This window comes from Pseudomonas sp. LBUM1663 (assembly GCF_059695905.1).
On record NZ_CP166792.1, the window covers coordinates 5,093,097 to 5,554,469 of the forward strand.

At 58.6% G+C, this 461,373-nt stretch carries 389 protein-coding genes, 1 tRNA gene, 1 other RNA gene and 4 pseudogenes (2 of these 395 running past the window's edge); 184 read left to right on the forward strand and 211 right to left on the reverse strand.

Features of this window, described 5'->3' with window-relative positions:
• The 12 genes from tolA to ACA075_RS23445 form a co-directional block, all read right to left on the reverse strand.
• Window positions 1-513 carry the start of a cell envelope integrity protein TolA gene (gene tolA / locus ACA075_RS23390; RefSeq protein WP_131059802.1) on the reverse strand. Its footprint begins 567 nt before the window's first position, so the window shows 513 of its 1,080 coding nt (coding positions 1-513); it begins with the start codon at window positions 511-513; its stop codon lies beyond the left edge, outside the window.
• Complete coding sequence (gene tolR, locus ACA075_RS23395) at window positions 513-965, reverse strand: protein TolR (RefSeq protein ID WP_161807482.1); 453 nt, start codon at window positions 963-965, stop codon at window positions 513-515. The genes tolA and tolR overlap by 1 nt, the downstream gene beginning before the upstream one ends.
• 23 nt (window positions 966-988) lie before the next feature.
• A complete protein-coding gene (tolQ, locus tag ACA075_RS23400; RefSeq protein WP_008147369.1) occupies window positions 989-1,684 on the reverse strand; it encodes a protein TolQ in 696 nt (231 codons plus the stop codon).
• Entirely contained in the window at window positions 1,674-2,141 is a 468-nt protein-coding gene (gene ybgC / locus ACA075_RS23405; RefSeq protein WP_010457477.1) for a tol-pal system-associated acyl-CoA thioesterase, read from the reverse strand. Before ybgC ends, tolQ begins: the two co-directional genes overlap by 11 nt.
• 127 nt (window positions 2,142-2,268) lie before the next feature.
• Window positions 2,269-3,330, reverse strand: a complete 1,062-nt coding sequence (gene ruvB / locus ACA075_RS23410; protein ID WP_219095501.1) for a Holliday junction branch migration DNA helicase RuvB — start codon at window positions 3,328-3,330, stop codon at window positions 2,269-2,271.
• The gene (ruvA, locus tag ACA075_RS23415) at window positions 3,331-3,948 is read right to left on the reverse strand and encodes a Holliday junction branch migration protein RuvA (protein ID WP_497295634.1); all 618 of its coding nucleotides are present in this window, start codon (window positions 3,946-3,948) and stop codon (window positions 3,331-3,333) included.
• Window positions 3,949-4,063: 115 nt separating this feature from the next.
• Window positions 4,064-4,588: a crossover junction endodeoxyribonuclease RuvC gene (gene ruvC, locus ACA075_RS23420; RefSeq protein WP_090187433.1), complete on the reverse strand. Its 525-nt coding sequence runs from the start codon at window positions 4,586-4,588 to the stop codon at window positions 4,064-4,066.
• 158 nt (window positions 4,589-4,746) lie between these two features.
• A complete protein-coding gene (locus ACA075_RS23425; RefSeq protein ID WP_056741401.1) occupies window positions 4,747-5,493 on the reverse strand; it encodes a YebC/PmpR family DNA-binding transcriptional regulator in 747 nt (248 codons plus the stop codon).
• A gap of 120 nt (window positions 5,494-5,613) precedes the next feature.
• Entirely contained in the window at window positions 5,614-7,389 is a 1,776-nt protein-coding gene (aspS, locus tag ACA075_RS23430; protein WP_123409285.1) for an aspartate--tRNA ligase, read from the reverse strand.
• Window positions 7,390-7,483: 94 nt separating this feature from the next.
• On the reverse strand, window positions 7,484-7,705 hold the full coding sequence (locus ACA075_RS23435; RefSeq protein WP_010457489.1) for an FmdB family zinc ribbon protein: 222 nt from the start codon (window positions 7,703-7,705) through the stop codon (window positions 7,484-7,486).
• Between the two features lie 135 nt (window positions 7,706-7,840).
• Window positions 7,841-8,179 carry a ribbon-helix-helix domain-containing protein gene (locus ACA075_RS23440; RefSeq protein WP_094470991.1) on the reverse strand — a complete coding sequence of 113 codons (339 nt, stop codon included), beginning with the start codon at window positions 8,177-8,179 and terminating at the stop codon, window positions 7,841-7,843.
• A gap of 263 nt (window positions 8,180-8,442) precedes the next feature.
• Complete coding sequence (locus ACA075_RS23445) at window positions 8,443-8,913, reverse strand: Dps family protein (RefSeq protein WP_094470990.1); 471 nt, start codon at window positions 8,911-8,913, stop codon at window positions 8,443-8,445.
• 308 nt (window positions 8,914-9,221) lie between these two features.
• Here ACA075_RS23445 and ACA075_RS23450 point away from each other — a divergent pair, with 308 nt between their 5' ends.
• Window positions 9,222-9,824, forward strand: coding sequence for a cold-shock protein (locus ACA075_RS23450; RefSeq protein ID WP_074879478.1), 603 nt, complete (start codon window positions 9,222-9,224; stop codon window positions 9,822-9,824).
• A 61-nt stretch (window positions 9,825-9,885) separates the two neighbouring features.
• Here ACA075_RS23450 and ACA075_RS23455 read toward each other — a convergent pair whose 3' ends face one another.
• From ACA075_RS23455 to ACA075_RS23465, 3 genes are all read right to left on the reverse strand, one after another.
• Window positions 9,886-10,092: a SlyX family protein gene (locus ACA075_RS23455; protein ID WP_010457497.1), complete on the reverse strand. Its 207-nt coding sequence runs from the start codon at window positions 10,090-10,092 to the stop codon at window positions 9,886-9,888.
• Window positions 10,093-10,095: 3 nt separating this feature from the next.
• Window positions 10,096-10,521 carry an HIT domain-containing protein gene (locus tag ACA075_RS23460; RefSeq protein ID WP_497295635.1) on the reverse strand — a complete coding sequence of 142 codons (426 nt, stop codon included), beginning with the start codon at window positions 10,519-10,521 and terminating at the stop codon, window positions 10,096-10,098.
• Between the two features lie 609 nt (window positions 10,522-11,130).
• Window positions 11,131-11,418 carry a hypothetical protein gene (locus tag ACA075_RS23465; protein WP_497295637.1) on the reverse strand — a complete coding sequence of 96 codons (288 nt, stop codon included), beginning with the start codon at window positions 11,416-11,418 and terminating at the stop codon, window positions 11,131-11,133.
• On the opposite strand from ACA075_RS23465, the gene ACA075_RS23470 reads away from it, so the two are divergent.
• Window positions 11,396-12,760, forward strand: coding sequence for an OprD family porin (locus ACA075_RS23470; RefSeq protein WP_497295638.1), 1,365 nt, complete (start codon window positions 11,396-11,398; stop codon window positions 12,758-12,760). The genes ACA075_RS23465 and ACA075_RS23470 overlap by 23 nt on opposite strands.
• Before the next feature lie 139 nt (window positions 12,761-12,899).
• Here ACA075_RS23470 and ACA075_RS23475 read toward each other — a convergent pair whose 3' ends face one another.
• Window positions 12,900-13,742, reverse strand: coding sequence for a mechanosensitive ion channel family protein (locus ACA075_RS23475; RefSeq protein WP_497295640.1), 843 nt, complete (start codon window positions 13,740-13,742; stop codon window positions 12,900-12,902).
• Between the two features lie 137 nt (window positions 13,743-13,879).
• Window positions 13,880-14,365, reverse strand: coding sequence for a YajQ family cyclic di-GMP-binding protein (locus tag ACA075_RS23480; protein WP_007906601.1), 486 nt, complete (start codon window positions 14,363-14,365; stop codon window positions 13,880-13,882).
• Window positions 14,366-14,504: 139 nt separating this feature from the next.
• Between ACA075_RS23480 and ACA075_RS23485 the strand changes: the two genes are divergently transcribed.
• Genes ACA075_RS23485 through ACA075_RS23495 form a run of 3 tightly spaced genes read left to right on the forward strand, consistent with a single transcriptional unit; the run spans window position 14,505 to window position 18,089 of the window.
• The gene (locus ACA075_RS23485; RefSeq protein WP_497295641.1) at window positions 14,505-15,422 is read left to right on the forward strand and encodes a putative 2-dehydropantoate 2-reductase; all 918 of its coding nucleotides are present in this window, start codon (window positions 14,505-14,507) and stop codon (window positions 15,420-15,422) included.
• A 45-nt stretch (window positions 15,423-15,467) separates the two neighbouring features.
• Window positions 15,468-17,504 (forward strand): sensor histidine kinase, encoded by a 2,037-nt coding sequence (locus tag ACA075_RS23490; protein ID WP_497295643.1) that lies wholly within the window; start codon window positions 15,468-15,470, stop codon window positions 17,502-17,504.
• A 3-nt stretch (window positions 17,505-17,507) separates the two neighbouring features.
• Window positions 17,508-18,089, forward strand: a complete 582-nt coding sequence (locus ACA075_RS23495; protein WP_497295645.1) for a cob(I)yrinic acid a,c-diamide adenosyltransferase — start codon at window positions 17,508-17,510, stop codon at window positions 18,087-18,089.
• A gap of 143 nt (window positions 18,090-18,232) precedes the next feature.
• Here ACA075_RS23495 and ACA075_RS23500 read toward each other — a convergent pair whose 3' ends face one another.
• From ACA075_RS23500 to secA, 4 genes are all read right to left on the reverse strand, one after another.
• Window positions 18,233-19,177 carry a Nudix family hydrolase gene (locus ACA075_RS23500; protein ID WP_497295647.1) on the reverse strand — a complete coding sequence of 315 codons (945 nt, stop codon included), beginning with the start codon at window positions 19,175-19,177 and terminating at the stop codon, window positions 18,233-18,235.
• A complete protein-coding gene (locus ACA075_RS23505; RefSeq protein WP_497295649.1) occupies window positions 19,174-19,806 on the reverse strand; it encodes a glutathione S-transferase family protein in 633 nt (210 codons plus the stop codon). The genes ACA075_RS23500 and ACA075_RS23505 overlap by 4 nt, the downstream gene beginning before the upstream one ends.
• 138 nt (window positions 19,807-19,944) lie before the next feature.
• On the reverse strand, window positions 19,945-21,162 hold the full coding sequence (gene argJ / locus ACA075_RS23510) for a bifunctional glutamate N-acetyltransferase/amino-acid acetyltransferase ArgJ (RefSeq protein WP_497295650.1): 1,218 nt from the start codon (window positions 21,160-21,162) through the stop codon (window positions 19,945-19,947).
• Window positions 21,163-21,284: 122 nt separating this feature from the next.
• Window positions 21,285-24,020, reverse strand: coding sequence for a preprotein translocase subunit SecA (gene secA, locus ACA075_RS23515; protein WP_219095510.1), 2,736 nt, complete (start codon window positions 24,018-24,020; stop codon window positions 21,285-21,287).
• A gap of 307 nt (window positions 24,021-24,327) precedes the next feature.
• Between secA and ACA075_RS23520 the strand changes: the two genes are divergently transcribed.
• On the forward strand, window positions 24,328-24,783 hold the full coding sequence (locus ACA075_RS23520; protein ID WP_109634314.1) for a DUF721 domain-containing protein: 456 nt from the start codon (window positions 24,328-24,330) through the stop codon (window positions 24,781-24,783).
• Window positions 24,784-24,918: 135 nt separating this feature from the next.
• Here ACA075_RS23520 and ACA075_RS23525 read toward each other — a convergent pair whose 3' ends face one another.
• Window positions 24,919-26,406, reverse strand: a complete 1,488-nt coding sequence (locus tag ACA075_RS23525) for a helicase HerA-like domain-containing protein (protein WP_497295652.1) — start codon at window positions 26,404-26,406, stop codon at window positions 24,919-24,921.
• A gap of 333 nt (window positions 26,407-26,739) precedes the next feature.
• On the opposite strand from ACA075_RS23525, the pseudogene ACA075_RS23530 reads away from it, so the two are divergent.
• The 5 genes and pseudogenes from ACA075_RS23530 to gpgF all read left to right on the forward strand — a co-directional run.
• Window positions 26,740-27,627: pseudogene (locus tag ACA075_RS23530) on the forward strand (HAMP domain-containing protein); the annotation flags it as partial.
• 93 nt (window positions 27,628-27,720) lie between these two features.
• Window positions 27,721-28,485, forward strand: a complete 765-nt coding sequence (locus ACA075_RS23535; RefSeq protein ID WP_497299318.1) for a methyl-accepting chemotaxis protein — start codon at window positions 27,721-27,723, stop codon at window positions 28,483-28,485.
• A gap of 212 nt (window positions 28,486-28,697) precedes the next feature.
• A complete protein-coding gene (gene gpgS, locus ACA075_RS23540) occupies window positions 28,698-29,819 on the forward strand; it encodes an N-acetylglucosaminyl phosphatidylglycerol synthase (protein ID WP_497295654.1) in 1,122 nt (373 codons plus the stop codon).
• Window positions 29,812-30,588: an N-acetylglucosaminyl phosphatidylglycerol deacetylase gene (gpgD, locus tag ACA075_RS23545; protein WP_497295656.1), complete on the forward strand. Its 777-nt coding sequence runs from the start codon at window positions 29,812-29,814 to the stop codon at window positions 30,586-30,588. The genes gpgS and gpgD overlap by 8 nt, the downstream gene beginning before the upstream one ends.
• Window positions 30,585-31,580, forward strand: coding sequence for a glucosaminyl phosphatidylglycerol flippase (gene gpgF / locus ACA075_RS23550; protein ID WP_497295658.1), 996 nt, complete (start codon window positions 30,585-30,587; stop codon window positions 31,578-31,580). The genes gpgD and gpgF overlap by 4 nt, the downstream gene beginning before the upstream one ends.
• Here gpgF and ACA075_RS23555 read toward each other — a convergent pair.
• Together ACA075_RS23555 and purU are read right to left on the reverse strand one after the other, a co-directional pair.
• Window positions 31,567-31,743 (reverse strand): hypothetical protein, encoded by a 177-nt coding sequence (locus ACA075_RS23555; RefSeq protein WP_010457533.1) that lies wholly within the window; start codon window positions 31,741-31,743, stop codon window positions 31,567-31,569. The two genes, gpgF and ACA075_RS23555, sit on opposite strands and share 14 nt — an antisense overlap.
• Window positions 31,744-31,829: 86 nt before the next feature.
• Window positions 31,830-32,678: a formyltetrahydrofolate deformylase gene (gene purU / locus ACA075_RS23560; protein ID WP_219095513.1), complete on the reverse strand. Its 849-nt coding sequence runs from the start codon at window positions 32,676-32,678 to the stop codon at window positions 31,830-31,832.
• 340 nt (window positions 32,679-33,018) lie between these two features.
• Between purU and mvaT the strand changes: the two genes are divergently transcribed.
• Entirely contained in the window at window positions 33,019-33,396 is a 378-nt protein-coding gene (gene mvaT, locus ACA075_RS23565; protein ID WP_007933316.1) for a histone-like nucleoid-structuring protein MvaT, read from the forward strand.
• Window positions 33,397-33,495: 99 nt separating this feature from the next.
• Here mvaT and sbcB read toward each other — a convergent pair whose 3' ends face one another.
• Window positions 33,496-34,926, reverse strand: coding sequence for an exodeoxyribonuclease I (gene sbcB / locus ACA075_RS23570; RefSeq protein WP_497295660.1), 1,431 nt, complete (start codon window positions 34,924-34,926; stop codon window positions 33,496-33,498).
• Between the two features lie 182 nt (window positions 34,927-35,108).
• Between sbcB and ACA075_RS23575 the strand changes: the two genes are divergently transcribed.
• From ACA075_RS23575 to ACA075_RS23600, 6 genes are all read left to right on the forward strand, one after another.
• Window positions 35,109-35,834 (forward strand): RDD family protein, encoded by a 726-nt coding sequence (locus tag ACA075_RS23575; protein WP_497295662.1) that lies wholly within the window; start codon window positions 35,109-35,111, stop codon window positions 35,832-35,834.
• Window positions 35,831-36,808, forward strand: a complete 978-nt coding sequence (locus tag ACA075_RS23580; protein ID WP_497295663.1) for a stage II sporulation protein M — start codon at window positions 35,831-35,833, stop codon at window positions 36,806-36,808. The genes ACA075_RS23575 and ACA075_RS23580 overlap by 4 nt, the downstream gene beginning before the upstream one ends.
• Window positions 36,795-38,339, forward strand: coding sequence for a DUF4129 domain-containing protein (locus ACA075_RS23585; RefSeq protein ID WP_497295665.1), 1,545 nt, complete (start codon window positions 36,795-36,797; stop codon window positions 38,337-38,339). Before ACA075_RS23580 ends, ACA075_RS23585 begins: the two co-directional genes overlap by 14 nt.
• The gene (locus tag ACA075_RS23590; RefSeq protein WP_497295666.1) at window positions 38,336-39,499 is read left to right on the forward strand and encodes a DUF4350 domain-containing protein; all 1,164 of its coding nucleotides are present in this window, start codon (window positions 38,336-38,338) and stop codon (window positions 39,497-39,499) included. The genes ACA075_RS23585 and ACA075_RS23590 overlap by 4 nt, the downstream gene beginning before the upstream one ends.
• Entirely contained in the window at window positions 39,496-40,497 is a 1,002-nt protein-coding gene (locus ACA075_RS23595) for an AAA family ATPase (RefSeq protein ID WP_497295668.1), read from the forward strand. The genes ACA075_RS23590 and ACA075_RS23595 overlap by 4 nt, the downstream gene beginning before the upstream one ends.
• Window positions 40,498-40,687: 190 nt before the next feature.
• Entirely contained in the window at window positions 40,688-42,019 is a 1,332-nt protein-coding gene (locus tag ACA075_RS23600; RefSeq protein ID WP_497295670.1) for a DUF58 domain-containing protein, read from the forward strand.
• A 43-nt stretch (window positions 42,020-42,062) separates the two neighbouring features.
• Here ACA075_RS23600 and ACA075_RS23605 read toward each other — a convergent pair whose 3' ends face one another.
• The 4 genes from ACA075_RS23605 to ACA075_RS23620 form a co-directional block, all read right to left on the reverse strand.
• Window positions 42,063-46,400: an Ig-like domain-containing protein gene (locus tag ACA075_RS23605; protein ID WP_497295672.1), complete on the reverse strand. Its 4,338-nt coding sequence runs from the start codon at window positions 46,398-46,400 to the stop codon at window positions 42,063-42,065.
• Entirely contained in the window at window positions 46,393-50,505 is a 4,113-nt protein-coding gene (locus tag ACA075_RS23610) for a Tc toxin subunit A-related protein (RefSeq protein ID WP_497295673.1), read from the reverse strand. Before ACA075_RS23610 ends, ACA075_RS23605 begins: the two co-directional genes overlap by 8 nt.
• Before the next feature lie 49 nt (window positions 50,506-50,554).
• A complete protein-coding gene (locus ACA075_RS23615) occupies window positions 50,555-54,181 on the reverse strand; it encodes a Tc toxin subunit A (RefSeq protein WP_497295675.1) in 3,627 nt (1,208 codons plus the stop codon).
• 124 nt (window positions 54,182-54,305) lie between these two features.
• On the reverse strand, window positions 54,306-57,785 hold the full coding sequence (locus ACA075_RS23620) for an Ig-like domain-containing protein (RefSeq protein WP_497295677.1): 3,480 nt from the start codon (window positions 57,783-57,785) through the stop codon (window positions 54,306-54,308).
• A gap of 460 nt (window positions 57,786-58,245) precedes the next feature.
• Here ACA075_RS23620 and ACA075_RS23625 point away from each other — a divergent pair, with 460 nt between their 5' ends.
• On the forward strand, window positions 58,246-58,623 hold the full coding sequence (locus tag ACA075_RS23625; protein WP_497295679.1) for a DUF6124 family protein: 378 nt from the start codon (window positions 58,246-58,248) through the stop codon (window positions 58,621-58,623).
• Window positions 58,624-58,764: 141 nt separating this feature from the next.
• On the opposite strand, the gene ACA075_RS23630 is transcribed toward ACA075_RS23625, so the two are convergent.
• Together ACA075_RS23630 and ACA075_RS23635 are read right to left on the reverse strand one after the other, a co-directional pair.
• Entirely contained in the window at window positions 58,765-59,124 is a 360-nt protein-coding gene (locus ACA075_RS23630) for a PilZ domain-containing protein (protein ID WP_497295681.1), read from the reverse strand.
• A 245-nt stretch (window positions 59,125-59,369) separates the two neighbouring features.
• Window positions 59,370-59,756, reverse strand: a complete 387-nt coding sequence (locus tag ACA075_RS23635; protein WP_094470962.1) for a tetratricopeptide repeat protein — start codon at window positions 59,754-59,756, stop codon at window positions 59,370-59,372.
• A gap of 157 nt (window positions 59,757-59,913) precedes the next feature.
• Here ACA075_RS23635 and pyk point away from each other — a divergent pair, with 157 nt between their 5' ends.
• Window positions 59,914-61,365: a pyruvate kinase gene (gene pyk / locus ACA075_RS23640; RefSeq protein WP_140667576.1), complete on the forward strand. Its 1,452-nt coding sequence runs from the start codon at window positions 59,914-59,916 to the stop codon at window positions 61,363-61,365.
• Between the two features lie 241 nt (window positions 61,366-61,606).
• Entirely contained in the window at window positions 61,607-62,932 is a 1,326-nt protein-coding gene (locus ACA075_RS23645; RefSeq protein ID WP_497295684.1) for a hypothetical protein, read from the forward strand.
• Between the two features lie 199 nt (window positions 62,933-63,131).
• On the opposite strand, the gene ACA075_RS23650 is transcribed toward ACA075_RS23645, so the two are convergent.
• Genes ACA075_RS23650 through ACA075_RS23660 form a run of 3 tightly spaced genes read right to left on the reverse strand, consistent with a single transcriptional unit; the run spans window position 63,132 to window position 65,947 of the window.
• A complete protein-coding gene (locus ACA075_RS23650; RefSeq protein ID WP_497295685.1) occupies window positions 63,132-63,881 on the reverse strand; it encodes an enoyl-CoA hydratase-related protein in 750 nt (249 codons plus the stop codon).
• A 31-nt stretch (window positions 63,882-63,912) separates the two neighbouring features.
• Window positions 63,913-64,848 (reverse strand): iron-sulfur-binding ferredoxin reductase, encoded by a 936-nt coding sequence (locus ACA075_RS23655; protein ID WP_497295687.1) that lies wholly within the window; start codon window positions 64,846-64,848, stop codon window positions 63,913-63,915.
• Window positions 64,841-65,947 carry a GGDEF domain-containing protein gene (locus tag ACA075_RS23660; protein WP_497295689.1) on the reverse strand — a complete coding sequence of 369 codons (1,107 nt, stop codon included), beginning with the start codon at window positions 65,945-65,947 and terminating at the stop codon, window positions 64,841-64,843. The genes ACA075_RS23655 and ACA075_RS23660 overlap by 8 nt, the downstream gene beginning before the upstream one ends.
• A 493-nt stretch (window positions 65,948-66,440) precedes the next feature.
• Between ACA075_RS23660 and ACA075_RS23665 the strand changes: the two genes are divergently transcribed.
• The 7 genes from ACA075_RS23665 to ACA075_RS23695 all read left to right on the forward strand — a co-directional run bounded on the left by ACA075_RS23665 (window position 66,441) and on the right by ACA075_RS23695 (window position 83,156).
• Window positions 66,441-67,964 (forward strand): fumarate hydratase, encoded by a 1,524-nt coding sequence (locus tag ACA075_RS23665; RefSeq protein WP_008156025.1) that lies wholly within the window; start codon window positions 66,441-66,443, stop codon window positions 67,962-67,964.
• 237 nt (window positions 67,965-68,201) lie between these two features.
• Window positions 68,202-72,716 carry a SpvB/TcaC N-terminal domain-containing protein gene (locus tag ACA075_RS23670; RefSeq protein WP_497295691.1) on the forward strand — a complete coding sequence of 1,505 codons (4,515 nt, stop codon included), beginning with the start codon at window positions 68,202-68,204 and terminating at the stop codon, window positions 72,714-72,716.
• Window positions 72,713-75,481 (forward strand): RHS repeat-associated core domain-containing protein, encoded by a 2,769-nt coding sequence (locus tag ACA075_RS23675; RefSeq protein WP_497295693.1) that lies wholly within the window; start codon window positions 72,713-72,715, stop codon window positions 75,479-75,481. Before ACA075_RS23670 ends, ACA075_RS23675 begins: the two co-directional genes overlap by 4 nt.
• A 52-nt stretch (window positions 75,482-75,533) precedes the next feature.
• A complete protein-coding gene (locus tag ACA075_RS23680; protein WP_497295695.1) occupies window positions 75,534-78,359 on the forward strand; it encodes an RHS repeat-associated core domain-containing protein in 2,826 nt (941 codons plus the stop codon).
• A gap of 81 nt (window positions 78,360-78,440) precedes the next feature.
• A complete protein-coding gene (locus tag ACA075_RS23685) occupies window positions 78,441-80,207 on the forward strand; it encodes a sensor histidine kinase (protein ID WP_497295697.1) in 1,767 nt (588 codons plus the stop codon).
• A complete protein-coding gene (locus ACA075_RS23690; RefSeq protein WP_497295699.1) occupies window positions 80,201-81,526 on the forward strand; it encodes a sigma-54-dependent transcriptional regulator in 1,326 nt (441 codons plus the stop codon). The genes ACA075_RS23685 and ACA075_RS23690 overlap by 7 nt, the downstream gene beginning before the upstream one ends.
• Window positions 81,527-81,836: 310 nt before the next feature.
• The gene (locus ACA075_RS23695) at window positions 81,837-83,156 is read left to right on the forward strand and encodes an MFS transporter (protein WP_010457563.1); all 1,320 of its coding nucleotides are present in this window, start codon (window positions 81,837-81,839) and stop codon (window positions 83,154-83,156) included.
• Window positions 83,157-83,267: 111 nt separating this feature from the next.
• Here the strand turns inward: ACA075_RS23695 and ACA075_RS23700 are convergent, their stop codons facing one another.
• Window positions 83,268-84,023 (reverse strand): COG4705 family protein, encoded by a 756-nt coding sequence (locus ACA075_RS23700; protein ID WP_497295701.1) that lies wholly within the window; start codon window positions 84,021-84,023, stop codon window positions 83,268-83,270.
• Window positions 84,024-84,235: 212 nt separating this feature from the next.
• Between ACA075_RS23700 and ACA075_RS23705 the strand changes: the two genes are divergently transcribed.
• A complete protein-coding gene (locus tag ACA075_RS23705) occupies window positions 84,236-84,865 on the forward strand; it encodes a flavin reductase family protein (protein WP_497295703.1) in 630 nt (209 codons plus the stop codon).
• On the opposite strand, the gene ACA075_RS23710 is transcribed toward ACA075_RS23705, so the two are convergent.
• Together ACA075_RS23710 and ACA075_RS23715 are read right to left on the reverse strand one after the other, a co-directional pair.
• Entirely contained in the window at window positions 84,866-85,096 is a 231-nt protein-coding gene (locus ACA075_RS23710; protein ID WP_497295704.1) for a hypothetical protein, read from the reverse strand.
• 41 nt (window positions 85,097-85,137) lie between these two features.
• Window positions 85,138-85,491 (reverse strand): putative quinol monooxygenase, encoded by a 354-nt coding sequence (locus ACA075_RS23715; RefSeq protein ID WP_497295705.1) that lies wholly within the window; start codon window positions 85,489-85,491, stop codon window positions 85,138-85,140.
• A 335-nt stretch (window positions 85,492-85,826) separates the two neighbouring features.
• Between ACA075_RS23715 and ACA075_RS23720 the strand changes: the two genes are divergently transcribed.
• Window positions 85,827-86,756, forward strand: a complete 930-nt coding sequence (locus ACA075_RS23720) for an AraC family transcriptional regulator (protein WP_497295707.1) — start codon at window positions 85,827-85,829, stop codon at window positions 86,754-86,756.
• Between the two features lie 152 nt (window positions 86,757-86,908).
• Here ACA075_RS23720 and ACA075_RS23725 read toward each other — a convergent pair whose 3' ends face one another.
• The 6 genes from ACA075_RS23725 to ACA075_RS23750 all read right to left on the reverse strand — a co-directional run bounded on the left by ACA075_RS23725 (window position 86,909) and on the right by ACA075_RS23750 (window position 94,341).
• Window positions 86,909-87,964, reverse strand: a complete 1,056-nt coding sequence (locus tag ACA075_RS23725; RefSeq protein WP_438662568.1) for an ABC transporter ATP-binding protein — start codon at window positions 87,962-87,964, stop codon at window positions 86,909-86,911.
• A 16-nt stretch (window positions 87,965-87,980) separates the two neighbouring features.
• On the reverse strand, window positions 87,981-88,829 hold the full coding sequence (locus ACA075_RS23730; RefSeq protein WP_094470951.1) for an ABC transporter permease: 849 nt from the start codon (window positions 88,827-88,829) through the stop codon (window positions 87,981-87,983).
• Entirely contained in the window at window positions 88,826-89,734 is a 909-nt protein-coding gene (locus tag ACA075_RS23735; RefSeq protein WP_497295710.1) for an ABC transporter permease, read from the reverse strand. Before ACA075_RS23735 ends, ACA075_RS23730 begins: the two co-directional genes overlap by 4 nt.
• Window positions 89,735-89,937: 203 nt before the next feature.
• Complete coding sequence (locus tag ACA075_RS23740; RefSeq protein WP_094470949.1) at window positions 89,938-91,041, reverse strand: extracellular solute-binding protein; 1,104 nt, start codon at window positions 91,039-91,041, stop codon at window positions 89,938-89,940.
• A gap of 217 nt (window positions 91,042-91,258) precedes the next feature.
• Window positions 91,259-92,707, reverse strand: a complete 1,449-nt coding sequence (locus tag ACA075_RS23745) for an aldehyde dehydrogenase family protein (RefSeq protein WP_497295712.1) — start codon at window positions 92,705-92,707, stop codon at window positions 91,259-91,261.
• Window positions 92,704-94,341, reverse strand: coding sequence for a 5-guanidino-2-oxopentanoate decarboxylase (locus tag ACA075_RS23750; protein WP_497295713.1), 1,638 nt, complete (start codon window positions 94,339-94,341; stop codon window positions 92,704-92,706). The genes ACA075_RS23745 and ACA075_RS23750 overlap by 4 nt, the downstream gene beginning before the upstream one ends.
• A 159-nt stretch (window positions 94,342-94,500) precedes the next feature.
• Between ACA075_RS23750 and ACA075_RS23755 the strand changes: the two genes are divergently transcribed.
• Complete coding sequence (locus tag ACA075_RS23755; RefSeq protein ID WP_497295714.1) at window positions 94,501-95,382, forward strand: LysR substrate-binding domain-containing protein; 882 nt, start codon at window positions 94,501-94,503, stop codon at window positions 95,380-95,382.
• 94 nt (window positions 95,383-95,476) lie between these two features.
• Here the strand turns inward: ACA075_RS23755 and ACA075_RS23760 are convergent, their stop codons facing one another.
• Both ACA075_RS23760 and ACA075_RS23765 read right to left on the reverse strand, forming a co-directional pair.
• Window positions 95,477-96,091: an NAD(P)-dependent oxidoreductase gene (locus ACA075_RS23760; protein ID WP_497295715.1), complete on the reverse strand. Its 615-nt coding sequence runs from the start codon at window positions 96,089-96,091 to the stop codon at window positions 95,477-95,479.
• Between the two features lie 292 nt (window positions 96,092-96,383).
• Complete coding sequence (locus ACA075_RS23765) at window positions 96,384-97,271, reverse strand: MBL fold metallo-hydrolase (protein WP_497295717.1); 888 nt, start codon at window positions 97,269-97,271, stop codon at window positions 96,384-96,386.
• 115 nt (window positions 97,272-97,386) lie between these two features.
• Here ACA075_RS23765 and ACA075_RS23770 point away from each other — a divergent pair, with 115 nt between their 5' ends.
• The gene (locus ACA075_RS23770) at window positions 97,387-98,292 is read left to right on the forward strand and encodes a LysR family transcriptional regulator (RefSeq protein WP_497295719.1); all 906 of its coding nucleotides are present in this window, start codon (window positions 97,387-97,389) and stop codon (window positions 98,290-98,292) included.
• Between the two features lie 155 nt (window positions 98,293-98,447).
• The gene (locus ACA075_RS23775) at window positions 98,448-98,624 is read left to right on the forward strand and encodes a hypothetical protein (protein WP_176457761.1); all 177 of its coding nucleotides are present in this window, start codon (window positions 98,448-98,450) and stop codon (window positions 98,622-98,624) included.
• 9 nt (window positions 98,625-98,633) lie between these two features.
• Here ACA075_RS23775 and ACA075_RS23780 read toward each other — a convergent pair whose 3' ends face one another.
• Window positions 98,634-99,530, reverse strand: a complete 897-nt coding sequence (locus ACA075_RS23780) for a helix-turn-helix domain-containing protein (protein WP_219095538.1) — start codon at window positions 99,528-99,530, stop codon at window positions 98,634-98,636.
• 188 nt (window positions 99,531-99,718) lie between these two features.
• On the opposite strand from ACA075_RS23780, the gene pobA reads away from it, so the two are divergent.
• Together pobA and ACA075_RS23790 are read left to right on the forward strand one after the other, a co-directional pair.
• Window positions 99,719-100,903 (forward strand): 4-hydroxybenzoate 3-monooxygenase, encoded by a 1,185-nt coding sequence (gene pobA, locus ACA075_RS23785; RefSeq protein WP_497299319.1) that lies wholly within the window; start codon window positions 99,719-99,721, stop codon window positions 100,901-100,903.
• An 80-nt stretch (window positions 100,904-100,983) separates the two neighbouring features.
• A complete protein-coding gene (locus ACA075_RS23790; protein ID WP_497295720.1) occupies window positions 100,984-102,501 on the forward strand; it encodes an MDR family MFS transporter in 1,518 nt (505 codons plus the stop codon).
• Window positions 102,502-102,637: 136 nt separating this feature from the next.
• Here ACA075_RS23790 and ACA075_RS23795 read toward each other — a convergent pair whose 3' ends face one another.
• The 4 genes from ACA075_RS23795 to ACA075_RS23810 form a co-directional block, all read right to left on the reverse strand.
• A complete protein-coding gene (locus ACA075_RS23795; protein ID WP_497295721.1) occupies window positions 102,638-103,486 on the reverse strand; it encodes a cache domain-containing protein in 849 nt (282 codons plus the stop codon).
• Window positions 103,487-103,752: 266 nt separating this feature from the next.
• The gene (locus ACA075_RS23800) at window positions 103,753-104,631 is read right to left on the reverse strand and encodes an ATPase (protein WP_497295723.1); all 879 of its coding nucleotides are present in this window, start codon (window positions 104,629-104,631) and stop codon (window positions 103,753-103,755) included.
• A gap of 121 nt (window positions 104,632-104,752) precedes the next feature.
• Window positions 104,753-105,745 carry an NAD-dependent epimerase/dehydratase family protein gene (locus ACA075_RS23805; protein ID WP_219095542.1) on the reverse strand — a complete coding sequence of 331 codons (993 nt, stop codon included), beginning with the start codon at window positions 105,743-105,745 and terminating at the stop codon, window positions 104,753-104,755.
• 54 nt (window positions 105,746-105,799) lie between these two features.
• Window positions 105,800-106,693: a LysR family transcriptional regulator ArgP gene (locus ACA075_RS23810; protein WP_109634394.1), complete on the reverse strand. Its 894-nt coding sequence runs from the start codon at window positions 106,691-106,693 to the stop codon at window positions 105,800-105,802.
• 95 nt (window positions 106,694-106,788) lie between these two features.
• On the opposite strand from ACA075_RS23810, the gene ACA075_RS23815 reads away from it, so the two are divergent.
• The 3 genes from ACA075_RS23815 (at window position 106,789) to ACA075_RS23825 (ending at window position 108,572) form a co-directional block, all read left to right on the forward strand.
• Window positions 106,789-107,190 carry an ACT domain-containing protein gene (locus ACA075_RS23815; protein ID WP_497295725.1) on the forward strand — a complete coding sequence of 134 codons (402 nt, stop codon included), beginning with the start codon at window positions 106,789-106,791 and terminating at the stop codon, window positions 107,188-107,190.
• Between the two features lie 6 nt (window positions 107,191-107,196).
• Window positions 107,197-107,799: a LysE/ArgO family amino acid transporter gene (locus tag ACA075_RS23820; RefSeq protein ID WP_497295727.1), complete on the forward strand. Its 603-nt coding sequence runs from the start codon at window positions 107,197-107,199 to the stop codon at window positions 107,797-107,799.
• 176 nt (window positions 107,800-107,975) lie between these two features.
• The gene (locus ACA075_RS23825; RefSeq protein WP_010457614.1) at window positions 107,976-108,572 is read left to right on the forward strand and encodes a superoxide dismutase; all 597 of its coding nucleotides are present in this window, start codon (window positions 107,976-107,978) and stop codon (window positions 108,570-108,572) included.
• 61 nt (window positions 108,573-108,633) lie between these two features.
• Here ACA075_RS23825 and ACA075_RS23830 read toward each other — a convergent pair whose 3' ends face one another.
• The gene (locus ACA075_RS23830; protein WP_497295729.1) at window positions 108,634-109,005 is read right to left on the reverse strand and encodes a DUF6124 family protein; all 372 of its coding nucleotides are present in this window, start codon (window positions 109,003-109,005) and stop codon (window positions 108,634-108,636) included.
• A 1,204-nt stretch (window positions 109,006-110,209) separates the two neighbouring features.
• Between ACA075_RS23830 and ACA075_RS23835 the strand changes: the two genes are divergently transcribed.
• The 7 genes from ACA075_RS23835 (at window position 110,210) to ACA075_RS23865 (ending at window position 122,341) form a co-directional block, all read left to right on the forward strand.
• On the forward strand, window positions 110,210-112,261 hold the full coding sequence (locus ACA075_RS23835) for a putative bifunctional diguanylate cyclase/phosphodiesterase (protein WP_497295731.1): 2,052 nt from the start codon (window positions 110,210-110,212) through the stop codon (window positions 112,259-112,261).
• A gap of 234 nt (window positions 112,262-112,495) precedes the next feature.
• Window positions 112,496-113,845, forward strand: coding sequence for an imelysin family protein (locus tag ACA075_RS23840; RefSeq protein ID WP_497295733.1), 1,350 nt, complete (start codon window positions 112,496-112,498; stop codon window positions 113,843-113,845).
• 430 nt (window positions 113,846-114,275) lie between these two features.
• A complete protein-coding gene (locus ACA075_RS23845) occupies window positions 114,276-115,703 on the forward strand; it encodes a di-heme oxidoreductase family protein (RefSeq protein ID WP_497295735.1) in 1,428 nt (475 codons plus the stop codon).
• A gap of 26 nt (window positions 115,704-115,729) precedes the next feature.
• Window positions 115,730-116,794 (forward strand): imelysin family protein, encoded by a 1,065-nt coding sequence (locus ACA075_RS23850; protein ID WP_219094606.1) that lies wholly within the window; start codon window positions 115,730-115,732, stop codon window positions 116,792-116,794.
• A 14-nt stretch (window positions 116,795-116,808) separates the two neighbouring features.
• Window positions 116,809-117,906 carry a DUF1513 domain-containing protein gene (locus ACA075_RS23855; protein WP_497295736.1) on the forward strand — a complete coding sequence of 366 codons (1,098 nt, stop codon included), beginning with the start codon at window positions 116,809-116,811 and terminating at the stop codon, window positions 117,904-117,906.
• 234 nt (window positions 117,907-118,140) lie between these two features.
• Window positions 118,141-119,289 carry an efflux RND transporter periplasmic adaptor subunit gene (locus tag ACA075_RS23860; protein ID WP_497295737.1) on the forward strand — a complete coding sequence of 383 codons (1,149 nt, stop codon included), beginning with the start codon at window positions 118,141-118,143 and terminating at the stop codon, window positions 119,287-119,289.
• Between the two features lie 13 nt (window positions 119,290-119,302).
• Complete coding sequence (locus ACA075_RS23865) at window positions 119,303-122,341, forward strand: multidrug efflux RND transporter permease subunit (protein WP_497295739.1); 3,039 nt, start codon at window positions 119,303-119,305, stop codon at window positions 122,339-122,341.
• 77 nt (window positions 122,342-122,418) lie between these two features.
• Here the strand turns inward: ACA075_RS23865 and ACA075_RS23870 are convergent, their stop codons facing one another.
• The 5 genes from ACA075_RS23870 to colR form a co-directional block, all read right to left on the reverse strand.
• Window positions 122,419-122,646: a hypothetical protein gene (locus ACA075_RS23870; RefSeq protein ID WP_461955462.1), complete on the reverse strand. Its 228-nt coding sequence runs from the start codon at window positions 122,644-122,646 to the stop codon at window positions 122,419-122,421.
• A 2-nt stretch (window positions 122,647-122,648) separates the two neighbouring features.
• Window positions 122,649-123,362, reverse strand: coding sequence for a lipopolysaccharide kinase InaA family protein (locus ACA075_RS23875; RefSeq protein ID WP_497295741.1), 714 nt, complete (start codon window positions 123,360-123,362; stop codon window positions 122,649-122,651).
• A 4-nt stretch (window positions 123,363-123,366) separates the two neighbouring features.
• The gene (locus ACA075_RS23880; RefSeq protein WP_497299320.1) at window positions 123,367-124,035 is read right to left on the reverse strand and encodes a class I SAM-dependent methyltransferase; all 669 of its coding nucleotides are present in this window, start codon (window positions 124,033-124,035) and stop codon (window positions 123,367-123,369) included.
• Between the two features lie 160 nt (window positions 124,036-124,195).
• Window positions 124,196-125,470 carry a sensor histidine kinase gene (locus ACA075_RS23885; RefSeq protein ID WP_497295742.1) on the reverse strand — a complete coding sequence of 425 codons (1,275 nt, stop codon included), beginning with the start codon at window positions 125,468-125,470 and terminating at the stop codon, window positions 124,196-124,198.
• On the reverse strand, window positions 125,460-126,143 hold the full coding sequence (gene colR, locus ACA075_RS23890) for a two-component system response regulator ColR (protein WP_054045155.1): 684 nt from the start codon (window positions 126,141-126,143) through the stop codon (window positions 125,460-125,462). The genes ACA075_RS23885 and colR overlap by 11 nt, the downstream gene beginning before the upstream one ends.
• A gap of 204 nt (window positions 126,144-126,347) precedes the next feature.
• Between colR and ACA075_RS23895 the strand changes: the two genes are divergently transcribed.
• Window positions 126,348-128,297: an LTA synthase family protein gene (locus tag ACA075_RS23895; RefSeq protein WP_497295743.1), complete on the forward strand. Its 1,950-nt coding sequence runs from the start codon at window positions 126,348-126,350 to the stop codon at window positions 128,295-128,297.
• A gap of 54 nt (window positions 128,298-128,351) precedes the next feature.
• A complete protein-coding gene (locus ACA075_RS23900) occupies window positions 128,352-129,095 on the forward strand; it encodes a phosphatase PAP2 family protein (RefSeq protein WP_497295745.1) in 744 nt (247 codons plus the stop codon).
• A gap of 169 nt (window positions 129,096-129,264) precedes the next feature.
• On the opposite strand, the gene groL is transcribed toward ACA075_RS23900, so the two are convergent.
• The 4 genes from groL to ACA075_RS23920 form a co-directional block, all read right to left on the reverse strand.
• On the reverse strand, window positions 129,265-130,908 hold the full coding sequence (gene groL, locus ACA075_RS23905) for a chaperonin GroEL (protein ID WP_162439429.1): 1,644 nt from the start codon (window positions 130,906-130,908) through the stop codon (window positions 129,265-129,267).
• Between the two features lie 49 nt (window positions 130,909-130,957).
• On the reverse strand, window positions 130,958-131,251 hold the full coding sequence (locus ACA075_RS23910; protein ID WP_007948593.1) for a co-chaperone GroES: 294 nt from the start codon (window positions 131,249-131,251) through the stop codon (window positions 130,958-130,960).
• Between the two features lie 247 nt (window positions 131,252-131,498).
• The gene (locus ACA075_RS23915; RefSeq protein WP_010457646.1) at window positions 131,499-131,975 is read right to left on the reverse strand and encodes an FxsA family protein; all 477 of its coding nucleotides are present in this window, start codon (window positions 131,973-131,975) and stop codon (window positions 131,499-131,501) included.
• Between the two features lie 66 nt (window positions 131,976-132,041).
• Window positions 132,042-132,773: a HugZ family pyridoxamine 5'-phosphate oxidase gene (locus ACA075_RS23920; protein ID WP_497295747.1), complete on the reverse strand. Its 732-nt coding sequence runs from the start codon at window positions 132,771-132,773 to the stop codon at window positions 132,042-132,044.
• A 166-nt stretch (window positions 132,774-132,939) separates the two neighbouring features.
• Between ACA075_RS23920 and ACA075_RS23925 the strand changes: the two genes are divergently transcribed.
• Window positions 132,940-133,698, forward strand: a complete 759-nt coding sequence (locus ACA075_RS23925) for an SDR family oxidoreductase (RefSeq protein ID WP_077749886.1) — start codon at window positions 132,940-132,942, stop codon at window positions 133,696-133,698.
• Window positions 133,699-133,825: 127 nt separating this feature from the next.
• On the opposite strand, the gene apbC is transcribed toward ACA075_RS23925, so the two are convergent.
• Window positions 133,826-134,920 (reverse strand): iron-sulfur cluster carrier protein ApbC, encoded by a 1,095-nt coding sequence (gene apbC / locus ACA075_RS23930; protein WP_497295749.1) that lies wholly within the window; start codon window positions 134,918-134,920, stop codon window positions 133,826-133,828.
• 322 nt (window positions 134,921-135,242) lie between these two features.
• Between apbC and metG the strand changes: the two genes are divergently transcribed.
• The 8 genes from metG (at window position 135,243) to ACA075_RS23970 (ending at window position 142,054) form a co-directional block, all read left to right on the forward strand.
• Window positions 135,243-137,294, forward strand: coding sequence for a methionine--tRNA ligase (gene metG / locus ACA075_RS23935; protein ID WP_497295751.1), 2,052 nt, complete (start codon window positions 135,243-135,245; stop codon window positions 137,292-137,294).
• Window positions 137,295-137,437: 143 nt separating this feature from the next.
• On the forward strand, window positions 137,438-138,007 hold the full coding sequence (locus tag ACA075_RS23940) for an Rnf-Nqr domain containing protein (protein ID WP_497295752.1): 570 nt from the start codon (window positions 137,438-137,440) through the stop codon (window positions 138,005-138,007).
• Window positions 138,004-139,023, forward strand: coding sequence for an electron transport complex subunit RsxB (gene rsxB / locus ACA075_RS23945; RefSeq protein ID WP_497295754.1), 1,020 nt, complete (start codon window positions 138,004-138,006; stop codon window positions 139,021-139,023). Before ACA075_RS23940 ends, rsxB begins: the two co-directional genes overlap by 4 nt.
• Entirely contained in the window at window positions 139,010-139,993 is a 984-nt protein-coding gene (locus tag ACA075_RS23950) for an RnfABCDGE type electron transport complex subunit D (RefSeq protein WP_497295756.1), read from the forward strand. The genes rsxB and ACA075_RS23950 overlap by 14 nt, the downstream gene beginning before the upstream one ends.
• Window positions 139,990-140,601, forward strand: a complete 612-nt coding sequence (locus ACA075_RS23955; RefSeq protein ID WP_497295758.1) for an RnfABCDGE type electron transport complex subunit G — start codon at window positions 139,990-139,992, stop codon at window positions 140,599-140,601. The genes ACA075_RS23950 and ACA075_RS23955 overlap by 4 nt, the downstream gene beginning before the upstream one ends.
• Window positions 140,594-141,103 carry an Rnf-Nqr domain containing protein gene (locus tag ACA075_RS23960; protein ID WP_497295760.1) on the forward strand — a complete coding sequence of 170 codons (510 nt, stop codon included), beginning with the start codon at window positions 140,594-140,596 and terminating at the stop codon, window positions 141,101-141,103. Before ACA075_RS23955 ends, ACA075_RS23960 begins: the two co-directional genes overlap by 8 nt.
• A gap of 25 nt (window positions 141,104-141,128) precedes the next feature.
• Window positions 141,129-141,767: an endonuclease III gene (gene nth, locus ACA075_RS23965; protein WP_083375850.1), complete on the forward strand. Its 639-nt coding sequence runs from the start codon at window positions 141,129-141,131 to the stop codon at window positions 141,765-141,767.
• Window positions 141,768-141,874: 107 nt separating this feature from the next.
• Complete coding sequence (locus tag ACA075_RS23970; protein ID WP_497295762.1) at window positions 141,875-142,054, forward strand: PA3496 family putative envelope integrity protein; 180 nt, start codon at window positions 141,875-141,877, stop codon at window positions 142,052-142,054.
• A 91-nt stretch (window positions 142,055-142,145) separates the two neighbouring features.
• Here ACA075_RS23970 and ACA075_RS23975 read toward each other — a convergent pair whose 3' ends face one another.
• Window positions 142,146-142,772, reverse strand: a complete 627-nt coding sequence (locus tag ACA075_RS23975) for a response regulator transcription factor (RefSeq protein WP_094470908.1) — start codon at window positions 142,770-142,772, stop codon at window positions 142,146-142,148.
• Window positions 142,773-143,358: 586 nt separating this feature from the next.
• On the opposite strand from ACA075_RS23975, the gene ACA075_RS23980 reads away from it, so the two are divergent.
• Complete coding sequence (locus ACA075_RS23980) at window positions 143,359-143,925, forward strand: hypothetical protein (RefSeq protein ID WP_497295764.1); 567 nt, start codon at window positions 143,359-143,361, stop codon at window positions 143,923-143,925.
• Between the two features lie 183 nt (window positions 143,926-144,108).
• On the opposite strand, the gene ACA075_RS23985 is transcribed toward ACA075_RS23980, so the two are convergent.
• Together ACA075_RS23985 and ACA075_RS23990 are read right to left on the reverse strand one after the other, a co-directional pair.
• Window positions 144,109-145,326 carry an argininosuccinate synthase gene (locus ACA075_RS23985; protein WP_007898502.1) on the reverse strand — a complete coding sequence of 406 codons (1,218 nt, stop codon included), beginning with the start codon at window positions 145,324-145,326 and terminating at the stop codon, window positions 144,109-144,111.
• 129 nt (window positions 145,327-145,455) lie between these two features.
• Window positions 145,456-146,361 (reverse strand): flagellar protein MotY, encoded by a 906-nt coding sequence (locus ACA075_RS23990; protein WP_219094597.1) that lies wholly within the window; start codon window positions 146,359-146,361, stop codon window positions 145,456-145,458.
• 157 nt (window positions 146,362-146,518) lie between these two features.
• Here ACA075_RS23990 and pyrC point away from each other — a divergent pair, with 157 nt between their 5' ends.
• Both pyrC and rnt read left to right on the forward strand, forming a co-directional pair.
• On the forward strand, window positions 146,519-147,565 hold the full coding sequence (gene pyrC / locus ACA075_RS23995; protein WP_219094596.1) for a dihydroorotase: 1,047 nt from the start codon (window positions 146,519-146,521) through the stop codon (window positions 147,563-147,565).
• Window positions 147,562-148,239: a ribonuclease T gene (rnt, locus tag ACA075_RS24000; protein ID WP_008155580.1), complete on the forward strand. Its 678-nt coding sequence runs from the start codon at window positions 147,562-147,564 to the stop codon at window positions 148,237-148,239. The genes pyrC and rnt overlap by 4 nt, the downstream gene beginning before the upstream one ends.
• 217 nt (window positions 148,240-148,456) lie before the next feature.
• Here the strand turns inward: rnt and ACA075_RS24005 are convergent, their stop codons facing one another.
• Complete coding sequence (locus ACA075_RS24005; RefSeq protein ID WP_497295767.1) at window positions 148,457-149,059, reverse strand: peroxiredoxin; 603 nt, start codon at window positions 149,057-149,059, stop codon at window positions 148,457-148,459.
• A 314-nt stretch (window positions 149,060-149,373) separates the two neighbouring features.
• Between ACA075_RS24005 and ACA075_RS24010 the strand changes: the two genes are divergently transcribed.
• Entirely contained in the window at window positions 149,374-149,592 is a 219-nt protein-coding gene (locus tag ACA075_RS24010) for a bacterioferritin-associated ferredoxin (protein ID WP_007943567.1), read from the forward strand.
• Between the two features lie 199 nt (window positions 149,593-149,791).
• The gene (gene bfr, locus ACA075_RS24015) at window positions 149,792-150,265 is read left to right on the forward strand and encodes a bacterioferritin (RefSeq protein ID WP_010457685.1); all 474 of its coding nucleotides are present in this window, start codon (window positions 149,792-149,794) and stop codon (window positions 150,263-150,265) included.
• 82 nt (window positions 150,266-150,347) lie between these two features.
• Here the strand turns inward: bfr and grxD are convergent, their stop codons facing one another.
• The 5 genes from grxD to ACA075_RS24040 form a co-directional block, all read right to left on the reverse strand.
• Window positions 150,348-150,689, reverse strand: a complete 342-nt coding sequence (gene grxD, locus ACA075_RS24020; RefSeq protein ID WP_219094595.1) for a Grx4 family monothiol glutaredoxin — start codon at window positions 150,687-150,689, stop codon at window positions 150,348-150,350.
• A 97-nt stretch (window positions 150,690-150,786) separates the two neighbouring features.
• Entirely contained in the window at window positions 150,787-152,895 is a 2,109-nt protein-coding gene (locus ACA075_RS24025) for a molybdopterin oxidoreductase family protein (RefSeq protein ID WP_497295769.1), read from the reverse strand.
• A gap of 132 nt (window positions 152,896-153,027) precedes the next feature.
• Entirely contained in the window at window positions 153,028-153,321 is a 294-nt protein-coding gene (gene plzR, locus ACA075_RS24030) for a PlzR type 4 pili assembly inhibitor (protein ID WP_497295771.1), read from the reverse strand.
• Window positions 153,322-153,477: 156 nt separating this feature from the next.
• Window positions 153,478-153,813, reverse strand: a complete 336-nt coding sequence (locus ACA075_RS24035) for a hypothetical protein (protein ID WP_497295773.1) — start codon at window positions 153,811-153,813, stop codon at window positions 153,478-153,480.
• A complete protein-coding gene (locus ACA075_RS24040; RefSeq protein WP_497295774.1) occupies window positions 153,794-154,000 on the reverse strand; it encodes a hypothetical protein in 207 nt (68 codons plus the stop codon). The genes ACA075_RS24035 and ACA075_RS24040 overlap by 20 nt, the downstream gene beginning before the upstream one ends.
• A 448-nt stretch (window positions 154,001-154,448) precedes the next feature.
• Here ACA075_RS24040 and argF point away from each other — a divergent pair, with 448 nt between their 5' ends.
• Window positions 154,449-155,369, forward strand: a complete 921-nt coding sequence (gene argF, locus ACA075_RS24045) for an ornithine carbamoyltransferase (RefSeq protein WP_497299321.1) — start codon at window positions 154,449-154,451, stop codon at window positions 155,367-155,369.
• The gene (locus tag ACA075_RS24050) at window positions 155,366-156,475 is read left to right on the forward strand and encodes an ABC transporter ATP-binding protein (RefSeq protein ID WP_497295776.1); all 1,110 of its coding nucleotides are present in this window, start codon (window positions 155,366-155,368) and stop codon (window positions 156,473-156,475) included. Before argF ends, ACA075_RS24050 begins: the two co-directional genes overlap by 4 nt.
• Before the next feature lie 124 nt (window positions 156,476-156,599).
• Here ACA075_RS24050 and ACA075_RS24055 read toward each other — a convergent pair whose 3' ends face one another.
• Complete coding sequence (locus tag ACA075_RS24055) at window positions 156,600-157,382, reverse strand: PhzF family phenazine biosynthesis protein (RefSeq protein ID WP_497295777.1); 783 nt, start codon at window positions 157,380-157,382, stop codon at window positions 156,600-156,602.
• Window positions 157,383-157,397: 15 nt separating this feature from the next.
• Entirely contained in the window at window positions 157,398-157,868 is a 471-nt protein-coding gene (gene ybaK, locus ACA075_RS24060; RefSeq protein ID WP_497295779.1) for a Cys-tRNA(Pro) deacylase, read from the reverse strand.
• A gap of 370 nt (window positions 157,869-158,238) precedes the next feature.
• On the opposite strand from ybaK, the gene ACA075_RS24065 reads away from it, so the two are divergent.
• The 4 genes from ACA075_RS24065 to glpD all read left to right on the forward strand — a co-directional run bounded on the left by ACA075_RS24065 (window position 158,239) and on the right by glpD (window position 163,396).
• Window positions 158,239-159,090, forward strand: a complete 852-nt coding sequence (locus ACA075_RS24065) for an MIP/aquaporin family protein (protein WP_219094590.1) — start codon at window positions 158,239-158,241, stop codon at window positions 159,088-159,090.
• A gap of 75 nt (window positions 159,091-159,165) precedes the next feature.
• Complete coding sequence (gene glpK / locus ACA075_RS24070; protein WP_219094589.1) at window positions 159,166-160,671, forward strand: glycerol kinase GlpK; 1,506 nt, start codon at window positions 159,166-159,168, stop codon at window positions 160,669-160,671.
• 83 nt (window positions 160,672-160,754) lie between these two features.
• Entirely contained in the window at window positions 160,755-161,510 is a 756-nt protein-coding gene (locus tag ACA075_RS24075; RefSeq protein ID WP_010457697.1) for a DeoR/GlpR family transcriptional regulator, read from the forward strand.
• A gap of 347 nt (window positions 161,511-161,857) precedes the next feature.
• On the forward strand, window positions 161,858-163,396 hold the full coding sequence (gene glpD, locus ACA075_RS24080; RefSeq protein WP_497295781.1) for a glycerol-3-phosphate dehydrogenase: 1,539 nt from the start codon (window positions 161,858-161,860) through the stop codon (window positions 163,394-163,396).
• 63 nt (window positions 163,397-163,459) lie between these two features.
• On the opposite strand, the gene ACA075_RS24085 is transcribed toward glpD, so the two are convergent.
• Complete coding sequence (locus tag ACA075_RS24085; protein ID WP_094470889.1) at window positions 163,460-164,347, reverse strand: LysR family transcriptional regulator; 888 nt, start codon at window positions 164,345-164,347, stop codon at window positions 163,460-163,462.
• 105 nt (window positions 164,348-164,452) lie between these two features.
• Between ACA075_RS24085 and ACA075_RS24090 the strand changes: the two genes are divergently transcribed.
• From ACA075_RS24090 to ACA075_RS24175, 18 genes are all read left to right on the forward strand, one after another.
• Complete coding sequence (locus ACA075_RS24090) at window positions 164,453-165,820, forward strand: MFS transporter (protein ID WP_497295783.1); 1,368 nt, start codon at window positions 164,453-164,455, stop codon at window positions 165,818-165,820.
• Window positions 165,801-166,211, forward strand: coding sequence for a DUF4440 domain-containing protein (locus tag ACA075_RS24095; RefSeq protein WP_094470887.1), 411 nt, complete (start codon window positions 165,801-165,803; stop codon window positions 166,209-166,211). Before ACA075_RS24090 ends, ACA075_RS24095 begins: the two co-directional genes overlap by 20 nt.
• A 7-nt stretch (window positions 166,212-166,218) precedes the next feature.
• On the forward strand, window positions 166,219-167,166 hold the full coding sequence (locus ACA075_RS24100; RefSeq protein WP_497295785.1) for a flavin reductase family protein: 948 nt from the start codon (window positions 166,219-166,221) through the stop codon (window positions 167,164-167,166).
• A 13-nt stretch (window positions 167,167-167,179) separates the two neighbouring features.
• Window positions 167,180-168,484, forward strand: coding sequence for a Rieske 2Fe-2S domain-containing protein (locus tag ACA075_RS24105; RefSeq protein WP_219094585.1), 1,305 nt, complete (start codon window positions 167,180-167,182; stop codon window positions 168,482-168,484).
• Complete coding sequence (locus ACA075_RS24110; protein ID WP_219094584.1) at window positions 168,462-168,947, forward strand: aromatic-ring-hydroxylating dioxygenase subunit beta; 486 nt, start codon at window positions 168,462-168,464, stop codon at window positions 168,945-168,947. The genes ACA075_RS24105 and ACA075_RS24110 overlap by 23 nt, the downstream gene beginning before the upstream one ends.
• Window positions 168,948-168,973: 26 nt before the next feature.
• The gene (locus ACA075_RS24115; protein WP_497299322.1) at window positions 168,974-170,674 is read left to right on the forward strand and encodes an NAD(P)/FAD-dependent oxidoreductase; all 1,701 of its coding nucleotides are present in this window, start codon (window positions 168,974-168,976) and stop codon (window positions 170,672-170,674) included.
• Window positions 170,675-170,716: 42 nt separating this feature from the next.
• Complete coding sequence (locus tag ACA075_RS24120; RefSeq protein WP_219094582.1) at window positions 170,717-172,054, forward strand: amidase family protein; 1,338 nt, start codon at window positions 170,717-170,719, stop codon at window positions 172,052-172,054.
• A gap of 108 nt (window positions 172,055-172,162) precedes the next feature.
• The gene (mtr, locus tag ACA075_RS24125) at window positions 172,163-173,431 is read left to right on the forward strand and encodes a tryptophan permease (protein WP_497295787.1); all 1,269 of its coding nucleotides are present in this window, start codon (window positions 172,163-172,165) and stop codon (window positions 173,429-173,431) included.
• A gap of 267 nt (window positions 173,432-173,698) precedes the next feature.
• Window positions 173,699-174,625, forward strand: a complete 927-nt coding sequence (locus ACA075_RS24130; protein ID WP_497295788.1) for a glutamate/aspartate ABC transporter substrate-binding protein — start codon at window positions 173,699-173,701, stop codon at window positions 174,623-174,625.
• Between the two features lie 192 nt (window positions 174,626-174,817).
• On the forward strand, window positions 174,818-175,564 hold the full coding sequence (locus ACA075_RS24135; RefSeq protein WP_219094579.1) for an amino acid ABC transporter permease: 747 nt from the start codon (window positions 174,818-174,820) through the stop codon (window positions 175,562-175,564).
• A complete protein-coding gene (locus ACA075_RS24140) occupies window positions 175,564-176,235 on the forward strand; it encodes an amino acid ABC transporter permease (RefSeq protein ID WP_219094578.1) in 672 nt (223 codons plus the stop codon). Before ACA075_RS24135 ends, ACA075_RS24140 begins: the two co-directional genes overlap by 1 nt.
• A complete protein-coding gene (locus tag ACA075_RS24145) occupies window positions 176,232-176,966 on the forward strand; it encodes an amino acid ABC transporter ATP-binding protein (protein ID WP_219094577.1) in 735 nt (244 codons plus the stop codon). Before ACA075_RS24140 ends, ACA075_RS24145 begins: the two co-directional genes overlap by 4 nt.
• A gap of 162 nt (window positions 176,967-177,128) precedes the next feature.
• Window positions 177,129-179,030 carry a two-component sensor histidine kinase AauS gene (aauS, locus tag ACA075_RS24150; RefSeq protein ID WP_497295791.1) on the forward strand — a complete coding sequence of 634 codons (1,902 nt, stop codon included), beginning with the start codon at window positions 177,129-177,131 and terminating at the stop codon, window positions 179,028-179,030.
• Window positions 179,027-180,355: a two-component response regulator AauR gene (gene aauR, locus ACA075_RS24155; protein WP_497295793.1), complete on the forward strand. Its 1,329-nt coding sequence runs from the start codon at window positions 179,027-179,029 to the stop codon at window positions 180,353-180,355. The genes aauS and aauR overlap by 4 nt, the downstream gene beginning before the upstream one ends.
• An 8-nt stretch (window positions 180,356-180,363) precedes the next feature.
• Window positions 180,364-180,693 (forward strand): GlpM family protein, encoded by a 330-nt coding sequence (locus ACA075_RS24160; RefSeq protein ID WP_497299323.1) that lies wholly within the window; start codon window positions 180,364-180,366, stop codon window positions 180,691-180,693.
• Between the two features lie 270 nt (window positions 180,694-180,963).
• A complete protein-coding gene (locus tag ACA075_RS24165) occupies window positions 180,964-181,884 on the forward strand; it encodes an arginase family protein (RefSeq protein ID WP_497295794.1) in 921 nt (306 codons plus the stop codon).
• A complete protein-coding gene (locus ACA075_RS24170) occupies window positions 181,881-182,255 on the forward strand; it encodes a DMT family transporter (RefSeq protein ID WP_094470876.1) in 375 nt (124 codons plus the stop codon). The genes ACA075_RS24165 and ACA075_RS24170 overlap by 4 nt, the downstream gene beginning before the upstream one ends.
• 10 nt (window positions 182,256-182,265) lie before the next feature.
• Window positions 182,266-182,664 carry a DMT family transporter gene (locus ACA075_RS24175; protein WP_497295796.1) on the forward strand — a complete coding sequence of 133 codons (399 nt, stop codon included), beginning with the start codon at window positions 182,266-182,268 and terminating at the stop codon, window positions 182,662-182,664.
• A gap of 154 nt (window positions 182,665-182,818) precedes the next feature.
• Here the strand turns inward: ACA075_RS24175 and ACA075_RS24180 are convergent, their stop codons facing one another.
• Complete coding sequence (locus tag ACA075_RS24180; RefSeq protein ID WP_497295797.1) at window positions 182,819-183,580, reverse strand: MipA/OmpV family protein; 762 nt, start codon at window positions 183,578-183,580, stop codon at window positions 182,819-182,821.
• A 220-nt stretch (window positions 183,581-183,800) separates the two neighbouring features.
• Between ACA075_RS24180 and ACA075_RS24185 the strand changes: the two genes are divergently transcribed.
• The 6 genes from ACA075_RS24185 to ACA075_RS24210 are packed head-to-tail and all read left to right on the forward strand — an operon-like array spanning window position 183,801 to window position 191,065.
• Window positions 183,801-184,514, forward strand: coding sequence for an HAD-IB family phosphatase (locus ACA075_RS24185; RefSeq protein ID WP_497295799.1), 714 nt, complete (start codon window positions 183,801-183,803; stop codon window positions 184,512-184,514).
• On the forward strand, window positions 184,507-185,901 hold the full coding sequence (locus ACA075_RS24190) for an aspartate aminotransferase family protein (protein ID WP_497295800.1): 1,395 nt from the start codon (window positions 184,507-184,509) through the stop codon (window positions 185,899-185,901). Before ACA075_RS24185 ends, ACA075_RS24190 begins: the two co-directional genes overlap by 8 nt.
• The gene (locus tag ACA075_RS24195) at window positions 185,898-186,776 is read left to right on the forward strand and encodes an alpha/beta hydrolase (protein ID WP_497295802.1); all 879 of its coding nucleotides are present in this window, start codon (window positions 185,898-185,900) and stop codon (window positions 186,774-186,776) included. The genes ACA075_RS24190 and ACA075_RS24195 overlap by 4 nt, the downstream gene beginning before the upstream one ends.
• A 14-nt stretch (window positions 186,777-186,790) precedes the next feature.
• Window positions 186,791-187,918, forward strand: coding sequence for a GNAT family N-acetyltransferase (locus ACA075_RS24200; protein WP_497295804.1), 1,128 nt, complete (start codon window positions 186,791-186,793; stop codon window positions 187,916-187,918).
• Window positions 187,915-189,687, forward strand: coding sequence for a sensor histidine kinase (locus tag ACA075_RS24205; protein ID WP_497295806.1), 1,773 nt, complete (start codon window positions 187,915-187,917; stop codon window positions 189,685-189,687). The genes ACA075_RS24200 and ACA075_RS24205 overlap by 4 nt, the downstream gene beginning before the upstream one ends.
• Complete coding sequence (locus ACA075_RS24210) at window positions 189,677-191,065, forward strand: sigma-54-dependent transcriptional regulator (RefSeq protein ID WP_497295808.1); 1,389 nt, start codon at window positions 189,677-189,679, stop codon at window positions 191,063-191,065. The genes ACA075_RS24205 and ACA075_RS24210 overlap by 11 nt, the downstream gene beginning before the upstream one ends.
• 158 nt (window positions 191,066-191,223) lie before the next feature.
• On the opposite strand, the gene ACA075_RS24215 is transcribed toward ACA075_RS24210, so the two are convergent.
• On the reverse strand, window positions 191,224-191,889 hold the full coding sequence (locus ACA075_RS24215; RefSeq protein WP_497299324.1) for a DsbA family oxidoreductase: 666 nt from the start codon (window positions 191,887-191,889) through the stop codon (window positions 191,224-191,226).
• A 538-nt stretch (window positions 191,890-192,427) separates the two neighbouring features.
• On the opposite strand from ACA075_RS24215, the gene ACA075_RS24220 reads away from it, so the two are divergent.
• Entirely contained in the window at window positions 192,428-192,787 is a 360-nt protein-coding gene (locus ACA075_RS24220; RefSeq protein WP_497295810.1) for a DUF6124 family protein, read from the forward strand.
• 199 nt (window positions 192,788-192,986) lie between these two features.
• On the opposite strand, the gene ACA075_RS24225 is transcribed toward ACA075_RS24220, so the two are convergent.
• The 4 genes from ACA075_RS24225 to metE all read right to left on the reverse strand — a co-directional run bounded on the left by ACA075_RS24225 (window position 192,987) and on the right by metE (window position 200,030).
• Window positions 192,987-194,021, reverse strand: a complete 1,035-nt coding sequence (locus ACA075_RS24225) for an alpha/beta fold hydrolase (RefSeq protein WP_497295812.1) — start codon at window positions 194,019-194,021, stop codon at window positions 192,987-192,989.
• Between the two features lie 147 nt (window positions 194,022-194,168).
• A complete protein-coding gene (locus ACA075_RS24230) occupies window positions 194,169-195,869 on the reverse strand; it encodes a hypothetical protein (RefSeq protein ID WP_497295813.1) in 1,701 nt (566 codons plus the stop codon).
• Between the two features lie 288 nt (window positions 195,870-196,157).
• Window positions 196,158-197,618, reverse strand: coding sequence for a hypothetical protein (locus ACA075_RS24235; protein ID WP_497295815.1), 1,461 nt, complete (start codon window positions 197,616-197,618; stop codon window positions 196,158-196,160).
• A gap of 99 nt (window positions 197,619-197,717) precedes the next feature.
• Entirely contained in the window at window positions 197,718-200,030 is a 2,313-nt protein-coding gene (metE, locus tag ACA075_RS24240; RefSeq protein WP_497295817.1) for a 5-methyltetrahydropteroyltriglutamate--homocysteine S-methyltransferase, read from the reverse strand.
• 118 nt (window positions 200,031-200,148) lie between these two features.
• Between metE and metR the strand changes: the two genes are divergently transcribed.
• On the forward strand, window positions 200,149-201,066 hold the full coding sequence (metR, locus tag ACA075_RS24245; protein WP_008155262.1) for a transcriptional regulator MetR: 918 nt from the start codon (window positions 200,149-200,151) through the stop codon (window positions 201,064-201,066).
• Window positions 201,067-201,229: 163 nt separating this feature from the next.
• Here the strand turns inward: metR and ACA075_RS24250 are convergent, their stop codons facing one another.
• From ACA075_RS24250 to nosR, 4 genes are all read right to left on the reverse strand, one after another.
• Window positions 201,230-201,745: a GNAT family N-acetyltransferase gene (locus ACA075_RS24250; protein WP_497295819.1), complete on the reverse strand. Its 516-nt coding sequence runs from the start codon at window positions 201,743-201,745 to the stop codon at window positions 201,230-201,232.
• Between the two features lie 2 nt (window positions 201,746-201,747).
• Window positions 201,748-202,386: a LysE family translocator gene (locus ACA075_RS24255; RefSeq protein WP_497295820.1), complete on the reverse strand. Its 639-nt coding sequence runs from the start codon at window positions 202,384-202,386 to the stop codon at window positions 201,748-201,750.
• Between the two features lie 26 nt (window positions 202,387-202,412).
• Window positions 202,413-202,847, reverse strand: coding sequence for an NUDIX hydrolase (locus ACA075_RS24260; protein WP_497295822.1), 435 nt, complete (start codon window positions 202,845-202,847; stop codon window positions 202,413-202,415).
• A gap of 186 nt (window positions 202,848-203,033) precedes the next feature.
• On the reverse strand, window positions 203,034-204,413 hold the full coding sequence (gene nosR / locus ACA075_RS24265) for a response regulator c-di-GMP phosphodiesterase, NosR family (RefSeq protein WP_497295824.1): 1,380 nt from the start codon (window positions 204,411-204,413) through the stop codon (window positions 203,034-203,036).
• Between the two features lie 256 nt (window positions 204,414-204,669).
• Between nosR and ACA075_RS24270 the strand changes: the two genes are divergently transcribed.
• From ACA075_RS24270 to ACA075_RS24290, 5 genes are read left to right on the forward strand one after another with little or no spacing between them, the layout of a single operon-like run.
• Window positions 204,670-206,973, forward strand: coding sequence for an EAL domain-containing protein (locus ACA075_RS24270; RefSeq protein ID WP_497295826.1), 2,304 nt, complete (start codon window positions 204,670-204,672; stop codon window positions 206,971-206,973).
• Window positions 206,970-208,844, forward strand: a complete 1,875-nt coding sequence (locus tag ACA075_RS24275) for a putative bifunctional diguanylate cyclase/phosphodiesterase (protein ID WP_497295828.1) — start codon at window positions 206,970-206,972, stop codon at window positions 208,842-208,844. Before ACA075_RS24270 ends, ACA075_RS24275 begins: the two co-directional genes overlap by 4 nt.
• Before the next feature lie 44 nt (window positions 208,845-208,888).
• Window positions 208,889-209,848, forward strand: coding sequence for a cytochrome-c peroxidase (locus ACA075_RS24280; RefSeq protein WP_497295830.1), 960 nt, complete (start codon window positions 208,889-208,891; stop codon window positions 209,846-209,848).
• A complete protein-coding gene (locus ACA075_RS24285) occupies window positions 209,845-211,656 on the forward strand; it encodes a DAHL domain-containing sensor histidine kinase (protein WP_497295831.1) in 1,812 nt (603 codons plus the stop codon). The genes ACA075_RS24280 and ACA075_RS24285 overlap by 4 nt, the downstream gene beginning before the upstream one ends.
• Window positions 211,653-213,059: an ATP-binding protein gene (locus ACA075_RS24290; RefSeq protein WP_497295833.1), complete on the forward strand. Its 1,407-nt coding sequence runs from the start codon at window positions 211,653-211,655 to the stop codon at window positions 213,057-213,059. The genes ACA075_RS24285 and ACA075_RS24290 overlap by 4 nt, the downstream gene beginning before the upstream one ends.
• A 190-nt stretch (window positions 213,060-213,249) precedes the next feature.
• On the opposite strand, the gene ACA075_RS24295 is transcribed toward ACA075_RS24290, so the two are convergent.
• On the reverse strand, window positions 213,250-214,575 hold the full coding sequence (locus ACA075_RS24295) for an APC family permease (RefSeq protein WP_497295835.1): 1,326 nt from the start codon (window positions 214,573-214,575) through the stop codon (window positions 213,250-213,252).
• Window positions 214,576-214,814: 239 nt separating this feature from the next.
• Window positions 214,815-215,636, reverse strand: a complete 822-nt coding sequence (locus ACA075_RS24300; RefSeq protein WP_497295837.1) for a carbon-nitrogen hydrolase family protein — start codon at window positions 215,634-215,636, stop codon at window positions 214,815-214,817.
• 124 nt (window positions 215,637-215,760) lie between these two features.
• Between ACA075_RS24300 and ACA075_RS24305 the strand changes: the two genes are divergently transcribed.
• Together ACA075_RS24305 and ACA075_RS24310 are read left to right on the forward strand one after the other, a co-directional pair.
• A complete protein-coding gene (locus ACA075_RS24305) occupies window positions 215,761-216,561 on the forward strand; it encodes a helix-turn-helix transcriptional regulator (protein WP_497295838.1) in 801 nt (266 codons plus the stop codon).
• Window positions 216,562-216,773: 212 nt separating this feature from the next.
• On the forward strand, window positions 216,774-218,393 hold the full coding sequence (locus tag ACA075_RS24310; protein WP_497295840.1) for an FMN-binding glutamate synthase family protein: 1,620 nt from the start codon (window positions 216,774-216,776) through the stop codon (window positions 218,391-218,393).
• Here the strand turns inward: ACA075_RS24310 and ACA075_RS24315 are convergent.
• The 3 genes from ACA075_RS24315 to ACA075_RS24325 all read right to left on the reverse strand — a co-directional run bounded on the left by ACA075_RS24315 (window position 218,371) and on the right by ACA075_RS24325 (window position 221,908).
• A complete protein-coding gene (locus ACA075_RS24315; protein ID WP_497299325.1) occupies window positions 218,371-219,852 on the reverse strand; it encodes a glycosyltransferase family 39 protein in 1,482 nt (493 codons plus the stop codon). The genes ACA075_RS24310 and ACA075_RS24315 overlap by 23 nt on opposite strands.
• Window positions 219,853-219,908: 56 nt before the next feature.
• Window positions 219,909-220,283 carry a GtrA family protein gene (locus tag ACA075_RS24320; protein ID WP_497295842.1) on the reverse strand — a complete coding sequence of 125 codons (375 nt, stop codon included), beginning with the start codon at window positions 220,281-220,283 and terminating at the stop codon, window positions 219,909-219,911.
• A gap of 119 nt (window positions 220,284-220,402) precedes the next feature.
• Window positions 220,403-221,908: a glucosyltransferase domain-containing protein gene (locus ACA075_RS24325; RefSeq protein ID WP_497295844.1), complete on the reverse strand. Its 1,506-nt coding sequence runs from the start codon at window positions 221,906-221,908 to the stop codon at window positions 220,403-220,405.
• 250 nt (window positions 221,909-222,158) lie between these two features.
• Here ACA075_RS24325 and ACA075_RS24330 point away from each other — a divergent pair, with 250 nt between their 5' ends.
• Window positions 222,159-223,286, forward strand: a complete 1,128-nt coding sequence (locus ACA075_RS24330; RefSeq protein WP_497295846.1) for an OpgC family protein — start codon at window positions 222,159-222,161, stop codon at window positions 223,284-223,286.
• 106 nt (window positions 223,287-223,392) lie between these two features.
• On the opposite strand, the gene ACA075_RS24335 is transcribed toward ACA075_RS24330, so the two are convergent.
• On the reverse strand, window positions 223,393-224,814 hold the full coding sequence (locus tag ACA075_RS24335; RefSeq protein WP_497295848.1) for an amino acid permease: 1,422 nt from the start codon (window positions 224,812-224,814) through the stop codon (window positions 223,393-223,395).
• A 614-nt stretch (window positions 224,815-225,428) separates the two neighbouring features.
• On the opposite strand from ACA075_RS24335, the gene ACA075_RS24340 reads away from it, so the two are divergent.
• Both ACA075_RS24340 and ACA075_RS24345 read left to right on the forward strand, forming a co-directional pair.
• A complete protein-coding gene (locus tag ACA075_RS24340; RefSeq protein ID WP_497295850.1) occupies window positions 225,429-228,545 on the forward strand; it encodes a transglycosylase domain-containing protein in 3,117 nt (1,038 codons plus the stop codon).
• A gap of 150 nt (window positions 228,546-228,695) precedes the next feature.
• Window positions 228,696-233,768 (forward strand): NEL-type E3 ubiquitin ligase domain-containing protein, encoded by a 5,073-nt coding sequence (locus tag ACA075_RS24345; RefSeq protein WP_497295852.1) that lies wholly within the window; start codon window positions 228,696-228,698, stop codon window positions 233,766-233,768.
• A gap of 45 nt (window positions 233,769-233,813) precedes the next feature.
• Here the strand turns inward: ACA075_RS24345 and ACA075_RS24350 are convergent, their stop codons facing one another.
• The 6 genes from ACA075_RS24350 to ACA075_RS24375 all read right to left on the reverse strand — a co-directional run bounded on the left by ACA075_RS24350 (window position 233,814) and on the right by ACA075_RS24375 (window position 240,783).
• Window positions 233,814-235,061, reverse strand: a complete 1,248-nt coding sequence (locus tag ACA075_RS24350) for a hypothetical protein (protein WP_497299326.1) — start codon at window positions 235,059-235,061, stop codon at window positions 233,814-233,816.
• 62 nt (window positions 235,062-235,123) lie between these two features.
• Complete coding sequence (locus ACA075_RS24355; protein WP_497295854.1) at window positions 235,124-236,386, reverse strand: hypothetical protein; 1,263 nt, start codon at window positions 236,384-236,386, stop codon at window positions 235,124-235,126.
• Window positions 236,383-236,871, reverse strand: a complete 489-nt coding sequence (locus tag ACA075_RS24360) for a CS1 type fimbrial major subunit (RefSeq protein WP_497295855.1) — start codon at window positions 236,869-236,871, stop codon at window positions 236,383-236,385. The genes ACA075_RS24355 and ACA075_RS24360 overlap by 4 nt, the downstream gene beginning before the upstream one ends.
• A 5-nt stretch (window positions 236,872-236,876) precedes the next feature.
• Window positions 236,877-237,617, reverse strand: a complete 741-nt coding sequence (locus tag ACA075_RS24365; protein ID WP_497295857.1) for a molecular chaperone — start codon at window positions 237,615-237,617, stop codon at window positions 236,877-236,879.
• A gap of 38 nt (window positions 237,618-237,655) precedes the next feature.
• Entirely contained in the window at window positions 237,656-240,178 is a 2,523-nt protein-coding gene (locus tag ACA075_RS24370; RefSeq protein ID WP_497295859.1) for a TcfC E-set like domain-containing protein, read from the reverse strand.
• Window positions 240,179-240,291: 113 nt separating this feature from the next.
• On the reverse strand, window positions 240,292-240,783 hold the full coding sequence (locus ACA075_RS24375; protein WP_497295861.1) for a CS1 type fimbrial major subunit: 492 nt from the start codon (window positions 240,781-240,783) through the stop codon (window positions 240,292-240,294).
• Between the two features lie 510 nt (window positions 240,784-241,293).
• On the opposite strand from ACA075_RS24375, the gene ACA075_RS24380 reads away from it, so the two are divergent.
• Window positions 241,294-241,872, forward strand: a complete 579-nt coding sequence (locus ACA075_RS24380) for a PadR family transcriptional regulator (protein ID WP_497295863.1) — start codon at window positions 241,294-241,296, stop codon at window positions 241,870-241,872.
• Window positions 241,869-242,651, forward strand: a complete 783-nt coding sequence (locus tag ACA075_RS24385; RefSeq protein WP_497295864.1) for a siderophore-interacting protein — start codon at window positions 241,869-241,871, stop codon at window positions 242,649-242,651. Before ACA075_RS24380 ends, ACA075_RS24385 begins: the two co-directional genes overlap by 4 nt.
• A gap of 172 nt (window positions 242,652-242,823) precedes the next feature.
• Here ACA075_RS24385 and ACA075_RS24390 read toward each other — a convergent pair whose 3' ends face one another.
• Window positions 242,824-243,474 carry a Pr6Pr family membrane protein gene (locus ACA075_RS24390; protein WP_497295865.1) on the reverse strand — a complete coding sequence of 217 codons (651 nt, stop codon included), beginning with the start codon at window positions 243,472-243,474 and terminating at the stop codon, window positions 242,824-242,826.
• Window positions 243,475-243,476: 2 nt separating this feature from the next.
• Window positions 243,477-243,707: a VF530 family protein gene (locus ACA075_RS24395; RefSeq protein WP_007903672.1), complete on the reverse strand. Its 231-nt coding sequence runs from the start codon at window positions 243,705-243,707 to the stop codon at window positions 243,477-243,479.
• A gap of 283 nt (window positions 243,708-243,990) precedes the next feature.
• On the opposite strand from ACA075_RS24395, the gene ACA075_RS24400 reads away from it, so the two are divergent.
• The 9 genes from ACA075_RS24400 to cmoB all read left to right on the forward strand — a co-directional run bounded on the left by ACA075_RS24400 (window position 243,991) and on the right by cmoB (window position 255,772).
• The gene (locus tag ACA075_RS24400) at window positions 243,991-245,373 is read left to right on the forward strand and encodes a carbohydrate porin (RefSeq protein WP_497295868.1); all 1,383 of its coding nucleotides are present in this window, start codon (window positions 243,991-243,993) and stop codon (window positions 245,371-245,373) included.
• A 214-nt stretch (window positions 245,374-245,587) separates the two neighbouring features.
• Complete coding sequence (locus ACA075_RS24405) at window positions 245,588-247,999, forward strand: glucose/quinate/shikimate family membrane-bound PQQ-dependent dehydrogenase (protein ID WP_497295869.1); 2,412 nt, start codon at window positions 245,588-245,590, stop codon at window positions 247,997-247,999.
• Between the two features lie 498 nt (window positions 248,000-248,497).
• Window positions 248,498-248,875 carry a DUF6124 family protein gene (locus tag ACA075_RS24410; RefSeq protein ID WP_497295871.1) on the forward strand — a complete coding sequence of 126 codons (378 nt, stop codon included), beginning with the start codon at window positions 248,498-248,500 and terminating at the stop codon, window positions 248,873-248,875.
• 743 nt (window positions 248,876-249,618) lie between these two features.
• Window positions 249,619-252,036, forward strand: a complete 2,418-nt coding sequence (gene lon / locus ACA075_RS24415; RefSeq protein WP_219094550.1) for an endopeptidase La — start codon at window positions 249,619-249,621, stop codon at window positions 252,034-252,036.
• A gap of 161 nt (window positions 252,037-252,197) precedes the next feature.
• Window positions 252,198-252,680: a hypothetical protein gene (locus ACA075_RS24420; protein WP_497295873.1), complete on the forward strand. Its 483-nt coding sequence runs from the start codon at window positions 252,198-252,200 to the stop codon at window positions 252,678-252,680.
• Between the two features lie 122 nt (window positions 252,681-252,802).
• Window positions 252,803-253,195 carry a protease inhibitor I42 family protein gene (locus ACA075_RS24425; protein ID WP_497295875.1) on the forward strand — a complete coding sequence of 131 codons (393 nt, stop codon included), beginning with the start codon at window positions 252,803-252,805 and terminating at the stop codon, window positions 253,193-253,195.
• Window positions 253,196-253,197: 2 nt separating this feature from the next.
• Window positions 253,198-253,833: a lysoplasmalogenase gene (locus ACA075_RS24430; protein ID WP_497299327.1), complete on the forward strand. Its 636-nt coding sequence runs from the start codon at window positions 253,198-253,200 to the stop codon at window positions 253,831-253,833.
• Between the two features lie 206 nt (window positions 253,834-254,039).
• Window positions 254,040-254,819 carry a carboxy-S-adenosyl-L-methionine synthase CmoA gene (gene cmoA, locus ACA075_RS24435; protein ID WP_497295877.1) on the forward strand — a complete coding sequence of 260 codons (780 nt, stop codon included), beginning with the start codon at window positions 254,040-254,042 and terminating at the stop codon, window positions 254,817-254,819.
• A complete protein-coding gene (gene cmoB, locus ACA075_RS24440) occupies window positions 254,816-255,772 on the forward strand; it encodes a tRNA 5-methoxyuridine(34)/uridine 5-oxyacetic acid(34) synthase CmoB (protein ID WP_497295879.1) in 957 nt (318 codons plus the stop codon). The genes cmoA and cmoB overlap by 4 nt, the downstream gene beginning before the upstream one ends.
• A 133-nt stretch (window positions 255,773-255,905) precedes the next feature.
• Here cmoB and tadA read toward each other — a convergent pair whose 3' ends face one another.
• The 7 genes from tadA to treP all read right to left on the reverse strand — a co-directional run bounded on the left by tadA (window position 255,906) and on the right by treP (window position 265,482).
• Entirely contained in the window at window positions 255,906-256,403 is a 498-nt protein-coding gene (gene tadA, locus ACA075_RS24445) for a tRNA adenosine(34) deaminase TadA (protein WP_008042399.1), read from the reverse strand.
• Window positions 256,403-257,779, reverse strand: coding sequence for a multicopper oxidase family protein (locus ACA075_RS24450; RefSeq protein WP_497295881.1), 1,377 nt, complete (start codon window positions 257,777-257,779; stop codon window positions 256,403-256,405). Before ACA075_RS24450 ends, tadA begins: the two co-directional genes overlap by 1 nt.
• Before the next feature lie 274 nt (window positions 257,780-258,053).
• Window positions 258,054-258,344 (reverse strand): PTS sugar transporter subunit IIB, encoded by a 291-nt coding sequence (locus tag ACA075_RS24455; RefSeq protein WP_497295883.1) that lies wholly within the window; start codon window positions 258,342-258,344, stop codon window positions 258,054-258,056.
• A 2-nt stretch (window positions 258,345-258,346) separates the two neighbouring features.
• Window positions 258,347-260,881: a phosphoenolpyruvate--protein phosphotransferase gene (gene ptsP, locus ACA075_RS24460; RefSeq protein WP_497295885.1), complete on the reverse strand. Its 2,535-nt coding sequence runs from the start codon at window positions 260,879-260,881 to the stop codon at window positions 258,347-258,349.
• A gap of 62 nt (window positions 260,882-260,943) precedes the next feature.
• Entirely contained in the window at window positions 260,944-262,167 is a 1,224-nt protein-coding gene (locus ACA075_RS24465; protein WP_497295886.1) for a maltoporin, read from the reverse strand.
• Between the two features lie 106 nt (window positions 262,168-262,273).
• Complete coding sequence (gene treC, locus ACA075_RS24470; protein WP_497295888.1) at window positions 262,274-263,920, reverse strand: alpha,alpha-phosphotrehalase; 1,647 nt, start codon at window positions 263,918-263,920, stop codon at window positions 262,274-262,276.
• Window positions 263,921-264,039: 119 nt separating this feature from the next.
• Window positions 264,040-265,482, reverse strand: a complete 1,443-nt coding sequence (gene treP / locus ACA075_RS24475; protein WP_497295889.1) for a PTS system trehalose-specific EIIBC component — start codon at window positions 265,480-265,482, stop codon at window positions 264,040-264,042.
• A gap of 236 nt (window positions 265,483-265,718) precedes the next feature.
• Between treP and treR the strand changes: the two genes are divergently transcribed.
• Together treR and ACA075_RS24485 are read left to right on the forward strand one after the other, a co-directional pair.
• Complete coding sequence (treR, locus tag ACA075_RS24480) at window positions 265,719-266,423, forward strand: trehalose operon repressor (RefSeq protein WP_497295890.1); 705 nt, start codon at window positions 265,719-265,721, stop codon at window positions 266,421-266,423.
• 99 nt (window positions 266,424-266,522) lie between these two features.
• Window positions 266,523-269,582, forward strand: coding sequence for a membrane-targeted effector domain-containing toxin (locus ACA075_RS24485; protein WP_497295892.1), 3,060 nt, complete (start codon window positions 266,523-266,525; stop codon window positions 269,580-269,582).
• A 72-nt stretch (window positions 269,583-269,654) separates the two neighbouring features.
• On the opposite strand, the gene guaA is transcribed toward ACA075_RS24485, so the two are convergent.
• From guaA to ACA075_RS24505, 4 genes are all read right to left on the reverse strand, one after another.
• Window positions 269,655-271,232: a glutamine-hydrolyzing GMP synthase gene (gene guaA / locus ACA075_RS24490; RefSeq protein WP_150710045.1), complete on the reverse strand. Its 1,578-nt coding sequence runs from the start codon at window positions 271,230-271,232 to the stop codon at window positions 269,655-269,657.
• Between the two features lie 99 nt (window positions 271,233-271,331).
• Window positions 271,332-272,801 carry an IMP dehydrogenase gene (gene guaB, locus ACA075_RS24495; protein ID WP_109634587.1) on the reverse strand — a complete coding sequence of 490 codons (1,470 nt, stop codon included), beginning with the start codon at window positions 272,799-272,801 and terminating at the stop codon, window positions 271,332-271,334.
• A 117-nt stretch (window positions 272,802-272,918) separates the two neighbouring features.
• Window positions 272,919-273,467, reverse strand: a complete 549-nt coding sequence (locus tag ACA075_RS24500) for a sugar ABC transporter ATPase (protein ID WP_497295894.1) — start codon at window positions 273,465-273,467, stop codon at window positions 272,919-272,921.
• Between the two features lie 172 nt (window positions 273,468-273,639).
• Window positions 273,640-274,407, reverse strand: coding sequence for a sulfite exporter TauE/SafE family protein (locus tag ACA075_RS24505; protein WP_497295896.1), 768 nt, complete (start codon window positions 274,405-274,407; stop codon window positions 273,640-273,642).
• 100 nt (window positions 274,408-274,507) lie between these two features.
• On the opposite strand from ACA075_RS24505, the gene ACA075_RS24510 reads away from it, so the two are divergent.
• Genes ACA075_RS24510 through ACA075_RS24520 form a run of 3 tightly spaced genes read left to right on the forward strand, consistent with a single transcriptional unit; the run spans window position 274,508 to window position 277,652 of the window.
• Entirely contained in the window at window positions 274,508-275,437 is a 930-nt protein-coding gene (locus ACA075_RS24510; RefSeq protein ID WP_497295898.1) for a LysR family transcriptional regulator, read from the forward strand.
• A 10-nt stretch (window positions 275,438-275,447) separates the two neighbouring features.
• The gene (xseA, locus tag ACA075_RS24515) at window positions 275,448-276,827 is read left to right on the forward strand and encodes an exodeoxyribonuclease VII large subunit (protein WP_219094539.1); all 1,380 of its coding nucleotides are present in this window, start codon (window positions 275,448-275,450) and stop codon (window positions 276,825-276,827) included.
• Window positions 276,828-276,830: 3 nt separating this feature from the next.
• Window positions 276,831-277,652 (forward strand): peptidoglycan DD-metalloendopeptidase family protein, encoded by an 822-nt coding sequence (locus ACA075_RS24520; protein ID WP_094470815.1) that lies wholly within the window; start codon window positions 276,831-276,833, stop codon window positions 277,650-277,652.
• Window positions 277,653-277,696: 44 nt separating this feature from the next.
• On the opposite strand, the gene ACA075_RS24525 is transcribed toward ACA075_RS24520, so the two are convergent.
• Entirely contained in the window at window positions 277,697-278,053 is a 357-nt protein-coding gene (locus ACA075_RS24525; RefSeq protein WP_497295900.1) for a hypothetical protein, read from the reverse strand.
• Between the two features lie 395 nt (window positions 278,054-278,448).
• On the opposite strand from ACA075_RS24525, the gene leuA reads away from it, so the two are divergent.
• Complete coding sequence (gene leuA / locus ACA075_RS24530; RefSeq protein WP_219094538.1) at window positions 278,449-280,128, forward strand: 2-isopropylmalate synthase; 1,680 nt, start codon at window positions 278,449-278,451, stop codon at window positions 280,126-280,128.
• A 203-nt stretch (window positions 280,129-280,331) separates the two neighbouring features.
• Here the strand turns inward: leuA and ACA075_RS24535 are convergent, their stop codons facing one another.
• From ACA075_RS24535 to trmJ, 21 genes are all read right to left on the reverse strand, one after another.
• Complete coding sequence (locus ACA075_RS24535; RefSeq protein ID WP_497295902.1) at window positions 280,332-281,123, reverse strand: amidohydrolase; 792 nt, start codon at window positions 281,121-281,123, stop codon at window positions 280,332-280,334.
• Entirely contained in the window at window positions 281,111-282,259 is a 1,149-nt protein-coding gene (locus tag ACA075_RS24540) for a pyridoxal phosphate-dependent aminotransferase (protein ID WP_497295904.1), read from the reverse strand. The genes ACA075_RS24535 and ACA075_RS24540 overlap by 13 nt, the downstream gene beginning before the upstream one ends.
• 293 nt (window positions 282,260-282,552) lie before the next feature.
• The gene (gene der / locus ACA075_RS24545) at window positions 282,553-284,022 is read right to left on the reverse strand and encodes a ribosome biogenesis GTPase Der (protein WP_109634602.1); all 1,470 of its coding nucleotides are present in this window, start codon (window positions 284,020-284,022) and stop codon (window positions 282,553-282,555) included.
• 140 nt (window positions 284,023-284,162) lie between these two features.
• Window positions 284,163-285,314, reverse strand: coding sequence for an outer membrane protein assembly factor BamB (bamB, locus tag ACA075_RS24550; RefSeq protein WP_219094535.1), 1,152 nt, complete (start codon window positions 285,312-285,314; stop codon window positions 284,163-284,165).
• Window positions 285,307-285,948: a tetratricopeptide repeat protein gene (locus tag ACA075_RS24555; RefSeq protein ID WP_219094534.1), complete on the reverse strand. Its 642-nt coding sequence runs from the start codon at window positions 285,946-285,948 to the stop codon at window positions 285,307-285,309. The genes bamB and ACA075_RS24555 overlap by 8 nt, the downstream gene beginning before the upstream one ends.
• Window positions 285,949-285,990: 42 nt before the next feature.
• A complete protein-coding gene (hisS, locus tag ACA075_RS24560) occupies window positions 285,991-287,280 on the reverse strand; it encodes a histidine--tRNA ligase (protein WP_219094533.1) in 1,290 nt (429 codons plus the stop codon).
• Window positions 287,281-287,303: 23 nt separating this feature from the next.
• Window positions 287,304-288,413, reverse strand: coding sequence for a flavodoxin-dependent (E)-4-hydroxy-3-methylbut-2-enyl-diphosphate synthase (gene ispG / locus ACA075_RS24565; protein ID WP_010457850.1), 1,110 nt, complete (start codon window positions 288,411-288,413; stop codon window positions 287,304-287,306).
• A gap of 3 nt (window positions 288,414-288,416) precedes the next feature.
• A complete protein-coding gene (locus ACA075_RS24570) occupies window positions 288,417-289,436 on the reverse strand; it encodes a RodZ domain-containing protein (protein ID WP_497299328.1) in 1,020 nt (339 codons plus the stop codon).
• A complete protein-coding gene (gene pilW / locus ACA075_RS24575; RefSeq protein ID WP_497295907.1) occupies window positions 289,436-290,194 on the reverse strand; it encodes a type IV pilus biogenesis/stability protein PilW in 759 nt (252 codons plus the stop codon). Before pilW ends, ACA075_RS24570 begins: the two co-directional genes overlap by 1 nt.
• A 17-nt stretch (window positions 290,195-290,211) precedes the next feature.
• Window positions 290,212-291,354: a dual-specificity RNA methyltransferase RlmN gene (rlmN, locus tag ACA075_RS24580; protein ID WP_497295909.1), complete on the reverse strand. Its 1,143-nt coding sequence runs from the start codon at window positions 291,352-291,354 to the stop codon at window positions 290,212-290,214.
• 28 nt (window positions 291,355-291,382) lie between these two features.
• Window positions 291,383-291,808 carry a nucleoside-diphosphate kinase gene (ndk, locus tag ACA075_RS24585; RefSeq protein WP_007916882.1) on the reverse strand — a complete coding sequence of 142 codons (426 nt, stop codon included), beginning with the start codon at window positions 291,806-291,808 and terminating at the stop codon, window positions 291,383-291,385.
• Window positions 291,809-291,900: 92 nt separating this feature from the next.
• Complete coding sequence (gene iscX, locus ACA075_RS24590; protein ID WP_017340315.1) at window positions 291,901-292,101, reverse strand: Fe-S cluster assembly protein IscX; 201 nt, start codon at window positions 292,099-292,101, stop codon at window positions 291,901-291,903.
• 14 nt (window positions 292,102-292,115) lie between these two features.
• The gene (fdx, locus tag ACA075_RS24595) at window positions 292,116-292,457 is read right to left on the reverse strand and encodes an ISC system 2Fe-2S type ferredoxin (RefSeq protein ID WP_497295910.1); all 342 of its coding nucleotides are present in this window, start codon (window positions 292,455-292,457) and stop codon (window positions 292,116-292,118) included.
• A 2-nt stretch (window positions 292,458-292,459) separates the two neighbouring features.
• Complete coding sequence (hscA, locus tag ACA075_RS24600) at window positions 292,460-294,322, reverse strand: Fe-S protein assembly chaperone HscA (protein ID WP_497295911.1); 1,863 nt, start codon at window positions 294,320-294,322, stop codon at window positions 292,460-292,462.
• Window positions 294,323-294,373: 51 nt separating this feature from the next.
• A complete protein-coding gene (hscB, locus tag ACA075_RS24605; protein WP_219094527.1) occupies window positions 294,374-294,895 on the reverse strand; it encodes a co-chaperone HscB in 522 nt (173 codons plus the stop codon).
• Between the two features lie 8 nt (window positions 294,896-294,903).
• The gene (gene iscA / locus ACA075_RS24610; RefSeq protein WP_007903589.1) at window positions 294,904-295,227 is read right to left on the reverse strand and encodes an iron-sulfur cluster assembly protein IscA; all 324 of its coding nucleotides are present in this window, start codon (window positions 295,225-295,227) and stop codon (window positions 294,904-294,906) included.
• A 28-nt stretch (window positions 295,228-295,255) separates the two neighbouring features.
• Entirely contained in the window at window positions 295,256-295,642 is a 387-nt protein-coding gene (gene iscU / locus ACA075_RS24615; protein ID WP_003443374.1) for a Fe-S cluster assembly scaffold IscU, read from the reverse strand.
• Window positions 295,643-295,725: 83 nt separating this feature from the next.
• Window positions 295,726-296,940, reverse strand: coding sequence for an IscS subfamily cysteine desulfurase (locus ACA075_RS24620; protein ID WP_497295913.1), 1,215 nt, complete (start codon window positions 296,938-296,940; stop codon window positions 295,726-295,728).
• Between the two features lie 50 nt (window positions 296,941-296,990).
• The gene (gene iscR / locus ACA075_RS24625) at window positions 296,991-297,482 is read right to left on the reverse strand and encodes a Fe-S cluster assembly transcriptional regulator IscR (RefSeq protein ID WP_007903581.1); all 492 of its coding nucleotides are present in this window, start codon (window positions 297,480-297,482) and stop codon (window positions 296,991-296,993) included.
• Window positions 297,483-297,746: 264 nt separating this feature from the next.
• Complete coding sequence (cysE, locus tag ACA075_RS24630) at window positions 297,747-298,523, reverse strand: serine O-acetyltransferase (RefSeq protein ID WP_033061461.1); 777 nt, start codon at window positions 298,521-298,523, stop codon at window positions 297,747-297,749.
• Window positions 298,524-298,525: 2 nt separating this feature from the next.
• Complete coding sequence (gene trmJ / locus ACA075_RS24635; RefSeq protein ID WP_010457884.1) at window positions 298,526-299,296, reverse strand: tRNA (cytosine(32)/uridine(32)-2'-O)-methyltransferase TrmJ; 771 nt, start codon at window positions 299,294-299,296, stop codon at window positions 298,526-298,528.
• A 146-nt stretch (window positions 299,297-299,442) separates the two neighbouring features.
• On the opposite strand from trmJ, the gene suhB reads away from it, so the two are divergent.
• The gene (suhB, locus tag ACA075_RS24640) at window positions 299,443-300,261 is read left to right on the forward strand and encodes a type III secretion system regulator SuhB (protein ID WP_008053258.1); all 819 of its coding nucleotides are present in this window, start codon (window positions 299,443-299,445) and stop codon (window positions 300,259-300,261) included.
• Between the two features lie 257 nt (window positions 300,262-300,518).
• On the opposite strand, the gene ACA075_RS24645 is transcribed toward suhB, so the two are convergent.
• From ACA075_RS24645 to queA, 6 genes are all read right to left on the reverse strand, one after another.
• On the reverse strand, window positions 300,519-301,067 hold the full coding sequence (locus ACA075_RS24645) for a glycine zipper 2TM domain-containing protein (protein WP_010457893.1): 549 nt from the start codon (window positions 301,065-301,067) through the stop codon (window positions 300,519-300,521).
• A 120-nt stretch (window positions 301,068-301,187) separates the two neighbouring features.
• Window positions 301,188-302,102: a protein translocase subunit SecF gene (gene secF / locus ACA075_RS24650; RefSeq protein WP_497295915.1), complete on the reverse strand. Its 915-nt coding sequence runs from the start codon at window positions 302,100-302,102 to the stop codon at window positions 301,188-301,190.
• 9 nt (window positions 302,103-302,111) lie between these two features.
• The gene (secD, locus tag ACA075_RS24655; RefSeq protein ID WP_497295917.1) at window positions 302,112-303,980 is read right to left on the reverse strand and encodes a protein translocase subunit SecD; all 1,869 of its coding nucleotides are present in this window, start codon (window positions 303,978-303,980) and stop codon (window positions 302,112-302,114) included.
• 64 nt (window positions 303,981-304,044) lie between these two features.
• A complete protein-coding gene (gene yajC, locus ACA075_RS24660; protein ID WP_007916913.1) occupies window positions 304,045-304,383 on the reverse strand; it encodes a preprotein translocase subunit YajC in 339 nt (112 codons plus the stop codon).
• Between the two features lie 43 nt (window positions 304,384-304,426).
• Window positions 304,427-305,542, reverse strand: coding sequence for a tRNA guanosine(34) transglycosylase Tgt (tgt, locus tag ACA075_RS24665; RefSeq protein ID WP_170219133.1), 1,116 nt, complete (start codon window positions 305,540-305,542; stop codon window positions 304,427-304,429).
• A 14-nt stretch (window positions 305,543-305,556) separates the two neighbouring features.
• Window positions 305,557-306,606 (reverse strand): tRNA preQ1(34) S-adenosylmethionine ribosyltransferase-isomerase QueA, encoded by a 1,050-nt coding sequence (queA, locus tag ACA075_RS24670; protein WP_461955570.1) that lies wholly within the window; start codon window positions 306,604-306,606, stop codon window positions 305,557-305,559.
• 107 nt (window positions 306,607-306,713) lie between these two features.
• Here queA and ACA075_RS24675 point away from each other — a divergent pair.
• The 3 genes from ACA075_RS24675 (at window position 306,714) to ACA075_RS24685 (ending at window position 307,836) form a co-directional block, all read left to right on the forward strand.
• Window positions 306,714-306,798, forward strand: a tRNA-Leu gene (locus ACA075_RS24675).
• A gap of 150 nt (window positions 306,799-306,948) precedes the next feature.
• On the forward strand, window positions 306,949-307,278 hold the full coding sequence (locus ACA075_RS24680) for a hypothetical protein (RefSeq protein WP_497295919.1): 330 nt from the start codon (window positions 306,949-306,951) through the stop codon (window positions 307,276-307,278).
• On the forward strand, window positions 307,279-307,836 hold the full coding sequence (locus ACA075_RS24685; RefSeq protein ID WP_497295921.1) for a hypothetical protein: 558 nt from the start codon (window positions 307,279-307,281) through the stop codon (window positions 307,834-307,836).
• A 134-nt stretch (window positions 307,837-307,970) separates the two neighbouring features.
• Here the strand turns inward: ACA075_RS24685 and ACA075_RS24690 are convergent, their stop codons facing one another.
• Window positions 307,971-309,869: a caspase family protein gene (locus ACA075_RS24690; RefSeq protein WP_497295922.1), complete on the reverse strand. Its 1,899-nt coding sequence runs from the start codon at window positions 309,867-309,869 to the stop codon at window positions 307,971-307,973.
• A complete protein-coding gene (locus tag ACA075_RS24695) occupies window positions 309,866-310,582 on the reverse strand; it encodes a hypothetical protein (RefSeq protein ID WP_497295924.1) in 717 nt (238 codons plus the stop codon). Before ACA075_RS24695 ends, ACA075_RS24690 begins: the two co-directional genes overlap by 4 nt.
• A 518-nt stretch (window positions 310,583-311,100) precedes the next feature.
• Here ACA075_RS24695 and ACA075_RS24700 point away from each other — a divergent pair.
• From ACA075_RS24700 to ACA075_RS24715, 4 genes are read left to right on the forward strand one after another with little or no spacing between them, the layout of a single operon-like run.
• Complete coding sequence (locus tag ACA075_RS24700) at window positions 311,101-311,577, forward strand: formate dehydrogenase subunit gamma (RefSeq protein WP_497295926.1); 477 nt, start codon at window positions 311,101-311,103, stop codon at window positions 311,575-311,577.
• Window positions 311,574-313,136, forward strand: coding sequence for a formate dehydrogenase beta subunit (locus tag ACA075_RS24705; RefSeq protein ID WP_497295927.1), 1,563 nt, complete (start codon window positions 311,574-311,576; stop codon window positions 313,134-313,136). Before ACA075_RS24700 ends, ACA075_RS24705 begins: the two co-directional genes overlap by 4 nt.
• Entirely contained in the window at window positions 313,133-316,015 is a 2,883-nt protein-coding gene (fdhF, locus tag ACA075_RS24710; RefSeq protein WP_497295929.1) for a formate dehydrogenase subunit alpha, read from the forward strand. Before ACA075_RS24705 ends, fdhF begins: the two co-directional genes overlap by 4 nt.
• Complete coding sequence (locus ACA075_RS24715; RefSeq protein WP_497295931.1) at window positions 316,012-316,233, forward strand: formate dehydrogenase subunit delta; 222 nt, start codon at window positions 316,012-316,014, stop codon at window positions 316,231-316,233. The genes fdhF and ACA075_RS24715 overlap by 4 nt, the downstream gene beginning before the upstream one ends.
• Window positions 316,234-316,378: 145 nt before the next feature.
• Here the strand turns inward: ACA075_RS24715 and ACA075_RS24720 are convergent, their stop codons facing one another.
• The 3 genes from ACA075_RS24720 to ACA075_RS24730 are packed head-to-tail and all read right to left on the reverse strand — an operon-like array spanning window position 316,379 to window position 318,823.
• On the reverse strand, window positions 316,379-316,747 hold the full coding sequence (locus tag ACA075_RS24720; RefSeq protein ID WP_083375797.1) for a PH domain-containing protein: 369 nt from the start codon (window positions 316,745-316,747) through the stop codon (window positions 316,379-316,381).
• Between the two features lie 28 nt (window positions 316,748-316,775).
• On the reverse strand, window positions 316,776-318,116 hold the full coding sequence (locus ACA075_RS24725) for an ATP-binding protein (protein WP_497295933.1): 1,341 nt from the start codon (window positions 318,114-318,116) through the stop codon (window positions 316,776-316,778).
• Complete coding sequence (locus ACA075_RS24730; protein ID WP_497295935.1) at window positions 318,113-318,823, reverse strand: response regulator; 711 nt, start codon at window positions 318,821-318,823, stop codon at window positions 318,113-318,115. Before ACA075_RS24730 ends, ACA075_RS24725 begins: the two co-directional genes overlap by 4 nt.
• A gap of 167 nt (window positions 318,824-318,990) precedes the next feature.
• Between ACA075_RS24730 and ACA075_RS24735 the strand changes: the two genes are divergently transcribed.
• The 7 genes from ACA075_RS24735 to ACA075_RS24765 all read left to right on the forward strand — a co-directional run bounded on the left by ACA075_RS24735 (window position 318,991) and on the right by ACA075_RS24765 (window position 323,838).
• A complete protein-coding gene (locus ACA075_RS24735; protein ID WP_497295936.1) occupies window positions 318,991-319,782 on the forward strand; it encodes an MlaA family lipoprotein in 792 nt (263 codons plus the stop codon).
• Window positions 319,772-320,035: a hypothetical protein gene (locus tag ACA075_RS24740; RefSeq protein WP_497295938.1), complete on the forward strand. Its 264-nt coding sequence runs from the start codon at window positions 319,772-319,774 to the stop codon at window positions 320,033-320,035. The genes ACA075_RS24735 and ACA075_RS24740 overlap by 11 nt, the downstream gene beginning before the upstream one ends.
• 104 nt (window positions 320,036-320,139) lie before the next feature.
• Entirely contained in the window at window positions 320,140-320,505 is a 366-nt protein-coding gene (locus ACA075_RS24745) for a hypothetical protein (protein ID WP_497295940.1), read from the forward strand.
• Window positions 320,506-320,619: 114 nt separating this feature from the next.
• On the forward strand, window positions 320,620-322,542 hold the full coding sequence (locus ACA075_RS24750; RefSeq protein WP_497295942.1) for an alkaline phosphatase D family protein: 1,923 nt from the start codon (window positions 320,620-320,622) through the stop codon (window positions 322,540-322,542).
• A 14-nt stretch (window positions 322,543-322,556) separates the two neighbouring features.
• Window positions 322,557-323,066: a P-loop NTPase family protein gene (locus tag ACA075_RS24755; protein WP_497295943.1), complete on the forward strand. Its 510-nt coding sequence runs from the start codon at window positions 322,557-322,559 to the stop codon at window positions 323,064-323,066.
• Between the two features lie 12 nt (window positions 323,067-323,078).
• A complete protein-coding gene (locus ACA075_RS24760) occupies window positions 323,079-323,507 on the forward strand; it encodes a bleomycin resistance protein (RefSeq protein WP_497295944.1) in 429 nt (142 codons plus the stop codon).
• A 130-nt stretch (window positions 323,508-323,637) separates the two neighbouring features.
• Window positions 323,638-323,838 carry a type II toxin-antitoxin system Phd/YefM family antitoxin gene (locus ACA075_RS24765; RefSeq protein ID WP_497295946.1) on the forward strand — a complete coding sequence of 67 codons (201 nt, stop codon included), beginning with the start codon at window positions 323,638-323,640 and terminating at the stop codon, window positions 323,836-323,838.
• A 51-nt stretch (window positions 323,839-323,889) separates the two neighbouring features.
• Here ACA075_RS24765 and ACA075_RS24770 read toward each other — a convergent pair whose 3' ends face one another.
• Complete coding sequence (locus ACA075_RS24770; protein ID WP_497295947.1) at window positions 323,890-325,065, reverse strand: aspartate aminotransferase family protein; 1,176 nt, start codon at window positions 325,063-325,065, stop codon at window positions 323,890-323,892.
• Window positions 325,066-325,167: 102 nt separating this feature from the next.
• Between ACA075_RS24770 and ACA075_RS24775 the strand changes: the two genes are divergently transcribed.
• The 3 genes from ACA075_RS24775 (at window position 325,168) to ACA075_RS24785 (ending at window position 327,563) form a co-directional block, all read left to right on the forward strand.
• Window positions 325,168-326,073, forward strand: coding sequence for a LysR family transcriptional regulator (locus ACA075_RS24775; RefSeq protein ID WP_497295948.1), 906 nt, complete (start codon window positions 325,168-325,170; stop codon window positions 326,071-326,073).
• A 75-nt stretch (window positions 326,074-326,148) separates the two neighbouring features.
• Window positions 326,149-327,162 carry a sensor domain-containing diguanylate cyclase gene (locus ACA075_RS24780; RefSeq protein ID WP_497295950.1) on the forward strand — a complete coding sequence of 338 codons (1,014 nt, stop codon included), beginning with the start codon at window positions 326,149-326,151 and terminating at the stop codon, window positions 327,160-327,162.
• On the forward strand, window positions 327,159-327,563 hold the full coding sequence (locus ACA075_RS24785; protein WP_497295952.1) for a GNAT family N-acetyltransferase: 405 nt from the start codon (window positions 327,159-327,161) through the stop codon (window positions 327,561-327,563). The genes ACA075_RS24780 and ACA075_RS24785 overlap by 4 nt, the downstream gene beginning before the upstream one ends.
• A gap of 12 nt (window positions 327,564-327,575) precedes the next feature.
• Here the strand turns inward: ACA075_RS24785 and msrA are convergent, their stop codons facing one another.
• From msrA to msrB, 3 genes are read right to left on the reverse strand one after another with little or no spacing between them, the layout of a single operon-like run.
• Window positions 327,576-328,283 carry a peptide-methionine (S)-S-oxide reductase MsrA gene (gene msrA / locus ACA075_RS24790; protein WP_497295953.1) on the reverse strand — a complete coding sequence of 236 codons (708 nt, stop codon included), beginning with the start codon at window positions 328,281-328,283 and terminating at the stop codon, window positions 327,576-327,578.
• Window positions 328,284-328,314: 31 nt separating this feature from the next.
• Window positions 328,315-330,078: a cytochrome c biogenesis protein DipZ gene (locus ACA075_RS24795; protein ID WP_497295954.1), complete on the reverse strand. Its 1,764-nt coding sequence runs from the start codon at window positions 330,076-330,078 to the stop codon at window positions 328,315-328,317.
• A 43-nt stretch (window positions 330,079-330,121) separates the two neighbouring features.
• Complete coding sequence (msrB, locus tag ACA075_RS24800) at window positions 330,122-330,640, reverse strand: peptide-methionine (R)-S-oxide reductase MsrB (protein WP_497295956.1); 519 nt, start codon at window positions 330,638-330,640, stop codon at window positions 330,122-330,124.
• A gap of 151 nt (window positions 330,641-330,791) precedes the next feature.
• Between msrB and ACA075_RS24805 the strand changes: the two genes are divergently transcribed.
• The 5 genes from ACA075_RS24805 (at window position 330,792) to ACA075_RS24825 (ending at window position 335,249) form a co-directional block, all read left to right on the forward strand.
• A complete protein-coding gene (locus ACA075_RS24805) occupies window positions 330,792-331,508 on the forward strand; it encodes a response regulator transcription factor (RefSeq protein WP_497295958.1) in 717 nt (238 codons plus the stop codon).
• Window positions 331,505-333,022 (forward strand): sensor histidine kinase, encoded by a 1,518-nt coding sequence (locus ACA075_RS24810; protein ID WP_497295960.1) that lies wholly within the window; start codon window positions 331,505-331,507, stop codon window positions 333,020-333,022. The genes ACA075_RS24805 and ACA075_RS24810 overlap by 4 nt, the downstream gene beginning before the upstream one ends.
• Window positions 333,023-333,075: 53 nt before the next feature.
• Complete coding sequence (locus tag ACA075_RS24815; RefSeq protein ID WP_497295961.1) at window positions 333,076-333,822, forward strand: DUF72 domain-containing protein; 747 nt, start codon at window positions 333,076-333,078, stop codon at window positions 333,820-333,822.
• 70 nt (window positions 333,823-333,892) lie between these two features.
• Complete coding sequence (locus tag ACA075_RS24820; protein WP_497295963.1) at window positions 333,893-334,408, forward strand: DUF6622 family protein; 516 nt, start codon at window positions 333,893-333,895, stop codon at window positions 334,406-334,408.
• 136 nt (window positions 334,409-334,544) lie between these two features.
• Window positions 334,545-335,249, forward strand: a complete 705-nt coding sequence (locus ACA075_RS24825) for a hypothetical protein (RefSeq protein ID WP_497295965.1) — start codon at window positions 334,545-334,547, stop codon at window positions 335,247-335,249.
• Window positions 335,250-335,473: 224 nt separating this feature from the next.
• On the opposite strand, the gene ACA075_RS24830 is transcribed toward ACA075_RS24825, so the two are convergent.
• Window positions 335,474-335,956, reverse strand: a complete 483-nt coding sequence (locus tag ACA075_RS24830) for a RidA family protein (RefSeq protein WP_374039707.1) — start codon at window positions 335,954-335,956, stop codon at window positions 335,474-335,476.
• Between the two features lie 133 nt (window positions 335,957-336,089).
• Between ACA075_RS24830 and ACA075_RS24835 the strand changes: the two genes are divergently transcribed.
• On the forward strand, window positions 336,090-337,493 hold the full coding sequence (locus tag ACA075_RS24835) for an aminotransferase-like domain-containing protein (protein ID WP_497295966.1): 1,404 nt from the start codon (window positions 336,090-336,092) through the stop codon (window positions 337,491-337,493).
• A 208-nt stretch (window positions 337,494-337,701) separates the two neighbouring features.
• Here the strand turns inward: ACA075_RS24835 and cyoE are convergent, their stop codons facing one another.
• The 8 genes from cyoE to hmpA form a co-directional block, all read right to left on the reverse strand.
• Window positions 337,702-338,589: a heme o synthase gene (gene cyoE, locus ACA075_RS24840; protein WP_038979059.1), complete on the reverse strand. Its 888-nt coding sequence runs from the start codon at window positions 338,587-338,589 to the stop codon at window positions 337,702-337,704.
• Between the two features lie 11 nt (window positions 338,590-338,600).
• Window positions 338,601-338,936, reverse strand: coding sequence for a cytochrome o ubiquinol oxidase subunit IV (gene cyoD, locus ACA075_RS24845; RefSeq protein WP_010458054.1), 336 nt, complete (start codon window positions 338,934-338,936; stop codon window positions 338,601-338,603).
• The gene (locus ACA075_RS24850) at window positions 338,937-339,563 is read right to left on the reverse strand and encodes a cytochrome o ubiquinol oxidase subunit III (protein ID WP_219094456.1); all 627 of its coding nucleotides are present in this window, start codon (window positions 339,561-339,563) and stop codon (window positions 338,937-338,939) included.
• Between the two features lie 3 nt (window positions 339,564-339,566).
• The gene (gene cyoB, locus ACA075_RS24855) at window positions 339,567-341,597 is read right to left on the reverse strand and encodes a cytochrome o ubiquinol oxidase subunit I (RefSeq protein WP_497295969.1); all 2,031 of its coding nucleotides are present in this window, start codon (window positions 341,595-341,597) and stop codon (window positions 339,567-339,569) included.
• Window positions 341,598-341,600: 3 nt separating this feature from the next.
• On the reverse strand, window positions 341,601-342,545 hold the full coding sequence (gene cyoA / locus ACA075_RS24860) for a ubiquinol oxidase subunit II (RefSeq protein WP_497295971.1): 945 nt from the start codon (window positions 342,543-342,545) through the stop codon (window positions 341,601-341,603).
• Window positions 342,546-343,372: 827 nt separating this feature from the next.
• Entirely contained in the window at window positions 343,373-343,882 is a 510-nt protein-coding gene (locus ACA075_RS24865; protein WP_219094452.1) for a disulfide bond formation protein B, read from the reverse strand.
• Between the two features lie 25 nt (window positions 343,883-343,907).
• On the reverse strand, window positions 343,908-344,450 hold the full coding sequence (locus ACA075_RS24870; protein WP_497295973.1) for an ester cyclase: 543 nt from the start codon (window positions 344,448-344,450) through the stop codon (window positions 343,908-343,910).
• 250 nt (window positions 344,451-344,700) lie between these two features.
• Window positions 344,701-345,882: an NO-inducible flavohemoprotein gene (gene hmpA / locus ACA075_RS24875; RefSeq protein ID WP_497295975.1), complete on the reverse strand. Its 1,182-nt coding sequence runs from the start codon at window positions 345,880-345,882 to the stop codon at window positions 344,701-344,703.
• Between the two features lie 157 nt (window positions 345,883-346,039).
• Here hmpA and norR point away from each other — a divergent pair, with 157 nt between their 5' ends.
• The 5 genes from norR to ACA075_RS24900 all read left to right on the forward strand — a co-directional run bounded on the left by norR (window position 346,040) and on the right by ACA075_RS24900 (window position 350,585).
• On the forward strand, window positions 346,040-347,593 hold the full coding sequence (gene norR / locus ACA075_RS24880) for a nitric oxide reductase transcriptional regulator NorR (protein WP_497295976.1): 1,554 nt from the start codon (window positions 346,040-346,042) through the stop codon (window positions 347,591-347,593).
• Between the two features lie 266 nt (window positions 347,594-347,859).
• Window positions 347,860-348,762 carry a chemotaxis protein CheV gene (locus ACA075_RS24885; RefSeq protein ID WP_219094447.1) on the forward strand — a complete coding sequence of 301 codons (903 nt, stop codon included), beginning with the start codon at window positions 347,860-347,862 and terminating at the stop codon, window positions 348,760-348,762.
• 27 nt (window positions 348,763-348,789) lie between these two features.
• Window positions 348,790-349,248, forward strand: coding sequence for a GNAT family N-acetyltransferase (locus ACA075_RS24890; RefSeq protein WP_497299329.1), 459 nt, complete (start codon window positions 348,790-348,792; stop codon window positions 349,246-349,248).
• 177 nt (window positions 349,249-349,425) lie between these two features.
• Window positions 349,426-349,752, forward strand: coding sequence for a hypothetical protein (locus tag ACA075_RS24895; RefSeq protein WP_497295978.1), 327 nt, complete (start codon window positions 349,426-349,428; stop codon window positions 349,750-349,752).
• Window positions 349,753-349,835: 83 nt separating this feature from the next.
• Window positions 349,836-350,585 carry a YkgJ family cysteine cluster protein gene (locus tag ACA075_RS24900; protein WP_497299330.1) on the forward strand — a complete coding sequence of 250 codons (750 nt, stop codon included), beginning with the start codon at window positions 349,836-349,838 and terminating at the stop codon, window positions 350,583-350,585.
• Between the two features lie 153 nt (window positions 350,586-350,738).
• Here the strand turns inward: ACA075_RS24900 and ACA075_RS24905 are convergent, their stop codons facing one another.
• Both ACA075_RS24905 and ACA075_RS24910 read right to left on the reverse strand, forming a co-directional pair.
• Complete coding sequence (locus ACA075_RS24905) at window positions 350,739-350,996, reverse strand: hypothetical protein (protein ID WP_007943495.1); 258 nt, start codon at window positions 350,994-350,996, stop codon at window positions 350,739-350,741.
• A 232-nt stretch (window positions 350,997-351,228) separates the two neighbouring features.
• The gene (locus ACA075_RS24910; protein ID WP_497295980.1) at window positions 351,229-351,600 is read right to left on the reverse strand and encodes a DUF6124 family protein; all 372 of its coding nucleotides are present in this window, start codon (window positions 351,598-351,600) and stop codon (window positions 351,229-351,231) included.
• A 964-nt stretch (window positions 351,601-352,564) separates the two neighbouring features.
• Between ACA075_RS24910 and ACA075_RS24915 the strand changes: the two genes are divergently transcribed.
• The 7 genes from ACA075_RS24915 to ACA075_RS24945 all read left to right on the forward strand — a co-directional run bounded on the left by ACA075_RS24915 (window position 352,565) and on the right by ACA075_RS24945 (window position 362,481).
• Window positions 352,565-353,725, forward strand: coding sequence for an efflux RND transporter periplasmic adaptor subunit (locus tag ACA075_RS24915; RefSeq protein ID WP_497295982.1), 1,161 nt, complete (start codon window positions 352,565-352,567; stop codon window positions 353,723-353,725).
• On the forward strand, window positions 353,722-356,823 hold the full coding sequence (locus tag ACA075_RS24920; protein WP_497295984.1) for a multidrug efflux RND transporter permease subunit: 3,102 nt from the start codon (window positions 353,722-353,724) through the stop codon (window positions 356,821-356,823). The genes ACA075_RS24915 and ACA075_RS24920 overlap by 4 nt, the downstream gene beginning before the upstream one ends.
• A gap of 9 nt (window positions 356,824-356,832) precedes the next feature.
• On the forward strand, window positions 356,833-357,510 hold the full coding sequence (locus ACA075_RS24925; RefSeq protein WP_007916978.1) for a heavy metal response regulator transcription factor: 678 nt from the start codon (window positions 356,833-356,835) through the stop codon (window positions 357,508-357,510).
• Window positions 357,500-358,864, forward strand: a complete 1,365-nt coding sequence (locus tag ACA075_RS24930) for a heavy metal sensor histidine kinase (protein WP_219094439.1) — start codon at window positions 357,500-357,502, stop codon at window positions 358,862-358,864. Before ACA075_RS24925 ends, ACA075_RS24930 begins: the two co-directional genes overlap by 11 nt.
• Window positions 358,865-359,097: 233 nt before the next feature.
• The gene (locus tag ACA075_RS24935) at window positions 359,098-359,322 is read left to right on the forward strand and encodes a hypothetical protein (protein ID WP_497295986.1); all 225 of its coding nucleotides are present in this window, start codon (window positions 359,098-359,100) and stop codon (window positions 359,320-359,322) included.
• 195 nt (window positions 359,323-359,517) lie between these two features.
• Window positions 359,518-360,837: an OprD family porin gene (locus ACA075_RS24940; protein ID WP_497295988.1), complete on the forward strand. Its 1,320-nt coding sequence runs from the start codon at window positions 359,518-359,520 to the stop codon at window positions 360,835-360,837.
• A gap of 147 nt (window positions 360,838-360,984) precedes the next feature.
• The gene (locus ACA075_RS24945) at window positions 360,985-362,481 is read left to right on the forward strand and encodes a sensor domain-containing diguanylate cyclase (RefSeq protein ID WP_497295990.1); all 1,497 of its coding nucleotides are present in this window, start codon (window positions 360,985-360,987) and stop codon (window positions 362,479-362,481) included.
• A gap of 202 nt (window positions 362,482-362,683) precedes the next feature.
• Here the strand turns inward: ACA075_RS24945 and lpxC are convergent, their stop codons facing one another.
• The 18 genes from lpxC to rsmI all read right to left on the reverse strand — a co-directional run bounded on the left by lpxC (window position 362,684) and on the right by rsmI (window position 382,191).
• Complete coding sequence (lpxC, locus tag ACA075_RS24950) at window positions 362,684-363,595, reverse strand: UDP-3-O-acyl-N-acetylglucosamine deacetylase (protein WP_008147525.1); 912 nt, start codon at window positions 363,593-363,595, stop codon at window positions 362,684-362,686.
• A 112-nt stretch (window positions 363,596-363,707) separates the two neighbouring features.
• Window positions 363,708-364,901, reverse strand: a complete 1,194-nt coding sequence (ftsZ, locus tag ACA075_RS24955; RefSeq protein ID WP_007943486.1) for a cell division protein FtsZ — start codon at window positions 364,899-364,901, stop codon at window positions 363,708-363,710.
• A 72-nt stretch (window positions 364,902-364,973) separates the two neighbouring features.
• Window positions 364,974-366,233: a cell division protein FtsA gene (gene ftsA, locus ACA075_RS24960; protein WP_046048247.1), complete on the reverse strand. Its 1,260-nt coding sequence runs from the start codon at window positions 366,231-366,233 to the stop codon at window positions 364,974-364,976.
• Between the two features lie 15 nt (window positions 366,234-366,248).
• A complete protein-coding gene (locus tag ACA075_RS24965) occupies window positions 366,249-367,118 on the reverse strand; it encodes a cell division protein FtsQ/DivIB (RefSeq protein WP_497295992.1) in 870 nt (289 codons plus the stop codon).
• A gap of 4 nt (window positions 367,119-367,122) precedes the next feature.
• A complete protein-coding gene (locus ACA075_RS24970) occupies window positions 367,123-368,091 on the reverse strand; it encodes a D-alanine--D-alanine ligase (protein ID WP_497295994.1) in 969 nt (322 codons plus the stop codon).
• Window positions 368,088-369,548 carry a UDP-N-acetylmuramate--L-alanine ligase gene (gene murC / locus ACA075_RS24975; protein ID WP_497295996.1) on the reverse strand — a complete coding sequence of 487 codons (1,461 nt, stop codon included), beginning with the start codon at window positions 369,546-369,548 and terminating at the stop codon, window positions 368,088-368,090. Before murC ends, ACA075_RS24970 begins: the two co-directional genes overlap by 4 nt.
• Window positions 369,541-370,611: an undecaprenyldiphospho-muramoylpentapeptide beta-N-acetylglucosaminyltransferase gene (murG, locus tag ACA075_RS24980; RefSeq protein WP_497295997.1), complete on the reverse strand. Its 1,071-nt coding sequence runs from the start codon at window positions 370,609-370,611 to the stop codon at window positions 369,541-369,543. Before murG ends, murC begins: the two co-directional genes overlap by 8 nt.
• Window positions 370,601-371,818: a putative lipid II flippase FtsW gene (gene ftsW / locus ACA075_RS24985; RefSeq protein WP_374039706.1), complete on the reverse strand. Its 1,218-nt coding sequence runs from the start codon at window positions 371,816-371,818 to the stop codon at window positions 370,601-370,603. Before ftsW ends, murG begins: the two co-directional genes overlap by 11 nt.
• Entirely contained in the window at window positions 371,815-373,161 is a 1,347-nt protein-coding gene (gene murD, locus ACA075_RS24990; protein ID WP_497295999.1) for a UDP-N-acetylmuramoyl-L-alanine--D-glutamate ligase, read from the reverse strand. Before murD ends, ftsW begins: the two co-directional genes overlap by 4 nt.
• Window positions 373,162-373,166: 5 nt before the next feature.
• Entirely contained in the window at window positions 373,167-374,249 is a 1,083-nt protein-coding gene (mraY, locus tag ACA075_RS24995) for a phospho-N-acetylmuramoyl-pentapeptide-transferase (RefSeq protein ID WP_109634708.1), read from the reverse strand.
• Window positions 374,249-375,616: a UDP-N-acetylmuramoyl-tripeptide--D-alanyl-D-alanine ligase gene (locus ACA075_RS25000; RefSeq protein ID WP_497296000.1), complete on the reverse strand. Its 1,368-nt coding sequence runs from the start codon at window positions 375,614-375,616 to the stop codon at window positions 374,249-374,251. The genes mraY and ACA075_RS25000 overlap by 1 nt, the downstream gene beginning before the upstream one ends.
• On the reverse strand, window positions 375,609-377,072 hold the full coding sequence (locus ACA075_RS25005) for a UDP-N-acetylmuramoyl-L-alanyl-D-glutamate--2,6-diaminopimelate ligase (protein ID WP_497296002.1): 1,464 nt from the start codon (window positions 377,070-377,072) through the stop codon (window positions 375,609-375,611). The genes ACA075_RS25000 and ACA075_RS25005 overlap by 8 nt, the downstream gene beginning before the upstream one ends.
• The gene (locus ACA075_RS25010; RefSeq protein WP_497299331.1) at window positions 377,072-378,811 is read right to left on the reverse strand and encodes a peptidoglycan D,D-transpeptidase FtsI family protein; all 1,740 of its coding nucleotides are present in this window, start codon (window positions 378,809-378,811) and stop codon (window positions 377,072-377,074) included. The genes ACA075_RS25005 and ACA075_RS25010 overlap by 1 nt, the downstream gene beginning before the upstream one ends.
• Window positions 378,811-379,104, reverse strand: a complete 294-nt coding sequence (ftsL, locus tag ACA075_RS25015; RefSeq protein ID WP_010458132.1) for a cell division protein FtsL — start codon at window positions 379,102-379,104, stop codon at window positions 378,811-378,813. The genes ACA075_RS25010 and ftsL overlap by 1 nt, the downstream gene beginning before the upstream one ends.
• The gene (gene rsmH, locus ACA075_RS25020) at window positions 379,101-380,048 is read right to left on the reverse strand and encodes a 16S rRNA (cytosine(1402)-N(4))-methyltransferase RsmH (protein WP_497296004.1); all 948 of its coding nucleotides are present in this window, start codon (window positions 380,046-380,048) and stop codon (window positions 379,101-379,103) included. The genes ftsL and rsmH overlap by 4 nt, the downstream gene beginning before the upstream one ends.
• Window positions 380,045-380,500: a division/cell wall cluster transcriptional repressor MraZ gene (gene mraZ, locus ACA075_RS25025; protein ID WP_008147486.1), complete on the reverse strand. Its 456-nt coding sequence runs from the start codon at window positions 380,498-380,500 to the stop codon at window positions 380,045-380,047. The genes rsmH and mraZ overlap by 4 nt, the downstream gene beginning before the upstream one ends.
• Before the next feature lie 355 nt (window positions 380,501-380,855).
• Window positions 380,856-381,209, reverse strand: an RNA gene (gene rnpB / locus ACA075_RS25030) — RNase P RNA component class A.
• A 76-nt stretch (window positions 381,210-381,285) separates the two neighbouring features.
• Window positions 381,286-382,191, reverse strand: coding sequence for a 16S rRNA (cytidine(1402)-2'-O)-methyltransferase (gene rsmI, locus ACA075_RS25035; RefSeq protein WP_167362276.1), 906 nt, complete (start codon window positions 382,189-382,191; stop codon window positions 381,286-381,288).
• Window positions 382,192-382,366: 175 nt separating this feature from the next.
• On the opposite strand from rsmI, the gene ACA075_RS25040 reads away from it, so the two are divergent.
• The 4 genes from ACA075_RS25040 (at window position 382,367) to ACA075_RS25055 (ending at window position 385,813) form a co-directional block, all read left to right on the forward strand.
• A complete protein-coding gene (locus ACA075_RS25040) occupies window positions 382,367-384,178 on the forward strand; it encodes a penicillin-binding protein activator (RefSeq protein WP_497296007.1) in 1,812 nt (603 codons plus the stop codon).
• Window positions 384,178-384,540, forward strand: coding sequence for a YraN family protein (locus ACA075_RS25045; RefSeq protein ID WP_095632531.1), 363 nt, complete (start codon window positions 384,178-384,180; stop codon window positions 384,538-384,540). The genes ACA075_RS25040 and ACA075_RS25045 overlap by 1 nt, the downstream gene beginning before the upstream one ends.
• Window positions 384,541-384,644: 104 nt before the next feature.
• The gene (locus tag ACA075_RS25050; RefSeq protein ID WP_008025961.1) at window positions 384,645-385,238 is read left to right on the forward strand and encodes a phosphoheptose isomerase; all 594 of its coding nucleotides are present in this window, start codon (window positions 384,645-384,647) and stop codon (window positions 385,236-385,238) included.
• The gene (locus ACA075_RS25055) at window positions 385,235-385,813 is read left to right on the forward strand and encodes a BON domain-containing protein (protein ID WP_010458144.1); all 579 of its coding nucleotides are present in this window, start codon (window positions 385,235-385,237) and stop codon (window positions 385,811-385,813) included. The genes ACA075_RS25050 and ACA075_RS25055 overlap by 4 nt, the downstream gene beginning before the upstream one ends.
• A 54-nt stretch (window positions 385,814-385,867) precedes the next feature.
• Here the strand turns inward: ACA075_RS25055 and ACA075_RS25060 are convergent, their stop codons facing one another.
• The 7 genes from ACA075_RS25060 to rplM form a co-directional block, all read right to left on the reverse strand.
• On the reverse strand, window positions 385,868-386,281 hold the full coding sequence (locus ACA075_RS25060) for a ClpXP protease specificity-enhancing factor (protein ID WP_008155980.1): 414 nt from the start codon (window positions 386,279-386,281) through the stop codon (window positions 385,868-385,870).
• Window positions 386,282-386,297: 16 nt separating this feature from the next.
• Window positions 386,298-386,915 carry a glutathione S-transferase N-terminal domain-containing protein gene (locus ACA075_RS25065; RefSeq protein ID WP_008155978.1) on the reverse strand — a complete coding sequence of 206 codons (618 nt, stop codon included), beginning with the start codon at window positions 386,913-386,915 and terminating at the stop codon, window positions 386,298-386,300.
• A 150-nt stretch (window positions 386,916-387,065) separates the two neighbouring features.
• Window positions 387,066-387,848: a cytochrome c1 gene (locus tag ACA075_RS25070; RefSeq protein ID WP_438657753.1), complete on the reverse strand. Its 783-nt coding sequence runs from the start codon at window positions 387,846-387,848 to the stop codon at window positions 387,066-387,068.
• On the reverse strand, window positions 387,848-389,059 hold the full coding sequence (locus ACA075_RS25075; RefSeq protein WP_046819000.1) for a cytochrome b: 1,212 nt from the start codon (window positions 389,057-389,059) through the stop codon (window positions 387,848-387,850). The genes ACA075_RS25070 and ACA075_RS25075 overlap by 1 nt, the downstream gene beginning before the upstream one ends.
• A complete protein-coding gene (gene petA / locus ACA075_RS25080) occupies window positions 389,059-389,652 on the reverse strand; it encodes a ubiquinol-cytochrome c reductase iron-sulfur subunit (RefSeq protein WP_007905300.1) in 594 nt (197 codons plus the stop codon). The genes ACA075_RS25075 and petA overlap by 1 nt, the downstream gene beginning before the upstream one ends.
• Window positions 389,653-389,919: 267 nt before the next feature.
• The gene (gene rpsI, locus ACA075_RS25085; protein WP_003216038.1) at window positions 389,920-390,312 is read right to left on the reverse strand and encodes a 30S ribosomal protein S9; all 393 of its coding nucleotides are present in this window, start codon (window positions 390,310-390,312) and stop codon (window positions 389,920-389,922) included.
• A 14-nt stretch (window positions 390,313-390,326) separates the two neighbouring features.
• Window positions 390,327-390,755, reverse strand: a complete 429-nt coding sequence (gene rplM, locus ACA075_RS25090; RefSeq protein ID WP_007905295.1) for a 50S ribosomal protein L13 — start codon at window positions 390,753-390,755, stop codon at window positions 390,327-390,329.
• 245 nt (window positions 390,756-391,000) lie between these two features.
• Here rplM and ACA075_RS25095 point away from each other — a divergent pair, with 245 nt between their 5' ends.
• Window positions 391,001-392,041: an NADP(H)-dependent aldo-keto reductase gene (locus ACA075_RS25095; RefSeq protein ID WP_497296011.1), complete on the forward strand. Its 1,041-nt coding sequence runs from the start codon at window positions 391,001-391,003 to the stop codon at window positions 392,039-392,041.
• A 122-nt stretch (window positions 392,042-392,163) separates the two neighbouring features.
• Here the strand turns inward: ACA075_RS25095 and ACA075_RS25100 are convergent, their stop codons facing one another.
• Entirely contained in the window at window positions 392,164-393,300 is a 1,137-nt protein-coding gene (locus ACA075_RS25100) for an acyl-CoA dehydrogenase family protein (RefSeq protein ID WP_219094412.1), read from the reverse strand.
• Between the two features lie 244 nt (window positions 393,301-393,544).
• Here ACA075_RS25100 and ACA075_RS25105 point away from each other — a divergent pair, with 244 nt between their 5' ends.
• Complete coding sequence (locus ACA075_RS25105) at window positions 393,545-394,441, forward strand: GlxA family transcriptional regulator (RefSeq protein WP_403107253.1); 897 nt, start codon at window positions 393,545-393,547, stop codon at window positions 394,439-394,441.
• Between the two features lie 195 nt (window positions 394,442-394,636).
• Here the strand turns inward: ACA075_RS25105 and zapE are convergent, their stop codons facing one another.
• The 3 genes from zapE to ACA075_RS25120 all read right to left on the reverse strand — a co-directional run bounded on the left by zapE (window position 394,637) and on the right by ACA075_RS25120 (window position 397,832).
• Window positions 394,637-395,731, reverse strand: a complete 1,095-nt coding sequence (gene zapE, locus ACA075_RS25110) for a cell division protein ZapE (RefSeq protein ID WP_497296013.1) — start codon at window positions 395,729-395,731, stop codon at window positions 394,637-394,639.
• Between the two features lie 91 nt (window positions 395,732-395,822).
• On the reverse strand, window positions 395,823-397,178 hold the full coding sequence (locus ACA075_RS25115; RefSeq protein WP_497296015.1) for a tryptophan--tRNA ligase: 1,356 nt from the start codon (window positions 397,176-397,178) through the stop codon (window positions 395,823-395,825).
• A gap of 24 nt (window positions 397,179-397,202) precedes the next feature.
• A complete protein-coding gene (locus ACA075_RS25120) occupies window positions 397,203-397,832 on the reverse strand; it encodes an alpha/beta hydrolase (RefSeq protein WP_497296016.1) in 630 nt (209 codons plus the stop codon).
• Window positions 397,833-397,976: 144 nt separating this feature from the next.
• On the opposite strand from ACA075_RS25120, the gene ACA075_RS25125 reads away from it, so the two are divergent.
• Window positions 397,977-398,411, forward strand: a complete 435-nt coding sequence (locus ACA075_RS25125) for a Z-ring associated ZapG family protein (RefSeq protein WP_109634733.1) — start codon at window positions 397,977-397,979, stop codon at window positions 398,409-398,411.
• 277 nt (window positions 398,412-398,688) lie between these two features.
• On the opposite strand, the gene ACA075_RS25130 is transcribed toward ACA075_RS25125, so the two are convergent.
• On the reverse strand, window positions 398,689-399,396 hold the full coding sequence (locus ACA075_RS25130; RefSeq protein WP_497296018.1) for a YiaD family glycine zipper/OmpA-like lipoprotein: 708 nt from the start codon (window positions 399,394-399,396) through the stop codon (window positions 398,689-398,691).
• Between the two features lie 102 nt (window positions 399,397-399,498).
• On the reverse strand, window positions 399,499-400,143 hold the full coding sequence (locus ACA075_RS25135) for an MBL fold metallo-hydrolase (RefSeq protein WP_497296020.1): 645 nt from the start codon (window positions 400,141-400,143) through the stop codon (window positions 399,499-399,501).
• Between the two features lie 50 nt (window positions 400,144-400,193).
• Between ACA075_RS25135 and ACA075_RS25140 the strand changes: the two genes are divergently transcribed.
• Window positions 400,194-401,309: a tyrosine-type recombinase/integrase gene (locus tag ACA075_RS25140; protein WP_497296021.1), complete on the forward strand. Its 1,116-nt coding sequence runs from the start codon at window positions 400,194-400,196 to the stop codon at window positions 401,307-401,309.
• 107 nt (window positions 401,310-401,416) lie between these two features.
• Here ACA075_RS25140 and ACA075_RS25145 read toward each other — a convergent pair whose 3' ends face one another.
• Window positions 401,417-402,190 (reverse strand): toll/interleukin-1 receptor domain-containing protein, encoded by a 774-nt coding sequence (locus ACA075_RS25145; protein WP_497296022.1) that lies wholly within the window; start codon window positions 402,188-402,190, stop codon window positions 401,417-401,419.
• Between the two features lie 224 nt (window positions 402,191-402,414).
• A complete protein-coding gene (locus ACA075_RS25150; protein ID WP_497296024.1) occupies window positions 402,415-403,185 on the reverse strand; it encodes a hypothetical protein in 771 nt (256 codons plus the stop codon).
• A 327-nt stretch (window positions 403,186-403,512) separates the two neighbouring features.
• Here ACA075_RS25150 and ACA075_RS25155 point away from each other — a divergent pair, with 327 nt between their 5' ends.
• From ACA075_RS25155 to ACA075_RS25165, 3 genes are all read left to right on the forward strand, one after another.
• Window positions 403,513-405,843, forward strand: a complete 2,331-nt coding sequence (locus ACA075_RS25155; protein WP_497296026.1) for a KAP family P-loop NTPase fold protein — start codon at window positions 403,513-403,515, stop codon at window positions 405,841-405,843.
• 236 nt (window positions 405,844-406,079) lie between these two features.
• Entirely contained in the window at window positions 406,080-407,933 is a 1,854-nt protein-coding gene (locus ACA075_RS25160) for a DEAD/DEAH box helicase (RefSeq protein ID WP_497296027.1), read from the forward strand.
• The gene (locus ACA075_RS25165) at window positions 407,930-408,358 is read left to right on the forward strand and encodes a hypothetical protein (RefSeq protein WP_497296028.1); all 429 of its coding nucleotides are present in this window, start codon (window positions 407,930-407,932) and stop codon (window positions 408,356-408,358) included. Before ACA075_RS25160 ends, ACA075_RS25165 begins: the two co-directional genes overlap by 4 nt.
• Window positions 408,359-408,770: 412 nt before the next feature.
• Here the strand turns inward: ACA075_RS25165 and ACA075_RS25170 are convergent, their stop codons facing one another.
• Window positions 408,771-409,559: a hypothetical protein gene (locus ACA075_RS25170; protein WP_497296030.1), complete on the reverse strand. Its 789-nt coding sequence runs from the start codon at window positions 409,557-409,559 to the stop codon at window positions 408,771-408,773.
• A gap of 439 nt (window positions 409,560-409,998) precedes the next feature.
• Between ACA075_RS25170 and ACA075_RS25175 the strand changes: the two genes are divergently transcribed.
• Window positions 409,999-410,211: a hypothetical protein gene (locus tag ACA075_RS25175; protein WP_497296031.1), complete on the forward strand. Its 213-nt coding sequence runs from the start codon at window positions 409,999-410,001 to the stop codon at window positions 410,209-410,211.
• Between the two features lie 319 nt (window positions 410,212-410,530).
• On the opposite strand, the gene ACA075_RS25180 is transcribed toward ACA075_RS25175, so the two are convergent.
• From ACA075_RS25180 to ACA075_RS25205, 6 genes are all read right to left on the reverse strand, one after another.
• Window positions 410,531-411,394 carry a CHAD domain-containing protein gene (locus tag ACA075_RS25180; RefSeq protein WP_497296032.1) on the reverse strand — a complete coding sequence of 288 codons (864 nt, stop codon included), beginning with the start codon at window positions 411,392-411,394 and terminating at the stop codon, window positions 410,531-410,533.
• Window positions 411,395-411,834: 440 nt separating this feature from the next.
• Window positions 411,835-412,989, reverse strand: a complete 1,155-nt coding sequence (locus ACA075_RS25185; protein ID WP_497296033.1) for a YiiX/YebB-like N1pC/P60 family cysteine hydrolase — start codon at window positions 412,987-412,989, stop codon at window positions 411,835-411,837.
• A gap of 211 nt (window positions 412,990-413,200) precedes the next feature.
• The gene (locus ACA075_RS25190) at window positions 413,201-413,419 is read right to left on the reverse strand and encodes a hypothetical protein (RefSeq protein ID WP_497296035.1); all 219 of its coding nucleotides are present in this window, start codon (window positions 413,417-413,419) and stop codon (window positions 413,201-413,203) included.
• Complete coding sequence (locus tag ACA075_RS25195; RefSeq protein WP_497296036.1) at window positions 413,412-413,849, reverse strand: hypothetical protein; 438 nt, start codon at window positions 413,847-413,849, stop codon at window positions 413,412-413,414. The genes ACA075_RS25190 and ACA075_RS25195 overlap by 8 nt, the downstream gene beginning before the upstream one ends.
• The gene (gene mobF / locus ACA075_RS25200) at window positions 413,849-418,738 is read right to left on the reverse strand and encodes a MobF family relaxase (RefSeq protein WP_497296038.1); all 4,890 of its coding nucleotides are present in this window, start codon (window positions 418,736-418,738) and stop codon (window positions 413,849-413,851) included. Before mobF ends, ACA075_RS25195 begins: the two co-directional genes overlap by 1 nt.
• Window positions 418,735-419,169 (reverse strand): hypothetical protein, encoded by a 435-nt coding sequence (locus ACA075_RS25205; RefSeq protein WP_104903912.1) that lies wholly within the window; start codon window positions 419,167-419,169, stop codon window positions 418,735-418,737. Before ACA075_RS25205 ends, mobF begins: the two co-directional genes overlap by 4 nt.
• A gap of 353 nt (window positions 419,170-419,522) precedes the next feature.
• Between ACA075_RS25205 and ACA075_RS25210 the strand changes: the two genes are divergently transcribed.
• The 9 genes from ACA075_RS25210 to ACA075_RS25250 all read left to right on the forward strand — a co-directional run bounded on the left by ACA075_RS25210 (window position 419,523) and on the right by ACA075_RS25250 (window position 428,643).
• Window positions 419,523-420,068, forward strand: a complete 546-nt coding sequence (locus ACA075_RS25210) for a hypothetical protein (protein WP_154972408.1) — start codon at window positions 419,523-419,525, stop codon at window positions 420,066-420,068.
• A gap of 28 nt (window positions 420,069-420,096) precedes the next feature.
• Window positions 420,097-420,819 carry a StbB family protein gene (stbB, locus tag ACA075_RS25215; protein WP_497296039.1) on the forward strand — a complete coding sequence of 241 codons (723 nt, stop codon included), beginning with the start codon at window positions 420,097-420,099 and terminating at the stop codon, window positions 420,817-420,819.
• 2 nt (window positions 420,820-420,821) lie between these two features.
• Window positions 420,822-421,586 carry a hypothetical protein gene (locus ACA075_RS25220; RefSeq protein ID WP_497296040.1) on the forward strand — a complete coding sequence of 255 codons (765 nt, stop codon included), beginning with the start codon at window positions 420,822-420,824 and terminating at the stop codon, window positions 421,584-421,586.
• Between the two features lie 32 nt (window positions 421,587-421,618).
• Window positions 421,619-421,954, forward strand: coding sequence for a hypothetical protein (locus tag ACA075_RS25225; protein ID WP_497296042.1), 336 nt, complete (start codon window positions 421,619-421,621; stop codon window positions 421,952-421,954).
• Entirely contained in the window at window positions 421,954-422,448 is a 495-nt protein-coding gene (locus ACA075_RS25230) for a hypothetical protein (RefSeq protein ID WP_134939740.1), read from the forward strand. The genes ACA075_RS25225 and ACA075_RS25230 overlap by 1 nt, the downstream gene beginning before the upstream one ends.
• Before the next feature lie 76 nt (window positions 422,449-422,524).
• Window positions 422,525-425,056 (forward strand): type IV secretory system conjugative DNA transfer family protein, encoded by a 2,532-nt coding sequence (locus ACA075_RS25235; protein ID WP_497296044.1) that lies wholly within the window; start codon window positions 422,525-422,527, stop codon window positions 425,054-425,056.
• Window positions 425,053-425,889 carry a hypothetical protein gene (locus tag ACA075_RS25240; RefSeq protein ID WP_497296045.1) on the forward strand — a complete coding sequence of 279 codons (837 nt, stop codon included), beginning with the start codon at window positions 425,053-425,055 and terminating at the stop codon, window positions 425,887-425,889. The genes ACA075_RS25235 and ACA075_RS25240 overlap by 4 nt, the downstream gene beginning before the upstream one ends.
• Before the next feature lie 258 nt (window positions 425,890-426,147).
• Window positions 426,148-426,915 carry a hypothetical protein gene (locus tag ACA075_RS25245; RefSeq protein WP_497296047.1) on the forward strand — a complete coding sequence of 256 codons (768 nt, stop codon included), beginning with the start codon at window positions 426,148-426,150 and terminating at the stop codon, window positions 426,913-426,915.
• A 780-nt stretch (window positions 426,916-427,695) separates the two neighbouring features.
• Complete coding sequence (locus tag ACA075_RS25250; protein ID WP_497299332.1) at window positions 427,696-428,643, forward strand: ATP-dependent nuclease; 948 nt, start codon at window positions 427,696-427,698, stop codon at window positions 428,641-428,643.
• A 347-nt stretch (window positions 428,644-428,990) separates the two neighbouring features.
• Here the strand turns inward: ACA075_RS25250 and ACA075_RS25255 are convergent, their stop codons facing one another.
• Window positions 428,991-429,500, reverse strand: a complete 510-nt coding sequence (locus tag ACA075_RS25255) for a hypothetical protein (RefSeq protein WP_497296049.1) — start codon at window positions 429,498-429,500, stop codon at window positions 428,991-428,993.
• Between the two features lie 169 nt (window positions 429,501-429,669).
• On the opposite strand from ACA075_RS25255, the pseudogene ACA075_RS25260 reads away from it, so the two are divergent.
• Window positions 429,670-429,818 (forward strand): annotated as a pseudogene (locus ACA075_RS25260) (IS5/IS1182 family transposase); the annotation flags it as partial.
• A 348-nt stretch (window positions 429,819-430,166) separates the two neighbouring features.
• On the opposite strand, the gene ACA075_RS25265 reads toward ACA075_RS25260, so the two are convergent.
• The 4 genes from ACA075_RS25265 to ACA075_RS25280 form a co-directional block, all read right to left on the reverse strand.
• Entirely contained in the window at window positions 430,167-430,583 is a 417-nt protein-coding gene (locus ACA075_RS25265; protein ID WP_497296050.1) for a hypothetical protein, read from the reverse strand.
• A gap of 371 nt (window positions 430,584-430,954) precedes the next feature.
• Complete coding sequence (locus ACA075_RS25270; protein WP_497296051.1) at window positions 430,955-431,263, reverse strand: hypothetical protein; 309 nt, start codon at window positions 431,261-431,263, stop codon at window positions 430,955-430,957.
• A 4-nt stretch (window positions 431,264-431,267) separates the two neighbouring features.
• Window positions 431,268-443,132, reverse strand: a complete 11,865-nt coding sequence (locus ACA075_RS25275) for a two-partner secretion domain-containing protein (protein WP_497296053.1) — start codon at window positions 443,130-443,132, stop codon at window positions 431,268-431,270.
• Between the two features lie 24 nt (window positions 443,133-443,156).
• Window positions 443,157-444,863, reverse strand: a complete 1,707-nt coding sequence (locus tag ACA075_RS25280) for a ShlB/FhaC/HecB family hemolysin secretion/activation protein (RefSeq protein ID WP_497296055.1) — start codon at window positions 444,861-444,863, stop codon at window positions 443,157-443,159.
• Between the two features lie 442 nt (window positions 444,864-445,305).
• On the opposite strand from ACA075_RS25280, the gene ACA075_RS25285 reads away from it, so the two are divergent.
• The 5 genes and pseudogenes from ACA075_RS25285 to ACA075_RS25305 form a co-directional block, all read left to right on the forward strand.
• Window positions 445,306-445,815 (forward strand): hypothetical protein, encoded by a 510-nt coding sequence (locus ACA075_RS25285; protein ID WP_497296056.1) that lies wholly within the window; start codon window positions 445,306-445,308, stop codon window positions 445,813-445,815.
• 65 nt (window positions 445,816-445,880) lie between these two features.
• Window positions 445,881-446,036: a hypothetical protein gene (locus ACA075_RS25290; protein ID WP_497296057.1), complete on the forward strand. Its 156-nt coding sequence runs from the start codon at window positions 445,881-445,883 to the stop codon at window positions 446,034-446,036.
• Window positions 446,029-446,190: a hypothetical protein gene (locus ACA075_RS25295; RefSeq protein WP_497296059.1), complete on the forward strand. Its 162-nt coding sequence runs from the start codon at window positions 446,029-446,031 to the stop codon at window positions 446,188-446,190. The genes ACA075_RS25290 and ACA075_RS25295 overlap by 8 nt, the downstream gene beginning before the upstream one ends.
• Before the next feature lie 22 nt (window positions 446,191-446,212).
• Window positions 446,213-446,677, forward strand: coding sequence for an N-acetyltransferase (locus ACA075_RS25300; protein ID WP_497296060.1), 465 nt, complete (start codon window positions 446,213-446,215; stop codon window positions 446,675-446,677).
• A gap of 1 nt (window position 446,678) precedes the next feature.
• A pseudogene (locus ACA075_RS25305) lies at window positions 446,679-446,768 on the forward strand (site-specific integrase); the annotation flags it as partial.
• Here ACA075_RS25305 and ACA075_RS25310 read toward each other — a convergent pair.
• The 5 genes from ACA075_RS25310 to ACA075_RS25330 all read right to left on the reverse strand — a co-directional run bounded on the left by ACA075_RS25310 (window position 446,765) and on the right by ACA075_RS25330 (window position 451,234).
• On the reverse strand, window positions 446,765-448,948 hold the full coding sequence (locus ACA075_RS25310) for a hypothetical protein (RefSeq protein ID WP_497296061.1): 2,184 nt from the start codon (window positions 448,946-448,948) through the stop codon (window positions 446,765-446,767). The pseudogene ACA075_RS25305 and the gene ACA075_RS25310 overlap by 4 nt on opposite strands.
• Entirely contained in the window at window positions 448,945-449,478 is a 534-nt protein-coding gene (locus ACA075_RS25315; RefSeq protein ID WP_497296063.1) for a hypothetical protein, read from the reverse strand. Before ACA075_RS25315 ends, ACA075_RS25310 begins: the two co-directional genes overlap by 4 nt.
• Window positions 449,471-449,653 (reverse strand): hypothetical protein, encoded by a 183-nt coding sequence (locus ACA075_RS25320; RefSeq protein WP_497296064.1) that lies wholly within the window; start codon window positions 449,651-449,653, stop codon window positions 449,471-449,473. Before ACA075_RS25320 ends, ACA075_RS25315 begins: the two co-directional genes overlap by 8 nt.
• Before the next feature lie 371 nt (window positions 449,654-450,024).
• On the reverse strand, window positions 450,025-450,453 hold the full coding sequence (locus ACA075_RS25325; protein WP_210075552.1) for a hypothetical protein: 429 nt from the start codon (window positions 450,451-450,453) through the stop codon (window positions 450,025-450,027).
• A gap of 94 nt (window positions 450,454-450,547) precedes the next feature.
• Window positions 450,548-451,234 (reverse strand): YiaD family glycine zipper/OmpA-like lipoprotein, encoded by a 687-nt coding sequence (locus ACA075_RS25330; RefSeq protein ID WP_497296066.1) that lies wholly within the window; start codon window positions 451,232-451,234, stop codon window positions 450,548-450,550.
• A gap of 313 nt (window positions 451,235-451,547) precedes the next feature.
• Between ACA075_RS25330 and ACA075_RS25335 the strand changes: the two genes are divergently transcribed.
• On the forward strand, window positions 451,548-452,279 hold the full coding sequence (locus ACA075_RS25335; RefSeq protein WP_497296067.1) for a TraX family protein: 732 nt from the start codon (window positions 451,548-451,550) through the stop codon (window positions 452,277-452,279).
• A 1,027-nt stretch (window positions 452,280-453,306) separates the two neighbouring features.
• On the opposite strand, the gene trfA is transcribed toward ACA075_RS25335, so the two are convergent.
• From trfA to ACA075_RS25360, 5 genes and pseudogenes are all read right to left on the reverse strand, one after another.
• On the reverse strand, window positions 453,307-454,221 hold the full coding sequence (trfA, locus tag ACA075_RS25340) for a plasmid replication initiator TrfA (protein ID WP_497296068.1): 915 nt from the start codon (window positions 454,219-454,221) through the stop codon (window positions 453,307-453,309).
• Window positions 454,222-455,060: 839 nt separating this feature from the next.
• Window positions 455,061-455,129, reverse strand: a pseudogene (locus ACA075_RS25345) (MBL fold metallo-hydrolase); the annotation flags it as partial.
• A gap of 84 nt (window positions 455,130-455,213) precedes the next feature.
• Window positions 455,214-457,952, reverse strand: coding sequence for a winged helix-turn-helix domain-containing protein (locus ACA075_RS25350; RefSeq protein ID WP_497296070.1), 2,739 nt, complete (start codon window positions 457,950-457,952; stop codon window positions 455,214-455,216).
• A gap of 254 nt (window positions 457,953-458,206) precedes the next feature.
• A complete protein-coding gene (locus ACA075_RS25355; protein ID WP_219094400.1) occupies window positions 458,207-459,571 on the reverse strand; it encodes a DUF1329 domain-containing protein in 1,365 nt (454 codons plus the stop codon).
• A gap of 28 nt (window positions 459,572-459,599) precedes the next feature.
• Window positions 459,600-461,373 carry the 3' portion of a DUF1302 domain-containing protein gene (locus ACA075_RS25360; RefSeq protein WP_219094398.1) on the reverse strand. It continues 113 nt past the right edge of the window, so the window shows 1,774 of its 1,887 coding nt (coding positions 114-1,887); the start codon falls outside the window, past its right edge — the gene reads right to left on this strand; it ends in the stop codon at window positions 459,600-459,602.

Below are 461,373 nucleotides of genomic sequence, written 5' to 3' on the forward strand. Positions count from 1 at the left end.
GGCCTCTTCTTCCGCCGCTTTCTTGGCTTCTTCTTCAGATTTCTTCTTGGCTATATCAGCCAATTGTTTCTCTTCAACCTTTTTGGCTTCGGCGGTCTTCTTCGCTTCATCGGCTTTCTTGGCTTCATCAGCCTTTTTTGCCTCATCCGCTTTCTTCGTCTCGTCGGCCTTCTTGGATTCTTCGGCTTTTTGAGCCGCATCTTCCTTCTTTTGTTCCGCGGCCTTGATCGCTTCCTGTTCGATCTTTTTCTGTTCCATCTGTTCGACTTCGGTCTGACGCGCGGCGGATTTCTTCGCCTCACCCGCAATCTTCTGATTGGTCTGGGTGGTCGCCTGACTCTTCGATTTCAGTTGGTACAAGGTCGCCTGGACAATCGGCTTGGCCGGCGGCAACTCCGGTGTGAAGGCGAAACTGACGAACAGCATGCCGAACACCAGCACGTGCAAGACAATCGCCAGGACACTAGGCCAGAAGTAGCTTTCCGAGGCGGACGGCTCTCGCATTTGCTGCATCAGGGTGCCTCGGTAATCAAGCCAACATTACCGACCCCGGCTTTCTGCAATCCGCCCATGGCACCCATCACGGAGCCGTAATCGACGGTCTTGTCGCCGCGGATGAACACCTGGGTGCGCTTGCCGCCTTCGGTACCGGCGCGAATGATCTTGGTCACCGCGTCAGTCATCTGCGGCAAGGTCATGGCCTTGTCCTGTTGCTTTTCAGTGTCGACTTCGCTGCCAAGGTTCCAGTAGTAGGTCTTGTCAGCCTTGATCGAAATGGTCAGTACCTGGGTGTTGTTGTCCTGCGGCAAGGCTTCGCTGGAAACCTTGGGCAGATCAACTTTCACGCCCTGATTGAGCATCGGAGCGGTCACCATGAAGATAACCAGCAGCACCAGCATCACGTCGATGTAAGGCACCACGTTCATCTCGGCAACCGGCTTGCGCTTTTTGCGAGCTCGAGCGATTAAAGCCATTGGAAATTACCTGCTTATTCTTCGCTGGTGTGCACTTTGCGGTGCAGGATCGCCTGGAATTCATCGGCGAAGGTGTAGTAACGGCCCAGCAGGGTCTCACTGCGAGCAGCAAAACGGTTGTAAGCGATAACGGCCGGGATGGCGGCGAACAGGCCGATCGCGGTAGCAATCAGTGCTTCAGCAATACCCGGAGCCACGGTGGCCAGGGTCGCTTGCTGGGCAGTGGCCAGGCCACGGAAGGAGTTCATGATCCCCCAGACCGTACCGAACAGACCGATGTACGGGCTGACAGAACCGACGGTAGCGAGGAACGGCAGGCTCTGTTCGAGCTTTTCTTCTTCGCGGGAAATGGCGACGCGCATGGCACGGGCCACGCCTTCCATGACCGCTTCCGGGTCAACGCCTGGCTGCTGGCGCAGACGGGAGAATTCCTTGAAACCGGCACGGAAGATCTGCTCGACGCCCGAATCCGGGTCTGGGTTGCTGCCAGCCTGACGGTAGAGTTTGGACAGGTCGATGCCGGACCAGAAGCGCTCTTCAAAGCTCTCCAGGGCACGTCGACCGGCGCGCAGCAGGTTGCTGCGCTGAAAGATCATGATCCATGAGGTCACCGATGCGGCTACCAGGATCAGCATTACCAGTTGCACCACGATACTGGCATTGCTGACCAGGCTCCACATGGAGGAATGGTCGACGACGTTAGCTTCCACGCTTTATCTCCTGCTTTGAGTGTGTACCCGCGCCGCTCACGTCGGCAAAGGCCGCACGTAGAGCTTCGGGAATGGCCCGGGGTTTTAAACTTTCAGTGCGCACACAGGCCACCAGAAACTGCCCTTCGCAGAGCAGCGCATTATCCGTGGCTCGCCTGACCTGCTGCTTGAAGCGCAGGCTGACACGGTTCAATTCGATTACTTCAGCGCTTACCAGAAGCTCGTCGTCCAGTCGCGCCGGCGCGTGATAACGCGCTTCGCTGGAATGCACGACAAACAACAGGTCCTCTCCTGCCAGCTGGGACTGGGCAAAACCCAGATCCCGGAGCCGCTCGGTTCGAGCCCGTTCCATAAACTTAAGGTAATTGACGTAATACACGATGCCGCCCGCATCGGTGTCCTCGTAATAAACGCGACAACGAAGTGCGAAAGGCTCAAGCCCGTTTTGCGCGCGCATACTCTAGTGCTTACTCCTCAGGTTGCCAATCCAGCCAGGCAACTGTTTTTCATTGATTCACGGTTTTCTGGCAAAAGCACGGTCCTAGGACCGCGCAAATCCCGAATAAATCAGCCCGCAAAGGTGATTAATCGTCTACCGCATCGAGGAACTCGTCTACCACGGGCATCTCGCCCATTCGTGACGGAATGTTTAAACCGAAGTGCAGATACGCGTGCCGGGTGACCACCCGCCCCCGTGGCGTGCGCATGATGTAGCCTTGCTGGATCAAATACGGCTCCAGCACGTCTTCAATGGTGTGTCGTTCTTCGCTGATCGCTGCGGCCAGACTGTCCACGCCCACCGGCCCACCGTCGAACTTCTCGATCATGGTCAACAACAGACGTCGATCCTGGTGATCGAAGCCACGTTCGTCGACGTCCAGCAGGTTCAAGGCCAGGTCGGCGATCGGCTTGGTGATGTGGCCCTTGGCGCGCACTTCGGCGAAATCCCGAACCCGGCGCAACAACCGGTTGGCGATCCGTGGGGTGCCACGGGCGCGACGGGCGATTTCAAAGGCACCCTCTGGGTCCAGCGGCAAGCCGAGGATGTTCGCCGAACGGCTCACAATTGTTGCCAGGTCGGCGGTGTTATAGAACTCCAGGCGCTGGACGATCCCGAACCGGTCGCGCAACGGGTTGGTCAGCATGCCGGCACGGGTCGTCGCACCCACCAGGGTGAACGGCGGCAGATCGAGCTTGATCGAACGCGCGGCCGGCCCCTCACCAATCATGATGTCGAGCTGGAAATCTTCCATGGCCGGATACAGCACTTCCTCGACGATCGGTGAGAGCCGATGGATTTCGTCGATAAACAGCACGTCGTGGGGCTCGAGATTGGTCAACAGCGCAGCCAGATCACCCGGACGCTCAAGCACCGGACCCGAAGTGCTCTTGATCGACACGCCCATTTCCTGGGCAATAATGTTGGCCAGGGTGGTTTTACCCAGACCCGGCGGGCCGAAAATCAGCGTGTGGTCCAAGGACTCGTTACGCCCGCGAGCGGCCTGGATGAACAATTCCATTTGCTCGCGAACAGTCGGCTGGCCAATGTACTCGGCCAGGCTGACAGGACGAATCGCCCGGTCTTGGACTTCCTCGCGGTCGCGAGGGCCAGGCGTGGCGGCAATCAGACGATCAGCTTCAATCACTTAGATCATTCCCTTCAGGGCACGACGAATCATGTCTTCACTGCTCAAACCTTTCTCCTTGATTGCAGAAATCGCCTTGCTGGCTTCCTGCGGCTTGTAGCCCAAGGAAATCAGCGCGCTGACCGCGTCATTTTCGGCGGTGGCGACCGGTGATGGCGCATCAGGCCCACCCGGCTGGTTCGGCACCAGGGCGAACATCGCCGGCACGGTTTCCCAGGCCTTGAAGCGGTCCTTGAGCTCCACCAGCAAACGCTCGGCCGTCTTCTTGCCCACGCCCGGCACCTTGGTCAGCGCCGAGGTGTCCTGGGATTGCACGCAACGGACCAGCTCATCCACTTCCAGGCTCGACATCAACGCCAGGGCCAATTTCGGCCCCACACCATTGAGACGGATCAACTCGCGAAAAAAGTCTCGCTCACGCTTGCCGAAGAAGCCATAGAGTAACTGCGCGTCTTCACGAACAACCAGATGGGTGTGCAAGGTCAGCGGTTCACCGACCGACGGCAAGCGATACAGCGTGGTCATGGGCACTTCCAGCTCATACCCCAGACCGTTTACATCCAGAATCAGGTGCGGCGGCTGTTTCTCAGCCAGTGTGCCGCGCAAGCGTCCAATCACGTTTCAGATCCTTGAGCGTTGGCCAGATCAACGACTGGCGACTGACAGAACAAGGGTTTTGCGCCGACAACACAGGCGCAAAACCCTCATTCCCTAAAAATGACTGCTGATGCTATCAGAGACGCAGGCGCCCGCCACGACTGCGTGCCGCTCCCAGGCCATGGGGCAACAGGCTGGAACGGGTATGAGCGTGGCAAATGGCAATGGCCAGGGCATCCGAAGCATCGATTTGTGGCTTGCTGGTCAATTTCAGCATGTGCATGACCATCATCTGCACCTGCTCTTTATTGGCGGCACCAGTGCCGGTCACCGCTTGCTTGACCTGGGTCGCGGTGTACTCGGCGATTTCCAGGCTTTCTTCGGCACCCGCCACGATCGCAGCGCCCCGGGCCTGACCGAGCTTCAGGGCCGAGTCGGCATTGCGCGCCATGAAGACTTTTTCAATGCCCATGGTCACAGGGCCGTAGGTCTGGATGACTTCACGCACACCGCGATAGACGATTTGCAGACGCTCATGCAATTCGCCGGACCCGGTGCGAATGCAGCCCGACGCCACGTACACGCAGCCACGCCCGGTATCACGTACCACGCCATAACCGGTGATGCGCGAACCGGGGTCGATACCAAGAATTAAAGTCATAACGCCTGCGGGTTCATTAAAAACACAATATTCATTACAGCAAATAACAAATGTGGGAGCTGGCTTGCCTGCGATGGCGTAGGCACATCAAACCATGATGTAGCCTGACACGCCGCCCTCGCAGGCAAGCCAGCTCCCACACTGAATCTTAGTCGCCCTTATCCGAGCTGCGCGGCTACCGACTCGGGAATGTCCGCGTTGGAGTAGACATTCTGCACGTCATCCAGGTCTTCAAGCATGTCGATCAGCTTGAGCACCTTCTCGGCGCCTTCCAGGTCCAGTTCGGCACTGGTGGTCGGCAGCATCACGATTTCCGCGTCATCGCCCTTGAAACCCGCCGCTTCCAGCGCGTTCCGTACGGAGTAGAAGCCGGCGAACGAGGTGAACACGTCAATCGAGCCGTCCTCATGGGTGACCACGTCATCGGCGTCCGCTTCCATGGCCGCTTCCATCAGCGCGTCTTCATCAACACCCGGCGCGAAGGAAATCTGCCCCTTGCGCTCAAACAGATAGGCCACCGAACCGTCAGTCCCCAGGTTGCCGCCGCACTTGCTGAACGCATGGCGAACAGCGGCTGCGGTGCGGTTACGGTTGTCGGTCATGCACTCGACCATCACCGCCACGCCACCCGGGCCGTAGCCTTCGTAGCTCAGCTCGACCATGTCGTCGGTATCGGCTGCACCGGCACCGCGGGCGACTGCGCGATCAATGATGTCGCGGCTCATGTTCGCACCAAGCGCCTTGTCCAGCGCCAGGCGCAGACGCGGGTTGGAACCCGGATCACCGCCGCCCTGACGGGCCGCAACGGTCAGCTCACGAATCCACTTGGTGAAAATCTTGCCCTTCTTGGCATCCTGACGTTCTTTGCGGTGCTTGATGTTCGCCCACTTGGAATGACCCGCCATATCTCGCTCCGAATTTCTCTTTGAAACATCGCCCGCCGCGCACGCTGTGTCGGCCAGCAACAAAAAATCTCAACCTAAAGAAAAGGCGCATCCCGGAAGGATGCGCCTTTGCGGTCAGCCTTACTCAGCCTTTGGCGTTTCGCGCAGACGAATGTGCAGTTCGCGCAATGCCTTGGCATCTACAGCACCCGGTGCCTGAGTCATGACGTCAGCCGCGCTCTGGGTTTTCGGGAAAGCGATCACTTCACGAATCGACTGGGCGCCGGTCATCAGCATGACCAGACGGTCCAGGCCGAAGGCCAGGCCACCGTGTGGCGGTGCGCCGTATTTCAGGGCGTCGAGCAGGAAGCCGAATTTCTCTTCCTGTTCCGCTTCATTGATACCCAACAGGCGGAACACCGTCTGCTGCATTTCCTTGCGGTGGATACGGATCGAACCGCCACCCAGCTCGGTGCCGTTCAGAACCATATCGTAGGCACGGGACAGAGCGGTCGCCGGGTTGGCTTCCAGTTCTTCCGGGGTGCACTTCGGCGCGGTGAACGGGTGGTGCAAGGCGGTGAAGCTGCCGTCGTCGTTCTCTTCGAACATCGGGAAATCGACAACCCACATCGGCGCCCACTTGCAGGTCAGCAGGTCCAGGTCGTTGCCGACCTTGATCCGCAGCGCGCCCAGGGCCTCGCTGACGATCTTGGCTTTGTCGGCGCCGAAGAACACGATGTCACCATCGACCGCGCCAACACGATCGAGGATCACGTTGAGGTTGGCTTCAGGGATGTTCTTGACGATTGGCGACTGCAGGCCTTCAACACCTTTGGCGCGCTCGTTGACCTTGATGTACGCCAGGCCCTTGGCACCGTAAATGCCGACGAACTTGGTGTAGTCGTCGATCTGCTTGCGCGGCATGCTCGCCGCGCCTGGAACGCGCAGGGCGGCAATACGGCACTTCGGGTCGTTGGCCGGGCCGCTGAACACCTTGAAGTCGACGTCTTTCAGCTGGTCTTCAACGTCAACCAGTTCCAGCGGGTTACGCAGGTCCGGCTTGTCGGAACCGTAACGGCGCATGGCTTCTTCGAAGGTCATGTGCGGGAAATCGCCGAATTCCAGATCCAGCACTTCCTTGAACAGGTTGCGGATCATTTGTTCGGTGATGGCCATGATCTCTTTTTCATCGAGGAAGCTGGTCTCGATGTCGATCTGGGTGAATTCTGGCTGGCGGTCGGCGCGCAGGTCTTCGTCACGGAAGCACTTGGCGATCTGGTAGTAACGGTCGAAGCCGGCCACCATCAGCAGTTGCTTGAACAACTGTGGCGATTGCGGCAAGGCGAAGAAGGAACCGGCGTGGGTACGGCTCGGTACCAGGTAGTCGCGCGCACCTTCTGGAGTAGCACGGGTCAGGATCGGCGTCTCGACGTCGAGGAAGCCGTTCTCGTCCAGGAAGCGACGGATGCTGGTGGTCATGCGCGAACGCAAGCGCAGCTTCTCGAGCATTTCCGGGCGACGCAGGTCGAGGAAGCGATAGCGCAGGCGGGTTTCTTCACCGACGTCGGAGAACTCGTTCAGCGGGAACGGCGGGGTTTCCGATTCGTTCAGCACTTCCAGCTCGTAGCCCAGGACTTCGATCATTCCCGACGCCATGTTGGCGTTGGTGGCACCGGCCGGACGCAGGCGAACCTTGCCTGTGATCTTCACCACGTATTCGCTGCGCACGCGATCGGCGGCGGCGAAGCTCTCGGCGCGGTCCGGGTCGAACACCACTTGGGCCAGACCGTCACGATCACGGATATCGAGGAAAATCACCCCACCGTGGTCACGGCGACGGTGCACCCATCCGCAAAGGGTAATTTCCTGGCCTTCCAGGGCTTCGTTCAGTTGGCCGCAATAATGGCTGCGCATCATGGTAGTGGTTTCACTTCTCGTAATCGAAATTCGGTTGGAGGCCTTGCAGGTGTTGCAAGGGCTCGCGCGTGTCGTTCAACTCAGGTTCCAGACCTTAGTCAGCTTTGTCGCCGCCGGCCAGATTCTTCTTGGAACCGGTCTTGAAATCGGTTTCGTACCAGCCGGTGCCGCTCAGGCGGAAGCCCGGCATGGACAGCATCTTCTTAAGCTCTGGCGCCTGGCAGGCAGGGCAGTCGACCAGCGGTGCTGCGCTGATCTTTTGAATGGCTTCCAACTGATGACCACAGGAAGCACATTGATAGTCGTACATCGGCATGGGGGTTGTCTCGGCGATCAGATTGCTACCGCACACACTGGGTTTTGCGGCAAAGAGCGGGATTATATCCATTAAATGCAGCCTGTGCAGCCGTAAGACTGCACAGACCGATACTCTGCCCGATCACCCGCGTGGCTAGGGCATTGCGACGCAGCCCCCTTCTTTCAGGCTGTGCACGACGCAGACAACCCGCACCAGCCCGGTAAAGTTCTTGACCCCGCCATGACGCAAGTGCACTTCGCGATCCACATGGGACAGCAGCGCACTGACCGTACAACAATTGACCTTGGCCATATCGCCCAGAATATCCCAGTACACCTGCTCAAGCCGCAAGCAGGTGGCAAAGCCGTTCAACCGCACCGACCGGGATAGAGGCCGGGCCAGCCCCATATCAAATTCGCTGACAAATGGATCAATCCTTATCTCCTTGACCGGACCGACCCTCCCCTCGCTTCGCCTGTCTTCGTAATCCATATCGTTGACACTCCTTTGTAATCCTTGCCTTCTGTAAGAGCACTCTGCGTGGCCTTATAAAAGCGCAGGCGCAAAGGTATATCCAGATGACTTTATGACCATGGACGTAGGATAAGCCAACAGCTGAAGGGCGATCATGGAGACCGTCCTAGGCCGGCCACTTTCCTACGCAGCCAGACGATTTTTAACGAGCACAAAAGCGATTTGATGAAGGCAAAGACCGCGAATAACACCCGACGGGCATCATTCGCGTATTGACGATATTACTGGTCCAGCAGAGACCGCAGCATCCATGCGGTTTTTTCGTGGACTTGCATGCGCTGGGTCAGCAAGTCAGCCGTCGGCTCGTCGCTGACTTTTTCCAGCAGCGGAAAGATCCCGCGCGCGGTACGAGTGACCGCCTCTTGCCCATCGACAAGCTGCTTGATCATGTCTTCGGCGCTGGGCACGCCGGCTTCTTCCTTAATAGAAGACAGCCGCGCATAAATCGAATAGGCGCCGGGGGCAGGAAACCCGAGGGCGCGAATGCGCTCGGCAATCGAATCGACGGCCAGGGCCAGCTCGTTGTATTGCTCCTCGAACATCAGGTGCAGGGTCCGAAACATGGGACCGGTGACATTCCAATGGAAGTTATGAGTTTTCAAATACAGCACATACGTGTCCGACAACAGACGCGAAAGCCCATCGACGATGGACTTGCGGTCCTCTTCACTGATACCGATGTCGATTGCCATGTTTTTTCCCCTAAAGGTGATGAGTTCATCCAACAGGTGCAGGACCACTCTAGCAAGCCTGCCACCCCCTCGCAGCCCGGGATTGCACAATGACCTGCGACAAATCGCCCCGCGAAGCACCGCTGGACTGCCTGATTTGAGTAGCTGCAGGCTTTACTGTTAAATAGACCGCGTGTCGCGACCGCCTGTTTTTCGGGGGCTGCGCATAGGCTGGTACCGGGTACGTGTCCAACGCCTCTTATTGTTCTGAAGCGAACCGTGCTCCATCAGCTCTTCCTTGTGATCCGTCTTAACGTGAGTTAATCAAAATGTTGAAAATCGTCCACCTGCTAATGGGCGCAGCAGCTTTGCTGCTGTCCTTCATCCCTAGCCTGCGATCCGAAGCAGTCCCTTACCTGCAACAACCTGACGCGCTGTACCTGGCCTTTTTCGGCCTGCTCAACCTCACCCTTGCTCCCGTTATCCCTTACTGGAACAAAGGCCCACGTCATCAACTGCAAAACCTGGTCAGCGCCCTGCTGGTCCTGGCTGTCGTCCTGCAAACCCTGACGTTGCTCGCGCCGATGCCTGTCATCGCCGGTCAACCTGCCGTTCTGTTCAGCCTGGTGGCTGCGCTGATCGCCGTTCTCCTGCACCTGGCTATCAGCTTCTACAAATCCTCGCCGGCCGCCGCTTCGCCAAGCTACGACATGAGCAACCGCGATACCGGCACCGTCAAGTGGTTCAACACGTCCAAAGGCTTCGGCTTTATTTCCCGTGATTCCGGCGATGATATTTTCGTGCATTTCCGGGCCATTCGTGGCGAAGGTCACCGTGTTCTGGTTGAAGGCCAGCGCGTGGAGTTCTCTGTCATGAATCGTGACAAAGGGCTACAAGCCGAAGATGTGATCGCCGCATTGCCGCGTCGCTGATTCAAGGCTAAAAAAAACCGCGAGCAACTGAGCTGCTCGCGGTTTTTTATTGCCTGCGGTTTCAATAGTGAGGCGGTGGCGCTTCTTCTTCGAAGGTTTCGAACTGCCCGGCCATTTCTTCCTGGCGCTTGAGCAATGCAGCCATTTGCAATTGCAGGCGTTCAACAGCGCGCTGCTGCGTCGCCAGCACATCACTCAATGACTGGATGGTGTCATCCTGAAACGCCAGTTGGCTCTCCAGATCGGTAACGCGATCTTCCAGGCTCATGATTCAACCCTCCAGAAACGTGAAATCTTCGGTTAACAGCAGACGCAGGCGCTCGCGAATCGACGCCATCTGTGCTGCGCTGTAAGGCACGGCCGGGTGTCTGCCCCAGACCGGGGCTGGCCAGGCGGCGTCCTCACGTTTGCGCACAATGACATGCATGTGCAACTGACTGACGACATTACCCAGCGCCGCGACATTCAGCTTATCGGCGTCGAACGAATCCTTGAGCAGTTCCGCCAGCGCAGTTGTTTCCTGCCACAGCTGCTGTTGATCTGCGACACCCAACTGAAATATCTCACTGATATCTTCACGACGTGGCACCAGGATGAACCAGGGGTAGTTCGAATCATTGGATAACAGCAACCGGCACAGCGGGAAATCGCCAATCGGTAGCGTGTCTTGTTGTAGTCGTGGATCTAAAGCGAACACCGCGCGCACTCCCGCCAGGTCATCATTTTCAGCTTAGCGCCCATCCAGACAGGCCTCGCACCAAGCGACAGGACGCCAGCATACCCGTGATCACCCCAGGCATCACCTTGGACCAATGCCCCGAGATGGGCCGTTTTCGATCAGGACGCACCAACACAGAACCGAAGATTGCCCCCAGAAGGGCGAAATGACTGATATCCAATGAATAGTTTCAGTCGTAGTCATGAGCGCACTGTGTGATTTCAGCACAGTGATTAAGATTTTTTGCACCAAAACCGCACAGTGCGTCTACGCTGAGTGCGTCAGCATCCGTGAATTACTCACTGAAGGGGTGAACCGGTAACGTTTTTCATTGTCATGCTTTCGGTTTCAGGGTTACAACACCATGCAACGCACGGCGTCAAGCGTACAAACAACACGCTTGAAGCCCCCGGTTTTACGAGGTTTTTACAGCAACAGGCAGGCTTTCGGAAAAAATCAGTAGCAGAATTCCGGTTTGTGCACGCTTGTTGCATTCACACCCACATCGCCCTGATGCCTCCGCTGGAAGTGGAGGCCCCAAGGCACATAAAAACAGCGGCAGGGTTGCCCAATGGAGATTCAAACGTTTCACCAGGGACTCTTTTTACCGATGCACAAGCCTTGGAAAACAACGTTAAAGTTGCCAATCCGCTTGCGTCGAGGCAGTAAATTTGCGACATCTACCCAGCCGTTTGCGACACCGTCGTAAAGAAGCTGAAAGGTTAGATACGCAAGTATCGCCAACATGGTCTGCGTGATATAACTTTGCGCCGACTCAAAAAAGAAAGAGCCGCCCAGATAATAAAACAGGTGGGACGGCAGTACTCTTCTAAAACCAAAGGAGCAAATCACGATGCGCGTGATGAAGTGGAGCATGATCGCACTGGCAGTTGCAGCAGCAGCCAGTACTCAAATGGCTACGGCCGCACCTTTTGTAAGTGACCAGGCTGAAGCCAAGGGTTTTGTTGACGACGCCAGTTTGAACTTGCTGGTTCGCAACTACTACTTCAACCGTGACAACAAAGATGGCGCCCGCGACGTCAAAGACTGGACCCAAGGTATCTGGGGCACCTTCAACTCCGGTTACACCCAAGGTACTGTTGGCGTCGGCGTTGATGCATTCGGTTACCTGGCCATCAAACTCGATGGCGGCGATGGCACTTCGGGTTCGGGCAACATGAGCCGTAGCGACACCGTCAAAGCCAACGGTTATGCCCGCGAAGTCAACGACAGCCAGGGTAAAGCCGGCGCGGCCATTAAATTCCGCGTCTCCAAAACTGAGCTGAAAGTCGGCGACATGTCGCCAAGCACTGCTCCAGTGTTTGCTGTTGGCGGTTCCCGTATCCTTCCTCAAGTTGCCAGCGGTTTCCAACTGCAGAGCAGCGAAGTCAAAGACCTTGACCTCGAAGCCGGTCACTTCTACTCGGGTTCCAGCCAGGACAAAAACGCCCGTGACGGCGATCTGTTCGCAAACTACGCTAGCGTGGCTGCCAACTCCATCGACTATTTCGGTGGCAAATACGGGATCACCGACAACCTGAGCGCATCGCTGTACGGCGCCAAGCTGGAAGACATCTGGAACCAGTACTACGCCAACGTGAACCTCACCACTCCGATTAGTGGTGACACGTCGCTGAACACCGACTTCAACATCTATCGCACCACCGATACCGGTGACTCGAAAGCCGGTGACATCAGCAACACCGCGTTCTCGCTGGCCACTGCGCTCTCGTTCCTGAAAGCACACACCATCACCCTGGCCTTCCAAAAGGTTAATGGCGATACCCCGTTCGACTACGTCGGTATCGGCAAGAACAACCGTGGCGGCGACTCGATCTTCCTCGCCAACTCCATCCAGTACTCTGACTTCAACGCCCCTGGCGAGAAGTCTGCCCAAATCCGTTACGACCTGAAAATGGCTGAGTACGGCGTTCCTGGTCTGAGCTTCATGACCCGTTACGTGAAAGGTTGGGATATCGATGGCACTGGCCTCTCCGCCAACAGCAAATACCGCAATAATGACGGCGAGCCGCTCTACGGATCCAACGGCAAGCACAACGAAACCAACTTCGAAGCCAAGTACGTTGTTCAGTCTGGCCCGGCAAAAGATCTGTCCGTCCGCTTCCGTCAAGCTTGGCACTTTGCTAACGCCGACGAAGGTGAAGGCGACGTGAAAGAGTTCCGCGTGATCGTCGACTACCCACTGTCGATCTTGTAATCGCAGCGGTTTAGTTAGCAAATATAAAAAAGGCCCCTCTTCGGAGGGGCCTTTTTTTTAACCATTGCACAGTGCAATTAATGATTAGCTTGCTACTCAATAAGCCTGACTATTAAATCAGGCCTGGGTTAAAAACATCTCAATTCACCGGTGCTTCCTGAACCACTCGAATGACTCGCTGTGGAAACGGAATATCAATACCGGCCGTTTTCAAACGATCCCGGGACTGCTCGTTAAACATGAACATCACATCCCAGTAATCCGCTGTCTTCACCCACACTCGCAGAGAAACAGTAATCGAACTATCACCCAGTGTCGAAATGACTGCCTGAGGTGCCGGTTCAGCCAAAATACGCTCGTCTTTGGCCAGTTCCAGCAATACTTCACGGGCCTTCTGCAAGTCCGCTTCGTAGTCCACACCCACATCAAATACAACTTTGCGCGTTGGCTGGCGATTTGTATTGGTAATGATACCGTTCGACAAGTTGCCGTTAGGCACGATGATGGTTTTGTTATCGCCAGTGCGCAGTACGGTGTGGAAAATCTGGATACTGTCGACCGTACCGGCAACGCCTTGGGCTTCGATCCAGTCACCGATGCGGAACGGACGGAACAACAGAATCAGCACGCCTCCGGCAAAGTTTGCCAGGCTGCCCTGCAAGGCCAGACCAATGGCCAGGCCCGCGGCACCGATCGCGGCAACAAACGACGTGGTTTCGACACCGATCATCGAGGCCACGCTGACTACCAGCAAAACCTTGAGAATAATGTTCGCCAGACTGCTGATGAACCCTTGCAGCGCGAGGTCGGCATTACGCAGCGCCAGCAGACCGCCAAGTTTTTGGGCCACTTTGCTGATCAACCACCAGCCGACGGCCAGCGTGATGACCGCCAGCAACACGCGGCTGCCGTACTCCATGATCATCGGGATCCAGGCTTGGGAGGCCTTGACCAGGTTATCCACTTCGGTATTCAAATCCATCTACTTTCTCCTGATTTCCGGCCATCCGGCACGCGAAAAAATAAGCGGCAGAAAAAATCGAACCTGAAGGGTTCAATCGTTTCTGCCGTTGCTTGGCCCTCGGACGTCGAAAATGCCAAGAGGTTCCCGCCTGGAATTTAGTCGCGGAAGTTGTTGAACTGCAGCGGCATGTCGAAAGTCTTGGCGCGCAGGGCCGCGATGGCTTCCTGCAAATCATCACGTTTCTTGCCGGTGATGCGCACTTGCTCGCCCTGAATGGCGGCCTGGACCTTGAGCTTGGCGTCCTTGACGTGAGCGACGATTTTCTTCGCCAGCTCTTTGTCGATGCCTTCCTTGAGGACGGCTTCCTGTTTCATCAGTTTGCCCGACGCGTAGGCATCCTTGACTTCAAGGCACTGCACGTCGATCTTGCGCTTGACCAGGGCCAGCTTGAGGATCTCGATCATCGCTTCGAGCTGGAAATCAGCCTCGGCGGTCAGGTTGACGGTCAGGTCCTTTTCCTTGAATTCAAAGGTGCCCTTGCCTTTCAGGTCATAACGGCGATCGAGTTCCTTGACGGCGTTCTCGACCGCGTTGGTGACTTCGTGTTTGTCCAGTTCGGATACCACGTCGAACGACGGCATGTAATCTCTCCAATAAAAGGCGCGCTCGATAGCGATGGAGCGCGCTTGGCTTGCGGTTAAAATCGGGCTCATTATAACGGGTCTTTTCCAACCGATACTGCGAGCCTCACATGCCTGCGCCAAACCGAGCAAAAAGCTGATGCCCACCACCTGGCATGTTTTGGGTGCCGGCAGCCTTGGCACGTTGTGGGCCACCCGCCTGGCCCGGGCCGGGTTGCCGGTCCGGTTGATCCTGCGCGATGAACAACGTTTGCAGGCCTATCAAGCGGCGGGCGGGCTGACGCTGGTGGAGCACGGCGAAGCCAACACTTATGACATCCCCGGTGAGACACCGCACAACAGCGAGCCGATCCACCGCCTGCTGGTAGCCTGCAAGGCCTACGATGCCGAAAAGGCCGTCGCCCAACTGGCACCGCGTCTGACGCCCGACGCCGAGCTGATCCTGTTGCAGAACGGCCTCGGCAGTCAGGACGCTGTCGCCGCACAGGTGCCTCAGGCGCGTTGCGTATGCGCCTCGAGCACCGAAGGTGCGTTTCGCGATGGCGACTGGCGGGTGGTGTTCGCCGGTCACGGCTACACCTGGCTGGGGGATGCCGGTCATCCGGTCGCGCCAATCTGGCTGGATGACCTGACTGCCGCCGGTATTCCTCACGCGTGGAGCACTGACATTCTGACCAGGCTATGGCGAAAACTGGCGCTCAACTGTGCGATCAATCCACTGACGGTGCTGCACGATTGCCGCAACGGCGGCTTGCAGCAACACCATTGCGAAGTCGCCACCCTTTGCGTCGAACTGACCGACTTGCTGGAACGCTGCGGTCAGCCGGCTGCCGCCGAGGACCTGCAACAGGAAGTCGAACGGGTGATCCATGCCACCGCGGCCAACTACTCCTCGATGCACCAGGACGTCGCGAGCCAGCGCCGGACCGAAATCAGCTACCTGTTGGGCTATGTCTGCAAAGTGGCCTCGCGGCACCAGTTGAACCTGCCCCACCTCAATCAGTTACAGCAGCGGCTGATTGTCCATCTTCAAAGCCTTGGATTGCCCAGCGACTGAGCAGCGGCTACGCTGGCCACTTGTTCCTTTTCAGCGATGAACCTGATGCCATTGCGCCAGCGTCTCGAAAACCTTCCGGTCGGCCAGAAACTGCTGGCCGCCCTGCTCGTGCTGTTGATCACCATCCTGCTGGTCGCCAACCTGACCTTTATCAGCGCCGCGTATTACATCTCCCAGGAAAGCATGGCACCCCAGGCGTTGCAGACCATCGGCCGACTGGTGTCCAACCCGAGCCTGGTGGCCGACGCCTTGACGTCGCCGCAAAGTGCCGAGCGCCTGCTCAATGAACTCAACAGTTATTCACCGCTGCGGGCAGCAGCCTTGTATGACGGCAAGGGTGAGCGATTGGCGCAATTGCAGCATGGCGAAAAGCTGCACCTGCCGGATCGCTACCGGCACATCGAAGCCTGGCAGGCCTCCGAGTTTCGCAGCAATCAGGTGATCACCCTGCCCCGCCCCGGCACCGCGCCGGGGCACCTGTTACTGGTGGCCAGCAGTGAATTGCCAGTGGCGTTCTATACCGGGACCCTGACCGCCAGTCTCGGCATTCTGATCTTCAGTGTGCTGTTGTGGCTGGTGATCGCCCGACAGATCAAACGCCTGATCACCCGGCCGATCCATCAGCTTGAAGAGTTGTCCCGGCAAGTGACCCGCGAAGAGAACTACGCCCTGCGCGCCTCCCGTGGCAACCACGACGAAATCGGCAGCCTCGCCGAGGCCTTCAACACCATGCTCTCGCGGATCGAAGCCCGGGAGCAGCAGCTCAAACGTGCCCGGGATGACTCCCAGGCGGCTTACGATCAGGCGCAGGGCCTGGCCGAAGAAACCCGCCACACCAACCGCAAACTGGAACTCGAAGTCCAGGTGCGCAGCAAGATCGAGAAGAAACTCACCGGGTTCCAGAACTACCTCAACAGCATCATCGACTCCATGCCGTCGGCGCTGATCGCCCTCGACGAGCAACTCTACGTCACCCAGTGGAATCAGGAAGCCAGCGCTCTGTCCGGCACGCGCCTGGACGAAGCCTTGAACCAGCCGATCTTTCTCGCCTTCGAGCCGCTGAAACCATTTCTGCCGCAGCTCAAGCAAACCGTCGAGCAGCACACGGTGGCGAAGATCGAGCGCGTGACCTGGTTCAAGGACGATGAACCCAAACATTACGCCCTGACTTTCTACCCGCTGATGGGCGGGGCCGGGCGCGGTGTGGTGATCCGGATCGACGACATTACCCAACGGCTGTCGCTGGAAGAAATGATGGTGCAGTCGGAAAAAATGCTCTCGGTCGGCGGCCTCGCCGCCGGCATGGCCCACGAAATCAATAACCCGTTGGGCGCGATTCTGCACAACGTGCAGAACATTCGGCGACGCCTGTCGCCTGACTTGCCGAAGAACCTCGAACAGGCCGAGCAAACCGGCATCTCTCTGGAAACGGTCAACAAATACCTGCAAGCGCGCGAAGTGCCGCAGCTGCTTGATGGCATTCAACAGGCGGGGGCCCGGGCGGCGAAAATTGTCACCCACATGCTCAGCTTCAGCCGTCGCAGCACTCGGCAAATGGCGCCGTGCGACCTGCCGGCGCTGATCGATCAAGCAGTGGAAATCGCCGGTAACGACTTCGACCTGGCCATCGGCTTCGACTTCAAGGGTCAGGCGATCATCCGTCAGTTCGACCCGGCACTGGGCCCGGTGCCCGGCACGGCCAACGAACTGGAGCAGGTGCTGCTCAACTTGCTCAAAAACGCGGCCCAGGCCATTCACCAGCGTGAAGACGACAGCGAACCCGGGCGCATTATTCTGCGCACCCGGCTGAATCCGCCATGGGCCGAAATTCAGGTCGAGGACAACGGCATCGGCATGAGCGAGAACGTGCGCAAACGCACCTTCGAGCCGTTCTTCACCACCAAGGAAATCGGTCAGGGCACGGGCCTTGGCTTGTCGGTCTCGTATTTCATCATCACCAATAACCACAAGGGGCAGATGGAGGTGCAATCGACGCTGGGCCAAGGCACCTGTTTCACCCTGCGCCTGCCGCTGGCGGGCTCCCCCGTCATCTCTCAAGAACTCAATCAGCTATCGAGGTAACCCATGGGCTTTCGCTTGTCGAAGATTTACACCCGCACCGGCGACAAAGGCGAAACCGGGCTCGGCGATGGTCGCCGCGTGCCCAAGGACCACCCGCGGATCGAGGCCATTGGCGAGGTCGATTCGCTGAACAGCCAGGTGGGCGTACTGTTGGCCGGGTTGGCCGCTGAAAGTGCTGCGTATCCGGGTTTGAGCGAGGTGATTGAGGTTTTAGCGCCCTGCCAGCATCGGTTGTTCGACCTGGGTGGCGAGTTGGCGATGCCGGAGTATCAAGCGTTGAATGCAGCGGAAATCGAACGGCTGGAAGCGGCGATCGATCTGTGGAATGAGGAGTTGGGGCCGCTGGAGAATTTCATTCTGCCGGGTGGTTCAGCGCTGATTGCCCAGGCCCATGTGTGCAGATGCCTGGCGCGCAGCGCGGAGCGGCGGTGTCAGCATTTGAATGCGATTGAACCGCTGGCCGGTGTTGGCTTGGCGTATATCAATCGGTTGTCGGATGTGTTGTTTGTGGTGGCGCGGTTAATTGCCAAGCGACAAGGGATTGCCGAGATTTTGTGGCAGGCGGCGGCTAAGCCTCAGGAATAATTGGCGCCTATCAGGACGCCTTCGCGGGCAAGCCTCGCTCCTACAGTTTTTTGTGATGCTCACACAATCCGCGAACACTATAAAACCTGTAGGAGCGTGGCTTGCCCGCGAAGAGGCCGGCAGCATCACAGAAATTTCAGGCCTCAGGCCTCCGGCCAGAATGCCCGAATCCCCGCCACACCCTGCGCCCCCGCGTCCCAAGCCTTTTGCTGTTCCGCCGGGCCAACACCGCCGAGCAAGAACACCGGTTTGCTGAAACCCTCGATTAACGCCGACGCCTGCTCCCAACCCAAAGGCAACGCATCCGGGTGAGTCAGCGTCTTTTGCACCGGTGACAACGTCACAAAATCCACCCCCATCTGCTCAGCCAGCGCCAGTTCTTCAGCATTGTGGCAAGACGCCGCCAACCAGCGCGACGCCGGTAACGGCCGACCCGCGGCTGCGTATTTGCGCAACTGCGCGGCCGTGATGTGCCAGCCGGCGGACGGGAAGTCGCCCAGCCACTCGAATGGGCCCTTGATCATCAACTGCGCCTTGCCGGCACACAGCCCCGCCGCGTCCACCGCCAGATCGCGGTATTTCGGATCGTAGCCGTTGGGTGCCCGCAGCTGGATCAACTTGATGCCGCCAGCGATGGCTTTCTGGATACCGCGCAGCAGCGCCGGAGTTTCCAGGTCTTCAGGCGTAATCAAATACTGTGCAGGCAATCGTGCGGCCGCGACGATCGGCTGGTTGGCCGCCGGGAACTCGTAGTTCAGCAAATCGCGCTGAGCCACCCATTCCAACGGCTGGCCTTCGGCGCCGTGGGGTTCGCCGGCAAAGGCCGAGACTTCCCAAACGTCCAGCAACACTTGTTTGTCCGGGTAATCGTGGCGGACTTTGATCAATGGTCGTGCGGCGCTGACCACAATGCCCAACTCTTCCTGGAGCTCGCGAGCCAGGGCGCTTTCGACGGATTCGTCGTCCTCGACCTTGCCCCCGGGGAATTCCCACAAGCCGCCCTGGTGCTGGGTGTCGGCACGGCGTGCGATAAGGATCTTGCCGCTGCTGTCACGGATAACGGCGGCGGCTACGTGTACTCGTTTCACTGCCCAATCTCCTCCAGACCAGCCTTCTGCCAGGCCTTGAACGACGGCCATTGGTAGACGGTTTCAACATAGGCTTCGTCCGCCGCCGGCAACTTCACCTGATACGTGCGCAGGCGCACGGCAATCGGTGCGAAGAAGGCATCGGCGAGGGTCGCGCCGCCGAACAGGAACGGACCGGTTTGAGTCGACGCCGCACGGCATTCAGCCCACAACGCCAGCATGCGCTCGATATCTGCCTGAACCTCAGGAGGCGTCGGCGACAGCGGTGCATCGTGGCTCAGGTCGAACGGCATGTTGCCACGCATGGCAAAGAACCCGGCGTGCATCTGCGCACAAGCCGAACGGGCCTGGGCACGGGCGGCGGTGTCCTTGGGCCAGAGGCCGGCGTCGGGAAACTGCTCGGCCAGGTATTCGGCAATCGCCAGGGAGTCGGCGATGGTGCCGTGCCCGGTTTTCAGCAGCGGGACCTTACCGGTCGGCGAGTGCTTGAGCAGGCGTTCGCGGGTGTCCGGCTGGCCCAGCTTGATCAGTTCTTCGGTGTACGGGGCGCCGGTGAGGTCAAGGGCCAGTGCGCCACGCAGGGACCAGGAGGAAAGCAGTTTGTCGCCGATGATCAGGTGGAGGCTCATGTGTGGGTGCCTTCTCGTCAGGGGAACAAGCCAGGATATCTAGCGGCTGGTCGTCCGTCATCGCGGGCAAGCCCGCTCCCACAGGGTTAGCGCAAATCCTGTGGGAGCGGGCTTGCCCGCGATCGGGGCGACTCGGTCTTAAGTACGGTATTCGGCGTTGATCTTCACGTATTCGTGGGACAGGTCGGTAGTCCAGATGGTTTCGCTGCAATCGCCGCGACCCAGTTCGATACGGATGGTGATCTCTTCCTGCTGCATCACCGCCGCGCCCTGGGCTTCGGTGTAGGTTGCGGCGCGGGCGCCACGGCTGGCGATGCAGACTTCGCCGAGGAACACGTCGATCTTGCTCACGTCCAGCTCCGGCACGCCGGCACGGCCGACGGCGGCGAGGATGCGGCCCCAGTTCGGGTCGGAGGCGAACAGAGCGGTCTTGATCAGCGGCGAGTGCGCCACGGTGTAGCCGACGTCCAGGCATTCCTGGTGATTGCCGCCGCCGTTGACTTCGACGGTCACAAATTTGGTCGCGCCTTCACCGTCACGCACGATGGCCTGGGCCACGTCCATGCACACTTCGAACACGGCTTGTTTCAGCTTGGCGAACAACTCGCCTTCGGCGCGGGTGATTTCGGGCAGCGCAGCCTGACCGGTGGCGATCAGCATGCAGCAGTCGTTGGTCGAGGTGTCGCCGTCGATAGTGATGCGGTTGAACGACTTGTTCGCGCCGTCCAGCAGCAGATTCTGCAACACGTCGCGGGAGACTTTGGCGTCGGTGGCGATGTAGCCGAGCATGGTCGCCATGTTCGGACGGATCATGCCCGCACCTTTGCTGATGCCGGTGACGGTGATGGTCACGCCGTCATGCTGGAATTGGCGGCTGGCGCCTTTTGGCAAGGTGTCGGTGGTCATGATGCCGGTGGCAGCGGCTTCCCAGTTGTTGATCGACAGATCATCGAGGGCGGCTTGCAGCGCGCCTTCGATCTTCTCGACCGGCAGCGGCTCACCGATCACTCCGGTGGAATACGGCAGCACCAGGCTGGCGTCGACACCGGTCAATTCAGCCAGTTTGGCGCAAGTGCGCTCGGCGGCGGCCAGGCCAGGTTCGCCCGTGCCGGCGTTGGCATTGCCGGTGTTGGTCAGCAGGTAACGTACCGGGCCCTGTACTCGTTGCTTGGCCAGAATCACCGGAGCGGCGCAAAAGGCGTTCAGGGTGAACACGCCCGCGACCGTGGAGCCTTCGGCACAGCGCATGACCACGACATCCTTGCGCCCCGGGCGCTTGATGCCGGCCGAGGCGATACCGAGTTCAAAACCGGCAACCGGGTGCAACGTTGGCAAAGGACCAAGACCAACAGCCATGAATGCGCTCCTTAATAAATGATGTCAGCACCGCTTTCAGGAAGAACGGTGGTGTAAATGGCAAAACGCCGCGACGGCTGATGCCGGTCGCGGCGCGGGTATTTCAGCGCATGAAACGGGTTTTACTGGATCTGCCCGTGGCAATGCTTGAATTTCTTGCCCGAACCGCAGTAGCACAGTTCGTTACGGCCCAGCTTCTGTTCGTTGCGAACCGGTGCGGTGGCGAGGGCAACATCGACCTCTTCACCGAGCAGTTCCGGTTGCTCAAGACCTGGCGCTTCGTCGTGCTGGAACTGCATGCGCGCCGCCAATGCCTCGGCTTCCTGACGCAGGCGTTGCTCTTCTTCGATCGGATCTTCGCGGCGAACCTGAACGTGCGACAGCACACGGATCGAGTCGCGCTTGATCGAATCCAGCAGCTCGGAGAACAGCGTGTACGACTCGCGCTTGTACTCTTGCTTCGGGTTCTTCTGCGCATAACCACGCAAGTGGATGCCGTGACGCAGGTGATCCATGGTCGACAGGTGGTCTTTCCACAGGTCGTCGAGCACACGCAGAACGATTTGCTTCTCGAAGGTGCGCAGCGCTTCGGCGCTCGCCTGCTCTTCTTTCTCGTTGTAAGCGGCCAGCAGCTCGGTCATGAGCTTCTCGCGCAGGGTTTCTTCGTACAGGTGATCGTCTTCGTCGAGCCATTTCTGGATCGGCAGCGCCACACCGAAGTCGCTCTGCAACGCCGCTTCCAGACCGGCCACGTCCCACTGCTCAGGCAGCGATTGCGGTGGAATGTGCGCGCTGACGGTCGCGTTGAGCACGTCCTGACGGAAGTCTGCGATGGTTTCGCCAATGTTGTCGGCGGCCAGCAACGTGTTACGCATGTGATAGATCACTTTACGCTGTTCGTTGTTGACGTCATCGAACTCGAGCAGTTGCTTGCGAATGTCGAAGTTGCGGCCTTCAACCTTGCGCTGAGCCTTCTCGATGGCGTTGGTCACCATACGGTGCTCGATCGCTTCACCGGACTGCATGCCCAAGGCCTTCATAAAGTTCTTCACCCGGTCAGAGGCGAAGATGCGCATCAGGCTGTCTTCCAGCGACAGGTAGAAACGGCTGGAACCGGCGTCACCCTGACGACCGGCACGACCACGCAGCTGGTTGTCGATACGGCGCGATTCGTGACGCTCGGAAGCGATCACCTGCAAGCCGCCCGACTCCAGCACTTGCTGGTGACGTTTCTGCCAGTCGGCCTTGATCTGGGCAATCTGCTCAGGGGTCGGGTTTTCCAGGGTCGCAACTTCAACTTCCCAGTTGCCGCCCAACAGAATATCGGTACCGCGACCGGCCATGTTGGTGGCGATGGTCAGCGCACCTGGGCGACCGGCCTGGGCAATGATCTCGGCTTCTTTTTCGTGGAACTTGGCGTTCAGGACCTTGTGTTCGATGCCTTCCTTCTGCAGCAGAGCAGACATGTGCTCGGACGTTTCGATGGTTGCAGTACCCACCAGCACCGGACGGCCCTGGGTCATGCATTCCTTGATGTCATTGATGATCGCCGCGTATTTCTCTTCGGCGGTCAGGAACACCAGGTCGTTGTAGTCTTTACGCGCCAGCGGTTTGTTCGGTGGAATGACCATCACCGACAGACCGTAGATCTGGTGGAATTCGAACGCTTCGGTGTCCGCGGTACCGGTCATGCCGGACAGCTTGTTGTACAGACGGAAGTAGTTCTGGAACGTGGTCGAGGCCAGAGTCTGGCTTTCGGCCTGGATGTTCAGGTTTTCCTTGGCTTCGATGGCCTGGTGCAGGCCTTCGGACAGGCGACGACCCGGCATGGTACGACCGGTGTGTTCGTCGACCAGGACGACCTGGCCATCCTGCACGATGTATTCGATGTTGCGATTGAACAGCTTATGAGCGCGCAGACCGGCATAAACGTGGGTCAGCAGGCCCAGGTTGTGCGCCGAATACAGGCTCTCGCCTTCAGCCAGCAGGCCGACGCGGGTCAGCATGTCTTCGATGAACTGGTGACCGGCTTCGTTGAGCTCGACCTGACGGGTCTTCTCATCAACGGTGTAATGGCCAGCCTTGGTGACTTCGCCTTCCACTTCTTCGACGTGCAACTCCAGCTGCGGGATCAGTTTGTTGATCTCGATGTACAACTTGGAGCTGTCCTCGGCCTGACCGGAGATGATCAGCGGGGTACGGGCTTCGTCGATGAGGATGGAGTCGACTTCGTCGATCACGGCAAAATTGAGTTCGCGCTGGAATTTTTCTTCCATGCTGAACGCCATGTTGTCGCGCAGGTAGTCGAAACCGAATTCGTTGTTGGTGCCGTAGGTAATGTCGGCGGCGTAAGCCAGGCGTTTTTCTTCCGGCGGCTGGAATGGCGTGACTACGCCGACTGTCATGCCGAGGAATTCGTAGAGCGGACGCATCCAGTTGGCGTCACGACGGGCCAGGTAGTCGTTCACCGTCACAACGTGCACGCCCTTGCCGGACAGCGCGTTGAGGTAAACGCCGAGTGTTGCCACCAGGGTCTTGCCTTCACCGGTACGCATTTCCGCGATCATGCCTTCATGCAAGGTCATGCCGCCGATCAGCTGGACATCGAAGTGGCGCATACCCATGACACGCTTGCCGGCTTCGCGGGCGACCGCAAAGGCTTCTGGCAACAGCTTGTCGAGGGTTTCCCCTTTGGCGATGCGGGCCTTGAACTCGTCTGTCTTGGCACGCAATTGATCGTCCGAAAGGGCCACCATTTGCTCTTCGAAGGCATTGACGAGTTGCACCGTCTTGAGCATGCGTTTGACTTCACGCTCGTTCTTGCTTCCAAAAAGTTTCTTTAACAAAGGCGCAAACATATCGGCAGGATCTTCCACACTAAAGGGATGGAGGGCGGCCCCGTGAGTCGCCCGTGCAGCCCTCATGGCCGCATGCGAACGAGCATTCTACCCGGAAACGATGGTGAGGAAAGTGGCGTTATTCCACGATGCATGCACTGCGCTGTAACGGGGCTCACTTAAAATAAGGGCTTTTTGCTGAACTTCAAGCCATTCGCGGCAGAAGTTACTTGTTGATTTAATGGGTAAAGCGCTCGCAAAGCAATGGGTCGGGTGCACGTGGTGCTTTCTGCTACCATGGCGGCTCTGTTACTTCAGGTGTCTGATCATGGCATTTCGCCCTCTCACGGCCAGAGCACCCGCCGTTCTGCTTCGCGAAGCCAAGCCGCTGAAAGCCATCTTTGGCCATGCTCAACGCCTGGGTCATTTACAACGTCTGCTCGAAAGCCAGTTGCAGCCTGCTGCGCGCGAGCATTGCCATGTAGCCTCGTGGCGCGAAGGCAGTTTATTGCTGATCGTGACGGACGGTCATTGGGCCACCCGCCTGCGTTATCAGCAAAAACGTCTGCAACGCCAGTTACAGATGTTCGACGAATTCGCCAGCCTGACGCGGATTCTGTTCAAAGTGCAGCCCCCCACCGTTCAGCAAGGGGCGGCGGGGCATACCATCAGTTTGTCGACGGATGCGGGCGCGACCATTCAGGCCACGGCCGATGGCATCAGCGATCCGAATCTGCGAGCGGCGCTGGAGCGCCTTGCGGCGCACGCCAAACCCAAGGAATGACATAGAACCCCTGTGGGAGTGAGCCTGCTCGCGATGGCGGTGTATCAGTCAACCCAAGCGTTGAATGTCACACCGCCATCGCGAGCAGGTCGAATCGTCGCACCGTCGCTCCCACAGTTTGATTGTGTCCGCTGGCTATCGGCGTTTGCTGCCGCCCAGTAGCGAGCCCATCAGTCCGCGTACCAGTTGTCGGCCCAATTGATTGGCCGCCTGGCGCATTGCCGATTTCAGCGCCTGCCCCGCCGCCGTGCCGAGGAACTCTCCAGCCTTGTCGGTGAAACTCGGCTCTTCGGCGGCCGGTTTGCCGGGAGCAGCGTCAGTCTCCGGCGCCAACCCTTTACGCCCCATCAATATTTCATACGCCGATTCCCGATCAACCGGCTTATCATACCGCCCCTTGAACGGCGAACCGGCGATCAGCATCGTGCGCTCGGTTTCGGTCAACGGCCCGATCCGCGATTGCGGCGGGGCGACCAAGACACGCTGGACCATCTCCGGCGTGCCCTTGTCTTGCAAGGTGCCGACCAGCGCCTCGCCGATCCCCAATTCGGTCAACACCGACAAGGCATCGAACGCCGGGTTCGGCCGGAAGCCTTCCGCCACCGCACGCAGGGACTTCTGCTCCTTGGCGGTGAAGGCACGCAAACCGTGCTGGATACGCAGGCCGAGCTGAGCCAGCACGTCATCCGGCAAGTCACCCGGCGATTGCGTGACGAAATACACACCCACGCCTTTGGAACGAATCAGCCGCACCACCTGCTCCAGGCGATCCTGCAAAGCCTTGGGCGTGCCGGCAAACAATAAATGCGCCTCGTCGAAAAACAGCGCCAGCAGCGGTTTGTCCGAATCGCCACGCTCCGGCAATTGCTCGAACAACTCGGCCAGCAACCACAGCAGGAACGTCGCATACACCTTCGGCGCTTCGTGGACCAGACGACTGGCATCCAGCAGATGGATGCGCCCACGGCCGTCAGCCGTCGGTTGCAGAATGTCTTCGAGTTGCAGCGCCGGTTCGCCGAACAGCGCTTCAGCACCTTGTTGCTCCAGGGTCGCCAGTCGCCGCAACAGCGCCTGACTGGAACCGGTGGTCATCAACGCCGCGTCGTCCCCCAGCAACTCAGGGTTGTCACGCAGGTGATTGAGCAGCGCCTTCAAATCCTTTAGGTCCAACAGCAACAGCCCTTCGCGGTCCGCCACCTTGAACGCGGCATACAGCGCCGACTGCTGGCTGTCGGTCAACTCCAGCAGGCTGCCTATCAACAACGGCCCCATTTCGCTCAAGGTGGTGCGCATTGGATGACCGGACTGACCGTGAATATCCCACAGGGTGACCGGATAGGCCGCAGGCTTGTGATTCAGCCACGGCATCCCGGCGATCCGCTCGGCGATTTTGCCTTGAGGGTTGCCGGCGGCGCCCAGGCCACACAGGTCGCCCTTGATGTCAGCGGCGAACACCGCCACGCCAGCGTCGCTGAAGGCTTCGGCCAGACGCTGCAACGTGACGGTTTTACCGGTCCCGGTAGCGCCCGCGACCAGGCCGTGACGGTTCGCCAGGCGCATGGCCTGAGAGATAGGCTGGCCGGCAAGGTCAGCGCCGATAATGAGTTGCGATGAGTCAGGCATTTTGTCACCCATGGTTAATCTTTGATCCTGCACGGCCGATAAAAATTGTTGTGAGACCAATCCTAAAATAGCGTCGGTAATTCCCTAAGGAGAGGATGGAAATATCAGCTTTTTTTTCAACATTGCCCATTCAGCGTGCCTTTATAAAAGCACGCTCAGGACATTAAGACCTTAGCGGAACCCCAAGCCATGAACAAAAACCTGCGCTTCAGCCATAAAATTTTGCTTGCCGCCGCCCTCATCGTTATTGCCGCCTTCGCCTCGTTCACACTGTACAACGACTACCTGCAGCGCAACGCCATTCGCGAAGACCTGGACAATTACCTCAACGAAATGGGAGACGTCACCGCCAGCAACATCCAGACCTGGCTGGCTGGCCGTATCCTGCTGATCGACAACCTCGCTCAAAACATCGCCGTCAATCCTGAACAGGCCAACGTCGCCAGCCTGCTTGAGCAGAAAGCCCTGACGTCGACCTTCATGGCCTCCTACCTGGGCGATGCCACCGGCAGCTTCACGATTCGCCCCGACGCAAAAATGCCCGCCGGCTTCGATCCGCGGGTGCGTCCTTGGTACAAAGGCGCCGAAAGCAGCAGCACGGCAACCCTGACCGAACCTTATATCGATGCGGCCACCGGCCAGACCATCATCTCCATCGCCACCGCCTCGAAAAAGGCCGGGCAAAGCGTGGGCGTGGTGGGCGGCGACTTGAGCCTGCAAACCCTGATCGACACCCTCAGTGCCCGCGACTTCGACGGCATGGGCTATGCCTTTCTGGTCAGCGCCGACGGCAAGATCCTGGTGCACCCGGACAAAGCCCTGGTGATGAAGTCCCTGAGCGAGGCATTCCCGAAAAGTACTCCGCGCATCAGCAGCGACTTCAGTGAAGTGGAGGTCGACGGCAAGACCCGCATCGTCACCTTCACCGCGATCAAAGGCCTGCCGTCGGTCAACTGGTACATCGGCCTGTCGGTCGACAAAGACAAAGCCTTCTCGATGCTCAGCGAATTCCGCGCCTCGGCGGTCATCGCGACGATCATTGCCGTGGCGATCATCATCGCCCTGCTGGGTATGTTGATCCGCATCCTGATCCAGCCGCTGCACGTCATGACCCGCGCCATGGAAGACATCGCTGACGGTGAAGGCGACCTGACCAAACGCCTGACCATCGTCAACAACGATGAATTCGGCGTTCTCGGCACGGCGTTCAACTGCTTCGTGGAACGAGTTCACACCTCGATTCGCGAAGTATCCTCAGCCACCGGCCAGGTCAACGAAGTCGCCCTGCGTGTGGTTGCCGCGTCGAACTCGTCGATGTTCAACTCTGACCAGCAAGCTTCCCGTACCAGCAGCGTGGCCGCCGCGATCAACCAGCTCGGCGCCGCCGCTCAGGAAATCGCCCGCAACGCCGCTCAGGCTTCCAGTCAGGCCAGCGATGCCCGCAGCCTCGCCGAAGACGGCCAACAAGTGGTGGATCGCAGCATCAAAGCGATGAATCAGCTGTCGAGAATGCTCAGCGCTTCGAGCACCAACATCGAGTCGCTGAACAGCAAAACCGTGAACATCGGGCAGATTCTCGAAGTGATCACCAGCATCTCCCAGCAAACCAACCTGCTGGCGCTCAACGCAGCCATCGAAGCGGCACGTGCCGGTGAAGCCGGGCGTGGTTTTGCCGTGGTGGCTGACGAAGTACGCAACCTGGCGCACCGCACGCAGGAATCGGCGCAACAGGTGCAGACCATGATAGAGGAGCTGCAAGTCGGCGCCCGCGAATCCGTCAGCACGATGAGCGACAGCCAGCGCCACAGCCAGGACAGCGTGGAAATCGCCAACCTGGCGGGCGAGCGCTTGAACAGCGTGACGTTGCGTATTGGTGAGATTGACGGGATGAACCAGTCGGTGGCGACCGCGACCGAGGAACAGACGGCGGTGGTGGAGTCGATCAATGTCGACATTACCGAGATCAACACGCTGAATCAGGAAGGCGTGGAGAACCTGCAATCGACGTTGCGGGCGTGTTCGGACCTGGAGCAGCAGGCGGCGCGTCTTAAGCAGCTGGTGGGCAGTTTCCGTATTTAAGGCGCTTCTGAAGGCCTCATCGCGAGCAGGCTCGATTCCACATTTGATTGCGTTCTATCTGGAAGAGCTCGGTTAAATGTGGGAGCGAGGCTTGCCCGCGAAGGCGGTCTGTAACACACCGCAAAAACCTCGCTGATCCCCCCGCCACAAAACCCCAACCGAACATCTATCCTTCATAAAGGTCAACCAAAGGAGAACAACGGACCGGAGGGATGCTCACTGTGCATATCGCGGACATAACCATGTTCTACGCCCCGGCCAGCGGTGGCGTGCGCACGTATCTGGATGCCAAGCACCGTCGCCTGAGCATCAAGCCAGGCATTCGCCATAGTTTGCTGATTCCAGGGGCACACTTGAGTGAGCAGGATGGCGTCTACTCAGTTCCAGCCCCGGCCCTGCCCTTCGGCAAGGGTTATCGTTTCCCCCTCCGCCTGGCGCCATGGCGAAATGTCCTGCAGGATTTGCAGCCTGACCTGATCGAAGTCGGCGACCCTTACCTTACCGCCTGGGCGGCTTTGGATGCGCGCCGGCAACTGGATGTGCCGGTGATCGGGTTTTATCATTCGGACCTGCCGCTGCTGGTCAGCAATCGAATGGGCAATTGGGTGACCCCGAATGTCGAGGCCTATGTCAGCAAGCTGTATGGCAACTTCGATCGGGTACTGGCGCCGAGTCAGGTCATGGCCGACAAGTTGATCGGTCTTGGGGTGAAGAATGTGTTCGTGCAGCCGTTGGGCGTCGACCTGCAAACATTCAATCCCGAAGCAAGGGACGACGGCCTGCGGGCCGAATTAGGCATTGATGAGAACACCCATCTGCTGATCTTCGCCGGCCGTGGCTCCAAGGAAAAGAACCTGCCGGTCCTGCTCGGCTGCATGAAGCGTCTGGGGCCTCGTTATCATTTGCTGTTAGTCGGTTCCTCCATGCCCGCTGTGGTGCCGGACAACGTGACTGTCGTCGACGAGTTCTGCCCGGCTACGCAAGTTGCGCGCTTGATGGCCAGCGCCGACGCACTGCTGCATGCCGGTGATCAGGAAACTTTCGGCCTGGTGATCCTCGAGGCCATGGCCAGCGGCATTCCGGTCGTGGCGGTGGCAGCCGGGGCCTTCGAGGAAATCGTCACCGATCAATGCGGTTTGCTCTGCGCGCCGAACAATCCCCTGGCGATGGCCAACGCGGTGCGCGAGTTGTTCAGTCAGGGCAGCGCCACCCTGGGCAAGTGCGCCCGCAGCCATGTTGAACAGCATTACGCCTGGGACGCCGTGGTCAACAGCCTGCTGGGGCACTATCACGCGGTGCTCGGCAGCCCATGGCCGCTGACCGCCAATGGTTGAACCCATGAACCTGCCCAGCCTGTTACTCGTGCTGCATGACGTTGCGCCGCAGACCTGGGCCGATTACCAGCCTTTTGTCGACGCCGTCGATGCCTTGGGCGATGTGCCGATGACCTGGCTGGTGGTGCCTAACTACCACAAGCACAACGACCTGGACGAGCATCCGGGATTTCGTCGGTGGCTGACCAGCCGCGTCGCCCGAGGTGACGAACTGGCATTGCACGGCTACTTTCATTGCGACGAAGGCCCTCCTCCCAGCAATCCCAGAGATTGGTTCATGCGCCGGATCTATACCCACGAAGGCGAGTTTTACAGCTTGTCGCAAGCCGCCGCCCTCGCCCGCCTGCGCGCCGGAATCGAGGTCTTCCATCGTTATCACTGGCCGCTGGAAGGCTTCGTCGCCCCGGCCTGGTTGATGAGCGAGGGCACTCGGCAGGCGTTACGCCAGTTACCGCTGGGCTACACCAGCGATTCACAGCATCTCTATCGTCTGCCGGATTTCACTGCCATCGATGCGCCGGGACTGGTCTGGAGTGCCCGCAGTGCCTGGCGCCGGGGCCTGTCGAAACTCGTCAGCGATCAGCGTGAACAGCGCTGGCGGCAAGCACCGGTGATTCGCCTTGGCCTGCATCCGGTGGACATGCGCCATGGATTTTCGCGTAGTTACTGGCTGCACACCCTCAAGCGCTTGCTCGATGAGGGACGAGTGCCGTTGACCAAGGCCCAGTGGCTCTCTTTGCACAGTGATCGTCTCGGTCGCGCCGCATGAGCCGGGGCATTCTGCTGTTTATCGCCCTGCTCGCCGCGGTGCTGATTCCGTTGCTGCTGGGCGGCAACGAGACGTGGTCGCGGCTGCAAAATTTCCCGTTGAATGAATTGCTGATCATGTTCGGCATGATCTTGCTGTGCTGGGTCGTGAATACCCTGCGCTTGCGCCTGTTGCTGGGCGATCAATGCGACAAGGTCGGCCGGGGCAAAAGTCTCGGCGTGGTGATGGCCGCCGAGTTCGCCTACTGCGCAACCCCCGGCGGCAGTGGCGGACCGCTGACCATCATGGCACTACTCGCGCGCAATGGCGTGCGCCCGGCACGGGGCAGCGCGGTGTTCGCCATGGACCAACTCAGCGACCTGCTGTTTTTCCTCTGCGCGCTGAGCGGGATTTTGATCTATGCGTTGTTCCAGCACCTCAGCGAGCGCCTGGAATGGTTGCTGATCGTCAGCGCCGTCTCCATGTTTGGCGGGTTGCTCAGTTGCGTGGTGGTAGCGCGCTACCATCGATTGCTGATTCGCCTGAGCGGGCGGTTGCTCGTTCGCCTCAACGTCAAAGGCACCACGCGCCTGCGCTGGGCACGCAAGCTCCTGCATTTCCTGGCGGCGTTCACTGACACGCTGAAGTTGCCCGTTCTGACGTTGATCAAGGTGTTTGCCCTGACCTGCGTGCATTGGCTCCTGCGGTATAGCGTGCTGTATCTGGCGTTGCGCGGGCTCGGCGCAGACTTGCAGTGGGCCTGGTGCTTTCTGATCCAGATGCTTTCACTGAGTGCAGGGCAATTCAGCCTGCTGCCGGGCGGTGCCGGGGCGGCAGAGTTGACCTCGGCGGCGCTGTTGGCGCCCATGGTGGGGAAATCCACCGCGGCGGCGGCGATTCTGATCTGGCGGGCGGTGACGTATTACTTCTACCTGGTGGTGGGTGGCCCGGTGTTTTTGTTGATGCTGGGGCGGCCGCTGCTCAAGAAGTTGATGAAGTTCAAGCAGGCTTAGGCTTGTCTTCGGGTTGTTGCTGCAACTGCTCCCACAACTCGGCGGCACCGGGAAACTCCGTGCCATCTTCAGGGCTCATCTCATCCGGGTCGTAACGACTCAAACAGCCCTCCCCCAACGTGGCGGGGGCCTTGGAAGTGGCTTTGTCGAGTGGATCGGCCATGGTCATGTCCTCAGTGCAGAAACGGCGAAGGGCCTGAAGCGATTGAACGCCCAGGCCCTTCGAATTTCAACCGCTGTGTGTGGCTATCAAAACACCACGGTCTTGTTGCCATGCACCAGCACCCGGTCTTCCAGGTGATAACGCAGACCGCGGGCCAGCACCATTTTCTCGACGTCACGGCCGAAACGCACCATGTCTTCAATACTGTCGCTGTGGCTGACGCGCACCACGTCCTGCTCGATGATCGGCCCGGCATCCAGCTCTTCGGTCACGTAGTGGCAGGTCGCGCCGATCAACTTCACGCCACGCATCGAGGCCTGGTGATACGGCTTGGCGCCGACGAACGACGGCAGGAAGCTGTGGTGAATGTTGATGACCTTGTGTGCATATTCCCTGCACAACGCGGGCGGCAGGATTTGCATGTAACGGGCAAGTACCACCACTTCGGCATCGTGCTGTTTGACCAGGCGCGAGACTTCGGCGAAGGCCGGCTCTTTGTCCTGTGGATTGACCGGTACGTGGTAATAGGGAATGCCGTGCCACTCGACCATGCTGCGCAAATCGTCGTGGTTGGAAATCACACAGGAAATTTCGCAATCCAGTTCATCACTGTGCCAGCGGTGCAGCAAGTCAGCCAGACAGTGGGACTCACGGCTGGCCATCAACACAACGCGCTTTTTCTGCGCGGTGTCGGTAATGCGCCAGTTCATCGAGAACTCTTCGGCAATGGGTGCAAACGCTTCGCGAAAGGCTTCAATACCGAAAGGCAGCGAATCGGCACGAATTTCGTGACGCATGAAGAACCAGCCACTCTGATTGTCCGAGTGATGGCTCGCTTCAGTGATCCAGCCGTTATGTGACGCCAGAAAGTTACTGACTTTAGCAACGATGCCGACGCGGTCCGGGCAAGCAATCACCAGCCGAAAAGTGCGCATGAGGGGGAAACTCCAGAACTTCGCAAAGGCCGCCATTCTAGCGATTGCGCAGCAAAACTGCAGTATTGATGACACATTGACCTGCACGCGGGTCAGTGGAACAGATTCCGGCAGCACCTCACCACCCGCGCGATGGTGTTCTTGTAGTCAATCTTCAAGCGCTCAATTGTGAATATCTGTGATGACTGCATCACACTTTTAACTCTGCGTTCAGTTTATGCCCTATTCACCGCAACTAATTTAAATAAAACACCGGTTAAATGTTTACTTGATGAAACACCCTGACTATTATTGCGGCACTGTCACCCTGCCATCCAGCGCCCAACATAAGGTAGTCCTCATGTCCTTGATCAACGAATATCGCGCCACCGAAGAAGCTATCAAAGAGCTGCAAGCCCGTTTGAAGAACCTGTCCCAAGACGACAAACTGCAAACCGAGCTGGAATTCGAAGGCAAACTGCGCACCCTGATGGGCGAATACTCCAAGTCCCTGCGTGACATCATCGCGTTGCTGGACCCAGAGTCCAAGACCAAAGCACCACGCGGCGGCGCAGTAAAAACTACTGGCACCAAGCGTGCTCGCAAAGTTAAACAATACAAAAACCCGCACAACGGTGAAGTCATCGAAACCAAAGGTGGCAACCACAAGACTCTGAAAGAGTGGAAAGCCAAGTGGGGCGGTGACGTGGTTGAAGGCTGGGCTACCTTGCTGGGCTAAGCCCAATAGGTTGTCAAAGACTTATCCGCGACAAAAAATAACGCCAGCTGATGCTGGCGTTTTTTTATGCCCGGAATACAGCCCGGGCATTTTTCGTTTTCAAAGATTCAAACGTTTGCGTAATCCCTGGACATAATTCTGCCATTCATTCAGTACCTCTCGCTGAAACGTTGTAGCAGTAACGCTCAATTGGGCTGCGGCTTCTACGAAACTTTCAAGCGTATTGGGCGCCCCCCACTCTGGGGTCGACAAACGTTGCTGACAGAATATTCGCCAGCGCTCTTGCTCCTCGAAATTCAACGTATCGGGGAAGTTGCGTGCGCGATAACGAAACAATAATTCAGGCAAACGTTCGTCATCGAAAGGCCACTGCTGTTGTGATAATTGGGCAGGGTCGGCGGCCCTGACTTGCTCACATAGACGACGATCCCGATCACCGATAAAACCATCGTATAACTGTTGTTCGGGGTCCCGGCTCGAGGTGAAATCTTCGCTGGCATAAACCGCTAACACTTTATCCCGCCAAACTTGTTGTGCGTCACTTAGCCGCAGTACGCGATCCTGATAAAGCGCCATGTCCAGCCCCAGGCGTTGCTGATCGTCAGTCCGAAGTACGGACAGCGGCGCCACCACCGGGCACTTGTTGATATGAATAAGCTTGAGCGGCACCGGAAATTCGCCGTCGGCCAGGTCATCACGGCGGGTGTACAGCCGCTGACGCAGGGTTTCTGCGTCCAGATCAAGCAACCCCTGGGGATCCAGGTGCAGGTCGCAGACAATCAGGGCGTTTTTGTTGCGCGGATGCCAGGCCAGTGGCAGCACGACTCCCACATAACTGCGAGCGGCCGAGAATCGCCCGGAAATGTGCACCATCGGCTGTAACAGTCGAATCTGATCCATCACCTTTTGTTTGCCGCGCAACTGGAACAACCAGTCATACAACTTCGGCTGCTTCTCGCGAATAAGCCGAGCCAGGGCGATGGTGGCGCGAACGTCCGACAGCGCCTCGTGGGCATTGCCGTGGTCAATGCCATTAGCGGAGGTCAGCCGTTCGAGTTTAAGCGTCACCCGCCCATCATCATCGGTTGGCCAGACGAGGCCATCGGGGCGCAAGGCATAGGCTGCACGCACCACATCAATCAGGTCCCAGCGGCTGTTGCCGCCCTGCCACTCGCGCGCATACGGGTCGAAAAAGTTTCGGTACAGGCTGTAACGGGTCATCTCGTCATCGAAGCGCAACGTGTTGTAACCCGCGCCACACGTACCCGGCGCCGCCAGTTGAGCGTGCACCCGGGTCATGAAGTCGGCTTCGCTCAAACCGTGTTCGGCCAGTTGGCCGGGCGTAATACCGGTGATCGCGCACGCGGCTGGATGCGGCAGGATGTCGTCGCTGGGCTGACAGAAGAGGTTGACCGGCTCGTCGATCTCATTGAGATCAAAGTCGGTGCGAATCCCCGCCACCTGGAGCGGTCGGTCGCATCGGGGATTGATGCCGGTGGTTTCGTAGTCGTACCAGAAGATCGAGGTCACGGGCTGTTCCTGAACTGAAGATCGGCAAAGTCTAGGCGTTCACATCCCGCCCCGGCCAGTAACTTGTCATTCAATCAGTTCTTGTTAGGTACCGTGCACTACATAGTTATGTCGTTTCCCCCCGAGAGGCTGCTAGCATCGGACGGACATAGAATCCCGAACAGGCCACATCAAGGTTGCCCATGCTCGAGACCACAGCACTGCCAAGGAAAGCGACGCTGCCCCCGCCACTGGACACGCGGTATCAAGTCGAAACGCCCGAAGGCATCGACTTGCCACTGCGCCCGGCCGGGTTGATGGTTCGTGCGCTGGCCTTCTCCATCGACCTCGGGTTGCGCGGGCTGATCCTCGGCGTGCTGTTTATCGTGTTGGCGTTTCTGGGAAAACTCGGCGCCGGGCTGGGCTCGATCCTGCTGTTCGGGGTGAGCTGGTGGTACATGGTGCTGTTCGAGGTCCTCAATCAGGGCCGTTCGCCGGGCAAGCAATGGATGGGGTTGCGCGTAGTACATGACGACGGCACGCCGATCGGATGGTCCGCCTCGCTGTTGCGTAACCTGTTGCGATTCGTCGACCTGTTGCCGTTTGGCTACTTCCTCGGCGCCATCAGTTGCCTGCAACACCCCTCCTTCAAACGCCTCGGTGACCTGGCCGCCGGCACGCTGGTGATCTATCGCGAACTACCGTTGACCCGACCACAGCTTCCCGACGTCCAGCCTCGGCGCCCGGCCTTTGCCCTGACGCTACCCGAGCAACGCGCGGTCCTCGGGTTTGCCGAGCGCCAGGGCGAGCTTTCCGAGGCGCGGAGCCATGAACTCGCGTCCATCCTTGCCCAACCCTTACAGGTTCCCGCGCCACGCGCCGTGGCGGAACTTAACGCCATCGCTCGTGGTTTGTTGGGGCCCGCATGAAGCAAAGTCTTTTCGAAAATCGCCACAAGGCCGAGTGGGCGCGGTTTTCCCTGATGCTCGAACAGCTGGAGCGCGGAAAGGAAGCGTCCGGCATTGCCGGTTTCCCGAAAGACTATCGACGGCTCTGCCAACAACTGGCACTGGCTCAGGAACGCGGCTACAGCAGTTTCCTGATTGACTCCTTGCAGCAACAGGTGCTGCGCGGGCATCAACAGCTTTATCGGCATCGCAGTCGATTGGGCGCCAACATACTGAGCTTTATCCTTGCCGACTTCCCGCGGCTGGTGCGAGAACAATGGCGCTTTGTGCTCGCCGCCGGCCTGATGTTTTTTGGCAGCCTGATCGGCTTCGCGCTGCTGGTGTATCTGTTCCCGGACCTGGTCTACAACCTGATCCCGGCCGAGCAGGTCAATGAGATGCAAAGCATGTACGACCCGGTCGCCGGCCATTTGGGCCGCTCGGCGGAACGCGCCGCCAGCGAAGACTGGGTAATGTTCGGTTACTACATCATGCACAACATCGGCATCGCCTTTCAGACCTTTGCCAGCGGGTTGCTGTTTGGTCTGGGCAGCGCATTTTTCCTGTTGTTCAACGGTTTGATGATCGGTGCGGTGGCCGGGCACCTGACGCACATCGGCTTCGGGCAAACCTTCTGGTCGTTCGTGATCGGTCACGGCGCGTTCGAACTGAGCGCCATTGCCCTGGCCGGTGCCGCCGGCCTGCAACTGGGCTGGGCGTTGATCGCCCCGGGACGCCTGCCCCGTGCCGAAGCGTTGCGATTGGCGGCGCGCAAAAGCGTGTTGCTGATCTGCGGCGTCATGCTGTTTCTGCTGATTGCCGCGTTTATCGAAGCCTACTGGTCGTCGATGACCGCGCCGGCACCCACGACCAAATACCTGGTCGGCGCGGCGCTGTGGTTGTTGGTGGCGACTTACTTGCTGTTTGCCGGACGGACCCGCCATGCGCCTGAGTGACGCCACGGTCGTGATCCGCCCGCGCACCTCTTGGGAAGCCATGGACCTGGGCGTGCTGCTGAGCCAGCGCCACCGACGGTTGCTGATGACCAGTTGGGCCATCATCACCTTGCCGATCTTCGCGCTGCTCAGCTTTTTCCTGTGGGATTCCCCCTCCCTCGCCGTGTTCATCTTCTGGTGGTTGAAACCGGCGTTCGAGCGCTTGCCGTTGTACATCCTGTCCAAAGCCATGTTCGGCGAAACGCCCACGTTGAAACAGGCATTGCGCCAATGGCCGAACCTGCTCAAACCACAACTGTTGGCCAGCCTGACATGGCGACGGTTGAGCCTGAGCCGCAGTTTTCTGATGCCGGTGGTGCAACTCGAAGGCCTGGCCGGCGATGAACGACAACAGCGCTTGCGGGTGCTGCTGCAGCGCAACGCCGGTGCCGCGCAGTGGTTGACGATCATAGGCGTGCATCTGGAAAGTGCGCTGTGGATTGGCCTGATGGTGCTGTTCTATATGTTCCTGCCACAGCAGGTTGAACTCGACTGGAGCTGGCAGACCTTGATCGCCGTGGCCACTCAGGACTGGCGCTGGCTGGAACACCTGACCAATTTCTTTTACGTGCTGGTGCTGATTGTCTGGGAACCGATCTACGTGGCCTGTGGTTTCAGTCTTTATCTGAATCGGCGCACGGTGCTGGAAGCCTGGGACATCGAACTGGTGTTCCGCCGATTGCGCCAACGCCTCAACACCACGGCGGTCACGCTGCTGCTGGCGGCGATAATGCTGGTGCCGACCACGCAAAACGTCTGGGCCGCCGAGCCGGTCATTACCCCGGACAGCCCACGTCTGCTGGACCAACCGCTGACCAGCCAGGCCTCCCGAGACGGCATCAAAACAATCCTCGATCAGCCCCCGTTCAAGAACAAGGAAACGGTGACCCGCTATCGATTTGGCGAAGACAAACCCGACACCAAAACCCCAGACGACGGGAAAACACCTGAATGGCTAAAGGCGTTGGCCGGTCTGCTCGACAGCCAGCGTTTCGGCTTTATCGCCAACCTGATTGAAGTGCTGCTCTGGGCCGCCGTAATGAGCGCCATCGGCGTGCTGATCTGGCGTTACCGCGACTGGTTGCAAGCGTTCGTCAGCCGTCGGCCGGTGTTGAACCGACGAGCCGCGCGTCCGTTACCGCAGCAAGCATTCGGCCTGGACCTGAGCCGCGAAACCCTGCCCGCCGACATTGCCGCCAGCGCCGAAAGTCTCTGGCAAACCAACCCGCGCGCGGCCCTCGGATTGCTCTATCGCGCCCTGCTCAGCCATTTGTTACACGACCACAACATGGCACTGAAACCCGCCGACACCGAAGGCGAGGTGCTGCAACGTGTCGAGCAACTGCACCAACCGGCCTTGCTCGCCTTCAGCAAATCACTGACCGGGCACTGGCAGAACATGGCCTACGGGCATCGCCTGCCACCTGCGCATTTGCAACAGGAACTCTGTGACGGCTGGCGAACATTGTTCGGCCCGGGAGCCGCCCGTTGAGCCGGCGCTTGTGGCTTTCGGTCGGTGTGTTCATCACCGTGCTGGTGGGCGCGCTGAGTGTTTATCTGTACCTGAAGGCCACGCCCTATCAGGCCGAAATCGATCACGGCCCCACCCCCGAAGCCCAGGCCAATCCCTATCTGGCCGCCGAGCATTTCCTGCGCAAACAAGGCCTGACCGTCGGCCATGCCAACAGCCTCGATGTGCTGCCCACCCTCGATCCGCGTCAGCACAGCCTGCTGTTGCTCGGCGACCGCTACAACATGACGCCGCGCCAGATTGATCAAGTGATGAACTGGACCCGGGCCGGCGGGCGCCTGTTGTTTGTCGCCCAGTCGCTGTGGGATGAAAAGACCGGCCAGAGCAATGACCTGCTGCTCGATCGCGTGCAGCTGCATCAGTCGCTGAGCAAAGACCTCAAGGAGCCGCCGCCTGACATCCTCGACGACCCGTTCCCCAAACTGACCAAGCTGTATCTGGAAGACGAGAACGCGCCGGCCTACGCCAGTTTCGATACGGCGTTCCATCTCGAAGACCCGAAAAACCTCGCGCAAGCCTGGGCCAACAGTGGCAAGGCTACGCACATGATGCAGCTCAACCACGGGCTCGGTTCGATCACTGTGGTCACCGACGCCGACCTGTGGAAAACCCCGGCCATCGGCCAATACGACAACGCCTGGCTGCTCTGGTACCTGACCGCCGACACGAGCGTGACCTTGCTGTTCAACACCGATCACGACAGTCTGCTGACCTTGCTGCTGCGCAACTTCCCTCAGGCGTTGGTCGCCCTCATCGCCCTGATCGGTCTTGCGCTCTGGCATGTCGGAGTGCGCCATGGTCCGCTGCTGGAACCGGCGTCGAAAGGTCGCCGGCAACTTCAGGAACACTTGCGCGCCAGCGCCGATTTCATGCTGCGCCGCAGCGGTCAGCACAGCCTGTTGCAAGCCTTGCAGCAAGACATCCTGCGCCGTGTCCGCCACCGACACCCCGGCTTTGAACAACTCGGCGTTGCCGAGCAATGGCTGGTGCTCGCGCGCCTGACCGGCCAGCCCACACGCGCCATCAGGCAGGCGATGAGCCCGCGACCGAAACGGCGGCTGTCCAGCGCTGAATTCAGCCGTCAGGTCGCGCACCTTCAAACCTTGAGGAACACGCTATGAGTCAACAGATCGAGCCCGGCAGCGCGACTCACGCCGCCCAGCAACGCCAGCGCGCCAGTCAGTTGGCCCAGGCCGTGCGCAATGAGCTGCAAAAAGCCGTGATCGGCCAGGACAGCGTGATCGACGACGTCCTCACCGCACTGATTGCCGGTGGTCATGTGTTGCTCGAAGGTGTGCCGGGCTTGGGTAAAACGCTGCTGGTGCGTGCCCTCGCCCGCTGCTTTGGCGGCGAGTTCGCGCGCATCCAGTTCACCCCGGACCTGATGCCCAGCGACGTTACCGGGCACGCGGTCTACGACCTGAACACCGAGCAGTTCAAACTGCGCAAAGGTCCGATATTCACTAACCTGCTGCTGGCTGACGAGATCAACCGCGCCCCGGCGAAAACCCAGGCCGCGTTGCTTGAAGCCATGCAGGAACGCCAGGTCACCCTGGAAGGCCGCGCCTTGCCCATCGTGCAACCGTTCATGGTGCTCGCCACGCAAAACCCGATCGAACAGGAAGGCACGTATCCACTGCCCGAAGCCGAGCTCGACCGCTTCATGCTCAAGGTGCGCATGGACTACCCCGACGCCGAGCAAGAGCTGGACATGGTCCGTCAGGTCAGCCGCTCGACCCGTGCCGACATGCTCGACGTGCAACCGCTGCGCATGGTGTTGCAAGCCAAGGACGTGCTGGCCTTGCAGCGCATCGCCAGTGATCTGCCGCTGGACGACCAGGTCCTCGATTACGCCGTGCGCCTGGCCCGCACCACCCGCACCTGGCCAGGCCTGACCCTCGGCGCCGGGCCACGCGCCTCCATTGCCCTGGTGCGTTGCGCCCGCGCCCGCGCGCTGCTGCGTGGCGGCGACTTCGTGATCCCGGATGACATCAAAGGTTGCGCCCTGGCAGTGCTGCGCCATCGTGTACGGATCGCCCCCGAGTTCGACATCGAAGGGCTGGACGTCGATCAGGTGCTCAAGCAGTTGCTCGATCAAGTGCCGGCGCCGCGTCTGTGATTACATCCCTACCCAACACAAACCCTGTGGCGAGGGAGCTTGCTCCCGCTGGGTTGCGCAGCAGCCCCAAAACCATCCAGCGCAGAGTGTCAGATAAAACGTGCCTTTCTGATTTGCGACTGCTGCGCAGCCGAGCGGGAGCAAGCTCCCTCGCCACAGAAAGCTCTTTTGCCACAAAAGGTGTGCGCTGATGAAACCGTCACGCCTGTTGCTGATCTGGCTCGCCGTGCTGCTGGCCATCGGCATCGTGCTGGGCTCATTGCAAGCACTGGAATTCGACGTACCCTCAACCCTGTTGTCGATCAACTGGGGATTGTTGCTGGCGCTGCTGACCCTGGCCGTTCTCGACGCCGTTCGCCTCAAACGCTTGCCCTCTCCGCGCCTCCAGCGCCAGATGCCCGGCAGCCTGGCGCTCGGTCGATGGAGCGAAGTGCGGCTGGAGGTCGAGCATGACTTTGATCAACTACTGAACATCCAGATCTTCGACCATGTTCCGGAAGGCCTGAGCTTCGAAAACCTCCCGCTACTGGCAGAACTGCAACCCGGTCAACAGAGCCTTGTCGGCTATCGACTGCGCCCCCTAAAGCGCGGTCATTTCACCTTCGAACACTGCGAAATCAGCCTGCCGAGCCCCTTGGGTTTATGGTCAGACAAACGCCTGCTGAACGTGACCGACAGCACCCGCGTCTACCCCGACTTCGCCCATCTCTACGGCGGTGAACTGCTGGCGGTCGACAACTGGCTCAGCCAACTCGGCGTGCGCCAGCGTCAACGGCGTGGCCTGGGCCTGGAATTCCATCAATTGCGCGAATTCCGTGAAGGCGACAGCCTGCGCCAGATCGACTGGAAAGCCACTGCCCGGCAACGCACACCCATCGCCCGCGAATATCAGGACGAACGCGACCAGCAGATCATCTTCATGCTCGATTGCGGCCGACGAATGCGCAGCCAGGACGGTGAACTGGCCCATTTCGATCACGCACTCAATGCCTGTCTGTTGCTCAGCTACATCGCCCTGCGCCAGGGCGATGCGGTGGGACTAAGTACCTTTGCCAGTGATCGAGCGCATTACCTCGCCCCGGTCAAAGGCACCGGCCAGCTCAACGAATTGCTCAACACCGTCTACGACCTCGACAGCACCCAACGCCCCGCCGACTACCAAGCTGCCGCCACGCAGCTACTGGCCCGACAGAAACGCCGTGCGCTGGTGGTGCTGGTCACCAACCTGCGCGACGAAGACGACGAAGAACTGCTGACCGCCGTCAAACGCCTGAGCAAACTGCATCGGGTGTTGGTGGCGAGTCTGCGCGAAGACTTGCTCGACGGCTTGCGGCACGCGCCGGTGCAAACCTTGCCGGAAGCGCTGGCTTATTGCGGGACGGTGGATTATTTGAATGACCGGGCGGAGCTCCATGAGCGATTGAGCGCTCATGGAGTGCCGGTGGTGGATGCCCGGCCCTCAGAGTTGGGGGCCGAGTTGGTGACGCGGTATTTGAGCTGGAAGAGGGCTGGGGGGATTTAGCAACATTACAACGTCCCCCCGTTTACTTGATACCCTCTTATGCCTATTCCAAGACCGTCAGGTTAACGGACGTTTTTGAAGTAGAGTTCAGATTCCTCAATTCGGCCTCGAATGCTATGTCGCCGACCTCTTTGCCATGGTATTCAAACTTGATCCAACCCGTATTGCCGCTGTAAGTTGACGACAAAGGCTCACCATTGGCAGTCCAGTGGACCCTGCGCCCTACCTGCGGGGTCAGAGTGAGTATGCTCCTGACTAGTACCGAAATAACCGAGGTCTGCCCTACCCGGATAACGAAGGGTAAGGCATAGATACCTGATAATGCCGAGTCAACCGGACGATTGACCGTAATCTTCTCTGTCTTCGAACCAGGCAATGCGGAATACAGGGAAGCCACCAATTCATATTCACCAACACCGGGCGTTTCCACTGTAACTGAGGCGACACCCGCGTCATCGGAAACAGAGTCAAGCAAGGATACTCCCGCAAAACGCCACTTGATCGGGATACCCTTCAAAGGCAGGCCTGTTAATGCGTTGGTTATCGTGACCCAAGCATTTACTTCATGCCCGGGATAGGTACTGGTTCTGTCACAGGAGAGTGCCCCCATAACTGCTGCTTGTTCATACACAAGCGGTACCGAATCCCAGCCGCCCTCACCACCTTCCACGGTCGCCCACAATACAGTCGTACTCTGAGCATCAAAGCTATTAATCAACCATGCAAACCCATCCGAATTTGTAAACGAATGCGGCAGGGGTTGATTATCGTACTCCCACATCACTTTTACATTTTCCAGTGGCAAACCGGTACGACTGGAAATCACCTTCGCCCGAATGCGGGTTTGCGTCGCCCGATCACTTGCCTGTTCGCTGTCGTCAACCTCAATGAGCTCAATGATCTTCCGCGGCTCATTGAGCATGTAGGTCAGGGTTATCGTGTCCGAATACAGCTCATCCCCCACCGTCGCTGTCAGCTCACTCACTCCGGGTATGGTGGGAACAAAACGAATCTCTGCCACACCGTAATAATTGGTTTTTGAAGTCACAACCCCAAGATCCGGGCTGCGCCAGGTGACGGTCCATCCCACCATTGGCTTGCCACTAATCACCGACACCACCGTGACCTGTCCGACAAATGCCTGGCCCCAGTCCAGTGTCTGGGAAGCGCTGCTGTTGCGGCTGATTTTCAGCACCTGCGAGCCCTCCCCCACGGACATCGCGTTCGCTGGCGACAAGCTCGCCAGCCGCTCGGACGACAGGCGCAATGCGAAACTACCGTCCTTCAGATCGCCCACCCTGAACAGGTATTGCAACCCCACGTTGTAAAACGGTCGTCGCACCCCGAGCCCTGCCGATAAAAAGCTGATATCCAATTCACCAGGTCCGGTTCCTGTCATTCCCAGCGTCAAGTCATGACCAAACAATGGGCTGTTGTCCGAAGCCTCCAAATCGATCGAGTGTTCACCCTTGCGACGTGGGAAGCAGGTTTTCTGGCCCCACTCCTGAAACGCCTGTTTGTCAAAACTGACCCTCAGCCCCTTCCAGGGGTCCTCAGCCAGCGCAAGGACCGTCATGTCCCGTTGCTCTTGATAACCGTCGTACGGACTCTCCACCGTTGCCTTCACCGAATGCTCCTGATCAGCATTTTCCGGCGCAAAAGCATATCCGGACCAGCCATCCTCATCGCTTGGCACCACGCTTGAGCCCATCCATGTCACCGGCACCTCACTCACAGCCTGCCCGGTAAAGCGGGAGAACACCTGAACCCACAGCCGGGCAGGTTTTTGCCCGACAACCGGATCCACGGCCGATTCTCGCAACGTCTCAATCCTGACTTTGTTATGCGCCAGCGTCATCGGCGTCACGGTGGCGACAAAATTGAGCTGTGGGAGTGCCAGCCTCAGGGCAAATTCCCCCTTTTGTCCGCTGCGCGTACAGTCCAATTCCCAGTGCGTGTCCCCGTCGCTGATGGGCTGCGTAACACCCGAGGCGGGTTCGATGGTTACGCCCAGTTCATCTGCTGGAGTTCCCGACCATGTCAGCGATGCCTTCAATCCCACCAGCGGGCTCAGCGCATTGGGCAATACGTTGAAGCGGTGCAGTGCACCCAGGCATGGATAGAGCGCCTGGCCGTCAAGCGCAGCCTTCACCTGATCGAGCAAGAGACTCAATTCTTCTTTCGGGTCCACAGATATCAATCGCCCAAAAAGCTCTCGAACAATCCGTTCACCCTCCAGGTGCAGCTCCAGATCGAACAGACTGCTGATGCTGGTATCCGCCACTGAAACAAGCGTCCACTCCACGCCGCCTGCCACTAGCGTTTTGGTGACCCCAAGGTCAGCGGGCACCAGTCCGATATCCGGCGCAGCACCTCGCCAATGCAAACTGATATTTGCGCCAACCCATCCACTGCCAGCGATGGGCACGACCTTCAAGGTATGGGTCTGACCACGTCGACAGAGCAGTCCAATCTCGACACGATCAACTTCCTCCTCATCAAGCAGGATCTTGACCTCCCTCTTCCAGGGGTTGGCCGCCACCGCCCCCACATTAAAGTCCCGCTCAACTGCAACGGCGTCCAGATGGGCGCGGACGCTGGCAGTGACGACGTACGGCATGACGTGTCTTGGCGTAAACAGAAAGCTGGCCCAGCCACCGGCTCCCGAACGGGTCGAGCTCGTTGCCTCAACGACCCCGTCATGCTCCCACTTAGCCACCCAGTCAACCAGTGCACCAACGACCGGATCACCCGTCCCGCCGTTAACGTCGTGCACGACCTGAGCCCGCAACAACACACTTTCGTTTTCATCAATCTCTGGGTTCTTGTTGGCTTCACGCACCTCACCGATCTTGACCAGATTACGCGCCAGCAACATGCGTTTCTTCGGTGAAGGCAGCAACAATTTCGAACAGACCAGCGACAGCCAGAACTGACCGTCCAGGTGATCCTCACTCGTCAGCGTCCAGGGAAGCTCGAAGCCATTGGCCGGCACCGGCAACGGATACCCGAGCGCCGGATAGACGACAACACCCAGTTGTTCAGGGGTATCACCGCTCCAATGCATCGCAAGATGCGTCCCCAACAACGGGCTGGTATCAGGCAGTTTGACAATGACGGGGTAATCAGAACCCCGATTGGGGTAGCCGTTTTTTTCTTCCCAACGCGTTGCAACACCCTCGACGACCGCTGAGAGGTCCCTCCACGGATCCGTGGCCAATACCCGGACTGCAAACGTTTGAGTGAAGATGCCACTGGGGTAGTACAGGCTCTCGACCGACGCTTCGATCTCGACATCACCCGCTTGCGTCGGTTGGAAATCGAAGTACGCCCAGCCTTCTTCATTGGTATCGGTTGTACCCAGTATCGGTTGACCGGCAACCGTCCAGGTCACTGGCCTCCCAGTGACCGGTAACGACGTGTAAAACGACGTCACCTGAACCCCCAACCGCACTCCCTGGCCGAATTCAAGCACCGGGTAATAAGCCGCCTCAAGCACTTCACGGAACATCAATCGATGATGCCCGAGCGAGACGCTGATCGGGTAAGGGGCTGCGGTGTACTGGTTATGCACGATCAATGTAAGGAGGCGGGGTTCGTCAATGTCCATCCACGGGCAAGTGATCTGCCATTCACGCTCAAGCGACTGATTGACGCCCCATTCCGGCGTCGCAAGAATCGCGTCATCCGGGTTGTTTTCGCTGACCAGCGCAGCGCCGGTGCCCTGCCAGACGTTGTCGACCATGGGCTCGAGCTTCACCGTGTGGGAGCCGTTGACGCACAGGTGCAACGGCCCGCTTGGTGTGACGTCAAAGGTGTCGAACATCAGCGTTTGCAACTTCAGAGGCCCCAGCTGCAAGGCGAGTTTGATCCGGAAGATGCAGATCTGCGATGAATAATCCGACGGTTCGTTCTTGGGGCTGAATATGCCGAGGATAATCACGTCATCTTTTTTTAACGGTAGCTCCAGTTTTTCTTCATACATTCGAGGGAAGAGCTCCAGCGGCTGTCCGCTGGCCAGACGCGCCTGATCTTCTTCCTGATGACGTGCATTGCCCGGTTCAAGTCTGATCGTCTGTACTTCGTCCGACCCCTTGATGCTGATCTGCACCCATCCCGCTTCGGCATGTCGTGTCTCGCACAGGAAGCTCAGGACATAGTGCGCATCGACTTCAGGGTCGTAGTCTTTGGGAATGATGATCTCCTGACTGACCGACGCCTCATGCCCGGCCGCCAGAAAACGGGTGTACTCGCGCTCGTAGAACTCGCGCTGTGTGTTGAGCCAACCCCCGACCGGTTTTCTTTTCCAATGCTCGGGCCACTCGGTGAAATCCCCATTGAGAACCAGATTCTCGTCGGCCTGAATGTCAGGTTCACGCATGGTCGCCTACCCCTTTGTCCTGTTGGTTTTGCCGGGAGATTATTTCCACGGTCACCATGTCTTCCACTTTGCGCGTGAAGGTCGGCTCGCCGACTTTGGCGGTGTAACGAATACGCACGATGATGTCGGTCAGAGACAGCAGCATCGACCGCTGCGGCTCTTTGCCGGCCCAGGGGAAATTCAACATCCAGCGAGAGACCACCCCGGTATTTTCGAAAGGGTTGAGCAAACCTTCATCGGGCTTCATCGCGACCATGCCGTTATCGGCGATGCCCATCGACAGGGCTATCTGCTGACCACTGCGCAGGTTGACCTGCACATCGGCCGGGGCCACAGCGCCGTCAGGGTTATGCAGGTACTTCACCGACTGGGCGGTTGGCTTGGTCGCGATCATGCCGCTGATCTGGAGCAACGTGGCCTTGGCATCCTGGTAAGGCTCGGTCAGCGCCGGCAGATCGACCTCGACCAGACTGATCTGCCGGCAGTAGTGCCCCGGATGATCCTGATCGAAGAGCAATTGGGTGAGTTTGAACTCCAGCGATCCGCTGTCACGCAGTTGCAGCAATGCAGACTCCCAGCTCTCTATTCCGATCTGCGGATCGATCGTGTCTTCAAACAGCTGACGCAAAGAGATGGTTTTAACCAGCTCCAGCCGCCGCTCATGGCGTTGCAGGTATTCGCGTTCCATCCGCAGTAAATGCCCATGCAGGTGCTCGCCTGCCGTCAGGCCGTGACGGCTGTCCAGCCACACCTGAGGCAAGGCAATCCGCGACTCGTAATCGCCGGTTTCAGCACTGAGCGAGTCCTGGGCGCTGAGGCACAGGCTGACCACCGCATCGTAAGCCTGTTTATGCAACGCCTTGAGCTGTCCCAACATCCAGCCGTACAGTTCGGCATTGGTCGCACGTTTTTTGAGGAAGTTGTAAATCGCCAACGCCTGACTGTTGGCCCTGAGGGTTTGCTCCAGGCTAGTGCGGGCCGCCAGTACCGCATGTTCCTGCGCGGCGATCTGGTCATCGATCGCCCGAACCTCTGCCTGTGCCTGATTGCGCTGCAGTTCCCATTCGGCGCGGCGGCGGCGGTAGGCTTCGGTGGTGGCTTGTTTGTCCGCATCGATTTGCAGTATCGAGGCGGCAATGTCCAATCCATAGCAAACCGCATCGACCAGTGCATCGAGGCGGTAGCCACCGTTCGCCAGCCCAAACATGTTGGGCAAAGCGGCCAAGGCGGCCCCGACGGGCTTAATGGCTGAAGAGGTCAGCCCAAAAATTTTTGACTGTTGCAGGTTATCCATCACCTGGTATTCAATCGCCGACACGTTTTCCTCATAGAGTCGCGAATACGCCAGAGCCCGCTCCTCTGCCACCGTCCGGCTGCTTGACAGCGCGGTCACATTCGCGACCAACTGGTCAATGGTCTGTCGTTGCAGGGTCTCGGCATAGGCCCCCAGGTTGACCAAATGGTCTTGCTGCATTTCCTCCTGATCCGCCCGATCCCGTCGATCCAGCAAGTTCAGCACCTGATTGGCGTACTCCTGCAAGGTCTGCACGGCACGTAATGCCGCCTCGAATGTAACGCGCCAACGAAAAGCGCCCACCACCAGCCTTCCCCCCATGGGTCTCGGCCCGGCAACGCCACCGTCGGCGAGATCGCGCAGCAGCTGATTGGGGTCTGTCGGCGGGCTGAAAAGTGGGACATACAGCGGCGTGCCCTCGATGGTGAGGTTGTTGCGCAGGTTGAACAGGCGCTGGTCGGGCCGTGCAAACAGATCGAGCAGTTGCTGGTTGATCGGCACTTTGAAAGGTCCGTTCGCCAATAGCCCCATGTGGGGTGCGGTATCGCAGGCGGCGGGAAAATCCGCCAGGCTGACATTGAGCTCTTTTTCAAATAGCTCCAGCGCCGGGCGCGAACGGCTGCTAGCTAAAAGCGTCTTGACCTTCGCTGTTTCCCAACTGCTCACGGTACGCACCAAAGGCGCCTTGCCCATCAGAAACCTGGCCTGGACGTAGCACAACTTTGCCGCCACCAGGCTGTCCCGGGTCAGTTGACGGTAATACCAGTCGCCCCACGCCATGAGGTTATTGACGTACTCCGTAAACACCAGAATCTGAAAATGCACTGGGGCTGCATAGCCGATGGCATCCGGATCGGTCGAGTTCACGGCTTCAGCGCCAGGGCTACCGCGGGTCGCCAATGGCCGGCAGCGCCAGTACAGCGGTTTTGGATTCTCCGCCGCGGGCTCATCAGCAATGGCTTGCGGATCAAACAGGTATCGCAGCCAGTTCTGCGCTTGCGCAAAACGGTTTTCATCACGCAAGCGTGTGGCCACCAGGTGCGGCAGGTGAAAAAACAGCTCCCAGAAAAACAACCCGTTGGCACCGTCGAATGCACCGTTCGGCTCATTGAACGGTACAGAGGTGGGAGGTGGCTCCACCAGGAACTGTGTGGCCCAGTCCAGTACGGCATCGACGGAAATGTTGGAAAGTTGTACGAGTTCGGGACCGAACAGCGAGTTCAGGCGACAGTATTTCAGCGCCAGATCCGTCTGGTTGAGTTTGAGAAACTGCGCGGCATCGAGGGTGTTTTTAAGCAGCTCCGGTGGGGTGAAGTGCGGCAGGTTGGCGATCGTTATTGTAAAGTTTTTGCGCCCGTATTTAGACTCGACAGTACCACCAAAAGAAAAGACAGGCGCCGAACTCCATGCGCCTCTCGGCCGTTTAAAGGTTAGCCAATCAGTACTCCAGTCACCCCCAATCGGAAATGCTTGTTCAATCGGTCCAGAATCTCCGCCGGATGGGTCGTTCAACTCCAATTTCAGAAAAACCGTGTCGCCTGAGTAATACCACGGCGTTTGCTTGCAAAAGCCCTGGACGAGAAGCACATCTTCGTTACCAACAGGGAACACAAAGGCCCGTAGCCCCAGATAAGCGATCATGCTGCCCGTATAATCTTCAGTCACAACCATTGGCGGTCGACTGACCAACGCATGCTGCACCGTCAAGGGGGTAGCAAATCGCACCGTCGCCTGCTCCAGCCAGCCGCCGTCATCATCGGCCACGGAACGCAACAGCACATCGCGCACCACCGATACTTTCAGGGCGTCTTCTCCGGTCTTGCCGTTAATCAACATCACGCCCAGATTGCCCTTGGGGTATTGCTCAGTGACCATCACCGTTGTAATCAGCCGTGCGCCCGCGGAGACGTCGCGAACGTGCGGCGAAGCATGCAGATTCAGCGGCGCCGACCACTGGCCGTTTTGCGCCATGAAGGCCAGCTTGATGTTGAGTTGGTGAGGTAAAACAACTTCATTCGATTTATCGACCGACTGTTTGCGCCACTCAGCCCACACCACGCACAACCGCCCGTTCCAGAACACCGGACGGATATCCAATACCTTCTCATCGGTGGGAATTTCAATCGACCGCCATTCACTCCACGCCGCCGGATTGATCGCGGTTTCGGTGGTGCCGAGTTCAACTTCTGCCTTGCGCCAGAAGTACTGACGTGGCTCGGTCCGCGAGCAGCCAACATAGTAGTAATCCGCCAACGCGGGGGTGGGCGAGCGCAACGCATCCCCTCGGTAGCCACCCATATAGGCGCTGAGCACGTCCAGGTCGCAGGTCTGCTCGAACGTGTGCAGATAGCTCTGCAGCGCCTTTTGAACGGAGTCGGTGTTCAGACTGCTCTGGTTCAGGTCGTTTTCGAGGTTTTTGAACAGACTGGTCTTGCGCTGGCGCACAAAGGGGTTGATGAAGATTTCCGGGTAGTACGAGATGAATTGCACCGCCGCCCAGTCCGGGTAATTACTGTAGAGCTCCCAGGTCTCCAGGTCCGGCTTGCTGAATGGGTGCGTTGCGTAACCGGGTTCCAGTTTTTGATACGCCGCATGAATGTACTGCTGCGCACAACTGATCGCTTCAGCGACCCAGGAGTTCTGCACCGGGTAGCTGTCCAGCGGATCCATGCGCAGCAGTTCGAAGAGGTCTTCCGGTGTTTTCACAAAGGCGTAAGACTTATCTCCTGTTTTGTTGACTTGCCCGATGGAGTAATCCATCAACGCAGCGCGACGCTTTTCCAGCAGGTGACCGGTGATAGTCGATGCCATGATCCTTTCTCCTTGGCTAATCGGGGACACACATCAGCAAGCGATACCGTTACGCTGGGTATCCGTCGCCTTCGAAATTAATGGGGTCGAAATCGCTCTGACTCTCGCTGGTATCACCCAGGACTGAGATGACGAACTTGCCGCCGGTCGGGCTGTGGACAAACACTCGCGTGAGTCCGTCCTGGTTGGTAAACGCCTGAGCGGGCCGGATAACGACTGTCGCGCTCACCGGTCCATCCTTGCGTTCAAAAGTCCACCGCACAAGCTTGTCTATTCCAAGGTTGTTATAACGATCCATCAGCACAGCGAAGAGTTCGACTTCGTGACCGGGTTTCACGGGGCCCGACGGGATCGTGGACATGAGGGATGGCGGGAAGGACAGGGTCACGGGGTCGGACGTGACTTCAATGCTGGGGGCATACTGCGCGTCGAACAGATCCAGCCAGAACAGCGGCGTTTCCTTGCCCAACTTTTCGCCTGGGAAAAACTCCGCGATAAGCGTTCCATCTATCTCGGTCGCTTTTGTTGCAATGCTGCCCAGCGTGGTGTGCCAGTAAACGTTGACCCCCTTCAGGGCGGCCCCTGCCCCGTCCTTGAGCGTCACTTTGAATGTGATTTTTTCACCCGGTTTATTGGCCACCGCGTAAGCATTGCCGTTCACTTCGCACTTGATGTCGACGAGTTGCTTCAGATCGCTGGAGGCTTGAACAAGAGGCTCCCGCGCTTCGGACAGGCTCAGCAAGGCGCGCTCGGCGGCCGTGGCATAGGCCTGTTTTGCAGCCGGCGTATCAACGGACTCAGGCACATTGCCGATCAGGAAAATCGTCAAGGCATCCATACCGCTGTGCGTCGACATCACGCGGATGCGCATCAACAGGTCCAGCTGTGTCAGGTTTTTCAGCACCTTGAGTGTCGGATCAATGCGACTGACACACTCGCGCACTTCCTGAACGCTCCAGCCAAAAAACTCGGCCAGTTTGATGGATGAAGCCTGCTGGGCCAGGGCCAACGCATCACCCGCCACCGTCGGCAGAGCGTTGACCTCGCGCAGGTAGTCGAGCAGTTTTTGCGCCGGTTGCTCGCTCAGCTCAAACGCCCGGGTGAGCGCAGTGAGGTAGTAGAGCGTTGTCACCGTAAACAGGTGTTTGTCATCCTGATCGATCCAGGCTTTGTGACCGTAATCCAGATAGTCCTGCAGCAGGACGGCACTCAGGTTCAGTTGGGCCACCACCGCACTGCGACGGCGCACATCGGCCAGCAACGTGAGCAACGGATCAACCCCTTCGATGCGCCTGCGCCCCGGTTCTTCTGACCCGGCGTCGGTCCGGTCCCATACCTGACGCAGCAGTGAATAAATCGTCGCATTGGCCCAGGCAAGCACCCGTATGGCTTGTTCTGCGTCGACACCGGCGTACACCGCCAGGCATTCCTTGGCCACCGACACCTGGGCTTCCCGGGCCTGCATGAGTACGTCGAACATATTTTCAACAATGGCCACGCGCAATGCGTCATCCATGTCACCCAGGCCATCCATGACGGCTTGTTCAATTCTCAGTCGAGCAAAGGTTGGGTAGTCAGACTCTGTCCCGGTCGGTGCCAACACCAGACCCTGCGCATCGGCCAGGCTCCCCAACAGACTGAGCCAATCGGCTCCCGGCAGTGGCGGCACCCCGGCCATCAACAACCCGGCATTGGTAAACAGTGCCGCCGGCAGCAGGTTGCTGACTTGCTCGAACAGTTGCTGTTCTGGTTCCGAGGCGACACCGGGGCGCGGTTCAGACACCTGCTGCAGCATCCACAGCACCGGCAGATCACGATCCCGGCACCAGCCCACGCAGGAATGCAGGGCGTAGATCAGGCTCAGCGCATCCGGCGTGCCGCCTGTGGTTGTGTTGATTTGCGGGAGCCCTGCCAACCCCTTGACCCAGGCATCCCCGCCCAGCAGCGTCAACATCAACACGCCTTCTACCGGTGTGATGTCCAGCATTCGCGCCAGCTTCACCAGACGGTAAAAGCTTGAAACGATCGCCACGTTGCGCTTGAGTGTTGTTGGCAGGCTGTGCGCCTTGGCAATGGCCAGGGCCAAATAGTGATAAGTCTGCAGATCAATGCCCAAACCGCTGCACAGTTGGCTGACCGTCAAATCAGTCGCCCCCTCTGCCGGCAACAGAGGGAAATCCTGGTTATCGAGCTTCAAAGGCTGGCGATAATTACCTTGGCTATTGAAGACCTGGTCGAATTGCGACAGCGCCTCCCCGCGACCGTAGATCGACAGCTCATCGATAAACACGGCGAAGTCTTGCGCAGTACAGCCGTAGCGCTCGCGTAATGATTGGAAAAGCCCCAATGCATGCACGACGTTGTCAGAGACCCACCACTCGTCTGCTTTCGCACCGCCGCGCACCTCAGCCCTGATGGCAGCAGCCAGCAAGGCATCAACCTGGTCGCTGGGCAGTCCCAGCCACTTGTCCAGACGCACTTTGCGGTTCATTCGGTCGTATCGGGCAAGCCCCTCGGGGGTTGCGGGGTTCTCTGACAATCGATGAAGGTAACCAGAACCGCTTCCGCTACCCGTAATACTGACAGCCGGCGATGTACGTGCATTGAGGTAAACCGAACCGGAACGTTCACTTTCCGAGCCTGCAGGCGTAGCCGGAACGTAGGTCACATTGGCTGAGCGCACAGGCAAGAAACTGCGAATGGATAGCAACGCCTCGACTCCTGGCGTGTCGAGTACTGTCCGCTCACCGAAGAACGGCACCTGATTCAGGTTCTGCCATTCCAGTTCTCCGGCACCGAAATTAGCCAAGTAAAAAGCGTCCCGCACTGCCTCTGCCGGACTCGGCTCCGTCAATAGCTTGCGCTGATAAGGCCCCAGCCGCGACGCATGGGCCAGCGCGCGGCCAGCATCGGCATCCCAGGCCCCGGTTCGCAGAAAATAGGGGTAATCCAAGTCAACGATGTGTGCAAAATTGGCCACCGACAGACCATGGTGCTGCGCGATGGCATCCAGGGTGACCCAATGCTGGTAATAAGGCAGCCCGTTCGGGTAGCGCGCCTCAATCAACGCATCTTCAAGCTTCGTCTCCGGCTCATGGTGGGTGATGAAGGCTTCCAGCACAGAAACGATGATATCGACCGCGGACACCGATTTGTGCACCGCGTTGAAGTCAACAGACAGCTCGTTCAGGTCGGTGCGTCGATCATGCAGAGGGTATTTTTCCGCCTTCACGCCATGGACTTCGATACGGTCGCGGATCCAGCGCAGCAATTCGATCAGATACGCCACCGCCGATGCATTCGACTCCAGAGCATCCGGTGGACAAAGCGAGTCAAAGGGGGTGTTGAATAACCGCTCATAGGTGGGTCCCGGGACGAACGACAACAACCCGCTTGATGGCCCTGACGCGGCCTTTTCACTGCCCGTCAGCAAGTGCTCGATATACTGGCGACGCACATAGGTGGCCATGCTGTTGGCCCGGCGCATAAACTGCCGCGCGACGTCCGGGGTGACCCCATAGCCCCTGACCAGACCGTCAAGCCCCTTCTCCACCAAAGGAAAGATGGAACCCCCCGCTTCGAAGTATTTACGCAGCTCGGGGCATTGCGCGCGCGGCTCTTCATCAAACACCTGATCGAGCATTTGCAAGGCGGGGAGATTGGGTGAGTCAGCCATGGGTCATGGTTCCTTGAGTCGATAGCAGCCCGTAACAGCCTGACGAACCCGTCAGGCTGTACGTTTGGTGAAATGAATTTGGCGCTGATGCACAGCCTTCGTCTACTGTCAGAAATGACAGTTTTTACGACCATTCATCGGGACTTTTATGTTCAGATCCGCTAGACGTCGCAGGCACGACTTCGAAGCGCTCGCTCTCGACCCAGTCGGAAGCGACTTCCGCGCTGTCCGTGATGGTTTGCTTGAACCGGCACCATTGGCCACCAAGGGGTAGCTGTTGCATGGCCATGCCCTGCCACCCCCCCGCGACGGGGATATTGACGGCCCATTTCTGGTCGGGGTTAAACCAGCTCACCACCTCTCCGACCCCCTGCGCGCCCTGGCCTTTGAACCCGATCGGGTGATTGACCCAACTCCCCGCTGCCGGCAACTCGATGGTGGGCAAATACGTCACCAACACCACCGGTCGCGCGGCGGAATCTGCGGAATCGAACCCGTCGCTCGAAGCCACGGCCACCACACCGTAGCGGCCACCGGGCTGATCGAATTCCACCGACACCGACCACGTGCGATCGTCCAGCACCGGACTTTGTCCCAACACCGTCAGCGCCGGGCTGACCAGCTTCACCGTTACCGTGTCCCCCGGCACGCCGAAGCCCGAAACCACCGTCTGCCGACCGATGTGTTCGTCGGTTGCCGGGGTTTCGATGCTCGGCGCCGCCGGCACAACGTTGTAGGTCAATCGCGGGCTGTCTTTTGACTGCAGCCCTTCAACCGTCTGCCGAGCCCAAATGGTTTTACGCCCCACCGGCAAGGTCACCTCGGCGTACCAACGGCCATCGGTGCCCACCGCAACGTTATTGAGTAGAGGCTCAGGGACGCCCTCCTGCCAGACATCGACCGTGGCGCCTGGCGTGGCCAGGCCCTCCAGCATCGAGGTTCGGGGCAGATTCTGGTCTGCTTCCGGCACCGTAATGACTGGCGGCACGACCACGACTTCAAACGTGCGCATCTCACTGCGCAACGACTCTCGCCCATCGAGGGTCTGTTGAGCGTCGATGGTGTACTCACGAAATTTGAGGGCAGTGAGGTTGATCGACCATTGACCATCGACCGCCAGCTCTTTGGGTTCACCCAGCGCGCCACCGAATCGGGCATCGCGCAGCTGCATCGTGGCCCCCTTCAGACCGCTCCCCCCCCGGACAGTGATGTCGCGGTCGACTTCTGCGCTGGGGACGGGCTCGGTGATGACCGGTTGAGGGATGAGCGCTTCGATCAGGAAGGTTTCGGAGGCGGCCGGCGATTTCTGCCCGGCGGCGGTCTGGGTCACCGTGACGGTATGGGTGATGTCCGGTTCAAAGGGTGTGTCGCGTTGAAAGGTCCAGCTTGCCTGGGTCACCTGGGCAGGGAATGTCGTATCGCTGTCGCTGAACGTGAGCTCGACCAGCGCATTCGGCCAGCAGGTGCCCGAGACGACGGCGAAGAAACCCTCCACGTCTACCGGGCTGATTTCCGGGGCCAACGGTGGGATGCTGACACTCAGCACGAGCCAGCTCGGCGACTCCTGACCATTCAGATATTGCCGGATATGCACTTCGCGATTGAGCGTCGGGCCCCACACGGCTGAAGCCTTGCTCGACCATTGGCCGTTGGCAACCAGCGCATCGGGGGCGGCCGTGGAGTCGCCGCCGGGGTTGGCAATCCTGATCGTAGCGCCGGTGTGGCCTTCGCCTAAAAAGGTCGGCTGGTAGTCCAACGTGTATTTCACGTTGCTTGGATTTTCCAGTTTCCGGTCAACAGTGAACGTATAGGGGTGCGACTCAACCCAGCCATTGGCGTTATCGGAGACTTTCTGAATCGCCCTCAGCGTGTAGACGCCCATCGTCCAGCCCGTTGCCGTCGTTTCCCACTGGCCATCGGGTTTCACCAACACAGAGGGCGGCGCCGTTCCGCCCGGGCCGCTGACCAGGGTGAATTGGACCGTAGCGCCGATGTGGCCCGCGCCTGAAAACGTAACCGTGGTGTCGGATGAACTCTCGACGTCGACATTAATTAATGCGGGGGGGCGGACTTTGAATGACCGTGGCCCACTGATGCTATTCGGCTGACCGTTAACCGTTTTGGCCACAATGGTAAATGGGCCAGGAGGGACGGGATTGACACGGGTGGTCATCGTCCAGCGCCCATCTTGTAACACCCGACCTTCACCGACTTTAAAGGTATGATTCAGATCCGCGACCACCTCGATAATTGAGTTTGGCTCGCCTCCATAACCGGACACACCCGCGTCTGAATCGACTGTCACCCCGTTGGCGGGTTGGTCGATAACAATGCTTATCAGCTCAAAATTAACTGCATCCCAATGGATCCCTGGGTCATAACGAACGGCGAGTTGAAAAGACCCCAGATTGATTCCACTTAAATCAATCTCTTTGCTCCAATTCCCATAAAAATCCGACTCTGCTGTTCCAAAATAAGTACCTCCCCCACCTGACATAATTACAACGTTGGAATAAGACTTCCTGCCTGTTCCCACGACTGTAATTTTTCCGCGATAAACCCGATCATTCTCACTTGGGTATTTAAACTTCGGAGCGATGATTACCTGTAGCGGGGCGGATTCTGCCCAAACCGAATAAGTCTCGCTGACAAATTTTCTTGATTTAAACGCCTGGTGACAGGTAATCCAGATATCGCCTGCATTTAAACCTTGGGGAGTGACTGACCAACTGCCATCCGGGCGAACAACACCACTGCCAAAATAAGTTCCTACGTCGGCTTGATGCAAATCAATCGTTGCACCGGGAGTACCATTACTCCCTTCTATTGGCGCCGTGAGATAGGTGATGCTCTTGGTCAAAACAACAGGCTTGGACAGCACCACAACGCGTAGAACTTTACTCGGCACAAACCAATCACCATTGACCCAACTCCAGATAACGAGTTCATGCACCCCGCCTGCCAGTCCGTTAGTGAGCGTCAATGTGGCCCACCCATTGCCATCTGTTTTTGTTTCTGCGGACAGCGACGCGAGCGTTTTGGCATCAAGAATTTTGACATTGAAACCTGCATTGGCGCTCACCGTAAAACTCTGCCTACCCTCAATTCTAATCCCTTGCGCCACATGAAAAGATGGCGCTCCAATCTGATTGACCTCCCCATATCCCAGCGGAGCTTGTGCGATAGCCGTGGGATCCGAAGTGAGCAATGCTTCAACAACAACATTTTCTGAAGTTTCATCCAATTGGCCTAGCGCCACCTTCATTGATCTAATATCGACCAATACCATATTGCTGGCCATCCACCATTCATCATGGCCATTCCACAAAAAAACATATAGACCATACTCTCCTGGCGGCAACACTCCGGTGACTAGCGTGAAGTGTCCAGCCCCCCCCATTTTCCCTTCAGGACTGTTATAACTTTGTTCGTGCGCCTCCACAATTCTGACATAACAATCGGCATGCCCTCCTCCCGTGACTGTTACCGTTGCGCCACCACTGACATAGTTAAGAGTGGCGCCAGTTATGTTCGGCCTCGTCCATAAAACTCCAGACTCGGAGAAGGGGACAACCTCTGTTTTCTCATCATTATCTTGCGCCATGATTGCTGTCGCCCCTAATGTTCTGCCGTAGACCGTGAGAGCCTTTCTACTTCGCGAACAGGGACGCTGCCTACCTGTAAAATCTGACAGTTCCGATGAACGGCAGGGTCTTCAATTTGAGCTTCGTCCCGATTTTTCAGGCTTTCGCCAAGTGACTACACGTCCTTGCGCAACGGACTACACATCCGCCAGAATCCGCCGGCTTGTGCGCGTTGGCCTTGCCCCGTAACTTGATCTGCGTCGCTGCCAATCAGCGGCCGGGTTTAGTCGCCCGGTGTTTGTACGATGTGCATAGCGTCATCCAGTCGGGTTTTCCCTATCCCCCGCACTTGATGGTGGCTGTTCGCAGGGCGCTCTCGGGCGCGCCGGTTCTCGTACTCACCGGTCGACTAACCTGCTTACAGCCGCCACCCCCTCGTTTAGTCGCGAGGTCGTGGCAGCCCCAATCGAGTACGAAAACATGTTCAAAGCAACACCAAATCCCCCCGAAACCGACCCGGTTTCCCCCTACGCCACCCTCGATACAAGAAAGCTCCACGCTGCCGCCGACAAGGCGCTCGACCACTACCTCAAACCCACTGTCGATACCCTTCGCTCTTCCCAGGAACGTGCCATGAAAATGTTCACTGTTATCGCCGATGCCAATCCCGAAGCGCTGAACATCGAGACCTATGAAACCTTTTCCACGGTCAGCACGCTGCTGCTCGACCTGGCGGACAGCCTGGACGACAAGCCGCGGCATCTGGCGATGGCGATTTACCGGATCAGTGAGTTGGGTTTGATGTTGGTGGAGCGGTCGCTGGATAACGAGAAGGCGATCAAAGTGACCGGAGCTTAAAGATCAGGCGCCTGAGCTGACGTCATCGCGGGCAAGCCCGCTCCCACAGGGATCGGCGTCGAACACACATTTTGTGAACGACGCCAGACATTGTGGGAGCGGGCTTGCCCGCGATGGCGATGGTGAAAACGCCAATGAACTTCAGGCAGATGCAGGCATCGGCTGAAAACTGAAGTACTGCGTCAACGCCTCCACCAATTGCCCAAACTCCGGCGGTGCCCGTTGCAGGCTGAACCCGGCGTCGTAATGGTGGGGGGTTTCGTCTTCGTGGCACCACAAACAACACGCCGTCAGGTCAATGACCTGCTGGCAACCGTCGCTGGCGGGGATTTTCAATCGCAGGTCAAAATCGACGCCCACCATCATGGGCAACTGGCTGATGAGCATCAGCCCGTCGGCGGACACATTGCCCAGAAAGCCGATGGGTTTGTCGGTGACGCTGTTGAACACTTTCAGAAAATACGGCAATTGATGCCGCTCGATCCGGCGGTCGGTAAACATGCGCAGTTGGCCCAGCAAGGCCCTTAAGCAGGGCCGCACTAATGCTTCGGAACGTGCCTGTTTTTGCTCTTGTCGAAAAGCCTGGCGCGCTCTCCCCGTTCCCGGTGCGTCAGTCCACGAATCCGCTGACGCTTACAGCTGCCGGTTACAGGTATGACCTCGATCTAGAGACATGTCTCTAAAACCGATCCATTCGACTATAGCTCACCACCGCCGGGCGGCCAGCCTTTGCATGACAACAGTCATCAAAACTGCGTCGGGCGCACCGCTGCTGCGGCGCTGCGAGTCGGGTAATGGCCCAGGCTCTGCAAGGTCTCCAGGCGCGCGCGGGCGCGGTAGGCGTATTCGCTTTGCGGGTAGGACGCCATGATGAACTGATAAGTCTGCGCCGCATCGATGAACAGCTTCTGCCGTTCCAGGCACTGGCCGCGCATCATCGACACTTCCGGCCACACATAAGGCCGCGCACGGCTGGAGCGTTCGACTTTCGACAATTCGAGCATTACCTGCTCGCAATTGCCGCGATCGTAGGCGCTGTAGGCGTTATTCAAATGATGGTTCATCGACCAACGGGCGCAGCCCGTCACACTGAGGACGCTGAGGGCAAGGGCGGCAATGGGCACGAATCGCATGGGGGTTCTCCTGTCTTGAGCTCTGTATCGACCCGTGAGCAGAAATCTTCAGGAATGTTCGGTTAAAGATATAAACGAATAAGTAGTGCATATGAACAATGACTACAACTTCGGACCATAGTAGCCTCACTCAGCGCTTGAACTCAGGAGTCTTTGCATGTCCGTCCGTCGTACCAAAATCGTCGCTACCCTTGGCCCGGCCAGTAACTCGCCGGAAGTTCTCGAACAGCTGATTCTGGCTGGCCTGGACGTCGCCCGCCTGAACTTCTCCCACGGCACCCCCGACGAGCACAAGGCTCGCGCGAAGCTGGTGCGTGACCTCGCAGCCAAGCACGGCCGCTTCGTCGCCCTGCTGGGTGACCTGCAAGGCCCGAAAATCCGTATCGCCAAATTCGCCAACAAGAAGATCGAGCTGAAGATCGGTGATCAATTCACCTTTTCCACCAGCCATCCTCTGACCGAAGGCAACCAGCAAGTGGTCGGCATCGACTACCCGGACCTGGTCAAGGACTGCGGCGTGGGCGACGAGCTGCTGCTCGACGACGGCCGTGTGGTGATGCGCGTCGATACCGCCACCGCCACCGAACTGAACTGCACCGTGCTGATCGGCGGCCCGCTGTCCGATCATAAAGGCATCAACCGTCGCGGCGGTGGCCTGACGGCGCCGGCCCTGACCGAGAAAGACAAGGCCGACATCAAGCTCGCCGCCGAAATGGAAGTCGACTACCTCGCGGTGTCCTTCCCGCGTGACGCCGCCGACATGGAATACGCCCGTCAACTGCGCGACGAAGCCGGCGGCACCGCCTGGCTGGTGGCGAAGATCGAACGCGCCGAAGCCGTGGCCGATGACGAAACCCTCGATGCGCTGATCCAGGCCTCCGACGCGGTGATGGTTGCCCGTGGTGACCTGGGTGTGGAAATCGGCGACGCCGAGCTCGTGGGCATTCAGAAGAAAATCATTCTGCACGCACGCCGCCACAACAAAGCTGTGATCGTGGCGACCCAGATGATGGAGTCGATGATCCAGAACCCGATGCCGACCCGCGCCGAAGTGTCCGACGTGGCCAACGCCGTGCTCGACTACACCGACGCCGTAATGCTTTCGGCAGAAAGTGCTGCCGGTCTGTACCCGCTGGAAGCCGTGCAAGCAATGGCGCGCATCTGCGTCGGCGCTGAAAAGCACCCGACCAGCAAGACCTCCAGCCACCGCATCGGCAAGGTCTTCGAAAGTTGCGACCAGAGCATCGCCCTGGCCGCCATGTACACCGCCAACCACTTCCCGGGCGTGAAAGCGATCATCGCCCTGACCGAGAGTGGCTACACGCCGTTGATCATGTCGCGCATCCGTTCTTCGGTGCCGATCTACGCGTTCTCCCCACACCGCGAAACCCAGGCCCGCGCGGCCATGTTCCGTGGCGTCTACACCGTACCGTTCGACCCGGCATCGCTGCCGCCTGAGCAAGTCAGCCAGGCCGCGATCGACGAGTTGCTCAAACGCGGCGTCGTGGAGAAAGGCGACTGGGTCATCCTGACCAAGGGCGACAGCTACCACACCATCGGCGGCACCAACGGGATGAAAATCCTGCACGTTGGCGACAAGATGGTCTGAGTGATCAGAACTGCTGAAATAGAAACCGCCATGTGAATGGCGGTTTTTTTTCGTCTGAAGAACGGCGCCCTGGAAAATGACCGACCTGTCTACTGTCAGGTTTTACAGTAGACAGGTCTGGCACTGTGACCTTCCAATCAGATCCTGGCCCTGTATTCGCTACCAACCTTGAACATGAGGAAAGGTCTTCATCTTCTGATCTGCAGCAGTCGGCCTCACATCCATAACGGAGCTTGAACAAATGAAGACTCAACCTACCGCCGAGGCCGGCATGCTGGACGAAGGTTTTGGGGAAAAGGGTATTGCCTGGATTGGTTTTGGCCAATACGCGGTGGCCAGAATTGAAGGTATCAAGAGCGTCGGGGAAGGCACTGAAGGCAAAATCTATTTCGCAGGTTGGTACCACGACAACAGCATGGCCACGTCTTTTTACATATTGGGCCGACTGAACTCAGACGGCTCAGCCGATAAAACGTTTGGCGCAGACAGTGATAACGGTGTTGTCGTGGGGCGCTTCAAGGGGCTCAGCTCAACAGTAAGGTCGTTGGCTGTTCAACCTGACGGCAAAATCCTTTTATTTGGTGATGCCACCAGCAGTGAGTTCCTTCAGGCGCCTGCCTTCGCTCGTTATGGAGCTGATGGACGGCTTGACCAAAGTTTCGGCGAAGACGGCCATGCCATTCACAATATTATTGTGCATCCGCCGGCTCACGCCGCTCGCCAGAATGAATCGCCGTCGACCGCCGGAAGCACCGCTAGCCCCTTCGGAGTAGAAGTCCTGCCCGATGGGAAAATACTTGCATTCAAACATCATGTACTTTTCGGCTTAGATTCAGCGGTAGGTCTGATTATTCGACTCGACGATAAAGGATCGCTGGATCTGGACTTCAATCAAATTGGCCATATCGTCGTTTCCCATCCCGACTACTTGTTTAACCACACACAGCTCATGAACATCATGGTGCAGGCCGACGGCAAGTACCTGGGTTGCGGAGCGGTATGGGATAAAAATGATCCTCATTCCGCCATGTTTGTGCGCTATCACCCGCAAGGTCATCTCGACAACTCGTTCGCAGACCGCGGATTCGTTATCACCAAAGGCCCAGTCGACATGGGCGGACTACGCGTCGAGGTGATGGCTCAACAACCCAATCAGCGCATTTTGGGGATTGGTTCGACCATCACCCCTTCAAACGACAGGGGCCTGTTGCTGAGCATCGAACCCGACGGGTCGCCCAATATCCAATTCAACCGGGGTATGCCCTTGTTTACCGAGTTAGAGCCCGGCGCTTTGACCGCGTGGACGGGTGGCGCCATTCAAAAGAATGGGAGGATTGTGGTGGTGGGAGGAACCGGGTTTTTTAATGGCAAAGTCGACATCGTTGTGGCTCGATTTATCGATGAAAAGTTTGATCCCGAATTCAATGGCATCGGTTACGTCCGCACCGAGGTAGAGCCTGGGACTGAGGCCGCGACAGGCATGGCGTTGCAGAGCGACGACAAAATACTCGTAGCTGCCTACTCCGGGAGTTCAAAGAATCTCATCATTTTGCGTTATCTGTCGTAGTTCTCAGCAGAGGGAAGCCCTGCCCGGTGAATGGCGGGGCTTTTTGGTTTCTGATCCGGAAGATGTGTCGCCTGGATAGGCCTCTTCGCGGGCAAGCCCGCTCCCACAGGGTTTTGTGTTGTTCACAAATTACGTGACCACTACAAGAACCTGTGGGAGCGGGCTTGCCCGCGAAGAGGCCCGCAAGGTCAGCGACCATTCAATGTCGTTTGATAAAGGCCGACAACGCCGCCAACGCTTCCGGCGAGCGCAACCGCTGGGTGAACAACGCACCCTCTTCTTCGATCACTTTGCGCAGCTGTTCCCGATCCGGCGCTTTCATCAATTGCTTGCTGATCCGCACCGCGTCCGGTGGCAATGACTCAAACCGCAACGCCATCTCCCGCGCCTTGGCCAACGCCGCTTCGCCACTGCCCAACGCCTCGGTCGCTATGCCCCAAGCCGCAGCCTGTTCACCACTGAACCCGTCACCCAGCAACAACAGTTCGGCCGCTTTTGCATGGCCGAGCAGTCGCGGCAGGATCAGGCTGGAACCAAACTCCGGGCACAACCCGAGGTTCACAAACGGCATTCGCAACCGCGCATCCCGACTGACATACACCAGATCGCAATGCAGCAACATCGTCGTGCCGATCCCCACTGCAGCGCCTGCCACGGCGGCGATCACCGGTTTTCGGCATTCGAGCAAGTTGAGCATGAAGTTGAACACCGGGCTGTCGAGGTTGCTCGGCGGTTGCTGGATGAAGTCGGCAATGTCGTTGCCGGCAGTGAAGCACTCGGCGCTGCCGGTGATCAGCACGGCGTTGATTTCGGGGTCGGTGTCGGCCTGTTTCAGCGCGTCAGCCAAGTGGCTGTACATGGCGCGGGTCAGGGCGTTTTTCTTGTCGGGGCGGTTCAGGCGCAGGGTCAGCAGGCCGCGTTCGCGTTCAAGCTGGATGGCATCGGTCATGGCGAGTCTCGCGTCGTTAAACGATCAGCGCTCAACCACGGGGAACAAAGACATCCGCCAGCAGTTGGTTGCGCGGCAATCCGGCCAGGTACAAACGCCGGGCAAAGGCGTCGACACTGTCGGGGGCTCCGCAGACTAAGGCCAGGGTTTGTCGGGAAACAAGCCGCAGTTGCGCCAACGCCTGCGGCAACTCGGCCGGGGTCCAGCATTCGATGCTGAGGTTTTCACGCACATCGCACAGGGCTTGCAGGGGTTTGGCCAGATAATGCTCGCTGGTGTCATGGGCGAGGTGAATGACGCGGATGGCGCCTTGGTGATCCTGACGCAGCGCTTCGCGCAACACCCCGAACAACGGCCCCAATCCCGTACCGGCGGCCATCAGCCACAGCGGTCGAGTGCTCCAGTCGGGGTCGTATTGCAACGCTCCGCCACGCAATTCGCCGAGGCGGATCGGGTCGCCGATTTTCAGTTGGCGGGCCGCGTTGCTGAACTCACCCGGCTGGCGACAATCGAGATGGAATTCCAGAAAACGGTCTTCTTCCGGTAGGCTCGCCAAGGAGTATGGCCGTGCCACGTTACCCGCCCACAACACCAGATGCTGCCCGGCACGGTAGCGCAACGGTCGCTCGGTGGTCAGGCGCAAACGCAACACACTGGCGCTCAACCAATCGACGGCGACGACTTGTGCCGGGCGGCCGTCAACGTGTGGGTCGAAGGTGTGCACCTGCAAGTCCTCGACCACCTGACACTGACACGCCAAGCGCCAACCTTGCTGACGCTGTTCGACACTCAACGCATCGGGACGGCTGTCGCTGGGCAAGCCTTGAACGCATTGCACCAGGCACGCATGGCAACTGCCGGCGCGGCAACTGTAAGGCACGGCCACGCCGTTCTGATTCAGGGCATCGAGCAGGTTGCTGCCCGGCGCCACAGACCAGTGGCGCTCGCCGACCCGCAACTCAGGCATCGACGTTCTCCCACGCCGCCGCGCAACGATTGCGACCGTCACGCTTGGCGCGGTAAAGCGCCTGGTCGGCGCGCTGCAAGGCATCGTCGAGATCATCGCCCAGCTCCAGCAAGGTCATGCCGGCGGACAAACTGAGGTGGGCGACGTTGAGTCCGATCAGTTCGACATCGGTGAACGCGATGCGCAGGCGTTCGCAACAGGACGTCAGGCGTTCAGCGTTGCAGTCAGGCAACAGCACAACGAACTCTTCGCCGCCATAACGGGCCAGCACATCCCCCTCGCGCAGGCAGGCGGTGGCCACACCGGCAAAGGCTTGCAGTACTTGATCGCCAGCAGCGTGGCCATGAACATCGTTGATACGTTTGAAGTGGTCGAGGTCGATCAGCGCCAAGCCATGCACCACGCCAGCGTCCATCGCATTCAGCTCGCGGGAGGCCAGGCGCAGGAAATGCCGGCGGTTGAACAGCCCGGTGAGTTCGTCAGTGGCGACCAGGTCTTCGAGCTGGCGCATCATCCCGCGCAGGGTGTCCTGGTGCGCCTGCAAGGCAAACCGTCGTTGCCGCATACGTTGACGCGAGGCCTGGACGTAACGGGCATAGAGCTCCAGCCACACCAATACGATAAACAGCACGCACACCTGCAACGCCGCCAGCGCCGGGTCGTGCAACTGGAAGTGGTAGCCCTCCCACAGCGTGATCGCACTGAAACTGAAAAACACCAACAGGGCGCACCGCACAAACGCACGGCGCGAAAGATGGAACAGCCCGAACAACATGATCAGCAGGTAGAACACCAGGAACGCGCCGCGCGCCTCATCCAGATTGGCGATCAGCCACGTCTGCCACCCCAGGCCCATCAACACTTGTGCTTCGGTCAGGCTCGGGTCGGAAAAGCGCAGGTTGCAGCCGCTGTAAAACAACGCAAACAACGTCCCTTGAGTGATCACCACCAGTGCACTGCCGATGGCCACGCTGGTCAGCGATTCATCGTAATGCCCGGTGAAAAACGCCAGCCACAGTAAGACCAAAGCCAGGGCGTAGGTGCCGGCTGCGAGGGCAAAGCGTTTAAGTAAAAGCCGTTGGATGGCGTTATGGGTCAATCGTTGACTCACCGTGCGAAAGGAGGCTGACCGAGTGTCCTACTCTACAGACCGAATGCCACTTTAGTGGGGTGTCTGATAAATGACCATTCAATTTTCGGGGCAGAAAACTGGCGTCAAAAGCATGTCCGATTTTCACCTGGATCCTGGTGCTTGCCATGGTCCCTGTAGCAGCTGGCGAAGCCTGCGTTCGGCTGCGCAGCCGTCGTGAAACCTGTGTTTAAGGTCTGCCTGATACACCGAGGTGCCCGATTTCACGACGGCTGCGCCGCCGAACGCAGGCTTCGCCAGCTGCTACAGGGATCGCGGTGTTATAAGACCAACGATTGACTGCCGGCGGGTGTGCCCGCCACCGAGGCGCGTTATACTGCCGCGCCTTTTTAGCGTCGCGCCAGCTGCCCCGGCGTGCCTTGAAAGGTGCTTGCAACCGACCGATGCACCCAAGCTGCAAGCACCTTATTGAATGTTCCCGTCTTTTAGAGGAGCGCGACTCATGACCGTGATCAAGCAAGACGACCTGATTCAGAGCGTTGCCGACGCCCTGCAGTTCATTTCCTATTACCACCCCGTTGACTTCATCCAGGCGATGCACGAAGCCTACCTGCGCGAAGAATCGCCAGCGGCCCGTGATTCGATGGCGCAAATCCTGATCAACTCGCGCATGTGTGCCACTGGCCACCGCCCGATCTGCCAGGACACCGGCATCGTCACCGTCTTCGTCCGCGTGGGCATGGACGTGCGCTGGGATGGCGCCACCATGGGCCTGGACGACATGATCAACGAAGGCGTGCGCCGGGCTTACAACCTGCCGGAAAACGTGCTGCGTGCCTCGATCCTCGCCGACCCGGCGGGCGCTCGTAAAAACACCAAGGACAACACCCCGGCCGTTATCCACTACTCCATCGTTCCGGGTAACACCGTGGAAGTGGACGTGGCAGCCAAGGGCGGCGGTTCCGAGAACAAGTCGAAAATGGCCATGCTCAACCCGTCCGACTCGATCGTCGACTGGGTGCTGAAAACCGTTCCGGAAATGGGCGCCGGCTGGTGCCCACCGGGCATGCTCGGCATCGGCATCGGCGGCACCGCCGAGAAAGCCGCCGTCATGGCCAAGGAAGTGTTGATGGAATCCATCGACATTCACGAGCTGAAGAAGCGCGGCCCGTCCAACCGTATCGAAGAGATGCGTCTGGAGCTGTTCGAGAAGGTCAACCAACTGGGCATCGGCGCCCAGGGCCTCGGTGGCCTGACCACCGTGCTCGACGTGAAGATCATGGATTACCCGACCCACGCCGCTTCGTTGCCGGTGTGCATGATCCCCAACTGCGCCGCCACCCGTCACGCGCACTTCGTGCTCGATGGTTCCGGCCCGGCCTCGCTGGAAGCGCCACCGTTGGACGCCTACCCGGAAATCGTCTGGGAAGCCGGCCCGTCGGCTCGTCGCGTCAACCTCGACACCCTGACCCCGGAAGACGTGCAAAGCTGGAAGCCGGGCGAAACCGTCCTGCTCAACGGCAAGATGCTCACCGGTCGCGATGCCGCGCACAAGCGCATGGTCGAGATGCTGAACAAGGGTGAAACCCTGCCGGTCGATCTGAAAGGTCGCTTCATCTACTACGTCGGCCCGGTTGATCCGGTGCGCGAAGAAGTGGTGGGGCCTGCCGGTCCGACCACCGCCACGCGCATGGACAAGTTCACCCGTCAGATCCTCGAGCAAACGGGCCTGTTGGGCATGATCGGCAAATCCGAGCGCGGCCCGACCGCGATCGAAGCGATCAAGGACCACAAAGCCGTTTACTTGATGGCAGTGGGCGGCGCGGCTTACCTGGTGGCGCAAGCCATCAAGAAATCCCGTGTGGTGGCGTTCGCCGAACTGGGCATGGAAGCGATCTACGAGTTCGACGTGAAAGACATGCCGGTCACCGTTGCGGTGGATAGCAAGGGCGAGTCGGTACACATCACCGGTCCTGCCATCTGGCAGAAAAAGATCAGTGAAAGCCTGGCGGTCGAAGTGCAATAAGCGCTGCGCCTTGCCAAAACGGCCGGCTCGTCTGAATCGACGACTCGGCCGTTTTTTTTGCTTGCGCATAATGCGAATGGCATTAAAAGCCACCCGCTTACAGCTATTTGATCTAGAAAAGCCTTCCTGACCTGTCAGATCTGACAGGTTACGCACGACCCCTATCTTGTTAGCGTCTGAACCATCACGCGACACCGTTGCCACGGGCGAGCGCCAGGCCAAAACAGGATCAGCTCCATGGAAGACCAAGCCTCCCTGAATATCGTCGCACCCGCGATTGCCAAGAGTTCTTCGATCGCCAGCATCGGCAATGATTGGGATAAGGTCGGCTGGACGGGAGCCGCTTCTTTCACGCTGTCGCTGCCGATTTCAGCGGGACGCGGCTACGATCCCCAGCTCTCGTTGAGTTACAGCAGCCAGTCGACTAACGGACCGTTCGGCGTCGGCTGGCAGTCGGGCCTCAGTGCCATCACCCGCCAAACCAGTAAAGGTGTGCCGCGCTATACCGGCGATGATGTGTTCATCAGCCCTCTGGGCGAGCAGATGATGGCCGAGCGCAACGCCAGCGGTGAGATCGAGGAACGTGAAGTCTCTGAATACCGTGGTTTGCAAATCGGTAAACACTTTGTGCTGCGATATCGGCCCCGGGTCGAAAGCACGTTCGATTTAATCGAATTCTGGTACTCCGATTCAAACCCGGAAGGGTTCTGGCTGGTGCACGGGGCCGACGGAAGCCTGCACCTGTACGGCAAAATCGAGCGCGCGCGCAAGGCTGACCCGCTGGACTCTAAGCGAGTGGTTGCCTGGTTGTTGCAGGAGAGCATGAATGCCCGGGGCGAGCATATCGGTTACGAGTACCTGAAAGACGAGGCCCCTGGAGATGAATCTGCCCCGCATGACTACCGGGCCCAACGCTACGTGCATCGCGTGCTGTATGGCAATTTTGCGGCGTATGACCAGTTGTACAGCTGGGACATGCCGCAAACACCAACACCTGAATGGCATTTCCACTTGGTGTTCGACTACGGCGAACGCACCCGGGACCTGACTGAAAAACCGGTTTATGACACGCCGACGCCCAGACCCTGGCTGATTCGAAACGACCCCTTTTCGTCCTATCGACAGGGCTTTGAAGTGGGCACTCGACGCCTATGCCAGCAAGTGCTGATGTTTCACAATTTTCCGGAATTGGGCAGCGAACCTGTGCTGGTCCGGCGCTTGTTGCTGGAGTACGCGGCCAACTCCGCCCCCTGGTCCTATAGCCAGATCGCGGCGGCGCATTATCAAGCGTATGACGCCGACGGCTTCGTGGAAAACATGCCTCCAGTGGAGTTTGACTATGCGACGTTCGAACTCAATAAAGAGCCGAGTGCATTTTTCCCGTTCGAAAACATGCCGGGCATCGAAGACGGCGGACTCTATCAATGCGTCGACCTGTTCGGCGAAGGCTTGCCGGGCTTTCTGTGTCGCCATGACCAATGCTGGTACTACCGCGAGCCCTTGCGCGCCCCCACTGGCCCTGACCACATCCACTACGGCCCGTGGACAGCGCTGAGTAAAATCCCGGTGGCCGACCGCAACAAACCTGCGCATCAAGCCCTCATGGATATGACCGGCGACGGGCGCCTGGACTGGATTGTCGCCCAACCCGGCATGAGTGGTTTCTATACGTTGAACCCGGATCGGACCTGGTCAACCTTCATCCCGTTCTCGGCCTTCCCGCTAGAGTTTTTCAACACCCTTTCGCAGTTGTGCGATTTGACGGGCGACGGGCTCAGCTCGCTGGCGCTGATCGGCCCTAACGCCGTGCGCTTCTACGCCAATCAGCGAGAAGGCGGCTTTGCCAGGGGCGAAGAAGTCCCTCACAAGCCAGCAGACGACCGTTTACCCCTCTTCAGCAACTCAAGCAGCGAGCTGGTGTTTTTGGGCAACCTGCTGGGCAGCGACATGACCGAGTTGTGCCGCATTCGGCACAACGAAATCAAATGCTGGCCAAACCTGGGGCACGGACAATTCGGCACCGGTTTTGTCATCAGCGGCCCGACTTTCGAGTACGCGAAGTTCGATGCCGCGCGGGTGCGAATTGCCGATCTGAACGGGTCCGGCGCCCCCGCGCTCATCTATCTGAATTCCGCTGGCTTCGACATTTACCTCAACCACGGCGGCAATGGTTTTGCACCAACGCCCATTACGGTCCCCTGGCCCGAAGACGTGCGTTACGACAACCTGTGTCAGGTCACCTTCGCCGACCTGCAAGGTCTCGGTTGTGCCAGCCTGATCCTGACCGTGCCGCACATGAAGCCCCGACACTGGCGCTATGACTTTGTCAGCGCCAAGCCGTACTTGATGGTCACCAGCAACAACAACATGGGGTGCAGCACGCAGGTCGTGCATCGAAGTTCTGTGCAGTTCTGGCTGGACGAAAAACAGCGGATTCTCAAGCTCAAGCGTCATCCCGTGAGTTACCTGCCTTTTGCGGTGCAAGTCGTCCGTCAACAAACCCAGCGGGATGAAATCACCGGTAATTGCCTGAATCAGTTCTTCAACTATTTCGAGGCCTGGTATGACCATCAGGACCGGGAATTCCGTGGCTTCGGCCGGCTGGACCAAACCGACAGCGAAACCGGCTCGGACGAAGACGAAAGCTTCACCGCCCCTGCGTTGGTCCGCACGTGGTTTCACACCGGCAGGCAGATCGATTTGTCTCGCAACGAATATTTCAATCGCGATGCTGAGGCGCAGCCGCTGAAAGACACGCTGTTTTGTCGATTTCACCCTAACGACGAGTACGAAGAACTCATTACGCCCGAGGACGAAGCCACCGTTCACGAAATCGCCCGCAGCCTCTCGGGCGTTATGCTCAGAGTGGAAACCTATGCAGCGGCGGACCAGTCACCGGCAGCGCCCTTCCAGGTTGTCCAGAATCGATACATCGTTCGTGAGGTGCGTGAGCGTGGTGATCACTACCCCGACAGGGTGTTGATGACCTCGCTGCTGGAAGAAATCAGCTACCACTATGAGCGTTTCGTCGAAGACCCGCTGTGCCGCCATGTCATCAACTTGAGCCGGGACGTGTTCGGGCTGACAACCCATAGCATCACAGTCAGCTATGCCCGGCGCCTGACCGAGGAAAACGAGCCACCGTTTGCCGATGTCGATGAAAGGCAATGGTGGATTGATGCCCATGATCCGGCTCAGCAGTCCTATTACCTGAGCGAAGCCCGCGCCGAGTTTATTCACCTGGTCGATCCGCAAGGCTGGAGGCTCGGCCTGCCCTATCGGCAACGGGGTAATGCCCTGATATTGCCCAAGAAACCCGTTGCTGAGGGGCTTGATCCCAAAGCGATTTCTTATGAGCAATTCCTTGAGCTGTTCGCATCCCCCGAATGGGCGACTCGGCGAGAATTGACAGCGCAATCGGTGCAACGCTACGTCACCACGGCTAACGAAACATTGCCGGACGGCACGGCCGGGTTCGAAGCCCTGACGGGGCCGATGGAAATCGCACAACTGAACAAGGCGGCGCTGGAGGTCTACGGCGATGTGGATCCGCCGATTGATATCCGGGAAGAACTGACGAAAATCGGTTATCTGTGCATGAAGCTGTTTCTGGGTACGGACACAGCGGCGGACGAAGAAGAGGACCAACTGAGAAATCTTTGGTCTGCCCTTTACAACTTTGCCCAGTACGGAGATCTCAATCACTTCTACAAGGTCGAGGCGCTCAACGAAACGCTAAGCCACGGCATCACCAAGGTTCAATACGACAGTTACTGTCTGCTGATCAAACGCTTCGAGCTGCCGGATGGCTGCACCACACTCGCCGAGCATGACTATCACGCGTTGACAACGCTGCGCACCATTGATGCCAACGACAACGTTGAAGAAGTCCGTAACGATCCGTCCGGCCCGCACACTGTCACCTTCTATGGAACAGAAAACGCTGTGCGCGCCGGCTTCAACGCCATCGCCGACTACGACCGGCCCGGCGACACCAGCCCGGGCACGGCAATCGAATTCCCCGAGAGCGCGCTACAAAAAGCCGCCAGTACCTTTCGCAAGGACCTGCTCAGTTGGATGGGTCAGCTCAACAACTCCGTCAGGCAGACACCCGACTGGCTGGCTGAATGGATCGCACAAGGTTACGTGTTGCCAAGCCTGCACATCCGCGCCAGTGCCCGACTTCGCCTGGCCAGGCTCAAGACCCGGACGCCGGCCGAGCAGGCGCTGTGGGACTTGCTGCTCAGCGTCCCGCGCACTCCGGTGCACAGCGTCGTCATTTCCGCTGACCGGTACCCGGATGATGAAGTATCAGCGAATTTCCACATCATCCTGTCGTTGTCCGACGGTTTCGGACGCCCCCTGCAAACTCAACAACGGGTCGAACCCGGTGATGCTTATGTCGTGGAAAACGGCAAACTGGTGATCGAAGACGGCAAGCCAAAAGTGGCGCACGCCGACCCGCGCTGGCGTATCAGCGCACGGGTGGAATACAACAACAAGGGACTGCCGGTACGAACCTACCGCCCCTATTTCGCCAATGCCTACGGCTACATCGATGACGATTGCTTCAAGGCGTTCGGCTATCACGACAAAAGTTTCTACGATGTGCTGGGTCGCCTGACCAAGATCATCAACGCCAAGGGCGACGTCGCGTACACCCTCATCCACCCTTGGTACAAAACCGACCTGGACTTTAATGACACCTACAGTGAGCCGGCTCTTAAAGCGAGCAAGGCAGATATGCAATGAGCACCAGCGCTCACTGGAACACCGCCGCAATAGCGTCAAATGATGCACGTGGGTTGGCAGCGCGCCATATCGCCTACCTGCGCAAGGGACCCGGTGACACGCTTGAACCGCTGATCACCCGGCAACGCCATGACGTTATCGGGAACCTGGCAGAGCAACGGGACCCGCGACTGGCCGATGCACTCAAGCCTAATTTGGCCAAGGTCCATGGCCTGTCCGGACAATTGCTCAAGGTCGCCAGCGTCGACGCCGGTTGGCGGATCAGCCTGCCGGGGCTGGCCGGGGAAATCCTCCAGCGCTGGGACGCACACGGCAGGCATTGGCGCACCGTGTATGACGATCAGTTGCGCGCCATTGCCATCGATGAAAACGACCAACCGAATGTCGAGACCTTCCGTTACGCCGATGCCACCGCCGATAAAGCCTTCAACCTGTGCGGTCAGTTGATCAGGCAGGTCGATCCCTCCGGCGCACTGGAATCGCGCAGCTTCAGCCTGCACGGCCAAGCGCTGCACGACAGCCGGACGATCACCGGTGCCGGCACCTTCCCAGGCAGCCGGACCTACAGCCCGCGCGGTGCGCTGCTGACCCGAACCGATGCCGGCGATCATCAGCAACGGATGGTTTACGACCGCGCCGGGCAGCTGCAAGAGGTTCAGCTGCGGCTTACTCCCGCCGAGGACTGGCGGCCCGTGCTGGAAGACGCCCGCTACAACGCCGCCGGCCAGATCATCGAGCAGCATGCTCGCAGCAAGGTCCTCAGCACCTGGGCTTACGATGACGCCGATGGCCGTCTCACCACGCTGAAGGCCGGCGTGCCCGGGCAGGACCTGCTCCAGCATTTCCAGTACTGGTATGACCGCGTCGGCAACGTGCTGCGCATCGACGATCTGACGTTCAAACCGGTGTACTTCGACAATCAGCTCATCAATGGCCACCGCGAATTCACCTACGACGCGCTGTACCAATTGACCCGCGCCACCGGCCATGACGCCGCCCCGAGCACCGGCCTGCCCGGGCGTCCTTCGCCGACGGATCCCACGAACCACCTCAACTACACCCAGCACTACGAGTACGACGACGGCGGCAACCTGATCAAGTTGGTCCATGAGCGTGCGGCGGGCAACTACACCCACGAGATGTTCATCGACCCGACCAGCAACCGCGGGGTGCGCTGGAAACAAGGTGATCCCGTGCCGGTGTTCGACACCTTGTTCGACCGCCATGGCAACCTCCTGGCCTCGGCCCCGGGAAGACCCCTGGACTGGAACAGCCGCGATCAACTGGCCCGGGCGACGTTGGTTGAACATGACGACGGCCGCCACGATGACGAAGTCTTTCGCTACAGCCAGGGCGAACGGGTGTTCAAGCGCCATGAATGGCACACTCCGACCCTCACTCATTTTCATCAAGTGCTGTACTTGCCGGGGCTGGAAATCCGCACCCGCGACAACGGCGAAGAACTGCACGTCATCACCCTGCCGGGGGGCCGGGGCAGCGTGCGTTGCCTGCATTGGGTCAGCAACAAACCCGACGGAATCGAACAAAATCAGCTGCGCTACAGCCTCGACGACGAACTGGGATCCTGCCTCATGGAGCTGGACCAGAACGCCCGGTTGATCAGCCACGAAGGTTATTACCCGTTCGGCGGCACCGCCTGGCTGACGGCGGCGTCCTTGCTGGAGGTCGGCTACAAAACCATCCGGTACTCAGGCAAGGAACAGGATGAATGCGGGCTTTGTTACTACGGCGCACGTTACTACGCACCGTGGTTGCAGCGTTGGGTGAGCCCTGACCCGAAATGGGACGTGGACGGGCTGAATCTCTATGTGTTTGTGGGGAATAACCCTGCGAATTATTTCGACGACAATGGCGAACAGAAAACATCGAGCCAGTTGAAAGCGGAAATAATCAGTGGTTTCAAGTTCCTGTCTTCCGTGCACCACGAAATGAACACACTGAATCAGCAGCTGGACGACTTGTCTCGCCCTGCCGCATTTCGTTGGAATATCCTTAAGAACGTTGTCTACCAAGCGGGCAGTATTGCGACTGGCTGGTACTCCTCATTCCATGCCGCAGGCGCCGCTGCCGGTGCCTTTCCTGCGTTCAGCAATGCCAACCCACATCTGTCAGGCGCCTTGTCAGGGATGCTGTTAGGCAACAGGGTCGCCGATAAAAGCACCGGGCTGTACGCACAAGTGATGAGCCCCTTGAAGCTCAATACATCGATTGTGCCGGACCCTTCCGCCTTCAGCGCCGACACACTTAAAGAAAGGGCAGGACTCTCGACGTCTGAAAGTCCCGGCAACAGCGGGTTACGCGCCTACTCAGGTGATGAATTGATGGGAGGCGCCATTGACCTGGTCTCCAAAACTGTCGGGGCTTACATTCCGGGGGTCGGAGAAAGCTTTGCCTTGGCCAAAGTCGCGGAAGATGCAACCAGGGCAGAAGAAGGCTTGTTCAATTTCGAATTGAACGAGATCGAGTCAACACTTGATCAACTGGGCCAGGCCGTCGACGAAGCCACGGCGTTGATCAATGCGAACTATGCCGCGCTGGGCATCAATGCGTTTTACGACGAAGCCCACCACGGCATGGATTATCTGGTTGACCTCGTGTTGAGACGAGTAGGCACCCCCAAAGCGAACACCGTTAATAAAAAAACGGCTCAACCGTTCAGAGAACGAGCGCTGAATAGCATTGCCAATACCAAAGCAGGACTGAATCGATACCGTCGTTACACGGCGCAGAAAACATCCAATTGAGCAGCCAAGGTGACTTGATGAATGTTCCAGGGACATCGCAATGAGCGGATCCGTGCATTTACGCACCGCTGATGTCACGGCCAATGACAACAGAGGCCTGCCGATTAGACAGGTGGCTTATCTGCGCAAGAACGCCGGTGACGTCGCGCAATCGCTCATCTCGCGGGGTATTCATAACCTCGCTGGGCAGTTGATCGAGCAATGGGATTCGCGGCTCTCCATCCCTTCCTTGAGCAACGTCTATCGCCTCTCTGGCGAAGCCATCCGAATCAACAGCGTGGACGCCGGCAAGCGCTTGATCTTGCTGGGGCTGGCTGGCGAAGAACTTCAACGCTGGGACTCACGCGGCAATCATTGGCGTACCCGGTACGATGCTCAATTACGCGCCGTTGCCGTCGATGAAAACGACCAACAGAATGTCGAAACCTTCAGCTATGCCGACTCATTGGCCGACCCTGCCTTCAACTTGCGTGGCCAGATGATCAAGCTGGTCGATCAATCAGGTTCACTCGAATCGAGAGGTTTCAGCCTCCACGGATCGCCGCTGAGTGAAATCCGAACGATTGCCGGGGCCGGCACCTTCAGCAGCAGTCGTACCTATGGCCCTCAGGGCGACTTACTGATTCAGACCAACTCGGGAGGCCATCAGCAGCGCTTGCACTACGACATCGCCGGGCAGCTCAGGCAGGTTGTTCTGCAACTCAGCGCCGACGAATCGCAATGCGTCCTGCAGGATGCGCAGTACAACGCCGCCGGCCAGATCATGACGCAAATGGCCGGTAATGGCGTGATCAGCCAGTGGACGTACTGCCCGGCCGACGGGCGCCTCACCACGCTCACGTCCGGTAAACCCGACGAAGCCTTGCAGCAAAATCTCCACTACTTCTACGACCGGATGGACAACATCCTGCGTATCGAAGATCACACCCTGGCCACGGTGTACTTCGCCAACCAGCGCATCAATGCCCATCGGGAGTTTACCTACGATTCGCTGTACCGAGTGATCAGCGCCAGCGGTTTCGAGGCCGAAGTCCCCAATCTGGAATCCGGCTTGCCGGAGTTGATCGTGCCCGTAGACCCCGGTCGCCGCTATGGCTACGTCGAAGACTTCACCTACGACAAGGGCAACAATCTGACCGAACTGCGCCATCAGCGTGAGGGTAATAACTTCACCCACCGCATGCGCATCGACCCTGAGAGCAACCGTGGCGTACGCTGGAAAACAGGCGATCCAGAGCCCGATTTCAAGGCGCTGTTTGACCCGCATGGCAACCAGTCATATCTGCAAGACGGCGCGCAACCCCTGATCTGGAACACCAGAGATCAACTGGAAAAAGTGACCCTGCTCACCCACAGCAATGGCCTGGCAGACGATACGGAAAGCTACCTCTACAGCCAGGGTGAACGGGTCTGCAAACGCCACGTCACGCACACGCGGTCAATGACTCACAGCCGGGAGGTCCTTTACCTGCCGGGACTGGACATTCACACCCGCGACGACGGTCGGGTGTTGCACGTCATTACCCTGCCGCTCGCCTTTGGCAGCGTTCGATGCTTGCACTGGGCCAGCGGGGGGCCCGGTGATCTGGAGCCTGATCAGCTGCGCTACAGCCTCGACGACCATCTAGGCTCCTGCACACTGGAACTCGATCGCCATGGCGCCTTGATCAGTCTTGAGTTCTATTACGCGTTCGGCGGCACGGCGTGGTGGGCGGCCCGCTCCGAGGTGGAAGCCGATTACAAGACCATTCGGTACTCCGGCAAGGAAATGGACCGCAGCGGGCTTTATTACTATGGCGCCCGATATTACGCGCCGTGGTTGTGGCGCTGGATCTGTCCCGACCCGGCAGGCGATGTGGACGGGCTGAATCTGTATGCGATGGTGAAAAACAACCCGATTGTCTTTACCGATTCCGATGGCCGTATGCGAGAAACACCGGAGGAGCGGGCAGATAGAAGAACAAAAAGCCATGCGACACAAAAAGCGAGGGCAGCCCGATCTGCTCTGAATCAGGCAGCTTACAAACATACCCAGATAGTCAAACTCTCGGCACGTAGAGCCAGGGACGCACAACGACAGATTCTCAACCACGGTTCGGCAGCGGCTTGGGGTTCCTCTGCCGCCGTGAGAGTGGGGACACATGTTGCAGGACAGATTGTTTCCTATGGAGTTGGATTCGGGATAGGTATCGGGACGGCGGCGTTGGGGGCAGCAGCGGGTCCTGTGGGCGTTGCAGCAGGTTTTGCAACAGGAATAGCGGCAAAAAAAGCGGTGAGTTTCGGTGTCGACTGGGCTTCGGAGCGAACAGGTCTGAGTGCATCGGTCAAATTGAAATCAGGAAAGCTGGACCCTCAACGAATCATCACCAAAGGTGAATACAAGACCATGGACCTGGTTCCGTATGCCAGTGGCAAACTCAAAGGCGTCGTGAAAGGTGTCATGGATATGAACAAGAAAGGTCTGTTAAAAGGCGGCAAGGAAGTTGGGAGCCTGGCCGCTTCGGCAGGTCTGAAAGTGGCGGGGACGCCGATGTCCAGTGAAATGAGTGGCGGACTGTCGTTGCTCTTGGGTTTACCTGAGATCGTTCATGAGGTGATGGGTGCGGCAGGGGAACTGACTCCCGAGAAGATTGCAAAGCTGGACTCGAACATCAATGGTCTGATTGGCGTATTGCAAGAAAGTATGGGCAACGTTGCAGCGATGTTCGCAGCCAACGGCACCGTTGCGATCAATACATTCAGCTTCATTCCGAGCAAATTACATAAGGCATCCGGCGATACGGTTGAGAGTCTGACTCAGATGACCGACAGCGCCATCAATGAACTCAGGCATACACAGAAACTACTGCACGATCAGCCGTCCAGAGTCGCCGCTTAATGAGCGACCACTGTCGCAAAAGCCAGGAAACCGGGCGGCATGCTATGGTGCGCGCCCGTACCTCTTCCTGTTTCCTAAAGCATGCTGCCGACTTCGCGCACGTTACGCCTGACGCTGTACACCTTGCTGATCGTTGCCGGTGCCGCACTGGCAGCCGGTTTTGCCCTGCGTCACGCCGAACGCCAGGCGCTGGTCGAGGACGCCGCGCGGGCCAATCAGCAGTTGGCGCTCTACGCCAATTCCCTGCACACCCTGATTGATCGCTACCGCGCCCTGCCCGCCGTGCTGGCGCTGGACCCGGAGTTGCGCGGCGCGCTGAACGGTGAAGTGAGCCCCGAACAGCAGCTTGCGCTGAACCGCAAACTGGAAAAAATCAACGGCGCCGCGCAGTCCTCGACCCTGGAACTGCTCGACCGCACCGGCCTCGCCGTGGCCGCCAGCAATTGGCGTTTGCCCAGCAGTTACGTCGGCCACAACTACGGTTTTCGCCCCTACTTCAGCCAGACCCGCACCCAGGGCACCGGGCGCTTTTATGCGGTGGGCGTGACCAGCGGCATTCCGGGGTATTTCCTGTCCAGCGCGGTGACCAGCGACAGTGGCGAGTTCCTCGGGGCGATGGTGGTGAAGCTCGAGTTTCCGGAACTGGAGCGTGAATGGCGCCAGGGCAGCGACACGCTGCTGGTCAGCGATGCACGCGGCATTATCTTCATCGCCAATCAGCCGGGCTGGCGCTATCGCTTGTTGAAACCGTTGAGCGACAGCGATCACGCCGAGCTCAAGGTCACCCGCCAATACGACAAACAACCGCTGACCCCGCTGGACTATCAATCGCTTCAGCGCTTTGACGACAACAGCGATCTGACGCGGGTCGTCGGGCCTGACGGCACGGCCAATTACCTGTGGGAATCGCTGCCGCTGAGCACTGAAGGCTGGACCTTGCACCTGCTGCGCCGCCCGCAAGTCGCCTTCGAAGACAGCCGCAACGCCGCGCTCGCAGCTGCCGGGCTGTGGTTGGCGTTGGTGTTTCTGTTGCTGTTTCTCAACCAGCGCTGGCGCCTGGCGAAAATGCGTCAGCGCAGCCGTGAAGAACTCGAACAATTGGTCGAAGAGCGCACCCGAGACCTGCGCACCGCTCAGGACGGTCTGGTGCAATCGGCCAAACTGGCGGCCCTTGGCCAGATGTCCGCCGCCCTCGCCCATGAAATCAATCAGCCGCTGACCGCCCAGCGCATGCAGTTGGCTACGCTGAGGCTGCTGCTCGATCACGGCCGGGTCGACGACGCCTACAAGGCGTTGAAACCGGTGGACGACATGCTGACGCGCATGGCCGCCCTCACCGGCCACCTGAAAACCTTTGCCCGCAAAAGCCCCAGCGGTTTGCGCGAACGGCTGGATCTGGCGGCGGTGGTCGACCAATCGCTGCAATTGCTCGACGCGCGTCTGCGTGATGAGCAGGTCAGCACCGTACTGCACCTGACGCGCCCGGCGTGGGTGCGTGGCGATGCGATCCGACTGGAACAGGTGTTGATCAACCTGCTGCGCAATGCCCTGGATGCGATGCAGGACAAACCCTGCAAACGCCTGGAAATCCGCCTCGAAGCCGACGAGCAACTCTGGCGCCTGACCGTCACCGACAATGGCGGTGGCATCGCCGAAGAGCATCTGCCAAACGTGTTCGATCCGTTCTTCACCACCAAACCGGTGGGTGATGGCCTGGGCCTGGGCCTGGCGGTATCGTTTGCCATCGTGCACGAATCGGGCGGTCGCCTGAGCGCCGACAATCACGCCAACGGCGCCGTGTTCACCGTGACATTACCCATCGATCTGGAGGCCCACAGCCCATGCTGAATTCTGTGATGGTGGTCGACGACGAAAGCAGCATTCGTAGCGCCGTCGAGCAATGGCTGAGCCTGTCGGGTTTCGAGGTGCAGCTGTTCAGCCGCGCCGATGAGTGCCTGGCGCAATTGCCGGGCCACTTCCCGGGCGTGATCCTCAGCGACGTGCGCATGCCCGGCATGACCGGCCTTGAGTTGCTGGCCGAAGTTCAGCGCCGCGATGTCGACCTGCCGGTGATTCTGTTGACCGGCCACGGCGATGTACCGATGGCGGTCGAAGCGATGCGCGATGGCGCCTATGACTTTCTCGAAAAACCCTTCAGCCCGGAAACCCTGCTGAGCAGTTTGCGCAGGGCGCTGGACAAGCGCCGTCTGGTGCTGGAAAACCGCGCATTGCATGAGCTGGCCGACAACCGCGCCAAACTCGATGCAACGTTGCTAGGCGTTTCCCGTGGCTTTCAGACCTTGCGCCGGCAGGTGCTGGATCTGGCGGCGCTGCCGGTCAACGTCTTGATCCGTGGCGAAACCGGCAGCGGCAAAGAGTTGGTCGCCCGCTGCCTGCACGACTTCGGGCCGCGCGCGGACAAGCCGTTCGTGGCGCTCAATTGCGCGGCGATTCCCGAGCAGTTGTTCGAGGCTGAGTTGTTTGGCCATGAGAGCGGCGCGTTTACCGGCGCTTCGGGCAAGCGTATTGGCAAACTTGAATACGCGGATGGCGGCACGCTGTTTCTCGATGAAATCGAAAGCATGCCGCTGGCCCAGCAAGTGAAATTGCTGCGGGTGCTGCAGGAGCAGAAGCTTGAGCGACTGGGCTCCAATCAGAGCATTCGCGTGGACCTGCGGATCATCGCCGCGACCAAGCCTGATCTGCTGGATGAGGCACGGGCGGGGCGTTTTCGCGAGGATTTGGCGTACCGCTTGAATGTGGCCGAGTTGCGCCTGCCGCCCTTGCGCGACCGGCGTGAAGACATTCCGTTGTTGTTCGAAACGTTTGCGCAGAACGCCGCCGAGCGTTTGGGCCGCACGTTTCCACCGTTGAGCGGCCCGCAGTTGAGCCATCTGTTGAGCCACGACTGGCCGGGCAATGTGCGCGAACTAGCGAACGTGGCCGAACGTCAGGTGCTGGGGTTGGGTGAACCGGAACCGGTCGGGATCGATCCCGGCCAATCGCTGGCGGCGCAGGCGGAAGCGTTCGAAGCCCATTGCCTGCGCGCGGCGCTGACCCGGCACAAGGGCGACGTGAAAGCGGTGCTTGAAGAACTGCAACTGCCGCGCCGGACCTTCAATGAAAAGATGCAGCGGCATGGGCTGAGTCGGGAAATGTTCTTGTAGTGCCTGAACGGGCCTCTTCGTGGGCAAGCCCGCTCCCACAGGGTTCAGTGTCGTACACAAAATCTTCGTTCAACTCGGTCACTGTGGGAGCGGGCTTGCCCGCGAAGAGGCCGGTGCAAACAATGCACATCCGCAAGCCTGATAAGCAATTTTCCGCTCACGCTCAATCCAGCATAAGCGGATTTCCGCTCACCAATTCCCCACAACCCCTCTAAACCAGCCCTCCTTGATCTGGCACACCTCCTGCTATAGCCCATGCAGGCTGCGTTTCAACGCGCTCCACAAAAACAATTAAACGAAGGATCCTTCAATGGATAACTCCAACGCCCTGCCCCTTGGGTCGGCTGCCGTGCCTGCCAAAGAAAGAACCACCGCCAGTCGCATCAAGTCGATCTTCAGCGGCTCTGTCGGCAACATGGTCGAGTGGTACGACTGGTACGTCTACGCTGCCTTCTCCCTGTACTTCGCCAAGGCCTTTTTCCCCAAAGGCGACACCACCGCACAACTGCTGAACACCGCCGCGATCTTCGCCGTGGGCTTCCTGATGCGCCCGATTGGTGGCTGGCTGATGGGCCTGTACGCCGACAAGGCCGGTCGCAAGAAAGCACTGATGGCCTCGGTGTATCTGATGTGTTTCGGCTCGCTGCTGATTGCCCTGAGCCCGGGCTATGAAACCATTGGCATCGGCGCACCGATCCTGCTGATTTTCGCCCGCCTGCTGCAAGGCCTGTCGGTCGGTGGCGAGTACGGCACCTCGGCGACGTACCTCAGCGAAATGGCAACCAAGGACCGTCGCGGCTTCTACTCCAGCTTCCAGTACGTGACCCTGATCTCCGGTCAGCTCATCGCGTTGGCGGTGTTGATCGTGCTGCAACAAGTCCTGACCACCGAAGAGCTGTACGCCTGGGGCTGGCGCATCCCGTTCGCTATCGGCGCGCTGTGTGCGGTGGTCGCGCTGTACCTGCGTCGTGGCATGGAAGAAACCGAGTCGTTCACCAAGAAAGAGAAGGCCAAGGAAAGCGCGATGCGCACCTTGATGCGCCATCCGAAGGAACTGATGACCGTGGTCGGCCTGACCATGGGCGGCACCCTCGCGTTCTACACCTACACCACGTACATGCAGAAATACCTGGTGAATACGGTCGGCATGAGCATCTCCGACTCCACCACCATTTCCGCCGCCACGCTGTTCCTGTTCATGTGCCTGCAACCGATCATCGGCGGCTTGTCGGATAAGGTCGGTCGTCGTCCGATCCTGATTGCCTTCGGTGTGCTCGGGACGCTGTTCACCGTGCCGATCCTGACCACCCTGCACACCATTCAATCCTGGTGGGGCGCGTTCTTCCTGATCATGGCGGCGCTGATCATCGTCAGCGGCTACACCTCGATCAACGCAGTGGTGAAGGCCGAACTGTTCCCGACCGAAATCCGTGCACTGGGCGTTGGCCTGCCGTATGCGCTGACCGTGTCGATCTTCGGCGGCACCGCTGAATACATCGCACTGTGGTTCAAGAGCATCGGCATGGAAACCGGTTACTACTGGTATGTGACGGCGTGTATTGCCGTGTCGTTGCTGGTGTACATCACCATGAAAGACACCCGCAAGCATTCGCGGATCGAGACGGACTGACCATTCGTTTGATGTCGGCTTGACTGGCCCCTTCGCGAACAAGCCCGCGCCCACAGGTGGAATGCATTTCCCTGTGGGAGCGAGCCTGCTCGCGATGGCCGCGCCTCGGTATTAAGTCAACTCGGGAGCCGTCTGCTTCGCGTATTTGCTCTGAACAATCGAAGCCCCCGCAATCATCACCACCAAAACCCCCGCCAACACCAACGACGAACCAATGGTGCCAAAATCCAGACCACCCTTTTCATGGGGTTTGGTCAGGAAGTCGCCCAACGTCGCGCCGAAGGGCCGCGTCAACACAAACGCCACCCAGAAGAGCAGCACAGACGATATCTTCGTGAAGTATTTGAGCAGCACCACCACCGCAATGGTCGAGCCGATCAGCAATGCGCCACCCGCAAAGCCCAGGCCCGAGTCGTCGGCCAGATAGTCACCCAGCGCCGTGCCCAGGGTGTTGGAAAACAGGATGGCCATCCAGTAGAACATCTCGCCGCGAAAGGTCTGCACCTTGGTGACGTTCAGCGAGTCGCCGCTCAAGCGCCACGCTGCAAAGATCCCTATCAGAATCGCAATCAGGATCATCGAGCCCGTGGCATAGCCCAAGCCGAGCGTGCGGTCCATAAAATCGGACATGGTGGTACCGGCCGTGCTGGTCGACAAAATCACGATCCAGTACAGCACCGGTTTGTAGGTTTTGGACATCAACTGCGTGATCAGGGTCAGCACGAACACACTGATTAGAATCAGCGAGCTGATCGCATAACCGACATCAAGGGTCATCGACAGCAAATCCCCCGCGGTTTCCCCCAGTGTCGTCGCGCAGATTTTCATCACCCAAAACGCCAGGGTGATTTGTGGAAGTTTATTCATCGAGGGTCGAACTCCATTGTGCGTGCAGGCTGATTCTCAGGTTGCGCGCAGACTGAAGGCGGGGCAGTGAAAAACTAGTGAGTGCTTTATGAAAAAACTGTCATGAATGCAAATACGTACACGCCTCAGGCCGCTTCCGATGCTGGAAATAACCCGTAACTCCTTGCACTATGGCCGTCTTTGCCAAGAACCGAATTCAGGAATCCCGTGCCATGGCTGACGACATCCACTTCTACGAACCCGCCAACGGCCACGGCTTGCCGCATGACCCGTTCAACGCCATCGTCGGCCCGCGCCCCATCGGCTGGATTTCCTCCCAGGACGCCAACGGCCGCTTGAACCTGGCGCCTTACAGTTTCTTCAATGCCTTCAACTACATTCCGCCGATCATCGGGTTTTCCAGCGTCGGCCGTAAAGACAGCCTGAACAACATCGAACAGACCGGTGAATTCGCCTGGAACCTGGCCACCCGGCCACTGGCCGAGCAAATGAACCAGAGCTGCGCCATGGTCCCGCCCGAGGTCAACGAGTTCGAACTGTCCGGCCTGACCCCAGTCGCCTCGAAAATCATTCAGGTGCCACGGGTCGCCGAAAGCCCGGTGTCCTTCGAGTGCAAGGTCACGCAGATCATTCAGTTGCAGCGGGCGGACGGGAACGTGGTGCCGAGCTGGCTGATTCTGGGCGAAGTGGTCGCCGTGCATATCGCCAAGTGGCTGTTGAAAGACGGGGTGTACGACACCGCCGCGGCAGAACCGATTCTGCGCGGCGGCGGGCCAGCGGATTACTTTCAGCTGGGGCCAGAGGCATTGTTCAAGATGTTCCGCCCGGGGGCGGCCAAGTGATTACCAGACGAGTTCGGCGTCGTCGCTGACGTTCTTGAGACTGGTCAGTTTCAGCGCAGCGGCTTCATCGGCGTCATGGGCGGTCTTGAAGACCTGATCTTCGAGAATCTTGTGAAAACGCGGTGCACCTGAGCCGCCCAGTGCTTTGACGGCGATTGCGGCGTGATAACCGCCTTCGGCCGGTACTACGGCGGATACGGCTTCGAAGGTTTCAAAGGCTTTACGTGCCATGTCGCGGATCCTGGCTGATTGAGAATGGAGCCATTAAACCCTCAACCCGCCATTTTGTGTACCCACGACCGGGACTGCCCCAGCGCCTGGTCGGCCGACACGTCCTTGAAGGTATGAAAATCCAGGCTGTTGACCACCAGTTCCTGCACCAGCTCGGCGAAAATCTCCATCGCCGGCGTGCTGAAATAGGCCGTCATCGCTTGCTGGTGCGTCCAGAAACCGGACACCAGCCACAACTCTGGTTCACATTGCGAATGCTGCAGGGAAAAACTCAGGCAACCCGGCGCGCTTCGGGACGGCTCGATCAAGGCGCTCAGGCGCGCACCGAGCTCCGCCGAACGCCCGGCGCGGGCACGGACAAAAGCCATGTGACTGACGGGTATCTGCGTAGACATGTTCAACCCTCCCAGGGAGTCGAGAGGCAGCCGGGGGACGGGCTGCGACAGGATCAAAGGTTAAGCGCGCAGAGGGAAGCGCGGTTAGTCGATTCCTGCCGGCTTTTTGCACAATCCTGCGCGGCGTTTCGATAAACCTGTAACAACCTGTAAAAGCGTTCGTACCGACGAAACACGGCTTTCAAGCAAGTTTCCCTGGGTTGCAGCAGCGATAGAGGCACCGCTGATCCACTCGATGCAGAATCAGGCAAGCTTGAGGCAGGATGTGTCTACCGCTGCGTCTTGCACAAACTTAAGCTGGCCCCATTACCAACACCTCAGCGAGGATGCCCGGCATGTCGTCGTTCGATCACTTTCAAGCCCCGCTGGATGCCGACATGGAGAAACAGCGCGCGGAACTGGCCACTATCATCCGTCGCAACACAACGGACGATGGCACTTATGCCACTGCGGTCGGCTCGCTGTTCATGTCGCGTCACGGTAAGTCCCATGACTTTGCCCCGGTGCTGGCGCAACCGGCGTTGTGCATCATGGCCCAAGGCCGCAAAGAGGTCAGGCTGGCCGATGAATACTTCAATTACGATCCGCTGAATTACCTGGTGGTGTCAGTCTCGATGCCACTGAGCGGACGAGTAGTGAATGTCACCTCTGAAGAACCGATCCTCGCGGTGCGACTGGATATTGATCCGGCCGAAATTACCGCGCTGATTGCCGACGCCGGCCCTTTGGGCGTACCGACCCGCCCCACCGGCCGCGGCCTGTATGTCGAACGGATTGATACGGCGATGCTCGACGCGGTGTTGCGTCTGGCGCGTTTGCTGGATGCGCCGAAAGACATCGCCATGCTCGCGCCGCTGATTCGTCGGGAGATTCTTTATCGGTTGTTGCGCAGTCAGCAGGGGCATCGGCTGTATGAGATTGCGATTGCCAATAGCCAGAGCCACCGCATCAGCCAGGCGATCAAGTGGCTCAACGGCAATTATGAGCAACCGCTGCGTATCGATGATCTGGCGAAGGAAGTGAACCTGAGCGTGTCGACGTTGCATCACCGTTTCAAGGCGATGACGGCGATGAGCCCGCTGCAGTATCAGAAGCAACTGCGCTTGCAGGAAGCGCGGCGGTTGATGCTGGCGGAAGGGCTGGAAGCGTCGGCGGCGGGGTATCGAGTGGGGTATGAAAGCCCGTCGCAGTTCAGCCGGGAGTACAGCCGGTTGTTTGGCGCGCCGCCGTTGAGGGATCTGGCGCGGTTGCGGTTGTCCGTCTGACCCAGCCTTGAGGGTGTAACTGATAGCCTCATCGCTGGCAGGCCAGCTCCCACAGAGATTGTGGGTGATCACACAATCAAGTGAACACCGATGTAACCTGTGGGAGCTGGCCTGCCGGCGATGAGGCCAGCAAGGCCACCATCAAATCCGGATCAGGCGCCGAGCACGCGGCACGCCTCGGCCGGCAGGGTCACCGACACCGGGTTGCCAATGCTCAACCCAAACCCCTGACACGGCGTGCTCAGCGCGGTAAACGACACGCCGGAACACTCCACCGTCGTTTCAATCGTCGCGCCGATATCGCGCACGAACGTCACCGTACCGAGCAACCGATTCCCCGCCGTGGCCTGCGGGTGCGACAGTTGCAGGTCTTCAGGGCGAATCAGCATTTTCACCTTCTCCCCCACCACAATGCTGCTGCAAATCGGCACTTCCAGCGCATCGCCACCCGGCAACCCGACCTTGCCGTTGCCCAGCGCGGTGGCCGGGAAGATGTTGCCCGAGCCGATAAAGTCGGCGACAAATTCGTTGGCCGGGTGCCGGTAGATTTCAATCGGCGTGCCCACCTGCTGCACCCGATGCTCACCCAGCACCACCACGATATCGGCCATGGTCATGGCTTCTCGCTGGTCGTGGGTGACCATGATCGTGGTGATGTTCAGGCGTTGCTGCAACTGACGGATTTCCACCTGCATCGACTCGCGCAGCTTGGCGTCGAGCGCCGACAGCGGTTCATCCAGCAGGAGGATTTTCGGGTGGTTGGCAATCGCCCGGGCAATCGCCACGCGCTGGCGTTGACCGCCGGAGAGTTTGGCCACCGGGCGATCAATCATCTCGCTCAGCTGAATCAATTCCAGCAACTCAACCACCCGAGCCTGCTGATCAGCCTTGCTGACCCCGCGCAGTTTTAGCGGATAGGCGATGTTCTCCCCTACCGTCATGTGCGGAAACAGCGCCAGCGACTGAAACACCATGCCGAAATTGCGCTGATGCGCAGGCGTGTGGCCGATGTCTTCACCGTCCAGACGAATCTCGCCGCCACTCAGGGTTTCAAGCCCGGCGATCATCCGCAGCAGGGTGGTTTTGCCGCAGCCCGACGGGCCGAGGAAACACACCAGTTTGCCTTCCGGCAAATGCAGGTTTACATCCTTTACCGCGCAGGCCGAGCCGTAATGTTTCTCGACGTTTTCCAGAATCAGACCAGTCATAAATCACCTCAAGAAATCAGAACGAAACGCCACCTTCACCGACCAGCTTCTCCAGCGCCCAGATCAGGACGAAGTCGATCAGCACGATCAGCACGGCAAACGAGAAAACGGTAGGGTCGAGCGAAGACACGGTGCGGCTGTACATCCAGATCGGCACGGTCATGACGTCGATGGTGTAGAGGAAATAGGTCACGGTGAATTCGTTGAACGAGACGATGAACGCCAGCAGCATCCCCGCCAGAATCCCCGACTTCATCAACGGCACCACCACATCGATGATCGCCCGCAGCGGCGAAGCGCCGAGCATTTGCGCGGCCTCTTCGACTTCGCTGCCGATGGAGAGCATCGCCGCCGTGCAGTTCTTCACCACGAACGGCAGCGCCAGGATCACGTGGGCAATCACCAGCCGCGAGGTGGTCATCTGGAACGGCAGGCTGTCGAACACCAGCAGCAATGCCAGCCCCAATACCACCATCGGAAACACCAGCGGCAGCGACATCAGTTGCAGCGCCACGGCCTTGCCACGGAACTCGCAACGGGTCAGCGCGTAAGCCGCCGGCACCGCAACAATTGTCGCGAAGACCATGGTCAGGCACGCCACCATCAGGCTGGTGGTCATGGCTTTGCCCAGGCTCAGCACATCGCTGGAATCCGGCGACACGAAGGTGTGCCAGGCCGCCTTGTACCATTGCAGGCTGTAGCTGCTCGGCGGGAAGTCGAGGTTCGACGCACCGCTGAACGACATCACAATCATGGTCAGGATCGGCAACACCGCCAGCAGCAGGATGAAGCCTGAGAGGATGCCGGCAAACTTGCCGGTCTCGCCGGGCAGCAGCCCATAACGTTTCTTGGTCAACGTGCTCATTGGGAAGCCTCCAGCATGCGCCGACGACGGCCAGTGATGAATTCGGACAAGGTCATGATCGCCAGCGTGGTGACGATCAGCACCACACCGGCAGCGGACGCGGCGGGCCAGTTCATCAGCGGGGCGATCTGGTCATGCACCATCACCGCCAGCATCGGCACGCGCCGGCCGCCGAGCAGCAAAGGCACGACGAAACTGCTGGCGTTGTAGGCGAACACCAACGTCGCGCCGGTGATGATCCCCGGCATGCTCATCGGCAGCACCACTTGAAGGAACACCTGGAAGCGACTCGCCCCCAGGGTGGCGGCGGCTTCTTCGTAAGTACGGGCGACGCCGCGCATGGCGCTGGCAATCGGCAGAACGGCCAACGGGAACGCGGTTTGCACCAGCCCCATCAACACGCCGTTCTGGTTGTAGAGCAGCATGATCGGGCGTTTGATCAGGCCCAGGCCCATCAGCGCCTGATTGAGCATGCCGCCAGGGCCGAGAATCACCAGCCAGCCATAGCTTTGCAGCAGCAGGTTGACCAGCAACGGCAGCAACACCGCGGCGAGGAAGATCCGTCGCACGAACGGCGAGGTCAGCCGCGACATGGTGTAGGCCACCGGGATCGCCAGCACCACCGCGATCACTGCGCTGATCAGTGCCAGGCGCAGGGTCAGCAGCAAGGATTTGAGGTAATAGGGTTCGAGCAATTGGGCGTAACTGGCCAGGCTGAACCCGGTCCATTCCGCACCTTTGGTGCCCACGCTCATGCGCAGCACCAGCAGGCTGGCGGCAATCAGCACGCCCAGAAACAGCATCGACGGCGAGAGGAAAAACCACGCACGCGCCGTCGGCGAAACACCCCGATTGGCGCGCACTGGAGCGGCGGCGACCGGATGAGTCAGAGGTTGGTGTTCCATAGCAAGGGTCTCGTCAATGGAAAGCAGCAAGACTGAGATTCGGCAAAACCTGTGGCGAGGGAGCTTGCTCCCGCTGGGCCGCGAAGCGGCCCCAATGAATCACCGCACTCGTTCAGACAGAAAGAGGTGTTCGGTTTTGTGGCTGCTACGCAGCCAAGCGGGAGCAAGCTCCCTCGCCACAATGGATCTTCAAACCGCAGAAATCAGGAAGAAAAGATTTCCGTGTAACGACGAATCCATTGGTCATGCACGGTGGCCAGGAAGGCGTTGTCGTGCATGATCGCCTTCTCGGCAATCTGCTCCGGCGTGAGGATGTACGGGCTCTTGCGCGCTTCGGCGGAGATGATCGCCTTGGCGTTGACCGGGCCGTTGTAGATGTCTTCGGCCATCTTGCCCTGCACCAGCGGGTCCAGAGAGTGGTTGATGAAGGCGTAGGTCAGGTCGGTATCACCCGGACGGTTCTTCGGCATCACCGAGAGCATCAGGTCGGTGTAGAAACCTTCCTTCATCCCGAACGTAGCGCCCAGGCCGTAGGCCGGATCGCGGATCTGTTTCGGGAAGAACGCGGGTGCGTACAGACCGCCCATGTCCAGGGAGCCGGTGCGGAACAGTTCGGCGATCTGGTTCGGGTTTTCACCCAGGGTGACCACACGGTCTTTAAGCTCGGCAAGTTTCTTGAAGCCCGGCTCGATGTTGTGCTCGTCACCCCCGGCCAGTTTGGCGGCGATGATGATCAGGTCCATCGCTTCGGTCCAGTTCGGCGGCGGCAGGAAGATGTTCGGCGACAGCTCGGCGTCCCACAGGGCGGCGTAACTGTCCGGCGCTTCCTTGATGGTGCGGGTGCTGTAGACGAGGCTGTTGCACCACAGCAGGTAACCGATGCCGTGACCATTGGCGCCGGTGCGGTATTTCTCCGGTACGTCGACCAGGTTGGGAATGCGGTTGAGGTCGGGTTTTTCCAGCAGATTGGCTGCTGCCAGGCCTTCGGCGCCAACGCCGGCCAGGGTGATGATGTCGTACTGCGGACGATCACCGCCGGCCTTGAGCTTGGCAACCATTTCCGAGGTGCTGCCGGTGCGGTCAGCGATGACCTTGCAACCATACTTGTCTTCGAAAGTGGCTGCGATGTTACGCAGTGCAGCCAGGCCGGTGTCATCGGACCAGGTCAGCAGGCGCAGGGTCTTGCCCTGGAACCGCGTGTCGCTGGCATTGGCCTTGACGAAGGGCAAACTCATGGCCGCCGCGGCTACGGACGCCACGCCCACGGTTTTGATGAATTGACGTCTGTTTAGATCATGCTCGCCCATTACGGACTCCCTTTGTTTTTGTAGGTATAAGGCAGGTCGAAACTGTTGCATCCGCGCGGCCGGATCAGCGTTATCCCTCGTATTTTCGGGGGCTTGGCTGAACCAGTGAGTTCATCCTGAGGTCGTGCAAAACACCTGACTATCGATAAAAACTCATCGAAGCCATGACACCAGCGCATGCCTCGATACGAGGCATGCGCTCACCTTTTTCGTGCCTTCAGCCGGCGCGAATCACGTGTTTGATTTCCTGGAAAGCCTGCAAACCCCACGGCCCCAATTCGCGGCCAATGCTGCTCTGTTTGTAACCACCCCAGGCGGTCTGCGGGAAGATCACTTGCGGTGCGTTGATCCACACCAGCCCCGCCTGCAAGGCGTTGGCGACCCGATCAGCCGCTTCGTTGTCACGAGTGACCACGCTGGCCACCAGGCCGAACTGGCTGTCGTTGGCCAGGGCAATCGCTTCGGCTTCGGAGGCAAAACTGCGCACGCAGATCACCGGGCCGAAAATCTCTTCACACCACAACGCACTGTCCAGGGGCACTTCGGTGAAAATCGTCGGCTGCAAAAAATAACCGCGGGACAGGTCTGCGGGCCGATTGCCACCGCACATCAGCTTGGCGCCGGCGCTCAAACCGCGATCGATGTGGCCCAGCACACGCTGGTATTGCGCCTGATTGACCAGCGCGCCCATTTCCACGTTCGGGTCGAACGGGTCGGCGACGCGAATGGCTTCGGCGCGGGCCTTCAACCGAATGAGGAACTCATCCGCCAATTCGTCAGCGACCAGCACGCGGCTGGTGGCGGAGCACATTTGCCCGGCGTTGAAGAAACCGCCGCCACAGGCCACTTCCACCGCCAGTTCAATGTCAGCATCGGCGAGCACCAGCAACGAGGATTTGCCACCCAGTTCCAGGCTCACGCCTTTGACGGTTTCCGCCGCCCGTTGCATGACCTGCACCCCCACCGCGTTGCTGCCGGTGAAGGAGATTTTGGCGATGCGCGGGTCGGCCGACAGCGGCGCGCCGACGGCCAGGCCCGTGCCGCAAACCAGGTTGAACACGCCATCCGGCAAGCCGGACTCAGCGATGATCGCCGCCAGTTCCAGCTCGGGTAGCGGGGTGACTTCGGACGGCTTGAGCACCACGCAGCAACCGGCGGCCAACGCCGGGGCCAGTTTCCAGGCGGTGGTGACCATCGGGAAATTCCACGGCACGATCAGGCCGACCACGCCGCACGGTTCACGGCGCACACGCGCGCTGAAATCGTCGGTCGGCAGCTCGACGTTGCTGTCTTGTTTGGCATCGAGGCCTTCGGCGAGACCGGCGTAATACTCGAAGGTGGCGATCACGTCATCGACGTCGATGGCGGCTTCGAACAGCGGCTTGCCATTGTTGCTCGACTGCAACTTCATCAAGTGATCACGCCCGGCCTGAACGCCAGTGGCGATTCTGCGCAGGATCGCACCGCGCTCGGTGCCGGTGGTTTGCGACCATTGCTTGAAGGCGTTGGACGCGGCAGTGACGGCTTGATCGACAGCCTGTTCATCGCCGCCGTTCACGGTGGTCAACAGGGCTTCGGTCGCCGGGTTGATCACGCGCAGGTGTTCGTTGCCCGCGGACCACTGGCCGTCGATGTACAGACCGTCGAGTGTCGTTGGAAAACTCATTTCGACACCGCCTTCATCCACTGAGTCTGATCGATTTCAATCAGGGTCGGACCTTGGCGATCAGCGGCGGCGCGCAGTGCGCTGCGCAGTTGTTCAACACCGTTGACCGCTTCAGCCGCACAGCCCAGCGCCTTGGCGACACCGATGAAGTCCGGGGTGTAGATGTCCACGCCCACCGGTTCGATGGCGCGGTTGACCATGTATTTCTTGATCTCTTCGTAGCCCTGGTTATTCCACAGCAGCACGATCACCGGGGTTCGCGCTTCAACGGCACTGGCCAGTTCCGGCAGGGTGAATTGCAGGCCGCCGTCACCGATCAGGCACACCACCGGAGGACGCGCACCGTTTTCAACACTGCCACCGAGCCAGGCGCCAATCGCCGCCGGCAAGGCGTAACCGAGGGTGCCGTAACCGGTGGACGAGTTGAACCAGCGACGCGGACGTTCCGGGTTGAACGTCAGGTTGCCGGTGTAGACCGGTTGGGTCGAATCGCCGACGAACACTGCGTCCGGCAATTCGTGCAACACGGTTTCGAGGAAGCGGGTCTGGGCCAGGGTCGGGGCGTCCCAGGTGGCGGCGAGGTCTTCGCGCAAACGCGCAGCACGGACCTGGCCCCAATCGTTGCGGCGCTCGGCCAGCGAGTGTTTGGACAGTTCGCCGAGCAAGGCTTGCGCGGCGTTGCGCGAATCTGCCACCAGGGCGACTTTAGGCGGGTAATTGCGCACGGTCTGGTCGGGGTCGATGTCCACGCGCAGCAGCACGCCGGGGATCTCGAAACCGCCGGCAAACGTGACGTCGTAATCGGTCTCGGCCAGTTCGGTACCGATGGCCAGCACCACGTCGGCTTCGGCCACCAAGGCACGGGTCGCAACCAGGCTCTGGGTCGAACCGATCAGCAGCGGGTGGTTGGATTCGAGCATGCCTTTGGCATTGATGGTCAGGGCCACTGGCGCGTCCAGCAGTTCGGCCAACTCGGTCAGCTCGGCGGCTGCATCGATGGCGCCGCCACCGGCAAGAATCAGTGGACGCTTGGCGCCGGCCAGCAGCGCGGTCATGCGGCTGATGGCGCTTGGCGAGGCACCGGCGCGGTCGATGTTCACGGGGAGACTGGCGAGCAAGTCGTCGGCCTCTTCAACCAGCACATCCAGCGGAATTTCGATGTGCACAGGACGCGGACGGCCGGCCTGGAACAGTGCGAACGCACGGGCCAGCACGCCCGGCAATTCAGCCGCCGACATCAAGGTGTGGGAGAACGCCGCCACGCCGCCGACCAATGCACTCTGGTTCGGCAGCTCGTGGAGCTTGCCGCGACCGCCGCCCAACTGGCTGCGCGATTGCACGCTGGAGATCACCAGCATCGGGATCGAGTCCGCGTAGGCCTGGCCCATGGCGGTGGTGATGTTGGTCATACCCGGGCCGGTGATGATGAAGCACACACCCGGTTTACCGCTGGTGCGCGCATATCCGTCGGCCATGAAACCGGCGCCCTGTTCGTGACGCGGCGTGACGTGGTTGATGCTCGAACGGGCCAGCCCGCGATACAGCTCCACGGTATGAACCCCGGGAATGCCGAACACCTGCTCGACCCCGTAATCTTCGAGTAACTTGACCAATACTTCGCCGCACGTCGCCATGTCATTGCCCTTTTTGTTCGTTTGAGACGCCGGGCCTGCGCAGTGTTTATGATGCGTGGGCAGGTCCAGGGATGGCCTCATTGGAACGGGCGACACGTAGCCGCAACAATGGATAAAAAGTCATACTAGCCATGTCCTCACGTCATACCTTGGATCCCAATGAAACGATTGCCTCCCCTGCCGGCGCTTCACACTTTTCTGATTACCGCGCAGTGCTGCAACTTCACCCGGGCCGCCGAACAGCTGTACATCACCCAAGGCGCGGTGAGCCGGCAGATCGCCGGGCTGGAAGAACATCTGGGTTATGAATTGTTTATCCGCCAGGCGCGGGGCTTGAGCCTGACCGCTGAAGGACGCGAATGGCTGCCACGGGTGCAGCAGATTTTCGGCTTGATCGACGAGGCGGTGGAGCAGATTGGCGAGAAGCGCGAAACCCTGCAACTCAAGGCCCCGACGTGCGTCATGCGCTGGCTGCTGCCGCGCCTGGTGCAATGGCAAAGGGAGCGCCCGGATGTGCCGGTTGAACTGACCACCACGGTGAAACACGGCGTTGATTTTCATCGCGAGCAGTTCGATGCGGCGGTGATCTATGGCGTACCGCCGGAGACATCACTGGCGTCCCATCGGCTGTTCGATGAGCAACTGACACCGGTCTGCTCCCGGCCGTACCTCGAAGGGCCGGTGCCGTTGCAGACGCCGGAGGATCTGGAACAACACATGCTGTTGCACCCGACCCGCGACGAACGCGACTGGAAAGCCTGGCTGACCAGCGCCGATGTGCGCTTGAGCAATGTCGGCAAGGGCCAGCATTTCGAAACCTTGGACCTGGCAATGTCGATGGCGTCCCAGGGGACTGGCGTGGCGATTGGGGATTGGTCGTTGATTGGCGACGACCTGAGCGCCGGACGGCTGGTCATGCCGTTTGAATTGAAGGTAAAGACCGGATTGGCCTATTACCTGGTGTTCCCGGAAAAACCCGGGCCTTCGCCGAAATTGCGCGAGTTGTTGGGGTGGTTGGTGGAGCAGTCTCAGAGTCGCTGAAAAGCTGAAAAGCTTCGCGAGCAAGCCCGCTCCCACAGGAGAATGCATTCCAATGTGGGAGCGGGCTTGCTCGCGAATGGTTTCAGCCGCGCTATCAATACCCGACGGTGAACCGCTGACGCGAATGCTTCGGCCCTTCCACTTCATCGATCATCGCAATCGCGTAATCGGCGAACGAAATCCAGCTCCGCCCCGCACTGCTCACCAGCAAATCATCCTTGCCCACCCGAAACGCCCCCGTGCGTTCACCTTCAACAAATTCCGCCGACGGTGACAGAAAGGTCCAGTCCAGATCCTTTTCCTGGCGCAGATTCCCAAGGAACTCAGCCCCGGCGCTCGCCTCTGCCTTGTACTCCTCCGGAAAGCCCTTGCTGTCGATGACGCGAATGCCATCCGGCAACAACAAAGAACCCGCACCGCCCACCACCAGCAGGCGCTTCACCCCGGCTTTTTTCACCGGCCCGACCACGGCGCCGGCCGGAAGGGTCGCGAAATGCGCCGCACTGATCACCACGTCATGGCCCGCCAATGCGGCTTGCAACGCTTCGGCATCAAGGGCATCGACGTTTCTGGTGACCACACCGGCACGCGGGCCGATTTTCGAGGTGTCGCGGGCAATGGCCGTGACGCTATGACCTCGACGCAGGGCTTCTTCCAGCAATTGGCTGCCGGCACGGCCGGTGGCACCGATGATTGCGATTTTGCTCATGACGTTCTCCAGTTGGCTTGAGTGATCAATGCAAATTTGAATGGTAAAGGGGCTGTTATGGTGGGTGGACTTACCCGGAATCAGAGGATTTATCTGCGGTGGGGATTTATCTGTGGCGAGGGGATTTATCCCCGTTCGGCTGCGCAGCAGTCGCAAAACCTGCGAATACGGCCTGACTGAGTTACTTCAGGGGGGACTGCTGCGCAGTCCAACGGGGATAAATCCCCTCGCCACAAGTAGCCCAGTAGCCCAGTAGCCCAGTAGCCACAATTAGTCCACTCGCCACATAAATTCATTCACCCCACTTCATCTCGCCCTTGGCGACTTTCGCGCTCAGCTCCAGCGAGCTTTCTTCGCCCAAAGTCGGGAAGCGTTTTTTCATGGCTGCGATCAGCGCGGCGGCGTCTTTGGCCTTTGGGGTTTCTTCGTCGAAGGCCTTGATGTAATCGGCCGTGAACTGCACGGCGGCCAGCGAACGGGCGCTCTGCCCCAGGTAATGCCCCGGCACGATGGTTTTCGGTTTCAGGGTTTCGATGGCGTGCAGCGTAGCCAGCCAATCGGAGTGGGATTGCGCGGTTTGCGTATCAGCCATCCACACGTGAATGTTTTCTGCCACGACCACACCACCGACCACGGCCTTGAGCGACGGGATCCACACAAAGGTCCGGTCCGGCTGCTTGCCATCCAGGCCCACCACCTGCAACTTCTGCCCTTCGAGCATCAGGCTGTCGCCCTTGAGTACGCCAGGCACGATGGTTTTGGCCGGCACGTCGGCGCCCATTTTCGGGCCCCAGAACGCCAGTTTGCCGTCGACGGTGTGCTTGATGTGATCAACGGTCGGCTGAGAGGCCAGCACTTTGGCGTTCGGGAACGCGGCGGTCAGGGTATCGAGGCCGAAGTAGTAATCCGGGTCACCGTGGCTGATGTAGATGGTGGTCAGTTGCTTGCCGCTGGCGCGGATCTTCTCGACCACCTGTTCGGCTTGGGATTTGCCGAATTGCGCGTCGACCAGAATCGCTTCTTTCTCGCCGCTGACCAGAACCGAGGTCACCGGAAAAATCGCCTTGTCGCCCGGGTTGTACACGTCCAGGGTCAGGGTCGATGCCGCCGCAGCGTGGGCCGCGAAGCCGAGGGTGGCGGTGGCCAGCAAAATGCGCTTGAGAGAGGTGAAGCCGATCATCTGTTGCTCCGTTGTCCAAATGCCGTGTCTGGCGATGGGGACAGAGCTTAGTTGCATGACTCAGTACAAAAAATGCGATGCTTGAACATAGTTTGTTTCTGAAAGCGGGCAAATCATGGATCGTCTACAAGCAATGCGGGTGTTCGTCTCAGTGGTCGACCTCGGCAGCCAGTCGGCCGCCGCCGATCATCTGGACCTGTCACGGCCGGTGGTTTCGCGTTATCTGGCGGAACTGGAAGACTGGGTCGGCGCACGCCTGATGCACCGCACCACGCGCAAATTGAGCCTGACCGCCGCCGGCAGCGAGATTCTGCCCCGGTGTCGGCAGATGCTCGACTTGTCCACCGACATGCAAGCCGCTGTGAGCGAGCCGGATGAGGCGCCACGTGGCCTACTGCGCATCAGCGTCAGCACCTCGTTCGGTCAGGCGCAATTGGCGGATGCCATGGCGGCTTACGTCAAACGCTACCCCGGTGTCAGCATCGACATGCAGATGCTCGACCGCACGGTGAACCTGGTGGATGAACGCATCGACCTGGCGATCCGTACCAGCAACGACCTTGACCCGAACCTGATCGCCCGGCGGCTGACGGTCTGCCGCTCGGTGATCTGCGCCTCCCCGGCTTACCTGAGCGAACACCCGGCGCCGCAGCGGGTCGAGGACCTGAGTCAGCACAACTGCTTGACCCACTCTTACTTCGGCAAAAGCCTCTGGCATTTCGAGGAGGACGGCGAGCCGGTGTCGGTGCCGGTGCAGGGCAACATCAGCGCCAACGAAGCCAGCACCTTGCTGCGCGCAACCATGGCCGGTGCGGGTGTGGCGATGCTGCCCAGTTATCAGGCAGGTGTGCATATCCACAGCGGCGAGCTGATTCGCCTGCTGCCCCACGCCGAGCCACGGCAAATGAGCGTGTACGCGGTGTACGCCTCACGCAAGCACATGCCAGCGGCGCTGCGCAGCATGCTGGATTTTCTGGTGCTCAGGTTTCCTGAAGAACCGCAGTGGGATATTGGCCTGTAATCACCTCTCCTGTGGGAGCTGGCTTGCCTGCTCCCACAGGAGACATCATCGTTCTGAATGTCGGGTTAAATGCGCTCGAGGTGTAACTGGCAACTCACCCGCGCTGACCTATGCTGAAAGTAATACCGAAGGGTATTCGTTCAGAGGTCAACGCCATGAACACCAAAACAAGAAGATACCTCGCCATTTTCATCACCTGCGCCGCGACGCTGGCGCTGTATGGCACCGCCGCCTGGCGTGTCGAGCAGTTGCGACAACTGCCCCGCGACTACGCGAGTTGTAACTTCGAGCGCTGCATTCCCCACAACGCGACCCTCAACGCCCTTCGGTAACGAAGGCGCTCAGGCCTCGTTGTCCTGATCGGCCTTCAAGCGGTCGCGAAAAGCCTTGGGCGAGATCCCCACCCGGCGCCGGAACAGGCGTGTGAAGTTGGTTGGATCGGAAAACCCCAACACGTCGGACATTTCGTAAATGGTCATGCTGGTGTAGGTCAGCAAGCGCTTGGCCTCAAGCAATTGACGCTCGTGCATGATCTGTAACGCCGGTTGCCCCGCCAGCTCACGGCAGGTGCCGTTGAGGTGCGACACGGAAATCCCCAGCCGATGCGCCAGGTCCTCGACCTTGACGTGCTGACGGTAGGTCTCTTCCACCAGCTGGATAAAACCGTTGAGGTATTCCCGGGCGCGATGCGGACGCTGACTGGCATCGCGGCGCGAAATCACCTGACGGCTGACCCACACCATGATAACGCTGACCAGCGAATGCATGAGCATTTCGCGCGCGGGCTGGTGGCCGGTGTATTCGTCTTGCAGCGCCGAAAACAGGCTATTGAGGTACTCGCTTTCCTTGCCCGCCGGGTAACTTTCGGCTTGAGCCAGCGCGTTCACCGAGTTGCCCAGTTGCGCCTGAAGATGGGTCACCAGCGGCGCGGCCAGGGTCACGACGAACCCTTCGACGTCCTCGGAAAACCGGTAACCATGCACCGATAACGGCGGCAGGATCAGGATCGCCGGTTCAGTCAGTTGCGTGTGTTTACCTTCGATTTCAAGCTCTGCCTGACCTTTGAATACGAAGAGCAACTGGCACAAATCAGCGTGACGGTGAGGTTTGATTTCCCATTGATGTTCGCGGCTGCGTTTGGAAATGGTTTCACAGTGCAGCAAGTCGGGAGTCGGCCAGTCCAGGCTTTCACCGTAGAGCTTGAACACTGGAATCGAAGGCAGGTCAGGCTTGTTCATCACTTCAATCCAGGCCTCAGAGGGTTACGGGCGATAATCGCACCGATTGGCAGAATGTACAGGTATCGGCTCAGTTTTCACCTTCAATTGACAGACCCGCAAGGGAAAAATGCAAGCACTCGATCCATAAAAATCATTCACCGGCCGTGGTCGCGTGAAGCTTGCGAGTCATAAAAACAATGAAAACGCTGAAAACCCAAATCGCCATCATTGGCGCCGGTCCCTCCGGTTTGCTGCTCGGCCAATTGCTGCATAACGCCGGAATCGACACCCTGATCCTTGAACGACAGACCCCCGACTATGTGCTCGGGCGAATCCGCGCCGGTGTGCTCGAACAAGGCATGGTAGAGCTGTTGCGTCAGGCCGGGGTGGGTCAGCGTATGGACGCCGAAGGGCTGGTCCATGGTGGTTTCGAACTGGCCCTCGACGGGCGCCGGGTACACATCGATCTGCAAGCCCTGACCGGTGGCAAAACCGTGATGATTTACGGCCAGACCGAAGTCACCCGGGACCTGATGGCCGCTCGTCGGGAGGCTGGCGCGCAGACGATTTACCAAGCCAGCAACGTCGTACCGCACGGGATGAAAACCGCAGAACCGTTCGTGACGTTTGAGAAGGATGGTGAGACCTGGCGCCTCGATTGCGACTACATCGCCGGGTGCGACGGTTTCCATGGCGTGGCACGTCAGTCGATTCCGACTGAATGCCTGAAGGTCTTCGAGCGGGTCTATCCATTCGGCTGGCTCGGAATTCTCGCCGATACGCCGCCGGTTCATGAAGAACTGGTCTACGCCCGCCACGAACGCGGTTTTGCCCTGTGCAGCATGCGCTCGGCAACCCGCACGCGTTATTACCTCCAGGTGCCGGCGGACGAAAAGGTCGAGGACTGGCCGGATCTGCGCTTCTGGGATGAGCTCAAATCGCGCCTGCCTGCGGCGTTGGCCGAATCCGTGGTGACCGGGCCGTCCATAGAAAAAAGCATCGCGCCGCTGCGCAGTTTTGTGGTCGAGCCGATGCAGTACGGGCGGATGTTCCTGGTCGGCGATGCGGCGCACATCGTCCCGCCCACCGGCGCCAAAGGCCTGAACCTGGCGGCCAGCGACGTCAGCACCTTGTTCACCATTTTGCAAAAGGTGTACAACGAGGGGCGCCTGGATTTGCTGGAGAAATACTCGGAAATCTGCCTACGCCGGGTGTGGAAAGCCGAACGGTTTTCCTGGTGGATGACCTCGATGCTGCATCGTTTCGATGACCACGACGCTTTCAGCCAGCGCATCAACGAGTCGGAGCTGGACTACTTCGTACACTCCGAAGCCGGTCGAAAAACCATTGCAGAAAATTACGTCGGGCTTCCTTATGAGGCTATCGAATAGCCTGCTATCGACTTACACTGGCGAGCATCCCCGCTCGCCTTGCCTCTAGCGGGTCAATCACTGCCCGCAGGTTTCCAGCCGTGACCAATCTCAACCAGCCTGAAACGCCCAAACCGGCCATTCGCAGCGTGTTGATCGCCCTGATGCTGGCGATCTTTCTCGGCGCACTGGACCAGACCATCGTCGCCGTTTCGATGCCGGCCATCTCCGCGCAATTCAAGGACGTCAGCCTGCTGGCATGGGTGATTTCCGGCTACATGGTGGCGATGACCGTGGCGGTGCCGATCTACGGCAAACTCGGCGATCTGTACGGCCGGCGCAAGTTGATGCTGTTCGGCATGGGGCTGTTCACCCTCGCCTCGCTGTTCTGCGGCATGGCCCAAAGTATGGAGCAACTGGTGCTGGCGCGGATCATCCAGGGCATCGGCGCGGGCGGGATGATTTCGGTCAGCCAGGCAATCATCGGCGACATCGTCCCGCCCCGGGAGCGCGGTCGTTATCAGGGTTATTTCAGCAGCATGTACGCCGTGGCCAGTGTCGCTGGCCCGGTGCTCGGCGGGTATATGACCGAATACCTGTCGTGGCGCTGGGTGTTTTTGATCAACCTGCCACTGGGCCTGGGTGCCTGGCTGGTGGCCAATCGCACGCTGGTGGGTTTGCCCGTGCCACAACGCCAACCGATCATCGATTACCTCGGCACGCTGCTGATGATCATCGGTTTGACCGCTTTGCTGCTGGGCATCACGGAAGTCGGTCAGGGCCACTCATGGCGCAGCGCCGAAGTATTGGGCCTGCTCGGGTGCGCGGTGCTGGTGCTGGCGCTGTTCGTCTGGCATGAGCGCCGGGCGCGGGAGCCGTTGCTGCCGATGCACCTGTTCGCCAACCGCAACGCGATCCTGTGCTGGTGCACGATTTTCTTCACCAGTTTCCAGGCCATCTCGCTGATCGTGCTGATGCCGCTGCGCTTCCAGAGCGTCACCGGCGCCGGGGCCGACAGCGCCGCGCTGCACCTGTTGCCACTGGCCATGGGCTTGCCGATCGGGGCTTATTTTGCCGGACGCCGCACGTCGGTGACCGGGCGCTACAAACCGATGATCCTGACGGGGGCGGTGCTGATGCCGATCTCGATTCTCGGCATGGCGTTCAGTCCGCCCCAGGCTTTCTTGCTCAGCAGTCTGTTTATGTTGCTCAGCGGGATCGCCAGCGGCATGCAATTCCCGACGTCATTGGTTGGCACGCAGAACTCGGTGGAACAGCGGGACATCGGCGTCGCCACCAGCACCACCAATCTGTTCCGCTCGCTGGGCGGCGCGGTGGGCGTGGCGCTGATGTCGGCGCTGTTGCTCGCGTTGCTGCAGGATTCGAGCTTCGCCCACCTGGCCGGTTCGTCGGTGATTGCCGAGGGCGGTTCGGGGAATGTGTTGCTGGACGGTTTGAACGCTGCGCCGGGAGAGGCGCAGAACGCCTTGCGCGCGGAGTTGCTGCTGACGTTCAGGCATTTGCTGCTAGTCAGTGCGGCGGTGTCGTTGCTGGGGCTGGCGGCGGCGGTTGCAATGCCGAATCGGGTGTTGCGGGGGCGGGAAGATAAGGTTCGGTAGATAGACCGAGTCGCCTGTAATCGCGAGCAGGCTCGCTCCCACATTGGATCTGCGACATGCACAAGATCTGTGAACACTGGAGATCTACTGTGGGAGCGAGCCTGCTCGCGATGGCGTCGTCACTGACACCAAAAAATCAAGGGCTGTAATACCCAACAGCCACCAGAAAATGTCCGACCTTTTTCAGGTAGGCATGCTTGTCTTCAACCTTGCCGGTCATCGGGTTTTTCCAGCGGTATTCGTATTCGCCGTAATCCTGTTTGGCAATCAATGCCAGGATCGGCTCGCCCACCGGTTTACCTTCCGGGTCGTTGATCTTGCCGAAGTCGGTGTTGATCAGCCGCAGGTTGGTGCCGTGAGCCACGTAACGCTGGGTGTCCAGGTCGACGACGAACACGTACAAGTCATCCTGCAAGTAGCCACCCTTTAGGGAATTGATCGCAGTCAGCGTGCCCTTCTCGTCCTTGGCCAGATCCGTCGCCGCTTTGTTCAGCAAGGCCATCGCCTGTTCCGCTGACGCCCGTGGCAAGTAGTAGCCCACGGCGATAATCCGCTGGCCAACGCGCTGATAGAACACATGCTTGCGCTCGACCTTGCCGTCGGACCAGTTCTGCCAGCGATATTCGGCCTGCTGGATGCCATTGCCCTCCGGCACGTTCAAGGCGTCCTTGAAGGCCTTCTGCAAATCCGGCCCGAGGGTTTCGGACACATCACGCCCGATCAACGCCGAAGACGGCCCGCCACTGGCGAGCATCACGCCCTTGGTATCGACCACGAAGACGTAGCGATCCTTGTCGACAAACTCGCCCTGACGGCTGAACGCCGCGAAGGCCTTGTCGCCGTTGTCGTGGTAGTAGGCCAGGGCTTTTTCCAGCAAGGCCTTGGCGGCCTGGCTGTCGTCCTTTTCCGCCGTGGCGGCCTGGACCGGCCCCAGGCATAGCAACAGCATCCCCCCCAGCACGGCCAACTTGTGCAGAACCCCCATAGCGCATCCCTCGTTCTTGTCGGTGTTTCAAGAGCGTAGACGGCTTGGGGATATGTACGAATATTCAGGAAAGCGCAGGCCATTGTGGCAAACGGGTTTATGTGGCGAGGGAGCTTGCTCCCGCTGGGGCGCGAAGCGGCCCCAAAACCATTCACCGCCGATATTCAGTTAGATCGGCGGCCTCGTTGACGACTGCTTCGCAGCCGAGCGGGAGCAAGCTCCCTCGCCACAGGCAAGTTCCCTCGCCACAGGATCCAGCAACCGCGCTATTGCGCCCGGGCGCGGAGTTGCTGCTGCAGATTCTGGATCTGCGCCTGAAGAGTGTTGATGTTACGGGTGGTCTGGCCGCGGAAGGCATCGAACTCGGCGGTATTGGTGACGCCTTGCGCAGCCGCCGGGCGGTTGTCCTGCTCGCTTTTGAGCACGATCATGTCTTGCTCCAGACGCTCGATCGCGGCGCTCGGGTTGCCCTGTTTCTTCAACGCGACGATGTCGGCGCCGAGGCTTTTGAGCTGGGCGTCGAACTTGCTGGTGTCGTCCGGGGCATTTTTCAACGCGGCCAACTCGGTGCTCAAGGCTTTGATCTGCGCCTGTAATTGCGTGTTGGCGGTCTGGTGTTCGGTGCTCTGGGCGGCCATCTGCGCCAGTCGCTTGTCCAGATCGGTGGTTTGCGTGGTCATTTGTGCCAGACGCTTGTCCAGGTCGCTGGTCTGACCGACCACACCTTGCTGCTGCTTGCTTTGATCCTGCAACTGGTTTTCCAGCTGCTTGATTTGCAGCTTCAGGGCTTCGCTGTCGCTGGTGACGTTGGTCTGGCTGGCGACCACCTTGCCGGAAATGTCCTGCAAGCGCCCCGCCGCGTCTTCACTGATACGCGCGAAGCTTTCCTGGGTCGCTACCAGTTGCTGTTCCATCAGCGAAATCTGCTGAAAGCTCCACCAGGCAAGGCCGGCGAACGCGAAGAACAAAGCGCCGACCAAGGCCCACAGAGGACCGGTGCTGGCGCTTTTGACTTTGACCACCGGCGCCGTCCGCGAGTGCACGGAGGTGCGGGTAGTGGTTGGGAAATCATCGTCATCGAGGCTGTCGGCACGCAGGCTCGGTACATCGTCGAAGTCGTCGTTGGCATCGTTACGCATGGACATTGAGTCAACCTTTGTGGAACGCGGTGATGGCTATAGGCGGCGAGTATAAACCCCACTGCCGCAGCGATTAACCCTCAACGCCAAACTCGGTTCAGTGCTGGCCGGTTTGTCACTGCAAAAGTCAGCGAATGTCCTGGGCTTTCCACCAGCCGCAGAATTCATCGAGGGCCGTCCAGAGACTGACTTTCGGATCGTAGTCCAGATAATGCCGGGCGCGGCTGATGTCCAGGGTGAAATTTTTGTTCATGACCTGCATGCCCAGTCGCGACAGCGTCGGCTCGGGACGCCCCGGCCACACCTTGCACACCCCTTCGTTGAGCGCGGCAACGCTGTAGGCCAAACCGTAGGAACGGTAACGCGTCACTTGTGGGACATCCATCTTGCGCATGACGTAATTGACCACGTCCCACAACGGCACCGGCGTACCGTTACTGATGTTGTAGGCCTTGCCCAAGGCCGAGCCGCTGGCCAGCAAGCTGCTCAGCAACGCTTCATTGAGGTTCTGCACGCTGGTGAAATCGACTTTGTTCAGGCCGTTGCCGATGATCGCCAGGCGTCCTTTGCGCTGCATTTTCAGCAGCCGCGGGAAGATGCTCATGTCACCCGCCCCGGTCACGAAACGCGGGCGCAGGGCCAGGGTTTCGAGACCGAACTCCTGTGCGCCAAAGACCTTTTGCTCGGCGAGGAATTTGGTGGCGGCGTAGGGATGCTTGAAACGTTTAGGCACTTGTTCTTCGGTCAGCCCCAGATGATCACGGCCATCGAAGTAGATCGACGGCGACGACAAATGCACCAGGCGGCGAACCCGCTGTTTCAGGCAAGCCTCGACCACGTTTTCGGTGACCTGCACATTGCCTTGATGAAAGTCCTGATAACGTCCCCACAAACCGACCGCGCCGGCGCAATGCACCACGGCTTCGACATCGGAACACAGCTCGCGCGCCAGTTCCGGGTCGCTCAAGTCGCCCGGGATAAACTCGGCACCACGGCGCACCAGGTGTTCGACGCTTTCGGCCCGGCGACCATTGACCCGCACGTCCAGGCCCTGCTCCAGGGCGAAACGCGCAAAACGTCCGCCAATGAAGCCGCTTGCGCCGGTAACCAGAATTTTCATGTAGAGCTCCGATGTCTTTCGTTTTGCGTAATGCGTGAGTCTTGACGCTGTCCGTCAGTCCAACGGCACCAGCCATTGCTTCGACGAACGCACCAATTGATCGGTCAGCAACCCCAACAACTGACCGCCATTGCGCCAATGATGCCAGTACAGCGGCACATCGATGGGCTTATCTGGCAAAAGCTCCTGCAATACACCACGCTCCAGTTGCTCGCGCACCTGCAATTCGGGCACTAGGCCCCAGCCAAGCCCGGCTTCGGTCAGGCGGATGAAGCCTTCAGACGACGGGCATAAATGGTGCTCGAAACCGCCATCGACACCGAGGGACGCGAGGTAGCGATGCTGTAGGAAATCGTCCGGACCGAAGACCAGCGCCGGGGTTTTCGCCAGCAGGTCAGCACGCACGCCTTCAGGGAAATGCCTCGCTATGAACGCCGGGCTGGCCAGCGCTCGATAACGCATGGCGCCCAGTAACACGCTGCGTGCGCCAGCCACCGGACGCTCGCTGGCGCAGATGCACGCGGCCACTTCACCAGCGCGCATGCGTTTGAGGCCGACCGTCTGGTCTTCGACGACCAGGTCCAGCAGCAGGTGTTGCTCGGCGCAGAAATCACTGACGGCTGCGGCCCACCATGTCGCAAGACTGTCGGCGTTCAGGGCGATGCGCAGACGTTCCGGCAAACCTTCTTCGTCCAGCGCCGGGACCAGCGTCTGTAGATCCCGCTCAAGCAAACGCACCTGCTGGACATGGTTGAGCAGCCGCCGACCAATCTCGGTCGGGGCTGGTGGCGTGACCCGCACCAACACCGGTTGGCCGACCCGCGCCTCCAGTAACTTGATGCGCTGGGAAATCGCCGATTGCGACAAGCCCAGCACCTGCGCGGCGCGTTCAAACCCGGCCTGCTCAACCACTGCGGCCAGGGCAGACAGCAATTTATAGTCGAACATCAGTTTTCCTAATGAGCGATCAGCATGATTGGTTTTTCTTATACCGCGTTGCACCTGAGAATAGCCAGCAAGCACTCTTGAACAGGATCACCGACATGGCTGGCGAAACTTCATTGGCAACCCTGCTGCGCAGCATGAGCCCGCAACTCAACGACGGCGACTACGTGTTCTGCACCCTGCGCGACGGCAAATTGCCCGCCGGTCTCGAGTTCATCGGCAGCTTTCGCGAGCAGGAAGGGCTGACAGTGATTCTGGAACGCTCCCACGCTGAACAAGCCGGTTTCAGCTTCGACTACGTCGCAGCCTGGATCACCTTGAACGTGCACTCGGCCCTGGAAGCGGTCGGTCTTACCGCCGCCTTCGCCACGGCATTGGGCCAGGCCGGCATCAGTTGCAACGTGATCGCCGGTTACTACCACGACCATTTATTCGTCGGTCAGACCGATGCCCAACGCGCAATGCACGTTTTGCGCGACCTGGCAGCCAACGCGGAGTAAACCCTTATGTGGCAAAGCTATGTGAACGGCCTGCTGGTGGCCGCGGGGTTGATCATGGCGATCGGCACTCAAAACGCGTTTGTGCTGGCGCAGAGCCTTCGGCGTGAACATCACCTGCCGGTGGCGGCGTTGTGCGTCACGTGCGACGCCTTGCTGGTGGCCGCCGGGGTATTCGGGCTGGCGACGGTGCTGGCGCAAAACCCGACCTTGTTGGCGGTCGCCCGCTGGGGTGGCGCGGTATTTCTGATTTGGTATGGCAGTCAGGCGCTACGCCGGGCGTGCTCGAAACAAAGCCTGCAACAGGGTGAAAACCAGACGGTGCGCTCGCTGCGTGCGGTGATGCTTAGTGCTTTGGCGGTGACGTTGCTCAACCCGCACGTTTATCTGGATACCGTGTTGTTGATCGGCTCCCTCGGCGCGCAGCAAACCGAGCCCGGCGCTTATGTCGTGGGCGCGGCCAGTGCGTCGTTGCTGTGGTTTTTCACCCTGGCACTGGGCGCGGCATGGTTGGCACCCTGGCTGGCCCGGCCCAGCACCTGGCGAATTCTCGACCTGCTGGTGGCGGTGATGATGTTCGCCGTGGCGTTTCAATTAATTGTCTCTGGCTGATTATTCCAAAAGGCTCTGGAACCTCTATCCCACACAGTTGTTGCGTGGTTATGCCGCACCCCCGGTGCTATGATCCGATCCGATGCGCCGCAAAGAGTACAAACTCCCCGGCGCTTGTCTGGCCGCCCGTGATCGGCCTTGCGCTCACCGCAACTGACCTGATTAGGAGAATCATCATGGCTTTCGAATTGCCGCCGCTGCCTTACGCACACGATGCCCTGCAGCCGCACATTTCCAAGGAAACTCTGGAATACCACCACGACAAGCACCACAACACCTACGTCGTGAACCTGAACAACCTGGTGCCAGGCACCGAGTTCGAAGGCAAGACCCTGGAAGAAATCGTCAAATCTTCTTCGGGCGGCATCTTCAACAACGCCGCTCAGGTCTGGAACCACACTTTCTACTGGAACTGCCTGGCGCCAAACGCCGGTGGTCAACCAACCGGCGCTCTGGCTGAAGCCATCAACGCTTCTTTCGGTTCGTTCGACAAGTTCAAAGAAGAATTCAGCAAAACCTCCATCGGCACCTTCGGTTCCGGTTGGGGCTGGCTGGTGAAAAAGGCTGACGGTTCCCTGGCCCTGGCCAGCACCATCGGCGCCGGTAACCCGCTGACCAGCGGCGACACCCCGCTGCTGACCTGCGACGTCTGGGAACACGCTTACTACATCGACTACCGCAACGTTCGTCCGAAATACGTCGAAGCGTTCTGGAACCTGGTCAACTGGAAATTCGTGGCTGAGCAATTTGAAGGCAAAACCTTCAAGGCTTAATCTCGACGCCAGACAAGAAACCCGGCTTTTATGCCGGGTTTTTTTATGGGCTGGGGAAAAGTCAGCCCGCTTGCGGATCGACGTTATCCAAGGCTCGGTTTACCGCCAACTCCGCCAACATGATGATCTGCTGGATTGCCAACACCGTATTGCGCTGCGGGCCGATCAGGTTCGCGGCGAAATCGCTCGCCATGACACTGGCGGAGGCCAATGACTCGCAGGCTTGGGCGAGGAGGCTTTCGGTGCCCATGTCGGGGGCGATCATGAACATCGTGCTAGGGCGACGGGGTTTTTCGAGGTATTGGTCTGGCGGATCGAGGTAGTAGTCGAGGGCGCGTTTTATGGCTTCGTGGTCTTTGAGGAGCGCTTCGGCTTCGGTGGTTTCGGCGTTGGGGGTGGTGTTGACGGGTGGATCGGGGATTAACTTATCCAAACTACAATTCCTCTAATCAAACTGGAGCCATCACCAGTCGTTTCTCACGCGACGGAGTGGTGGCAGCTATGTGCGGAGTGAGAAACCGGTAGAGGAATAGACCCGGCCAGACCGAAGTCTGCCCGCACACAGCCGCCATAAAAAACTTGCAGGCAGCGGATTAGCTGGCGGCAATTATGGTGGTACTGGCGCTGTATTAAAACCTCTACGGGCTCTCACACCCGGTCGCTGAGTTTTCAGCGACAGCCAGAGGTTAGAGAGACTGCTTCCTACCCGGCAACCTGAAAAATGCGTGGGAATTCGCTGTGTTTTTTACACATCTTTAAACACACAAAAATGGAACGCGGAGCGTCCCGGGCGGCATTCCCACGCGGAGCATGGGAACGATCAATCGGGAGGCATCAGGAAGAGATTGGTCGGCTGTCAGGCCGCCATCGCTGGCAGGCCAGCTCCCACAAGGGTTTGTTGTACACCTGCAAGAAATTGGTCGGCTGTCAGGCCGCCTTCGCGGGCAAGCCTCGCTCCTACAAAAACGGATCGGCATACATGCTTCGCTCCTCACCACTCATCAGGCCGAGCGTTAGCTCGCCTGCAGCTCTTGATCTTGATCCACCCGCCCCTTTCGGGAGGCTGAGTGGAGGTGTTCATCCGGGGAGTGGCGCGCAGCGCCGTTCGACGCAGTCGAACACGCTGCATGTAGGTCGTCGCGAAGCAGACCGGAGGGCAGTGTCCCCGGATGGATACCGGAACGAAGGAACGCCGAGCCCAGGCGAGGGGCCGGACGCTTGGGGCGAGACCTTTTGGTTCCTTTTGGGGCGTTTGCCAAAAGGGACTCGCCGTAAGGGCGAAACCATAAGTCGCCGTTACCGCAGAAATGGATATGTCCACAACCAACAAGAACATGGTCGGCTACCAGGCCGCCAAGTAACCAAGCCAATCTCGGACAATGAAACCAGCATTCGGCCCCTTGCCCCCACGCCACAGCAGGCTAACATCAACAAAAGGAAAAATAGTCCCAATCCCCCTCAAGTTGAAGGACCCAACTACCGACACAGTACAAATAGGGCAAATACTCAAAACAACAGCATTTCTGCCAAGCTGCAGGCAAAAAACCCTGAGATTGATTGTCCCTTTGACTGCCATCACGGGATTGCCAATACTCATGGCAACTTGATGCTACCCGCACGGAACAAGGAATAACCCTTTGAAGCTGGAACTCAAGAACAGCTTGTCGGTGAAGTTGCTCCGGGTCGTGCTCCTGTCGGCATTGATCGTCGGCGTAGTCTTGAGCTGCGCGCAGATCGTCTTCGATGCCTATAAAACACGCCAGGCCGTGGCCAACGATGCAGAACGCATCCTCGACATGTTCCGCGACCCCTCCACCCAGGCCGTCTACAGCCTGGACCGGGAAATGGGCATGCAGGTCATCGAAGGCCTGTTCCAGGACGACGCCGTGCGCCAAGCCTCCATCGGCCATCCCAACGAAGCCATGCTCGCGCAGAAATCTCGTGAGTTGCAGCATTCAAACAGCCGCTGGCTGACCGACCTGATCCTGGGCAAGGAACGCACCTTTACCACCCAACTGGTCGGTCGCGGTCCCTACAGCGAATATTACGGCGACCTCAGCATCACCCTCGACACCGCCACCTACGGGCAAGGCTTCATCGTCAGTTCTGTCATCATCTTCATCTCCGGCGTATTACGCGCCCTGGCCATGGGCCTGGTGCTGTACCTGGTCTACCACTGGCTGCTGACCAAACCGCTGTCGCGCATCATCGAACACCTGACCGAAATCAATCCGGACCGCCCCAGCGAACACAAGATTCCGCAACTCAAGGGCCACGAAAAGAACGAACTGGGGATCTGGATCAACACCGCCAACCAGTTACTCGAATCCATCGAGCGCAACACCCACCTGCGCCACGAAGCGGAAAACAGCCTGCTGCGCATGGCCCAGTACGACTTCCTCACCGGTCTGCCGAACCGTCAGCAATTGCAGCAACAACTGGACAAGATCCTGGTCGACGCCGGCAAGTTGCAACGTCGGGTTGCGGTGCTGGTGGTAGGTCTGGACGACTTCAAAGGCATCAACGAACAGTTCAGCTATCAGACCGGCGACCAATTGCTGCTCGCCCTGGCCGATCGTCTGCGCGCTCACAGCGGTCGCCTCGGCGCCCTCGCCCGGCTCGGTGGCGATCAGTTCGCCCTGGTCCAGGCCGATATCGAACAACCTTACGAAGCCGCCGAACTGGCGCAAAGCATCCTCGATGACCTGGAAGCGGCGTTTGCCCTCGATCATCAGGAAATCCGCCTGCGTGCGACCATCGGCATCACCCTGTTTCCCGAAGACGGCGACAGCACCGAGAAACTGCTGCAAAAAGCCGAGCAGACCATGACGCTGGCGAAAACCCGCTCGCGCAACCGTTATCAGTTCTACATCGCCAGCGTCGACACCGAGATGCGCCGCCGCCGGGAACTGGAAAAAGACCTGCGCGACGCCCTGCGGCGGGACCAGTTCTACCTCGTCTACCAACCGCAGATCAGCTACCGCGATCACCGGGTGGTGGGGGTAGAGGCGCTGATTCGCTGGCAGCATCCCGAGCATGGCCTGGTGCCGCCCGACCTGTTCATCCCGTTGGCCGAGCAGAACGGCACCATTATCGCCATCGGCGAATGGGTGCTGGATCAGGCCTGCAAACAACTGCGCGAATGGCATGACCAGGGTTTCATCGACCTGCGCATGGCGGTGAACCTGTCCACCGTGCAACTGCACCACGCCGAGCTGCCGCGGGTGGTCAACAACCTGCTGCAGATGTACCGCCTGCCGCCGCGCAGCCTGGAGCTGGAAGTCACCGAAACCGGCCTGATGGAAGACATCAGCACCGCCGCCCAGCATCTGCTGAGCCTGCGTCGCTCCGGCGCATTGATTGCGATCGACGATTTCGGCACCGGTTATTCGTCCTTGAGCTACCTGAAAAGCCTGCCGCTGGACAAGATCAAGATCGACAAGAGCTTCGTGCAGGACCTGCTCGATGACGACGACGATGCCACCATCGTTCGGGCGATCATCCAGCTGGGCAAGAGCCTGGGCATGCAGGTGATTGCCGAAGGCGTGGAAACCGCCGAGCAAGAGGCCTACATCATCTCCGAAGGCTGCCACGAAGGTCAGGGCTACCACTACAGCAAACCGCTGCCGGCACGGGAATTGAGCGCCTACCTGAAACAGGCGCAGCGCAGTAACGCGGCTATTTTGTAGTTCTCAAAAGATCGCAGCCTCGTTTCACTCCACAGCTGTTACGGGCCCGAGTGCTTCTGTAGCAGCTGTCGATTGAAACGAGGCTGCGATCTTTTGATCCACGACACAACTCTCGCCTGAATAAGAAATATTTCCAGCTACAACCCTTTACAGATAATGCGAAAGATTTGCATTATGTCGCAGTTTTGCGCGCTTGCTGCGCCATACCACCCCTCTCGAAGCAGGATGTTCGCCATGATTCGTATGCCTCTGGCTACCGCCAGTCTGTTGGCCATCGCTATTTCCCTCGCCGGTTGTGGCGAAGGCAAAGACAAAGCTGCAGCCCCAGCGCCTACGCCGGCCGCCAGCACGACCGCTCCGGCGCCAGCCACCGCACCTGCCGCGACCAGCAAAGTCGACGAAGCCGCCGCCAAAGCCGTTGTCGCGCATTACGCCGACATCGTCTACGCCGTATACAGCGATGCCGAATCCACCGCGAAGATCCTGCAAACCGCCGTCGACGCCTTCCTCGCCAAACCGAACGCCGACACCCTGAAAACCGCCAAGGCGGCCTGGGTAGCTGCCCGCGTTCCTTACCTGCAGAGCGAAGTGTTCCGCTTCGGCAACACCATCATCGACGACTGGGAAGGTCAGGTGAACGCCTGGCCACTGGACGAAGGCCTGATCGACTACGTCGACAAATCCTACGAGCACGCACTGGGTAACCCGGGCGCCACGGCCAACATCATCGCCAACACTCAGGTTCAGGTCGGCGAAGACAAGATTGACGTGAAAGACATCACCCCGGAAAAACTCGCCAGCTTGAACGAGCTGGGCGGCTCCGAAGCCAACGTCGCCACTGGCTACCACGCCATCGAATTTCTGCTCTGGGGCCAGGACCTGAACGGCACCGGCCCTGGCGCCGGCAACCGTCCAGCCTCCGACTACCTGGAAGGCAAAGGCGCCACCGGCGGTCACAACGATCGTCGCCGCGCTTACCTGAAGTCCGTGACCCAGTTGCTGGTCAGCGACCTGGAAGAAATGGTCGGTAACTGGAAGCCGAACGTGGCCGACAACTACCGCGCCACCCTCGAAGCGGAACCGGTTGATTCCGGCCTGCGCAAAATGCTGTTCGGCATGGGCAGCCTGTCCCTGGGCGAACTGGCGGGCGAGCGCATGAAGGTTTCCCTGGAAGCCAACTCCCCTGAAGACGAACACGATTGCTTCAGCGACAACACCCATAACTCGCAGTTCTACGATGCCAAGGGTGTTCGCAACGTGTACCTGGGCGAATACACCCGTGTAGATGGCACCAAAATGACCGGCGCCAGCCTGTCGTCTCTGGTGGCCAAGGCCGACCCGGCCGCCGATACCGCGCTGAAAGCCGACCTGGCCGCAACCGAAGCCAAGATGCAGGTCATCGTCGATCACGCCAACAAGGGTGAGCACTACGACCAGCTGATCGCCGCCGGTAACACCGCTGGCAACCAGATCGTGCGCGACGCAATCGCCGCCCTGGTCAAGCAGACCGGTTCGATCGAAGCCGCCGCTGGCAAACTGGGCATCAGCGACCTGAACCCGGACAACGCTGATCACGAGTTCTGATCAACGCTGGCTGAGTGATAAAGAGGCGACCTTCGGGTCGCCTTTTTCATACCCGCCTGACACGGACCACTGTAGGAGCGAGCCTGCTCGCGAGGAGGCCGTGTCAGTCACCATAAATGCTGAATGTGCTTCCGCCATCGCGAGCAGGCTCGCTCCCACAGGGTTCGCGTAGATCCTGTGGGAGCGTGGCTTGCCCGCGAAGACGGCGTCACATGCCACATCACTAGCGACTGACACACCGCCATCGCGGGCAAGCCCGCTCCCACAGGGTTCGCGTAGATCCTGTGGGAGCGGGCTTGTCCGCGATGGCGGCGCCTCGGTCTCCAGCCGAACACTGCCCCACATCAACCAAACGATAATTCCTCTTATTCAAACTCCCTTGCCCTGTTAGACTTTGCGCCCTTGTTTTGCTCGTCTTGCAGGATGTCTGATGCCCTCGCTGCTGCTTCGCTTGTCCGCACTGTTTCTGGCCCTGGGCCTGAGTGCCTGCGATGACGCCCCGCGTTTTACCAAGGCCGAACCCGGTGAAGCCCGGTCCGGTGGCGCAGCGACCGTGCGCAAGACTGATCAGAACGCCTTCTCCCTGCCCTCCGCCAACCTGTCGCCGTCACGGCGCGTGGATTTCAGCGTCGGCAACAGTTTCTTCCGCAACCCTTGGGTGATTGCCCCTTCGACCACCACTGCCCGGGACGGCCTCGGTCCGCTGTTCAATACCAACGCCTGTCAGGGCTGTCACATCAAGGACGGTCGTGGTCATCCGCCGACGCCCGATGCGGCGAACGCGGTATCGATGCTGGTGCGCCTGTCGATCCCGGACGCGCCGGCCTATGCAAAAGTCATCGAGCAGCTCGGCGTGGTCCCGGAGCCGGTCTACGGCAGCCAGTTCCAGGACATGGCCGTGCCCGGCGTGACCCCGGAAGGTAAAGTGCGGGTCGATTACACCCCCGTTGCGGTCCGCTTCAAGGACGGCACTGAAATCGAGCTACGCAAACCCAGCCTGAACATCACCCAGCTGGGTTACGGCCCAATGCACCCCGACACCCGTTTCTCGGCGCGCGTTGCCCCGCCGATGATTGGCCTGGGCTTGCTCGAAGCCATCCCTGACGAAGCGATCCTCGCCAACGCCGAGGCGCAGGCCAAGGACAAAAACGGCATTGCCGGACGCCCGAACCGTGTCTGGGACGACGTGCAACAGAAAACCGTCCTGGGCCGATTCGGCTGGAAAGCCGGGCAACCGAACCTCAATCAGCAGAACGTTCACGCGTTTTCCGGCGACATGGGCCTGACCACCAGCCTCCGCCCTTTCGACGACTGCACCGATGCGCAAACCGTCTGCAAACAGGCCTCCAATGGCAACGGCCCGAATGGCGAGCCCGAAGTCAGCGATAACATCCTGCGCCTGGTGCTGTTCTACAGCCGCAACCTCGCCGTGCCGGCCCGTCGCGACGTCAACACGCCCGAAGTGCTGGCCGGCAAGAACCTGTTTTTCCAGGCCGGATGCCAGTCCTGTCACACACCGAAATACACCACCGCCGCCAACGCCGCCGAACCTGAACTGGCCAATCAAGTGATTCGCCCTTACAGCGATCTGCTGCTGCACGACATGGGCGACGGCCTGGCCGACAACCGCAGCGAATTCCAGGCCAGTGGCCGCGACTGGCGCACCCCGCCTTTGTGGGGCATTGGCCTGACGCAGGCGGTCAGTGGCCACACCCAGTTCTTGCACGACGGCCGCGCCCGCAATCTGCTGGAAGCCGTGCTCTGGCATGGCGGCGAAGCGCAAGCGGCCCAGCAACAGGTTTTGTCTTTCAATGCCGAGCAGCGCGCTGCGTTGCTGGCGTTTTTGAATTCCCTTTAATACGTTTTCCATAGCGGGAGCCCGACATGTTCCGTCCCAAATTGTTGTTCACCAGCCTTGCAGCACTCGCCCTCGGCGCTTGCTCGCCACAGGACCCGCAAGCCGTCACCTCGGCCGCCATCGCCAAATCGGTGATCCTGCCGACGTACACCCGTTGGGTTGAAGCCGACCGCCAATTGGCCGTCAGCGCCCTCGCCTACTGCGAAGGCAAGGAAAACCTCGACACCGCCCGCGCCGACTTCCTGCACGCGCAGAAAGCCTGGGCCGAACTGCAACCGCTGCTGATCGGGCCGCTGGCCGAGGGCAATCGCGCCTGGCAGGTGCAGTTCTGGCCGGACAAGAAAAACCTGGTCGGCCGTCAGGTCGAGCAACTGGTCACCGCGCAGCCGCAGATCGATGCCGCCGCCCTGGCCAAGTCCAGCGTTGTGGTGCAAGGCCTCTCGGCCTATGAATACATCCTGTTCGACAGCAAGCCGGACGTGGCCAACGACGCGCAAAAAGCCAAGTACTGCCCGCTGCTGAAGGCGATTGGCGAACGTCAGAAACTGCTGGCTGAAGAGATTCTGCAAAGCTGGAACAACACCGACGGCATGCTCGCGCAGATGAGCAAGTTCCCGAACCAGCGCTACGCCGACTCCCACGAAGCCATCGCCGATCTGCTGCGCGTTCAGGTCACCGCCCTCGACACCTTGAAGAAAAAACTCGGCACGCCGATGGGCCGCCAGAGCAAAGGCGTGCCGCAACCATTCCAGGCCGATGCCTGGCGCAGCCAGTCGTCCCTGACCGGCCTGGAAGCCAGCCTCGCCGCTGCCAAAACCGTGTGGGAAGGCGTCGACAACAAAGGCCTGCGCGGCCTGTTGCCGAGCGAGCAGAAGCCGTTGGCCGACAAGATCGATGCTGCTTACGCCGCGTCCTTGAAACTGTTCGCCAGCAATCAGCGCTCGCTGACAGAAATGCTCAATGACGATGCCGGTCGCCAGCAACTCAACGATATCTACGACAGCCTCAACGTCGTCCATCGCCTGCACGAAGGTGAACTGGCCAAGGCGCTGGGTATCCAACTGGGCTTCAACGCCAACGACGGTGACTGATGAGGACAAGTGCCATGCTGCGACGTCAGGCTCTGACTTTAGGTAGTTTGCTGCTGGGAGCAGTGACACTGGGCGGCTGGACGCTGTTCAAGCAAAAGGACAAGAGCCCGCTGCTGCTCTCGGCGCGGGACGATGGCGACGGCAAGCATTACGCCGTCGGCTATCGGCTGGACGGCTCCCGGGTGTTTGCCACCCAGGTCGGCCAGCGCTGCCACGACATCATCAACCACCCGACATTGCCGATCGCACTGTTCGTCGCACGCCGTCCGGGCACCGAAAGTTATCTGATCGACCTGCGCGACGGCACGCTGCTGCAAACCGTGACCTCGCTGCCGAACCGGCATTTCTACGGTCACGCGGTGATTCACAAGAGCGGCGACTGGCTGTACGCCACCGAAAACGACACCTCCGATCCGGGTCGCGGACTGTTGGGTGTGTATAAGTTCGAAGGTGAGCGGCTGGTGCACAGCGGCGAGATTTCCACCCATGGGATCGGCCCGCATCAGGTGTCGTGGATGCCGGATGGCGAGACGCTGGTGGTGGCCAACGGCGGCATTCGCACCGAGGCGGAAAGCCGGGTCGAGATGAACCTCAACGCCATGGAACCAAGCCTGGTATTGATGCAACGGGACGGCACCCTGCTGAGCAAGGAAACCCTCGCCCAACAGATGAACAGCGTGCGTCATCTGGGAATCGCCAGCGATGGCACCATCGTCGCCGGCCAGCAGTTCATGGGGCCGTCCCACGAGTCTTCGGAGTTGCTGGCGATCAAGCGTCCGGGTCAACCGTTCGTGGCGTTCCCGGTGCCGGAGCATCAGTTGCAGGCGATGGGACATTACACCGCCAGCGTGGCGGTCCACAGTGACTTGCGGCTGATCGCGTTGACCGCGCCACGGGGCAACCGCTTTTTCATCTGGGACATGGACAGCGGCGAAGTGCGCCTGGATGCGCCGCTTCCCGATTGCGCCGGAGTCGGCACGGTAGCCGATGGCTTTGTCGTGACCTCGGGTCAGGGCCGCTGCCGGTATTACGATTGCCGCCAGACAACTCTGGTTGCAAAACCGCTGGAGCTACCGGCGGGGCTCTGGGACAACCACCTGCACCTCATCTGACCTCTCCCTTCTCTGTTGGCGAGCTTACCTGTGGCGAGGGAGCCTGCTCCCGCTGGGCTGCGCAGCGGCCCTGAAAAATGGGACTGCTACGCAGTCCAGCGGGAGCAAGCTCCCTCGCCACAGGTTTTGTGATCGTCGTATTCCTGCCTGTAATTTCTACCAGTTGGAATCCCCCTCCGACTCGGGGTAATGTGCCCCACTGTCTCACCTGATTTTCTCCAAGGAAGTGGAAATATGCTGCGTCGCCGCATGCTGATCATGTTGGGTGTTGTTCTGCTGATCGTGCTGGTCCTGGCCGGTTATAAAGCCTTCTCCATCTATACGATGATTCAAGGATTTTCCGCGCCGAAACCTCCGATCAGTGTCGCCGCGACCACTGCCGTCGAACGTCCGTGGCAAGCTCGCCTGCCAAGCGTCGGCACCCTCAAGGCGCTGCAAGGCGTGGACCTGAGCCTGGAGACCGACGGCACCGTCATCGACTTGCAGTTCGAGTCAGGCCAGAAGGTCAAGGCCGGCCAACCCCTCCTGCGACTCGACAGCGCCGTGGAAACTGCCTTGCTTGAAACGGCTCTGGCCGACCTCGGCCTGGCCCAACTCGATTACGGTCGAGGTAGCCAACTGGTGGGCAGCCAGGCCATTTCCAAAGGCGAATTCGACCGACTGTCAGCGGTGCAGAAAAAGAGCAAGGCGACGGTCAATCAACTCAAGGCTGCGCTCGGCAAAAAAAGCATCGTCGCACCCTTCAGCGGGACGATCGGCATTCGACAGGTGGACATTGGTGACTATGTCGCCACCGGGACCATGATCGCCACCCTGCAAGACCTCAGCAGCCTCTACGTCGACTTCTTCGTGCCCGAGCAGTCGGTGCCGAAGATCGCCCTCGGCCAGTCGGTGCAGATCATTGTCTCGGCCTACCCGACACAAACCTTCCCCGGCACGATCAGCGCGATCAACCCGAAAGTCGAAAACAGTACCCGCAACGTTCAGGTCCGCGCGACCCTGGCCAACCCCGACGGCAAACTGCTGCCGGGCATGTTCGCCAGCCTGCAGGTGATGCTGCCCGACCCGCAGCCGCGCATCGTCGTGCCGGAAAGCGCGATCACTTACACGCTATACGGCAACTCGCTCTACGTCGTCGCGCAGAAAAAAGCCGAAGACGGCAGCCTCGAAAAAGACGACAAGGGCCAGCCGATCCTGATCGCCGAACGGCGTTTCATCGAAACCGGCGAGCGCCGCGACGGGCTGGTGATGATTACCAAAGGTTTGCAGAACGGCGAAAAAGTGGTCACGGCCGGTCAGATCAAACTGGACAACGGTGCACACATTGCCATCAGCGACGACAAGACCCTGACCGATAAGAACAGTCAGCCACGTACTGACTGATCAAGGAATCCTCATGGCTTTTACCGATCCGTTCATCCGCCGCCCGGTGCTCTCCACCGTGGTCAGCCTGTTGATTGTGCTGCTGGGCTTCCAGGCCTGGAGCAAGCTGCCGCTGCGCCAATACCCGCAAATGGAAAACGCCCTGATCACGGTGACTACCGCGTACCCCGGGGCCAACGCCGAAACCATTCAGGGTTACATCACCCAACCGATGCAGCAAAGCCTGGCCAGTGCCGAGGGCATCGACTACATGACCTCGGTCAGTCGCCAGAACTTCTCGGTGATTTCGATTTACGCGCGCATCGGCTCCAATAGCGACCGTTTATTCACCGAGCTGCTGGCCAAGGCCAACGAGGTGAAGAACCAGCTGCCTCAGGATGCCGAAGACCCGGTGCTGAGCAAGGAAGCCGCCGACGCCTCGGCACTCATGTACATCAGTTTCTTCAGCAAGGAACTGAGCAACCCGCAGATCACCGACTACCTGTCACGCGTCATCCAGCCAAAACTGGCGACCCTGCCGGGCATGGCTGAAGCCGAGATTCTCGGCAACCAGGTATTCGCCATGCGCCTGTGGCTGGACCCGGTGAAGCTGGCCGGTTTCGGCCTGGCCGCCAGCGACGTGACCAACGCGGTGCGCCAGTACAACTTCCTCTCCGCGGCCGGTGAAGTGAAAGGCGAGTACGTCGTCACCAGCATCAACGCCAACACCGAACTCAAATCCGCCGAAGCGTTCGCCGCGATTCCGCTCAAGGTCGATGGAGACAGTCGGGTGCTGCTCAGCGATGTGGCCCGGGTTGAGATGGGCGCGGAAAACTACGACTCGATCAGTTCGTTCGGTGGTACTCCTTCGGTGTACATCGGTATCAAGGCCACGCCGGGCGCCAACCCGCTGGACGTGATCAAGGAAGTACGCAAGATCATGCCGGAGCTGGAAGCCCAGCTGCCGCCCAACCTGAAGGGTGAAATCGCCTACGACGCCACGCTGTTCATCCAGGCCTCGATTGACGAAGTGGTGAAAACCCTCTTCGAAGCCGTGCTGATCGTGATCGTGGTGGTGTTTCTGTTTCTCGGGGCGCTGCGTTCGGTGGTGATCCCGGTGGTGACCATTCCGCTGTCGATGATCGGCGTGATGTTCTTCATGCAGATGATGGGCTACTCGATCAACCTGCTGACCCTGCTGGCGATGGTGCTGGCGATCGGGTTGGTGGTGGACGATGCCATCGTGGTGGTGGAGAACATTCACCGACACATCGAGGAAGGCAAGACGCCGCTGGATGCGGCCATCGAAGGCGCCCGGGAGATCGCCATGCCGGTGGTCTCGATGACCATCACCCTCGCGGCGGTCTATGCGCCCATCGGTTTCCTGACCGGGCTCACGGGGGCGCTGTTCAAGGAGTTCGCCCTGACGCTGGCCGGGGCAGTGGTGATCTCCGGTGTGGTCGCGCTGACCCTGTCGCCGATGATGTGCGCCCTGCTCCTGCGCCACGATGAAAACCCCAGCGGCCTGGCTCATCGCCTGGACCTGATTTTCGAAGGCCTCAAGCGCCGATACCAAAGCATGCTCCACGGCACCCTCAACACCCGGCCGATGGTGCTGGTGTTTGCGGTGATTGTGCTGTGCCTGATTCCGGTGCTGCTCAAGTTCACCAAGTCGGAACTGGCGCCCGATGAAGATCAGGGCATCATTTTCATGCTGGCCAACGCCCCGCAACCGGCCAACCTCGATTACCTGAACACTTACACCGACGAATTCATCACGATCTTCAAAGAGTTTCCCGAGTACTACTCCTCGTTCCAGATCAATGGATTCAACGGCGTGCAATCGGGGATTGGTGGTTTCCTGCTCAAACCGTGGAACGAGCGCGACCGCACGCAAATGGCCATCCTGCCCGAGGTCCAGCGCAAACTGGAGGGCATTGCCGGGCTGCAGGTCTTTGGCTTCAACCTGCCCTCCTTGCCTGGCACGGGTGAAGGGTTGCCGTTTCAGTTCGTCATCAACACGGCCAACGATTACGAGGCGCTGCTACAAGTGATGGACCGGGTGAAAAAGCGGGCGATGGAGTCCGGCAAGTTCGCCTTCGTCGACGTTGACCTGGCCTTCGACAAACCCGAAGTCGTCGTGGACATCGATCGCGCCAAAGCCGCGCAGATGGGCGTGTCCATGCAGGATCTGGGTGGAACACTGGCCACGTTGCTGGGTCAGGCGGAAATCAACCGTTTCACTATTGAAGGTCGCAGCTACAAAGTCATCGCCCAGGTCGAACGACCTTTCCGGGACAACCCGGACTGGTTGAACAACTATTACGTGAAGAACACCCAAGGCGAACTGCTGGCCCTGTCGACCCTGATCACCGTCACCGACCGGGCGCGTCCACGGCAGTTGAACCAGTTCCAGCAACTCAACTCGGCCATCCTGTCCGGGGTGCCTCTGGTCAGCATGGGTGAAGCCATCGACGCCGTACGCCAGATCACGCTGGAAGAAGCACCGGCCGGTTTTGCCATCGATTACGCCGGTGCGTCGCGCCAATACGTTCAGGAAGGCAGCGCGCTGTGGGTAACCTTCGCCTTGGCGCTGGCGATCATTTTTCTGGTGCTGGCGGCCCAGTTCGAAAGCTTCCGTGATCCGCTGGTGATTCTGGTGACGGTGCCACTGTCGATTTGCGGCGCGTTGATTCCGCTGTTCCTGGGTTGGTCGAGCATGAACATTTATACCCAGGTAGGCCTGGTGACCTTGATCGGGCTGATCAGCAAGCACGGCATCCTGATCGTTGAGTTCGCCAACCAGTTGCGCAAGGAAAAAGGCCTTACACCTCGTGAGGCTGTGGAGGAAGCAGCGGCGATTCGATTACGTCCGGTGTTGATGACCACGGCGGCGATGGTGTTCGGCATGGTGCCATTGATCATCGCCACGGGCGCGGGCGCGGTCAGCCGGTTTGATATCGGCATGGTGATCGCAACCGGGATGTCGATCGGGACGTTGTTTACGCTGTTCGTGTTGCCGTGCATCTACACCCTGCTGGCCAAACCCGATGCCAAAGAACTCCCACACTAGACCGTGCAAGGCTTGAAGTTCGGGCACAAAAAAAGGCCTCGCATTTGGCGAGGCCTTTTATTTGGGCTTCAATCTGTTCAACTCTGCGGCCTCATTCCTTGAGAAAGTCCGAACATGAACAGCAATAAATCATGATCGGGTTGGGATGCCACGGAGGCTTTGGCTACCCGTGGTAACGGACAGTGAGCATCCGCGCTCACTGAACTGAGGACTTGCGTGCGGGGCTGCTCCCACGCCGCCACCGCCAATGAAGCAACTGCCAAGGCTCCTATCAAAAACACACCTCGTGCAATTTCTAGTTTCATTGCTATAAACCTTTGATAGCGCTGCCAAACGCCGTCTCATAAAAGTAGACGAGTTTGCGCCAGTCTGCCGTGCTGAACGACGAGTGGCGACGCAGCTGCTTCATGTCATGAGCCGCCGCGCGATAGGCGGTCAGGCGTTGCCGGCACTTCTCCAGATCGATCAAGGCAACCTCGACCTTGGCCGAGTCATCTTCGCCGGTGACCCGCACGAATACGTGCTTGATGTAGATGCAGCTGTGCTGCCAACGGCCCTTGTGCATGCGGGCCAGATTCTCGGCCAGTTCCTTCAAGACACGATCATGAACAACCTCGCCGTGGCGCTCGCGACCACCGCCGGCGTACCAGTGTTCGATTTCCTCGAAGCCGTCCAGCGACTTGGTCACCAGCAAGGCGCGCCATTTGTGCGCGGGGTCACGCTGTGCGCCGCAGAAAACAATGTCCGGAACTCGCACATCCAGCGCGCGCAGACCAATGAGCGCGTCACGCTCGCGCAACACGGTCGGACGGCCGAACGGGTGCAGCCAGCTGCGATAGATATGCCCGGTCTGCCGCTTGACATAGAGCAGTTGACCATCACTGCCCATGACACGCTGTACGCCACTTTCTCCACCGCGACGGACGTTGGGTTCTTCTACCCATTCACCACGCTGATTCCAGAAATAGTCGAAGCGGTCCTGAGAAGCGACGTCCGTTTCTGCTGCACATTGCACTGCCATCCTGTTACCTCTTGCGTAATATGTAAACTCGCCACATGGCATAGAGCGGTAAAAAGTCCAGATGTTCCTGAATACGGAACCCCGCCTGTTCAAATTCCTTTTCTACGGTGGCGGCTGGTAACACAAATCGGTTTTGGTAACCTTCCTGTTCACGCCGTTGCTCTGAGCGCTTGCGTTTCCAGGCCTTGAAATTGCCGTCCACCCACAACGAAATGATCACGCTGTCACGCGTGACGCGTTCAAATTCCCGCAGAATGGCCAGTCGATGCTCGGCTTCACCGATGTGATGGAGCAAACGCATGCAGAAAATGCTGTCGACGGCGTTGTCGGGCAAGGCAATGTCGAATGCAGAAGTGTGCAAGGGTTGTACCCGTTTGACCACGTCGGCAGGTTGCGCCTGGGTGGCAATCTTCAACATTGACTCGGAGTTGTCGGCACCGATGATGGCGCGATTGGCTTTTTCCGCCAGCATTGGCCAAAAACGCCCTGCCCCACACGGCAAATCAAGGACCAGCCCTGGCTCACCGACCAGCGCTAGCGCCTTTCGCGCCAGCTGCACGTCACGCCAGTGGGACAGGCGACGGCCGAGGCCATCCTTGTGCTTGCGCAAATATCGTTGGGCGTGTTGATCGTCGTACTTTTCGGAAAAATCGAGTTTGATCGGGCCGTCCATCATTAAGGTCTCCTGAACTTCTGATGACAACTACCTTAGGTAGCGTAGTGTCAGCGTCAGGTCATACCTTTGTGAAAAACTTGTTAAAGAAATGTTCAATCATTACAAGCTTTGTCGGGTTTGCCGTCATGGCTTGGAGCCCCGACTGTTCAAGCAACCGCTAACTTTGGCTCAATTCCACCTGAAAACGACAGCCATTGGGTTCCATATTGGTCAGGCTGACATTCCAACCCTGGTTCTCGCAAATCCGTTGCACCAGCGACAACCCCAGTCCCAGGCCTTCGCCGCGCTTTTCACTGCCGCGCACGAAAGGTTCGAACATTGCCTCGCGTTTTTCTTCAGGAATACCCACACCGCTGTCCTCAACCGTGAAACCCGTGGCCGTGAGGGTCAAACGGATAAATCCATGTTCGGTGTAATGCAGTGCGTTACGCAACAGGTTGCCCATGACGGCGTGCAAGAGGGTTGCGTTGTAGCAAGTGCCCAGCGGATGGCCCGGCTCGAAGGTCAGGCTCAGCCCTTTGGCTTCAATCGGTTCGCGCCACTGGTTGAGCAGCCCATCGGCAACCTGGCTCAGCGTCTGCTGCGGTGCCATGCTGGCGTCTTCTCGCTGGGCCCGGGCCAACATCAGGAAGGTTTGCACCAACTCGCGCATCTCTGCGCTCGCACGGGCAATTCGCTCGACCTGGGCACGGCCGCGCTGGTCGATACCGGGGTTTTCGAGCAGCAGCTCACAGGAGCTGGCCAGTACCATCAACGGCGTGCGCAGTTCGTGGCTGACGTCACTGGTAAACAATCGCTCACGGGTCAACGCCTGGCGCAAACGCCCAAGGGTGGCGTCGAAGGCAACGGCCAGCTCGCCCACCTCGTCAGCGGCATAATCCGGCGCCAAAGGCGGCGCCAGGCCCAGCAATTGATCGCGATGTCGCACCTGGCGAGCCAGTCGCACAACGGGCGCCATCACTTTGCGCGCCAAGACCCAGCCCAGAAAGACCGCCAGCGCCAGGCTCAGCACGAAGCCCACCAGCACCACGGCAAACAGCACCCGTTCACGCTCTTCGAAATCGCTTTGGTCCTGAAGCAATACGTAGCGCCGGCCATCGACGACTTCGACCATCGCGTGATAGGACAGCTGCTCGCGAAAGACCTCGTGGAATCCGGAATCCAGGTGTCGCAAATCCTTGGGGAGCTCGAAGTCCCCCGGCCCACCGCTGAAATAGAACAGCTGGTCCGGCTCGGGGCGATGGCTCCAGTCAGAAACGCTGTCCATCAGCAACAGCCGTTGCAAATCACCGCCCAGCCCGGCCGAAATCAGCTTTTCTTCGACCAGATGCACGGTCGCCACAATGCCCATGGCGAAGGCGCCTGCCACCAGTGCGCTCATCAGCGCAAAGGCGATGATGATCCGTTGAGCAAGGCTCTGCTTAAACTCCATCACGGCCCTCGGCCAAGCGATAACCCACACCGTGCACGGTTTGCAGCAAGGGCTTGGCGAATGGCTTGTCGATCACTTGTCGCAATTGGTGGACGTGGCTGCGCAGGCTATCGCTGTCCGGGCAGTCATCGCCCCACAGGGCTTCTTCGAGAATTTCGCGGCGCAGAACATGCGGGCTTTTCTGCATCAGCACGGCCAGCAACTTCAGGCCGACCGGGTTGAGTTTGAGCAGACGACCTTCGCGGGTCACCTCCAGGGTGTCGAGGTCGTAGCTCAAATCACCCACCTGCAAGGCGCGGCGACCGCCACCCTGGGCACGACGCATGACCGCCTCGATACGCGCCGCCAGTTCGGACAGGGCGAACGGTTTGATCAGGTAGTCATCGGCACCGGACTTGAAGCCTTGCAGCCGGTCATCCAGCTGATCGCGCGCGGTGAGCATGATCACCGGCGTGTCGCGTCGGGCGTCTTCGCGCAGGCGTTTGCACAGCGTGTAGCCGTCGATTCCGGGCAACATGATGTCTAGCACGATCAGGTCATAGTGCTCGGTGGCCGCCAGGTGCAGGCCTGACAAACCGTCCTGCGCGCAATCCACGGTGTAGCCTTTGAGCCCCAGGTAATCGGCCAGATTGGCCAGGATATCGCGGTTGTCTTCAACCAATAGAATTCGCATGGGCACCTCCTCCGCACACAGCAACGGCCGTCATGGCCCGCGCAGCTTAAGGCCAAGTGTGGCTGAGGGCTAGGGCTGCGGGTCGCAGAATCAATTCCCTCAACCGATTTTCGCCGTTAACAAGTTTTTCACTATCGATTCACAAGCCGACTACAGTCTTCAGGCGAGACTCTCGCGTAATTGGCATTAAGGAATGTGTACACAATGGACTTCTTCAAGACTGCACCCATGCGCTTTCTCCTCTTGATTGCTGGCATCTGGCTGGCGATTTTCTTTCTAACCCGAACGCTACTGCTGCTCACTCACTTGGATGAAGCCGGCAGCGGCTTTGCGTCGGTGTTTGGCATCGGCTTGCTGTATGACTTGGGTTTCATTGCCTATGCGACGCTGCCGATGGGCCTCTACCTGGTATTCTGCCCGCCGGCCCTATGGCGCCGCCGTGGTCACCGTTGGATGCTTCAGGGGCTGCTGACGATCAGCCTGTTCGCCATGTTGTTCACGTCCGTGGCCGAATGGCTGTTTTGGGATGAGTTTGGTGTGCGCTTCAACTTCATCGCCGTCGACTATCTGGTGTACTCCGATGAAGTGCTGAACAACCTGCTCGAGTCCTACCCGATCGGCACACTGATGAGTATCCTCGCCGCACTGGCCATCGCCCTGAGCCTTGCATTGCGCAAACCTTTCAATGCCGCGCTCGATGCACCGTTGCCACCCTTGCGCGGCCGTCTATTGAATGCCTTGGGCCTGTTGGTCGTTGCGGGGCTAAGCTCGCAGTTGCTGAGCCAGGATGCGCCGCGCGCCCAGGGTGGGAACGCCTATCAGAACGAACTGGCAAGCAATGGACCGTATCAGTTTTTCGCCGCCTTCCGTAACAATGAACTGGATTACCCGCAGTTCTACAGCAGCCTGCCACCCGCGGTTGTGGCGCAGCAAATTCGTGACGAACTGAACGAACCCAACGCCCGCTTCATCGGCGAAGACCCGCAAGACATTCGCCGGATGATCGACAATCCCGGCACCCTGCGAAAACCCAATATCGTTCTGGTGACCATCGAAAGCTTCAGCGCCAAGTACATGGGCAGCAACGGTGATAACCGCAACCTGACCCCCAACCTTGATGCCTTGCGCAAGCAGAGCCTGTATTTCAACAACTTTTACGCCACCGGCACCCGCACCGATCGCGGCCTGGAAGCCATCACCCTGGCAATCCCTCCGACGCCGGGACGTTCGATCGTCAAGCGTGTGGGACGTGAAAGCGGTTTCGCCAGCCTGGGCCAGCAACTCAGTGCCGTGGGCTACGACAGCGTGTTCGTCTATGGCGGGCGCGGCTACTTCGACAACATGAACGCGTTCTTCAGCGGCAACGGTTACCGTGTGGTCGACCAGAGCAGTGTCGATGAGTCTGAAATCCACTTCAAAAATGCCTGGGGCATGGCCGATGAAGACCTCTATACCCAGACACTGAAGCTGGCCGACGCCGACTACGCCAAACAACAACCCTTCCTTCTGCAATTGATGACCACGTCCAACCATCGTCCCTATACCTATCCGGACAACCGGATCGACATCAAATCCGGCAATGGTCGCGACGGCGCGGTGAAATACACGGATTACGCCATCGGTCAGTTCCTGGATCAAGCACGCAAGAAGCCGTGGTTTGATAACACCCTATTTGTCTTTGTTGCCGACCACACGGCCGGCAGTGCAGGCAGAGAGGACTTGCCGATCAGCAACTATCAGATTCCGCTGTTCATTTATGCACCGAAGCTGATTGATGCTCGGGAGACGGCGCAACTGGCCAGCCAGATCGATTTGGCCCCGACGCTGCTGGGTCTGCTGAATCTGGACTATGAGTCGACATTCTTCGATCGTAACCTGTTGCAAGACAATCCGCTGCCGCCGCGTGTGGTAGTTGGCAATTACCAGCACTTGGGCTTGTTCGACGGGCAAGATCTGGCGATCCTGAGTCCACGCCAGGGTTTGCGCCGTCATGATGAGGCTCTCACCGAAAGTCGCGAGTCACGCGCCACTGGCAGTGATCCCTTGATCACACGAGCAATCACCTATTACCAAACCGCTAGTTATGGCTTCAAGCAACAGCTGCTTGGCTGGAAGGCGCCCATGGAGGGCACCGACCAAGTCAGTGAACGTTAATCCAATCACCCCGGGCTGATGCCCCGGGGCGTTTTCCATTGTTCAGGATCCGTCATGTCATCAACCGCTGTCCGTCCCGCCTCTCGCCCGCTTAACTTCTGGGTGTGCCTGGGTGTCCCCGCCATTGCGGCAATCATTTTGCTGCTGCTTGAACTGACGTCCCTGGACATGGACCTGGCCAAACTGTTCTACGACCCGGCCGCCGGGGACTTCATCGGACGCCACAGTTACTTCCTTGAAGACATCCTGCATGACCGCGCCAAGCAATTGGTCATCGCTTTTTCGGTGTTTGCGATCTTCGGCTTTATCGGCTCGTTTTTCATTGCCAGGCTCAAGCCGTTCAAACGCGAACTGGGTTGTCTGGTGATGTCGCTGGCGCTGGCGACCTCGTTCGTGACCCCGGTCAAAGCGGTGACGGCAGTGCAATGCCCGTGGAGTCTCGAGCAATTCGGCGGCCACGAAACCTATAGCGAACTGCTCAGTCCGCGTCCGCCCACCGATAAGCCTGGCCGCTGCTGGCCCGGCGGTCATGCGGCGACCGGGTTTACCTTGTTCGCGCTGTTTTTTGTGTTGCGAGACCGTCGTCCGCGACTGGCGCGCCAGGCGTTTGTGTTTGCGTTTGCGCTGGGGACGGTGTTTTCCGTGAGCCGAATGATGCAGGGGGCGCACTTCTTTTCGCATAACGTGTGGACGGCGATTTTTTGCTGGCTGATTTGTCTGGGGTCTTACTACTACATCCTGTATCGACCGGCTTCCAGGGCTGAAAAGGTCGTCAAAGCAGACCCCGTCAGCGTCTGAGCTGACGCCATCGCGGGCAAGCCACGCTCCCACAGGGATTGCGCCGAACCTGTGGGCGCGTGGCTTGCCCGCGAAGGGGCCCTTAAAAACCACACCACTTTATGCCGAGCAATAAAAAACCCCGCCGGCTCATCGCCGGCGGGGTTTTCATGTACGGGGTAAGGCTGGCTTACATCATGCCGCCCATGCCGCCCATACCGCCCATGTCTGGCATGCCGCCGCCAGCTGGGCCGTCTTCCTTGATCTCGGCGATCATGGCTTCGGTCGTGATCATCAGGCTGGCGATAGAAGCCGCTGCCTGCAGAGCCGAACGAGTCACTTTAGCCGGGTCCAGGATACCCATTTCGATCATGTCGCCGTATTCACCGGTCGCAGCGTTGTAACCGTAGTTACCCGAACCCTGCTTGACCTTGTCGACGACTACGCTTGGCTCGTCGCCGGAGTTGGCAACGATCTGGCGCAGTGGCGCTTCAACAGCGCGACGCAGCAACTGGATACCAACGTCCTGATCGGCGTTGTCGCCTTTCAGTTCGGAGATAGCCTGCAGAGCGCGAACCAGTGCCACGCCGCCGCCAGGTACCACGCCTTCTTCAACGGCTGCACGGGTAGCGTGCAGGGCGTCTTCAACGCGGGCTTTCTTCTCTTTCATTTCAACTTCGGAACCCGCGCCAACCTTGATCACTGCAACGCCGCCGGACAGCTTGGCCAGACGCTCTTGCAGTTTTTCACGGTCGTAGTCGGACGAAGTGTCAGCCACTTGCTGACGGATCTGCAGAACGCGAGCCTGGATATCAGCTTCAACGCCGGCGCCGTCGATCACGGTGGTGTTTTCTTTGGACAGGATCACGCGCTTGGCATTACCCAGGTGTTCCAGGGTCGTGCTTTCCAGGCTCAGACCGATCTCTTCGGAGATAACGGTACCGCCAGTCAGAACAGCGATGTCCTGCAGCATGGCCTTGCGACGGTCGCCGAAGCCTGGAGCCTTGACGGCTGCGACTTTAACGATGCCACGCATGTTGTTCACAACCAGAGTCGCCAGGGCTTCGCCTTCAACGTCTTCGGCCACGATCAGCAGTGGACGGCCGGCTTTGGCAACGGCTTCCAGTACAGGCAACATTTCGCGGATGTTGGAGATCTTTTTGTCGACCAGCAGGATCAGCGGACCGTCGAGCTCGGCAGTCATGGTCTCTGGCTTGTTGACGAAGTACGGAGACAGGTAGCCACGGTCGAACTGCATGCCTTCAACAACCGACAGTTCGTTTTCCAGGCCCGAGCCTTCTTCGACGGTGATCACGCCTTCTTTACCGACTTTTTCCATGGCTTCGGCAATGATGTCGCCGATGGAGCTGTCGGAGTTGGCCGAGATGGTGCCGACCTGAGCGATGGCCTTGGTGTCAGCGCAAGGCTTGGACAGGGCTTTCAGCTCTTTGACAATGGCGATGGTCGCTTTGTCGATGCCGCGTTTCAGGTCCATCGGGTTCATGCCGGCAGCGACGGCTTTCAGGCCTTCGTTGACGATCGATTGAGCCAGAACGGTAGCGGTGGTGGTGCCGTCGCCTGCGTCATCGTTGGCACGGGAGGCAACGTCTTTGACCAGCTGCGCGCCCATGTTTTCGAAGCGATCTTTCAGTTCGATTTCTTTGGCAACGGACACGCCGTCCTTGGTGATGGTCGGAGCGCCGAAGCTCTTCTCGATGATCACGTTACGGCCTTTAGGGCCCAGGGTCGCTTTTACTGCGTCAGCCAGGACGTTGACACCGGCGAGCATTTTCTTGCGGGCGGAATCGCCGAATTTAACTTCTTTAGCAGCCATGATCGATATTCCTTAAATACTTTGTAGTAGCGGGAAAATGAGCGGGGAATCAGCCTTCGACAACAGCGAGAATTTCGCTCTCGCCGATGACCAGCAGGTCTTCGCCGTCAACTTTCACAGTGTTGCTGCCGGAGTAAGGGCCGAACACAACCTTGTCACCCACTTTCACGGACAGCGCACGCACTTCACCGTTGTCCAGGACTTTGCCCGGGCCTACAGCGAGGACTTCGCCCTGGTTTGGCTTTTCAGCAGCCGAACCTGGCAGGACGATACCGCCAGCGGTTTTCTTTTCTTCTTCGCTGCGACGGACGACGACGCGGTCATGCAGAGGACGAAGCTTCATTGTCGATCTCTCCTAATTGTGGTTTTCATCGGCCGGTGTATTCCCGGCGGGTTTAACAAATCCGGCGGTGCCGGGTGCGGTTCGTCAAACGAACCGCGGAAGTCTGTCTGGCGTGATCGCCAGAAACCTTGCGGTGACCGTTACATAAGGGCGCATAAGCTTATTACAAGGGTGGGGATCGAAATTTTTTGCATCAATGCCCCGAAAACGAACACGGCACCCGAAGGTGCCGTGCAGCTGAAACGCTTTACTTTGAATCGCGGTGTTCGAACTCACCTTCGATCACGTTGGGCTCGCGGCCCAGCGGCTGCTGCGGAGCAGGACCGCCACGTGGTTGAAGATCATCGGCAAACGCCCGCTGGCGGATCGCCGCCTCTTCAGCGCGCTGACGCATTTTATTGGCCAGCAGTCGACGGGAGATCGGCAGCAGCATAATCAGACCCAGCACGTCCGTGACGAAGCCCGGCAGAATCAACAGACCGCCCGCCAGGGCCAGCATCAAACCTTCAAGCATGGTCTGGGCCGGCAACTCGCCGCGGTTCAGGCTTTCACGCGCACGCAACGCAGTGGCCAGACCGGCGATGCGCAGCACGAACACGCCGAGCATCGAGCCGAGAATGATCAGCAGCAGGGCCGGGAAAAACCCGATAGCCCCGCTGACCTTGACGAATACGAACAGCTCCAAAACCGGAAACAGTACAAAGAGCAATAAAAAAGGGCGCATCAAATGGTTCCTCAACGCAAGAATGCCTTGCCAGTCTTCCCTAGATGACGTCGCCGTTCCGTGAATTCAAGCGTCGGCCACTTCATTTTTCGGCCATTGCTCGGCGTGAGCCAGGAAAACCAAGGCTTCGCGCACTTGTGTCGGCGTATTACAGGGAGCCTGGAACGGTAGCCAGTACAGGGCCTGACCAATGCGCAGGTGCATGCCTTCGGTGTCGATACCGGTCAGTTGCGCCGGTTCGGTTTTCGGCAGCCCCGCCAGGTCGACGTAGTGGGCGATGGCTTTGGCGTGATCGGCATTCATGTGCTCGACCATGCTCACTTCGGCTTTGCCGGCGAACGGGTTGGCCAGGGTCAGCTGATCGACCCAGTGAATCGCGCCGAAACCGCCGATGTAACGGTGACGCACAGGTTTAAGCACCCAGAAATCGAAATCGTGGGCCTTGTGGTAGCTCTGCGACTCCGGGAAGTAACGGTAGTAACGCTCGGCTGCGGCTTCGATCGCGGCCTCGTCTTCGAGCTTTTCTGCTTCGGCCAGGTAAGTCAGGCGACCAACGGCTTGTACGTCGTCGGCCTCACGTTCGCCCACAAACAACGAGCATTTCGGATCTTTCTGCAGGTTATGGGTGTGCTGGGCGATGCGGCTGATAAGGATCAGCGGCCGGCCTTGCTCGTCCAGGCAATACGGAACCACGGAGCCAAACGGGAAACCGGGCATCGACTTGGAGTGCGTCGACAGCACCCCGCGGTATTCCTTGAGAAGCAATTCTCGGGCATTCTTGGCCGCTTCAACGCTCAATTTATGACTCCTTATATAGAATCCGTCGAAAAAACGGACAGGCGCCTGGGGATAAGTTCCAGTACGCCATCGGGGCAGTTCTCATGTGCAACCAGGCCACATCAGGTGCAGATCGAGAGGCCCTCTAGGAAGGAAACCACTCTGAACCTGCTATTGGGGCATGCGAATGCAACTCACTGACAAAGTAATCATTATCACTGGCGGTTGCCAGGGTTTAGGCCGTTCCATGGCCGAGTATTTCGCGGGTAAAGGCGCGAAGCTGGCGCTGGTGGACCTGAACCAGGAAAAGCTCGACGACACCGTCGCGGCATGCAAAGCCAAGGGCGTAGAGGCTCGGGCTTACCTGTGCAACGTCGCCAACGAAGAGCAAGTGACGCATATGGTCGCCCAGGTGGCCGAGGATTTCGGCGCGATTCATGGCCTGATCAACAACGCCGGCATCCTGCGCGACGGCCTGTTGCTAAAGGTCAAGGATGGCGAAATGACCAAGATGAGCCTGGCCCAGTGGCAGGCGGTCATCGACGTCAACCTGACCGGTGTGTTCCTGTGCACCCGTGAAGTCGCGGCAAAAATGGTCGAGCTGAACAACAGCGGCGCGATCATCAATATCTCCTCGATCTCCCGCGCCGGCAACGTCGGCCAGACCAACTACTCCGCCGCCAAGGCTGGCGTGGCTGCAGCGACCGTGACCTGGGCCAAGGAACTGGCGCGCTACGGCATTCGCGTAGCGGGCATTGCACCGGGCTTTATCGAGACCGAGATGACGCTGGGCATGAAGCCTGAAGCGTTGGAGAAGATGACGGCCGGGATTCCGCTCAAACGGATGGGCAAACCGGAAGAGATCGCCCATTCGGCGGCGTACATTTTCGAGAACGACTACTACACCGGCCGGATTCTGGAAATGGATGGCGGGTTGCGGATCTAAAGCCACCACAAAACAAATGTGGGAGCTAGCCTGCTAGCGATTGCGGTGGTTCACCCAACATAGTTGTTGAATGTGGATCCGCTATCGCTAGCAGGCTAGCTCCCACAGTTGGTTGAGTTTCAGGCCATCAATCGTCGCTGATGGTGATGTTCGGCATCGCCGGCGATGCCGCTTCCTGCAACACAATCCGCGCGCCGACGTGGCGGGCGAGTTCCTGGTACACCAGCGCAATCGGGCTGTCCGGCTCGGCGATCACCGTTGGCTTGCCGCCATCGGCCTGCTCGCGGATAGCCATTGCCAGCGGCAACGACGCCAGCAGTTCGACGCCATATTGATTGGCCAGCTTCACACCGCCACCTTCACCGAACAGATGCTCGGCATGCCCGCAATTGGAGCAGATGTGCACGGCCATGTTTTCCACCACGCCCAGTACCGGGATGTTGACCTTGCGGAACATCTCCACGCCTTTGCGCGCGTCCAGCAACGCCAGGTCTTGCGGGGTGGTGACGATGACGGCCCCGGCCACCGGGACTTTCTGCGCCAGGGTCAACTGGATGTCACCGGTGCCTGGCGGCATGTCGATGACCAGGTAATCCAGATCGCCCCAAGCGGTTTGCGTGACCAGTTGCAACAGCGCGCCGGAGACCATCGGCCCGCGCCAGACCATCGGCGTGTTGTCGTCGGTCAGGAAGGCCATGGACATCACTTCCACGCCATGGGATTCGATTGGCACGAACCATTTCTGATCCTTGACCTTCGGTCGGGTGCCTTCAGGGATGCCGAACATGATGCCTTGGCTCGGGCCGTAGATGTCCGCGTCGAGAATCCCGACCTTGGCGCCTTCACGGGCCAGGGCCAGCGCGAGGTTGGCGGCGGTGGTGGATTTGCCCACGCCGCCCTTGCCGGACGCCACGGCGACTACGTTCTTGACGTTGGCCAGGCCCGGAATCTGTGCCTGGGCCTTGTGCGCGGCGATCACACTGGTGATATCAACGCGAGCACCCGTCACGCCGTCGAGGCCTTCGATCGCCATTTGCAGCATCTGCGACCAGCCACTTTTGAACAGACCGGCGGCGTAGCCCAGCTCCAGCTGCACGCTGACGCGATCGCCCTGGATGTCGATGCTGCGCACGCACCCGGCGCTGACCGGGTCCTGGTTCAGATAAGGGTCGGTGTATTGGCGAAGGACGGCTTCCACCGCTGCGCGATTGACGGCGCTCATGGGCAACTCCGATAGCAAGACTGGAAAATCAGGCGGGTATCCTAACCGTTCTAGGTCATGGACGGCATGCCCACCGATGATTTGTGGCAAACACAATCCTGTGGCGAGGGAGCTTGCCCCCGTTGGGTCGCGTAGCGGCCCCCTGCAATCTGTCAGGCAGACCGAGTAGTCTGGATTCACGACTGCTGCGCAGCCGAACGGGGGCAAGCCCCCTCGCCACAAAAGCGCTTTTGCAACCATAAGCCTTGAGGCCTCGGGGGTGAAAAATATGCGCCGGCGCTTTATAGTGGCCGACCTCCGTTTCATCAAGTAGCCGAGCCCCATGTCCGAGCCACGCAAGATCCTCGTCACCAGCGCCCTGCCCTATGCCAATGGTTCGATCCATCTTGGCCACATGCTGGAATACATCCAGACCGATATGTGGGTGCGCTTCCAGAAGCACCGCGGCAACCAATGCATTTATGTCTGCGCCGACGACGCCCATGGTTCGGCCATCATGCTGCGCGCGGAAAAGGAAGGCATCACCCCGGAGCAACTGATCGCCAACGTCCAGGCTGAACACAGCGCCGACTTTGCCGAGTTCCTGGTGGACTTCGACAACTTCCACTCCACTCACGCCGAAGAAAACCGTGAGCTGTCGAGCCAGATCTACCTGAAGCTGCGCGACGCCGGGCACATCGCCCAGCGCTCGATTACTCAGTACTTCGACCCGGAAAAGAAAATGTTCCTGGCCGACCGCTTCATCAAGGGCACTTGCCCGAAATGCGGCACTGAAGACCAGTACGGCGACAACTGCGAAAAATGCGGTGCAACCTACGCACCCACCGACCTGAAGGATCCGAAGTCGGCGATCTCCGGCGCCACCCCGGTGCTCAAGGATTCCCAGCACTTCTTCTTCAAGCTGCCGGACTTCCAGGAAATGCTTCAAACCTGGACCCGCAGCGGCACCCTGCAAGAAGCCGTGGCGAACAAGATCGCCGAATGGCTGGATGCCGGCCTGCAACAGTGGGACATCTCCCGCGACGCGCCGTACTTCGGCTTCGAAATCCCCGACGAGCCAGGCAAATACTTCTACGTCTGGCTGGACGCGCCGATTGGCTACATGGCCAGCTTTAAGAACCTGTGTGACCGCACGCCTGAACTTGATTTCGACGCGTTCTGGGGCAAGGACTCCACCGCCGAGCTGTACCACTTCATCGGCAAGGACATCGTCAACTTCCACGCCCTGTTCTGGCCAGCGATGCTCGAAGGCGCCGGTTTCCGCAAGCCGACCGGCATTAACGTCCACGGCTACCTGACCGTCAACGGTCAGAAAATGTCCAAATCCCGCGGCACCTTTATCAAGGCCCGGACTTACCTGGACCATTTGTCGCCGGAATACCTGCGTTACTACTACGCGGCCAAGCTGAGCCGGGGCGTCGACGACCTTGACCTGAACCTCGAAGATTTCGTGCAGAAGGTCAACTCCGACCTGGTCGGTAAAGTCGTCAACATCGCCAGCCGTTGCGCCGGTTTTATCCATAAAGGCAACGCCGGTGTACTGGTGGCGGGTAATGCCGCACCGGAACTGACCGACGCGTTCCTGGCCGCAGCGCCAAGCATTGCCGAGGCCTACGAGGCGCGCGACTTCGCCCGTGCAATGCGCGAGATCATGGGGCTTGCCGACCGTGCCAACGCCTGGATCGCCGACAAGGCGCCGTGGTCGCTGAACAAACAGGAAGGCAAGCAGGACGAAGTCCAGGCCATCTGCGCCCTGGGCGTGAACCTGTTCCGCCAACTGGTGATTTTCCTCAAACCGGTGCTGCCGCTGCTGGCCGCCGATGCCGAGGCGTTCCTCAACGTCGCGCCGCTGACCTGGAATGACCACGCGACCTTGCTCAGCAACCATCAGTTGAACGAGTTCAAGCCGTTGATGACCCGTATCGACCCGGTAAAAGTGCAAGCCATGAGCGATGCATCGAAAGAAGACCTGACCGCCAGCGCAACCGACACCGGTAATGCTGCGCCTGCCGGCAACGGCGAACTGGCCAAGGATCCGCTGTCGCCGGAAATCGAGTTCGACGCCTTTGCCGCTGTCGACTTGCGCGTGGCCTTGATCCTCAAGGCCGAGCACGTGGAAGGGGCTGACAAACTGCTGCGCCTGACCCTGGACATCGGTGACGAGCAACGCAACGTGTTCTCCGGGATCAAGAGCGCTTACCCGGATCCGTCCAAGCTCAATGGCCGTCTGACCATGATGATCGCCAACCTCAAGCCACGGAAAATGAAGTTCGGCATCTCCGAAGGCATGGTGATGGCGGCCGGCCCTGGTGGTGAAGAAATCTACCTGCTCAGCCCCGACAGCGGCGCCAAGCCGGGTCAGCGCATCAAGTAAGTTTCTGCGGTAAATCGATCCCACAGTCGTGCCTGGCGCGACTGTGGGATTTTCATATCTGGCCCCACCCTCCGTCCTTGCCGGATAATGCCTAAGCTTTTTAGAACGCTCTGTTAAAAAGCCCTCTTTCTATCGGCACAATCATGACCGAGATGCTTCTTACGCTTATCAGCGCTGCCCTGATCAACAACCTCGTGTTGCACTGGCCGCTGGGCGTCGATCCGCTGATGGGCAGCGAGCGCGATCAGGTTCATGCGTTGGGTATTGCGACGACGTGCCTGATGCTGATGGTCGGCATGCTGGGCTACTCGGCCTATCACTGGCTGCTGGTGCCGCTGGAGCTGACTTCGCTGCGCCTTTTCGTATTCCTGCCATTGAGCGTTCTGCTGATTGGTCCACTGCTGAAACTGCTGTCGCGCTTACTTCCCAAACGTTCATTCGATGGCCTCTGGCCGTTGCTGCTGGGCAACGCGGGTGTGCTGGGGCTGACATTGCTCAATACCACGCACGACCAGGGATTCTTTCACGCCACTGCCCTGTGCCTCGGTGCCGGGCTGGGGTTCTGGCTGGTGCTGAGCCTGTTCAGCGACTTGCGCCAGCGCACTCTCGATAACGATGTTCCCCTGCCCTTTCGTGGCCTGCCGATCGAACTGATCGGCGCCGGACTGATCGCAGTGGTTTTTCTCGGATTCAGCGGGCTGATCAAAACATGAGTCTGATTCAACGCATCGACGCCCTCTTGCCGCAGACCCAATGCGGCAAGTGCGGCCACCCCGGATGCAAGCCTTACGCCGAAGGCATCGCCAGCGGCGAGCCGATCAACAAGTGCCCGCCAGGGGGCAGCGAAACCATCTCGGCGCTGGCCGAGTTGCTGAAAGTGCCGGTGCTGGAACTAGACGTCAGTCGCGGCTCGGCACCGGCGCAGATCGCTTTCATCCGCGAAGCTGAATGCATCGGTTGCACCAAGTGCATCCAGGCTTGCCCGGTGGATGCCATCGTCGGCGCGGCAAAACTGATGCACACGGTGATCGTCGACGAATGCACCGGTTGCGACCTGTGTGTGGCGCCGTGCCCGGTGGATTGCATCGAAATGCGGCCACTGCCCTTGGCCACGGTGCTGCCGATTGTCGGTGGCCTGGCGTTCAGCCTTGAGGAACAAAGGGCGCGTACCGCCAAACGCAATCATGCGCGGCGTCGCTTCGAACAACGCAACGCCCGCTTGCGCCGTGAGGAAGAACAGAAACTCGCCGAACGCCAGGCCCGCGCTCAACGCGCCGTGCCGCACAACGAAGTGCCGACGCTCGACCCGGTTCAGGCTGCGCTTGAGCGGGTGCGTGCGCAGAAAGCGGCAAACGCCGATGCAGCGTTGAAAAAAGCCAAGATCGACCTGGCGATGAGTCGTGCGCAACTGAACAAGTCGCTCAAGGCGTTCGGGCATCCGCCGACCTTCGAGCAGCAGTCGCAACTGATCGTGCTGCAACAGCAATTCGAAGTGGCGGAGCAAGCCTTGGCGAAGCTGGAAAACAGCGCGCCGCCCATTCCGGCACCAGCGGCACCAGCCGCGCCTGCGAAGGACGCCGAGCTGAAACGGGCGAAGATCCAGCTGGCCATGCGCCGCGCCGAACTCAACAAGGCGCGGGCCGGCGAAGCTGCGGCTGAACAGATTGCAGCGCTGGAACGTGCGGTGAAGGAAGCCGAGCGTCAGGTGGATACCTATGTCGCCCCTTGAATCGGTGGACGAACGCCTACAGCAAGCCATGAAGCTGGTGTTGCTGGCCACTGTGCCGGGAATGCTGGCGTTGTTCTGGTTGTACGGCTGGGGCGTATTGATCAACCTGATTCTGGCGGTGATGACTGCATTGGCGGTTGAAGCTGCGGTGTTGCACCTGCGCAAGCGATCGATCAAGCCAACGTTGAGCGACGGCAGCGCCCTGGTCAGCGCGACGTTACTGACGCTGGCCTTGCCACCTTATTGCCCGTGGTGGCTGACGGTCAGTGCGGCGGCATTCGCGCTGCTCGGCAAACACCTTTATGGCGGTGTCGGCAAGAATCCGTTCAACCCGGCGATGCTCGGTTTTGCCCTGGTGCTGGTGGCCTTTCCGCAGCAAATGACCCTATGGCCGTCGGCACACGGCATGAATCTGCTCGGTGGCTTGCAACAGGTTTTCGGTTTGGGCCAGGCGCCAGATGCCTGGGTCCAGGCCACGTCGCTCGACAGCCTGCGGATCAACAAAAGCCTGACCATGGATGAACTCTTCGCGAGCAACGCGGCGTTCGGCCATTTCGGCGGACGCGGTGTGGAATGGGTCAACCTGGCCTTTCTCGCCGGCGGCGCGTTTCTTCTGCAACGGCGGGTGTTCACTTGGCATGCACCGGTCGGCATGCTTGCCAGCCTGTTCGTTATCAGCCTGCTGTGTTGGAACGGATCGGGCTCTGACTCCCATGGCTCGCCGCTGTTTCATCTGCTCACCGGCGCGACCATGCTAGGTGCATTCTTTATTGCCACCGAGCCAGTGTCCGGCGCGAAAAGCCCTGGTGCTCGACTGTTGTTCGGTGCCGGCGTGGGATTACTCACCTACCTGATTCGTACCTGGGGCGGTTACCCGGACGGCTTGGCGTTTGCCGTGTTGCTGATGAACCTTTGTGTCCCGGCGCTGGAGCGGTTAGTCGCGTCCAGGCAGGAGCAGATTGCCCCATGAACCGAGCGACGAGCGTTGTGATTCTGGTGCTGCTGGCCGGCCTGGGGATTGGCGTGACGTACTTCGTGCAACATGCCAGCGAACCGCGCATCAGTGCGCAACAGCGCTTGATCGACAGTCGCACCCTGCTTGACCTGCTACCGCCAGACAGCTACGACAATCAACCGCTGGACCAGCCAGTCGTCCTCGAAAACATTCGACTGCCCAACAGCACGCTGCTGGGCGGCTATCTGGCGACCAAGGCTGGCGAACCTCGCGCGGTGTTACTGCGCAGCCAGACCTTGGGCTACGAGGGCTCCATCGAGCTGCTGATCGCCATCGGCGCCAACGGCAAGCTGCTGGGGGTCAAGACCCTCAAGCAATCGGAAACCCCTGGGCTGGGCGGCAAAATCGCCGACTGGCCCAATGCCTGGCTTCAGGTGTTTACCGGCAAGTCTCGAAACGACCCCGGCGACACCGGCTGGGCCTTGAAAAAAGATCAGGGTCAATTCGATCAGATAGCGGGCGCGACCATTACTTCACGAGCGGTGATCAGCGCCGTTCATGACGCGTTGCGTTTCTTCGACGAACACCCGCAACAGTTGATCGGGAGCAGCGCGCATGAATAAGACATCGACACTGCGAAACGCTCTGATGCTTGCGCCTCTGATCGGCGCTACGGAGGCCTGGCTGACCGCCCTCGGCCTGTGGCTGATGTTCTTCGTGGTGATCAATGCATATGACGTCAGCATGGCCGCCTTGCGATTACGGCTGATCCCGTCCACCCGCTTGCTTGCGAGTATCCTGTTGGCGGCCACCTTGACCAGTTGCGCGGAACTGGCTGCGCAGGTCGGCTCACTTCAATGGCATCAGCACGCGGGGATCTATGCAGGATTGATCGCCTTGCAATGCGTGGTGCTGGAACACAATGGTTTTTTCCAGGAACCGCGGCTTGGTCGCTTGCGCCTCTGCGGCCAGTTTGGCGCGCTGATGGTGGGCCTTGGCCTGGTGCGCGAGCTGATCGGCAACAGCGGCCTGCACTTCGCTACGCTGGTCCCCGGCGGATTCATCCTTCTGGGCCTGCTGATTGCCGCCTGGCAGGCCTGGCACCGCCCGACTCCCTCACACTGACCGATTTCGAGGAAACGCACTGCCCATGAATGCCGCAAAACGCCTGGAAATTTTCCGCAGGTTTCACGAAGACAACCCGGAACCGAAGACCGAACTGGCCTATTCCTCGCCGTTCGAATTGCTGATTGCCGTCATTCTGTCCGCCCAGTCGACCGATGTCGGCGTGAACAAGGCCACCGCCAGACTCTATCCGGTGGCCAATACGCCAGCGGCGATCTATGCCTTGGGGGTTGAAGGGCTGTCGGAATACATCAAGACCATCGGCCTGTTTAACAGCAAAGCGAAAAACGTCATCGAAACCTGTCGTTTGCTGGTGGAGCGTCATGGCGGCGAGGTTCCGCAGACCCGCGAGGAGTTGGAAGCGCTACCCGGCGTCGGCCGCAAGACCGCCAACGTGGTCCTCAATACCGCTTTTCGCCAACTGACCATGGCCGTGGACACCCATATTTTTCGGGTCAGCAACCGCACGGGCATCGCTCCCGGCAAGAATGTGGTCGAGGTGGAGATGAAGCTGATGAAGTTTGTCCCCAAGCAATACCTGCTCGATTCACACCATTGGCTGATCCTTCATGGACGCTACGTTTGCCTGGCCCGCAAGCCTCGTTGCGGGAGCTGCCGGATCGAAGACCTGTGCGAATACAAGCAAAAGACCTCGGACGATTGAGGCGCTATTAGATTTATTGATCCATCGATTGAAAAAATCTTTTTTACCCGCCGGGAGTTTGTCGATATAAGGAGCGCCAAAGGCAGTCTTAGCCTGGAGTTAACTTTATGAGCACTGGCAAAGAGCAATTGGACGTAGAAGACGACTTCACACCCGTTGAGGCCGATGACACTGAACCGGTGGTTGAAGTGGCAAAGACCAACCTGAGCAAACGCCGCACCATCGACAATCTGCTGGAGGAGCGCCGACTGCAAAAGCAATTGGCCGATTACGATTTTGACCTTTGACACCTGAAAGCCTCCCGAAACGGAGGCTTTTTACTGAGTGCCGCCCCCCGATGAACACCTTTTCATTGCACCTCGTCAATCGCCAGTGCGTTCATACCAGTCCATTGCGCTGAGCGAGTTCGATCAGATCAACCAAAGAGCGAGCATTGAGTTTCAACAACAGGCGTGTCTTGTAAGTACTGACCGTTTTATTGCTGAGGAACATTCCATCGGCAATCTCCTTGTTTGTCTTTCCTCGAGCCAACTGTTGCAACACCATCATTTCGCGCCCGGACAGACGATCCACCATATCGGCTTCACTGGCATTCCCGAGACTGGAACGAACGGTGTGCAGCGCTTGATTCGGAAAGTAGCTGTAACCCGAAAGTACGGCCTTTATCGCACTGAGCAATTCAGTGAGATCCTGTTGTTTGCAGACATACCCGGCGGCCCCCGACTGCATGCAACGCATGGAAAAATGTCCGGGGGCCTGAGACGTCAATATCAGCACTTTAAGAGGTATCGCCGTTGTTGTCAGACGCGCAATGACTTCCAGCCCGTCCAGCTTCGGTATTCCAATATCCAGAATGACAATATCCGGCATAAGTTCGCGGGCAAGTTGTAACGCATCCACACCGTTATCTGTTTCTGCAATGACTTCGTAGCCATGACGCTCCATCAGCATACGTACCGCAAGACGAATGACGGGGTGATCATCCACGATCAGCACTTTATTCATGGGCAAGTCCAATTTCGCTGTTCGAATTTTTAGAGCCCGCACAATAGCCTAGTCGTTTCATCCATGGCATGCCGGCCCCCTCGGCCACCCGCAGCGAGAGACATTCCCTACAAACAAGCAGGACATGTCTTACAAAAATCACACGAGTACTGTGTGTCTTAAATTTTACCGACCCGTCGGCACGGTGCTTTTAAAACTGTTTTCGTATCGATTTACATCAGGAAATCAAAGAAACCAGAGGCTGGCCGAAGCATCCGACAAACGCTGACGATTGAGCTACGCTTAAAAAGTAACCGATATTGTCAGGCGAACATTCACACCCGGTCGATAAAATCCAGACTTCCCAACTAAAACCATTACACCAGGCAACACTTCAGAAACAGCAATCAACCCTGCACTTATTAAAACAAGAACAACAAAAATACCCGAGACGCAAACAATACAGCTACTATGACACCCATTAACAAACCCACTAAAAGGACACCACCAAAACAGTAGACTTGCCTCCCAAACACAGCGACTTACCAAAAACCGAAACCTCTCCATAAATTGATCGAGAACAGACAATCTTTCATGAGCAAACAACATGAACAAACTCAAAACAAGAATTTCCAACCCCATGACAATCATTGCGATATTCGCAACACTGTCTGAAACTTCAGCTGCTATTTCTCTTCCCTTTCTCGACAATAAGGAACGAGAGATCTATATCTGGTTTCTTATCAGCTTTCCTTTTTACTTGCTCTTTCTATTCTTCGTCACACTCAACTTCAACTATCGATCGCTTTACGCGCCCTCTGATTTTGAGAAAGGTAAGCACTTCATCAAGGCCATGGCCGATGCCGATTACTCGCAAGTCAATACACCCGAGCATTTGGACCACCCCTTACGCGCAACGGTGTTGCTAAAGGATCTGCACATTGTCGATGCGCGATGGATGAGCAACAAAATGGATGTCAATACCTTGATGGAAAAGGTCCAGCAACCACAGGAAAACCCTGCGCGCGTGATCGTGTTTCTAACGTGTACTGATTCAGAGGCGTTGCTGAAGGAAGGCGCACACAAGCATTCGAAACAAACAAAGAAACGCAACAGCACTGCGTTCTGGGTTGCCTACAATTTGAGCTCACATGGCATGACGACGATGGCTTGAGCGCCAATAGCCGAAGACAGCTCTCGAAGGGCAATCGGAGAGCAAAGCAGACGAAAGCTTATTTGTAACAACAACAAGAAAGTTGAAACATGATACCTGGCAGGAAAAATCCCTCTTTCAGAATTGTGGCCTTGTCACCGACAAGGCCACATTTCCATTACTTTCGTTGCCGCTTCAAAGGTCTCAGAACAGCTTCCGGCCTTTGTTCGCAGCAATGCGCATGCGCAAGGCGTTGAGCTTGATAAAGCCCGCCGCATCGGCCTGGTTGTAAGCGCCGCCGTCTTCTTCGAAGGTCGCGATGTTGGCATCGAACAACGATTCGTCAGACTTGCGACCGGTGACGATCACATTGCCCTTGTACAGCTTCAGGCGCACAACGCCATTCACGTGTGCCTGGGACGCATCGATCATCTGTTGCAGCATCAGACGCTCTGGGCTCCACCAGTAACCGGTGTAGATCAGGCTGGCGTATTTAGGCATCAGCTCGTCTTTGAGGTGAGCCACTTCGCGGTCCAGGGTGATCGACTCGATCGCACGGTGAGCGCGCAGCATGATGGTGCCGCCAGGGGTTTCGTAGCAACCACGGGACTTCATGCCCACGTAACGGTTCTCGACGATGTCGAGACGGCCGATACCGTGTTCGCCACCGATACGGTTCAGGGTCGCCAGCACGGTGGCCGGGGTCATTTCGACGCCGTCCAATGCCACGATGTCGCCGTTGCGGTAGGTCAGTTCCAGGTACTGCGCCTTGTCAGGAGCCTTCTCCGGGGAGACGGTCCATTTCCACATGTCTTCTTCGTGCTCAGTCCAGGTGTCTTCCAGCACGCCGCCTTCATAGGAGATGTGCAGCAGGTTGGCATCCATCGAGTACGGGGATTTTTTCTTGCCGTGGCGCTCGATCGGGATGTTGTGCTTTTCAGCATAATCCATCAGCTTTTCACGGGAGAGCAGGTCCCACTCGCGCCAAGGGGCGATCACTTTCACGCCTGGCTTGAGTGCGTAGGCCCCCAGCTCGAAACGAACCTGGTCGTTACCCTTGCCGGTGGCGCCGTGGGAAATGGCGTCAGCGCCGGTTTCGTTGGCGATTTCGATCAGGCGTTTGGCGATCAACGGACGAGCGATGGAAGTACCCAGCAGGTACTCGCCTTCGTAAACGGTGTTGGCGCGGAACATCGGGAAAACGAAATCGCGCACGAATTCTTCGCGCAGATCGTCGATGTAGATCTCTTTCACGCCCATGGCCTGAGCCTTGGCGCGTGCAGGTTCGACCTCTTCGCCCTGACCCAGGTCAGCGGTAAAGGTCACCACTTCACAGTTATAAGTATCCTGCAGCCACTTGAGGATCACCGAAGTGTCCAGGCCGCCGGAATACGCCAGAACGACCTTGTTTACGTCCGCCATGCCATCACTCCACGGGGTTCTACGGAAAGCCGTGAAGTCTACCGGTCATACGGAATAATTTACAGAGGCGCGACAGCTTATGACGACGAAGCGACAGATTCTGTCGAGCGAGCGACGATGACCGGCGAGTCAGGAAGTAGCCGGTGTGCTGCCCGTAGCGACTTGAGGCGCGACTTTCTCGGTCGGCGCTACCCGTTCCAGGCGCACGGCGACCCGGCGATTTTTCGCGCGGTTACTGGCGTTGGTGTTCGGCGCCACAGGGTAGCGCTCACCGTGGAAACGCAGAGTGATCTGCGATTCCTGGATGCCATTGGCTTTGAAATAGTCCATTACCGCCAACGCCCGGCGGCGTGACAGCTCGCGGTTGGTCAGGCGATTGCCGCTGTTGTCGGAGTGCCCGTCGAGTTCGATGTGATTAACCGTCGGATCCGCCTTCATGAACTCCAGCATCACCTGCAACTGCGCCTTGGCTTGCGGATCGAGATCAACGCCTTCACCCGGGAAGCCGATCTCGGACTGTTTGACCTGCTCGAAATTCTTCGGCAGTAGTTTCGCCACGCAGCCCTGATAGTCGTTGAAGGCCTTGCTGAACTTGACCGGCAACAAGCGCACTTCAGAGACGCGGCCATCGCCAGAGGAATGCCGGATGACCGGACTGCGGCCGTCCATCAACCCGCTGATCAGGCGCCCGGCCTGAACTTGCGAACTGTTGAACAACACGTTGCCGCTGCCGATTCTCACCGAACCCAGGTTGATGTCGCCACGTCCCGGTTGCCACGGTGCAGCGGCCGCCAGCAGGGTCGCTGAACCGCCGCCGATCATCGCGTTGTAGGCTTTGAGACGAAACGTCGCCTGCTCGCCGGCGCGGCGCACGAATTCACCCGAACCGAAATCGGTGATCGGTTGGGTCAGGCGGCATTCGAACTTGTCACCTTCGACCGTCCACTCGATGCTCTCCAGACGTGTCTGGAAAGTGAGCGCCATCGCAGGGAGGCTGGCAAACACACTGAGCAAGGCTAAATAACGCTGGCGCACGGGAGGCTCCACTGGCTTCTACAACAAAAAGACCGACACACATATTTCCGGCATACCTGTTGGATATCGGAAGCTTCCTGCAAAACTTGATAGCGAGTGCCTGAGAGAGTCTTTTCCGGTAGCATTCCCCAGAGTTTGACCCGCCTGGAATCCCCTCATGTCCGACCGCCTGACCCTGCTGCGTCCCGACGACTGGCATATTCATCTTCGCGATGGTGCTGTGTTGACCAATACCGTTGCGGATGTCGCGCGCACCTTTGGTCGCGCCATCATCATGCCCAACCTGGTACCTCCGGTGCGTAACGCCGCTGAAGCCGACGGCTATCGCCAGCGGATTCTCGCTGCACGTCCGGCCGGCAGTCGTTTCGAACCGTTGATGGTGCTGTACCTGACCGACCGCACCCAGCCCGACGAAATTCGCGAGGCCAAGGCCAGCGGTTTCGTTTACGCCGCCAAGCTGTACCCGGCCGGCGCGACCACCAACTCGGACTCGGGTGTCACCAGTATCGACAAGATCTTCCCTGCACTTGAGGCCATGGCCGACGTCGGGATGCCCTTGCTGATTCACGGTGAAGTCACCCGCGGCGATGTCGATGTGTTCGACCGCGAAAAAATCTTCATCGATGAGCACATGCGTCGTGTGGTCGAGCGTTTCCCGACGCTCAAAGTGGTGTTCGAACACATCACCACCGCGGACGCCGTACAGTTCGTCAATGAGGCTTCGGCCAACGTTGGCGCAACCATCACCGCGCATCACCTGCTGTACAACCGCAATCACATGCTGGTGGGCGGGATTCGGCCGCACTTCTATTGCCTGCCGATCCTCAAGCGCAACACCCATCAGGAAGCCCTGCTCGACGCCGCCACCAGCGGCAGCGACAAGTTCTTCCTCGGTACCGACTCCGCGCCCCACGCCCAGCACGCCAAAGAAGCGGCCTGCGGCTGTGCCGGTTGCTACACCGCTTATGCGGCGATCGAGATGTATGCCGAAGCCTTTGAACAACGCAACGCGCTGGACAAGCTCGAAGCCTTCGCCAGCCTCAACGGCCCGCGCTTCTATGGCCTGCCGGTAAACACCGATCGCATCACCCTGGTCCGCGATGAGTGGACCGCCCCAACCAGCCTGCCATTTGGCGAGCTGACCGTAATCCCGCTGCGCGCCGGTGAAAAACTGCGCTGGCGCCTGCTGGAGGAACACGCGTGAGTGAAGACCATTTCGACGACGAACAGGACGGTCAAGGCGGCGGAGGTGGTTCGCGCCACCCGATGGCTGAGCGCTTCCGTGGGTACCTGCCAGTTGTTGTCGACGTTGAAACCGGTGGTTTCAACTCTGCCACTGACGCCCTGCTGGAAATCGCCGCGACCACCATCGCCATGGATGAAAAAGGCTTTGTGTACCCCGATCACACCTATTTCTTCCGTGTCGAACCTTTTGAAGGCGCGAACATTGAAGCGGCCGCGCTGGAATTCACCGGGATCAAACTCGATCACCCGCTGCGTATGGCGGTGAGCGAAGAAACGGCGCTGACCGATATTTTCCGTGGCATCCGCAAGGCCCTGAAAGCCAACGGCTGCAAACGGGCGATTCTGGTCGGGCACAACAGCAGCTTCGATCTGGGTTTCCTCAACGCCGCTGTCGCACGCCTGGACATGAAGCGTAACCCGTTTCATCCATTCTCCAGTTTCGATACCGCGACCCTCGCTGGCCTGGCTTACGGTCAAACCGTGCTGGCCAAGGCTTGCCAGGCGGCGGACATCGACTTCGACGGTCGTGAGGCTCACTCGGCGCGCTACGACACCGAGAAGACGGCCGAGCTGTTCTGCGGCATCGTCAATCGTTGGAAACAAATGGGCGGCTGGGAAGACTTCAACGACTGATCCGTCGCTGACGCAAACCTGTGGCGAGGGAGCTTGCTCCCGCTGGACTGCGCAGCAGTCCCATCTTGGGGCCGCTTCGCTGCCCAGCGGGAGCAAGCTCCCTCGCCACAGGTTCAGCGTCGCGCTCCAGTGAGCAGCACTGGTTTCGTCGCTGGATTTATCCCGCCCATAAAAAAACCGGCCTCAACGGCCGGTTTTTTTATGCCTCAAACGTGCCTTACAGGGCAGCAGCGTTCTCGGTCAGGTAAGCCGCGACGCCTTCGGTCGAAGCGGTCATGCCTTTGTCGCCTTTTTTCCAGTTGGCAGGGCAGACTTCGCCGTGCTCTTCGTGGAATTGCAGGGCGTCGACCAGACGGATCAGCTCTTCCATGTTACGGCCCAGCGGCAGGTCGTTGATAATCTGCGAACGGACAACGCCTTTGTCGTCGATCAGGAACGCGCCACGGAAAGCCACGCCGCCTTCGGACTCAACGTCGTAGGCCTTGGCGATTTCGTGCTTCATGTCGGCAGCCATGGTGTAACGGACGTGGCCGATACCGCCATTGTTCACCGGGGTGTTGCGCCATGCGTTGTGGGTGAAGTGCGAATCGATCGATACCGCGACCACTTCAACGTTACGCGCCTTGAAGTCAGCCATGCGGTTGTCCAGAGCGATCAGCTCGGATGGGCAAACGAAAGTGAAGTCCAGTGGGTAGAAGAACACCAGACCGTATTTGCCTTTGATGGCCGAGGACAAGGTGTAGCTGTCTACGATTTCGCCATTGCCGAGGACGGCAGGTACGGTGAAGTCCGGGGCTTGTTTGCCTACGAGTACGCTCATTGAATATCTCCTGGTCTATATATCGTGAAGAACTGGGTTCGCGTCAGCCTGCCACCCTCAGGCGACAGCCCTGTGACACGACCCGCTTCGCAAGGACCGACCATCATACACGGCGTTTTTGAGCTGTCCTTAACGGTTTTTCACCGGCGCACCAAATTGGCCATCGCGGCGGGTAATGGCAGATCGCTAGATGAAAACCGTTCGTCAGTCACAGCGCTTATAACGCGAAGCTTTCAGAAAGCACTTTGACAATCATTCTCGTTAACATTAAGATCCATCGCAACTGAGTCACCACCAGCGACGGTTCTTAGCTTATGTATGTCTGCCTCTGTACTGGCGTCACCGACGGTCAAATTCGCGATGCAATCTATGAAGGTTGCTGCAGCTACAAGGAAGTCCGTCAGGCTACCGGCGTAGCCAGCCAATGTGGTAAATGCGCCTGCCTTGCCAAGGAAGTGGTGCGTGAAACCCTGACCAAATTGCAATCGGCCCAGGCTGCGATTCCGTTCCCGGTAGAATTTACTGCCGCGTAAAAACCCTATTTCAAAGAACCGGACTCAATGTCCGGTTTTTTTATGTCTGAAAATCAACCGCTTACATTGAAGACGCGGAACACAAACATTCTTATTCCGATTAATTTTCATTTAAGTTTCAACAACTTAGGTTTGACACTCTTAGTTGTGCGGCTCAAACTCTGCCTTATTGACAGCTAATACAGGGCAGGACCCCATCATGAAAGGCGACATTACAGTCATCCAGCATCTCAACAAGATCCTTGCCAATGAGCTGGTCGCGATCAATCAGTACTTTCTGCATGCGCGCATGTACGAAGATTGGGGTCTGAACAAGCTCGGCAAGCACGAATACCACGAATCCATCGACGAGATGAAACACGCGGATAAGCTCATCAAGCGCATCCTGTTCCTCGAAGGCCTGCCGAACGTTCAGGACCTGGGCAAGCTGCAGATCGGCGAGCACACCCAGGAAATGCTGGAGTGCGACCTGCGTATCGAAAAAACCGGTCATGCCGACCTCAAGGTTGCCATCGCTCATTGCGAAACCGTGGGTGACTTCGGTAGCCGCGAATTGCTCGAAGATATCCTTGAGTCCGAAGAAGAACACATCGACTGGCTGGAAACTCAATTGGGCCTGATCGATAAAATCGGTCTTGAGAACTATCTGCAATCGCAGATGGGCGAAGAGTAAGTTAGCGCCCGCTAAACTCGAGACAATAAAAAGCCCCGCACTCTTTTATAGAGGCGGGGCTTTTTAATGCCACTGTATCGGGTCAGGCTTCGGTCTTGTTGGCAGCAGCCTTTTCAACAGCAGACTTGATCGTGGCTTGCAGCGAACCATCAGCCGACATTTCAGTCATGATGTCGCTACCGCCGACCAGCTCACCACCGACCCACAGTTGCGGGAAGGTTGGCCAGTTGGCGTATTTTGGCAGGTTGGCGCGGATTTCCGGGTTCTGCAGGATGTCCACGTAAGCAAACTTTTCACCACATGCCATCACGGCCTGCGCGGCTTTCGCGGAGAAGCCACACTGCGGGGCATTCGGCGAACCTTTCATGTAAAGCAGAATGGTGTTGTTAGCAATCTGCTCTTTAATCGTTTCGATGATATCCATGAAGCACCTCGGCTGAACTTTCCGACTCAGAGGTCGGCACGGTGGCGCATTGTAACGGAAACCCGAGCGCCATGCTCGGTCTCCCCGACAGACACAATCAAGCCGCCGCCACCGTCACCGGAACACCGTTCAACGCCGCATTCCCCGACAACTCGTCGAGCTGACATTCATCGGTCAGGTCATTGGCGCTGGAGCCCGGTTGACTGCTCGCGATCGTCATCTGCACGCCAGGGCGTGCATGCCCCCAACCGTGAGGAAGGCTAACCACGCCTTTCATCATATCCAGGCTGGCGACCACTTCCACTTCGATCACGCCGACCCGCGAACTGACCCGCACGCGCTGCCCATCACCGAGTCCACGGCTAGCCAGGTCATCCGGGTGCATCAACAATTGATGGCGCGGCTTGCCCTTCACCAGACGGTGATAGTTGTGCATCCACGAGTTGTTGCTGCGCACATGGCGACGACCAATCATCAGCAATTCGTCGGCAGCCGGTGCTTGCAGTGCGGCGAAGCGGGCAAGGTCGGCGAGAATCGCAGCCGGCGCGGCCTGGACTCGCTGGTTGGCGGTTTTCAGGCGTGGCGCCAGGTTTGATTTGAGCGCGCCCAGATCGACACCGTGCGGGTGATCGAACAGCGTCGCCAACGAAAGCTTGTGCTCCGAGGCATCGCCATACAGCCCCATCCGCAGTCCACGATCGATCATCTGCGCCGGAGCAATGGTCGGTTTCAGCTCTTTGCCGGTCTTCGCCGCAAAAGCCTGGGCCAGGCCGACAAAGATCTCCCAGTCATGCAACGCGCCTTCTGGTTTCGCCAGAATCGCCCGGTTGAAACGGGTGACGTTGCGCACCGCGAACATGTTGAACGTGGTGTCGTAGTGATCGTTTTCCAGTGCCGAAGTCGACGGCAGGATCAGGTCGGCATAGCGCGTGGTTTCATTGATGTACAGGTCGATGCTGACCATGAACTCCAGCCCGTCCAGCGCCTGCTCCAGTTGCCGGCCATTGGGTGTGGACAGCACCGGATTGCCGGCCACGGTGATCAGCGCACGGACCTGCCCTTCCCCGCCCGTCAGCATCTCTTCCGCCAGGGCCGACACCGGCAATTCGCCGCCGTACTCGGGACGCCCGGACACGCGGCTCTGCCACAGATTGAAATGCCCGCCCGACGTCGAGGCCACCAGATCCACCGCAGGTTCGGTGCACAAGGCACCGCCGACGCGGTCGAGGTTGCCGGTGACCAGATTGATCAGTTGCACCAGCCAATGACACAGCGTACCGAAGGCCTGGGTCGAGACGCCCATCCTGCCATAGCAGACCGCTGTCGGCGCCGCCGCGAAATCCCGGGCCAACTGACGAATCTGTTCTGCCGGCACCGCACACAAGGGGCTCATGGTGTCCGCAGTGAATGTGGCGATCGCCTGACGGACTTCATCCAGACCGTCTACCGGCAAATGGCTGTCGCGGGTCAGGCCTTCGGCGAACAAGGTATTGAGCAACCCGAACAACAGCGCCGCATCGCCACCGGGGCGCACGAACAGATGCTGATCGGCCATCGCTGCCGTTTCGCTGCGGCGTGGATCGACCACCACCACTTTGCCGCCCCGGGCCTGAATCGCCTTCAGGCGCTTCTCCACATCCGGCACGGTCATGATGCTGCCGTTGGAGGCCAGGGGATTGCCACCGAGGATCAACATGAAATCGGTGTGGTCAATGTCCGGAATCGGTAACAGCAAGCCGTGGCCGTACATCAAATGGCTGGTCAGGTGATGAGGCAACTGATCGACCGAGGTCGCGGAAAACCGGTTGCGGGTTTTCAGCAGGCCCAGGAAATAATTGCTGTGGGTCATCAAGCCATAGTTGTGCACGCTGGGGTTGCCTTGATAAACCGCCACCGCATTCTGCCCGTGATGCTCCTGAATCGCCGCCAGGCGTTCGGCGACAAGGCTGAAGGCGTCTTCCCACTCGATAGGCTGCCATTCGCTGCCCACTCGCAACATCGGCTGACGCAGACGATCCGGATCGTTCTGGATGTCTTGCAGGGCAACCGCCTTGGGGCAGATGTGCCCACGGCTGAACGTATCCAGCGGGTCGCCCTTGATTGAGGTGATCTGCACGCCATTGCCTTCGACCTCGGAGGTCTCGATGGTCAGGCCGCAGATGGCTTCACACAGGTGGCAGGCACGGTGGTGGAGAGTCTTGGTCATGGCCAGTCTCTTTTGTTCTGGGCGGGTAATATCGGCCGCGGGAACAAAACTATGGCGCGTGACCCGCGACTGCGCCAGCGACGTTCGTCTTGTGAATCGGCGACCATCAGGCCCGCCGATGGCCGCGCACAATCAGTTCGGCGGCAACCTGGGCGGCGGCGCCTGCAACTGGATCTCCTGAATGGTTTCGATCTGTTCCTGGGCGATGTGTATGCCGGTAAGCTCGCCGATCAGTCGCCAGTGCTCGTCGAGCCCGGTGCTGATGGTTGCCATGCGATCGATCATGCGTCGACCGGCCGCCTTGGTCACTTCGTCTTCACTGCGCATCAATTCGAAGGACATCGACGTCATTGAAGCGGTGAGGTGGGTCAAGGAGCGGGCCGTGAGGCCGAGTAAATCCATTAACAGCTGTTCTTTCGATTCCATTCCGAAGGCTTCCTGCGTCACTCGTGAGTTAGTTATAACCCAGCACTTTGCATTAGCAAATGTTTCATCCAGGACACGGTGACCGCCGGCGCCTTGAACAACAGACAAGACACGAAATGACCTCGTCAAAACATGCGTTCGACCACACAGACAGGCTCACTGAGGCTGAGAAATCTTCGACGCCTTCTTTTTAAGCGGTGAGGCCAGGGCCGTCCAGATTCCGCCAACCGCCAGCCAAAGCATCACGCCGGACCCGATCAGGATGATAGCTTTCTGGTTTGCCAGGATGCCCAACTGATGAGGCTCGGCTTGATAGACCTGCAAAGCAATATCAATGACGCTCACCACCGTGAACCACGCCACCACCAGGGCAGCTCCATGCTTCAGGTCCGGCGTCGATCGCGCGAATAGCGAAGCGCCCAGGTAGATTCCAGTTGCGACCAATCCCCCCACTACCAAAAACTGGGTCGAATCAATCTGCAATCGCGTCATCCCTGAAATTCTTCACGCCGATAAAAGCGCCGACAATGGCGCCAACCACTGCGCTCGGAACACCTGGGTAAATCGTGCTTGCGAGAATCGCGAAGCCCATGACCGTAGAAATGACAGCCATATCGAAGGCCGGCGAAACACGACGAAGACGTGTCAGGCCAGTGTGTCCGGGTTTATTGATCGCCATACAGCGCTCCCTCCCTGGGAGTGTTTGACTTTACGCAGTCGAGAATCCGCAATGGGGCAGATAATACCTGAGCGCAGTCCGATAACCGGCACTCGAAAACGTAACAGTAAACAACTCCGCGAGCGTGTATCGGGGCCCGGGGACCGCTGTTAAGCAGGTATTTCATTCTTCGCCGGATAGCGAGCCTGATCACGGCATTTATTGCAATCGAGCTTCGGCACCGTGTACAAATGCTGCTCACAACCTCGCAACGCGGATCGCGTTGTAACGCTTGAAACATGTTGGAAGCCGTAAAAAAGACTCCTATTGGAAAAACGCGACATTTAATGTCAATATCGCGCCTCCCCCTATTTCGTCGCCCCGTGCGGCTTACGCCGCAGGTCTCGCCCGTTTTTCAGTTAAACAAGGCTTTGAGTATCTGCGGTCCGTTGCAAAAAGGTAGTCAATGATGAGCGCAAGGCACTTTCTCTCCCTGATGGATTGCACGCCCGAAGAGCTGGTCAGCGTGATCCGTCGAGGCGTTGAGCTCAAGGACCTGCGTAACCGCGGCGTACTGTTCGAGCCTCTGAAAAACCGCGTGCTTGGGATGATTTTCGAGAAATCCTCGACCCGCACCCGCATTTCGTTCGAAGCCGGCATGATCCAGCTCGGTGGCCAGGCCATCTTCCTGTCGCCGCGCGACACGCAACTGGGCCGTGGCGAGCCGATCGGCGACTGCGCCATCGTGATGTCGAGCATGCTCGATGCCGTGATGATCCGTACCTTTGCCCACAGCACCCTGACTGAATTCGCCGCCAACTCCCGCGTTCCAGTGATCAACGGCCTGTCCGATGACCTGCATCCCTGCCAGTTGCTGGCCGACATGCAGACGTTCCTCGAACATCGCGGCTCGATCCAAGGCAAGACCGTGGCCTGGATCGGCGACGGCAACAACATGTGCAACAGCTATATAGAAGCGGCGATCCAGTTCGACTTCCAGTTGCGCATCGCTTGCCCAGAAGGGTTTGAACCCAACCCGCAGTTTGTGGCCAAGGCCGGCGATCGCGTGACCATCGTCCGCGATCCGAAGGACGCCGTGCGTGGCGCCCACCTGGTAAGCACCGACGTCTGGACCTCCATGGGCCAGGAAGAAGAAACCGCCAAGCGCCTGAAGCTGTTTGCGCCGTTCCAGGTGACTCGCGCCCTGCTCGACCTGGCGGCCGAGGATGTGCTGTTCATGCACTGCCTGCCGGCCCACCGCGGCGAGGAAATCAGCCTCGACGTGCTTGATGACCAGCGCTCCGTCGCCTGGGACCAAGCGGAAAACCGTCTTCACGCACAAAAGGCCCTGCTCGAGTTTCTCGTCCCGCCTTCGTATCACCACGCATGAGCCATCCATTACTGCTTAACCTGCGCAACCTCGCCTGCGGCTACCAGGACCAGCGCGTCGTGCAGAACCTCAATCTGCATTTGAATGCCGGTGACATCGGTTGCCTGCTGGGCTCCTCGGGGTGCGGCAAGACCACCACGCTACGGGCGATTGCCGGTTTCGAACCGGTACACGAAGGTGAAATCACCCTCGCGGGCGAGACCCTCTCCCGCGCCGGTTTCACCCTCGCTCCGGAGAAACGCCGGATCGGCATGGTGTTCCAGGACTACGCGCTGTTTCCGCATTTGAGCGTGGCCGAGAACATCGCCTTCGGGATTCGCAAGCATCCGCAAAAGGACCGCGTCACCGAAGAATTGCTGGAACTGGTCAACCTGAAGAACCTTGGCAAGCGCTTCCCGCATGAGTTGTCCGGTGGTCAACAGCAGCGTGTCGCACTGGCCCGCGCACTGGCACCGGAACCGCAATTGCTGTTGCTCGACGAACCCTTCTCCAACCTCGATGGCGAGCTGCGACGCAAGCTCAGCCATGAGGTGCGCGACATTCTCAAGGCCCGTGGCACCAGCGCGATTCTGGTGACCCACGACCAGGAAGAAGCCTTCGCCGTGAGCGATCACGTCGGAGTGTTCAAGGAAGGCCGGCTGGAACAGTGGGACACGCCCTACAACCTGTATCACGAACCGCTGACGCCTTATGTGGCCAGCTTCATTGGCCAGGGTTATTTCATCCGCGGCCAGTTGAGCAGCCCGGAGTCGGTGCAGACTGAATTGGGTGAGTTACGCGGTAATCGTGCCTACACCTGGCCAGTGGGCGGTGCGGTGGACGTGTTGCTGCGCCCGGACGATATCGTTTATGCACCCGACAGCGGTTTGAAGGCGCGAATTGTTGGGAAGTCCTTTCAAGGGGCGTCGACGTTGTACCGTTTGCAGCTGCCGACCGGGGCGCAATTGGAGTCGATTTTTCCGAGCCACGCTGACCATTTGGTGGGTGCAGAGGTTGGCATACGTGTCGCGGCTGAACACCTTGTGTTGTTCCAGGCATCGGGCAGCACGGCGGCGCAGATTCCGGCCGCCGAGTCAGGTGTCCGGCGCTACAGCACTGCCAGCTGACTCAAAAATCTGTAGGAGCGAGGCTTGCCCGCGAAGGCGTCACGCCTGCCAAAAAGGTGTCGACTGACACGACGCCTTCGCGGGCAAGCCTCGCTCCTACAGAAATCAATCGAAAATCAGAAAATCATCCGAGCATTAGCGTTCCGCTCGCAACCAACGTCGCATTCCCGCCAATCTTCACCCGATCCCCCTCCAGCCGGCAGAACAACTCCCCGCCTCGCTTCGAGCATTGAAACGCCGTGAGGCTCGACTTGCCCAATCGCCTCGACCAATACGGAATCAAACTGCAATGGGTCGAACCGGTCACCGGGTCCTCATTAATACCGATCGCCGGAGCGAAGTACCGCGACACAAAATCATGCTTGCCGCCCTTGGCAGTGACGATTGCGCCAGGCCACGGCAGTTTGGCCAAGGCAACCATGTCTGGCTGACAATCGAGCACAGCCTGCTCGGACTCCAGCACGACAAACAACTCATTTGAACCCAGCACATCGACCACTTCGACGCCCAAGGCGCGTTCGACATCCAGTGTCACACCCACTTCAGACGGCACAATGGCCGGGAAATCCAGCCACAGGCGCCCACCCTCACGGCTCACACTCAACGGGCCGGACTTGCAGATGAAATCCAGGCGCTCGACGGGCTCCTTATAGATTTCAAACAACACATACGCGCTGGCCAGGGTCGCATGACCGCACAACGGCACTTCAGTCGTCGGGGTAAACCAGCGAATGTGCCAGCCCTGCCCTTCGCGCACCACGAAGGCGGTTTCGGCCAGGTTGTGCTCGGCGGCAATCTTCTGCATCAACTCATCGGCGAGCCAGGCCTCGAGCCGATACACCATCGCAGGGTTGCCACTGAACGGCCGATCACTGAACGCATCGACTTGATGAAACTCAAGCTGCATAACCTTCTCCCTGATTCAGGCGCGGCCAATATCGGCGAACGTTGCCTGAGTGTGCTCGGCCAGCACCGCCGGCGCCATTTCAACTTCCAGACCGCGCCGACCGGCGCTGACGAAAATGGTCGCAAAGGGCTGAGCGGAATTATCGATAAACGTGCGCAAGCGCTTCTTCTGCCCCAACGGACTGATCCCGCCCAACAGATAACCCGTCGCACGTTGCGCAGCGGCAGGATCGGCCATTTCGACTTTTTTCACGCCCGCCGCGTGAGCCAGATGCTTCAAGTCCAGACTTCCGACGACCGGCACCACCGCCACCAGCAACTCACCTTTCTCACTGGCCGCCAGCAGCGTCTTGAACACTTGCGCCGGGTTCAGCCCCAGTTTCTCCGCAGCCTCCAGCCCATAGGACGCAGCCTTTGGATCATGTTCATAACTGTGCACGCGATGTTCGGCTCGAACTTTTTTCAACAAATCCAATGCGGGGGTCATGGCAGCTCCAGACTGGGCGGCAGTAGAAAAATCCTGCGCTGGATTCTAGGACATTGATCGGTAAAAGGCTCTATTGCGCCAATGTTTCAACGGCTTGGCAGCGCCGCCTGCCGCTCGTCCGTGATCGGCCCGCCGCGTGAACGATACGATCATTCACGTGACTAATAGTTGAATTGTGACTGACGGTTCACTTTCGACCTTTGACAGCAGCGTTTCTTGTCTATATTTTTTCGAATCTGAATACTGTACGAATGTGTCATCGCAGCACCCAGCAGCAGGCCGAGAACAGAATGGGGATTCTGCCTCGGTGGAAAACGCGCTTTGGCCATGAAGAAAGAAGCGCCAGACAACAACAAAAACGAGGTTTTCAATGACAACTGCTTTACAACAACCGTCTCTCTCAAGCCAATGCATGGCCGAGTTTCTGGGCACTGCACTGCTTATCTTTTTCGGTACCGGTTGTGTTGCCGCGCTCAAGGTCGCGGGTGCCAGCTTTGGCCTGTGGGAAATCAGCATCATCTGGGGCGTCGGCGTGAGCATGGCGATCTACCTGACCGCCGGGGTTTCCGGGGCTCACCTCAATCCCGCCGTGAGCATTGCACTGAGCATTTTCGCCGACTTCGAAAAACGCAAACTGCCGTTCTACATCCTCGCTCAAATAGCTGGCGCGTTCTGTGGCGCATTTTTGGTCTACACGCTGTACAGCAATTTATTCTTCGATTTCGAACAAACTCACCATATGGTCCGTGGCACCCAGGCCAGCCTCGAATTGGCGTCGGTGTTCTCCACCTTCCCCAACCCGGCCCTGTCCACCGCCCAGGCTTTCCTGGTTGAAGTGATCATCACCGCCATCCTGATGGGCGTGATCATGTCCCTGACCGACGACAACAATGGTCTGCCAAAAGGACCGTTGGCACCGCTGCTGATCGGTCTGCTGATCGCAGTGATTGGCAGCTCGATGGGCCCGTTGACCGGTTTCGCGATGAACCCGGCGCGTGATTTCGGTCCGAAGCTGATGACTTTCTTCACTGGCTGGGGTGAAATTTCCCTCACCGGCGGCCGCGATATCCCGTATTTCCTGATTCCGATTTTTGCACCGATTGTCGGTGCCTGCCTCGGCGCTGCCGCGTATCGCGGGCTGATTGCCCGTCATTTGCCCAGCGCCATACCTGCTACAAAGGACGCAACACCGGCCATTGACGGCAAACCAAGAACTTCTTGATACCGTAGGCGCGTGATCCTGCCCATAAGATCGCGCGCCGGACCTCTCTCCCTTTTTTCGTCCAAGGCAATCGACATGACCGACACTCAGAATAAGAACTACATCATTGCCCTCGATCAGGGTACGACCAGCTCCCGCGCGATCATTTTCGACCGCGACGCGAACGTGGTCTGCACCGCCCAGCGCGAATTCGTCCAGCATTACCCGCAAGCCGGTTGGGTCGAACACGACCCGATGGAAATCTTCGCCACTCAAAGCGCCGTGATGGTCGAGGCCCTGGCTCAAGCGGGCCTGCATCACGACCAGGTCGCGGCCATCGGCATCACCAACCAGCGCGAAACCACCGTGGTCTGGGACAAGACCACCGGCCGCCCGATCTACAACGCGATCGTCTGGCAGTGCCGCCGCAGCACCGAGATCTGCCAGCAGCTCAAGCGCGACGGCCACGAGCAATACATCAGCGAGACTACCGGCCTGGTCACCGACCCGTACTTCTCCGGCACCAAACTCAAGTGGATCCTCGACAACGTCGAAGGCAGCCGCGAGCGTGCGCGCAACGGCGAACTGCTGTTCGGCACCGTCGACAGCTGGCTGATCTGGAAATTTACCGGCGGCAAGGTCCACGTCACCGACTACACCAACGCCTCTCGCACCATGCTCTTCAACATCCACACCCTGGAGTGGGACGCGAAGATGCTGGAGGTGCTGGATATTCCGCGCGAGATGCTGCCGGAAGTGAAGTCCTCGTCGGAAATCTACGGCCACACCAAAAGCGGCATCGCCATCGGCGGTATTGCCGGCGATCAGCAGGCTGCACTCTTCGGCCAGATGTGCGTCGAGCCGGGTCAGGCGAAAAACACCTACGGCACTGGCTGCTTCCTGCTGATGAACACCGGCGACAAAGCCGTGAAGTCCAAGCACGGCATGCTCACCACCATCGCATGCGGCCCACGCGGCGAAGTGGCTTACGCGCTCGAAGGCGCGGTGTTCAACGGTGGCTCGACCGTTCAGTGGCTGCGTGACGAACTGAAGATCATCAACGACGCCCACGACACCGAATACTTCGCGAACAAGGTCAAGGACAGCAACGGCGTGTACCTGGTGCCAGCCTTCACCGGCCTCGGCGCTCCGTACTGGGACCCGTATGCCCGTGGCGCCCTGTTCGGCCTGACCCGCGGCGTGCGTGTGGATCACATTATTCGTGCAGCCCTGGAGTCGATTGCCTACCAGACCCGCGACGTTCTGGACGCCATGCAACAGGATTCCGGCGAACGCCTGAAATCCCTGCGCGTGGACGGCGGCGCGGTCGCCAACAACTTCCTGATGCAGTTCCAGGCCGACATCCTCGGCACTCAAGTCGAGCGTCCGCAAATGCGCGAGACCACTGCACTGGGCGCCGCTTACCTGGCCGGCCTGGCGTGTGGTTTCTGGGGCAGCCTGGATGAGCTGCGCGGCAAGGCGGTGATCGAACGCGAATTCGAACCGACCCTGGACGAAACCGCCAAGGAAAAACTCTACGCCGGCTGGAAAAAAGCCGTCAGCCGCACCCGCGACTGGGAACCGCATGAAGGCGCTGAATAAGCCAACAATAGGGTTGTAACTGGTCGGAAGCAGATTCCTGCGGCATCATGGGCAAATTTTGCACGGCAGCCAAAGGAAGCCCCATGAATCTGCCTCCCCGTCAGCAGCAAATCCTCGAACTGGTCCGCGAACGCGGCTATGTCAGCATCGAGGAAATGGCTACGCTGTTCGTCGTTACACCGCAAACCATCCGCCGCGATATCAATCAGCTCGCGGAAGCCAATTTGTTGCGTCGCTACCACGGCGGCGCAGCCTACGATTCCAGTGTCGAAAACACCGCCTACGCCATGCGCGCCGACCAGATGCGCGATGAGAAGCAGCGTATCGGTGAAGCCATTGCGGCTCAGATCCCGGATCACGCCTCGCTGTTTATCAATATCGGCACCACCACCGAATCGATTGCCCGGGCGTTGCTCAACCACAACCACCTGAAAATCATCACCAACAACCTGCACGTGGCCTCAATGCTCAGCGCCAAGGACGACTTCGACGTTCTGCTGACCGGTGGCAATGTGCGGCGCGATGGCGGCGTGGTCGGTCAGGCGAGTGTCGACTTCATCAACCAGTTCAAGGTCGACTTTGCCTTGGTCGGCATCAGCGGTATCGATGAAGACGGCAGCCTGCTGGACTTCGACTATCAGGAAGTGCGGGTGTCACAGGCGATCATTGCCAATGCCAGGAAAGTGATTCTGGCGGCTGACTCCAGCAAATTCGGGCGCAACGCCATGATTCGCCTGGGTCCGATCAGTCTGATTGATTGCCTGGTGACCGATCAGCAGCCTTCGCCAGCGCTGGCGCAGTTGTTGAGTCAGCACAAGATTCGGCTGGAAGTCGTTTAACGCCTCTCCAAAAATTTGCGCTCCCTTGTGGCGAGGGAGCTTGTTGGATCGCCGCACCGTCCCGTTCGGCTTCACAGCAGACGCAAATCTGACGACATGCTCTTCCTGAAATACCGCGATTACCGGTTTTAGGGCTGCTTCGCAGCCCAGCGGGAGCAAGTTCCCTCGCCACAAAAGCCTCCAACACCATCATTTAATGTTCGTAAATTTTCCTTTAATGGCGCTTCGATCAGTATTTTCAATCGAAGTTGACTGGCTGTGGGCGGCTTTATGGGCTACCATTTTCGCAAATGAACATTAATGTTCGAATTCCAATACAGAAAATCAAAAGAGCCCGAGGCCAGCCGATGCCCACTTCTACCTTGCCTACGCCCCCTCTCGCTGAGGTCTACGACATCGCCGTCATCGGTGGTGGGATCAATGGCGTGGGGATCGCAGCGGATGCCGCCGGTCGCGGCCTTTCGGTGTTCCTTTGCGAAAAAGATGACCTGGCCAGCCACACCTCGTCCGCCAGCAGCAAGTTGATCCACGGCGGCTTGCGCTACCTCGAACATTACGAATTCCGCCTGGTGCGCGAAGCCCTCGCCGAACGCGAAGTGCTGTTGGCCAAGGCGCCACACATCGTCAAGCAAATGCGCTTCGTGCTGCCGCACCGTCCGCACCTGCGTCCAGCCTGGATGATCCGCGCCGGCCTGTTCCTGTATGACCACCTCGGCAAGCGGGAAAAACTCGAAGGCTCGAAAAGCCTGAAGTTCGGTCCGGACAGCCCGCTGAAAAGCGAAATCACCAAAGGCTTCGAATACTCCGATTGCTGGGTCGACGATGCGCGCCTGGTGGTACTGAACGCCATGGCTGCCCGCGAGAAAGGCGCCCACGTTCACACCCAGACCCGTTGTGTCAGCGCCCGTCGCACCAAGGGCTTATGGCATCTGCACCTGGAACGCGCCGATGGCAGCCTGTTTTCGATCCGCGCCAAGGCGCTGGTGAATGCGGCCGGCCCATGGGTCGCCAAGTTCATTCGTGATGACCTGAAGATGGAATCGCCCTACGGCATTCGCCTGATTCAGGGCAGCCACCTGATCGTGCCGAAACTGTATGAAGGCGACCACGCGCACATTCTGCAAAACGAAGATCAGCGCATCGTCTTCACCATTCCGTACCTGAACCATTTCACCCTGATCGGCACCACCGACCGCGAGTACACCGGCGATCCGGCCAACGTGGCGATCACCGAAGGCGAAACCGATTACCTGCTGAAAGTGGTCAACGCCCACTTCAAAAAGCAGATCAGCCGCGACGACATCCTGCACAGCTATTCAGGCGTTCGTCCGCTGTGCAACGACGAATCCGACAACCCGTCGGCCGTCACCCGCGACTACACCCTGGCACTGTCGGGCACTGGCGAAGAAGCGCCGTTGCTGTCGGTGTTCGGCGGCAAGCTGACCACCTACCGCAAACTGGCCGAGTCGGCGCTGGCACAACTGGCGCCGTACTTCACGCACATCAAGCCAAGCTGGACCGCCAGCGCCACCCTGCCGGGCGGCGAAGACATGACCACCCCGCAAGCCTTGTGCGCCTTGATCCGCGACAAGTACGACTGGGTGCCGACCGAAATCGCCCGCCGCTGGGCCACCACCTATGGCAGCCGCACCTGGCGCATGCTGGAAGGCGTGCAGAACCTCGGTGACATGGGCGAGCACATCGGCGGCGGTCTCTACACCCGCGAAGTCGATTACCTGTGTAGCGAAGAGTGGGCAACCACCGCGCACGACATTCTGTGGCGTCGCAGCAAGCTGGGCTTGTTCACCACGCCTGCCGAACAGCAGAAACTGGCGGACTACCTGAGCAAGGTCGAGCAGAACCGCAGCAAGATCGAAGCGGCCTGATCGCCCAACCCGCTTGAACGAAAGCCCCTGAATCTCACGATTCAGGGGCTTTTTTGCAGGGGCTCATTGCGCCAGATGCAGCAGCAGGAAATCAATGAACGCCCTCGATTTGTGGGGCAGATGCGGGCTGTTGGGGAACACCACGCTGACGGACTGCGAGGGCAGCGAATAGTCGGGCAACAGACGGATCAGCCGCTCGCTGGCGATGTCATCCTTGACCACCCACGCGGGCAGCACCGAAACACCCAGCGACGACAACGCCATGGAGCGGATGGCCGTGGATGAGTTGGATTCATACTGATTGATCCCGTTGATCTCGACAGTCCCCAATTGTGGATGGCGCAACGTCCACTGGGTCGGTGCCTGCAAGTTGCTGTTGGCAATCCACGGCAGCGAATTCAGGTCCTGAGGATTTTGCACCGGGTGACGCGCAAGAAACGCCTCGGTAGCCACCAGGACAATTTCATAATCCGCCAGTTTACGGCTCTTGAATGCCGAGTCCGCCAAGTTGCCCAAACGGATAACCAGGTCTAACTTTTCCGCCACCAGGTCATTGAGTGACGAGTTAAAGTTATAACAGAGTTTTATCTCCGGGTAGCGCTCTATGAATTGCGGAATCAACGGCAGAATATACGCCTCACCGTACTCACTGGTGGAACTGAAGCGCAACTTCCCGGAAACTCGGTTATGCCCTTTTAATACATTATCAAAGGCGTTATCGATGTCCGCGACAATACCTTTGAACTCTTCATAAAAGTCCTGACCGATTTCGGTAAGGGATATATTTCGGGTATTTCTAATCAACAGCGTCGCTGACAGTACGTCCTCCAGCGCCTTGACATGCAGGCTGGCCATGGCTTTGCTGATGCTCAGGTAATTGGCCGCCTTGGTGTAAGAACCAAAATCGACCACCGCCAGAAAAGTCTGGACCCGATTAAGATGGGTGTGCATAGCAATATGGCTCACTGTTAAATCCTGTCAAACATTGTTTCAAGGATAGTCGTATCGACAGCTCAAGTCCACCGCCCCTATGCTTTGCGGCAAAGGGGAAACACCATGACCTATCGCTACAAAGTTTCACTGATATTTCTCATCGGCTTTTTTATAGACTGCATTAACATCTTTATGTCAGCGGTCGCATTACCGAGTATATCGGCGGCGCTGCACGTTAGTACTTCAGACGTTGCCTGGGTGGCCAATGCTTATATTCTGGGACTGACGCTGATCATTCCGGTCAGCACCTGGTTGGCCGGTCGTTTTGGCAGCCGGGAAATCCTCACCGCCTCGATGCTCGTGTTCACAGGTTCCGTGTGGATGTGCGGGCTGGCCAACAGTTTCAACGAGCTGGTGATCTGGCGCTTCGTCCAGGGGATTGGCGGTGGCCTGTTGATTCCAGTCGGCCAGGCGCTGACGTTCAACCTGTTCAAGGGTGAGCAGCGGGCGAAAATATCCACCTTGGTCATGGCCGTTGCCCTGATAGCGCCCGCCATTTCACCAACCATCGGCGGAGTCATCGTCGACAGCAGCTCCTGGCGCTGGGTGTTCTACAGCAACATCCCGTTCTCGCTGATCGCGGCAGTGCTGTCCTGGTTCTGGATTAACGAAGCGCGGCCGACGAGTTTGCCCCGACCCGACATCAAGGGCTTGCTGCTGGTCAGCGCAGCACTCGGCAGCCTGCTGATGGGCATGTCGTTGTACGGCGGCGATGCTCCGGCATGGGTGGCCGCCCTCTTCGTCATGGCCGGCGTTGCTTTCGTGTTGCTGTACGGGCTGCATTACCGCACCTGCAAAAACCCGATCATTGAACTGAGCCTGCTCAAAAGCAAAAAACTCAGCACCTCCATCTTTATCTATTACGCGATTCCCGGTGTGTTCACGGGGGTCAACTTGATGAGCATCTTCTTCCTGCAAAACACCCTGCACTTCAGCGCCCGCCTGACAGGGATGTTCATGATCCTCTACGCCATCGGCGCGTTCATCGCGATGCTGATCTGTGGCCGGGTCTACAACCGGATGGGCGCGAAGCGCCTGTTTGCCCTCGGCATGCTGTTGCACAGCGCCGGCATTGCCACCCTGCTACTGGTGAACAATCCCTCAGACCTTCTGGTGATTGTCATCGCCTACAGCTTGATGGGGATCGGCGGCGGCATCGGAGCCAACACAGCACAAACCACGTCGTTGATGGATTTCGAGGGCAGTGACACGCACAAGGCCAGTGTCATCTGGAACATCAACCGACAGATGTCATTCAGCATCGGCGCCGCCCTCTTCCTGATGGTTTTCAACCTGCTCCTGAAGCATTTCGATACCACCCAGGCCTACCACGTGACGTTCGCCATTGCCGCGCTGGTGGGCCTGTTCCCACTCTTTCAACTGAGTCAGTTGAACACTCAAAAGGACTGTCATGCACAACAAAATAGTTGAACAGGCGCACCACAGCATTCATCACGTGCACGAGCTGATCCGCACCCTGTTCACCGACGCCAACGGTAAGGGGCAGGCCGCGCTCGAGCCGCTGATGTCGGCATTCGCCGAGCACTTCACCATGGTCACCACCTCGGCCGCCATCGTCAGCCGGGCGACGGTCGAACAGATGTTCAAGGGTGCAATCGGCGCCAAACCGGGCCTGGAAATCGTCATCAGCGACCTGCAGACGGTGTGGCAAGAAGGCGCCAGCGTGGCGATCCGCTACAAGGAAACCCATCGCCTGGACCAGCGCGAAAGCTCACGGATTTCGGTGGCGATCATTGGCCTGCATCACCACAACGCCCAATGGATCTACCTGCATGAAACGCCGCTAAGCCAGGAAAGCTGATTTTCGTATGAACTACACAATCACTGATTGCCGAATGCTCTCGGCCTCTATCAAAGAAATCACCGTCAGCCCGCAAACACCAGGGCATGCCGTGCTGGATGCGGGCGCGCATTTCAAATGGTTCATCCCCGAACTGAATGAATGGCGGCACTACTCGGCGGTACAACTGGCGGACCGCATGACGGCGCAAGGCAGCGTCGTCTTTGCCATCCGGCTCACGGCCGACTCGGCCAGCAGTCGCTACATTCGTTCGCTGGCAATCAACGACACGGTGCAGCTCGATGGCCCGTTCAATACGTTCACCTACCCGCTCACTGAAGGCGTCGGCAGGGACATTGCGATTGCCGGCGGCATCGGCATTACGCCGCTGACCGGGATCCTTCATCACCTGACGTCATTGAATCGAAGCGCACACCTGCACTACTTCGCCAGGAACGACGACGACGCGACCTATGCCTTGCCCCTGCAGGCACTGTTGCAGGAACGCCTGCACTTGCACTTCTCCAATAAACCCGATGGCCGCCCCGCTGTCAGTCAGGTGCTCGCAGATCTGGCACCACACGACCGGCTCTACGTCTGCGGTCCGCAGGCGATGCTCAACGACGTGTTTTGCCATGCCGAGGCCAGTGGCCTGGCGCGCGAGCGCATCCATTTTGAAATCTTCAACGTGGTTCGGGAAGACGATGCGTCGGCCTTTGTGATTGACGCCGTCGAGTCGGGTATCAGCGTCAACGTCAATCAAGACCAAACCTTGCTGGAGGCGCTGGAGGCGGCCGGCCTGGATCCGCTCTACGACTGCCGACGCGGTGAGTGCGGTGTCTGCGCGCTGGAGGTCCTTGAGGGTGAAGTCGACCATCGCGACTTCATCATGAGCGAAAAAGAAGCTGCCTGCAGCGCAAGGATTTATCCCTGCGTCTCCCGGGCCAAAAGCCAACGCCTGAAGCTGGCGATCTAACGAGGAACACCGTTTGGACAATTACTTCAACGGCAGAGAAGTGCATAAATCGCTCTACCTTGATCAACAGCTCTTCGACCAGGAACAACACAGCGTCTTCGCCGCCAGCTGGAGTTACGTGGGGCACGACAGTCTGATCCCGCAGCCCGGCGACTTTTTCACCACCGACATTGCACAGCAACCCTTGGCAATGGTCCGGCAAAAAAATGGCGACATCGTTGTCCTGCACAACCGCTGCCCGCACAAAGGCGTGAAAGTGCTGGCCGAGCCTCGCGGCAATGTCGGTCGGTTTATCCGCTGCCCTTACCATGCGTGGACCTTCAAGACCGATGGCGAACTGCTGAGTATTCCGGTGAAAAAGGAATACGACGATTGCGACCTCAGCGCGTGCTCCGCCCACAAAGGCATGCAAGCCGTCGCGGCGGTGGAGAACTATCGCGGTTTTGTATTTGTCCGCCTCCAGGCAGAAGGCATCGACTTCAACACCTTTTTTGGCGAGTCGTTATCGACGCTGGACAACATGGTGCTGCGCTCGCCCCTGGGCCAGTTGCGCGTCGTTGGCCAGCCGCTCCTGCACCGCCATCGCTGCAACTGGAAAATGGTGGTCGATAACCAGACCGACACCTGTCACCCGATGATTGCCCATGAGTCCTCGGCGGGCGAAGCGATTCGCTTGTGGAAGGAAACCAGCGACCAGAGCAGCCCTTCGCCCATGGCGGTCGAGCTATTTTCACCGTTCATGGCGTCCTACGAGTTCTTCGCCGACATGGGTATTCGCATCTGGCCCAACGGCCACGGGCATACCGGCGTCAGCAACTCAATCCATAAAGCCTATGCCGATATTCCGGGTTATTGGGACTTGATGGTCCAGAGCTATGGCAAACGCCAGGCCACCGAGATTCTCGAAGACACCCGACACAACACCGTCTATTTCCCGAACCTGATGGTCAAGGGCCCGATCCAGACGTTGCGGGTGATCAAGCCGATCAGCGCTCAGGAGACGGTGGTCGAGTCGTGGATCTTTGAATTGGTGGGCGCCCCCATCCAGTTGCTGGAACGAACCGTTCAGTACAACAACCTGATCAATTCCCCTTGCTCGATGGTCGCCCACGACGATGTGGAAATGTACGAGCGGGCGACGGAGGGATTGCGCAGTGATTCCAACGAGTGGGTCAACGTGGCGCGACTCTTTGAATCGACCGAATCCTATGAGCGGACCCAGGTGGTTTCGGGCACCAGCGAAATGGCGATGCGCAATTTTTACAACAGCTGGCAGCACTTGATGCGGGATAACCATGCAACTCGATCAGAACAATAAACACGCCATCGAACAGTTGATCGCCAGCGAAATCCAGCTACTGGACCAACAAGACTTCAGTGCCTGGCAACAACTGCTGACCCCCGACTACACCTACTGGATTCCGTTGCGACGAGAACAGACCAGCCCTCTTCATGAGTCCTCGCTGCTGTATGAAGACCGGTTTCTGACCACGCTGCGCATCAACCGATTGGCCAACGCGCGCAACTACTCGCAACAGCCCAAGAGTCGCAGTTTGCATATTGCCCAGTGTTCGTTGATCCGTCTGGAAGACGACGAACTGAGCGCATCGAGTAGCACCAACATGCTCTATTGCGAAGCCCGAGGGGACAGCGAATGGCATTACCCGGTCACCGTCGAGCATCAACTGATTAACGTCGAAGGCACCTGGAAAATCCAAGGCAAAAAAGTACTTCTGCTCAATCCCTCCCGAGCGATTGAAAGCCTGCAGTTAATCATCTGATTTATCGAGAATCACACGTGAACGTTATGACTACCGGCTTCGACGAAGCCACATTTCCCGGTTCTTTTCCGTATGTCGACCTGTTGTACGACTACGGCCAGTTTTTGCGCAATGCCAGTGATGCGATCGGTTACTTGCCACCCGAAGCGGCCAATAAACACATCGGCATTGTCGGCGCCGGGCTGACCGGGCTGGTCGCCGCCTACGAACTGCTCCGTGCCGGTGCCCAGCGAGTCACGCTGTTCGAGGCCGCCGAAGAACACTTGGGCGGGCGCTTGCTGACCCAGCGCTTTGACGATGACCATCCGCAATTCATCGCCGAAATGGGCGCGATGCGCTTTCCTCCCAGCGAGGTCGGGTTGTTTCACTACCTGAACCGGTTTGGCATCGAAACCACTGAAGCGTTTCCCGACCCCGGTGTCGTGGACACCGAAATCCACTACCGCGGTGAGACTCATCACTGGGCGGCCATGCAGCCTCCACCTGCGATTTTCAGCACGGTCCATCGGGGCTGGAGTGCGTTTTTGAAAGAGGGCGTGACCTTCGATGACGGCACCTGCCTGGCGCCACCGTTGTTACTGACCGAGTTACTCAAGCAACACAACTACGCGGAAGTGCAGCCGGAATGGCAACGCTATCTGGATTACTTCGGCGACAGCTCGTTCTATTCGGCCATGGTGCAGATTTTCACCGGCAGCAACCCGCCCGGCGGACAACCGTGGCGCAAACCCGAAGACTTTCATCTATTCGGTTCACTGGGGATCGGCTCGGGCGGTTTCCAATCGGTATACCGCGCCTCCTTTACCGAGATTCTGCGGCTCGTGGTCAATGGCCTCGAAGTCAATCAACGGCTGGTGCCGATGGGCATCTCATCGCTGTCGGAGTTGATTGCCGATACGTCATTCCACGGCATGCCCCTGCGCGACCGAATCTGCCGCACCCGCATCGAGTCCATCAACAAGGGCAATAACGGTGAAATCCTGCTGGCCGGCAGCAATGGTGAAACCTATGCCTGCGACCGGGTGATCACCACGACGACCACCCGGGCGCTGCAAGTGAACATGAAGCTCACACAGAACCAGGCCTTCGTGAATCGTGACGTGGCCCGGGCGATCAACGAAACCCACATGGTCGGTTCGTCCAAGCTGTTCATCCTGACCAAAGACAAGTTCTGGTTGAAACACGGGCTGCCACAGAACATCCAGACAGACACCTTGGTGAAGGGCGTGTATTGCCTCGATTACGCACCGCAGGACCCTGAGTCCTGGGGCGTGGTATTGATCAGTTACACCTGGGAAGACGACTCCCACAAGATGGTTTCTATGACCGACAAAGTTCAACGCTGCTTGCGCCTTGTCGATGAACTGGCCATGAGCGCACCTGAGTTTGCCAGCCACCTTCTACCGCTCAATGGCAACTACCAGCGCTATGTCCTGGAGTATGACTGGCTGACCGACAAGCATTCGCTGGGCGCCTTCAAACTCAACTTTCCGGGTGACGATATCTACTCGGAACGCTTGTTCTATCAATTCAAAACGGCCCTCGATCCACAGCAGGACACGGGGTTGTACCTCGCCGGGTGCGGCTGCTCTTTCACCGGTGGCTGGGCGGAAGGCGCCATTCAAACAGCACTCAACGGTGCCTGTGCGGTGATCAGCAGTCTGGGTGGCGACTTGATTGCCGACAATCCGCTGGACGGACTGCACGCTCAATACCGCTATTGCTGATGCCTTCATCGCAAGCCTCCTCTCTATCGCCGAGACCGTTTTATGTACAGCCAGCTTTCAATTGAAGAACTCGTCAGCGGATTTCGCAGTGGTCGCCATTGCCTGGATGCCTGGCACCAATCCCTGCGCGATAAACAGTTTGATCATCAACACCTGAACAGCTTCATCACGTTCGACCCGACGGCGTTCGAGGTTGCCCTCGGGGCCGACCGGGAGGCGAGCCTTTATGGCATTCCCGTTTCCTTCAAGGACAACATCAATGTCAGCGGCATGCCGACCACCGCAGGAACGCCGGGGCTCGCTGCTTACTACCCGTTGTCCGATGCCGGGATTGTCGAGCGTTTCAAGACGCTGGGCGCGAGGGTCGTTGGCAAGAACAACATGCATGAACTGTCGTTCGGGGTGACGTCGGCCAACCAAACTTACGGCGCCGTGGTCAACCCGGCTGACGAACGCTACAGCGCGGGCGGCAGCAGCGGTGGTTGTGCGGCAGCCGTCGCAGCCGGTCTTGTGCCCTGCGCCGTGGGTACCGACACCGGCGGGTCAGTGCGCATACCCGCGGCGTTCTGCGGGATCGTCGGGTTTCGCCCCACCACGGGGTGTTACCCGGTGGACGGCATCGTGCCCGTTTCCCAGACCAAGGACACGCCAGGGCTACTGACCCGCACACTGCAAGACTGTCAGTACATCCACCATCACCTGACCGGGAACCACCCAGCGCCCCCGGACGACAACAGACCCCTACGGGTGGGCATACCGGAAAAATTCTTCTGGGCCGACCTCGACGAAAAAGTCCGACGCGACTGCTTCGCGGCTATCGAGGTGTTGGCAGATCGGGGCGTGGAGCTGGTTCCGGTCGATGACCTGTTGATCGGGGAAATCAATGAGAGCATTCAATTCCCATTACCTATTTACGAGTTCTTTATCGACTTCCCGCGCTTCTTGATGAAAGAAGGCTGGGGCGACCAATTTTTGAGCATCCTGGCGCAGATCCGGGACCCGGGCATCAAGAAAATACTGACGGCGCAACTTGAGAGCCCGGCGATTTCCTACACCGACTATGTACAGGCATTGATGAGCAAACTGCAGCTGAGTCGTGAATACAGCCGTCTGTTCAACGCCCATCAACTGGATGTGATTGCCTACCCCACCGTCAGCTGTACGGCACCGTTGCTCACGGAGTGCGAGGCAGAAAGCAACTTCGAGACCTTCGTGCGCAACACCGACCCGGCGAGCAACCTGGCGGCGCCCAGTGTCACCGTGCCGGTAGCGGAAAAACACTCGCTGCCGGTGGGGCTCTCGTTCGACGCGTTGCCCGGGCAGGACAGCTTGCTGCTGGAGAGATCCCGCCAATTATCCCGTTTGCTGGCCATGCGTTAACGCGCTGTCGGCGCCATTCACTGAATGGCGCTGATCCTTTCTCACGCGCGCCTGCAACCTGGCCCGCCGAAAGAACAGCCCTCTAATAACTCAAATGCAGGCCTTGCCATGCGCAGCACTTCTACGTCCACTTCCGCTCCCCCCGTCGCACTCGAACGTTCGCCCTCGGTGCTCGGCGGCGCCATGATGATCGGTGGCACCATCGTCGGTGCCGGCATGTTTTCGCTGCCGGTCGTCATGTCCGGCCTGTGGTTTTACGGCTCCGTCGCGGTCCTGTTGTTTGCCTGGTTCTGCACCTTGCATTCCGGCCTGATGATTCTTGAGGCCAACCTTAACTATCGTTCCGGTGCCAGTTTTTCAACGATCACCAAAGACCTGTTGGGTCGTCGCTGGAATGTGTTGAACGGCTTGAGCATCGTCTTTGTCCTGTACACGCTGACCTACGCCTACATCTCGGCCAGCGGTTCGGTGATTCATCACAGCGCCCAATCATTGGGAGTGAATCTGTCGGCACGCGCCGGGGGCTTGTATTTCGCCCTGACGGTCGCGCTCATCGTGTGGCTGAGCACGGCAGCGGTGAGTCGGGTGACCACAGTGATCTTCGGTGCAAAGATCATCGCGTTCTTCCTGACCTTCGGCGGGCTGCTCGATCACGTGCAACCGGCGACACTGCTCAATCGAAACGCCACGGATAGCCACTACCTTCCTTACCTGCTGATGACCCTGCCCTTCTGCCTGACCTCCTTCGGTTTTCACGGCAACGTTCCCAGCCTGATGAAACACTTCGGCAAAGACCCGCAGCGTATCCGTACCTGCCTGGTCAGCGGCACCCTCATCGCGCTTGGGCTGTACGTTGTCTGGATGGTTTGCAGCATGGGCAACATTCCCCGGGACGGGTTCAAGGACATCGCTCAGCGTGGCGGCAATATCGACGTGCTGATCAGCGCGCTGGGGGCGATGCTCAACAGTGCGAAAATCGATGTATTCCTCAGCCTTTTTTCCAACTTCGCCGTCGCCTGCTCCTTTCTCGGCGTGTCCTTGGGGCTCTTCGATTATCTGGCCGATGTGCTGGGGTTTGACGACAGCCCGCGAGGTCGCCTGAAAACCGCAGCCACCACATTCCTACCACCTATGCTCTGCGGGCTGTTGTGGCCAGAAGGGTTTATCCATGCCATCGGTTTCGCCGGTCTGGCGGCGACCCTCTGGGCCGTCATTACCCCGGCATTGCTGGCCAGCGCATCACGCAAGCGCTTTGGCAGCCCGCGGTATCGCGTCTGGGGAGGCCAGCCCATGATTGCCCTGATATTGTTTTTCGGCGTGATCAGCGCGATTTCACATGTGCTGTTTTCATTGGATTTGTTGCCGGTGTGGCGCTAGCGGTCTCAAACGCCATTCGGTTTTCCGAACGCGACCTGTCGGCCGATTCGGTTAACCGGATTTTCCTTCGCCGAAATCAGCGCCATAAATATTTAATACCCTTATAAATCAATAACTTGACCTATATCGCCTGGCCTGGCACGAGTCATGCTCTACACTCTTGGACGAATGCCTGTTGCGCACCCACTTCAGGAGCCGTCAGGCATTCGAAGCACAAAAGGGCCGATGAACTGGCTCCATAAAAAAAACAATGTCGAGGAAAATTTGATGCGCATCGTTCCCCATATCCTGGGCGCAGCCATTGCTGCCGCTCTGATTAGCACTCCAGTTTTCGCTGCCGAACTCACTGGCACACTGAAGAAGATCAAAGAGTCCGGTGTGATCACCCTCGGGCATCGTGACGCTTCCATCCCGTTTTCCTATATCGCTGATGCTTCCGGCAAACCAGTCGGCTACTCCCACGATATCCAGCTGAAAATCGTCGAAGCCATCAAGAAAGACCTGGACATGCCCAACCTCCAGGTCAAATACAACCTGGTCACCTCGCAAACCCGTATTCCGCTGGTGCAGAACGGCACCGTGGACGTCGAGTGCGGTTCCACCACCAACAACGTGGAACGTCAGCAGCAAGTCGCCTTCTCCGTCGGCATTTTCGAAATCGGTACGCGTCTTCTCTCCAAGAAAGACTCCGCATACAAGGATTTCGATGACCTGAAAGGCAAGAACGTCGTGACCACCGCGGGCACCACGTCCGAGCGCATCCTCAAGTCGATGAACGCCGACAAGCAGATGGGCATGAACGTCATCTCTGCCAAAGACCACGGCGAGTCCTTCCAGATGCTGGAATCGGGCCGCGCAGTGGCTTTCATGATGGACGACGCCTTGCTGGCCGGTGAAGCGGCCAAGGCCAAGAAGGCGGATGACTGGGCCGTGACCGGCACTCCACAGTCCTACGAAATCTACGGCTGCATGGTTCGCAAGGGCGACGAGCCGTTCAAGAAGGCTGTCGACGACGCGATCGTGGCAACCTACAAGTCGGGCGAGATCAACGAGATCTACAAAAAATGGTTCATGTCGCCAATTCCGCCAAAAAACCTGAACCTGAACTTCCCGATGAGCAACGAGCTCAAGGCCCTGATCGCCAATCCGACCGATAAAGCGGCTGACGACAAGCCTGTAGAAAAAAAGTCCTGAGTTCTGACTAACCTTATCTCCTGAGAGGGCCACTGCCCTTTCAGGGGATAGTCACTCCCTGCTGGCATTTTTGGAAACACTCGAACCGGTGGCTGTCGAGCCGTTCGTGTGTGCCTGATCGTCAAGTTCAGGCGGGAACGGAGCTTCCCCAGGCGGGCATTTGTACATCGAACGATCTGAGGGGAGACCCTAATGAATTACAACTGGGACTGGAGCGTATTCTTCAAGTCCACCGGTGTGGGCAGCGAAATTTATTTCGACTGGTACCTCTCCGGTTTGGGCTGGACCATCGCCATCGCCGTCGTGGCCTGGATCATTGCCCTCATGCTGGGCTCGATTCTGGGTGTCATGCGCACCGTGCCGAATCGCATCGTATCGGGCATCGCGACCTGCTACGTCGAACTCTTCCGTAATGTGCCGCTGCTGGTTCAGCTGTTCATCTGGTACTTCCTGGTGCCCGATCTGCTGCCGCAAAACCTGCAGGACTGGTACAAACAGGACCTGAACCCGACCACCTCGGCGTACCTGAGCGTTGTCGTGTGCCTGGGCCTGTTCACCGCCGCTCGCGTTTGCGAACAAGTGCGTACCGGCATCCAGGCGTTGCCTCGCGGCCAGGAAGCGGCCGCTCGCGCCATGGGTTTCAAGCTGCCACAGATCTACTGGAACGTGCTGTTGCCCCAGGCCTACCGGATCATCATTCCGCCGCTCACCTCGGAATTCCTGAACGTGTTCAAGAACTCTTCCGTGGCGTCGCTGATCGGCCTGATGGAGTTGCTCGCGCAGACCAAACAGACCGCCGAGTTCTCCGCCAACCTGTTCGAAGCCTTCACTCTGGCTACCCTGATCTACTTCACCCTGAACATGAGCCTGATGCTGCTGATGCGTGCGGTCGAGAAGAAAGTCGCCGTACCGGGCCTGATCTCCGTAGGGGGTAAATGATGGAATTCGACTTCTCGGGCATCGTCCCGTCCCTGCCGGGCCTGTGGAACGGCATGGTCATGACCCTGCAACTGATGGTGCTGGGCGTCGTCGGCGGGATCATTCTCGGCACGATCCTGGCCCTGATGCGCCTGTCCCACAGCAAACTGCTGTCGAACCTTGCCGGCGCCTACGTCAACTACTTCCGTTCGATTCCATTGCTGCTGGTCATCACCTGGTTCTACCTGGCGGTGCCGTTCGTGCTGCGCTGGATCACCGGCGAAGACACCCCGATCGGCGCGTTCGCCTCCTGCATCGTGGCCTTCATGATGTTCGAAGCGGCGTACTTCTGCGAAATCGTCCGGGCCGGCGTGCAGTCGATTCCCAAGGGCCAGATGGGTGCTGCCCAGGCCTTGGGCATGACGTATGGCCAGATGATGCGTTTGATCATCCTGCCGCAAGCGTTCCGCAAGATGACCCCGCTGCTGCTGCAGCAGAGCATCATCCTGTTCCAGGACACTTCGCTGGTCTACGCGGTCGGCCTGGTGGACTTCCTCAATGCCTCGCGTGCCAGTGGCGACATCATCGGTCGCTCCAATGAGTTCCTGATCTTTGCAGGTCTCACGTACTTCACAATCAGCTTTGCCGCCTCGCTGCTGGTCAAGCGTCTGCAAAAAAGGTTTGCCGTATGATCTCTATCAAGAATGTCAACAAGTGGTATGGCGACTTCCAGGTACTGACTGACTGCAGCACCGAGGTCAAAAAAGGCGAAGTGATCGTGGTGTGCGGGCCGTCCGGTTCCGGCAAATCCACCCTGATCAAATGCGTCAACGCCCTGGAACCGTTCCAGAAAGGCGACGTGGTGGTCGATGGCACGTCCATCGCCGACCCGAAGACCGACTTGCCGAAACTGCGTTCGCGCGTCGGCATGGTGTTCCAGCATTTCGAACTGTTCCCGCACCTGACCATCACCGAAAACCTGACCATTGCGCAGATCAAGGTGTTGGGCCGGAGCAAGGAAGAAGCCACCAAGAAAGGCCTGCAACTGCTTGAGCGCGTCGGCCTCTCGGCTCACGCCCACAAGCACCCGGGCCAACTCTCCGGTGGCCAGCAACAGCGTGTGGCGATTGCCCGTGCGCTGGCGATGGACCCGATCGTCATGCTGTTCGACGAACCGACCTCGGCGCTGGACCCTGAAATGGTCAACGAAGTGCTCGACGTGATGGTGCAGCTGGCTCACGAAGGCATGACCATGATGTGCGTGACCCACGAAATGGGCTTTGCCCGCAAAGTGGCGGATCGCGTGATCTTCATGGACCAGGGCAAAATCATCGAAGACTGCAAGAAAGAGGACTTCTTCGGCGACATCACCCACCGCGCCGAGCGTACACAGCACTTCCTTAACAAGATTCTGCAGCACTAAGAAAGACACCGCTCCCAATGTGGGAGCGGGCTTGCTCGCGAAGGGGCCATTACATTCAGCAATGATGTTGGCTGACCCACCGCTTTCGCGAGCAAGCCCGCTCCCACACTGGATCGGTGGTGGTATTGAGATTTGTGTTGTGGTTGACCCAAGGCATCTGTGATGAAATGCGACCCCACTCTCTATCGCGCCGCGCCGCCATCACTCGCCGTGAAACCCCGTCTGATTCGCCATCTGTTCCTGCCCCCCCTGGTCATCGCCCTGATGATCGGATTGGGTTACCTCGGCTTCTGGGTCAGTGAACACTATGGGATTCGCAGCCTCAGCGAGAACGGCCAGCGTCAGCTCGAACTGCATGCCCGCGCCGTCGAGAGCGAGATCAGCAAATACACCTACCTGCCCAGCCTGCTGGAACTTGAATCCAGTGTTTCAAAACTGCTGGCCGACCCGTCACCGGAACACCGGCAGACGGTCAATGATTACCTCGAAGGCCTGAACCGGCGCAGCCGCAGTCGGGCCATCTACGTGATGGACACCACCGGCCGCGTCATGGCCACCAGCAACTGGCGCGATGTCGACAGTTACCTGGGCGAAGACCTGTCCTTTCGCGCCTATTTCCAGAACGCCGTGCGCGGTCAGCCGGGACGCTTCTACGGGATCGGCAGCACCAACGGCGAACCCGGTTACTACCTGGCCCACGGCCTGGAAGAACACGGCAAGATCATCGGCGTCGCCGTGGTCAAAGTGCGCCTCGAAGCCATGGAAGAACGCTGGCAGCGCGCGCGCCTCGAAGCCTTTGTCAGCGACGAGAACGGCATCATCATTCTGTCCAGCGACCCGGCGCGACGGCTCAAATCGGTAGTTCCGTTGAGCGATGAAACCAAGGAAAAACTGGCCCGCAGCCTGCAGTACTACTGGTTCCCGCTGAACGAATTGCAGCCACTGGCCCGGGAACAACTGGCCGAAGGCGAAGAAAAACTGACCTTCCCTGCCAACAGTGAAGTGGAGTCCGACGAAGAGGACATCAGCTACCTCTCGCAGACCCGCCCCTTGAGCGACACCCCATGGAATTTCACCCTGCTCACGCCGCTTCAGGATTTGCGCCGTGAAGCGATCAATCAGGGCATTCTGGTGGCGGTGGCATTTGCCCTGGTGGCATTCCTGCTGATCGCCTGGAACGAGCGGCGCAAGGTGATCGCCACCCGCCTCGCCGCCCGTGAAGCCCTGCAGGAAGCCAATAACCAACTGGAGCGTCGGATTACCGAACGCACCACCGACCTGCGCGCCAGCAACGAGCGACTCAAGGGCCAGATCCGCGAAAGACGCCAGGCTGAAGAGACGTTGCGCCGTGCCCAGGATGAGCTGGTGCAGGCCGGTAAACTCGCCGCCATCGGGCAGATGTCGACCAGCATCGCCCACGAACTGAACCAGCCGCTGGCGGCGCTGCGCACCTTGTCCGGCAACACCGTGCGCTTTTTAGAGCGCGGTCAACTGGACGTGGCCAGCACCAACCTCAAGACCATCAACGAATTGATCGACCGCATGGGCCGGATCACCGCCAGTCTGCGTTCCTTCGCCCGTCGCGGTGACGACAAGGGCCAGGCGTGCCTTGGCAAAGCGGTAGACGCCGCGTTGCAACTGCTCGGCGGTCGCGTGGAAAGTGTCCATCTGCAACTGCATCGTGACTTCAAAGACGTGCAGGTGCAGATCGACCAGACCCGCCTCGAGCAGATCCTGGTCAACCTGATCGGCAATGCCCTCGACGCCATGCAGGCACAACCGTTGCCCGAGCTGTGGCTGGAAGGCGAAGCATTCGACGGCAAATATCGCCTGCGCGTGCGCGACAACGGCCACGGCATCGACGCCGAAGCGCGCAAGCATTTGTTCGAACCGTTCTTCACCACCAAACCCGGCGAACAAGGCCTGGGCCTGGGCCTGACACTTTCCGCCAGCCTGGCCGCCGCCACCGGCGGGCACCTGGGTGTCGAACACCCGGCCAGCGGTGGCACCACCTTCGTCCTCAGTTTACCGTTGGTAAGCCCCACTCACGCCGAGCCAATATGAACAACGACCTTAGTGTGCTGATCGTCGAAGACGACCCCCATGTGCTGCTCGGCTGCCAACAGGCGCTGACCCTGGAAGACATTCCCTGCGTGGGCGTGGGCAGCGCCGAAGAAGCGCTGGAGCGGGTTGGCGACAACTTTGCCGGCATCGTCATCAGCGACATCCGCCTGCCGGGCATCGACGGCCTGGAACTGCTGACCCGGCTCAAGGCCCGCGATCGCAGCCTGCCGGTGGTGCTGATCACCGGTCACGGCGACATTTCCATGGCCGTCGGCGCCATGCAGAAAGGCGCCTACGACTTCATGGAGAAACCCTTCTCCCCGGAACGCCTCGTCGATGTCGCCCGTCGTGCGTTGGAGCAACGCAGCCTGGCCCGGGAAGTGTCTTCGTTGCGTCGGCAACTGGCGGAGCGCGATTCCCTCGAAGGCCGGATCATTGGCCGCTCGCCAGCCATGCAGAACCTGCGCGAACTGATTGCCAACGTCGCCGATACGTCGGCCAACGTGCTGATCGAAGGCGAAACCGGCACCGGCAAGGAACTGGTTGCGCGATGCCTGCACGACTTCAGTCGCCGCCACACCAAGCAGTTCGTCGCGCTGAACTGCGGCGGCCTGCCGGAGAACCTGTTCGAAAGCGAGATCTTCGGACACGAGGCCAACGCGTTCACCGGCGCCGGTAAACGGCGGATCGGCAAGATCGAACACGCCGACGGCGGCACGCTGTTCCTCGACGAAGTCGAAAGCATGCCCCTGCCCTTGCAGATCAAACTGCTGCGGGTGTTGCAGGAACGCACCCTCGAACGCCTGGGTTCGAACCAGAGCGTGGCCGTGGATTGCCGGGTGATTGCGGCGACCAAGTCCGACCTCGTCGAGTCGAGCAAGGCCGGCGAGTTTCGCAGCGACCTGTATTACCGCTTGAACGTGGTGACCCTCGAATTGCCGCCGTTGCGCGAACGTCGCGAAGACATCCTGCAACTGTTCGAACACTTCCTGCAGCAGTCGTCCCTGCGCTTCGACCGTGCGGTGCCGGAGCTGGACAATCAGACCCTGTCGAACCTGATGAGCCACGACTGGCCCGGCAACGTGCGCGAACTGCGCAACGTCGCCGAGCGTTTTGCCCTCGGCCTGCCGGCCTTCAAGAAATCCGGCGCCAGCGGCAGCGCTCAGGGTCTGGCCTTTGCCGAAGCGGTGGAAGCGTTCGAACGCAACCTGCTCAGCGACGCCTTGCAACGCAGCGGCGGCAACCTGACCCAGGCCAGTCTGGAACTGGGCATGGCCAAGACCACGCTGTTCGACAAAGTGAAGAAATACGGGCTGAGCCACTGATGGACCTGATCCTCAAAGCAGCGCTGGGTGCGGCAGTGGTCGTCATCCTCGCCGCGCTGGCCAAGACCAAAAACTATTACATCGCAGGCCTGGTGCCGCTGTTTCCGACTTTTGCGCTGATTGCGCATTACATCGTCGGCAAAGGGCGTTCGGTGGATGACTTGAAGACCACCATCGTGTTCGGGATGTGGTCGATCATTCCGTACTTCGTTTACCTGGCGACGTTGTATCTGATGGTCGACCGGATGCGGCTTGAAGCGTCGCTCGCCGTGGCGGCAGTGGCGTGGCTGATGGCCGCCACCGTCCTCGTCACCGTCTGGGTCCGCCTGCACGCCTGACCACCCCAAATCCCTGTGGCGAGGGAGCTTGCTCCCGCTGGGTTGCGAAGCAACCCCATTACCTGCAATCGAGTTTCAGCAGACAAACCTCCTTGACCGCTTAGGGGCTGCTTCGCAGCCCAGCGGGAGCAAGCTCCCTCGCCACAATGAATTTCAGTGCAGCAGACGCCTGGCCCGTCCCTTGCATTTACCCCCAAAAGCCCCCTCGGCCGGCCTTCATGATGGATGAAGCCGGTGTCTGGGAGGGTCTGCCAAGGGTGATTTGCGACCTTGAACATTTTAGATCTCGACCATAGCCTGACGGCCCAGGCGCCCATCTCGCGGCTGCTGGAAAGCGGCCGTGCCAAACGCCTCGACTTGCTCGACCTCGGCCCGAAATTGCGACTGTGGTCCAGCGAACGGACCTGGCGCCGGTTCGCCGAACGCTTGCAGCAACGGCCCCGGCACAGCGGTCCGCAGCCGGAAATCTTCTTCGTCGGCTCCGGTGATTACCACCATCTGACCCCGGCGTTCCTGACCGATTTACCGGAACCGGTAAGCCTGATCCACTTCGACAACCACCCTGACTGGGTCCGCTTCGCCCCGCGCCGGCATTGCGGTTCATGGGTCAATCAGGCGCTGAAACTGCCGAACATCCAGCGCATCGTCACCCTCGGTCCGTGCAGCGATGACCTGCAGAATCCGCAGCTCAAGGGCGGCAATGTCCGGGCGCTCAAACGCGGCGTGTTGCAGCTGTTTCCGTGGCAGCGCCCGCCCTCGAAAGTGTGGGGCCGGGTCGGTGACGGCGCTGGCCATCGACAGCAGGAAAACCTGCTGCACTGGCGCAACCTGGCAGAACTCGACTGGTCGGTTTTTCTCGAACAGATGATCGCCAGCCTTCCCACCGGCGCGGTGTGGATCACCGTCGACAAGGATGTATTGGCCAGCGAAGACGCGGCGACCAATTGGGACCAGGGCGGCATGCGCCTGAGCCATTTGCTGCAAGCCATCAGAGCCTTGGCGGCCAGCAAGCGAATCATTGGCATCGACATCTGCGGCGAGTACGCCCGGCCGGCTTTCAGCAACGCCCTCAAGCGCTGGGAAGCCAAGTCGGACCAGCCCCCCGCCGAACGCTGGAGCGAAGCGGATCTGCTGCGCAACGCTGCGACTAATCAGGCGTTGATCGATCTGTTCGAGGAGTTGTTTCCATGACCTTCACCGTGATTGTGCTGGTGGCGTTTTCCATCGTGCTGGACGTCATCGGCCAGCTCTGTTTCAAGCTCGGCCTGGACCGTTTGCCGGAACTCGAAGGCGGGTTTCGCCTGAATGCGTTCTGGGGCCAGGTGTTCAACGCGCCGCTGCTGTGGTGCGGGATCGGCGCCTACGTGATCGAATTTTTCGTCTGGCTCGAAGCCCTGTCCCGGGCACCGCTGAGCCTGTTGTTTCCAGCGGCGGCGCTGGCGTATTGCGGCGTGGTGCTGGCCGGCAAACTGATCCTCGGCGAGACCGTCAGCCGGCGGCGCTGGCTCGGCACTTTAGTGATTACGGCGGGCGTGATGCTCGTGTGTGTCACCCATGTCTGAGGCTCAAGCGATGATCAGAAGCAAGACCGACTGGCTGCATGAGCGCCTCGGTACGGTGGTGCTGTGGGCGTTGTTGATCGGTTTTGAAAGTGCCGGCCAGATCGCCACCAAGGTCGGTGGGGATCAACTGGGGCAGATGGATTTCAACCTGCAATGGCTGCTGGCCGTGGCGGTGAATCCCGGGGTGTGGTTTGCGATTGCCTGCTACATCGGCGCGTTTTTCGTGTGGATGCTGATCTTGCGGCGCAGCAGTCTGTCCCTGGCGTTCCCGCTGAGTTCGCTGGTGTTTGTCGGGGTGTTGCTCGGGTCGTGGCTGGGGCTGGGGGAGCAGATCAGCGTGCTGCACTGGGTAGGCGTGGCGGTGATTATGGGCGGAATTGCGTTGCTGGCCGAGGGTGAAGAAACCTGAAATCACCGCAATCCATTGTGGCGAGGGGGCTTACTCCCGTTCGGCTGCGCAGCAGTCGTAAAACAGGCTGGCGAGGCATTTCTGGAAGAATGAGTTGCCAAGTTTGGGGGCCGCTTCGCGACCCAGCGGGAGCAAGCTCCCTCGCCACAAGTGCTTAGTTGAATTTGTAGGCCAGTGCAGCCTGCACTTCCCCTTGGTTGGTCTCCCCGACCTCTTTGACAATGCTGCTGTCCGCCGCCGAACCCGTCAGGTGAATCCAGCTCGCGCTGGTCAACAACGACCACTGCGGCGCCAGCGGGAACTCAAAGCTCTGAGTCAACGCCACATTCTGCAAACCACCGCCGGCGTTATACGGCCGAATCCCTGACGCCTGAGACTCTGCGTCACTCACCCCGAAAAACGTCTGATTCTGCCGCGCATCAGCAAAATGCGCGGTCAGACTGGAGCTGCCAATCACCCCGCCGCCCAGCGGATAACCCACCTCCCCGCCGACGCGCCCCAACACGCCGCCCTGCCCGCCGCGCCCGCCCACCGCTTGCCCGACCGACGCAAACACGCGCCAGAAATCAGCGGGCGCGTACTGCACGTAACCGCCCACTTCGCCCATGTCCGGCACGTCACGCAACCCCTGCAATTCGCCGTTGGACGTGCGCCCCGGCAGGTAATTCACGAACGGTCCGGCGCTGAAACCATTCGCGCTCAAGGCGTCCCAGGTCAGCCCGTCATCCGTACTGAGGCTGACATCGCCCCAATCCAGATCGAGGTACGGCACCGGCCGGGTTTCGTAGCGGCTACCGGTCGGATCGTGCGGCTGATAGCTGAGCCCAGCCCCTGCTTCACCGGTGATGCCGTCCGCTGAAACGTTGGCCGAAAGGCACGTCAGCGCGGCAAATAGAGCAACAGTAATCCTCGACATGAGGCCATTCCTTCATCTGGATGTGCGCGCATCAATCCCCGAATCGCCCCTCCCGCGCAAGCACTCATGTTGTTTGTAGCGACCTACAAAAATTGTAGCTTCGCCGCCACAAACACTCGCCATAACCCCAGCCCCGCTGGGCCGAACCCGGTTGGCACAGTCCCTGCTCTACCCCCTTGGCAAGCGCAAACAGCGCCTCCTGCCAAGATAGGTACAACAGATGATTGACTGGCATATCGTGTGTGATTTCGACGGGACCATCACCCGCACCGACGTGATCGACAGCATCCTCCAACGGTTCGCCGACCCGAGCTGGGAAGCGATCGAAAACGAGTGGCTGGCGGGTGACATCGGTTCCCGTGAATGCCTCAGCCGCCAGCTCTCGCTGGTCAAGGCCACACCGGGCGAACTGCTCGGGTTCTTCGACACCATCGAGATCGACCCGGACTTCCCCGACTTCGTCGACCACGTCATCGGCCTCGGCGCTTCCCTTGAAGTGGTCAGCGACGGCATCGAGCAAGGCATCGCACGGATCCTGGCGCGCAACTACGTCAGCCTCTTGCCGATCCTCGCCAACCGCCTGCGGCAGCTCGACCACCAGAGCTGGCGCATCGACTTCCCCCATGCCAGCGACGCCTGCCGCGCCGCCTCCGGCAACTGCAAATGCAAATCCACCCCCAGCGTCAAACGGGTGCTGGTGATCGGCGACGGCCAGTCCGATATGTGCGTGGCCGCCACCGCCGATTTTGTGTTTGCCAAGGATCGCCTGGCCGAGCACTGCGAGCGCAACGGCATCGCCTACGCCCGCTTCGACAGCTTCGCCGAACTGCCCGCGTTGCTCGCCCTGCTGCCAAGCGCCAGCGCCGCCAACGCCACCTCTTTCAACATAGAAACTTTCAACCCAGAAAATCAGGAACTCCTCCACCATGTCTGATATTCGAATCGCTACCGCAGAAGACCAGGTCCTTCTGGATAAAGAAGCCAAGTACTGCTCCTACGGCGACACCGTTCACTACATCGATCCGCCGCGCATTTTCAGCCGCTGCGAAGGCTCCTACGTCTGGGACACCGAAGACCAGGCCTACCTCGACCTGCAAATGTGGTACTCGGCGGTCAACTTCGGTTACGCCAACCCGCGCCTGAATAATGCGTTGAAACAGCAGATCGACACCCTGCCGCAGATCGCCAGCCAGTACCTGCACAAAGGCAAGATCGAGCTTTCGGAAATGATCGCCGTGGACGCGAAGAAAAAGTTCGGCCTCGACGGCCGGGTGCACTTCAATGTCGGCGGTTCGCAGTCCATCGAGGACTCGCTGAAAGTCGTGCGTAACGCCACCAACGGCAAAAGCCTGATGTTTGCCTTCGAAGGCGGTTACCACGGCCGGACTCTCGGCGCCTCGTCGATCACTTCCAGTTACCGCTATCGCCGCCGCTATGGCCACTTCGGCGAGCGCGCCAATTTCATCCCGTTCCCGTATCACTTCCGCGGCCCGAAAGGCATGACCAAGGAAGAGTACGGCAGCCATTGCGTGCAGCAATTCGCCCGCCTGTTCGAGACCGAATACAACGGCGTCTGGGACCCGAAAGTCGGCCAGAGCGAATACGCCGCCTTCTACGTCGAGCCGATCCAGGGCACCGGCGGCTACGTGATTCCGCCGATGAACTTCTACAGCGAACTCAAGCACGTGCTGGATCAGCACGGCATTTTGATGGTGGTCGATGAAATCCAGATGGGCTTCTGGCGCACCGGTAAGCTGTGGTCGATCGAGCACTTCGACGTCAAGCCGGACGTCATCGTCTTCGGTAAAGCCTTGACCAATGGCCTCAACCCATTGGGCGGTATCTGGGCCAAGGAAGCGTTGATCAACCCGAAAATCTTCCCGCCAGGCTCCACCCATTCGACCTTCGCCTCCAACCCGTTGGGCACGGCGGTCGGCCTGGAAATGTTCAAGATGACCAGCGAAATCGACTACGGTGCGATGGTTATGAACAAGGGCAAGTACTTCCTCGAAGGCTTGAAAGACTTGCAGAAACGCTACCCGATCATCGGCGACGTCGACGGCCTGGGCCTGGCACTGCGCTGTGAAATCTGCGGGCCGGACGGCTTTACGCCGGACAAGGCAACGCTCGATTTCATGGTCGAAGAAGGCATGAAAGGCGACATCGAAATCGACGGCAAACGCCTGGGCCTCATTCTCGATGTGGGCGGTTACTACAAGAACGTCATCACCCTCGCGCCGTCACTGGAAATCAGCTACCCGGAAATCGATTTGGGCATCGCCCTGCTCGACCGCTTGCTGCATCGGGCGATGAAACGATGAACCAGCCAGAGATCGACATGGGCGAAGGCAGCGCCGGTTTCGTTCTCGGCAACGGGGAGGTCGCGGTGTTGTTGATCCACGGCCTCACCGGCACGCCGACCGAACTGCGCCGGGTCGCCATGGGCCTGGCCAAGGCCGGCTGCACGGTCTACGTGCCGACCCTGGCCGGTCACTGCGGGGACAACGCCGACCTGCAAGCCACCGGGTGGCGCGACTGGTACGAGAGCGCGCGCAACACCTTCAGCGGTGTCCGGCGCAAACACCAGCACGTGTTTGTCGGCGGCTTGTCGATGGGCGCGGTGCTGGCAATGTACCTGGCGGCCGAGCATCCGGGGCAGATCGAAGGCTTGCTGCTGTATTCGACCACCCTGCGCTACGACGGCTGGAACATGCCCAAAGTCGCGGTGCTCACGCCGTTGCTGATGGCGATTCCGTATGGCGTGCACCTGTGCCGTTTCAACGAAAAATCACCGTTCGGCATCAAGGACGAACGCTTGCGGGCGATTGTCGAGCGGCAGATGAAGGCCGGTGAAAGTAGTGATGCCGGGCTGTTGACCATGTCCGGGGTGAGTGTCCGGGAACTGCATCGATTGGTGGCCGCGGTGAAAAAACGCATGCCGCAGATCACCACCCAGGCGCTGGTGTTGCACTCACGCGAAGACGACATCACCAGCCGCTGGAACGCCGACTATGTCGAACGCAAACTCGGCGGCCCGGTGGTGAAAATCCTGCTCGACGACTGCTACCACATGATCACCGTCGACCTGCAATACCGTCGCGTGGTGGAGCTGAGCGCGGACTTCATCCAGCACCGGTTCATGCAACAAGGAATCGTCCCGCAACCCATGCGCCAGTCATACCGGCAGCTGGCGTAACTCAAGGAACTGAAGTGATCACTGCCCTTGCCTTTTCAACCATCGAAGCCATCGACCGCAGTGCCTGGAATGACTGTTTCCCCGGCGAACTGGAGGACTGGGATTATTACCGGGCTGTCGAACAGGCGGGCATTGCGGATTTCCAGTGGCGTTATCTGGCGCTGTACGAAGACGAGGTGTTGGTCGCGGCTGCGGTGGCGTTCACCACCGCGTATTCGCTGGACACCACGGTTCAGGGACCGGGTAAACGCGTCACCGAACAGTTGCGCCGCTGGTGGCCGGGACTGTTCGACGTGCGCCTGTACGCCCTCGGTTCGCCGGTGGCCGAGCAGTGCCATGCAGGGACCTCACGCCAGATCGACCCCACCCGGCGTCCAGCCTTGCTTGAGCAATTGTTGACCCTGGCGCGCAGCGATGCCGACCAGGCCGGAATCGGTCTGCTGGCGGTCAAGGATGCATCTCACCGCGATCCGCAGTGGTTGCAGGCGTGCCAGGCGGCCGGTCTGCAAAGCATGCCTGGCCTACCCAGCGCCGAACTGCCGATCCGTTTCGGCTCGGTGGACGCGTACCTCGGCACGCTCGGCAAATCCACCCGCAAAGACCTGCGCCGCACGTTACGCGGGCACGGTCCGCGCATCGAATGGCGGCGTTCTGTTGAAGACCTGCTGCCGCAAATGATGGCGTTGTACGAAGCCACCCTTTCACGCAGCGACCTGACCTTCGAACGCCTGCCGCCGGACTACTTTCGACAAGTCCTCGAACACCTCGATGAACGCGCCGCGTGCGTGCTGTACTGGGTCGGCGATGAGCTGGTAGCGTTCAACCTGGTGCTGCTGGACGAGCAACGCCTGGTCGACAAATTCTTCGCCCATGACCTGACCCGAACCCGCGAGCACAACCTGTACGTGCGCAGCTGGCTGGCCAATGTCGACTACTGTATTGAACACGGCATCCCGATCTACGCGTGCGGGCAGGCCGGCTATGCCAGTAAGCTGCGCCTGGGTTGCTCGTTCACCGGCAACACCGTGTTTTTCCGCCATCGCAACCGAGTGCTCGACGGTCTGTTGCGACGGGTGAAAATGTTCATTCGACCGGACCGTTCCGACCCTGCCATGGCTGCTGCAATAAGCGAAACCTCATGATCAAAAAACGCCCCGCCACCGCCCGACCTTTCGCCCTCTCCGGCTGGAGCCTGCAGCGCAAACTGGTGCTGGCGTTCTGGCTGGTCAGCGTGATTCCGACCATGATCGCCGCGGAACTGGCGGCCACCACCCTGTCGCAGATTTTCGACAGCAACGTGCGGATCTGGCTGCAGGAATCGACCCAGATCGTCGAGGACGAGATCACTGAGATCCGCCGGGATAACGCCCGGGCCGCGCAGTTGTTCCTGCGCTACACCCGCCCGCCCACCGATCGGTTGTCGAGCAAGCACGACAAACTGACCACCGACATCGCCGACTCCATGGGCATCGACGTGGTGGCGCTCGTTCGCAGCAGCGATCACAAAGTGGTGTTCAGCACCGCCGCCGATGACATCGTCCAGCAGATCAGCACCGAGTCCAAGGCGTTGTTGCAGACCCTGCAAGTCGGCGGCATCCCCACCGGCACGGTCGTGTCGACCTTCGAGACCGATCAGGACGGCGTCGACTACAAACTGGTTATCGCCACCTACCTGGACAGCAGTTTCCTCACCAGCGTCGCCGATGTGCATTCCCTCGACCTGCGGCTGTACCTGGCCAAGGCCGATGACTTCTCGGAGATCTTCTCCACCCAGCGCTTCGAAGATCACCCGGCGGCGGTTCCGGAAAACATCGAACAGACCCTGCGCAACACCAAGCAGCCGATCGAACAATTCACCAATCGTTACAGCGGCATCTACCGGCCGATCCTCAATGAAAGCGGTGAGCTGCAAGGCGTGATCTTCAGCGGCCTGCTGCGCCACACCAGCCTGGTCGGGCTGGTGAACCAGAGCAACCTGTTCATCCTGATTTTCCTGCTCAGCTCGGCGGCGTCCCTGGCGGTCGGCTGGATTGTCTCGCAACGCCTGACCAAGCCATTGCGCGGGTTGTCCAAAGGCGTGCAAGCGGTGATTGCCGGCGATTACCGCCAACGCCTGGCGGTCACCGGTGGCGACGAGCTGGCGGAATTGAGCAGCACCTTCAACCACATGAGCGAACGCCTCGGCGAGTTGCAGCACCTGGAATCGCAACTGCGCCGCCGCGACCGTCTGCACGCGTTAGGTGAAGTCGCCATGGGCCTGGCCCATGAAATCCGCAACCCGCTGGGCATCATCAAGACCGCCACGCAACTGCTGCACCGGCGCGCCGATTTGCCCGACACCGACAAGCGTCACCTGGAATACGTGGTCAGTGAAGTCAGCCGCATCAACGACCTGATCACCGATTTCCTCGATTTCGCCAAACCCAGCGCGCCGATGCGGTCGACCCAGGCGGCACGGCCGCTGGTGGATGAACTGATCGGCTTCTGCGCCCCGGAACTGGCCAGCCACACCATCGATGTGCAAATCGACGATCAAGCCCCCGGTGCGACCCTTCACGCCGACGCGCGGCAACTCAAGCAGGCCGGCCTGAACCTGATCGTCAATGCCATCGACGCCATGCCCGACGGTGGACGGCTGACCGTGGCGATCAGCAGCGAATCGCCGTACACCGTGATCAGCATCAGCGACACCGGCCAGGGCATTGAACCGGACATGCTCGAACGGATCTTCACGCCGTTCGTCACCACCAAGGCTTCGGGCACCGGCCTGGGGCTGGCGAAGGTGTTCTCGATCATGGAAAGTCATGACGGGCGCATCGAATGCGTCAGTGAAAAAGATGCCGGCACCACCTTCAGCCTGTACATTCCGGCCAACGGTGAAGACTTCGACGAGGGCAGCGATGACACATAACGTACTGGTGGTCGACGACGAGCCCAAGCTCTGCGACTTGCTGGCATCGGCCCTGGGCCAGAACGGCCTCCAGGTGTTCACCGCCGGCAATGGCCTACACGCGCTCAAGGTGCTGGAGTGCGAGGACATCGACCTGGTGATCAGCGACTGGCGCATGCCGGGCATGGACGGCCCGCAACTGCTGGCGGAAATCAAAAGCCGTTTCCCGCAGCTGCCGGTGATCGTCATGACCGCCTACAGCACGGTGAAAAACGCCGTGCAGTCGATGCGCAACGGCGCCTTCGACTACATCGCCAAGCCATTCGACATCGACGAACTGGACATCACCGTCAGCAAGGCCCTGCAATTTCGCGACATCCTCAAAGACAACCAGCGCATGCGCGCCGAACTCGATGAGCATCAGCAGATCGACAGCCTGATCGGCGACAGCCCGAGTTTTCGCCGGGTGCTGCACGCCATCGATTCCGTGCGCGAAAGCAATGCGACGATTCTGCTGACCGGCGAGAGCGGTACCGGCAAAGAAATGGTCGCCCGGGCGATCCACAAACACGGCAACCGCGCGGACAAACCGTTTGTGGCGGTGAACTGTGCGGCAATCCCGGAAGGGTTGCTGGAAAGCGAAATGTTCGGCCACCGCAAAGGCGCGTTTACCGGCGCCGTGGCGGATCGCGTCGGACGCTTCATGCAGGCTGACAAAGGCACGTTGTTCCTCGATGAAATCGGCGAAATGCCGCTGGCCTTGCAGGCGAAAATCCTCCGGGCCTTGCAGGAACGGGTGATCGAGCCGGTGGGCGATCCGCGCGAGCGCAAGGTCGATGTGCGGGTGATTGCCGCGACCAACAAGAACCTGCTGGACGCGGTGGCCAACAAGGAGTTTCGCGAAGACCTGTATTACCGCCTCAACGTGTTCCCGATTCCCTTGCCGGCCCTGCGCGAACGGGTGGAAGACATCGCGCCGCTGGCCCGGCATTTTGCTCACACCCTGGGCGCCACGGCGGGCAAGCGCTTTACCGGGTTCAGCGCGGAAGCCTTGCAGGCCATGGCCCATTACTCGTGGCCGGGAAATATTCGCGAGCTGCAGAACTGCGTGGAGCGGGCGACGATTGTGGCGTCGGGGGCGGTGATTGAAGAAGAGGATTTGCCGGCGTATCTGTTTGCCTCAAATTCCTGCGGCAGCGGTGCGTTGGTCACCGAAGGCAGCGTACCGGCGGATCTGGAAGCAGCGTTGGCCGAGGTTGAGAAGGCTTACATTCTGGCGGCGTTGGCGCAGAGCAATGGCGTACAGGCTGCGGCGGCGCAGTTGATCGGGATCTCTGAACGCAGCTTCTGGTATCGGCTGAAGAAGCTGGGCATCCACGTCGACAAAATCGTCAGGTAACCGCTCCCCCCTGTGGCGAGGGAGCTTGCTCCCGCTCGACTGCGCAGCAGTCGTAAATCCAGAGAATGCGGTCTGCGTGGCTAAAACGGTGCTGCCATTGGGGCCGCTTCGCAGCCCAGCGGGAGCAAGCTCCCTCGCCACAGAAGCACTCCCGGTAATTAGCTAACGGTCCCGCCTTTTGATTCACTCATGATCTGCCGGATCGCCCCGACAAAGGTCTCGACCGGCTGCCCGCCCGTCACCGCGTACTGCCCGTTGAACACCACCGTCGGCACCGAACTCACCCCGCGCGACAGCCACAACTGCTCTTCTTCGAGCACCTCTTTGGCAAACTCATCGGACGCCAGAATCGCCTCGGCCCGCTGCCGGTTCAGCCCCACGCTTTCAGCAATCTGCACCAACTGACCGTGATCGGACGGATTGCCGCCCTCAGTGAAATACGCCTTGAACAGCGCTTCTTTCAAATTGAACTGCAACCCTTCCAGCCCCGCCCAAAACAGCAGCCGATGAGCATCAAAGGTGTTGTAGATGCGACTGTTGCCATCGGTGCGAAACGCAAACCCCACCTCGGCGCCACGGGCGCGGATCATCTCGCGGTTCTTTTGGGATTGCTCAGGGGTCGAGCCGTATTTTTCGGTGATGTGCTGGGTGATGTTCTGCCCTTCCGGCCCCATTTTCGGGTTCAGTTCGAACGGCTGGAAACGGATCTCGGCCTGGACCTCATCACGCAACACTTCCAGCGCCCGGGTCAGCCCATACAGGCCGATCACGCACCACGGGCAGGACACATCGCTGACGAAATCGATTTTCAAAGGGGTACTCATCATTCACCTCGCAGGCTTGAATCGCGCCGGAAAGTTTGAACGATACACCTGAAAGACCGGGGTGGCAGCCATTCCCCATCCCCCTGTGGGAGCGAGCCTGCTCGCGACGGCGTCGTGTCAGTCGCCATCCGCTTGACTGATACACCGCCATCGCGAGCAGGCTCGCTCCCACAGGGGATTTTCGGTGTTTTTGGACGTGTGTTTAGTTCTGTTTAAGGTTACTTCCTGAAAGCTACAGCGCCTTGCGCCGTCGCCTACAACCACGTCAGAATCCGCCGGCTTGTGCGCCTGGAGGCCTGTCGGTAACTTGGTTCCGTCACTGATTTCCAGTGATCGGGTTTAGTAGCCCGGCTTTTCCTACCGACCGCATAAGTGTCATCTAGTCAGGCATTCGCCTGCACTTGATGGTGGCTGTGCGCATGGCGCCCTCGGGCGCGCCGGTTTTGGTGGGTGGCCGGTCTACTAACTTGCGTACAGCCGCCACCCTTCCGTTTAGTAGCGAGACAGGTTGCGGCTCCACTATCAGGAGTACCCTCCAATGTTCAAGATCACACCAAATCCACCGGAAACCGACGACGTTTCCCCCTACGAAACCCCAGACTCCAAAAAACTCAACCAAGCCGCCGACCGCGCCCTCGATTACTACCTCAAACCGGTCATCCCCAAAGACACCCCACGCCGCCCCAGCACCATCTACACCATCGCCCCCGACATCGATCACGAAACCCTGCTGGCCAACGCCTGCGAATCCCTGGCGTCGGCGAGCGTGATGCTGAGTGATTTCGCCGGGATGCTGGAAGGCCCACAGCGCAACACCGTGCTGGGCATTCAGCAGTCGGTCATGCTGGGTGAACTGGCGGTGAACCGGATGCTGGATAACTTCGTTCCATCGACATAACCCCACTGGAGTGAGGCGCTTTTTTGGCGAGGGAGCTTGTCGGAACGACGCACCGTCCCGCTCGGCTGCGCAGCAGTCGTAAAACCAGCCAATGTGGTTTTCCTGATACACCGCATGCGCAGGGTTGGGGGCGCTTCGCAGCCCAGCGGGAGCAAGCTCCCTCGCCACAAGGTTTTGTTCCGCAGTCGGGATGTGGGGGTTACAGGAGGTTCGGGGTGGGCACCGGATCGATCTGCGCCCAATGCGAGGTGTCTTCGCGGTGGGCCTGCAAATACGGCAACACCGCCGCCAGCAACGGCGCCTTGAACGCTTCCTGGAATCGATGCGCCAACCCCGGAATCAGCTTCAACTGACTGCCACGGATATGCGCTGCCAAATGCACACCATGCATCACCGGCAACAGCGGATCGGCCGTGCCGTGGACCACCAGCGTCGGTACGCGCAACTGATTAAGCAACGCCACGCGACTGCGCTCGGCGAGGATCGCCATGATCTGGCGCTTCACGCCTTCCGGGTTGAACGCCCGGTCATAGGACAGCGCCGCTTGATGCAGCAAGGCCTGACGATCATCACTCACTGACGGACTGCCGAGCGCCGCCAGCAAATCCGCCTGTTGCTCCAGCGCCACTTCGCGATTCGGCGCGCTACGCCTCGACAACAACTGCACCAGCGCTGCACTCGGCGCCGGTAAGCCCTCGGCCCCGGAGCTGGTCATGATCAGGGTCAGGCTCTCGACCCGCTGCGGCGCCATCGCCGCCATGTGCTGGGCAATCATCCCGCCCATGCTCGCGCCCAAGACGTGGAACTGCTCAACCTTCAACGCATCCATCAGGCCAAAGGCATCGTCCGCCATGTCGGTCAGGGTATACGGCGCCGACACCGGCAAACCGAGTTTGTAGCGCAGCACTTCGAAGGTCAGGTTGGCGTCGACGGGCGCTTGCCGCCAGGTCGAGAGGCCGACGTCGCGATTGTCATAACGAATTACCCGAAAACCCTGCTGACACAGCGCGACCACCACCTCGTCCGGCCAGTGAATCAACTGCCCGCCCAGCCCCATCACCAGCAACAACGCCGGGTCGGACGCACGGCCGATGCTCTGGTACGCCAGGCTCACCTGCGCCAGATCGGCGTGTTGGGTGGGAACGTTGACATCGCAACGAGACGCCGCGAAAGACGGTAATCCAAACAACAACGCGGCCAAGAAGGCCGCTGTTGATAAAAATCGTGCACGCATGAAAAAACACCGAAACGCAGAACCCCAGTAGAGCGCGAGTCTGATGAAGTTTGATCAAGCGCGCTGCCACAGTTACGTGACAGTTTGATGAAGAGTGCTGAACGGTCGTATCCGAGCCCCCCGGGGTAAAAGCCTTGAGGCGATGAACTAGGGAATCGCGAGCCTCAGAACGTGTGAAAACATCAATTTAGTGATGCCAGAGGTGCGTATAACCGAGTAATTGATCAAGACCGTACTGCCCCGGTTTTCATCAAACCAGCTTTGCGCAATGGTGAACCTATTGGCTACGTTTGAATTCACCTCTTGCACCTCCGTCTCGCGGGTGACGCGTCCCGTCCAGCGAACCCGGACCTCATATCCACTATCACCACCATAATTCACCGTGACTGTATTACCGGAAATAGTGGGTGCCGGCAATATCAGCGCTTGAGGCTCTATAAAAAGTGTCAGCTTTTTAGATTCCTTGGATGGTCCTCCAGGAGCCTCTTTCACGGTGTAATTTACTTCTACGGGCAACCCAATATTATCCAGCACTTCTAACTTTGGAATTCTCACTATTCTTTCCCCGGGAGGATTTTCGACCTCAATAATGGGGCTGTTGTACCTGACCCTGCCATTCCAACGCACCATCAGCGAATGAACACCTGCCATACCTGGGTAGTGAGGTATTACAACATCCAGACCATTATCATTATAAATATCAACGATCCTTAGACGCTCACCCGCGGCGTCATAAGTTTTCGGCACAGAAGGCTTTTCCCTTTCTGGATCCGGATCCGGTAATTCAGGCAACACCGCCTGATCACTGGAAAAATACTCGAACGTGGCTTTGCCTGTATAGCTCGCAGGTAATGTCAGGCGAATAATCGGCACCACAAGTCCACCGGTTCTATCAAAGAATTTTTTCTGGTCTATTTTTGCGTTTTCAACACCACCGTTAACATAGAAAAATGCCTCAATCGGAAGCTTTTTTGGCTCTGATTCTGGCCAAGCCTTAATTCTAAATTCATTGTGTTCAATAAAGGCTTGTTGTTTGATTAGCTCAGCTCGTAATCGTATACCTTCGTTGAATGCAGTCACGGCTTCGGCATTCAAGTCTGATGTCACCATGAACGAACAGGAGTAGGCATTAGGCCTGGCACTTCCGGCCGGGGCCCGATAATGTGCGAGCCATTGTTCAGCGGTGACAATCCCTTGTTCTCGACAAGGTTTACTGGCCTCGGGATACGGGTAAGTAACAATACTGTCTCGACAGCCAAATTTACCTGCAGCATTCCTGTAAAAAGTCGCGCCATCCAAAGGGTAATAACATTTGACTTCTAACTTTAACCTGTCCGCTGGCGTGGCAAGGACAGGGAAAAATATGAAGCCATTACCGCGCCCCCAAGGTGTGCTTGAAAAGTTCGAGTCTAGCCGCAAATAAGAAAATGACACGGCATCCGTCGTTCTTGAAAAATCGCTATGTCCCCACGGATCATAGTTATCACTGGTTTGGGTAATCCTGAACATTACGCCCGTACAAAGAAAAGCAGGTGAGGTCGCGGTCCCACAATTGGCACGGTTGTCATTGTATCGGGCAGTCAGATTTTCAGCCACGATCTCGCCCGGTCGATCACGGGAACGTTCAACATGCCCCAGCGTTAAATCAGAAGGTTGCCCTGCGCACCCCAACAAAAGAAAAAAACTTATTGTCACCCACAACGATGGCTTGATGACTGCGTGGACTTTCCTACCACCAAAACAACATAACCCTCTCATTTCGATATCCCTACGACTCCCGAGTTGTTTTTTATTAAACGCAATAAACCGCGCCGCGCCACCTGTCATATCTGACAGGTTTTTCCGCAAAGTCAGATCTATTCTTAATAGATTCGATAGTGTTCATAACCAAAACGTGCATTCGTTTGGCAAACTGAGTTGACGGAGGGTGGAAAAGAAGACGATAGAAGCACAAATCCTCAAAGAGACCGTGTTGAGCTTCGCGAACCATGGCCAGTTTGCTCTGGGCTCCAGCGGTGTCGCCGCTCCTGGCCCAAAGGCTCACCACTCTTATCGTTGCTATTAGTCATAAACATAACCGTTTGCCTATTCCTTATCGTAAGGGAGTACGGTGTTTTTGTCTTTCATGCGACTCGTTCACGGATCTATATGAAGTGTCAGTTTTTTAGATTCCTTGATAGGTCCTTCAGGCGCATTCACGGAGTAAGATATTTCTACAGACGACCCAACATTATCCAACACCTTCAACTTTGAAACTCTCACTATTCTTTCCCCTGGGGGGTCTTCGACCGAAATTAAGGAGGCCCACCTGTCCCTCCCACGCCATTCAAGCAAAACCCTATGTGTACCCTCCATACCTCGATAGTGAGGAATTACAACATCCAGCCCAAAAAAATCACTTACATCACTCACTCTTACATGCTCACCCGCAGCGTCATAGGCTATGGGCACAGAAGGCTTTTCCGGCTCCGGATCCGGATCCGGTAATTCAGGCAACACCGCCTGATCGCTGGAAAAATACTCGAACGTGGCTTTGCCTGTATAGCTCGCAGGTAATGTCAGGCGAATAATCGGCACCACAAGTCCACCGGTTCTATCAAAGAATTTTTTCTGGTCTATTTTTGCGTTTTCAACACCACCGTTAACATAGAAAAATGCCTCAATCGGAAGCTTTTTTGGCTCTGATTCTGGCCAAGCCTTAATTCTAAATTCATTGTGTTCAATAAAGGCTTGTTGTTTGATTAGCTCAGCTCGTAATCGTATACCTTCGTTGAATGCAGTCACGGCTTCGGCATTCAAGTCTGATGTCACCATGAACGAACAGGAGTAGGCATTAGGCCTGGCACTTCCGGCCGGGGCCCGATAATGTGCGAGCCATTGTTCAGCGGTGACAATCCCTTGTTCTCGACAAGGTTTACTGGCCTCGGGATACGGGTAAGTAACAATACTGTCTCGACAGCCAAATTTACCTGCAGCATTCCTGTAAAAAGTCGCGCCATCCAAAGGGTAATAACATTTGACTTCTAACTTTAACCTGTCCGCTGGCGTGGCAAGGACAGGGAAAAATATGAAGCCATTACCGCGCCCCCAAGGTGTGCTTGAAAAGTTCGAGTCTAGCCGCAAATAAGAAAATGACACGGCATCCGTCGTTCTTGAAAAATCGCTATGTCCCCACGGATCATAGTTATCACTGGTTTGGGTAATCCTGAACATTACGCCCGTACAAAGAAAAGCAGGTGAGGTCGGGGTCCCACAATTGGCACGGTTGTCATTGTATCGGGCAGTCAGATTTTCAGCCACGATCTCGCCAGGTCGATCACGGGAACGTTCAACATGCCCCAGCGTTAAATCAGAAGGTTGCCCTGCGCACCCCAACAAAAGAAAAAAACTTATTGTCACCCACAACGAGGGCTTGATGACTGCATGGACTTTCCTACAGCCGAACCAACATAACCCTCTCATTTCGATATCCCTACGACTCCCGAGTTGTTTTTTATTAAACGCAATAAACCGCGCCGCGCCACCTGTCATATCTGACAGGTTTTCCGAAAAGTCAGATCTATTCCTAATAGATTGGATAGTTTTCAGAACGAACACGTGCAGTCGTCACGGCAAACTGAGTTGACCCAATAAGAAACCCGCTGCCCATTCGGTTCAGCGGGTTTTGTTTTTGAGTGAGCCTGATGAACCGAAGATTTACGCCAGTACGTTACGCAACTGCCGCGCCGCCGCCACCATGTTCACCAACGCCGCCTCTGTCTCCGGCCACGCCCGGGTCTTCAACCCGCAATCCGGGTTCACCCACAACCGCTCGGCCGGAATGCGCTTCACGGCTTTGCTCATCAACTTGACCATCTCGGCCGTGTCCGGCACCCGTGGCGAGTGGATGTCATAGACGCCCGGGCCGATGTCGTTCGGGTAGTCGAACGCTTCGAAGGCTTCCAGCAATTCCATGTCCGAACGCGAGGTTTCGATGGTGATCACGTCAGCATCCATCGCCGCGATGGACTCGATCACGTCGTTGAATTCGCTGTAGCACATGTGGGTGTGGATCTGGGTTTCATCCCGCACCCCGGAGGCGCTCAAGCGGAAGGCTTCCACTGCCCAGTCCAGGTATTCCTGCCATTGCGCCCGGCGCAGCGGCAAGCCTTCGCGGAACGCGGCTTCGTCAATCTGCACGATCTTGATGCCGGCGTTTTCCAAGTCCACCACTTCGTCACGCAGGGCCAACGCCAACTGCTGCGCCTGGATTTTGCGCGAGACGTCTTCGCGCGGGAACGACCACATCAGCATGGTCACGGGACCTGTGAGCATGCCTTTCATGACCTTGTCGGTCAGGCTCTGTGCATAAGTGATCCAGTCGACGGTCATGGCGCTCGGGCGGCTCAGGTCGCCGTAGATGATCGCCGGTTTGACGCAGCGCGAACCGTAGCTCTGCACCCAGCCGAAACGGGTGAACAGATAGCCGTCCAGTTGCTCGGCGAAGTACTCGACCATGTCGTTGCGCTCGGCTTCACCGTGCACCAGCACGTCCAGGCCGAGGCGTTCCTGGACTTGTACCGCGTGGCGGATTTCGCTGTGCATGGCGTCGGTGTAATCGTTGGCCGAGAGCTTGCCTTGCTTGAACGCCTGACGCGCCAGACGGATCGAGCCGGTCTGCGGGAACGAGCCGATGGTGGTGGTCGGGAATGGCGGGAGTTTCAAGCGCGCCTGTTGCTGCGCGATGCGTTTGGCAAACGGCGAGTGGCGTTGGCTGTCCTTGTCACTGATGGCGTTGATGCGCGCCTGCACGTGAGCTTTATGGATACGCGGCGACTCGGTACGGCTGACCTGAATCGCACGGCTTTCGGTGAGGGCGGCTTGCACCTTGGGCGATTGCGGGTCGTTCAGGGCATCGCGCAGCACGGCGATTTCGCCGCACTTTTGCACGGCGAAGGCCAGCCAGCTTTTCAGTTCCGGGTCGAGTTTGTCTTCGCGTTCCAGGTCTACCGGGCTGTGCAGCAACGAGCAGGAACTGCTGACCCACAGGTTGTCGCCAAAGCGCTCTTGCGCCGGTTGCAGTTGCGCGAGGACTTGCTCCAGCTCGCAGCGCCAGACGTTGCGGCCGTTGACCAGGCCCACCGAGAGAATCTTGTAGGTCGGCAGACGATCCAGCACCTGACCGAGTTGATCCGGCGCCCGCACCGCGTCGATGTGCAGGCCTTGCACCGGCAGGCCGACCGCCAGGCCGAGGTTGTCTTCCAGGCCACTGAAGTAGGTCGCCACGAGCTTTTTCAGCGGCGAGTATTGAAGGATGTGGTAAGCGCGTTCGAAGGCGTTTTTCCAGGCTTGCGGCAGGTCGAGGGTCAGGATCGGTTCGTCGATCTGCACCCACTCCACGCCTTGCGCGGCGAGGCGGCCGAGGATTTCACCGTAGATCGGCAGCAGGCGCTCCAGCAGGTCGAGCTTGTCGAAGTCGTTGCCTTTGGCCTTGCCCAGCCACAGGTAAGTCAGCGGGCCGATGATCACCGGTTTGACGTTGTGGCCGAGGGCCTTGGCTTCGTCGACCTCGTCGAACAGCTGTTCCCAGCTCAGCTTGAATGATTGGTCAGCCGTAAACTCCGGGACCAGGTAGTGGTAGTTGGTGTCGAACCACTTGGTCAGCTCCTGGGCATATTGGGCCTGGGTGTGTTCACCACCACAGCAGGCCGCCGTGGCGCCACGGGCCATGGCGAACAGGGTGTCGAGGGTCGGCAGGCCGCGCGCATCCTTGGCACTGTCGAAACGCTCGGGGATCACGCCGAAGGTCAGGGAATGGGTCAGGACCTGGTCGTACCAGGCGAAGTCGCCGACGGGCAGCAGGTCGATGCCGGCGTCTTTCTGCAACTGCCAGTGGGTGGCGCGCAGTTGGCGGCCGACGCTTTTCAGTGCGTCCTGATCGAGGTCGCCCTTCCAGTAGGATTCGAGGGCTTTTTTCAGTTCGCGGTCAGCGCCGATGCGCGGAAAACCAAGTGTGTGGGCCAGAGCCATGGTGAATTCTCTCTATAAAAGAAGCTGTAAAACATGGCGCTATTGTCGACAGCCCACCCAACATGAGACAAACTCAACCTTTTCGTGTTGATCACAAGTTTTCCTCATGGAGCCCCCGGTGCTTGAAATCCGTCACCTGAAGACCCTGCACGCCTTGCGCGAAGCCGACAGCCTGGTCGATGCCGCCGACCGTCTGCACCTGACGCAGTCGGCCCTGTCCCACCAGTTCAAGGAACTGGAGGAGCGCATGGGCATGCCGTTGTTCGTGCGCAAGACCAAACCGGTGCGTTTCACCAGCGCCGGTTTGCGCCTGCTGCAACTGGCCGACGCCACCCTGCCGCTGTTGCGCGGTGCCGAACGCGATATCGCGCGTTTGGCGGGCGGTACGGCGGGCCGGTTGCACATGGCAATCGAGTGCCACAGTTGCTTCCAGTGGCTGATGCCGACCATCGATCAGTTCCGCGATGCCTGGCCGGAAGTCGAACTCGACCTGGCTTCGGGCTTCTCCTTTGCGCCGCTGCCGGCGCTGGCCCGTGGTGATCTGGATTTGGTGGTGACCTCCGATCCGCTGGAACTGGCCGGGATCACTTATGTGCCGTTGTTCACCTACGAAGCGATGCTCGCGGTGGCCAACCAGCACCGTTTGGCGAGCAAGGCCTACATCGTGCCGGAAGACCTGCTCACGGAAACGCTGATCACCTACCCGGTGGAACGCGATCGACTGGACATCTTCACCCGTTTCCTCGAACCGGCCGACATCGAACCGGCCCAGGTCCGCACCTCGGAACTGACGGTGATGATGATGCAATTGGTGGCCAGCGGACGCGGCGTGTGCGGCATGCCCCATTGGGCACTGCATGAGTACAGCTCACGGGGTTACGTGAAGGCCAAGCGGCTCGGCGAGAAAGGATTGTTTGCGACGCTGTACGCCGGGATTCGTGCCGACATGCTGGATGCACCGTACATGCGCGATTTCTTGCTGACGGCCAAGGACACGTCGTTCTCGACACTCGACGGCGTCAGCGCCGTCCGCTGACGGATCACTGAAAATACAACCCTTGTGGCGAGGGAGCTTGCTCCCGTTGGGTCGCGAAGCGGCCCCAAAATCAGCTACCTCACTCCCTCGGTTACACCGCATAGACTCAGTTTACGACTGCTGCGCAGCCGAACGGGAGCAAGCTCTCTCGCCACAAAAGCTCTTAACCTTCAGGATTCGGGTTGAGTTCACGCCACATGTGGATTTTGTCGAAGTAGTCTTCGCCGACGCGCACCGCCATGGGTTCGAGGCCGAACTGTACGAAGCCGCAACGCTGGTACAGGTTGAACGCCGCCTCATTGCCGGCGGTGACGGTCAGCTGGATCAGCCGCAGGCCCTTATGGTTCTGCGCTTCATTCAGCGCGGCTTGCACCAGTTGAAACCCCAAGCCCCGCTGCCGGACTTTGCCGGACACGTACATGCCAAACAGCGTCGCCTTGTGCCGGGCCTTTTCCCGGGGTTCGAAGGCCAGGCCGACGATGCCCGCCAACTTGCCCTCTTCAAACGCCCCGAACACCACATCCAGTTTGCTGGTCAGGCGCGATTCCCACCAACTCAGCGGCATCACCGCACGCTCGCGCACACTTGAGGTGAAAGCCTGCGGATGCAGGTCGTAGGCTTCGAGCATCAGCGCCCGATAGTCCAGGGCATGGCTGGCATCCAGTCGCTCAATCCACATGGTCAAGCCGTCCGACGTTGCTCAAGCATCAGCCGCACCGCCAGCGCTGACAGAACAAAGCCCATGAAATAGCGCTGCACAGCCAACCAGGTCGGATTGTTGACGAACCACGACGCGATGCCCGCCGCGAAGATCGCGATCAGCAGGTTGACGCAGAAACTGACGCTGATCTGGGTCAGGCCCAGCACGATGCTTTGGGTGAACACCGAACCGTGCTCAGGCGTGATGAATTGCGGAAACACCGACAGGTAAAACACCGCGATCTTCGGGTTCAGTGCACTGGTGAGAAACCCCATGGTGATCAGTTTGCGCGGCGAGTCCGGCGGCAACTGCTGTGCTTCGAAGGGTGAACGGGCACCGGGTTTGACCGCCTGCCAGGCCAGCCACAACAGATACAGCGCGCCGGCCCATTTCAACACTTCGTAGGCCATCGGCACGGCCAGAAACACAGCGGTCAAACCGGCCGCGGCGGCGAACAAATGCACGAAAAACCCCGCGACCACGCCGAGCAACGAAGTCACGCCGGCCTTGCGTCCCTGGCAGATCGAGCGGGAGATCAGGTAGATCATGTTCGGCCCCGGCGTCAGCACCATCAGCAACGCGGCAGCGGCGAATATCAGCAAGTCTTGTAGCGGGATCATAGGGGGCAATCCTGGTCCGTGAATGATCAAACGGTCGCGGTCAGCGAAGCTCGATAAAACGGCAGGATCAGGTCCCGTGTCAATGGTGCGAGGGTGAGATTGCCGTCGGTGGCCGGGTCGATCCAGCGTACCTCTTCAATCTCCGCGGCGGGCGATACGTCTGAATCGATGGTCAGCTGAAAGAGTTCAGCCTGGACGACAAAACCCGGCTCGTTGGCCGCCGATGCCGAGAAGGGCCCCAGGTAGGTGGCGTGCGCGGGGTCAATGACCAGCCCGAGCTCTTCTTCCAGTTCACGGGCCAGGGCGTGAATCGGTTGTTCATGGGCCTCGATCTTGCCGCCGGGTTGCATGAAGGCTTTGGTGCCGCGTTTGCGGACCAACAGCGTGCGACCGTCAGGGCCGATCAGCAGGGCGGCGGCGATACGGATGATGCGGGGGCAAGTGGCGGTGGAAAAGGTCATGGATCAGGATTGGCCTTGGTAAAAGCCGCAAGGATCACATGGACACGGGTTCTGCGTCATCCCGAAAGATCTCTGTCAAACGCCGAGCCCATTGTAGGAGCGAGCCTGCTCGCGATAGCGGTCTTTCAGTCGACATCAATGGTGAATGTCAGTCCGTCATCGCGAGCAGGCTCGCTCCCACAGGGATCAGGGCTGAGCCTGAACCACCAGCGGCGCTTCGAGAATCGCGGCTTCCACCTCCTCCGGCACTTTCACAAAAACACTGTATTTCGCCCCTTCCATCGCCTCGAACGCGATCAGTTTCTCCACCAGCGGTCCGCTCAGTACCTTGCCCGCATTGAGCAGCAGCATGCCGTTATCGGCATTGAGGTTGTGCGCCAGAATCATGCCGGCCGCCAGGTCCCGGGTGCTCATGACCTTCACCGTCGGATCGGCCAGCGACACATCGCTCAGGTAGGCGGCGCAGACCTGAATGAAGTCCTCGACCAGATCAGGATCGTAGAGACGACCGGCGTACTGGCGGATGTAGACCAGGGCTTCATCGCTGTTCATCTGCCGCTCAAGGATCAGCCCACGCTGCAACTCGATGAAATCCACCGCCAGTTTCAGCCACCGCGAGCCGAGCGGAATCGCCTCGCCCTTGAGCCGGTCGGGGAATCCCGTGCCATCCCAGCGTTCCTGATGATGAAGGATCAGGCGCGCGGCGTCTTTCATCGGATCGAGGGTCATAAGCAACGATTCGCTCTGCTTCGGATAACCGCGATAGCGCTCCTTATCGTTGTGGTGCAGCAGGTCCGCAGGCGCGGTCATCATGCTGTCGGTCCAGCTCAGCTTGCCGATGTTGTAAAGCGCCGCCGCCATGGTCAGGTCGCGGGTACTGCCCTCGTCCTGGCCATGAAGTTTGCAGTACACCCGCACCAGTTCGATGATCTGCCGATTCGTCTGCTTGGCCGGTGGTAAACGCAGGTTGGCCAGCAGCGAAAACACCTCGGTGCCGGTGACATAGCTGTGTTTGAGCTCTTCGTAGGCCAGGTCGAGCATGTCGGCGGTCTGCTGCAGCTCGGAAGTGCGGGACGCAACGTGTTTTTCCAGGGTCGCGTTGAGCAACTTCAATTCTTCGTTCCGGTCCCAGGTCTCTTGCACCAGACGCAACCGCTCGCGCTCGGAATGCTGGTAGGCGAGGGATTGTCGCAGCGTCAGCAGCAGTTCCTCATCGTGCCAGGGTTTGCTGATGTAACGGTCAATCTGCCCCTCGTTGATCGCTTTGACGATCATCGTCAGGTCGGCATAACCGGTCAGCAAAATACGCAGCGCGGCGGGATGGCGCTGGTGAATGTGCGCCAGCAGCGTGGCGCCGTCCATATTGGGCATGCGCGCATCGCTCATCACCAGGTCGACGGGCTGTTTCGCCATGATATCGAGGGCCTGGGCACCGCTGGTGGCCAGCAGCACATCGTAGGGCTGGCCGCGCAAGAGCCGGCGCAGACTATTGAGGATCGATTCCTCATCGTCGACCAGCAGAATCGTGGGTTTATAGCTGTCAGTCGTGGGGAGTTGCTCTTCCATGGCATTACCTCAAGCGAAACGGGCGTTGTTGCGTCAGTCGTCAGCCAGACAGCTCCGTTTCTGGCCTTGCCTGAGCTACAGGCTAGATGATTTCCAGCCAGGCCCCTGAAAATGATTCGCTTCAGTCGACCGGGCGAAGTGCCGCACGGAGGACTATGCTCAGTTCACTCGGATCCACTTTCTATGCTTGGCCACGTGATCAGGGAAAGGATGCCCCTATGAGCACACCGCACCACACTGCCACCGCTCCCGGCGTATGCCTATGAATACGCTGCTCGCGCGCACCAACCGTCGGATACTTATCGTCGACGACACCGCTTCCATTCATGCCGATTTCATCAAGATCCTCAGCCCGCCATCGACCGAAGACGACGAACTGATCAGCGCCGAAAAAGCCCTGTTCGGGATGCAAGCGACGGCAACACTGCAAAGTTTCATGCTCGATTCGGCCTTTCAGGGCCTTGAAGCACTGAACAAGGTCGAGCGAGCGCTGGCCAACGACCTGCCCTACGCGATGGCCTTTATCGACATGCGCATGCCACCGGGCTGGGACGGTCTTGAAACCATCGAACGGCTGTGGCAGGTCGATCCCAAGCTGCAAGTGGCGCTGTGCACCGCTTATTCCGACTATTCCTGGGAAGACATCGATGAACGCCTGGAGCTGGGCGATCGCCTGCTGATCCTCAAAAAACCCTTCGATGCCATCGAAATCCGCCAGCTGGCCAGCGCCCTGACCGCCAAATGGCAGATGACCGAAGACGCCGAGCTGAAGATGTCGCTGCTGGAACAGGCCGTCGAAGAACGCACCCGGGAGCTGTCCGACGCCAACATCATCGTGCAGAACAGCCCGACCATTCTCTATCGCCTGCGGGGCGAACCGTCGTTTCCGCTGATGTACATCTCCCACAACATCACCAAGTACGGTCACATCGCGGCGAACCTTGTAGCGTCGGCCAACTGGGCCCAGGAGTTGATCCATCCCGACGATCAATCGAAGGTCGACACCGCCATGGCCCAGGTGCTGGACCGTCATGCAGCGGGTGCCTCCATCGAGTTCCGGATGCGCACCGGCGATGGTGCCTGGCGCTGGGTCGAGAACCGCTACATCCCGGTGCGCGACGATGAAGGACGCCTGCTGGAGGTCGAAGGCATCATCATCGATGTCACGGAACGCAAGGTCGCCGAGGAGAAAATCGCCCTGCTGGCCCGCACCGACGGGCTGACGGGGCTGGCCAACCGTGCCACCTTGATCGAGCGCTTGTACCAGGCGTTCGCCGCCGCGCGTCGAGGCGCTACTCCGTTCGCGATGTTCTACCTGGACCTCGATCACTTCAAACGGATCAACGATACCCTCGGTCATCCGGTGGGCGACCTGCTGCTGCAGGAAGTGGCCCGGCGCATCAAAGCCTGTGTGCGCGAAAACGACGTGGTCGCCCGCCTCGGCGGCGACGAGTTCGCCATCCTGCAACTGGACGTCAGCGACCCGACCCAGTCTGCGTCCCTGGCCGCCAAGGTCCGCGATGCGCTGGTGCTCCCCTACTCGCTGGCCGGCAATGACGTGCGCGTATCGGTCAGCATCGGCATCAGCAGTTATTCGCCGCTCATCACCAGCGCCGACGGCCTGCTGAACCAGGCTGACATGGCGCTCTATCGCTCCAAGGAAAAGGGCCGCAACCAGTATCACTTCCACTCCGAGGAGATCAATCAGGAGGTGGTCGAGCGCATGACTATCGCCAGCGAACTGCGCGCGGCCATCGACCATGAAGAACTCGAGCTCAATTACTGGCCGGAAGTTGACCTGAGCAGCGGCAAGATCCTCGGCATGGAAGCCCAGGTCAGCTGGAACCATCCCCAGCGCGGTTTGCTGGAAGCGCCGGCGTTCCTGCCGGCCGCGGAAAAAACCGGCGCCATCATTGCCCTCGGTCACTGGGTGCTGGATCGTGCCTGCCAGCAAATGCGCCAGTGGCGCGACGAAGGCGTGGCGCCCCCGGTGATTGCCATCAAGCTGTCCCTGGCCCAACTGAAAAGCGGACCCGAGCTGATCTATGACGTACTGCGCACCACCGCGCGCTGGGAGTTGTGCGCCTGGGACCTGCGCTTCGATGTCACCGAAGCAACCCTGGCCCAGACCAAATGGACCCACAACGACGTGCTGCCGCGCCTGCGGGAGCTGGGAGTAAAGATCGCCATCGACGACTTCGGCACCGAATACTCCTCGTTCGACTACCTCAAGACGTACCAGGTCAATCACCTGAAACTCGCCCAGGCCTTCATCGACACCGCTGCCCGCGATCCGGCGAGCGCCAACACATTGCGCGCAATCATCAACTTCGCTCGCGAGGTAGGGATCGGAATCATCGCTGAAGGTGTCGAAACCCAGGAACAGCGCAGTTCGCTGATGGCCACAGGCTCGCCAATGAACGCACAGGGTTACTTCTTCAGTAAAGCCGTCAGCAGCCAACAGGCCGCTCAGTTGCTCAAGGCCGGCAGCATTGTGCCTCCAAAACACCACACCGGGCCGATTCTGGACAACCCGCACGCCACGGAGGACAAGGAATGAAAACTCCGTCCGTCCAGACCAACCGGCGCATCCTGATCATCGACGACACGCCCTCGATCCATGAGGACTTCCACAAGATCCTCGGCCCCGATACCGAAGGTGAGCGGACCCTCGCCGGTACTGAAGAAGCGCTGTTCGGCACGCAACAGCCGGCTCGGCTCACCTTTGAGCTCGACTCCGCTTACCAGGGCCAGGACGCGCTCGAAATGGTCAAACAGGCCCAGGCCGAAGGGCGGCCCTACGCCGTGGCGTTCACCGACATGCGTATGCCGCCGGGTTGGGACGGGCTGGAAACCATCGAACAGCTCTGGAAGATCGACCCGCACCTGCAAATCGCGCTGTGCACCGCCTATTCGGATTACAGCTGGGAAGACATGGCGGAACGGCTGGAGTTTGGCGACCAGTTGCTGGTGTTGAAAAAACCTTTCGACAGTCTGGAAATCCGCCAGATGGCCAGTGCGCTGACGTGGAAATGGCAGATGACCCAGGACGCGGAGACGAAAGTGCAAAGCCTGGAGCAGACCATCGAGGCGCGGGTCCACGAACTGCTCAAGGTGTCTCACCTGTTGCAATACGACGTCTTGACCGAACTGCCCAACAGCACGCTGCTCGGTGATCGGCTGAACCAGTCCCTGGCATTGTCCCGCCGCCATGACAAGCAACTGGCGGTGATGTTCCTGGGCCTTGATCGCTTCAAGCGCATCAACAATGCACTGGGCCATCCGGCCGGTGACGAGATGCTCAAACGGGTCGGGCGTAGCCTGGTGTCCACTGTGCGCGAATCCGATTCGGTGTTTCGCTACGGTTCTGATGAGTTCGTGGTGATCCTCGCTGATATCCGCCATCCCCAGCAGACCAAAGGCATCGCCGAAAAACTCTTGGACGCCATTGGCACGACCCAGCACATCGCCGGCCATGACCTGAGCGTGACCGCCAGCCTGGGCATCAGCATCTACCCCGATGATGGCTTCGATGCGATCGCGCTGATCAAGAAAGCCGAAACCGCGATGCGCCACGTCAAGGAAAGCGGCCCCAACGACTTCCGCTTTTTCATTGAAGAAATGAACCAGCGTGCCCGGGACCAGCAGACCATCGAGTCGGGCATTCGCCTGGCCCTGGAGCGCGACGAATTTGTCCTGCATTACCAGCCCAAGCTCGACCTGGGTACCGGTGAAGTGGTCGGCGCAGAGGCCTTGATTCGCTGGCTGAAACCGGGGTATGGCTGGGTTTACCCGTCAGACTTCATTGGTGTGGCCGAAGACAGTGGCCTGATCGTACCGTTGAGCAAATGGGTGCTGGCCCAGGCCTGTCGACAAGCCTGCGCCTGGCAGGCAGCCGGGCTGCCGAAGCTGTACATGTCGGTGAATGTGTCGGCCATCGATTTTCGCCAGCGCGGTTTTGTGGAGGGCATTGAACAGGTCCTCGCAAAAACCGGTCTGGACCCGTCATTGCTTGAGCTGGAAATCACCGAAGGCGTGCTGATGCAGAACGTCGATGCCACCGTCAGCGCCCTGAACCGGATCAAGGCAATGGGCGTGCGGCTGGCCATCGACGACTTCGGCACCGGGTATTCCAGCCTGAGTTACCTGCGACGTTTTCCCATCGATGTGCTGAAAATCGATCAGTCGTTCATTCGCGGCCTGAGCCGTGACATCAACGACGCTGCCCTGGTCAGCGCCATCATCAGCCTGGGCAAGAGCCTCAAACTGACCATCATCGCCGAAGGGGTGGAGACCCTCGAACAGTTGAATTTCCTCAAGGCCCATCAGTGCGAGGAAGGCCAGGGTTACTACTTCAGCAAAGCCGTGGCGCCGGATGAGTTCGTGCAGTATCTGACGTCGGTGAAATCCCCTCCCCCTGCAGCTACATGATCGATATGCAGCGACACACGGGCTATCAGCCAAGGAATTACAAGATGTCGCCATTTCTCTACCGCTTGCTCTTGATGCCTCTGCTCGGGCTGTGCCTGACGGCCAGCGGCACGCCACTGGACGAACCACTCAAACCGCTACCGGCCGTGCCAAAGCAAAACCCTCTGCGGGTTGAACTCGGTCGCCAGTTATTCAATGAGCCACGTTTATCGGTCAACGGCAGCCTGTCCTGTGCCAGTTGCCATCGCCTGGAAAGCGGTGGCGCCGATAACAAGGCGTTTTCCATCGGCTTCAACGGTCAGCCAGTCGCCATCAACACCCCCAGCGTGTTCAACGCCAGCCTGAACTTCCGGCAATTCTGGAACGGCCGCGTCGCCACCCTGGAAACCCAGGTCCACACCGTGGTGCAAAGCCCCAGTGAAATGGGCAGCAACTGGGAACACGTGGTGCAGACGTTGTCCGCCGATCCGGCTTATCAAACCTCGTTCGGCAACGCTTATCCGGACGGAGTGACCATGATTAATGTGCAAAACGCCCTGGCGACCTACGAGCGCACATTGATCAGTGCCAACTCGCGTTTCGACCAATACCTGCAAGGCGATACTGACATTCTCACCCGCGAGGAGAAGTACGGTTACCAACGCTTCAAGGATTACGGCTGTATCGCCTGCCATCAGGGGATCAATATCGGCGGCAACATGTTCCAGAAATTCGGGGTGATGGGCGATTACTTCAAGACCCGAGGCAACCCGACCGAAACCGACCTGGGCCGCTATCTGGTAACCAAGGATGAAGAGGACCGCAACGTGTTCAAGGTCCCGAGCCTGAGGAACGTCGCCGTGACCGCGCCGTACTTTCACGACGGTTCGGCGAAAACCCTCGAAGACGCCGTGGACGTGATGTTCACGTTTCAGCTGGGGCGCATCCCCTCCGCCGAAGACAAGGTGCTGATTATCAAATTCCTCAAGACCCTGACCGGCGAATGGGAGGGCAAACCGTTATGAAAATGTCCCGCCGACGCAGTTTGGCGCTCCTCGGTATCGTGGCCGTGATACTGGCCTCGACACTGCTGTTTCTGTACCTCAAATCCAGCTCGAACCAGACGTCGACGTACACGGAGTCCCGGGATCTGATTTCCCGAATGAAACAGCTGAATGCGCAGTGGGAAACGGAAATCCTCAAGTCCAGGATTGCGATCAACCACAACTACGATCCGCTGGTCACGCCGCTGGCCGAGATGACGCTACTGTGGGAACGGTTCGACACAATGAAGTCGAATCACAGCGGTAGCGACTCGCCCGCCTGGCAGGCCAGCCATGATGCGTACCTTGGCGCCATCGAAGAAAAGACCCGGCTGGTGGAGCAGTTCAAGTCCCACAATGCCGTATTGCGCAATTCACTGGCGTTTCTGCCGACCGCCGAAGACGACATTCAGCAACCCCTCGCCCAGTTGCAGGACGGCGACAAACTGCAACTGCAATACATCGCCAACGACACCTATGACCTGGTACTCAGCACCCTGGAGTTCGCCATGGTCACCTCTGACGACAAGGCCGCCGAAATCCTGGTGGGGTTAAGCAAACTGAAAGTTAACAAACAGCGACTACCGGAGGAATTCCACAGTCCGCTGGATATTCTCAATAACCACATCGAGCTGATCCTGCGTGAACAACCGGTGGTCAACCGCTTGATGGAAAACATCGAGGCCACTCCCGTGGCCGACCGACTGGATGACATCACCGATCTGCTGAACAACGATCAGCAGCGTACCGATGCGATCGACCAGCGTTATCACTTTTACATGCTGGTGTTTTCCGTGCTGTTGGTGCTGTTGCTGGTGTACCTGGCGATTCACTTGATGCGCAGTTTCACAGTGATCAATCGCGTCAATAAAGCCCTGAAAACCGCCAATGACGATCTTGAACAACGGGTCGAAGAACGTACCCGGGAACTCAGGGATACCCAGAGCGAACTGCTGGACACCGCGCGTCAGGCCGGCATGGCGGAAATCGCCACCAATGTGCTGCACAACGTCGGCAACGTGCTCAACAGCGTTAACATCTCCGCCGACCTGGTCAGCCGAAAACTGCGCAGCAGCAAGGCCCAGGGGCTGGGCAAGGCGATGCAACTGATGAACGAACACCTGGGCGACCTGGGCACTTTTCTGACCCAGGACAAGAAAGGCAAGTTGCTGCCCGGTTACCTGAATCAACTGGTCGATGCCATAGCGATTGAACAACAAAGCATGACCGAGGAACTGGCCCAACTGACGAAAAGCGTCGACCACATCAAGGACATCGTCGCCACCCAGCAGTCTTACGCCGGCGCCAACAGCCTGATGGAACCGCTGCACATCAGCGAACTGCTGGAAGACGCCCTGCGCATGAACTCCGGCGCCCTGACCCGGCACCACGTCACGGTGGTCAAGGAGTACAACGAGGTGCCGCAGGTCATGGGCGACAAGCATCGGTTGCTGCTGATCCTGATCAACCTCATCAGCAATGCCAAATACGCCATGTCCGACCTCAGCAATCGTCCGCGACAAATGACCCTGGGGGTGAAAATCGTCGAAGACTCCACCCTGCAAATCAGCGTCAAGGATGATGGCGAAGGCATCGCGCCGGAGAACATGACGCGCATCTTTGCCCACGGTTTTACTACCCGCAAGGAAGGTCATGGCTTTGGTCTGCACAGCTGCGCACTGGCGGCGATCGAGATGAACGGCCATCTCAGCGCCCACAGCGACGGGCCTGGCAAGGGTGCGCAATTCACCCTGCAAATCCCGCTGAAAACCGTCGAGGAGGAAGCATGAGAGAGCTTTCGAACCGGCGGATTCTGCTGATCGACGACACGCCGTCCATTCATGATGATTTTCGCAAGATCCTGACCCCGGATTCGCTGCAACACATCGAACTGGACGAGATGGAAGTTACGTTGTTTGGCAGCGAAATCAAACCCGCCAACACCCTGTTCGAACTGGACTCCGCCTATAGCGGCCAGGAAGGCCTGGGCAAACTCACTCAGGCCTTGCAGGAAAGCCGCCCCTACGCACTCGCATTCGTCGACATGCGCATGCCTGAAGGCTGGGATGGCGCACAAACCATCGAGCATCTGTGGCAGGAAGACCCGCGCCTGCAAGTGGTGGTGTGTACCGCGTACTCCGACTATTCCTGGGATGAACTGCTGGACCGGCTGCAAGCCCATGATCGTTTGCTGATCCTGAAAAAACCGTTCGACAACATCGAAGTCCAGCAGATGGCCAACACCCTGCTGACCAAATGGGAGATGACCGAGCGCGCCTTTGTGCAGATGAGCCACCTGGAGCATCTGGTTAACCTGCGCACCACGGAGTTCAAACAGGCCAGCGAGGCGTTGCAGCGGGAGATCGACGAGCGCAAACAGCTTGAATCGCAACTGGTGCAATCGGAAAAACTCGCTTCCCTGGGGCAATTGGCCGCCGGGGTCGCCCATGAAATTAACAACCCCATCGGCTTCATTTCCTCCAACCTTGGCAGTCTTGATGGCTACTTCAAGCAACTGCAGGAAATGCTCGACGCCTATCGCGAGGCCGAAGAAGTGATTGCTTCAAATGAGGTGATCGAACGGCTTGGGCAGTTACGGGAACGGATCGAACTGGAGTTTCTGCGCGAGGACATTCCGTTGCTGATCAAGGAATCCAAGGAGGGCATCAACCGGGTCGGGCAGATCGTCAAGGACCTGAAAGACTTCTCCCGGGTGGATTCCAACCAGGAATGGCAGTGGACCAGTCTGCAACAGGGCATCGAATCGACCTTGAACATCGTCGCCAATGAACTCAAGTACAAGGCCGATGTGGTGAAGGCGTATCAGCTATTGCCCGACATCGAGTGCCTGCCGTCGCAAATCAACCAGGTGATCATGAACCTGATCGTCAACGCGTCCCAGGCGATGGGCCCGCAGCGCGGCACCATCACCCTGCGTACCGGAGTTGAAGGTGAACGGGTGTGGATTGAGGTGGCTGATACCGGGTCCGGTATTGCGCCGGACAGCCTGCAGAAAATCTTCGACCCGTTCTTCACCACCAAACCAGTGGGCCAGGGGACAGGGCTTGGGTTGTCCCTGTCTTATGGCATCGTGAAGAAGCACCGGGGGGATATTTCGGTGCGCAGTGAGCTGGGCGTGGGCAGCACGTTTCGCGTCGAGTTGCCCATGCACCAGACACACTCAGCGGCCTGAACACAATCCAAATGTGTGAGCGAGCCTTTGTGGCGAGGGGGCTTGTCGGAATGCCGCATCACCCCGTTGGGTCGCGAAGCGGCCCCAAAAAAAGGGGACTGCTGCGCAGTCCAACGGGGTGATGCGGCATTCCGACAAGCCCCTCGCCACAAAGGCTCACGCCTACAGGGGGTTATGCAGTGTCCGGGTGTCAGGTGGCCTCCTGGAAATCCATCTCCGGTGGCTGGCGGCGGAAACCACCGGTCAGCACCGCCAGGTACACCACGCCAATCGCCAGCCAGCTCAGTCCCAGGTAGATCGCCAGGTGATCGAGGCTGACCATCAGCCACAAATCGGCCGCCAGGCCAATGAACGGGAACAGCAGGAACAACACAAACTCGCGCGGCCCTTTCTTTTCTCCGCCGATCCAGTAATGAAAGATCACCGACAAATTCACCAGACTGAACGCCAGGAACGCGCCGAAGTTGATGAACGAGGTCGATGTGGTGACGTCCAGTTTCAGCGCCAGCAACGCCACCACGGCGCACAACAGGATGCTGTTGACCGGTGTGCCGAAGCGCTCATGCAAGGTGCCGAAGAACGATTTCGGCAACACACCGTCGCGGCCCATGGCGAACAACAGTCGCGAACCGCTGGCCTGAGCCGACAGGCCCGAGGCGAACTGGCCGACGATCAGGCCGATCAGAAAAATCGTCACGAACAGATCGCCACCGATATTGCGGGCGATTTCATAGGCGGCCGAATCGACGCTGTCGAACTGGAACGAGGGATGGGCGATCTGCACGAAGTACGAGACGCTGACAAAGATCAGCCCACCGATCAGGGTAATCAGCATGATCGCCCGCGGAATGGTGCGACGTGGGTCGCGGGTTTCTTCAGTCAGGGTGCTGACCGCGTCGAAACCGAGGAACGAGTAACAGGCGATGGCCGCGCCGCTCATGATCAGCGGCATCTGCATGTCGCCGTTGAAGAACGGTTTGATCGACCACAATGGCGTGCTCGCATCGCCACCGACGTAGTGAATGCACAGCGCGACGAAGGCGATCAGCACCAGAAATTGCACCAGCATCAGCAAGGCGTTGATGCCGTTGGCCAGTTTCAGGCCGACGATGTTAATCGCGCTGGTGATGCCGATGAACGCCAGCACCCAGATCCACTGCGGCACGGCCGGGTACGCGGAGTTGAGGTAGGCGGCGCCGATCAGCCAGATCGCCATGGGCAGGAACAGGTAATCGAGCAGCACCGCCCAACCGGCGATGAACCCGAGTTTCGGGCTGATGGCCTTGCGTACATAGCTGTAGGCGGAACCGGCAACGGGGAACGCCGAGGCCATTCGGCCGTAGCTCATGGCAGTGAAAAACATCGCCACCAGCGCCGCCAGATACGCGGCCGGAACCATGCCGGCGGTGGATTGAGCGAGGATGCCAAACGTGCCGAGCACAATGATCGGCGTCATGTAGGCGATGCCGAACAGCACCACCGAACCCAATGACAGGGTGCGTTGCAAACGAGCCATGAGCGACTACTCCGAATTTATTAGATTTATGGCAGAGCCGAGTTCGGCGCTAAATTTCGGGTGTTTCGTTGTTGTAATGGGGTGCAAGGTCAAATAGGTGTGGCGTTTGTCATGGCCCCTTCGCGGGCAAGCCCGCTCCCACAGGGATTTCAGTCGTACGCAGAATGTGTGTCCACCGAAGAACCTGTGGGAGCGGGCTTCCCCGCGAAGGCGTCCGCCCTGACGACACGGAATACGGATCAGCGCAAAGGAATCAGCAACTCCCGCACGCCAGCAACCCGCTCGACAATCTCTCCGGGCAACTTCAACCGCTGATCATCCAGATATCGGTAATCCTTGCGTGCAGCCTCCAGCCGGCTGAAATCCAGCTCAACCGTAAACTGCCCCTCCTCGCGCCCGGCCTCGAACAACAAGGTGCCCAGCGGATCCACCAGCGCACTGCCACCGGCGAACACCAACCCGTCATCGCTCTCTTTTACCCGGTTGACCATCAGCGCAAAGGCCTGGTTTTCCTGGGCTCGAGCCATGATCGCGGTGCGGTGGGTCGGGCCATAAGGGTCCATGTTGCCGTTGGTGACGATCAGCAATTCAGCGCCCAGTTGCGCCAGGGCGCGGGCGGTTTCGGGGAATTCGATGTCGTAGCAGATCAACAGGCCGACCCGCACGCCGTTCCACTCGCAGGTGGCGTAACGGTCGCCCGCCTCGAAGACGCCGCGATCCGACGCCCACAGGTGGGTCTTGCGGTATTTCAGCGCGATGCCTTCAGGGGTGATCAGCAGCGTGGTGTTGTAGAAGCGGCCGTTGTCGTTCTCGGCCATGCCGATTACCACGGCGATGTTGCGTTCGCGAGCAGCCGCCAACACGGCGCTGACCGTCGGCCCGTCCAGCGGTTCGGCGGTTTGGGCCACGGTGTCGGCAGTCGGAAAGCCCATCAGGTGGGTTTCCGGGAAGACGATCAGTTGCGTATCCGCATTACAGGCAGCGATGGCCGCGAGGGCGCGTTCGAGGTTGTACGCTGTGCCGTTGTCACGGCCCGCCAACTGGGCGAGTTCGACTTTCATGGGTATTCCTTGTTATGGGCCGGGCGGCAGAAAGATTGCCCGGTCTGTGTCTGTGCGCCAGTATGCGCAGCAAGCCACCGGCCGGGGAATCACGCCGCTGGGGTAACCCGATAGGGGTAGAGGCATGACACTTTCATTAGACGATATCGCTTGGCACCGCTCGGTCGGGCAACTGATCGACGCCCTCGACAAGCCCAACTTCTGGACGCAGCTTGTCCGGTTGCTGGATCAGTACGTGACGTTCGACAGCTGGGTGGCGCTGCTTTTCAGCGCGGACCAGCACCCGCAAGTGTTCGCCGAATGTCCGGGCGAGGACGGCAGCCCTGATCAGTTGTTTCAGGATTACTTGCGCGGGCTGTACTTGCTCGACCCGTTCTACATCGCCTGCCGCGAGCAATCGCGCACTGGCCTTTATCGCCTGTCGGAAGTGGCGCCGGAGCACTTCGAGCTGACCGAGTATTACCAACGCTACTTTCGTCTGAATGTGGTGGCCGATGAAATTCAGTTCAATTGCCAGCTCGAAGGCGACCGCACGTTGTGCCTGTCATTGGGCAGCAAGCAACGTTTCAGCGGCCAGCAGATTGCCTTGCTGTCGCTGATCCAGCCGTGGGTGCTCGGCCTGCTGCGCCAGCGCCTGCCCTACGAAATCAACGAAGTCGTGGCCCTCGCGCCCTCACCGATCCAGGGCGATTGGCGCGTGCAGCTTGAAGCCTCGGTGCAACAACTCAAGGGCGCGCAATTGACCGCCCGGGAACTGGATGTCGGGCGATTGATGCTCAGCGGTTGCTCCAGTAAAGAAATCGCCCGTAAGCTGGAAATCTCTGTAGAAACCGTGAAAGTCCATAAGAAACACATGTACAGCAAGCTGGGGATCAAATCCCAGTCCGAGCTGTTTTCGATATTCCTCCAGGCGCAAAATGCCTGATTGCTGTAGCAGCGCCGCAGACTTTTGTGGCGAGGGAGCTTGCTCCCGCTGGACCGCGAAGCGGTCCCGATACAGGCACCGCGTTCAGTCAGGCAGAGCCCGTCAGCCGGTTTTGCGACTGCTGCGCAGCCGAGCGGGAGCAAGCTCCCTCGCCACAAAAGCCAAATGCAGCATTGCCAAAATACAACCGAGTCCGAACCCAAGGAACCCGTATGAGCCTGTCACTCCTGAGCCGCTACGCCTTCTTTGCCGCTTGCGTGATATTCACCCTCGCCAGCCTGCCCTTCCTGGAACACGACTGGCTCTGGCCGATCACCGCCGTGACGGGCGTCCTGAGTCTGGTGGGCCTGTTCGATCTGCTGCAAAGCCCTCACGCGGTGCGGCGCAACTACCCGATCCTGGGCAACATTCGTTATCTGGTGGAGGGCATTCGCCCGGAGATCCGCCAGTACCTGCTCGAATCCGACAGCGACGCCCTGCCCTTCTCCCGGGCCCAGCGCTCGCTGGTCTATTCCCGGGCCAAGAATGAAAGCGCCGACAAACCCTTCGGCACGCTGATCGATGTGTACCAATCGGGTTTCGAATTCATCGGTCACTCGATGCGCCCGGCACCGTTGAGCGACCCGAGCAATTTCCGTGTCATCGTCGGCGGCCCACAGTGCACTCAGCCGTACTCGGCGTCGGTGTTCAACATCTCGGCCATGAGCTTCGGCTCGCTCAGCGCCAACGCCATTCGCGCGTTGAACCAGGGCGCCAAACTCGGCAACTTTGCCCACGATACCGGCGAAGGCAGCATCAGCGCGTATCACCGGGAAAACGGCGGCGACCTGACCTGGGAACTGGGCAGTGGCTACTTTGGTTGCCGTACCGCTGATGGGCGCTTCGATCCTGAACGCTTCGCCGCACAAGCGCAGACGCCGCAAGTGCGGATGATCGAAATCAAGATGTCACAAGGGGCCAAACCCGGTCATGGCGGCATCCTGCCCAAGCACAAAGTCACTAAGGAAATCGCCGAAACCCGCGGCATCCTGATGGGCGAAGATTGCATCTCGCCGTCGCGGCACAGCGCGTTTTCCACACCGATCGAACTGATGCACTTCATCCAGCAGTTGCGTGAACTGTCCGGCGGCAAACCGGTGGGCTTCAAGTTCTGCCTCGGTCACCCGTGGGAATTCATGGGCATCGCCAAGGCCATGCTGGAAACCGGCATTCTCCCGGACTTCATCGTGGTCGACGGCAAGGAAGGCGGCACCGGTGCCGCGCCCGTGGAGTTCACCGACCACATCGGCGTGCCAATGCGCGAAGGCCTGCTGTTCGTGCACAACACGCTGGTGGGCCTGAACCTGCGGGACAAAATCAAACTCGGTGCCAGCGGCAAGATCGTCAGCGCCTTCGACATCGCCAGCGTCCTGGCCATCGGCGCCGACTGGGCCAACTCGGCGCGCGGCTTCATGTTTGCCATCGGCTGCATCCAGTCGCAAAGCTGCCACACCAACAAATGCCCGACCGGCGTCGCCACTCAAGACACCTTGCGCCAACGTGCGCTGGTGGTCCCGGACAAGGCCCAGCGCGTCTTCAACTTCCACCGCAACACACTCAAGGCACTGGCGGAAATGCTCGCGGCCGCGGGCCTCGATCATCCGTCACAACTGTCGGCCAAGCATCTGGTACGGCGCATGTCGGCGACCGAGATCAAGCTGTTCTCGCAGTTGCATGTGTTCTTGAAGCCGGGGGAATTGCTCACCGGCGAGGTGAATGGCGAGTTTTACTCGCGGATGTGGCAAATGGCGCGGGCGGATAGCTTTGAGCCTAATGAGGTGGTTGCTGCGTGAGGAGTGATTGCACGCCAGTCTCAGGAGAGGTTGGCGTTGCATCAATCGTGAACAGGCGGGCTTCGACTTTTCCCCCATCTAGTTTGAGCGTTTGCTTCCAGTATTCTGGAAACACCCTGTTTTGTTCATGCCGGGCTGTTCCTGTTATCCACCAAACTCTTCTGGTGTTATTTCTCAACACCGGAACGTCATTGAAGGTGATCAATTTCGGACGTTGGGATACGAGAGCCCAGCCACCCTGATCAGGGTAGCCCCAGAGCAGATCAGTCGTTGAACTGATGTAAATTCGCGGTTGAACGCCTGTGCTGTTGTAATAAATAAATGGTAAGTACCAATACAGGCTATCGATCAGAACCTCGTCATCCACTCGAAGATCCCGGTTGATACTGCCCACAATGGCGTTCATCCGAATCTCCATGCCATTCCCTTCCTTGCAATGTGTCAACAGCCCCCACACTTCCCCGATCAGAAAAAAAGCGAGCATTACGACCGCCAGAGCACGCTGCCGTTGCCACCATGAGCCCAGAGTAACCGCAACGATAAGGGGCAATCCCACTGCACAGAACAGAATGTATCTGGGGAAAAAAATCGGCATGAATAAAGAGATGAGTACGAGCGTAGTGACGGGAACAAAAAAATAGCCCACAAGCAATACGCTGCCTGGAGGCGCATTTCGCGTTTTCAATAACACAGAAGCTGCACACACAAGAACCGCTAAAGTCGGCACCACGCGCAACAATGACAACGCCGGCGGCAAATCTGTCATCACCATAAATTGCCAGACTACGCTCAGCGCGGTCTCCCACGAGAGAGGCAGTATCCAATCGAGCCCTGGCCGTTGCAGCAATTGTTCAATGAAATTAGGTGCCCAAGGCAGGTACAACAGGACAATCGCGCTGTTGACCAAAATCCAAGCACGAACGGTTAGATCCGTGCGAATACCGCGCGCGCTCCACCAAAAAAGCCAATGCACCAAGACACACAACGCAGCGAAATAGTGCGTGTAAAAAGCAGCCGTCATCAGCAGCACATACAGGATCGCAAAGCGCTTTCGCTGCGGTGAATTAACCCAGCACACCAACGCCACGGTCGCACCCATGAGCCAGAAACCGAGCAAGGTATACATGCGGATTTCCTGGCTATAGCGAACCGAGATCGGTAGCAATGCCAACAACACAGCAGCAATCCAAGTCGCCCTTCGCGTCGCCACAACACTCATCAATTTGATGCACAACAACAGCGTGCCGACGTCGGCCAAGGTGCTCAGGGATCGAGCAGACAAGACGCCATTACCGAACAACAACATCCAGTAATGCAGCAACACATAGTAAAGCGGTGGATGAACGTCCCGAGCCGTGGTGGACCAAATGTACGAAGGCGATCCGTCGGCAAGCAGCAGGCTGTAGGCTTCGTCATACCAGACCGCCGGCACGGTAATAGAGTGAAACCTCACGACCATCGCGATCGCCACCACTGCAATCAGCCCCGCCCAATCGACAAACCGGCGCGACACGTTCACGCTTCGCGCTCGCCATACAGGACAAATCTCGAGAAGAAAAACCCGCAAACCAGACTCAACAGCGAGAACGACCCTACGGTGACCAGCCCGTGGATTTTCCAGACATCGGCGTAATGTCCGACGACGAAACTCATGACCCCCATAAAGAACACATACAGCAAGTAACGAAGTACCGAGGCCCCGACCTCAAACGTGTAGAGCGCATGCACATAGAATGAGAACGCCGCGGCCACACAAAACGCCGAAAAGTTACTGGCAGCCTGACTCAGCTCGGCCGCGATGGTGAGTACGTAAAATATCTGCCAATGAATCAGCGTATTGGCCACGCCAACAACCGCATACGTGGAGAACTCTTTCCATAAGGCTTTCATGCTCGGTCCTTGAACTGTCGCTGCTTCAGGTGTGTTTCAAACCTAAAGTCGAGGACACGTGCGCGTCTACTGTAAGAACTAACAGGTAGCGCGGCATTCCAGACCAATGGTCACGGGGTTCACCACTGGAGAGAGCGGACCCTGGCGGGTTCTTTCATGACAATAAAGCCGTAGTCCCCCAGCAGATAAATCCGATAAAACAGACTGTCAACCAGCGGTGGATAACCCTGATAACCCACCAGCGTCGCGTTACGCCGTTCCTTTTCCCTGACCACATTGGTGATGCCTGTTTTCGGCAGATTTTCCGCGAGCACGTAGAAGTCGATGTTCAACAAGTAATGCAAAACCGGCATCTGCTTGAACGATCCGGCGGCCCCCACCAGCCAGTGATCGGAGTACGTCACCGACATATAAATGCGCTTGGCTTCGCGCAACGCCGGGCGCGAAGCAATGTCGGCACTCAAGGCGAACAGGGCATTCGTTGCGAAAGTCTTTTGCAACGTCAGCACCCGTCCATAAGCGAAAGACAGCGAGAGCATCGCCAACAGCGGAACCAGCAGCAGCAACGGCAGCTTTCCGTGCACTGGCGCCAGCGCCCGATGGCTCAGGTAGAACAACAGCACTAGCACCACCGCAAAGCCCATCAAGGTGCGGGCGCCTTCATTGAAGTCGCGGAAAAACAATGAGACGCCCGGCACCAGCAGCATCAGGACGGGCAGGATCAACAGGCACAGCAGGCCGATCACGGTTTTGTTCAGCCCAGCGTCCGCACGCTCAAACACGCGCTGTCCCACGCGCACCGCACCGAACAGGGCGCACAGCAACAGCGCGGCGAATACCCAGGCCAAGCCGCCATGGAACAGCAGCACGATTTTTTCCAGCACCCAGCCCGCGTTGGTTTCAATTTGCTGCACCGGCGCCGCTGCTCCGTTCAACAATGAGGTTCGGTTCTGAGTCATAAAGGAATAGGCGGTGGCGTAATAGATCAGCCCCGCCAGACCCACCTGTACAACTTTGCTGCCGATCAATCGCCACCACGCAGGCCATGCCAATGGGTCGTCCGTGCGCCGCAGCAACTCCAGGCAACACAGACCGAGAAACACATTGAAGCTGACCTGATAAAGCCCGATGGCCAAGGCTATCAGCGCGGCCGGTATCAGCAGGTTCTGGACGCGAGAGGGGCTTTGAAAGGTGATCGCGTAGATCACCGCCACCAGGCTCAGCGCCATGGTCGGTCCGTCATATTGGTACGACAGGTTTTGCAGGAAAAACGGGTTGTACCAAAGCGGCAGCACCACCAGGCAATGGGCGAACGTCGGTTCGGGGAAGTAGTGGAACGTCAGCCGGGTCAGGGCCCAACTCATCGCCAGCGTGGCAATCAACAGCGGCAGCGGGAAGATATTCGGCGCGGCGCCGCTGAAGGTCAGCAGGTTGTAGAACCACTGCGCGAACAGCCGGCCCTCCTCCGCCCAGCCGGTGCCGGCGGCCAGGGCACGCCAGTTGTCATCGATGTAGGGATAATCCGCGAGGATCAGCGGCAGGATGTAAATCAGCGTCGCGAAAAGAAACAACAACCAGACTTGGCGGCCAGTGAGTTCTTTGTCGAGCCATTCGCTGATCTTCATTCCGGCGCCTCAATGGAATTCCGCCTTCAATCAATAAAGCCTTGAACCCCCGACGGTAGTCAGAGATCGCCGACCTGCGCGGCTTTTAGACAGGCGGTTGTCACCTCGGCGATGCACAGAGACATTCCGTAATATCCGCACTTTGCAATTGCCGGCGAATCCCTGCACCCTGCGCGCCGCCAATGTGCAGCGCGCAACCTTTCGTGTCGCCGGCGCTCCCACTTCAAAACCCGTTCAAGAGCCCGCAGCCATGACGACTGAACGCGATCACCGGATCGACTTTTTCCGCGGCCTGGCGCTGATCTTCATTTTCTGGGATCACGTGCCCCACAACCCGTTGGGTCAAATCACCCTGCGTAACGTCGGTTTCAGCGATGCCGCCGAAGTCTTCGTGTTTCTCGCCGGTTACGCGGCGGTCCTGGCCTACGGCAAGATCCTGGCCCGCGACGGTTACCTGATTGCCTGCGTGAAAATCCTGCGCCGTGCCTGGGTGCTGTATGTGGTGCATATCTTCCTGCTGGCGATGCTGATGGGCATCGTGTTCTTCGCCAACAGCCATGTGGAGACCCGCGACCTGGTCGAGGAGATGGGCATGCACCACTTCATCAGCAACCCGCAGCAAGCCTTGATCGATGAGTTGCTGTTGCGCTTCAAACCGAACCTGATGGACCCGTTGCCGCTCTACATCGTGCTGCTGGCAGGTTTGCCGCTGGTGCTGCCGATATTCGTGCGCAAACCCTGGGTGGTGGTGGCGATGTCGTTTGCGGTGTACCTGACGGTGCCGTTGTTCGGCTGGAATCTGGCCGCCATCAAGGACGGCGTGTGGTACTTCAACCCCGTCGCCTGGCAACTGTTGTTCGTACTCGGCGGTGCCGCTGCGATTCACGCGCAGCGCCCAACCTTGCCCGACAGGCGCTCGTTGCTGCGCCAGCCATTGTTTGTGAGTGCGGCGTTATACGCAGGCGTTGCCGGTGTACTGACCGTATTGTGGCGGTGGCCGCAACTGCATGATGCGATGGTACCGACCAGCCTGAGCAACCTGTTGTACCCGATCAGCAAGACCGACCTGTCGCCGGTGCGACTCCTGCACTTTCTGGCGCTGGCCTATGTCACGGCGAAACTGTTGCCGGACACTGGCTGGACGCAGAACTGGCTGGCACAGCAATGCAGTCGCATGGGGCGCTATTCGCTGGAAGTGTTCTGCCTCGGGGTGTTGCTGGCGCCCTTGGCGGACATGGTCAATGCCATGACCGACGATGCGTTTGCCATGCAAATCTTCACCGCGCTGGTGGGTGCGGGATTGATGGGGTTGTTGGGGGTTTGGCTGGAGTTCAACAAGCGCCTGACCGCACCGGTTCAAACGGTTGCCGTCCATTAAGAGACACCGCGCCTATGTGGCGAGGGGGCTTGCCACAGGAGATTTCGTGAGCCAATAAAAAGCCCCGGCCAATGGACCGGGGCTTTTGCGTTTCAGGCGTTACGACTTACGAAGCCGAGCGCACCGCACCTTGCGACACATTGGTCGGTTGCAGCTTGAACACGTAGAACAACACCGTCAGCAGCACCAGGAATGCCGGGCCGACGTACAGCGCCACGCGGGTCTCCGGGAAGTAAGCCATCAGGCCGACCACCAGCACCAGGAACGCCAGCGCCAGGTACGAGCTGACCGGGTACAGCCACATCTTGTATTTCAGACCAGCACGTTCACTGGCACTCAGGCCTTTGCGGAACTTGAGCTGGGCCAGCAGGATCATCACCCAGGTCCAGATCGCGCCGAAGGTGGCAATCGCCGTCACCCAGACGAAGACTTTTTCAGGCACCAGGTAGTTGAGCAACACGCCCAGCAACAACGCGCCGATCGACAGCAGCAGCGCCCGACGTGGCACGCCGTTGTTCGAGGTCTTGGCAAAACCGGCCGGGGCCTGGCCATTCTGCGCCAGGCTGTAAAGCATGCGCCCGGTGCTGAAGATGCCGCCATTGCAGGACGACAGCGCCGCGGTGATCACCACGAAGTTGATGATGCCGGCCGCGGTCTTGATCCCCAGGCGTTCGAACGTCATCACGAACGGACTGCCCTGGGTGCCGATTTCGTTCCACGGGTAGATCGACAGGATCACGAACAACGCGCCGACGTAGAACAGCAGAATCCGCCAGAACACCGAGCCGATCGCGTTGGGAATGGTCTTCTGCGGGTTCTTCGCTTCACCGGCTGTCAGGCCGATCATCTCGACGCCGAGGTAGGCGAACATCACCATCTGCAGCGACATCAACACGCCTTGCACGCCGTTGGGCATGAAGCCGCCGTGGGCCCAGAGATTGGAAATCCCCAACGCCACGCCATCGTTGCCGAAACCGAACGCGATCACGCCGATGCCGCCAATCACCATGGCGATGATGGTGACGATCTTGATCAGGGCGAACCAGAACTCGAATTCACCGAAGGCTTTTACCGCAATCAGGTTGATCGAACCCATGCTGATCAACGCAGCGAGTGCCCAGATCCAACGCGGCACATCAGGGAACCAGACGCCCATGTACACCGCCACAGCGGTGATTTCCGCGACACAGGTCACCAGCCACAGGAACCAATAGTTCCAGCCGGTCAGGAAGCCCGCCAGGGGGCCGAGGTAGTCTTGAGCGTAACGGCTGAAGGAGCCGGCGACCGGGTTGTGCACGGCCATTTCGCCGAGGGCGCGCATGATCACCAGGATCGCCAGACCGCCGATGATGTAGGACAGCATGATGGCAGGCCCGGCCATTTCGATGGCCTTGGCCGAACCGAGGAACAGACCGACGCCGATACAGGCACCAAGCGCCATCAAGCGAATATGCCGTTCGCCGAGTTCGCGTTTAAGCGGGCCGCCCTGAGCGGTCTCGCCATGGGGCAGATGATTGCCGACTGGCATAGGGGTACAACCTCGTCTTGTTATTGGATATGACCACCGAGTAACAAAGCGCTGACCGGTAAGCCATTGCTTCTGAGAAACCGGGCCTGCTTCGTGAGCAAACCCGTCTTGCAGGACAACACCTGCAAGATCAGCGGGGCGTGCAGTATAAAAAGCTTCGTACAGGGTTTTTCACTCTATAAACCACAACATTCAGCCAGAACTCTCGGAGAAAGCCCGGTTTGCGGAGGGGCATTACCTGGCTTTTGTAGGATTAGTCACCAACTGAAACGCCGCCGAGTATTGCACAGCATTGGTGCATCGTCATGCCCCTGCCCTGACCTTATTTACTGCCCGACGTGTCTAGCAAAGGTATTTCAGACGGACAATACCTGTGGCGAGGGAGCTTGCTCCCGCTCGGCTGCGCAGCAGTCGCAAAACCTGTGATCGCGGTTCTACTGAAAGACTGAGATGGCAAATTTGGGTCTGCTTCGCAGCCCAGCGGGAGCAAGCTCCCTCGCCACAGGAGAGTGGGGATATTTGAGATCTGTGTATCCACAATTTTTTCACCATCGCCAACCACCGACTAAGCTTCAGACAAGTCCGATCAATCTGCGTGAATGGATCAGTCGACTATGGGCGCGTTATGGCAAACCGATACGAGTAAAACTGTGGTTCCGACTGAACGTGTGGATGAAGCGCCTATTCCTGAAAAGCCTCCTGGCAGTCGCACGACGCACGGTTGGGGGGCGTTTTGGTTGTTGCTGGTCATTATCCTGATTGTTCTGGGGCTCGCCGCCGCCAAGGAAATGCGCACCTCGAAGTTTCAATCCCGCGAGGTGAGCAAATTCGCCGCCTCTCTGAGTTACGAAATGAAACCCGGCCCCAGCGACGCGATTCGCTATCCGGGTGCAGGCCCTTTCGACTTGCGCCTGGGCTACAGCTCGCTAGGAGAGTTTCTGCCGCGGTTGCTCAAGCGTGACTACGTCATCGCGTCACAAACCCGCTTCTCTGAAAAGCTGATGGACTACACCGACAAGGGCTTTTTCGTGCCCTACGCAGAGAAAATACAGGCTGGATTGTCGATCACCGATTGCCGTGCGGCGCCGCTGTACCAGTACAAATACCCACAACAACTGTATTCAAGCTTTGAGTCGATTCCGCCAGTGGTGGTCAACAGTCTGTTGTTTATCGAAAACCGCTTTTTGCTCGACCCCAAGCAACCCCTGGCCAACCCCGCCGTGGACTGGCCGCGGTTCGGCATGGCGATCTGGTCCCAGGTTGCCAAGCTGATGCACCTGCCGGGCCAGTCGGCGGGCGGCAGTACGCTGGCGACGCAACTGGAGAAATACCGGCACTCGCCCGATGGCCTGACGGTGTCGGGCGCGGAAAAGATCCGGCAGATGATTTCCGCCACCGTGCGCGCTTATCAAGCAGGGCCGGAAACCTTGCAGGCCCGGCAAAATGTGGTGCGCGACTACCTCAACAGCGTGCCGCTGTCGGCAGTACCGGGGCACGGTGAAGTGCATGGCATGGCTGAAGGGTTGCGTGTCTGGTACGGCGCTGATTTCAACAAGGCCAACGAACGGCTGGCCAGCACCGACTCGGATCCCAAGAGCATGGCCGAAAAAGGCCTGGCCCTGCGTGAAATGCTTTCACTGATGATCGCCCAGCGCCGCCCTTCTCACTACCTGACCAAAGGTCATGATGAACTGGCCGACCTCACCGACAGCCATATCCGCCTGCTGGCGGCGAATGGCGTGATCGATGCGCCCTTCGCCACCGCCGCCCTGGCCAGCAAGGTGACCTACCGCGACTGGCAGACCCAGCCGACCATTCAGCCGATTGAAACCAACAAAGGCATCAGCGTGGCGCGCAGTCGTCTGGGCGGGCTGCTCAACCGTCCGCTGTACGACCTCGACCGCCTCGACCTGTCCGCCACCAGCACCCTGCAAGGCGACTTGCAAACCCAGGCCACCGAATACCTCAAGCACCTGGCCGACCCGGTGTTTGCGACACAAATCGGTCTGATGGGTGAACGCTTGCTCACCCCCACCAGCACCACCCAGGTGCGCTACAGCTTCACGTTGTTTGAGCTGACACCGGACGGCGCGCGCGTGCGGGTACAGACCGACAGCACCGACCAGCCGTTCGACATCAACGAAGGCAGCAAGCTGGAGCTGGGTTCTACCGCGAAAATGCGCGTGCTCACCACCTACCTGCAAATCATGGCCGAGCTGCACGACAAGTACGCAGCGATGACCATCCCGGAACTGAAGAAAGTCGACGTCCCGGATCAGGACCGCCTGAGTCGCTGGGCCGTCGATTACCTGATTGAGAACAAGGACCGCAACCTGCAGGCCATGCTCGGCGCCGCGCTGGATCGTAAATATTCGGCGAGCCCCGGCGAAGCCTTTTTCACCGGCGGCGGGCTGCACACCTTCGTCAACTTCCGCAAGGAAGACAACGGTCGCATTCCTACCTTGCGCGATGCCTTGCGCGAATCGATCAACCTGCCGTTCATTCGGCTGATGCGTGACCTGGTGCGCTACACCACGTATTCGGGCCCCAACAACAGCGCCGAATTGCTCAAGGACGATCGCGACCCACGGCGTCAGGAATACCTGGCCAATTTCGCCGACCGCGAAGGCACCTCGTTCCTGCTGAAGTTCTGGAAGAAATACAAAAACAAGGACACCCAGGCGCGGCTCGATACCTTCCTCGACAGCATGCGTCCGACGCCGATTCGCATGGCGGCGGTGCACCGTTATCTGCTGCCCCAGGCCAGTCAGGAAAGCTTCAACGCCTTTGTGCGTGCGCACCTCAAAGGCGCCAAGCTCACCGAAAAACTCACCGACGAACGCCTGCAACGGCTCTACGAGAATTACAGCCCCGGCGCCTACGACTTGCCGGATCAGGGCTTCATCGCCAAGGTTCACCCGCTGGACCTGTGGCTGATGGGCTACCTGCTGAACAACCCGGATGCGAAGTGGAGCCAGATCGTCAAAGCCAGCCAGTTCGAGCGTCAGGAAGTCTACAGCTGGCTGTTCAAGAGTCGTCACAAGGGCGCTCGCGACAGCCGTATTCGCACCATGCTGGAGATCGAAGCCTTCCTCGACATTCATCAGCGCTGGCAGAAAGTCGGTTACCCGTTCGACCACCTGGTGCCCTCGCTGGCCACCGCCATCGGCAGCTCCGGCGACCGCCCGGCAGCGTTGGGCGAGTTGATCGGCACCATCCTCAACGACGGTGTGCGCATGCCGACATTGCGCATCGACACCCTGCATTTCGCGGCGAATACACCCTATGAAACCAAACTGATCAACGACCCGGACGCCGGCAAACGGGTGATGCCGTCCGAAGTGGCCACGGCGATGCGCGAGGCGCTGTCACAGGTGGTGGATGCCGGTACGGCCAAACGGGTTTCCGGCAGCTTCATCACGCCCGATGGCAAACCCCTGGCGATGGGCGGCAAGACCGGGACCGGGGATAACCGCATCGAAGCCATTGGTTCCGGCGGGCGGATTCTCAGTTCGAAGTCGATCAACCGCACGGCCACCTTCGTGTTTTACATCGGTGATAGTCACTTCGGTACGTTGACCGCCTTCGTGCCCGGGCGCACCGCCGAAGCCTTCAAATTCACCTCGGCGCTGCCCGTGCAGGTGCTCAAGGGCATGGCGCCAATTCTCACGCCGTATCTGCAACCGGGTGCGCATACGCAATGCCTGCCGGTGGAGGTCGCGCGGCGCTGAAAAAAGGCGGTAATTAATTATTTTCGGCATTGGTAATTCCAATGCGTTTGGGGGACCAACACTGATTAAGCAGCGGTAATTCGGGCTTTTACTTTGAGCCTCGGGCGTTAGGCTGGTCACTCCACTTAACGCTCAAGGTTTATTAAAAGCATGACTGACTTACACGGACGTATATCAGCGCTACCGACACCGGGGGCCGATGACCATAAAGGTCGTCATTACGACTTCATCAAGAGCCGTCTCCATCCCGCGTTCAAGGACGCTTCACTGCGACGGATTCGGGAGCTGAGCTTCACACAAACGGCTTCAGGGTATTGGGTACAGGCCACCAGGGATTTCGATCACACACCGTTACAAGAAGCCAACCTCGAACGCTGGTCCGCGCAAAACACCGTCGACCGGGTCATGGACAAGGTGCAAGGCGTTTACGAATTCGCCGAACCGTTGCTGGCCGAGGCGTTGCTGAAACAGTTCGGTGTCGACGTCGATGTAAAGACCACTTACCTGCACCTTTATCTACCCAAAAAGCTTCCCTGGTATTCAGCCGACTTCGGCGGTGCCGTGACCCGAATCGTTTCACTGCTGGACGCGGCGCTGCACAACTTCGCGGGCAAGGAAACCTGCGAACCAGACTCGGACTTCATCAGCCAGCCCAATGCCCGCGGGCATTTCGACATCCTGCCGATCAAACGCAAAATCTCCATCGCCCAGTTCCAGACCCTGTGTCGCGACCTGGACATTGGCGCGCGCTACACGAAATACCTCGAAGAGCAGTTGCGGCCCAAGGACGGCCTCGCGCAGGCTGTTTTGAAACACAGGATCGTCGAGAGCGAGAAAGCCGCGTTTAAAGCGGCCGCCAGACTGGCCGTCCTGAAGGGCGACATCGACGTCGATGCCTGTGACCTGATCCTGATGATGCTCGATGGCCAGCGCAACCTCACCCGCAAAGGCCGAATCATGCAATTCGCCAACCTGTCGATTCTCGACAGCTTGCTGACCGGAATCGTATTGATTACGCCGGATATGGACCGGGCCCGTGAGGTGGTGCCGATCTTCGCTTACGTCCCGCAAGACCCCGAGCACCCGCTGAAAGAGTACCCTTCGACCCTCGCGTTCGTGAATGAACTGACGCGTCAGTTGCGTAACAACGATGTCATACCGTCCACCGGCATGACCTACCAGCAATACTTCAGCCGGTTCGTCGATCAACCCGATCGAGGGCATTTTTTCGGCGGGCTGCAACAACGTCTGTTCCAAGTGAAATGGCATCAGAAAGAGCCGCTGGACCAGAGGCCGAGCTGGCGGGAAGTGGCCGTCACTGACCCTCATCTGCACTTCAACACCGCACCGCTCACCGGCGAACTCTGGAAATACCTGTTTGAGCAAAAGCTCAACAAGGTGCTCAATGACGCCCGACACATCGCCGTGTCCACCGCCGATGCCGATACCAACGCCCGATGGGCCTGGTGGGAGAACTTCAAGAAAATCACCTCGGACATCTTCAACATCGCCCTGATGGTCGTCACGCCGTTCGTTCCCGGGCTGGGTGAGCTGATGATGGGCTACATGGCTTATCAGATGGCCAGTGACGCCATCGAAGGCATCGTCGACATGACCCTGGGGCTGTGGACCGAGGCCACCGGACACATCGTCGGCGTGGCCACGGATTTTCTTCAGCTCGCGGCCTTTGCCGCCGGTGTGCAGATCGGTGCACTGGCACGCCTGAAGCTGTCGCCGCTGATCGAAGGCATGAAACCGGTCACCCTGCCCAACGGCGAACCCCGGCTGTGGCACCCCGACCTCAAACCCTATGAATGGCCCGATGTGCAGCTATCGCCGGACTCCAGACCCGACGCGCTGGGGCTGCATGTCCACGAAGGCAAGGATGTTCTGCCACTGGATGACAAGCACTACGCCGTGCAAAAGGATCCGCAAACCGGCAACTACCGCGTCAAACACCCGCATCGCGAGAATGCTTATCTGCCCGAGCTGAAACACAACGGCCTCGGCGCCTGGACCCATGAAGCCGAAACCCCGCGAACCTGGGATCGCCCGACGTTGATGCGCCGTCTCGGCCACTCCGTGGAGGGCTTCAGTGACGCGCAGCTCGAGGACGTTCGCATCGCCAGCGGCACCGACGACGGTGCGCTGCGCCGGATGTACGTCGACAATACGGCACCGCCACCGTTACTGGACGACAGCCTCACCCGCTTGAACATCCAGCGCCAGACCCGCCAGGCGATTGAAAGGATTCGCTCGGGTCAGCCTCTGGACCCGTCCTCCTACTGGTTTGAACCGCTGGCGACTTACCTGGAGGGCTGGCCCGCGGATAAAGCCCTGAAGGTCTACGAAAACGCCGACATGAGCGGCCGGTTCCGCCAGTACGGCAATGCCGAGGCGTCCGACGAGCAGACGCTGTCCACCAGTTTGTCCAACCTCATGAGCGAGCAATTTGCGCCAGGCCTTGTCGAGTTTCTCAGCGAAGAAGAGCTGCAAGCCGTGCTCGGTCGGTCCACCGCCAAAAGTGACCGGGTGCAAGCATTGCGTAATCGACTGGCGGATGAAGCCAGTCGAATGGACGCGGACATCGTCAATCAGCTTTACCAAGGTGCCCAAGCGTCTGACGACCCGCAGTTGCGACTCATACGCCACTCATTTCCCGAACTGCCGTCCCGTGCGGCAGCGACGTTGCTGAGCAGTGCCGACGCGACCGACCTCAAGCGCATGACCCAGGAGCAACGTCTGCCACTCAGCCTGAAAAGCCGAGCGCGGGAAGCCGCCTTCGAAGCCCGGACCAACCATGCCTATGAAGGCTTCCACGACGGCGCGCAGTGGGTGGCGGAAACCGAAAGCCTGGTGCTGAACGCCTTGAGGATTCATACCGACACCATCGCGCAATTGCGCATCGAGGTTCGCGAAGGCAACGATGCCGGCCCCTTGCGCAGCCGTGTGGGGGCCGAGGACGCGTCCATGGTCCGGGTGCTGGTCAAGGATGATGTCAACCGGTTCGAAGTCTGGGACGGCGACAACCACAAACTGCACGACGCCGCTGATTTTTACGACGCCGTCCTCAACGCCTTGCCGAAAAACAAACAGGCGCAGCTGGGTTATCGGCCGGGCCAGGGCGCCTTTTTCAAACAATGGGTGATGGCGAAGACCGAGACACCGGCGCAGCGCCGCACCGCGCTCGCTGCACCGCCGATCCGTCCGCTGGCTGACCATGAAGACATGATGCTGTTGCGCGGTCCCGGTTTCTCCGTAACCGCCCCCACGCTCACCGAACGGGTGCAGGATATCTACCCCCACTTCAACGAACGCGAGGTCGACACCTTCGTTCGATCCCTGGGTTCGCAGGAGCAAGGTCACCAGACACTGACCCGACTGGACCGGGAACTGGATGACTTGCGTGTGCTGTTCAATCGCTGGCGATACCAGCAGCCGGATACCTGGGGCCCGGATCAACGCGGGTTCGTCAACAGTGGCGGCTTGCACCTTGCCGAGCGGTTCATCGACTGTTTCAAACGCAAGCCCACGGTCTTTGGTGAACGCAGTATCACGGCCGACGGCGGTTACGCGCTGGACCTGTCCACAGAGTTCGGGGTGCTCGACCTCGAACGTTGGTGGAAGGACCTGCCGGATATCAAGCACTACCTCGATCAGATCAGCACCTTGAATCTGGACCGCACGACCCTTTCCGAATCCGCCACCGGCCTGTTAGGGGACTTCCCTCATCTGCGGCAACTGAGCGCCCGCAGCTGCGGCTTGACGCGACTTCCCGACACCATCGGCAAGATGCACCACCTGCGCACTTTGCGGTTGATGAACAACGACATCACATTGACGCCATCGGCTGTCGAGCAATTGCGAAACCTGACCCGCATGGAAACCCTCAGGCTCGATGACAACAAGCGGTTGGGCCGGCTCCCGGACGTCGGACGCATGCCCAGACTGAGAATCCTGAGTTTGAGCAACACCGGGGCCACCACCTGGCCCGATGGCTTGTTCGGGCCTGCCAACAAACGTCGACCGCGCGGCTTCTTTCTGGATTTGCAGGAGAACCCGATCAGCGTCATTCCGAAAGTCGTGCCCGGCTCGGAGGACGCCTTCATCCTCGCGCGGACCCGCTTGTACGAAAAGCAACTCTCGGACGCCAACCTGGTCACTTTCAAAGCGTATCGACGGTCAGTCGGCATCTCGCCCAAGCAGGTCTACGCCAATGCGGCACGAGACGCGATGCACCTGTGGCCCATGAATGACGACTCGGTATGGTGGAGTAACGAAGTCTCAGGGCTGGGTACTTTTCGAGAGGAGGCCTGGCACGACTTGATGACCGAGCCTGGCTCTGAGGATTTTTTTGCCTTGATCCAGAAACAGACCCGCTCGGCCGATTACATGGCCGGTGGTGATTTGCGTCAACAACTCAGCAGCCGGGTATGGCGCATGATCGAAGCCATCGACCTGGACACCGAGTTGCGCAAGGATCTGTTCGCAATGGCCAAGGCGCCCACCACCTGCGCCGATGCCGGGGCCCAGGTGTTCAACCACATGGGCATCAAGGTGCTCGCCTCCGAAGCCTATGCCTTATCGACGTCCAACGCCGTCCTTGAAAGCAAACTGGTGAACCTGGCCAGAGGTGCCGCTCGCCTCGCCCGCGTGGATGACATTGCCCGTGCCGATTTCGGCAGTCGGCCGGGCAATCCGGATGAGGTCGAGGTGTACCTCGCCTACGAAACCGGCCTGGCTCAACGCCTCGGTTTACCGTGGCAATCGGAGTCGATGCTGTATCGCCCCTTGGCCAGCGTGAACGCCAAAACCCTCGACACCGCCTTCGATACGGTGATGTCCATGGAGGCCGGCGATGGCTTGATCAACGACATGATCGAACAGCCGTTCTGGCAGAAATACCTGCAGGACACTTACCCGAACGAGTTCCGGCGCAATGCCCTGTTTTACGAAACCAAGAGCGAATTGCTGGATGAGTTACGCGAAGTTCAACACGCCTGGGCCGGCTCCAAAGGCCAGCAGATTGCACAACGACGAGCACTCAAACAGCGCCTGCAAGACCTCGCCCGACGACTGAATATCGATGACAGCGTCGTGTTGACGGATCAAGACATGACCGATGAAGTCTACGGCCAATTACTGCACGACATGGGCTACGAAGAAAAAGAGCTGAGCCGAACACTCACCCGCGCAGCGCTGCAAAAAGACGCACAGCCGTAATCGGCAAAACCCTGATGCATCGAGTGATGCATCAGGGCTCAACCCTTAACCCACTTGCGAATCCCAGATCACCGTGACAGTGCCCGAGTACGTTCGGGCGACTCCGGGCTTGAGCATTTCGCCGACTTCGTCCTGCGCAATCTCGAAGTGCAACGTTCCCGGTTTGCGATCGACATAAAAGCGTGGCTGGAACAACTCGGTACCACTGCCGTCGCGCCGCAACGGCCGGCGGCTGACCGGTTGATCGGCGGCATCCACCAAGCCATTGGGCAGGGTCAGGCTGACGTCGAGCGGCACGACATGACCCGAAGCCGGGTCGCGCACCGAGCAGCGATTGCCATCCTCGCTGTACTGGCAGTCCAGGCTCATCTTGAAGCGGCTCGACGAAGAAAGATTGAACGTCTGATCACGAAACAACCGCGTCGGCTTGCGCCCCTGCGTCAGCCAGGCTTGCCAGCCGCCCTGCGGGACCAGTTCGATGCGATTGCCGCCGGGGGGAATCTCAACCTTGAGGGTGTGCCGAACATCCAGGGAGAAGTTGAGGGTCAGTTGGTTGTCATTGGGAATCATGACATCGCCCATGTCGAAGTCCTGACGAGGACCGACCGTGTACGGCATGGTGCCGGTGTATTTGCCCGATTTCATGGCCAGGGGGTCAGGCGTTTTCAGCTCATAAGCGAACACGAAGTACAGGTAGCGAAAAGAAAGCGGAATATCGAACTTCGCCGTCTTGCTGCACACGCCCGCCCCTCTGGCGACTCGCCAGAAACTGTTGTAGCCAGAGGGACCCGCCGAGTGCCAACCCACACTTGAACAGGGTGGTGGCGCATATGACCAACCGCCACCTACCCATAAGTCATCCCACCATCCTCCTCCAGTCAGTTCAGTGACAGGGCGGGGAATGGCGGCTTCGTGCCCGATCCCGCCTATACGAATGGAAAGCACTTGCTTATCACCCGACTCGTGGGTGACCACCACTTCTCTCCAGTCTGAGGGAACACGGGCCATGCCCCCTTGCCGCGGGTCCGCATGGTTGGCCAGGATGGGCGCATTCGCCGTGAATGGAATAGGCGCAACAAGGCTGAACAAGTTATAGGGCGCACAGGCTTGCGGTATCTGTCGGCAAAAACCCTCGGACGGCGTCATGTTGACGAACACGTTTTTATTGGGCTTCGATGAATCCGGCTCGAATACCGCTTCGATCTCCATAACGGCAGCCTGTATGGGCAGTGCAAAAACGGCACACGCCAAGCTGCTCAACAGTCGAACTGATAGTCCACGTAGAAGCCGCATTGTCTTTCCTTCAAAGTCCATATCGATGCTCAGCCTTGCTGAATTAATCCTTCAGGCGCCCGCTAAACTTCCGAATCCCAGATGACCGTGACAAGGCCCGAGTAGGTCCTGACCACATTCGGCTTGAGCATTTCGCCGACTTGATCCTGCGCAATCTCGAAGTGCAACGTTCCCGGTTTGCGATCGACGTAAAAGCGTGGCTGGAAAAACTCGGTACCCATGCCGTCGCGCCGCAATGGCCGGCGACTGACCGGCTGATCGGCGGCATCCACCAAGCCATTGGGCAGGGTCAGGCTGACGTCGAGCGGCACGACATGACCGGAAACCGGGTCGCGTACCGAGCAGCGATTGCCATCTTCGCTGTACTGGCAGTCCAGATTCATCTTGAAGCGGCTCGACGAAGAGAGATTGAACGTCTGATCACGAAACAACCGCGTCGGCTTGCGCCCCTGCGTCAGCCAGGCTTGCCAGCCGCCCTGCGGGACCAGTTCGATGCGATTGCCACCGGGGGGAATCTCGACCTTGAGGGTGTGCCGAACATCCAGGGAGAAGTTGAGGGTCAGTTGGTTGTCATTGGGAATCATGACATCACCCATGTCGAAATCCTGACGAGGACCGACCATGTAGGTAATGGAGCCTGTGTATTTACCCGCGGCCATGTTCAGCGGATCGGGCGTGCGCAGTTCATAGGCGTACACAAAATACAGATACTTAAAGGACATCGGGATGTCGAACAGCGCCTTTTTGCTGCATACGCCCACCCCCACCGGGACTCTCCAGAAACTGTTGTAGCCAACGGGTCCCGCAGTCGCGTTACCGACCCCCAGACACGGCGCAGGCGCATACACCCAGCCCCCTCCCTGCCACATCTGATCCCACCAACCGCCTCCCGTAATGTCGGTGATTGGACGGGGAATGGACGCTTCGTGACCAATACCCCCGATTCGTATGGAAAGCACTTTTGAATCGCCCGATTCATGTGTAACACGCACCTCTCTCCATTCAGAGGGTACCCGGGCCATGCCGCCCTGGCGCGGGTCCGCGTGATTGGCAAGAATCGGCGCATTGGCCGTGAACAATATAGGCGCGACAAGACTGAAAAGTTGATAGCGCGCACAGGTCTCTGGAACTTGACGACAGAACCCCTCAGAGGGCGTCTTGTTGACGAATTTATTGTTCTGCGGTTTGGCCGAATCCGGCACGAACTCCGCCGTGATCTCTGCCACCACCGCCTCTGCAGGCATCGAAAACACAGCGCACAACAGACTGGTCAATACAAACCCATTCCGAGCCCGGACTGATCGCTTCTTCAATAAACGCTTCATTTTGGCAGTACCGCATTGAAGACCATATTCACGCTGCCAAAATAGCTGCCCGGTTTATAAACCCCATCGACAGGCGGCATTGGCACGATCTCCAGCAACACCCGTTTACCCGGCGCAGCATCACTCATTGACACCACCTCGCGACTGTCCAGCTCATTGAGCACATGGCCGTTGAACAGCACGCGCAAACCAATGTCATGGGCATCCGTCCCGTTGGACAAATACGGCCTGCCCTCAAGGCGAGCTTCGATGGAGCCGGCTTCATTCTTCACGTCGAAATACTTGCGCAAGCCGCCCAGGGTCGAGGTCGTCAGGTTCCACGGCAATTGCTGTTCGCGGTGAATCCAGCCGGGGTCTGCCGGAATGACATAAAACGCCTGGCTCGGAATCGTCACGAACACTTCGAAGTGCTGCACTTCGCGGGCGGCATACGCTGAATGGCAAGCCATTGCCGACATCATCAGGACCGTCAGTTTTCTGAACATAGTCATCAGCCTTTCACATCGAGTTTCTTGCGGCTCTCGCCTTCAATCAACGTGAAGCGGTACTCGCGGCCTGCCTGTTTCTCGAACTCGAAGTTGCGGCCGGCCAGAATGTGATGCTTGGTGGTCGGCTGGCAGTCCTGGTCGTTCTTGACCGCGCAATCCTTGAACTCGTCGATCACCACCACGGTGTTGCCGGTATTGCGGATCCGGTATCGGGCCGCCTCGTTTTCGATCACGCTGGCGTAGCGCGGGTCCTTGGGGCGAACGAAAAACACCGCGCCATAACCGGCCAGCACCGTGACCCCGGCGGACAGGGCTTTCTTGTATTCCTCACGTTCCTCGCCGGAGACCGCAAATTCGTCTTCCTTCTCGGGCACCACCGGCACGAAACGCACGCGGAAATAGCGCTCCTTGTCACGCTCCCCCATGTACAGCAATCGCGTGCCTTGCATGCCACTGGCGGGCACGATCAGCCGCGCCGGGCTGGCCATCAAGCCATCCCGGGATTTGCCGTCGGCATTGGTCTGGAGCGGCACTTCCCGGGATTTGCCATCGGCGTCGTAGAGGATTTCAAGGATGTTGACCTTGACGAAGGCGGTGCTGTCGCCGCCGTTGTAGACGCGTTTCAAAAAGGTACTTTTGTCGCCGTCCAGGTAGTCGTAAACCGTGCCGATATTGATGCTCGGTCCGGCGTGCGCCGTCTGGGTGAACAAACAAAAACCAATCAGTGCCAACCGACGTTTCATCGTCATTTACCTCATAAAAAAGTGCGTGGTGCCGGGCATCAACCTGCCGTCGGCGTCTCAAGCGTCAGGTCCGCCAACGTGTCGGGCGTGCAGCGCAGATCACCGATCATCAGCACATTGTTTTCCGTGCGGCCATTGCTCGGGTCCAGACGGAACTGGCACAGCAACTGATTGCCGTGGCGCACTTCCAGGGTCGGTGAGCCAGCGTTCATTTCCATGGAGAAGAAGCCGTCCACTTCACTCACCCCGCGACTGGCGTGGTTGATGATGTGATGGCCCTTGAGCGGGTTGCCCTGAGGGTCGATCAGGCGGCCAAGGACGGTAAGGGTTCGCATCACACGGATCTGGCGATAATCCACGCCGCCCTTGTTCAGGTGATAGCTGGAACGGGCCGGCTGGATGGTCGCGGCAGGCACGTGGTTGCCTTCGAAATCGAAACTGACGGAGCTGCTTTTGTAAGCCGTGATCGGCACGAAATTGCGTCCGGGCTTGAGGACCGCGCTGCCGCCGCTCAAATCGTCGGCGCGCAACGTGATGTCGTCGATGTCCGACTCGACATCGATGATCATGCCCGCGCCGTTGCGGTGGTATTGGCTGGTCATGATCATTTTTTGCCCACCGACCGCTACGGTGCTGTCGAGGTTGAGGCCGCCGGTGAGGTCGTTGTTGTAAGAGGAGCGCTGGATAAAACCGTCAGCGTTGGCCAGGTCCGATTGCATCGTCGCCAGCGCATTCAAACCGATGCCATAGGTGTCGGTGATGGCCGTGGCGGAAACACTTTGCAGCAGGTGGTCCTGCAAGTCTTTGCGGTAAGTGATCGAGGCATTGTTGTCGCGCCCGCCGTCACGATCGGTACGGGTGCCGATGCTGCCGGACAGCTGTTCTCCCGGACCACCCAGCGCGACGCTCACGCTCAGATCAAGCCCGCGATTTCGATCATTCCCCGAGCTGAAGCTGCCCGGCCTGTCGAACAGTGACAGGCGCCAATTGGCATCGCTGCCGAACAGTTGCGCGCGCTGGGTCCAGCCCAGATCCACGCCGACGCCTTCGGTATTGCCTTCACTGTGGGACACCCGGGCATTGACCGAACTTTTGCTGGTAAGCCGATGGTTAACCGACAACGACGAGTTGCTGGTCTGGCCGATATATACGTTGCGCTGCCGCACGCGCGTGCCATCGGGCAGGGTGTCGTAGAGCCGCGTGGTGTCGAGCCAGCTGCGGTTATGGCTGGCGACGAGGCTGCCGCTGCCGTAGGAATAAAGCCCCTGCACGTCAAAACCGGTGCCGTAGTCCTGAGTCTTGTAGACGTTGGCAAAGACGCTGGCGTTGTTGACGATGGCCCAGTCGACCGACGTGCCGTATTGCAGGGTGTCTTTCACTTGCCGACCCGACAGGCCGAGGATCACCCGTGGGTGCAGCAGGAAGTTGAACGCGGCGCCAGCGGTCATGTCGCCGTCGGCCTGCTCATCCCAGTTGCTGAGCATCTTCGATTCACGCCCGGCGAACAGGTTGTAGCGCCAGCGCTCGTCATGATTGCTCCAGTTGTTGGGTTTGTAGACCAGTTCCTGAGTGCTGGAAGTGATCTGGCCGTCCTCGATCAGCCGCACTTCGACTTCATAGATGCCGCCGGGCAATGGCCGCGTATCAAGCGTCTGCAAACCGGCCGGCATTGCCTGAGTGTTGATCAGCAAGCCGTCGCGATAGATCTCCACCGAGCCTTGGCGATTGGCCGTGACATAGATCGGGTAGACCGCCGGTTTCGGGTTGTTGATGGCCAGGCTGTCGGAACTGCCGTACATGACGCCCAGCGCAGTGTCGGGGCTGGCGCCAAAGGAGCGTGGCTGGCGGGTCAAGCCTTCCGAGGTGGGCGTGAACAAACCCAGGCGCAGGAAATTGCCTTCCAGTTCACGCTGGGTGAAGAGCTCGTGCACCGCGTGATAAGTCTGGTTGTCCACACCACCGAGGCGGGACAACTGCATGTTCACCGCCTGGGTCCAGTTGCCCAGGCTGCTGCTGGCTTCCAGACCGTAACGACCACCGAGGTTCTGGTTCTGGCCGCCATTGAGGTTCAGCTGGTTGCGCACGATCAACCCGGTGCTGCCGCCTTCGGGCTGGTTGTAATAAAGCTGCACCTGATCATCGCGCTCGGCGTTTTCCGTGAGGATCGACACCAGCGAGTTTTCCAGGCTGTAGTGCACGGCCAGCAGTTGTTCGGGGCAATTGGCCTGGCAGGCGCCCAGTACCACGCCTTGTTTCAGGTAGTCGGCCCAGATGTCACGCTCGCTGGGCTTGATCGTGCTGTCGCTGACATCGGCGAAGTCGACGAGGGTGATGCGATCATCGCGGGTCAACACGACCATCGCCTCACCGAGAAACTGTTGGTCAAGTTCCACGCGTACTGCCAGCGGCACATCAAAGAAGTGCTCTTCGAACTCGCTCGGTAGCCCCTTGGCTTGCGCAAGCAAACTTCGGGGTGTGTGGCCGTTGTCCGCTGGCGCGGCCAGGGCAGTTGCACAAAAACATAGGGCAAGCGCGGTCGCGATGGGAGTCATCGGGAACATGAACGAATACTCTGAAGATAAATTCGTTGAAACCCGATCGACAGGGACGCAGCCCTATCGATCGGTGAACGTTGCCAAGTAAGACAGAACTTACTTACAGAACGCGCCGTGTTTTAGATGCGCGGAATGGCATCAAAAATGACGACTGGGTTGGCGGTGTAGAGACCCACCTGGGCGTTGGTCGGCTTCGCGGCCTTGATGACCAGGTCGGCGCGCATGCCACCGTTGGACTCGGCGTCACCTACCACTTCCTGGGATTCGGCCGTCAGCACCGTGCCATTGAAGGTGTAAGTCAGAGGAATGTTCAAGGTTGGATTACCGTTGAACAACGGGGTAGGACCGCCGACGATATAAGCGCCAACCGAGCCATTGGTGTGTTGAATATTGTAGGTGCCACGGACCTCTGTCAGGTCGCCGACCCCAATGAGGTATTGCATTTTCTCGTCTTTACCGAAATCCGGGTTCACAGGCTGGGCATGGAAGACCTTGCTTGGGATATCCGCAGTAATGTTGATGGAGGTGCGCGATTCTTCAGCAGCGAACGCCATCGAAGCGCTCAGGGCCAGGAGGGTCATCGGAACGGCGATTGCAAACTTCTTGAACATTATTGAGTACCTGTCTTTTTCAAAGGATTGGGCCGAGAAAAGTCTAAACAAGCGAACTTAACCCCTCGCGCTGATGGCGATTTCGCTTAACTTTCGACGCCAGAAAATGATCGTCCAATCTCTTGAAAAAGTAAGTACGTAACTTCCGAAGAACATGTAGTAACAATGGCTTTCGAACACTAGGAAAAAAGTTGAAAAAACGCCAACTTGATTGTTTTACCCTCAGAAAAATACTACACACAGATTTAACTGAAAAAACACACAGATATGAACTAATAAAACTTCCGTAAGACAGGGCCTACTTATCTCATGATAGTGGAATAATTATCAATCGATGAACTTCCATGATTAGTTCAATTACTCTAAAAGAGTAACTCATGCATGACTCCTCGTCGCTGATGGCATCTGGCCCCAAGCGACCACCGAGGCCGACCGTCGGTCCAGAACGCTTGCGCTCGTCTAAAGATATATCTTAAGTTGTATCTAAACACCACGAGAGAAGACGTAAAAATGAGAGACCATCATTCCCATCGAGACCACGGCGACAGCCGCGACGGCTTCGAGAAACGCCCGGGCCCCGGCCGTGAACGCGGTGGCCGTGGTCCCCGGGTGTTTGCCCCCGGCGACCTGAAACTGCTGCTGTTGGCGTTGATTGCCGAGCAGCCCTGCCACGGCTATGACCTGATCCGCCAGATCGAAAGCATGTTCGACGGTGCCTACTGCCCCAGCCCCGGTGTGATCTACCCGACCCTGACCTTTCTCGAAGAAAGCGAAATGATCCTGGGCGACGCCGAGGGCGGCAAAAAGCGCTACACCATCACCGACGCCGGACGGCTGTCGTTGACCGAACAGGCCATTGCGCTGGACGGCGTGCGAATGCGCATCGAAGTCAGCAAGCGCTCGTTGCGCGGCCATGATCGCCCGGCCGAGATCCACGAGGCGGTGCACAACTTGCGTCACGCCTTGCAGATGCATCACGGCCGCTGGAGTCCCGAAGAAATCCTGCGGGTTCGCGACCTGCTCAACAACACCGCCAAAGCCATCGTCGATGGCCCTGCCGTTCAACCCGTTCAGGAGAAAGCCGAATGACTGACGTTGTGCACACCATTCACCGTGTCATGCATGAAATCAAACGTCGCCGCCTGCAAGTGCTACGGGTGGTTGACCTGACGCCGCGGATGCGCCGGATCACCCTGGGCGGCCCGGAGCTGGCCGGCTTTGTCAGCCTGGGCACGGACGACCACGTCAAACTGCTGTTCCCGCAAAACGCGGCCGAACAAGCGGCGCTGGAAACTCTGGTGCTCGGCGCCGGTAAAGACAACGGCCCGATGCCGGCGATGCGCGACTACACGCCGCGTCGCTACGACCTCGACACCCTGGAACTGGACATCGACTTCGTGTTGCACGGAGACGGCCCCGCCTCGACCTGGGCCGAGCAGGCCACACCTGGCCAGTTCCTGCACATTGGCGGGCCGCGTGGCTCGATGGTCGTGCCGGACATGTTCGACAGCTATTTGCTGATCGGCGACGAAACCGCCCTGCCCGCCATCGCCCGCCGACTCGAAGGTCTGGCGGCCAATCGTCGTGCGCTGGTGATTGTGGAAGTGGAGAACGGCGCCGAGCAGCAACGTCTGGAAAGCGCCGCGCAGGTCAATGTGATCTGGGTCTTGCGCGAGGGTGGCAAAGACAACTTGCTGACCACCGTGAAGCACCTGCAAGTGCCGAGCGGCAATCTGTATGCGTGGGTGGCGACCGAGACCAAGGTGTCACGGCAGATTCGTCGGGTGCTGCTCGATGAGCACGGCTTGAATGAGCAATTCGTCAAGGCCGTGGGGTACTGGCGGGCGGATGATAGCGACGAGGAGTGACCACAGCTCGATAGTGTGGCGAGGGAGCTTGCTCCCGTTCGGCTGCGAAGCAGTCGTAAAATCAGCATACTCGGTGATTCAGTAAAACTCGGTTGCAGGTTTTAGCGCCGCTTCGCGCCGCAGCGGGAGCAAGCTCCCTCGCCACAAAGGCCCTTCAAATCACCCTCTGTATTCACCGACCACGCCACCGATCCAACGCGATAATAATTAGAGCAATCACCACAAACCCCGCCAACAATCCCCCCGCATTCAAAAACACCTGTGGATAACCCAGCGTGCCGACATCAATGAACGGATAGGGATAAACCGCCAGTTCATGCCCGCGCAGCAATGAATAGGCGAAGTACACCAGCGGATAGATCACCCACAACCCGATATGCCGCAGGCGCAAGGTGCCTTTGGGTACACACCACCACCAGTACGCCAGAAACAGCAGCGGCATGACGTCATGCATCAGCTCATCGGCCAGAAACTGCCAGCCTTCGGGATGCCACAAGTGGCGCAGCAACAGGCTGTAAGCCAGGCCGACGACCACGATGCTCACGGCAATGGCGCTGCTGACCCACGGCTGCAAAAACCAGCGTCGCGCCGCCGACTCGCGAGGGGTCCACTCACAGGTCAGCACCACCGCCACCAGCGTATTGGTCAACACGGTGAAGTAGCTGAAAAAGCTCAGCAGCCCTCCCAGCAAACTGGCTTGCAGCGTCCAGCGTGAGTACAGGATCAAGTACAGCTGAATCGCCAGCCCGGCCCAACCCAGCACTGCGGCCACCGCCACAAAACGACGCCTCGCGGCAGAACCTGGCGTCGAGAGCGAGCCCATATTCAGAGCGGGCGCTTGGTGCGCATCAGCTTCACGTACAGGCGTTCGACCTTCTCCCGCGCCCACGGGGTTTTGCGCAGGAAAGTCAGGCTCGACTTGATGCTCGGGTCACTCTTGAAACAACGGATATCAATGCGCTCGGCCAGCCCCGACCATTCGTAATGTTCCACCAGGGCGTTGAGGATTTGCTCCAGCGTCACGCCGTGCAGCGGGTTGTTGTTCTGTTCGGTCATGCCGGGCCTTCGAGCGATGTAAGGATGGGAAGCCGCGCACCTTAGCCGAGGGTGTGGCCGGGTGGAAGCGCGATGTGCGCTCTCTGGTAAATGTAGGTGACCTTGAACAGATCGCTGCCCAGCACTGTTACCAAATACGAAATAATTCATGTCACTAAAAGCGCTTTCTCTATTTGTAACAAGACATTATCCTTGCGCCCGTCAAGCTGAAACGCTTCATCTACCCGCGACATAGTGCCGCTTTCCGTTCATCCCCCAGAAAAAGATCAAGAATTCCTTCTCTATGCCTGATTTCCCAACTCCGCGAGACAGCGCTGTCTGCACCGCTATTGCCGGTCGAAAAGCCTTGAACCTGATCGGTGGGTTCACCGCCTTGAGCCTGGCCACATGCACCCAGGCCACTCCCGCCTTCGATAGCGAATCGCCCTGGATGCTGGGCGACTGGAACGGCACGCGCACCGAACTTTCGGAAAAAGGCTACGACTTCAAAGTCGATTACACCGGCGAAATGGGCAGCAAACTGCACGGTGGCTACGACCACGATCGCACGGCGCGCTACAGCGACCAGTTTGGTTTCGGCACGCACTTGGATTTGCAGAAGATTCTGGGTTGGGACGACGCCGAATTTCAGCTGACCATCACCGAGCGCAATGGCAACAACATCAGCAACGACCGGATCAACGACCCGCGCGTCGGGGGCTTTACCTCGGCGCAGGAAGTCTGGGGCCGTGGGCAAACCTGGCGCCTGACGCAGATGTGGTATCAGCAGAAGTTCTTCGATCAGAAACTCGACATCAAGGTCGGCCGTTTCGGCGAAGGCGAGGACTTCAACAGCTTCCCGTGCGACTTCCAGAACCTGGCGTTTTGCGGCTCGCAGGTCGGTAACTGGGTCGGCGGCATCTGGTACAACTGGCCAGTTAGCCAGTGGGCCATGCGCGTGAAATATCACCTGACGCCGGAGCTGTACGCGCAGGTCGGCGCCTACGAGCAAAACCCGTCGAACCTTGATCGCGACAATGGTTTCAAGCTCAGCGGCAGCGGTACTCAGGGCGCGATCCTGCCGGTGGAACTGGTCTGGTCGCCGAAGCTCAACGGCCTGCCGGGTGAATACCGCGCCGGCTATTACTACAGCAACGCCAAGGCCACGGATGCCTACAAGGACAGCAATGGCCAGCCGGCCGCCCTGAGCGGCGAGGCTTACCGCAGCGCGTCGAGCAAGCACGGTGTGTGGTTGGGTGTTCAGCAACAAATCACCCGCCGCGCCAGCGACAATTCGCGCGGCCTGAGCGTGTTCGCCAACGGCACGATGCACGACAAGAAGACCAACGCCGTCGACAACTATGTCCAGGCCGGCGTCGTCTACAAAGGGTTCTTCGATGCTCGCGCCAAAGACGACATCGGCTTTGCCCTCGCCCGGGTTCACGTCAACCCGGCTTATCGCAAGAACGCCGAAGCGACCAACCAGGCCCGCGCCGTCTATGACTACGACGATCCTTCGTTCCTGCCACCCCAGGACACCGAATACAGCGCCGAACTCTATTACGGCGTGCACGTCACGAACTGGCTGACCGTGCGCCCGAACCTGCAATACATCCGCCACCCCGGTGGCGTGGATAAGGTCGATGACGCGCTGATTGGCGGGATCAAGATCCAGTCATCGTTCTGACCAACATCACAAAACCCTGTAGGAGCCGGCTTGCTGGCGATGGCGGTGTCTCAGCCAACACATTTATCGCCTGACACGCCGCTATCGCCAGCAAGCCGGCTCCTACAAGGGATTGCATCAATCGAACCATTTTTATCTGAACCATGCCCGCACAGGATCGTCATCTACAGTGAACTTGCGCGGGACAACTTGAAACGTCACGGAGAACCACACTATGAGCACTGATGGTGCTTTGAGTCGAAGCCGTCTATTGCCGACACTGCTCGGCATTCTGCTTCTGCTAATGGGCCTGGCCATGCTGGCTGGCGGAATCAAGCTGAGCCTGCTAGGTGGCTCGTTGTATTACCTGCTGGCCGGTATCGGCCTGACGCTGACCGGCGTGCTGCTGATCCTGGCTCGCCGCGCTGCGCTGGGCCTTTACGCACTGGTGCTGTTCGCCAGTACCGTGTGGGCCTTGTGGGAAGTCGGCCTCGACTGGTGGCAACTGGTGCCGCGTCTGGCGATGCTGTTTGCGCTGGGCCTCGTCATGTTGCTGCCGTGGTTCCGCCGTCCGCTGCTGATCACCGGCCCTGCGCCGATGGGCACTGGCGCGTTGAGCGTGGCTGTGGTGCTGGCGGGCGTTACTGCACTGGCCAGCCAGTTCACCAATCCGGGTGAAATCAAAGGCGAACTGGACCGCGACAGCGTGCCGGGCATGACCAACACCGCCCCGGCCATGCCCGACGGTGACTGGAATTCCTACGGCCGCAGCGCTCACGGTGATCGTTACTCGCCACTGGCGCAGATCACCCCGCAGAACGTGAACAAACTGGTTCCAGCCTGGACCTACCGCACCGGCGACCTGCCGGGGCCGAACGACCCGGGCGAAACCACGGCCGAAAACACCCCGCTGAAAGTCAATGGCATGCTCTACGTCTGCACGCCGCACAGCCAGGTGATCGCCCTCGACCCGGACACCGGCAAGGAAATCTGGCGTTTCGATCCGAAGCTCTCCACGCAAAACGCGGCGAACTTCAAGGGTTGGGCGCACATGACCTGCCGTGGCGTGACCTATCACGATGACGCCGTCTACGCGTCCGAGCAAAGCCCGACCGGCACCGCCAGCCCTGCGCCGGTCAGCACGGTCTGCCCACGCCGGATCTTCCTGCCGACCGCCGACACCCGCCTGATCGCCCTCGACGCCGACACCGGCAAGATGTGCGAAGACTTCGGCAACCAAGGCCAGGTCGACTTGACCGCCAATATCGGCGGCTTCAATGCCGGCGGTTACTACTCCACTTCACCTCCAGCGGTCACCAAGGATCTGGTGGTGATCGGCGGCCACGTTACCGACAACGTTTCCACCGACGAGCCAAGCGGCGTGATCCGCGCGTTCGACGTGCACTCCGGCAAACTGGTATGGAACTGGGACAGCGGCAACCCGGACGACACCACGCCGATTGCCGAAGGCAAGGTCTACACCCGCAACTCGCCGAACATGTGGTCCATGTTCGCCGTCGACGAAAAACTCGGCATGCTTTACCTGCCGATGGGCAACCAGACCCCGGACCAGTTCGGTGGCGATCGCACCCCTGAATCGGAACTGCACGCCGCCGGCCTGACCGCCCTCGACATCGCGACCGGCCAGGTGCGCTGGCACATGCAGTTCACCCACCATGACCTGTGGGACATGGACGTCGGTGGCCAGCCAACCCTGATGGACCTGAAAACCGCTGACGGCGTGAAGCCAGCCGTGCTCGCGTCCACCAAGCAAGGCAGCATCTACGTGCTGGATCGCAGCACCGGCAAGCCGATCGTGCCGATCAACGAAGTGCCGGTTCCGCAAGGCGCTGTCGAAGGTGATCACACCTCGCCAACTCAACCGAAATCCGACCTCAACCTGATGCCGCCGCCGCTGCAAGAGCGCGACATGTGGGGCGTGACCCCGTTCGACCAACTGATCTGCCGGATCGACTTCAAATCCATGCGCTACGATGGCCCTTTCACGCCGCCATCGCTGCAGGGTTCGATCGTTTACCCAGGCAACTTCGGCGTGTTCGACTGGGGCGGCATCTCGGTTGACCCGGTGCGTCAGATCGCGTTCGTGAACCCGAGCTACATGGCGTTCAAATCGAAAATGATCCCGGCCGCCGAAATCGCTGCCCAAGGCCCGCGCAAAAGCGAAACCGAAGGCGTGCAACCGAACAAAGGCGCGCCTTACGGCGTCGTCCTCGAAGCCCTGCTCTCGCCAATGGGCCTGCCGTGCCAGGCACCGGCCTGGGGCTACGTGGCCGCGGTCGACCTGACCACCCACAAAACCATCTGGAAACACAAAAACGGCACCGTGCGCGACAGCTCACCGGTTCCGATCCCGCTGAGCATGGGCGTGCCTAGCCTGGGCGGTACCTTCGTCACAGCGGGCGGCGTTGGCTTCCTGAGCGGCACCCTCGACCAGTACCTGCGCGCCTACGACGTGAAAAACGGCAAGCAGTTGTGGGAAGGTCGCCTGCCAGCAGGTGCACAAACCACTCCGATGACCTACACCGGCAAGGACGGCAAGCAATACGTGCTCGTCGTGGCTGGCGGTCATGGGTCGCTGGGCACCAAGCAGGGTGACTATGTGATTGCGTACAAACTGTCCGAGTAAGGTTTAGCGGCGGTTAAAGGAAAGGCGACTCCTGCGAGGGGGTCGCCTTTTTTGTCGGAATTTTTCCGCCACACCGCCTATCACTTGTGGGAGCGGGCTTGCCCGCGATAGCGGTGTATCAGTCCACACATTTGTTGAATGTTAAACAGCCATCGCGAGCAAGCCCGCTCCCACATTGGGTCGCGTCAGGCCTGAACTTATTTGCCAACGTCCTACAGCGGTGGCTGTTCCAGAGGAGGATTCCGACAAGTTCTATCGGTTGTCGTGTCGGAAGTCCGGGCGATAGGCTTTCGAGGTCGCTGCAAATTCAGCGGCCGGGTTTGGTCGCCCAGGTTTAGAATGGCGCACTTTTCGTGCTTGCTTCATGGCGAGCTGTGCGTGGGAGGGCCTCGGCCCTGCCGGGTTCCATTCCCTGGTCGACCAACCTGCGTATGGTTCGCCACCCAACTGCTTGGTCGCAGTCGTGGCGAACTTCCAGTCCCCGAATGGAGCTTCACCATGTTCAAAGAAACCCCGAATCCCCCGCAAACCGACGACGTTTCCCCCTACGAATCCCTCGATTCCAAAAAACTCAACGAAGCCGCCGAACGCGCACTGGATCACTACCTCAACCCCGCCGCCCTCAAATCCCCCGCCACCCGCAAACCCAGCACGATGTTTGTGATTGCCCCGGACATCAAAGACGAAGACCTGTTGGCCCACACCTGCGAATCGTTGGCCCAGGCCAGCGTAATGGCGAGTGATTTCGCGGACTATCTGGAAGGCCCGCACCGGCACAAGGCGATGGCCATTCAACAGATCGTCATGCTGGCCGAGCTGGCAGCAAACCGGATGCTCGATAACGTCGCCATCCCAAAACCTGAGCCGCACAGCTAATACCCGTGAGAGCCGGGCTTGCCGGCGATGGCGGTGTGTCAATCGACATCAATGTTGAATGAGCAATCGCCATCGCAGGCAAGCCAGCTCCCACAATTGGATTGGGTACATCAGCAAGAGATTAGTCGGCTGTCAGGTCGCCTTCGCTGGCAGGCCAGCTCCCACAATTGAATTGGGTACATCAGCAAGAGATTGGTCGGCTGTCAGGCCGCCATCGCGAGCAGGCTCACTCCCACGAAAAGCAGATCAGCGTACGGCTTTTGCTTCTCACCACTCATCAGGCCGAGCGTTAGCTCGCCTTCAGCTTTTGATCTGCCCGCCCCTTCGGGAGGCTGAGTGGAGGTGTTCATCCGGGGAGTGGCGCGCAGCGCCGTTCGACGCAGTCGAACACGCTGCATGTAGGTCGTCGCGAAGCAGACCGGAGGGCAGTGTCCCCGGATGGATACCGGAGCGAAGGAACGCCGAGCCTAAGCGAGGGGCCGGACGCTCGGGGCGAGCCTTTTTTTGCTTACTTTTTTTTGGCGTTTGAAAAAAAAGTGAGTCGCCGTAAGGGCGAAACCGCCAGCCGCCGTTACCACAGAAATGGATATGTACCCGGTCAACCACAACATGGTCGGCCCACAGGCCGCCAAGTCAAAAGCACCTGTCCAAACCCTGAACACACACCCAGAAATATCCCGCCCCATTGAAACCACCCCCCACCTGCCCCATCTAAGACCCATACCCCATTGCGCAGGTGCCCCATGAGCGACCAGCAAGAATTCCCCGAAGACCCGAGCGAATACGCCGACCCAGAGAACGCCGAACACCACTCCACCGGCAAAGGCCTCGCCCTGCCCGGCCAGAACCTGCCGGACAAGGTCTACATCATCCCGATCCACAACCGCCCATTCTTCCCGGCCCAAGTGCTGCCGGTCATCGTCAATGAAGAACCGTGGGCTGAGACCCTGGATCTGGTCAGCAAATCCGACCACCACTCCCTGGCCCTGTTCTACATGGACACGCCCCAGGAAGACCCGCGCCATTTCGACACCTCGGCCCTGCCGCTGTACGGCACCCTGGTCAAGGTGCACCACGCCAGTCGCGAAAACGGCAAACTGCAATTCGTCGCCCAAGGCCTGACCCGGGTACGCATCAAAACCTGGCTCAAACACCATCGCCCGCCTTACCTGGTGGAAGTCGAATACCCGCACCAGCCAACCGAGCCGACCGACGAGGTCAAGGCCTACGGCATGGCGCTGATAAACGCGATCAAGGAACTGCTGCCGCTGAACCCCCTGTACAGCGAAGAGCTGAAAAACTACCTCAACCGCTTCAGCCCCAACGATCCGTCGCCACTCACCGACTTCGCCGCCGCCCTGACCTCAGCCACCGGCAGCGAACTGCAGGAAGTGCTCGACTGCGTGCCGATGCTCAAGCGCATGGAAAAAGTCCTGCCGATGCTGCGCAAGGAAGTCGAAGTCGCGCGCCTGCAAAAGGAAATTTCCGCCGAAGTTAACCGCAAGATCGGCGAACATCAGCGCGAGTTCTTCCTCAAGGAACAGCTCAAGGTTATCCAGCAAGAGCTGGGGCTGACCAAAGACGACCGCAGCGCCGACCTCGAACAGTTCGAGCAACGGCTGACCGGCAAAGTGCTGTCGGCCCAAGCGCAAAAACGCATCGAAGAGGAAATGAACAAGCTGTCGATCCTCGAGACCGGCTCGCCGGAGTACGCGGTCACCCGCAACTATCTCGACTGGGCGACTTCGGTACCGTGGGGCGTTTACGGCGAGGACAAACTCGACCTCAAGCACGCACGCAAGGTGCTGGACAAACACCACGCTGGCCTCGACGACATCAAGGACCGCATCCTCGAATTCCTCGCGGTCGGTGCTTATAAAGGCGAGATCAGCGGCTCCATCGTGCTGCTGGTCGGCCCGCCGGGCGTGGGTAAAACCAGTGTCGGCAAATCCATCGCCGAATCCCTCGGCCGACCGTTCTACCGCTTCAGCCTTGGCGGTATGCGCGACGAAGCCGAGATCAAGGGCCATCGCCGCACCTACATCGGCGCGCAGCCGGGCAAACTCGTGCAGGCGTTGAAAGACGTCGAAGTGATGAACCCGGTGATCATGCTCGACGAAATCGACAAGATGGGCCAGAGCTACCAGGGCGACCCGGCCTCGGCGCTGCTGGAAACGCTGGACCCGGAACAGAACGTCGAATTCCTTGACCATTACCTGGACCTGCGTCTGGACCTGTCGAAAGTGCTGTTCGTCTGCACCGCCAATACCCTGGATTCGATTCCCGGCCCATTGCTGGACCGGATGGAAGTGATTCGCCTGTCGGGTTACATCACCGAAGAAAAAATCGCCATCGCCAAGCGTCACCTCTGGCCCAAGCAGCTGGAAAAGGCCGGCGTGTCCAAAGGCAGCCTGAGCATCAGCGACAGCGCCTTGAAAGCCTTGATCGATGGTTACGCCCGCGAAGCCGGGGTGCGCCACTTGGAAAAAGAACTGGGCAAACTGGTGCGCAAGGCCGTGGTGAAGTTGATCGACGAGCCGAAAGCGGTGATCAAAATCGGTCCGAAAGACCTCGAAGCCTCGCTCGGCCATCCAGTATTCCGCAACGAGCAAGTGCTGTCCGGCACCGGCGTCATCACGGGCCTGGCCTGGACCAGCATGGGCGGTGCAACTCTGCCGATCGAAGCCACGCGCATTCACACCTTGAACCGTGGCTTCAAACTCACCGGGCAACTGGGCGACGTGATGAAGGAGTCGGCGGAAATCGCCTACAGCTACGTCAGCTCCAACCTGAAGTCGTTTGGCGGTGATCCGAAATTCTTCGACGAAGCCTTCGTCCACCTGCACGTCCCGGAAGGCGCTACCCCGAAAGACGGCCCGAGCGCCGGCGTGACCATGGCCAGCGCCCTGCTCTCCCTCGCCCGCAACCAGGCGCCGAAAAAAGGCGTGGCCATGACCGGAGAGCTGACACTGACCGGGCATGTCCTGCCGATTGGCGGCGTGCGCGAGAAGGTGATCGCGGCGCGGCGGCAGAAGATTTTCGAGTTGATTCTGCCGGAACCTAACCGTGGCAGCTTTGACGAGTTGCCGGACTATCTGAAGGAAGGGATAACCGTGCACTTTGCCAAGCGTTTTGCGGATGTGGCGAAAATTCTGTTCTGACTGGATGTTCGCCAGCGTGCCTACACTTTAGGTGTGCTGGCGAACGACACTCTTATTCCTAATAAAGCTAAGCAACTGTCAGATATGACAGTTACCCCCCATTGAATTGATCGCCACACTTCCCACTCGAAAATAATTGATCATCGAAGGGAAATTGACACATGACCACCGATAAAAAAAAACCCTCTACCAGTGACCTCTTCACCGTAGATGGCCACATGACGTTCAGCGGCGATGGCCGGATTGAGTTCAAATCAAATGATCTGGAGTTGCGTCTCTTAATCCCGAACGAAACGACAATTGGTTCTTACCAGAACCGGAACCGTCCTAGCGAAAAGCACCTGTCGTTTACTTTCAGTAAAGACATTAAAACGGGCACTCACACACTCGCTGAAGGGAGTCCCTTCCTCGCAGCGAATTTCCATGAAGCGCTTAACAATGAACTGGGCATTCAACTCCCCCAGCATTACAAAGCCACCGAAGGCACAGTATCCTTGGTCCTTTTGGGCAACTCGTCTGATCAAATTGGCTATATTGTCACCGCCTTCAATCTAACCGTTAAGTCGTTGACGACCGGTAAAAACATCGAGCTTCTCGGAAATTTTCAAAGTCACTTGACTTACATCTCTGCGAATCAGGCCTGAATGCACACCTACGGGCGCGAAACACGTACCAGAGGATCGCGTCCGTAGCTCCCCCTCGTCACACTTTGTCTCATCTTCAGTTATGCTCGCCGTTCGTCGTGAACGCCGGAGCCGCTGACCTTATGTCCCCCACTCGCCTGTTTGTCCCCCTCGCCCTTTCCCTGCTGGCCGCCTGCACCACGCAACCGAAACAGAACGTGACCGTGGAAAAACAAGGCGAATGCCCCCTGCAGATGCGCAACGGACAGAACCTGATTCTGACCCTGCCAAGCAACCCGACCACGGGTTATCGCTGGTCGATCCAGGATTCAGCCGGTGGCGTGCTGCATGCGCTCAGCCCCGAGGTGTACAGCAACCCGGAAGACGCCGGGATCGTCGGCAGTGCGGGCATTTCGACCTGGCGCTTTCAGGCGTTTGCCACCGGTACAGGCCGGTTACGTTTGACCTATTCACAGCCATGGGCACCGGAAGTGCCGGCAGTGAAAACCTTTGATTGCTCGATCGTGGTCAACTGATCGTGGGCTGGCTGATTCTGGCGCTGATGGGCGCAGTGACCTTTCTGTATGGCTTGAGCGTGCACGCCGCGCTGCTTTGCCTGCTGGTCAAACCGTTGCCGGTATTGGCCCTGCTCGGCTGGTTGCACGATGCGCCGCCCAGTGAGTATCGGCGCTGGATCAGCCTCGGATTGATTTTCTCCCTGCTTGGCGATGTGTTGCTGGCGTGGCCCGGGGATTTGTTTGTGTTTGGCCTTGGGGCATTTTTGGTCGCCCACCTGGCCTATCTGAAGGCTTACTTGAGCGATTGCCGGCGGCTGGCGTTGTTGCCACTGGTGATTGCCTTGGGGGTTGGCGCGGTGCTGTTGGGGATTTTGATTTCCCACGGACTGGGCCCGTTGTTGATTCCGGTGATTGTTTACGGTTTGGCCATCAGCGCAATGCTCTGGCGGGCGCTGGCCCGGCTCGGGACCGAAGTGCCCAAACGCTCGGCGCTGTTGGCGGCGGCGGGTGCGGTGGCGTTTGTATTTTCCGACAGCGTCATTGGCATCAATCGATTCGTGCTGCCGTTCGAAGCGGCGCCTTATGTGATCATTCTCAGTTACTGGCTGGGGCAGTGGGGGATTGCGGCGTCGGCGTTTGGCCCGAAACCGCGCTGAGCCCTGTGGCGAGGGAGCTTGCTCCCGCTGGAGTGCGCAGCGCTCCTCTGTATTACTTCAGGTTCACCGTGCTCACAGACATTACGACTGCTTCGCAGCCGAGCGGGAGCAAGCTCCCTCGCCACAACAGCCTTTCAATCCCGCAAACCCAATCAGCCCAGCGGTTTATCAGACAACCCGCGCATCCCCCCGTCAATTTGGCTAAAATGCCGGCCTTTTCCACCTATGCCGCTGGAACCGCCGTGAGCAAAGAACCCGATCGCCTTTTCGCCCAGCCTTTGGCCCAGGTGCCCGACTTCGCCTTTAACGAGGACGTGGTGCGAGTGTTCCCGGACATGATCAAGCGCTCGGTGCCGGGTTATCCGACCATCGTCGAGAACCTCGGTGTGCTCGCCGCGCAATTCGCCCAGCCCAACAGCGTGCTGTACGACCTCGGCTCGTCCCTGGGCGCCGTGACTCAGGCGTTGCGCCGTCACGTGCGCACCGACGGTTGCCGCGTCATCGCTGTGGATAACTCTGCGGCAATGGTCGAACGTTGCCGCGAATACCTCAACGGTCAGGACTCGATGTTCCAGGAGTTGCTGCCCGTGGAAGTGATCGAAGACGACATCCTCGCCCTCGACTTCCAGCCCGCCTCGGTGGTGGCGTTGAACTTCACCCTGCAATTTATCGCCCCGGACCAGCGCACCGCGTTGCTCTCGCGCATCCGCCAGTCGCTGTTGCCCGGAGGCGCGTTGATCCTCTCGGAGAAGCTGCGCTTCAACGACCTTGAAGAACACGCGCTGCTCACTGACTTGCATGTCGCGTTCAAACGCGCCAACGGCTACAGCGAACTGGAAATCGCCCAGAAGCGCAGCGCCATCGAAAACGTCATGAAGCCCGACAGCCTCGAAGAACACCGCGAGCGCCTGTTGGCCGCCGGGTTCTCGAAAGTCGTGCCGTGGTTCCAGTGTCTTAACTTTGCCTCGTTGATTGCCTTGCCATGATTGATCTGTCCCCCCTCGCCCGCCGTCTGGCGGGTACCCCGCTGGCTGAATGGGCCAACACCCTGCAAGCGCAACTCGACAAGAAAATGGAGAAGGGTCACGGCGACCTGGAGCGCTGGCAAAGTGCGCTGGATGCGTTGCCGAAGATTCAGCCGAGTGAAGTTGATTTACTTAATGGTCTGACACTGGACACCGATTGCGACGCTGAGACCCGTGCGCAAATGCGTTCCGCGTTGATGGGGTTGTCGCCCTGGCGTAAGGGGCCGTTTGATCTGTTTGGCGTACATGTCGACACGGAATGGCGTTCAGACTGGAAATGGTCGCGGGTCGCGCCGCATCTGGACCTCAAGGGCAAACGCATCCTCGATGTGGGGTGCGGCAATGGTTACTACATGTGGCGCATGCTCGGTGCTGGCGCCGACAGCGTGATCGGTGTCGACCCGAACTGGCTGTTCTTCTGCCAATTCCAAGCGGTGCAGCGTTACCTGTCCGAACCCAATGCCTGGCACCTGCCATTCCCGTTCGAAGACTTGCCGCCGAACATGGAAGGCTTCGACACGGTGTTTTCCATGGGCGTGTTCTACCACCGTCGTTCACCGATTGAGCATTTGCTGGCGTTGAAGGATTGCCTGGTCAAGGGCGGTGAACTGGTGCTGGAGACGCTGGTGATTGAAGGCGATCAGCAGCAGGTGCTGGTGCCGGAAGACCGTTATGCGCAGATGCGTAACGTGTGGTTCCTGCCTTCAGTGCCGGCGCTGGAATTGTGGTTGCGACGTGCCGGGTTTACGGATGTTCGCTGTGTCGACGTCAGCGTGACCACCGTCGAGGAACAGCGCGGGACGGAGTGGATGAAGTATCAGTCGTTGAGTGATTTTCTGGATCCGGACGATCACAGCAAGACGATTGAAGGGCTGCCGGCGCCGATGCGTGCGGTTATCGTGGCCCGTAAATAGAACCTCAATCTCCATCCCAATAGAGATCCCCTGTGGGAGCGAGCCTGCTCGCGATAGCGGAGTATCAGTCGATATAACTATTGACTGATACTCCGCTATCGCGAGCAGGCTCGCTCCCACATTGGTTTGGGGTTCAGTCCGCGGGTTTTGCGCGCCGGGCCTTGAAGAACTCGCTAAGTACAGCCCCGCACTCCTCGGCCAGCACCCCACCTTCATACAGCACCCGGTGATTCAAGAAGCCCTGGGTAAAAAACTGCCCCTGACTCTGCACAATCCCCGCTTTCGGCTCCAGCGCCCCGTACACCACCCGCGCAATCCGCGAATGCACGATCAGCCCCGCGCACATGCTGCATGGCTCAAGGGTTACGTACAGCGTGCTACCCGGCAGGCGATAGTTACTGGCGGCCAATGCTGCGGCGCGGATCGCCACCATTTCGGCGTGGGCACTCGGGTCGTTGCCGCTGATCGGGCAATTGAAGCCGCGACCGATGATCTCCCCGTCTTGCACCAGCACCGCGCCCACGGGCACTTCACCCAGCGCCGCGCCTTGTGCAGCCAGGGCCAGGGCTTCGCGCATGAAGTCGCGATCACGGCTGCGGTCGATGATCGCGGCGGGACGTATCTGACGCATCAGGCCACCTCGATGGCGGCCATCAGGCCGGTTTCCATGTGGTCGATCACATGGCAATGGAACATCCACACGCCGGGATTATCCGCTACCAGCGCCACTCGCGCGCGCTCGTTCTTGCCCAACAGGTACGTGTCGGTGAAGTACGGAATGACCTTGTGCCGGTTCGAGGCGATGACTTTGAAGCTCATGCCGTGCAGGTGGATCGGGTGCTGATACTGAGTCATGTTCTTCAATTCGAAAATGTAGCTCTTGCCCTTTTCGAGCTTGGCAATCGGGCGGTCGGCGCAGGTCTTGTCCGTGATGTCCCAGGCCTTGCCGTTAATCTGCCACAGGCTCGGCGGTTTGCCATTGTCGACGTTGACCGACACCGAGCCCACCCATTCGAAATTGAAGTTGAGTTTCTCGGCATTGGCCAGGTCGGGTTCTGCCACCGGGTTGGCCGGCAGGGCGGCGGGCCATTCGGTGGGTGCATCGGTGTTGGCCACCGAGCGCAACGTGCCCAGGCGAACCGGGCCGTTGCGCAGGGACAGTTCTTCACCGGCGGGCGGTGCCTTGATCGCCAAGCAGATGCGCATGCCCGGGCCGAGCCAGTATTCCTTGCCCATTGGGCGCGGCTCCACGGGATTACCGTCCAGCGCGTAGATCTGCGCTTCGACGCCGGGGATGTTGAGGCGATAGGTCAGCGTGTTATCAAGGTTGAGCACGCGCACGCGGGTGATTTGCCCGGCGGGCAAGTCGATCACCGCTTGCGAGACACCGTTGATGGTCGACAGGCGTCCAGCGGTGCCGCCACGGGCGGCTTCGCGAGGAATGCTGAAGGCCACGAAAGCCCCCTCTTCATCAACGTGCCAGCTCTTGAGGCTCAGGGTTTTCTCGTACTTGAAACCGGTCGGCTCGCGCTCTTCGACGATCAGCGGGCCGACAAGACCGCGGCCGAGTTCTTCGCTGCTATTCACGTGCGGGTGATACCAGTAGCTGCCGGCGTCCGGCACGCGGAATTTGTAGTCGAAGTACTCGCCAGGCAGCACCGGCAATTGCGAAACGTAGGGGACACCGTCCATTTCCAGTGGCAGGCGGATGCCATGCCAGTGAATGGTGGTCGCCACCGGCAGATGATTGATGAAGCGCACCCGTAGCCATTCGCCCTGACGAACCCGAAGTTCGGTGCCCGGCGCCGAGGGGCCGAACGCCCAGGCCTCGGTCTTGTGCCCGGCAACCAGTTCGACGTCCAGCGGTGCCGCGATCAGCTCATAGTCATGGCCGGCGTCAGCGTCGGCCATCTTGCCCAGCCAGTACCGCGATGCGCCCCCTGCTCCGACACCAACGACAACAAGACCGGCCAGGCCACCGAGGATTTGGCGACGGGTAAAGGACATGAACTCAACTACCTCACGTATCAGCGACAGGCCCGGGGGCCCGTAAAAGGCGAATACGATACACCTGCGGTTGAGAAACAGTAAGGGTGGGGCGGCAATGGGACACAGGGACAGCAAGGCTGGCAAAGCATCTGTGGCGAGGGAGCTTGCTCCCGCTGGGTTGCGAAGCGGCCCTGTATCCAACAATCGCATCGCACCAGGGATAATGCGTTGGCTGGTTTTACGACTGCTTCGCAGCCGAGCGAGAGCAAGCTCCCTCGCCACAGGGGATCGGTTATGGCTGGAGGCCCGTGATCAGATGAACCACGCCGTCATCCAGCACCATCACGCCCGGCACACCTGCGACATTCAATGCCTGCCGATTCATCTGCGTCACATCCCGCAGCTCCACCCTAACCCGAGTCAGCGCCACCGGCTGCTGCGACTTGAGGTTGTCCACACCACCCAGCGCGGCTACGACATCCGGCGCCAGCCCGGAAACAGGCTGAGCAACCACCTTCGGCTCATCCACCACCAGATCCGGCGTCAACGCTTTCCAGAACGCTCGCTGCATTTTCTCGAACATGTTCAGTTCTCCAGAACCAGTGAAGTATCGACCGTCGCCTCGTGATACAGCCGCAACGCCTCGCGCACCTGTCCGGCACTTTCCAGGCCCAGCACTTGCTGGGCGATGGCCTGGCAGTCCACCAGGTCCAGCTCACGAACCGCTGCCTTGATCGCCGGAATCAACGGCACGCTCACTGACAGCTCATCCACCCCAAGCCCCAGTAACAGCGGCACGGCCAATGTCTCGGAGGCCATGGCGCCGCACACACCGACCCATTTACCGTGGGCGTGCGCGGCCTTTACGGTGCTGGCAATCAAGCGCAGTACCGCCGGATGAAAGCTGTCGGCCTGACTGGCCAGACGCGGGTGATCGCGGTCCATGGCCAGGGTGTATTGCGTGAGATCGTTGGTGCCAATGGAAAAGAAATCCACCTCGGGCGCAAACAGATCAGCCATCAGTGCCGCCGCCGGGACTTCGATCATGATGCCCAGCTTGGGCAGTTCCGTGAGGCCCAAAACCAGCGCCTCTTCTTCGAGCAGCTGCCGGGCCAGACGCAACTCCGACAGCTGCGTAACCATCGGCAGCATGATGTGCAAGCGAGCCAGTCCGGCGCTGCTCAGGATGGCCTTGAGCTGGTCGCGCAACAGCTGCGGGCGCTCCAGACACAAACGAATCCCACGCATGCCGAGGAAGGGGTTGGTTTCGCTGTCCATCGGCACGTAGGCCAGCGGTTTGTCACCGCCGACATCCAGGGTGCGCACCACCAGATTGCGCGTCGGCCCGAGTGCCTTGGCGATCGCGCTGTAGGTGGACGCCTGCTCGTCATGGCTCGGCGCATGGTTGCGATCCAGATAAAGAAACTCCGAACGGAGCAAACCGACACCCTCGCCTCCCAGCGCCATGGCTTGCTCGGTTTCTACCAGCGAAGCGATGTTTGCCGTCACTTCAAAACGGTGACCGTCGCGGGTGCAGGCGGCCAGCGTTGCGTGGGCCAACTCATGCTGCCGGCGTTGCTGTTGAAGCTGGCGCCTGGCTTGCAGCTGTTCGATGGCCTGCAGATCCGGATCCAGCTGCAATTCGCCCTTGTCGGCATCGAGCAACACCTGGGTTCCGTTGACCAGCGCCAGCACTTGCACCGGCAGCCCGCAGATCGCCGGCAAACCGAACGCCCGGGCGAGGATCGCGACATGGCTGGTGGCGCCGCCACCGACCGTGGCGAACCCTAGTACCTTGCGAGTATCGAGCCCGGCAGTCTGCGACGGCGTCAGTTGTTCGGCGATCAGGATCGCCCCTTCAGGCAGCTTCATCGCCTGATCCCGTACACCGAGGATCAGTTTGAGCACCCGCTGGCTTACATCGGCGAGGTCCGCCGCCCGCTCCGCGAGCAAGGCGTTACCCAGGCTTATGAACAAGGTGGCTGCCGACTCGGTGGCCGCGCGCCAGGCGAACCCGGCGCTTTTGCCTTCATCGATCAGCACGTGAGCCACTTCCAGCAAACCCGGGTCTTCGAGCAGTTCCTGATGCGCCTTGAAGATGTCGGACTGCGCGTCGCCAATGACGTTGTCACGCAACTGTTGCAGGGCCACCAGCGCCTCGGCCAGGGCGCGAGACAGGTGATCGCGTTCCACCTGCGGTGTGGCGCCGAGCTCATTCACTTCCAGGTTTTGTTCGGCGATCTGTACCACTTGGCCAAACGCCGATCCGGGAGATGCACAAACCCCGCGCAGCACCGTCAGCGATGAAGCCTCGACCTCATTCGCCTCAACCTGCATCGGGCCCGCAACCCCTTCACCGCATCCAGTCAGCAGCAGTTCGGTCAGTGTCTTGATCGCCGCTTCCGCATCCGGGCCGGCCGCACTGACCTGCATGACATCACCGTGCGCCGTCTGCAACGCCATGATCGCCACCAGGGATTTCGCGTTCGCAGTCTCCTGCTTTTTGTGCAGGTAGATACTCGCCGAAAAAGCTTTGGCCGCTTGGGCGAACACCGCGGCCGGACGTGCGTGCAAGCCGTTAAGGTTGGCCAGCGTCACCGGTTTGGAAAACAGCGCTTCGTCCGCTTCCGGCAGCGACACATCCTTTATCTGCTCAACAGATTTCAGACTCAGTAAGGGCTGGCCACTTTCTACCAGACCCGTTCCCGGCGTCATCCAGGTGAACGGTTCTCCACTGACCACTAGCATCAACGTCAGCAGGCTGCGGGCATTCAATGCAACAAAATCGGCATCGAACTCGATCAGCGCCTGCCCAACGTCAACCTGCTGGCCCTCCTCCACCAACCGGGTGAACCCCTTCCCGGCCAGGTTCACCGTGTCGAGGCCAATGTGCATCAACACCTGCACCCCATTTGCGCCGGTGATGCTGATCGCATGCCCGCTGGCCTGCACGTTGCTGACAACCCCGGCCAGCGGCGCGCACAAGGTCGTTGACGTCGGGTCGATGCACAGGCCATCGCCGATGACCCGACTGGAAAACACCGGATCGGGCACGAGGTCCAGTGGCATCAATACGCCGGACAGGGGGGCGTGCAGTTGCAATTGTTGGGGTGTGGCCATGACGTCACCTGCTGTTTTGTTCTTTGAAGTGCCGATGGAGCGCGAGGCTCCGACAGCATCGCTTATTTCCACCAATACTCGACCTGCAATCCGACATTCGCACCGTGCCGCGCCGTGCCGAAGGCGCCGGTATCGGACAACGCCGAACCCGCCGCCAGTTCATTGGCCGCCCGTTTGGCCGCCTCGTTCCAGCTGGCATAGGTGTAATACAGACGCACCTCGGGCCGCGTCCAGAATTCAGGGCCTTGGGGCGACCACGTCGGGGCGAAGGTGAACTTGCTCAGCTTGCGCGTGCCGCCTGTGGCTTCAACCTGATCGTGACCCAGTTCGGTCACCAGTTTGAACTGTTCGGTGAGCGCGTAAGTCGGACGAATCCCCAAGGAAATCCAGTTCTGATCGGCCCCGTCCTGGCGAATGTCTTTCTGGTAAACCGCCTCGACTTGCCCGCCAAACCGTGGCGTCACTTGCCAGTCGAAGAACTCCACCACCCGGTAGCTTTTGTTGCTGTCGTCCAGCTTTACGTTACCGGTATACCCCAATCCAGTACCTGGGCCTTCGCCGTACTGGAAGGCCAGTTTGTTCTTGCCGCCCAGAAAACCTTTTTGCACATGCTGTGCGGTGATTGCCCAGCCGCGGTGTGCGTCGCGGCTGTCGGGTTTGTCGATGTAGCTCAGCCCGAGTTCCAGTTCACCACCGGGGTTGGTGTGGAAACCGGCGACGTTGAAATCGTGACGGTTGATGTAGTCCTTCTGGTACAGGTTGTCCTTGCGCGAGAGGGCATAGCTGTATTTCAGACCGCCGATCAGCACGTCCTCGATACCACCGCCCGTGGCGCTCTGGTTCCAGTAGTAGAAGTCGGAAATGTGGATGTCGTTCCGCTTGTAGTAACGCCGCCCGGCCCACAGCGAACCGCCGTTGAGGCTCGGCATGTTCGACCACTGGGCGTAAATCTGCGGCATGCGTACTGAGCCATTATCGCCGTTGAACGTCAGGTCCTTGTCGTACTGGTTATACAGCGACGCCATGCCGTCGACGCTCAGCACCGAACCATCGTCCAGGGTGTACAGGTCCTGGCGTAGTTCGAGTTCGGCGTACTGCTCGCATTCGTTGCCCAAGCGGTATTTGGTCTGCGCACCGGGCAGTTGGAAACACTGCTGTTTTCCACTGTTGACCGATGTCCCGACGCCGCTGCGCAAATAACCGCCGAACTCCAGGGCCTGCGCCGACAATGGCAACGCCAGGCATACGCTCGCAGCGGCAAGGCTGCGATTTAGTGTTGATTTCAAGAACCACCCCATTATTTTTATTGTGTTGTTCCGCAAATTCGGCGCGCAAAACTCCCCCGCGCAGCGTTCTGCGTGTTTTTTAAAGTCGGTGTTTTTTAGTAGTCGGTCAGTCGGTCAGGTGCAGAACGAACGACTCATAGGGCCTTAAAGAAATCTGCCGGTTTTGCGGCGGACAGTCCGGGTAGTTGCTGATCACCAAGCGTTGAGCCATCGCTTCGCTGATCACGTCATCCGTCAGTTCGACTTCGCACGGCGTACCGTAGAAGTTGTTCAGTATCAGCAAACGCTCGCCATGACCTTCACGCACATACGCCCAGATTTGCGGGTGCTCCGGCAGCAATTGCCGATAGACGCCATCGGACATCAGCGCTTCGCTGCGGCGCAGGGCAATCAACTGACGGTAGTGATGCAGCACGGAGTTCGGGTCGTCGAGCTGGGTGGCAACGTTGATCTGCGTCACGTTGGCCGGCACGCCAATCCAGGGTTCTGCAGCGCTGAACCCTGCGTTCGGCTCGGCGTTCCAGTGCATTGGTGTACGGCCGTTGTCCCGGGACTTCTGCATGATCGCCGCCATGTTGTCGGCATCGGTCGCGCCGGCTTCACGCTTTAGGCGGAAGATGTTCAGCGTTTCGACATCGCGGTACTGATCGATGTGATCAAACCCTGGATTGGTCATGCCCAGCTCTTCGCCCTGATACACAAACGGTGTGCCCTGAAGGAAGTGCAGCGCGGTGCCAAGCATTTTCGCCGACACCACACGATGCTCGCCGTCATGGCCAAAACGCGAGACCACTCGCGGTTGGTCGTGGTTACACCAGAACAGCGCGTTCCAGCCGCCGCCAGCTTGCATGCCGGTCTGCCAGTCCGAGAGGATGCGCTTGAGTTCCAGGAAGTCGAAGTCGGCACGAATCCACTTCTGCAGGTTCGGGTAATCGACCTTCAGGTGATGGAAGTTGAAGGTCATCGACAGTTCTTTCGATTCCGGTTTCGAATAGCGAATGCAGTGTTCGAGACGGGTGGACGACATCTCGCCGACATTGATCAGGTCGTGACCTTCGAAGACTTCCCGGTGCATCTGCTGCAAGTACTCATGCACGTTGGGGCCGTCGGTGTAGAAGCGTCGACCGTCGGTGTTGTCCTCAGGGAAGTCCGCTGGTTTGGAGATCAGGTTGATCACATCCAGACGGAAACCACCCACGCCTTTATCGCGCCAGAAACGCATCATTTTGAAGACTTCGGCGCGCACCTTCGGGTTGTCCCAATTCAGGTCGGCCTGGGTGTGATCGAACAGGTGCAGGAAGTACTGACCGGTCTGCGCCTCGTATTCCCAAGCGGAACCGCCGAACTTGGATTCCCAGTTGTTTGGCTGATCGCGCCAGATGTAAAAGTCGCGGTACGGGTTGTCGAGGCTGCTACGGGCCTGCTGGAACCAGGCGTGTTCGATCGAGGTGTGGTTGACCACGATATCGAGCATCAACTTGATCCCGCGCTTGCCCGCCTCGGCAATCAGCAACTCGCAATCGGCCATTGTCCCGTAGCTCGGGTCGATGGCGTAGTAATCGCTGATGTCATAACCGTTGTCGCGCTGGGGCGAACGCAGGAACGGCGTGATCCACAGGCAATCGACACCCAGCCATTGCAGGTAATCGAGCTTGGCCACGACGCCAAGCAAATCACCCGTGGGGTTGCCGGCGTGGCTGTGAAAACTCTTCGGGTAGATCTGGTAGATCACCGAACGTTGCCAGTCTTGCATGGCGCTATTCCTTCCATTAATTGATGCGGTGACCGTTATGGCCCCTTCGCGGGCAAGCCTCGCTCCTACATTGGAATGCGTAACCTGTAGGAGCGCGGCTTGCCCGCGAATGCGATCTATCAAGCGACCCGATACCCCGGCCGGACAATCTTCATGCTCAACCCGCAGGTCAGAACAAACGGCACAACCATGGCGATGACCATCCCGATCACGAACACCGGGATGAACTGCGGAATGATCGAGATGAAACCGGGCAAGCCACCGACACCGATGGCCGAGGCCTGGACCTTGTTCAGCGACAGGAAGATGCAACCCAGCGCCGAGCCGCACAGGGCCGCATAGAACGGAAACTTGTAGCGCAGGTTGACCCCGAACATGGCCGGCTCGGTGATGCCAAAATAGGCGGAAATCGCCGAGGTCGAGGCCATGCTTTTGTCTCGCACATTGCGGGTCATGTAGAACACCGCCAGTGCCGCGCTGCCCTGGGCGAGGTTGGACATGACGATCATCGGCCAGATGAACGTGCCGCCCTGGGTGGAGATCAGTTGCAAGTCGACCGCGAGGAACATGTGGTGCATGCCGGTGATCACCAGCGGCGCGTAGAGCAGCCCGAAAATCGCCCCGCCGACCATCGGCGCGAGGTCAAACAGCATGACCACGCCTTCGGTGATGAGAATCCCCAGATGCCGGGTCACCGGGCCGATCACGGCCAACGCCAACACGCCGGTGACCACGATGGTGGTAATCGGCACCACCAGCAATTGCACGGCGTTTGGCACCCGCGCCCGCAGCCATTTTTCGATGACGCTCATGACATAGGCCGCCAGCAGGATCGGCAGGATTTGTCCCTGATAACCGACCTTCTCGATCTGGAACAGCCCGAGGATGTCGAAGTACGGCAGGCTTTGTCCGTCCAGCCCGGCCACCGCTTTGCCGTAGTTCCAGGCGTTGAGCAGGTCCGGGTGAACCAGCATCAGGCCGAGCACGATGCCGAGGATTTCGCTGCCACCAAAGCGCTTGGCCGCCGACCAGCCCACCAGTGCAGGCAGGAACACGAAAGACGTGTTGGCCATCAGGTTGATCAGGCTCCAGAGCCCGTCGAGTTTCGGGTAGGCGTCCAGCAGGGTCTGGCCTTCGATGAACATCCCCTTGGCGCCGATCAGGTTGTTGATGCCCATCAACAGCCCCGCAATGATCAACGCCGGCAGGATCGGCATGAACACGTCGGAAAACACCCGCACCAGACGCTGCATCGCGTTTATCTTGTCGGCGCTTTTTTGTTTAACGTCGGCGATGGTTGAGGCTGCGAGACCGGTTTGACGGCGCAGTTCGGCATAAACCTTTTCAACCTCGCCGGGGCCGATGACCACCTGGAACAGGCCCCCGGTGAAGAACGAGCCTTTCACCAGGTCGATCTGATTCAGCGTGGCGCTGTCGACCAACCCCGGATCCTTGAGGGCCAGGCGCAGACGTGTGACGCAGTGCGCGGCCTGCTCGAGGTTGTCGCTGCCACCGAGGCTTTGCAGCAGCTCGCTGGCGATGTTCGGATAGTCGTGGCTCATGCTTTTCTTCCGCTGTAGTTTTTTGTTTTTGGCAGCACGCCGAAGCGAAAAGTACTCGTCTGTACGAGTTAAAGCAACAACTCGTACAGACGAGTTTGATTTTGTTTATTCCGAAACGAGTCGCTGACGATTTTTCCTACCACTCGAAACGATGAAACCTAAAGCCGCATGGACAAACCCCTACCCTGCCCTTAAGGTTCGAAACCTTGAGTACATCGCGGCACAGAGCCATCCCCATGAGTAAATACAGCCAGATCTACAGCGATCTGCTTGCCAGTATCACGACCGAACGTCTGGAACGCGGCGCCCGGTTGCCTTCCGAAACCGAATTGATGGACAGCTATCAGGCCAGTCGCGGCACCGTGCGTAAGGCCATCGAGCAATTGCAGGAGCGTGGTTTCGCCCAGAAAGTCCACGGTAAAGGCACCTTCGTGCTCTCCACCAACCCGATCGAATTCCAGCTGGGCGGCATCGTCAGCTTCCAGGAGACTTATCCACGCCTGGGCAACGACGTCAGCACCGAGGTGGTCGAATTCACACAAATTCCCCTCGAAGGCCAGTTGCTCGAGCACATCAAGGCAGAAGAAGGCAGCCTGATCACGCGGATCAAGCGCGTGCGGCGGATCGACGGCAAACGCGTGATCCTCGACATCAACCATTTCGTCAGCGACGTGATTCCCGGTTTGTCCCGCGACATCGCCGAGCAGTCGATCTACGCCTTCATCGAACAGACCCTGCAACTGCAAATCGCCTACGCCCAGCGCACCATCGAAGCGGTCCCCCGCAGTAAGGACGACCAACATCACCTCGACCTCGACGGTCAGAGCCATGTGATCGTGGTCAGCAACCAGACTTTCCTGCAGGACGGCCGGCAGTTCGAGTACACCGAATCACGGCATACCCTCGACAAGTTCTACTTTTCGGATGTGGCACGGCGCTGACCCTACACGGTCACGAAAGGCATGTGGGCATAACTATGTAGTGCACTTGCCTAGAGCAAACGGGTCATCCTCACGACCCATTTCTCAAGGAGCGAGAGCATGCCTGTTGATCAGAGTACCGAAGCGTTACCCAATGCTGCCGACAAGGAGCAGCTGAAATCCATTGCCCCCGCCGTTGTGACAGCCTGCCCGGGCTTGAAGGAAGAAGCCCACGCGGTCGCCAGCGAAATCCTGCAAAAACATGGCATCACCGGCCTGGACCCGGATCAGGTCTGGTGGCACCGGTTCGATAACGTCTCGGCCAGCAGTACCAAGGCCTTTCTGAGTTGGGAGCACGCCCCCAAACCCTGTGAATCATTGACCCTGACGCAACTGGTCATTCAGGGATACCGCGTCACCGATCAAGACGACGCCCTCGAACTGAACAGTAACGGCGGGTTTTACACGGCAGATGCAAGCGCCAGCATTTTCAATGAAACCAATGAAGTGCGGATGTACCCCAGCAAGGTCCTGACGGACCTGTGGGACAAGAACCTCAGTGAACGCTACCTGAATAAACTGAACGCGTTCTGGGCCACTCATTTCGATGACTTCCGGACCCTGGCCAAATGTAACTACCTCAGCAAAGCCGTCGAGGCGCGGCAAAACGGTCAACTGGAAGAGGAGGATTTTCAGACCGTCGTAAGGGCCGTCGCCGGCGGCGCGGCTTGGCCGATCTCCCTGGCGACCCTACAGTCCCAAACCACTTCGCCTGCGGATCTTCGTGTCTGCGCGCTGGATGTTGCAGGGCATGTCGCCACCGATATTCTGCGCATCGTTGACCGCAACGGTCGGCAGATCACTTACGTTCCCGGCGCCGCACAGGCCTTCCACGTGCATCCGACACTGACGGACATGCACTGGTGGCTGTTGCTGCAAATGAATGAAGAACAGCCACGCACCGAGTTCATGACTCATTTCCCGTTGTCGGTACGCAAGGAAGTCCACGACAACATCACCCCGCTGATGAACCAGTTGGTCGGTACCTGGGGAAAGTACGACCACCACTTGATCAATCAGAAAAACATCACGATCAGCGGCGATGCCTTCACCTGGCAAAGCCGGGCGGTCCAGAGCACGATGCTGGAAGAGGCGGATCTGACGCTGGTGACCCACGGAGAAATGCGCAAACAACTTTGGTTGGGTTACCTGACGGCCGGCCTGCATGTTTTTGGCCCCTTGGCGGTTCTGGGCTGGCCAATCGCGTTGCCGGTGATCGGCGCCAGCATCGCCGCCATGGGCTTGAACATCGACAAGGCGGTCAATGGCAAAACGGCGGCGCAGCGCAAGGCCGGCGTCATCGGCGCGGTGCTCGATGGCATCAATGCCCTGTTCAATATTCCGCTGCTCAAGGAGGTCAACGTATTGGATGAAGCCGGGGCCGCCGCTGAGGCGGCTGAAGCGGCCGAGATGGCGGACTTGAACAAGAGGCTCGATCCGGAAGAAACCGTCGCCACCCAAGACCATCAGGCGTCCGCAGAATCAGAGGAAGGTCCCCTGCAACCGGGTGTGTTGCCTACCCTGCCAGATGAAACCGCGCAAGCCTTTGAAGTGCCAGAGCACTGGCAATGCAATGAAATCCTCGAAAACTACCCTGTGGCCACGAGCGGAAAATTTCGGGGTATCTACTCGCTGGACTCAAACCCTTCCACCGCCATCATGATGAACGATCAGGCTTACTACGTTCGCTACGAAGCCGACCTCAATGGTAGCGGTACGTGGGCGATCATTGACCCGGCCAACCCGCATGCCTCCACGGGATCAATTCCCGTGCGCCTGAATGGCGAGGGCGAATGGGAGCTGGCGCCGAAAGCCGGATTGAAAGGCGGCGGCAAAGGCCTCAGCAAGCCCGCTCCCGTTCCCGGTCCTTCCAGGCCGACGACTCATGCCCGACCAAGGTCTGATTTTTTCAGGCATTTGACGAGATACGACGCTCCGAATGGACGTTCGCTGAACTTTCTGGCCCTGGGAAAGCCCGAAACACATATAAAAGTCGTCGCCACGCCCGGCAGGGGCATCACAGGGATCACCCCCTATGAAGAGTATGTCGCCGGGCGTCGAGCGGTCCTGATCAGGGATGCAATCGGATTCCAGATCCCCAAGGACTTTTTTGCCTCGTTGCCCGCTCGGCCGGTTCAGCCCGTCATCACACCCTCCACCACCGTTACAGAACTCATCGAGGACATATTCAACGCTGCGCCCGGCCTGGTAGTCGGTGAAAGTCAGGATCGCATTGCCAGCATGCGGTTCCTGATCGAAAACATGCCGACGCTGGCGAAACAAGGCGTCAAGACGATCTACATGCATCGCCTGCTCAACGACTTCAATCAAGTCGACCTGAACGACTTCGCCGAAACCGGCGACATGCATGGCATGCTGAAGAAGTACCTGCAAAAACTGCCAGGCGATCCTGCGGGACAGTTCACCCCCCTTGAAGTCGTCAGGACGGCCCAACAGAACGGCATTCGAATCCAGGCCACCGATTGCCTGGCCAGCTATCGCTACACAGACCCGAACTTCCGCGCCATCTCACGGCAATCTGTCAGGACCTACTTCACCCATACCATCATGCAGGCCACTCAAGCCCGCAATGGCGGCGGAAAATGGGTGGTGCTCACCGAACAGGAGAGTACAAACACGTTCAGGGGAATGGCCGGCATCAGCGAAACCGAGGGAGGTATCGGTCTACGAATCGAAGAAGTGGGCCCTGAACAGAGTCTGCACCTCGACATCGACCATGGCATCGAAGTCGGCCGTGAAGTTACAGAGGCCGCGCCCCAGATGAGTGGCAATGTCGACACCCTGTATGCCGACATCAGCCTGCAGATGCCGACTCAGGTCATTCAGCGATCGCCCGAGCAAATCAATGAGCTGCTGTTCCGCCAAGGTATGTTCACCATTGAAAATTCGGAGGACACGTTGACGCTGATTCATCGCAGCCGGACCAACCAGATTGTGCGAACGATGATTGAGCGAACGATGGATGGCGGCTTTCTGATTAACCGTCCAGCCTGGACTGCCGTGCATCAGATCACCTACGCGAATCTGATCAACCTTGTCCACGCACTCAACCGCATGGGCCTGACCCTTGAAGGGCGCCTGCCCGCTGTAGTGGCCTGATCGCAAAAAGGCCCCGTGAACTTGCGCTCACGGGGCCTTTCAGGTGTTACGGACGATCAGTTGAGACCGGGATCATTCCCACTCAATCGTCGCTGGCGGCTTGCTCGACACGTCGTAGGTGACGCGGGAGATGCCTTCGATTTCGTTGATGATCCGGCCGCTGACGGTTTCCAGCAGTTCGTAAGGCAGGTGTGCCCAACGCGCGGTCATGAAGTCGATGGTTTCCACCGCACGCAGGGCCACGACCCAGGCGTAACGACGGCCGTCACCGACCACGCCAACCGATTTCACCGGCTGGAACACCACGAAGGCCTGGCTGACTTTGTGGTACCAGTCGGCCTTGCGCAGTTCTTCGATGAAGATGTGGTCGGCGCGACGCAGCAGGTCGGCGTATTCCTTCTTCACTTCACCGAGGATCCGCACGCCCAGGCCCGGGCCCGGGAACGGGTGACGGTAGACCATGTCGTACGGCAGGCCGAGCTCCAGGCCCAGACGACGGACTTCGTCCTTGAACAGCTCGCGCAGGGGTTCAACCAGCTTGAGGTTCATTTCTTCCGGCAGGCCACCCACGTTGTGGTGCGACTTGATCACGTGAGCCTTGCCGCTTTTGGCGCCAGCCGACTCGATCACGTCCGGGTAGATGGTGCCTTGGGCGAGGTACTTGATGTTGTCCAGTTTGTTGGACTGGGCATCGAAGACGTCGATGAAGGTACGACCGATGATCTTGCGTTTCTTCTCTGGGTCGGACTCGCCGGCCAGGTTGTTCAGGAACTGGTCTTCAGCGTTGGCGCGGATCACCTTGACGCCCATGTTCTCGGCGAACATGGCCATCACTTGCTCACCTTCGTGCAGACGCAGCAGGCCGTTGTCGACGAAAACGCAGGTCAGCTGGTCGCCAATGGCTTTGTGCAGCAGCGCGGCAACTACCGAGGAGTCAACGCCGCCGGACAGGCCGAGCAGCACGTTGTCCGTGCCGACCTGGGCGCGAACGTTGGCGATAGCGTCTTCAGCAATCTTCGACGGCGTCCACAGGGCTTCGCAGCCACAGATGTCGAGGATGAAGCGCGACAGGATGCGACCGCCCTGCTTGGTGTGGGTCACTTCCGGGTGGAACTGCACGCCGTAGTAGCCGCGAGCGTCGTCGAACATGCCGGCGATCGGGCAGCTCGGGGTGCTGGCCAGGATGTGGAATTCCTGCGGCATCTTGGTGACCTTGTCACCGTGGCTCATCCACACGTCGAGGCCGAACAGGCCGTCAGCGTCGATGTGGTCTTCGATGCCATCGAGCAGGCGGCTCTTGCCGACCACGTCGACACGGGCGTAACCGAACTCACGCAGTTCGGAACCTTCAACCTTGCCACCCAGCTGTTCTGCCATGGTCTGCATGCCGTAGCAGATACCGAAGACCGGAACGCCCAGGTCAAACACCGCTTGCGGGCAGCGAGGGCTGTTGGCTTCGTGCACGGACTCGGGGCCGCCGGCGAGAATGACGCCTTTTGGAGCGAATTCGCGAATCGCGTCTTCATCCATATCGAACGGATGCAGTTCGCAGTACACGCCGATTTCGCGCACGCGGCGGGCAATCAGCTGGGTGTACTGGGAACCGAAATCGAGGATCAGGATGCGGTGAGCGTGAATGTCGAGGGCCATGATTCAGTCTCGTCTAAATAATTCAGAAACAGTCGTGATTCAGAAACAACTCGGGGCTGAATAAAACAGCCCCGGTTACTAAACGTTTTGCTTGAAGCCTCAACCTACGCGGTAGTTTGGCGCTTCTTTGGTGATCTGTACGTCGTGAACGTGGGACTCGGCCATGCCAGCGCCGGTGATCCGCACGAACTCAGGCTTGGTGCGCATTTCTTCGATGTCGGCACTGCCGGTGTAGCCCATCGAGGAACGCAGGCCGCCCATCAGTTGATGGATGATGGCGCTCAGGCTGCCCTTGTACGGGACACGCCCTTCGATGCCTTCCGGAACCAGTTTCTCGGCGCCTGCCGAGGAGTCCTGGAAGTAACGGTCGGAGGAACCTTGAGCCTGGGACATGGCGCCCAGCGAACCCATGCCGCGGTAAGCCTTGTACGAACGACCCTGGAACAGTTCGATCTCGCCCGGCGCTTCTTCAGTACCGGCGAACATCGAGCCCATCATCACGCAGGAAGCACCGGCTACGATGGCCTTGGACAGGTCACCGGAGAAACGGATGCCGCCGTCGGCGATCAACGGAACGCCTGTGCCTTCAAGGGCAGCGGCGACGTTGGCGATGGCACTGATTTGCGGGACGCCGACACCGGCGACGATACGGGTGGTGCAGATCGAGCCTGGGCCGATACCGACCTTGACCGCATCAGCGCCGGCTTCGGCCAGAGCCTTGGCGGCAGCGCCGGTGGCGATGTTGCCGCCGATGACCTGCACTTCAGGGAAATTCTGTTTGACCCAGCGAACGCGGTCGATTACGCCTTTGGAGTGACCGTGTGCGGTGTCGACCACCACCACGTCAACGCCGGCGTTGACCAGGGCAGCTACGCGATCACCGGTGTCTTTACCGGTGCCGACGGCAGCGCCAACACGCAGACGACCTTGATCGTCCTTGCTGGCCAGCGGGTAAGCCTTGGCTTTTTCGATGTCGTTGACGGTCATCATGCCTTTGAGGGCAAATTTGTCGTCGACGATCAACACGCGTTCGATGCGGTGTTTGTGCAACAGCTCGCGAACGTCGTTCTTGTCGGCGCCTTCCTTGACCGTGACCAGACGCTCTTTCGGCGTCATCACTTCGCGGACAGTGGCTTCCAGACGATTTTCGAAACGCACGTCACGGGAAGTGACGATGCCGACCAGATCGCCATTGTGCAAAACCGGAACACCGGAGATGTTGTGCTGACGGGTCAGTTCGAACAGCTCACGAACCGTGGCGTCGGCCTCGATAGTGATCGGGTCCTTGACCACACCGGCCTCGTAACGCTTGACCTTGCGCACTTCGGCAGCTTGCTGCTCGATGGTCATGTTCTTGTGGATGATGCCGATGCCACCTTCCTGAGCCATGGCGATTGCCAGACGGGCTTCAGTGACGGTGTCCATGGCGGCAGAAACCAGGGGAATATTCAGCTCGATGCCACGGGTTAGGCGGGTCTTGAGACTGACTTCGTTAGGAAGCACCTCGGAATAACCAGGCACTAGGAGAATGTCGTCGAATGTCAGAGCTTCTTGGCTGATACGCAGCATCGCGGGGGCTCCCGAGCGGGAAAATGGAAGCGCGCCATTATAGTCAGACACCCCCTCGGGTTCAATGTAAAACTCTGTCTATTATTAGCATTACTGATATACGGGGATTGTCGCTTCCTACAACTCGACTTTGACCCAACTGACAGGCTGATCCAGCCAATCGGCAAACTCATCGATGAAGCTCTGCTTGAACCCGGCCTCAGCCCAGTTGTTAAAGATGAACCCCAGGTTGGAAAAACCGCATTCCTGCAGGAAAAGAAAGCCATTGATGTCGTCTTCATGCCCGCATTCCGGGCAGGTGAAGTTATCGGTGCGCCCCGGCATCCAGTCTTCCAGGCTTTCGAACAGCGCTTCGCCGACTTCCTTGCGGCACTCGGCGCATCCCGCCTCCTCGAGAAAACCCTTGGCCGGCGTGTAGATGCAGCGCTTGGTGACGATTTCCAGGCCATTGATCGGCTCGCCGAACGGCAGCGCTTGCGGGTGCAACACCACGGCGCGGGCACCGTCTGCGATGGCGTGGCCCATGCGGCTACCGGTGCGGCCACAGGTGGTCAGCTCTTCCTTGATGATGTTCTTGCGCACCAGCCAGCGCACGACCGCCCGGGCCCGGGGTTCGTGGACCGGCAGCGTGGAGATCTTCGGGACGATGATGCTTTGCGAGTTCATGGTGCAAGCCTACTGCGTCAATTGGATGTTTCTGCGGTGTTCTTACTGAAGCCTTCGCGGGCAAGCCTCGCTCCTACAGGAAAAGTTTGCGAACGACATAAATCCTGTAGAAGCGAGGCTTGCCCGCGAAGGCGTCGGAACGGCCGGCAGCTTAATCCCTGACGAAATCCGGTCAAGTACTCAAATAACGCCCAATCAAGGCAATCCCGCTGGCCAGCACCAACCAGGTCACCAGCCGCACAAACGCCTCGCGGGACAATCTCATGGTCAATCGCCGCCCGATCCACAGCCCCAATGCCATGGCCGGCAACAAACACATGGCCAATATCAATAAGGGTAGCTCGGCATAGACACCTGCGACGGCAAACAGGCTCAAGCGCACCACGGTGCTGCAACTGATCAGAGCGCTCTGGGTCGCCCGTGCTGCCTCTTTCGGCAACCGGCTGTTCAAATAGATCGCATATAAAAAGCCGCCACTGCCAAATAGCGCCCCGAACAGCCCGCCCACCGTCCCCATCGGCACGGCCCAACCGGCGGACAATTGCGTCGGCCGGGTTTTGACCCACAGGCTGTAAATCGCATAGGCGCTGATGAACACCCCCATCAACAGCAACAACACATCGGATTTGAGGTTCAGCAGAAAGATCACCCCCAACGTGCAGCCCACCGCCATGCAGGGCAGCAGCCGCAGCAACTCGGGTTTCGCCACATCCCGTCGCGACGGCAGCAGATTGCCAAAGGCTGCGACGAAATCCAGCAGCACCAGCAACGGCACAATCTTCGACAGCGGCATGAACAGAATCAGAATTGGCCCCGCCACCAGCGCGGTGCCAAACCCGGCTATACCAAACACGATATAGGCCAGGGCAACGCCCAATCCGATCACCAGCCAATCCGTGGCGCCGAATGGCCATTGGCTCAACAACTCAAGCACATTCATTTGCAGCGCTTCCTTGAATACCTGGGATGACTTTAGCCAGTGCCGAGCGTTGCGACTAATATCTTCAAAGCCACCCACCCATCTCAAAAAGGCATGCCTGGTGCTTTCTACCCGCCAATTGCGTTACTTCGTGGAAATCGCCGACTGCGGGAGTTTCAGCGCCGCGGCCGAACGACTGTTCATTGCTCAGTCGGCCCTGAGCCGGCAAATCAAGGACATGGAAACCCGGCTGCAAACGCCGTTGTTCGAACGCACTGCACGCCTGCCCCGACTGACGGCGGCCGGTGAAGCCTTCCTGCCCCGGGCCAGAAACCTGTTGAACGAACTGACCAAAGCCAGCGAGATGGCCACCCAGGTCGGCAATGGAGAACTCGGTACTTTGCGCCTCAGCCATTCCAGCACCGTGCCCATGAGTGGGCGTTTGCTGGGAGGCATCAGCGACTATCTGGATCAGCATGTCGGCGTGTCCATGGACATCGTCAAGCTGTCGTCCGAAGCGCAACTTGAAGCGTTGGCCGACAATCGCCTGGATGTCGGCCTGCTGCGTTTGCCGGTGCTGCGCCAGCGTGAAGGCGTGCAGATTGTTCCTTTATATAGCGAACGTTTGTTGCTGGCCGTGCCGCCGAATCATCGACTGGCTGTGGATAACTCAGGGCAAGGCATCGATCTGGCGCAGTTAAAGGATGAAGCGTTTATCTCCATTCCTCATCCTCAGCGTGGCGGCTTGAGTTATCTGTCTGCGCAGTTGTGCATGCGCCAAGGCTTCTTTCCCAAGGCGGCTCGGGTGGTGTCGCGCAAAACCACGCAACTGCAATTGATCCAGGCCGGGTTCGGCATTGCCCTGCTGCCGGAATCGATGCAAGAGATCGCGCCACCCGACATCCACTTCCTGCCCCTGGCCGATCCGGATGGCCACAGCACCGTCGCCCTCGCCTGCCGGCAGAATCCAACGGCGCTGGTCCAACACTTCATCAACACCTGCAAGGGGATTTTCGCGGGATCATGGAGATTGTTCGGCGAATGCCTTTAAACTGCGCCCCATGATTAAAGATCCCTTTGCAAGACTCGGCCTGGACCGTGAAGTCCTGACTGTCAGCCAGCTCAACGGCCGCGCGCGGGTGTTGCTCGAAGACGTGTTCAGCAACATCTGGGTCGAAGGCGAAATCTCCAACCTCGCCCGTCCGGCGTCCGGCCACGTGTATTTCACCCTAAAGGACAGCGGCGCCCAGGTACGTTGCGCGCTGTTCCGGCAGAACGCGGCGCGGGTTCGCCAGGCGCTGAAGGACGGCTTGGCGGTCAAGGTGCGCGGCAAGGTTTCGCTGTTCGAGGGGCGTGGCGACTATCAGCTGATCCTCGACACCGTGGAGCCGGCCGGTGACGGTGCGCTGCGTCTGGCCTTCGATGCACTCAAGGAAAAACTCAGCGCCGAAGGCCTGTTCAGCGCCGAGCGCAAAGTACCGTTGCCGGCGCATCCGCAGCGCATCGGCATCATCAGTTCACCGACTGGCGCGGTGATTCGCGACATCATCAGCGTCTTTCGCCGCCGCGCACCGCAGGTCCAGCTGACGCTGATCCCGACCGCTGTTCAGGGCCGCGAGGCGACCGCGCAGATTGTCCGTGCGCTGAAACTGGCGGACGCTCGCGGTTTCGATGCGCTGATCCTCGCCCGTGGCGGCGGTTCGCTGGAAGACCTCTGGTGTTTCAACGAAGAAGCCGTGGCCCGCGCCGTGGATGCCTGCGTGACGCCGATTGTCAGCGCCGTCGGCCATGAAACCGATGTCTCGATCAGTGACTTCGTCGCCGACGTCCGCGCCCCGACGCCCTCCGCCGCCGCCGAATTGCTTGCGCCGGATTCCAGCGACTTGGTGCGCCGGGTCGAAAGCCTGCACCGGCGCCTGGTGATGCGTATCCGCGACCGTTTGATGCGCGACCGGCTGCGTCTGGAGGGCATGTCCCGCCGTCTGCGCCATCCCGGCGAACGTCTGCGTCAGCAAGCGCAACGCCTGGATGATCTGGACATGCGCATGCGCCGCGCTTTCGAACGCAGCCTCAACACCCGCCGCGAACGGCTGATCCGCTTGGAAACCCGCCTCGCCGGCCAGCATCCGGGGCGGCAACTGGCGATGCTTCGTCAGCGCCTCGACAGCTTTGCCGAGCGCCTGCCGCGCGCCATGCGCGAAGGGCTCAAGTCCCGTCGCCTGCAACTGCAAAGTCAGGTGCAGACGCTGCAAGTGGTCAGCCCACTCGCGACCCTTGCCCGTGGCTACAGCATTCTGCTGGATGAGCGTGGCAACGCGATCCGCAGCGCCGGGCAAACCCACACCGGTCAGCGCCTCAAAGCCAAACTCGGCGACGGCGAGCTGCACGTTCGGGTCGAAGACAATCACCTGACGCCTGTCACCCTTTCTTTACTGGATTGATCCATGCCGCGTTTTTTAGCTTCGCTGCTCTTGCTGTGCCTGACCTTCAATGCTCACGCCGACAGTTACATCACCCGCCTCTTGAACAAACCGGTGCCGGGTGGCGTGGCCGTGGTGGACCTGGGCGCTTCTGCCCAGGCGCCGAAAGCCAGTTATCAAGGCAAGCCGGTGCTGGTGGTCAAGGAACAGAACAATTGGCTGGCGATTGTCGGCGTACCGTTGACGGTTAAACCGGGTACGCAGCAGGTCAGCAGCGGCGGTCGCACGATGAGTTTCACGGTCGGCAGCAAGAAGTACCCGGAACAGCACATCACCCTGAAGAACACGCAGCAGGTCAATCCGAACCCGGAGAACCTGAAACGCATCGAAGGTGAACTGGCCGAGCAAATCGCCGCCTACCGCACGTTCAGTCCGAATACCCCGAGCAACCTGCTGCTGGACAAACCGGTCAACGGGCCCCTGTCGAGCAAGTTCGGTGTACGCCGGTTCTTTAATGGCGAAGAGCGTAATCCCCACTCGGGCCTGGATTTCGCCGTGGGCGCCGGCACACCGATCAAGACTCCGGCGGCGGGCAAGGTGATCCTGATCGGCAACTACTTCTTTAATGGCAATACGGTGTTTGTCGACCATGGGCAGGGCTTTATCAGCATGTTCTGCCACATGTCGAAGATTGATGTGAAGGTGGGGCAGCAATTGGCGCGTGGCGGTGTGGTCGGGAAAGTCGGCGCCACCGGGCGGGCGACCGGGCCGCACATGCACTGGAATGTCAGCCTGAATGATGCGCGGGTGGATCCGGCGATTTTTATTGGGGCGTTCCAGCCATAAATAGTTGTCGAAGCTGCCCGCGAATGCGATCTCAAGGTCGCGGCTTATTCAGCATCCAGATCCTCAATCCCATGGACCTCCCGGTCCGCCAGACAATGGTTGATCCAGGCTTGAGTGTCTTGCGAGAAGCCAGCCAATTCTTCAGCCGTGATCAACTCGCGGGCACATAACCCCAGCAAGTGAGAGCGGGCCTCATGGCGTGAGAACCTGAAAACGCCAAATGCCCAATACAGCTCCTTTTGCCCGGCTTTGAGCAGCTCTTCGCTCGCTTCGATCCGATCATAAGGCGCTTGGCTTCTATCCAGCACCGTGCGCTCGACTTCCTCCATGATCCGAATACACATCCGCTCATGGGCCAACGGGCGCAACGCACTATAAAGCTTCCAATCCGACTCGTTCATTGCCGACTCCTGCATTCCGGTCGTCTGGTTGAGGCTTTAAGAATAGCTGCCGCCACCAAGACAAGGCCGCCAACTTTCAATTGCGCACCCTTCAAACCTCGCGCAAACATCAACACAATCACCCTACATCACCGCAATAAAATCTCGATATCCCCCGCTATTCGAGTATTCCTCTCAATTTTTTTCGACTGCTTGCCATCCTCAATCACGGCGGTTAGGGTTGAAGGCATGAAAACCTCTCACACCCTCATTCAGCTTCGCCAGCACCGCAGCCTGTGCCTCGTCAGTGCACGACTGCCAGGCTGAATCGCGGTGCCTCGCCCCACGCTTTTCCCCAAGAACATTGATCCACCGGCAGGCCGCCTTTTTTCGGCCCACACAATAAGGATTTCCCGATGAGCATGCTCAAAGACCCGTCTTCGAAATACCGCGCGTTCCCGACTATCGACATCCCGGACCGCACCTGGCCATCGAAGACGATCACCGCAGCGCCGATCTGGTGCAGTTCCGACCTTCGTGACGGCAACCAGTCGCTGATCGAACCAATGGACGCGGTGAAGAAGCTGCGTTTCTGGAAGACTTTGGTGCAGGTCGGTGTGAAAGAGATCGAAGCGTCGTTCCCGGCCGCTTCCCAAACCGACTTCGACTTCGTGCGCACCCTGATCGAAGGCAACCACATCCCGGACGACACCACCATTCAGGTGCTGACCCAGGGCCGTGAAGACCTGATCGAGCGCACTTTCGAATCCCTGCGCGGGGCGAAGAAAGCCATCGTTCACCTGTACAACGCGACCTCCCCGTCCTTCCGCCGCATTGTCTTCAACCAGGACAAGGAAGGGGTCAAAGCCATCGCCGTGAACGCGGCCAAGCTGTTCGTCAAATACGCCGCCCAGCAGCCGAACACCCAGTGGACCTTCGAATACTCGCCGGAAACCTTCAGCGCGACCGAATTGGAATTCGCCAAAGAAGTCTGCGACGCCGTGATCGAAGTCTGGAACCCGACGCCTGAGCACAAGGTGATCCTCAACCTGCCGGCCACCGTCGAATGCGCGACCCCGAACATCTACGCCGACCAGATCGAATGGTTCGGCCGTCACATCAACCGTCGTGACAGCGTGATCATCAGCCTGCACACCCACAACGACCGTGGCACAGGCGTTGCGGCCACCGAACTGGGCCTGATGGCCGGCGCCGACCGTGTCGAAGGCTGCCTGTTCGGCAACGGCGAGCGTACCGGTAACGTTGATCTCGTGACCGTGGCGTTGAACCTCTACACCCAGGGCATTCACCCTGAGCTGGACTTCTCCGACATCGACGGCGTGCGCAAAGTCGTTGAAGAATGCAACCAGATCCAGGTGCACCCACGTCACCCCTACGTCGGCGACCTGGTTCACACCGCGTTCTCCGGCTCCCACCAGGACGCGATCCGCAAGGGCTTCGCCCAGCAGAAACCGGACGAACTGTGGGAAGTGCCGTACTTGCCGATCGACCCGGCCGACATCGGCCGCAGCTACGAGGCGGTGATCCGCGTCAACAGCCAGTCGGGCAAGGGCGGTATCGCCTACTTGCTGGAACAGGAATACGGCATCAGCTTGCCGCGTCGCATGCAGATCGAGTTCAGCCAGGTGGTACAGCGTGAAACCGATCGCCTCGGCCTGGAGATGACCGCACAACAGATCCACGCCTTGCTGCACAGCGAGTATTTGCAGGCCAACACCCCGTATGCGCTGGTCAGCCATCGCCTGCAGGAAGAGAACGGTCACAGTGCCGTGGAAGTGGAAGTCTCGGGTAAAGGCCAGGGCGAAACCAACCTGCACTGGCGCGGCAAGGGCAATGGCGCGCTGGAAGCCCTGGTGGCCGGCCTGCCGATTCCGGTGGAAATCATGGACTACAACGAACACGCGATCGGCGCGGGCACCAATGCCAAGGCAGCGGCCTATATTGAACTGCGTGTGAACGGTGAACGTGCGGTGCATGGCGTCGGTATCGATGAAAACATCACCACCGCGAGCTTCAAGGCCCTGTTCAGCGCGCTGAACCGCTCCCTGAGCCAGCCGGAAGCGAAAGCGGCGTAAGCGTTCGCTGCAATGCAAAAGGCCCCTAGGTGAAAACCTCGGGGCCTTTTTGTTTGCCTGAAAATTATGCAGTGGCTGTCATGGCCTCATCGCGGGCAAGCCCGCTCCCACAGTGATCGGGGCGAACATGATTTTTATGTACACCACCAATCCTTGTGGGAGCGGGCTTGCCCGCGATGGGGCCCTGTCAGGCAGCGGAAATCTCAGGTGAACTCGAAGGTATCGGCGTCCAGATTGGCCGGGAAGCGTGTGCGGTAGGCTTGCAGATCCGCCGCATTCAGGACGACCTGAAACACGCCATCGGCTTCGCCTGCGCTGAGCAACGTCTCACCCTGGAAATCCAGCACCTGGCTGTCACCGGTGTAGGCAAACCCTTTTCCGTCAGTCCCGATGCGATTCACCGCCGCCACGTAGCAGAGGTTTTCAATCGCCCGCGCTGGCAGTAAACGGTTCCAGTGCTGACGGCGCGCTCCGGGCCAGTTGGCGGTGTAGAGCAGCAAGTCAGTGTCTTGTGCATCGCGGCTCCAGACCGGGAAACGCAAGTCGTAGCAAATCAGCGGCCGCACGCGCCAGCCCTTGAGCTCGAACTGCACCTGGCGCTCGCCCGGCGTGTAGTGGTTGTGCTCGCCGGCCATGCGGAACAGATGGCGCTTGTCGTAGTGCCAGACCTCCCCGTCCGGCCGCGCCCACAATAGGCGATTGCGGTGGCTGCCATCGGCGGCCTGGACGATGATGCTGCCGGTGATCACCGCATCGAGTTTCGCCGCCTGGACCCGCAGCCATTTGCTGGTCGGACCGTTTTCCGCTTCGGCGAGGGTTTCCGACTCCATGGAGAAACCGGTGGTGAACATCTCCGGCAGAATGATCAGATCCGCCCCGCGAGCCTGCTCAAGCAATTGCTCGAAATGCTCCAGGTTGGCCTGACGGTCGTGCCAGGCCAGGGTGGTCTGGATCAGCGCGACGTTCAGATTGGGCAGTTCACTCAGATCACGCATAGTTTTGCCGCTGCTTCACGCAACGTCTCCTCGCGTTTGGCGAAGCACAAGCGCACCAGGCGCTGGCCTTCAGGTGGTGTCTGGTAGAACACCGAGATCGGGATACTCGCCACGCCATGTTCACGGGTCATCCACAGCGCCATCTCGACGTCATTGAGGTCCGGGCGGATCTGCGAGTAATCGACCAACTGGAAATAGGTGCCGGTCACCCGCTTGAAGCTGAAACGCGACGGCGCCAGCAGATCGCAGAACAGATCGCGCTTGGTCTGGTAGAAACCCGGCAGTTCTTCGACGTGTTCGGGGTGCTCGGCCATGAAGTCGGCCAAGGCGTATTGCAGCGGGGTCACGCCGCAGAAACTGACGTACTGGTGAACCTTGCGCAGCTCGGCGGTGAGCGCCGGAGGGGCGACCACGTAGCCGGTTTTCCAGCCGGTGACGTGATAGGTCTTGCCGAAGGAGCTGACCACGAAAGCACGCTGATACAGCTCTTCGTGATTCAGCACGCTGACGTGTGGCACGCCGTCGAAGACCAGGTGTTCGTAGACTTCGTCGCTGACGATGTAGATGTCGCGATCCCGAATCAACGCGGCCAACTGGTCCAGCTCGGCACGGCTGATCAGCGCGCCACTCGGGTTATGCGGAGCGTTTAGTACGATCATCCGGGTGCGCGGCGTAATCGCTTCGGCGAGCTTCTGGAAGTCGATGGAAAAATCATTCAGACCGAGTTGCACATGCACGCATCGCCCACCCGCCAGCTCAACCGACGGCTCGTAACTGTCGTAGCACGGATCGAATACGATCACTTCGTCGCCGCTGTGGATAACCGCCTGGATCGCACAGAAGATCGCTTGAGTCGCGCCGGGAGTGACCGTCACTTCATGGTCGGCATCCACGTTGACCCCGTAGCTGCGGGCGATCTTCGCCGAAATCTGCTGGCGCAGCGCCGGCAGGCCGGTCATCGGTGAATATTGGTTGTGGCCATTGGCAATGTGCCGACCGACCGCATCGCACAGGGCTTGCGGGGCATCGAAATCGGGAAAACCCTGGGACAGGTTGATCGCCCCGGTTTGCGCCGCGAGCTGAGACATCTGAGTGAAGATAGTGATGCCGACATTCGGCAGCTTACTGGTGATCATCGGTGATTCCCTGCTCTACACCCGGCTCTAACGGCGGCGCGGGAGAGCCCGAGGATAGCCCATCCGGCGACCATAAAAAAAGGGCGCCTGGTGGCGCCCCTCTTTTAATACATCACCGCATACCGTGGCGAGGGAGCTTGCTCCCGCTGGGCCGCGAAGCGGTCCCAACATCTTCAACCGAGATTATTCAGATAGAACCCGTCGGCTGGTCTTGCGACTGCTGCGCAGTCGAGCGGGAGCAAGCTCCCTCGCCACAAAAGCCCACACACACAAATGCGTGCGGGGGCTGTCAATCAACGCTTGTCGCGGCGCTTTTTGTCGGCCTTTTTGTGGTGCGACATCATGCGGCGCTTCTTGTTGACCTGACGGTCGGTGAGCGAGGTCTTGTTACCTTCATATGGGTTCTCGCCGCCCTTGAACTCGATGCGAATCGGCGTACCGACCAGCTTCAAGACACGACGGTAAGTGTTTTCCAGATAACGGACGTAAGACTTCGGCACCTTCTCGATCTGGTTACCGTGGATCACGATGATCGGCGGGTTCGCACCACCCAAGTGGGCATAACGCAGCTTGATCCGGCGGTTGTTGACCATCGGCGGCGCGTGCTCGCTGACCGCATCTTCCAGGATCGTGGTCAGGCGGTTGGTTGGCCAGCGGGTGACTGCGGACTTGAACGAGTTCTGTACGGAGGCGTAGAGGTTGCCCACGCCCGTGCCGTGCAGGGCCGAGATAAAGTGGATGTCGGCGTAGTCGACGAAGAACAGTCGACGTTGCAGCTCGACCTTCACGAAGTCGCGCTCGCTCGGCGTCATGCCGTCCCACTTGTTGATCGCGATCACCAGCGCACGACCCGACTCAATGGCGAAGCCCAGCAGGTTGAGATCGTGATCGACCACGCCTTCGCGGGCGTCCATCACAAAGATCACCACGTTGGCGTCTTTGATCGCTTGCAGGGTTTTGACCACGGAGAATTTTTCGACTTCTTCGTGGATCTTGCCGCGCTTGCGCACACCAGCGGTGTCGATCAGCGTGTACTTCTCGTCGTTACGCTCGAACGGGATGTAGATACTGTCGCGGGTGGTGCCGGGTTCGTCATACACGATCACCCGGTCTTCACCGAGCATCCGGTTAACCAGGGTTGACTTGCCGACGTTCGGGCGGCCGATGATCGCGATCTTGATCCCGTCTTTTTCGCTAGGGCCAGGAATGCGCTTGGCTTCCTCGCCTTCGGCAACGATCTCTTCCTCGCCTTCTTCCAGCTCGTCATCGTCTTTCGGGAAGTCGCTGAGGGCGATTTCCAGCATCTGGGTGATGCCACGACCATGAGCACCGGCGATCGGGATCGCGTGGCCCATGCCCAACGGGGCGAATTCGGCGCGGGCCATTTCAGGGTCGATGTTGTCGACCTTGTTGGCAACCACGTAAGAACGCTTGTTACGTTTACGCAAATGCTCGGCGATCATCTGGTCGGCGGCGGTGAAACCGGCCTTGGCATCTACCAGGAACAGAACGACATCCGCTTCTTCAATGGCCAGCAGTGACTGCTCGGCCATTTTTTCGTCCATACCGTGCTCGTCACCGGAGATACCGCCGGTGTCGACCAGAATGTAGGAACGCCCTTGCCACTTGGCCTCACCGTATTGGCGATCACGGGTCAGACCGGACAAGTCGCCGACGATGGCGTCACGAGTCCTGGTCAGGCGGTTGAACAAGGTGGACTTGCCGACGTTCGGTCGGCCCACCAGGGCGATTACGGGAACCATGCGGCTCTCCACTTCGTTATTTCAGAAAATACAAAAGCCGCTGCGAGGCAGCGGCTGGTGCTCGGGGCAGCGCTTGAGGGCACTGCGAACCCCGTGGTTACGGGGCTGCCTGGGGTTTAACCCCAAGCATAGTCAAACCTTTACTTAATGGTCAGGGCTTCCAGTTTGCCACTGTTGCCATAAACATAAATCGTGTCACCCACCACCAGCGGACGGGCACGAAGGCCGTCGCTGTCGATGCGCTCGCGGCCGACGAAACGACCGTCCACCTGACTCAGCAGGTGCAGGTAGCCTTCCATATCACCGACTGCAACATAGCTGGAGAACACTTCCGGAGCCGACAGTTGACGACGGGCCAGCGAATCGTTGCTCCACAACGCGGTGGTGGAACGTTCGTCGACGCCTTCAACGGTGCCCGAAGACAGGCTCACGTACACGTTGCCGAAACCCTGGGCAACGCCGGCGTAGCTGGAAGCATCACGCTGCCAGAGCTGACGACCGCTTTCCAGGTCCAGTGCCGCAACGCGACCCTGGTAGCTGGCGACGTACAACGTGCCGCCGGACAGCAGCAAGCCGCCGTCGATATCGACCACACGCTCCAGTTCCGAACGACCTTGTGGAATCGCGACCCGTTGTTCCCATACCGGCACGCCGTTGGAAATATCGAGAGCGACCACTTTACCGGTCGACAGGCCAGCCACCGCGAGGCGGTTGGTGACGATCGGAGCGCTGGTGCCGCGCAAGGTCAGGACCGCAGGTGTGCTGTCATACAACCAGCGCTGGGTCCCGGTGGCGGCATCCAGGCCGATCAGACGGTCGTCCTGAGTCTGAACCACAACCACGTCACCGTTGTTGGCCGGCGGTGCGAGTACTTCGCTGGACACGCGAGCGCGCCATTTCTCTTCACCGTTGATCGCGTCCAGAGCAACGATTTCACCCTTGATCGTACCGATCGTGAGCAGACCGTAACCTACGCCAACGGCGCCTGAAACAGGCAGATCAAGGTCCTTCTTCCATTTGACGTCGCCGTTGCTGCGATCCATCGCCACGACTTCACCCGTGACGTCGGCGGCATAGATGGTATCGCCATCGATCGCCGGCACCAGCATGTTGTAGGTTTCGCCCTGACCGTCACCGATCGAACGACTCCACTGCTTTTGCAGAACCACTTCTTCTTTGAAGTCGGTCAACTCGGCCGGTGGCAGTTCTTTTTTGCTGTTGCTGCTGCAACCCGCGGCCAAAACGGCCAGAGCCAGCAATGCTGCATGTTTCCAACGGATCACGTCACGCATCCCCTTTGGCCAGGTCGTCCAGCTTGATTTGTAGGCCACCGACCGCCGCTTCATCCGACAGTGCCGCCTTGGCTTTTTGATACGCCGCGTTTGCTTCGTCGGTACGACCCAACTGCACCAGCAGGTCGCCTTTGAGTTCTTCGCGAGTGGCCAGGAATGCCTTGTCGGCATCACCTTCGAGCAGCTTCAGGGCTTCATCGGCCTTGTTCTGCGCGGCCAGTACCTGCGCCAGACGCTGACGGGCGATTTCGCCCAGCGCCGGGTTGGCCGGTTTTGCAACGATGGCTTTCAGCTCGGTGGCTGCGTCATCCAGCTTGCCGCTGTCGACCGCGACTTTCGCCACGAACAAGCTGCCGTACTGCGCGTAAGCGCTACCGCCGAACTCGCTGTTGAGCTTGCCGGCCAGGTCCGCAACACGGGCGGCATCAGGCTTGCCGTCTGGCGTCAGCGTGGTTTCGAGCAATTGCTGATAGAGAATCGAGGCGCCTTGCGACTGATTGCTCTGATACTTGTGAAAGGCCTGCCAGCCGAACACGATGACCAGCGCCAACAGGCCGCCAGTGACCAGGGGCTTGCCGTTGCGTGTCCACCAGTCCTTCAAATCCGCCAGGTTTTCGTCTTCGGTACTCGACACCCCAATACTCCTTAATCGCTAAATCGGCTGTTTATGACAGCTTCAACCCTGCACGACGCAGGTGGCCAGGTGTGCAGCAAGCGCATCCCAGGCAATGCTTTGTTGTTCGCCCTGGCCACGCAGGGGTTTGAAACCTACCACTTGCTGGGCCATTTCGTCGTCACCGAGGATCAGCGCATACAGCGCACCGCTCTTGTCGGCCTTTTTGAACTGGCTTTTGAAGCTGCCGGCGCCGGCATTGACTTGCAGGCGCAGGTTGGGCAATTGGTCACGCACACGTTCACTCAGGGCCAGACCGGCCAGCTCAGCGGCTTCACCGAAGGCGCAGAGGTAAACGTCGACCTGACGGGAGATCTCTTCCGGGATCTGCTCCAGGGTTTCAAGCAACAGCACCAGGCGCTCGATACCCATGGCGAAACCAACGCCCGGGGTCGGCTTGCCGCCCATCTGCTCCACCAGACCGTCGTAACGACCTCCAGCACACACGGTGCCCTGGGCGCCCAACTTGTCGGTGACCCATTCGAAAACGGTCTTGCTGTAGTAATCCAGCCCGCGAACCAGCTTCGGGTTGATCACGTAAGGAATGCCGGCGGCGTCCAGACGAGCCTTCAGGCCCTCGAAGTGCACGCGGGATTCTTCGTCCAGGTAGTCGGCCATTTTCGGCGCGTCGACCAGCACGGCTTGAGTGTCAGCATTCTTGGTATCGAGCACCCGCAAAGGGTTGGTCTTCAGACGACGCTGGCTGTCTTCGTCCAGCTTGTCCAGGCGGGACGACAGGAACTCGACCAGCGCTTCGCGATAACGACCGCGGGACTCGGCGGTGCCCAGGCTGTTGAGCTCGAGCTTGACCGCATCACGGATACCCAGCTCGCCCCACAGGCGCCAGGTCAGCACGATCAGCTCGGCGTCGATGTCCGGACCGTCGAGGTTGAAGACTTCGCAACCGATCTGGTGGAACTGGCGATAACGGCCTTTCTGCGGACGTTCGTGACGGAACATCGGGCCGATGTACCAGAGTTTCTGCACCTGACCACCGCCGGTGATGCCGTGCTCGAGCACCGCACGCACGCAGGCCGCTGTGCCTTCAGGGCGCAGGGTCAGGGAGTCGCCGTTGCGGTCGTCGAAGGTGTACATCTCTTTTTCGACGATGTCGGTCACTTCACCGATGGAGCGCTTGAACAGCTCGGTGAACTCGACGATCGGCATGCGGATCTGCTTGTAACCGTAGTTATCCAGCAGACGCGAGACGGTGCCCTCGAAATGACGCCACAGGGGGGTCTGCTCGGGCAGGATGTCGTTCATGCCACGTATGGCTTGCAGAGACTTGCTCACTATAAATCCTTAAATTCGTTCGATCAGCCGCGGGCGATTACTGCCGCGTCGGCTTCGACCTTTTCGGCCGCTTTCTGGCGGATCAAGCGTTCAAGCTCATCCACCAGATTGTCATTCGTCAGTTTCTGCGACGGCTTGCCGTCGATGTAAATCAGGTTGGGCGTACCGCCGGTCAAGCCGATATGGGCTTCCTTGGCTTCGCCCGGCCCGTTGACCACGCAACCGATGACCGCGACATCCAGCGGCACCAGCAGATCTTCGAGGCGCCCTTCCAGCTCGTTCATGGTTTTGACCACATCGAAGTTCTGCCGCGAGCAGCTCGGGCAGGCGATGAAGTTGATGCCACGGGAACGCAGGTGCAGGGATTTGAGAATGTCGTAGCCGACTTTCACTTCCTCGACGGGGTCAGCCGCCAACGAGATGCGAATAGTATCGCCAATCCCTTCGGCGAGCAGCATACCGAGGCCCACGGCGGATTTCACTGTGCCTGAGCGCAAACCACCGGCTTCGGTGATGCCCAAGTGCAGCGGCTGGACGATTTCCTTGGCCAGCAGGCGGTAGGCGGCGACGGCCATGAACACGTCGGAGGCCTTCACGCTGACCTTGAAGTCCTGGAAATTCAGGCGTTCAAGGTGCTCGACGTGACGCAGGGCAGACTCGACCAGCGCCGCCGGGGTCGGCTCGCCATATTTCTTTTGCAGGTCTTTTTCCAGGGAACCGGCGTTGACGCCGATGCGGATCGGGATCCCGCGATCACGGGCGGCATCGACCACCGCGCGCACGCGGTCTTCACGACCGATGTTGCCCGGGTTGATCCGCAGGCAGTCAACGCCCAGTTCGGCGACGCGCAGCGCAATCTTGTAGTCAAAGTGGATGTCGGCAACCAGCGGCACTTTAACCAATTGCTTGATCTTGCCGAAGGCTTCGGCGGCGTCCATGTCCGGCACGGAAATGCGCACGATATCGACGCCAGCCGCTTCCAGGCGATTGATCTGGGCCACGGTGGCGGCCACGTCATTGGTGTCGCTGTTGGTCATGCTCTGAACAGCGATGGGCGCATCGCCGCCAACAGGCACGTTACCGACCCAGATCTTGCGGGATTCGCGACGTTTGATTGGAGATTCGCCGTGCATGACTTATTGACCCAACTTCAGGCGAGCAGTCTCGCCACTGGTGAACGGAGCGACATCAACCGCCTGCCCGTTGTAGCTGACCTGCGCGCCACGGGCGAAGCCCAGACGCACGGCAAACGGCGGCTTGCCACTGACGGAAACACTTTCGCCTTTACGCTTCAGACCGCTCAACAGCACTTTGCCGGTGCCATCGGTCACTTGCGTCCAGCAATCGGCGGTGAACTGCAATTGAACCTGACCCTGGCCGGCAACCGGAGCAGCCGGTGCTGGAGCGGGAATGGTTGGCGTCACCGAAGCGCTTGCAGGCGGGGTCGATACAACAGGGGCCGTCGGAGCCGGCGCTACGGGAGTCGCGACAACCGGAGCGGTGCTGTGCGCCGGTGCAGCGGGTGCAGTCGGCGCGGCGGCAGGCGCAGTGGCTTCTGCCTCGGTCGGTGCTTCAGTGGAACTCTCGGCTTGCGGCAACGCAAGCGCGGTTGCACCTTCAGCCTGACCTTCCGCGACAGCCTGGTCTTCCGGCTCGTCCAGCGGATGGATCTGGGTGGTGCCATCAGCGCCTTCGACTTCGACGTGTTCCGGGCTCGGGGTGATCAGGTCTTTGGTGCGCTGGGAGGTCTGATCCTGCCACCAGACAAAACCACCACCAATCACTGCAATCAGCAACAGCAGGCTGACAATGCGCAAAATCGTGTGGGAAACCCGAACCGGTTCTTCGATACGGCCCAGGCTGTGGACGCTGCTGCCCTGGGAGTCGGTGCCGGTGGATTGGTCGAACTGCTGAACCAGAACGGTCTGGTCCATGCCCAGCAACTTGGCGTACGCGCGAATATAACCGCGGGCGAAGGTATGCCCTGGCAGCTTGTCGAACGCGCCGGCTTCCAGATTGCTCAAGGAATTAACGGTGAGGTTGAGCTTGAGGGCCACTTCGGCCAGCGACCAGCCATTGCTTTCGCGGGCCTGGCGCAAAGTTTCACCGGGGTTAACGCGATTCGCTGCTACAACTTCGGGATGCGCCGCTTTCATCATTGCTCCGACAGGTATTGCTGATATTCCGGCGTACCGGGATAGAGTCGTTTTAGTTGCAGGCCAAAACTGGCGGCCTTGTCGCGATCTTCAAACACTTTTGCCAGCCGAACGCCGAGCAATAGACTACGTGCATTTTGCTCGGTGAGCAGGCTAAAACGATCGTAGTAGTCACGCGCGGGCACATAATGCCTGTCTTCGAAGGACAACTCAGCCATTTCCAGCAATGCACGCGGTTGTTGGCGGTTCAAACGCAGGGCTTTTTCCAGTTGCTGCTGCGCCAGATCACGCTGCCCCAGCTTCGAAGCGGTCATGCCCAGGTTCTCGAACACCCGCGAACGCTCAGGATACAGGGTATCGGCGGCGGCCTGTTCAAAGCGCTCGTATGCCTCTTTATAGCGTTTTTCTTCGAAGAGAAAGCTGCCGTAGTTATTCAGGATTCGTGCATCGTTGGGACGGGAAGACAGCGCCTTGCGAAAGTGCTGGTCTGCCAGCTCAGGTTCCATTTCAGCCTGAAACACCAACCCAAGCGCCGCATTGGCATCTGGATCCGAGTCATCCAGATCCAAGGCTTTCTTCAACGGCACTTTCGCCCGTTCGGTCATGCCTTGCTGCAAGTATCCCAAGCCCAGTTGCACGTAGGCAGTGCGCGCTTCATCGCGACCTTTGCTGGTTTTCATCGGATTGAAATCGCCCGACAGGACGCAACCAGCAGACAGGCTGGCCAACAGCAAAAGCAGCGCAAAGCGCAGGGACATAGAGATCCTCTCTTGATTTATTTCGCGGCGTTTTGCGCTATATCGTTCTCGGCGCTCAACTCGCGCACGGCGATATAACGTTCGCTGCGACGGGTGCGATCCAGCACCTGCCCTACCAATTGGCCACACGCGGCATCGATGTCTTCACCGCGAGTGGTGCGCACGGTGACATTGAAGCCGGCATGGTGAAGCTGATCCTGGAAACGGCGAATCGCGTTGTTACTCGGGCGCTCGTAACCGGAATGCGGGAACGGGTTAAACGGAATCAGGTTGATCTTGCACGGGATGTTCTTGAGCAACTCGATCATCTCAACGGCATGCTCAACTTTGTCGTTGATGTCCTTGAGCAAGGTGTACTCGATGGTCAGAACGCGCTTTTCGCCCAGGGACGACATGTAGCGCTGGCACGACTCGAGCAGCATCTTAAGCGGATATTTCTTGTTGATCGGCACCAATTGGTTACGCAATGCGTCGTTTGGTGCGTGCAGGGACAACGCCAGGGAGACGTCAATGTGCTTGGACAGCTCATCGATCATCGGCACCACGCCCGAAGTGGACAGGGTCACGCGGCGCTTGGAGATCCCGTAGCCCAGGTCATCCATCATCAGATGCATGGCGGCCACGACGTTGTCGAAGTTCAGCAGCGGCTCACCCATGCCCATCATCACCACGTTGGTGATGGCACGGTCGGCGGTCGCCGGGATGCTGCCGAACGATTTATTGGCAATCCACACCTGGCCGATGACTTCGGCGGCGGTGAGGTTGCTGTTGAAACCTTGCTTGCCGGTGGAGCAGAAACTGCAATCCAGGGCACAGCCTGCCTGGGACGAAACGCACAAAGTGCCGCGCTTGCCCTGGGGAATGTAAACGGTCTCGACGCAGCTGCCGGACGCCACGCGCACCACCCACTTACGGGTGCCGTCGGTGGAAATGTCCTCGCTGACCACTTCAGGACCGCGAACTTCGGCAATAGCCTTGAGCTTGTCGCGCAAGGCCTTGCTGACGTTCGTCATGGCGTCGAAATCATCGACGCCAAGGTGGTGAATCCATTTCATTACCTGACCGGCACGGAAACGCTTCTCCCCGATCGAGTCGAAGAATTTTTCCATTTCCAGCTGAGTCAGACCCAGCAGGTTGGTTTTTACAGTCGATGTAGTCATGGATTCACCTTCACTCATAAGCCAATGCTTAGCGAGTGGTTACTTCAGTAGCTGCGAAGAAGTACGAGATTTCGCGAGCAGCAGCGGCTTCGGAGTCCGAACCGTGTACAGCGTTGGCATCGATCGAATCAGCGAAGTCAGCACGGATGGTGCCGGCAGCCGCTTCTTTAGGGTTGGTAGCGCCCATCAGCTCACGGTTCAGAGCGATAGCGTTTTCGCCTTCCAGAACCTGAACGACAACCGGACCGGAGATCATGAAAGCAACCAGGTCGCCGAAGAAACCACGAGCGCTGTGCTCAGCGTAGAAGCCTTCAGCTTCAGCTTTGGACAGTTGCTTCAGTTTCGAAGCTACAACGCGCAGGCCTGCTTTTTCGAAACGAGTGGTGATCTCGCCGATGACGTTTTTTGCAACAGCGTCAGGCTTGATGATGGAGAAAGTACGTTGAACAGCCATGGTGTAACTCCAGAAACGGTAATTTGCGAAAAATTAAACCCGCGAATTATACGCGGGTTCTTTGGTATTGCCTAACTGCATACGGCGCAGACTCAGTCTGCTTCTTCGATCCAGGCGGCCTGAATGGCTTCAAGCACCTTCTCGCCACCGCGGGTCGGATCATCACTGAACTCCGGCAATGCCAGCACCCATTTGTGCAGATCGACGAAGTTCACGTAACGCGGATCCACTTCCGGCTTGGATTCAGCCAGCTGGATCGCGATTTCCAGCACATCAACCCATTTCAGACTCATGACGTTTCCTTGAATCAGTGCGGCGCTTCGGCCGCATGGTTGAGCGAGTATTTCGGAATTTCGACAGTCAGGTCTTCAGTCCCGACTTTTGCCTGACAGGCCAGGCGCGACTGAGCTTCCAGCCCCCAAGCCTTATCAAGATAGTCTTCTTCCAGCTCATCAGCCTCTTCCAGCGAGTCAAAGCCCTCGCGAATCAGGCAATGGCAGGTGGTGCAGGCGCAGACGCCGCCGCAAGCGCTTTCCATCTCGATATGGTGTTCGTGAGCCAGTTCGAGGATGGAGATGCCGGGCTCAGCCTCCACAACCATGCCTTCCGGGCAAAACTTCTCGTGTGGCAGAAAAATGACCTGCGGCATCGTTATTCCTCAATCTCATTCAGGTTGCGCCCCGCCAGCGCGGCTTTCACCGTTGAATCCAGGCGGCGGGCAGCAAAAGCGTCGGTCACTTGCGACAGACGCTTGGTCTGCTGCTCGATGGCGAAACCATCGGTACCTTTCATCAGTTCGGTCAGTTCCTGCATCTGCAACTCGATGACCATGCGCTCTTCGGCGTCGAGCAAGCGCTCACCGTCGACATCCAGGGCGGCCTGCACCGCTTCGATCAGGCGCTGGGCATCGACCTGCTGCTCACGCAACACCCGCGCGACCTTGTCGTCGTTGGCGTGCTGGAACGATTCCTTGAGCATCTTGGCGATTTCGCCGTCGGTCAGGCCGTAGGACGGCTTGACCTGAATGCTGGCCTCGACGCCCGAACCCAACTCGCGAGCGGAGACACTGAGCAGACCGTCGGCATCGACCTGGAACGTCACGCGGATTTTCGCGGCACCGGCGACCATGGCCGGAATGCCACGCAACTCGAAGCGCGCCAGGGAACGGCAGTCGCTGATCAGTTCACGCTCGCCCTGCAACACGTGAATAGCCATGGCCGACTGGCCGTCTTTGTAAGTCGTGAAGTCCTGGGCGCGGGCGACGGGGATGGTGGTGTTGCGTGGAATCACCTTCTCCATCAGGCCGCCCATGGTTTCCAGCCCCAGGGACAACGGAATGACGTCGAGCAAGAGCAATTCCCCGCCATCACGCTTGTTGCCAGCCAACGTATCGGCCTGGATCGCAGCACCAATGGCCACCACTTGATCCGGGTCGATTTCAGTCAGCGGCTGGCGACCAAAGGCTTCAGCAACGGCTTCACGAACGCGAGGCACGCGCGTCGAGCCGCCGACCATGACCACGGCGTGCACTTCGTCCAGCTCGATGCCGGAATCACGCACCGCGCGGCGGCAGGCTTTCAGGCTGCGCGCGACCATTGGCTCGATCAGCGCATCGAAAGCTTCACGGGTCAGTTGCGCTTTCCAGTCACCGTAGGCGACTTCAACGGACGAAGTATTGGTCAGGGCTTCCTTGGCCGCGCAAGCGGTTTGCAGCAGATTGCGCTGGGCACCCGGGTCGAGGTCGGCGGACAAACCGGCGCTCTCGATGATCCAGCCAGCGATCGCATGGTCAAAGTCATCGCCACCCAGGGCGCTGTCGCCACCAGTAGCGAGCACTTCAAATACACCGCCGGTCAGGCGCAGGATCGAAATATCGAAGGTGCCGCCGCCCAAGTCATAAATAGCGACCAGGCCTTCAGCGTGTTGATCCAGACCGTAAGCCACAGCGGCAGCGGTCGGCTCGTTGAGCAAACGCAGCACGTTCAGACCGGCCAGCTTGGCCGCATCCTTGGTGGCTTGACGCTGAGCGTCATCGAAATAGGCCGGAACGGTGATTACCGCGCCCACCAACTCGCCGCCCAATGCCGCTTCAGCGCGCTGACGCAGCACTTTCAGGATATCGGCGGAAACTTCGACCGGGCTTTTCGGCCCCTGAATCGTGTCGATGAACGGCATGTGCGACTCGCCACCGACAAAGCGGTACGGCAGTTGGTCACCCAATTGCTTGACGTCGGACAGACCACGACCCATCAAGCGCTTGACCGACAGCACGGTGTTCAAGGGATCGGTAGCGGCAGCCAGCTTGGCGGACTCGCCGACTTCGACGCGATCGGCGTGGTAGCGCACGGCGGACGGCAGGATGACCTGCCCTTCAGCGTCGGCCAGGGGCTCGGAAAGACCACTGCGCAATGCAGCGACCAGCGAATTGGTAGTGCCCAAGTCGATCCCCACAGCCAGACGACGCTGGTGCGGTTGAGGACTTTGGCCGGGTTCGGCGATCTGCAGTAGGGCCATCGTTATCAGGACTTATCTGTATATCAGGCGTGCGACCGGAGCGGCACTGGGTTAATCGTCGAGGCGCTCTTCTAACTGGCGCACTTCGTAGGTGAGCTTGTCGAGGAACTGCATGCGCCGCATCAGGCGTTCGGCCTGCTCACGTTGCGCTGCATCATCCCAACAGGCTGCGAAGCTTTCGTTCAGTTCATCCTGAGCCGTCTTCAGGCGACGCTTGAACACTGCAACACCCGCCAGGTCGGCGCTGTCTTGCAGGTCTTCGAGCTCTTCACGCAGTTCCATCTGCTGCAGAAGGAACTCCGGATCATGCACCGTGACCTCCAGCGGCAGCTCGCGCCCGCCCATGGCGAGCAGGTATCGCGCGCGCTTTGGGGGACTTTTGAGCGTCTGGTAGGCCTCGTTGAGGCTCGCGGATTGCTCTAGCGCCAGCCGTTGCTCGCGCTCGGAAGCGTCTGCAAAGCGGTCCGGATGAACACCGCGCGCCAACTCACGATAGCGCGTGGCCAACTGATCGAGATCCAGACGGAAGCTCGGCTGCAGTTCAAATAAAGCGAAATGACAAGGAGTACCCACGAGCAGCCTCAGATGTTGAAGCTTTCGCCGCAGCCACATTCACCGCGTACGTTGGGGTTGTTGAACTTGAAGCCTTCGTTCAACCCTTCCTTGACGAAATCGAGTTCGGTGCCGTCCAGGTAGGCCAGGCTTTTCGGGTCGATGATCACTTTCTCGCCGTGACTTTCGAACACCTGATCCTCTGCAACCACCTCGTCGACAAACTCCAGCACGTAGGCAAGGCCGGAACAGCCTGTGGTGCGAACACCCAGACGAATCCCCTCACCTTTGCCGCGCCCGTTGAGGGAGCGTCGCACGTGTTGAGCAGCCGCTTCTGTCATGCTGATAGCCATCGGTGACTCCTTACTCGTCGCTTAATGCTTAGATCAAGCCTTTCTTCTGCTTGTAGTCGCGAACGGCCGCTTTGATAGCGTCTTCAGCAAGTACGGAGCAGTGAATTTTAACTGGCGGCAGGGCCAGTTCTTCGGCCAGCTGAGTGTTCTTGATGGTCTCTGCTTCGTCCAGAGTCTTGCCTTTCATCCACTCGGTCGCCAGGGAGCTGGAGGCGATCGCAGAACCGCAACCGTAAGTCTTGAACTTGGCGTCTTCGATGATGCCTTGTTCGTTGACCTTGATCTGCAGGCGCATCACGTCGCCGCACGCCGGAGCGCCGACCATGCCAGTGCCGACATCAGGGTCTTCCGCGTCCATCTTGCCGACGTTGCGCGGGTTTTCGTAGTGGTCGATGACCTTTTCGCTGTAAGCCATGATTCTTAATCCTCACTCATCAGAGAGTCGCTCTTGAGCCCTGAAAACCTTGTTTTACAGGGCCGGTTTGCGGCGACTTGAAATCAGTGTGCCGCCCACTCGATTTTCGAAATGTCGACACCGTCTTTGTACATGTCCCACAGCGGCGACAGGGTGCGCAGCTTGGTAACGGCCTCGCAGACTTTCTGCGCGGCGTAGTCGATTTCTTCTTCGGTAGTGAAGCGGCCGAAGGTGAAGCGGATCGAGCTGTGTGCCAGTTCGTCGTTGCGGCCCAGGGCGCGCAGTACATACGAAGGCTCAAGCGATGCCGAGGTGCAGGCCGAACCGGACGAAACCGCCAGATCCTTGAGCGCCATGATCAGCGACTCGCCTTCAACGTAGTTGAAGCTCAGGTTCAGGTTGTGCGGTACGCGGGCGGTCATGCTGCCGTTGATGTACAGCTCTTCCAGGCCTTCGACCTGCTTGAAGAAACGTTCGCTCAGGGCTTTGATACGGATGTTCTCGGCCGCCATGTCTTCCTTGGCTACGCGGAACGCTTCACCCATGCCGACGATCTGGTGGGTCGCCAGGGTGCCGGAACGCATGCCACGCTCGTGACCGCCGCCGTGCATGGTCGCTTCGATGCGAACACGCGGCTTGCGGCTGACGTACAGGGCGCCGATGCCTTTAGGGCCGTAAGTTTTGTGGGCAGAGAACGACATCAGGTCGACTTTCAGCTTCTGCAGGTCGATCTCGACCTTGCCAGTGGACTGAGCGGCGTCGACGTGGAACAGAATGCCCTTGGAGCGGGTCAGTTCGCCGATGGCTGCGATGTCGTTGATGGTGCCGATTTCGTTGTTCACGTGCATGACCGAAACCAGGATGGTGTCGTCGCGCAGGGCGGCTTCGATCATCGCTGGTGTTACCAGGCCATCGGTCTGAGGCTCGAGGTAGGTCACTTCGAAACCTTCACGCTCCAGTTGGCGCATGGTGTCGAGGACGGCCTTGTGCTCAATCTTGGTGGTGATCAGGTGTTTGCCTTTGGTCGCGTAGAAATGCGCCGCACCCTTGATTGCCAGGTTGTCGGACTCGGTGGCACCGGAGGTCCAGACAATTTCACGCGGGTCGGCGTTGACCAGGTCAGCGACCTGACGACGAGCGTTTTCGACGGACTCTTCAGCTTTCCAGCCGAACACGTGGGAACGGGACGCCGGGTTACCGAAGTTTCCGTCGACCAGCAGGCATTCACTCATCTTTTGCGCAACACGCGGATCAACCGGGGTCGTCGCAGAGTAATCAAGGTAAATCGGCAATTTCATGGACTATCTCCTAATCAGGCTGGCTGGCGTACCGCTTTGCTCTCTGGCTGTCATTCGACGGCGGACGCTTCAATCTTGTCCAGGCGTGGCGCCTTGCTGTTGCAACGGCGCTGGTCCTGACGCTGGGCTACTTCTTGCACCTCACGGCGAGTCACAAGGTCAGCCAAGCTGATACCGCTCAGAAATTCGTGAATCTGCAAGCTAAGATCGCACCACAAGTGGTGGGTCAGGCAGGTGTCACCTTGATGGCAATCACCCTGGCCCTGGCATTTGGTGGCATCGACCGATTCGTTCACCGCATCGATCACCTGGGCGACCTGGATGCCCTGCATGTCGCGGGACAGTTGGTAGCCACCGCCCGGGCCACGAACGCTGGAGACCAGATTGCTGCGGCGCAATTTGGCGAAAAGCTGTTCGAGGTAGGACAGGGAGATGCCTTGGCGCTCGGAGATATCGGCCAGGGACACCGGCCCGTGCTGCGCGTGCAACGCCAGGTCAAGCATGGCGGTTACGGCGTATCGGCCTTTTGTAGTCAGTCGCATGGACAATTACCACGGAGTTCGGAATGGGGGCGAGTATGCTATTCCCGAGTATTTAAGTCAACTATAAGACCTAGTACTTTAGTCAGGATTACCCGCAAAAGAGCGCGCGCATCATAGCAAAGGCTGGCGGCGTACAGCCAGCAATTGCGAGTTATCGTTCTTCGCGGGCAAGCCCGCTCCCACAGGAGCCGTCGTCTGCCTTCAATGGCATGCATGGCGCAATTCATGTGGGAGCGGGCTTGCCCGCGAAGGGATCGACGCGGTTTAGCTAGCCTGACTCTGATCCTTGTCCTTCACACAGGCAAAGTCTTCTTCGCGCAACTCAGGCAGATCTTTCGCACAGTAATTACTGCCCAGGTCCTTCAACGCTCCGCACATCCCCTCCAGACGACCATCGACTGCCTGCAGGTGATCGAGCAATTGGTTAATAGCCCGCGCCACCGGGTCCGGCATGTCTTCGCCAACACCGTAGGCATCGAAACCGATCTTCTCGGCCATGGCTTTGCGCTTGGCGTCCTGCTCTTCATCGGACTTGACGATGATCCGCCCCGGAATCCCGACCACCGTGGCTCCGGCCGGAACCGCCTTGGTGACCACGGCATTAGAACCGACCTTGGCCCCCGCGCCCACCGTGAAAGGACCGAGCACCTTGGCGCCCGCCCCTACCACCACGCCATCTTCCAGCGTCGGGTGACGCTTGCCCTTGTTCCAGCTGGTGCCGCCCAACGTCACGCCCTGATACAGGGTGACATCGTTGCCGATCTCGGCAGTCTCACCAATGACGATGCCCATGCCATGGTCAATAAAGAAGCGACGACCGACCTTGGCGCCCGGATGGATCTCGATCCCGGTCAACCAGCGACCGAAGTTCGACACCAGCCGCGCCAGCCATTTCCAGCCCATGCCCCACAGGGCCGACGACAGGCGATGGATCCAGATGGCATGCATGCCGGGGTAGCAGGTCAGGACTTCAAAGGCGTTGCGCGCTGCCGGGTCACGATGGAAAACACTCTGGATATCTTCACGCAAACGCTCGAACATTTTTAATCCTTCCGCTTTAGAAGCTCTCCACGGGCCGCTTTCTGGGTTTCCGTGAGGATGCCACGCAATATATTCATTTCCGCCCGGCTCACCGAGCTGCGACCGTACAACCGGCGCAGGCGCGCCATCAAGTGCCGTGGTTTTTCCGGATCGAGGAATTCGATGGCCACCAGGGTTTGCTCCAGGTGCTCATAGAATCGCTCCAGCTCATCCATGGTCGCCAGCTCACCACTTTTAGTGGACGCCACTTCATCCTTCTCGACCTTGCTCGGCTGGCCTTGGGCCGCGAGCCAGGACATGCGCACTTCATAACTCAACACCTGCACCGCTGCCCCAAGGTTCAGCGAACTGAACTCAGGGTCTGATGGGATGTGCACGTGATAATGACATCGCTGCAGCTCTTCATTGGTCAGGCCGGAATCTTCACGACCAAAGACCAAGGCAATCTCGGCACCCGACGCGGCTTCCTCCACCACCTTCACGCCGCATTCGCGGGGATCGAGCAACGGCCAGGGAATGCGACGGTCACGGGCGCTGGTGCCAAGCACCAGATTGCAGCCGACCAAGGCATCTTCCAGGGTGGCGACGACTTGCGCGTTTTCAAGGATGTCCCCGGCGCCGGAAGCACGGGCATCGGCTTCGTGGTGCGGGAACAACCGCGGTTCGACCAGCACCAGCCGCGACAGGCCCATGTTCTTCATGGCACGCGCAGCCCCGCCGATGTTGCCGGGGTGGCTGGTATTGACCAGGACGACACGAATGTTATGCAGCACGGGAGGCAATCTCGAACACAGAATGGGGGAGCAGAATCTTACAGCTCAACCTACCGTTAAGCTATGAAAGCGAACACCAACCTTCACCTGTAGAAAAGTTCTGATAGAATGCCCGGCTTTCTTTAACAACCTTAGGTGACACATCCATGCAGCCCATGCTGAATATCGCGCTGCGCGCCGCCCGCAGCGCCAGTGAATTGATCTTCCGCTCCATCGAGCGCCTGGATACCATCAAGGTCGACGAAAAAGACGCCAAGGATTACGTATCCGAGGTGGATCGCGCCGCCGAACAGAAAATCATCGACGCGCTGCGCAAGGCCTACCCGAATCACTCGATCCTGGGTGAAGAAACCGGCATGCACGCCGGCACCGGGATTGAAGGCGAAGAATACCTGTGGATCATCGATCCGCTGGACGGCACCACCAACTTCCTGCGCGGCATTCCTCACTTCGCTGTCAGCATCGCCTGCAAATACCGCGGTCGCCTGGAACACGCTGTTGTTCTGGACCCGGTTCGCCAGGAAGAATTCACCGCCAGCCGTGGTCGCGGCGCTCAACTGAACGGTCGTCGCCTGCGCGTCAGCGGTCGCACCAGCCTGGACGGCGCCCTGCTGGGTACCGGCTTCCCGTTCCGTGACGACCAGATGGACAACCTCGACAACTACCTGGGTATGTTCCGCGCCCTGGTAGGCCAGACCGCCGGCATCCGCCGCGCTGGCTCGGCGAGCCTGGACCTGGCCTACGTGGCTGCCGGTCGTTTCGACGCTTTCTGGGAGTCGGGCCTGTCCGAGTGGGACATGGCGGCAGGCGCCCTGCTGATTCAGGAAGCAGGCGGCCTAGTGAGTGACTTCACCGGCGGCCACGACTTCCTTGAGAAAGGCCACGTCGTTGCCGGTAACACCAAGTGCTTTAAGGCAGTGCTGACGGCGATCCAGCCGCACCTGCCGGCTTCGCTGAAACGCTAAGCGAACGCCCACAAAAAAAGCACCCTTCGGGGTGCTTTTTTTATGCCTGGGATTCATCCTTCAGATCACTACATATCCCTGTGGGAGCGGGCTTGCCCGCGATGGGGTCATCAACTGCACCATTAATGGAGACTGACACTCCGCTATTGCGGGCAAGCCCGCTCCCACAGGGCCTTGTGGTGACGCCGAAGAAGCATTACAGGCACAAAAAAAAGCACCCCGCAGGGTGCTTCTTTTTGAATCTGAATTGCAGCTTTTTAGTGAGCCTGTTCGTTCTGCGACAGGACCAGCTTGCCTTCCTTGTCGACCGGAATCTGGTTGCCCGGATCACGATCCATCCGCACCTTGCCTTCCTTGCCATCCAGCGAATAACGAACGTCGTAACCTACGACCTTGTCGCTGATGTCATTCACCGTATTGCAGCGAGTCTGCGTAGTGGTGTAGGTGTCACGCTCTTGCATGCCCTCCTGAACCTTGTTGCCCGCATAACCACCACCGACAGCGCCTGCGACCGTGGCAATCTTCTTGCCTGTGCCGCCGCCGATCTGGTTACCCAGCAAACCACCGGCTAATGCACCGACCACCGTACCGGCGATCTGGTGTTGATCTTTCACCGGCGCTTGCCGGGTCACCGCTACATCCTTGCACACTTCACGTGGCGTCTTGATTTGTGTCTTGACCGGCTCAACGGCTAGCACTTGCGCATACTCAGGGCCGCTTTTAACCAGGCTGTAGGTGGCAACAGCACCCCCGGCAGTTACACCGACAGCACCCAATACCGCACCAACCAGCAACGACTTGTTCACATGAACCTCCTGACCATCACATGCGGGCAAAGCCCGCGCTTCTCCCAGCCTTGGAGCATAAAAAAAGGCGCGAGTTCAACTCGCGCCTTTTTGGGCTGACAGCTGGAGGAGCGATGGCCGTTATGGACGGTCGTCGATTTCCTTCTCGCTCGCCGCAGGAGGAATCAAATCCTCGCTGTTCAGGTTCAGCCAGATCAGCACCACGTTCGCGATGTAGATCGACGAGTAAGTACCCGCCAGAACACCGATAAACAGGGCAATGGAGAAGCCGAACAGGTTGTCGCCACCGAAGAACAACAGGGCCGCGATCGCCAGCAAGGAGGAGATCGACGTCGCCATGGTCCGCAGCAGGGTTTGCGTGGTCGAGATGTTGATGTTCTCGATCAGGCTGGCCTTGCGCAGTACCCGGAAGTTCTCACGAACCCGGTCGAATACCACGATGGTGTCGTTGAGCGAGTAACCAATGATCGCCAATACCGCCGCCAGCACCGTCAGGTCGAAGGTGATCTGGAAGAACGACAGGATACCGACGGTCACGATCACGTCGTGGATCAGCGAAACGATGGCACCGACCGCAAACTTCCACTGAAAGCGGAAAGCCAGGTAGATCAGGACACCGCCCAGCGCCATCAGCATGCCGAGGCCGCCCTGGTCGCGCAGTTCTTCACCGACCTGAGGACCGACAAACTCGACGCGCTTGACCGTCGCCGGGTTGTCGCCGCCGACCTTCAACAGCGCTTCTGCCACTTGATGGCCCAGCTGCGGGTCTTCACCCGGCATGCGCACCAGCAAATCGGTAGTCGCACCGAAGCTCTGCACGATCGCCTCGTGATAACCCGAGGTGACCAGTTGCTCACGCACCTTGGTGACATCGGCCGGACGCTCGTAGGTCAGCTCGATGAGCGTACCGCCGGTGAAGTCCAGGCCCCAGTTCATGCCCTTGGTGGCGACACTGAACAACGCCAGCGCGGTAAGGAATAATGTGACGCCGAACGCAACGTTGCGAACGCCCATGAAGTTGATTGTACGTAACATGGCAGCCCCTTAAATCCACAACTTCTTGAAGTCACGACCGCCGAAGATCAGGTTGACCATCGCGCGGGTCACCATGATGGCCGTGAACATCGAGGTAAAGATCCCGAGGGACATGGTCACTGCGAAACCTTTGACCGGGCCGGTGCCCATCGCAAAGAGAATCCCGCCGACCAGCAACGTTGTCAGGTTGGAGTCGAGGATCGCGGTAAATGCCCGGCCGAAGCCTTCGCTGATTGCCCGTTGTACGGTCATGCCCGCCGCGATCTCTTCACGAATCCGCGAGAAGATCAGTACGTTGGCATCGACCGCCATACCCATGGTCAATACGATACCGGCGATACCCGGCAGGGTCAGCGTTGCACCCAGCAGCGACATCAGGGCCAGCAGCAGCACCATGTTCACCGTCAGAGCGACGGTGGCGATGATGCCGAAGAAGCGGTAGATGGCGATGATGAACAGCGAGACAAACAGCATGCCCCACAGCGATGCATCGATACCTTTGGTGATGTTGTCAGCACCCAGGCTCGGGCCAATGGTGCGCTCTTCAGCGAAGTACATCGGGGCAGCCAGACCACCGGCACGCAACAGCAGCGCCAGTTCGGACGACTCGCCCTGACCGTTCAGGCCAGTGATGCGGAATTGAGCACCCAGCGGCGACTGAATGGTCGCCAGGCTGATGATCTTCTTCTCTTCTTTAAACGTTTGAACCGCTACGTCTTTCTCGACACCGTTCACCATTTGCTTGGTGTACGTGGTGATCGGACGCTGCTCGATGAAGATCACCGCCATGCTGCGACCGACGTTGCTGCGGGTCGCACGGTTCATCAGCTCGCCACCGTGACCATCCAGACGGATGTTCACTTCTGGCGTGCCATGCTCGCCGAAGCCAGCCTTGGCGTCAGTCACCTGGTCACCGGTGATGATCAGGCCACGCTCGATCTGTGCCGGCGGACGATTGCCTTCACGGAACTCAAAGCTTTCGGAAGTGGCTTTCGAAGCACCCGGCTCAGCGGCTAGACGGAACTCAAGGTTGGCCGTCTTGCCGAGGATACGCTTGGCTTCTGCGGTGTCCTGCACACCCGGCAGCTCAACCACGATGCGGTTGGCGCCCTGACGTTGAACGATTGGTTCGGCAACACCCAGCTCGTTGACGCGGTTACGTACCGTGGTCAAGTTCTGCTTGATGGAGTATTCACGGATTTCCGCCAGCTTGGCCGGGGTCATCGCCAGACGCAGTACCGCCTGACCATTGAGGTCGGCCGGAACAATGTCGAAATCGTTGAAGTTCTTGCGGATCAGTGCGCGGGCCTGTTCGCGGGAAGCTTCATCACTGAAACCCAGCTGAATGGCACCGTTGAGCTGCGGCAGGCTGCGATAGCGCAGTTTCTCTTTACGCAACAGGCTCTTTACATCGCCTTCGTACACTTTCAAGCGTGCGTCGAGGGCTTTGTCCATGTCCACTTCGAGCAGGAAGTGCACACCACCGGACAAGTCCAGACCCAGCTTCATCGGGTGCGCGCCCAGGCTGCGCAGCCATTGTGGCGTGGTTTGTGCCAGGTTCAGCGCGACGACGTAGTCATCACCCAGTGCCTTGCGCACGACGTCTTTGGCCGGCAGCTGATCTTCAGCCTTGGTCAGACGAATCAGACCGCCCTTGCCATTCGCAGCCAGCGTGGCCGCCTTGACGTTGATCCCGGACTCCTTGAGCGCAGTGCTCACACGGTCCAGATCAGCCTGATTGACTTGCAGCGCAGTGCTTGCACCGCTGACCTGAATGGCCGGGTCATCAGGATATAAATTGGGAGCGGAATAAATCAGACCGACCGCCAGCACCGCCAGGATCAGAATGTATTTCCACAGAGGGTATTTGTTCAGCATCACGCCGCCCGTTTATGACGCGGGGCGCCTTGCGCGCCCCGTCGATTGAATATGAAGTTGAAACTTAGATCGCTTTCAGCGTGCCTTTTGGCAGCGTGGCGGCAATAGCGCCCTTCTGGAATTTCATTTCGACAGTGTCGGAAACTTCCAGAACCACGAAATCATCAGCCACTTTAGTGATCTTGCCGGCGATGCCGCCGGTGGTCACAACTTCGTCGCCTTTCTGCAGGCTGCTCAGCAGGTTCTTCTGCTCTTTGGCGCGCTTGGCCTGTGGACGCCAGATCATCAGGTAGAAGATGACCAGGAAACCGACCAGGAAAATCCACTCAAAACCGCCACCCATTGGGCCGGCAGCTGCCGGTGCAGCAGCGTCAGCCATGGCATTAGAGATAAAAAAGCTCATTTAGCACTCCAGTTGCAAATGTTGAATCTTGGGGTCAGAAAACTCAGTCCAAAGGCGGAACAGGTAACCCGCGTTTGGCGTAGAAGGCATCGACAAAGGCGGCCAATGTACCCTGTTGAATAGCCTCGCGCAAACCAGCCATAAGCACTTGATAATGACGCAAGTTATGGATGGTATTGAGCATGCTCCCCAGCATTTCGCCGCACTTGTCCAGGTGATGCAGATAAGCGCGGGAGAAGTTCTGGCAGGTATAGCAATCGCAGGTCGGATCGAGCGGCGAATCATCATGGCGATGGAACGCGTTTCGGATCTTCAGCACGCCGGTATCAATGAACAGATGCCCATTGCGGGCATTACGGGTTGGCATCACGCAATCGAACATGTCCACACCGCGGCGCACACCCTCAACCAGATCTTCCGGTTTGCCAACGCCCATAAGGTAACGAGGTTTGTCAGCCGGCATCTGGCCTGGCAGGTAATCCAGCACCTTGATCATTTCGTGCTTCGGCTCGCCCACCGACAGGCCGCCGATGGCCAGTCCATCAAAGCCGATCTGGTCGAGGCCTTCCAGGGAGCGCATGCGCAAATCCTGGTGCATGCCGCCCTGAACGATGCCGAACAACGCCGCCGTGTTGTCGCCATGGGCTTCTTTCGAACGCTTGGCCCAACGCAACGACAGCTCCATGGAAATCCGCGCGACGTCTTCGTCGGCCGGGTACGGCGTGCATTCGTCGAAAATCATCACGATGTCGGAGCCCAGGTCACGCTGAACCTGCATCGACTCTTCCGGGCCCATGAAGACTTTGGCGCCGTCGACCGGAGAAGCGAAGGTCACGCCCTCCTCCTTGATCTTGCGCATCGCGCCGAGGCTGAACACCTGAAAACCGCCGGAGTCGGTCAGAATCGGGCCTTTCCACTGCATGAAATCGTGCAGGTCGCCGTGCTTCTTGATCACTTCGGTGCCAGGACGCAGCCACAAGTGAAAGGTGTTGCCCAGAATGATTTCCGCGCCAGTCGCGGTGATATCCCGCGGCAGCATGCCCTTCACGGTGCCATACGTGCCCACCGGCATGAAAGCCGGGGTCTCGACGGTACCGCGCGGGAAGGTCAAACGACCGCGACGAGCCTTGCCGTCAGTAGCAAGCAACTCAAACGACATACGACTTTGGCGACTCATTCTTTGTCCTCAGGGCCACGTGGTGCGGGGTTACGGGTGATAAACATCGCATCACCGTAGCTGAAAAAGCGGTATTGATGCTCGACGGCGGCTTTATAAGCGGCCATGGCTTCGGGATAACCGGCGAACGCCGAAACCAGCATCAACAGCGTGGATTCAGGCAAATGAAAGTTGGTGACCAAGGCATCGACCACATGAAACGGCCGGCCCGGGTAGATAAAGATGTCCGTGTCGCCACTGAACGGCTTGAGCACGCCATCGCGCGCGGCGCTTTCCAGGGAACGCACGCTGGTGGTCCCCACGGCAATCACCCGACCACCGCGAGCCCGGCAAGCGGCGACGGCATCAACCACGTCCTGGCCGACTTCCAGCCACTCACTGTGCATGTGGTGATCTTCGATCTTCTCGACCCGCACCGGCTGGAACGTACCCGCCCCCACGTGCAAGGTCACGAACGCCGTCTCGACGCCCTTGGCGGCAATCGCCTCCATCAGCGGCTGATCGAAATGCAGCCCCGCCGTCGGCGCCGCCACCGCGCCCAGGCGCTCGGCGTACACCGTCTGATAACGCTCGCGGTCCGAGCCTTCATCCGGGCGGTCTATATAAGGAGGCAGAGGCATGTGCCCGACGCGATCGAGCAGCGGCAGCACCTCTTCGGCAAACCCCAGCTCGAACAACGCATCGTGACGCGCCAGCATCTCGGCCTCGCCACCGCCATCGATCAGGATCTTCGACCCCGGTTTCGGCGACTTGCTGGAGCGCACATGGGCCAGCACGCGGTGACTGTCGAGCACCCGCTCCACCAGAATTTCCAGCTTGCCGCCGGAAGCCTTCTGGCCAAACAGCCGCGCCGGAATCACCCGGGTATTGTTGAACACCATCAAATCGCCTGGGCGCAAATGCTCGAGCAAATCAGTGAATTGACGGTGCGCCAGGGCGCCGCTGACCCCATCAAGGGTCAACAGGCGACTGTTGCGACGCTCGGCCAAAGGGTGGCGAGCAATCAGCGAATCAGGGAGTTCGAAAGTAAAGTCAGCAACGCGCATGATGGGGTTCGTCTAGCAGGGGCCGGAAGTCTAGCCGAAATAGTGAAAATTCTCTATGTACCTGATTGACCGACGGTAATCTCATCTCTATACTTCGCCGCCATTGAGCCCTGATGGCGGAATTGGTAGACGCGGCGGATTCAAAATCCGTTTTCGCAAGAAGTGGGAGTTCGAGTCTCCCTCGGGGCACCAAAATTAAGAAAGGTCTTGCTTTGCAAGGCCTTTTTTTTCGCCTGCGATAAAGTGGCTGACGCCCCGCCGACCTGTAGGAGCCGGCTTGCTGGCGATGCTTTTGATCTTCTCGTTCTCGGTTGGTACGACAATTCTCAAGGATTCACTCCCATGGAACTGCTGCTGGAAACTGTTGCTTTGTTCTGCCTCAAGCTTGCTTATGAGACGGAGGATTCGAGTCCGATTCTTAGGGATGATTTGATGATGAGCGATTATGAGCGGGAGGTTTTTGGGCTGCTGGTGCGTAGGGGGGATGTTGAGGGGATTCAGACGAAGGTTGGTGAATGCCTGAATTTGGCTCGGGAAGCTTTAGGCGGCGCTGATAAACCGCTAGGGCGTGAACTGCATCGGTTGTTAGCTGATTTCAGCAATGCACGGACGATGGAGCAGCTTGAAGCGCCGGTAATCGCGCTTCAGAAGTATTTGAAAGACATTCAGTAAATGACGATACCGCGCGGGCACCAAGCGTTCCCGTCTTTTCTTGAACAAGAGGCAAAAGCTCTCGACCAGGTTTTGGGTCAGCTCCGCCAAGCGCGCATGGCAATGCATCGATTCATAGAAGTCAGGGTCGGTGGAGAGGAATTGGCAATTCCCTACCGGATTTATCACCAGGATCATGAGGGCGCCTTTGCCCACCTGACTGAAACCCAGAGCATTTTGTACTCGTGCCTTCTGACCCGGCACCACGATGGTCAAGTGCGACAGCGGCACCTGGAACGGATTCTCTCAGTGTATGAACCGTGGATTGTCCCGTTCGTGATCCAGCTGATGGGCGAATACGTCATCCAGATTCTTCAAACTGTTGAAGCGCATCTGCCGACCTTTGATCCGGCGCTTTACGGTCGCTTCATTCGGGACAATCAGACGTACTTTCAAACGACGCAGGCACGCATGATCAGTTATTGGGATTGCTACTACCGAAGTTTGTACAAACACCCTTCCGAGTATGTTGGGTTTAGCGTGTTTGCGAAGCTTCGTGGATTTTCTGAAAGCAGCTAGAATTCTTTGCCGTGATACACAACTTCAGCGCCCACGTTGCGCCCATCAAGACTCTTCCATCATGTGCTTTACCATGAGAAAGTCTTTTTTGATGTCGACAGTGCGTCTAGTCCTGAAATAGGTGTACACCTGTTTCACCCGAACTCTGATGACGCCTTTACCATAAACTCGGCATCTAGACAAAACCATGGAACCCTATCAGGCTGCACAAATGAAGACATTATAGAAATGGCTGCAACAAAAGCATTGAAAGGGCGAGGGCAAGGGCAAGGGGGCCAATTCGAAATAAGGTCATCCGTTCTAAATACATCACTACCGATTGACCAAATCAAGTTATCTCCATCTTCCATAACTTGCAGACCAAACTTAAAATAGTCAGAAGAAACATATGCAGAGAATGAGAGACCATCCAACTCCCACAGACTTTCATCTAAAACCTCTTCCAAGTCTAGAGCTTTCGCAGCTTTTAATAAAACTGTTAGCGTCTGCGCTGGCTGCTCAATGAGTTCATAATTATCAGTAAAATCTTGAGAATTCCGGGCCACCAGATATGCCAAAGCCTTCTCAGGGGGTAGATCCGAGCAAGCCAGCTGACCTTTACAACCAATAAAAGAGCAAAACAGATGACCAACTAATTGTTCCGCTTCATCTTTAAGACCTAGCGAAATCGCATAGGATAGGACAACACAAAAAAACGGCGCTTGAGAGTCGGATAGCGCAACCAAACAACCACTATAGGACACAAGAATAATTTTTAGTAAGATTGCAAACTGCTCAGCAGCTTTATTTTTCTGGTCTCCACCAAGAGATATAAGACCGCAAATAGCAGACCAACCAAGAACCTTAGATATACGTATTGGTAGATAGTACAACTCAGACAAACCTTCCCCACCAGCGGCTAGAAGTGCGTACTTATAATCCTGCAAGGACTTTATAAGCACGTCGTTAGCTTCTAATAAATCGGTAGCACATTGATGCAGTATTCGTTCAACGGACAAAGCCATAGAATTTAAGCCCACTGCCGGGAGCAAGCAAGTCGCAATACAAGCTGCTATCTGCGGCCCTCTAAATGGATCCTGAGATTCTTTCGACTTAAGACGAAAAGTTGTATTTAACCGTTCAGCATGACTGCTTAGGGCAATGGTATCAATGACGGCCGGATCAAGAACTTTCCGCATCACCTGCATAAAACTCGTGACATCCCACGCGCCGCCGGCGGAACTATATGCCGCCCAAAGCAAATCGTAGTTTATCTTGATTGAGCTGTCGCTTTCTGCGGGCCAGCTTTGCACTAAATTTCGCAGTGGTGCGCTTGGATCGCTAGCATATCGTGGATTGCGGCAAAACCTTGGGGCGCCATATAAATTCAAGCCCCAAACGATAGGGTTTTGCCCTCTATCGCTCAATCGCTCGGAAACCCTCCTCCCAATATCAACTAGATTTAGTATGCTTTCACTATCATTCACAAAGTCACGACCTTCTATACAATCCAAAATTGCATTAGTGCCATATCCACCATTTTGATCTTCCATTGCGGACTGATTTTGAGCAGAAGTGGCTACCAAAGTTAACGCTGGAGAGCCAGAGTCCCCAAGAAGCTCAGGCTTTAACAAAATACCTAGATCTGAAACCAATCCACCACTTTCGCATACATCAATAATTACATTACTCTGTAGTGGTGCAGCCTCATTAAGACTTCTGAATAGATCACCTAATGACAAAGCGGACATAGATTGCGCAGAAGGTGTACTGTCGCGGACCCACATATAGAAACTTCCAGCACTTACCCCACCATGCCCCGCAAAAAAGAAAGTGAATGATTCAATATTTCGCGCAGAAAACAGAACAACTCGCAAAGCTTGTCGCACCTCCTCTAACGTAGGTGATAATAAAAGCTTCGAAGCCACAGCATCGTACTCACCCACTTCTGGCTTTAATAGGGCATCAAAAATACGCTGAGCATCCTTTTCGGCAGTATTGAGCACCGAAGCATGATCATATGCATTACAACCTATGGCGATCAGAACCCTCACTGCTCACCCCCATATTTAAAGAACTTAGCTTTTCGCGCAGCTTCTCTTTCCAATGCCTCAGCCGTCTTGCGATCTTTTATGCCTTCAATTTTCTTATGATAATCAACTGGTGCATCATTCATAGCCAGAAAAAACTTCTGCCATTGTTCATGCCCCATATGTATTTCAGGCAGTTGTACATTCCCCTGCTTATCGGAAGAAAACTCTATCAGTTCCAGCATTTTAGCAAACGACTCTATTAAAGAGCCTTCTGCTTTGGCGTCTACAACATTCCCTGTTTTCTCACAAGCAGCACTAAGCGTGGAATAGAACGTCTGAGCAAATTGCTTTCCTATATCATCTTCAAGATTACTTAGAAACCGTTCTATAGCGGTTAAATCATTATTTACGAGATCTTCATATAAGACGGTCGTTACCGAAGAGTGTGTATGAACACCGCCATTAATTGAATGAGGAAGTCCCGGATGTTTCCAGCTTCTTCCGTGTCGAAGCCGTTGTAAATTACGGGAAGGAAGGAAGCGTTCGACGTGGCTTTTTTGATTAGCCCTGATTAGCTCAGCAAGGGCAACACTGAATGTCTCCATGCCAGCCTGATCTTCAAAGAATGATAGGCGTTGCACAGTAGCCTTTCCCAGGATCTCAGGACCTTCTTCAACGTAGTGCTCATCGATATTTGATTGGTTACGGCTCACCGGAGAATCATTTCGGCTCATACCTACCCCATATGCGCTGGCTAAATTATTACGGTCGCGTGAATTACTTTTTTGCAGATAACCTAAGGGTAGCTCATTTGATAATTTGGCCTGGACTGAAGGGGCTTTCGGTATACAGCGCAGTAAATCAACGCATCTGCTCCCTGAATTGCCCACGGATCTGATGCTGTTTCTTCCCTGTAATGCTTGCTATACATCCCCCATCGACAAGCCCTCCGGGCATTAGGCCAGCGAGTGAACGCCCCGCGCGGCACTCATCTAGACTTAATGGATAGTCGTAGGCAGAACCGAACACGTCGCTTTGGTGCAGTTCGATCAATAGCGGCGTGGCAAGCTGCCCTTTATGCCCAGTAGAGGTGCGGCGAAGACCGTGCCGGGCACAACAAGATGCCCGCCAAGGGTGCCCTGGCCAACGGCCTGAAATTGCCACGATACCGTGACGTGGTGTGAGTGCCGCAGCCGACACTTTCGGACGACCGACAACCATCTGGTTTGTCCGTGACCGTGAGGATTGCTGAATGCCTGATGAGATGTTGCACCTGCCGATGGTTAACAGCCTGCTGGAGCGCCATAAGGGCTCCCCGGGTGCGCTGTTGCCCATCCTTCATGATATTCAGGAACGCATCGGTTACATCCCAGATGCGGCTGTCCCCGAGATTGCCCACGCCCTCAACCAGAGTCAGGCCGAGATTCGTGGGGTGATCAGCTTTTACCATGACTTCCGTACCGCGCCGCCGGCCCGGCATATCCTGCGGCTGTGCCGGGCTGAGTCGTGCAAGAGTCGTGGTGCCGAGCAGCTTGCGGCGCAGTTGCGCGAACGTCTGCAACTGGACGATCACGGCAGCAGCGCCGATGGCAGCATCAGTTTGCGGCCGGTGTATTGCCTCGGCGCCTGTGCCTGCTCGCCCGCTCTGGAGCTGGATGGTCGGGTGCATGCGCGGCTGAGTGCTGAACGGCTGGATGCGTTGCTCGACGCTTGCCGGGAGGACGCATGATGCCGTCGCTCTATTTGCCCAGTGATTCGCTGGCCCGTGCCGTGGGTGCCGATGAGGTGGCGGTGGCCCTGATCACTCAAGCCCGGGAACGCAATTTGCCGCTGGAGCTGCAGCGCACCAGTTCGCGCGGCCTGTATTGGTTGGAACCGTTGCTGGAAGTGGATAGCCCGCAAGGCCGGATCGGCTTCGGCCCGCTGACCGCTGCCGATGTGCCGTCCGTGCTCGAAGCGCTGCAAGGCGAGCCGTCCGCGCATCCACTGGCCTTGGGGCTGGTGGAAGAGTTGCCTTATCTGAAGACTCAACAACGCCTGCTGTTCGCCCGCGCCGGTATTACCCGGCCGCTGTCGCTGGATGATTATCGGGCCCATGGCGGTTTCGAGGGTTTGACCCGGGCCGTCGCAGTGGGTGGCGAGCAGACGGCGACGGAAGTATTCGATTCAGGCCTGCGTGGCCGTGGCGGCGCGGCCTTCCCGGCCGGGATCAAATGGCGCACGGTGCGCGCTACCGAGGCTGTGCAAAAGTACATTGTGTGCAACGCCGACGAAGGCGACTCCGGCACTTTCGCCGACCGCATGTTGATGGAAGGCGATCCTTTCCTGCTGATCGAAGGCATGGCCATCGCCGGCATTACCGTCGGTGCCACTTACGGCTACATCTATGTGCGCTCGGAATATCCAGACGCCGTGGCCACACTGCGACAGGCGCTGAACCTGGCTCGGGCCGCCGGTTACCTCGGCGCCAATGTCGGCGGCAGCGGCCAGGCGTTCGATATGGAAGTGCGAGTGGGTGCCGGCGCTTACATCTGCGGTGAGGAAACCGCGTTGCTGGACTCCCTCGAAGGCAAACGCGGCATCGTTCGCGCCAAGCCGCCGATCCCGGCCTTGAAGGGTTTATTCGGTCTGCCAACGCTAGTGCACAACGTGCTGACCCTGGCCTCGGTGCCGCTGATTCTGGCCAAGGGCGCGCAGTTCTATCGCGATTACGGCATGGGCCGTTCCCTGGGCACGATGCCTTTCCAACTGGCGGGCAATATTCGTCACGGCGGTCTGGTAGAACGGGCCTTTGGCCTGACTCTGCGCGAACTGGTGGAAGACTACGGCGGCGGTACCGCCAGTGGCCGGCCGCTGAAAGCCGCTCAGGTCGGCGGCCCGCTCGGCGCGTGGGTGCCGCCGTCGCAATTCGACACGCCGCTGGATTACGAGGCCTTCGCCGGCATCGGCGCGATGCTGGGTCACGGTGGTGTGGTGGTCGCGGACGACAGCCTGGACATGGCGCACATGGCGCGTTTCGCCCTGCAATTCTGCGCCGAGGAATCCTGCGGCAAATGCACGCCCTGCCGTATCGGCTCGACCAGGGGCGTTGAGGTGATTGACCGCCTGTTGGCCGCGCCGGACCAGAGCGGTCGCGATGAGCAGGCCATCATCCTCAAGGACCTGTGCGACACGATGCAATACGGTTCGCTGTGCGCCTTGGGCGGCATGGCCCCCTTTCCGGTGGTCAGCGCCCTCAAGCACTTCCCCGCCGACTTCGGTCTGCAAGCCTCGGAGGCCGACCAATGATCACCCTCTTCGACCCGAAAACCGATATCGATCTTGGAACGCCGGCCCGCGACAGCGACGTGCAGGTCACGCTTAATATCGACGGCCGCAGCATCAGCGTGCCCGAAGGCACTTCGGTAATGCGCGCCGCCGCGCTGTTGGGCACCACCATTCCAAAACTGTGCGCCACCGACAGCCTGGAAGCCTTCGGCTCCTGCCGCATGTGCCTGGTGGAGATCGATGGCATGCGCGGTTACCCGGCGTCCTGCACCACGCCGGTCACTGAAGGCATGACCGTGCACACGCAGACGCCGAAGCTCGCGACCCTGCGCCGCAACGTCATGGAGTTGTACATCTCCGATCACCCGCTGGACTGCCTGACCTGCTCGGCCAACGGCAACTGCGAGCTGCAAACCGTCGCCGGCCAAGTCGGCCTGCGTGAAGTGCGTTACGGCTATGAAGGCGAGAACCATCTGGCTGACGTGAAGGACACCTCCAACCCGTATTTCGACTACGACCCGAGCAAGTGCATCGTCTGCAACCGCTGCGTGCGCGCCTGCGAAGAAACTCAGGGCACGTTTGCGCTGACCATTACCGGGCGCGGTTTTGAATCCCGTGTGGCCGCTGCTGGCGGTGATAACTTCCTCGAGTCGGAATGCGTGTCCTGCGGCGCCTGTGTGCAAGCTTGTCCCACCGCGACGCTGATGGAAAAAAGCGTGGTCGAACTGGGTCAACCGGAGCGCAGCGTGATCACTACTTGCGCCTATTGCGGCGTGGGCTGCTCGTTCCGTGCCGAGATGAAAGGCGACAAACTGGTGCGCATGGTTCCAGACAAGAATGGCCAGGCCAACCACGGCCACTCGTGCGTCAAAGGGCGCTTTGCCTGGGGTTATGCGACTCACCCGGATCGCATCACCAAGCCGATGATCCGCAAACACATCAACGACCCTTGGCAGGAAGTCAGCTGGGATGAAGCGGTGACTTACGCCGCCAGCGAATTCCGCCGTTTGCAGCAAAAATACGGTCGCGATTCAATTGGTGGCATCACCTCCAGCCGCTGCACCAACGAAGAAACCTACCTCGTACAAAAACTGGTGCGCGCCGCGTTCGGCAACAACAACGTCGACACCTGTGCACGGGTTTGCCACTCGCCGACCGGTTATGGCCTGAAACAAACCCTGGGCGAGTCCGCCGGCACCCAGAGTTTCGACTCGGTGATGCAGGCCGATGTGATTCTGGTGATGGGCGCCAACCCCAGCGACGCCCACCCGGTGTTCGCTTCCCAGCTCAAACGCCGCCTGCGCGAAGGCGCGAAGCTGATCGTCATCGACCCACGGCGCATTGATTTGGTGGACTCGGTGCATGCCCGCGCCGAACTGCACCTGGCCCTGCGCCCGGGCACCAACGTTGCCATGCTCAATGCGTTGGCCCACGTCATCGTCACCGAAGGCCTGCTCGACCAGGCCTTTATCGATGCCCGTTGCGAGGGCAGCGATTTCGCCCGCTGGAGCGAGTTCGTCAGCCGCGCGGAACACTCGCCGGAAGTGCTCGGCGACATTTGCGGCGTAGACGCTGCCGACATCCGTGCCGCCGCCCGTCTGTACGCGGGCGCCGGCAATGCGGCGATCTACTACGGCCTGGGCATCACCGAACACAGTCAGGGCAGCACCGCGGTCATGGGCATCGCCAACCTCGCCATGGCCACCGGCAACATCGGCCGCGAAGGCGTGGGCGTGAATCCCCTGCGTGGACAGAACAACGTTCAGGGCTCCTGCGACATGGGTTCCTTCCCCCACGAATTGCCCGGCTACCGGCACATCTCCAACGAAGTGGTACGGGCGCAGTTCGAACAGGCCTGGAATGTCACCTTGCAACCCGACCCGGGCCTGCGTATCCCGAATATGTTCGAGTCGGCCCTGGCCGGCAGTTTCAAGGGTTTGTATTGCCAGGGCGAAGACATCGCCCAGAGCGACCCCAACACCCAACACGTCACTGCGGCGCTGTCGGCCATGGAATGCGTGGTGGTGCAGGACATTTTCCTCAACGAAACCGCCCGGTTCGCCCATGTGTTCTTGCCGGGCAGTTCGTTCCTGGAAAAAGACGGCACCTTCACCAACGCCGAGCGGCGCATCTCGCGAGTGCGCAAGGTCATGGAGCCCCTGGGCGGCAAGGCTGACTGGGAAGGCACGGTGGCCCTGGCCAATGCGTTGGGCTACCCGATGAACTACACGCACCCGTCGCAAATCATGGACGAAATCGCGAGCCTGACGCCGACCTTCACCAACGTCAGCTACGCCGCACTGGACAGCCACGGCAGCCTGCAATGGCCGTGCAACGCTGCGGCACCGGACGGCACGCCGACCATGCACATCGAGGAATTCGTGCGCGGCAAAGGGCGCTTCATGCTCACCGGGTACGTGCCCACCGAGGAGAAGGTCAACAATCGTTATCCGCTGCTGCTGACCACCGGGCGCATCCTCAGTCAGTACAACGTCGGCGCTCAGACACGGCGAACCGAAAACGTCGCCTGGCACGATGAAGATCGCCTGGAAATCCACCCGACCGACGCCGAGAGCCGTGGCATCAACGAAGGCGACTGGGTCGGCATCGGCAGCCGCGCCGGCCAGACCGTATTGCGTGCGCGGGTCACCGAGCGGGTCGCGCCGGGCGTGGTGTACACGACGTTCCACTTCCCGGAATCAGGGGCCAACGTCATCACCACCGACAACTCCGACTGGGCCACCAACTGTCCGGAGTACAAGGTCACGGCCGTGGAAGTCAGCCGCGTCTACCACCCTTCCGAGTGGCAAAAACGCTATCAGGCCTTCAGTGATGAACAGGACCGTTTGCTCAAGGAACGCCGGCACGCCCGTGGCGCTAAAGCGGAGGTGCGCCGATGAGTACGGAGAACCTGATCAAGATGGCCAACCAGATCGCCCTGTATTTCGCCACCGAACCGGACCAGAAAGTGGCCGTGCTCGGTGTGCGTAATCATCTGCAGATGTACTGGACGCCGGGCATGCGCAAGGAATTGCTGGCCTGGCAGACTGAGCATCAGGGGGCGGACTTGCATCCACTGGCGCAAGCGGCGGTCAGTGGCGCAGGTTGGGAGGCCTAAGCTCACACGAACTTGAGACTAGCTAAAAACCTGTGGGAGCGAGCCTGCTCGCGATGAGGCCAGTACATTCAGCATCAATATTGACTGAACTGACGCTATCGCGAGCAGGCTCGCTCCCACATGGGATGTGTGTGTGTGTGTGTGTTCAGAGTAGATGCTTGGAAATCAGTTTCGAAATTTCCACCATCGATGTCTTCCCGGTGAATTCAAACTTCACCTTTCCCAACGATGAAAAATAAATCTCCAACTCGGAATCCAGGTCAAACGTCCCGGACGTTTCCACCGAGTACGCCACGATGTTTTTGTACGGCAACGAGGTGAAGTCTTTCTTGCTGCCGGTGAGGCCCTGGACGTTGACCGCGATGATCCGCTTGTTGGTAAACACCACCCCATCGCGCATGGATTTGTAGGAGTCGATGACCTGCTCCCCGTCCAGCAGCAGCGCGGTGACGCGTTCAGCGTATTCATCGTTTTGCTTGAGTTTGAAGAAGCCTTTGTTGTTGAAATCAATCATCTGTCATGCCCTGTTTTCAAATGAACCTCTAAACCGGATGCACCGGCAACACCACCAACGCTTCCAGCCCGCCCTTCGACCGATTACGCAGTTTCAGTTCCCCGCCGTGCTCCAACACTATCGCCCGCGCCGCCGATAATCCCAACCCCACACCGCCGGTGCTTTTGTTTCGCGATCCTTCCATGCGAAAGAACGGCACAAACACTTGTTCAAGGCTGGCCTCCGGAATCCCCGGCCCGCGATCCAGTACTTTGATCCGCACTTCTCCAGCATCAGGAAACAGCTCGATCACCGGCTCACTCCCGTACTTGATCGCGTTATCCAGCAGATTGGTCATCACCCGCTTCAGACCAAGCGGCCGCCCGAAATACACCAGCCGCAGCGGCCCGCTGAAGGCCATCTCAACACCCTGGTCCCGATAATCATCCAGCAAGGTTTGCAGCAGTTCAGCCAGATCGAACTGGGTCGCCGGCTCAAGCCGCGCATCATCCCGGAAGAATTCCAGCGCCGAATTGATCATCGCCTGCATCTCATCCACATCACGAAACAGCCGCTGCTGTTGCTCGCTGTCTTCGATGAATTCCCCGCGCAAGCGCATCCGCGTCAGGGGCGCGCGCAGGTCGTGGGAAATGGCGGCGAGCATTTGCGTGCGGTCGCGGATGAAGTGTTGCAGCTGGGCCTGCATCGCATTGAAGGCGAGGATCGCCTGGCGGATTTCCTGGGGACCTAACGGTTCGATGGGTGGCGCGCGGAAGTCCACGCCAAAACGCCGTGCGCCTTCGGTGAAGTGTTGCAAAGGTGTGGCGAGGCGGCGGGTGGCGATCAGTGTGACGAGGGTGGTTGAGATGAGTACCAGCAAGATGACGATCAGGTAGCGTGGCGTGTCGTCGAGGCCCCAATTACGCGAGGGTGCGGCGAACATCAGCCAAGAGGCGTCCGGTAGCTCGATCAGCAGCGCGTAATGCGCGTCCGCCGAGTTTTCCGTCCAGTCAGCCGGCTCATAGACCTGAATACGACCGGCGAACTTAAGCAACGGATGCAGGATGGTCGAGCCGATTTCGGAATCCAGGTCCTCCACCGTTGGCAGATTGAGCTCACGTCGATCAAGGTGCCAACTGACGGTGAAGCCATCATCGCTGACGGCGTGCGCCAGTTGGCTGCGCAGCGGTGCCGGAGCGGCCTGGATGATGCGGGTGATGGCGGCCATTTTATCCAGCAGCCCGGTTTCGGTTAGCGGAGGGCGCGCCCACACACCCGCCAGCTGGATAAACAACCCGTTGAGCGCCAATGAAATCAGCATCGCCAGAATGATGGTCAAGGCGATCCAGCGCGCCACCGTGTCCCGGCGAATCCGCTTCAACCAGCTCATCGCCGGGTCACGCTGGGGGTGAACAGGTAGCCGCCATTGCGCACGGTGCGAATCATCGCCGGGCGTTTGGTGTCGGATTCGAGTTTGCGTCGCAGGCGGCTGACTTGCACATCGATGCTGCGATCAAACGCGTCATGGCAATGCCCGCGCGCCAGGTCCAGCAACTGTTCGCGGGTGAGGATGCGCTGGGGGTGTTCGACGAAGACCAGCAGCAAATCGAATTCGCCGGCCGAGAGCGGGATCATCACGTTGTCCGGTGAGCGCAGTTCACGGCGGGTGACGTCGAGGTGCCAGTCGGCGAAGTCGATCAGCGGCCGTAGGCGCTCCTGCACGACCGGGCGGCGCTCGTCCACGCGCCGCAGCACGGCGCGCACCCGGGCCAGCAGTTCGCGGGCGTCGAAGGGTTTGGTCAGGTAATCATCGGCGCCCAGTTCGAGGCCGACGACCCGGTCACTGAGCTCGCCCATGGCGGTCAGCATGATCACCGGCATGGCGTAGCGAATCCGCAGTTGCTGACACAGGATCAATCCGCTGTCCCCCGGCAACATCACGTCAAGAATGATCAGGTCCGGCGGCTGTCGCTCGATGGCCGCCCACAGCGACGCGCCGTCGGTGGCGACCTCGACGCTGTAGCCGTGCTGCACAAAGAATTTTTTCAGCAGATCGAGGACTTCAACGTCGTCGTCGACAATTAAAAGGCTGTTCACCGAAGGTCACTTAAGGGGCCGAATGGAACCGCCATCTAAAACCATTCACGGCAGCGCGTCATATATTTCAATCCTGCAATAAAACATCAGCGCCGCAATAAACCAGACATCTTTGTGCAAGGCCTGGGGCTCAGCATCTCGGCGAATTCCTCCCGAGACTTGCGTCCATGTTGCCTTTCAAATGTGCCCCCTGGCTGGCCCGCAACACTTCGATTGCCGTGTTCGCTGCAGGGCTGGCGGGTTGCAGCAGCCAACCGCCGGCGTCCACCACCGTGACCTGCGCCGAAATCAGCTATTCGGTGTACGACCCGGTTGAACCGTTCAACCGTGGTGTCTTCGCCTTCAATCGGGTGGCCGATGACTATGCCCTGGCGCCGGTCGCTCGCGGCTATCGTTACTTGCCGGACTTTTTCCAGACGGGTGTGCATAACTTTGTCGCGAACTTTGGCGAGCCCAAGGTCTTTATAAATGACCTGCTGCAAGGCAACCCGATGCGCTCGGTCAACACTTTTGGACGTTTCGCGCTCAATACCACGGTGGGTGTGGTGGGCTTGATCGATGTGTCCGGCATGGCCGGCATCCCGCGCCACAACGCAGATTTCGGCCAGACCTTCGGGGTGTGGGGGATTGGCAACGGTCCGATCGTCGAGCTGCCCTTGTTCGGCACCTCGAACAGCCGCGATGCGGCCGGGCGAGTGCTTGGTTTTGTGGTCGACCCGTTCGGCAGCAACAGCGACACCGTGGACACGCTGTCCACGATCAACACGGTCGGCGGAATCGTCGATGGTCGAGCAGAAGCTTTACCGCTGACCGACAGCCTGCAAAAACTGCCTGATTACTACAGCGCCTTGCGCAACGTGGTTGCCGAGCATCGAGCCGCTTACGTGGCGGATGGCAAACAAGGCTCAGCGCAAGCAACCAAACCTCAATGCGAAGGAGCACCGGCCGATGGTTTCTGAAAGCAATCATTTGACGCTGCAACAACGGATAACCCGGCACGACGCGGTTAATGTGCACTGCCGGGAAATCACCCTGCGCCTGTCACCGGACTGCCGCCAACTGGTGCTCAGCCGCTACACCGAACACTACGGCCCGGCGGTGGTGCGCTGGATCGAGCGCAATCATACGGTGTCGCTGAGCGAGCTGTTTCGCTGGCTGGTGGCCAATGGGGAAACCAGTGTCATGAGAGCGGACAGCCTTTCGCGGCCTTGAGGGTCGCGCCTCTTGCTTCAACTCAAAGCCACTGATTTGCTATCGTGCACGCCATCGCCTCACCTCAAAGAACAATGGACGCCATTGTTAACAAGGAAGAATGAATGGTTCTCGTCGCAATATTGGTGTTCTTGGCTGCATCAGCGGGAAGTTGGTTCTGGATCGTGAGGCACCGTGGCAGTTTCAATCTGTGGTTCGCCAACCTGGCAGGCGCTCTGGCCAGTTTCATGATCGGGGTTGTCGTGCTGATTTTCATCAGCCCCGATGATCCAGAAACGCGAGCGCCGGCCTACTTTCTTTATTCGTTCATGACAATCATCGGCGTCTTCATCGGGACCTGGCTCTTCGTAGCCGCCAGGTTCAAGCAGGATGAGTATCCGGTCGGGCGTCATTTGATTGCCGGAACCTGCAGTCTGGTGACGGCCTTCCTCACGTTGGTGTTGTGGGCAGTGATCTTTCCGGTCAAGTGACCACCACCCGGCTCGGCTTTACAGCTTCAGCTGCAAGCCAGTGGCCATCAGATAACCCTGGGCGCTGGCTGCGCTATCATCGCGCGCTCTGTGCACCAAGAGTCTTGAACCTGCATGCCCATGTCTTCGCCATTCCCCGACAGCCATCGCTCTCTGCCACCGGTCCTCGCCGGCCCGCTGTTGCGGCGTCTGGAGCCCTCGCGCCTGGTGCTCTGGCTGGTGGGAACCCGGGCCTTGTCGCTGACCTTGCGCCTGCAAGGTGTCGGCGACATCCGCCTCGACGCCGGCCAATGCACGGTCATCCCGGTGGGCAAGCATGCCTTCGTTCACCTGATCGATGTGCCGCTGTCGACCGCCCTGCCCTGCGACACCCTGATCGACTATGACCTGCTGATTGATGACGCATTGGAAGGCATTGCCGACTGGGCGCCTCATTTGTTGTACGGCGAAGAGCGTTGCCCGAATTTTGTTTTGCGTTCACGCATCGATCAGTTGCTGCACGGTTCCTGCCGCAAACCTCATCACCCGGCAGCTGACGGTTTACTGTGCGTGGATCGGTTTCTGGCGACAGCGCATACCGCGACGGAGCGCCCCGCCCTGCTGATGATGAGCGGCGATCAGGTGTACGCCGACGACGTCGCCGGCCCGATGTTGCGGGCAATCCATGCCTTGATCGAGCAACTGGGGCTGTTCGAAGAACACCTCGAAGGCGCGGTGGTCAGCGACAGCGCCAAACTCTACGAACACCCTGCCAGTTATTACCATCGTGCGGATTTGTTGCCGGCGCTTGAGAGCAACAAAACCTTGCGCGAGCGATTTTTCGGCGGGGCCCGTAAGCCGATTTTCACCAGCAGCAGTGCCGACAACCATCTGGTGACGTTCGCTGAGGTCATGGCCATGTACCTGCTGGTCTGGTCGCCGACACCCTGGACGCTGATCGCGCCACAACCACCGACGCTGACGCCAGAAAGACGCAAGCGTTATGCCCTTGAACAGACGCGTATCGATGACTTCAAGGTGGGCCTGGGGGGTGTCGCGCGGGCGATGGCGCATCTGCCGTGCCTGATGATTTTCGACGACCATGACATTACCGATGACTGGAATCTGTCCGCGCAATGGGAGGAAACGGCCTACGGCCATCCGTTCTCCAAGCGCATCATCGGCAACGCATTGCTCGCCTACATGCTGTGCCAAGGCTGGGGCAACAACCCGGACGTGTTCGGCGACGTGCTGGAAAAAGCCCGATTGTTGAGTGCCACAGGGCAAGACGATTATCTCGACAGCGACGTCCAGGACGCTCTGATCGATGAGCTGCTCGGCTTTCAACACTGGCATTACGTGCTGCCGACCACTCCGGCGCTGGTCGTCATCGACACCCGCACGCGACGCTGGCGCAGCGAGATGAATCTCAAGCAACCCTCCGGTCTGCTGGACTGGGAAGCCCTCAGCGAACTGCAACAGGAACTGCTTGATCACCCGTCGGCGATCATCGTTTCCCCTGCACCGATCTTCGGCGTCAAACTGATCGAAACCGTACAAAAAGTGTTCAGCTGGTGCGGTTACCCCCTGCTGGTCGACGCGGAAAACTGGATGGCCCATCGCGGTGCTGCCCAGGTGATCCTGAACATTTTCCGACACTCGCGCACACCGGGTAACTACGTGGTGCTGTCGGGTGATGTGCATTATTCCTTCGTCTACGAAGTGCTGATCCGACACCGCAAGGCGGGCCCGAGGATCTGGCAGATCACCAGCAGCGGCATCAAAAACGAATTCCCGCCCGCGCTGCTCGAGTGGTTCGACCGCCTCAACCGCTGGCTCTACTCGCCGCGCTCGCCGCTCAACTGGCTGACCAAACGCCGCCGCATGCGCATCATCCCGCACACCCCTGAACATGCTGAAGCGGGTGAGCGGTTGTGGAATTCGGCGGGGATCGGCCAAGTGTTCTTCAATGAGAAAGGACAGCCGCAGGAAATCTTTCAGCACAACTCAAACGGTGCGCCGAAGACGCGGATGATTGCACCTGACAATGACGACTGAACGTGTGAGCCACCATGAACCTCACCCGAACCCTGATCATCGGCAACTCTGGCGCTGGCAAAAGTTGGCTGGCTAAACGACTGGCCAAGCAACTTCATGCGCCGTGGACCGATCTTGATCGGCTTCACTGGGTGTCGGATGAATGCAGTATTGTCCGACCTCGCTCCGAAGCATTGGGCATGGCGCGCGTGCTGGCCGATGAAGAACGCTGGGTGATTGAGGGTGTTTACGGCTGGATCCTCAGTGAACTGATCCACCGTGCGACAGCACTGGTCTGGCTGTGTGTTGAAGACGAACACTGCGTCGCCAATATTCGTCAGCGAGAAAACAGGCAGGACGATGACGAGTTGCTGATCGCGTTGCTGGAATGGGCCGGCAGTTATCGTGTTCGCGAAGACTCCAGTGGGTTTTCCGCACACCGGCAGCTGTTCGAAGGGTTCAGCGGTTCAAAACTCAAACTCACTCATCAAAGTGAAATCGCGGCTTTCGCGAACACCTTTCGCGACTCATCTCACAGCGTTTGAAAAAGGATAGGTATGTTTGCACGGAGCAAGTTGGTGCCCGAACTGATGGTCACTGACATCAAGAAAAGCCTGCATTTCTGGACCTCGTTAATCGGTTTCGAGATTGCCTACGAGCGTCCGGAAGTAGGTTTCGCCTACCTGGATAAAAACAGCGTGCAGATCATGCTGGAACAATACGCTCCGGACGAAGGCCAGTGGATGACCGGGGCATTGGAAGCGCCGTTTGGCCGGGGCATCAACTTTCAGATCACTGTTGATTTCGTCGAGCCGATACTCAAGCGATTGGCCGAAGTTGAATGGCCGTTGTTTCGCCCCTGTGCCGATGTCTGGTATCGCGCTCATACGGTTGAGGTCGGGCAACGGGAATTTCTGGTGCAGGACCCGGATGGGTATTTGGTTCGGTTGGTGGAGAGTCTGGGGGAGCGGGTGTGTTTGTCATGATGTACAAGATCTGTTGCGACAGTGCAGATGGATGGCGGGTAAATCGGATCGGGATTACACAGGTCTCGGAAACGTCCCTTGGCTAGTCGGTGGATACTCAGCATTCAGGCTATCAAATGGGGAGAAACCAATGCAAACCGTCAAGCACGCAGCAAGTCGCAAAAAAGGTGGAAAGATCGCGCTGGCCGACTCCGAAGCAGCCGATGAAACAACTTATCTTCTAAGTTCCAAAACCAACGCGGAGCGTTTACTCAAGTCGATTGATAATCTTCGTGCAGGACAAATTTTTGCAAGAAAATTGGTTACGCTGGCGAAGACTCCGCCCCTGTAGGAACTGTCGAAGGTTAGTAGCACGTCCGGCAGTTCCCAAAGGGAAAATATCTCAGGCGGTGGTTAGCGCCCGACAAACCCCTCTGACAATCATCTCCACTTCCCGCTCATCAATCGTCAGCGGTGGCAGCAGGCGGATGGTCTTGCCCCGTGTCACGTTGATCAGCAAGCCGTGGTCGCGTGCGGCGATCAGGGTCAGGTCGCGGATCGGTTGCTTGAGTTCGATGCCGATCATCAAACCCTGGCCACGGATTGCCAGTACGTTCGGGTCGTCTGCCAGTTCGGCGCGCAGTCTGGCCAGCAGGCGTTCGCCCTGTAGTCTCGCGTTTTCCAGCAGGCCTTGTTCTTCGATGATGTCCAGCACCGTACAGCCGACCCGGCACGCCAGCGGATTGCCGCCGAAGGTGCTGCCATGGCTGCCGGGGGTGAACAGGTCGGCGGCTTTGCCCCGGGCCAGGCAGGCGCCAATGGGGATGCCGTTGCCGAGGCCCTTGGCCAGGGTCATGACGTCCGGGACGATGCCTTCGTGCTGGCAGGCGAACCACTGGCCGGTACGGCCGATGCCGGTCTGGATTTCGTCGAGCATCATCAGCCAGCCGCGCCGGTTGCACCGTTCGCGCACGGCTTTCAGGTAACCGGCAGGCGCCAACTGCACGCCGCTTTCGCCCTGAATCGGTTCCATCAAAACTGCCACGATGCGCGGGCCATGGGTTTTCCGCACTTTTTCCAGCGCGTTGAGGTCGCCGAAGGGCACTTTGACGAAGTCGCCGGGCAACTCATTGAACCCCAGGCGCACGGCCGGGCCGTCGCTGGCGGATAACGTGCCCAGCGTCCGGCCATGGAAGGCGTTTTCCATCACCACCACCAGCGGTTGCTCGACACCTTTGTGCCAGCCGTAAAGCCGTGCGAGTTTCAGCGCGGTTTCATTGGCTTCGGCACCAGAATTGTTGAAGAACGCCCGCTGCATGCCCGAAAGACGCGTCAGCTTCTGCGCCAACCGCTGCTGCCAGTCGATGCTGTAGAGGTTGGAGGTGTGCAACAGCAGCCCGGCCTGCTCGCTGATCGCCGACACGATTTTGGGATGAGAGTGGCCGACATTGGTCACCGCCACACCCGCCACCGCATCCAGATACTCACGTCCCGCCTGATCCCAAAGTCGGGTGCCCAGACCTTTGCTGAAACTCAGGGCCAGGGGTTGGTAAGTGGTCATCAGGCAAGCGGCGGTCATGACATCAAGCTCCATCAATTGTCGGTGTTTTTGCAGTATGGTTAGCCACCTGAGCTGGATAAACGCTGCAACACTTCAATCATCTTAAAGCTGAGCTTGATAATGGATCTATTCCAGGCAATGACGGTTTACGTCCGAGTGGTAGAAGCCGGCAGCATGACCGCCGCCGCCCAGCAGTGCGAAATGTCCACCACCATGGTCGGCAATCACCTTCGTGCGCTGGAGCAACGTCTGGGTGTGCGGTTGTTGAACCGGACGACACGGCGTCAGCGATTGACGGAATTCGGCTCCGCTTATTACCAGCGCTGCTTGGAGGTGTTGGGGTTGGTGGAGGATTCCGAGCGGCTGGCTGAACAAAGTCAGGACACCCCGAGTGGGACCTTGCGCATCACCGCCCCGCTGACCTTCGGCACTGAAAAACTTGCGCCGGCGCTCAGCGAGTTCACCCTGCGTTATCCGCAAGTCAAACTGGACGTGGTGCTCACCAACGGGCGGCCCGACCTTCTCGAAAACGGCCTCGATGTGGCTTTTCGCCTGGGCGCTATTGAACCGTCCAACCTGATCGCCCGCCCGCTCATCGACTACACGCTGACCATGTGCGCTTCGAAGGCCTATCTGGCACGCCGGGGCACACCGGAAAAACCCGACGACCTGCTACACCACGACTGCTTGTCCTTTGCCTATCCGGTCGGCGATGACTGGCAATCCGTGGAAAAACAGTGGCGGCTGAGCGGGCCGGAAGGCGAAGTTATGGTGGCCGTCAAAGGCCCGATGCTGATCAACAGTTCGGCCGGGCTGCATCAGGCCGCTCGAACCGGGATGGGCATCGTGATGTTGCCCGATGCGCTGGTCGAGCAGGATTTGCTGGACGGAAATCTGGTGGCGCTGATGCAGAACTATCAATTGCCGAGTCGGCCGATGCACTTGGTGTACGCCCAGGATCGCTACCGCTTGCCGAAATTGCGTCGCTTCGTCGACTTCGCCATGCAGATGTGGGCCAAGCACTAGCCGGGGCAATACACCATGCACTAATCTCCCCAACTGACGGGTCACTTTGATATCAGTGCGGCAGGGAGAGCGGTGATGGGTGAGGCATCAAATATTGAGCCGTTGAAATTCAATGTGTCGGATTTGAACGAAGACATGTTGCACGCCATTCTGGAACTGGTCAGTGATGGCATATGGGACTGGAACGCCAACACCGGGTTCGTCTACCGCAATCCCGGATGGTACGAAATGCTCGGCTACGCTCCTCACTCCCTGGACAACACTGTGTTTACCTGGGAAAACGTGATGCACCCCGATGATTACCCGCGGGTGATGGGGTTGTTTGATGCGTACCTGAATCAACACGCGGCGGGCTATCAAGCCGAGTACCGCTGCCGCAAGCAGGATGGCAGTTACACCTGGATCGAAGATCGCGGCTACGTACTGGCACGCAATGCCGACGGATCGGTGGCACGAATGGTCGGCGCGCACCGCAGCATCGAAGACAAGAAACGCCTCTTCGAGGAGATGGAACGGCGTAATCAATCCCTTGAAGTCATCGTCGAAGAACGCACCCGGGAGTTGTCGCGGGTCAATCAGCAGCTGCAAATTCAACTGGAAGAAAATCGCAAACTGGCGGAAACCGATGCGCTGACATCGATCGCCAATCGCTATCGCCTGGAAAAAAACCTGCCTCAGGAATGCGAGCGTGCCCAGCGCTTTCGGCAGCCGCTGTCATTGATCGCCATGGACATCGATGACTTCAAGAACATCAACGACCACTACGGCCATGCCCTGGGAGATGCGGCGTTGGTGCAGGTCGTCAAGAGCGTGAAACGCTACGTGCGCGAAGGCGATCTACTGGCGCGCTGGGGTGGCGACGAGTTCATCCTCATCCTGCCCAATACCTCGCTGGCCGACGCCCGATCCTTCGCCGAAAAAATCCGCCATGGTCTGTCGAGCCTGCCCCCTGTGGGCGAGTTTCAGGTGACCATGAGTTTTGGCGTGGTCCAGCGCTTTGAAGAAGAGCAGCAGACCGGTCTTCTGGCCAGGGCCGATCAGGCGCTGTATCGGTCGAAAGTTGCGGGCAAGAATGTGATTTCCGGGTGAGCGCCCTCCTGCATGTCCGCGATGTGCTGCCCTCGGAGGTGGAGTCCGTGCGGCTGTTTCTTGAGCAGAACGGATGGGCTCACCGTTTAAGATCAACTGAACATTTTGCGCAGTTGATCGCCAACTCCCAACGTACTGCGCTTGCCGTGAAAGATGCGCACATTGTCGGGTTTGCCCGTGGCATCACCGACGGCCTGTCCAACGGTTATCTGTCGATGGTTGTCGTGTCCGGGCAGCATCGACGTGAAGGCGTTGGTCGGGCGCTGGTCGAGCATGTCATGGGCGAGAACACCGACATCACCTGGGTTCTGCGCGCAGGCCGCGAAGGTGCTTCGGCATTCTTTTCGCGCCTGGGCTTTGAACCGTCGAGCATCGCGATGGAGCGCACGCGCAGTCGATAGCCTGATCGCCCTTCACATCCCCGCCTTCACCAGCACCGGCTTTTCCTGATACCGATCCGGGTACAGCTGCTTCAGCTGCGCGACTTTCGGCAGGTCGTTGATCACGATGTATGGATACGTCGGGTGCTCGGTCAGAAAGTCCTGATGTTCCTCTTCCGCCGGGTAGAAACCGTTGTAGGTTTCCAGCTTGGTCACAATGGGTTTGGTGAATGAATGGGCGGCGTCGAGCTGGGCAATGTAGGCCTGGGCGACGCGCTGCTGTTCGGTGTTCTCAGGGAAAATCGCCGAGCGATATTGCGTGCCGCTGTCGGGGCCTTGGCGGTTCAGCTCGGTGGGGTTGTGCGCCACTGAGAAATAGATCTGCAGCAGGGTGCCGTAGCTGACCTGCGACGGATCGAAAGTGACCTCGACCGATTCAGCATGCCCGGTATCGCCATCACTGACCCGCTCATACCGAGCCGTGTTGGCTTCACCGCCAGCGTAACCGGAGACGGCTTTTTTCACGCCTTTGACGTGCTGGAACACCCCTTGGACGCCCCAGAAACAACCGCCGGCGAAGACCGCGGTTTCGCTGTGGGCCTGGGTGGTTTCATCCAGGGCAGGCGGCGGGATGATGACCGCCTCTTCAGCAGCGCCGAAAGAAAACGCCGAGCATTGGCCTATGACGCCTGCAGCCGCCAAACCCAACAAGGTGCGGCGCCAGGTAACCGGGATTTTCATGAGTCTGACTCCTGAACAAATGATAGGGCGATCAACCGAACGTAAAGGCATACGCCGACACACCCTGATCTAGAAACTCGATGCTGAAGGTGCGGTCCGTCACGCCGCCGTTCTGGCGCACCAATTGATACAACCGTTGCTCGGTAACGCTGCCGCTGCCATCGGGGGCGACGTCGGTACCGTGGGCATCGCCCGGGGCTTTTCCGTCAATCAGCACTTTGAAGCGCACCGGTTTACCGTCTGCGCCGGGGCCCAGTACCAGATGCAAATCGCGAGCGTGGAAGCGGTAGACGATGCGGCTGGCTGGCGCGCTTGAGGTCGCACGTTCCGAACCGACGCTCCATTGACCGTCCAGGCCCCAATCGTTGAGTGCCAATTGCACCGGCGTGCTGTACGCCGATACCTTGTCCGGCACCAGGCCTGTTTCCGGCACGAAGTGCTCTGCACGCTGGTAGCCGACATAGGTTTCCGGGGACTGGACTTCATTCATGTCCGGGGCCAGTTGAACCCCGGTGGCGTCGGCATTGATCAACCCGTCGGCGACCTTTGTGGCGCCTGCTTCACGCAGCAGCTGCTGGATGACGCGCTCCGATTCGGCGTACTCGCCTTCACCGAAGTGGTGATAACGAATGCGCCCCTGTGCGTCAGCAAAATAGTGAGCCGGCCAGTATTCGTTGTTGAAGGCACGCCAGATCTTGTAGTCGTTGTCGATCGCCACCGGATAGTTGATGCCCAGGTCTTTCATGGCTTTGGTGACATTGCCCACATCCCGCTCGAACGCGAATTCGGGCGCATGAACACCGATCACCACCAGCCCCTGATCGCGATACTTCTCGGCCCAGGCTTTGACATACGGCAACGTGCGCAGGCAGTTGATGCAGGAGTAAGTCCAGAAATCCACCAGCACGACCTTGCCCTTCAATGCCTGTGCGGTCAGTGGAGGTGAATTGAGCCATTGCACGGCGCCATCCAGCGGCGGCAGGTTGCCTTCAATCGGCAATGCGCCCGGCGCTTTCGCCGACATTTTCATCGCCCCGCCAGCGGCCATCATCGCCCCGCTGTTGTTGGGTGACTTCCCGGCCAATCGCCCCACCAACGCCTGCTCGAGGCCGCCGGTGGAAGCCGTCGAAACCCGCGCCAGGATGCCGGTGTCCAGCCCGAGGGCAATCGCCGCCACGCCGGCCAACATCGCCGCACCCAAACCTCGACGAACCCATTCACCCGCGCCGATTGAGCGCTTCATCGCCGCGAAGACTTTACCGCCCAGCAACAACGCCACGGCGAGGGAAGTGGCGGCACCCGCGGCGTAAGCCAGCAACAGCAACGTGGTGGCGATGCTTGCCCCTTGCAACGCCGCCCCGGTCAGCAACAGGCCGAGAATCGGCCCGGCACACGGTGCCCAGAGCAGGCCCGTAGCGACGCCGATCAGGAACGAAGCACCGGGACGCGGACGAGCATCGGCGCCCGCGGCTTCCGACAGTCGACTGCCGGCCGCCACCAGTGGACGTGTCAGGCGCTCGGCCAACCGAGGCAGCAGCAGCGTCAGCCCGAACAGTGCCACGAACAGCAACGCGAGCCAGCGACCGTACTGATTGACTTGCACCACCCAACCGCCGCCCACCGCCGCCAACGAGGCGACGAGCGCGAAGGTCAGTGCCATCCCCGCCAGCAGTGGCAAGCCACTTTTCATAAACGGCTGCCCGGTGCGAGCGAAGACAAAGGGCAATACCGGCAGAATGCACGGGCTGACAATCGTCAGCACACCACCGAGATAAGCGAGAACCAGAAGCCACATAGCATCGACCTGCATTAAATGAGTGAAAGGAAGTGCCCATGGGTCACGCCGCCTGGGGCTCGAAGGTCATCGCCAGACCGTTCATGCAGTAACGCAAGCCGGTGGGCTTGGGCCCATCATCGAAGACATGGCCCAGATGACCACCGCAACGTCGGCAGTGGACTGCTTCGCGCAGCACGCCGAAGGAACGGTCCTGACGAGTCGCCACCGCCTTGTCCAGCGGCGCCCAGAAACTGGGCCAACCGGTGCGGCTATCAAACTTCGTGTCGGATGAGAACAGCGGCAAATTACAACCGGCACAGGCGAAGATCCCCTCGCGATGCTCGTTGTTCAACGGGCTGCTGTAGGCCCGCTCGGTGCCCTCTTCCCGAAGGATTTCATACTGCTCGGCGCTGAGCATGGCGCGCCATTCGCTGTCGCTGTGCGTCACCTCGAACACTTCCGACGCATTGGCGTCGCTGACCAGCGCAGTACGGGTGGCAAATTTTGGCAACACACCGATCACCAGGGCTGCAGCGCCCAGCCCGCCGCTCGCTACAAGAAACTGTCGCCGTGAAAACATGGCCATCTCCAAAATTCCAGGTGCCTGATAAGGAACACAGCCTAGGCTTGGGTTGATCGCCAAATCCTCACGGACAGTTAAACAATTCGTGATAACTCGCCCCGGGGAAAACCCGCACAATGTGCCCATTGCGCTACAAAGGATTGGCTTTATGGAACAGACCAAACGTGTCCTGGTGGTCGAGGACGATCTGCACATCGCCGACCTTATCTGCCTGCATCTGCGCGATGAGCAGTTCGAGGTGGTGCACTGCGCCAACGGTGATGAAGGCATGCGACTGCTGCAGCAGGGAAGCTGGGACGCACTGATCCTCGACCTGATGTTGCCCGGCGTCGACGGCCTGGAAATCTGCCGTCGGGCGCGGGCCATGGCCCGCTACACACCGATCATCATCACCAGCGCCCGCTCCAGTGAAATGCACCGGATCCTGGGGCTGGAACTCGGTGCCGACGATTACCTGGCCAAACCCTTTTCAATGCTTGAGCTGGTCGCACGGGTCAAAGCCCTGCTGCGACGCGTCGACGCCATGGCCCGCAACCTGAAAATGGACGCCGGCAGCCTTATCACGAACGGCCTGTCCATCGACCCGATCACCCGCGACGTGTCTCTCGATGGTCGTCGCCTGGACCTGACACCTCGGGAGTTCGACCTGCTGTATTTCTTCGTCCGCCAGCCTGGCAAGGTGTTCTCGCGGATGGACCTGCTCAACGCGGTCTGGGGCTACAGCCACGAAGGCTACGAACACACGGTCAACACCCATATCAATCGTCTGCGGGCCAAGATCGAAGCCGATCCGGCACAACCCGCTCGCATCCTGACGGTGTGGGGCCGTGGCTATAAATTCGCGGCCAAGGAGGAGCAGCCATGAGGCTGACCCTGACACAACGCCTGTCCCTGGTGTTCGCCGTCCTGTTGCTGGTGTGCTGTGGCACCTCGGCCTGGATGCAAGTGCGCTCCAACAAAATGCACGAACTGGAGGTGGTTCAAGGGCTGTCCCGCGATCTTGCCCAACACATTGCCCGCGACACCGTGCTGATGGACACCAATGGCCTGATGCCCAATGCCGTGCGCGAATTGTTCAGCAAACTCATGCTGGTCAATCCGAGTGTCGAGGTCTATCTGCTCAATACCGAGGGGGTAATTGTCGGCAGCGCCGCCCCCGAAGGCCGAATGCACCGGGAGCGGGTCGATCTGGCACCAATCCAGCGTTTGCTCAAGGGCGATGCGCTGCCGATTCTCGGCGACGACCCGCGCAGCATCGACGGACGCAAGGTGTTCAGCGCCGCGCCGTTACAGGTCAAAGGCAAGCCGGAAGGTTATCTCTATGTGGTGTTGCTCAGTGAAGAACACGACCGCTTCGCTGCACGCGGTGCCACCAGCGCCGCGCTCAACACCGCGCTGCTGTCCATCGGCCTGGTGGCGTTGCTGTGCCTGATCGCCGGCCTCGCGGCATTTGCCTTGATCACCCGACCGTTACGTCAATTGACCGATCGAGTCAGCCAGTTCGACATCGACGGCGTCCCCTCCCCCCCGCCCGCATCGGACCCGGTAGAAAAAGCGTCCAGTCCGGATGAGATAGCCGTACTCGACGCCGCTTTCCGCCAGATGCAAACCCGCCTCGGCGAACAATGGCGTTCGCTGACTCGCCAGGATCAGGAACGCCGCGAATTGGTGGCGAACATCTCCCACGACCTGCGCACACCGCTGGCCTCGCTGCACGGTTATCTGGAAACCCTGTCGCTCAAAGACGCCACGCTGTCCCCCGCAGACCGCCGTCGCTATCTGGGCATCGCCCTGGATCAAAGCCGCAAGGTTGGCGGCCTGGCCCAATCGCTCCTCGAATTGGTGCGGCTGGAACACGGTTTTGTGCAACCGGTGCTGGAGCGTTTTTCCCTGACCGATCTGGTGCAGGACATCTTCCAGAAATTCGAACTCACCGCCGAAGCGCGCCAGATCGAACTCAAGGCCACCTTCGCGCCCAACGTCTCGGCCGCCTGCGCCGACCTGGGGCTGATCGAGCGTGTGCTGACCAACCTGTTCGACAATGCCCTGCGCGATACCTCGCAGGGTGGAGAAATCGAACTGAGCCTGCGCCCTCAAGGGCCGTTTATCGAAGTCACCGTCAGCGACACCGGCCCCGGCATCGCTCCCGAATTGCGCGAAGGTTTGTTTCTGCGTCCGTTCAACATTGGCGGCGCCCGACGCGATGGCGGACTGGGATTGCGCATCGTGCATCGGATCCTGCAATTGCACGGTCGCGAGATTCAGTTGATCGACGTTCCGGGACGGGGGGCGACTTTCCGTTTCTCCTTGCCAGTGGATGAACAAACGGCAGAAAAATGGGCCGTTCGATCCATGAATCTGAATTCGATGGGGAAATAGCCCGGTTTCAGCGGTCACAGCTTTGGACCTGATGCCGAGGCGAGAAAACGCTGATGATTGCCACGACTCCCCTGTATATCGGCTGCGCCGGATGGAGCCTGCCCCGCGAACAGTGGGAGGCATTTCCCGTCGCAGGCACACACTTGCAACGGTACGCGGCACAGTTGAGGTGCGTGGAAATCAACAGCTCGTTTTATCGGCCTCACCGCCCGGCGACGTATGCACGATGGACCGAGAGTGTGCCGGAGGGTTTTCGGTTTTCAGTCAAAGTCCCTAAGCAAATCACCCACGAAGCCCGCTTGCAGGATTGCGCGAAGTTGATCGATGACTTTATCGAGCAATGCTCCCATCTGGGTCAGAAGCTTGGCTGCCTGCTGATCCAGATCCCGCCCTCCTTGTCCTTCGACGTCAAAACTGCTGAAACCTTCTTCGCCACATTTCGTTCGCGCTACCAAGGCTTTGCGGTGTTTGAACCCAGGCACGTCAGCTGGCAAACACCCGAAGCGCAAGCGCTACTGATCGAGCACCGAATAGGCCAAGTGGCGGCCGATCCTGCACCGCTACCCGATGGCGACGTACCCGGTGCCTGGCCGGGCATCCGCTACTACCGATTGCACGGGTCGCCGCGAATCTACTACTCGAATTACGAGACGCCATGGCTGAAGCAGTTGGCCAGACAACTACTGGAAAACTCTGATGGCACCCAGACCTGGTGCATTTTCGACAACACCGCCAGTGGGGCAGCGATGGCGAATGTATTGCAGTTGCAGCGAATCATGGACGACTCGCGCAGCCATTAACCTGGCTCACGACACTTCCCATAACAGCAGCTATGATCCTCGCTCTTCATTTCGGCACGGACGCTGCGCGATGCTCAATACTCTGCAAAACACCCCGCTCTGGGTTTACGCAATTCTTCTACTGCTCTGTTACTACGGCATAAAAGCGCTTTCCCCTACCGGCGAAAGCAAGACGTCGTTGCTGGTCACGCCATCGATTTTGCTCAGTTGGTCGGTGTATTCGCAGAACTTTGCGCTCAACCCTGCGCTATCAGTCAGTTGCTGGTTGGCAGCAGTCATTGTGGGCGGATTGATAGCACTTGCGATTTTCCCACGCAAAGGCGTCGCACTGGATGAGTCGAAAACCGGCCTGATCGTGCCGGGCACAGCGAAAACCCTGGTGCTTTACCTGATGTTTTTTGCCGTGAACTATTACTTCGGTTATCAGAATGACGTTCACCCGGAACAGGCCGCGATGCTTGAAATGTTGTTGCTCAAGGCCTCGGCGTCCGGCGTTGTCTGCGGATTGATCAGCGGTCGAGCGATCAAATTCTATCGGTTACTACGAATGCTCCAGGCACAACGTCCGCAATTGGCCACGGGCTAAAGCCCCCGCGCCAAAAATGATGACCAACCGCCTGTTCATCCGTGACAACTCGGGTCAGGTCCAATAGATTAGGCGGCCTGAAAAGGCCCTGTGCTTTCTCGCCTAAACCCAAGTTAAAAGAAGTAGTGAAATTTCAATGTCCGATTCCAATACCGCTGAATCCGTAGTCACCTTGTCGTCCAAAGCGGAATACGAAAACTCCATCAATCTTTCACAGCATGTGCCACAGGCCAAGACCATCAGCGAAATGGTCCTGGACGCTTTTCAATCCACCCGGGAAAGCGACCAGATCCGCGAGCTGCGCGCCGCGATTCGCCACGCGCATGACAGCTTCGACGACGATAAAGCCTATGAACTGATGGGCGAACTCAAACAACTGAAAGACGCCGAAGCGTCCGACATTGCTGCGCTGGAAGACCTGAGCAGCAAGTTCCCGATCAGCCGTATTCTTTCCAGTTTCAAGGAAGACCCGGCTTTTCAGGAAATCGTCTATGGCCTGGCATTGAAGGTGCTGAACCAGACTCACCAGGCCATCAGCAACCCAAGCACCGGCAAGAGCAAAGTGGCTCGCGCCAAGAAAGACCTCGAAGTGTTCACCATCAGCAAGGATGGCGTGAGCGTTACGCTGCCACTGCGCACTCCACGTGCGAGCCTGAACGTTGATCGCAAAGCGCTGGAGTTCCTCGGTTTCACTTTCGTCGGCGAAGGTGATGACGCGGCGATTGAAAACGAAACGTTCCTGGACAATACCGGGGCCGAACAAGCGATCAACCGCAAGAACATCATCACTGCTCTTCAACAGCAAACCGCGTTCGACGGTTACAGCATCGCTGCGCAGTAACTCGATTCTCCAGAAAGCCCCGCTTCCGGGGCGTAATGCCGTTTACTTGAGCGCGAGCCTGCATTTGTGGCGAGGGAGCTTGCTCCCGCTGGGCTGCGCAGCAGTCCCTTTTTGGGGTCGCTTCGCGACCCAGCGGGAGCAAGCTCCCTCGCCACAGATAGGGTGTTGCGTTTGAGTGAACAGCATCGAGCCCCGGAAGCGGGGCTTTTTTTTGCCCGAAAGACTTACCGCGCTGACGGATACAAGGCCGCGATCATGTCCACTTCTATCGGCGCGTTTTTCGGCAACTGGTAAACACCGACGGTCGTTCGGGTGTGTTTACCGGCCTCACCCAATACATGCGTGAAGACGTCAGACGCGCCATTGGCAACTTCACTGAGGTCCACAAAATCGAACGTGGATTTCACATAGACCGTGATGCGCAGCAGTGCCTTGACGTTATCCAGTGAGCCGATGGCCTCACGGATCAGGGCAAGTCCGCGTATTGCGCTGATACCGGCAGCCTCTTGGGCATCGGCCAGGTTGAGTTCCAGCCCCACTCGGCCGGGGTATTGGATTTTGCCGTTCATGCGCGGCACCAGCCCGCTGACATACAGTTCGTCATCGTGCCGGATCAGCGGCGCGTAATGCCCGCCGGCAGAGTTCTCGTCGTAGATATCAAAGCCGAGTTCTTTCGCCATCGCGAGGAAGCGTTCGTCGCGACTCATTTGATTACTCATTAACCGAACCCTCTTAATCAATCATGCATACGCGCAAACGATGGTAGAGAGAGATGCGTGTCTTGATCAGGGCAACTTCGTATAAGATCCAACAAACTTTACTGCCAGGGAGACCAGTAAAATGCAGCGCGCCGTCATCGCCGCCATCGAGTTCCAGCCCGGAGTGCCGCTGGTGCAGCAGATCGTCGATCAGCTGACTGTCGCCATCAATCAGGGTGGCCTGCCTAACGGGGCCAAATTGCCGCCGATTCGCGAACTCTCCGAGTTGATGAACGTGGGCAAATCCACGGTGGTCGACGCCCTGGACCGATTGCGGGCCAAGGGACTGGTGGTCTCTCGCCAAGGCTCGGGGCATTACATTCACCGCCCAAGCAATCAATCCCAGCATGCAACCGGCCCGGACCTGCAACCCCAAGACACGCTCAGCCGGGTTCGCCGCGCCTTGCTGCTGAACAACGGCGCGCTGCGCCCCGGCTGCGGATTTCTGCCCGCCTCGTGGCTGCCCGCCGACGAATTGCTCAAAGCCGTGCGCAGCACCCTTCGTGCGACCGCGCTACGCATGGGCGAATACGGTGAGGTCGGCGGTTACCTCCCGTTGCGTGAGGCGTTGCGCGTGAAGCTGTCGACCGTCGGCATCGAGGTGCCGGTAGAGCAGATCATCACCACCGCCAACACCGTGCAGGCCATCGACCTGCTGATGCGCCTGTTGATAAAACCCGGCGACACCGTACTGCTCGACGATCCATGCTACTTCAACATGCACACCAATCTGGCACTGCACGGCGCCAAGGTCATCACCATCGCCCGCGATTGCAACGGGCTGGACCTGGAAGCGTTCGAGCAATTGCTGATTGCCCATCGCCCCGTGCTGTACATGACCAACAGCACGCTGCACAACCCGACCGGGCACTCGTTCTCCGCAGCCCAGGTTTATCGCTTGCTGGAGCTGAGTCACCGTTACGGCGTCCACATCCTCGAAGATGACTTGTATGGCGACATCCAGCAAAGACGTACCCCGCGCCTGGCCGCGAGCGGTCTGGACAATGTCAGTTACGTTTCCGGTTTCTCCAAGACCCTGACCGCCAACAGCCGGGTCAGCTATACCGCGCTATCGCCGCAACTGGCCGCACGAATGATCACCTTGAAGTTAGCCTGCGGCGGCGTGACCTCGGAACTGGCGGAGCAGATCACCTGCACCATGCTCAGTAACGGCAGCTACGCCAAACACACCCGGCGCACGGTTGATCGCCTGTATGAATCGAGCAGTCGCGTGACGAGATGGCTGATAGAGGCTGGATGTTCGGTGTCATCGATACCGGGCGAAGGGCTGTTCATCTGGACTCGCTTGCCCGAAGGACTGCACGCCGAAACCCTGGCCAGCAAAGGCCTTGAAAATGACCTCGTCCTGGCGCCCGGCACCTTGCTGAGCAAAGCTGCCGATGCCAGTAGCTTCCTGCGTTTCAATGTTGCGCATAGCGATAGCCTGCAGGTGCGCGAACGGTTTCTCCGGCTGCTCGATCGCTGAGTTTTTCTGATACACCGTGGCGCGGCCATCGCGAGCAGGCTCACTCCCACACGGTCCAGCGTCGTACTCGAAAATGGCGGCAGTCACAATCCAATGTAGGAGCGAGCCTGCTCGCGATTGGGGCAACACGGTCCAACAGAAAGCTACCCAACAAAAAGCCCCGCCTCTTCTCTCGAAGGGCGGGGCTTTTCTTTACAGCATCCAACGCCTAAGGCGCATACGTCAGCAACAACTCACTTGGCACTTTGAAGTCCAGCGACATCATCACGCTTAACGCGGTAATGGTGAAGATCGAGAACACGAACAGCTTGCGTGCCCAGACCGTGTCATCCACTGCCTTGTAGCCGGTCCAGGCCATGTACAGCCAGTACATGCCCATCGCGGCGGCGACGGCGAGGTAGCTCATGCCGGCGTAGCCGCTGAAGGTCAGCATCAAGGTCGCCACGAGGAACGCCAGGATGTAGAGCAGGATGTGCTTCTTGGCCACTTGAATCCCGCGCTTCACAGGCAACACCGGAATCGATGCGGCCAGGTAATCGTTGAAGCGGAAGATCGCGATGGCGTAGGAATGCGGCATCTGCCAAAGGCTGAACATCACCAGCAACGTCAGTGCGGCCATGTCGAAGCTGTTGGTCACGGCCACGTAGCCAATCACCGGCGGCATCGCACCCGACAGACTGCCCACCAGCGTGCCGTGAACCGACTTGCGCTTGAGGTACAAGCTGTAGAAGCCGACGTAGATGACGAAACCGATCACCGCGAACAGCGCGGCCAACGGGTTCGCCACCTTGTACAACAACGCAACGCCGGCCACACCGAGGACGGTCGCGTAAATCAGGGCCAGTTTCAGGGAGATCAAGCCCTGGACCAGCACCCGATTCTTGGTGCGTTCCATCTTCAGGTCGATGTCGCGGTCGATGCAGTTGTTGAACACGCAACCGGAAGCCACCACCAGGGACGTGCCGATCATTGCAGCCAGGAAAATGGCCAGATCGACATGCCCTTTCGAGGCCAGGAAAAATCCGCCTGCCACTGAAAGCACGTTACCGAAAATGATCCCCGGTTTGGTGATTTGGATAAAGTGCTTCAAGGACATCCGGATTTACCTCACTTCGCCATCATGAACGTGTGGATGCTGAACATGATCCACAGCGACAGGCCCACCAGCAGGACAATCACGATCGCGGCGAAAACAAACGCAATCACGTTGTTACGCTGCGCGGCCGAACGGTCCAGGTGCAGGAAGTACACCAGGTGCACCAGCACCTGGATCACGGCGAATGCCAGGACGATCATCAGGGTGATCGACTTCGGCAGCGTCGGGTACATCACCAGCGCAAACGGGATGACGGTCAGGATCACCGACAGGATGAAGCCGATCGCGTAGGACTTGACGCTGCCGTGGCCGGCGTCGTGGCTGTCATGGGAGTGTGTGTTAGCCATTTACATAGTCCCCATCAGGTAAACAACGGTGAATACGCAGATCCACACGACGTCCAGGAAGTGCCAGAACAGGCTCAGGCAGCTCAGGCGGGTCTTGTTGGTCGACGTCAGGCCATGCTTGTTGACCTGATACATCATGATCGCCATCCAGATCAGACCGCTGGTGACGTGCAGACCGTGGGTACCGACCAGGGTGAAGAACCCGGACAGGAAGCCGCTGCGGCTAGGGCCGTAGCCTTCGGAGATCAACATGTGGAACTCGTTGATCTCCATGCCGATGAAGCCGGCACCGAACAGGAAGGTCATGGCCAACCAGCCCAGGACCTGCTTCTTGTTGCCCCGGTAGAACGCCAGCATGGCGAAACCGTAGGTGATCGAACTGAACAACAGCAGAGCGGTTTCGCCCAGCACGTAGGGCAGTTCGAAGATGTCGTGGCCCGACGGGCCACCGGCAACGTTGTTAACCAGTACCGCGTACACCGCGAAGATCGACGCAAACAGAATGCAGTCGGTCATCAGGTAGAGCCAGAAACCGTATACGGTCATCTCGCCCGAGTCGTGGTGATGGTCATCGTGCCCATGTCCATCGACATGGGTGTGTCCAGCATTGGTCACTAAGTTCGACATGGTTTAAGCCTGTTCCAACGAGGTTTCAACACGGGTGGCGGTGGCCGGGATTTTCCCTGCCGCGACCAGACGCTTGTGCTGCTCGGCTTCGATGCGTTCGATCACATCGACCGGCACCATGTAGCCTTGGTCGTCACGTGCAGCGTGGATCACGAAGTAGATGACAGTGCCGGCCAGGCTCGCGATTGCCAGCCACCAGATGTGCCAGATCATCGCGAAACCGAACACGGTCAACAGCGCGCCCATCACTACGCCAGTGGCGGTGTTGTTCGGCATGTGGATCGGCTCGTACTTGGCCGGAGCCCGGTACGCAGTACCGTTTTCCTTGGCTTCGGTGAACGGGTCGATGCAGTCGGCTTTCGGCAGTACGGCAAAGTTGTAGAACGGTGGTGGCGACGAGGTCGACCATTCCAGAGTGTGGGCATTCCACGGATCACCGTGATCGCACATGTTCTCTGGCTTGTTGCGGTCTCGCACACTGACGTACAGCTGGATCAGTTGGCAGGCGATGCCGACAGCGATCATCACCGCACCGAACATGGCGACGTACAGGTACGGCACCCACTCAGGGTTGGTGGTGGCGTTCAGACGACGGGTCATGCCCATGAAGCCCAGTGCATAGAGCGGCATGAACGCGACGAAGAAGCCGCTGATCCAGAACCAGAACGCTGCCTTGCCCCAACCTTCGTGAAGCTTGAAGCCGAACGCTTTCGGGAAGTAGAAGGCGAAACCGGCGATGTAGCCGAACACGGCGCCGCCGATGATCACGTTATGGAAGTGCGCGATTACAAACAGGCTGTTGTGCAGAACGAAGTCAGCACCCGGGATGGCCAGCAATACGCCGGTCATGCCGCCGATGGCGAAGGTCACCATGAAGCCCAGGGTCCACAGAACCTGGCTGGTGAAACGCAGACGCCCCTGGTAAATGGTGAACAGCCAGTTGAATAGCTTCACCCCCGTCGGGATCGAAATCAGCATCGTCGCCAGGCCGAAGAAGGCGTTGACGTTGGCACCCGAACCCATGGTGAAGAAGTGGTGCAGCCAAACCATGAAGCCCAGTACCGAGATCGCGCCGGAAGCGTAAATCATCGAGTGGTGGCCAAACAGTTTCTTGCCGGTGAAGGCCGAGATGACTTCCGAGAAAATGCCGAATGCCGGCAGGATCAGGATGTACACCTCAGGGTGACCCCACGCCCAGAACAGGTTGACGTACATCATTGGATTGCCACCAAGTTCATTGGTGAAAATGTGGAAATCCATGTAACGGTCAAGCGTCAGCAGTGCCAGGGTAGCGGTCAGGATCGGGAAGGAAGCCACGATCAGAACGTTGGCCCAGGTGCAGGTCCAGGTGAAGATCGGCATGTCCATCAGTTTCATGCCAGGGGTACGCATTTTCAGCACGGTGGCCAGGAAGTTGACCCCCGTCAGCGTTGTCCCCAGACCCGATAGCTGTAGCGCCCAGATGTAGTAATCCATCCCCACGCCCGGGCTGTATTGCAGGCCTGACAGCGGCGGATAGGCAACCCAACCGGTCTTGGCGAATTCGCCGACGCCAAGGGACAGGTTGATCAGCACCACGCCGGACACCAGCAGCCAGAAGCTCAGGGAGTTCAGGAACGGGAAGGCAACGTCACGCGCGCCGATCTGCAGCGGCACTGCAAGGTTCATCAGGCCGGTGAAGAATGGCATCGCCATGAAGATGATCATGATCACACCGTGGGCGGTGAAGATCTGGTCATAGTGTTCAGGCGGCAGGTAGCCAGGCGAACCCTCGGTGGCCATGGCCAACTGGGTACGCATCATGATGGCGTCGGCAAAACCGCGCAGCAGCATGACCATGGCGACGATGATGTACATCACGCCGATTTTCTTGTGGTCGACCGACGTCAGCCACTCGGTCCACAGGTAGGTCCACTTCTTGAAGTAGGTGATTGCAGCGAACAGCGCCAGACCGCCGAGCGCGATCATGGCGATGGTTATCATCACGATCGGTTCGTGGAACGGGACCGCTTCCCAACTTAATTTACCAAACATCGTTTACTCCTCTGCCCCGGCAGCTGAATGCGAGTTCATGTCCATTCCTTGCGTAGCGGCCACTTCTTTCTCTTTCTTCTCGTGCTTCACCTTAGGACCCGGTTTCATGCCTTCGTACTTGTCGACGATGGTCTGGAACAGGTTCGGCGTCACCGAGGAGTAGAGCTCGACTGGGTTGTTCTGGCTCTGCTTGGCAAGGGCTGCGTACTCAGCTTGTTCAAGCTGCTTAGGTGCCTTCTTGACTTCACTTACCCAGGCGTCGAAATCTTCTTGGGAAGTTGCGATCGCTTTGAATTTCATACCGGTGAAACCTGCGCCGCTGTAGTTGGCGGAGATACCGTCCATTTCAGCGTTACGGTCGGCGATCAAGTGCAGCTTGGTCTGCATGCCCGCCATCGCGTAGATCTGGCCGCCCAGGCCCGGGATGAAGAACGAGTTCATCACGGCGTCGGAGGTGATCTTGAAGTTGATTGGCGTGTGCGCCGGGAACACGATCTTGTTGACCGTGGCAATGCCTTGTTCCGGGTAGATAAACAGCCACTTCCAGTCCAGCGCGACCACTTCGATGGTCACAGGCTTGACGTCGGATTGAATCGGACGGTAAGGGTCCAATTCGTGGGTCGAAATGTAGGTGATGTAACCCAGGGCAATGATGATCAGGACCGGGATGGTCCAGACGGCCACTTCGATTTTGGTCGAGTGAGACCATTTCGGGGTGTAAATGGCGTCCTTGTTAGAGGCACGGTACTTCCAGGCGAACAGGAAGGTCATGACGATAACCGGCACCACGACCAACAGCATCAGCAGCGTGGCGGTGATGATCAGGTTTCGCTGTTCCAGGCCGACCTGGCCCGTGGGATTGAGCAAGGTCATGTTGCAGCCTGACAGCAACAACGTGCCGAGCAGCGGCAATAAGCCTAGTAGTCTGGGGTACCTGTTTTTACTCATCTCACGACCTCTAAAGCAGCTTGCGCAATGCAGTTGGGTTTTGATCGCCAACACTTCACCCTGCCAAGGGTTGGCATTTTTCTTGGATTGAATAAGGGCTGCCCGTCGCGCGTCAGACGCTGTTCGACAAATCCTGGGCTAGCGGTAAGTTCTTATTCGAATTCGTGGTCAAAGGCCTTGTTACAGACCAATTCCATTTGGTGCGGATAGTTGGAAGGCTCCGACACCTGGGAGTCGCACGAAGCGTTCAAGCCCCTCGACGCCCTGTCTTCCTGCTCAAGGTGAGCAGTGCCGGAATTCAGTGCGGGCGATTGTAGATACGTAACGACTCATAAACCATGTCTCATCCCGAAATAATTTTTATCCATTCCAGCAACAATCATTAACGGATTTTGCAAAAGTGCGGCATCTTATCGAAATTAATTCTCAACAAAAACACCAAAATTTGTAGGTCTACAGGGCGCAGTTCAGACAGCTATCGGGGCTGACGCAGACACTTCGACGATGCCCTAGCCCGTATGAGATAAGGGCTCTGGCGATTCGCCAGCCCCTGTTAAAACTGCCTGCTTGCGCGCGATAGCCTATAAATCGGCAGACGCCTGAACAGACCAATTTCGTTGCCTGGCTATACACCGATCCAGCCCAGTGAAATGCCTTGCGACAGCCCCGCTGTGACAACATGTCGCACACGTGTCGCACCCTTCGCTGCCACACATCACGAACTTTTTACGCTGGCCCTGAAATGCAAAACGCCCCGGTCCTCTTGATGAGAACCGGGGTGTTTTTCGTTTCAGCGACGGGGTCGGCCGCGCGAGTGGCGGATGACCTCAGCGCAGTGCTTTGCGGTTACGCGAAGTGAGCAGCGGCACCAGCACCACAATCAGCACGAACGCCACCAGCGCCCACTGCGCCAGCGACAAACCGAGGATCGGCGGGTACGGCGTGGAGCAGAAACCGTCGACCTGGAACCCCAGCGGGAAGATCTTCGCCAGCGGCAGGCCATCGACAATCGGTTGCAGCACATCGATGCCACAGCTGACCGCCGGGTAAAACTGGGTGTAGACGTGATGCCCGGCCACGGCGACGCCGGCCAGTGCGCAAATCACCACCAGGGTTTCAAACACCGTGATGCTGCGGCGGGTGCGCATCGCCGCGCCAATGAAGGCAAACAGCGCAATCAGCAACAGCGCGTAACGTTGCAGGATGCACAGCGGGCACGGCGCCTCGCCCAGCACAATTTGCATGTACAGCGCGCCACCGATCAGCGCCAGGCAGATGATGCCCAGCAACACCAGATAGCGCCGTTCACGTCCCAACCGCATTGTTTCCTCGCTCATCGCGTTTCCCTTTTGTGCTCGTGGATCAGCTCGCCGGCGGCTGCGCTTGCAGCTGCTGCATCAGGCTGATGTTGTCTTCGATATGCCAATTGGCCGCGATGCGACCGTTGTTGATCTGATAGATATCGGTTGCCCGGAAGTCTACACGCTGGCCCTGACCTTTGAGAGCCTTGAACGGGCCAGTGAAGTGACCGCGAAAGTGCAAATGCACCACCACCCGATCGCCAGCAATGATCATCTGCTCGATCTCGCAACTCAGGTCCGGCACCGCGGTGCGAAAGAACTTCGACGCCAGCAGCGGCCCGTCCGGCCCCTGGACCCGGCCTTCGGGCGGGGTCATGTCGATGAACTGCTCCGACAAGGCCGCCTTGGCCAACGCCTCTTCCCCGCTGTTCCAGAAACTGCCGTAACGCCGGGCTGCCAATTCCATCGCATCGCGCTGCGCCTTGGGCAAGCTCTGATCGACGATCAGGGTCTGCGGCTGGAGCAAGGCGGATTCGGCGAACGCGAAAGGGCTGGCCAGTAACGCAGCCGATAGAACGAGACGGGAGAAAGTGAAGTGGGTCATGGGGCGATCCTGATCATGTAAACGAACGAGCGCCTATCATCAGCATCGGGGAATAAACGATAAACCGGTTAAGAACGGATTAACTTTTAAGGGATTTTTACGAATCGGGACCACGGCGCTGCCTATCGCGGGCAAGCCCGGCTCCCACAGGATTGATGTCGTACACAACGTTTGTGATCGACATCAATCCTGTGGGAGCCGGGCTTGCCCGCGATGAAGGCGACTCGGTGTGTCCGAGTCGCCGCATCATTTATTCCAACGCCGAAGCCGGCCCAAAGAACTCGTAACGGCTCTGTTTCTCCGGCACACCCAGCGCCTTGAGGTGACGCTTGATCGCCGCCATGAACCCTTTTGGCCCCAGGAAGTAAGCATCCAGATCACGCTGCTCCGGCAGCCACTCGCCCAACTGCTCGCGGCTCAACAACCCGACCTTGTGCGCCGCCGGGCTCACGCCGTCATCTTCGGCGTAGCAATAGAAGCGTTTGAGTTGCGGGTGACGCTCGGCCAAGCCATCGATCCAGTCGCGGAAGGCGTGAACGCTGCCGTTGCGCGCGCAGTGGATAAAGTGCACCGGCCGCTCGGTCGCCAGTGCCGCTTCCAGCATCGCCAGCGTTGGGGTGATGCCGACGCCGCCGCTGATCAGCACCAACGGCTTGTCGCTGGCGGTCAGGGTGAACTCGCCCGAGGGCGGGAACAGCTGAATGCTCGAGCCGACATGCAGTTGATCGTGCAAGTGGTTAGAGGCGCGGCCACCGGTTTCACGCTTGACGCTGATGCGGTACTGGCCCTTGTTGGCCAATGCCGACAGCGAATAGTTACGACGGATCTCTTCGCCATCGAGGATCAATTTCATGCCGATGTACTGGCCTGGTTCCGCCGCCAGAATGGCGCCTTTGTCGGCAGGTTCGAAGTAGAACGAGGTGATTTCCGCGCTTTCCTCGACCTTCGCCGCCACGATGAACTCCCGCGCCCCGCGCCAGCCGCCGGGTGCCTGTTCCTTTTGATCGTAGATGCTGGTTTCGGCGCCGATCAGGATGTCGGCCAATTGACCGTAGGCCGCGCCCCAGGCGCTCATCACTTCAGGGGTGGCGATTTCGTCGCCCAGCACTTCGGAGATCGCACGCAGTAGGCAAGCGCCGACAATCGGGTAGTGCTCAGGCAGGATTTGCAGGGCCACGTGCTTGTTGATGATTTTGGCGACGAGGTCGCCCAACTGGTCGAGCTGGTCGATGTGCCGCGCGTACATCAATACACCGTTGGCCAAAGCGCGTGGCTGGTCACCGCTGGCCTGGTGGGCCTGGTTGAACAGCGGGCGGACTTCCGGGTATTCGGAGAGCATCATGCGGTAGAAGTAAGTGATCAGCGCTTCGCCACCGCTTTCCAGCAGCGGCACGGTGGATTTGACGATGGCACGGTCTTGGACGCTAAGCATAAGGTGACTCCTGGGGCTACTTGGATTGCTAACTGATTGCCCTATGCTTATCAGTTTCCATGCCAAATATTTAAACGTTTAAAATCAACAACTTAAGAACACAGTAGTCATATCGACACAGGTTGACTTATAGTCATACCGACTACACGGAGTCACTATGACTGCAAAATCCTTGCTCACCGCCCTGCTACCGCTGGTCTCCGACCTGTCCCGCGAACTGCCCGAAGGCGAGCGCTATCGACGCCTGCTCGAAGCCATGCGCGCCCTGCTCCCCTGCGATGCCGCCGCCCTGCTGCGCCTTGATGGCGAATGGCTGGTGCCGCTGGCCGTCGACGGCTTGAGCACCGACACCCTTGGCCGTCGCTTCAAAGTCAGCGAGCACCCGCGCTTCGAAGCGTTGCTCAGCAGCCAAGGCCCGACGCGATTCGCCGCCGACAGCAACTTGCCTGACCCTTACGACGGCCTGGTTGACGGCCTCGACGATCATCTGGAAGTCCACGACTGCATGGGCTGCCCGTTGTTTATCGATGAGCGTCCATGGGGCTTGCTGACCCTCGACGCCCTCGACCCGGAACAATTCGAACCCATCGAACTGGACGCCCTGCAAGCCTTCGCCAGCCTCGCGGCCGCCACCGTCAACGCCGCCGAGCGCATCGAGCGCCTGGCCAATCGTGCCGAAGACGAACATCAGCGCGCCGAGGTGTACCGTCAGGCTAGCGGTCAGCAGAACCGCGAGATGATCGGCCAAAGCAAGGCGCATAAACGCCTGGTGGAAGAGATCAGCCTGGTGGGCGGCAGCGACTTGACCGTGCTGATCACCGGCGAAACCGGGGTCGGCAAGGAATTGGTGGCGCAGGCGATTCATGCGGCCTCGCCTCGGGCGGACAAACCGATCATCAGCCTTAACTGCGCCGCCCTGCCGGACACCCTGGTGGAAAGCGAATTGTTCGGCCATGTGCGCGGCGCCTTCACCGGCGCCATGAACGATCGGCGCGGCAAATTCGAACTGGCCAATGGCGGCACGCTGTTTCTCGATGAAGTGGGCGAACTGTCCCTGACTGTGCAGGCCAAGTTGTTGCGGGTGCTGCAAAGCGGTCAGTTGCAGCGCCTGGGGTCGGATAAAGAACATCAGGTGGACGTGCGCCTGATCGCAGCGACCAACCGCGACCTGGCCGAAGAAGTGCGCAGCGGCCGCTACCGCGCCGACTTCTATCACCGTTTGAGTGTTTATCCGTTGCTGGTGCCGGCCCTGCGCGATCGCGGGCGCGATGTGTTGCTGCTCAGCGGTTTTTTCCTGGAACAGAACCGCTCGCGCATGGGCCTCAACAGCCTGCGCCTGAACAGCGATGCGCAAGCAGCATTGCTGGCGTATGGTTGGCCGGGGAATGTACGGGAGCTGGAGCATTTGATTGGTCGCAGCGCGTTGAAGGCGCTGGGTAACTGCAAGGAGCGGCCGAAGATTCTCAGCTTGAGTGCGGCGGATCTGGATTTGCCCAACGGCAGCGTTGAAATCGCCGCCACCGAGCAACCGGCTGCCAGCCCCGCCGCTCTGGTTGCGGGAGATCTGCGCGAGGCCACCGAAAATTATCAGCGACAATTGATCAGCGCTTGCCTGGAACGGCATCACGACAACTGGGCGAGTGCAGCCCGCGAGCTGGGCCTGGACCGGGCGAATCTTGGGCGGATGGCCAAGCGGTTGGGGATGAAATAACCCCCCACTGTGGCGAGGGAGCTTGCTCCCGCTCGGCTGCGAAGCAGCTGCAAAACCTGAAAATGCGGATAGTCTGAAAACACACATCATCTGATCGGGAGTGCTTCGCACTCCAGCGGGAGCAAGCTCCCTCGCCACAGGGGTTCGCCGTTGGGCCGGGAATGGGTATTTAGCCTAAAGCCTGCCCCCAACAAGTCGATAACCCGGCATCAATAGCTTTTGGCGACTTTTTATTCGCCCATCACCTTTTTCCACAGAAGGTTTTTATGTCCACCACCAAAGCCCGCGCAGACTCACTTTCGCTTCTGCTGTTTACCTTGCGCAGCGGCAAGCTGATGGCAATCAACCTGCTGAAAGTCAGCGAAATCATCCCCTGCCCGCCGCTGACCAAGCTGCCGGAGTCGCACCCCCACGTCAAAGGCATCGCCACCCTGCGCGGCACCTCGTTGTCGGTGATCGACCTCAGCCGCGCTATCGGCGAGCGGCCGCTGGAAGACCCGAACGGTGGCTGCCTGATCGTCACCGACGTCAGCCGCTCCAAACAGGGCCTGCACGTTCAGGCCGTGAGCAAAATCGTCCACTGCCTGACCACCGACATCCGACCGCCGCCCTTCGGTTCCGGCGGCGTGCGCTCGTACATCACCGGCGTGACCTCGGTCGACGGCACCCTGGTGCAAGTGCTGGACATCGAAAAGGTCATCCACGGCATCGCCCCGGCGCAGATCGAAACAGCCCCGACCGAACTGAGCATGGAAGACGCCGAAGTGCTGGGTAACGCGCGGATTCTGGTGGTCGATGACAGCCAGGTCGCGCTGCAGCAATCGGTTCACACCCTGCGCAACCTCGGCCTGCAATGCCACACCGCCCGCAGCGCCAAGGAAGCCATCGACTGCCTGCTGGACCTGCAAGGCACAGCGCAGCAGATCAACCTGATCGTCTCGGACATCGAAATGTCAGAAATGGACGGTTACGCCTTCACCCGCACCCTGCGCGAGACCCCGGACTTCTCGCACCTTTATGTGCTGCTGCACACGTCGCTGGACAGCGCAATGAACAGCGAGAAAGCGCGCCTGGCCGGGGCCAACGCGGTGCTGACCAAGTTCTCCTCGCCAGAACTGACCCGGTGCCTGATCGAAGCGGCCAAGGCCGTCGCCGAACAAGGTCACTGAGTCATGGCTGAAGGCTTTTGCTTGCTGATGCGGCGCAACCTTGCCGAGGCCGTGCCGGCGATCACTTGGCCTCAAGGAATAGATCTCGTCGAATACCGCCCCGAACTTGCCGAACCCGTGCATCACTTGATGGAGCTCGGTTATCGCGAAGGTGGCGGTCGTGTGCCGGCGCTGGATGTCTGGCAACAGCGGTTTGAGACCGATCCTGAATATGATCCGAGCCTGTGTTTTATTGCACTCGACGGCGAAATTATCGTCGGTGTATGCCAGTGCTGGACCAGCGCTTACATCAAAAATTTGGTGGTGCATCCGCAGGCTCAGCGCCTCGGATTGGGCCGTGCGTTGTTGCTGCATGCATTCAAGGTGTTTCAGGATCGCCGGGAAGGCTTTGTGGATTTGAAGGTATTAGAAGACAACCTTCGGGCGCAGCGGCTGTATGAAAGTGCCGGGATGTATGTGGTCCGTCGGGAATTGGTTCCAGCCTGATACCGCCATCGCGAGCAGGCTCGCTCCCACAATGGGTCTTCGTCGAACACAAAATCTGTGCCCTGTGCAGAAACAATGTGGGAGCCAGCCTGCTGGCGATGAGGCCGACACATTCAACCCAACACCATCAGGCATACTCCCCCCTCGGCCAACTCACTGCCCAAGGATGCCCGCCCCATGAAAGCCGCAACAATGACCTTCCTCTGCCTCACCGCCCTCGCCACCCAGGCCCACGCCTCCAGCCCCGACGCCTGGGCCGCCTACGACAAAGCCGTGCTCGCCAGCTGCACCAAAGCCAGTGGCCTGAAAGACGCAAAACCCGTCGGCACCGCCGCGCAGTTCGATGACCGGGTCGGCTATTCCGCACTCCTGCTGCAAGGCCAATACCCGCAAAAACACATGAAAGGCCAGCAAGGCACCGAGCTGTGCCTCTACAACAAAAAGAGCAAAACCGCCTACGTGACCGAGTGGGACTCCATCCGCCCCACCGCCAAAGCCCAGTGAGTGGCGCATAACTTGCTTCGAAACGTTCTTTCGCGGTGTCTTTCTGGCGCCGTTTCATGCCCTCGGAAGTGACCGGCCGCTCAATGGATACGACATTTTCCTGCGTAGGTTGCGGCAAATGCTGCAACGACCACCACGTGCCCCTGACCCTGGCCGAAGCCCGCATGTGGGCGGCCGACGGCGGTCAGGTGATCGTGTTGGTGGAAGGTTTCCTCGGTAACGGCCTGGGCCTGCCCGTGCAGCAACGGGACCACGCCGAACGTCGTTCAGTGGTGGTTCGCAGCGGCACGTCCGAGGCTTACGTGGCGATCACCTTTGCCGCGTACAACGTCGGTCCCTGCCGGAATCTTGACGAAGACAACCTCTGCCGCATCTACGAACGCCGCCCGCTGGTGTGCCGCATCTACCCGATGGAAATAAATCCGCACATTGCACTGAACACCGCGGTGAAGGAATGCCCGCCCGAATCGTGGGAACAGGGACCGGACTTGATCATCGGGGGTGAGTTGGTGGATCAGGAACTCGTGGGATTGATCCAGCGTTCACGTCAGGCGGATCGCGATGACATTCAGGCCAAGGATGCGATTTGCGGGCTGCTGGGGATTCGGACTACAGCGTTGAAGGGGGATGGGTTTACGGCTTATCTGCCGGATATGAATGCGTTTGCCGCTGTCATTGATCAGCTGGCCGGGCAGCCACTGGTGGGCTCAGGCAGTGATTGGCAGTTTCATGTGTCGGGCGACGATATCGCCGGGCAAGTGCAGGCAGCCGGGGCGCACGTGGCGACTGAAGCGCCGGTGAACTACGCGTTTATATCGTTGCGGGCGGCTTGATTCAGAAGATGTATCGCCTGTTAAGGCCTCATCGCGAGCAGGCGCTCCCACAGGGGATCTTCGTCGTACACAAAGTCTGTGTCTTGAGGAGATCAAATGTAGGAGCGAGCCTGCTCGCGATGACGGTAGATCAGGCACCGCAGAAATAGAAACTCAGCGCTTACCCATCGACCGACGAGTCCCTGGAGGCGCAGCCCCTGGCGTCTTGGTATGGCCATTCTTCGCGCCATTCTTGTACCAAGGCTGGCTGGCATTCTTTGCTGCGGCCAAATCACCCGGTTTGAACGGGAACTTGAACGCCGGGATCGCGGCTTTGGTTTCGCTGTCTGCGCTGGAGTCGACGCTGTCTGGCAGGTCTGCCTGGTCGTCGCTCAAAGCGTCGGCAACCGGCGGTTGTGTCGGGGAAGTCATGAAAGCTCCGGGGTGATGCAAAAAGTCGGGCCCGGTCAGCGAGCCGCGAAAGGCGGGAGTATACCTGTGTCCAGAGCCGCAAGCTTCACGCCGCAGGTGAGTCTGTCGGGTTTTGTGTTGACTGATCTACCGCCATCGCGGGCAAGCCCGCTCCCACAGGTACAGCGCTGTCCTTGTGGGAGCGGGCTTGCCCGCGATGAACGATAACGCGGTGGACCTGACCAATCGCTACCTACGCCGGAACCTCAACCCTGTCCAACACCCGATTCACCGCCAACTCCGCCAGCATGATGACCTGCTGAATCGCCAACACCGTATGCCGCTGCGGCCCCTCCAGACTCGTCGCAAAATCACTGCTCATCACACTCGCCGACGCCAACGACTCACAGGCATGGACCAACAGACTTTCAGAATCAACATCAGGGGCCACCACAAACATCGTGCTTGGGCGGCGCGGTTTTTCGGTGTAGCGCTCGGGGGGATCGAGGTAGTAATCGAGCGCGCGCTTAATGGCTTCGTGGTCTTTGAGGAGCGATTCGGCCTGGGTGGCTTCGTCGCGGGGAGTGGTGGTGTCGATGGGTGGATCGGGGATTAACTTATCCATGCAAATTTCCTTTTGATGTTGGAGCCATCAATTTCCGATCTCACTCGGAGCAGAGGTGGCAGCTATGTGCGGTGTGAGATTACCGGCAAAAGGAACCCGGCCAGACCGAAGTCTGCCCGCACACAGCCGCCATAAAAAACTTGCAGGCAGCGGATAAGCTGGCGGCAATTATGGGGGGCCTTGCGCTGGTTTCCAATTGTTCAGCCGGAATCTCACTCCCGGTCGCTGAGTTTTCAGCGACAGCCAAAGGTTAGAGAACACGCTTCCTACCCGGCAACCTGAAAAATGCGTGGGAAAACGCTGTGTTTCTTACACATCTTTCAACACAAAAATGGAACGCGAAGCGTCCCGGGCAGCATTCCCACGCGGAGCGTAGGGAACGATCAATCGAGGCCAACAGAAAGAAATTGGTCGGCTGTCAGGCCGCCATCGCAGGCAAGCCAGCTCCCACAGGAATCGGCGTGTACCGCTCGCTTCTCACCACTCATCAGGCCGAGCGTTAGCTCGCCTTCAGCTCTTGATCTTGATCCACCCGCCCCTTCGGGAGGCTGAGTGGAGGTGTTCATCCGGGGAGTGGCGCGTAGCGCCGTTCGACGCAGTCGAACACGCTGCATGTAGGTCGTCGCGAAGCAGACCGGAGGGCAGTGTCCCCGGATGGATACCGGAGCGAAGGAACGCCGAGCTTTAGCGAGGGGCCGGACGCTCGGGGCGAGCCTTTTTTTGCTTACTTTTTTTTGGCGTTTGAAAAAAAAGTGAGTCGCCGTAAGGGCGAAACCGCCAGCCGCCGTTACCGCAGGAATGGATATGTACCCGATCAACCACAACATGGTCGGCCCACAGGCCGCCAAGCCCAAACTGACAGCGCCGTCAGTTAGCAGTCACCTTCCTGACCAGCGAACAGGTTTATAAAGGAGGGTATAAACCTGACCCGACTCCCGACCACCTAGCCCGGCGCCCCACTCGCATGCGAATTCAGAAAAAAACCGCCTTCATCGCAGGTCTGTTGATCGCCTTGGCAGCGCTGGGCACCTGGTACCTCACCAAACCCGCCACCGCCAAACTAGCCGCGCCCACAGCGATCCCGGTCCGGGTCGTCAGCGTCACCGAAAAAGACGTCCCCCGCTACGTCAGCGGCATCGGCTCGGTCCTGTCCCTGCACAGCGTAGTGGTCCGCCCGCAAATCGACGGCATCCTCACCAAAATCCTGGTCAAGGAAGGCCAACTGGTGAACAAAGGCGACCTGCTCGCCACCATCGACGACCGCTCGATCCGCGCCAGCCTCGACCAGGCCCGGGCACAATTGGGCGAAAGCCAGGCCCAACTGCAAGTCGCCCAGGTCAACCTCAAACGCTACAAACTGCTCAGCGTCGACGACGGCGTGTCCAAACAGACCTACGACCAGCAACAAGCCCTGGTCAACCAACTCAAAGCCACCGCCCAAGGTAATCAAGCGTCAATCGACGCCGCTCAGGTGCAGCTTTCCTACACGCAGATTCGCTCCCCGGTCACCGGCCGCGTCGGCATTCGTACAGTCGACGAAGGCAACTTCCTGCGCATGACCGACACCCAGGGCCTGTTCACCGTGACCCAGATCGACCCGATCGCCGTCGAGTTTTCCCTGCCGCAACAAATGCTGCCGACCCTGCAAGGCCTGATCGGCGACCCCGAGCGCGCACAAGTGAAGGCCTATATCGGCGCCGACACCGACGGCGAAACCGGCAACCTGCTGGGCGAAGGCCACCTGACCCTGATCGACAACCAGATCAACGCCAACACCGGGACCATCCGCGCCAAGGCCGAATTCAACAACCCCGGGCAGAAACTCTGGCCGGGCCTGCTGGTGACGGTAAAAATTCAGACAGCCCTGGATAAAGATGCGCTGGTCGTACCGCCCACCGTCGTACAGCGTGGCCTCGATCAACATTTCGTGTACCGGGTCAACGGCGACAAGGTCGAAACCGTCACCGTACAAATGGTCTACCAGGGCAGCGGCCAAGACATCATCAAAGGCGTCAAACCGGGTGATGTGCTGGTCAGCGACGGCCAGTCGCGGCTCAAACCCGGCTCGACCGTGCAGGTCATGACCGAGCCGCCGCAAGTGGTGCAATCGGAGTCCAAGCCATGAAGGGCCACGGCTCTGTCTCGGCCTGGTGCATCGATCATCCGGTGGCGACGATCCTGCTGACCTTTGCCCTGGTGTTGCTCGGCGTCATCGCCTTCCCGCGCCTGCCCATCGCACCGCTGCCGGAAGCCGAATTCCCGACCATTCAGGTCGCCGCCCAATTGCCCGGCGCCAGCCCCGAAACCATGGCGTCATCGGTGGCTACGCCGCTTGAAGTGCAATTCAGCGCCATCCCCGGCGTGACCCAGATGACTTCGAGCAGCGCCCTCGGCTCGACCAACCTGACCCTGCAATTCACCCTCGACAAAAGCATCGACACTGCCGCCCAGGAAGTGCAGGCCGCGATCAACACCGCCGCCGGTAAACTGCCCAAGGACATGCCGACCCTGCCGACGTGGCGCAAGGTCAACCCGGCTGACAGCCCGGTACTGATCCTCAGCGTCAATTCGACACAAATGCCCGGCACTGAACTCAGCGACCTGGTGGAAACCCTGCTCTCGCGTCAGATCAGTCAGATCGACGGTGTAGGCCAAATCAACATCACCGGACAGCAACGTCCGGCGATCCGCGTTCAGGCGTCTGCCGACAAACTCGCGGCCATCGGCCTGACCTTGGCGGACATTCGCCTGGCCATCCAGAACACCAGCCTCAACCTGGCCAAAGGTGCGTTGTACGGTGAGTCGAGCATTTCGACGCTGTCGACCAACGACCAACTGTTCCACCCCGAGGAATACAGCCAACTCATCGTTTCCTACAAGGACGGAGCCCCGGTTCACCTCAAGGATGTCGCCAAAGTCGTCAACGGTTCGGAAGATGCCTACGTGCAAGCCTGGGCCGGTGACAAGCCCGGGGTGAACCTGGTGATTTCCCGGCAACCGGGCGCGAACATCGTCGAGACCGTGGATCGCATCCAGGCCGCCCTGCCCGGCCTCGAAGCCATGCTGCCGGCCTCGGTGCAGGTCAAGGTGCTGGTCGACCGCACCCAGACCATCCGCGCCTCGCTGCATGAAGTGGAAATCACCCTGCTGATCGCGATCATGCTGGTGGTGGCGGTGATGGCGCTGTTCCTGCGCCAGTGGTCGGCGACCCTGATTGTGTCCGCCGTGCTGGGCGTGTCGCTGGTCGCCAGTTTCGCCCTGATGTACATCATGGGTTTCAGCCTGAACAACCTGACGCTGGTCGCGATCGTGGTGGCCGTGGGATTTGTGGTCGACGATGCGATTGTGGTGGTGGAAAACATTCACCGCCACCTGGAGGCCGGCGACGGCATGCGCGAGGCGGCGATCAAGGGTGCCGGCGAGATCGGTTTTACCGTGGTCTCGATCAGCTTCTCGCTGGTGGCGGCGTTTATTCCGTTGCTGTTCATGGGCGGCGTGGTCGGGCGGCTGTTCAAGGAATTCGCCCTGACCGCGACTTCGACCATCATGATTTCGGTGGTGGTGTCGCTGACGTTGGCGCCGACCCTGGCCGCGCTATTCATGCGCGCCCCGGTGCATCACGACCACAGCAAAGCCACGTTCGGCGAACGCTTGCTGGCAGGTTATGAAAAGCTGCTGCGCCGCGCCCTCGCCCACCAGAAGTTGATGATCGGGGTTTTCTGCCTGTCGCTGGGCCTGGCGGTGGCCGGTTACATCTTTATCCCCAAGGGGTTCTTTCCGGTGCAGGACACCGGTTTTGCCCTCGGCACCACCGAAGCCGCCGCCGATATTTCCTACGGCGACATGGTGAAAAAACACCTGGCGATGGCCGAAATCGTCGCCGCAGACCCTGCGGTCGCGGCGTTTTCCCACTCGGTCGGCGTCTCGGGCAGTAACCAGACCATCGCCAACGGCCGCTTCTGGATTTCCCTGAAAAAGCGCAGTGACCGCGACGTCTCGGCCAGCCAGTTCATTGACCGGATCCGTCCGCAACTGATGAAAGTCCCGGGCATCGTGCTCTATCTGCGCGCCGGCCAGGACATCAACCTCAGCTCCGGCCCGAGCCGCGCCCAGTACCAATACGTACTCAAGAGCAACGACGGCGCGACCCTCAGCACCTGGACGCAGCGCCTGACGGAAAAACTGCGCGCCAACCCGGCATTCCGCGACATTTCCAACGACCTGCAACTGGGTGGCAGCATCACCCACATCAGCATCGACCGCAGCGCCGCCGCGCGTTTCGGCCTGACTGCCAGCGATGTCGATGAAGCGCTGTACGACGCCTTCGGCCAGCGGCAGATCAATGAGTTCCAGACCCAGATCAACCAGTACAACGTGATCCTGGAACTGGACACCCAGCAGCGCGGCAAGGCCGAAAGCCTCAACTATTTCTACCTGCGCTCTCCGCTGAGCGGGGAAATGGTGCCGTTGTCGGCCCTGGCGAAATTCGATGCGCCGACGGTTGGCCCGTTGTCTATTGCTCACGATGGCATGTTCCCGGCGGCCAACTTGTCGTTCAACCTGGCGCCCGGCGTGGCGTTGGGCGATGCGGTGATCATGCTCAACCAGGCCAAGGCCGACATCGGCATGCCGGCCGCCATGAGCGGCAACTTCCAGGGCGCGGCGCAAGCGTTCCAGAGTTCGCTGGCCAGCCAGCCGTGGCTGATCCTGGCGGCGCTGGTGGCGGTGTACATCATTCTCGGCGTGCTCTACGAGAGCTTCGTGCATCCGCTGACCATCATCTCGACCTTGCCATCGGCGGGGCTTGGCGCGGTGATCATGCTGTGGATTTGCGGCCAGGACTTTTCGATCATGGCGCTGATCGGGCTGGTGTTGCTGATCGGGATCGTGAAGAAAAACGGCATCCTGATGATCGACTTCGCCCTCGATGCCCAGCGCAATCGTGGCTTGCCGCCGGAAGAGGCGATTTACCAGGCCTGTATCACGCGGTTCCGGCCGATCATCATGACCACCCTCGCCGCCCTGCTCGGCGCGCTGCCGTTGATGCTCGGTTACGGCACCGGCGCCGAACTGCGCCAGCCATTGGGCATCGCGGTGGTCGGCGGCTTGCTGGTGAGCCAGGCGCTGACGCTGTTCACCACTCCGGTCATATACTTGTGGCTGGAGCGGCTTTTCCATAAGCCCAAACCCGCACCGATGCCGGCGCTGGCAACCACAGACTGAGGCGGGGTCATGCGCGTTCTGATTATCGAAGACGAAGAAAAAACCGCGGACTATCTGCACCGCGGCCTGACGGAACAGGGTTACACCGTGGACCTGGCGCGCGACGGCGTCGAAGGCCTGCACCTGGCGCTGGAAAGCGACTACGCGGTGATCGTCCTCGACGTCATGCTGCCGGGCCTCGACGGCTTCGGCGTATTGCGCGCGCTGCGTGCGCGCAAGCAAACCCCGGTGATCATGCTCACCGCCCGCGAGCGGGTCGAAGACCGCATCAAAGGCCTGCGCGACGGTGCCGACGATTACCTTGGCAAACCGTTTTCCTTCCTCGAACTGGTGGCCCGCCTGCAAGCGCTGACCCGGCGCAGCGGCGGTCATGAACCGGTGCAAGTGAGCATTGCCGACCTGTGGATCGATTTGATCAGCCGCAAGGCCACCCGCGCCGGTACGCGCCTGGACCTGACCGCGAAGGAATTCTCGCTGCTCAGCGTTCTGGCCCGTCGGCAGGGTGAAATCCTCTCGAAAACAGCGATTGCCGAGATGGTCTGGGACATCAATTTCGACAGCGACGCCAACGTCGTTGAAGTCGCGATCAAACGCCTTCGGGCCAAGCTCGACGGGCCGTTCGACGAGAAACTGCTGCACACGATCCGGGGCATGGGTTATGTGCTGGAGAGCCGTGGTGTCCAGTAATTCGATTGCCCTGCGCCTGAGTGGAATGTTCACGCTGGTGGCGTTGCTGGTGTTTCTGTTGATCGGCTGGGCCTTGTACCAGCAGGTCGACAAAGGCCTGGGTTTGCTGCCAGAGGCGGAGCTGGACGCGCGTTACAGCGTGCTCGAATCCACCGTCGGGCGTTACGGCACGCCGGAGCATTGGGTGAAGATCAACAACAAGCTCAAGTTGCTCGGCGAAGAAGACAAGCGCATCAGTTTCTGGATCATCAGCGGCGACCCTCACTACGAATACGGCAACCTGACGCCGCAGATCCGCGCCTTTGCCGAAGGGCCGCTGGGGATGCGCGACATGACGTTGCCAGACCAGCCTTATCCCCTGAAAGTACTGGTCAGCCAGTTCCCGGCCAAGGATCAACGACCGCCGCTGCGTTTCATGATCGGCATCGACACCGAGACGTTTTTACAGACCCAGCATCATTTGCTGATCGCGCTGATCAGCCTGGCGATCATCGGTGTCTTGCTGGCGTCGGCGCTGGGGTATTGGGTGGCGCGGATTGGCCTCAAACCCTTGATCAAGTTGTCGCAGGAAGCCCAGCGCCTGGCGCCGCCATTGCGTTCCGGGCGCTTGCGTCTGTCATCGCTGCCACCGGAACTCAATCAGTTCGTCAATTCGTTCAACTCCACGCTGGAGCGGGTCGAGCAGGCCTATTCGCGTCTTGAGTCGTTCAACGCCGACGTCGCCCACGAACTGCGCTCGCCGCTGACCAACCTGATCGGCCAGACTCAGGTCGCGCTGACACGCGGACGCTCGGCGGAACACTACTTCGAAGTGCTGCAATCGAACCTTGAAGAGCTGGAACGGCTGCGTTCGATCATCAATGACATGCTGTTTCTTGCCAGCGCGGATCAAGGCAGCAAGGCGACCAAACTGACCTCCACCTCGCTGGCCGATGAAGTGGCCACGACTCTGGAATATCTGGATTTCATTCTTGAGGATGCGCAGGTTCAGGTGCAGGTCAGTGGTGATGCGCAGGTACGGATCGAGATTGCTCATCTGCGCCGGGCGTTGATCAATTTGCTGAGTAACGCGGTGCAACACACGGAACCCGGCCAGGTGATTCAAGTGCGCATCGAGGTTGAGGAGCATCAGGTCAGCATCGGCGTGGCCAACCCGGGATCGCCGATTGCCAGCGAGCATTTGCCTCGATTGTTCGAGCGCTTTTATCGCGTAGACGCATCACGTAGCAACAGCGGCAACAACCACGGGTTAGGGCTGGCAATCGTCAAGGCGATTGCACTGATGCATGGCGGGGATGTGTTTGTGCGCAGTGACCACGGCATGAATACCTTCGGTATCCACCTCCCCGTCTGATCCTCTACCCGGCATTTGGACTGCACGCGGTCCCTATAGACCGCGTATTCAGGGTTTACGACTGCTTCGCAGCCGAACGCAGGCTTCGCCAGCTGCTACAGGTACGGTGTCGTCCTGCCTACTGTTGCTGTTCGCGCAACAGTCCTTTCATGAATCCGCTCTTTTTCCCCTGTCCAATCCCCCTTACCTTTGCCCGCACCAAACAGCACTTGCCAAGCAAGAAGGTTTTAAAGATGTCCAACACTATGGGTATTGCCAGCGCTTTCGTTTTGTCCTCTTTGTTCCTGTCTCCGTTCGCCATGGCTGAAGAGTCGCAGACGTTCGTCGCGCAAAATGCCGCGCGCGCCGCGGCGTATGAAGAGCATCAGAGCGAAATGACCGCCAAGGCCCAGGACGCTGCACAAACCCCTCAAGCGTCAACCTCTACGACCCAGCCACGGCTTGAGAAAGACAGCTGATCCCGCGTAACCGCTCCTTTTCCCTCGACACTTTTCATCGGCTCTTCCCATTGAAAAGTTGTCTTCAAAGCCGCTGCTATCAGCGGCTTTTTTTCGTTGTGGTTTAAACGCCGTCCGGTTCGTCTTTACTGACAAGAAACATTTTGCACTTCAAGCATATGAAGTGTTTAGTTGACCCAAGGAGCTTTACCGCAAGTGCGTTTCCCTCTCCGCTTCAACCCGCTGTTCATTGCAATCGCTGCAACGATGTCCCCCGCCGCACACGCCGCCGACGAATCCAGCCACGAAGGTTTTGTGCAGGGTTCGAGCCTCAACCTCAATGCCCGAAACTACTACATGAACCGTAACCGTCTGCAGCAGACGGACGACAACATCGAATGGGGCCAAGGTTTCCTTGGCCGCTTTGAATCGGGTTTTACCCAGGGCACCGTCGGGTTCGGCGTTGATGCCCACGCCATGCTCGGGCTCAAGCTCGATGGCGGTGGCGGCACGGATGGCTCGAGCATCCTGCCGATCAACGATGGCAACGGCAAAGCGCCGGGGTCGTTTTCGACGGCGGGTGGCACGCTGAAAATGCGCGCCTTTGATACCGAGTTGAAGGCCGGCGACCTGTTCCTCACCAACCCGGTGATTGCCGGCGGCGAGACCCGCATGCTGCCGCAGACCTTTCGTGGCGTCAGCGTGACCAACCACAGCTTCGACGGTTTCCTGATCGAAGGTGGCCAGGCCAGCTTCACCAAGCCGTACAACCAGAGCGGCCACACCCGCATCGCCACCTCCTACGGCAGCCTGGCTGACGGAGACGACAGTCAGCACCTGAACTGGGCCGGCGTGGCCTGGAGCGGCCTGCCAAGTTTGACCAGCAGCCTGTACGCGTCCGAGCTCAAGGACATCTGGAACCAGTACTACTACGACCTGGATTACACCTACGCGCTGAACGACCTGGTCAGCCTCAACCCGGGCCTGCACTTCTATCACACGCAAGACACCGGCGATGCGCTGCTGGGTAACATCGACAACAACACCTACAGCCTGCATTTCACCGTCGGCGTGGGTCATCACAGCGTTACCGCGGCGTATCAGCGGGTCAACGGCAACACGCCGTTCGACTACATCAGCCAGGGCGACAGCGTCTTCCTCGACAACTCCCAGCAGTATTCGGACTTCAACGGCCCGAACGAGCGCTCGTGGAAACTCAAGTACGCCTACGACTTCGCGGGCCTCGGCTTGCCCGGCCTGACCTCGGCGTTGTCTTACTCCCGGGGTGAACTGGACCTGACCAAAGTCGATCCGGACAGCCGCGGCTACGCCTCGTGGTACAGCGCCGACGGCAAAAACGCCAGGCACTGGGAAAGAGACATCGATCTCAAGTACGTGGTCCAGAGCGGCAAGGCCAAGGATCTGGCGGTGCGCCTGCAATGGGCCACCAACCGTGGCGGCAATGGCTATGGCGCGCTGGATCAAGACACCGATGAATACCGGGTGATCGTCGACTACCCGCTCAATGTCTTCTAAGCTTGAATAAACAAAAGGCCAGCACGTTTTGCTGGCCTTTTGTTTATCAGGGACTTATACAGGCGCCCTGAACGCAAATGGCTCCCGGGGTTCTGCCCGATGCTTGCAGCACTACTTTCATAACGCTTATCAGCAGAAGCCAGAACCATGAGTGTGAGCCTTACACAACCTCACGATCCGATCCGTTCGACCCGGTCGGACCGGCTTCTGGTTCTCGGCAGTTTGCTGCTGGTGATCGCCATCCTGAGCATCGTCACATTCCTGTTGGTGCGTGAGCGTGCCAATGCAGAATTGTCTGCCACACGCTCAGCGTCCAACATCGTGCAATTGATCGACGCCGACGTGCTGCGCAATGTCGAACTCTATGACCTGTCCTTGCTCGGCCTGATCGCGGCCTCGCAGCGAGAAGACCTAAAGCAAGTCTCCGCCGCCATCCGCCATCTGGCCTTGTTCGACCGCGCCACCGCTGCGCCGTACAAGGGCGACATTCTGTTGCTCGATAACAAGGGCGACGTGATCGCCGACTCAGCGTCGGTGGAGCCCAGAAAGGGCAATTTTGCCGATCGAGAGTATTTTCAGTCCCACGTGAACAATCGCGACCCAGGCATGTTCATCAGCCGTCCCTTCCGCTCAAGGCAGGCTGAACATGAATGGCGCATCAGCTTCAGTCGCCGGGTCAGCGGCTCGCAGGGCGAATTCCTTGGCGTGGCCGAAGCTGCCATGCGCTTGAGTTACTTCGATCAGTTGTTCAACAGCTTGAGTATCGGCAAGGACAGCTCGGTCAACCTGATCAGCTCGGACGGCATCCTGTTGGCCCAGGAACCGCGACTGGCCGAAGAGCTGATTGGCAAGGACTTCAGCAGCCGACCCAACTTCCAGCGCATCGTCAAAGAAGGCAACGGTAGCTTCACCAGTGTTTCAAGCCGCTACAAGGACAAACGCCTGTACACGTTCTCCAAGGTGGGCAACTTGCCGTTGATCGTCATCGTTGCCCTCTCCAGCGATGAAGTATTTGCGTCGTGGAAACGCACGGCGGTGGTGGTCAGTTCTGCAACCGGTGCCTTGTGCGTGAGCCTGCTGTGGCTGACGTGGTTGCTCCGCAGGGAATTGCGTCGGCGTCACAACGCCGAACACGAACTGGCGCAATTGGCCGCCACCGATGCGTTGACGGGGCTGGCCAACCGCCGAACGCTGGATCAGGCCCTGCGCCATGAATGGTTTCGCGCACAACGTTCCGGCATGCCTTTGTCGCTGCTGATGATTGACGCCGACCATTTCAAAGCGTTCAACGACCTTCATGGCCATCAGGCTGGCGACGAAGCGTTGCGCTCGTTGGCCAACGTCATCAGCGTCCACATCCGACGACCGGCGGACCTGGCAGCCCGTTACGGCGGCGAAGAGTTTTCAGTGATCCTGGCGGAAACCGATAGCGCGGGTGCGCGGCAGATTGCCGAACACATCCGCAAGGCGGTTGAGCGGTTGCCGATGATTCAGGGCGCCGAGTTGCCGATGACTGTCAGTATCGGGATCAGCACCTGGACGACTTCGAACGATATCAGCTTGGAGAGTTTGCTGTTTGCGGCGGACAAGGCGTTGTATCAGGCGAAGGAAGGTGGGCGGAATCGGGTGGTCGCCACGGCTTGAAATCTGCGGTGTCGCTACCGGCCTATTCGCGGGCAAGCCCGCTCCCACAGGCTCAGTGTCGTTCACAGATTTTGTGTACCACTCGACCAGTGTGGGAGCGGGCTTGCCCGCGATGGGGCCGGAACACACACCACACCTCTTTCCCACAGGCATAAAAAAAGGCCACCCGAAGGCAGCCTTTAAAAACTAGAGAGGTTTTTACTTACACGGCCGCAACGGGACGCATGTAAGAGATCGGTGCAGTGCTGGCGTCTTCGAAAGTCACGACTTCCCAAGCATCTGTCTGCTCAATCAACTTGCGCAGCAGCTGGTTGTTCAATGCATGTCCGGACTTGAAGCCCTTGAACTCACCAATCAGGCTATTGCCCAGCAGGTAGAGGTCACCAATTGCATCGAGGATCTTGTGCTTCACGAATTCGTCTTCATAGCGAAGGCCGTCTTCGTTCAGTACACCATCCGCGTCGACCACAATAGCGTTTTCAACGCTGCCGCCGAGTGCGAGGTTGTGCTTGCGCAGGTACTCGATGTCACTCATGAAACCAAAGGTACGGGCGCGGCTGACTTCTTTTACGAACGAAGTGCTGGAAAAATCCACGCTTGCACTTTGTGTGCGGTTACGGAAAACCGGGTGATCGAAATCGATCTCGAAACTCACCTTGAAACCTTCGAAAGGGACGAAAGTGGCGCGCTTGTCGCCGTCTTCCACTGTCACTTCCCGCAGGATCCGGATGAACTTCTTCGGTGCGTCCTGTTCTTCCAGGCCGGCCGATTGAATCAGGAATACGAAAGGTCCAGCGCTACCATCCATGATCGGGACTTCGGACGCGGAGAGCTCGACGTAGGCGTTATCGATGCCCAGGCCAGCCATGGCCGAGAGCAAGTGCTCCACCGTATCCACTTTGGTGTCACCACTGACCAATGTGGTCGACATCGTGGTTTCACCAACGTTTTCCGCGCGGGCAGGAATCTGCACCACAGGGTCGAGGTCGGCACGAACAAACACAATGCCGGTGTCGATAGGTGCAGGCTTGAGGGTCAGGTAAACCTTCTCCCCGGAGTGCAGGCCTACACCTGTAGCACGGATAATATTTTTCAGTGTGCGTTGTTTAATCATGGCTTGGGCCGCTTCAGCGCAAATTGCGAACTGGTATCAACAAAGGCTGGCGATAATAGCAGACCAGACCTTTGCTGAACACCAATCACCTTCATAGCCCTGATACATTCCATCAATCAGCCTGACGACGCAGGAAAGCCGGGATGTCCAGGTAATCCAGATCATCTTGCGGATTCATCTTCGCGGCAGTCGCAGCACCGGCCTGAGCCTGGTTGCGCATGACGGTCGGACGGTCCAGGTCACGGTAGTTTACCGCCGGTTGTTCCTGACGAGCGGGCGCCGATTGTTGCGGCTGAGAGGCCATGGAGGTGTGAACGGTGTTGTCGATGACCTTCACAGGCTTCTCGATTTTCGCGCCCAGACCGGTGGCAACCACAGTCACGTGCAGTTCGTCTCGCATGTCCGGATCGATAACGGTACCGACCTTGACCATCGCGTGCTCGGAAGCGAAGGCTTCGATGATGCTACCCACGTCGGAGTACTCACCCAGGGACAGGTCAGGACCGGCGGTGATGTTCACCAGGATGCCGCGTGCACCTTGCAGGTTCACGTCTTCGAGCAACGGGTTGCGAATGGCCGCTTCGGTGGCCTCACGTGCACGGTTCGGACCGCTGGCGCAGCCAGTGCCCATCATCGCCATGCCCATTTCGCTCATCACGGTCCGTACGTCGGCAAAGTCGACGTTGATCATGCCCGGACGCTTGATGATGTCGGAGATACCGCGAACGGCACCGGCCAGTACATCGTCGGCCTTGGCGAAAGCCGACAGCAGGCTGGCGTCTTTACCGAGGATGGTCAGCAGCTTCTCGTTGGGAATGGTGATCAACGAGTCGACGCTTTCAGACAGCAGACGGATACCTTCGTCGGCGATCTGCATACGCTTGCGGCCTTCGAACGGGAACGGACGAGTCACCACCGCAACGGTGAGGATCCCCATTTCCTTGGCCACTTCAGCAATGATCGGCGCAGCACCGGTACCGGTACCACCGCCCATGCCGGTGGTGATGAACACCATATTGGTGCCCTGCAGGACTTCGGCAATGCGCTCACGGTCTTCGAGAGCGGCCTGACGACCTACTTCAGGGTTGGCGCCGGCGCCCAGACCTTTTGTCACGCCGGTGCCCAGTTGCAGGATGGTCCGCGCGCCGATGGATTTCAGCGCCTGGGCATCAGTGTTGGCGCAGATGAATTCAACGCCTTCAATGTTGCTCTTGACCATGTGGTTGACGGCGTTGCCGCCGCCTCCGCCAACACCGATAACTTTGATTACCGGGCTTGCGGGGATGTTGTCTACGAGTTCGAACATTTTCCCTCTCCTTTCATTTCTCTAGTTTTTTCGCCTACTGCCTGTATCTACAACGGTGCTGCGGTAAATCTTTTAGAAGTTGCCTTGTACCCAGCTCTTGATGCGATCGAGCAAGGCGGCTTTCGGTTCTTCATTGCTGTAGCTGTCGCGGCTGCTGATGCCCGAGAACGAAATCCCGTCGGACTGCTTCTGCAGGCCGTACATCAACAGGCCCACGCCGGTGGAATAAATCGGGTTGCGGACCACGTCGTCCAGGCCCTTCACCCCATGCGGCACGCCCAGGCGGACCGGCATGTGGAAGATCTCTTCGGCCAGTTCGACCGCGCCTTCCATTTTCGAGGTACCGCCGGTCAGCACGATGCCGGCCGGGATCAGGTCTTCGTAGCCACTGCGGCGCAGTTCGGCCTGGATCAGCGTGAACAGCTCGTCGTAACGCGGCTCGACCACTTCGGCCAGGGCCTGGCGGGACAGCTCGCGCGGTGGACGGTCGCCGACGCTTGGCACCTTGATGGTTTCACCGGCACCGGCCAGCTTGGCCAGGGCGCAGGCGTAGCGAATCTTGATTTCTTCGGCGTACTGGGTCGGGGTGCGCAACGCCATGGCGATGTCGTTGGTCACCTGGTCGCCCGCAATCGGGATCACCGCGGTGTGACGGATCGCGCCTTCGGTGAAGATCGCGATGTCGGTGGTGCCGCCGCCGATGTCCACCAGGCATACGCCCAGCTCTTTCTCGTCGTCGGTCAGGACCGAATAGGCCGACGCCAGTTGCTCGAGAATGATGTCGTCGATTTCCAGACCGCAGCGACGCACGCATTTTTCAATGTTCTGTGCGGCGTTGACGGCGCAGGTCACCACATGGACCTTGGCTTCCAGACGCACGCCCGACATGCCCAGTGGCTCACGAACGCCTTCCTGGTTATCGATCACGTAATCCTGCGGCAAGGTGTGCAGCACGCGCTGATCAGCCGGGATCGCCACGGCCTGGGCGGCGTCGAGGACGCGCTCGAGGTCGGCGGCGCTGACTTCGCGATCACGAATCGCCACGATGCCGTGGGAGTTCAGGCTGCGGATGTGATTGCCGGCCACGCCGACGAACGCCGAGTGGATCCGGCAACCGGCCATCAGCTGCGCTTCTTCGATCGCGCGCTGGATCGATTGCACGGTGGATTCGATGTTCACCACCACGCCTTTCTTCAGGCCACGGGACGGATGAGTGCCGATCCCGACGATTTCGAGCGTGCCGTCGTCCGAGACCTCGCCGACCAGCGCCACCACCTTGGAGGTGCCGATATCGAGACCGACGATCATTTTGCCGCTTTGCACGTTTGCCATGGGTCCTGCCTCTTCTTAATTCTTCGCGACAGCGGGTTGGGCTGTCGTGGGCGCTACAGGTTCCCGCCAGCCAACAGCGAGGCCGTTGGCGTAGCGCAGATCGATGCGCGCAATGTTCGTAATCTGTTCTTTAAGCGTCTTGTCGTAGATGGCAATGAAGCGGCGCATCTTTTCCACCAGTTTGCCGCGTCCCAGCAGCAGTTCGATCCCCGGGCCCGCGCTGCCGGCGCCGGTGGTCAGGAACCAGCTGCCTCGTTCACGCAACTCCAGGCGTGCAATCGAGAAGCCTAACGGCCTGAGCATCTGGCTCAGCACCTGGTATTGCTGCATCACTTGCTGTTGCGCCCGTTGTGGGCCGAACAGCTGTGGCAAGTGTTCGTAATTGGCCAGCTCACGCGGGGTGAACGCCTGGCCCTGGTTGTTCAACAGCGATTCATCGCCCCAACGGGCCACCGGCAGTTGTTCTTCCAAACGGATCACGACTTGATCCGGCCACACCCGACGCACTTCGGCGTGGGCAATCCATGGCATCGTTTCAAGCTCGGTGCGCATGCTCTCCAGGTCGATGGTGAAGAAGCTCGACGCCACATAAGGGGCGATTCGCTGCTGCACCGCTTGCTGGCTGATGTAACTCAAGTCGCCCTGCACAGCGATTTTGGTGATCGGCCGGTCGGCGTAGGGCAGCAAACGCTGCGCGCCTTCGTAAGTGCCGAACCCCAGCGCCACCAACAGTACCGGCCAGAACAGGCTTTTCAGAAAACCAAAATTGGCTTTCGGCAGGCGCGCAGACATCGGCTCTTTGGCCACCATTCGGCTGGCACCCCGGGGCACCGGCTTGCGGCCGGGTGCTGGAGGGGGCTGATGTCTCAGCTGTGCGCCTTGCATGGTCTTAACCTCGCGGCTCTTGGTTGCTGGCAGTACTTGCCGCCAGAATCGCCAGAACCAATTGCTGGAAATCCAGACCGGCAGCACGGGCCGCCATCGGCACCAGGCTGTGATCGGTCATGCCCGGTGCGGTGTTGACTTCGAGGAACCAGAACTGCCCGTCGGCGTCCTGCATCACGTCTGCCCTGCCCCAACCGGCGATACCCAGCGCCTCACAGGCTTTCGCCGTGAGGTCCATCAGTTCCTTTTCCTTGGTGCTGTCCAGGCCACACGGGATCCGGTACTGGGTATCGGAAGCCACGTACTTGGCGTCGTAGTCGTAGAAACTGTGCGTGGTGCCCAGGGCAATCGGTGGCAACACCTGGTCACGCAGGGTGGCGATGGTGAACTCCGGACCTTGAATCCATTGCTCGACCAACACTTGCGAATCGTAGGTACTGGCCGCTTTCCAGGCGTCGATCAATTCCGACGCGGACGTCACTTTGGCCATCCCGATACTTGAACCTTCATGGGCCGGTTTGACGATCAAAGGGAAGCCCAGTTCCGTCGCTGCCGAAATACAATCGGCCTCGCAGCTCAGTACCGCGTGACGTGGCGTCGGAATGCCCAGGCTGTGCCAGACCTGCTTGGTCCGCAGCTTGTCCATGGCCAGTGCCGAAGCCAGAATGCCGCTGCCGGTGTACGGAATGCCCAGGCATTCGAGCAGGCCCTGCATGCTGCCGTCTTCACCGCCACGACCGTGGAGGATGACGAAGGCGCGGTCGATCTTTTCGTTCAGCAAACGCTGCAGAAGGTCATCGCCCACATCGAGGCCGAACGCATCCACACCGGCGCTCAACAGCGCGTCGAGTACAGCGTTGCCCGACTTCAGGGACACTTCACGCTCGGCACTCTTGCCGCCGAACAGCACGGCGACGCGGCCGAAGTCTTTCGGCGCGATTGTGGAGACGAGGTTGGCGTAGGCAGCAGTCATTTCAACTTCCCCGCAGTCGGCGCGGCCACAGCACCCGCGAATAGCGGACTGGCCAACAGTTTCGGGGCGAGACCACCGATATCACCGGCGCCCTGGCACAGCAGGATGTCGCCGGCACGCAACAGCGGCTTGACGATCGGTGCGAGGTCGACACCACGTTCGATGTAGATCGGGTCGAGCTGACCGCGCTGACGGATGCTGTTGCACAGCTTGCGGCTGTCGGCGCCCGGGATCGGTTCTTCACCGGCCGGGTAGACTTCCATCAGCAGCAAAACGTTGGCATCGGCCAGTACATTGACGAAGTCGTCGTACAGGTCGCGGGTGCGGCTGTAACGGTGCGGCTGGTACACCATCACCAGACGGCGCTCCGGCCAGCCACCGCGGACGGCTTTGATCACCGCCGCGACTTCCGTCGGGTGGTGACCGTAGTCGTCGACCAGCATCACGTTGCCGCCTTCTACCGGCAGTTCGCCGTAGACCTGGAAGCGTCGACCGACACCCTGGAAGCCGGACAGGCCCTGGACGATGGCTTCATCGCTGACGCCCTCGTCGGTGGCGATGCAGATGGTGGCCAGCGCGTTCAATACGTTGTGGTTACCCGGCATGTTCACCGAGACATCCAGCGGATCGCGATCAGGGCGCAGCACGGTGAAGAAGGTCTGCATGCCTTGCTGGCGCACATTGATGGCGCGCACGTCGCAGTCATCGCCGAAGCCATACGTGACCGTCGGGCGTTTCACCAGCGGCAGGATTTCACGCACCACCGGATCGTCCAGGCACACCACTGCCAGACCGTAGAACGGCAGGTTGTGGAGGAACTCGACGAAGGTTTTCTTCAGTTTGTTGAAGTCACCGTCATAAGTCGCCATGTGGTCGGCGTCGATGTTGGTGACCACGGCCACCAGCGGCTGCAAGTGCAGGAAACTGGCGTCGCTTTCGTCGGCTTCGGCGATCAGGTAGCGGCTGGTGCCAAGCTGGGCATTGGTGCCCGCGGCATTCAGGCGGCCACCGATGACGAACGTCGGGTCCAGGCCGCCGGCCGCGAACACCGAAGCGATCAGGCTGGTGGTGGTGGTTTTGCCGTGTGTACCGGCGACGGCAATGCCGTGGCGATAGCGCATCAGCTCGGCCAGCATTTCCGCGCGTGGCACCACAGGAATTCGCCGTTCCAGAGCGGTGGCGACTTCCGGGTTGGACGTGTTCACGGCGCTCGACACCACCAGCACGTCAGCAGCAGCGGCGTTTTCAGCACGGTGACCGATAAAGATGTGCGCGCCAAAAGACTCGAGACGCTCGGTCACTGGCGAAGCTTTCAGGTCGGAACCGGACACTTCATAGCCCAGGTTCAGCAACACTTCGGCGATGCCGCACATGCCCACGCCGCCGATGCCGACGAAGTGGATGCGACGGATGCGGCGCATTTCCGGTTGCGGCATGGCTTTCTGTTTCTCAACCATGGGCCACCTCCAGGCAGGTATCGACCACGTTACGGGTGGCATCGGGTTTGGCCAGGCGGCGTGCCGCAGTGGCCATGTCGTTGAGTCGTTGTGGTTGCATCAGGACCTCTGTCAGGCGTGCGGCAAGATCCGCTGCGCCAGTCGTTCTTTGCGGCATCAGGAAGGCAGCGCCTTCACGGGCCAAATAATCGGCGTTGCGGGTCTGGTGATCGTCGATCGCGTGGGGCAATGGCACCAGCATCGAGGGCAGACCGGCGGCAGCCAGCTCACTGATGGTCAATGCGCCTGCGCGGCACACCACCAGGTCGGCCCAGCCATAGGCTTGGGCCATGTCTTTGATGAAAGGCTGCACTTGCGCCTCGACGCCAGCCGCGCGATAGCGCTCTGCAGTCACTTCATCGTGGTTTTTGCCGGCCTGATGAAACACTTCCGGGCGCAGGTCGGGGGCGACTTGCGACAGGGCTTCAGGCAGCAACTTGTTCAACGGCTCTGCGCCCAGGCTTCCGCCCAGAATCAGCAAACGCGCCTTGCGACCCGACAGGGCGGGACGCTGTGTTTCGAGGAACAGCTCGGTGCGCACCGGGTTACCGGTGGTCCGACGGCTGTCCGACAGGGTAAAGGTGTCGGGGAACGCTTCACAGACTCGGGCGGCCAACGGCACCAGCAACCGATTGGCGGTACCGGCCACGGCGTTCTGCTCATGAACGATCACCGGCACGCCGGCCAGTTTGGCTGCAACGCCGCCGGGGCCGGTCACGTAACCACCGAAGCCGACCACGCACACCGGCCGCAGCTGACGAATGATCGCCCGCGCCTGCCAGACGGATTTGAGCACCATGAACGGGGCCTTGAGCAGGGACAACTTGCCCTTGCCGCGTAGGCCGGTGGCGTTGATCCGATGCAACTCGATACCGGCCATCGGCACCAGGTCGTTCTCGATCCCGCGCGGTGTTCCGAGCCAGTGCACGGTGTACCCGCGGGCCTGGAATTCGCGGGCGCACGCCAGCGCCGGGAACACGTGTCCACCGGTGCCGCCCGCCATGATCAAGACGTTAGCGCCCATGGGTCGGCTCCTCAGCGAAGTCGCTCTCATGGAACTCCATCTCCTCGCTGCCCAGGTGGGTTCGACTCTCCCACTCGATGCGCAACAACAAGCCGAGACAGGCACCGCAGATCACCAGCGAACTGCCGCCATAACTGAGGAATGGCAGGGTCAGGCCTTTGGTCGGCAACAGGCCGACGTTCACCCCGATGTTGATCAGGAACTGGCCGATCCACAGGAACGACAGGCCGTAAGCGATGTAGGCGGCGAAGAATTGCTTGGCCTTCTCGGCCCAATAGCCGATGTACATGCCACGCACGCAGACAAAGACGAACAACGCCACCGTGCACAAGGAACCCACGGCACCCAGTTCTTCGGCCAGGACCGAGAACACGAAGTCGGTGTGGGCTTCCGGCAGGTAGAACTGTTTCTGCACGCTGTTGCCCAGGCCAACGCCCAGCCATTCGCCGCGACCGAACGCGATCAATGCCTGCGACAACTGATAGCCGGCACCGAATTGGTCAGCCCATGGGTCGGCAAAGTTGGTCAGGCGCGCCATTCGATACGGCTGCACTTGAATCAACAGCACCACCGCCCCGACCGCCAGGACCACCATCAAGGAGAAACGGAACAGTCCGACCCCGCCGAGAAACAGCATCGCCGCCGCCGCGCCCATCATGACCACGGTGGCGCCGAAGTCCGGCTCCATCAGCAACAGGCCGGCCATGGGCAGCAGAACGATGAACGGCTTGAAGAAGCCCATCCAGCTTTCGCGAACTTCTTTCTGGCGACGCACCAGATAACCGGCGAGGTAGATCACCACGAACACCTTGGCGATCTCGGACGGCTGAACGTTGAAGAAACTGAAGCCGATCCAGCGCATCGAACCGTTCACTTCACGGCCGATCCCCGGGATGATCACCATCACCAGCAAACCGAACGCACCGATCAGCATCAGCCAGCCCAGGCGTTGCCAGGTGGCGATCGGAATCATCATGGTAACGACGCAGGCGCCCAGGCCCAGCACGATGTAGATCAGGTGGCGAATCATGTAGTACAGGGCACTGCCCGACTGCACGGCCGCCACTTCGGTCGAAGCCGAGGCGATCATGACCAGCCCGAGGCCGATCAAGGCCAGGCAACCGGCGAGCATCGGGAAATCGAGGTCGATGCCGCGCCCGGTGATGATCGGCGACGGATAGGGCTTGATGATATTGAGCAGGCTCATGCCAGTTCCTCCACGGCGCGGACGAACTGATGACCACGGTCTTCGTAATTCTTGAACATGTCAAAACTGGCGCAGGCAGGCGACAACAACACGGCGTCGCCCGGCTCTGCAAGAGCGCGGCATTGTGCGACCGCTTCCTCCAGCGAACTGACGCGAATCAGCGGCACGGCATCGCCGATGGCCTGACCGATCAGGTCGGAGTCACGGCCCATCAGGACCACGGCGCGGCAATTGACCGCCACCGGGTCACGCAAATCCTTGAACTCGGCACCCTTGCCATCGCCACCGGCGATCAGCACGAGTTTGCCGTCGATGTCCGCGCCCAGCCCTTCGATGGCCGCCAGTGCGGCGCCGACGTTGGTGGCTTTGGAATCGTTGTAATAGCTCACGCCGTCCAGGTCACGAACCCACTGGCAGCGATGCTCGAGGCCGGCGAAAGTGCGCAGGCTCGACAGCATGGCATCGAACGGCAGGCCGACGGCATGTCCCAGCGCCAAGGCCGCCAGGGCATTGGACTGGTTGTGGGCGCCACGAACTTTCAATTCGCGCACCGGCATCAGGTTCTGGAATTCGAAGGCCAGGTACTTCTCGCCGTCTTCTTCGCGGATACCGAAAGCCTTGAAATCGGGCTTGCTCAAACCGAAGGTCCAGCACGGCTGGCCCTCGCCCATCAGCGGACGGCTCAGGGCATCCTGACGGTTGACCACAAACTGTTTGGCGCCACGGAAGATCCGGTGCTTGGCCAGGTGATAGGCCGGCAGACCGCTGTAGCGGTCCATGTGGTCTTCACTGACGTTAAGCACGGTCGCCACTTCGGCGTTGAGTTGATCGGTGGTTTCGAGCTGGAAGCTCGACAACTCCATCACGTACAACTCGACGTCGTCGCTGAGCAAATCCAGCGCCGGCGTACCGAGATTGCCACCGACAGCGACACGCTTGCCCGCCGCCAGAGCCATCTCGCCGACCAGGGTGGTAACGGTGCTTTTCGCGTTGGAACCGCTGATGGCGACAATCGGCGCCTTCGCGTTACGCGCGAACAGCTCGATGTCACCGGACAATTTCACGCCACGGGCGGCGGCAGCCTGCAGGGCCGGGGTCGCCAGCGCCAGGCCGGGACTCACGTAGAGCTCGTCGGCACGGCACAAGAATTCGACGTCCAGCTCGCCACAACGCACTTCCACGTGCGGATAGTCACGCTTGAGCGTGGCCAGTTCCGGTGGATTGTCCCGCGTATCGGCCACAGCAAACGACGTGCCCCGGTTCGCCAGGAAGCGAACCAGGGACATGCCGCTCTTGCCGAGACCGACAACGATGCGGAAGTGGTCAGAAGCGATCAGAGACACTCGTTCTACCTCAGCTTCAGGGTGGCAAGGCCGACCAATACGAGAATCACGGTGATGATCCAGAAACGGACGATCACACGCGGCTCAGGCCAGCCCTTGAGTTCAAAGTGGTGGTGAATCGGTGCCATGCGGAACACACGGCGACCGGTCAGCTTGAAAGAAGCAACTTGGATAACGACGGACAGGGTTTCCATCACGAACACGCCGCCCATGATGAACAGGACGATTTCCTGACGGACGATCACCGCAATGGTGCCAAGGGCTGCGCCCAGCGCCAGTGCGCCGACGTCGCCCATGAAGACTTGTGCCGGGTAGGTGTTGAACCAGAGAAAGCCCAGGCCCGCACCGATCAAGGCACCGCAGAACACGATCAACTCACCGGCGCCCGGAACGTAAGGGATCAGCAGGTATTCGGCGAATTTCACGTTACCGGACAGGTAGCAGAAGATGCCAAGGCCGCCGCCGACCATCACCGTCGGCATGATTGCCAGACCGTCGAGGCCATCGGTCAGGTTGACCGCGTTGCTCGAGCCGACAATCACGAAATAGGTCAGGACGACAAAACCTATGCCCAGCGGAATGCTGTAGTCCTTGAGCATCGGCAGGATCAGGGTGGTTTCCACCGGCGTCGCAGCAGTCATATAAAGGAAGATCGCCGCGCCGAGGCCAAACACCGACTGCCAGAAATACTTCCAGCGGCTCGGCAGGCCTTTGGAGTTTTTCTCGATCACTTTGCGATAGTCGTCGACCCAGCCGATAGCGCCGAACAGCAACGTCACCAGCAACACGGTCCAGACATAACGGTTGCTCAGGTCAGCCCAAAGCAAGGTGCTGACACCGATGGACGACAGAATCAGTGCGCCGCCCATGGTCGGGGTGCCCGACTTGGACAAGTGCGATTGTGGACCGTCGTTGCGAACGGATTGACCGATCTGACGGTTCTGCAACGTGCGGATCATCCACGGGCCATAGCACAGCGACAAAACCAGCGCGGTCAGCACACCGAGGATCCCGCGCAGGGTCAGGTACTGAAAGACCGCGAAGCCTTTGTAGAACTGTTGCAGGTACTCCGCTAACAGCAGCAGCATTAATGTTTCTCCAGGCTGGACCCGCACAAAGCGGCGACGATGTTTTCCATCGCAGCGCTGCGCGAGCCCTTGATCAAAATGGTGGTGTTGGTGTCTTGCTCGGCGCCCAGGGCCTTGATCAGCTCAGCCTGAGTGCTGAAGTGAAAGGCCTGGGGACCGAAAGCGTTCACGGCGTGAGCCATCAATGGCCCGACGGCGTAGAGCGCGGAAACCTTGCCGCGGGCGTACTCGCCCACATCGCGGTGCCCCTGCTCCGCCCAATCGCCCAATTCGCCGATATCTCCGAGCACCAGAACGGTGCGGCCGGAAAAGCCGGCGAGTATATCAACGGCGGCGCACATGGAGGTGGGGTTCGCGTTGTACGTGTCATCGATCACGCGCATGCCGTTAGTGGCCAGTTGCGCGACGGTACGACCCTTGACCGGTTGCACCGCGCCAAGGCCCGTGGCGATGCCGAACAGCGACACGCCCAGAGCATGCGCGGCAGCGGCGGCGGCCATGGCATTGGCGACGTTATGGGTGCCGAGCAGGTTCAGTTGAACGCGCTCCACACCTTCAGGACTGTGCAGGTTGAAAGCCGGGCAACCGCGCGCATCGCGATCCAGGTCGCTGGCGTAGAAGTCGGCGCTTGGGTTGTTCAGGGCGAACGTCAGCACTTTGCGACCGCCTGCACGCGCCTTCCAAATGCCGAACGCCTTGTCGTCAAGATTGAGAACGGCGACGCCATCGGCATCCAGCCCTTCAATGATCTCGCCCTTGGCTTCAACGATTTTTTCCGGCCCGCCGAACTCGCCGACATGGGCGGTCCCGGCGTTGTTGAGCACGGCCACATGTGGCTTGGTCATGCCGACGGTGTAGGCAATTTCGCCAAGACGCGAAGCACCGAGCTCGATGACGGCGGAGGTGTGTTCCGGCGCGAGCTCGAGCAGGGTCAGCGGCGCGCCGAGGTCGTTGTTCAGGTTGCCACGGGTCGCCAGTACCGGACCGCGCGTGCGCAGGATGCTGGCGAGCATTTCCTTGACCGTGGTTTTACCGCTGGAACCGGTGATTGCCGCCACCGGTTGAGTGAACGCGGCACGGTTCATCGCGCCCAGTTGACCCAGCGCCTGACGGGTGTCCTTGACCAGCAGTTGCGGTAACGCGCTGTCGGCGACTTCACGCTCGACCAACGCAGCCACGGCGCCTTTGCTGGCGACGTCGTTCAGATAATCATGACCGTCGAAGCGCGGACCGGTCAGGGCAATAAACAGTTGGCCTGGTTTGATCGCGCGGCTGTCGATGCTGACGCCATCGAACGTGGCATCGGCCGCGATCAATTGTGCATTCAGTGCGCCGGCCAGCTCGCTCAGTTTCAAGGCTTTAAGCATGGGCCACCTCCCACGCGGTCAAGGCGTGATCAGCCTCGACCAGATCGGAGAACGCGTGACGCTCGCCGTTGATTTCCTGATAGTCCTCGTGACCTTTACCGGCCAGGACAATCACGTCATCTGCCGAAGCACTGGCGATCAACTGGGCAATCGCCTGACCACGGCCAGCGACGAAAGTGACTTTATCCACAGCGGTGAAACCGGCGCGGATGTCATCGAAAATCAGCAAAGGATCTTCGGTACGAGGGTTGTCATCGGTGACCAGCACGCCGTCGGCCAGACGCTCGACCACTTCGGCCATCAGCGGACGCTTGCCGCCATCACGATCACCGCCGCAACCGAAGAGGCACAGCAAACGGCCTTTGGCGTGTGGACGCAGGGCCATCAAAACTTTTTCCAGCGCATCCGGGGTGTGGGCGTAATCGACAACAACCAACGGCTGGGTGCCACCACCCAAGCGCTGCATGCGGCCGGCCGGGCCTTCGAGTTTCGGCAGGACCTTGAGAATTTCGTCCAGCGCGTAGTCCAGGCCGAGCAAGGCGCCGACCGCGGCCAGCACGTTGCTCAGGTTGAAACGGCCGAGCAAGGTGCTGCGCAAATGGTGTTCGCCCTGGGGCGTGACCAGCGTGGCGCGAACGCCTTCGTCGTCGAACTGCGCTTCACGGCAATAAAGGTAGGCGCTGGCATCTTCCAGGCTGTAGGTGATCAGGCGCGACTCACGCTTGTCCGCAGCCAGTTGACGGCCGAACTCGTCGTCGAGATTGATCACCCGGCACTTCAAATCGTTCCAGGCAAACAGCTTGGCCTTGGCTTCGCCGTAGGCCTGCATAGTCCCGTGGTAATCGAGGTGATCGCGGGACAGGTTGGTCATCACCGCCACATCGAACGCCAGCGCCGTCACGCGGCCTTGATCCAGGCCGTGGGAGGACACTTCCATGGCGACGGCTTTGGCGCCGGCCTTTTTCAGGTCGGCCAAGGTCGCTTGCACGGCGATCGGGTTCGGCGTGGTGTGCAGGCCACTTTCCAGTGCACCGTAGAAACCGGTGCCCAGGGTGCCGACAATACCGCAATGTTGGCCGAGCAAATCCAGGGCTTGCGCAACCAATTGCGTGACGCTGGTTTTGCCGTTGGTGCCGGTCACGCCGACCAGGTTCAGGTGCCGGCTCGGGTCGCCATAAAAGCGACCGGCGATGTCCGACAGCTGCGCCGCCAGGCCTTTGACCGGAATCAGCGGCACGTCGGTGATCGGCAACACGGTAGCGCCTTCGACTTCGTAAGCCACGGCAGCAGCACCGCGCTGCAAGGCATCGGCGATGTGCGCGCGCCCGTCGAACTTGCCGCCAGGGACGGCGAGAAACAGATCGCCAGCCCGCACGTTGCGGCTGTCCAGGGTCAGCTCGCGGATCAATAGATCGCGGCCGGCGTGGGCGAAAATCTTGTTCAGGCTCAAAGACATTAGCCGCGCCCTCCATTGGCTTTCAGCGGAACGACCGGTGTGGCGTTAGCGGTTTGTGTCGGTGGCAGGTTATCCGGGGTGATGTTCATCAGGCGCAGTGTCCCGGACATCACTTTGCTGAACACCGGCGCAGAGACCAGACCACCGAAATAACCGGCCTTGGTCGGTTCATCGATCACCACCACAATCGCGAAACGCGGATCGCTCATCGGGCCGAAACCGGCGAACAGCGAACGGTAAGAGTTCTCGGCGTAGCCTTTTGTGCCCACCGACGTTTTACGCGCCGTACCCGACTTGCCAGCCACGTGATACGCCGGCACTTGTGCACGGAACACACCGCGAGGGGCTTCGATCACCTGGGTCAGCATGCCTTGCATGGTTTTCGCGACGGCTTCTGGCAGCACTTGCGTGGTTTGCGCGGGCTTGTCGGTTTTAATCAGGGTCAGCGGCGCGAGGCGACCGTTGTTGGCCAGGGCCGAGAAAGCGTGGACCAACTGGATCGCGGTGACGGAAATACCGTAGCCGTAGGACAGCGTGGCGGTTTCTGCCTTGCGCCATTCGCGGTAGTTCGGCAGGTTGCCGACGCGCTCGCCCGGGAAGCCGAGACCGGTATCCTGGCCGAGGCCGACTTTCTGCGCGAGACGGAAGATGGTTTCGCCGCCGATATCGAACGCGACCTTACTCATGCCGACGTTACTGGAATTGATCAGGATGCCGGTCAGGTCGAGCACCGGGCCTTCGGTCTTGGACACGTCCTTGATGGTGTATTTACCAATCTGCAAACTGCCCGGGTATACCTCGACGGTATCGCTCGGCTTCCAGCGACCGGTTTCGATCGCGGCGCTCATGGAGATGGCTTTCATGGTCGAACCCGGCTCGAAAACGTCGATCATGGCCCGGTTGCGCATCATCGCCGGTTGCAGGTTGCGACGGTTGTTCGGGTTGTAGGTCGGCTGGTTGACCATCGCGAGGATCTCGCCGGTCTTCACGTCCATGATCACCAGGCTGCCGGCCTTGGCACCGTTCTCGATGATCGCGTTACGCAGCTCGCGGTTGGCCAGGTATTGCAGACGCAGGTCAATGGACAACGCCAAGGGCTTGCCGGCCTTGGCGTTTTTGGTGACCTGGACATCCTTGATAAGTCGGCCACGCCGATCCTTGATGACCTGTCGCTTGCCGGCGACCCCGGCCAGCCATTCGTCGTAGGCCAGTTCGACCCCTTCTCGACCGTGGTCATCGATGTCGGTAAAGCCGACCATGTGCGCGGTGACTTCACCGGCCGGGTAGAAACGCCGGAACTCTTCGATGCCGTAGACACCCGGTACTTTCAGATCGAGTACAGACTGGCCCTGCTCAGGAGTCAGCCCGCGCACGAGGTAGATGAATTCTTTGTTGGCCTGGGCTTCGAGGCGTTCGGCCAGGGCTTTAGGGTCTTGGCCCAGCGCGGCCGCCAGTGCTGGCCATTTCTCTTTGGCCAGCTGCATTTCCTTGGCATTCGCCCACAGCGTGGTGACCGGGGTACTCACGGCCAACGGCTCGCCGTTACGGTCGGTGATCAGACCACGGTGAGCCGGAATCGGAATGTGACGAACGCTGCGCGCATCGCCCTGACCTTTAAGGAAGGCACGGTCGACAACTTGCAGGTCGATGATGCGCCAGCAAATCGCCGCGACCATGACGCCGAGCAAGCCCAGCACCAGACGGAAACGCCATGGGAACAGTGCGCCTTCGAGTTTCATCATGGCGCCACCATCTGCACTTCAGCCGCGCCTGGGATGCGCATCTTCAGTTGCTCGGTGGCCAGGACTTCGATACGGCTGTGCGCAGTCCAGGTGCTCTGCTCGAGAATCAACCGGCCCCACTCCGCCTGCGCCTTGTCGCGCACGCTCAACTCGGCGTACAACGAGTTCAGCAACTGCCGGTTCCAGTGGGCGCTGTATGACACGCCGATGGCCGACACGAGCACGCCAATAAACAGCAGCAGCATGAAAAAGCTTCCGCCGGGAAGAGGCTTGGCGAAAAGCTTGCTCACCGCAGCTTCTCCGCGACGCGCATGACGGCGCTCCGGGAACGTGGGTTGGCTTTGAGTTCGGCCTCGGAGGCGGACTGCGCTTTGCCATGGATTTTGATGATCGGTTCGAATGCGACGTGACGGACCGGCAGGTTGCGCGGCAGGTTGTCGGCTTCGCCTTTCACCAGTTTGCGCATGAACAGTTTGACGATGCGGTCTTCCAGCGAGTGGAAGCTGATGACAACCAGGCGGCCGCCGATTTCCAGGCAGTCCAGTGCAGCGTCGAGGCCGGCTTCCAGGTCGCCCAGTTCGTTGTTGACGTGAATACGCAGGCCCTGGAACGCACGGGTGGCAGGGTTCTTGCCCTTTTCCCATGCCGGGTTGGCGACTTTCAGGACTTCAGCCAGGTCGGCCGTGCGCTCAAACGGCTTGATGTCGCGGCGCTCGGCCACGGCACGGGCCATGCGGCCGGAGAAACGCTCTTCGCCGTATTCCTTGAACACCCGGGCGATTTCTTCCACCGGTGCGGTGTTGACGAATTCGGCAGCACTGATCCCGCGGGACGGGTCCATGCGCATGTCCAGCGGGCCATCATTAAGGAAACTGAAGCCGCGTTCAGGGTCGTCGAGCTGTGGCGAAGACACGCCCAGGTCGAGCAAAACCCCGCTGACCTTGCCGTGCAGGCCGCGTTCGGCCACTTCCGAACCGAGCTCGGCAAAGCTGCGTTGCACAACGACAAAGCGGCCGTCTTCGGCCGCTAGCGTTTGCCCGGTGGCAATCGCTTGAGGATCTTTGTCGAATCCGAGGACCCGGCCATCGGGACCGAGCTGGCTCAGGATCAACCGACTGTGCCCGCCGCGCCCGAACGTACCGTCCAGATAGCAGCCATCAGGACGTACCGCGAGAGCCTCCACGGCTTCGTCAAGCAGTACGGTGATGTGGTTAAAGCCGCTATCAATAGTCACAGGATCAAATCACGCAGTTCATCAGGCATGGCGCCCGGTTGTTGAATAGCAGCCAGGTCAGCGGCAGAAACCGCATCCCAGGCATCCTCGTCCCACAATTGGAACTTGTTCAGTTGGCCTACCAACATCGCGCGCTTATCCAACTTGGCATATTCACGAAGACGCGGTGGAACCAGAAAACGACCACTGCCATCGAGCTCGAGGTCGACGGCATTACCAATCAGTAAACGTTGCAGGCGGCGGTTCTCTTCGCGAAGCGAAGGCAGTGCGCGCAGTTTGGTTTCGATAATTTCCCACTCATCGAGGGGGTAAACACACAAACACGGATCAACGGCATCAATTGTGACGATCAGCTGACCGGAACTACGCGAAACGAGCTCGTCACGGTACCGGCTCGGCATGGCGAGACGGCCCTTTGCGTCGAGACTGATAGCGTTAGCTCCGCGAAACACGTCAGCGTTTCTCCAAATATTAGCGTTTTACGCTCAAAAAACCCACTTCATGCCACTTTCCGCCACTTGCGCACACTATAGGAATGCGGCCACCGCACCGTCAAGGCGCGGTTTAAAGGAAAACCCTTACAGAACTGAGATTTAGGAGGGTAAACGGAGGGGTAACGACAATCTGACAGATGAATTTGTCCGATAACTTGAATCAGCACAGAAGGCTGCGTTCGAAAGTTAAAGTAATTTGTTAAGAGTAAGATTTTTTCGGTATTACGAAAGTGTTCTGGCAACGATTCTGGAAGGAGGGAAAATGCTACTACCAGCGCCCTGCTCAATGATTAAAGCAGGGAGGGGAAAAAAGGTGGAGAGTCGATCTGTAAGCCGGGTTCTGTCTTGAACAGTCATTCGTCTACGATGGCCATCACTGGACATCTTTAGCAACCTACCCGGTCCCAGCGCGGGCCACGCCTTGGGACCCTATTTGGTCTTGCTCCAAGTGGGGTTTACCTAGCCACGAACTGTTGCCAGACGTGCGGTGCGCTCTTACCGCACCTTTTCACCCTTACCGGCGCCGAAGCGCTTAGGCGGTTATTTTCTGTGGCACTTTCCGTAGGCTCACGCCTCCCAGGCATTACCTGGCACTTCGCCCTATGGAGCCCGGACTTTCCTCCCCCCCCTAATTTTCATAGAGGGCAGCGACTGTCCAATCGACTCTCCGCCGCGAAGGTTAACGGCAGAGCGGCCGAAGAACAAGCGCTAAACACCTTTGGCTGCTCCTGTGCGTCGGGTTTTTACTCGCCCTTCTGTTTATCCAGCGCCACCTGATAGAGCACATTCTTGCGCTCACCGGTAATTTGCGCCGCCAATGCCGCTGCACGCTTGAGCGGCATCTCTTCGAGCAACAGGTTGAGGATGCGCATGGCTTCGCTGCTGACCGCGTCCTCTGTCTCGGGTACCGACCAGCCCGCCACCAACACCACGCACTCGCCGCGCTGCTGATTGCTGTCCGACTCGACGAACTCACGCAGCTCGGCCAGCGGCAGGCCCTTGAGGGTTTCGAAGGTTTTGGTGATTTCGCGCGCCAGCAACGCCGGACGCTCGGGACCGAACACCAGCTCCATGTCTTGCAGGCACTCAAGGATGCGATGCGGCGCTTCGTAGAAAATCAGTGTGCGCGGCTCTTCCTTGACCAGCTCAAGACGAGCACGACGACCGACAGCCTTGGCGGGCAGGAAGCCTTCGAAAATGAAACGGTCCGACGGCAATCCCGCCGCCGACAATGCAGCGATCAATGCACAGGCACCCGGTACCGGGACCACATTGATCCCGGCGGCGCGAGCCTGACGCACCAGGTGATAACCCGGATCGGAAATCAGCGGCGTGCCGGCATCGGAGATCAGTGCCACATCGTCGCCCGCCAGCAATCGCGTGATAAAGCGGCTACCTTCGTCGCGCTCGTTGTGTTCATGGCAGGCCGCCAGCGGCGTGGGAATGCCGAAATGTTGCATCAGGCGCTGGGAGTGACGGGTGTCTTCGGCGGCAATCAACGCGACGTCGCGCAGGATCTTCAGCGCACGTGCACTGATGTCGTCCAGGTTGCCGATGGGCGTCGCCACCACATAAAGCGAGCCAGCAGCGGAATTCAAAGCACCTGGAGCAGTCAAAGCGCACACCTCATGATCGGTAAAAGGCGACATTGTAGCGCGTAGCGGCGCTTGCGATCGCCCCGCCCTCCTCGGGTTTTTCAGGCGTTTGTGCAGCGCTGCAACATTTGCACGAGCTAAATTGATCGATTCACGCCAGTAACATCGCGCCCCGGCCAGTGCTTGGGTACAATTCCACGCTAATTTGATCGAGTATCAGGAACACTACATGATCGCTTGCCTGCGGCTGTTCACTGCCCTCTGCCTCGCTGCCTTGCTGGCGGCTTGCGCCAGCTCGCCCTCTTCCAGCCTTGGCGAACTTCCACGGACCCCGGATGCCAGTATCGAGCAACTGCTCGAACAGGCCACCCAAAGCAAGGATCCGGAAAAAGCCGCGCTGTTGCGCCTGAGCGCGGCCGACCTGGCCTATCGCCAAGGCAATGCCGGCCAGTCCGCGCAAATCCTGCAACAGGTTCCGGTGGAACAACTCAAGCCCGGCCAACAGGTCTTCGCCAGCACCCTGGCGGCTGAACTGGCCATGGCGCGCAATCAGCCCAAGGCGGCGTTGACTGCCTTGAGCCATCCGAGCCTGCAACGCCTGAGCGAGTTGCCGGTCGAGCAACAGGTTCGCACCGGCACTGTCCATGCACGCGCCCTTGAGGCCGACGGACAGACGCTGGCGGCTGCGCGGGAGCGCATCTTCATCGCACCCATGCTCGAAGGTGAAGCCGCCGCCAAAAACCACGAAGCGATCTGGACCCTGATCGCCTCGCTGCCAACCGATCAACTACAGCCAACCACCAATGATGATCTCGGTGGCTGGATGGGCCTGGCACTGGCGGTGAAAACCGCTGGCACCCTGGAACAGCAGCAAGCCGCGATCGACAACTGGCGTGCCCAGAATCCTAAGCACCCGGCTGCCATTCAGTTGCCGCTGCCACTGACGAAGCTCAAGGAACTGGCCAGCCAGCCCCTGAGCAAGATCGCCCTGCTGTTGCCGCAAGACGGCCCGCTGGCCTCGGTCGGCAAAGCACTGCGCGAAGGTTTCATGGCTGCTCACTACCAGGCTCAACAAGCCGGGCAGAAGCCGCCTGCCATTGAGTTCTATGACAGCTCGCGCCTGACCTCGATGGACGAGTTCTACCGCAAGGCCCAGGCCGATGGCGTGCAACTGGTGGTCGGTCCGCTGGAAAAACCGCTGGTCAAACAGCTCAGCGCTCGCCCGCAACTGCCGATCACCACCCTGGCGCTGAACTACAGCGAAGGTGAACAAGGTCCGGCCCAGCTGTTCCAGTTTGGTCTGGCCGCTGAAGACGAAGCCCGTGAAGTGTCTCGTCGTGCTCGCGCCGACGGCCTGCATCGCGCCGCCATCATGGTGCCGAAAGGCGAATGGGGCGATCGCGTGCTGAGAGCGTTCAGCCAGGATTGGCAAGCTAACGGCGGCAGCATCGTTGCGACCGAGCGCGTTGACCAACCGGTTCAACTGGCCCAGCAGATTGCCGACATGTTCCAGCTGCGCCAGAGCGAAGGTCGCGCCAAGAGCCTGCAAAGCACCGTTGGCTCGCAGGTAGCAGCCCAGCCTTCGCGCCGCCAGGACATCGAATTCATCTTCCTCGCCGCGACGCCGCAACAGGCCCAGCAGATCAAACCGACCCTGAACTTCCAGTACGCGGGTGATGTGCCGGTTTACGCCACGTCCCACGTATTCAGTGCCAGCGGCGACGTGAATCAGTACAACGACATGAACGGTATTCGCTTCTGCGAAACCCCATGGTTGCTGGACGCCAATGATCCGCTGCGTAAACAGGTCACCGCACAATGGCCACAAGCCGGCGGCAGCCTCGGCCGCCTGTACGCAATGGGCGTGGATGCGTATCGCCTGGCGCCGCGACTGGGCCAACTCAAGGCATTGCCGGACAGCCGCATTGAAGGCCAGTCGGGCAGCCTGGGCATGACTCAGAACCAGCGTGTGGTGCGCCAGTTGCCGTGGGCACAGTTCGTCAGCGGTCAGGTTCAACGCCTGCCGGATACCCCGCGCTGATGCCTGACAGGTCACGCCAGCAAAGCGGCAAGGATGCCGAGCGCCATGCGCTCGAGCATCTTCAACAACGGGGTCTGCGCCTGCTGGCGCAGAACTGGTTGTGTAAACGCGGCGAGCTTGATCTGGTCATGCTTGATGGCGATACAGTAGTATTCGTTGAAGTCCGCTACAGAAAAAACACCCAATGGGGTGGAGCGCTCGACAGCATCGATGGGCGCAAACGGCAGAAACTGATTTTCGCCGCGCAGTATTTTCTTCAGCGCGAGTCGCGTTGGGCCAATTCCCCCTGCCGCTTCGACGTGGTTGCCATCGACAGCAACCTCGATCAGTTGAACTGGTTGCAGAATGCCTTCGATAGCTGATCGCCTGCGCCCCGAAGCGGACACCAATACCCAACACTTTTGCTCTTTGCTTTGCGGGCTGCACATTCATGTGCCGAGTAGCCGCGCTAATTAAGGTCACACAGATGGACATGCAATCCCGAATTCGCCAGCTTTTTCAGGCCAGTATCGACACCAAGCAAATGGCGATGGACGTACTTGCACCGCACATCGAGCAAGCCAGCCAGGTGATGGTCAACGCCCTCCTCAATGAGGGCAAAATGCTTTCCTGCGGCAACGGCGGCTCCGCCGGTGATGCCCAGCACTTTTCGTCCGAACTGCTCAACCGCTTCGAGCGCGAACGTCCGAGCCTGCCCGCCATTGCGCTGACCACCGACAGCTCGACGATCACCTCAATCGCCAACGACTACAGCTACAACGAAATTTTCTCCAAACAGATCCGCGCCCTCGGCCAACCGGGTGACGTATTGCTGGCGATTTCCACCAGCGGCAACTCGGCGAACATTATTCAAGCGATCCAGGCCGCACATGATCGCGAAATGATTGTCGTAGCATTGACCGGTCGCGATGGCGGCGGCATGGCGTCGTTGCTATTGCCCGAGGACGTCGAGATTCGCGTACCGGCCAACGTCACCGCACGTATTCAGGAAGTCCACCTGCTGGCGATCCATTGCCTTTGCGATTTGATCGACAGCCAACTGTTCGGGAGTGAAGAATGACCCCTAATCGCCTAGGCCTTCTGGCCTTGACCCTGTGCCTCGGCATCAGCGGCTGCACTTCGGTGGTTAAAGCCAGCCGTGAAGCACCCATTGAAGATGACCGCGGTACGCGCACCTTCGGCAGCAAGATCGATGACTCCCTGATCGACACCAAGGTCGGCGTGAACGTCGCCAAGGCCGATCCTGCCCTGGACAACGATTCGCACATCGTCGTCACCAGCTTCAACGGCGTCGTGCTGCTCGCCGGACAAACACCCACTGCCGAGCTCAAGGCCAAGGCCGAACAGGCTGCCGCCGCGGTCCAGCGCGTGAAGAAGGTGCATAACGAACTGCAGGTCCTGCCACCCTCCGGCTTCCTTGCCCGCCAGAACGACACCTGGCTGACCTCCAAGATCAAGACCCAGATGCTCACCGACCCGAACATCCCGGGGTCGCGCATCAAGGTCGTCACCGAGAACGGTATCGTCTACCTGTTGGGTCTGCTGACCAAGCAGGAAGCGGCGCAGGCCACCAATCTGGTGCAGAGCGTTTCCGGTGTGCAGAAGATTGTGAAGTTGTTTGAATACATCGACTGATCCCCTTGGGGGAGCAGGCACAAAAAAGGCGATCCTTGCGGATCGCCTTTTTTATTACTTCACCACTTTCAAACTGGGTCGACCGCTGGGGCGCGGCGGCTCGCTGTCGGGCGGCGGAATATCATCATCCGGCTCGATCTCTTCCTCGTCTTCCATAGGCGATTCCAGATCGAACACCATGCCCTGACCATTCTCCCGGGCGTAAATGCCCAGGATAGATGCGATAGGCACGTACAGAGTGTGCGGCACGCCACCGAAGCGCCCTTCGAAGCTGACCGCCTCGTTGTCCATGTGCAGATGACGCACGGCAGCCGGTGATACGTTCAGGACAATCTGTCCGTCACTGGCAAAACCCTGAGGCACCTGCACCGACGGATACTCGGAATTGACCAGCATGTGCGGGGTGCAATCGTTGTCCACAATCCACTCGTAGAGCGCGCGGACCAGATAAGGTCGACTGGAGTTCATAGCGGCTCCTTAAGCCTTAGCGCATATCGCGTTCGACACCAGACAGACTCGCCTGGAAAGCCTCACGCGCAAACGAGCGCTCCATATAATCAAGCAGCGGCTTGGCAGGCCGCGGCAGTTCAATACCCAAAATCGGCAAACGCCAGAGTATTGGCAATAGGCAGCAATCCACCAGACTTTGTTCCTCACTGAGGAAAAACGGCTTGTCGGCGAACAATGGCGACACGCCAGTCAGGCTTTCACGCAGCTCTTTACGAGCCACGACGCGGGCGGCTTCCTTGGACCGGGAATCCAGGATCAGATCCACCAGACCACACCAGTCACGCTGAATACGATGAATCAGCAGACGGCTGTTGGCACGCGCCACAGGATAAACCGGCAGCAAGGGCGGGTGCGGGTAACGCTCATCCAGATATTCCATCACCACGGTCGACTCCCACAACGCCAGGTCACGATCGACCAGGGTGGGCAGACTTCCGTAAGGGTTCACTTCAATCAGTTTAGGCGGCTGGCGACCAGCTTCCACGTAAATGATCTCTGCGCTGACACCCTTCTCTGCAAGTACGATGCGTACTCGGTGGGAATAGTGGTCGGCGGGGTCGGAGTAACAGGCCAACCGATTGGTCACGCCCATGGCGGTCCTCCTCGCTTGTTGAAATTATCGGAAGCGGAAAAACGCACGCGCCCAGAAGACGCCTCCCGTAACGTCTGGATCACCAGACTCGTTACACCTTAAGAGACGCCCCTGGGCGCGTGCGATCAACAGCAATTGCTTACAGCTTTATCAATGGACGTCTTTCCAGTATTCACGCTTGAGCAAGTAAGCGAATACGAAGAAGAACGCCAGGTACAGCAACACATAGGTACCGATGCGCTGATGCTGCAGCTTCACCGGGTTGGCCGAGTAGGCCAGGAAGGTCACCAGATTCTTGACCTTCTCGTCGAACTGCTCTGCGTTCAGCGTGCCGGTTTTCGGCAGCACGGTCAGCTGGTCACACGCCTCATGAGTCAGAGCCGTACCGGTCAGCGGATCGTATTGCTTCTTGCCGTCTTCGACGATTTGAACTTGTTTGCAGCCTACCACCTGGCGACCCTGCAGGCCGACCAGAACGTTAGGCATCCCGACGTTCGGGAAGACCTTGTTGTTCACACCCCAGGGACGCGACGGATCTTCATAGAACGAACGCAGGTAACCGTAGAGCCAGTCAGTACCACGAACGCGAGCGACCAGGGTCAGGTCGGGCGGCGCCGCACCGAACCAGGTCTTGGCGTCTGCCGGCTGCATGCCGATATTCATGTGGTCGCCAATCTTGGCGCCGGTGAACACCAGCTTCGAGAGCATCAGGTCATGCGGGATGCCCAGGTCATCGGCAACACGCTCGTAGCGCTGGAACTTGGCGCTGTGGCAGCCCATGCAGTAGTTGGCGAATGTACGCGCGCCGTCCTGCATGGCCGCTTTGTCAGAAACGTCGATGTCGACTTTTTCCAGCTCGGGACCACCGTGTTCGGCCGCGAAGGACAGGACAGGCATGGCAGCAAGAATCAGTACAGCAAATAGCTTTTTCATCAGCCAGTCACCCTTTCCGGAACCGGTTTGGTCTTCTCGAGCCTGGTGTAGAACGGCATCAGAATGAAGTAGGCGAAGTACAGGAAAGTACAGACCTGCGACAGCAATGTACGGCCCGGAGTCGGCGCCAGAACACCCAGCACACCCAGGATCACGAACGAGATGCAGAATACCCAGAGCCAGATCTTGCTCAGCCAGCCTTTGTAGCGCATCGACTTGACGGGGCTGCGATCCAGCCACGGCAGGACGAACAGCACAGCGATGGCCGCGCCCATGGCGATAACGCCCAGGAGCTTGTCCGGAACCGCCCGCAGAATCGCGTAGAACGGTGTGAAGTACCAGACCGGCGCGATGTGTTCAGGGGTCTTGAAAGCGTTCGCCACTTCAAAGTTCGGCTTCTCGAGGAAGTAGCCGCCCATTTCCGGGAAGAAGAACACGATCGAGCAGAAGATAAACAGGAACACCACCACGCCGACGATATCTTTCACGGTGTAGTAAGGGTGGAAGGCAATGCCATCCAGCGGTACGCCGTTTTCGTCTTTGTGTTTCTTGATGTCGACGCCGTCAGGGTTGTTCGAGCCGACTTCGTGCAACGCCAGAACGTGCAGCACCACCAGACCGAGAATCACGATCGGCAGGGCAACTACGTGCAGGGCGAAGAAGCGGTTCAGGGTGATACCGGAAATCAGGTAGTCACCACGGATCCACTGGGTCAGGTCGTTGCCGATGACCGGGATCGCACCGAACAGCGAGATAATCACCTGGGCACCCCAGTAGGACATCTGGCCCCACGGCAGCAGGTAACCCATGAAGGCTTCAGCCATCAGCGCCAGGTAGATCAGCATCCCGAAGACCCACACCAGCTCACGCGGCTTCTGGTACGAACCGTAGAGCAAGCCACGGAACATGTGCAGATAGACCACGATGAAGAACGCCGAAGCGCCAGTGGAGTGCAACAGACGCAGGATCGAGCCGTACTCGACGTCGCGCATGATGTATTCGACGGAAGCAAACGCTTCTTCCGCCGACGGGGTGTAACTCATGGTCAGCCAAACACCGGTAACGATCTGGTTGACCAGAACGAGCAGTGCCAGGGAGCCAAAGAAATAGAAGAAGTTAAAGTTCTTCGGGGCGTAGTATTTGCTGAGATGGTCTTCCCACATTTTGGTCGCGGGAAAGCGCGCATCAACCCAATCCATGAACTTGCTCATCACGCTTTCTCCGTATCGACGCCAATGACAATGATGTCATCGGTCTCATAGGAATGCGGGGGAACTGGCAGGTTCAAAGGCGCAGGTTGCGACTTGTAGACGCGGCCAGCCAGATCGTAGTGGGAACCGTGGCAAGGGCAGAAATAACCACCTACCCAGTCCTTGCCCAGATCCGCAGGTGCCACTTCTGGACGGAAGGTCGGTGAGCAACCCAGGTGCGTGCAGATACCGATCAGCAGCAGAACTTCTGGCTTGATCGAACGCGTTTCCGGGTCGACATAGGTCGGTTGTGTCGAGTTCTTGGAGGTCGGGTCAGACAGCTGGCCCTCGATCTTTTTCAGATTCCCCAGGATTTCCTCGGTACGGCGGACAATGAACACCGGCTGACCGCGCCACTCAGCAATCATCTGCTGACCTGGTTCGATTTTGCTGACATTCACTTTCACCGGTGCACCTGCGGCTTTCGCCTTGGCACTGGGAAACCATGACCCCACGAACGGGACCGCAGCCCCCACCGCTCCTGCAGCACCCACCACGGATGTGGCTGCTACCAAGAAGCGACGCCGGCCTGCATTCACGCCGTCATTGCTCATTCAGTCCTCTCCCATCAGCTTTGTGGCCTGTTAAATCAGGCGTCTACTAAGTAAAAATCTGAACTTATAAAAATTTTGCCGAATGGTAATGAAAAGCCCCAATTCTGACAAGGTAATTACCGAGGGGCTTCACTGCCAAGCCTTGCAGTATAGGGCTTCTACGGCTGTGGCAAGTTGTCACAGCGCAATTCTTTAATAAATCGCGCCCATAAAAAAACGCCCAGCTTCGCGAGGAAACTGGGCGTTCTTTTTGAACGTGGAAGCGAATTAACGCTTCGAGTACTGCGGACGCTTACGCGCTTTACGCAGACCAACTTTCTTACGTTCAACTTCACGAGCATCGCGAGTAACGAAGCCAGCTTTGCGCAGAGCGCCACGCAGGGTTTCGTCGTACTGCATCAGTGCGCGAGTGATACCGTGGCGGATTGCGCCAGCTTGACCACTTACACCACCACCGATCACGGTGACGTAGATGTCGAATTTCTCGACAGTCTCAGTCAGTTCCAGCGGCTGACGAACTACCATGCGGGCAGTTTCGCGGCCGAAGAAATTTTCCAGGGTGCGGTTGTTGATGGAGATGTTACCAGTACCCGGACGCAGGAAAACGCGTGCGGTTGCGGTCTTGCGACGGCCAGTGCCGTAATTTTGAGTCGCCGACATAATGAACTATTCCGTTAAAACTTCAGTTCTTGGGGCTGCTGAGCAGTATGAGGGTGTACAGCGCCCGCATAGACTTTCAGCTTACGATACATGTCGCGACCCAGCGGGTTCTTAGGCAGCATGCCTTTGACCGCGGTCTCGATCACGCGCTCAGGGGCCTTGGCGATCAGCTTTTCGAAGTTGATCGACTTGATGCCGCCCGGGAAACCGGAGTGGGAGTAGTAGATTTTGTCGGTGGTTTTAGCACCGGTTACACGAATCTGCTCGGCATTGATAACGACGATGTAATCGCCGGTGTCAACGTGAGGAGTGTACTCAGCTTTATGCTTGCCACGCAGACGGCTCGCGATTTCGGTGGCCAGACGACCCAGGGTCTGACCTGCAGCGTCGACGACAAACCAGTCGCGCTGTACTGTTTCCGGTTTAGCAGTAAAAGTTTTCATTCTTTATAGCCTCAGGGGCCGCCCTGTAAATTAGACGGCGGATCTTACTGAATAGTGCGTACTTTGACAAGTCAAAGGCAGCCGGATACAGACGCTTTCGGGGGCTCGGGTCGGCGCGTCCGTTCAACGGCAAGATTCTTCGGCGGCGGCGCATCACTTCCACTGCAGAAAGAGGTGCGCAATTATGCAGATTGCGAAAAATAATTCAACCTGCTTTTATGATTGTTTTGCCCAAGGAGCACCCGATGGACTATCGCCAGCTAGGCCGAACCAATCTGAACGTGAGTGCCATCTGCCTCGGAACCATGACCTGGGGCGAGCAAAACACTGAAGCTGAAGCCTTCGCCCAGATCGAACGGGCCAAGGACGCCGGGATCAATTTCATCGACACCGCCGAAATGTACCCGGTGCCGCCGAAGGCCGAAACCTACGCCACCACCGAGCGCTACATCGGCAATTACTTCAAAAGTCGCGGTGATCGCGCCGACTGGATACTGGCTAGCAAGATCGCCGGTCCCGGCAACACCATCGATTACATCCGCGATAAAAACCTGCGGCACAACCGCCAGCACATCACCGAAGCCGTGGACGCCAGCCTAAAGCGCCTGCAAACCGACTACATCGACCTCTATCAGTTGCACTGGCCGGAACGCAGCACCAACTTCTTCGGTCAGCTGGGCTACAAACACAAGATCGAAGCCAATCTGACGCCGCTGGAGGACACCCTCGAAGCGCTGGACGAGCAGGTCAAGGCCGGCAAGATCCGCCACATCGGTCTGTCCAACGAAACGCCATGGGGCACCATGCGTTTCCTCGCCCTGGCCGAAGCCCGTGGCTGGCCGCGCGCGGTGTCGATCCAGAACCCGTACAACCTGCTCAACCGCAGCTTCGAAGTCGGCCTGGCGGAAATCGCCATCCGCGAACAGTGCGGCCTGCTCGCCTATTCGCCGCTGGCGTTCGGTTTCCTGTCGGGCAAGTACGAAGGTGGCGCGCGCCCACCAAAAGGCCGCCTGAGCCTCTACAGCCGCTTCAGCCGCTATTTCAACCCGCAATCGGAAGCAGCGTGCAGTCGTTATGTCGCGCTGGCCCGGGAACACGGCCTGGACCCGGCGCAGATGGCGCTGGCGTTTGTCACCCAACAGCCGTTTGTGACCAGCAACATCATCGGCGCCACAACCATGGAGCAGCTTGAAAGCAATTTAGCGAGTTTCGAGCTGAAACTTTCCGATGAAGTGCTGGAGGGGATTGAGGCGATTCACAAGGATCACCCGAATCCGGCGCCTTGATTGATTCATAGGCCCAATCGCGAGCAGGCTCGCTCCCACATTTGATCGCATTCCTCCGGGAGAACGCGGCTAAGTGTGGGAGCGAGCCTGCTCGCGATAGCAGCCTGACCGTCACCGCAAGGTCAAAGTGACCTGGCGATAATCTCCTTCATGATTTCATTGGTCCCCGCATAAATCCGTTGCACCCGCGCATCCGCCCACGCCCGGGCGATCGGGTATTCCCACATGAACCCGTAACCGCCATGCAACTGCACGCATTCGTCGAGCACCTTGCATTGCAGGTCAGTGCCCCAGTACTTGGCCATCGCGGCGGTCGGCACATCCAGCTTGCCTTGCAGGTGCAGTTCCAGGCAGCGATCAACGAAGACCCGGCCGATCTGGATTTCAGTCGCCATCTCCGCCAGCTTGAAGCGCGTGTTCTGGAAATCGGCAATCGCCTTGCCGAACGCCTTGCGCTCACGGGTGTAATCGAGGGTCCATTTCAACGCGGCTTCAGCCGAAGCGAGCCCGCCAATGGCGACGGTGAGGCGCTCCTGAGGCAACTCTTGCATCAGGTAAGCGAAGCCCATGCCCGCCTGCCCCAACAGGTTCTCCTTGGGGACCCGCACGTCCTGGAAGAACAACTCCGACGTGTCCTGAGCCTTCATGCCGACCTTTTCCAGTCGCTTGCCCTTGTCGAAGCCCGGGGTGTCGGCCTCGACCAGAAACAGACTGGTGCCCTTCGCGCCGGCCTTCGGATCCGTCTTGGCCACGACAATCACCAGGTCAGCCAGAAAGCCGTTGGTGATAAAGGTCTTGGAGCCGTTGATCACGTACTCGTCGCCATCCAGCACGGCGGTGGTTTTCACCCCCTGCAGGTCGGAACCGGCGCCCGGCTCGGTCATGGCAATCGCTGTCACCATCTCCCCGGACACCAGTTTCGGCAGGTATTTGTGCTTCAACGCTTCACTGCCGTAATGCAGGATGTACGGCGCCACAATGTCCGAATGCAGAGAAAAACCGATGCCGGTCAGGCCGAGACGACCGACCTCTTCGATCACCACTGCGCTGTAGAGAAAGTCCGCCCCCAGCCCGCCGTATTCCTCAGGCAGGTGCGAACAAAGCATCCCCGCCTCCCCTGCCTTGTTCCAGAGTTTACGGTCGATGTAGCCTTGTTTTTCCCATTGTCCATGGAACGGCACGGCCTCTTTTTCGAGGAATGTTCGCACGCTGTCGCGAAACAATTCGTGCTCGGAACTGAACAAGGTTCTGGGGATCATGCGGCACCTGTCGTTATTGTTAGAGGGAGTTGTCCTTCAGAGACTAAGCCTCGCACCCGATACAGGACACTGGACACATCAGACAAAAAATAAGACGATCCAGCCGTCTGGTGACCACTTTCCCCTATAAGAATAAAGTTGAATTATGTCTAACCAAGTCTCCACGCCCTTGCGGCGCGTCAGCATCCTGGCTATCGACCGGGTTTTCGCTTCCACCCTCATGCAAGCCAAGGATTTCTTTCATCTGGCCAGCCTGCGCTACGGCAAACAACTGGGCCAGGGCCTGACACCGGCGTTCGAAACCCGGCTGGTCAGCCCCGACGGCAAACCGGTAAACAGCTTCAGCGATGTGATCATGCCGGTGGACGGCGGCCTGGAAAATGCCGACGTCATCATCCTCCCGGCCTTCTGGGACGATTTCGATACCCTTTGCCAACGTTATCCACAGGTCCTGCCCTGGTTGCGTCAGCAACACGCTCGCGGCGCCGTGCTTTGCGGCGAGGCCACCGGGGTGTTCTGGCTTGCCGAGGCCGGCCTGCTCAACGGCAAGGAAGCGACCACCTACTGGCGCTTCTTCAATGCCTTCGCCGAGCGCTTCCCACAGGTTCATCTCAATCAGGACAAGCACCTGACTGACGCCGACAACCTGTATTGCGCAGGCGGTACCACTTCGGCGTGCGATCTCTACATCTACCTGATCGAACGTTTCTGCGGCGCCAACGTCTCCCAGGCCGTGGCCCGGGACATTCTCTACGAAGTGCAGCGCAGCTACTCACCGGGACGCATCGGCTTCGGCGGGCAGAAATTGCACCAGGACGTGATCATCCTGCAGATCCAACACTGGCTCGAAGAACACTTCGCCGACAAATTCCGCTTCGAAGACGTCGCCCGCGAACACGGCATGAGCATCCGCAATTTCATGCGGCGCTTCCAGACCGCCACCGGCGACAAGCCCCTGCATTACCTGCAACGCCTGCGCATTGAAACCGCCAAGGGATTGCTGTCGGGCAGCCGCAAGAGCATCAAGACCATCAGCTATGAAGTCGGCTACGACGATGCGAGCTTCTTTGCGCGGCTGTTCCGCCAGCACACCGAGTTGTCGCCGAACCAGTATCGGCAGCAATTCCAGCAAGCTGCATAGGTCCTAGAACCCAACACAAATAAACTGTGGGAGCGGGCTTGCTCGCGAATGCGGACTGACATTCAACATTGATGTCGACTGACACTCCGCTTTCGCGAGCAAGCCCGCTCCCACAGGGTTTGTGGTGTTTCAGAAGTTTTGAGCTCAAAAAAAGGGCCTGCATGTGCAGGCCCTTTTTTTATTTTCCGAATAATCCTACGGCTTGTGCGCCCGGGACAGGAATTCGTGCGACTGCATTTCCAGCAGACGGCTAAGCGTGCGCTGGAACTCGAAGTTCAGGCGACCGCCGGTGTAAAGGTCCTTGAGTTCGACTTCAGCCGAGATGATCAGCTTGACGTTACGGTCATAGAACTCGTCGACCATGTTGATAAAGCGTCGGGCGATGTCGTCGGTGGTGACGCTCATTTGCTCGACACCGCTGAGCAACACGGCATGGAAGATCTTGCCCAGCTCGATGTAATCGTTCTGGCTGCGCGGGCCGTCGCACAGTTCGCGGAAGTCGAACCAGGCCACGTCATCACAGGTGCGCACGGCGCGAATTTCGCGGTTCTCGATCATCAGCACGTCATTCTCGACGGCGGCCGTGCATTCCGGTGTCAGGGCGCGGAAGCTTTTGCGCAGGCTTTCCTGAGCGGCTTCGTCCAGCGGGAAGTGGAACAGCTCGGCCTGCTCGAGGTGGCGCAGACGATAATCGACGCCGCTGTCGACGTTGACGATGTCGGTGTTCTGTTTGATCAGCGCGATGGCCGGCAGGAAGCGCGCACGTTGCAGGCCATCCTTGTACAGACCGTCCGGCACGATGTTCGAGGTCGCGACCAGGGTCACACCGTTCTTGAACAGCTCTTCCATCAGCGTGCCGAGGATCATCGCGTCGGTGATATCGGACACGAAGAATTCATCGAAGCAGATCACCCGGGCTTCGTCAGAGAAGCGCTTGGCGATGATGGTCAGCGGGTTCTTCTCACCGCCGAGGGTCTTCATCTCTTCGTGCACGCGCTTCATGAAGCGGTGGAAGTGAGTGCGGACCTTTTCCTTGAACGGCAACGCTTCGAAGAAGGTGTCGACCAGGTAAGTCTTGCCGCGACCCACGCCGCCCCAGAAATACAGGCCCTTGACCGGCGCCTGATCTTTCTTGCCAAACAGTTTGCCGAGCAGGCCCGGCTTGTTGTTTGACGCAGCGACCAGATCGTCGTACAGGCGCTGCAAATGGCGCACTGCAGTTTCCTGCGCGGCGTCATGGAAGAATTCCGGGCGTTTCAGATCAGCTTGATATCGTTCTAGGGGCGTCATAATTCGTTAGCAAGGCAACAAAAACGGGCCGTCACTGTAGCGACGGCCCGTGGGAATGGCAATCGGCCCTTGGTCGGGTCGAGCCGTTGATTTATTCCTGAACCGGCGTCAGCGCAACCCGCAGGGCGTCGATGGCAACGTCGCGAGCGGCGTTGTCAGCAAAGGTCGGGCTGTCGGCCACGCACTCGCCTTCCAGCCAGACGCTGAAGCTCTGCTCCTCACTGCGTACATCCAACCGCTGGCCGGATTGCAACTGCTTGGTTACCTGGCCTGCTGTTTTGCCGTCGGCGAAGTTGCGCGACAGCAGCAGTTGCTCGCCATCGGCCGCCAGCAGACGGAAACGGAAGCTGCTGTCTTCCTCGCGGAAGCTGACAAAACGCGCGGCTTTCACGGCTTTCTTTTTGGTGGTGGCAGCGACTTGGGTCTGAGCGACGAAAGAGCGCAGGCCGACCGCTTCACGCAGTTCGTGGAGGAACGGCGTGGCGACCGAACGAGCCTTTTTGGCGCCGGTCTGCAGGATGTCTTCCAGGTCCGCCGGGCGTTCGATCAGCTGGTGATAACGCTCGCGGGACTCGCCGAGCTCGCTGTCCAGCAGTTGGAACAGACGATTTTTCGCCTCGCCCCAACCCAGGCCCTGCAAAAGCTCGCTGCGGAACTCGTCGGATTGTGCAGGCGTGGCAAAGGCCTGGAACAAGGTGAACAGGTGCGAATTGTCCGGATCCTTGGCTTCGCCCGGCGCGCGGGAGTCGGTGACGATCCGCGAAATCGCGTCCTTCATCTCTTTGGCGCTGCTGAACAACGGAATGGTGTTGTCGTAGCTCTTCGACATCTTGCGACCGTCGAGGCCTGGCAGCGTGGCGACGCTTTCTTCGATCAGCGCCTCTGGCATGGTGAAGAACTCTTTGCCCTGGCCAAACAGGTGGTTGAAGCGCTGGCCAATGTCACGAGCCATTTCCACGTGCTGGATCTGGTCGCGACCGACCGGCACCTTGTGCGCGTTGAACATCAGGATGTCTGCGGCCATCAGCACCGGGTAGCTGTACAAGCCCATGGTGATGCCGGCATCCGGGTCTTCGCCGGTTTCAACGTTCTTGTCCACGGAAGCCTTGTAGGCATGGGCGCGGTTGAGCAGGCCCTTGGCGGCAACGCAGGTCAGCAGCCAGGTCAACTCGGGGATTTCCGGGATGTCGGACTGGCGATAGAACGTCACGCGGTCCACATCCAGGCCACCGGCCAGCCAGGTCGCGGCGATTTCCAGACGCGAGCGCTGGATGCGCAGCGGGTCATCGCATTTGATCAGGGCGTGGTAGTCGGCCAGGAAGTAGAACGAATCGGCATTGCTGTCACGGCTGGCCAGGATCGCCGGGCGGATGGCGCCGGCGTAGTTGCCCAGGTGCGGCGTGCCGGTGGTGGTGATGCCGGTGAGAATACGGGTACGAGTCGTCATGGGTAATCGCTTGTCAGACTGCAATCAATTCGAAAGACGCGGCAGGATCAGATCCTTGAGATCGGTCAGCTTGCCATGAAAAAAGTGTCCGCATTCTGCCACTTTCAGCAGCTCATGGGGACGTTCGAGCTTGTCGGACCATTCGTAAACGAGTTGTGGATCGATCACTTCGTCGGTTTCCGGCTGGATCAGGGTCAGCTCACCCTGCTGCGGCAGCTGATCCTGATCGCCCAAGCGCATGACGGCCGGCGCGACCATGAACAAATGCTTGAGCTGTTCGCCATTGGCTTCCAGGCGTCCGCCGAGACTTGCTGCAACAAAACCGCCGAAGGAGAAACCAAACAGGGTCAGCGGCAACTCGGGGTGTTTGGCCCGTAGCCATTCGGCAACAGCTTGGGCGTCGTCGACTTCGCCGGTGCCCATGTCGTGGGCGCCTTCGCTGGCGCCGACGCCACGGTAGTTGAAACGCAAAGTAATCAAACCGGCGTCGCGCGCGGTGCGCTGCAGGGTCGAGACGACTTTGTTGAGCATGGTGCCGCCCTGTACCGGGTTCGGATGGCAGATCAGCGCGATGCCGCGCGGCTGCTCGATATCCAGGTAAAGAGCTTCCAGTTGGCCGACCGGGCCATCAATCACTACAGGGGTTTCGCGCATAAGCAAGGAAGGAACTCCGTGACCTCAAATCGGGTCGACTCGTCTAGCAAATTGTCTGTGCCAATCTATTGCGAGTGAATCGCGGTATACAGCGCAGGTTCGAGCCGTTAACGTAAAGCAAAGCCGTTTATAGAGGAAGGACTCGTGGAACACTCGCTCTTAGTTTGGTTGTTGCCGACTCTTGCCCTGGTTGTGGGTGTCGCCATTGGTTTCCTGATCGCTCGTTTGGTGCCGAATGCCGCGCCGAGCAGCACACAACGTCAGCTGGATGACATTCAGGAACGTTTCGACAGTTATCAGAACGAGGTGGTCACCCACTTCAACAGCACTGCAAATCTGGTCAAGAAGCTGACTGCGAGCTATCAGGAAGTGCAGGATCACCTCGCCGAGGGTGCCAACCGCCTGGCCCTGGACGAGCAGACTCGTCAACGCTTGCTGGCCGCCCTGCACGCCGACGCGGCGCAGGCTCCACGGGAACGCCTGACGCCACCGCGCAATCAGGAGCCGCCTCGCGACTACGCCCCCAAAGCCCCGAACGCGCCGGGCATGCTCGATGAGCATTACGGCCTGAAGAAGTAATCAGGTTTCGCGCGACATGAAAAAGCCCCCGGATAAGTGATTGTCCGGGGGCTTTTTTGTCTCTGATTGTTGAGTTGTCTGCTCTGACCCCATCGCGCGCAGGCTCGCTCCCACAGGGTTCTGTGTCGGTCACAAGAAAGTGGCAAAACACAAATCTCCTGTGGGAGCGAGCCTGCTCGCGATGGGGCCAGAACGGGCGACACAAAAAACCCGCCCGATCGGCTGAGGATCGAGCGGGCTTTTTTACGCCTGGGGTTCAGTCAGGCCTTGGCTGTCACTACTGGGTCGGTTGCGAATACTGCTGCCCCGGAATCGCCTTCAGGTTGACTTCAACGCGGCGGTTCTGCGCCCGGCCATTCGCGTCGCCGTTGCTGGCAATCGGGTTATCCGGCCCGGCACCACGAGCCGACAAGTTGGCGCCGCTGACACCTTGCGAGGTCAGGTAAGTCGCCACGCTCTGCGCACGACGTTGCGACAGGTCCATGTTGTGCTGGCGACTGCCGGTGCTGTCGGTGTAGCCGACGATTTCGATCTGGTTCTGGCTGAACTCCTTGAGCGAGCCGGCCAGATTGTTCAGCGGCTGATAGAAGCTGGAGGCGATATTCGCCGAATCGGTAGCGAACGTGATGTTGCCCGGCATGATCAACTTGATCTGGTCACCCTGACGCTGCACCTCGACGCCGGTGTTGGCCATGCTGGCACGCAGCTTCTTCTCTTGCTGGTCAGCGTAGTAGCCGTAACCGGCAGCGGAAGCACCCACGACAGCGGCGCCAATCAGCGCGCCTTTGCCACGGTTGTTGTGGTCGATGGCGGCACCGGCCAGCGCACCGGCCAGCGCGCCGAGGCCACCGTACTTCGCGGTTTTGCTCATGCCCGTGGAGCCACCGTCAGCCTGGCCCTGATTGTCATAAGGGTTAGGCGAGGCGCAGCCAGACAGCAAGGCCACAGCCGTAGCGACAATAATCAAACGCTGCTTGGTGAACATGAAGAGCTCCTACTTTTTGCATTCTGGGGTGCAACGGACAAAGGCAATGGACCTTTGCGGGTGTTGGATCATTTTGGCCGACGAAAATTCCGTCGGTTACCTTCAAGCCCGCACAAACGGGTTCTCGCGCATTTCATCGCCCAGCCGCGTATCGGGACCATGCCCGGTCACCACCGTCGCCTCTTCGTCGAGCGTATAGAGCCGCTGCTTGATCGATCGCACGATGGTCGCTTGATCGCCACCCCACAAATCCGTGCGGCCTACCCCGCGACGAAACAGCGTGTCACCGGCAATCAGCAGCTTGGCCTCGGAAAACCAAAAGCTCATGGAACCCGGTGTATGACCCGGCGTGTGCAACGCCACGCCGCAACCGCAAGCCAGTTCTTCATCATCGGCCAACCAGCGATCCGGCGACGGCACCGGCGTGTAAGGCACACCGAACATCTGGCATTGCATCTCCAGATTGTCCCAAAGGAACTGATCTTCTTTATGCAGGTGCAGGGTCGCGCCGGTTTTCTCCTTGAGCTGACCGGAGGCCAGGAAGTGATCCAGGTGCGCATGGGTGTGGATGATGCTCACCACCTTCAGGCCCAGCGCGTCGAGGCGCGCCAGGATCAACTCGTGATTACCGCCCGGGTCGACAACGATTGCTTTTTTGGTGATCGGGTCGCCGATGATCGTGCAGTTGCACTGCAAAGGGCCTACAGGGAAGGTTTCGCGTATAAGCTTATATTTTGCGGCTTCCATAGGTGTTCCTATATAATTATTGGCACAATTTTGTCACACCGAGAATAAAAATGGCGACACTTCGAAAGCGTGGCCCGGCTCAGTGGCAGGTTCAGGTCAGACGAAAAGGATGGCCCCTGCAAACCAAGACATTCAATACCCAGGCCGAAGCAAAGACATGGGCGACCATGATCGAGCGCGAGATGGACGCGGGCGCGTTCGTCAGCCGAAATGAGGCCGAATCCACCTCATTCTCTACGGCTCTGGAGACGTATGCTAGCGAAGTGACTAGCAAGAAGAGGAGCAGTGCCTCGGAACTCTCTCGGATTCAGGCCATGCAACGACATCCGCTAGCCCTGAGATCGCTGGCCAGCATTCGTGGTGCCGATCTGGCCAGCTACCGTGATAGTCGGCTCGCTGAGGGCTTAGCTCCGGCAACGGTGCGCCGAGAGCTAGCTTTGATCTCTCACGTCTTTACCATTGCCCGCAAAGAATGGCGCATGGAGTCGCTAAGCAATCCCGTCGAACTGATACGCCAACCTAGCGTCGACGACGCGCGCGATCGCCGTATCCTAAGCGCTGATGTCTGGACGCTCGAAGCTGGAAAGCTCGTAAAAGAACACGTCGACGAGTTAGAGATGATTCGACGCTACTCTCGATCAACTGAGCTGCCCAAGATTGTAACTTTCGCGGTGGAGACAGCCATGCGCCGGGGGGAGATCTGTAGCCTTCTGCGAACCAATGTAAATTTGGATAAGCGAGTCGCTCTGCTCCCGATGACCAAAAACGGATCTGCACGAGGAGTGCCGTTGTCTAGCAAAGCAGTAGGGGTACTTAAAAGCTTGCCCGAGCGAGATGGGGAGGATACCTACTTCAAGAGCAGACCTGACACCATCACCAAGGCATTCGCTGATGCTATTGAAAACGCACGCCGAGCGCATCTCAACGGGCTAAAGCTGCAACTCAAGCAAAGGAAAATGTCGCAGGAAAAGATCGACAAATTAATCGAAGAGGACCACTTCCTCATGGGTCTGCGCTTCCACGATCTGCGGCATGAAGCGACCTCACGCCTGGCTGATGTCTTCCCATTACACGAATTGACCAAGATCACGGGACACCAAGATACCCGCATGCTGATGCGCTACTACCATCCGCGAGTCGAGGACCTAGCCAAAAAACTGAGCTAAAAAATGCTAGTGGTACGCAAACAGGGGCGTAGACCTTGTTAGCTTTTTTGGGCAATGAACGCTTTCCGATGCAGCCCCGTAGGGCTGTTCAGCATTAACGGGATCGTTTAGTCATAGCTAGCTAGTAAGTCGTCATATGCTTCGATCATGCAGTGAGCCTCTTGCCACTTGTTGTGCATTGAAAGCAGCGCCTCTAGAACGTGAGCTCCTGTCCTCATGGCTTTCCCAATCCCCCAAAGCAGGTAATCCAGGGTTACCACAGTGTTACCAACCTCAAAGGCGTAGGTGTTATTGATTGGTCCATGATTCGGAAATTTCTGATTAGCACGGTCGACAGCTTCAGCTAGTCGGGGACTTTTATGCATCAGCGAAAAATGCTGATGAGCTTTATTCTGTTTAGAAAGATCCTCTAATGCATGCTTCATGACAGCAAGTTCGCTCCTTAGAGCGTCCATCTCAGCGTCCGCAGGTTTTTCTACCGGCGTTGCTGGGCCAAGTGCGCGAAGTAAAAGATCAAACATTGGTTTGTAAGAATCGGGATCAGTGAAGTCAGCGTAAAATTTTCCTTTCAGAAAACCTGGCAGTGCCACTTTTTGCACCAACAAAGGGAGAACAACCACTCTGCGTTCTTCGATCTCTCGGTTTGACGCAATCTCCAGCTCCCTCTGCACCCAAACACTTTCAATGGAATGCTCGCTGAGAACCGCTGCCACAAAATCCACTTCATCAAGACCTTCACGAATTTTCCCTATGAGGGAGTCACCGATGTTTATTTCGGCTTCATCGATCCAAACAGAATGACCTGCCTGGCGAAGATCGCTCGCGAGACGCCGTGTAAAAGGTTTGTCCGCATGGTTATGACTTAGGAACACCTTGCTCATCGTCTAACTTCCATCAAATGACTATCCTAACTATGTCGCTCAGCCGTGCAGGATCGTCCGCGCAGAGCTTCTTTGTAGTTTCAAAGCTCTCGATGCCCAGGATCTCGCTGATGCGACGCAAGCCGATGCCAAGGCGCTTGATTGTGCGAACGCGAAATGCGTGTCCTTCTACTTTGTTGGCCCCGTTTTTTAGGCCGGGTTTGGGTATCTCTGGTGCGCAATTCCTACACCTTTGGCTTCTGATGCGAATTCGCGCTTTTGTCTAAAGTGCCGTACCAAAAGGAGAAACGTTGCCTGAGCCGGTTCGCTGTCATGAGCGACAACAACCACAGTTCCTTCGCGAAAGCGAGCGTGTTAGCGCAATCTGTGGTCGTGGCCCTTGTATTACCATGTACTTCAAACCTTCGGATTACGCTATTGACCACCCCGAAGCCAATAGCAATACCAACAAAGTCACACAATACCTGGGCGAACTGCACATAGCCTCGCGGAGCCTTGTGATACACATGTTCGAAGGGCTGAGTGTAAATCTCCCAACCAATGGAGATAAGCATCAAGACCAGCGCGGTAATGATCAGCACGCGCCTGGGTTGAAACGGCCAGAGGGTTTGTTTCCTGAGCAAACACCCTGAGAGCCAGGCCACACAGTAGTAGTAAAGCAATTCGATAAAGGTCTTGGCCGCATGGGGGCCGATCAAGCCCTTGATCTCTCTTGGGGCATAGCGGTAAAGCACCACCATGCCCATACCAAGGACGCCCATCAATAGGCTAACAAACAGCGTGGACCTGGTCGCGAACGAGTTACCGCAAAACCAAATCGCCAAAACACAGCCCATGAAGCCGAAGAGGTGTGCGACCTCACGCGAACCAAACGACCACTCATCTCCCGAGAGAATGATGGGCGCAAAGACGACGTAGCTCGAAAGCCAAGACGCAGAAATGATCAGTGCAGCACCCAGTCCAAACAGAGTCAGCTTAAGTTGAAACTCACGCATCAGTGACGCCCCGAACCGCTGATAGACCCGATTCCAACATAGATTGACACAGACCAGTCGCTGCTTGGAATACGCCCCTTTGGCACTTACAACATGGTTTGACATGAGGCACCTGCCACCACACATGGGGATCGGCTAGGATGGCGGGATCATTTCAAGTGTTGCATGGACGGAAGCTATGTGTCGAAAGGCTGTAGGGATAGAACACGGAGATTGTCATGGGGGGGCGTACTTACTAGCCTTATTGCCTCTGCCATCAACCTGCATCTCGACGCAAACGCTCCATCGAGTCCATAGGCCCTATGTTTCTCGTGGGGTTTCAGCATCATGACCGGCTTGTTGACCAAGCTGAAGTCGTGGCGCGCCGGTGACAGAGTGAAGGTGCGTGTTGACTCTCAGGGGAATAAGCCGATGGAAATCGGATCAGAGGCGCCGATTCGTACGAAATCCGAAGACCGGCTTAGAAGAGCTGACTTCGCGGACCGCATAGCCGGAGTGCTCTCCGAGCTCAGTCTTCGCGAAGGCCGTGTGTTCGCAATACGCGGCGGTTGGGGCTTTGGCAAATCTTCTCTGAAGTATCTAGTGATCGAGCGGCTTGAAGCTAAGAGCGATGGCGCGGATTGGCTTGATTTCAATCCCTGGCAGTGGGGCGATGGCAACGCTATCACTCGCGCACTCTTCGGCCAGATAGCTGACCGACTGGGTGGCGACCACTCCAGGGAAGCAATCGCCCGCGCCGAAGCCTTGCGGCGCTACGGCGCGATTCTCACGGGGGCAAGCACACCGCTCAAAAAAGCTGGCGGGGCCAGTCAGAAAATCTCCTCAGTATTGACGAATGCTTCGGTAATTTCCGTTGCGTCAGCCATCGGTTTCAATCTGCCTAAAGCTGCGATTATCGCTGCCGTTCTCGCCGGGTTATCTGTTTTGACGTCCCTACTTGGGCGCTGGTTGTCGCATCTTGGACGTGACCGCAGCGGCGAGCCGCTCGACAAAGTCCGCGAAGCCCTGGAGGATCGTCTTCGTAAACTCGACCGACCACTAATTGTCTTCGTCGACGACATTGATAGGCTCGAACCTGACCAAATTCGGGTACTGCTGCGGCAGGTGAAGGCTAATGCCAACCTACCCAATATCGTCTTCGTGCTGCTGTTCCAGCCCAGCATCGTAGAGCGAGCTCTTGATCCGGTCGCGGACGGCGACGGTCGCGCGTTCCTCGAAAAAATCGTGCAGGCCAACTTCGACCTACCCGCCGTTCCGGTACACATGGTGCACCGGATCTTTACGGAGCAGCTGTCCCAATTGGCGGGGCGCTACGCTACCGAACAAAACGGATTCACGGAGATTCGATGGGGTAATGGCTTGATAGGCTGCATCCAACCTCGATTACGGAACATGAGAGATGCGCGTCGGCTGCTTTCGTCTATCGCTGTGCATATGCCGCTGCATGCGTCCGGCGACTTGTTTGAAGTGAATATCGTAGACTTCCTAGTCTTGGAAACGTTGCGTGTTTTCGAGCCAGACTTGCACGAAGCCCTGTTCCGCGAGAGGCGGTTGGTTTTGCAAGAAAACCGCTTCCGGGGCGACGGCCGCATGGAGGCGGTGAAGGCGGCCACCGAGCGGCTGCTTGAGGTCGTTCCAGAGGAGCGTCGCGCCCTCGCCCGGGACACTATTAAAGAGTTGTTCCCTCCTATCGAATGGGTACTGGGCGGCACACACTATGGGGACGGCTTTCCTCTCCAATGGTTGGCAGCAAAGCAAGTGTGCTCACCCCGCTACTTTCCACGATATTTCGAACTACAGACGGCGCTTGGTGAAATGTCTGAACGCCGCTTCGTCGAATTCCTCGATGCAACGTCGGCAGATGCCGAACTAGCGGCTTCGATCGATGAAGTCGAAGCTGATGGCTTGCTGCCTTCGCTCGTTGCAAGGTTTGACGAGTCCGTCGATCGCCTTCCGGTAGAGAATGCCGAGGTACTGCTCCCTGGAATGTTCAGCATTGCGCAGAAACTCGTACGCCTGGGCGGCGATCCCTTCAACTCGCCTTGGGTTTCCGCATGGCGAGCTACGTCTTGGTTCTTGAAGCGAATTCCAGATGAAAAACGGGGTGGCCTAGCAATAGAAGCACTCCGCATGACCAAAGCACTATCCGTTGCTGGAATGCTAATTCATCTGAGCGATCCTGCCGACCATCAAGAGAACAAGGCAGACAACTTCAAGCCAACACTTGATCTTGATACCGTCGAGGCAATGAAGGTCGTATGGTTGCATTTGATTAGAATTCGCGCGGCGGACGCGAACGCTTTGATTGCCGAGCCCGATCTCGTATTCCTGCTTTACCGATGGAAGCAGTACGCCGGGTCCATTGAGGAGCCTCGCAACTGGATGTTGGACGCTATCAGAACCGACGAGGGCTTTGCCAACATGGCCACAGGCATGATGAGTACTGGCCAAAGCCATTCGGTGGGTGATCGAGTCTCCAAAGTGCACAACATGTTTAGCAGAGATGCGTTTGAAGATTTCATCGGTGTGGAAGTGGCCAAGGCGAGATGCGACGCCATCGATCCCGCAGACTTCCCGGAGCACGAGTTGTCCCTGAGAACTCTTCACAACCATCTTGGTGCTTGGCTCGAAAAGAAGGGGGACATTCTTTATTTATAACGATCGATTACGCGATCGACTGCAAGACCTACCCATGATATCACTAAGCTACAATTGAAACGGCACCGTGGAGCTCACCACGGTGTCGTCTGATTAACGGCCCGAAATATGGATATTTCAATGCCTGTGCCTGGTACCTCACTGTCGCTCCTTCCCTCGCCTTCGTCCCGTCGCCGTGCGCTAGCCATGCGTGCAAGCACCATGGCGCGCGTCGCCCAATGGAACCAAGACTATCCATGAACTACTTCATCGAAACGGCGGCCAATATTCTTGGCAACAACAAGCTGCGCACGCCCCAAATCGAAGCCTACATCAAAGCGCAGGAGCACTTTTCCAGCTCCAACGAAGACGCCTTGATCGTGCTACCAACAGGTACAGGAAAAAGTGGGTTGATCTCAATCGTTCCGTTCGGGCTCGCGCAGGGGCGGGTACTGATCATCACTCCGGGTCTGGTAACGAAACAGAGCATTCGGAAAACACAGGAGCTACTGGAAGACAATTTCTGGATCAATTTCGACGTAATCTTCAGCGCAGAGGACTTGCCGATCACGTGTGAATACAATTCTCAGACGCTGCTGACGAGCCTTGAGCAGAGTCATTTCGTCTACTCGAACATTCAGCAGGTATACAACGATCGGGGTGCGTCGCTGACGAAGCGTGTGCCCTCTGACTTCTTCGATCTCATCATCATCGATGAAGGCCATCATGCGCCGGCTGGGACTTGGCAGAAAACACTAAATCACTTCTCTAAAGCGAAAAAGATTTTTGTCACGGGCACACCATTCCGAGGTGACAAACAAGAGGTGCCAGGAAAGCTGATCCACGAAACGCCTCTTTCAGAAGTGATGCGCGATCGGTATGTGAAATGGCTCAGGAAAGAGACAGTCAATGCCCATGAGCTCTATTTCACGCTTGCCGAGCAACCAGGCGTCCGCTTCTCCAAAGATGAAGTTCTTGAGCTGAAAGACCGTGAGTGGCTGGAGCGAAGCGTAGCGCTGTCTCCAGAATGCTCAATGGACGTTATTGAGCGAAGCATCGCCAACCTCACCGAGCTACGGAAGTCGTCGCCGAACGTACCCCACAAAATACTCGCTGTTGGCTGCAGCATCACTCATGCCGAAGACCTCCGCACCTGGTACCAGTCCAAGAACCTGACTGCGGCGATCGTGCACAGTGACATGGAGCAGTCAGAAATTGATGCGGCGTTCCGGGTGGTCGACAACCACCAATGCGACGTAGTCATTTCCGTGAATATGCTCATGGAAGGTTATGACCACCGCTATCTTACGGTGCTCGCGCTGTTCCGTCCCTACCGCAGTATCAACGCTTTTGCCCAGATCGTTGGCCGCGTCCTTCGTGCGATTCCGGCTGAGGAGATAACGGCCTTTGAGATCGACAACAACGCCGTGGTGATTTACCACGAGGAAACTGGCCTAGACTCGATGTGGAGTGCATTTCAGAAAGAGGTGGACCGGGCCAAGCATCAACGAACGCGGGAATACACGATTACTGACGAGGAGTACACCAGGAAGGAGCACTCCCTCGCCGGTGTCTCTTCGTCCAATGCGTTTGTGAGTGACCGGGATTCGTACCTAGACGACCTCGACTTCAACAAAATCTTCTCTGATAAACGGGCCGAAATCGACTCCATCGCGACTCAGAAGGTGCAAGCACTGGTTGGGCTCGAAGAGTACGATGAAGAAACTCTGGCGCAGTTCAAGAACCTTTTTATCAATGCCGAAACAAAGAAAGCCGCACAAACGATCGACCCAAACCTCGTAGCTAAGCGGCCAGAGATCGCGCGCAGACAACTTCGCGAGATCCTGACGAAGAAGGCCCAGGATGAAGTCGCCACCCTTCTGAGTGACCTGAATATTGATGAAAAGGCGTCTACCCTCTATCCGAAATTCAGGAATCATTTGACTGTGGCTAAGCCCACTATGCCGAACGACGGTATACTGGTGAGCTTTATTAACGCCAAGCTAGTGAAAAAATTCGGCAAGGTCGCTGAACGCGACAATAGCTCATTGTCCAAGTCGATCGAGCACGTGGAGGTAATTATGGCTGAACTGAGGGGTATGTTGAAATGAGTCTCGAATCCATAAAATCACTTGTCGACGAGCTCATGACCCTCCACGTGACCCGTGGCGTTCAACCCAGTGATTTGGTCGATAACCTGTTCGAAGACGCCTACGTCGAGTCAGCAGCACGGAAGACTTCGACAGGTATGATCTTCGAAATCACCTTCCTGGAGTCGGATGAGGACGTATCTTCCAACAAGGTCACGATGCGCTACACCTATGATCGCAACCGTCATCTCGTCCTTGTAGAACAGAAGATCTCGGCCAAAAAATTCAGCATTCAATGGGATCGTGCACAGGCAGTCCTGGAGCGGCTTGGACAACTCGAGGCGCTGCTCGCCGAGAAACTGCCACAGGATAAGGTCGCAATGATCCTGTCGACCATGCCTCAGGAGTATGTGGCGCTCGCCCCTCGGCTACAGTTGGTAGCCTGATCCCAACCAGGCTATTCATTGCGGCTAATGATCGACAGGCCCCAGCCGTAACTTCGCCGCAGTGAATTTGCACGATGCATTTGTAGGATTCGTATAGCGGGAATCACTGCATGTTTCCTGATTGCTGAAAACAGCCCGTAGAAGCCCATGAATGCCCAGCACCAACCCGATCCGCTGCGGCAGGTCCAGATCAAGCCTTGATCCGCAACCAGCGTCGCGACGAAACGCGAAAGGCGAGATACTTAGCCAGGTGAAGCTCGCCAGGCACTGATGATTCGAAGTGCCACCTTCAGACCGATCGAGCATTGTTCAGTGGTGAGGTGCTCGCTACTAATCATCTCTTGCACCCTTACTTTCGAACAGCCTACCGCTGTCCTTCAGCTGAATTGGCGAGCTATGCACGGTGCATAGCTCATTTCGGCGGTGAGATCGAGGTGTACATGGGGCCGGAGTAATTGATCGGTGCGCCGCTGATCTCCTCAACCAACTGATTCTTGCTGTTCATCCAGTTCCTAAAGACTGCAATTCGCTCATTGAGCAGAGGGTGGTTTTCTGCAGATGCAGCGATCAGAAAAGCGACGGCCTGACCTACCTCTACGCAAACTAGCAACTCTCGGTTGACCTGCCAGCTGTCGCGGCCATAGACGCCTGTAAGCGAGAAACCATATTGATCCTCATCAACCGGACCGGAGGCTTCTAAGTGATAGATCACGGACCTTGGGTTGGGGTGGGCACCGAAGTCGATTGCCGCGTCGTAGTGAGCCTCGACGTACTCAGCCATTTCGGCACTGGTCTTCTTCATCTCTTTCACGGCGTTGGCAACGGTGAAGGCGTTCCTGCATTTTTTCAGCGTATCTTTCGTGTCATGACGACGGAGCCAGATGTCAGCGTTTGCTTCATCGCGAGCGATCAGAAACGCGTAGCACGCTGACTCCAGGGCGGATCGAGCAATAGGGAAAACTGAGACAACATGACCTGATAGCGCTTGCCTTATTGCACTTAGCAACAGGGTGTAAGCATTCATGGCCAGCAACGCAACGAAAGGATTTGTGTCGTATTCCTTGTCGAAGATCTCCCGGTGGAAAATCTGATCCATTTCGTCGACTAGGCACATGAGATGAGGTGGATCGGCCGCATGATCCTGAGCGTTTTCGATTGTAGCGGTCAGATAGTCCCGAAGGGAGCCAGCACTCATTTTCATCGCATTACGTCCTTGGACGGAAGATCACAAAAGTGTGATTTACCGTACATGAAAACTCGTCATGCGAGGTTAGATTTATCGGCCAGGGCGATTGGTGCAAAATTGCGCTCCACTTGCCCACCAAACTGCATCGGTACTGATCACTCGTTTGCATTGCACTTGACCAGGCGGCTGCATTCGATCTGACCGTCGATTTGCATCGGATTTTACCAGTACGCTTACTAACTATGATCCGCTAAGAACTGGGCATTGCAGCCGGTGGCGACAGACAGAAATCGGCCAATAGCAGCCAATCGGGAAAGGCTATAATTCCAGAGTGAGTTCATGCCAACGTCGACTGCTTCTGTCAGATAGACCAGACGATCTACGTCGTCGGGATGCTCCGGTGCAGTTGGCTCGCCCCTGCTACGCTTTCCCTTCGGGTTGAGGAAATGTCGCCATGCCAGCAAACACGCATTTGCCTGAGATTCTCGAAAAACTTCACGAGAACCAGCTCGCGCTTGCCGACGCCATCGAATCGATAGCGATATGGATAGACCAGAGAGGGTCCACAGGAGTATCAAGTACAGCTCTAGGAGCCATAGCCACGCTCGATGTGAACGCCGAGTCCATTAAAAAGGGCATTGACTCGCTGAGAAAATCCATTCGATGAACCCGATTCATCAATTCCTCATTTCGCGTCCGACTCAATACTCGGATTTCGAAAGGGTACGAGCTTTACTGATTGGGCTCGTAGTGGAGCTGAACCACCAACGAAGGGACTCTGATGATGCAAATTAGAATCGAAGAAGCGAACACACCCGAAGGCTGGCTGGTCTGGATCGACGCATGGTGCGTCAAATTTCGTAGCTATGCAGAAGCTGAAGCCTTCGTGAAAAGACTGGAAGATCGTGTCAACGCAGCCCATCCCTTGCCGATCAGCATAAATAGACCTGTATTAGAGATCTCTTAAGGCGTTGTCTTCGACGCGGCTACACATCGTCATCGTTTTGAAATCTTACGCCAGTAATACTCAGGTCATTCAACGCGTGTTCGTTTCTTCCGCTGCCTCCAGGCAGCTTTTTTTTGCCTGATGATTTTGGTAACAGTTTTGCCAGATCGACCAATTGGGTCTCTGCTTTGTCGAGAGCGGTGGCCGCACAGCGATGCCAGACCTTTTCCAGCGGGAGTAGGTCAGATTCGATCAGCGCTTTTTGGCACCACTGATAATGGTCATGCCAGGCACCCAAAGCCGATTGTAGGGCTTTGAGAGAACTCGCCGCTTTACCCGAAAGCGGTGATAGTTTGGGAAAAGCCTCTGTCAGGTAGCGAGTCCGCTTGACCAGGATTCTCAACTCATGCCGATTAAATCCAGCGTCATCTACAGCAGCATGCAGCCGGTCGATCTGCTTTTTTAGCGCTTTTTCAATTTGAGGCTGGACGTGCTCTAAACCGGCGTTGACCTCAGCCAAGCGAAAGGTTGAGGGCCACTCATCTAATTGAATGAACAGGTTCTTGAGGGCCGGGCTTTTTAGAATCTTGGAGTAGTCAGACGCCAAGCGCGCTTTTCGGAACTGCGCTAGGACAAGAAAGCCCCTTTCCTCCAACTCCTGAATCATCACCTCCAGATCGCGAGCCGGCGTGGTTAGCCTTCCAATTTCCGCAGCGGCATTGTTCAGCGCTACGACTTCGTTCATAGAACGCATCGGTCGAAGCAAGCTGCGGATGCGCCTCACAGCTATTCTGAGGTCATGCAAAGCTTCGCTATCAGTCCTGGCTTCCAATCGAGCACGGGAGTGATACAGGGCAACCTGAAGAGCCAGTATCTCAGCAACAAACTTGTCTACGAAGGACATGCGGTCATCTCTTTGAAACGGTATGGTCACGAGCTTAGCAGAAGCGTGGGCCGTCAATTTATGACTGTGCTCCGGAGATGCTACGTGCATCCGCGAAGGAAAAAGTCATCGACCATAAACGGATGCGAGAGTGGCCGCTTTGGGTCGTTCTCTGCCGGTCATGTCCGCGGAGTGTGCGGGTCAAATCCGATGCAATTACTGGCCAGGCCGAATGCAATTGGGTGGCAAAGTCTGTGCAATAACACATAGAGTGGCAGAAATCACAAAGGTGCCGTAGAAACCAAGGCCGACTGTTTCTATGGGAACGCATCTTGAGTTTGGCGTTTCGTCAACGACTCTCCTTTCTCTCATGGAGCTTGGCCTTTCCCGTATGAGCACCTTAGCTTCGGCTCCTCCGCCCCTCACAAGCAGAGACCTAACATTTGCCGTCAAACTTCTTTTCAAGCGGATGAATGATCTAGATACGAACGAAGTTCGGCCATGGCGGGAATGCTCATATCGAACATCTTCTGCTCAGTGGTGAGCAGATCGTTGTAAAAACGCTCAATGGCCTTGATCACCGGCAAATTCGCGATTGTTGAAGGAGCTTCCGCAAACATGCTTACTGCTTCCTTAATATTTTTTTCCCGTTTATCTAGGCTTTGTTGCGTCTGAGCAGATAACGTCTCAAGAAGCTTTAGGTGGTTCCGAAGCTGATCATCTGTTGCCCAACTGTTTCGAATAATTAAGCGGATAATTTCATGCTGAACGAAGGACTCTGAATGCCCCGCCAGCAGCTGCTCGATCAAACGATCAAGCTTGTCGCCTACAGCCAACGTAAACTGGGTCTGCAGTAAACTCATCTGATCAGGAGTAAAAAATTTATCACCATGCACAAGAACTACCATCACCTCCTCCAACGACTTGAGTGATAGCTTTTTAACAAAAGGGCAGGCCCGAACAGTAGTATCGACAATATTTTTGATCACAGAGTGAAATTTCGCGCTTAAATCCCCCTCACTCCCCTGCTCAACAAAACGCTCGACCAGGAGGTGTCTTGTATCTACCTCCACAAGTACATCATCCGTAATATCGATCATTTTTTCACTATTAGCGATATCGGCAGGCGTAGTTTTTTCCGGCGCCTTATTTGTCAGTAAAAGCCCACATGACAAATAGCTTGACGCAATCAGTTGCGAACAGAACAGACCATTTTCTTCCTCTCCCCCAAAACTTCCAGGTGTCTTACTTAAAACAGCTCCTTTGCGGGAGTAATCTTTGAATACATGGGAATTGGCAGAGGTAACAATCGAGTGGGTGTCGCAGGCTGCTCCTGAGCCGGCCCAACGCAGTACCTTAATATTTTTGCGCTCACGAATTGCCATACCCAATACCGAACTCAACTTTACGTTGGGAGGAACCGCTTCTATTATAATACCATCGTCTTGAGTAAAGATCGCCGCGTGACTGAAAGCAGAACCCGTTACCTTTTTAATTATGGAGCTTACCCAGGCATCCGAGGTGGTTAACAGAACGTCCCCCTCTTTTATTTTTGAATGATCCAAAACATAACAAGTTCCTTTATGAGTTATTTCGCGCTTAACACGAGCATCCACTATTGCACCCCCTATACCTGGCCAAAAAATTCGAAAAGCGCTGTATTGACTTGATATTAAATATAAAATTGCTACTGACTATTTTAATAGATGCCCCCCGTAACACTAATTTGGTGAAGCCCTATGGCCGCGACGGGAAAGTAACGGAGATACACACCACCTACACTTATGCACGGTGCATAGGTCGATCAGCACCGATGGCCTAGCAATGCTACTCAATCCGACCGCAAGCATCCCCCTCTACTGACAGTTTCGCTGCAGTGGCCACAATTCCTGCCATTTCGATCAAAATATCAACAATTCGAGCGCTTTCCCATGGATCGTTTGGTGCAACCGCCGCCGCGACTGCCCTAGGGTTTGCCAAAACAGTTTGTAGAGCATCGAAATCATTGGAGTTCAGGTCCAGGTTGAAGCTCAAGCGTTTAGTCATGATGTAACTCCAAAAGAGGGATCTGGATGCCGATGACCATTGCTTGTCCTAGTTGCTTGACATGCATGGCATAGCTGAAGGTTTCGACTCGACTAGCTACCGAGCGAGGGCAGTCGTCGAAAAGGCGATTACGAAGATTGAGTAAGCCGATCTCATCAGGGGCGTTTTCCGAAAATAGCACAAGGTGCCAACCACCACTTCCTTCCCAGCATTTCTCATCAGATAGCGAATGGGGAACGACATACGCCTCTTTGATCGGCAACACCTGCTGAGCGATAGTTAACATGAGTACGAAAGGACCAGCGCTTTCGTTAGAAAACGAAGCGCGAAGCTGTTCAAGCTGGGTCGCCAGATTGAAGATTTCTAAAGCACGCATCTGCTTTGCAAGAGTTTGGATCTGACAAAGGACTTTTTCGGAATGCCGAAACATTAGATCGATCTCCCGCGACTTTGAGTTGCTTGATCTTCGTCATGCGAAGGCTGGGTTTCTGGCTGGACAACCGGCATTGTTGTCGGTTCTGCCAGAGCAACGGTTTCAGAATTCTGCACTCTTCGCTGGTCGCTCATCGCTTCGATACGCTTCAAGGCTTCGTTGGGATCTTCGCCGGGCAGCAGACCAACACGCTCACGAACATCCTCGATCTGCGCACCAGGGAACTGGCCGACGAGTCGAGCGTGACGCTTCACGGTAAGGCTATCGCCGCCTTGGTCGCGATCGTATGCAAGCGAAAAGCGCTGGATTTTATAGCGCTCAGCCAGGGCGATGATTGCCGCCTCAGTGTTTGGACCAGGTTCGCCAGTAGTGCCAACGAACAGGATCTGCTGCCGCTCTTCTAAGCTAGCCAACTGGTAGGTGCTCAGGGTGTCGACGCCGCCCTCGCTGAAGCGGATTTCGGTGGGGTTCGCGCATTTCGGGTTGGCGAGGTAGACACCTTTTTCAGTTTCTGTCGTAAAACCCTTGAACTCACGTCGTTCGCCATTGATAACCTGAGCGCCGCGGTACTCATACCCGCAGAACTTGGCATTAGCATCAATGTGAGGAAACACAGCGGAGCCATGCCGGCTCGTACGCCAGCGCGTTTCGGCCAACACTTCGGACGAGATCCCTCGCTCTTGGCGCAGATAGCTATCACGGCGAGACATGAAACCGAAAGTGCGGTAGTGGTTTTCCGTGCTGTTTGCGATTGTCTCTAGGCGCTCGCGTTCCTTCCTCTGTCGCGATTCTTCGCGTGCCCGATCAATACGGGTCTGCTCTTCCGCTGATTTACCCAGCGAAGGCAGAACGCCCCCCTGAAACGCACGAACATCGTCCTTGGCCTGGATGAAGTTGCCGCCCCTGGCTTCCTGATAGAGCTTGAAGATGTCACCGCTCTTGCCCGAATGGCGGTCATGCCAGACCCAATTGTCATCAGCGGCCTGGTAAATGTCGTATTTCCCTGAGCCATGGCGGAAAACAGCATGTCCTTTGTACGAGGCCTTCTTGTCGTACTCCATGCCCAGGTGAACAGCGTAGTCGGTCAGGTCAACGTCGCGTTTCATCGCGTCGACTTCGCGGGCGTCTGATGCTTTGTCGTATTTCATCGAGCGTGCTAAAGCAGTACCAGGAACCTGCCGTCGCACTCGACCAAGAGGCTGTCGATCAGCGAGTGTGTTATCGGGCAATAGACCCTCACGTCCCCTTCCGGGACCTGCTGCCAGATCGCATGTGGACAACGTACGCAGACCGTCTGAGGAAGCTCGCCCTGCAGGGCGTTTAATGTTGCAGACCTTACGGGAGATGGCTTCTTCGTTTGCGGCGTCACCGGCGCTGGCGGCGCGGTCAAATTGGCCGAGGCTGCCGGCGACTCGCTGGCCTGCGGCACCGGCTCGGGATTCGGGTCGGGAAACTCCATCGGCGGCGGCAGGTCGTCCATCAACGCGGGGGTACCGGCCGAGGCCGGCAAGGGTGGCAGGTCGGACAGGATCAACTCGGACATAGCGGGCCTCCTGAGGCTCAGGCTTGATCAGTTTCAGCTTCGTGGTGAATAAGGCGGGCTTCATTCCCTGGAGCGTTTCGCAAAGGTCGCGGCGTTGCTCTAGTGGCACGGATGAGCCGGGGTTTGTCCAGGGTTCAACTTCAATACCTGGAGCGGGGTTTTCTGCAACTACAACAGCAACGCGGCGGGCGTCGAGCGGCCAGGTCTGTTCGTTTGCGCGAAGGTCGACCACGGCAGCGCCGAAGGCCTTGGCGTGGTCGATCTCGGTTTGAGCGGGCGGCAGGACCGCGACGGACTGACGGGGCTTTTCTTGAGGTTGTTCCTTCGCTTGGCCGGGGAACTGGAAGAGTGGTGAAACACCCTGGAGGCGATCGAGGACAGACAGTTGTTGAGGGGCTAGCTTGAACGGCTGGCCGGTGTGCACGGATGCGCGAATTGCTTCGCGCACTTGAGGCATGAGATCAAGGGCGTTTTCTTTGTAGATGAATTGCGACGCCGACTTCTTGAATGGGAGCCAGTTCGCTTCACTCAGGTACGTTTTGCAACCGTGAATTCCGCGGGTGTAGGCGACATACCAAGCCTGTAGAGAAGCGTAGGAGGACGGCAGGTAGTAGGACTGCATGACAGTCATGCCCTGTGCCTTGTGTCCGGTCATGGAGTAGCCGTACTGCAGCGACTCGTACTCGCTGGAGTTGACCTTGACTGTCTTCCCATCGTCACGGGCGATCGTGAACAGAATATCCTCGATCGGCTCGCCGTCGACTTCGCGGGTGATTCTCTCGATACCCAGTACGGTGCCGAGATCCCCGTTATAGATGGGCTCTTTCTGGGCATCCTTGGCCGTTTTGCGCAACAGCAGGCGGTCGCCAATCGCGACCTGGATCGTGAAACGCTCGCCTGGCAGCACTTCGGTTTCGATGCTAACACTGCCCCCAACGCTCAATTCACCACCAGCGAGTCGGGCATCGCGGATTTTGTCGTTGAGCGCTCGAACCTGTTCGTTGGTGTCGGCGAGAACGAGAATCTGGGACCAGTCCAACTCTCGAACGACGCCATCTTTTCCTGGTAGGCCGGCTTTCATGTCACCGAAAACATCGCCAACCAGCTCGTCAGCCTCGTTCACACCGTCCGCGAAAACCCTGAGCTGGTCGTCGCGCTGCATATGCCGAATTGCATTGCTGACCTTGCCCTCATAAAGGGCCTGAGCAGTCGGCTTGAACTGATCGGTCTGACGGGCGATCGTTTCGATCTTGGCACAGCGGTCGCCAACAGCGTCATGCAGAAGGCCGAACAGTGCGGCGGTTTCTACGGCGTCATGCTGGTTTCTGTCACCCACGCAGATCAGGCGGGCGCCGGTCTGGTGACAGGCCACCACCAGGTTGTGCATCTGGTAGGTGTCCAGCATGCCGGCCTCGTCGCACACAATGATATCGCCACGCCCAATGAGATCCTGCTTTTTGAAGCGCTGGCCGGCCTGCTGGGCGGCCAGCGCCTCCTGGTGCTTAATGAGCAACGAATGGACGGTCTGAGCCTGGATGCCGGTCGACTTCGCCAGCTCCGTCGCCTGCTTATTTGCAGGCGCAACGCCGATGACGCGGCGCCCCTGCGCCCTGAACGCTTCGGCGTATACGCGGAAAGTCGGCGCCATGGTGGCCGACTTGCCCACGCCTGCGGCCCCCTTGAGGTATGTGTACTGGCCTGGCCCAGTCAGATCGTAAGCAGCTTGGCGTTGCTCCAGACTAAGCCGGAATGGCTTTTCACCCGGTTTCTGGGTCGACTGCTTTTCTTTCTCGTAGCCATCGATCACCAGGTCTACGAGGGTCCGGTCGACGTTCCAACTCGGATCATCAAGGCCGGCATGAACGGCTTTTAGGCAGTCAGCTTCGAGGGTGATTAGCTCTTTCGTCGTGTACCGCTTCGACGGCATTCGACCGTGTTCGTCGGGCTGCTGGGGGATTTCGATGAGTCCGAGTTGTTGGAAAATCTCCGACTTGGTTGCTTCGATTTCATCGAGTCCACCTTTGCCAATGGTCAGGTGCGCAGCTGCAGAGTCGATCGCGAACTCATCGATCACGGTGGATCCACGAAACACCATGCGCTGCAGTTCAGCGAGACTCGGAGCCTGGAGCTCTTTAGCTGTAGATGCTCTCAGCTTGATTGTAGGAATCGCTTCGCGCCAATGGGCATCCAAGCTGTGACCTAGCTCAATGTCCTTCGCATCGCGGCTTCTGACAGCGATCGCCTGAGCTGCAGCTTGGCCAGAGGTGGCCATAGTCTTCCTCTCGGCCTGGATCTGCTCGCTGCGCTTAGAAAATTCGGCGACAAGTTCCTTCGACACTGAAGATTCATTGAGGCGCAGGCCGTGACCGCTCCAATCAACGACCATCGCCGATGCCAACTCGGGTAGGTGTGCCTGGAGACGCTGAAAAAAGGACACGTCAAAGACGGCCCCGAACTCCTTCTGGGTCTTGTATAGCCATCCCGCATCGAGGGTCAGGTACTTGCCATCGACGGTGCGAACGAAGTTCGGCCGCTCCAGGTGCACGTGCAACTGGGGATCGGGGAAGTCCTGCCCAGGGGCGCGACGTGCTGTGCAATGAGCATATGTCAGGGTGACGCATTCGCCGGTTACAGACTCTGCGCCCTGAGCGCCTTCACGTCCGCGAATCCGACCAGCACGGTGCTCGCGCTCAATCGCATCGTTGACGGCTCCCATCATGCATTCCTGGATCACGCGACGGGTTTGGTCGTCGGCCTGTGCCCAGTAGATACTGATGGACTTCTGCAAGGACACGCACGAGCTGAAGCCAAGGACAGGATCCGTTGCCGATTTTTCTTTGCCCTCCTTCTCCAGTCGCTCCAGATCACCGGCGTCAAGCTGCTTTTTCGAGGACGGGTTTGCCTTCTTTGATTCAGCTTCCTGAATAGCCTTGTCGATGGCGTTGTGGCGCTTCTCATCGAGGAACGCCTCACCAGTGCGCGGGTTGATTCCACGGAAAAGAGCTAGGTAATCACCGTCCTGAGGATGCTCACCGAGGCCCAGCTTGTTGGCCAATGGGCCGGCAATACCCGATGCCAAAGTGTCGTTGCCGGACTTGTGGTAGTAGTCCTCGCGCCCTGTGCCCTGGTCGCCCTCCACCTGACTGACGATCGCTGCGATCTCGGCATCGACTTTCGCCAGTTCGGCAGCCATTACTTCATCTGTCACGCCACGCTCTGCGCCCAGAGTAATGCGCTCTTCACGTAAGGCCTGGAGTTCCTTCAGTTTCTTCTCGAAGTAGCTGGCTTTGGCTGCAAAGTTGCCGGCCGTGGTCTTCTGGTTGCTCATCCCGTAGTGGCTCATCGCTCGATCTCCATGCCTGTCTGCTCGGCAATGATGCGATCCATAACCATCGGCACGAGCCGGTTGAGCATCGGCTCGATGGTGCCGGCGAGCAGTTCAGGCCGGCGCTCAGCCTGGCTGGCAAGAACCTGCAACAGCAGATCAGGAAGAGCAGAGCCCAGAAGGGAAGAAACGGACTGGGTGATTGCGCCTGCCATCGAAGCCACAACCGGGCCATCGAGGAGAACGGGAACAGGTCGGGAAGGCTCGGCGCTGAAACGCTGCGCCGCCATGAAGCCGGCGATTTCTTCGTCTGTGCGCAGGGACATGAGGGCATCGAGCACGCGGCCTTGAGCAACGCCCAGGCGAGCCGAAAGGCGTTCCAAACGCACTGCCGCAACTTCATCCAGGTACTGGGTCGAGGTCTTTGCTCCTGCCTTCTTCCGCGCCATTTTCCTTTTCCCTTCTGAGAACGCTTCTCAGGTAGCCGACGTTTGTCGGCGTACCTTGCTTTTGCTTTGTTGGCTTTTCGGCTTGGAGGCCGCGCATTGCGCGGGCTCCGGGCCGACGCGAAGCACCCGAAGGGTGCAGATGTGTTAAGAAAACCCGCAGCAAAACCACAATAATCCAGAAAAACCATCATAGCAATACCAGCAAAACCATTAAAACCTTTTTGAAAAACCAGTAATATCCATTTACGACCAGATAAAACCAGCTTTAAATCTATTCCAAGGGGTGTGTAAAACCAGAAAGACCCACTAAAATCCAGTTTCAACCATTAACTTCACACTGGAGGAGGTCAGGAATGTTCAAACGCCCTGAGGACCTGATCGCGGAACAACAGGAAGCCGAAGAGATGGCTGCAGAACTGGAGGCATGGCTCGCAAAAGAGGAAGCCACCGAGCAGAAAAACCGTCGTGGGGCTGGTTATCGTCTACTGAATCCGGTGCGAGTACAGATCGCCCTGCTGATGCAGCGCGGGAAAACCGTAAAGGACATCCATCGGGCACTTGATGAAGCACTCGGGATCAAGGTCGATCTTAAGACCGTGCGCAAATTCATGGTCGAGAACATGCCAGAGGAATACGCCTCGTATCTGGGCGCAAACAAGCGAGGCAAGAAGGAAAACCGGATCTATCAGGACGGTTCGAAGCCAGCTCATGAAGAGTTAACAGCCTCACCGACCCCGGCAGAGCAGGAAGAGATTAACCGTCACCTAGAGGTTAAGACCTCTCCGGTGCAACAAGTGAAAACCGCTGAAATGTCAGCAAAAAAACCGCCACTTACCGCTGGTGATCTCAGAGCGATGACTGGTCAGCTTGATCCAGAGAAGTACCGAACCGACGATTAGTCGGAACATCTACGAAAGGAAGAGAAAAATGCGCGTAGCACTCGTCAACCTTGGCGGCAACCAAGGTAAGACCACCCTCTCAGTAAACCTGTTCGCGCCGCGTATGCCGGAAGCGAAGATCTTGGCAGTAGAAACGATCAACGCCGCGGGTGGTGATCTTGGCGCAGCCGTTGAGCAACTGAAGGGCGAGCAGTTCGCCCGGATCTATGCAGAACTTGCTTCCGCCGACGATTTGATCCTGGATGTCGGCGCATCGAACATCGAAGACTTCCTGGTCGGCCTTTCCCGTTTCGAGGATGGCCACGATGAAATCGATCTGTTCGTCATCCCCTGCACTTCTGATACCAAGGAACGCACTGAGGCCATGAAAACGGCCCACATGCTCAGCGCTCTCGGTGTTCCTCCAGAAAAAATTCAGTTCGTGTTCAACCGCGTCGTTGATGGCGTCGAGGCTGAGTTTGCGGACGTGCTGAACTTCGCGAAGAAAAGCGGTGTGGCGTTCGCCAATCCGGCATGCGTTGTCCCTGAATCGGAGCTTTTCGCCCTGCTCTCGGATAAGAAAATGAACATCGTCCAAGCACTGAGTGATATCACCGATTACAAGGCAGAGTTGAAAGCAGCAACTCGCTGCGACGACAAGAAGGCTTGGCGTCGTGCCATGGACATGCTGGCTATCACCAAGCAGTCCAAATCGATGGATCGACAGTTGCAGCATGTTTTCGAACTGCTGACTTCGACGGTAGGGGCCTGAAGATGAGCGCGCTCCCGATGAATGTCAGCGAAGCTGCTCTCACACGGGAGCAACTGATGCTGCGCGAGCTCTTCCGCGATCACTTCGAGTTGGCTGATCGTTTCGAGGCAACAGCAAATCAGATGGCAGCCGTCGATCGATCCCTGCATGGCTCTGGCGAGCAGCAGGGAATTGCCGAGCTGCTGCTCAATGCTGCAGAAAATATCCGTGGCGCAGCATCATCGATCGACACCATGAACTTGGATGGTTTCTCGCGAGCACTCGACTCCCTCAGCCGGCAGATCGCCGGTCTACCAGGTCGTTTGCTCAAGCCGGCCGATGAGATCGACTTCCGAGCCTCACTGCGCGAGGGGATTGCTCAGGTGCTAGCTGATGCGATCATCGATGCCAAGCTTCAAGTTGAGCAGGAAGCGGTTGAGGTCGCCATCAATGACCTAGCTGGGCGCGTTAAAGCGGCGATGGCGCAGCTAGGCGAGAGTTCAGCTAACTACTTCGCAGAGCGCAACCAACTGCGTGGCCAACTCGACACAGAGAAAGTTAAATCGACTGCACTGACAGAGCGACTGACGTACTTCGAACAGAACAAAGACAAGGCCTTTCGCCAGATGACCGCCGACTTTACCGCCGCGAGTCAGCGAGCGGGTAAAACTCGCTTGATCGACTTTTGCGCAGGCCTGGTGATCGGCGTCGTCGTTTCGCTCAGCGTCCTGGTGCCGATGGCCAGCCAACACTTCAACCAACAAACCCACACCAACCAACAGCGCTAGCGCGCAACCACTACTACTGACGGAGAAGTCGCATGTCTAACCATAGCGATGACGGGGATTTTCGTGCCCGAAAAAAGAAGGTGAGCCTGCTCGGCAGTGACGCGGAGGCTTTTATCCGTGCACGACACGAGGAGCGCGAAGAGTTCAAACGCCTTGAGGGACGGGACCTTGATGGCCTGGACAAACTGGCCAAGGATCCGCGCATGGAAGAGCTGCATAAGCAACATCAGCAGCGGGACGACGCTCCAGCATCCCACGCTGAGCAGCGCAAGGATGCCCAAGAGGTGATCCAGGAGGAGCAAAAAAAGCTGACTGATCAGCAGGTCAACCAGGAAAAACAGGGCGAACACGCCGGGAGATCAATGTGATGGATAACAGAACCCTCATTGCAGCATCGGCACTGGTCGCAGTGTTCACGGGCCAAGTGGGCGCTTGCCCTCTTGAAGATTGCCTGCCTGGATTGAGCGAGCCTCAGTTTCAGTCTCGTGACCAAGACATGCTCGGTTTGTATGACCTGAAGCAGTCCGGACAAGCGGCAATGCACGTTGGATTAATCGCCGCTGATTTCAGAATCGCACTGCTCGAAACGGAGAATCGCGCTCTTCGTCTGGCCTTGGCAACTGGCACTCCACCTGACGTCAGCAGCCTGAAGTTTTATCCGAGCCTGAACAGTTTTCTAGATGCAATGAAATCGGACCTGATTCAGACAGAAACAACTGGCCGGATGCCGCAATTGCGTCATTTTGAGCAACGGGTCCGCAATGCGGACACCCGAGCAAAAATTGCTGATGCATCGCGGGCGCTGGTAATCGAGAGCGCTCAAATTGCTGCGGCGGCGAACGCAACTAAGCAAGCGAAGTGAAAGGGTGGCTCACCTGAGCGGCAACTCAGGTGAGCCGGTTTCGCGGCAGGAAAAACCCACGAAAGGAAGAAATTGTATGGTAACGCAATTCCGTAATTACATGGAAAATCTGCTTCTCTGGTCCACAGATCCTGAGGCAGCAAAACGCGCCTGGCGCGAGCGGCGCACCAGGACGCTCCGTACGGCACTGGCACCACAACTCAGCACCGATACTCTCGGTTGGCCAGCTGAGCAAATCATCCACGATGATGTAATCGACCCCATCCCAGCCGATCGTGGGGCGCTCACGCGCCGAGCGTATTACGGCCGTGCCGCGTATCACGCCGGCGCTCGTCTGCAGAAGCGTATGCGCGCTCGCAATTTCGCAATAAGTGTTCTGTTGTTCCTGGTGGTGTGCGCCACAGCCTACCTACTCGGTCGCAACGGTTCCAGTCTCGCCTGGCAGTGGGGTTCGACGGCTGCTGGCGCCTGTATGGCCATCGCTGGCTTCTACCTTTTCGGATGCGCCCTTGGGCTGTCGGCTGATAGCTGGCGTCTCATTGTTCCTGCCGGCCCACTGCTTATCGAGGAAGAGATCGAGGACGTTAAAGAGTTCGGTGCTCGAGTGCTGCTGCGTGTGACACCACCCCAAACACCTTCTGACCTGGTGGGCTCGTACCGGGCTTGGACTTATGATCGTGACGGTAATCCGGTCGACGGCCAGATTGTTCCTGACGATCTATCGGTGTCATACCTGCGCAAAGCAGCGGTCGATGAGTCGGTCCCGATGGCCGTTGCGGGGATCGCGTTCTCTTTGGCCGGCGCGTTCGTGGCCACCGACTCCATTAGCTGGTTCTTCGCCCCCATTGCTGCGGGTGCCGCTGCCGTGTGGTCGCTCCTTTCGATTTTCGATTTGAGCTCAATTGCAAAAACCCGCGCTGCTGCAGCTCGTGAAGCGCTAGCCGTCAGCGCATACCCGAAGCTTATCGAGCAGGAAGGAAAGTCTAAATTTTCGGACTTTGATCGCGCTCTTGACGAACAGATTGAACGAGCCATTTCGGAACAATCACCGTTCATCCACCTGGGCACCTCAACCGATTTGTTTGCCGAGCGCCGTGATCCATTCAGCCCGGCAAAAGCCGGCGTGCCGTTCGGAATGACCGTCGCTGACCTATCCACTCACCTGTTAATTGTGGGCCTCACAGGCACGGGTAAAACCGCTGCGTGCATTCGCCCCGTTGTCTGGCAATGGCAAGCGACGAAAGCTGGAGGTCTGCTTGTACTCGATGGCAAAGGTCAACTGCCCACTGAGTTGGTGGATCTCCCGGGCTTCCAAGTAATCAGCCCAGACAATGCATCGTTCAACGCTATCCAGAATCTGCGCCCAGATGAAGTTGCCGACACACTGTTTAAGTTGTTCTCGTCGGATAAAGGCAACTCTGGCGACGTGTCAGGCAACGAATGGGAGCAGTTTGCACGTGAATTGCTGCGCAGCGCCGCGAAGGTTCTGGCCCTGCTGAATGCTCTGGAGCCGGCAGAGTGGCCCTGGACGCTGGGTTCGATCTACAAGCTCGCGTTCGAGCCCGGTAGCCGCGAGCGTGCAAAAGCAATTGTTGAAGAAGGCAGCACCTGTGGCCACCTTATGCCGGGACATGTGCGACGTGCCTACAGTGGTTTCATGGTGCGCCACGTTGAGAAGGCCGATGAGACTCGATCGAGCATCGAACTCAACCTTGAAACCTGGCTCGGTACTCTGATCAACGACCAAGATCTAGGGGCGTGGGCTGATACCGAGGAAGGCATCGAGATCGAGGACTGCCTATACGGCGCAATGCTGGGGCTGGCTCTGCCAGATACTCAAACCGGTGTGGCAATTTCGGCTCTCGCCAAACGCCGCTTCTATAGCGCAATTAAGCGCCGGGGCGATGCCTGGAAAGCTGATGGCCAGACAGCAGTCCTGCTGGTTGTCGATGAGGCTCAGGATCTGGTGTCACATGAAGAGTTGGCGATTTTACCCAAGGCTCGCAGCCTCGGTCTCTGCGCGGTCTACTCGACTCAGGGCCTAGATGGGCTCCAGGTCGCGCTGAAAGATGAACAGGCCACCATCATGCTTCTCGACCAGTTCCGTTCGATTGTGAGCGCGCAGATCGGCTCTGACATGACTCTGGCTTATGTGTCGAAACGAATTGGCGCCTCGCCCCGGGTTGTATTCTCTGAAGTCGCCGCTAACACCACTGATCCGGTTGCTACGGCGAACTCGTACGGCGTAAACGCTGGTGGCTATTCGGCTGGCACCTTAGCCGCCCGCGCGCAAACCTCGGACGAAATGCTGAAACTCAGCAGGTCCTATGGTCACGTTGGCCAGGCCATTCAAACCATGTCCGAACTTGCCAAGAAATTCGGTGCCGAGCAGGCTTGGCAGCAACTCCCGGCAGTAATTCGTCGCGAGCGCCCTGCAGGCAGCGTCAAGATCGGCGAAATCCCTCTAGTCGCCGCCGAAGAGATCCACTCTCTCACCATGAATAAATTCACCGCTCTGGCAGCGATCAATCGCTGCGGGACCATCCGCCGTTCCCAGATCCGCCTGATCCCTATGTTTAAGTTTCCGACGGCGGAGAAAGCAGCATGAATAACCAATCCACTCATCTGCTGGCCCAGCACGGTGAACTCCTTCAAATCGGATCCGTAACGACGGCAAGCGCACAGGGTGTTAAATCGGGGCTGGTCCTGAAGGCAATGGGGGCTGCGATCATGTGCATCGTAGTTGCTGCCGGTGCAGGCCATTTCACCCAAAGTATTCGTGAGGAAGCCGCTCGCGTTGCTGCAGCGGAAAAGGCTGCAGCAGCTCACCAGATGGAAGAAGCGCGAATTGCCGCAGCGCAGGTTGCAGGTCTGAAGAAGCGTCTGACCGCAATGCAAACGCAGATCGGCACTCAACGGGATAACCTGCTCACCGAACTCCAAGGAATTATCGTCGCGGGGGAAAAACGCTCTGATGTTGCCGAAATGCTTCGCCGCTATCCAGCGCCGTACAAGCCTCTTCAGGCCATCGATCCGGCAATGTTTGAAGGTTTCCTGGAGACCGACCGCCAAAGCTGGGTTGCCACAGGGACCAGTCCCCACCTTGAGCAGCACTATCAATCTGAGCTGGCGAAGCTGAAACGGGCCGATGAATACCTGAAGAACTTTGAGCAGGCCGTAAACTTGATCGACCGCAGTCAGCAGCTACCTGCTTGGATGGATTACGAACGCTTTGCTGTTGGCGACAAGGCAGAGCCTCGGGAGGCCAAAATCCCCGTAGCCCAGAAGCCGGACGCACCCCGCTTCGCACCAAGCACGTCTATTGCTCTCGAGCCGGTCTTACCACTAGACACTACTTCGTCACGGAAACATACGCCGGTGGCTAAGCCGCGTATCGTACCGACCGACCAATCTGGCAAGGTTCAAGTTCTGAATTGGTGACCTGACTGAACGGCTCGCAGTAAAGGAACCCGGTATGGTCGGGCTCCTTTGCTCCTTTACGGGTCTAAACCCAAAAGCGAACGGCGTGCGCCGGATCCCAACCCGAAATGTTGACTGCGCTGTCGGTGATAGCGTTGTTTACGCTGAACGATCCGGTGATGAGAGAAGCACTGTACGATCTAACCGGACACCTCCTACACTACCGTAGCAAATGCATTGCCAATTTCGACATTATAAATTTGAAAGCGAATTAATCGAATGGACAAAATCAATACGGAACTCTTCGATCCCATTGTCGAGCCAGTTGGAGAAAAAGCTCACAGAATTGTGCGAATCGTTCTCTCGTCAATCCCTACCATTGGCAGCGCAATCAACGAAACATTTGTGTCAATATTAGAGTCGCCACTGAGTAAACGTCGGAATGAGTGGATGCATGCGGTCAGCCTCGCGATCAACAATCTGATCGATGCTCAAAAGATAAGCCTTGAATCTCTTCATTCAAATGAAGAGTTCATCGACGTATTGATTCAGGCCACTTTGATCGCACAAAAAACTTCGCAAAAAGCAAAACTTAATGCACTTCGAAATGTTGTCTGCAATACGACGAAAAATACGCCCCACCCGGTGACAAAGTCCGCTCACTTCTTGAGATTATTGGACTCACTGGATGAGTGGCATTTGAAAATTTTGGATTTTTATCGCGACGCAAATCAATACTGTGACCACAGCAAGCCTGAATATCAAAAAGTTTCAGGCATCAAGCTAGTGATGAAGGCTTTCCCGAATTTGGCTACTGAAGAAAGCTATGTTACTAGTATCTGGTATGAGCTCAAGCATGCAGGCCTTCTTACCCATAACACACCAGGAGAGATTGACATAGTGCCAAGTGGGGAGGCTCGTCCCTTTAGTAGCTTCGGATGCATGGTCACACCACTTGCGTTGGAGTTTTTGAGTTTCATTGATGACAAAGAAAGCTTGTCACTGGCTGAAAACTCGCCTTCGTATGGCGTCCGGGTCTTGGGATAATAACTGCATCAAATTTATAATCATTTTTAAGAAAACGGTTTCAACTCCGCCACGGAGCCTTTGCAAAGCACTGAAACCGAGTATGTGTTTATCTAAGGGCACTCTCTGCTAATGAAAATTTCGCGAATATGGTATTCAGGAATTCGTACACTTAACATGCCTGGAAAACATCAACCAACGAACGCCAGTGCAAATTATTACCTCGAAGCCATGTGCAGAAGGTCACCACTGGAGCCTGGAGACGTAAACATTTTACTAGGCGAAAACGGTACGGGGAAATCGACAATAATAGATATGATCAGGGCGTTAAGGTACCCGGAGGTTCTGGCGTCTCTACCTCGAGAGAATCCCCCAAAGCAAAGCTTCCCAGCCTATTGCGTAGAGTTTGCGTCTAAAGAACGATAGGCCTATCTATTCGGAGGAAGTACCATAGATGATCACGAACAAGCGTTTGCTCACACTGGCTGCTTACAAATACATTACTTACCGATTGATAATCGCTTAACAGTAACAAAATCTTATGGGGAATTGTGCAAACACAGGCCAGCAAGTCCTTACCCAAAATTGCTAACCTGCGACAAAATATCCTATCGCAACGGCGCACACATCGAAGATACTTTAGATGAAAAATTCGTATTCGAACTGAATGAAATCAGAAAGCATCTCCGAGGACCTGCAATTAGATCAAAAACTCCGGCGGGACATGCGTTACTAGACACCAGCTCATTTCAAACGGATGAAAATGGGGTTGTTAATTTGTGGCTCAAGGACGACCTGCGAATGCCAAATAGATTACAAGGTCACTGGCTGCCGTCCGGCTGGAAAGCTTTCGCATGGACCTGTGCGTGGCTTAGAGAGCGTCCGAGAAACTCAGTATGTCTAATTGAAGAACCAGAAACGCACCTCCATCCTACTTTGATACGTTCTATGATGGAGTACTTGATGGCCATCGCTAACGAGCGTGTCCAACAGCTTTTCATTAGCACTCATTCTGCGGCCTTGATTAACATTGCGGCTAAGGACAAGCTAAAAATATTTCAGAGCTATGGTACTCACATCGAGTGCAAACCAGAATTAAGCGAAACACTCGACCGCATGGGTTACATGGCCTCTGATATCATTCAAGCTAATTGTGTAATTTGGGTAGAAGGTCCTTCCGACCGCCTTTATCTAAACCATTGGATCAAAGGTATGGCTCCGCAACTGCTAGAGGGAATTCATTATTCGATCATGTTTTATGGCGGACGATTGCTCAGCCATCTCGCTACCAATGATGAGGAGGATGACAGTATTAATGACCTCATTAGCTTGACCAAATTGAATCGCCACTCAGCGATTCTGCTCGACAGCGACAAGAGTAGCGCCCACAAAGAAATCAACAACACAAAAAAGAGAATTATCGCAGAGTTTTCCAAAAGCAAGGATAACTATGCCTGGATTACGGAAGGGCGCGAAATCGAAAACTATCTCGATATGGAGCTTTTAGAAGACGCCATCAAAGCGACTCATAAACTTGCAGTTAAATTTGCAGCCAGGAGCAAATGGTCCAACCTTCTACAATACAAAAAACACCGACCCAAGAACTACACGAAAGCTAACAAAGTAAAGATTGCTTCGTACATCATAGCAAATTCTACGACCAACTATGATATATTGGATCTAAAGCAGCGCATGATTGAATTATGTCAGTTTATAAAACGTTGGAACTCCGGACTGATGGGGCAGTGACTATTTCTTGCTGTTTTTTTACTTTTGAGTAAAGTTCTGCTGCTATGGATCAACTTCCACCCGAAGTCTATAAGGGGAGCCCGCAGAATTCGGACAAAATCGTACGCGTGCGATTTTGTCCGTTTTCTCTATCGACCCCGGGGACAACTACCCCGCATGACCGGCGTGGGATGGAGGCTTTGAAGGATTGCTGGAAAATTCGGCGCCAGAAACGAAAAAACCACCGTGAGGTGGTTTCTTCGTTAAGCACTTTCATATGTCCGCGGGTGGAGGCTTTCGCCCTCGTTTCCCTCGCCTAGTGGATTCAATCTAAGGATATTCGCGGTTGTCGTCAATGCTTGCTCAACCTATCGCGCCTCGATTGCGAATCTGCTCGGCAGCTGGACCATTTGCTCCTGGTACTCGCTGTACTCGTCCAGAAGCACTGGGTCGCCGGCTAACCCTGGTAAATAATCAGGCCCGTACTCAGCCGCAAGAGCACCTTGAAGCATCCAGTCCAGATACAAGGGGCGCAGCACCCTCTCAGCCAGCCCGGGTTTGCCGTGCGCCCAATAGAATCGATGCTCGGGGGTAGAGACGAAAGCGCAGCCTTTCGCCCATGCAACATAGTCAACTTCCCAGTAAATTCCGATCGCATCAAGGTGGATCGCGAACCAAAGTGAACCACTGGGTTCTTTCGATGCCTTGGCTCTCCAGGATTGCGGGTAGGCGTTGCAGGCCAGGCCGGCGAACGCAGAGCCTGGATAGTAGGCCATACGATCACGCCCGATCTGCAGGACGGGAACGGAGTTAATGATGTGATCGAGGAGCAGATCATTCAGGTGCGTAATTGCATGGACTTGCACACCCAGTTGCATCGTACCTGAACACCCAATTGCATTCGACTTGCACACCCAGTTGCATTCCCACTGCACAGCAGTTGCACCACTTGCACACGTTTGGTGAAGTGCCCAACAACGCGGTCACTGCGAACATCAATACTAACTGGCTGGCGACACAACAGTACGTTCAGTCGATGAAAAAATCTATGCCGACCCGGAAACGGAAGAGGGACTCTACGAAACGACAATCCTGCGCCAGTTTCGGGGCTGAACCGAGATCGGATCCCCGACGAAACTACTATCCTCAACTTCCGGCGCTTGTTGGAAAAACATGAGTTAGCGGGTGGGATTTTGCAGTCGTCTCCCCCTCCTCGCGGAGGTGCCGCAAAATTCAAGTTGCGAACATTGTCTTTGGTGAGGATGCCGTGATGAAGTTTTGTGGTATAGACCTGCAATCGAGCAACAGTGCTGTGTTGGTTACCAACGCTTCTCTGGGGCAACTGACTGCCAGGGCGCGGGGTATCGACAGCTATCCAAATGGATGACAGGCACGACTCGGTCGTAGCCAATGACGAGGAAGCGAGATCGACGGGTTCAACCGATCCGGTTGAGTTAAACGGCAAACCCGCAGCTAAGAAATGCAAGGTGAGTAGGCTTTTTTGCCTTGGCTCGAAACCGGCTAATGGATGTCCCCTTGCGCCCTCACTTCGGAATAATGATTGGAATGATCATCGGCACTGGAGGTGCGGGCGGGCTCATCATTCCTTCGCTTTTCGCCACAAGAACACCCTTGTTCTTGATGGCTTCGAACAAACGCTCAGTGGCCGCAGTATCGATATACCCACCTTCGTCAATGGAGGCACTCAGCGCCATCTGCCGCCGCTCTTCTATCAACTGGAGTTGGTTGGTCCGCAAGAATGAATAAATGGAAATCTTTTTGAGCGTCGACAAATCAACGTGCACGATCTCCATATACTTCAGCGCCTTGGCATCCCACCCCAGCACATAAAGTCCATTCGCAGTCAGCGCGTAGGTGCAGAAATAGTAAGTACCGGTGTTCGACCCGGGTGTAGAAATAATTAACGAGCAACGTCTGTACTGAAGAATGGGATCATTCAACACCGGATAATCTTTGACGATTTGTGCAGGAAACTGCGCCCGATTGTAGTAAATCGCCGTTTTGTCGTATGGAGTTGTGTTGCAACCTGACAGCAGTACCGTCGGCCCTGAAGGAGCCAGGAACCAAAAGAGCGCATCAAGTAGTCCTTTACAGGAGAAAAAACATTATGTATTTGGTGACAAATGCGACATCTATTACGATTTTACTTCGCCAGAAGTCGTCGCCAAAAAACCGCTGTGAAAAAACGCTATAGATTTATTTTCTGGCCATCGCATAGCCAAACAAATAAATCCGCCCCCTTACACTCCCCTTTACTCCAGATCGCCAAAGTGCGACACAGAAAACGTGGTCTGTCCCCGGTTATCCCTGTTCAATACTCAAAATCGGTAGACACCTCAAAATTGCGGTCAAACTTCATAACAAAGCAACGCCATCTACCGCCCGTATGCTTACACATAAGCTCGTTCAACTTCGAAACTAACGCCGAAACCTCCACCTCACACGAATCGGACAAAAAATCCGAATGCCGAACTCCATCTTTACAATATGAAAAACTGGACTCAACCCAACCCTCATCTAAATCCAGCTCAGCTTTATAAACAATTTCTTCACAGGCTTTCGGCGCCTCTTCATAAATGAGGGCGGCCAAGGAATTTAAAATCTCTAACTGTTCTTTCATTACATTATCCACCCTTCTGGTTTAGAAAGCGCTTGGTTTTCGCTTCACCGTCAATTGTGTACTTTACAACAATTGAGTCAGGTCTGGCAGAGCCGGCATCAGAGCGCTGAAACTGCACATTGACCACCCCCACATCTCTACCATCCTTCAGCGAAACCCGCAACTCATTTTCAAATTTCTTATAAGAAGAGTTATTAAAATTACTATCCTGTGGAAAGAGATTGTACCTGTCGCAAGTACCTCCGAGCGAGCAGGCCTGAATATGCCCCCCCACATCCGTTGGAAGCCCTTCCTTACCGACAACAGTCTGGCGGGAGTCTCTTGGAACTTTCTCCAGTGTTGGCTTGAAGGTTATATTTTCCACATACCCAGAGCCGTTAGTACTAAAGCTCGTTCCGTTTGAAAGCTCATATTTAGAATTTGGCCGAGGATTATTTAACTCATCAAACTCAGGCGACCCTTTGATTATTTTAGCAGGATTAATTTTTATTACTTCAGCGCTATCACTGCCGAAAAAACCTTTCACTCCACTTTTAATCGTCAGCAAACTACCAGCAGCAGCACCGGCCAACATCGAGATCCAGCTGGCTTTTTCCTGTGAAACACCTCGTGCCTGCAGTGCCAGTTCCGCTTGCGCTTGTTGGAGTATCGACGACTCCGCCATATTCTGGAGAATGTAAGCCTGCAGGTCTGACTTGATACCCAGCGGAATACGGGAGTCCAACATTAACCTCCCGAGTCGTTCCGTTAACTCGTCACGCTGATCGAGTATTTCGCTGTTTTCCTGTATGCATTTGGCAGGATTCTCATTACAGGAGTGCTTCAGCTCGTCCTGATTAATAATACTCAGTTTTCGAAACTTCTCACGCACAGCATCGCAGTTACCATTTTTCTCGCAGTTCGAAGCATCCTCAACAAGCAGATCGATTTCACGATGCTTAAGAGAGTTGTACAGGGTTCCGTTTGCAGCAATAGTGGCCGCGATGCCTGGATCACTTTCAGTTACAGCGGCCGTTAAGACACCGACCAATTGCGACGCAGTCAGTAGTTTTATCACCCCCTCTTGATAAGCCAAACTGCCCGGCTCGAGATCTCTTGGTAGCAACTTATCGGCAAGAAAATCCACTAACATTTCATTGGCACCTGCCGCCAGCGCACCATTGCGGAAGTCACCGCCCATCGCTTCGGCCATCAGACCGCCGAGAGCAGCGTGCATTGCGACTTTCGTCAACTTGCCGTTTTCAAACAGGGTTACATCGCCAATTTTGTTGGCCCCGATTGCTCCGGCAATACTGATGCCTGCCCCCAACGCGGATTCAACCAGATTGTCCTTGAGGCTGCCGCCCATGATGGCAGTTTTTGCCAACGTATCGGCCGCAGTCTTGATCGCAACGGTTTGAGCGCTGGCCAAGTCGAACTTCAGGTCTGTAGGTGTGAACCCGAACTTTGATGCAATACCTGCCGTAATCCCGGCGAGTACATAGCCTTTCAGGCTTTCCGATGAAAAAGCATCCTTGAAGGTGCCACCCAAATCGCCTTTGTTGTTTATCGCGCTGACAGCAGTTTGCGCAACCGCCGCCGAAAAGCTTGCCGTTGCGGCAGCCGATGCAGCGGCGCCTATAGACGCTGCAGTGGCCGCTGACGCACCTGCTGCTGCCGCCGCCCCAGAAGCCGCTGTGCCTGCAGTTGCACCAACAGTTGCTGCTGTTCCGGTGCCAGCCGTCAGCACGGTGACAATGATAATGATCGCCAACATCGCGCCCTGACCGAGGCTCGAACTGCTGTATTTGAACGACTCGTGGGTTTCCTTGATCAGACGCCAGTCCACATCACCACGCTTCTCGGCCTCTTTAAGCCACGCCAGTTGCGGATCTGCCTGCACCATTGCATCAATGGTCTGGCTGACCGATTTCTGGTTAATCTGTTTGATATCGATGTTCAGGCCATCAACCGCCTTGATCACCAATTGCCCCTGAGCCACCAATTGACTTTGCCGCAGGGTCTCGTCGGTATTGCCTTTGCCCGACATTGAGTTCCAGGACAGGCTGGTATCACTTTTCTCGTGGCTCTCCTGATGCAGGTCCTTCACACCCTCGAACGTGATGGCCCCGCCACTGCTGATGGTCAAGTCGTTGCCGCTGTCGAGCTTGGCGGCCTGGTAATGTTGATTGCCGCCACTGGCGAGCACCATGTTGCCGCCGGAAGTGATTTCGCTGCCGATGTTTTTCACATCGGTGACTTCATCGCGCTTGGTTTTCTTCGAGCCGAAGGAGCCTTTTTTCTTTTTGTCGTATAGCGAGTAATCGGTGTCCTGCGCCGCGAGGATGTCGAGGCTGTCGCCCGCTACCAGATAGGCTTCATCGCCGGCGGTAATGCGGCTGGAGACCACGGCGAGATTCTGACCGGCACCCAATGCCACGTCGCCGCCCGCCGTAATACCCGACATGACCTGGCTGACATGATCTTCCTGCCTTGTGAGCTTTTTGCTCTTGGACAGGGAGTGCTCTTCGTCCGCCGCAGAACTGATGATCAGGTTATCGGTTGCCGACATCGCGATGTCGCGTTTGGCATCGATCTGGCTGGCGATCACGCTGATATCACGCCCAGCCTGGGCCGACAGGTCACGGCCGGCGGTGACGGTGGCACCCAATTGGGTGATGTCGCTGCTGTTGTGTTTGCTGTCCTTGAACACACTATTGGTGACCTGCGCCGAGGAAACGTTAAGGTCTCGTCCGGCATTCAGGTCCATGTCACGACCGCTTTGCAGCACACCGCCAATATTGTTGATGTCCCGCCCCGCCGAGACGTTGAGGTCATTGGCGGCTTCGATGCGCGCGGCGCTGTCGGCGAAATCGTGATGTTGCGTACTAAAGCGGGTGTTGTTGTCTTGTGAAGTAATGGTGCGCTCGTTGAGTACGTCCCCCATGATCGCGTTCACGCTCACGTCACGACCGGCAAGAATGCCACCCGACTTGTTGATGACGTCATTACCCGCCAGCACATCCAGTCGATTACCCGCCTGAATCAGCCCACTGTTGACCAGGTCCTTGCCCGCCGTCGCCGACAGGTTATTGGTCGCTTTCAACGTCCCGACGTTATCGAGGTTCTGACCGGCGATCAGCGTTACGTCGTTGCCTGCAATCAGCGCACCGGTAGGGCCGAGGCGACCTTCGGCCTGTGCCATATACAGCACCGGCACCAAGACTTTTTCGCCATTCACTTCATGCTCTTCGAGCCAGACAATGTCGTGAGTCAGTGCCGCAACTTGCTGCGAGGTAAGGCTGACCCCCATCGACAGATTGAGTGCGTCCTTGCTGGCGATGGCGTTGTTCATCAGGTACTTGAACAGGCCTTCGTCGGTGGTCTGGCCGTCGATGTAGCGCTGGCCAGTGCGGGCGACGACCGCTTGCTGGATCAGACGCTGTTCGTAGAGGCCGTCGCCCAGGCGTTTGGCGCTGGTGTCCGGGTCGTAGCCGAGGTTGGCCAGCAGATAATCCGAACTCATGAATTGCTTGAGGTTGGTGAGTACCGGATTGGTTTCGATCAGGTATTTGTGGCCGTTGGCCGGCGCTTTCACATCCGGCAGGCCGGTGACGCGCGTCACGGGACGAATACCGATCGCGGACTGGATAGCTTTCGTATGCGCGTCGGCATTAGAGCCATCCAGTTTGACGGTCACGTCGAGTGTGCTGGCGACGTCCGTTGCCACGGTCGGTGTGCGCCTGACAGGTAGTACGGCGCGGTCACTGCTGGAGACGGCCGTCGGGGTGTTGACCTGCAAGCTGCGCGGACCGCCGCTGTTAGCGGCGACCACATGTCCTTGGGTGATGACGTTTTCACTGCCCACAGTCCAACCCGGCGGATGCGCGGTCACTGCACCCGGTACGATGTCGCTCGTGTCCTGAGCACTCAGACGAAACAGGCCGTTCTGCCCGGTGGGAAGACTAAAGCCCGGCAATGTCAGCGGGTTGACTTGCTGTTGGGCAAGATCGGGCGGTAGTTGACTATTGAGCCTTATGACAGTGGTGCCGGTACCACTTGCCTTGGTATCCGCGACTTTATTGGTGCCGCCGCCGGCACTGTAGTCCTGGTGGATGACGCTGTTCTGCAGATCCTGGGTAGCCGTGATCGCAACATTGCCACCGGCCTGGATAACGGCATTACGAGTACTGCCTACACCTGCGGTACCGCCACTGTCTTTGGCGATTTCAACGTCGCTGAGCAGTGTGTACTGGGACAGCTGGCTCGGCGGTTCAAGCAGGTTGTTCGGGTCGTATTGGGATAGCGTCGTGTTTTCGAATCCGTATTTCAGGCCGGGCAGTACGATGTTATAGACGCTGCGTGTATCGACGGTTGCACCCGTATCGGCGTCTTTGAGGGAGACCGTTTCATACATTTCACCGTCTCGCCCCGGCTCTCTGCCGCGAGCCGATTTGGGTATGGCCTTGTGGATATTGTCTTCCAGATCAAGGTAATACACATAAGGGAAATCAGGGTTGTTGCGCTGGTTGTAGGGCGTCAGGACATCGGAGAAAAACTGCCCGGTATCGCCCGCGCCCATATCGTAGACCTTGTACAGGCGCGTGCGCTCAATGGTCCCGTTCTGCGCGCCAATGTTCTGCAGACTGTCGGCTGTGATATTGATATTGCCGCCGGCGCTCACAGTGCTTTTGCTATTGAGGACGCTGCCGCCCTGGAAAACGAAATCCTTGCCGGCTGTAAGTAGCGCCGAGGCACTGGTGTCGTTGTCGACACTTTCGTAGACCTCACGGGCAGCCAGCGTGAAGGTGTAATAGTCCCCTTTGCAGTCATTACATATATTGGCGATAAACCCCGACACCAGCTTGCGACCGCCAGACGCGACGGCGCCATCAGTACGGTTCTGGAACACATCAGCGTTAATCGTGAATGCCCCACCGCTTTCCATTGAACCGGAGACGTTGTAGATACCCGCGGCCCGGGCAGCACCACCGTAACCACTGATCGCTACGTTACCGAGTCCGTACAGGTCACCGTTCTGGTTGGTGAAGCTACCGACGCTCAACGTCATGTCGGCACCGCTGAAGATCAGCCCGCGATGATTGAGCAGCGACGGGGTTTTGAGGTCGAGGTTTTGAGCGGCCCCCAGTGTTCCGGTGTTGTTCAGGCTACCGGCTTCGACGGTCAGGTCGGCGTTGGAAGTCAGCCGCCCGGCGTTAGTCAGCTGTCCGCCGATCTTGACCGTGGAGTCGCCACCACCGGCAATGCTCGAGGCCGCGCTCAAGTTCAGTTGTGCCGCAGTTAGGGAAAGACCGCCAACGCTCGACATCCGCCCGTTGCCGCTGTAACTGCCGCCCAACTGCATATCCACCACGCCATCGCTGGCGATCAGGCCATCGTTGGTCCAGTTACCACCACGCGCTTGTAAGTAGTCAGAGGCCAGCAACTTGCCACTGGCGGTCTGACTGAAATTACCGACGTTGACGTTCAAGCGCCCGGCCTGGATGACGCTGGAGTTGGTCCAGGTATCGGCATTCAGATCCAGGGTGCCGGCGGTGGTGATTCCGCCTCCGGCACCAATGACGTTGGCGGTGGAGATATCAAATCGGCCAAGGCCGACGTGATTGAGTTGGCCACCGGCATTCAGAAAGCTGCCAACGGCCAAGGTCAAGTCGGTGTTGGCGGTCTCGAGCACGCCATTGCGGTTGTCCAGCAAGCCGCCGATCTGGAAGCTGGTCTTGCCGGTATTGCCCAGAGAGCGAAGCCGGCCCGACTGGTTATCGACGCTAGCCGCTTTGACGGTCAGCGTGGTGTCGCTTTCAACGATACCGGCATGGTTGCTCAGGGCGCCGCTGAGGCTGAGGTCGATGCGGTTGCCGGCAATCTGACCGTTACCGTTGTCCAGATTGGTACCGGTCACACCGACCAGGCCCTTGGCATAGAGCACGCCATTACGGTTGTCGAACGCGGCGGTGGTGATGCTCGCGTCAATGGCTTGGGCCGAGATCCGCCCGCCGTTGTTGTCCAGACCAGCCAGTGCCGACAGCATCAGGCTCTGGCCTTGAATGATCCCGCCCTGACGGTTGTTGTTGAGGTCGTAGCCGTTACGCAACACGCCGACGGTTCGCGCTTCAAGGGCGCCTTTGATACTCGACAGCACGCCGCCGCGGTTGTCGATGCTGGCGGCTTTGACTGTCACCACGCCGTTCTCGGCAATGACTTTGCCGCTCTGGTTATCGAGGTCGCCGCTGACGTCGAGGGTCAGGACGTTCTGGCTCTGGATCGCGCCTTTGCCGTTGGCCAGGCTGGCTGCTTGTAAGTTCAGGCCGGCGTTCTGGCTGTAGATCAAACCATTGGCGTTGTTACGTACCGCGCCGCTGGCGGTGATCTGCAAGGCGTCTTTGGCGGCGATGGTGCCGTTGTTGCTGTTGTCCAGCGAACCGGTCAGAAGGGTCAGCGTGCTTTGGCTGGCGAGTTGGCCGTTCTGGTTGGCGAGGTCGGTAACGCCCTTGATCAGCACCGGTCCGGCGCCGGCCAGTTTGCCGCTGGTATTGGTCAATGCACCGAGCAGATCCAGCGTCACTGCGCCATTACCGGCGATGCTCCCGGCCGTGTTGTCCAGGTCGGTGGCTGTGGCGTTGATCGCCTCTTGCGCGTTGATCGTACCGCCCGCGTTGGTCAATGCGCCGGCGGTGATGTCCAGTGCGGCGCCGCTGTCGATCAAGCCGCCCTGGTTGTTGTTGAGGGACTCGCCCAAGGTGAGGGTCTGCCCTGCCGCGCTGCTGAGGATGCCTTTGTTACTGTTATCCAGACGCTTTGATTTGACGCTCAGGCTGCCCTGGCTGACCAATGCCCCGGCATTGCTATTGAGCAAGGCGCCTTTGAGGTCCACGGCAACATCACCGTTGCGACTCGAGAGTGTGCCGCTGTCGCGGTTATCAAGGCTGTCGCCGTTGACGGTCAGACCCTGCCAGCCGGAGATCAGCCCCTTCTGGTTGACTAGGCTGGTGCCGTTGACCGTCAGTAGCTGGTTGCTGATCAGCTTGCCGGCGCTGTTATCCATGGCGCGGGCAATCACATCGAAACCGAGGTTGCTGGAGATTTCGCCGTTCTGGTTGTTGAGATCGCGCAGGCGCTTGAGGGTCAGTGGCCCCTTGGCCGTGAGCAGGCCGTTGCGATTGTCGAAGTCGCCGTTGTCCAGCTCCACAGTGACGGCTTTTTCGCCGAGCAGGCGGCCACCGTTCTGGGTCAGGGACGTCAGGGTCAGGTCGATATCGCCCTTGGCCGAGACTTCGCCATCGTTGCTGGAGTCCAGGTTAGTGGCGGTCAGGGTCAGGTTGCCCTGGCTGTTGATCAACCCGCTATCGCGGTTGTTCAGCGCCATGGCGTTGAGGATGACGGCGCTGGCGCCAAGCACCGTGCCGCTCTGGTTATTGAATTCGGCGCTACCGATTTTGAGTAGCTGAGCCGCGTTGATCAGGCCCTTGGCATCATTGCGCAACAAACCGTCGACGGTCAGTTCGAGGTCGCCGCGACTGGTCAGGCTGCCGCCGCTGTTGTTCAGGCTGGCGGCGCGCACGTCGAGGGACGCAGCGCCGATCAGGCCTTTGACGTTGTCCAGCGCGTTGGCGATGCGCAGGGTCAGGCCCTGATTGCTCAGCAATTTGCCGTTGCTGTTGTCCAGGCTTTGCGCGGTCAGCGTGAAGGCTTCGGCGCTGGAGATTTCACCGCCCTGGTTGTTGACGCCCTTGAGTTGTTTGAGCAGCAAGGCACCGGGGGCATTGATCAGGCCGTTCTGGTTATTCAACTGGCCGTTGTTCAGGTCCAGGCTGAGGCTGGTGTTGCTGAACAGTTTGCCGTCCTGCTGATCCAGCCCGGTGACCGAAGCGGTCAAGGCGCCTTGGCTGCCGATGCGGCCGTCGTCCTGATTGGTGACCTGGCCCGCGACGAGGTTCAGGGTACTGGCGCTGTTGAGGCGGCCGCCCTGGCTGTTATCGAATGCGCCGGTGGTGACCGTCACCGCGCCTTTGCCGCTGATGCTGCCCTGCTGGCGGTTGTCGAGGCTGGCACTGGTGAGGGTGAGCGCGCCATCGGTGACCACTGCACCGCCCTGGTTGCTGACGCTGCCGTCGCTGGTGAGCGTCAAATTCGCTGCGCTGGAAAGGCTGCCCTGGGTGTTGGTCAGTTGAGTGGTTTTGACGGTCAACGCACCTTCGCTGCTGACCTGGCCCAGGCTGTTGTCGAACGCGCCGGTCAGGTTCAAGTGCATGTTTTGCACGCTGAGCAAATTGCCGCCGCTGTTATCCAGCAAACGTCCTTGCAGGTTCAGCGCGGTAGTGGCGCTGAGCAGGCCTTTGTTGCGGTTGAGCAACTGGTCCACGGTGAGGGTCAGCGCCTGACCGGTGAAAACCTGGCCGCCATCGCTGTTGTCGAGTTTTTTTCCGGTGATCGACAAGTCGGCGTTGGTGCTGACCTCACCGCCGCGGTTATCGAGGCCATCGACTGTCAGGGTCATGGCTTTGGTGGAACCGAGCAGACCTTTTTGGCGGTTGTCGAGGGTGTCGGCGGTCAGCTTGAGCACACCGGTGGTGATCAATTGGCCTTTCTGGTTATCCAGGGTTTTGACCTGAACGGTGGCGTCGGCCTTGCCGGCAATATCGCCGCCACGGTTGTCCAGGGTGTCGGCGGTGAGCAGCAGTTCACCGTCGGCGATGACCCCACCTTGCTGGTTATCCAGTGTGTTGTCGGTGGTGAGTTCCAGCCGGTCGTGGCTGCTGATCAAGCCTTCGCTGTTGTTGAGGCTGTCGCTGTGGCTATCCAGGGACGCGGCGGAAATCACACCTTTGAGGTTGTTCAGGGCTTGCGCGATGCGCAGGGTCAGGCCCTGATTGCTCAGCAATTTGCCGTTGCTGTTGTCCAGGCTCTGAGCGGCGAGTGTGAAGGCTTGAGCGCTGGAGATTTCACCGTGCTGGTTGTTGACGTCCTTGAGGTTTTTCAACACAAGCAACGGCGCGTTGATCAGACCGTTCTGGTTGTTCAGTTGGCCGTTGTTCAGGTCCAGGCTCAGGCTGGTTTGGCTGAACAGTTCACCCCCCTGTTGATCGAGCCCGGTGACCGAGGCGGTCAATGCTTGCTGGCTGGCAATTCGCCCGGCGGCGTTGTTGACCTGCTTGGCGGTGAGCTCCAGGGTGCTGCCGCTGATGAGACGACCACCCAGGCTGTTATCAACGTTGCCGGTGATGACGCGGGTGGCGTCTTTACCGGATATCAGGCCTTTCTGGCTGTTATCCAGGCTGGCACTGTCAAGAAACAAGGTGTTATCGGTGCTGATCGAGCCGCCAAGATTGAGCAAGCCGCCACGACTGGTGACGGACAACGCACCGGCACTGCCCAGGCTGCCGGCGCTGTTGTCGAGGCTGGCCGCGTCGACGGTCAACGTTCCTTCGCTGCTGATCAGCCCCTGGCCATTGAGCAAGGCATCGTCAAGGGTGATCACCAAACCATTGAAGCTGTCGAAGGTGCCGCCGGTATTATCCAGCGAGGTACCGGTCAGCGTCGTTGCGCCCTTGGCGATGATCAGGCCTTTATTCTGGTTGATCAGTTCGGCAACGACCATTTCCAGATCGGTGGCGGCCAGCATTTTCCCGCCGTCGCTGTTGTCCAGGCGCTGACCTTTGATGTTCAGCAACAGGCTGCTGGAGAGCTCGCCTGCACGGTTGTCGATGTCGTCGACCTTCAGGGTCAGCGCTTTGGTGGTGCCGACCAGACCGCCATTTTGGTTATCGAGGGTTGTGCCGGTCAGGCTCAGGTTGCCTTGGGCGACCAATGCCCCGCCTTGTTGTTGCAGCAGGCCAATGGTGGCGGTGAGGTCACTTTGACTGGAAATCCGCCCGGCCGCGTTTTGCACTTCATTGGCGTTGAGGGTGACTGGGCCGATGGCACTGAGCAAGCCGCCACTGTTGTCCAGGCGAGTACCGTCATAGACGATACCGGCCTTGCCGCTGATCAAGCCTTTGTCGCGGTTATCCAGTTGGCCTACTTGCAGTTTCAGCTGTTTGTCGGCCTGGATTACCCCGCCACGATTGTCGGCAGAGTTGCCGTTTATGGTCAGCGTATCGTTACCGCTGACTTTGCCAGCGCGGTTGTCGAGGCTGCCGCTGCGTACATCAATGGCCCCCTTGGCACTGATTTCACCCGCGTTCTGGTTATCCAGCAAACCGCTGATGCGTGCGGTGAGGCTGCCATCGCTGACAATCACGCCCGCGTCGCGGTTGTCAAGGCTGGCGGCTTTGAGATCCACGTTCTTGCCCGACCCCAATACACCGTCGCGGTTATCCAAGGTGCCGCTGAGGTCGATATTCAAACCCAGATCGCCCAGCACCTGACCACTGCGGTTGTTCAGTGTGGTTGCGTTCAGCCGAGTGATGCTGGCACTGGAAATCTCACCGGTGCTGTTGTTCAACTGACCGATCGTGCCCGCCAAATTACCCGTGCTGTTGATCACCCCGTTGGTGTTGAGAACCTGATTGGCAGTCACGTTCAGCGCACCGCTGCTCAGCACCCGGCCATTGTTCTGGTTGTCCAGGGTCCCGGCGCTGATGTTCGCGGTTTGTGCGGCGCTCAGCGTACCGCCCTGGTTGCTCAAGGTCTGCGCGGTGTTGACGGTGAGGTTGCGGCTGGCAACCACGCTTTTGCCGCTGTTGTTGAGGTTCTGCGCCGTCAGGCTGACATCGCCATTGCCGTTGCGACCGCTGTCGGCGTTGACCCCGGCCTCGATGACGCCGCTGTTGGTCAACTGACCGCCAGCGCTCAGCGCGATGCTGTCGCGGGCGGCGAGGGTTTGCTGGTTGCTCAGGTTGCCCTGGGTTTGCACGTTGAGCGCGGTGCCGGCGTAGACCGGGCCGCGAGCGTCGAGGCTGGCGGCTTTGACGTTGACGGCGCCGTTCGTGGCCGAGGTGTCGGCCAGGCTCAAGTGGCCGCTGGCATCGAGCTGGATATCGCCACCGCTGGCGATCAGTTTGCCGTCGAGCTTCACCCCGACACCCGACTCGGTACCGACCAGTTTGATCGCCCCGGCGTACATCCCGCCCAGCGCCGACGAGTCGATGGCCAGTTGCGGTTTGACGCTACCGTCATCGGCACGAGCGGTGGCGTTGAGCGTCTGTGCATTGACGTCGTTACGACCGGCCACAATCGTCAGGTTCTTCGCCTGAATCTCGGCGTTGATCTTCGCGCTGCGGGTGATGATTTCGAAGCTGTCGACGTTGTTGGCATTCAGCCCCGCGCCATCGATGGAGACGCTGCCCTGATCGACCTGAAAACGATCCAGTCGCCCGTTGTCGAGCACCGGCTTGCCGGTGGTCAACGTCACACGCGGAGTGTTGATGAAACCGCAACCGTTGCAACTGATGCCGTAAGGGTTGGCGACGATCACGCGGGCTGACTGCCCCGCCACTTCCGTATAACCACGCAACTGGCTCGGGCTGCCGCCGACCACTTCGTTGAGAATGGTTTGCGCGGCGACCCGGTTGGTGAGATTCGGGTTGCCGACAATAATGCCGCCCAATTGCGTCGCGCCGGTCTGGTTGGCGACGTTGTTGAGGATGACGCCCTGGGTGCCGACGTTGTAGTCGTGGAACTGGTTATGCGACAAGCCTGTGCCATTGGGCGTGGCGATATTGACGATCGGCACGCCATTGCCCGCCTGGCCGAGACTGGTGCCCGGCGAGGCCACGACGATCCCTTCCGCCTGGGCCCACATCGGTTGCCAGAACATCACGTTCGCCAACAGGAACGCCAACCCGCGCTTGGGCATGCCCCAGAAGTGCTCGCGGGTTTTCACGGCAGAAGAAGGCTGACGGCTCAGGAAGGCGAATTGACGGGCGTCCATGTCGAAGGTCTCAAGGCAGCGAAATTAGAGAAAGAAATCCATGCGGAAATAGATCGGCGCTTCGCGCTCGGTCAGGGTGTCTGGACGTTCAAGGGAATGAGCAAAGGTCACGCTGGCGGCCAGGTGCTGACCGCGGGCAAATACCTCCACCGAGTTGCTGGACATACGGCCGTGCTGATCGCCGTTGTATCGATCGCCACGGATCACGCCCTGGTCGTAACCGAGGCTGGTGCCGTACTCGGCGAACACCGGGCGCAGCCATTCCAGGGTCACCGGACGGCTCCAGCGCAGGTCGTTGCGCCAGTAACCACCGCTGTCACCGGACAAGGATTGATCCTTGTAACCACGAATCGACGACTGACCGCCGAGGCTGGTGCGCTGCGGGCTGAACAGCACGTCTTCACTGCGCTGGCCGGTCATCAGGCTGCTGAAACTGAACGACTCGCCCCACACCTTGAACGGTTGCAGATAGCTCGCGGTGGCGGTGTATTTGCGGTAGCGCGCATCCGGTTCACCGGGACCCGGGTGACCGTTGCCCTGGGCATCGAACGCGCCGATCCCTTGCTGCATGCCGAGGTCAAGGTTGACGAAAGCACTGCCGACGCGCCGACCGTGGTTGATGCCGAACTGCGCTTCGCTGATGCGGTTGCTGCTCAGCTTGAGCTTGCTGTCTTCGATGAAGTTGTTAGTGCGCAGGTACGACAGGCCGGTGCTGAGGGAAGTCTTGCTCACGGCGTCGCGATGGATCACCCGCTCGGCACGCAGTTGATGATTTTCGCTGTCACCGGTCTGCTTGAAGTTGAAGCCGTTGGCTTGCGCCTGCGAGCGGTATTCACTCTGGCTGTAGGTGTAATTGAAGTTCCACCAGCCCCACGGCAGGTTGTAATTGAGCAGCGCGTTGTTGGAGGTGTGCTGGTGGTCGGTCATCGCATCGTGGCCGCCGCGTAGATTCAACTGATCCGCCAGGCCCAACGGACTGTCCCAATCAAATGTGGTGCCCCACTGCTGCTCGCCGGTGCTGCGCTGGCCGTCATTGCTACGGGACAACCCGGCACGCCAGGGCTTTTGCGGCGTGTTCTTGACCAGCACTTCGCTGCCGCCGACGTTCTTGCCCGGTGCCAATTCCATCTGTGCCTGATTCGATGGCAAACGGTTGAGCTGATCGACCAGTTGCTCGATTTCCCGCAAGTTGACCAGCTCACCGGTCTTGCCGGGAAAAGCCATGCCCAACTCGCGGTCCGACAGCTTGCTGCCCTCCGCGCCCTTCAACCCTTCGAGCTTGCCCTCGACCACCAGCACCTTCAAATGCCCGCCGGACAAATCCTGCTGCGGCAAGTAGGCACGGCTGGTGACCAGGCCTTTTTCGATGTAGTGGTCGGTGATGACTTTCAACAGTTCATTGAGCTGGGTTACGCCCAGGCACTGGCCGATGTAAGGCTTGAGCAGGCGATTTTTCTCGCGCTCGGAAAGACTGTCGGCGCCTTTGAGTTCGATGTCCTTGATCGGGAAGCAACGGGTATCAGCGGGCGCTGTCGGTGCGGCGGGTTTGACTTCCTTGCCGGGTAATTCCTTGAGCTCTTCGAGGCGCCGACGTTGCTCTTCGAGCAGGCGATCCTGGCGTTCACGGATGAGGTCGGTTTCCCCTGGAGTCGGGGCGGCATGAGCAAGATTCAGCGGAGAAAGGCACAGCAAAGCCAGGCACAACCTCGCCGCGAGGGCGGCTGGGTACATGTTCGATCCCTCGAAATGGAGAGTGGTAGCACAATAGTGGCGCGATATTAGATGGCCAGTATTCTGGCGTCAATCGAATGAATTGCCGTGTGCCTGGATATTGGGCTTGGAATGGCCTGAGTCGGCTCTGATTATTTCGGACTGGGATCAAATCATTCATCGGTCACATCTGATGGAGCTGACCGGGGAGTCCATGCGTAAGCGTCGAGGCAACAAACTGTAAACGAAACCAGATGCAACAATAGACCGGCACTGAGTGCCGTTTTTTTTATTTGAATGTGTAACCACTCGCTACAGGAGAGACCAATAAAAATCGACCTTGGGCCGGGTAAGAAATGGTGATCAGGCAACCCCGTTCACCAGGTGTGCAAGTGGTGCAACTGCTGTGCAGTGGGAATGCAATTGGGTGTGCAAGTCGAATGCAATTGAGTGTTCAGACCCGATGCAACTGAGTGTTCAGTTGAATGCAATTACGCATCAGGTGAGGTTTCATGACTTGGATGCTACCGACCTACTCTTCTCGCCTCAATTTCCAGCAGGTTTGAAAATTACCGATAAAATTCGTTATCACCAATTAAGGACGCCCCTCATGCGTTTAGGAATCAGCACTGGATTTGATCAACGCTACGACTGCCGGACCTGTGAAGTGGAGGACATGGATCGAGAAAATCTGGATCGCCGTACTTGGCGCTGCAAAACCTGCAGTGAACCCGTTTGGGTTCACCTGGCGAATGAGGCCGGTGATTCACAACTGGTGGAGCGCCACCCGGCCTGCGAGCTCGATACCCGCGACTACATTGTCCTGGAGCATGACATTTCACTGGGGTTGTTTGAGGTGAAGGACTCAAAACCGGCAATGGGCAAGGGCAACAAATGGTATTTGGCAATTGAAAAGAACGGCTACGACATCGTTGAGCGTGACAAATACTACAACTGCATGCCTAGGGGATAGCTTGTGCTTGCTGGGGATCATGTCGTGACAGCACCGTGTGGGGATCAACCCATACGGAGTTTCCTATGTACGACCCCAATATTTGCCTGGGCTGCGGCCTGCCCTTCGAGCCAGTGAAATGGACAGAAGACCTCTCTGGTATCGGTGACGACACTGCCTATTGGGTGACCTTTGTAGACGATGAGGTGTGCCAGTGCGCCGCCGAGGATAACGATGACTGACCTGATGAATAAGCCTAGCGGCGACCTGCAGGTCGCCGGCGAACGGCGCCTCACCGCTGCCCAATTTCAGCTTTCTACGGAGCAGGAGCCGATGGAAGAGTTCGAGCCGATTCGCGATTTTTTTCCAGCGTCGCCAGGCCAAACATCTGAGTGAGCGTGCGTCGACGGTGCAAATAGTGACTGAGCACGCCGCAGCCTACCGCGGCCATTTTGTTTTTCCAGGCATCGACACCTTTGCCGGCATCGAGGTCGATGGCCAGCGTGTCGGTTATGTCGACTACGGCATCAACCCGCTGGGCGACCGGCTCTATATCAACAAGATTGAAATCGAGGACCAGCATCAACGTGGGGGAGTGGGTCTATCCGTGATGTGGTTACTTTGGCGCACGCATCAGGTGCCCTTGGTGCCTATTCAAGAGTTCTGGAGCTCAAAGGGATTTTGGTCCAAGGCTCGCCAGCGGTTGGCAGCAGCAGGCGCACTGATCGAGCCTGAACTCCATACTGGTGATCTGGAGCAAGCCCAACAGCGCTGGCAGCACCTGGTGCCCGAGCTTCCACACGAACAGCAGATCCGCGAGATGATGGCATCGCCGGAGTGGCCCGAGATCGAGGCGGGATTCAACGCGAGGCAAGCGTTATGAGCTGGGGCACGCCAACATCAGCAACACGCGCATATACGATCGGCGAGCTTCCAGACCGGAAGATTCGCCGACATATAAAGTGCAGTATTAGGCACCGCCCCCCTGTGGGGACTGTGGCGGTCGGAATGGAGTGATCGACCTGCTGATAGATCCAGTCAGCATCTGCCGGGTACTCATAGACAGCCCCCCCATAATCCCCTGCATAGAGTTCTCGTAAGGATTTAAACCAGGCTCAGACAGACTAATCATGTTGAGCACGCTACGCGGGAATGAAGTGATCAGTTGGGCGCTGGTGACAACTACGTTCCATGACAGCAGGATGATCACTACGACCATCAGCAAGCCGCCGATCAGGATGCCGCCGAGGCTTTCCAGCGGACGCCCGACATCGGCGACACCAGGATCAAACATCCCCCAAAGCCCCATAGCCATCGCCTGGACCATTGCCAGGCCGACAGCGCTAATCACAATCGCAGCTGCCAAGCCACCCACGGCCAAAGCAGGATAGAGGAAGATGAAGATGAAGGCGTTCCACCCTTTCGCCGACAATTGAGAGGTGTGCTCTTCGCCTTTCGGTGCGGCCATACCAGCCGACCAGAGCGTCACTCCGAAAAAGGTCGTAGCAACAGCTACGAGCCAGCTGATTGCTCCTATCAGTCCATAGATAGCAAACAATAGAGGCATCACGTAGCCAAGCAACCCGCCAGAGACAATCATTATTCCTCCGATTGCTTTTGGCAGCGTCCCATCAGTGATTGAGTTGAGACCGGGGATGTATTTCGCGATCGTCCCGCCCGCAAAAAATCCAATGCCAGTGCCAACGAGCGAGCGTCCCCAGGACGCAATGTTGTGAATATTCTGGTTCGAGGGCCCGGTCGTGGACTTGAGGATGTCGAGCGAAAAAACTCTAGCCAGCAGCGACTTTTCAGCACCAACATTTCCAGGTTGAATCTGTGCCAGGGCTTCGCTTTCGACCAGTTTTGAGAGCGAGTCGCCCGGAGTCATCGCCGAAAGCGTGGATTTTGGCATCATCTGTGCGGTCGCGCCCTCTGCGTAGCTAGCAGCACGTGAGAAGTCGCTCGCTGCGCGCAACACGAAAGTGCCGCCGAGCATCCAACCCCAGTTCTTTACTTCGTCAAAATACGCTTCACTACGAGCTGCCTGGTCAGTTGCAATCGTGGTGCTGATGGTTTGCTCAACCATGGTTTTGTACCAGTCTGCAGACTGACTAGCCCATGTGATACTTTCCTCAAAAAACGTCTTCGCGTCCCCTGCCCCCACAGTCCCGTCCCGAGCTAAAATCGCCTGCTGGACGGCATGCTCGACCAGACCGATCCAGATCTGACGCTGAGCCGAGGCTATACCGACCTCAATAGAGGCGGCATTGTTTTTCTTGACCTGTTCATACTCATCACTGCATGTCATTGACGACAACCAACCGGATTGGCAAAACCACCCCTCGGTTTCCATCTCCCCCTCAACCGTACCAGTAACCGCGTCGGGATCGATCAATCGTTGGACGCCCATACTGACAGCACGGGCTAATTCGTCGCTCGGAGGAATTAACGGTATCTGTAAAGATCGGCCCGCGTTTGCGATATACACGCCTGCAGCAGCGGCTTCAGTCGAGCCCGCAGCTGGATACTTACCGCCGTAAACCTGATTCCATTTTATTTTTAAAGCCTCATTCGCAAGGTCACGACCCGATAGCGAATTTAATTGATCGTTCGGATCTCGGAATATTTTCAGACCAGCGAGTTGGACCGCTGAGATTTTCCAACTGTTTAGCATGTCCAAAGCGACTTTCGCGTCGACTTCAACTCGGAATTTCGGATCACTAAACAGATTATGGCGATGCATCAGTTGAAATGCATTGTGTTGCATCGTGTCACCGAATTCGGCCGCAGACTTGGAGACACCGGCCACAAGAGCGTGTCCTGGCGTCAAAGTGATCTGAATCCCGCCGGCACTAGAGACAGGAATAACCGGTGCAATTAGAGTCAAGGCGAAGATCACCCGCAGCGGGTAGAAAAAAGCCTCGTTCCCATCTTTTGCACCGAAAAAATTCCCGTTGTTTTTGAGTCGGAAAATTCCGAGAAATATAGCCCAGGCCGCGAGGGCGCCGAACATGGCTAGGCCGAGTGTTGAAAAAGCGGATGCAAATATCGTAAGTGGTGTTACGTCCTGAGCACCTATTCCTGGGAGTTCTGCCACATCAAATATCCAACGACCGAAAAGCCATGTCAGTACAAGTGCGGAGAAACTATTCATTCGATAGCCCTCACCCGCACACAGTAGTCATTAGGCAGCACTCGCCCTATCAACAACGACGGTCGTTTAAAAATCTCTCGCAAAAATCGCAACGGGTGTGGTGCGCTTTGCGTATAAGCCATATGAAGACGGTAGGCATTCTGAAAAAGCAACATCAGCACCATATTCAGAAAAACACCATTAGCGAAAAGAAGCATTTTGCCCTGCCCCCAGCTTGCGACAAAATACGCAAGCACAGCCGCAACACTAAGAACTAATACAAAATTGACAAAAATAAGCGACTTATAAGCCCGCCGCAGTGACTCATTCGTAACTTGACTCTTCAAACAAATATCATCCCACAAAAGCTCATCATCAAGCTCCGCGAGATGGCGACCAGCTTTCGCCTGTATCCGTATTTCACTGACCCAATGGTAAATATTTTTAATAAAATAAATCGGAAGAGTAGCGGCATTTTTAAGCTCACGACCAGCATTGACAGTCTGACGATAACCACTCAGGTAACCAAACGCCGTTTTAATCTTATTCATGATTACTACTCCTCATATAAACAGGAGGAATTGGAGTTTCTGGAGCCTTGATTTGCATCGTGCTTTCGCTTCTATCAAGCTGCGGCATTTCACGAACCGGCAAGACCAAGCCGAAATAAATAATTAGAAAAACGCCGATAGCTCTTGGAATCTTTACGCTCGCCTCTTTAAACATAGTTCCCGCCCTCCTTCGAAAGAATTTCCTCTACAGTTCCAGCAAGGGCTGAAATGATATAGCCGTCATGCACGCATGATTCTGGCAACTCACATGCTTTAACCTGTATCTCTCGCAGTATTGCGAGAACCTTTTTTAGCTGCTCATACGACATAACCAAAGCCTCTTCATGCTCACACACATAATTCTATGACCCTAAAGCTCAGCCATCTAATTGATTGTTCACAAACATGAAAATGCTTTTGCAATTACATAAGAATAAATTGGATGGCTATTAGCTTGATTTTCAGAGCACAAAGAAAACCCATCATAGAGCCAACCTATATGCCAGCAAAAGCCCCAATGAAGGGGCTTCTGAACAAGCACGTAAATCAATAATGTCGAAGTATTTGCGCAACACCCGCGAAAAATTCCTCGGGATGGTTGGAATGCGTCTCTATATCATTTTCCGAAACATACGCTGACCACTTGCCATTTTCATATACAAATTTAAAAGCGTCTGTACCAGCAGTTTGGCGGCTGTAACCGCCGATATTGTCTATCGGACGCACCTTCTGAACGCCATTTATCAGCAGTGACATGTATCCGGTGTCGCGATTGCCTGGCTCATTCCAGAAAGTGAGTTGAATACTTTCTGCCTTCGGTCGCCCTACAGCTTTATCCAAGTATCGAGAGGTCTTTTCGCTGTACACAGCATCAGCCGTCGCAGTTGCCGGCATGACCTTATTCATTTTGGGTTCGCCACAGCCGACAAGTGCAGCCAAAACCATGGTGACAACGATGATGCTCAGCTTTTTCATAATCTGATTGCCTCAATTTAATGTGCCAGGGTCTCGTCCTGCTGTAAAAGCGGTGCGGTATCGAGACCTGGCAAAGGAGCCAGACGTAGATTCGTTACTGCGTCCGCTCCATAGCCACCGGCTGCAGCGGCGCCTTTAGCTTGATCTCCACACGACGGTTCTGCGCCCTTCCCTGCTCCGAGCTGTTGCTTGCGATCGGCTGCGACGGACCGGCACCGAACACCTGAATGCGATTCTTATCAATGCCCTGGCTCATCAGGTGCTTACCGACGCTAATAGCGCGCCTCTGGCTCAGCTCGATGTTGCTAGAGTTGCTACCGACACTATCGGTGTGGCCAGTGACCTCAATGTTGTTTTCTCCGTACTGCTTGAAGGAACCAGACAGCTTGTCCAGGTTAAATTGGGCAGCAGGAGACAGTTCGGTCGAGCCATTAGCGAACGTGATCGCACCAGGCATCACCAGCTTGATGTCATCGCCTTGGCGCTGTACGTCGATGCCAGTGCCAGCAGTCGCTTTGCGGAGTTCAGCCTCTTGACGGTCGGCGTACACGCCGTAACCTGCGCCGGCCAAGCCACCGATACCAGCGCCAATAAGTGCGCCTTTACCACGGTTGTCCTTGTTGATCAGCGCCCCTGCTGCGGCTCCTGCGATAGTGCCGATGGAGCCCCAGGTCAGGGTCTGGTTGCGGGAACCATCCTGATCCTGCAACCCAGTACCAGCGCAGCCAGTGAGAGAGAAGAGAATGCTGGTAACCAGCACGGAGGTAATAGATTTTTGCATGTCGAGGCCTCTAACTGTTAGTCGTAGAATGGAGAAAGTGCGTCCGAGCCAGTTGATAGAGTCAACCGGATATATACGAATAACAGCGAGCACCCGACCGGGCTATTTTAGTTATTGCCTCCCTACCCCTATCGCTGCTCGGGGGTAGTTTGGTACACAGCGATTAACTGCCACTTACTTCCTAGGCATAATTATGTACCAGCACTACCGCACATACAAGTAACAAACCTCCAACTTCCTCATGATAAATATATATCACAAGACCAAAAGCCATATATAATTAACGACAACAGATAGCCGCTGCAGACTAACGATGAATACTTTCGAAAGAGACAGCTCGCTCGATCTAATTAAGTGGATCGCACTATTTACGATGATCATCGATCACACCTGGTTCGTGCTACCAAATGAAATCCAGGAAAATCTGTCCTCGATGCGGATTATCGGTCGACTTGCATACCCCTTATTCTGTGTCGCAATTGCGGCAAATGTTGTCCGGCAGCCAATCAGTTGTCCAGTCGGATTGAAATATCTGAGTGGGATATTACTATTCGCCATCCTGAGCCAATGGCCGTATTCGAGATATTTCGATAACGGGCATTTAAACATTCTGTTCGTTATAGCACTTGGGCTAGTTATCGCTCAGGCGATGCATCATCGGACTCCCGAACTGATCTTATGCGGGATCCTAGCCCTGTTGATCACAATCGCGCTCCGTCCGGTACTGAGCTACGGCGTAGCTGGAGTGTTGTTACCTAGTGCACTGGTAATCGCGCTTCAGGCACGGAAGCTAGAGATTAAAATCGTAAGTTGGTCCCTATCCGCTCTTCTCGCCGCTATCGCAAATGTTGGCAGTTCGATTTTGCTGTTGCATGATCTGCCACCGATGGATCATGCGGTCATCACCGCAGCCGCATTGGCACCAATGCTCGGACTGACTCTGCTGCAGATCCAGGTGCCACCGTTACGCTCCGTCAAAGGATGGCTCTACCCAGTTTATCCGATCCACTTACTACTTCTCAGCTCCCTATCAATATCGTTCTGATGCCACCTAGCAAGCGCTTGGACGCTGAGGATTCGCTAGATCGCGCGGGATCTCTTCGCCCTTCGCCTGCCACTTCATAGCCTCCAGGATGCGTGTCGATGCTTGAACTCACCTCCTTCCCTTCCGGGGCCTCTCAAGCGCCTCAGGCGCTTGCTCAAAGATTTGGCATGCCGTCTCGCAGACGCGCAGATACCCCGACGATAAGTACTCCTATGGGTCGAGGGTGAAGGCTCACCAGGAATGCCAATCCAAAAGAAGGGGTCAGCATTTCAAGGTCGCGGTCGATTCCCAGAAAAAGCCGAAGGACAGTGTCCGAAAGAAGTCCGGAACCGGCCCAAAACGTAATGAGAGGAAAATCGGGGGCCAGAAACGGCGAATCCCTCTCTAGGAGGGATTCTCAGCCGTCGATTGCATGCGTTCGACGGGACAGGTCGTTCTTGCGTCGCGCTGGGCGAACTGCTTTCGCAGTAACGGGGTGCGATCCTTTCGGATCCCTGTAACCACCCAAGGGTACACGACTAAGTCGCAAGTTAATTATGCAAGGATCTACAAGCGTCCAAAAGGCCCATTGATCATTTTTGTTCATCCTGCTTCACGCTGAATAATGGCCCTTGCCTTGCTCAAAGCTCGCAGCCACGGACTTCAACTCATTGGCCAGGATCGCTGGCCTAGTCGGCTCACACAGCGCCTCAACCTGACAGGCCGCACGCTTAGCGTACGATTTTATCCAAATTCTGTTGGCTCCTCCTATCGCGAGCTTCGCTACGGCAAGCCAGCCCATAGGGCATCACGACGAACATTTCCCCTGTCGAATTCCTCTACCTGAGTCGTAATGCATCCAAGGCTAGATGTTAAAATCATGTTAAAAGCATGTTAGGCAGCTCGAACGCTTCTAGAGCCCACGTTCTGCGGGCCTTCCAGATATCGCCCCGCGCAGATACCCCGATGATGAGCGCAGATACCCCGAAGGAGAGCGCAGATACCCCGAAGCACTCTGCGCAGATACCCCGATGCCTGTGGATAAATCTCAGGATCGCCGTTTACTTCTCGCGTGGGCGATTCTTGTCCAACTTACGACTTCATCCTTGATACCCCAGCGCTCGATAATTCCAACTCCTTCCAACTCGTGTAGAGCTGGCGGCAAAGCCCTGGTCTTGAAGTCTCGGGCACGCCCACGGGAACCACTCCACCTACGAAGCGACTCCCAAGCTACCCTGTGTACCCCGATAGAATGCCCTGAAATATAGTTTTGCAGATATTTGGCAAGTGGACTCTTAAGACGCAACCGGATCTCCATATCAATAAATGCAAGGTAACTATTTGCAAAGAGCGAAACAACCATAGGATCAATCATTATCCAATAATTATTTTCCTGCCCCCATTTTAACTTATCAATTAATCGAAATGTCTCTCCACTACTATTAGCATCAACAAAAATAGTGGCGCTCGCCAATCGCTCAATTGACTCATGCAGGCGACAATAACTCTCTGCAGATAGATCACTGCCTCTACCTATAGCCCGCAAAAAAGCAGCTCGCTCAAAATACACCGGCTCACCTATTGACAGTCCTTGAGCCAATTGAACTGCATGAAGAAAAACATCATTATCATACATGTCGAGTTCTTCTCCTGACATTCGCACTCGACAATCTGATCGACCTTCAAGCACCTCGCTTCTTAATATTCGGCGCTCTCCTTTCTTTATATTGGAAAATAATCCGGTCCTAGTCCATTGCGTCGGCATTGCGGATGCTAGCGAAGGAAATAAAGGAAACTGCTCTTGAATGCATACTTCCTCAACACATGCCCTCGTAAGCTCGCCCTGCAACTGTGCTTTAAAGCTGTCACGCTCGCTTGCCTCACGAAGGCGTCGGTCCAGAATTACATGGATCTTTGAAATGTTATTTTGAGTTACCTTTTCCTGCGATTGGGACTCATGCATATCGAGCCCCTACAACAGAATTTCGAAAAAATTGTTCTGATTTGCGAGGACGCCCAGGTTTTCGTTTAACCATAGGGTCTACGAGCTCAATCGTATCGAGTTGAACAACATGCCGTTGCAGCCAGCACTCAACATCCTCTTGTCGCCAGAGAAGTCGCTTTGCACCGGGAATTCGGCAAACAGGTGGTAATCGAGAAGGATTTTTCGAGTGCTGGTTTTTGATAGTGCCGGCGGTGCGGCCTAAGATTTGAGCCAAGTCATCAACGGTAAGAAGCTTTGCGAGAGACACAATGACATCCTCCCCCAATCCGGTTACGCCGGATCGGGATTGGATGGGTTCGCGGCAGCGCTGATAATTGACCGCTTGGGGCTGCTGGCTCAGCACATCAAGCGGGATCTATTCATACGCAGGGTTGTGCCCTCAGCTTCTTCTCGCTCTCCTCCGCACCTCACCGTTTGAAATCCGACCCCATCGTAGTCGGCGGCTGGTGACATCAGGCGATTGCCCTCAGGCATCTTTTCTTCCACGCCGGTTACTTCCGCTTTTCGCCTGCGTGGCACTGGACCAAGGAACCTTGCGACTCATCATCAATGCATCACAGCGCCAACTGCTATGCATCTAGAGACCAGGGCCATTTTCGGACCTTGCCAGTACGATTGCCCTCAGCTTAATCATCATCAGTAATCAACTCAACCACCCTGGCACACTTTTGTCACACTCAGGTTGTGACTAAGGATGATTACGGATGATCGTCGATGATCACTAAAGCGCTTACCACCCTTGTATAAATGGGGCTAAAGCCGTGAAAGCCCGTAGGGAGAGGTCCGCAGTAAAGCTATATTTTGCAGTTGCACTGCAAAGGCCCGACGGGGAAGGTTTCGCGGATGAGGGTGGGCTGCTGGGACATCGGGGTATGCTCGAAAAAACGGGATGAGCGATTTTGGCACACATTTGCCTAAAGCCATTTCGGCCAGGCACATCAAAAAATTTGCTAACCCAAAACACCCAACTCCTTCGCCCGCGCCACCGCCTGCGTGCGCCGTTCTACGCCCAGCTTGCTATTGATGTGACTGGCGTGGGTCTTGACCGTGTGCAGCGAGATGAACAGCTGATCGCTGATTTCCTGGTTCGAGCAACCTTGGGCGATCAGGCGCAGAACGGCCAGTTCACGCGCGCTGAGCTGGTCCGCCCCAGGGGATGGTTCCAACAACGGGCGAGTGGCCAGGGCAGGCAGTTTTTCTGCAAGGTTCTGCGAAACCACCGTCGGGACGCAGAGTTGCAGTTGCCCACGCAGCCAGTCCGGGTGTTCGGTCAGCAACGCGTCGAACGGTTGCAGGACGCCACCGGTTGCCGCTTCCAGCGCCTGGGCCAGCGCCTTGCGGGCTTCGGGTTCACGCCCGCCCGCCAGCAACAGGGTGATTTTCTGAGTCAGCGCCATCACGCTGAGCATTTGCCGCCCCGATTTCTGGCCGTGCTCGAGCAGCGCGTTCAAACGCCCCTCGGCCAGAATCGGCTGCCCCTGAATCACCTCCAGCAAGGCTTGCTGCAATTCGATATGCAGCGGCAACTGCGGATGGAATTCCGGCGGTGCCGCCGCGTGATCGCCGTTGTAAGTCTGGCCCAGTCGTGCCAGCCAGGCTTCGGCCAGATCGGTACGGCCCTGGGCCAGCCAGAGTTCGCATTTGACCAGGGTGATCATCGCCAGGTAGTAGATCGGCGGCACGTCCCAGATGTGCATCAGGCGTTCAGCTTCGGCGAGTTCAGCGAAGGCTTTGGCGAACTCGCCGCTGCTGCCTTCGAGCCGGGCGATCACGCAGTGGCCGATCAACACGCTGATATCGCGACAGGCCCGGGCTTCACCCAAACCGACTTGTAGACGCACGCGCGCGGCTTGCGGTTGCAAGCGCACGGCCAGCAAAAAGCCCTCGTACAACGTCAGGCGCGCACGCACGGCGTAAAGCCGTTGCGGGGATAACCCTTGCAGTCGTTGCAGACCCTGACGCACTTCTTGCAGTGAACGCAGGATTTCACCGCGCGCCTGCAGCACACGTGCACGGTCGTAATGGGCCAGCGCTTCAAACAGCGGGTTGCCGACCCGTTGCGCCAATTCCAGCGATTCCCGGTTCAAACTGCGTGCACGCCACAGGTCGCCGTCGGCGATCGCCAGATTGGACAGGGTTGAAAGACACATCAGCCGTTGCCCGTAGCGCTTGGCCGGCAGGCTTTCCAGCGCTTCGGTGCAGTAAAGTTGCGTGAGGGCGCGATTGCCTCGCCCCCGGGCGATGATGCCACTCAGGGCCAACCATTGCGCCAGCATGGATTTCTGCGCAGTGGCCGACGGGGCTGGCAGGAAGCGGCTCAAGTGCGCCGCCAGCTCCTCGGCAGCGTCCAACTGACAGGCCAGCCCCAATGCCCAGCTATAGAGCACGATCAGCCGCGGTGTGCTGATCAGCAGGCTGTCGGGCAAGTCCATTTTCCAGCGCAGCAGCATGCCGACATTCTGTTCGGCGAGCAGTTGTTCTTCAGATAGGTTTTGCACCAGGTTCGCCGCAACGTCCAGATGCCCGGCGCGCAACGCCTGCTCCACCGCCTCGTCGAGCAACCCTTGCGCATTGAACCAACGACAGGCGCGCAGATGCAGGCTGGCGGCCGGCACGATTGACTGAGCGGTGGGACGGGTACGCAGCAGGTCGGAAAACAAATGATGATAGCGATACCAGTGGCCGTGCTCGTCCAGCGGCACCAGGAACACCTGGTGCGCCTGAAGGAAACGCAGGATTTCGGCACTGTCATGGGCCTCGCGGACCGCGTCGCAGAGCTCGCTGCAAAAACGTTCCTGAGGCGCGGTGTCGTACAGGAACGACTGCACTTCGGCGGGCAGGCAATCGATGACTTCTTCGAGCAGGTAATCGCGAATCAGCCCTTCCCCGCCGTGCAACGACTGCGGCAACGCACCGTCGGTACCGGCTTCGGACGCCGCCAGCAACCAGAAACGCAGACCGGCGACCCAGCCTTCACTGCGCTGGATCAGGTTTTCCAGTGCCTCGCCACGCAATGAACTGCTGTGTCGATCGAGCAACATGAGGGCTTCATCGTGGGTCAGTCGAAGGTCCTGCTCATGCAACTCAAGCAATTGCCGCGACAAGCGCAAACGCGCCAGATGCCAGTCGGGACGCTGTCGGCTGGTCACCATGACCAGCAAGCCATCGGGCAGATGATTGAGGAAAAACTGCAAGCAACGATCCAGCACAGGGCCCTGTGCCAGATGATAGTCATCCAGCACCAGCAGCAAAGGTGTCATCGGCGAAAGGTGGATGGCCAGTTCATCGAGCAACCCGTCCAGCCATTCTTCGAAGGCGAAGGGCTGATGGCGCTGGCGCATTTTCAGCAGGCCCAGGGCCTGGCTGCCAAGCTTCGGAAAGTAATCCTGAAGACCTTCGAGCAACCGCTCGAGGAAACGCCCCGGATCGCTGTCTCGAGGACTCAACCCCAACCACAGACTGTGCCAATGGGCCGGCAGACCCTGGCAGAACTCCACCGCCAATGAGCTCTTGCCGAACCCGGCGGGTGCGCTGACCAGCAACAGCCTGCCACCGAGGCCTGCACTCAGGCGCTCGCACAGACGAGGCCGCAGCACATGGCCGTCGGGCAACGGGGGCCGAAAAAAGCGCCCGTCCAGTGCCGTGACGGCAACGCTTGCAGGGCCCGGGAGTGGGGACAGATCAGTCATGGCCGGCTCTTGTTTGAATTGCGGGTGGCGGCGTTGCAGATGTCCGCAGACTATCGGTAAACGAAGAGGGAATGAAGGTTATTGCTACAAATGGCTACAAAAAGAATACAAGCAAAGGTGTCGGCCAAAACCGACAGTCACACCGGACCTGAATTCGACCGTAGCAGCTACAGCGGATTTGTGTGAACGGCAAAAAAAAACGCCCCGAACCAGTCGGGGCGTTTTTCGAGGATGCGGCCTCTGTTCAGTACAGGTTAACGAACCCCGTCCTGACGCAGCGCAGCGGGGGTGAAATCGCTGGTGGTCGCGGTGAAGCCGAAGTCATATGCCGACTTCTCTTCGTTCTTCATGCCCAGTGCCAGGTAACGGCCCGATTGCAGGTCGTACAAGGTTTCCAGGGTGTACCACGGCACTTGCACGTTGTAGTAGTTCTGGGAGTGAGCTTCCGCCACGCGCCACAGTTGATTACGGCCGTCGTAGTGGTCGATCACCGCTGCTTGCCAGGTGTCTTCGTCAATGTAGAAGTCACGTTTGGCGTAGATGTGGCGCTGACCTTCCTTCAAGGTGGCAACCACATGCCAGACCCGACGCAGCTCGTAGCGAGCCAGGTCCTGGTTGATGTGACCGGCCTTGATGATGTCGTCGTACTTCAGTTGCGGCGAATCGAGTTTGTAGCTGTCGGAGGCGATGTACATCTCTTTCTTGCCTTCGAGTTTCCAGTCGTAACGATCCGGGGCACCGTTGTACATGTCCAGGTTGTCGGAGGTTCGCAGGCCGTCAGCCGCAGTACCCGGCCCGTCATAGGACACTTGTGGCGCACGACGCACGCGACGTTGACCGGCGTTGTAGACCCACGCCGAACGCGGCTCTTTAACTTGGTCGAGGGTTTCGTGCACCAGCAGCACACCACCGGCCAGACGTGCCGGCGCGGTCACTTTCTGCTTGAAGTAGAACAGGATGTTGCCCGGGTTCGCCGGATCGTAGTCCTTCATCTTGTCGCGGAACACGAACTGATCCTGGAAGTACACCAGGCTGTACGAGCCGTTCGGTTGCGGCGTGGCCTGGGTCACCAGACGGGTCACGCTGCCACCGCGATAACGGGTGATGTGGTTCCAGATGACTTCAACGCCGGTCTTTGGAATCGGGAACGGTACGGCGGTTTCGAAGTTTTCCAGACCGTTGCCGCCGGAGACCAGGTTAGTGGAGGTGGCGTTTTTCTTGATGGAGGCAAACACGGCATCCGGCACGGTCGCGCCGCGATGGGACGGGTAAACCGGCATCTTGAAGGTTTCCGGGTAGCGCTTGAACATCGCGTACTGGCCCGGAGCGAGTTTGTCTTTGTATTGGTCGACGTTCTGCGCAGTGATGGTGAACAGCGGTTTTTCACTGGCATACGGGTCAGACAGGAAGCCTTTGCCGTCAACGGTGCCGGCGTTTTTTGCCATGGGTTTCCAGGCCGGGATCGAACCGTCAGCGTTGCCCGCCATTTCGGCACCCATCGGCGTCAGGCTCTTGCCCAGTTTGTCCGCTTCGGCGGCAGGCACTGCCGCCATGACGCTGGTCGCCAGCAGCGAAAGCCCTAGAACTCCAGCGTGGAACAGACTCTTTGTTATTTTCATATGTGTGTTCGTCCTGAAAAAACAGTGCTTAGAAGTTCACGCCGACGCTGAGCGCAACGAAGTCGCGATCATCTACGGTGGTGTACTTGCCGTCGAAGAAGTTGGTGTACGCCAAGCTCGCGGTGTAGGTGTTCTGGTATTCGGCATCGAGGCCCAGGCTCACCGCTTTGCGACCTTCTTCGAAGTTGCCGCCAGGGCCTGGCGAGTAACCGCTGACGTCGTGGGACCAGGCCACGTTCGGCTTGAGGTTCACACCGGCGAACACGTCGTTGTATTCCCAGATGGCCCGACCGCGATAACCCCACGAAGTGGACGTGGTGAAACCTTCGTCGTTGCAGTTGCGGCTGCGGTTGTTGGTCGGAGTACCCGGGCCGGCGCCGTTGATGGTGCTGGTGTTGAGTGCCACGCACGTGTTCGCCGTACCAGTGGCTGGCAACTCACCCGGGCCGTAGACCGGATCGCGGCCATAACGGACGTCGGAAGTGCTTTCCAGTCCGCCAACGTGAGTCACACCCACTTCGCCCACCAGGGTCAGGCGGCTCGCACCCATGACCTGGTCAAAGAAGTGCGTGAGGGTGGTTTGGAACTGGGTGATTTCCTTGCGGCGATAGCCATGCAAGTCTTGACCCGGGCTGGCAGAGAGCAGCGAAGCATTGCCCAGAGCGCCGCCCAGAGGACGTACGCCGGCGAACAGAATGTCGGTGGAGTTGAGCTGCACCGGTGCGTTCGGACGATAGCTGATCTCACCGCTCCACGCCGTACCGGTAGGCAGGGTGGTGGAGAAGCTCAAACCGTAGAGGCGGATGTCTTCAGGGTATTCGATGAAGTATTTCGAGTTACCTGCCACCAGCAGCGGCGCGAGTGCGGCGAACGGACCTGGCAGCGCAGCCGCCGTGTTATAGACCGACTGCGGCGCACCCGTGGCGCTGAAGATCGGCGCACGGCTGTGGTAGTTCATGAAGTAGGCACCGAACTCGGTGTCCAGCGGGTCGAACATGTATTTGAAGGACGCGCCCCACTGACCGCTGTCGCGAGCATCACTATCGCCACCACGCCGAACCAGCACACCCTCCTCGTTGACATTGACGCCGTTGGCGGCCAATGGACCCAACGCAACGGCTGGAATCTGCGAACGTTTGTTCAGCACCCGCAGGTTGTTGTCGCAACCATCGGCAACAATGTCCGGCTGCGAGAAGAAAGTGCCGCAGTTATCGACAACGGTCTGGTCCCATTCCAGCTGGTAGAAGGCTTCTGCCGACAGGTTTTCAGTCAGGCTCTGGGACACGTAGAACATGTTGACCGGGATCAGGCCTTCCTTGATCTCGGCACCTGGACGACGGAAAGCGGACACGTCGATCGGGTTGATCGAGTTGATGCCGCCGCCGATGAACGTACTTTCGCCCCAGCTCACCACCTGCTTGCCCAGACGCACGGAACCCGGCTGATCGGCTATGGAGTAGTTGTGGTAGACGAAGGCGTCGAGGATTTGTCCGCCGGAGGACTTGGCGCCTTCCTTGCGGCCGTCGTTGCTGACGTTCTTGAATTCCAGGTCTTCGTTTTGCAGCGCGAAGTCGTACCAGTATTTGCCCCGGACAAAGACGCCGGTATCGCCGTACTTCAATTCAAGGTCATGGATGCCCTTGAAGATCTTCGAAAAGGCTTGCCCGCTCTTGAAGTTCAGGTGGCCGTCATCGGAGGTCTGGGACAGGCCGCGCCCGCCGTTGTTGACGCCGATCAGGTTCTTGTTCGGCGACTGGGTCGACACGCTCATCCCCAGGGAGAGCGACGAATCGAACTGACCT

Excerpts from the sequence above, each read along its gene's own strand:
- ACA075_RS24100 (WP_497295785.1), top strand. The coding sequence starts at position 166,219 with ATGAACTACACAATCACTGATTGCCGAATGCTCTCGGCCTCTATCAAA.
- trfA (WP_497296068.1), bottom strand. The coding sequence starts at position 454,221 with ATGCATGAGTCCCAATCGCAGGAAAAGGTAACTCAAAATAACATTTCA.
- ACA075_RS25290 (WP_497296057.1), top strand. The coding sequence starts at position 445,881 with ATGTACGACCCCAATATTTGCCTGGGCTGCGGCCTGCCCTTCGAGCCA.
- ACA075_RS24900 (WP_497299330.1), top strand. The coding sequence starts at position 349,836 with ATGGATACGACATTTTCCTGCGTAGGTTGCGGCAAATGCTGCAACGAC.
- ACA075_RS23970 (WP_497295762.1), top strand. The coding sequence starts at position 141,875 with ATGAGCACTGGCAAAGAGCAATTGGACGTAGAAGACGACTTCACACCC.
- bfr (WP_010457685.1), top strand. The coding sequence starts at position 149,792 with ATGAAAGGCGACATTACAGTCATCCAGCATCTCAACAAGATCCTTGCC.
- ACA075_RS24915 (WP_497295982.1), top strand. The coding sequence starts at position 352,565 with ATGCGAATTCAGAAAAAAACCGCCTTCATCGCAGGTCTGTTGATCGCC.
- gpgD (WP_497295656.1), top strand. The coding sequence starts at position 29,812 with ATGGTTGAACCCATGAACCTGCCCAGCCTGTTACTCGTGCTGCATGAC.
- ACA075_RS25325 (WP_210075552.1), bottom strand. The coding sequence starts at position 450,453 with ATGAAAAAGCTGAGCATCATCGTTGTCACCATGGTTTTGGCTGCACTT.
- ACA075_RS25055 (WP_010458144.1), top strand. The coding sequence starts at position 385,235 with ATGACCCCTAATCGCCTAGGCCTTCTGGCCTTGACCCTGTGCCTCGGC.
- cyoE (WP_038979059.1), bottom strand. The coding sequence starts at position 338,589 with ATGTCCTTGAAGCACTTTATCCAAATCACCAAACCGGGGATCATTTTC.
- ACA075_RS24525 (WP_497295900.1), bottom strand. The coding sequence starts at position 278,053 with ATGAACGAGTCGGATTGGAAGCTTTATAGTGCGTTGCGCCCGTTGGCC.
- ACA075_RS23925 (WP_077749886.1), top strand. The coding sequence starts at position 132,940 with ATGCAACTCACTGACAAAGTAATCATTATCACTGGCGGTTGCCAGGGT.
- ACA075_RS24970 (WP_497295994.1), bottom strand. The coding sequence starts at position 368,091 with ATGACTGCTGCCTACGCCAACCTCGTCTCCACAATCGCGCCGAAAGAC.
- ACA075_RS25245 (WP_497296047.1), top strand. The coding sequence starts at position 426,148 with ATGGACAAAATCAATACGGAACTCTTCGATCCCATTGTCGAGCCAGTT.
- ACA075_RS23580 (WP_497295663.1), top strand. The coding sequence starts at position 35,831 with ATGAAGCAAAGTCTTTTCGAAAATCGCCACAAGGCCGAGTGGGCGCGG.
- ACA075_RS24225 (WP_497295812.1), bottom strand. The coding sequence starts at position 194,021 with ATGCGTGCACGATTTTTATCAACAGCGGCCTTCTTGGCCGCGTTGTTG.
- ACA075_RS24075 (WP_010457697.1), top strand. The coding sequence starts at position 160,755 with ATGAATCTGCCTCCCCGTCAGCAGCAAATCCTCGAACTGGTCCGCGAA.
- ACA075_RS23695 (WP_010457563.1), top strand. The coding sequence starts at position 81,837 with ATGGATAACTCCAACGCCCTGCCCCTTGGGTCGGCTGCCGTGCCTGCC.
- ACA075_RS24745 (WP_497295940.1), top strand. The coding sequence starts at position 320,140 with ATGGTTCTCGTCGCAATATTGGTGTTCTTGGCTGCATCAGCGGGAAGT.
- ACA075_RS23755 (WP_497295714.1), top strand. The coding sequence starts at position 94,501 with ATGAAACGATTGCCTCCCCTGCCGGCGCTTCACACTTTTCTGATTACC.
- ACA075_RS25190 (WP_497296035.1), bottom strand. The coding sequence starts at position 413,419 with ATGACTAAACGCTTGAGCTTCAACCTGGACCTGAACTCCAATGATTTC.
- ACA075_RS23455 (WP_010457497.1), bottom strand. The coding sequence starts at position 10,092 with ATGAGCCTGGAAGATCGCGTTACCGATCTGGAGAGCCAACTGGCGTTT.
- ACA075_RS23480 (WP_007906601.1), bottom strand. The coding sequence starts at position 14,365 with ATGCCGTCGTTCGACGTGGTATCCGAACTGGACAAACACGAAGTCACC.
- ACA075_RS23820 (WP_497295727.1), top strand. The coding sequence starts at position 107,197 with ATGTGGCAAAGCTATGTGAACGGCCTGCTGGTGGCCGCGGGGTTGATC.
- ACA075_RS24340 (WP_497295850.1), top strand. The coding sequence starts at position 225,429 with ATGGGCGCGTTATGGCAAACCGATACGAGTAAAACTGTGGTTCCGACT.
- ACA075_RS24215 (WP_497299324.1), bottom strand. The coding sequence starts at position 191,889 with ATGAGTACCCCTTTGAAAATCGATTTCGTCAGCGATGTGTCCTGCCCG.
- ACA075_RS24500 (WP_497295894.1), bottom strand. The coding sequence starts at position 273,467 with ATGAACTCGCAAAGCATCATCGTCCCGAAGATCTCCACGCTGCCGGTC.
- ACA075_RS23800 (WP_497295723.1), bottom strand. The coding sequence starts at position 104,631 with ATGTCCATGCGTAACGATGCCAACGACGACTTCGACGATGTACCGAGC.
- rplM (WP_007905295.1), bottom strand. The coding sequence starts at position 390,755 with ATGAAAACTTTTACTGCTAAACCGGAAACAGTACAGCGCGACTGGTTT.
- ACA075_RS24050 (WP_497295776.1), top strand. The coding sequence starts at position 155,366 with ATGAGCCATCCATTACTGCTTAACCTGCGCAACCTCGCCTGCGGCTAC.
- iscU (WP_003443374.1), bottom strand. The coding sequence starts at position 295,642 with ATGGCTTACAGCGAAAAGGTCATCGACCACTACGAAAACCCGCGCAAC.
- ACA075_RS24935 (WP_497295986.1), top strand. The coding sequence starts at position 359,098 with ATGTCCAACACTATGGGTATTGCCAGCGCTTTCGTTTTGTCCTCTTTG.
- glpD (WP_497295781.1), top strand. The coding sequence starts at position 161,858 with ATGCCCACTTCTACCTTGCCTACGCCCCCTCTCGCTGAGGTCTACGAC.
- nosR (WP_497295824.1), bottom strand. The coding sequence starts at position 204,413 with ATGGAAGAGCAACTCCCCACGACTGACAGCTATAAACCCACGATTCTG.
- ACA075_RS25235 (WP_497296044.1), top strand. The coding sequence starts at position 422,525 with ATGGTAACGCAATTCCGTAATTACATGGAAAATCTGCTTCTCTGGTCC.
- ACA075_RS24195 (WP_497295802.1), top strand. The coding sequence starts at position 185,898 with ATGAACCAGCCAGAGATCGACATGGGCGAAGGCAGCGCCGGTTTCGTT.
- ACA075_RS24695 (WP_497295924.1), bottom strand. The coding sequence starts at position 310,582 with ATGAGCCGAAATGATTCTCCGGTGAGCCGTAACCAATCAAATATCGAT.
- ACA075_RS24295 (WP_497295835.1), bottom strand. The coding sequence starts at position 214,575 with ATGGCTCGTTTGCAACGCACCCTGTCATTGGGTTCGGTGGTGCTGTTC.
- ACA075_RS23625 (WP_497295679.1), top strand. The coding sequence starts at position 58,246 with ATGTTCAAAGCAACACCAAATCCCCCCGAAACCGACCCGGTTTCCCCC.
- treC (WP_497295888.1), bottom strand. The coding sequence starts at position 263,920 with ATGCAAGACTGGCAACGTTCGGTGATCTACCAGATCTACCCGAAGAGT.
- ACA075_RS24320 (WP_497295842.1), bottom strand. The coding sequence starts at position 220,283 with ATGAAAGCCTTATGGAAAGAGTTCTCCACGTATGCGGTTGTTGGCGTG.
- ACA075_RS23795 (WP_497295721.1), bottom strand. The coding sequence starts at position 103,486 with ATGGGGGTTCTGCACAAGTTGGCCGTGCTGGGGGGGATGCTGTTGCTA.
- ACA075_RS24535 (WP_497295902.1), bottom strand. The coding sequence starts at position 281,123 with ATGCGTGATCTGAGTGAACTGCCCAATCTGAACGTCGCGCTGATCCAG.
- ACA075_RS24505 (WP_497295896.1), bottom strand. The coding sequence starts at position 274,407 with ATGAATGTGCTTGAGTTGTTGAGCCAATGGCCATTCGGCGCCACGGAT.
- ACA075_RS24760 (WP_497295944.1), top strand. The coding sequence starts at position 323,079 with ATGTTTGCACGGAGCAAGTTGGTGCCCGAACTGATGGTCACTGACATC.
- ACA075_RS25210 (WP_154972408.1), top strand. The coding sequence starts at position 419,523 with ATGTTCAAACGCCCTGAGGACCTGATCGCGGAACAACAGGAAGCCGAA.
- ACA075_RS25095 (WP_497296011.1), top strand. The coding sequence starts at position 391,001 with ATGGACTATCGCCAGCTAGGCCGAACCAATCTGAACGTGAGTGCCATC.
- bamB (WP_219094535.1), bottom strand. The coding sequence starts at position 285,314 with ATGCGTGACGTGATCCGTTGGAAACATGCAGCATTGCTGGCTCTGGCC.
- ACA075_RS24890 (WP_497299329.1), top strand. The coding sequence starts at position 348,790 with ATGCGGCGCAACCTTGCCGAGGCCGTGCCGGCGATCACTTGGCCTCAA.
- argJ (WP_497295650.1), bottom strand. The coding sequence starts at position 21,162 with ATGGCTGTTGGTCTTGGTCCTTTGCCAACGTTGCACCCGGTTGCCGGT.
- ACA075_RS24705 (WP_497295927.1), top strand. The coding sequence starts at position 311,574 with ATGATGCCGTCGCTCTATTTGCCCAGTGATTCGCTGGCCCGTGCCGTG.
- ACA075_RS23730 (WP_094470951.1), bottom strand. The coding sequence starts at position 88,829 with ATGAGCACGTTGACCAAGAAACGTTATGGGCTGCTGCCCGGCGAGACC.
- ACA075_RS24185 (WP_497295799.1), top strand. The coding sequence starts at position 183,801 with ATGATTGACTGGCATATCGTGTGTGATTTCGACGGGACCATCACCCGC.
- ACA075_RS24805 (WP_497295958.1), top strand. The coding sequence starts at position 330,792 with ATGGAACAGACCAAACGTGTCCTGGTGGTCGAGGACGATCTGCACATC.
- iscX (WP_017340315.1), bottom strand. The coding sequence starts at position 292,101 with ATGAGTCTGAAATGGGTTGATGTGCTGGAAATCGCGATCCAGCTGGCT.
- ftsW (WP_374039706.1), bottom strand. The coding sequence starts at position 371,818 with ATGAGCCTGCTCAATATCATCAAGCCCTATCCGTCGCCGATCATCACC.
- ACA075_RS24345 (WP_497295852.1), top strand. The coding sequence starts at position 228,696 with ATGACTGACTTACACGGACGTATATCAGCGCTACCGACACCGGGGGCC.
- murG (WP_497295997.1), bottom strand. The coding sequence starts at position 370,611 with ATGGGCGCTAACGTCTTGATCATGGCGGGCGGCACCGGTGGACACGTG.
- ACA075_RS25250 (WP_497299332.1), top strand. The coding sequence starts at position 427,696 with ATGCCAAATAGATTACAAGGTCACTGGCTGCCGTCCGGCTGGAAAGCT.
- ACA075_RS23435 (WP_010457489.1), bottom strand. The coding sequence starts at position 7,705 with ATGCCGATGTACGACTATCAATGTGCTTCCTGTGGTCATCAGTTGGAA.
- ACA075_RS23735 (WP_497295710.1), bottom strand. The coding sequence starts at position 89,734 with ATGGAACACCAACCTCTGACTCATCCGGTCGCCGCCGCTCCAGTGCGC.
- rlmN (WP_497295909.1), bottom strand. The coding sequence starts at position 291,354 with ATGACTACATCGACTGTAAAAACCAACCTGCTGGGTCTGACTCAGCTG.
- hscA (WP_497295911.1), bottom strand. The coding sequence starts at position 294,322 with ATGGCCCTACTGCAGATCGCCGAACCCGGCCAAAGTCCTCAACCGCAC.
- cyoA (WP_497295971.1), bottom strand. The coding sequence starts at position 342,545 with ATGAGTAAAAACAGGTACCCCAGACTACTAGGCTTATTGCCGCTGCTC.
- ACA075_RS24825 (WP_497295965.1), top strand. The coding sequence starts at position 334,545 with ATGTCCGATTCCAATACCGCTGAATCCGTAGTCACCTTGTCGTCCAAA.
- ACA075_RS24680 (WP_497295919.1), top strand. The coding sequence starts at position 306,949 with ATGGAACTGCTGCTGGAAACTGTTGCTTTGTTCTGCCTCAAGCTTGCT.
- ACA075_RS25145 (WP_497296022.1), bottom strand. The coding sequence starts at position 402,190 with ATGAGCAAGGTGTTCCTAAGTCATAACCATGCGGACAAACCTTTTACA.
- ACA075_RS25205 (WP_104903912.1), bottom strand. The coding sequence starts at position 419,169 with ATGGCGCGGAAGAAGGCAGGAGCAAAGACCTCGACCCAGTACCTGGAT.
- ACA075_RS23960 (WP_497295760.1), top strand. The coding sequence starts at position 140,594 with ATGAATAAGACATCGACACTGCGAAACGCTCTGATGCTTGCGCCTCTG.
- ACA075_RS23535 (WP_497299318.1), top strand. The coding sequence starts at position 27,721 with ATGTTCAACTCTGACCAGCAAGCTTCCCGTACCAGCAGCGTGGCCGCC.
- ACA075_RS25065 (WP_008155978.1), bottom strand. The coding sequence starts at position 386,915 with ATGGGCGTGACCAATCGGTTGGCCTGTTACTCCGACCCCGCCGACCAC.
- ACA075_RS24820 (WP_497295963.1), top strand. The coding sequence starts at position 333,893 with ATGCTCAATACTCTGCAAAACACCCCGCTCTGGGTTTACGCAATTCTT.
- ACA075_RS23715 (WP_497295705.1), bottom strand. The coding sequence starts at position 85,491 with ATGTCTACGCAGATACCCGTCAGTCACATGGCTTTTGTCCGTGCCCGC.
- ACA075_RS24330 (WP_497295846.1), top strand. The coding sequence starts at position 222,159 with ATGACGACTGAACGCGATCACCGGATCGACTTTTTCCGCGGCCTGGCG.
- ACA075_RS24110 (WP_219094584.1), top strand. The coding sequence starts at position 168,462 with ATGCAACTCGATCAGAACAATAAACACGCCATCGAACAGTTGATCGCC.
- pyk (WP_140667576.1), top strand. The coding sequence starts at position 59,914 with ATGTCCGTCCGTCGTACCAAAATCGTCGCTACCCTTGGCCCGGCCAGT.
- ACA075_RS24810 (WP_497295960.1), top strand. The coding sequence starts at position 331,505 with ATGAGGCTGACCCTGACACAACGCCTGTCCCTGGTGTTCGCCGTCCTG.
- ACA075_RS23705 (WP_497295703.1), top strand. The coding sequence starts at position 84,236 with ATGGCTGACGACATCCACTTCTACGAACCCGCCAACGGCCACGGCTTG.
- ruvC (WP_090187433.1), bottom strand. The coding sequence starts at position 4,588 with ATGACTTTAATTCTTGGTATCGACCCCGGTTCGCGCATCACCGGTTAT.
- ACA075_RS24375 (WP_497295861.1), bottom strand. The coding sequence starts at position 240,783 with ATGTTCAAGAAGTTTGCAATCGCCGTTCCGATGACCCTCCTGGCCCTG.
- ACA075_RS24765 (WP_497295946.1), top strand. The coding sequence starts at position 323,638 with ATGCAAACCGTCAAGCACGCAGCAAGTCGCAAAAAAGGTGGAAAGATC.
- suhB (WP_008053258.1), top strand. The coding sequence starts at position 299,443 with ATGCAGCCCATGCTGAATATCGCGCTGCGCGCCGCCCGCAGCGCCAGT.
- ACA075_RS23440 (WP_094470991.1), bottom strand. The coding sequence starts at position 8,179 with ATGGATTACGAAGACAGGCGAAGCGAGGGGAGGGTCGGTCCGGTCAAG.
- fdhF (WP_497295929.1), top strand. The coding sequence starts at position 313,133 with ATGATCACCCTCTTCGACCCGAAAACCGATATCGATCTTGGAACGCCG.
- ACA075_RS24520 (WP_094470815.1), top strand. The coding sequence starts at position 276,831 with ATGCCGCGTTTTTTAGCTTCGCTGCTCTTGCTGTGCCTGACCTTCAAT.
- ACA075_RS24005 (WP_497295767.1), bottom strand. The coding sequence starts at position 149,059 with ATGAGCGTACTCGTAGGCAAACAAGCCCCGGACTTCACCGTACCTGCC.
- ACA075_RS24325 (WP_497295844.1), bottom strand. The coding sequence starts at position 221,908 with ATGAAGATCAGCGAATGGCTCGACAAAGAACTCACTGGCCGCCAAGTC.
- mraY (WP_109634708.1), bottom strand. The coding sequence starts at position 374,249 with ATGCTGCTGCTGTTAGCGGAGTACCTGCAACAGTTCTACAAAGGCTTC.
- ACA075_RS25315 (WP_497296063.1), bottom strand. The coding sequence starts at position 449,478 with ATGAATAAGATTAAAACGGCGTTTGGTTACCTGAGTGGTTATCGTCAG.
- ACA075_RS23770 (WP_497295719.1), top strand. The coding sequence starts at position 97,387 with ATGGATCGTCTACAAGCAATGCGGGTGTTCGTCTCAGTGGTCGACCTC.
- ACA075_RS25130 (WP_497296018.1), bottom strand. The coding sequence starts at position 399,396 with ATGTTCACCAAGCAGCGTTTGATTATTGTCGCTACGGCTGTGGCCTTG.
- ACA075_RS23485 (WP_497295641.1), top strand. The coding sequence starts at position 14,505 with ATGCCCACCACCTGGCATGTTTTGGGTGCCGGCAGCCTTGGCACGTTG.
- ACA075_RS24945 (WP_497295990.1), top strand. The coding sequence starts at position 360,985 with ATGAGTGTGAGCCTTACACAACCTCACGATCCGATCCGTTCGACCCGG.
- ACA075_RS23780 (WP_219095538.1), bottom strand. The coding sequence starts at position 99,530 with ATGAACAAGCCTGACCTGCCTTCGATTCCAGTGTTCAAGCTCTACGGT.
- ACA075_RS25070 (WP_438657753.1), bottom strand. The coding sequence starts at position 387,848 with ATGAAAAAGCTATTTGCTGTACTGATTCTTGCTGCCATGCCTGTCCTG.
- rpsI (WP_003216038.1), bottom strand. The coding sequence starts at position 390,312 with ATGTCGGCGACTCAAAATTACGGCACTGGCCGTCGCAAGACCGCAACC.
- der (WP_109634602.1), bottom strand. The coding sequence starts at position 284,022 with ATGGTTCCCGTAATCGCCCTGGTGGGCCGACCGAACGTCGGCAAGTCC.
- ftsA (WP_046048247.1), bottom strand. The coding sequence starts at position 366,233 with ATGGCAAACGTGCAAAGCGGCAAAATGATCGTCGGTCTCGATATCGGC.
- ACA075_RS25180 (WP_497296032.1), bottom strand. The coding sequence starts at position 411,394 with ATGTCCTTCGTAGACAAGTTTGTTGCTGAGATACTGGCTCTTCAGGTT.
- ACA075_RS23745 (WP_497295712.1), bottom strand. The coding sequence starts at position 92,707 with ATGAGTTTTCCAACGACACTCGACGGTCTGTACATCGACGGCCAGTGG.
- ACA075_RS25045 (WP_095632531.1), top strand. The coding sequence starts at position 384,178 with ATGCCTGACAGGTCACGCCAGCAAAGCGGCAAGGATGCCGAGCGCCAT.
- ACA075_RS24180 (WP_497295797.1), bottom strand. The coding sequence starts at position 183,580 with ATGTCGAGGATTACTGTTGCTCTATTTGCCGCGCTGACGTGCCTTTCG.
- pilW (WP_497295907.1), bottom strand. The coding sequence starts at position 290,194 with ATGTCCCTGCGCTTTGCGCTGCTTTTGCTGTTGGCCAGCCTGTCTGCT.
- ACA075_RS25225 (WP_497296042.1), top strand. The coding sequence starts at position 421,619 with ATGTCTAACCATAGCGATGACGGGGATTTTCGTGCCCGAAAAAAGAAG.
- ACA075_RS24775 (WP_497295948.1), top strand. The coding sequence starts at position 325,168 with ATGGATCTATTCCAGGCAATGACGGTTTACGTCCGAGTGGTAGAAGCC.
- ACA075_RS23900 (WP_497295745.1), top strand. The coding sequence starts at position 128,352 with ATGTCATCAACCGCTGTCCGTCCCGCCTCTCGCCCGCTTAACTTCTGG.
- ACA075_RS25275 (WP_497296053.1), bottom strand. The coding sequence starts at position 443,132 with ATGGACGCCCGTCAATTCGCCTTCCTGAGCCGTCAGCCTTCTTCTGCC.
- rsxB (WP_497295754.1), top strand. The coding sequence starts at position 138,004 with ATGAGTCTGATTCAACGCATCGACGCCCTCTTGCCGCAGACCCAATGC.
- ACA075_RS23850 (WP_219094606.1), top strand. The coding sequence starts at position 115,730 with ATGTTCCGTCCCAAATTGTTGTTCACCAGCCTTGCAGCACTCGCCCTC.
- ptsP (WP_497295885.1), bottom strand. The coding sequence starts at position 260,881 with ATGGCCACACCCCAACAATTGCAACTGCACGCCCCCCTGTCCGGCGTA.
- ACA075_RS23675 (WP_497295693.1), top strand. The coding sequence starts at position 72,713 with ATGAGCACCAGCGCTCACTGGAACACCGCCGCAATAGCGTCAAATGAT.
- ACA075_RS24115 (WP_497299322.1), top strand. The coding sequence starts at position 168,974 with ATGACTACCGGCTTCGACGAAGCCACATTTCCCGGTTCTTTTCCGTAT.
- hmpA (WP_497295975.1), bottom strand. The coding sequence starts at position 345,882 with ATGCTTAGCGTCCAAGACCGTGCCATCGTCAAATCCACCGTGCCGCTG.
- ACA075_RS24365 (WP_497295857.1), bottom strand. The coding sequence starts at position 237,617 with ATGAAACGTCGGTTGGCACTGATTGGTTTTTGTTTGTTCACCCAGACG.
- ybgC (WP_010457477.1), bottom strand. The coding sequence starts at position 2,141 with ATGCGCGCGCAAAACGGGCTTGAGCCTTTCGCACTTCGTTGTCGCGTT.
- ACA075_RS24335 (WP_497295848.1), bottom strand. The coding sequence starts at position 224,814 with ATGCCAGTCGGCAATCATCTGCCCCATGGCGAGACCGCTCAGGGCGGC.
- ACA075_RS25330 (WP_497296066.1), bottom strand. The coding sequence starts at position 451,234 with ATGCAAAAATCTATTACCTCCGTGCTGGTTACCAGCATTCTCTTCTCT.
- ACA075_RS25060 (WP_008155980.1), bottom strand. The coding sequence starts at position 386,281 with ATGAACTCCAGTCGACCTTATCTGGTCCGCGCGCTCTACGAGTGGATT.
- ACA075_RS25150 (WP_497296024.1), bottom strand. The coding sequence starts at position 403,185 with ATGCGTGAGTTTCAACTTAAGCTGACTCTGTTTGGACTGGGTGCTGCA.
- ACA075_RS24925 (WP_007916978.1), top strand. The coding sequence starts at position 356,833 with ATGCGCGTTCTGATTATCGAAGACGAAGAAAAAACCGCGGACTATCTG.
- ACA075_RS25230 (WP_134939740.1), top strand. The coding sequence starts at position 421,954 with ATGGATAACAGAACCCTCATTGCAGCATCGGCACTGGTCGCAGTGTTC.
- ACA075_RS24040 (WP_497295774.1), bottom strand. The coding sequence starts at position 154,000 with ATGGCGATCAATAAACCCGGACACACTGGCCTGACACGTCTTCGTCGT.
- metE (WP_497295817.1), bottom strand. The coding sequence starts at position 200,030 with ATGGCTCTGGCCCACACACTTGGTTTTCCGCGCATCGGCGCTGACCGC.
- ACA075_RS23910 (WP_007948593.1), bottom strand. The coding sequence starts at position 131,251 with ATGAAGCTTCGTCCTCTGCATGACCGCGTCGTCGTCCGTCGCAGCGAA.
- plzR (WP_497295771.1), bottom strand. The coding sequence starts at position 153,321 with ATGGAATCGAAAGAACAGCTGTTAATGGATTTACTCGGCCTCACGGCC.
- ACA075_RS23875 (WP_497295741.1), bottom strand. The coding sequence starts at position 123,362 with ATGGCAGTGCAATGTGCAGCAGAAACGGACGTCGCTTCTCAGGACCGC.
- ACA075_RS24305 (WP_497295838.1), top strand. The coding sequence starts at position 215,761 with ATGACACTTTCATTAGACGATATCGCTTGGCACCGCTCGGTCGGGCAA.
- ACA075_RS23475 (WP_497295640.1), bottom strand. The coding sequence starts at position 13,742 with ATGGATTTGAATACCGAAGTGGATAACCTGGTCAAGGCCTCCCAAGCC.
- stbB (WP_497296039.1), top strand. The coding sequence starts at position 420,097 with ATGCGCGTAGCACTCGTCAACCTTGGCGGCAACCAAGGTAAGACCACC.
- ACA075_RS23470 (WP_497295638.1), top strand. The coding sequence starts at position 11,396 with ATGCGCGTGATGAAGTGGAGCATGATCGCACTGGCAGTTGCAGCAGCA.
- ACA075_RS25115 (WP_497296015.1), bottom strand. The coding sequence starts at position 397,178 with ATGACGACTCGTACCCGTATTCTCACCGGCATCACCACCACCGGCACG.
- ACA075_RS24205 (WP_497295806.1), top strand. The coding sequence starts at position 187,915 with ATGATCAAAAAACGCCCCGCCACCGCCCGACCTTTCGCCCTCTCCGGC.
- ACA075_RS23865 (WP_497295739.1), top strand. The coding sequence starts at position 119,303 with ATGGCTTTTACCGATCCGTTCATCCGCCGCCCGGTGCTCTCCACCGTG.
- ACA075_RS24275 (WP_497295828.1), top strand. The coding sequence starts at position 206,970 with ATGAAAACTCCGTCCGTCCAGACCAACCGGCGCATCCTGATCATCGAC.
- ACA075_RS23600 (WP_497295670.1), top strand. The coding sequence starts at position 40,688 with ATGAAACCGTCACGCCTGTTGCTGATCTGGCTCGCCGTGCTGCTGGCC.
- ispG (WP_010457850.1), bottom strand. The coding sequence starts at position 288,413 with ATGCACGGCGAATCTCCAATCAAACGTCGCGAATCCCGCAAGATCTGG.
- ACA075_RS24420 (WP_497295873.1), top strand. The coding sequence starts at position 252,198 with ATGACCACCGATAAAAAAAAACCCTCTACCAGTGACCTCTTCACCGTA.
- murC (WP_497295996.1), bottom strand. The coding sequence starts at position 369,548 with ATGGTTGAGAAACAGAAAGCCATGCCGCAACCGGAAATGCGCCGCATC.
- ACA075_RS23915 (WP_010457646.1), bottom strand. The coding sequence starts at position 131,975 with ATGCGCCCTTTTTTATTGCTCTTTGTACTGTTTCCGGTTTTGGAGCTG.
- ACA075_RS23505 (WP_497295649.1), bottom strand. The coding sequence starts at position 19,806 with ATGAGCCTCCACCTGATCATCGGCGACAAACTGCTTTCCTCCTGGTCC.
- ACA075_RS23555 (WP_010457533.1), bottom strand. The coding sequence starts at position 31,743 with ATGGCCGATCCACTCGACAAAGCCACTTCCAAGGCCCCCGCCACGTTG.
- ACA075_RS24355 (WP_497295854.1), bottom strand. The coding sequence starts at position 236,386 with ATGAAGCGTTTATTGAAGAAGCGATCAGTCCGGGCTCGGAATGGGTTT.
- ACA075_RS24410 (WP_497295871.1), top strand. The coding sequence starts at position 248,498 with ATGTTCAAAGAAACCCCGAATCCCCCGCAAACCGACGACGTTTCCCCC.
- ACA075_RS25155 (WP_497296026.1), top strand. The coding sequence starts at position 403,513 with ATGACCGGCTTGTTGACCAAGCTGAAGTCGTGGCGCGCCGGTGACAGA.
- ACA075_RS24450 (WP_497295881.1), bottom strand. The coding sequence starts at position 257,779 with ATGTCCTTTACCCGTCGCCAAATCCTCGGTGGCCTGGCCGGTCTTGTT.
- guaB (WP_109634587.1), bottom strand. The coding sequence starts at position 272,801 with ATGCTGCGTATCAGCCAAGAAGCTCTGACATTCGACGACATTCTCCTA.
- ACA075_RS25285 (WP_497296056.1), top strand. The coding sequence starts at position 445,306 with ATGCAACTGAGTGTTCAGTTGAATGCAATTACGCATCAGGTGAGGTTT.
- argF (WP_497299321.1), top strand. The coding sequence starts at position 154,449 with ATGAGCGCAAGGCACTTTCTCTCCCTGATGGATTGCACGCCCGAAGAG.
- ACA075_RS23825 (WP_010457614.1), top strand. The coding sequence starts at position 107,976 with ATGGCTTTCGAATTGCCGCCGCTGCCTTACGCACACGATGCCCTGCAG.
- ACA075_RS24095 (WP_094470887.1), top strand. The coding sequence starts at position 165,801 with ATGCACAACAAAATAGTTGAACAGGCGCACCACAGCATTCATCACGTG.
- ACA075_RS24350 (WP_497299326.1), bottom strand. The coding sequence starts at position 235,061 with ATGCGGCTTCTACGTGGACTATCAGTTCGACTGTTGAGCAGCTTGGCG.
- leuA (WP_219094538.1), top strand. The coding sequence starts at position 278,449 with ATGAGCATGCTCAAAGACCCGTCTTCGAAATACCGCGCGTTCCCGACT.
- ACA075_RS24725 (WP_497295933.1), bottom strand. The coding sequence starts at position 318,116 with ATGAGCTGGTTGAAGCGGATTCGCCGGGACACGGTGGCGCGCTGGATC.
- ndk (WP_007916882.1), bottom strand. The coding sequence starts at position 291,808 with ATGGCTGTTCAACGTACTTTCTCCATCATCAAGCCTGACGCTGTTGCA.
- lpxC (WP_008147525.1), bottom strand. The coding sequence starts at position 363,595 with ATGATTAAACAACGCACACTGAAAAATATTATCCGTGCTACAGGTGTA.
- ACA075_RS24850 (WP_219094456.1), bottom strand. The coding sequence starts at position 339,563 with ATGTCGAACTTAGTGACCAATGCTGGACACACCCATGTCGATGGACAT.
- yajC (WP_007916913.1), bottom strand. The coding sequence starts at position 304,383 with ATGAGCTTTTTTATCTCTAATGCCATGGCTGACGCTGCTGCACCGGCA.
- secD (WP_497295917.1), bottom strand. The coding sequence starts at position 303,980 with ATGCTGAACAAATACCCTCTGTGGAAATACATTCTGATCCTGGCGGTG.
- ACA075_RS24485 (WP_497295892.1), top strand. The coding sequence starts at position 266,523 with ATGCCTGTTGATCAGAGTACCGAAGCGTTACCCAATGCTGCCGACAAG.
- ACA075_RS25335 (WP_497296067.1), top strand. The coding sequence starts at position 451,548 with ATGAATACTTTCGAAAGAGACAGCTCGCTCGATCTAATTAAGTGGATC.
- ACA075_RS24190 (WP_497295800.1), top strand. The coding sequence starts at position 184,507 with ATGTCTGATATTCGAATCGCTACCGCAGAAGACCAGGTCCTTCTGGAT.
- ACA075_RS23885 (WP_497295742.1), bottom strand. The coding sequence starts at position 125,470 with ATGGAGTTTAAGCAGAGCCTTGCTCAACGGATCATCATCGCCTTTGCG.
- ACA075_RS24750 (WP_497295942.1), top strand. The coding sequence starts at position 320,620 with ATGCCCATGTCTTCGCCATTCCCCGACAGCCATCGCTCTCTGCCACCG.
- aauR (WP_497295793.1), top strand. The coding sequence starts at position 179,027 with ATGAACAACGACCTTAGTGTGCTGATCGTCGAAGACGACCCCCATGTG.
- ACA075_RS24090 (WP_497295783.1), top strand. The coding sequence starts at position 164,453 with ATGACCTATCGCTACAAAGTTTCACTGATATTTCTCATCGGCTTTTTT.
- ACA075_RS25310 (WP_497296061.1), bottom strand. The coding sequence starts at position 448,948 with ATGAATAGTTTCTCCGCACTTGTACTGACATGGCTTTTCGGTCGTTGG.
- xseA (WP_219094539.1), top strand. The coding sequence starts at position 275,448 with ATGATTAAAGATCCCTTTGCAAGACTCGGCCTGGACCGTGAAGTCCTG.
- ACA075_RS24300 (WP_497295837.1), bottom strand. The coding sequence starts at position 215,636 with ATGAAAGTCGAACTCGCCCAGTTGGCGGGCCGTGACAACGGCACAGCG.
- ACA075_RS23630 (WP_497295681.1), bottom strand. The coding sequence starts at position 59,124 with ATGTTTACCGACCGCCGGATCGAGCGGCATCAATTGCCGTATTTTCTG.
- ACA075_RS24140 (WP_219094578.1), top strand. The coding sequence starts at position 175,564 with ATGGAATTCGACTTCTCGGGCATCGTCCCGTCCCTGCCGGGCCTGTGG.
- ACA075_RS23955 (WP_497295758.1), top strand. The coding sequence starts at position 139,990 with ATGAACCGAGCGACGAGCGTTGTGATTCTGGTGCTGCTGGCCGGCCTG.
- ACA075_RS24135 (WP_219094579.1), top strand. The coding sequence starts at position 174,818 with ATGAATTACAACTGGGACTGGAGCGTATTCTTCAAGTCCACCGGTGTG.
- ACA075_RS24720 (WP_083375797.1), bottom strand. The coding sequence starts at position 316,747 with ATGATTGATTTCAACAACAAAGGCTTCTTCAAACTCAAGCAAAACGAT.
- ACA075_RS24035 (WP_497295773.1), bottom strand. The coding sequence starts at position 153,813 with ATGACGCGATTGCAGATTGATTCGACCCAGTTTTTGGTAGTGGGGGGA.
- ACA075_RS25270 (WP_497296051.1), bottom strand. The coding sequence starts at position 431,263 with ATGAAAGAACAGTTAGAGATTTTAAATTCCTTGGCCGCCCTCATTTAT.
- ACA075_RS24120 (WP_219094582.1), top strand. The coding sequence starts at position 170,717 with ATGTACAGCCAGCTTTCAATTGAAGAACTCGTCAGCGGATTTCGCAGT.
- rsmI (WP_167362276.1), bottom strand. The coding sequence starts at position 382,191 with ATGTCGCCTTTTACCGATCATGAGGTGTGCGCTTTGACTGCTCCAGGT.
- ACA075_RS24370 (WP_497295859.1), bottom strand. The coding sequence starts at position 240,178 with ATGTTCCCGATGACTCCCATCGCGACCGCGCTTGCCCTATGTTTTTGT.
- guaA (WP_150710045.1), bottom strand. The coding sequence starts at position 271,232 with ATGGCCCTCGACATTCACGCTCACCGCATCCTGATCCTCGATTTCGGT.
- cmoB (WP_497295879.1), top strand. The coding sequence starts at position 254,816 with ATGATTGATCTGTCCCCCCTCGCCCGCCGTCTGGCGGGTACCCCGCTG.
- ACA075_RS23975 (WP_094470908.1), bottom strand. The coding sequence starts at position 142,772 with ATGAATAAAGTGCTGATCGTGGATGATCACCCCGTCATTCGTCTTGCG.
- aauS (WP_497295791.1), top strand. The coding sequence starts at position 177,129 with ATGAAATGCGACCCCACTCTCTATCGCGCCGCGCCGCCATCACTCGCC.
- ACA075_RS23645 (WP_497295684.1), top strand. The coding sequence starts at position 61,607 with ATGAAGACTCAACCTACCGCCGAGGCCGGCATGCTGGACGAAGGTTTT.
- ACA075_RS24220 (WP_497295810.1), top strand. The coding sequence starts at position 192,428 with ATGTTCAAGATCACACCAAATCCACCGGAAACCGACGACGTTTCCCCC.
- gpgS (WP_497295654.1), top strand. The coding sequence starts at position 28,698 with ATGCTCACTGTGCATATCGCGGACATAACCATGTTCTACGCCCCGGCC.
- ACA075_RS25120 (WP_497296016.1), bottom strand. The coding sequence starts at position 397,832 with ATGCGCGAAACCCCTGTAGTGATTGATGGCCCGGTCGGCCAACTGGAA.
- ACA075_RS24310 (WP_497295840.1), top strand. The coding sequence starts at position 216,774 with ATGAGCCTGTCACTCCTGAGCCGCTACGCCTTCTTTGCCGCTTGCGTG.
- aspS (WP_123409285.1), bottom strand. The coding sequence starts at position 7,389 with ATGATGCGCAGCCATTATTGCGGCCAACTGAACGAAGCCCTGGAAGGC.
- ACA075_RS23605 (WP_497295672.1), bottom strand. The coding sequence starts at position 46,400 with ATGCGTGAACCTGACATTCAGGCCGACGAGAATCTGGTTCTCAATGGG.
- ACA075_RS24910 (WP_497295980.1), bottom strand. The coding sequence starts at position 351,600 with ATGGATAAGTTAATCCCCGATCCACCCATCGACACCACCACTCCCCGC.
- ACA075_RS24780 (WP_497295950.1), top strand. The coding sequence starts at position 326,149 with ATGGGTGAGGCATCAAATATTGAGCCGTTGAAATTCAATGTGTCGGAT.
- ACA075_RS24815 (WP_497295961.1), top strand. The coding sequence starts at position 333,076 with ATGATTGCCACGACTCCCCTGTATATCGGCTGCGCCGGATGGAGCCTG.
- ACA075_RS24285 (WP_497295831.1), top strand. The coding sequence starts at position 209,845 with ATGAAAATGTCCCGCCGACGCAGTTTGGCGCTCCTCGGTATCGTGGCC.
- ACA075_RS24715 (WP_497295931.1), top strand. The coding sequence starts at position 316,012 with ATGAGTACGGAGAACCTGATCAAGATGGCCAACCAGATCGCCCTGTAT.
- ACA075_RS24400 (WP_497295868.1), top strand. The coding sequence starts at position 243,991 with ATGCCTGATTTCCCAACTCCGCGAGACAGCGCTGTCTGCACCGCTATT.
- msrA (WP_497295953.1), bottom strand. The coding sequence starts at position 328,283 with ATGAAAATCCCGGTTACCTGGCGCCGCACCTTGTTGGGTTTGGCGGCT.
- ACA075_RS24540 (WP_497295904.1), bottom strand. The coding sequence starts at position 282,259 with ATGATCACCAGTAAGCTGCCGAATGTCGGCATCACTATCTTCACTCAG.
- ACA075_RS23870 (WP_461955462.1), bottom strand. The coding sequence starts at position 122,646 with ATGAAACTAGAAATTGCACGAGGTGTGTTTTTGATAGGAGCCTTGGCA.
- zapE (WP_497296013.1), bottom strand. The coding sequence starts at position 395,731 with ATGACGCCCCTAGAACGATATCAAGCTGATCTGAAACGCCCGGAATTC.
- ACA075_RS24390 (WP_497295865.1), bottom strand. The coding sequence starts at position 243,474 with ATGGGCTCGCTCTCGACGCCAGGTTCTGCCGCGAGGCGTCGTTTTGTG.
- ACA075_RS23805 (WP_219095542.1), bottom strand. The coding sequence starts at position 105,745 with ATGAAAATTCTGGTTACCGGCGCAAGCGGCTTCATTGGCGGACGTTTT.
- norR (WP_497295976.1), top strand. The coding sequence starts at position 346,040 with ATGACTGCAAAATCCTTGCTCACCGCCCTGCTACCGCTGGTCTCCGAC.
- ACA075_RS23445 (WP_094470990.1), bottom strand. The coding sequence starts at position 8,913 with ATGGCAATCGACATCGGTATCAGTGAAGAGGACCGCAAGTCCATCGTC.
- ACA075_RS24735 (WP_497295936.1), top strand. The coding sequence starts at position 318,991 with ATGTTGCCTTTCAAATGTGCCCCCTGGCTGGCCCGCAACACTTCGATT.
- ACA075_RS24620 (WP_497295913.1), bottom strand. The coding sequence starts at position 296,940 with ATGAAATTGCCGATTTACCTTGATTACTCTGCGACGACCCCGGTTGAT.
- ACA075_RS25255 (WP_497296049.1), bottom strand. The coding sequence starts at position 429,500 with ATGCAACTGGGTGTGCAAGTCCATGCAATTACGCACCTGAATGATCTG.
- ACA075_RS24425 (WP_497295875.1), top strand. The coding sequence starts at position 252,803 with ATGTCCCCCACTCGCCTGTTTGTCCCCCTCGCCCTTTCCCTGCTGGCC.
- ACA075_RS24865 (WP_219094452.1), bottom strand. The coding sequence starts at position 343,882 with ATGAGCGAGGAAACAATGCGGTTGGGACGTGAACGGCGCTATCTGGTG.
- ACA075_RS23685 (WP_497295697.1), top strand. The coding sequence starts at position 78,441 with ATGCTGCCGACTTCGCGCACGTTACGCCTGACGCTGTACACCTTGCTG.
- ACA075_RS24085 (WP_094470889.1), bottom strand. The coding sequence starts at position 164,347 with ATGCACACCCATCTTAATCGGGTCCAGACTTTTCTGGCGGTGGTCGAT.
- ACA075_RS24795 (WP_497295954.1), bottom strand. The coding sequence starts at position 330,078 with ATGTGGCTTCTGGTTCTCGCTTATCTCGGTGGTGTGCTGACGATTGTC.
- ACA075_RS24685 (WP_497295921.1), top strand. The coding sequence starts at position 307,279 with ATGACGATACCGCGCGGGCACCAAGCGTTCCCGTCTTTTCTTGAACAA.
- ACA075_RS25010 (WP_497299331.1), bottom strand. The coding sequence starts at position 378,811 with ATGAAACTCGAAGGCGCACTGTTCCCATGGCGTTTCCGTCTGGTGCTG.
- ACA075_RS25320 (WP_497296064.1), bottom strand. The coding sequence starts at position 449,653 with ATGTTTAAAGAGGCGAGCGTAAAGATTCCAAGAGCTATCGGCGTTTTT.
- ACA075_RS23450 (WP_074879478.1), top strand. The coding sequence starts at position 9,222 with ATGTTGAAAATCGTCCACCTGCTAATGGGCGCAGCAGCTTTGCTGCTG.
- ACA075_RS23895 (WP_497295743.1), top strand. The coding sequence starts at position 126,348 with ATGGACTTCTTCAAGACTGCACCCATGCGCTTTCTCCTCTTGATTGCT.
- ACA075_RS23880 (WP_497299320.1), bottom strand. The coding sequence starts at position 124,035 with ATGGACGGCCCGATCAAACTCGATTTTTCCGAAAAGTACGACGATCAA.
- ACA075_RS23740 (WP_094470949.1), bottom strand. The coding sequence starts at position 91,041 with ATGGGCGAGCATGATCTAAACAGACGTCAATTCATCAAAACCGTGGGC.
- ACA075_RS23950 (WP_497295756.1), top strand. The coding sequence starts at position 139,010 with ATGTCGCCCCTTGAATCGGTGGACGAACGCCTACAGCAAGCCATGAAG.
- ACA075_RS23815 (WP_497295725.1), top strand. The coding sequence starts at position 106,789 with ATGGCTGGCGAAACTTCATTGGCAACCCTGCTGCGCAGCATGAGCCCG.
- ACA075_RS25350 (WP_497296070.1), bottom strand. The coding sequence starts at position 457,952 with ATGACTGATCTGTCCCCACTCCCGGGCCCTGCAAGCGTTGCCGTCACG.
- nth (WP_083375850.1), top strand. The coding sequence starts at position 141,129 with ATGAATGCCGCAAAACGCCTGGAAATTTTCCGCAGGTTTCACGAAGAC.
- ACA075_RS23700 (WP_497295701.1), bottom strand. The coding sequence starts at position 84,023 with ATGAATAAACTTCCACAAATCACCCTGGCGTTTTGGGTGATGAAAATC.
- ACA075_RS23860 (WP_497295737.1), top strand. The coding sequence starts at position 118,141 with ATGCTGCGTCGCCGCATGCTGATCATGTTGGGTGTTGTTCTGCTGATC.
- ACA075_RS24770 (WP_497295947.1), bottom strand. The coding sequence starts at position 325,065 with ATGACCGCCGCTTGCCTGATGACCACTTACCAACCCCTGGCCCTGAGT.
- ACA075_RS23575 (WP_497295662.1), top strand. The coding sequence starts at position 35,109 with ATGCTCGAGACCACAGCACTGCCAAGGAAAGCGACGCTGCCCCCGCCA.
- metG (WP_497295751.1), top strand. The coding sequence starts at position 135,243 with ATGTCCGAGCCACGCAAGATCCTCGTCACCAGCGCCCTGCCCTATGCC.
- ACA075_RS23775 (WP_176457761.1), top strand. The coding sequence starts at position 98,448 with ATGAACACCAAAACAAGAAGATACCTCGCCATTTTCATCACCTGCGCC.
- ACA075_RS24055 (WP_497295777.1), bottom strand. The coding sequence starts at position 157,382 with ATGCAGCTTGAGTTTCATCAAGTCGATGCGTTCAGTGATCGGCCGTTC.
- ACA075_RS25175 (WP_497296031.1), top strand. The coding sequence starts at position 409,999 with ATGCCAGCAAACACGCATTTGCCTGAGATTCTCGAAAAACTTCACGAG.
- tgt (WP_170219133.1), bottom strand. The coding sequence starts at position 305,542 with ATGTCGTTTGAGTTGCTTGCTACTGACGGCAAGGCTCGTCGCGGTCGT.
- ACA075_RS24895 (WP_497295978.1), top strand. The coding sequence starts at position 349,426 with ATGAAAGCCGCAACAATGACCTTCCTCTGCCTCACCGCCCTCGCCACC.
- fdx (WP_497295910.1), bottom strand. The coding sequence starts at position 292,457 with ATGCCGCAGGTCATTTTTCTGCCACACGAGAAGTTTTGCCCGGAAGGC.
- ACA075_RS24255 (WP_497295820.1), bottom strand. The coding sequence starts at position 202,386 with ATGATCCCGCTACAAGACTTGCTGATATTCGCCGCTGCCGCGTTGCTG.
- ACA075_RS24885 (WP_219094447.1), top strand. The coding sequence starts at position 347,860 with ATGTCCACCACCAAAGCCCGCGCAGACTCACTTTCGCTTCTGCTGTTT.
- petA (WP_007905300.1), bottom strand. The coding sequence starts at position 389,652 with ATGAGCAATGACGGCGTGAATGCAGGCCGGCGTCGCTTCTTGGTAGCA.
- ACA075_RS24830 (WP_374039707.1), bottom strand. The coding sequence starts at position 335,956 with ATGAGTCGCGACGAACGCTTCCTCGCGATGGCGAAAGAACTCGGCTTT.
- tadA (WP_008042399.1), bottom strand. The coding sequence starts at position 256,403 with ATGCGTCAGATACGTCCCGCCGCGATCATCGACCGCAGCCGTGATCGC.
- apbC (WP_497295749.1), bottom strand. The coding sequence starts at position 134,920 with ATGAGCGCCGTCAATCGCGCAGCGGTGGAAGCCGTCCTTCGCCAATAC.
- ACA075_RS23765 (WP_497295717.1), bottom strand. The coding sequence starts at position 97,271 with ATGATCGGCTTCACCTCTCTCAAGCGCATTTTGCTGGCCACCGCCACC.
- ACA075_RS24835 (WP_497295966.1), top strand. The coding sequence starts at position 336,090 with ATGCAGCGCGCCGTCATCGCCGCCATCGAGTTCCAGCCCGGAGTGCCG.
- ACA075_RS23940 (WP_497295752.1), top strand. The coding sequence starts at position 137,438 with ATGACCGAGATGCTTCTTACGCTTATCAGCGCTGCCCTGATCAACAAC.
- ACA075_RS23490 (WP_497295643.1), top strand. The coding sequence starts at position 15,468 with ATGCCATTGCGCCAGCGTCTCGAAAACCTTCCGGTCGGCCAGAAACTG.
- ACA075_RS24270 (WP_497295826.1), top strand. The coding sequence starts at position 204,670 with ATGCCTATGAATACGCTGCTCGCGCGCACCAACCGTCGGATACTTATC.
- ACA075_RS24920 (WP_497295984.1), top strand. The coding sequence starts at position 353,722 with ATGAAGGGCCACGGCTCTGTCTCGGCCTGGTGCATCGATCATCCGGTG.
- ACA075_RS23670 (WP_497295691.1), top strand. The coding sequence starts at position 68,202 with ATGGAAGACCAAGCCTCCCTGAATATCGTCGCACCCGCGATTGCCAAG.
- ACA075_RS23710 (WP_497295704.1), bottom strand. The coding sequence starts at position 85,096 with ATGGCACGTAAAGCCTTTGAAACCTTCGAAGCCGTATCCGCCGTAGTA.
- iscR (WP_007903581.1), bottom strand. The coding sequence starts at position 297,482 with ATGCGACTGACTACAAAAGGCCGATACGCCGTAACCGCCATGCTTGAC.
- ACA075_RS25170 (WP_497296030.1), bottom strand. The coding sequence starts at position 409,559 with ATGAAAATGAGTGCTGGCTCCCTTCGGGACTATCTGACCGCTACAATC.
- ACA075_RS25220 (WP_497296040.1), top strand. The coding sequence starts at position 420,822 with ATGAGCGCGCTCCCGATGAATGTCAGCGAAGCTGCTCTCACACGGGAG.
- cyoD (WP_010458054.1), bottom strand. The coding sequence starts at position 338,936 with ATGGCTAACACACACTCCCATGACAGCCACGACGCCGGCCACGGCAGC.
- ACA075_RS24315 (WP_497299325.1), bottom strand. The coding sequence starts at position 219,852 with ATGGTCGTGAGGTTTCACTCTATTACCGTGCCGGCGGTCTGGTATGAC.
- ACA075_RS23810 (WP_109634394.1), bottom strand. The coding sequence starts at position 106,693 with ATGTTCGACTATAAATTGCTGTCTGCCCTGGCCGCAGTGGTTGAGCAG.
- ACA075_RS23725 (WP_438662568.1), bottom strand. The coding sequence starts at position 87,964 with ATGACTGGTCTGATTCTGGAAAACGTCGAGAAACATTACGGCTCGGCC.
- ACA075_RS24145 (WP_219094577.1), top strand. The coding sequence starts at position 176,232 with ATGATCTCTATCAAGAATGTCAACAAGTGGTATGGCGACTTCCAGGTA.
- lon (WP_219094550.1), top strand. The coding sequence starts at position 249,619 with ATGAGCGACCAGCAAGAATTCCCCGAAGACCCGAGCGAATACGCCGAC.
- ACA075_RS23495 (WP_497295645.1), top strand. The coding sequence starts at position 17,508 with ATGGGCTTTCGCTTGTCGAAGATTTACACCCGCACCGGCGACAAAGGC.
- cmoA (WP_497295877.1), top strand. The coding sequence starts at position 254,040 with ATGCCGGCCTTTTCCACCTATGCCGCTGGAACCGCCGTGAGCAAAGAA.
- ACA075_RS23520 (WP_109634314.1), top strand. The coding sequence starts at position 24,328 with ATGGCATTTCGCCCTCTCACGGCCAGAGCACCCGCCGTTCTGCTTCGC.
- ACA075_RS24965 (WP_497295992.1), bottom strand. The coding sequence starts at position 367,118 with ATGCAAGGCGCACAGCTGAGACATCAGCCCCCTCCAGCACCCGGCCGC.
- ACA075_RS24700 (WP_497295926.1), top strand. The coding sequence starts at position 311,101 with ATGCCTGATGAGATGTTGCACCTGCCGATGGTTAACAGCCTGCTGGAG.
- ftsZ (WP_007943486.1), bottom strand. The coding sequence starts at position 364,901 with ATGTTCGAACTCGTAGACAACATCCCCGCAAGCCCGGTAATCAAAGTT.
- ybaK (WP_497295779.1), bottom strand. The coding sequence starts at position 157,868 with ATGACCCCCGCATTGGATTTGTTGAAAAAAGTTCGAGCCGAACATCGC.
- ACA075_RS25160 (WP_497296027.1), top strand. The coding sequence starts at position 406,080 with ATGAACTACTTCATCGAAACGGCGGCCAATATTCTTGGCAACAACAAG.
- mobF (WP_497296038.1), bottom strand. The coding sequence starts at position 418,738 with ATGAGCCACTACGGGATGAGCAACCAGAAGACCACGGCCGGCAACTTT.
- ACA075_RS23760 (WP_497295715.1), bottom strand. The coding sequence starts at position 96,091 with ATGAGCAAAATCGCAATCATCGGTGCCACCGGCCGTGCCGGCAGCCAA.
- ACA075_RS24395 (WP_007903672.1), bottom strand. The coding sequence starts at position 243,707 with ATGACCGAACAGAACAACAACCCGCTGCACGGCGTGACGCTGGAGCAA.
- queA (WP_461955570.1), bottom strand. The coding sequence starts at position 306,606 with ATGCGCGTTGCTGACTTTACTTTCGAACTCCCTGATTCGCTGATTGCT.
- ACA075_RS23840 (WP_497295733.1), top strand. The coding sequence starts at position 112,496 with ATGATTCGTATGCCTCTGGCTACCGCCAGTCTGTTGGCCATCGCTATT.
- ACA075_RS24210 (WP_497295808.1), top strand. The coding sequence starts at position 189,677 with ATGACACATAACGTACTGGTGGTCGACGACGAGCCCAAGCTCTGCGAC.
- ACA075_RS24380 (WP_497295863.1), top strand. The coding sequence starts at position 241,294 with ATGAGAGACCATCATTCCCATCGAGACCACGGCGACAGCCGCGACGGC.
- ACA075_RS24025 (WP_497295769.1), bottom strand. The coding sequence starts at position 152,895 with ATGACCAAGACTCTCCACCACCGTGCCTGCCACCTGTGTGAAGCCATC.
- ACA075_RS24405 (WP_497295869.1), top strand. The coding sequence starts at position 245,588 with ATGAGCACTGATGGTGCTTTGAGTCGAAGCCGTCTATTGCCGACACTG.
- mvaT (WP_007933316.1), top strand. The coding sequence starts at position 33,019 with ATGTCCTTGATCAACGAATATCGCGCCACCGAAGAAGCTATCAAAGAG.
- mtr (WP_497295787.1), top strand. The coding sequence starts at position 172,163 with ATGCGCAGCACTTCTACGTCCACTTCCGCTCCCCCCGTCGCACTCGAA.
- ACA075_RS24250 (WP_497295819.1), bottom strand. The coding sequence starts at position 201,745 with ATGTGGATTGAGCGACTGGATGCCAGCCATGCCCTGGACTATCGGGCG.
- ACA075_RS23425 (WP_056741401.1), bottom strand. The coding sequence starts at position 5,493 with ATGGCGGGTCATTCCAAGTGGGCGAACATCAAGCACCGCAAAGAACGT.
- ACA075_RS24290 (WP_497295833.1), top strand. The coding sequence starts at position 211,653 with ATGAGAGAGCTTTCGAACCGGCGGATTCTGCTGATCGACGACACGCCG.
- ACA075_RS23855 (WP_497295736.1), top strand. The coding sequence starts at position 116,809 with ATGCTGCGACGTCAGGCTCTGACTTTAGGTAGTTTGCTGCTGGGAGCA.
- ACA075_RS24870 (WP_497295973.1), bottom strand. The coding sequence starts at position 344,450 with ATGACCCACTTCACTTTCTCCCGTCTCGTTCTATCGGCTGCGTTACTG.
- ACA075_RS23610 (WP_497295673.1), bottom strand. The coding sequence starts at position 50,505 with ATGGCATCGACTATCACCGGTCACCTGCTGGAAAAGCGTCGCGCTGCG.
- ACA075_RS24740 (WP_497295938.1), top strand. The coding sequence starts at position 319,772 with ATGGTTTCTGAAAGCAATCATTTGACGCTGCAACAACGGATAACCCGG.
- ACA075_RS25050 (WP_008025961.1), top strand. The coding sequence starts at position 384,645 with ATGGACATGCAATCCCGAATTCGCCAGCTTTTTCAGGCCAGTATCGAC.
- ACA075_RS24280 (WP_497295830.1), top strand. The coding sequence starts at position 208,889 with ATGTCGCCATTTCTCTACCGCTTGCTCTTGATGCCTCTGCTCGGGCTG.
- secA (WP_219095510.1), bottom strand. The coding sequence starts at position 24,020 with ATGTTTGCGCCTTTGTTAAAGAAACTTTTTGGAAGCAAGAACGAGCGT.
- purU (WP_219095513.1), bottom strand. The coding sequence starts at position 32,678 with ATGCGCACTTTTCGGCTGGTGATTGCTTGCCCGGACCGCGTCGGCATC.
- ACA075_RS24905 (WP_007943495.1), bottom strand. The coding sequence starts at position 350,996 with ATGACTTCCCCGACACAACCGCCGGTTGCCGACGCTTTGAGCGACGAC.
- ACA075_RS23665 (WP_008156025.1), top strand. The coding sequence starts at position 66,441 with ATGACCGTGATCAAGCAAGACGACCTGATTCAGAGCGTTGCCGACGCC.
- ACA075_RS25165 (WP_497296028.1), top strand. The coding sequence starts at position 407,930 with ATGAGTCTCGAATCCATAAAATCACTTGTCGACGAGCTCATGACCCTC.
- ACA075_RS25240 (WP_497296045.1), top strand. The coding sequence starts at position 425,053 with ATGAATAACCAATCCACTCATCTGCTGGCCCAGCACGGTGAACTCCTT.
- ACA075_RS24175 (WP_497295796.1), top strand. The coding sequence starts at position 182,266 with ATGATCAGAAGCAAGACCGACTGGCTGCATGAGCGCCTCGGTACGGTG.
- ACA075_RS23595 (WP_497295668.1), top strand. The coding sequence starts at position 39,496 with ATGAGTCAACAGATCGAGCCCGGCAGCGCGACTCACGCCGCCCAGCAA.
- ACA075_RS23615 (WP_497295675.1), bottom strand. The coding sequence starts at position 54,181 with ATGGCTGACTCACCCAATCTCCCCGCCTTGCAAATGCTCGATCAGGTG.
- ACA075_RS24130 (WP_497295788.1), top strand. The coding sequence starts at position 173,699 with ATGCGCATCGTTCCCCATATCCTGGGCGCAGCCATTGCTGCCGCTCTG.
- ACA075_RS23845 (WP_497295735.1), top strand. The coding sequence starts at position 114,276 with ATGCCCTCGCTGCTGCTTCGCTTGTCCGCACTGTTTCTGGCCCTGGGC.
- ACA075_RS24010 (WP_007943567.1), top strand. The coding sequence starts at position 149,374 with ATGTATGTCTGCCTCTGTACTGGCGTCACCGACGGTCAAATTCGCGAT.
- ACA075_RS23750 (WP_497295713.1), bottom strand. The coding sequence starts at position 94,341 with ATGGCGACGTGCGGCGAAGTATTGGTCAAGTTACTCGAAGATTACGGG.
- ACA075_RS25075 (WP_046819000.1), bottom strand. The coding sequence starts at position 389,059 with ATGAGCAAGTTCATGGATTGGGTTGATGCGCGCTTTCCCGCGACCAAA.
- ACA075_RS23525 (WP_497295652.1), bottom strand. The coding sequence starts at position 26,406 with ATGCCTGACTCATCGCAACTCATTATCGGCGCTGACCTTGCCGGCCAG.
- ACA075_RS25000 (WP_497296000.1), bottom strand. The coding sequence starts at position 375,616 with ATGCTTAAAGCCTTGAAACTGAGCGAGCTGGCCGGCGCACTGAATGCA.
- ACA075_RS23985 (WP_007898502.1), bottom strand. The coding sequence starts at position 145,326 with ATGGCGGACGTAAACAAGGTCGTTCTGGCGTATTCCGGCGGCCTGGAC.
- glpK (WP_219094589.1), top strand. The coding sequence starts at position 159,166 with ATGACCGACACTCAGAATAAGAACTACATCATTGCCCTCGATCAGGGT.
- ACA075_RS25195 (WP_497296036.1), bottom strand. The coding sequence starts at position 413,849 with ATGTTTCGGCATTCCGAAAAAGTCCTTTGTCAGATCCAAACTCTTGCA.
- ACA075_RS23465 (WP_497295637.1), bottom strand. The coding sequence starts at position 11,418 with ATGCTCCACTTCATCACGCGCATCGTGATTTGCTCCTTTGGTTTTAGA.
- ACA075_RS25280 (WP_497296055.1), bottom strand. The coding sequence starts at position 444,863 with ATGTACCCAGCCGCCCTCGCGGCGAGGTTGTGCCTGGCTTTGCTGTGC.
- ACA075_RS24385 (WP_497295864.1), top strand. The coding sequence starts at position 241,869 with ATGACTGACGTTGTGCACACCATTCACCGTGTCATGCATGAAATCAAA.
- ACA075_RS25355 (WP_219094400.1), bottom strand. The coding sequence starts at position 459,571 with ATGAAAATAACAAAGAGTCTGTTCCACGCTGGAGTTCTAGGGCTTTCG.
- ACA075_RS23980 (WP_497295764.1), top strand. The coding sequence starts at position 143,359 with ATGAACAAACTCAAAACAAGAATTTCCAACCCCATGACAATCATTGCG.
- grxD (WP_219094595.1), bottom strand. The coding sequence starts at position 150,689 with ATGGATATCATCGAAACGATTAAAGAGCAGATTGCTAACAACACCATT.
- ACA075_RS24360 (WP_497295855.1), bottom strand. The coding sequence starts at position 236,871 with ATGTTCAGAAAACTGACGGTCCTGATGATGTCGGCAATGGCTTGCCAT.
- ACA075_RS23620 (WP_497295677.1), bottom strand. The coding sequence starts at position 57,785 with ATGGCGCAAGATAATGATGAGAAAACAGAGGTTGTCCCCTTCTCCGAG.
- ACA075_RS25005 (WP_497296002.1), bottom strand. The coding sequence starts at position 377,072 with ATGTCTTTGAGCCTGAACAAGATTTTCGCCCACGCCGGCCGCGATCTA.
- ACA075_RS23720 (WP_497295707.1), top strand. The coding sequence starts at position 85,827 with ATGTCGTCGTTCGATCACTTTCAAGCCCCGCTGGATGCCGACATGGAG.
- ACA075_RS23650 (WP_497295685.1), bottom strand. The coding sequence starts at position 63,881 with ATGACCGATGCCATCCAGCTTGAACGCGAACGCGGCCTGCTGACCCTG.
- ACA075_RS25295 (WP_497296059.1), top strand. The coding sequence starts at position 446,029 with ATGACTGACCTGATGAATAAGCCTAGCGGCGACCTGCAGGTCGCCGGC.
- ACA075_RS23635 (WP_094470962.1), bottom strand. The coding sequence starts at position 59,756 with ATGCGATTCGTGCCCATTGCCGCCCTTGCCCTCAGCGTCCTCAGTGTG.
- ACA075_RS24170 (WP_094470876.1), top strand. The coding sequence starts at position 181,881 with ATGACCTTCACCGTGATTGTGCTGGTGGCGTTTTCCATCGTGCTGGAC.
- ACA075_RS24455 (WP_497295883.1), bottom strand. The coding sequence starts at position 258,344 with ATGTTCGAGAAAATGCAGCGAGCGTTCTGGAAAGCGTTGACGCCGGAT.
- secF (WP_497295915.1), bottom strand. The coding sequence starts at position 302,102 with ATGTTACGTACAATCAACTTCATGGGCGTTCGCAACGTTGCGTTCGGC.
- ACA075_RS25135 (WP_497296020.1), bottom strand. The coding sequence starts at position 400,143 with ATGGAAGCCGCAAAATATAAGCTTATACGCGAAACCTTCCCTGTAGGC.
- ACA075_RS24755 (WP_497295943.1), top strand. The coding sequence starts at position 322,557 with ATGAACCTCACCCGAACCCTGATCATCGGCAACTCTGGCGCTGGCAAA.
- ACA075_RS25040 (WP_497296007.1), top strand. The coding sequence starts at position 382,367 with ATGATCGCTTGCCTGCGGCTGTTCACTGCCCTCTGCCTCGCTGCCTTG.
- ACA075_RS24570 (WP_497299328.1), bottom strand. The coding sequence starts at position 289,436 with ATGAAAGCGGCGCATCCCGAAGTTGTAGCAGCGAATCGCGTTAACCCC.
- ACA075_RS25140 (WP_497296021.1), top strand. The coding sequence starts at position 400,194 with ATGGCGACACTTCGAAAGCGTGGCCCGGCTCAGTGGCAGGTTCAGGTC.
- iscA (WP_007903589.1), bottom strand. The coding sequence starts at position 295,227 with ATGGCTATCAGCATGACAGAAGCGGCTGCTCAACACGTGCGACGCTCC.
- cyoB (WP_497295969.1), bottom strand. The coding sequence starts at position 341,597 with ATGTTTGGTAAATTAAGTTGGGAAGCGGTCCCGTTCCACGAACCGATC.
- pyrC (WP_219094596.1), top strand. The coding sequence starts at position 146,519 with ATGTCCGACCGCCTGACCCTGCTGCGTCCCGACGACTGGCATATTCAT.
- ACA075_RS23585 (WP_497295665.1), top strand. The coding sequence starts at position 36,795 with ATGCGCCTGAGTGACGCCACGGTCGTGATCCGCCCGCGCACCTCTTGG.
- colR (WP_054045155.1), bottom strand. The coding sequence starts at position 126,143 with ATGCGAATTCTATTGGTTGAAGACAACCGCGATATCCTGGCCAATCTG.
- treP (WP_497295889.1), bottom strand. The coding sequence starts at position 265,482 with ATGAGCCACGACTATCCGAACATCGCCAGCGAGCTGCTGCAAAGCCTC.
- ACA075_RS23690 (WP_497295699.1), top strand. The coding sequence starts at position 80,201 with ATGCTGAATTCTGTGATGGTGGTCGACGACGAAAGCAGCATTCGTAGC.
- ACA075_RS24260 (WP_497295822.1), bottom strand. The coding sequence starts at position 202,847 with ATGACCTTTTCCACCGCCACTTGCCCCCGCATCATCCGTATCGCCGCC.
- ACA075_RS24065 (WP_219094590.1), top strand. The coding sequence starts at position 158,239 with ATGACAACTGCTTTACAACAACCGTCTCTCTCAAGCCAATGCATGGCC.
- ACA075_RS23655 (WP_497295687.1), bottom strand. The coding sequence starts at position 64,848 with ATGCCTGAGTTGCGGGTCGGCGAGCGCCACTGGTCTGTGGCGCCGGGC.
- groL (WP_162439429.1), bottom strand. The coding sequence starts at position 130,908 with ATGGCTGCTAAAGAAGTTAAATTCGGCGATTCCGCCCGCAAGAAAATG.
- cysE (WP_033061461.1), bottom strand. The coding sequence starts at position 298,523 with ATGTTCGAGCGTTTGCGTGAAGATATCCAGAGTGTTTTCCATCGTGAC.
- treR (WP_497295890.1), top strand. The coding sequence starts at position 265,719 with ATGAGTAAATACAGCCAGATCTACAGCGATCTGCTTGCCAGTATCACG.
- ACA075_RS25100 (WP_219094412.1), bottom strand. The coding sequence starts at position 393,300 with ATGATCCCCAGAACCTTGTTCAGTTCCGAGCACGAATTGTTTCGCGAC.
- gpgF (WP_497295658.1), top strand. The coding sequence starts at position 30,585 with ATGAGCCGGGGCATTCTGCTGTTTATCGCCCTGCTCGCCGCGGTGCTG.
- msrB (WP_497295956.1), bottom strand. The coding sequence starts at position 330,640 with ATGTTTTCACGGCGACAGTTTCTTGTAGCGAGCGGCGGGCTGGGCGCT.